The organism is Lentzea sp. HUAS TT2 (assembly GCF_051853195.1).
Classification (GTDB): Bacteria; Actinomycetota; Actinomycetes; order Mycobacteriales; family Pseudonocardiaceae; genus Lentzea.
Genome location: NZ_CP196667.1, coordinates 6,491,761 through 6,953,133, shown reverse-complemented (window position 1 = coordinate 6,953,133; position 461,373 = coordinate 6,491,761). Strand labels below are relative to the sequence as shown.

Genomic DNA, 461,373 nt, shown 5'->3' with positions numbered 1-461,373 from the left:
AGCGGGAGTCACGAGGTGATCGATGCTCTCGCGCTCTTGCCTGATCGTGGCGAGTTCCTCACGGCGCCGCAGTCACGGGCAAGGCGATGGCGAAGGTTGTTCGGTAGACGTTTCGGGTGCGCGTCTCAGCGGGCGGGGCCGGTCGAGCCCCTCTCCACGAGGCGGACGTCCAGGGTCGCGGGTGCCGGTGGCTCCTCGTCGCGTTCGATCTCGCCGATCAGCATCGCCACGGCCGTCGCGGCCTTCGCCGGGAGGTCCTGCGCGATCGTGGTCAGCGTCGGCCGGACGTAGCGGCACAGGTCCAGGTCGTCGAAGCCCATCACCGACACGTCGTCCGGCACGCGCGCCCCGGTCTCCTGCAACCCGGCCACGACGCCGATCGCGAGGATGTCGGCGGTGGCGAACACGGCCGTGGCCGAAGGGTGGTCCGTGCGCAGGCGGCGGCCCAGCGCGACACCGTCGTCGTAGGTGGTGTTGGCCGCCTCCACCGCGCACTCGCCGCCGAGAGCCTCCTTGAAGCCCTGGAAGCGTTGCCACACAACGCCTTGACCTGCGAACCGCGGACCGGCGAAGACGACGTCGACGTGCCCCAGCGCCCTGAGGTGCTCGGCGGCCAGGCGGCCACCGGTGGCGTCGTCGGTGCGCACGCCCCTGGTCACCGGGTTGTCCGCGTAGCTGTCCACCGCCACGATCCGGGTGCGGCCCGCCGAGCTCGCGGTGAACGTGGCGATCTCCTCGTCGAGGAACCCGAGCAGCAGCGCGCCGTCGAGGTTCCACGCCCGCAACGCCTCCGCGACCTCGCCGGGACGGGCGATGCCGCGCAGCAGCACGTCGTAGGCGCGCTTGCGCAGCTCCCGTTCCAGCTGGCCGATGATCGCGACGTTGTGCGGGCTGATCGTCAGGCTCTCCTCGTCGGCCGCCGGCACCAGCACGCCGACCATCCGCGACGACTTCGCGGCGAGGCTGCGCGCCGAGTGACTGGGCACGTACCCCAGCTCCACGACGATCCGCTGGATGCGCTCGATCGTCGCGGGAGAGACCCTCGCGCTGTTGCCGTTGATGACGTTCGAGACCGTCATCATGCTGACTCCCGCCCGCTGGGCGATGTCCTTCAACGTGACCCGCACGCTCGCGTTCCCGCCTTCCCCACTCGGCCGATGCCCGGTTGACAGCATGGCACGGGTCACATTACCGTCATTTCAGGTTGAGCGCTAAACCTGCTTTCAACCTTCCCAGCGAGAACGGGGTCGACGTGAGCAGTGGCATTTCCGTCGCACCATCCGTGACCAGGCCCGTGAGCAGCGCGGACTGGTGGCGGGACGCGGTGATCTACCAGATTTACCCGCGCAGTTTCGCGGACGGCGACGGGGACGGCGTCGGTGATCTCGCGGGCGTGCGATCGCGCTTGCCCTATCTCGCCTCGCTCGGCGTCGACGCGCTCTGGTTCACGCCCTGGTACGCCTCCCCGCTCGCCGACGGCGGCTACGACGTCGCGGACTACCGGGCGATCGACCCGGCGTTCGGCGACCTCGCGGCGGCCGAGGAACTGATCACCGAGGCGGCCGCCCTCGGCATCCGCACGATCGTCGACGTGGTGCCGAACCACGTGTCGGACCAGCACGCGTGGTTCCAGGCGGCGCTGGCGGCGGGGCCGGGTTCGCCGGAGCGGGAGCGCTTCTGGTTCCGGCCGGGCCGCGGCGAGCACGGCGAGCTCCCGCCGACCGACTGGGTGTCGAGCTTCTCCGGCGGCACGTGGACGCGCACGGCGAACCCGGACGGCACGCCCGGCGAGTGGTACCTGCACCTGTTCGCGCCGCAGCAGCCCGACCTGAACTGGACCCACCCGGACGTGTGGCGCGAGCACGAGGCCGTGCTGCGCTTCTGGTTCGACCGCGGGGTGGCGGGCATCCGGATCGACTCGGCGACCATGCCGGTCAAGGATCCCGGCTTCCCCGAGGTCGCCGAGTCGGCAGGGCACCCGTTCGTCGACCGCGACGAGGTGCACGAGATCTACCGGCGGTGGCGCGCGGTGGCCGACTCCTACGCGGAGCCCAGGGTGCTGATCGGCGAGGTCTGGCTCGCGGACCAGCAGCGGTTCGCCCGCTACCTGCGCCCCGACGAGATGCACACGGCGTTCAACTTCGACTTCATGACGCGGCCGTGGGAGGCCGCCGCGCTGCGCACCTCGATCGACTCCACGCTGGACGCTCATCGGCCGGTCGGCGCGCCCGCCACGTGGGTGCTGGCGAACCACGACGTCACCCGGCCCGCCACCCGGTACGGCCGCCAGGACAGCTCGTTCGGGTTCGAGGCGCGGAGGTTCGGCATCGCGACCGATCTGGCGCAGGGCACGCGCAGGGCACGCGCGGCGGCGCTGCTGACGGGTGCGCTGCCCGGCTCGCTGTACGTCTACCAGGGCGACGAGCTCGGTCTGCCCGAGGTGGAGGACCTGCCGCTGGACGTGCTGCAGGACCCGATGTTCTTCCGTTCCGACGGGGTCGACCCCGGCCGCGACGGCTGCCGCGTGCCGCTGCCGTGGACCCCCGGTGGCAGCGCGTTCGGGTTCAGTCCACAGGGGACGGACCCGGCGCCGTGGCTCCCCCAGCCCGCGGGCTGGGGCGAGTACTCGGTGCAGCGGCAGGAGGACGATCCCGGCTCGATGCTGAGCCTGTACCGCGCCCTGCTGTCACTGCGGCCGCGCGGTGCGGAGTTCTCCTGGCTCGACCTGGGCGCGGACGTGCTCGCGTTCCGCCGCGGCGCGGACTTCGTCTGCGTGGTCAACCTCGGCTCGTCTCCCGTTCCCCTTCCGCCGCACACCGAAGTGCTGCTCGCCAGCTCCGAAGTGCGCGCCGGCCACCTCTCCCCCGACGCCGCCGCCTGGCTGCGCGGGTAAGCCGCCCGCAAGGAGTGACGATGAAGTCCTCGAGAATCTGCGCCGTCGTACTGGCCACGACGCTCGCCGTCACCGGGTGCGCCGGTGGCGAGCCGGAGGGATCCGGCGGCAGGCTCGCCCTGACCGTGGCGATCGACCCCGGGCTGGAGAAGGGCGCGATCGACGCGTTCAACGCCCGTGTCGCCGAGTTCGAGAAGGCGCATCCGGACGTCGACGTGCAGCCCCAGGAGTACAAGTGGGACGCGACGACGTTCACCGCCCAGCTCGCGGGAGGCACGCTGCCCGCCGTGTTCACCGCGCCGTTCACCGACGGCCGCGGGCTCATCGAACGCCGCCAGGTCGCGGACATCAGCGGCGAGGTCGCGAAGCTGCCGTACGCCAAGGGTTTCAACACGTCGGTGGCGAAGGCGGGCCAGTCGGCGGACGGCAGCATGCAGGCCGTCCCCATCGCCGCCTACGGCCAGGCCCTGCACTACAACCGCACGCTGTTCACGCAGGCGGGCCTCGACCCGGACAAGCCGCCGGCCACGTGGGCGGAGGTCCGCACCGCGGCCAAGCAGATCGCCGAGCGCACCGGCCAGGCCGGCTACGCCCAGATGACGGCGGGCAACACCGGCGGCTGGCTGCTCACCACGCTCGACTACGCGTTCGGCGGCCGCATCGAGCAGCTCTCCGGTGACAGCGCGAAGTCCACGCTGAACACGCCGGAGATGCGGGCCGTGCTGAAGCAGCTGCAGGACATGCGCTGGTCGGACAACAGCATGGGCGCGAACTTCCTCTACGACTGGGCCACGATCAACCAGGACTTCGCCGCGGGCCGCATCGGCATGTACGTCTCGGGCGGCGGCAACTACGGCTCGCTCAAGGCGCAGAACGCGCTGAAGTCCGAGGACTACGGCATCACGACGGTTCCGTTGGCGGACAAGGGCACCGCCGGTGTGCTCGGCGGCGGCACCCTCGCCGTGGTGCGCGCGAAGTCGTCCGCCGCGGTGGTCTCCGCGGGCGTGAAGTGGATCGACTTCTACTACCTGTCGAAGCTGACCTCTCAGGAGCAGGCCACGGCCGACGCGAAGACGACGGCCGAGACGTCGCAGGCGGTCGGCTCTCCGGAGCTGCCGGTGTTCGACCGCGCCCTGCACGACCAGCGGCAGCAGTGGATCGCACAGTACGTCAACGTGCCGGTGCAGCAGATGAAGCCGTACACCGAGCGGATGTTCGCGCAGCCTCTCGTGCCCGAGCCCACGAGGTCGACCCAGCAGGTCTACGCGCTGCTCGACCCGGTGGCGCAGGCGGTGCTGACCGACCGGAACGCCGACGTGACCGCGCTGCTCACGCAGGCGGAGTCGCAGGCGCAAGTGCTGCTGGACCGCAAGTGACCACGACCGCCCCGCCCAGGCAGGCCGCACCTCCCCGCACCGCGCGGCCTGCCTCCCACCCCCGCCCACGGCGCCGCGGCGGCCTCGCGGCCCTGGTGTTCCTGCTGCCGATGTTCGCGGTGTTCGGCGTGTTCTCGTGGGTCCCGATCCTGCAGACCGCCGTCATGTCGTTGCAGCAGACCAACCTGGTCGACACCCCGGAGTTCGTCGGCCTGGACAACTTCGTGACGGTGCTGAACGACCCGCTGCTGTGGACGGCGGTCCGCAACACCCTGTGGTTCGCGTTCCTCGCACTGCTCATCGGCTACCCGGCGCCGTTGGTGCTGGCGGTGCTGATGAACGAGGTCCGCCGCCTGCGCGGCCTCTACAGCGCACTCGCCTACCTGCCCGTGGTGGTTCCGCCCGTGGTGGCGGTGCTGCTGTGGAAGTTCTTCTACGACGCGGGCCCGCACGGCCTGTTCAACACGGTGCTCGGCTGGCTGGGCATCGCACCGGTCGCCTGGCTTCAGGACGGCGGCACCGCCATGGTGTCGCTCGTCGTGGAGTCCACCTGGGCGGCGATGGGCGGCACGGTCATCATCTACCTGGCCGCCCTCACCCGCGTGCCACCGGAGCTCTACGAGGCCGCCGAGATCGACGGCGCCTCGGTGTGGCACAAGGTCTGGCACGTGACGCTGCCGCAACTGCGGGGCGTCCTGCTGATCACGTTCATCCTGCAGATCGTCGGCACGGCCCAGGTGTTCCTGGAACCGTTCCTGTTCACCGGCGGCGGCCCGGCGAACAAGACCACCACCGTCCTCCTGCTGATCTACAACTACGCCTTCGCCTCCAGCCTGGGCGGCGACTACGGCGCCGCGACCGCGCTCAGCCTGATGCTCGCCGTCGTGCTGGCCCTGCTGTCGGCCGTGTACTTCCGCCTGACGCGCTCGTGGAGCACGTCATGACGGCCGCCCGCAGCGCCGGCCCGCAGACCGCCGACCGCGGCGGCCCTCTCACCCCTGCCGCCCACCCGACACCTCAACCCCGCTACCACGCGGTCCCCACCCACTCGCCCACCCCGATCCCGCCCTCCACCTGCCCGCGGAGCACCCCATGACCGACCGCGGAGTCCTCTCCACCCACGACCGCAAGATCCCAGCAGTCCGCCGAGTCATCACCACTGCCCAAACCCTCCTGCTGGGCGGTCTCCTCCTGATCGGCCTCGGCCCGGTCCTCTGGCTGGCGAAAGCGGCGATCACCCCGACCCAGGACACCCTGCGCGCACCACTGGCGTTGTGGCCCAACGGGTTCGACTTCGCCAACCTCGCCACCGCCTGGACCAGGGTGGAGATCGACAAGTACTTCCTGAACACCGTGCTGCTCGCGTTCGGCGCGTGGGCGGTGCAGCTGCTGGTGGCGATGACGGCCGGGTTCGCCCTGGCCGTGCTGCGGCCGCGCTACCGCAAGGTCGTCACGGGTGTGGTGCTGGCGACGCTGTTCGTACCGTCCGTGGTGCTGCTGGTGCCGCTCTACCTCACGATCACCGACCTGTCGCTGATCAACAGCTTCTGGGCGGTGTGGCTGCCGGCGGGGGCGAACGCGTTCAACGTCCTGCTGGTGCAACGGTTCCTCGACGGTCTGCCCCGCGAGGTGTTCGAGGCGGCGACCGTGGACGGGGCCGGTCCGTTGCGGTTGTTCGTCTCGATCGTGCTGCCGATGTCCCGTCCGATCCTCGGGGTGGTGTCGGTGTTCGCCGTCATCGCGTCGTGGAAGGACTTCCTCTGGCCGATGCTGGTGCTGCCCGATCCGGCAGTGCAGCCGTTGTCCGTGCGTCTGCCCGCACTGCAGCGGTTCGTCGAGCTCGACGTGTTCCTCGCCGCGCTCGCCATCTCGACCCTCATCCCTGTCGCGCTCTTCCTCGTCTTCCAGCGCCTGTTCCTCAACGGCAGCGCGCTCAGCGGAGCGGTGAAGGGCTGAACGAACGGAACCCCCACATGGCAACGTCGCCATGGTTGCGCGCGCTCGCAACCGCCCTGATCACCCTGACAGCCACGGTTCTTCCCACAACGGCCGGCGCGGCCACCACCCGGTTGGAGGCCGAGAACGCGGTGCTGAGCGGTGGTGCGGTCGTCCAGACCGATCACACCGGCTTCAGCGGCACCGGGTTCGTCGGTGGCTTCACCGACGCGAACCTCGGCACCGCCACCACGTCGTTCACGTGGTCCGCACCGGCCGCCGGCACCTACTCCCTCGCCCTCAGGTACGCCAACGGCACCGGCTCGCAGCGCACCCTGACGCTGCGGGTCGACGGCGCCCAGCCACGTCAGGTCGCCCTGCCCGCCACCGCGAGCTGGGACACGTGGAGTTCGGCCTCGACCGCGGTCCAACTCCCGGCGGGCGCGCACACCTTCGCGTACAGCTTCGGATCGGCGGACAACGGCAACGTGAACCTCGACCACCTCGAGGTCACGAACACCGTGGTCGAGGCCGGTCCCGCGTACGAGGCGGAGAACGCGACGCTCAGCGGTGGCGCGGTCGTCCAGTCCGACCACCCCGGCTACACGGGCGGCGGGTTCGTCGGCGGGTACACCGACGCGAACCGGGGCACCGCGCGCACGACGTTCCGCGTCACCGCCGCGACCGCAGGGCAGCACGACCTCGCGATCCGGCTGGCGAACGGCACCGGCTCCGCCCGCACCCTGTCGCTGTACGTCGACGGCGCGAAACAACGGCAGATCAGCCTGCCCACGTCGGCGAACTGGGACACCTGGACGACCACGACCGAGCAGGTCTCGCTGACGGCGGGGCAGCACGACGTCGCGCTGGCGTTCGACTCCGGCGACTCGGGCAACCTGAACCTCGACAGCCTCACCGTCAGCACCGCGGTCCAGGCCGGTCCCGGCGAGGCCGAGTCGGCCTTCCGCTCCGGCGGCGCCTCCGTCCAGACAGGACTCGCCGGCTACTCGGGTTCGGGCTACGTCAGCGGGTTCGGCACGGTCGGCGCGCGGATCGTGCGGACGGTGAAGGCTGACAGCGCCGGGAACGCGACCGTCACCGCACGGTTCCAGAGCACGTCGAACGCGACGCTGGCGCTGACGGCCAACGGCCGCGACACGGGCACCCTCTCGTTCGCCGCGGGCAGCGGGTGGCGCACCACGACGGCCACTGTGCCGCTGCGCGCGGGCGTCAACACCATCGGCCTGACCAGCACGAGCGCCGCCGACGTCGCGATCGACAGCATCTCGACCAGCGGTGAGGGCGCACTGGCCGCACGCGGCGCCACGGTCCCGTACACGACCTACGAGGCCGAATCCGCCACCACCAACGGCACGGTGCTCGCGGCGAGCCGCACGTACCGGCAGATCCAGTCCGAGGCCAGCGGCCGCAGGGCCGTGGTCCTCGACGCCGCGGGCGAGCACGTCACCGTCCGGCTCACCGCACCGGCGAACGGCCTGGTGCTGCGCTACTCGATCCCGGACAACGCGGCCGGCACCGGCCAACGCGCGCCGATCTCCCTGTACGCCAACGGGACCAAGCAGCGCGACATCACGCTGACGTCCGAGTACAGCTGGGTGTACGGCGACTACCCGTACTTCAACAACCCGGCGCTGGGCGGCGGTCACCGGTTCTTCGACGAGACCAGGGTCCTGGGCGACTGGGCGGCCGGCACCGAGCTGAAGTTCCAGGTGGACACCGCCAACGGGCTGGCCTACGTGCTCGACTTCGTGGAGGCCGAGGCGGTGCCGGCGGCAGCGACCGCACCGGCGAACGCCGTGTCGATCACCTCGCACGGTGCCGTCCCGAACAACGGTTCCGACTCCACCGCCGCCTTCACCGCGGCGATCGCGGAGGGCGCCGCTCAGAACCGGCCGGTGTGGGTTCCGGCGGGCACGTTCCGCATCTCCTCGCGCGTCAACGCGGGCAACGTGCGGATCATCGGCGCCGGGCCGTGGCACTCGGTCGTGCAGGGCACCGGCGCCAGGGGCGGTTTCCTCGCCACCGGCAAGGTGACGATCGCGGACCTGGCGATCTTCGGTGACGTCCGGGTGCGCGAGGACAACGGCTCCGATCCCGCGCTGGAAGGCGACTTCGGCTCGGGCTCGCTGCTGCAGAACGTGTGGATCGAGCACACCAAGGTCGGTCTGTGGGCGGACAACGGCACGAACGGCCTGTACGCGGTCGGCCTGCGCGTGCGCAACACGTTCGCGGACGGCGTGAACCTGAACGGCGACGTCGTCGACACCAGGGTCGACCAGTCCACCACGCGCAACAACGGTGACGACGGCCTGGCGATGTGGTCGGAGGGCGCACCGGTGACGCGGACCGCGTTCACCTTCAACACGGTGCAGCTGCCGGCGGGCGCGAACGGCATCGCGGTCTACGGCGGCGCGGACAACCGCATCGAGGACAACCACGTCTCGGACATCGTCACCTCCGGATCCGGCATCGCGGTGAGCACCTGGCACCAGCCGGTCCCGTTCAGCGGCACGACGACGGTGCGGCGCAACACCCTGCTGCGCGCGGGCAGCTTCGAACCGAACTGGAACTCGGCGATCGGCGCGCTGTGGGTCTACACGGCGGACCACGAGATCCGCACGCCGGTGGTGATCAGCGACCTGACCATCACCGACAGCAGCTACCAGGGCGTGCTGATGAGCTGGCAGAAGACGATGACCCCGATCACCTTCGACCGGCTCACCATCGACGGTGCCACGTGGGGCTTCGAGATCCAGGCAGCCGGTAGCGGCACGATCTCCAACACCAAGGTCACCCGTGCGTCCTCGGGCGGGCTGCTCAACGCCCAGGGCTTCGCGCTGACTCTGGGAGGGGGCAACTCCGGCATCTGACCGAGGTGGCCCGCTCCGGGAAACCCTTCCCGGAGCGGGCTCCCGTCACGACGGCAGCGGGATCTCCAGGCTCACCGTGCCGCGCAGGTCGAGCCAGGCGCGGTCGCGACCGCGGACCAGCCGCAGCACGACCTCCTCGCAGTGCGGGCAGCGGGCGACGGTCCCCGGGGCGTTCTGGTAGACGCGCAGGGTCGCCACCGAGCCGCGGTAGCCGCAGCCGGAACACTGTCCTGTCGCCGCCGTCAGGTCCACCGCGAAGATCTCCCGCAGGTCGCCCGCCAGCGCGTTGCCGTCGACGTGGTCGTCGCTCATCGGTGCTCTCCTGTCAGCCGAAGCGTTCCGTGCGGACGCGGCGGGGGTCGTGGCCCAGCGCCACGAAGATGTCGGACACCGTCTCGACGAACCCGGTCGGCCCGCACACGAAGACGTTCGGGGTGAAGTCGGCCGGCCACGCGTGGGTGTTCAAGGTGGCCAGCCCCAGGCGTCCCGTGGGCTCGGGCGAGCCTTCCGGGGCCTGGCGGGTGTACACGAGGTGGACGTCGAGGCCCGCGTCCTCACGGGCGCGGCGACGTAGTTCGTCGGCGTAGTAGACGTCCTCGGGCGTGCGCACCGAGTAGATCAGCCGGAACGGCACGCGGCTGCCCTCCGCAGCCCGTGTGCGGATCATCGCCATCAACGGCGCGATGCCCGACCCGCCCGCGACGAGCGTCACCGGTGCCTGGTCGGTCGCCCGCCACACGAACCAGCCGCCGACCGGTCCGCGCAGCTCGATCTGGTCGCCGGGCGAGAGCACGTCGCACAGGTACGGCGACACCTCACCGTCCGCGACCCGCTGGACGCTCAGCTCGAACCGCTCCCCGTCCGGCGCGGAGGAGATCGAGTAGCTGCGCTGCACCGAGTAGCCGTCCTCGGCGGTCAGCCGGACGTCGACGTGCTGCCCCGGCAGGTGACCGGGCCAGCCGGGCACGTCGAACACGAGGCCGCGCGCGCTCTTCGTGATGTCGGTGGCCTCGGCGAGCTCGGCCACCCGCCAGGTCAGTCGCCCTGATACCGCTGCTCGCGCCATGGGTCTCCGTAGTCGTGATAGCCCGCGCTTTCCCAGAAGCCGGGTTCGTCCTCGAGCAGCAACTGGATCCCGCGGACCCACTTGGCCGACTTCCAGAAGTACAGGTGCGGCACCAGCAGACGCGCCGGCCCGCCGTGCTCGGGCGTGAGCTCGTCGCCGTCGTAGCGGTACGCGATCCACGCCTGGCCGTCGATCAGGTCCTCAAGCGGCAGGTTCGTGGTGTACCCGCCGTAGGACTGGACGAGCGCGAAGTCCGCGGCCGTCTCGACGTCCTCCAGCAGCACGTCCAGCGAGACGCCCTTCCAGCGCGTGCCGAGCTTCGACCACTTGGTCACGCAGTGGATGTCCGTCGTGATCTTCTCCGAGGGCAGCTCCATCAGCTGCTGCCACGACCAGTCGTACCGCTGGCCGGCCTCGGTGTTGACCGTGAACTGCCAGCGGTCGGTCGTCACGCGCGGAGTCGGTCCCGCTGTGAGGACCGGGAAGTCCTCTGCCAGGTACTGACCGGGCGGTAGCTGCACGTCCGGTGACTGGCGTCGCCCGGTGAAACCGGGAGAGACGATTGGCATCGTGTCAGTAGACGCCAGCGGCGCGCCGAACGCCACTGCTGATCACGGAGGTCACATGGACGTGAGGGTCGAGATCACCGGCACCACGACGCTGATCCGGATGAACCGCCCGGACCGGCGCAACGCGGTCGACGGCCCGATGGCCGCCGAGCTGCGGGAGGCCTTCCTGGCCTTCGAGGCGGACGCGTCGCAACGGGTGGCGGTGCTCGCGGGCGAGGGCGGGACGTTCTGCGCGGGCGCGGACCTGAGCGTCGTCGGGGATCCCGCCCGGCGCAACGAACTGGATCCCACCGGTGGCGGAGCCGGTCCGATGGGGCCGACCCGGTTGGCGCTGAGCAAGCCCCTGATCGCGGCGGTCAGCGGGTATGCGGTCGCGGGCGGGCTGGAGCTGGCGTTGCTCGCCGACCTGCGAGTGGTCGAGAGCGACGCGGTGTTCGGGGTGTTCTGCCGGCGGTGGGGTGTGCCGCTGATCGACGGCGGCACCGTGCGGCTGCCTCGGATCGTGGGGCTGGGTCGGGCGTTGGACCTGATCCTGACCGGACGACCGGTGGACGCCGCGGAGGCGTTGGCGATCGGGCTGGCCAACCGGGTGGTGGAGCCAGGTCAGGCGGTCGCGGCGGCTGTGGAGTTGGCGGAGCAGATCGCCGGGTTCCCGTTCGAGTGCGTGCTGGCGGACCGGGCGTCGGCCTATGGCGGCTTGGACCTGCCGCTGGCGGAGGCGTTGCGGGCGGAGGGGGTGGCCGGGGTGCCGATCGTGGCGCGGGAAGGGGTGGCCGGCGCCGCTCGGTTCGCGGGCGGCGCCGGGAGGCACGGGAAGTTCGCTGACGGAGGTGGCGAACGGTGAGGCCGGGCAGCGCTAGCGGAGGTGCCGGACCGTCAGGTCCGGGTTGCGGGCGATCTCCCGTTCGGTGAACTCCCCCTTCACCCACTCCTTCCTCTCGTAAAGCCGAGCCTGGTCGGTGTGGTGCGGCGACGCCGGGTCCGCGGACTGCCCGTAAATCAGCATCGAGCTCATCCGCGGCCCGTCCCGGGTCAGCTCGACCGCCATCACGAAGCTGGACCCGTGCGGAATCCCCACAGGCGCCCCGGGCCGGGGCGGACCGGGCACTGAGATGACGTTGAAGCACCCTTCCGGCCCACGGCAGCCGTGGATCGGGATGCCCTCGTACTGCTGGACCGAGTCGAGCGGCACGTCCACCGCGACCCCGGCGACGCCGAACGCCCTGACCGTGTCAGCGAAGGCCCGCTGGACACCGGGGTCGGCGGCGTTGATGCCACGTGGGGTGTGGACGGGGTCGGCCGGGTCGAACGGCACCTGCCAGAGGTTCGTCCCCGGCCGGCCGGTCAGGGTGACGAACGAACGCCAGAAGTAAGCCCCCCGGCTCAGCGGGCCGGTGTCGCCGGTGCCGGGCCACGTGGCCAACGCCGTGCAGGCAGCGCGGACGTCGACGGGTTGGCCGTCGGACGCGGGCAGGGCCGGGCTGGCCTGGCACATCGCGACGACGGCGGCGCGACCCTGTTCTGCGGTGAGGTTGCGGTTGCCGAACATCGCCTGTTCCAGAGTGGACAGTGTGAAGGTGTTGGCGCCGATCATGTCCAAGCCCATGCGGGTGCGCGCGGAGCGTTCGGTGCCCACGTCGCCGACGATGGACGGGTAGCCGGTGAGCGGTGCGGCGGGGTTCGCGAGCCACGGGCTGTCGTTCATGTTGCTGACGTGGTCGCGGCGGATCAGGGTGGGCAGGCGGTGGGGGCCGAACCTGCCCGGTACCACGGCGTCGGGGTCGGTGCCCCAGCCGCAGTCGGAGCGGCTGCCGTCGAGGACCACCAGGCCGATGGGCACGGCGACGCCGCAGCGGGTGCGCTGGTCGTCGGTGACGTGCGGAACCACCTGGACGTCACCGTAGTAGGCGGTGCCGGTGGCGTCCGAGGCGATCGTGTTGACCCACGGGAGGGCCTGATGGCGGACGAGTGCGTCACGCAGGTCGGGAACGCTGCGGGCGCGGGCGATGGCGAGCCACTGGTCGATGATCCGCAGGTTGCCTTGGTTGGCGTCACGCAGCACGAACGCGGTGGTGTCGGTCCACGGCAGTGCGCGGTCGTCCTCGACGATCGGGCCGTCCGGGGTGCGGTAGAGGGTTCGGGTGGTGCCGCCGACGGTGACCTGGTCGGCGATCATGCGGTGTGCCTTGCCGTCGACCAGGTAGCTGGTCGGGTCGCCGGGGACGAGGGTGAGCTTCGCGAGCGTCATCGTGTGCGCCTCGGACGCCGTGTGGGTCCAGCCGAGCCTGTCGTTGTGGCCGATGTTGACGACCGGCACGCCGTACAGGCCCGCGCCGCTCACGTTCAGCTCGCCGGGGATCGTGAGGTGGTGCTGGTAGAAGCGCCAGGTGTCCGCCCAGTCGAAGTGCGGGTTGCCGAGCACCATGCCCGTGCCGGCCGCGGTCGCCTGCTTGCCGAGCGCGATGCCGTTGCTGCCAGGACGTTCCCCGGCGACGCGCGCCGGTGCCGCGAGCGCGACGCCTGGCGGCTGTGCCGACACGAGCTGCTCCTGGAAGCCCTCGCTGCCGGTCAGGCCCGCGAGCTGGTGGACGCGCCGCCACACGTCGATCTCGGTGATCGGCCGCGCCCAGGTCCGGCACGCCTCGGGCGCGCCTTTTGAGGCCAGGTAGCGGTTGAAGCCGGCCACGTAACCGCGCACGAGGTCGCGCGCCTGCCTCGACTGGCCGCCGAGCTGCCGTTCGACCACCGCGGACTGGTTGAGGCGCTGGTAGTAGAGGTCGCCGGCGAGGTTCTCCTGGCCGAACCAGCGTGAACGCTCCGCGGACAGCGTCACGACGATCTCCGCCATGACACAGGCGTTGTCCTCGGCGAACGCGTAGCCGAGCCCTTGCCCCACGCCGCGGTAGTCGTGCGCGAGGACGTGCGGGATGCCGTAGGAAGTCCGTCTGATCACCGTGCCGCTGTCGGCGACGGCGGCGGGACCGGTGACCACAACCCCGGCCAGTACCAGCGATAACGCGATGAACCTGCGCATTCTGATCCCCCTATTCGTTGTGCAGGACGGTGGCGATCGAGAGCCTCGCCGCTCCCCTGGCCGGCACGACCGCGCCCAGCACGGCGATCACGACGCCGGTCAGGGCCAGCAGTGCGAGCAGCGGCGGGTGGTAGACGTTCATGAGGATGTCGACGGCGTCGGCCTGGCCCGCGTGGGCCATGGCGGGCACGACGAGCTGGTGCACGCCGATGCCGACGGGCACGCCGATCAGTCCGCCGAGCACGCCCAGCGCGCCCATGGACGTCACGAGCAGCACGGTGACCTGGCGCGGCGTCATGCCGATCGACTTGAGCATGCCGAGGTCGCGGCGGCGTTCGCGGGCGTTGAGGACGACGGTGTTGAACACTCCCAGGGCGGCGACGGCCCCCAGCACCAGCGTGAGCACGACGGCGGCGCTGATGATGATCACCGCGGTCGACGACGTGCCGTCACGTGGCGGCAGCACGCGCAGCCCCGGATCCGCGGCTGCGGCGGCAGCGGTGTAGGCGGCACGGTCGGTGCCCTCGGACATCCGCGTCAGGTACGAGCTCGCCCGGGAGCCCGGCGCGAGGACGTCCACTGTGGACCAGTCGGCGAAGATCTCGTCGGCGTTGTTGGTCAGCACGACCCCGACGATCTTCACCTGCGTCCGGTTTCCCCGCGCCTGCACGGTGATCGTGTCCCCGACGGCGAGCCCGCGCTGGTTCAGGAACCTCGACGGCACCACGACCTGCCCCGGTCCGTCCGGCCAGTGCCCGGTCAGCACGCGCGGGCCGAGTGCGGCGGTGTCCCCGCGGTAGAACAGGATCGTCGCCTTCTGGGTGCCGCCCGCGACCTCGGCGTCGAGCTGGGTCATGGCCAGAAACGCCGCTGTGCCGGGCAAGGAGCGCAGCATCGACTCGTCCTCGGCGTCGCTCAGCTTCGCATCCGGCGCCTCCACGCCCGGCGGCCCGACGACGGGCGCTCCGGGCGGCGGTCCTGCCATCAGCTCGACGCGGTCGGTGAAGTGGGGCCTGACCGCGTCGTTGTAGGCCGTCATCGACAGCGTCACGCCGGCCGCGAGGGTCACGGTCAGCACCCCGAGCACGACCGAGGCCAGCGTCAACGCGCTGCGGCCCATGCGCGCGAACGGCATCCCGAGGCCCAGGCTGACCGAGCGCGGCAGCCGGGTGCCGCTGAGCCGGCGCTGGATCCGCAGCGCCCGGCCGGTGTGCGAGGCCGTGCCCGCACTGATCGCCCGCGCCGCCGACAGTCCGCGGGCCCGCAGCGCGGGTACGAGCGCGGCCGACGCCACCAGCACCGGCATGCCCAGTGCCGCAACGATGTTCACCCACGGCGCGAAGCTCAGCTCGTCTATGCCGAAGCCCTCGACGGCGTCCTGCACGACCGGTCTGGCGAAGAGGTTGCCCACGACCGTGCCGAGCGCGCAGCCCGCGAACGCCGGGATCGAGACCATCACCAGGTAGACGGCCATGACCTGGTTCGGGGTGAAGCCGATGGCCTTGAGCATCCCGATGTGCCGCAGGCCCGCGACGACGGCGCCGCTCACGACGTTGGCGACGATCAGGACCGCCACGACCAGGCCGAGGATCCCGAAGATCATCAGGAACGGGATGAACACCCCGAGCTCGGTCGTCGCCTTGTCCTTGACGGTGAGGTGCGAGAGCGTGCCGAGCAGCCCGTCCTGCGGCAGCCCCGCGGCGAACGCGGCCACGCCGGCCGCGGTGTCCGCCGCAGCGAACCGGTAGAGCATCTGCAGCGCGTTCGGTTGCAGCGCGACGATCTGCTCGGGTGCGACCCAGGCGTCGGCGGATCCCGTGACGGAGTGGGCGAAGCCGACGACGGTCAGCACCGGACGTCCGGGGAGCTTCAGCCGGAAGCCGACGTCCATCCTGCCGACGGAACCCGGCGTGCGGTTCAGCACGATCTCGCCGGACTTCGCCGCCCATCTCCCCTGCCACACCGAGAGGCGGTCGACCTGCCCACCGGGATCGGCCCGTCCCACCACGGTGAGCGTGCCGAGGAAGACGTCACCATCAGAAGTGTCCACAGTGGCCTGCTGGAACGGACCGGCCGAGGCGGTCTGCCCCACCGACTGCTTCAGCCGGGCCTCGGAGACCTTCGCCGGGTCGAACGCCGCGGCCAGGTGCGCGCCCTGCTGGGCGGCGAAGGCCCGGTCGAACGGCGCGGCGGAGGCGTCCAGCAGGCCGAGCGCCATCACGAGCGTCGCACTGGCCGCGCAGACCACGACCCCGATCACGATCGTCTGCAGCTTGCGCCGGCGCACCGCCGCCCAGGCCGCCGACCACACCGCGCTCACACCCGCTCCACGCTGTGCTCGCGGGCGATCCGGCCGTCGACGACCTCGATCAACCGGGTGGCGCAGCGGGTGGCGAGGCGTTCGTCGTGGGTGACGAGCAGCAGCGTCTGGCCGATCTGGTTGAGGTCGAGCAACAGGTCCATGACCTGCTCGCCGGACCGGCTGTCGAGGGCGCCGGTCGGTTCGTCGGCGAGCAGCAGGGCGGGCCGGTTCATCAACGCCCGCGCCACCGCGACGCGCTGCCGTTCGCCGCCGCTGAGCTGCGCCGGGTAGATGTTCTTGCGGCTGGAGATGCCGAGCTCGCCGAACAGTTCCAGGGCGCGTGCGCGGGCCTGGCCGGGTTTCACGCCGGTCAGCTGGGCGGCGAGGGCGACGTTGTCGAGCGCCGAGAGGTCGTCCAGCAGGTTGAAGAACTGGAAGATCATGCCGATCCCCCTGCGCCGGAACAGGGCCAAGCCGGTCTCGCTGAGCGCGCCCAGGTCCGAGCCGTGCACGATCACCTCACCCGACGTCGGGCGGTCGAGGCCCGCGATCATGTTGAGCAGCGTGGACTTGCCGCTGCCGGACGGTCCCATCACCGCGACGGCCTCCCCCGCCCGGACGGTGAGCGACACCCCGTCCAGCGCTGTCGAGTCGCTGTACTCCTTGCGCACGTTCGTCAGCTCGACGACGGCGTCTGCGTTCTGCATGGCGGCCATCTTGCTGAGCGGTGGCCGAGGAGGCGTCAGTCTGCGGGGGTAACTCGGCGGGCAGGTCATCCCGGGGATGTAGTCACTGCATCCGGGGTTTGATGCGCGGGTGATCGGCGCTCTGGGACAGTGACGGGGTGTGGGAGCTGGTGGTGGCCGTCGTGGCGTGCCTGGTCGCCGCGTACTTCGCGGTGCGGCTGGTGGCGGCCCGGCGCGCGTACACCCGTGCGATGGAGGAACGCGGCTGGTTGCTGGAGCGGGAACGGGAGTCCGCCGCCCGCGGTGCCGTCGACGCCGAACGCGCCCGGATCGCGCGGGAGCTGCACGACATCGTGAGCCACAACGTGAGCGTGATGGTGGTGCAGGCAGGAGCGGCGCGGCGGGTGCTGTCCGCCGGGACGTCCGAGGCGACCGACGCGTTGCTGGCCGTGGAGAACGCGGGCCGCGACACGATGACCGAGCTGCGGCACATGCTCGGCCTGCTCGCGCCCTCTGCCGACAGCGACGACCTGCTGGCGCCGCAACCGGGTCTGAGCAGGCTGAGCTCGCTGGTGGACCGGATGTGCTTCGCCGGGCTGCCGGTGGAGGTGCGCATCTCCGGTGAGCCGCGGCCGTTGCCGTCCGGTGTCGACCTGACGGCGTACCGGATCGTGCAGGAGGCGCTGACGAACGCGTTGAAGCACGGCGACGGGCGGCAGGCGGAGGTGACGGTGCGCTACGCGGACCACCACCTGCGCGTCGAGGTGCTCAACTCGGGACCCAGCGCGCTGACCGGCGACCGGGTGTCCTTTGAGGACGGTCAGGGACGCGGACTGCTCGGGCTGCGCGAACGGGTGGCGGCGCTGGGCGGCGACCTGGACGCGCGCAGGCGGCTCGGCGGCGGGTTCCGCGTCCGGGCCAAGATCCCGATCGAGCGGCCGTGAGCGGGCCGCGCGTGGTGATCGCGGACGACCAGGCGTTCGTGCGCATCGGTTTCCGGATGATCCTGAACTCCGGCGGCGTCGAGGTGGTCGGCGAGGCGGCGGACGGGGCCGAGGCGGTGTCGGCGGTGCGCGACCTCCGGCCGGACGTCGTGCTGATGGACATCCGCATGCCGGGCATGGACGGGCTGGAGGCGTGCCGGCGGATCGTGCGGGAGCCGGGCGACAGCCGCGTGCTGATGCTGACGACGTTCGACCTGGACCGGTACGTGTACGAGGCGCTCGCGGCCGGGGCGAGCGGTTTCCTGCTCAAGGACGTCACGCCGGAGCACCTCGTCGCGGCCGTGCGGTTGATCGAGACCGGGGACGCCCTGCTCGCCCCGTCGATCACCCGCCGGCTGGTGGAGCGGTTCGCGTCCGGCGTCTCCGTTCCCGCCGTGCACCGGGATCTGGCCGCGCTCACGCCACGGGAGCGCGAGGTCCTCACGCTGGTCGGCAGCGGCCGGTCGAACTCCGAGATCGCGGGCCACCTCACCCTGAGCGAGGCGACGGTCAAGACGCACGTGGCGCGCATCTTCGCCAAGTTGGAGCTGCGGGACCGCGCGCAGGCCGTCGTCCTCGCCTACGAGACGGGTCTGGTCACGCCAGGCGCGTGATTCCGTGCTGGCACGGATCCGCGGCAGGGGGCCGCGCGGCGAGACTCGGTGCCACCACCAAAGGAGGCGACCATGTACGCGCAGCTCACCTACTTCGACGGGCCCCGAGGGGCCGACATGCTGGCCGCCGCGGACTTCGCGGCCAAGGAGCGGATCACGCCCGCGATCGGGTCGGTGCCCGGCACCATCAGGAGCTACGTGCTGCGCCGTGACGACGGGTCGGAGGTCGTGCTGACCCTCGCCGAGACCGAGCAGGCGCTCCTCGACGGCCGGACGGCGATCATGAGCACCAGGCTGCTGCCCGGCGAGGACGCGGCACTGCTGCCGGGCCCCGACCGGTCCGAGATCTACCCGGTGCTCGAGGTCGTCGAGCACAACGGAACGCCGTCATGACCGCCACGCGCACGCTCACCGCAGGCGTGTGGCGAGCCGACCTCAGTCGCAGCACCGCGTCGTTCCAGGTCGGCAACCTGGGCCGCAGGACGCACGGCACCGTGCCCATCACCTCGGGCACCGTGGAGATCGGCACGGACGGCGCACTGCTGTCCGTGCACGGCAGCCTGGACCTGGGCGCCATCGACACCGGCAACACCAGGCGCGACCTGGACCTGCGCAAACCCGGCCTGCTCGACCTCGACCGGCACCCCACGATGGGGTTCACCGCGACGAACGCCCAGATCGCCGACGGCGGCTGGCAGGTCACCGGCACGCTCACCGCCAGGGGCGCGCACACCACGATCGAAGGCACCGTCGAGCTGTCCTCGGTGGACAGCCGGGAAGCGGTGCTGACCGCCACGGCCCGGCTGGACCGCAGGACGCTGGGCATCCGCGCGCCGGGGTTCCTGATCGGCAGGTACGTCGACATCACCGTGACCGCGGTGATCGTTCATTCCGCCTGAAGGACGAAGAACAGGAAGTTCGGGGCGTCCGCGTAGTGCGCGAACTCTCCGGGGAACAGGTCGCGGGCTTCCGGCAGCACCGGCGGTTCGCTGACGACGGAGATCCGGAACCCGGCCGCCGTGAACGCGTCGGTCATGGCGTGCAGCGGCCGGTTCCAGAAGGTCACCTCGATCATCTGGTCCCCCAGCGGCCACCGCGCGGGGTTCGCGCGGGTCGAGTAGTAGTCGGGCCTGCGTCCCGCGAGACGGTCGAGGTAGTAGTCGGCGGCGGGGTGGTTGACCGAGACGATCAGCCTCCCGCCCGGCCGCAGCACCCGTCGCAGCTCGGCGAGCGGCGGGCCCCAGTCCCGCAGGTAGTGCAGCACCAGCGACGCGATGACGTCGTCGAACTCGGCGTCGGGGAACGGCAGCGGATCCGCCAGGTCGGCGACCCGCAGGTCCGCCCCGGCACCGAGCCGCAGCCGTGCCTGCTCCAGCATGCCGGCGCTCACGTCGACACCGCTCACGATCGCGCCCCTGTCCCGCAGCGCCGCGAGCAGCGGGCCCGCACCGCACCCGGCGTCGAGGATCCGCCGGCCCGCCACCTCTCCGGCGAGCGCGAGGGTCGCCGGGCGCTCGTAGCAGGCGTTGGCGAAGCTCTTCTCGTTGTCGGCGGCGTACGCCTGGGCCACGGCGTCGTAGTCGCTCGGGGTCATGTGTTCGATCTTGCCCGAAGCCCGTGGTCACCGAACCGGCTCCAAGGCACTCCTGGGAACCGGTCCACGCCGCGGACCGGTCTTTTACACGGACTTCGGCCGGGACGTACCGTGTTCTCCCTGGCCACCGCACCTGCCCCGCCACCAGGCGGATGACATCGATGTCGTGCCCGCGAATTCCTGTCTCGTTTGTCTTATTGACCAGCCGCGTAACGAGACCGAAGCTTCCTGGCAACGTTGTCAGGGACAGGATCGGAGCTCGCAATGGCGCAGGACTTCGGCAGCGGCGTGTCACGGCGCCAGGCGCTGACCATGGGTGGTGGACTGCTGGCCGGTTTCGGGCTGACCAGCGTGCTGCCCAGCAGCGCGGCGGGCGCACCTGAGCAGGCGGCGCAGCAGGCCGTCGACCTCGCGCTGTTCCGCCCGGTGTCGGTGTCCTCCACGGACTACGCGGCGACCCCGGCGAAGTTCGCCGTGGACGGTCTCGCCCAGGCCGGCGTGCAGGGCTCCGGCTGGCGGGCCGCCCAGGGCGACGGGCAGTGGCTGATCGTCGACCTGCAGGGCAGATGCGAGATCAGCTCGGTGGTGCTGACGTTCGAGGCCAAGCCGGGCGACCCCGCGATCGACGGCAACGCCTCGCGCGCCGACACCCTCGGCACGGAGATCCTCTCCAGCTACGCGGTGGTCTTCGACCTCGACGTCTCCGACGACGGCAAGGTCTGGAAGACGGTCCACGCCACCGAGTCCGGTGCCGGCGGCGTCGTCACCGTCCCGCTCACGCCCGCGGTGAAGGCGCGCTGGGTCCGGTTCTCCGCCTCGCGCAGGTCGACGACGAACCCGTTGGGGCTCAACGGACTGCAGGTCTACGGCACCAGCAGGGACAACCGGCCGGCGGTCAAGGGCTGGACGAACTGGCCGGTGCGCAACCACGAGAACCCCGCGCTGACCGTGGCCCCGGACGGCTCGGTGCCGCTCGAGTCGGGCTGGGTGCTGACCATGCAGGACTTCGCGCCCGCCAAGGACGGCGCCGCGCTGTCCGCCCCGAACGTCGACACCCGCGGCTGGGTCCCCGCGACCGTGCCCGGCACGGTCCTCGCGTCGCTGGTCGAGCAGGGCCACCTGCCGGACCCGGTGTACGGGATGAACAACCTGGAGATCCCGGAGGCGCTGTCGCGGCACGTGTGGTGGTACCGGCGCACGTTCAGCGTGCCGCGCGGCCTCGACACGGGTGCGGGCAGGCACGTCTGGCTGGAGTTCGACGGCATCAACCACGACGCCGAGTTCTGGCTCAACGGCACCAAGATCGGCGCCGTCAGCAACCCGTTCGGCCGGGCCGCGCTCGACGTCACGGCCACGCTGCGCAAGACCGGGGACCAGAACCTGGCGGTCAGGATCGCGCCGATGCCGTTCCCCGGCAGCCCCGGCGACAAGGGTCCGCGCGGCGAGGCGTGGGTCGGCGCGAACAGCACGATGTTCAAGAACTCGCCGACCTATCTGGCGGTGTCCGGCTGGGACTGGATGCCCGCCGTGCGCGACCGGGCCTCGGGCATCTGGAACCACGTGCGGCTGCGCTCGACCGGTGCCGTCGTGGTCGGCGATCCGCGCATCGACACCGTGCTGCCGGACAAGACGACCGCCGAGGTCACCTTCACCGTGCCGGTCCGCAACGTCGAGTCGTCCGAGAAGCGCGTCACCGTGACGGCGGAGTTCGACGGCATCAAGGTCACCAGCACCGTCACCGTGCCCGCGAACTCCGAGACCGCCGCGGTGTTCGCGCCGGCCACGCATCCGCAGCTGCGGATCAAGAACCCGAAGCTGTGGTGGCCCAACGGCTACGGCGACCCGACGCTGCACGACCTGACCCTGACGGCCACCGTCGGCACCGCGGTCAGCGACCGCAAGAAGCTGAAGTTCGGCATCCGGCAGGTCACCTACCAGTACGACCTGCCGATCACGATCGTCGACGGCGCCGCCGACCAGACCGTGGACTTCCCCGCCCAGCAGGCCCGCTACGTGCGGATGCAGGGCGGCAGGCGCGCGACCAGCTGGGGCTTCTCCGTCTTCACGATGTCCGTGGTGGACAGCAAGAACCCCGGCACGGACCTCGCGCGCGGCAAGACCGCGACCGCGTCCTCCGCCGCCGACTGGACCTCACCCGGTGCCGTCACGGACGGGGACCCGAAGTCCCGCTGGACCTCCAACTACAACGACAACGAGTGGGTGCAGGTCGACCTGGGCGCCGCGACCTCGTTCGACCGCGTGACACTGCGCTGGGAGACGGCCTACGCGGCCACGTTCAAGATCCAGGTCTCGCAGGACGGCGACAGCTGGACCGACGTCGTGGCACAGGACAACTCCCCCAAGCCGCTGATCATCCTCGTCAACGGCGTGAAGATCTTCGCCCGCGGTGGCAGCTGGGGCTGGGACGAACTGCTGCGCCGGATGCCCGGTTCCCGCGCGGACGCCGCCGTGGCGCTGCACAAGGACATGAACTTCACCGTGATCCGCAACTGGGTCGGCTCGTCGTACCGCGAGGAGCTCTTCGAGGCGTGCGACAAGTACGGCATCCTGCTGTGGAACGAGTTTTGGCTCGGCTGGTCGGCCGATCCCGCTAACCACGAGCAGTTCTTCGCGCAGGCCAAGGACACCGTGCTGCGCTACCGTTCGCACGCCTGCTGCGTGGTGTGGTTCGGCTGCAACGAGGGCAGCCCGCCGTCCGCGGTGGACAAGGTGCTGCGGGAGATCGTGCACACCAACACCGACCTGATGTACCAGCCGAACTCCGCGAGCGGCGTGATCACCGGCGACGGCACGTACCGCTGGGTGGACCCGCGCACGTACGGCACCGGTGAGGCCACGGGCGGGAAGTTCGGGTTCTGGAGCGAGATCGGCCTGCCGACGGTGTCGGTGGTCGAGAGCATGCGCAACCTCGTCGGCCAGGGCAACTCGGGCTGGCCGATCGGGGACGCCTGGTACATGCACGACTGGTCGGAGAACAGCAACCAGCAGCCGAAGGGCTACCAGGCCGCCATCGACGCCCGCCTCGCGCCGTCGAGCAGCATGGAGGAGTTCTGCCGCAAGGCGCAGTTCGTCAACTACGAGAACATGCGCGCGATCTTCGAGGCGTGGAACGCGAGGCTGTGGAACGACGCCACCGGCGTGCTGCTGTGGATGTCGCACCCGGCGTGGCACAGCACGGTGTGGCAGACCTACGACTACGACATGGACGTCAACGGCAGCTACTACGGCTCCCGCAAGGGCTGCGAGCAGCGGCACGTGCAGGCGAACCTAACCACCTGGCAGGTCACCGCCGTCAACCACACCGCGTCGCACCTGATCGGCGTCACCGTCAAGGCGCAACTGCACTCCCTGGACGGCAAGGCGATCGGGCCGGCGCAGGAGCAGAAACTCGACGTGGCGGCCACTTCGGCCAGCACCCTGTTCACGGTGCCGTTCGACGCGGCGCTGCCCGCGTTCCACCTGCTGCGCCTCACGCTGACCGACGCCCAGGGCAAGCAGATCTCCGAGAACACCTACTGGCGCTACCGCACCCCGGAGTCCATGCACGCCCTCAACCAGCTGGCCTACACCCAGCTCGCGACCACGCTGACCGCCTCGAAGAACGGCTACACCGCGACCGTCCGCAACACCGGCAAGACGGTCGCGGCGATGGTCCGGCTGTCGCTGCGGGAACGCAACGGGACCGACCGCGTGCTGCCGACCCTGTACAGCGACAACTACTTCTGGTTGCTGCCGGGTGAGGTCCGCACGGTCACGATCGACCCGCAGCGCTCGGTCCGGACGCCGCGTCTGCTGGCGGAGGCGTACAACTCGGCTCCGAAGCTGAGCTGAGGTCCTCCCGACCCGGGTGCCGCCGTGCCGACCACAGCGTCAGCGCGGCGGCACTCAGCCCCACGATCAGCGAGGTCCAGATGTTCAGGCGCAGCCCCAGGATCGTGTTCGCCTCGTCGATCCGCAGCGCCTCGATCCACAGCCGGCCCAGCGTGTAGAGCACCACGTACAGACCGAACGCGCGGCCGTGCCCGAGCCGGAACCGGCGGTCCGCCCAGATAACCACGGCCGCCGCGGCGAAGGTCCACAGCAGTTCGTACAGGAACGCCGGGTGGAACGTGCCCAGCACCACGGGCTGCCCGTCCGAGCCGAGCACCGCACGGCCGGCGCCCTGGTCCCACTCGTGGATCGTGAGTGCCCACGGCAGGTCCGTCGGACCGCCGTACACCTCGTTGTTGAACCAGTTGCCGAGCCGCCCGATCCCTTGTGCCAGCAGGATTCCCGGCGCGGCGGCGTCCGCGAGCGGAGGGAGCGCCACTCCGGCGCGTTTCGCGCCGATCCAGGCTCCGAGCGCGCCGAACGCGATCGCGCCCCAGACACCCATCCCGCCCTCCCAGATGTAGAGGGCGCGAATCGGATCACCGCCGGGGCCGAAGTACGGCTGCCAGGACGTGGCCACGTGGTAGAGCCGGGCGCCGATGATGCCGAACGGCACACCCCAGGTGGCGATCTGGTTGATGACGCCGGGCCTGCCGCCGCGTTGCACGTAACGGCGTTCGGTCAGCCAGGCGGCCACGAGGATGCCGGCGATGATGCAGAAGGCGTAAGCGCGGATGGGCATCGGACCGAGGTGCCAGACGCCCTGGGTCGGACTGGGAATGGCGGCCAGAAGCATCGCGCCACACTAACGACGCCGGGGCCCGCACACTGTGAAGTCCGCGGGCCCCGGCTCGTGATCACTTGTTCAGCGCACCGCCGACGATCGGCAGCACCACCTTGCTGGCGCCCAGCGACACCTTCAGCGAGACACCGCTCGCGGCCGTGTCCGTGGCGAGGTAGGCGTTGTGGTTCGTGACGAGCACGATCCCGATCCGGTGCCCGGCCGGGATGAGCGCGTCACGGGCGTGCAGCTTCCAGGTGACGTCCGCGGTGGTCCCGTTGGTGGGCAACGGGGTCGCGGTCTCCAGCGACGACCGGTTCTTGGCGTCGATGGCACCCTTGGTCAGCATCGTCGCCGACACCGCCTGGATCGACACGTCCGGCGGACGCGCGCAGCCGGTCTTGTCCCGCAGGTCGTTGCGGCCGCAGACCTCCGTGGACAACTGCAGCGGACTGCGTTCGGACAGCACGGCCTGCGTGCTCGGGCCGTAGTCCACCAGCAACGCGGTGAGTGGCGTCGACGCCCGGTTCGACGCGACCCGCACGGTCAGGCTGACCTCGCCCGACAACCGCGCGTCCTTCGTCAGCGGTGCCGTCACGTAGGCCAGCCGGCTGGTGTTCGCGGTCTCCGGGTTGGCCATCATGGTGGCCTCGCTGATGTTCGCGTTCGCGCCCAGCGTCTGCGTGCCGCTGGAACCCGCTGCGGTGGTCAACGAACCGGACATGCCGCCGGCCGCCGGACCGAAGTAGAGCGTCGTGGCCTGGGTGTCCGGACGCGGCCACGAGGCGGCCTGCTCCCAACTGCCGTCCGGCTTCTGCACGTCGGCCATGGGCTCGTCCATGATCCCGTTGTCCACGCCCTTGAGCCAGTGGTCCATCCACAGACCCATGACGCGCTGCCACTCGGCCTGGCGGAACGAGATCGGGTCGAGGTGACCGCCGCGGTGCAGCCAGATCTTGCGCGGCACGTCCCGGTCGGCGAGTTCCTTCCACCAGCGGCCGAACTGCGACGGCTTGACGTTCCAGTCCGCCTGGCCGTGCACGACGAACACCGACGCCGACACGTTCTGCGCGCCCGGCCGGTAGTCGCGGGCCTTCCAGAACGACGTGTAGTCCCAGGACTCGTCGCCGTCGTCCGCGGACAGCTTGTCGAACACCGGCTTGCACTTGGCCTTCTGCGCCGCGCTGACGACGTAGTTGGCGAGGTACGTCGGGTAGTTGGACTCCCAGCCCTTGTAGCCGATGCCCTGGTCGCGGGCGTACTCGTACCAGCTGGAGATCGCGGCGATCGGCACGATCGTTTTCACGCCGGGGATGTTCGCCGCGGCGGCCGCGTTGGGCAGCGTGCCGTTGTAGGAGACGCCGAGCATGCCGACGTTGCCGGTGCTCCAGCTCGCGACCGCGGCGCGGCCGTCCGCGTAGAACGCCTTGGCGCGGCCGTTCAGCCAGTCCACGACAGCGCGGACGCTCGCCGTGTCCTCGGGACCGCCGGTGGTCGGGCAGCCGGTCGAACGGGAGGTGCCTTGCATCTCCATCTCGACGACGGCGTACCCGCGCGGCACGAAGTACTCGTCGTACCAACGGCCGAAGCCGCGCGGCACGTTCGTCGCCGATGCGGCGGCGGCACCCAGCCCGTAGTAAGGGCTTGCCTCCATCACGATCGGCACTCGTTCGGCCGTGTCCGGCCGCATTACGTCGGCGGCGATCCGGTCGAGCTTGCCGTCCGAGTCACTGTCGATGGTGGACTCGACGTAGACGGTCTCGGTGATCGCCGCGGCGGCAGGAGCCGCGTTCGAGACAGGCGTGCAGATCGTCGCGGCCGTGAGCAGGGTGGCCGCGACGAGATAGACCCTTCGCATGAGTTCCTCCGTCGGAGGGCCCGATGAAGCAGCAGGGGAAAAGCTCGGGCCCCACGAAGGAATCTCACCGAACTCGGCGGTGTCGCCGGTACGGCCGAAAGATCTAAACCATTACCGATCTCAGGCGGCGACCAGTTCCTTGTCCTTGCCCGGCGCCTTCACCTTCGGCTTCTTGTTCGGCAGCGACAGGCGGAACACCTTGTGCCACGCCGAGAAGACCTGCTTGGGCAGCGGGCCGGTCACGTAGTCCAGCTCGTACTTCTCGAACAGCGCGCGCACCTTCACCGCGACCTCGGCGTACCGGTTGCTCGGCAGGTCCGGGAACAGGTGGTGCTCGATCTGGTGCGACAGGTTGCCGGTCATGAAGTGCATGGCCTTGCTACCGCTGATGTTCGCGGAACCCATCATCTGACGCAGGTACCACTGGCCGCGCGTCTCGCCCCTGATCGACCGGCGCTCGAAGGTCTGCACGCCCTCGGGGAAGTGCCCGCACATGATCACCGAGTGCGACCACAGGTTGCGGACCAGGTTCGCGGTGAACGTCGCGGCGAGCGTGGTCAGGAACGACGGGCCCGACAGCAGCGGGTGGATCACGTAGTCCTTGAGCACCTGCTTGCGGATCTTGCGGCCCACGGCCTTGGCACGCGCCCGGAACTCGGGGTTCTTGCGGCGGCGCTTGTGCAGGTTCTTGCCGAGCTCCAGGTCGTACGCGGCGATGCCGTACTCGAAGAAGCAGGCGTTGATGAAGTTCCAGAGCGGCTGCGCCAGGTACATCGGGTGCCACTTCTGGTCCTCGTCCACGCGCATGATGCCGTAGCCGAGGTCGTTGTCCTTGCCGATCACGTTGGTGTACGTGTGGTGCAGCTCGTTGTGCGAGTGCTTCCACTGGTCGGCCGGCGAGACGTGGTCCCACTCCCAGGTCGTGGAGTGGATCTTCGGGTCGCGCATCCAGTCCCACTGGCCGTGCAGGATGTTGTGGCCGATCTCCATGTTGTCCATGATCTTCGCCACGGACAGACCGGCGGTGCCGATGATCCACGCCGGCGGGAAGAGCGAGAACAGCAGGATGCCGCGGCTCGCCAGCTCCAGCTTGCGCTGCGCCGAGATGACCTTGCGGATGTACGCGGCGTCCTTCTCACCACGACTCGCGATGATCTCGTCGCGGATCGCGTCGAGCTCGCGGCCGAGCTCCTCGATCTGCTCGTCGGTGAGGTGGGCGGTGGGATCGATGGCGGTCATGAAGCTCGCTTTCCGGGGAGCAGTGGCTGGGGGTGGGCCACTTCGCGGGGGGAGTGGGGAATGTCTGTGGTGGGCGCGCTGGCTAGCGTTCGAGTTCGCAGGGGCCTGCCGCGGCGGACACGCAGGTCTGGACGAGCACGTGGGCGGGGCCGTCCTCGGCCTCGGTGATCTCGCCGGTGCGCAGGTCCCGCACGGCACCGGACTTGAGCGGCGTCACGCAGCCGAAGCAGATGCCCATCCGGCATCCGGACGGCATCAGCACGCCGGCCTCCTCGCCGACGTTCAGCAACGGGGTCGCGCCGTCGGCCTCGACGGTCTTGCCGGTCTTGCCGAACGTGACCTCGCCACCCTCGCCGGCGACGACGACGGTCGGGCGGAACCGCTCGGTGTGCAGGCGCTCGGCGACACCGTGCTTCGTCCAGTGCGCCTCGGCGGCGTCGAGCAGGCCGGTCGGCCCGCACGCCCAGGTCTCGCGCTCGGCCCAGTCGGGCACGTGCTTCTCGAGGTCGGCGATGTCCAGCATGCCGTGGGTGTCGGTGTGCAGCTCGACCAGCGTCAGCGCCTTGTCGGCCACGAGGTCGTGCAGGTCGTTGCGGAAGATCACGTCTTCCTTGCGCGGCGCGGAGTGCACCATCACGACGTCGGTGAACCGCGTGTCGCGCAGCATGCCCATCACGGGCGTGATGCCGCTGCCCGCGGTCAGGTAGAGGACCTTGGCGGGCTTGGCGGCGGGCAGGACGAACTCGCCGGTGGCCTGGTCGAGCTGGACGACCGTGCCGGGCTTCGCCTTGCGGACCAGGTGGTTGCTGACCTTGCCGTCGGGAATGGCCTTCACGGTGATCGTGATGCGGCCGTCGGCGCGGCTCGTCGGTGAGGTCACCGAGTACGCACGCCACAGGCGCACGCCGTCGACGTCGATCCCGATCCGGATGTACTGACCGGCGACGTGACCGCGCCAGCCCTTCCCGGGCTTGATCACGATCGTCGCGGCATCGTCTGTCTCGCGGTGCACGGCCTCGATGCGGCCGCGCAGGTCAGCACCGGCGCGGAGGGGACTCACCAGGTCGAGGTAGTCGGACGGCAGCAGCGGCGTCGTGACCAGCTCTAGCAGTTTCCACGCCCTGCTGCGGAGGGCGGCACTCGTCATGACTCCAGCTTGATAGCCCCAGGGCGTAAAGTCCTGTCCGTAGGACGTGAATCTGCCCGGCTGGATTGTTCGCAGGGAACAAATCGTGACTCACGCAATGAGGCGGGCCACCGAACTGGCCCTCGACGAGAAGACCGTGACCGCACTGCGGGCGGTGCTGAAAACGACCGCCGACGAGGTGGTCCGCGCCATCATCACCGAAGTGCCTTCGTATGCGAACGCGCTTTCCGGACGCATGGGTGGCACGATCCGCCGCGCCGTTCGCACGGCGCTCGGACACTACTTGGACCTCGCCAGCGGCGCGGGCGGAGGTGGCGGTGCGGGCGACGCGGCCTACGAACTCGGCCGCGGCGAGGTGCGCGACGGCCGTTCGATGGACGCCCTGCTCAGCGCCTACCGCGTCGGCGCCCGCGTGGCCTGGCGCGGCCTGGCGGCCGGTGCCGTACCCGCAGGCCTTCCCGCCGCGGAGGTCGCGAAGTTCGCCGAACTCACCTTCGCGTACATCGACGAGCTCTCCGCCGCCAGCGCCGCCGGCCACGCCGACGAACTGGCCGCGCGAGGCCTCGCCCACGAACGCCACCTCGAACAACTCGCCCGCGACCTGCTGGCCGGCGCGAGCGCCGAGGTGCTGCAGGCGGACGCGCAGCGAGCGAACTGGCAGCCGCCTTCCGCGCTGACCGTGGTCCTGCTGCCGTCGTTCCAGGCCCGCCCCGCCTACCGCCTGCTCGACCCCAGCACCCTGGTCCTGGACGACCTGCCGGACTCCACCGGCGTGCTGTTCGTCCCCGAGGCAGACCGCGCCCACCTGCTACGACAGCTCATCAGCCGCAACGCCGTCGTCGGTCCTGCCCGCCCATGGATGCGTGCGTCCGCCTCGTACGAACGGGCCGTACGCGCGCGCTCCCTCTCCCCCACCATCCGCGACACCGAGGAGCACCTGGCCGCCCTGGTGTTGAGCGCCGATCCTGATGCTTACGCCGATTTGCGGGCGCGCGCGCTCGCGCCGTTGCTGGCGTTGCCGGCCACCTCCGGACAAAAGCTGGAGGAGACGTTGCGTGCCTGGCTGCTGCACCAGGGACGCCGTGAGGACGTGGCGGCGGCCCTGTTCGTGCACCCGCAGACCGTCCGGTACCGCATGGGGCAGCTTCGGGACCTGTTCCCTGACCTCGGGTCTCCGCAGCGGGTTCTGGAGCTGACGCTGGCGGTGGGACTGGCGCGGCCGAACGATTAGTTTTGGTCTACACTGAAGCCTTTGAACAGTTTGAGTTCGACCTGGTCGGGCGCGTAGTGGTGCTCTGGGGCCCATCTGGCCAGGAGGCTGCAGTAGCGCTCGTAGGTTTCCGCTGGCCAGGGGCCGATCCGGTGCAACGAGGTCCAGCCGCAGTGGTCACGCAGCGCCGTCGCCACCCGGCGGTCGAGGATCAGGCACGGGTGGTCCGGCGCTCCCCCGCCGGCGAAGTACAGGAACTTCGTGAAGAACGACGGGCCGAGGTAGCGGATCTCGTTGCGAGGACCAGGCCTGAGCAGCGCGAACGCGGAGGCAGGATCAGTGCGGGACAGTTCGGCGGCCTTGGTCAGCAGGGCCTCGCTGCGCGGCACGTCCACGGCGATGCTGTTGAGCCGTTGAGCGTTCAGCCGCAGGTGGCTGCCGGATCCCCAGGCCAGGCTCCGCCACAGCAGGGTGAACACGTCGGCAGGCGCCCAGACCTCGGCTCTGGTGATCTGATGTCCTGAGGGCGGCGTGCCAGGTAGGCGGCGTTCGGTGATCTCGTCGCGCCACCACTCGGCGGGGATCTGGACGGCGTGCAGTCCGACGGCTTCGTCGCGTGACTCCTCCGGAATCGCCCAGCCCGGCAGGGTCAACGTCGAGAGGTCCGTCATCGGCATACCGCCTGCATCGCCCGCCACGTCACCCGCCGTTACCCGGCGCGTCGTCGTGACGCACGCCACAGTCGCGCGAGAACCTGACCCGCGATCTCGACGTCTTGCGGAGTGTGAGAGCCATCCGGGGTGAGCCGGCCGACCTCGACGAGGAACAGCTCGTGCGCCGAGTCGCACGAGGTGACCGGCGCGCGTTCGAGGAGCTGTACCGCCGCACGTCGCCGTGGCTGACCGTGCGGCTGCGCAGACGTTGTTCCGACGACCAGATCGTCGCCGAGGTCCTCCAGGAGACGTACCTCGCGGTGTGGCGCGCGGCGGACGCGTTCGCCGGGGCCGCGACGGGCGGCAGCGCGGTCGGCTGGCTGTGGACCATCGCCGCACGCCGCCTGATCGACGCGTTCCGCCGGCGCGCCCACCACGCCACGCCTCCCGCCGCGGCCGCACACTCGCCCGCCGTCCCCGGCGCCGAGGAGTCGGTGCTCGAAGGGGTGGTCGGGGACGAGGTCGGGGACGCGTTGCGGCTGCTGGCACCCGAGTTGCGGCAGGTGTTGCAGGCGATGGTGCTCGACGGGCTGTCGGTGCGGGAGACGTCCGTGCTGCTCGGGGTGCCGGAGGGGACCGTCAAGACCCGTGCGCGGCGGGCTCGGATCGCGATGAGGGAGGCCCTCGCATGACCAGGCGCCACGCGGAAGAACAGCCGCCGATCAGCCACCCCCGGCGGACCCCCAGCGCGACGAAGGAGGCGCGACCATGACCACCCACCACCCAGCGGACCAGCTCCTGCGCCGCTACGAGCAAGGCGACGAGGACATCGCCGCCGACCAGCTGTGGGCGGTCGAGTCGCACCTCGAGACCTGCGCCCCGTGCCGCGCCAGGCTCAGCCCCGCCCCCGTCGCCGAGGCCGTCTGGGCCGAGCTGGCACCACTCCTCGACCGCACACCGCAGATGCCGCGCGCACGGCCCTGGCTGCGGCTGCGCGGGTGGATCTCGCCGGCGGCCGGGCCGTGGCTCGCGATGATCCTGCTGGTCACCGCGGCGGCCGTCGCACTGGACCGGGTCGGGGTCGTGGTGGGCGACCGGGTCTCGCTGGTGCTGCTGATCGCGCCGGTCCTGCCGGTGCTCGGGGTCGCGGCGTCCTGGGGGCGTGCGCTCGACCCCGCGTACGAGCTGGCCGCCTCGACGCCCCGTGCGGGGCTGCCGTTGGTGTTCCGGCGCACCGCGGCCGTGCTGGCGGTGGTCGTGCCGGGGCTGGCGGTGTCGAGTCTGCTGACCGGCGTCGAGTTCGCGCAGTGGTTGTTGCCGTGCCTGGCGTTCACGGTCGGGACGCTCGCGCTGGGTGCGTTCGTCGGCGTGACGCGGGCCGCGGTGGTGCTCATCGCGGCTTGGGCCGTGGTGATCGTGGCGCCGACCGTCGCGTTCAGCCGCACGGCCACGGCGCTCGGTCCGGCCGCGGCACCCTTCTGGGTCGCGCTGCTGGGGGTCGGTCTCGTCGTGCTCGCGGCGAGAAGGATGGCGTTCACGCGGCTGGAGGTGAACCGATGACCGCGCCGACCACCTACGCGTGGGAGATCGAGGCCCGCGACCTGCGAACGAGGGCGGGGCGGCGGATGGCCGTCGACGGCGTCACGCTCACGATGGGCCGGGGCGTGCACGGGTTGCTCGGGCCCAACGGCGCGGGCAAGACGACACTCATCCGCACGCTCGCGACCGTGCTCAAGCCTGCCTCGGGCGAGCTGTCGTTGCTGGGCGGCATGGATCTGCGGAACCTGCGCCGCCGGGTCGGGTACCTGCCGCAGGAGTTCGGGCACTACAAGCGGTTCACCGTGCGGGAGTTCGTCGCGTACGTGGCGTGGCTCAAGGAGATGCGCGACATCCCGGCGGCCGTGCAGCGCGCGATCGACCGCACCGGCCTGGCGGACCGGGCCGACGACAGGATGAAGACGTTGTCGGGCGGCATGATCCGCCGGGTGGGCATCGCGCAGGCGATCGTGAACGACCCGGAGATCCTGCTGCTGGACGAACCCACCGCAGGCCTCGATCCCACCCAACGACTGCGGTTCCGCGAACTGCTCACCGAGCTCGGCACCGATTCGTGCGTGGTCGTCTCGACCCATCTCGTCGAGGACGTCGCCGCCGCGTGCACCGACGTAGTCCTGCTGTCCCAGGGAAAACTCGTCTTCCAGGGCACCCCGGACCAGCTCGCGGCACAGGGCACGCCCGGCCACGCGGGCGACAGTCCGATCGAACGCGGCTACAGCGCCGCGCTCGGCATCTCCCACCGCCCCGGCGCCTGGTGACCGTCCACAACAGACATTGTGGGCCAGGTCACAGCATTCCGAGAACCCTGGGGGCGGCAGCGCCGTCTAGCCGGGTGAAGCGGAAAAGACTTGAGGGAGAACAGATGCAGGCGATCGAAGCCGACAGGCTGGTGGTGCGCTTGGGCAAGCGCAACGCCGTGGACGGGCTCAGCCTCCGGCTCGGCCAGGGCGTGCACGGACTGCTCGGCCCGAACGGCGCGGGCAAGACGACGCTGATCCGCACGCTGGCGACGGTGCAGTCCCCCACCGAGGGAACGTTGTCGTTGCTCGGCACCCCGGCGAACGGCGCGCTGAAGTCCGTGCGCCGCAAGCTCGGTTACCTGCCACAGCACTTCGGCTACTACAAGCGGTTCAAGGTGCGGGAGTTCGTCGAGTACCTGGCGTGGCTCAAGGAGATGCCGCCGGCCAGGATTCCGGCGGCGGTGAAGGACGCGCTGGAACGCGTCGGACTGAGCGACCGCGCCGACGACCGCATGAAGTCGTTGTCCGGCGGCATGGTCAGAAGGGTCGGCATCGCGCAGGCGATCGTGAACGAGCCCGAACTGCTGCTGCTGGACGAACCCACGGTGGGCCTGGATCCCGCGCAACGGCTGCGGTTCCGCGAACTCGTCACCGAACTGGGCCGGCAGTCCTGCGTGCTCATCTCCACGCACCTGGTCGAGGACGTCGCCGCGGCCTGCACGGACGTGGTGCTCGTCAACGAGGGATCCCTGGTGTTCCAAGGAACTCCTGCCGATCTCGCGACGGCCGGCACGGCCAAGCACGTCGGCGACAGCCCGATCGAACGCGGCTACACGGCGCTGATCAGCGCGCAGTCCACCGGGGGTGGCTGGTGACCGGACTGCGCATCGAACTGCGGCGCTCCACCGCGCTCTGGGCCGGCCTGGTCGTGCTGGTGTCCGGCACGGGCATGCTGGCGCTGATCACGTCGGAGACCGCGAGGTGGACCGGCAACTCGACGTCGGCGTTGCTCGAGCTCCGCCTCCCCCTCGCCTACGTGTGGGCGCTGGTCGTCGGACTGGCCGTCTTCCAGGGCATGCGGGACAGCCGCGCAGGGGTGACCGAGCTGTTCGCCGCCACCTCCCGTCCCGGCTGGGTCAGGCTCGGCACGCTCGCGAGCGCGGTCGCGGGCGTCGTCGCGGTGGCCACCGCGGTGCTGTGCGCGGGCATGGTCGCCAAGGTCGCGCTCGGCGGCGGGTTCATCTCACTCGGGTTCATCCCGCTCATGGTCACCGTCGTGCTCGCCCTCGCGTCCAGCGTCCTGCTGGGACTCGCGGTGGGCAGGCTCCTGCCGCACCCGCTGACCGTGCCGGTGGCGCTCGTGGCGACGTTCATGGTCGCGACCACGGCCGGCCGCGCGCTCGAGGCCGAGTCGCCCGACGACGAGATCTCCCGGCTGGCACTGCTCACGCCCGTGCTCGACCCGCCGGGCTCGGACCTCCTCACGACCTCGACGTCCGTGGACCTCGGCCAGATCCTGTGGTTCACCGGCCTGGGCGTGACGGCGTTCCTCCTGCTCGTCGCACGGACCCACCTCGGTCGTCTGACAGCGCTCGTCCCGGCAGGCCTGGCCGCCGCGCTCGCCCTGTCGATCATGCCGGTCAAGTACTCCGACGTGCTGGTGACCGACTCGATCGGGAGCAGGCCGGTCTGCGAGGGCGAGGTGTGCGTGAGCCAGGTGCACGCCGGCAGCCTCCCCGCGGTGGCCGCCGCCGGCCGGGACGCGCTGGCCAAGCTCGCGGTGCTGCCGGACGCGCCCACCGGGGTCCGCGAGGACACGTCGGCGATGGCTCATCTCGTCGCGCCCCAGCGCAGCCGGCAGATCATCTACGTGCCGTCGCAGGGCCATCTCAGGGTGCTGAAGATGACGCCCGACCAGATCCGGCTCGAACTGCTCGCCGGAGGGGGTGTCGCCACCTGCTCCGGCCCGAACTCGTTCAACACCTACGAGGGCGTCGTCCGCTACGTGACCGCCGGCTACTTCAACGGCGAACTGGCCCCGCTGGCCTCCGAGCCCCTCATGTGGAACAACAGCCGGCTGCGCGGCGAGATCGACGACGCCTGGCAGCAGTTCCGCCGCCAGTCCCCGCAGGACCAGCTCAAGAGCGTGGCCCAGGCACGGCAGATGTTGCTGGAGTGCCAGGACTCCGAACGCGTGCTGGACGTGCTGAGGGCTACCCGATGAGGCCGCTCGCGTTGTACGCCAGGTCCCGTGGACTGCATGCGGCGCTGGCAGTTCTGCCCGTCGTCGTGCTCATCGCGTGGTCGGCGCTGCACAAGCCGTGGACGCCGTTGAGCGTGTCGTTGACCGCGCTGGCCGCCGTGCTGGTCGTGTCGGTCGGCCTCACAGGTCAGGATCCGGAGCTCGACAGGTCGACCGCGGTCCCCTGGCAGTGGTGGCGGCTCGGGCAGCTCCTGCTCGCCGCGGTCGCGGCCGCGGCCGCGGTCCTGCTCGTGCAGAAGCTGGGCCACGAGCCGTTCCCCGCCGAGTTCGTCGTGCGCGACGCGGCGGGCATGGTCGGGCTGGCAGGGCTGGCGGCAACGGTGGCCGGGGCGAGGTTCGCCCCCGCCGCGCCGGTGCTGTGGTGGGCGGTGGCCGCGATCATGCCGCCCGGCACCTCGGCGACCGCCCGCGTCGTCACGTGGCCGCTCGGTTCCCCGGACGACGCCGTGACGACGTGGACGGCGGGTGTGCTGTTCGTGGCCGGTGTCGCGGCCTACAGCGCACGCGGCGGCCGGCGTTAGCCGAGGTCCTCCACCGCGATGTAGTCGGCGATCGCCTGCTGTCCCTTGATGTTCGCGTGCACGCCGTCACCCGTGTCGTACTGCGGGTTGACGGCGTTCGGCCTGATCGGGTCCTCCAGCACCTGGTCGAAGTCCTGCACCGACGCGCAGGTGTCCGAGCAGTCGCCGCCGCGCTTCACGAAGTCGTTGACGGCGTGCCGGTCCACGTTGTTCTGGTCGCTGTAACCGGGCCGGGGTGTGATCGGGGTGACGTGCACGGCGATCCCGGCCGCACGCAGCCGTTCGAACACCGTGCGGTAGCTGGTGACGATGTCGGTGGCGGTGCAGCCGTTCGCGAGGTCGTTCGTGCCGTAGTAGTAGATGACGTCGGTGACGCCGTGCAGGGCGAGAACGTCCCTTTCCAGCCGTGACAACGCATCCAGGCCCACGAACGGCGGCGCGGTGTTCGGGCAGACGGCGCTCGTGGTGCCGCTGATGCCGGCATTGGCGACGGCCAGCTGCCCCGACGACGCCACGATCCGGCGGGCCAGCACGTCAGCCCACCGCTTGTCGGTGCCGAGCTCGGTGCAGCCAGGACCGCAGTTCGTGCTGCCCACACCGTCCACGACCGAGCTGCCGAACGGCACCACCGTCCCCTTCAGCCGGGGGTTGGCAACGTCGACCGCGCTGACCACGTAGGTCGACTGGGTCTTCTCGGTGTAGGCGCCGCCGGTGTCCGCGGTGCGGTCGCCGGAACCGGGCGGGGTCAGGTAGTTCTCGCGGAACGCCGACTCGTGCCTGCCGGGTACGACGTCACCGGCGACGTGCATGCTGACCGCGAGATCGGCGCCAGGGCTGGTGGTCAGCAACGCCCGGTCGCTCCACGTCTCGCCACCGGCGGGGATCGTGACCGTGCGGCTACCCCCGAACGTCACGTCGCGCGTGCCGTCCACCGCCGCACCACCGGTGCTCAGGGCCACGGTCGTGCGGTCGATCGTCAACGGCCGAGCGCCGAACGTGTTCTGCACCCTGATCCGGACCGCACTGCCGCCCTGGCTGAGGTGCGTGATCATCCGCATCGACTGGTCGTGCAGGGTCACCGGGGCGAGGTGCTGCTGGGACTGCGCCCACGAGGTGAACCAGACGGGGCGCTCGGCTGTGGCCACCGGTGTCAGAAGTGCACCCACGGCCAGAACGGTCGACACGATCGCAGGGGTTCTCATACCTGGGTATTACCGCTTCGTGACGGAATAATCACGTCTCGTAATCGCCAGGTAAGAGGTCAGGTCACCAGACCGCGGCGATACGCGTAGACGACGGCCTGCACCCGGTCGCGGAGATCGAGCTTGGTGAGGATGCGCGACACGTAGGTCTTCACGGTCTCCTGGCTGATGACCAGGGCCGCGGCGATCTCGCTGTTGGACAGGCCCTCGGCGATGAGCCGGAGCACCTCGAGCTCGCGCGGCGCCAGCTGGGTCTCCGCCACCTCCTCGGCGGGCCGGATGCGCGCCGCGAACCTGCCGACGAGCTGACGGGTCACCTCCGGCGCGAGCAGGGCGGCACCGCTCGCGACCGTCCGGATGCCTTGCAGCAGCTGGGCCGGCGGCGCGTCCTTGAGCAGGAACCCGCTCGCACCGGCCCGCAGCGCCTCGTAGACGTACTCGTCCAGGTTGAACGTCGTCACGACCAGGACCTTGACGGGATCGGGCACGCCGGCGCCCGCCAGCAGCCGGGTTGCCGCGATGCCGTCGAGCACCGGCATCCGGACGTCCATCACGACGACGTCCGGATCGACCTCGCGTGCCAGATCAACGGCTGCGCGTCCGTCCCCGCACTCCCCCACGACCTCCATGTCCGGCTGGGCGCCGATGATCGTCGAGAACCCGGTGCGGATGAGCGCCTGGTCGTCGCACACGAGCACACGCACCGGTGCGGTCACGCCGGGTTCCCCGCGGGGATGCGCGCGCTGACCACGAAGCCGCCGTCCCGTTGGCCCGCCGAGAACTCGCCGCCCAGCACGTCCACGCGCTCGCGCAGCCCGGCCAGACCGCGCCCGCTGCCACCGACCTGCGTGGACGACTTGGCGCCCTCGGTGCCGACCTCCACGGTGATCTCCCTTTCGCCGTACCGCACGTACACGTTCGTCGGGTTGCCGTGCGCGTACTTCAGCGCGTTCGTCAACGCCTCCTGCACGACCCGGTACGCGACGGCCTCGGCGCTGCCCGCGTCCCGCACCGCCTCGCCCTCCTCCGCGAACTCGACCGGCTGCCCGGCCAGCCTGGTCTGCTCCACCAGCGCGCGCAGGTCGCCCACGGATTCCGGGCTGTGGTCGGGGTTGAGCAGGTCGAGCAGGTGCCGCAGATCCGTCAGCGAGCGCCGGCCGGTGTCGGTGATCGCCTGCAACGTCTGGTCCAGCCGGTCGGGTGCCGCCGTCAGGTACCGCGCGGCCTCCGCCTGCACCACCATCGCCGTCACGTGGTGCGTCACGACGTCGTGCAGCTCGCGGGCGATCGAGGTCCGTTCCGCGACACGGGTGGCCGCGGCGACGTGCTTGCGGCGTTCCTCCTCGGCACCGCGCGAGAGCCGCAGCCACGCGCCGATCCCCCAGGCGGCGGCCAGTGCCAGGTAGAACGTGACGAACCCGGCCACACCCTCGGTCGCGCCGCTCAGGTCCAGCGCGACGGACAGCCCGACGTACCCGGCTGAGAGCGCGATCACGGTGCCACGCCGGTGATGCGAGAGGTGCAGACCGGCGCTGATCAACGCGATCGGCAGCGCCGTGCCGCCGACGGTGTGATAGCCGAGCAACTGGTCCACGGCGAACGCGATCGACACCACCGCGAGGCAGATGAGAGGCCACTTGCGCCGCACGACCAGCGGCAGGCACTCGAAGGCGATCACCACGAGCGCGAGGGCGTCGAACGGCCGGTTCGCCAGCCCGCCGAGCTGGGTGCCCTTGTCGTGCAGCGCGGGCACCATCGATCCCAGCACGAGCAGCAGCGCGATTGGCGCGTCCTGGACGCGGACGTCCCAGGCGCGCCACCGCTGAAGGCTGATCACGCGGCGAGGGTAGCGGCCGACGAGGCACGGCCCCGGCGCGGCACCAGGTTGCCGCGACGCTTGGCCAGCCACAGGAACACGACCGTCACCACGACGCCGGTGAGCACCGAGTACACGCTGGCCTCCGGCCCGAACGCGCCGCCGCTGACGATCGAGGGCCCGGACGTGACGCCGTCGAGCAGGCCCTTCGGGGCGTCCTGACCGGACACGCTGGTGCTGAAGATGCCGCCCTGGGCGAAGTTCCACGCGAAGTGCACCCCGATCGGCACCCACAGGTTGCGGGTGGCGGCGTACACGGCGGCGAGCATGAACCCGGCCTCGACCGCGATGGCGAGCGAGCTCCACAGCGTCGCGTTCGGGTTGAAGTAGTGCGCCAGCCCGAACAGCACGCCGCTGAGCCCCAGCGAGATCCACGTGCCGAGACGTTCCTCGACGATCCGGAACAGCACACCGCGGAACATCAGCTCCTCCGTCACCGCGGCGGCGGCCATGAACCCGAAGATCGCGATCGCACCGGTCAGCGACCCCCAGCCGCGCACCTCGTAGCCGCCGAGGAAGTAGATGTTCGCGATCACCGCCACGAACATCACGAGTCCGATGAGGACACCCCGGCCGAGCGCCGCCGCAGCCGTTCGCCGCGCGACCTCCACCGGTTCTCGGTGTTCGGTCTTGCGCACCACCCAGGCGTACGAGACCAGCGCGAGCACCGCGGCGGCGAGGCCGACGACCAACGTCAGCGGCGCGTTCCACGTCACCGCCTGCACGGCCGTGCCACCGGCGAAGGAGACCAGGACCACCACGGCCAACTGCTTCAGAAATCGCATGACCGGAACACTAGGAATTTCGGGCGTCCGGAACGTCCCCGCGCGGTGGACATTCGCTTGTAGCTCGTTCGGGGGACACCAGGAAGTGTCAACTCGACACGCTTTTCGTCGAGTTGACACTTCCTGGTCACGAGTCTTTGGAAGATGTAAAAGCACTGAGCGCCGCGGACAGCCAGGCGAACGGCTTGAACTCGGCGGCCTCCTCAGCCGTCCCGTCGATGATCGCCACCAGCGACTGGTACCGCGTGAACGGATCGGTGGACGTGGCGGCCTCCTCTCGCGACTCCAGGTACATCTGCTCGATGGCGAGCACGTCGGTCGCGAGCTTCGCGCGGAACTCGACGCTGTCCGGCGTCTCGGTGAGCTCCCCCAGGTGCGCCGCGTAGAGACCGGCGATCTCGCGCCCCAGCGGTGAGTCCGCCGGAGCACCGGCCCGCTGCGCCTCGTGCGCCCGCGTCAGGATCGCGCCTCCCCGTTCGAACACGCCCACCATCTCCGCCGACGTCATGATCGCGGCACCGGGCGTGGAGAAGGTGTCGCGCAGGGCCTCCTTCACCTCACGCCGGAAGTGCGCGTCCTGCACCAGGTTCGCCAGCTCGATCCACGCTTCCAGCTGCTCGGTGGACGGCTCGTCCGGCAGGACCAGAGGACCGTTGCGCATGATGCCGAGGAAGTCCGGGCTGACGTCGAGGCCTTCGCTGATCTCGTTCCAGAAGTCGTCCATCAAACGGTCGCGCTCGTCATCGGACATGCCGGCGAGCTTGTGCATGAGGATCACCTGCTCCGCCTCCGTGTGCTGCCGGGCGATCGTCCTCAGCACCGCCCGCCTCGACCGGATCCGGCGGGCCTGGTCGTCCAGGCGGAGCAGATGTGCGGTGGCGAGGTCGGAGAGGGTCACCCTGCCGTCCAGCAGCCGCCGGATGTCGTCGAGGCCCGCGTCCAGCTCGCGCAACGTGCCGACGAACTCCAGCCGGGCGATCGCGTGCACGTCGTAGAGCCGGTGTCCGGCGGCCGTGACCTCGGCGGGAGCCACGATGCCCTCGTCGGAGTAGAACCGGATCGCGCTGACGCTCAGCCCGGTGCGGCGCGCCACCTCCCCGATCGCGTACAACCTGTTGTCGTTCATGAGGCCACTATCGGACCTCAAGCGACTTGAGAGGCAAGTCGCACACGACTTACTTGAGCTTTACTATTGCTTTACCTATGCTGACCCGCGAGGGGAGTACTTCCCAAGCGTCTACCCGGTCAGTACGGACACCCCGGCGTGTCCTCGGGAGGCCACCCGCACCGGGTGAAGGAGACCTCGGACGATCGTGTTCGAGGAGGATCTGTGCCCGTGCAATCCGTGGCGTCGCCGACTTTGTGGTTCGTGAGCATCGCGGCGCTGCTCGCCCTGCTGGTGCTCGACTTCCTGGTGACGCGCCGCCCGCACGAGGTGTCCGTCAAGGAGGCCGCCGGCTGGTCCGTCTTCTACCTCGCGCTGCCGCTGGTGTTCGGGCTCTGGCTGTGGTTCGCGTTCGGCAGCGGCCAGTCGCTGGAGTTCGTCACCGGGTTCGTGGTGGAGAAGTCCCTCTCGGTGGACAACCTGTTCGTCTTCATGTTGCTGCTGGCCGCGTTCAGCGTGCCGTCCGAGATCCAGCAACGCGTGCTGCTCTACGGCATCGTCGGCGCACTCGTGCTGCGCGGTGTGTTCATCGCGGCCGGTGCCGCGATGCTGTCGGCAGGCACCTGGGCGTTCCTCGTGTTCGGGCTGGTCCTGCTCGTCTCGGCGGTGAAGATCCTGCAGACGGCGCTCGCCGGTCACCCCGAGGCCAAGGACACCTCGAAGATGCGGTCGGTCCGGCTGCTGCGCAGGCTGATGCCCGTCACCGACGACTACCGCGGCACGAAGATGATCGTCCGCGAGAACGGGAAGCGGGCGCTCACGCCGCTCGCGATCGTGGTGGTGGCGATCTTCGCGACCGACGTCGTGTTCGCGATCGACTCGGTGCCCGCGGTCTACGGCATCACCGAGGACCCGTACCTGGTGTTCACCACCAACGCGTTCGCGCTGCTCGGACTGCGCGCGCTGTACTTCGTGCTGCACTCGGCGCTGGCCAAGCTCGTGCACCTCAACCACGGGCTCGCGCTCATCCTGGCGTTCATCGGGGTGAAGCTGGTGCTGCACTGGGCGCACGGCGTCTGGCCCGCCGTGCCGACGATCCCGACGCCGGTCTCGCTGGGCGTCATCGTGGCCACGCTCGGCATCGTGACGCTGACCAGCCTGCGGTCCCGCCGCAAGGAGGAAACTCCCGTCAGGCCGTAGGTTCGACGGATGCAGGAACAGCCTCTGGCCATCGAGGTGCGCGGCGCGCGGGTGCACAACCTGCGCGACGTCGACGTCACGGTGCCGCTGCGCAAGCTCGTCGCGATCGCCGGCGTGTCCGGTTCGGGCAAGTCGTCGCTCGCGATGGGCGTGCTGTACGCGGAGGGGTCACGGCGCTACGTCGAGGCGCTGTCGACCTACACCCGCCGCCGGATGTCGCAGGCCCCGCGTGCGGCCGTCGACAGCGTCCGGCACGTCCCCGCCGCGCTCGCCCTGCGGCAACGTCCGGGCGTGCCGGGGGTGCGCAGCACGTTCGGCACCTCCACCGAGCTGCTCAACGTGCTGCGGCTGCTGTACTCCCGGCTCGCCGCGCACCTCTGCCCGAACGGCCACCGGCAGGAGCCCACGATCGCCGTGGCGCAGGAGCTCGACCTGACCTGCCCGGTCTGCGGTGTCACGTTCGCCGCGCCCGGTGCGGAGGCGCTGGCGTTCAACTCCGACGGCGCCTGCCCGCACTGCACCGGCACCGGCGTGGTCCGCGAGATCGACGACGAACGGCTGGTGCCCGACCCGTCGCTCACCATCGCCCAGGGCGCCGTCGTGCCGTGGGCGATGTTCGGGCTGTCGATCATGCCCGAGGTCATCGGCGAGTTCGGCGTGCGCACCGACGTGCCGTACGCGGAGCTGACCGACGACGAACGCGAGTTCGTCATGAACGGCCCCGCGGAGAAGCGGCAGATCCGCGTGCCCTCCAAGGCGGGCCGGGTGTTCGACCTGAACTTCACCTACCGCAACGCCCGGCTGGCCGTCCAGGAGGCGCTGAACAACGCCACCACCGAACGGGGACTCAACCGGGTCAACAAGTTCATCAGCGCCCAGACCTGCCCCACCTGCCACGGCACCCGACTCAGTCCTGCGGCACTCGGGCCGCTGGTCGAGGGGATCGACCTGGCCGAGGCCACCGCGAAGACGCTGGACGACCTGGTCGCGTGGGTGCCGTCGATCGAGAGGTCCCTGCCGGCGGACATGCGTGCGATGGCCCAGAGCATCGCCGGGCAGTTGCTCGGCACCGCGGGGCGGCTGGTCGAACTGGGTCTCGGTTACCTCAGCCTCGACCGGGCGTCCTCGACGTTGTCCACCGGCGAACGGCAGCGCGTGCAGCTCGCGCGGGCGGTGCGCAACGAGACGACCGGCGTGCTCTACGTCCTGGACGAACCGTCCATCGGCCTGCATCCGTCCAACGTGGACGGACTGCTCGGCGTGGTGCGGGACCTGTTGCGGGACGGCAACTCCGTGGTGCTCGTGGACCACGACGTGCAGGTGCTGCGCGAGGCGGACTGGCTGATCGAGATCGGTCCCGGTTCCGGCGCGGAGGGCGGCAGGGTCCTCACGACCGGGGACGTCCAGGCGCTCGCGGCGAACCCGGACTCGTTGCTGGGCGGCTTCCTCGTCGGACGCGAACCGGTCGTCGTGCGGGAGCGGGTGAGCGAGGCCGAGATGTTCACACACGGACGGATCCACCTCGCCACCCGCCCGTTGCACACGGTCCACGCCCTCGATCTCGACCTCCCGCAGGGACGCCTGACCGCGGTCACCGGTGTGTCCGGCTCGGGGAAGACCACGCTGGTGCTGGAGAGCCTCGTGCCGGCGCTGCAGGCCAAGGGCTCGGGCGACCGGCTGCCCGCCTGGGTCGCGGAGGTCGACGCCGGGGCGATCACGCGGGTGAACGTGGTCGACGCGACCCCGATCGGCGTCAACGTCCGCTCGACCGTCGCCACCTACAGCGGCGTGCTGGACGATCTGCGGCGCGCCTACGCGGCCAACGCGGAGGGGCTCACCGCGAGCGACTTCTCCTACAACACCGGTTCGCTCCGCTGCCCGCGTTGCGAGGGCACCGGCGAGATCTCACTGGACGTGCAGTTCCTGCCGGACGTCGACATCGCCTGCCCCGACTGCGGTGGCACCCGCTACTCCCCCGCCGCGAGCGAGTACCACCGTGCCGGGATCACGTTGCCCGACCTGCTGGCGCTGACCGTCCGGCAGGCCGTCGAGCACGTCGGGGACATGCGCCGGGTCCGCACCCGGCTGCGGTCGCTGATCGATCTGGGCCTGGGTTATCTGACGCTCGGCGAGGCGACGACCGCGTTGTCCGGCGGCGAGGCCCAGCGGCTCAAGCTCGCGTCCGAGCTGGACCGCGACCAGGCGGACGCGCTGTTCGTGCTGGACGAGCCCAGCGTCGGCCTGCACCCGCTCGACGTCCGCACGCTGCTGTCGGTGATCGGGCGCCTCACGGACAGGGGCGCGACGGTCGTCGTGATCGAGCACGACCTCGACCTGATCGCCAACGCGGACTTCGTCGTGGACATGGGTCCCGGCGGTGGCGCGGCAGGCGGCACGATCGTCGCCGCCGGCACACCGCAGCGGGTCGCCGAGACTCCGGGCAGCCTCACCGGCCAGTACCTCGGCGAACACCTCACGGTTTAACGGACAACTGTCCGTTATCGTGGGTCTATGCCTGCTCGCTCTGACACCGGCCCCGACTTTATCGAGGCGCTCGCCCGCGGCCTGGACGTGATCCGCGCGTTCCAGCCACTGCGCCCGGTGATGACGCTCAGCGAGGTCGCGGCGGCCACCGGGCTCGCGCGGCCGACCACGCGCCGCATCCTGCTCACGCTGGTCGAGCTCGGCTACGCGCGGCAGGGCGAGACCGGCTTCGCGCTCACGCCGCGGGTGCTCGAGCTCGGCGTCGCGTACGTGCGGTCGATGGGCCTGTGGGACGTGGCCCGCCCGCACATGGAACGGCTGTGCGCCCGCACCAACGAGTCCGTGTCGATCGCGCAGCTCGACGGGCCGGACATCGTCTACGTCGCCAGGGTGGCCGTGCCCAAGATCGTCACGCTGTCCGTGCAGATCGGCACGCGGTTCCCGGCCCTGTCGACCTCACTGGGAAAGGTGCAGCTCGCCGCGTTGCCGCCGGCCGAGCTGGAGGCCGTGCTCGCCCAGCCGACGCGGTCGGGGCTGAGCTCGCGGTGGCAGCCGGACGCGGCCGAGCGCGACGCCGAGCTGCGCGACGTCCGGGCGCGCGGGTGGGCGTTGACCGACGAGCAGCTCGCGCTGGGCATCCGGTCGGTCGCGGCGCCGTTGCGGGACGGGACCGGGACGGTGATCGCCGGGATCAACGTCAACTGCCACGCGTCCGAGACGTCGGTCGAGCACATGGTCGAGCACCACCTGCCGCTCCTGCTGCAGGTCGCGGGCGAGATCAGCGCCGACTTCGCCCGGCTCGGCACGGTGCCCCACGAGGTCGTCGCGTCCTGAGGGCTTGACCCGCGGCCGTCGAAGGTTGACGATTCAACGGACACGTGTCCGCCAGACGGTCAAGGAGTTCAACGATGAGTTCCATCGTCCTGAGAAACGGCACTGTCCTCACCATGGACGGCCGTCAACCCCTCGTCGATCACGACGTCCTCGTCACCGGCGACCGGATCGCCGCGATCGGCCCGCGGCTGGAGGTGCCGGAGGGGACCGAGGAGGTCGACGCGACCAACGGCATCGTCATGCCGGGCATGATCGACACGCACCGGCACATGTGGCAGACGGCGATGCGCGGCTACGGCGCGGACTGGACGCTCACGCAGTACTTCGTCTGGTACTACCTGGAGTGGGGCAAGGTCTTCCGGCCGGAGGACATCCACGCCGGCAACCTCCTGGGCGCGGCCGAGGCCCTCGACGCCGGTGTCACCACGACCGTCGACTGGTCGCACGGCCTGCAGACCACCGAGCACGCGGACGCCGCCGTCGACGCGCTGCAGGCGGTGCCCGGCCGGTTCGTGCTGGCGTACGGGAACATCCAGGACAGCCCTGCCAACTGGACCGCCACCCCCGAGTTCCGCGACTTCGTCTCCCGCCGCATCACCGGTGACGACATGCTGGGCTTCCAGCTCGCGTTCGACGTGACCGGCGACCCGTCGTTCCCCGAGAAGCCCGCCTTCGAGGTGGCACGGGAACTCGGCGTCCCCGTCACGACGCACGCGGGCGTGTGGGGCGCGACGAACGACGACGGCATCAGGCTGATGTACGACAACGGGTTCATGACGCCGCAGTCGATCTACGTGCACGCGGCGACGTTGTCCGCCGACTCCTACCACCGCATCGCGGCGACCGGCGGGTCGATCTCCGTGTCGACCGAGAGCGAGCAGAGCGCGGGCCAGGGCTACCCGCCCACCTGGGCGATCCGCGAGCACGGCATCCCGGTGTCGCTGTCGATGGACACCTCGGTGTGGTGGAGCGGCGACCTGTTCTCCGCGATGCGCACGACGTTGGGTGCCGACCGATCGCGCGAGCACATGGCAGCGCACAGCAAAAACGACACCGTCACGCACTCCTCGTTGCGGGCCCAGCAGGTCGTGGAGTGGGCGACGATGGGTGGCGCACGGGCTCTGGGACGTGCCGCGGACCTCGGCAGCCTCGAAGTCGGCAAGAAGGCCGACATCGTGTTGCTGCGCAACGAGAACTCCCCCGCGATGTTCCCGATCCTCAACCCGTACGGGCACGTGGCGTTCCAGGCGCAGCGGTCCGATGTGGACACCGTGATCGTCGACGGCCGGATCGTGAAGCGCGACCACCGGCTCGTCGGCGTCGACCTCGACTCCATCCGCACGCAGGTCTCCGGCACCGTCGACCACCTGCGCGCGCAGCTCGGCGAGGAGGCGTGGGCCAAGGGCATGAACCCGGACGTCCCCGAGTCCAAGGTGCTGGACAACCCCTACACCTACACCGAGTACCGCGGCGACACCAGGACGTCCGTCTGATGGGTGGTCCACTCGAAGGCCTGCTCATCGCCGACTTCTCGCGTGTGCTGGCAGGCCCGTACGCGACCATGCTGCTGGCCGACATGGGCGCGTCGGTCGTCAAGGTCGAAGGCCCCGCCGGGGACGAGACCCGCACGTGGATGCCGCCCGTCCGCGACGACGTGTCGACCTACTACCTCGGCGTCAACCGGGGAAAGCGGTCGATCGCGCTCGACCTGCGCGACGCGGAGGACGCCGCGCTGGGCCGTGAGCTGGCCCGGCGCGCTGACATCGTGATCGAGAACTTCAAGCCCGGCGGCCTGGCCAAGTACGGGCTCGACCACGCCTCGGTCAGCGCGGACAACCCGCGGGTGATCTACGCGTCGATCACGGGTTTCGGCTCCGGCGAGGGAAAGCACGTTCCCGGCTACGACCTGATGGTGCAGGCGATCTCCGGGCTGATGAGCCTGACCGGGGATCCGGAAGGGCCGCCGTACCGCGCGGGCATCTCGGTGTTCGACGTGATGGCGGGAAACCACGCCGTGATCGGCATCCTCGCCGCGCTGCGCCACCGCGACCAGACCGGCCAGGGTCAGCTCGTCGAGGTGAACCTGCTGTCGTCCGCGCTGACCGGGTTGGTGAACCACAGCTCGGCGTTCGTGGCGGGCGGGGTGGTGCCGTTCCGGATGGGCAACGCGCACCCCAGCGTGTTCCCGTACGAGCCGCTGCCGACCGCCGACAACGACCTGATCATCGCGGCCGCCAACGACGGTCAGTTCCGGAAGTTGTGCGAGGTGCTGGGGTTGTCCGAGGTGCCGGACGACCCGCGGTTCGCCCGCAACGCCGACCGCACGCGCAACCGCGAGGAGCTGCGGCCCGTTCTCGAGGAACGGCTGCGGACGCGAGGCGCCGTCGAGTGGTTCGACCTGCTGGTGGCGGCCGGGGTGCCGTGCGGGCCGATCAACACGATCGACGGCGGGTTCGCGATGGCCGAACGGTTCGGGCTCGACCCGGTCGTGGTGGTCGGGGACGTGCCGACGACCCGGCACCCGATCCGCTTCTCGGAGACGCCGGCCGTCTACGAGCTGCCACCACCCGAGTTGAACGAGCACGGCGACGAGTTGCGCGCCTGGTTGAAGGAGGACCGTGACGGTCTATGAGACGGCGCTCGGCGCGTCGACACCCGACACGATCACGTTGCTGGGGCACGACCTCGCGCGCGACGTGATGGGCAACGTCGGGTTCGGCGAGCTGGCGTTCTGGCTCGCCACCCAGCGCAGGCCGAGCCCCGGCGAGACGCGGCTGTTCGAGGCGGTGCTGGCCGCGCTCGCCGACCACGGGTTCACGCCGACCGCGATCGTCAGCCGTCTGACGCTGCTGTCCGCACCGGACTCCGTGCAGGGCGCGCTCGCGGCCGGGCTGCTCGGCGGCGGGTCGCGGTTCCTCGGCGTCACCGAGGACGCGGGCCGGTTCCTCAACGCGGTGATCAGCGCTCACCCACCCCGTGAGGACTGGGACGAGCTCGCACTGGAAACCGTTCGGGCGCAGGGGAAGGCCCGCATCCCCGGGCTCGGCCACCACGTGCACAAGAACGGCGACCCCCGCACGCCGCGCCTGTTCGAGATCGCCGAGGAGGAGGGCCTGATCGGGCCGCACCTCTCGTTGTTCGCCGCGATCGGGCGCGTGCATCCACAGGTGCTCGGCAAGACGTTGCCGCTCAACGGCGCCGGCACGTGCGGCGCGGTGCTGGCGGACCTCGGCCTGCCGCTGGAGCTGTTGCGGGGCTTCGCGTTGCTGGCCCGCACCGCCGGGCTGATCGGTCAGCTCGCGGAGGAGCTGCGCAACCCCGTCGCCAACCAGATCTTCCTGTCCGTCGATCAGAACACCAGGTCCGTAGCACCTGTCGAGGAGTGAGCAATGCAGCTCGTCACCGAGGACAACGTCACCGCGCTCGCCGAGCAGCGCTGGGCCACCGCGAAGGACCCGCGGACAGCGCAGCTGATGACGGCGCTGGTCCGGCACCTGCACGACTTCGCCCGCGAGGTCCGGCTCACCGAGGCCGAGTGGATGGCCGCGATCCAGTGGCTGACGGCGACCGGGCAGATCAGCGATGAGAAGCGCGAGGAGTTCATCCTCGCCTCGGACGTGCTCGGGCTGAGCATGCTGGTGGTGCAGATGAACCACCGGTTCGACGCGGGCGCGACCCCGGCGACGGTGCTCGGACCGTTCCACATCGACGGCTCCCCCGAGCTCGGGTTCGGCGGCGACATGTCCGACGACGTGGCAGGAACCCCGCTCTACGTCACCGGAACCGTGCGTTCGCTGGACGGCACGCCGGTGCCCGGTGCCGTGCTGGACGTCTGGCAGGCCGACGCCGACGGCGCGTACGAGGCCCAGCTCGACGTGGACGAGGCGCGGTTGCGGGCGAAGTACCGCGCCGAACCGGACGGCGGCTACTGCGTCCGCACGATCACGCCGAAGGGGTACTCGATCCCGATGGACGGGCCCGTCGGCGCGTTGATCGAGCAGACCGAGATCAGCCACTTCCGGCCGGCGCACGTGCACTTCCTGCTCACCGCCGACGGGTTCGAACCGCTGATCACGCACCTGTTCGAGGAGGGCGCCGAGTACCTCGACAGCGACGTCGTGTTCGGCACCAAGCAGGAGCTCGTCGTCCGGTTCGAGGCGCGCGAGCCCGGTGTCACGCCGGACGGCGGTCTGTCCGAGGTGCCGTGGGTCCTCGCCGAGTACGACTTCGTCCTCCAGCCGTGCGCGCCGCAGTAGTCGTTCGTCCCGGTCAGCCTCCGTCGCTCGCTGACCGGGACGAGCCTTCCGGCGAGGTCGTCGTGGACGTGCTCGCCGCACCCATCACGCCGTTGGACCGGTTGTGCGCCAGCGGGACGTCGTACTTCGGTGTGCCCGCGACGCCTTATGTGCCTGGCGTGCAGGGGATCGGCACCGTCGGCGGGCGTACCGTGTGGTTTCCCACGAGCGCCGGGATGGCACCCGGTGACGGCAGCATGGCCGCGAAGGCGTTGGCACGGCAGGAAGACCTGGTGTTCCTGCCGGACGTCGACCCGATGCTGATGGCCGCGCTCGGGTTGTCCGCCGTCGCCGCGCACAGGGCGTTGGACTCGCTGACACCCGGCGAGTCCGTGGTCGTGCTCGGCTGCGGCGCGGTCGGTCAGGCCGCGATCCAGCTCGCGCGTCTCGCCGGTGCCCGGCGAGTGGTGGCCGCCGCGCGTTCGGAAGAAGGCCGCAAGCGCGCGGCACGGGCAGGTGCGGACGTCGTGGTGGCGCTGGAGGACGTGGCTCAGGCCGCACAGGGCGCCGACCTGCTGATCGACCCGCTGTTCGGACCGCCCGCCGCCGCGGCCGCCCAGGCGTTGCGCCCCGGCGGCCGGTGGGTGAACCTCGGCGGGTCGGCTAGCGAGACGTGCCCGGTCACCTCGTCCACGTTGCGCAGCCGGTCCTTGCAGCTGTCCGGCTACACCAACAACGAACTGACCACCCGGCAACGGGCCGACGCCATCTCCGCGATCGCCCGGCACGCGGCGGCGGGCGCGCTGACCGTCGAGCACGAGGTGGTGCCGCTGGCCGGTGTCACCGACGCCTGGCACCGCACCGCTCACGGCCGGGTCGTGGTGGCCATGTAGTCCTGGACCTTCTTCAGCGTCACCGGGTCGTCCATGCCGCCGCCGTGCCCGACCTGGTCCGTGACGACGTGGATCGCCTTGCGCCCCAACTGTTCCTGCACCTTCTCCGCCCAGACCTTCGGCGTCGCCGGGTCCAGCGAGTTGCTCAGCAACAGGGTGGGGTTCTCGCTGCGCGAGGACACCGGCTTCGGCCGCCCGGTCCTCGGGCCGCCGACGCAGATCGAGCTGTAGTTGCTGGCGTTCGTCGAGAACCCGACCACCGGCGCGGCCTTCCTCGTCGACTCGAGGTCCGCGCGGGCCTCTTGCACGTTCGGCACGGCGAACGGCCAGTCCGAGCAGGTGTTCGGGTCCGCGTACTCGATCCGCCGCGGCGGCTGCTCGCCTGCCTCGTCGGGGAACGGGTTGCGTCCGTCGGCGAGATCACGCAGCCCCTTCGCCACCTCGCCGAAGTCGCGCGGCGCGAAGATCTCGACGTAACGCGTGATCATGACGTCCGACCACGGGAAGCCGAAGAACGTGCCCGGCACCTCGCCCGCGTTCTGCTGGGCCCTGCGGAACACGTCCGCCGCGTTCTGGCCGTGCAACGCGCTGTCCGGCGTCGCGGCCGACCACTGCGCGAACTTCGTGAAGATCGCCTCGACACCCGCCGCGGCCGTGGTCATGAACTCCCGGCGGTCCTGGTCGGGGTTCATCACGCCCTCGATGATCGAGCCGTCGACGTGCCTGCCGAACCTCTCCAGGTAGCGCTCGGCCGGCAACGTGCCGTACGAGAGGCCGTACACGCTGACCCGCTCGGCACCCACGGCCCTGCGCAACGCGTCGGCGTCGTTCGCGGTGCTGTACGCGTCGAGGTGGGCGTCGAGTTTCGGCACCCCGGTCGTGCAGGTCGACCAGAACGCCTTCTGGTTCTTCTTGAGCGCATCGAACGCCCCGGCGTCGGTCGGCGGCACGTACCCGATCTTGAGGATCTTGTCGACGTCGCAGGTCATGGGGTGGCTCTCACCGACGCCGCGCGGGTCCAGCGAGATCAGGTCGTAGCCGGGCAGGGCGGGCCGCAGGGTGCCGAACGTGAAGTCGCCGGGCTGGCCGGGGCCGGACGGGAAGCCCAGGATCGTTCCCTTGCTGTTCTCGGCCTTCTGCCGGTACGCGCGCAGGCCGACCGTGCCCTTGCCGGGTTTCGCCCAGTCGACCGGCACGGTGAGCGTGCCGCACTCGACGCCCTCTGCCACCGGCTTGTCGCACGCGCCCCACACCACGTCCGGTTCCGCCTGGGCCGCGGGGACGAGGGCCAGCGGAACCATGCCCACCACTGCCGCTATCAGTGCACTGCTTCGAAAGGTCACCACCGCAGAGTGGATCCGCGGCCCGTCAGCCCGCGTCACGCTGGAGGTGGGGACGAAGGTCCACCTCAGGTAGCACAACCTGCACGGGTGATCATGGCGTGCCACCATGGACCCGGTGGATCGACGCAGGTTTCTGAAGGTGGCGGGGCTTGCCGGCGCTGGTGCCGCTCTCGCGGCGTGCACCTCCCCCAGCACCACCGTCCCGGCTCCGCCACCGTCCAGTTCGTCCGTTCCGAGTGGACCGCCCGACTGGACCGCTTTGCGCGGGAAGATGTCCGGTCAGCTCGTGCTCGCGGGCGAGGACGGGTTCGCCTACCAGGGCTTCAACCCCGTGTGGGACGGCCGGAAACCCGCCGCGATCGCCAAGGTCACCTCCGCCGCGGACGTGCAGGCGTGTGTCGAGGCGGCGCGTGGTCGCGTGGCCATCGCCGCCCGCAGCGGTGGGCACAGTTATGCCGGGTACTCGTCGCCGTCCGGTGGGCTGCAGGTCGACGTGCGCGGGCTGGCCGGGGTCGAGGTGCTGCCGGGTGGTCAGGTCCGAGTCGGTTCCGGCGCCGCGCTCGGTGACGTGGCGAAGACGTTGGTGGCCTCCGGGCAATGCCTGCCGACCGGCACGTGCCCGTCCGTCGGCGTCGCTGGCCTGACGCTCGGCGGTGGTATCGGCGTGCTGTCCCGCAAGTACGGGCTGACGTGCGATCACCTGGTGTCGGCGACCGTGGTGACCGCCGACGGACGGCTGCTGACCGCGTCCGCGCAGCAGGAGCCCGACCTGTTCTGGGCGTTGCGCGGCGGGGGTGGCGGCAACTTCGGGATCGTCACGGAGTTCGTGTTCAGCACCGTGCCCGCGCCTGAGGTCACCGTCTTCTCGCTGTCGTATCCGGCCGGTGCCGCGGCCGACGCACTCGGCGCGTGGCAGTCGTGGATCGCGCAGGCGCCGGACGAGCTGTGGTCCAACGTCGTCGTGCGCGGCGGTGCCCAGCCGAGCTGCCGGATCGGTGGCTGTTTCATCGGTTCCGTGGGCGCGCTGGCCGCGTTGGTGAACCAGCTGCCCGCGCCCGCCCAGCGGTTCATCCAGCCGAAGACCTACGCCGAGGCCACCCAGTACTTCGCGGGTGGTCCGATCGACCGCGAGTCGGCCGTGGCGTCCTCGCGGATCGTGCGCGACCCGATCGGCGACCCGGCGAAGGCCGTGGACCTGCTGGCGGGCCAGTCCGACGAGACGTACCTGATCTTCGACGGTCTTCGGGGCGCGGTGGCCGCCGTCGCACCGGACGCGACGGCGTTCCCGCACCGCACGGCCCTCGCGAACGTGCAGATCTACCTCAAGACCCCGCCGGAGGCCGCGGACGAGGCGCGCGTGAGGCTGGCGGCGATCCGGGACGGGCTCGGCGCGCTGGTCGGCGACACCGGGTACGTCAACTACATCGACCCGCAGATGCCCCAGTGGGCGCAGGCGTACTACGGCGGCAACCTCGCCCGGTTGAAGGAGGTCGCCACCAAGTACGACCCCGACCGCGTGTTCGCCTTCGCGCAGGCGGTTTCCCGGTGACACCGGACCAGTGAGCTCGTGACCGGTCCGGTGTGACCCGTCCACTGGTCGGACGCTGTGCGGCAGAAGTTCCCGAACTCACCCTTTGGAGGGAACTGATCGGGTTCGGGCACCGACTAGATGCTCGTGGAAACGACAGGTCTGCCGGTGCGGCTGGCGGGGGTGAGCTGCGCGCACGGCGGCAGGACGGTCGTGCGCGACGTCTCGCTCGACGTCTCTCCCGGCCAGCGCGTGGCGCTGACCGGCACCAACGGCTCCGGCAAGACGACGCTGCTGCGCGCTGTCCTCGGCCTGCACCGCGCGTCCAGCGGGGTCGTCGAGGTGGGTGCGCGCCAGGCCCGCACCGCCGCTGACTGGACGCGCCGGCGGCGTGAGATCGCGTGGATCCCGCAACGGCAGGCCGCCGGGCGGTTCCCGCTACTGGTCGACGAACTGCTGGCGAGCAGCGGCGCCCCGGAACATGCCCGTGCGGCCGCCCGGGATCTCGGGGTCGGCGGCCTCGGACGGCAGCCGGTGCACACGTTGTCCGGCGGGCAGTTGCAGCGGGCCTACCTGGCGCGGGCGATCGGGTGCATCGAGGCCGGGGCCGGGCTGGTGCTGGCCGACGAACCCACCGCGGCGCTGGACTTCGAGGGGCAGGCGGCGGTCGCGGGGCTGTTGACGAGCCTGCCGGTCACGGTGCTGGTCGTGACGCACGACCGGGCCGTGGTGCAGCGGTGTGAGCGCGTCCTCGAGATGGCGGCCGGGACGTTGCGGGAGATCACATGATCGAGCTGCTCGAACTCGCCGCCGTGCAACGGGCGGCGTTCGCCCTGCTGCTCGGGGCCGTGGCCCTGCCGATCGTCGGCGTCGTGATCATCGGCCTCGACATCATGCCGGTCCGCTTCGCGATGATGCACATAGCGTTGCTGGGCATCGCGGTCGGCCTGCTGACCGGCCTGGACCCGTTGCTGTGCGCGGTGGTCGCGTGTGGACTGTCCGGCGCCGGCCTCACTCCCCTGGCCCGCAGCTCCTCCGGCCTGTCCGGGGCGATGGGCCTGCTGATGAGCCTCGCGATCGCCGCGGCGCTGCTGGTCCTGTCGACCTCCGGGGTGAACGCGTCGGCGGCGTTCGAGCTGCTGTGGGGCTCGATCCTGGCGACCAAGACCGGTGACGTGATCCTTCTCGGCGCTCTCGCGGTGATCGTCCCCGGGCTGTTCGTGTGGCGGCGCAGGCAGCTCGCGCTCCTGCTGCACGACCGCGAGCTGGCCGCGTGCTCGGGCGTGCCGGTCAACCGGCTGACGCTCGTGCTGCTGGTGCTGGTGGCGATCGCGATCGCCGGGGCGATCCGGCTGACCGGGGCGTTGCTGGTGGACGCGCTGACGTTGCTGCCCGCGCTCGCCGCCCGCCGTCTCGCGCAGTCCCTGACCGGGATGGCGCTGTGGGCGGTCGGCATCGGCGTCGTCGTGAACCTGGCCGGGTTCGCCCTGGCCCTGCTGCTGGACCAGCCGCCTGGTCCGGTCCTCGTGCTCCTGGCGGGTGCTGTCGCGCTCGCCGCTCATCTCATTCCCGAACGGAGAACCCTCGCATGGCAGTCCGCCTCCTCGCACTGACCGCCGCACTGCTGCTGGCCGGGTGCGGAACGACCGCGCAGACCCCGTCCCCGCAGTCCGGGCCCAGGGTCGTGGCGACGACGAGCTGGGAGGCCGGGTTCGCGAAGGCGGCCGGCGCCACCGACGTCACGGTGATCGTGCCCAAGTCCGTGCTGCACGCGCCGGACTACGACCCGAAGCCGTCCGACCTGAAGGCGGTGGCGGGCGCGGACTACGTGCTGTACGCGCCGTTCGAGTCGTTCGCCACGAAGATCACCGACGCCGCCGGGTCGAACGCGAAGAAGGTCGAGGTCGCCCTGGACAACTCGCGCGACAAGGTCAAGGCCGAGGTCACGCGGCTCGGCGAGCTGTTCGGGACGCAGGCGGCGGCGAAGAAGTGGATCGAGGGCTTCGACGCCGAGTACACGAAGCTCTCCGGCGAGGTGAAGGCCAAGTGGCCGGGCGGGCAGCAGCCCAAGGTCGTCGCGCAGATGTTCGTCGGCTACGCGGCCGACCTCGCGGGCGCGCAGCTGCTCGGCGTGTACGGGCCGGAGCCGGTCACCGCGTCGCAGGTCCTGGAGCTGCGCAACAAGGCGCCGCAGTTCGTGTTCGAGAACTCCCACATGAGCACCGGGACCGTGCTGCCCGACGCGAACGCCGAGCAGGTCAACCTCGTCAACTACCCCGACGACGACAACGACCTGCTCGGCGTCTACCGCGCCAACGCCAAGACGATCAGCGACGCTCTCGCCTAGCGAGCAGCCGCAGGGCGTCCCGGTCGACCTTGCCCGCGGGGCTGAGGGGGAACTCGGGCAGCACCAGCAGGTGTTCCGGGTGCTTGAACCGGGCGAGCTCCCCCAGGAACTCCCCGAGCTCCTCCACGGTCACCGGGGCGCTCACCACGAGGCACGCGCACAGCCGCTCACCCATCAGCTCGTCCGGCACGCCGACGCAGGCGACGTCCCGGATCGACGGGTGGGCGGCCAGCGCCTGCTCCACCTCGGCCGGGCTGATGTTCGCACCACCGCGGATCACGATGTCCTTGCGGCGCCCCACGACGTCGAGGTACCCCTCGGCGTCGAACACGCCGAGGTCGCCGGTGCGGACCCAGCCGTCCGGCGTGCGGTAGCGGGCGTTGAGGTCGTCGTCGACGTACCGCAAGGGGCTCATCGGTCCGCGCGCGATGATCTCCCCGACCGCGCCTGCCGGGACGGGGTTCAGCGAGTCGTCCACGACGAGAATCTCGGCCACCGCAGGATTCGGGCGGCCTGCGCCCCGGTCCGGCGGGTCGTCCAGCGCGGTGTGGCAGTTGACGCCGTCAGCCGACCCGTAGACGTTCACGACGACGGCGTCGAACACCTCGCGGCACGCCTGGGCCGTCGCCGCGTCGAGCTGCGCGCCGCCGGGGGCGATCACGCGGATGGACTCGAAGTCGCCCGGCTGGTCGAGCAGCATCTTGAACATCGTCGGCACGCCGAACAGGTGCGTCGGCCGCGCCCGTTCGATCAGCTCCACAGTGGACTGCGGGCTGAACTTGCCCTGCAACACCAAAGTGCCGCCGTGCCGCGCGAGCGTGACCGTGGTCCCGTTGCTGCCGAACGACGACGCGAGCGGCACGAGGAACAGCGCTTTTAAGGCTTCGCCCGGCGGAATCAGCCTGCCGACGAACGCACCCCGCCCGCCGAGCAACGCGTTGTGCGAGTAGAGCACCATCTTCGGCTCGGCCTCCGAGCCCGACGACACGAGGATCCGCGCCGGCCCGTTCGGATCGGAGCGCACCGGCTCGAACACCCCGGCCGGCGCGAGCAACGAGGCCGTGGACCACGCTCCCGGCAGGTCGTCCGCGATCACCCCCACCGCCCCGCTGCGGCTGACGAGCGACCGCGCCTCGTGCTCCCCGCGCCCGACCGGGAACGGCAGCACCACGCCACCCACCGCGGCGACGGCGAGATCCGCCGCGACCGCGTACCGGCCGTTCGGCAACTGCACGGCCACCACGTCACCGGGCCGCACACCGCGTGCGTCGAGGTTCGCGGCCATCCGAAGGGCGATCTCGTTGAGCTGCACGTAGGTCAGCTCGCCGTCGTCGTCGATCACGGCTGTGCGCAAGGGGTCTAAGAACACCCGCACCGCGAACAGGTCGTAGATGTCGCGATCCGGGTAGTGCCCCTGCTCGGCCCACTCGTGGCGCAGCGAGGCAGGAACGAGGTCGTGGACGGTGGTGGTCGTCATCTGAACCTCCAGGGTGTCAGGACTTCGGGGCAACGGTCGGAGTCGAGCGCGACCACACCGGCGAACCGCGGGTCGGTGCTGATCGAGGCGAGGTCGTCGGTGACGGGCACGCCGTCGTGCACCCACCCGCCGTCGCCGAGCAGGGGCCGGCGGAATCCTTTTGCGGGACGGCCGTTCGCGTTCATCTGCAGGAGTTCGGCCGCCGCCAGCAACGACGACTCGGCCCGGACCGCTCTGCCGGTGCGTTCGCGCTGCAGCAGGGCCGCGACGGTCGTGCAGGCGCCGAGCAGGCCGCCCAGCACGTCGAGCAGGGTCATCAGCGACGGCGCCGGGGGCTCGTCCGCTGGTCTCAGCAGTGCGCCGAGTCCGGTGCGGGCCTGGGCCATGAAGTCGGTGCCCATCGGCGCGCCGGGGAGTCTGTTCGCCCAGCCCGAGGTGTGGACGAACACCAGTGCCGGGTTCACCGCGGCCAGGTCGTGCGCGCCGAGGCCGAGGCGTTCGGCGGTGCCGGGGGCCCAGTTGTGCAGGAAGACGTCGGCGGTGCGGACGAGCTCCCGGAGGCGGTCGCGGTCGGCCGGGTCCTTGATGTCGATCTCGACGGCGCTCTTGCCTCGGTTGAGGGCCAGCCAGCGGGCGGAGGCGTTGCCGCACATGGGTGGCATGCCGCGCAGCGGGTCGCCGCCAGGGGGTTCGACGCGGATCACGGTGGCACCGAGGAGGCCCAGTAGGTGGGCGGCCAAGGGGGCTTGGACTCGGCGGCCGGCTTCCAGCACGACCAGGCCGGAGAGAGGCAGGGCGGGCTCGGAGTGCGGCACGGAGGCGGGGTGCGGCATGGAGGAGGACCTCTCGCCAAGCCACGCCGCTCCCCTCCCACCCGCGAGGTCCGCCGCAGCCAGCTCGAACACCGGCCCACCCGTCGAGCCAGGCGGATGCAGGTGGCAGATGCTCATCCCCGTCGCCCCCGCATGCGCCGTCAACTCGGCGAACGTCCGCCCCTCCGCCGCCGCGTGCAACTCCCCTGGCAGCGGCGCGGTAGCCGTCGGATACCGGAATTGGAACGGCCGCCACCCCGCCCCGATCACCCGCCCAGGCACGCCGAGACCGGCCCAGAACGCCTGCCACACCCCAGGATCGAGCGCCTCGACCTCGAACAGCACCCCGTCCGAGCTCAGGAACGGCGGCCCACCCGGTTCCAACGCAGTCGCCTCCGCCTCCGGCGCACCAGCCGCCGCGAGGTACTGCGAGACCGTCATCAGCGCGGCCTGCGCAACACTCGTGGTGACCAGCGACCGGCCGCCGAACAGCGCCGCGAGCAGCCCGGTACCGCCGATGACGCCGGCGGCGGTGGCGCAGTAGTCCAGGCCCAGGCCCCGTGGTGAGCCCTGGCTGCGGCCGTGCACGTGCATCGGGCCGCACACGGCCTGGGCACTCGCCTCGTCGACCACCTGGCCGCCGCGCAACGGGCCGGCCCAGCTGACCGTCAGCGAGCAGGGGCCCGAGACGTGGGCGGGTTCACCGTGCTCGGCCGGGAACCGGGACACGCTTGCGCCCGACTGGTGCAGGAGCGCACCGAGCACGTCGGCCGCGGCCGAGTCGCCGCGGACGGTGAACTCGTTGGCGGACAACGGCGGATCGCTCGTCGTCCGGTCGAGGTGCAGGGTCACGCGGGCCTCCTCCTGGCGGCGGTGCTCGGTCGTCCACCAGTCGGACGGGACACCGCCCGAGTTCCCAGTGGGAGGAGAACGCCGGTGCGGGAACGGGTTTCCGCGTTCGTGTGCGAGCACGTGCGGCCAAGTGAGACGGTGCTGGACGCCGGAGGTGCGGCAGGTCAGGCGGAACTGGCGCGGTTGCGGGAACTGGCGAAGGCCGCGGGGTTGTGGGCCTTGCCACTGCCGCGGGAGTTGGGCGGTGGCGGGCTCGCGCTGGACGAGTACTTCGCGGTGGCGGAGCAGGAGGGCAGCAGTGATCACGGGCCGGCCGCGCTCGGGTCGGCCTGCCTGCTCGACGTGCGGATGTTCCAGCGCTTCGCCCGTCCGGCCGTGCTGGAGCTGCTGAAACCGTTGGTGGCCGGGGAGATCAGCGGCAGCTACGCGATGACGGAGCCCGGCGTGGCTGGCTCTGATCCAATGGCCGCGCGCACGACAGCCGTTCGGACCTGCGGCGGGTGGAGGATCAACGGGCGGAAGTGGTTCACGACCGGGGCCGGAAGTGCTTCCTACGTCACGGTTCTGGCGAGCGGGTCGCTGTTCGTCGTCACGGACTTCCGGGTGGTGCGGGAGATTCCGGTGCTGGGCGTGGGCGGGCAGTTCGAGATCGCGCTCGACAACGTGTTCGTACCGGACGACCACCTGCTCGGCGAAGAGGGTGACGGGCTCGCCATCGCCGGGACGCGGCTCGCGCTCGGGCGGACGTTGCGGTGCCTGCGGTGGATCGGGATGGCAGAGCGCGCGTTCGAGCTGATGTGCGCGCGGGCCAACGAACGTCAGGTGCGCGGCAGTGCACTGGCCGATCGGCAGTTGGTGCAGCAGCACGTCTTCGAGTCGTTGCTGGCCATCCGGTCGGCGCGGGCGCTCACCCGGCAGGCCGCGGATCTCGTCGCGGCGGAACAGGACGCGCGCACCGCGATCGGGCTGGCCAAGGTCGCGGCCGCGCGCACGCTGCACCAGGTCACCGACGCGGCGATCCAGGTGTTCGGGGCGGAGGGCCTCGGGCCCGGCACGCCGTTGCCGATGCTCGCGCGGATCGGCCGGGCGGCACGGATCCTCGACGGCGCCGACGAGATGCACGTCTCCGACACCGCGCGGCGCGTGCTCAGAACTCGCGCGAACTGACCTCCCCGGACGCGATCGCCAGTGCCAGGGCGTAGAAGAACGTGCCCCACACCAGTTCGTGGTTCGACAGGTCGTCGTAGGTGCCGCCGAGCAGCCTGCCGTCGTGCACCGCCGCCCCCAACCTGGCCAGCACCGGCGACGCGTCGAGGCCGAGCTTGAGCATCGCGACGGCGGCGATCGCGTCGGCCGAGGTGTCGCCCGGCGCACGCCACTCCAGCGCCATCGACTCGGCGAGCGGGCGGTAGTCCTCGCCGAGCCGCTGCACCGCGTCCGCCGCCGCCAGAAGCAACCATGCCCGGCCACGCGGCCAGGTCTCGGTCAACCGCAGATGAGCGTCCACATGAGACCGCGCGAGGTCGTGCAGGCCGGCGGAGGCCAGCAACGGCACCGCACCGGCCGCGCCGTCCGCCCGGATCCCGGTGTCCGGACCGAACGCCGTGCCCCACGGGATCACTCCGCCAGAAGCACGTGATGCCAGCGACCAAGCGGCGCGTTCGGTGTCTCCCTTGCCGTACCAGAAGATCAGGCCCTGCAACACGGTGTCGGTGTCGTGCCAACAGGAGAGCCTGGCCGTCCAGCGCGCCGCATCACGGTGACCGTGCAGCCACAGCAACCCCGCCCAGCACCCGCCGGCCCACGAGCCGCGAGCCGTTGTGCGCCAACGACCGGAGACCGGGTCGGCGTACAGCGGGAACCGCGAGCCCACCTCCGCCAGCACGGCGTCGACGCGGTTCATCGCACCCGCCGCGCGACGATCGCCGCCACGAGGAACTCCGCCGCCACCAGCACCCAGCCGGCCGTGTAGCCGAGCAGCCCGAAGACCGGCGGGCCGACCGCGAACCCGGCGAAGAACCCGGCCGACACGAGCGCGGAGTTCCGTCCCAGCTCAGGTCCCGCGGAAGAGGCCACGACCAGCAGCATCGAGATCGCGTTCGCCGCGACGGCACACCCGCCCACGACCACCATCGCCACCCAGGCCAGCGCGGGCGCCCCGGTCAGCAGGAGCACCGGCGACAACACAGCTCCAGCGCACAACCAGACCAGCAACGACCCCGCCGACCTCCCCGCCGCCCGCGACCACAGGATCCGGCCCACGATCCCGACCACACCGAGCACCGCCACCAACCCGGCCGCGACCGGCGCCCGGAACCCGAGCTCCTCGGCAGCGAACAACGCCACATAGGTGTTCACCGCGGCGATCCCGGACCCGAGCAGCACGGAGAACCCGGCAAGCCGCCAGATCAACGCGTTTGCCCGCAGCGACACGTTCAGCGCCGGACGGCGGGCAGGAGCCGGGTCCTCCGGCAACGCCAGACACGCAAAAGCCGCCAGCAGAGCCACAAAAGCAGCGACACCGACCGCGAGCCGCCAGTCCACCCCCTCCGCGAGCCACGCCAAAGGCAACCCGGCGACGAACGCGCCCAGCTGCACCCCGGACTGCTTGATCCCCAGCAGAACGGGCCGGCGCGGCGCGTCCACGGAGACAGCGATCAGCTTGTTGGTAGCAGGATTCGCCAACGCTTGAGGAATCCCACCTAGTGCCACCGCGAGCACCAGGAAAACGTAGTGCGGCGCGGCAGCGAGGACCGTCAACGCCAAGGCACTGGCCAAGAACAACGCGACGAGAGAACGCCGAGGCCCCAGCGCGTCCACCGCCGGCCCGATCGCCAGCGACAGCACCACGGCCACCCCGAACCCGGCCGTCACGAGCACCCCGAGCAACGGCCGCGCGATGCCGAACTCCCGCACCAGCACCGGCGAGAGCGCTCCCAGCAGGAACAACGGCAGCATCGACGCCGTCATCGCCGCCGTGGTCAGCACCGGCACCGCCGCCCGCCCGCGCAGGTGAACCTTCTCCACGACCACTAGTCGCACGGACGAGCCAGGAAGTTCCCCGGGAACCGAACGCGGGGGCGCACCGACCAGTGGGCCATGGAACGTCGAACCTTCTTGCGCGCTTCGGCGCTGTCACTGGGACTCACCGGAACCGCGACCGCCACCGCGGCCACACCGCTGCGAGTGCAGGTACTGATGTTCGAGGGCGTCGAGGAACAGGACTTCATCGCCCCCGTCGAGGTGCTCGGCCTGGCCGGCAGGCTCAGCGGCGGCGCGATCCGCACCACCCTCGTCTCCACAGATCGGCCGCGCACCGTGACCTGCACCTACGGCACCAAGGTCGACGTGCCGAACGGCTGGTCGCCCGGCGACGCGGACGTGCTCGTGGTCCCCGGCGGCGGCTACGCCAACCCCAGCGCCCCCGGCGTGCACCCGCTGATCCGCGACCGCGCGTTCCTGCGCAGGCTGGCCGAGTCCGGCGCGCTCAAGGCAGGCATCTGCACCGGCACGATGGTCCTGTCCGCGGCGGGGATCACCCAGGGCCGCAACGCGACCACGCACTCCGCCGCCAAAGCCGACCTCGCGGCCCAGGGCGCCACCGTGATCAACGCCCGTGTGGTCGACGACGGCGACCTGGTCACCGGCGGCGGCATCACCTCGGGCCTGGACGTGGCGCTGTGGCTGGTCGAACGGTTCGTCGGCGCGCAGACCGCCCAGCGCGCGGAGACCGTGCTGGAGTACGAGCGCCGCGGAACCGTCTGGCAGCGTTAGACGACGCCGACGTCCTCGTGGTCCTGCCCGCTGATCAGGTCCTCGCGCGCACGGGCCACCCGCGACCGCACGGTCCCGATCGGGCAGCCCGCCACCTCGGCGGCCTCGGCGTAGGACAGGCCGAGCACCTGCGTCAGCAGCAGGGCCTCGCGGCGTTCGGGCGCGAGGCCCGCGAGCAGCAGGCTGAGCTCCACCACGTCCTCGAACCCCGCCGAGCGGGCGTGCTCCGCGTAGCGGTCCGCGTCCGAGGCGACCTGGTAGTCGGCCGACCAGGCGATCGACGGGCGGGCGACGGCGGCGCGGATGTGGTCGACGACGGTGCGGCGGGCGATCGAGAGGAGCCAGGTGCGGGCGGAGGAACGGGCCTCGAAGCCCGGCAGGCTGCGCAGTGCCCGCAGGTAGACGTCCTGGGTGAGGTCGTCGGCGACGCCGATGCCGCCGAGGTGGGCGACCAGCCGCCAGACGTCGCGCTGCGTCAGGCGGATGAACCGCTCCAGCGCCTCGCGATCACCGGCACCGGCGGCCAGCGCGCACGCCGTCACCGCCTCGTCGTCACTCCTCGAAGTCGACACGATTCGGCAGAGTAACCCAACGTCCGAGATTGCCGGGAACTGTGAACGGCCAATAGCCGACAATGTCGGTGTGGAGTGCTACATCTGCCGCGAAGCCCTGTCCGCGAGGCTCGACGGGGAACCAGAGGGCGTGCCCGCCGACCAGGTGGACGCGCACCTCGACAGCTGCGCGTCCTGCCAGGAGTGGCACGACAGCGCGGCCGCGCTCACCCGCACCCTCCGCGTGAGACCCGCCACGCAGGTTCCCGACCTGGCCGCGGCGATCCTCGACGCCGCGCCGCCGATCACCCCCGCCGCGCCGAGGGGCTGGCTGCCGCGCGGCCTGCTCACCGGGGTCGCCGTCGCACAGCTCACCCTGGGGCTCGCGCAGGTGCTGGGCGTCAGCACGTCCGCGCACAGCGGCCACACGACCGGCGTCGACAGCAGCCACCTGTTCAACGAGAGCACGGCGTGGAACCTCGCGCTCGGCCTCGGTCTGTTGTGGACAGCGCTGCGTCCTTCAGCCGTGGCGGGCATGCTGCCCGTCACGGCCGCGTTCGTGGCGGTGCTCATCCCCTACTCCGCCAGTGACCTCGTCAGCGGCACGGCGACGGCGGCGCGCGTGTTCTCGCACTCGCTGTTGCTCGTCGGGCTGGTGCTGCTGGTGTTCGTGCACTTCAGCGAACGCGGGCCGGGCGACCGCACTCCGTTGGCGCACAACGAGGGCGACACCACGCACGATGCGTCCACAACGGACCGGGCCGGCCGCACGCGCGTGCGGCGCCGGATCAGGCTGCGCCCCGTGAGCCGTCGGGACGCAGCCTGAGGCATCACCCGATGCGTGCGCCCACCGCGGCGAGCGCCCTGGTGACGGGTTGGAAGAACGTGACGCCGCCACTGCGGCAGTCGCCACTTCCGCCCGACGTCAGGCCGATCGCGTTGCCGTTGGCGGTGAACATCGGTCCGCCGCTGTCGCCGCCTTCTGCGCACACGGTCGTCTGGATCAGGCCGGTGACGCGGCCCTCCGGGTAGTTCACCGTGGCGTTCAGGCCGGTGACGCGTCCGGCGCGCAGTCCTGTCGTGCTGCCCATCCGCTGGACCTGCGTCCCGACGCGGGCCTCGGCCGCGCGCTGGATCCGCACCTTGCGGCCGTTGCCGGTGTCGACCTCGCTGGGCGCCGCGGTGTCGCGGTTGTTGTAGGTGAGCAGGGCGAAGTCGCCGTTGCCCGGGAAGGTCGACCGCACGACGGTGGCGGCGGCCCTTCCGCCCGGTGTCAGGGAGAACTGCCTGCCCGCGGCCGTGCAGTGGCCCGCGGTGAGGATGGCGGGGCGGCCGTCGCCGGTGACGACGTTGAAGCCGAGCGAACAACGGCTGTTGCCGGCGAAGATCGCGTCACCGCCCTCGGCGAAGAGCTTGAACGTCCCGGCCGTGCGCTGCAGCTTCACACCGGCACCCATGGCGTTGACCGTGGACACCAGGTTGTCCCACTTGGTGCCGGTCACCGTGCTGTCGGCGGTCACGAGGACCTCGTTCGTCGTGGGGTTGACGGCCCACGCGGTGCCCGGCACGGAAGCCTTCTCCCGCAACGTCTCGGTGGCCTGCGCGGGTGCCGTACGCAGCTGCGGCGCCGCCTGGCTCGCGGTGAACGTCGAGGCGGTGATCGCCACGGCCACGAGCCCGATGGCGCCCGCGATCACCTTCGCCCGGCGGTTGTCATCGTGGTGTTTGCCCATGTGGCGCCCTCTCGTTACCGGAATGAGATCCGCTCATGTCTGGGTGTACGTACAGCGCGGCGTTCCGGTTTAGGTGAATTGCCGGACCCGCCGAGACCCGCGGATGTCCTCTTAGGACACAGGCGCGAAGATGGGCGCATGAACTCGCTGCTGCTCGCCGCCGCGTTCGCCATGGTCGTCAGGTCGCTGGCGGCGAACCGGCTGGACCGCTGGCTCCTCGGCGCGCCACTGGTGATGGTGCTGGCCGGGGTCGTGGTGGGCCTGTTCGAGCCGAACGCCATCGCGGAGGGCCTCAACACCGAGTCGGTGCAGCACGCGGCCGAGATCATCCTCGCGGTGCTGCTGTTCGTCGACGCCACCGAGGTGCGCGCCGGCCGGCTCTGGGGCGCCTACCCCGGCCTGGTGGCGAGGGTGTTGCTGGTGGCGATGCCGGTGAGCATCGCCGTGGCCGCGCTGCTGGGCTGGCTGCTGTTCCCGACACTGCCGTGGGCGGTGCTGCTGCTGGTCGCGTGCGTGACGGTGCCGATCGACTTCGCCCCGGCGGAACGGGTCGTGCGCGACCCCGGGCTGTCGGTGCGGGTGCGCGGCACGCTGAACGTCGAGAGCGGCTACAACGACGGCATCGTCACGCCGCTGTTCCTGTTCGCGCTGATCCTCGCGGGCGACGACACCCAGGACCGCACGCCGCTGGAGGCGCTGGGCACCGTGCTGCCGTTCGCGCTGAAGGCCATTTTGGCCGGTGTCGTGATCGGCACGCTGCTCGGCTGGCTGATGGACCTCGCGCACCAGGCGGACTGGGTGAGCGAGCAGTCCGCACGGGTCGCGGTGCTGCTGGCCCCGTTGCTGACCTACACCGCGACGGTCGCGATCGACGGCAACGGCTTCGTCGCCTCGTTCGTCTGCGGCATCGCGTTCCGGTACGTGCACCGGCTGCTCAAGGCCCGCCGGGTCCGCACCGGCCGGGCCGAGGCGCGCGGCGACGCGTTGAACACCGACCTGCACCTGCTGGAGGACGTCACCGGGCTGCTGACGATGACCATGTGGTTCGTGGTCGGCATCGCCGCCGTGCTCACGTTCTACCTGGGCGTCTCGTGGCAGGTCCTGCTCTTCTGCGCGGCCGTGCTGACCGTGGTGCGGCTCGGACCCGTGTTCCTCGCGCTCACCGGCACGCGGATGCCCCGCCGTGAACGCCTGCTGGTCGGCGCGCTCGGTCCGCGCGGCACGACGACCATCGTGTTCGGGCTGCTGGCGTTCAACCGGCTGCCCGAGGGGAACGCCGCCGACACGATCCTCACGATCACCGTGGTCTGCGTGCTCGGCAGCGTCGCCCTGCACGGCGTGGGGGCGACGCCGTTTCAGAGGCTCTTGGCGAAGTGGAACGCCGGGATGACGAAGCCGGACGCCAGGTAGAGGCGGTGCGCGTCGTGCCGCGGCGTCCCGGAGTCGAGGTGCACTCCCGCGCAGCCGAGGCGGCGGGCCTCCTCGTCGACCCACCGCAGCAGGGCGCTCGCGTGGCCCTGGCCGCGGGCGGGCGGCAGCGTGCTCAGGTCGTCGATGTAGAGGTGCGAACCCGCGTAGAGGTTGGTCATGTGCCGGAACCCGGCCACCGCGACGACCCGGCCGTCCGCGTCGGAGGAGGCGGCGATCCGGTAGCCCTCCCGCCGCTGGCCGCGCACGAGCTCCACGAACTCGTCGACGTCGGTGAGGTGCGGGCGGAGCTCCCGCATGGCGTCGAACGCGAGGGCGGTCTCCGCGCCGTCGAGCTCGGCGATGGTGTGGGTGAAGGTGGTCACGGTGACCATGCTCGCCCGGCAAGTGGCATCCCAGAAGGCCCATTCCACACGTAAACCAAGATGCCACTCAGGCCGATCGACGTGACCCGCGTCGCCGAGCAGACAGGAACGGGGACCGCCACGAACGTGGCGATCCCCGCGACGAGCTGTGCCTGTCCCGTTACGGGGCCAGGTTGATGCCCCACGTGTCGATCGTGCCGACGTCGGCCGCGCCGAGGTCCTGGACGCGGAGCTTCCACGTCCCGTTGGAGGTCTCGCCCGACACGTTGACCGTGAAGGTGCGGTCGATGTTGTCGGCGGAACCACCGGTGCGGTTGTGCAGGTTGTAGGAGCTGCCGTCCGGCGCGATGAGCGCCACCGTCAGGTCACCGATGTACGGGTGGACGATCCGGACCGTCACGACCGAACTGGCGGACGGCGTGGCGGAGCAACCCGAGATCACGACGCTGCTCTCGACCGCGGCGCCCGCGTCCGGGATGGCGACGTCGTTGGGGTTCGTGCCGGAGCAGCTACCGCCTCCGCCGCCCGTGACGGTCAGCGAGTAGGTGGCCGTGCGGGACGCCGAACCGGCCGCGGTGATCGTCACCGGGTAGGTGCCCGCCGCGACCGACGCCGTGGTGCTGATCGTCAGCGTCGAGCTCGACCCGGTGGTCACCGAGGCCGGGCTGAACGAGGCCGTCGCGCCGGAGGGAAGTCCGGACGCGGACAGCTGCACGGTCTGCGCGTCACCGCTCACCGTCGTGGTGCCGACGGTGGCCGAGACGGACGATCCCGCCGCGACCGAACCGGACGTCGGCGACACCGAGACGGAGAAGTCGGCGCCCGGCGTGCCGGTGCCGACGGCCGACTTCCACAGGGTGTAGGCGATGCCGTCGACCGCGCGGTTGAGGTGCGTGTCGCTGATGTTCGCGGTGGTGTCGCACGACGCGTGGTAGCAGGGGTCGAACGCGGCACCCGAGGTACCGCCCCACTTCGTCGCCTGGGCCGCGGTCTTGCGCGCGCTGGCGCCCATGGCGTAGCCGGACGCCGGGATGCCGGCGTTGGTGAACGACGCGTCGTCGGAACGGTTGCGGCCCTCGGTGTTCTCCTCCGGCTGCAGGCCCAGCGAGTCCCAGTACGCCTTCATGTGCGTGGACTGGGTGCTGGTGATGTTGTTGATGAAGTAGCCGCCGTTGGTCGAGCCCACCATGTCGAAGTTGTGGTAGGTCTTGATCTTCGTGCGCTCCGCGGTCGGCAGCTGCGAGACGTAGAAGCGGGAGCCGTTGAGGCCCTGCTCCTCATCGGTCCACCAGCCGAAGCGGACCTTGTTCAGCATCGACGGGTTGGTGCGCGCGAGCACGAGCGCGGTCTCCAGCAACGCCGACGAGCCGGAGCCGTTGTCGTTGATGCCGGGGCCCGCGGACACGCCGTCGAGGTGGGCGCCGAACATGTAGACGTTGTTCGCGTTGCCACCGGGCCATTCCGCGATGACGTTCGGGCCGGCGCCGCTGGTGCAGCCCGAGGTGCAGGGCTGCTCCACGACGGAGTAGCCCGCCGCGGTGAGCTTGTCCTTCACGTAGGTCACCGACGCGCGGTAGCCGGCCGAGGTGGAACGCCGGTTGCCGCCGTTCTGCGACGCGATCGTGCCGAACTGCGCGAGGTGCGCCTTGACCGCGTTGATGTCGATGTCCGGGATCTGCGGGCCGGTGCCACCCGTGACCGTCAGCGTGTAGGTCGCGGTCCTCGTGGCGGTGCCCGCGGCGCGCACGGTGATCGGGTAGGTGCCCGACGAGATCGACGTCGCGGTGCTGATCGACAGCGTGGAGCTCGAGCCCGTCGTGACGGACGAGGGGCTGAACGACGCCGTCGCGCCGGAGGGCAGTCCGGTCGCGGTCAGCGCGACGGTCTGGGCCTCGCCCGCCGTCGTCTGGGTCTGCACGGTGGTCGAGGCCGTCGAGCCCGCCGCCACCGAACCGGAGGTCGGCGACACGGCGACGGAGAAGTCGTTGGCCGGGTTCGAACCGCCGAGGTTCAGCGACCAGGTGTCGATGCGGCCGGTGTCGTTGTTCGCGTTGTCGTTGACCCGCAGCTTCCACGTGCCGTTCGAGGTCTCGCCCGACAGGTCGACGGTGTAGGTCTGGTCGATGTTGTCCGCGGAGCCGCCGGAGCGGTTGTGCAGGACGTAGGCGGAGCCGTCCGGGGCGACCAGGCTGACCTGGAGGTCGCCGATGTAGGTGTGGACGATCTTCACCGGGACCGTGGCGGTGGCGGACGGAGCCGACGCGCAGTCGGAGATGACGAGGGGCGACTCGACGGTCTGGTTGTCGCCGATCGCCACGTCGCTGTCGTTGGTGCCGGAACACCCGGCTGCCAGTGCGGGCGCGGAGGCCGCAGGGAGGGCCAGCGCCGCCGTCGTGACAGCCACCAGTGCGGTGGCGAGCAAGGATCTTCTTCTTCGCACTTTCGGGCTCCTTCGCAGGATGCAGGGTCAGGAGACCGTAGCCGCCGTGGTCGCGCCGGACATCCTGTCTTTCGGATGGTTGTCGTCACCGTTGACGTGCGGCGTTGCCCCGATGTCCGATTTCACTTTTAAGTCCCGGCCTCCGTTGCGCCATAAGAGGGATAGCGTCGGCGCACCCGCCGGAAGGAGACAACGATGTCGCTCCCGATGCCCGACTTCGCGTCCACGCTGCGGGACGCGGTGCTGGCGCGTGGCCTGTCGCTCGAACGGATCCGCGACCACCTCGCCCGCCGCGGTGTGTCCGTGAGCCTCGCGACGCTGAGCTATTGGCAGACGGGCCGCAGCCGTCCCGAACGCCGCGCCTCGCTCGCCGCCGTCACGCACCTGGAGGAGGTGCTGACGCTGGAGGCGGGCGCGTTGTCGGCGTTGCTCGCTCCCCCGTTGCGCGGGAGCCGCCTGCAGAGCTCCATCAGCGCGTTCTGGCCGAAGCCCTCGGTGATCGAGGACGTGGTCGGCGGCGTCGACACGCGCTGGGACTCGCGCCTGACGCGGATCAGCCAGCACGACCGCGTGACCGTCGGGCCGGAGCGGGGCGAGCGGTCGTACGTGTCACGGCAGGTGCTGCGCGCGGAGGAGGACGGGCCGGACCGGTGGGTGGTGATCCTGCACCTCGACGAGCACGACCGGCCGCTGCCGTCGATCAGGCCGCTGCACAACTGCCGGCTCGGGCGGGTCGTCACGCGGCCCTCCGACGGGTTGCTGGTGGCGGAGCTGCTGTTCCGGACGCCGCTGCGGCGCGGGCAGACGGTGATCACCGAGCACGAGCTGGTGAACCAGGCGCCGTATCCGTTGGCCACCAACTACTCCCGGAAGTTCCGGCGGCCGGTGCACGAGTACGTCCTGGAGGTCACGTTCGACGCGGTGCCGCGCACCTGCCGCCGGGTGGTGCAGGACGCGGACGGGGTGCGGCAGACGTTCGGCGTCCAGGTCGACGACGGCGGTTCCGTGCTGGGAGTGGCACTGAAGTTCGGGCCGGGGTGCTACGGGTTCGAGTGGACCTGGTGAACGGTCGTTCACCAGGTCCGCCCTTCTCCTAGACCGTGAGCGACCAGCTGCTCAGGACGCCGGTGTCACCGGGACCGTTGTCCCCGATGCGCAACGTCCAGCTGCCGCTCGCGGTCTCCCCTGCACCAGGGACCACGGTGAACGTCCTGCCCGCCGGGAACGGGTGGCAGCTGTAGCCACCGCCGGGCGTGCGCATCAGCGGGTAGGTGCGGCCGCTGGGCGCGACGAGCGTGACGTTCAGGTCTTCCAGACAGGTGTGGGTGGCGTCGACCTTGACCGTGATCGGGTTCTGGGCCGCGCCGGTGGCGGTGGATCGCACCGCGCTGATGGCCGTCTGGAAGTCACGGATCTGATAGTCCGTGTCGTTCGTGAACGTGCGTCCGCCGGTGTTTCCACCCGACGTGCGCGCGTTGACCCCCGCCGACAGCTTCGACTGGTTCCCGGCGGCGTCCACCGCACGGACCGTGAAGGTGTAGGCGGTGTCGGCGTTCAGTCCGCTCACGGTCGCGGTGGTGCCCGTGACCGTCGTGGCGACCGTGCTGCCGTTGAGCACCTCGTAGCCCGTCACTCCCACGTTGTCCGTGGAGGCGTTCCAGGCCAGCGCGACGCTCGACGCCGTGACGCCGGTCGACCGCAGGTTGCCCGGTGCGGTCGGCGCCTCCTGGTCCGCGGTGCCCGGCTGGGTGCGAGCGGTGACGGCGGCGCTGGCGGCGGACGCGTTGCCGGCGGCGTCCTTGGCCTTGATGGTGAACGTGTAGTCGTTGTCCGCCTTCAGACCCGTGATGGTCGCCGTCGTGCCGGTGACCGTCGTGGCGAGCGTGCTGCCGTTGTAGACGTCGTAACCCGTCACGGCGACGTTGTCCGTCGAGGCGTCCCAGGCGAGCGCGACGCTGGACGCGGTGGTGCCGGTCGAGCGCGGGTTGCCGGGCGTGCTGGGCGCTGCGGTGTCGCCGCCACCGGTCACCAGGGTGAGGTTCCACTTGCGCAGTGCCTCGTTGACCGGCTGGAAGATCGAGAGGTCGCTGTCGTTGGTCGGGTTCTGCACGCACTGGGACGGTCCGCCGTCGTGCAGGCCCACCGCCTTGTCGCCGAGCAGCCACGCGCCGCCGGAGTCGCCGCCCTTCGAGCACGCCGTGGTCCAGGTCAACCCCTCGATGACCAGGCCGCCGCCGTAGTCCACGGACTTGTTGACGTACTTGACCTCACCGCACTGCCACTTCGAGGTGTTGCCCGAGTGGCAGACGCGGTCGCCGACCATCGCCTCGGCCGAGCCGGTGACGGTGAGCGCGGGCGAGCCGTAGGTGTTGACGACCGGGGACAGGTTCCAGCCGGACTCGGTCACCGCGACCACACCCATGTCGCCCTCGCGGGCGTTGACGCTGCGGGTGCCGCCGACGTTCGACGTGCCGAGCCGGTTCTGCTGGCTGATCTGCCCGTACGCCGCCTGGTTGGCGTCGTTGGTGCAGTGGCCTGCGGTCAGGAAGTGCTTGCCACCGCTGGCATCCGTCGCGGCGAACCCGACGGAGCAGTACGTCTCCGATCCCGGCCACCACGGGCTGCCGGCCTGCACGGTGCCGGCCTGCTGCTGCGGCTGTGACGGGGTCTCCGCGACGTGGACGCCACCGCCGAGTGCGCGCACCTTCTCCAGGAACCGTTCGGTGGCCTGGGTTTTGCGCGAGGCGTTGACCGTGACGTCGACCTGGTTGTCTCGCACGTCGACGCCCCAGCTGTACACACCGGGCACGCCGTCACCGACCAGCTTCCTGACCTCACCGAGCAGCCGGTCGAGGTCCGCGGCACTGCGTTGCACCACAACGGCGTTGGCGCCCTCGGCGCGTGCCTGCCGGGCGGCCTGCTCGGTAGGCACGGCGAGGGTGAGCTTGCCTGCCGACGAGTCGAACCAGTGGCCCGCGAGCTGGCCGCGCAGGTCCTGCGACAGGGTTTCGAACCGCTGGTGGGCCTCGTTCTGCTGTGCCTCCTTCTGAGCCGTGGCGTCGGGCTGGACGGCGGCCGCGCTTTGCACGGCGGAAAGCGCGCCGATCGTCAGGACCGACCCGCACGCGGCAGCGATGATTTTGCTGCGCATTCGCATGAGTGGAACTCCTTCTCACAGGCAGGGGTGAAGAAACCGTATTCCTGCCTGATGCGAGAGCGCATTGTTTAACTTTTCGGTTTCACCGCGGCCAACGCGCGTGTTCCTCGTTGATGCGGAACTCGTGCGAGTGCGTCCACACCGCGCCGGCGAGGTCGCGGTGCTCGTGTTCGACGACCTCCGGGTCGTGCGTGGGCCAGAGCCTCAGCGCGATGCCCGCACCGACTCCTGTGAGCGTGCCCAGCACGACGAAGGCCGTGGTCATGCCCGCCACGGTCGCGAGCCAGCCCGCCAGCGGATAGAAGAACAGCCAGCACGCGTGGGACAACGAGAAGTCCGCGGCGAACAACGCGGGCCGGTCCGCCGGATCGGCACTGCGGCGCAGCAACCGCGCGCCAGGCGTGAGTGCGAGCGAACACCCCGCACCGATCAATGCCCACAGCAGCAACAAAATCGGCCAATAGCCGCCGAACAACGCGCCGGCGAACATCACCGCCACCAGTGTTCCGGCCGCACGCAGAACCACCACGCGGTCCGCGAACTGGTCGAGCAACCGAGGCAACGCAAGGGCTGCAATCAACGAGCCCGCGCCGTTGGCCGCGAGTGCGACCGCGACGTCTTCCGGACCGTGCCCGAGCACACTGCGGACCTGCACCACGGTGTTCACGAACACCATCGAACCCGCCGCAGCTGCCGCGAAGTGCACGGCGAGAAGGCCGCGCAACCTGGGCGTCGCGAGGTAGATGCGAATGCCGTTGCTCCAGGTGTGCCTGCGGGGCAACGGTTTCGGCCGCGGCAGGACGACAGAGAGCACGAGCAGCGCCGACGCCGCGAAGCCCAGCGCCGTACCGACGAACAACTGGTGGAAGCTCACGAACGCCAGCGCGGCGGCCGCGAGCGCAGGGCTGAGCAGACTCTCCAGGTCGTACGCCATGCGGGACAACGTGACGGCGCGCGTGTAGTCGCGTTCGTCGGGCAGCACGTCCGGCACGGTCGCCTGCAACAGCGGCGTGAACGCGGCGGATCCCGCCTGCAGCAAGAAGATCAGCACGTAGACCTGCCACACCTCGCTGACCCACGGCAGCAGCGCCGCGGTGGCCACGCGCACGAGGTTCAGCGAGACCAGCACGGCCCGGCGGGGCAACGCACCGAGCAGCGCCGTGGCGATCGGCGCGACCCCGACGTAGGCCAGCATCTTGATCGCGAGCGCTGTGCCGAGCACCGCGCTCGCGTCCGGTCCGGCGAGGTCGTACGCCAGCAGCCCGAGCGCGACCGTGGCCAGTCCGGTTCCGGTCAGCGCGACGACCTGGGCGCCGAACAGAATCCGGTAGACGGGATCGCGCAGCACGGAAATCACGGCCGCACTATAGGCACGGGAATAGGTTTGCGTCGACGGTGCAATAGCCGGTCACTGGCAACAGCAAATCACTGACTTCTGATCAGAATGGGCATTAGGGTAACGCGGTGACCCCTTACGACCCCGTCGCGTCCCTCTACGCCGAACTGTTCAGCGACATGCTCGACACCCGCCCGCTCGAACGCGCGATGCTGGCCGCGTTCGCCGAGCTCACCACCGGCCCGGTCGCCGATCTCGGCTGCGGCCCCGGCCATCTGACCGCGCACCTGCACTCGCTCGGCCTGGAGGTCCACGGTCTCGACCTCTCCCCCGCGATGATCGCCCTGGCCAGGGAAGCCCACCCGGAACTGAGGTTCGAACAGGGGTCGATGACGAAGCTCGACCTGGAGGACGGCGCTCTCGGCGGCATTCTGGCGTTCTATTCGGTCATCCACATGCCACCGGTCGAACTGCCGGCCGTGTTCGCCGAGTTCCACCGCGTGCTGGCACCAGGCGGCCACCTGATGCTCGGGTTCTACGCGGGCGACGACCCGGAGCCCCAGGAGTTCGACCACAAGGTGACACCCGCCTACCGCTGGGCGCCCTCCACCCTCGCGGACCTGGTGCGGCAGAACGGGTTCAGCGAGGTCGGCCGGCTGGTGCGGGAACCGATCGACGGTGAGCGGTTCCTGCAGGCCCAGCTGATCGCGCGCAAGGACTAGCGGAAGACCACGGTGCCGTTGCCGTTGAGCAGGACCCGGTGCTCGCAGTGCCACAACACGGCCCGCGACAACGCGAGGGCTTCGGCGTCGCGGCCGGCGGCGGTCAGGGCGCGCGGGTCGTAGGAGTGGTCCACGCGCAGCACCTCCTGCTCGATGATCGGGCCCTCGTCGAGGTCCGGCGTGACGTAGTGGGCCGTCGCGCCGACGTACTTCACACCCCGGTCGTAGGCCTGGTGGTAGGGCTTGGCCCCCTTGAAGCCCGGCAGGAACGAGTGGTGGATGTTGATCACGCGGCCCGCGAGCTTCGCGCACAGGTCGTTCGACAGCACCTGCATGTACCGCGCCAGCACCACCAGATCCGCCTGGTACTCCTCGACGAGCTCGATCAGGCGCAGCTCGGCGGCGTCCTTGGTGGCGGCGGTGTTCGGCACGTGCACGAAGTCGAGCCCGGCCGCCTCCGCCATCGGGCGCAGGTCCTCGTGGTTGGACACGACGGCGGCGATCTCGCCGCCGAGACCGCCCGCACGCCAGCGGAAGAGCAGGTCGTTCAGGCAGTGGCCGGCCTTCGACACCATCACGAGAATGCGCGGTGGCCGGTCGTCCCACAGGTCGAAGTCCATCTCGAACTGGGTCGCGACCTTCGCGAACTCCCCCGCGAGGTCGTCGACCTCAACGCCGTCGCAGGAGAAGGCCGTGCGCAGGAACAGCTTCCCGCGCACGTCGTCGTCGAACTGCTGGTGCTGCACGATGTCGCAGCCGTGGTCGACCAGGAACGACGTCACGGCGTGCACGATCCCCGCCCGTTCCGGGCAGTTCAGGGTCAGGGTGAACTGGGGCATCACAGCACCGCCAGGTACTCGGTGCAGGCGTCGCAGAGCCACGCCGCGAAGTACTCGGCGAACGACGAGCGCACCAGGATCGTGAACCGGTCGTCGCCGTTCACCTGCAGGACGATCCCCGTCCTGGCGAGCAGCGTCTGCACGCAAGTGCCGCCGGGAGCCGAAGCCGGGTGCAGGTCCACGGAACATCCGTGAGCCAGCACGTCCCGGACCCGCGGCCCTTGAAGGACCACGGTCGTGCGCTGAGCCGAAGTGTCCACAACGGACCCTCTGACAGTCCCGAGCGCGCCACGCAACACCTCCTCGATCGTGACCTGCAGGTCGGGCGAGGCCACGACGAGGAACTCGTCCGGGCCCATCCAGAGCACCTCGACGTCCCCGAACGGCCCGGGACCCGAGGTGAAAGTGCAAGCGGCAGAAGGGAACGGAACTCCCAGCGCCGATCCCATCGCCGCTATGGCGCCGGGATCGGACACGCGAACCGTGAGCTGGGAACGGAACGGCAGCTCCGCGGCCGTCAGCACGGGGTCGAGAGCCGCCAGCCGATCAGTCCACGCGGCAAGAGGGCTAGCCGTCACGACGGGCTCCTTCCTTGTCGTAGAGCACGGATTCGGTGACGGTGACCGGCACCAGCGAGTCCTCCACGGGCACGTACAGGGTCTCGCCGATGCGTTCGTGGCCGGAGCGCACCAGCGCCAGGGCGAACGTCCGGCCCAGCGCGGCACTCGGGTAGCTGGACGTGACGTGGCCGAGCATCCGGACCGGCGGTTCCGGCAGCCGGTCGGTCTCCACGATCTGCGAGCCCTCGGGCAGCAGCACGCCGGGGTCGACGGGCAGGAGCCCGACCAGCTGCTTGCGGTCAGAGCGGTTGTTCTCGGCGCGGGCGAACGAGCGCTTGCCGATGAAGTCCGGCTTCTTCTTCGACACCGCCCACGACATGCCGAGGTCCTGCGGCGTGACCGTCGCGTCGGTCTCCTGGCCGATGATCGGGTAGCCCTTCTCGGCCCGCAGCACGTGCATGGTCTCGGTGCCGTACGGCGTGATCCCGTACTGCTCGCCCGCCGCCATCAACGCCTCCCACACGGCGATGCCGTGCCAGGCGGTCACGTTGATCTCGTAGGCCAGCTCACCGGAGAAGCTGATGCGGCACACCCGCGCCGGCACGCCCGCGACCTCGGTGTCGTGCCAGGACATGAACTCGAACGCCTCGTTGGACACGTCCAGCCCCGGCGCGACGGCGGCGAGCACGTCCCGCGATCGGGGGCCCACCAACGGGATCGTGGCCCAGTGCTCGGTGACCGAGGTGCAGTGCACGTCGAGGTGCGGCCACTCCGTCTGCAGCCACTCCTCCATCCAGTCGAGGATCTTCGCCGCGTTGCCGGTGGTCGTGGTGACGAGGTACCGCTGCTCGCCGACGCGGATCACCGTGCCGTCGTCGATCACCATCCCGTCGACGCCGCACATCACGCCGTAGCGGATCTTGCCGACCTTCAGCGTGCTCATCATGTTCGTGTAGAGCATGTCCAGGAACTTGCCGGCGTCCCGGCCCTGCACGTCGATCTTGCCGAGCGTCGAGCCGTCCATCATGCCGACGCTCTCCCGCGTGGCACGGCATTCGCGCAGCACGGCCGTGTGCAGGTCCTCGCCCGGCTTCGGGTAGTACCAGGGCCGTTTCCACTGCCCGACGTCCTCGAACAACGCGCCGTTCGCCACGTGCCACGGGTGGATCGCCGTGACGCGCACCGGGTCGTGCAGCTCGCCGCGGTCACGTCCGGCCAGCGCGGCGAACGAGACCGAGGTGAAGGGCGGGCGGAACGTCGTGGGCCGCTGCTCCTCCAGCTCCACGCCGAGCGCCTCGGCGACGATGCCCGCCGCGATCATGCCGGACGTCTTGCCCTGGTCGTGCGCGGTGCCGATGGTCGTGTAGCGCTTGATGTGCTCCAACGACCGCAGGCCCGCGCCCGTCGCCCGCAGCACGTCCGCCACGGTCGAGTCCCTCTGCAGGTCCACGAAGCTCGCGTCGTCGTCGCCCGGCACCCGCCACAGCACCAGGCCGGAGCGCGCCGTGCACCGCGAGTCCGACACGGGCAACGCCACCTGGCCACCCGGCGCGAAACCGGCGACGGCGGCGGCCTGCGCACCGGCGTCCCGTCCCTGCCGCGCGCACGCGTTCAGGTCCAGCTCACCGGTCGCGGATCCCGCGACGCGCACGGTGGGGAGCTCCTCGCCTGGCACGAAAGCACCGAGTTCCGCGTCGTAGCGCAGCTTCCCGCGGGCTTGGCTGAAGAGGCTCACCACGGGGTTCCAGCCACCGGACACGAGCACGGTGTCGCACGCGACCGTGACGTCCGGCGAGGTGACGGCCAGCGGGGCGATCCGCGCGCTGGTCACCCGGCCTTCGCCCTCGGTGCCCACCACCACGTGCCCGGCGCGGACCTCGATCCCCCGTGCCGCGCATTCGGTCGCCAGCCGCGCTGGTGCCTCCGGCCGCGCGTCCACGATCACCGCGATGTCCACACCGGACTCCGCGAGGTCGATCGCCGCGCAGTACGCGCTGTCGTTGGTGGTGAACACGACCGCGCGCGAGCCGGGCAGCACGCCGTAGCGGTGCAGGAACGTGCGGGCGGAGGAGGCCAGCATGATCCCCGGCCGGTCGTTGTCGGCGAAGACCACCGGACGTTCGTGAGCGCCGGTGGCGAGCACGGTCTGCCGCGTCCTGATCCGCCACACCCGCTGTCGCGCAACGCCTTCCGGCGCACCGAACCCCAGGTGGTCGGTGCGCTTCTGCAAGGCGAGCACGAACCCGTCCTGGTACATGCCGAACGCCGTGGTGCGCTCCAGCACCAGCACGCCCGGTGTGCTCTTCAGCTCGGCGACGATGTCCGCGACCCACTCCGCCGACGGCCTGTCGTCCAGGTACTCGTCCACCCCCAGCAGCGCACCGCCGGCCTGGTTCTGCTCGTCGACCAGCACGACCCGCGCGCCACTGCGGGCGGCGGTCAGGGCGGCGACAAGACCTGCGGGCCCGGCGCCGACCACCAGCACGTCGCAGTGCTCGTGCTTGGCGTCGTAGCGGGCAGGGTCCGGTTCGGACGACAGCCGTCCCTGGCCCGCCAGCCCGCGCGCGACCAGCCCGTCGTACAACTCCACGGTGGTCGCGAGCAGCATCGGCTCGGAGAACGGAGCCTCGATCTGCACCAGCGACGTCGGGTCCTCGGAGCCCGCGGCGACGATGCCCCGCGGCCTGCCGAGCTTCACGCTGCTGCCGATCTCGTGGACACCGTGGGCGAGCAGCGCGGAGGCGAGCGTGTCGCCGGGGTGCCCGGTGTACGACGTGCCGTTGAACGTGAAGTGCAGCAGCGTGTCCCGGTCGATCGCGCCGCCGGTGCTCGTGCGGAGGTTCATGCGGTCACCTCGGGCATGGGCTCGCCCACGCGGTAGACGGCCAGCAGGTCGTGGGTGCGGGTGTCGCGGACGGCGTTGAACCACCGCCGGCAGCCGGCGTTGTGGCTCCAGCGCTCGGCGAACGGGCCGCTCGGGTTCTCCCGGAAGAACACGTACCGGGCCCATTCCTCGTCGGTCAGCGCCGACGGGTCCTCGGGGTACGCGACGTGGGCCTGGCCGCCGTAGTGGAACTCCGCTTCCTCGCGCGGTCCGCACCACGGGCACGGGATGAGTTGCATCGTCTGCTCCTAGTGCGCGACGGCGGCGGCGCCGTGCTCGTCGACGAGAGCGCCCGTGGTGAAGCGCTCGAGGGTGAACGGCTCGTTGAACGGGTGCGGCTTGTCGTGGGCGATGGTGTGCGCGAAGCAGTCACCGACACCGGGGGTGGCCTTGAAGCCGCCGGTTCCCCAGCCGCAGTTCAGGTACAGGCCGCCGACCGGGGTCAGGCCCACGATCGGCGAGGCGTCCGGGCTGACGTCCACGATGCCCGCCCACGTCCGCAGCAGGTGCGCCCGCGCGAAGACCGGGAACAGCTCCAGCGCCGCCGACATCTGCTGCTCGATGATGTGGAACGAACCCCGCTGGCCGTAACCGTTGTAGCTGTCGATGCCCGCGCCCATCACCAGTTCCCCCTTGTGCGCCTGGGAGACGTAGACGTGCACGGCGTTCGACATCACGACGGTCGGGTGGACGGGTTCGAGGAGCTCGGAGACCAGTGCCTGCAACGGGTGCGAGGCGAGCGGGAGCGGCAGGCCGACCATCTTCGCGAGCACCGAGCTGTGCCCGGCCGCGCACAACCCGACCTTGCCGGCGGCGATCCGGCCGCGGGAGGTCTGCACAGCGGTGATCCGGCCCTGCACCGTCTCCAGCCCGGTGACCTCGCAGTTCTGGATCAGGTCGACACCCATCGCGTGCGCGGCCCGCGCGTAGCCCCACGCCACGTAGTCGTGCTTCGCGATGCCCGCGCGCGGCTGGTAGGTCGCGCCCAGCACCGGGTAGCGGACGTCCGGCGAGGTGTTGACGATCGGGCAGATCTCCTTGACCCCGGCGGGATCCACCCATTCCGCGTCGATGCCGTTGAGCCGGTTCGCGTTGACCCGCCGGACGCTGTCGCGCACGTCCTGCAGGCTGTGCGCCAGGTTCAGCACACCGCGCTGGTCGAACAGGATCGGGTAGCCGAGGTCGGACTCCAGGCCCTCCCACAGCTTCAGCGAGTGCTCGTAGATGCCGGAGCTCTCGTCCCACAGGTAGTTCGAGCGGATGATCGTGGTGTTGCGGGCCATGTTGCCGCCCGCGAGCCAGCCCTTCTCCAGCACCGCGACGTTCGTGATGCCGTGCACCTTCGCCAGGTAGTACGCGGTCGCCAGGCCGTGCCCTCCGCCACCGACGATCACGACGTCGTAGGAGGCCTTCGGTTCCGGGTTGTCCCAGAGGAAGTCCGGGTGCTCGGGCAGATGTGCTCCGGGCGGGCTGGTCATTCCGACGCCTCCAGCGAAATCATCTGGTCGACTACTGGTATATCAGTCTGTGCAGTACGGTAGGTCACATGAACGCACGGGTCAACGACGAGCCCGCCTCCGTCTCACTCACCGAGCAGGCGTACGCCGTGCTGCGAGATCGCCTGGTCATGCTGGAGATCAAGCCCGGCGAGCCCATCAACGAGGACAGGCTGCGCACCGAGCTCGGCGTCGGCCGCACGCCGATCCGCGAGGCCCTCAAGCGGCTGGAGCAGGAACGGCTCGTCGTCGCCTTCCCGCGCCGCGGCACGTTCGCCACCGACGTCAACATCTCCGACCTCTCGCACATCTCCGAGGTGCGCAGGACGCTCGAACCGCTGGCCGCGGCCGCCTCCGCCGAGCGGGCCACAGCAGAGGACCGCGCCGCGCTCACCGACCTGCGCTCGCGGCTCGACACGACGCCGACGGGCGACAACACGGAGCTCCTGCGCACCGACGTCGGCGTGCACCGCGCGATCTACGGGTGCGTGCACAACCCGTTCCTGGAAGACACCCTGATCTCCTACGACAACCTGGCGACCCGCATCTGGTGCGTCTTCCTGCCCCGGCTGTCCGGAATGGCCGGTCACGTCGACGAACACGTGCCCCTCCTCACCGCGATCATCGACGGGGACGCGAAGAAGGCGAGCGAGCTCGCCTCCCAGCACGTCATCGGTTTCGAACGGGCGATCAGGGCGTTGATCTGACGAGCTTGCCCTGCACCCACGAGTGGAACTCCGCGATGTGGTGTTCGGAGGGGACCAGCACCCCGCCGTCGCGGTACGCCCGTGACGACATCGCAGGCTGACACCGTTCGCAGGCCTCGAAGTCCTGCTCGTTCACGCGGTGGAACAGCTCGACCGACCGCGACACGTCCTTGCCGGTGGCGACGACGTCCTTGGCGTAGAGCCAGTCGCACTCGACGATCGTGCGGTCGGCGGCCATCGGGTACATCCGGTGGATGATCACGTGGTCCGGCACGAGGTTGATGAACACCTGCGGCCGCACGGTGATCGCGTAGTACCGGCGGTCCTGCTCCGCGTCCACCCCGGACAGGTTCTCGAAGCCCTCGCTGCCGTCGATCGTGAAACCCTTGATCTCCTCGCCGAACACCGCCCCGTGCCCGACGTAGTACTGCGCGGCGTAGCCGTCCGCGAACTCCGGCAGGACCTCCGTGAGCTCGGGGTGGATGGTCGCGCAGTGGTAGCACTCCATGAAGTTCTCGATGATGAGCTTCCAGTTGGCCTTGACGTCGTAGGTGATCCGCCGCCCCAGGGCCAGCTCGCTGACCTGGTAGTTGCCGATCGCGTCGAGGTTGCCCAGGCGCTCCCGCACGTCCTGCTGCACGGTCTCTTCGAACGACGCCGGCTCGTCGGCCAGCGACAGCCACGCGTAGCCGAGCCACTCGCGGAGGTGGACCTTCTTCAGCCCGTACTCCACGCGGTCGATGTCCGGCATCGACGTGAGGTTCGGCGCGGCGACCAGCTTGCCGTCCAGGCCGTAGGTCCAGGCGTGGTACGGGCACTGGAAGTTGCGCTTGACCGTGCCGCTCTCCTCGACGCACAGCTTCGCGCCGCGGTGCCGGCAGATGTTGAGGAACGCGCGCAGCGAGCCGTCGCGCGACCGGGTCACGAGCACGCTCTCGCGTCCGATCTGGACGGTGCGGAAGTTGCCCGGGTCCGGCAGGTCGGCGCTGCGGACCGCGCAGAACCACATCTGCTCGAAGATCTTCTCCTGCTCCTGCGCGAAGATCGCCGGGTCGGTGTAGGTGTTGCCGGGCAACGTCGGGATGAGGCTCGACGGCAGTGCGGTCTGGGTCATGCGCGAATCCGCTTCATCTCGGGGTCGAACAGCGGCTCCGCCGCCACGACCGCTGGGACGCGTTCACCGAAGTACTCGATCTCGACCCGCGTCCCCGCCACGGCGACGTCGGCGGGCAGCCAGGCGTAGGCGATGTTCTTGCCGATCGAGTAACCGCGCGCCGCGCTCGTGACGTACCCGACGGGCACGCCACCGGCGAACACCGGCTCCGATCCCATGACGACCTGGTGGTCGTCGTCGATCGTGAGACAGGTGAGCTTGCGGCTCACGGTCTCCTCGGAACGGCCCTCCAACGCCCTGCGGCCGTGGAAGTAGCCCTTGTTCATGCGGACCGCGAAGCCCAGCCCCGCTTCGAACGGGTCGTGCTCGGTGGTCACGTCGGTGCCCCACGAGCGGTACCCCTTCTCCAGCCTCATGCTGGTGAAGGCGCTGCGGCCGGCGGCGATGACGCCGTGCCGCTGACCGGCCTCCCACAGCGTGTCCCAGAGCCTGCGGCCCATGTCGGCCGTGGTGTAGAGCTCCCAGCCCAGCTCGCCGACGTACGACAGGCGCATCGCGGTCACCGGCACCTCGCCGATGAACGCCTCCTGCGCCTTGAAGTAGCCCATGGCCTGATATGAGAAGTCGGTGCGGGTCAACGGTTGCAGGAGGTTGCGCGACTCCGGTCCCCACAGGCCGATGCAGCAGGTGCCGGGCGTGATGTCGGTGATGTGCACGCCGCCGTTGGGGGGCATGCGCCTGCGCAGCCAGTCGAGGTCGAGCGGGCCGTTCGCGCCGACCTGGAACCGGTTCTCGCCGAGTCGGGCGATCGTCAGGTCGCTGCGCACTCCCCCGTCCTCGTTGAGCAGCAACGTGTACACCACCGCGCCCGGCTTGCGGTCGAGCTGGTTGGTGGTCATGGTCTGCAGGAACGACAACGCCTCCGGGCCGCTGACCTCCAGCCGTTTCAACGCGGTCATGTCGAACATCGCGACCCGCTTGCGCGCGACGAGGGCCTCGGCGCCGGCGATCGGCGACCAGAACCGGGACGCCCACTCGTTGCGCCCCGGGATCTCCGCGACCTCGGGCAGCGTGGCGTTGGCCTCGTACCAGTGCGGGCGTTCCCAGCCCGACGCCTCCAGGAACACCGCGCCGAGCTCCTGCTGCCGCTCGTAGAACGGGCTGGTGCGCAACGGCCTCGGGCGTTCGGCCGGCTGCAACGGGTGCAGGACGTCGTAGACCTCGACGAACGCCCGGCAGCTGCGTTCGTGCACGTAACCGGGTGAGCGCTGGACGTCCTCGAACCGGTTGAGGTCGCAGCCGTGCAGGTCGATGCCCGGCTGCCCGTCGACCAGCCACTCCGCCATCGCCTTCGCGACACCGGCGGAGTGCGTGATCCACACGGCCTCGGCGACCCAGAACCCCTGCAGGCCGGGGTGTTCCCCGAGCAACGGGTTGCCGTCCGGGGTGAACGAGAACAGGCCGTTGATGCCCTCCTCGACCTTCGAGTCGCCGAGGACCGGCAGCAGGTCGACGGCGGCGTCCCAGGAGGTCTCGAAGTCCTCCGGGGTGAACGCGATCTCGGACGGCATGGTCGGCGCCACGTCGTGATCGAGGATGTCGTCCGCCGAGATCGGCATCGGCCGGTGCCCGTACGCGCCGATGCCGATGCGGTCGACGTGCTCGCGGAAGTACAGGTCGGCGTCCTGGTGGCGCAGCAACGGCTTCGACATCTCGGACAGCTCGCTGTTGACGCCCTGGAGAGCCGGCAGCGGCGTGGTCTTCGCGTACTGGTGGGCCATCGGGACGAGCGGGATGTCGAGGTCGACCATCCGGCCGATCCGCGGGCCCCACATGCCGACGCACGACACGACGATGTCGGCGGCGAACGTGTCGTGCTCGGTGACGACGGCCTTGACGCGACGGCCGTTGCGTTCGATACCGGTGACCTTGTGGTGCGCCAGGAACTTCGCACCGCGCTCCATCGCCCTGCGCGCCTGGGCCTCGGCGGCCCTGAGCGGCTTCGCGATGCCGTCACTCGGGATGTGGAAGCCACCGAGGATCTTGGCGGGATCGAGCAACGGGTGCAGCGCGGCGCACTCGTCCGGGTCGCGCAGGTGGCTCTCGACGCCCCACGACGTCGCCCAGCCGTGGCGGCGCTTGATGTCCGTCCAGCGCTCCGGCGTGGTGGCGACCTCCAGTCCGCCGACCTGCTGGAAGCACCACTTGTCGTCCATCGTCAGCGCCGTGTACTTCTCGACGGTGTACTGGGCGAACGAGGTCATGGTCTTGCAGCCGGTGGTCTGGAAGACCAGGCCCGGTGCGTGCGAGCTCGATCCGCCGGTCGCGAACAGCGGTCCCTGTTCGAGCACGGTGATGTCGGTCCATCCGCGCGCGGTCAGTTCGTCGGCGAGCGCGCATCCGACGATGCCCGCGCCGATCAGCACGACTCTCGGCTGGGTCACAGGACCACCACCGAGCGGAGGACACGGCCGTGGTGCATGTCCTCGAACGCCTTCTCGACGTCGCCCAGCCCGATCGTCTCGGAGACGAACGCGCCGAGGTCGAGCCTGCCCTGCAGGTAGAGGTCGATCAGCATCGGGAAGTCGCGGCTGGGCAGGCAGTCGCCGTACCAGGACGACTTGACCGCGCCACCGCGGGAAAACACGTCGATCAGCGGCAGTTCGAGCTTCATGTCCGGGGTCGGCACGCCCACCAGCACGGCGGTGCCGGCGTGGTCACGGGCGTAGAAGGCCTGCTGGAAGGTCTCCGGGCGGCCGACGGCGTCGATCACGACGTCCGCGCCGTTGCCCTCGGTCAGTTCGCGGATCGCGTCGACGACGTCCTGCTCACGCGCGTTGATCGTGTGCGTGGCGCCGAACCGTCGCGCCCACTCCAGTTTCGTGTCGTCCAGATCGACCGCGATGATCGTGCGCGCACCCGCCAGCCGGGCGCCCGCGATGGCCGCGTCACCCACACCGCCGCAGCCGAGCACGGCCACGCTGTCGCCGCGGGTGACACCGCCGGTGTTGATCGCCGCGCCGATGCCCGCCATCACCCCGCAGCCGAGCAGGCCCGCGACCTCGGCCGGTGCCTTGGGGTTCACCTTCGTGCACTGTCCGCTGTGGACGAGCGTCTTCTCCGCGAACGCGCCGATGCCCAGCGCGGGCGACAGCGGTGTGCCGTCGGCCAGCGTCATGGACTGCGCCGCGTTGTGGGTGTTGAAGCAGTACTGCGGCCGGCCGCGCAGACACGAGCGGCACGACCCGCACACCGCGCGCCAGTTCAGGATCACGAAGTCGCCGGGTGCCAGGTCGGTCACGCCGTCGCCGACGGCCTCCACGACCCCCGCCGCCTCGTGCCCGAGCAGGAACGGGAACTCGTCGTTGATCCCGCCCTCCCGGTAGTGCAGGTCGGTGTGGCAGACCCCGCAGGCCTGCACCTTCACCAGCGCCTCGCCAGGACCGGGGTCCGGTACGAGGATCGTCTCCACCGCGACCTTGGCCCCGCGCCCCGCCGCCACGACACCGTTCACCGCTTGTGCCACTTCGTTCGCTCCTGTCAGAGGTGGGGGTAGAGGGGGTTCTTGCCGGCCAGCGCGGCGACGCGGGCGGACAGGTCCGCCTCGTCGAAGCCCGGCAGGAGTGCGGCGGCGACCTCGGGGTCGAGCGCGTCGAGGTCCTGGTCCAGAACCGTGGTGGTGGATACGGAGAGTGACAACGGCCGACCCTTCCGAACGAGTTCCGCAATACGCAACGCGGTTCGCATTATGCAACTACAGCGCATCACGGTGAGTCCAGGTGAAGCCGTTGTCAAGACCCGGTCGCTCGGACGGAGGCATCCGGAACGAGAACGAGCCCCCGGCCACGGCCGAGGGCTCGTCGTTCATGAAGGTCTTTCACTGCACGGGATGTCCCATTCGCACCGAAAGGTCGCGCGACGCCACCCGCAGCTCCTCGACGATCTCGGGCATGCGCTTCTGCGAGAGCCGGTAGGCCGGCCCGGCGGCGCTGATCGCCGCCACGACGTCGCCGCGCGACCCGAACACGGGCACCGCGACGGCGTGCAGACCGGCCTCCAGCTCCTCCATGCAGGTGGCGAACCCGTCCTCGGCCGTGCGGCGCAACACGTAGCGCAACTTCACGGGATCGGTGATCGTGCCCGGCGCGCAGGCCTCCAACTTGCCCGACAGCAGGCGGTCCTGGTCGTCGGCCGACGCGGCGGCGAGCAGCACCTTGCCGCTCGACGTGGCGTGCAACGGGGTGCGCTGCCCGACCCAGTTCTGCGCCGCGACCGCCGACCCGCCACGCGCCTGGCTCACGTTGAGCGCGACACCGCCGTCGAGGACCGCGATGTTGACCGTCTCGCCGAGCCGGTCCGCGAGCTCGGTGCAGACCGGCCCGCCCACCCGGACGTAGTCGACCTGACCTGTCACGGCGCCGGCGTACCGGAGCATGCCGATGCCGATCCGGAAAGGGCCGCGTTCACCGTCCTGCTCAACCAACTCACGGGTCTGAAGTGTGTAAACGAGTCTGGACGCGGAGGACTTGTGCACACCGAGCTCGGCGGCGATCTCGGTGATCCCCGCTTCCCCGTTGCGGGCCAGCAGCTCCAGTACCGCCACCGCCCGATCGACCGATTGCACCAGCGCAGGATCACGCTCCCCGTTGTTGCTCATTACGCAACCATATCCAATTGACGCAACCACCCCAGATCACCCGAACCCATCTTGACGCGCCCCCGTTCTAGCCTCATTCTCTTGTTGCGTATCGCTCACACCGTTCCGTAATACGCAACGGAGGGTTTCCTGATGATCACCGCATGCGCCGTGGAAGACCTGCCCGCGGGCGAGTCCCTGCGCATTCCCGGCGACCCGGCGATCGCCGTCTTCAACGCGGACGGCGAGTTCTACGCGATCGACGACACCTGCAGCCACCAGGACGCCTCGTTGAGCGAGGGATGGCTGGAGGGCTGCTTCATCGAGTGCCCGCTGCACGCGGCGAGCTTCGACCTCCGCACCGGCGTCCCGACCTGCCTGCCGGCCAAGAAGGCCGTGCGCACCTACCCGGTCGTCGTGCAGGACGGCGTGATCTACGTGGACACGGGCAGCCGCGAAGCGGTGGCCTGACCCCTCCCAGCGCAGAACCTCCCAGCGCAGGCCCTCACAGCGCGGCGAGCAGTGCGGCCATCCGCTCCTCCAGGTGTGACCGGACGTCGTCGCCCGTGAAGATCCACGGCGAGCGCTTCTCCATGCCCGCCAGCACCATCTCCCCCACCTCGTCGATCCCCGGCCCGCTGCGCAGGAACTCCTCGACCGCGGGCACGTACTCGTCCCGCAGCCCGACCTCGGCGTTCGACGCCCTGGTGTTCGCGACGATGTCCGTGTCGACCGGCCCCGGACACAGCACGCTGACGTCGATGCCGTGCCCGGCCACGTTGAGGCGCAACGACTCCGACAGCCCGACGACGGCGAACTTGGCCGTCGCGTAGAGCAGGTTCGGGTCGGACACGAGCCCGGCGGCCGACGCGGTGTTCACGACGTAGCCGCTGCCGCGCTCGATCATGCGCGGCAGGAACGCCTGGATCCCGTTGATCACGCCGGTCAGGTTCACCGACAGGGCCAGGTCCCACTTGTCGTAGGTCAGTTCGGTGACCAGGACGTGCGGCACGATGCCGGCGTTGTTGAACAGCAGGTCCACCGGCCCCACCTCGTCCGCGACCTGCTCGAACGTCTCGCGGTCGCGCACGTCCAGCCGGTAGGTCCGCACGGTCGTCAGCCCCGACAACTCCTGCGCGGCGCGTTCCAGCGCGGGTTCGTCGACGTCGGCCAGCGCGAGCCGCACACCCCGCTTGGCCAGGGCCCGCGCGATGCCCAGGCCGATTCCCCTGGCACCGCCGGTGATGAAGGCGGCCGAGTCCGTCCAGTCGCGCATGGGAGCACCCTTCTGTGTTGAGATGACGACACTATGTTGACTGACACAGTAGCCTGCTCAGCATGCCTCCAGATCAGCTCGCCCCCTCCGCAATGTCGCTGCGCCAGGTCCTGTCGAACGGCGGCCGCGCCACCATCGGCGTCCTGGCCGGGCTGCAGGTGCTCGACAGCGTCGACAACGTGATGTTCGTGGTCTTCGCCCCGGAGATCCGCGCGTCGCTCGGCATCAGCACGGCGGCCGTCGGTGTCGTCGGGGCCCTGGCCGGGGTGATGGTCGCCGTCGCCGCGCTCCCGCTCGGCCTGCTCGGCGACCGGCACCGCCGCACGACGATCGCGGGCATCGCCACCCTCGTCTGGGCCGCGGCGGCCGGGGTGCTCGGGCTGGTGCAGAACCTGTGGCAGGCCGTCGTGGTGCGGGTGGTCGCCGGCATCGGCAAGGCCAACGAGGGGCCGATCCAGTCCTCGCTCCTGGTGGACGCCTACCCGCCGGCCGGACGCGGGCGGGTGCTCGGGCTGCACCGCGGCGGGCAGCCACTGGGCATCGTCACCGGTCCCCTGCTGGCGGCGGCGTTCGCGGCGGCCATCCCCGAGGAGCACGAGCCGTGGCGCTGGGCGTTCGCCTTTCTCGCCGTGCCGGCGATCCTGCTCGGCCTGGGCGCGCTGCGGCTGCCCGAACCAAGACGTGAGCACTCCACGGCCACGCCGCGGGGTGTCCTTCGAGAGCTGCGAGGGATCCCGACGTTCATGAGCGTGGTGGTCGCGCTCGGCGCGTTCGGCATCAGCGTCACCACCGTGCCGATCTACCTGAACGTCATCCTGGAGGAGAACCTCGGGCAGAGCGCGGCGGCACGGGGCTTGATCACGGCCGTCTGCGCGGTCGGCGGGCTTCTCGGCGCGGCACTCGGCGGGGCCGTGAGCGACCGGCTGTTCCGGCGCAGCCCCCAGGCGTGCCTGCACCTCGCGGCCGGCGCGCTCTCGTTGCTGGGCATCGGGTTCGCCGTGCAGGCGTACGCGCCGGACGTCACGACCTACGTGGTCGTCGGGGTGCTGACCCAGGGGATGACGTTCGCCGGCATCGTCCCGCTGAGCCTGGTCGTGGCGGCGGTGACGCCGAAGGAGTTCCGTGCGACGGCGTTCGCGCTGGTCGGGATGTTCACGGCGGTGGTCGGCGGGCTCGGTGGCGCGACGCTCACCGGGGTGGCGGAGAAGTTCCTCGGCGAGCAGGTCGCGGTGGCCCTGGTGGCACCGGTCGCCTCGGTCGCCGCAGGTCTGGTGCTCACCAGGGGCGCTCGGCACGCACGGCACGACATCGCGCGGGTCGTACGATGATCGCCGTGAACTCCCCCGCGCCGCGCCGGATCGACGAGATCGGCGACGAGAGCCGCCGCCGCATCCTCGACGCCGCCGAGGAGCTCTTCGCCGAGCGCGGGTTCGACCGCACGTCCTTTGTGGACATCGCCAAGCGGTCCGGCATCAGCCGCGGTTCGATCCCCTGGCACTTCAAGAACAAGGACGGCCTCGTGATGGCCGTCGTCGAACGGGCGGTCGGCCGCATCTGGCCCGCCGGGCGTTACGAGGCAGTGCCGTCCATCGCCGAGGTGTTCGCGGAGACGGCCGAACTGCTCAGGAGCGGCAACTCGGCGCTGGTGTTCATGATCCTGGTCGAGGCCCTCGGCGACCGGGGTGTCGTGCACGAGCAGTACCGGGAGTTCTTCGCCCGCCGCCGCGAGGGGATCGAGGACCTGCTGCGGTTCAAGCGCCCCGCCGGTGTTGATCCCGGTAGAGCCGCCGAGCAGGAACGCACCGCCGCCGTGGCGCTGAACGGCGCGCTCCTCGGCATCCACTTGCAGGCCCTCGTCGATCCGGGCAACGTCGACCTCGACGCCGCGCTGGTGTCGATCGCGACGATGTTCGACCGGAACCTCGCCGACGTCTGGCGCGACTAGAGGTCACTCGTTCCCACGACGTCGAAGAGGACGCAGATGAAACGACCGGCGCTGTCCGTTCTGCTGGCCCTGCTCGTGACCGTCGTGGCCGGACCGGTGCCCGCGGCCGTCGCCGGCGGGATCCGACCGCTCGAACGTGCCCACGCGCACAACGACTACGAACACGACCGTCCGCTCGCCGACGCCCGCGACAGCGGGTTCACGTCGGTCGAGGCCGACGTGTGGCTGGTCGACGGCGAACTCCGCGTCGCGCACGACCTGATCGACGCGCGTCCTGGCCGGACGCTGCGCAGCCTCTACCTCCAGCCGCTCGCCGAGCTCGTGCGCGCCAACAGGGGCCACGTCTACCCGCACTGGCGCGGTTCCTTCCAGCTGCTCGTCGACATCAAGAGCGACGGGCCGGCGACCTACCGGGCCGTGGACGAGGCACTGCGCGAGTTCCGCCCCATGCTCACCCAGTGGGTCAACGGCCACGAACGCGGTGGCGCGGTCGAGGTCGTCATCAGCGGCAACCGGCCACGTGAGGACATGCTCGCCCAGCGGGTTCGACTGGCCGGCTACGACGGGAGGTTGAGCGATCTCGGCAGCGGCGTCCCCGCCGGTTTCATGCCGCTGGTCAGCGACAACTGGACGAACCACTTCACGTGGCAGGGAGTCGGCCCCATCCCTGTTGCCGAGCGGGAGAAACTCCATCGGATCGTGTCGCAGGCTCACGCGGCCCGGTATCGGCTGCGGTTCTGGGCCACTCCGGACACGGCAGGGCAAGCGCGGGACGCGGTGTGGCGAGAACTGGTCGCGGCCGGGGTCGACCACATCAACACCGACGATCTCGCCGGGCTGCGTGAGTTCCTCCTGAGGAACGACCCCGCCGAACGCCACGGAGCCTGAGCCCCGGTCGGCTGTTTGCCGGTTGTTCTGCCGTCCCGGCGTTGGAAGACTCGCTGTGGGGGTGGCGATGAGCGGCTGGCAGGAACAGGTCGCCGACACTGCGCGGCGGTACGGGGAACTCGATGCCCGGCTGGCTCGCACCACGGTCACCGAGACCTCGCGGGACGGCGTGGTCCGGGTGACCGTCGGCGCCGACGGGTCGATGGTCGATCTCGTGCTGCTGGAGTCCCGGCAGCCGTTGTCGATGGCGGCGCTCGCGGCCAAGATCATGAGCTGCGTGAGCCGCGCTCGGGCACGTCTGCCCGACCTGATCGCGCGGGCCATGGCCGAGACGGTCGGCCACGACAAGACCGCCGATCTCGTCCTCGCCGACGCACGCAGCCGGTTCCCGCCGGTGCCCGCGGAAGCGGCGCCTCATCGCCGCGAGGTGGCCGAGGAGCCGCGGATGGTGGCGCCGCCGCGTGGAATGCCGCCGCCGGCCGTCGCGCCGCCTCCGCACCGCGGCGACGACCGGGATGACGACTGGAACGAAACAGCGATCTTCGAAAATCCGTGAATCGGAGTCCTCGATGTCCTTCCAGGTCAACATCGACGCGCTCGACAACCACGCCCGCACGCTGCAGAAGTTGTCCGACGACCTGACCGGCGTCAACGGGAAGACGGAGGAACTTCCCTCCGCCGCCTTCGGGGACACGGCCGCCCACGCGGCCAGTCTGGTCCGTGCCCACACCGATGCGGGGCAGGAGACCCTGGAGGCCGCGATCGCCGCCTTGACCGCGGCGGCCACGAGCATCAAGGCCACCGCGGCCGAGTACAGACGCGTCGAACAGCAGAACACCGGCACCATCAAGGGAGCAGGAGGGCGGCGGTGAGCGCCGCCCAAGCCGCACGTGACGCCGAGGCGGCGGCGACCCTGGCCAGGACGGTCGCAGGACGCGGCTGGGTCGCCGCAGAGCTGCGCGGCGGGAGCCTGCCCGCGCTGGCAGAGCCGATGCGTCCGGTCGACCGGCTGCGACCCGTCAACTTCGTCGACCCCGTCATGCCGCTGCAGGGAGTGATCGACAGGATGGCGGGCGGCGCGGCCGCGATCCAGACCTACACCGGCGCCTGGAGGCAGGTGGCCACCGGCGTCGCCGAGGTGCGGCGGGAACTCGACCGGACGACTCAAGCACCGGCTCTGGAGTGGACCGGTGATGCCGCGGCCAAGTACCGCGAGCGGGTGTCCGTTCTCCTCTCCGCGATGGCCGGCACCGCGTCCCTCGCCAACGCCATGGCCGACGCCGCGACGGCGATGGGCGAGGCCGCGGCCGCCGCGCGGAGCAATTCACACCGGCAGCTCGAAGACCTGGTGGGCCGGCTGGTCGACTACCTGACGCGGGCACGCGCGGCCGAGGGTGGCTACACCACGAACGTCATGGCCAGCGCCATGCAGATGATCAACGAGGTCGCACCGCGGATCGCCACCCAGGAGCTGGCACTGCTGCGGACCGTCGACGCGTTCGAGAAGGAGCTGTCGGCCGCCGGATTTGGTCCACAGTGGACGAAGGTGCGCGAGTGGTACGTGGCACGGGTCGCGGGCGCCCCACAGGCCGGCGCGTCCGCCGCGCCGGGCAGGAACGACCGCGGTCCGCAGGGCCGCGGCGGCGCGTACGTGGACGGCGACCGGATCCTGCTGCGCCCCCGCGACCCCGGCGTGCCGGACGTGGAGATCCCCAACAACGTCGGCGCGAAGGGATTCGTCGTCGGATCAGCCTCCAACCTCCTGGAGTGGGCGCACACGTACAAGGTGCCCCGCGACACCGCCATCCCCTTCCAGGGGAACGAGACCCTGATCGGCGACGCGATCGCCCGCAATCCGGTGCCCATGATCGACGACCAGCCCGCGAGCACGACCGGCTCGCGGAACAACGCCCTGCCGGGGCAGTACGTGAACTCGTACCGGATCCCCTCCCCCGACCCGTCGAGGTTCACCGACGTGATCGTCAACTACACGATCGCGGGCGAGCACATGCTCGAAGAGGGTTATGTGATCCGCTACGGCGAACGCGACGCCAACGGGAACACCCGCCTCGTCACCTACGGCGAAGGCAACGCCTGGGAACAACATCCGGCGAACCTGCTCAACGCCGCCGGCGTGCAAGCCGCGTGGACCCTGAACAACGGCAACATCGCCGCCGACATGCAGCAACGCGTCCAACGCACCCAGCCGGCCCGCTGACCAGCAGGTTCAGCGATTGCTGAACATGGAGTGTGGTGTCGCACACGGAAGTTGAGAGGTTCAACTTCTGATCGGTCCGCGTCCTGAACTGACAGGACCGGACAGACATGCCGCGGGTTGAAACGTTCTATTGACAGTCGCGCTGGTGAGCACGACCATCGAATTCCCTGCATCGGGAAGACACGACCTGAGGCCACGCCTGGCCATCAGCCCACCACACCGTTGACCGGCCGCCCCGGACGCAAGACCATGAGAGCGTTCCCACAGCAGGAGCGTGGTCGACGTGCCGTGCTCGCCGAGTCCCGTGCCGTGGGCCAGATCTCCTGCGATGACAACCAGAAGCAGTTCAAGGGCATCTTCACGCGGTACTTCGCCCACCTCACCACGGCGACGAACTCCGCGGCCTGCTGGGCTGCCGACCGCGACGCGCTCAACCGAACCGGTGCGCCCGGGCAAGTTGCCCAGGCGCACTCGCCTGACCGCCCACCCCCTGCACCGGGAGGTCTCAATGTCGAGAATCGCCCTGCTCGCGTCCCTGCTCGTGTCCGCACTCGTCGTGGCGGCACCGCCGGAGTCGGCAGCCGTTGCGCCACCGGTGGTTCAGCCCACCGCGGAGTGCGACAACTACTGCGACAACCGCGACCCTTCACTGCCGCCCAGCGCACGGCGCTCCCCCTACCGGCCCGGCACCACCGCGCCGACGACCAGCAGCCCGCCGTCCACGGGAAACGCCGCGCCGGCAGCAGCGGCCGTCATCTGCAACAGGTACTGCGACGCCCGCGACCCCGCCCTGGCACCGGCGGACCGGCACGCCCAGACCGTCACCGTCGGCGGGCGCCGGATCTCCCTGCACTTCAACGACACCGACGCGATGGGCTGGGCGGCGATCTCCGCCGCCGGGCAGGGCGACGAGGTGTGGCTGGACCGGTCGTTCGACGCCGGGGAGAGCTGGGGTTCCGGCTCCAGGCTCGGCAACACGGCGGTCCCGGCCGGCTTCGGCGACTGGCGCACGATGATGTTCAACGTGGACGACTGGGCCGGCTACGGCGTCGGTCTGCTGCGCGCGTGCGGCCGGCCGGGCGGGTCGTCCACGATCGCGTGCACCAGTTGGTTTCGCACGACGTGGAACGCCGGTGACCGCCGGACAGCCGCGGCGACGGCGTTGATGGAGCGCTACAACCTCGGCAACGGCCTGTTCGACACGACCAGCTGGTGGAACTCCGCCAACGCGCTCACCGCGATCATCGACAACATCCGGGTGACCGGGATGCCCAGCTACCGCTACGCCATCGCCCGCACCTACGACCTCAACCTCCCGGCCTGGCAGGGCAACTTCATCAACGACTACAACGACGACATCGCCTGGTGGGGCCTGGCCTGGCTGGCCGCCTACGACCTGACCGGCGACAGCAGGTACCTGAACACCGCCAGGGCCGGCGCGGACCACATCTTCCGGTACTGGGACTCGGTGTGCGGCGGCGGTGTCTGGTGGAGCTCGGCCCGCAACTACAAGAACGCGATCACCAACGCGCTGTACGTGCAGCTCAACGCCGCCCTGCACAACAGGATCCCCGGCGACACCCGCTTCCTGCAACGCGCCAGGACCGGCTGGACCTGGTTCCTCGACAGCAAGATGATCAACAGCGCCAACCTGGTCAACGACGGCCTGACCGCCACCTGCACCAACAACGGCTTCACGCCGTGGAGCTACAACCAGGGTGTTCCGCTCGCCGCGCTGACGGAGCTGCACCGGGCCACCGGTGACGCGAGCCTGCTCGCCAAGGCGCGCTCCCTCGCCGACGCCTCGACCAGCAGCGGCTTCCTCAACCCCGGCGGCATCCTGTTCGACGACGGTGGCGGCGGAGATGTCCCGTCCTTCAAGGGAATCTACGTCCGGGGTCTGGCCGCGCTGAACCGGGCGCTGGCGGACCGCCCGTACACGAGCTATCTGCGGCGCCAGGCGGACACCGCCCACGCACGGGACCGCTCCAGCGCCGACTCCTACGACCAGCCGTGGGCAGGGCCGTTCCAGCGCAGTGACGCTGCCCGGCAGCACAGCGCGGTGGACCTGATGAACGCCGCCGGCTGATTTCCCAGGCACAGCAACGGAGATCTCGTTCGCCGTCGAATTGAAACGTTACAACCATGGCTGGAGACAGTTGATGCGCACAGCCGGTCTGATGAGTGCTTTGCTGCTGGTGGGTCTCTCGACGGCACCGCTGCCCGTCGCGGCCCAACCCGGAACCCCGCCACTGCCCGCCGCCCTGGCCGCGGTGGCGGCACCACCCGGTGCCGTCGAGGCGCTGAACCTCTCACCGACGTCCCGGACGGTGCGGCCGGCCGCCGTGCAGGGCACCTCCGGTTCGGTCGCCAACCCGCAGAACGTCCTGTCCGGGCAACCGACCCGGCTGTCCGGCACGAACTCGTCGATCACGCTCGACTTCGGCAAGGAGGTCGGCGGGATCGCCACGCTCTCCTTCGGCGCCACCAGCGACGGTCAGCGGGTCGGACTGGCGTTCACCGAGTCGTCCCTCCACATCGGACGATCCAGTGACGCCAGCAGTGGCGGCAACGCCGACGGCGCGCTCTACGGCAACGCCCCCACGAACGGCACGTACGTGATGCCCTCAGCGAGACTGCGGGGCGGATTCCGTTATCTGACGGTCTTTCTGAACACGAGCGGCTGGGCGGATCTCACCGGCGTCTCGCTGAACTTCACCGCCGCACCGGGCAAGTCGAACCCCGCGGACTACGCGAACTACTTCTACTCCAGCGACAACCTGCTCAACCGGATCTGGTACGCCGGTGCGTACACCGTGCAGACCAACGTCATCGCGTCCAACCAGGGCCGGGCCTGGCCTCCGCCACAGTCCGAGTGGGACAACGGCGCGACCGCCGGGGTCGGCAACTCCGTCCTGGTCGACGGCGCGAAACGGGACCGGACCGTCTGGCCGGGCGACCTCGGCATCGCGGTCCCGACCGCCTACGCGTCGATGAACGAGCTCGAAGCCACCCGCAACGCACTGACCACCATGTACAACGCGCAGGACGGGAACGGGGAGATCCCCTGGTCCGGCCCGCCGTTCAACCTCAAGGGCTCGGACACCTACCACACGTGGACCCTGCACGGCACGGCGTTGTACTACAACTACTCCGCCGACAGGGCCTGGCTCGACTCGGTCTGGGAGCGCTACACGCGCGGGATGCAGTTCATCATCGCCAAGATCGGCGGCAGCAACCTGCTCACCGTGACCCGCACCCAGGACTGGGCCCGCGCCGGCCAGGGCGGGGAGAACGTCCAGGCGAACGCGTTGCTCTACGCGGCCCTCACCGGTGGCGCCACCCTCGCGAACGTCAAGGGGGACAACGCACTGGCGGCGAGCTACACGAGCAGGGCCGCGGCGTTGAAGACCGCGGTGAACTCCCGCCTCTGGGACGCGAACGCGGGCATGTACCGCGACAACCCCACGAGCAACCTCCATCCGCAGGACGGCAACGCGCTCGCGGTCTGGTACGGCCTGACCGACTCAACGGCGAAGAACACCGGCATCACCCAGAAGCTCAGCACTCGCTGGAACTCTTTCGGTGCAACCACTCCCGAGTGGGGCGGCAACGTGCACCCGTTCACCGGCGGCATGGAGGTGCACGCGCACTTCACCGCCAACAACGACTTCACCGCCCTCGCCCAGATGCGCCGCACGTGGGGCTACATGCTGGACAGCCCGATCGGCACGAAGAGCACGTTCTGGGAAGGCATCAACGCCGACGGTGGCCTCGCCTACGGCGGGTCGTTCATGAGCCTTGCGCACGGCTGGTCGAGCGGCCCGACCTCGGCCCTGACCTTCCACGTGCTCGGCACCGCGCCGGAACCCCAGGTGGGCCAGTACCGCTTCGTGCCGCACCCCGGTGACCTCACGAGTGCCGAAGGCCGCATCACGCTGCCCCAGGGTCAGCTCAACGCCGCCTGGTCCCGCAATCCCGGCGCGGGCACCTACACCGCCCGGCTCACCAGTCCCGGCAACACGACAGGCCGCATCGGTGTGCCGAAACTCAGCGGCACCACCGTGTCGGTGTCGGTCAACGGTGCCGTCGTGTGGAGCAACAACACCTTCACGCCCCGGCCGGGCATCGGCGGAGCCACCCAGGACGACACCCACATCTACCTCACCGGCGTCGCCCCCGGCACCTACGACGTGACCGCCACCGGACTCGGCAACCCGACCGCTCCCCCACTCCCCATCTCGGGTGAGCTCCCGGCCGGGTACACGCACTGCGCCACCGAGAACGGCCGGTGCACCTTCACCGGCACCCGCAACGTCGCCTACGGCGCAGGCAGCCACACGTTCAAGACCGCGACGTCCGGTATCTCCTGCGCGAACGACGCGTTCGGTGCCGACCCGGCCGCGAACGTCGCCAAGTCCTGTTACGTCGCACCGCTCGGCGCCCCGGCCGGATACACGGAGTGCGCGGCCGAGAACGGCACCTGCACCATCACCGGCTACGGCCGCAACGTCGCCTACGGTGCGAACGGTGCCTTCATCTACCGGGTGTTCAGCTCCACCACCCAGTGCACCAACGCCGTCTTCGGTGATCCGATCGGCGGCGTCGCGAAGTCCTGTTACGTCGCAACGGCCGGCCCGCCCGCAGGAGGATGGAGCCAGTGCGCGGGCGAGGGCGGCACATGTCCGGCGGTCAACGGCCAACCGGTGGCCTACGGGGCGTATGGCGCGTTCCGGTACGTCAACGCCACCGGAAACACCTCGTGCGCGAACGGGTCGTTCGGCGGCGATCCGATTCCCGGTGAGGCCAAAGCCTGCTACACCAGGAACGGCAGCCCTCCCGGCTACTCCACGTCGTGCGCGGGCGAAGGTGCCACGTGCGGATTCTCCGGGCAGCGCACAGTCGCCTTCGGCGCACGAGGTGCGTTCGTCTACCGGTCGTTCACAGGAGGCACGGCCTGCACGGCCGCCGCGTTCGGCACCGACCCGCTGAACGGGGTCGCGAAGACCTGCTACCTGACCCCGTAAAACACCGGCCAGTTGCGCAGTGCGGCATCGACCAGCTCCTGGAGCTCCTCCCGGCTCACACCGCTGGCCGCCTGCACGGCGATGCCCGCCTGCAGGGTGTGGACATAGCGGCTGAGGAGGCCCGCGTCCGTCTCCGGCGGAAGGTCGCCTTCCTCGACGGCCCGCTGGAGCCGCTCGTGGATGCGGGCGTGCCCGTCGTTGCGCCAGTCGACGAGGAGTTTGCGGACCTCACGCCCGGAGTCGCCGGTGGCGAGGGCGCCCTGCACGCCCAGGCACCCCTGGGGCTGCGCCGGGCGAGTGGTCGTCTGGACGGTGCCGTTCAGCAGCGCGGTGACGACACCGAGGGCGGTCGGTTCCGTCAAGGCCTGGATCGCGTAGGCGCTCTGACCTTCGTCGTAGCGCTCCAGCGCCTTGCGGAACAGCTGTTCCTTGTTGCCGAAGGTCGCGTACATGCTGGCCGTGGAGATGCCCATGGCGTCCGTCAGGTTGTTCAGGCTGGCGCCTTCGTATCCCTGCTCCCAGAAGACGCGCATGGCGCGCTCGAGCGCCTCGTCGGGGTCGAACCCTCGAGGTCGTCCGGTAGCGCGGCGCGGTGTGGTCCCCACGACCACAGCCTACCTCTTTTGAACCGATCACTGCAGAACGTGCTACGGTCACGTTCTGCATCGATCGCTCCAGAAGTGGTCGGCGTCGCGCACAGAAGAGGTATCCGATGTCCGACAGTGATTTGCGCTCGTTCTACCTGCGCTACATCGATGCGATCAACGCGCACGAGACCGATCGCATGGACCAGTTCATCAACGACCGCACCACGTTGAACGGCGAGCCTGCCACCCGCGAGGACATCCTCGCGGTGCAGAGGGCAGACGTCGAAGCGGTTCCGGACCTGCACTGGGAACTCGAGGAACTGCTCTTCGACGGCGACCGGCTGGCCGCGCGTCTCGTCAACACGGGCACCCCGGTGAAGGAATGGCTCGGCGTGGCACCGACCGGTGCCTCGTTCGAGATCGCCGAGTTCGCCGTCTACCAGGTCCGGGACGGGCGCTTCATCCACATGACGGCCCTGCACGACGCCGCCGAACTCCGCCGCCAGCTGACCGCCTGACTTCCAGTCGCACCGCCCGCTCACGCCACGTACTCCGAGAGGAAGAGCATGACCATCACACTGATCACCGGGGCCAACAAGGGCATCGGTCACGAGACGGCGAAACAGCTTCAGGCGCTGGGCCACGTCGTCTACATCGGCGCGCGTGACGTCGAGCGGGGAGAGAAGGCCGCGGCGGACCTGGGTGCGCGGTTCGTACAGCTCGACGTGACCGATGACGCGTCGGTGAGCGCCGCGCTGGCGACCATCGGCGCGGCCGAGGGACGGCTGGACGTCCTGGTCCACAACGCGGGCATCCTCGCCAACGAGGCCCTCGACGGCCCCGCGGCCCTGCGCGCCTTCGACACCAACGCGGTCGGGATCGTACGCGTCACGGAGGCGGCGCTTCCCTTGCTGCGCAAGTCTTCGAATCCCACGGTGGTCACGGTGTCGAGCAGCATGGGGTCGTTCTGGGCGGTGACCAACCCCGAACGGGCCGAGTACCAGTTGCCGCTCGCGCTCTACGCCGCGTCCAAGGCGGCGGCGACCATGTTGACGGTCCAGTACGCCAAGGCCCACCCAGGCATCAAGTTCAACGCGGTCGAGCCCGGCCCGACCGCCACCGACATGACCGCGGCGTTCGGAATCGGGCGGGCCGTGCAGGACAGCGCCAAGGTCGTCGTGCGTCTGGCGACGCTCGGCCCGGACGGTCCTACTGGAACGCTGCAGGACGAAGCCGGCGAACTGCCTTGGTAGAAGGCTGACCCGGCGCGCTGTTCGGACTGAGGACGGCCGCCGCGTCAGCGGCGGCGCAGGGCGGGCTGCGCGAGTTCGGGCGGCAAGTACGCCACGTCGATCGGGCCGACGTCGGTCTGGCGTTCCCAGATCGGGCCGACCTCCTCGAGGCTCTCGCCCTGTACGGAAACGAAGACCGGCTCGGTCGTGATCGTGGTGCCGTTCTCCTTGCGGGTGGTGGGCTCGCCGGCCACGACGGGCTCGTCGGCTCCGGGGACGTCGTAGGCCATGACGCGGAAGCCGTTGTCGGCGACGACCTCGCCGAACACCACGTTCTTGGCGCCGGGCATGCCGAAGTCGGCGCAGGTGGCGACGGTGATCTGGCCGTGGAGGTTCAGGTGCCCCGCTTCCCCGCCACCACAACGGGTCCGAGCAGCGCGACGTTCTCCGCGGCCGGCGCGTCGAGCAACGCGGTGTGACCTAGGCGAGGTCCTCGGCCTGCAGCTCGGCCCGCGACGACACCCCGAGCTTGCGCAGCACCCGCGCCGCGTGCTGCTCGACGGTCCGCGGCGACAGGAACAGCACGTCGGCGATCTTGCGGTTGGTGTGCCCTGCGACCAGCAGCCGCGCGACCTCCTGCTCGCGCGGCGACAGCTCGTCGCCGTACCCGCGCCTGCCCCGCCGCGACGGTTTGCCACCGCCGATGCTGCGCAGCTGGTGCCGGCAGCGGGCCGCGTCCCTGGTCGCGCCCAGGCCGTCGAACGTGTCGACCAGCGACGACAGGATCTCGGCCGCCTTCTCCTGGTCGGACGACAGCAGACAGGCTGCCTCGCGTTCGGCGACCAGCGCGGTGAAGTAGGGCGCGGGCAGCGCCGAGTACCGGTCGGCGGCCTCGCGGAAGAGCGACACGGCCGGATCGAGCTGACCGCGTGCCTCGGCGAGCAGGCCGCGGGACCAGGCCAGGGCGGCGAACGCCATCGGGGCGTCGCGGTTCTCGATCCCCGCGGCGATCTCCTCGATCAGCGTCTCGGCGTCGGTCTCGCGCCCGGCCGCGAGGAACGTGGCCACGGCGACCGGGCCGAGCTCGGTCGCCCACACCCACACGCCCTTGGTGCGCACGATCGCCAGGCCGCGGTCGACGTCCACGCAGGCACGGGTGATCTCGTCCTGGGCCAGCATCGTGCGGGCGAGCGCCGCGCAGCCCGCGATGGCGACCGGGACGATCGACTCCTCGGGGGCGAACGCGCCGGTCTCGGTGAGGTAGCTGGTCGCCTCCGCCCACTCCCCTCGTGCCGTCGCCAGCGAGCCCAGGATCAGGCACAGCTCGCTGGCCAGCGGGAACAGGTCGCGGTACTCGTCGAGGAGGGTCTGCGCGCGTTCCGCGAGGCCCTCCCAGTCGCCGGTCAGCCAGTCCAGGCGGGCCTTCGTCGCGTGGGCGGTGCTCGCGGTGAACGGGGCGCCGCACTCGGCGGCGAACCGCAGGCCGTCGCGCAGCAGGTCGGCGCACCGGCGCAGGTGACCGGTCGTGGTCATGGCGTCGGCGAGGTTGCAGTGGGCGCGGGCGAGCTGACGGAGTTCGCCGGACGTGGTCGCGGGCCGGAACCCCCACTCGGCCAGCACCGACGGGTCGCCCGTGTGCATCTTGGAACCGACCTCGTTGGCGTACAACGCCATCTTCTGCTCGGGATCGGTCTCGGCCGCACGCGTCCTGCTGACCCGGTCGAGCCACGGCTGGACCTCGCTCATCGGGGTCATGCCCAGGTAGGACAGCCCCAGCACGGCCTCGCCGCGCGCCGCCAGGTCGGGGCACTCGGTCAGATCGGCGACCGCGCGTTCGAGCTCGGAACGGGCCTCCTCGATCCCGCCGGCCTGACGGATCAGCAGCACACCCCGGTAGTGCCGGACCTGCCCGCGCGCGGCGGTCGACAGGCGGCGGTCGGACAGCAGGCGTTCCAGCGCCTCGGTCGGATCCAGCTGGTCGAGGCCCTGGTGGGCGATCTGGCCGAGCTTGATCGCGAGCCGGTCGACGTCGGCCGCGGGCACGCCGGGGTCGAGCAGCAGCCGTTGCAGCAGGGCGGTGGCCGTGCCCGCGTCGCCGTTCTCGACGGCCCTGTCGGCGGCGGCCTCGCCGTAGTGCAGCCACCGGGACGTGAGCCCGGCGCGTTCGCTGTGCTCGGCGAGCTGGACCAGCGGGCGCGGTTCGACCTGGTCGAGCACCTCGACCGCGCGGTGGTGCAGCTCCTGGCGGTCCGGTCCGCTCAACGTGTCGTAGACGGCCTGCTGGGCCAACGCGTGCCGGAAGCCGTACCGCCGTGCGTCGACCTCGTGCAGAACATGGCCCGTCAACGCGTGCGTCAGCGCAGCACGACTCTCGCTGATCTCGGCGACCTCACCGAGCAGTTCGAGCGACGCGGGCGCGCCCAGCACGGCGGCGGCCTGGACCAGCCGCGTGGCGGCGGCGGGCAGCGCGGCCAGGCGCTCGGCGATGGCGTCCCGCAGCAGGACCGGCACGTCCACGTTGTCGAGCAGCCGTCGGGCCGTGGCACCGTCCGCGTGCACAGCGCCCGCGGGATTTCGCAACGCCCGCAACGTTTCCTCGACCACGAACGGGATGCCCGCCGTGCGCTCGTGCAGCTTGGCCGCGAACTCCGCCGACACGGGCTCGCCGTCGAGGATCGCGGACGTCAGCGCCCGCACCTCGGCCACGTCGAGCGGTTCGAGCTCGAGCAACGCGCTGGTGATCCCGGTCGGCGGCCGGTACGCCGACCCCAGCGGCACGCCACCAGGCACGTCCTCGCGCCGGTAGGTGACCACGATGGACAGGTTCGCCGGCGGATCCCCCATCAGGAACCGCAGCAGCTGCCGCGACCCGTCGTCGGCCCAGTGCAGGTCCTCCACGACCAGCAGCACCGGCCCGAGCACGCCGATCAGCTCGCGCATCGCCCGGAACAGCCGGTGCCGGTCGGCCCTCGGGTCACCGGTCGGGGGAAGTGGCGGCGGCAGGTGCCCGGCGAGCTCCGGCAGCAGCGAACCGAGCACACCCGACACCGGGCTGAGCTTCGAATGGTTGCGCGCCAGGCGATCCGTGCAGTCGCGCAACGCTTCCAGCACCGCCCCGTACGGGAACGGCTCCCCCACCGGCTGGCAGTGGCCCATGAGGACGGAGATCGGCCCCAGGTCGGCGTCCAGGAGCTCGCGCACCAGGCGTGACTTCCCGACGCCCGCCTCACCCTCGATCATGATCACCGCGGGCTGGCTCGGCACGGCGGCGCGCAGCGCGCCGAGCTGGTCACCTCGCCCCACCAGCACCGGCGAGCTGGTGCGCATCAGTCCGCCGGGGTCGCAGCGCCGCGCCCTGGACTTCGGTGTCCGGCTCATCCGCACCGATGTTAGGCGAAAGACGGGTATCCCTACGTAGAGATATCCGGATTGTTCGCCGTTCCCGCTCGCCCGATGGTGATCCGCACGTGGTCGCCCACCCCTGCCGAGGCGACCGGAGAACGGAGATCCAGAGATGCGACTTGACCGCACAACACGCGTGCTCGCGGCGACGGGCATCGGCCTGGCCGTCGCGGCGGCGGTGAGCAGCCCTGTTTCCGCTCAAACGGGTTCGATCCAGCAGTCCGCCCAGCCCGTCGCGGGCAGCTACATCGTCGTGTTCAAGGACGGTGCCAGCGACGTTCCCACCACCAACGCCAAGGCGCTCGACCTCGCCCGCAAGCACGGCGGCAAGGTCAGCAACACCTACGTCGCGTCGGTGCGCGGCTTCGCGGTGAAGCTGGACGAGGCGGCGGCGCGCAGGCTCGCGACCGACCCGTCGGTGGCCTACGTGCAGCAGGACGGCTGGGCGCGGATGTCCGACACCCAGACGAACCCGACGTGGGGCCTGGACCGGATCGACCAGGCGAACCTGCCCGTGGACGCGAAGTACACCTACCCGAACACCGCGTCGAACGTGACCGCGTACATCCTGGACACCGGGATCTACAAGGCGCACACCGAGTTCGAGGGCCGCGCCAAGGACGGCTACGACTTCATCGACAACGACGCGGACGCCTCGGACTGCCAGGGCCACGGCACGCACGTCGCCGGCACGGTCGGCTCGAAGACGTACGGCGTGGCGAAGAAGGTCAACCTGGTCGCGGTCCGCGTGCTCGACTGCTCCGGCAACGGCCAGTACTCGCAGATCATCAAGGGCATCGACTGGGTCGCGCAGAACGCGAAGAAGCCGGCCGTGGCGAACATGAGCCTCGGCGGCGGCGCGGACTCCACTGTGGACAACGCGGTGAAGCGCGCGATCGCGGCGGGCGTGACGTTCGGCCTGGCGGCGGGCAACAACAACGGTGACGCCTGCCAGACCACCCCCGCGCGCGTGCCGGAGGCCATCACGGTGGCCGCCAGCGACTCGGCCGACAAGCGCTCGATCTACACCGGCGGCCAGGCGTCGAACTGGGGTTCGTGCGTCGACCTCTTCGGCCCCGGCTCGAACATCACCTCCACCAAGAACGGCGGTGGCACCACGTCGATGGGCGGCACCTCGATGGCCACCCCGCACGTCGTGGGTGCCGCCGCGCTGTACGTGTCCGCGAACCCGTCCGCGACCCCTGCCCAGGTTCGCGACGCGCTGGTGAACAACGCCACGACCGGCAAGATCACCGACCTGCAGGGCTCGCCGAACAAGCTGCTCAACATCAGCTTCATCGGCGGCGGTGGACCCGACCCGGAGCCGTGTGCCGCGGCCACCAACGGGGACGACGTGTCCATTCCGGACAACAACACCGCGGTGACCTCCTCGGTGAGCGTGACCGGCTGCACCGGCAAGGCCTCGACCGCCACCTCGATCAAGGTCGACATCAACCACCCCTACACCGCTGACCTGGCCATCGACCTGGTCGGTCCGTCCGGTGCCACCTACAGCCTCAAGAAGGCGCGTGGCACCACCTCCACCGGCGGCGTGCACGAGACCTTCACGGTCGACGCCTCCGCGGAGAACCGCAACGGCACGTGGAAGTTGCAGGTGACCGACGTCTGGACCTACGACGCCGGGAACATCGACACCTGGACCCTGACGTTCTGACGACGCCCGGAAGGACTTCCCATGCACCGCACCACCTGCGGGCTCGCCGTTCTCGCCATCGCCTCCTCCCTGCTGGTCACCCCGGCTCAGGCGGCTGAGGCGGACTTCGTCAAGGCCCGCAACCCCGCGGCCGGCGGCAGCTTCATCGTCTCGCTCAAGCCGGGCGCCGCCATCCAGGCGTCGTCCCAGGCACTGACCCAGAAGTACGGCGGCAACCTCGACGCCGTGTTCTCCCACGCCATGCGCGGTTTCCAGGTCAAGAACCTGACCGAGGCCGCCGCGCGGAGGCTGGCGGCCGACCCCGCCGTCAAGGCCGTCTACCAGGACGGCACCGCGCGGGCGCTCGACGTGCAGGACAACCCGACGTGGGGCCTGGACCGCGTGGACCAGGTCTCGCTGCCGCTGGACAAGAAGTACAACTACCCCGGCGGCGGCGCGTCGAACGTGACGGTCTACATCACCGACACGGGCGTGAAGACCGGGATCGCCGACTTCGAGGGACGCGCGTCCGTGGGCGCCGACTTCATCGAGGACGGCCAGAACGGCCAGGACTGCTCGGGTCACGGCACGCACGTGGCGGGCACGGTGGGCTCGAAGACCTACGGCGTGGCGAAGAAGGCCAAGCTGGTCTCGGTCCGCATGCTCGGCACGAGCTGCACCGGCAACGGACCCGACTCGGCGGGTGTCAAGGCCATCGAGTGGATCACGGCGAACGCGCAGAAGCCCGCCGTGGTCAACGCCTCCTGGACCTTCGACACCGCCGACATCGGCAACGACGCCATCGCCGGCATGGTCGCCTCCGGCGTGCAGATGGCGGTCGCGTCGGGCAACAGCTCGACCGACGCCTGCTCCACCGGCCCGGCGAAGATCTCGTCGCTGATCACGGTGAACGCGACCTCGTCCAACGACGCGCGTGCCTCGTTCTCGAACTACGGCACCTGCACGGACATCTTCGCGCCGGGTGACAACATCACCTCGCTCGGGCTGAACGGCGGCAGCACCACCATGTCCGGCACGTCCATGGCCACCCCGCACGTCGCGGGGGTCGCGGCCCTGTACCTGTCGGCCAACCCGTCCGCGAGCCCACAGGCCCTGCGCGACGCACTGGTGAACGGCGCCACCTCCGGCAAGGTCACCAACCCGGGTTCCGGTTCGCCGAACAAGCTGCTCTACAGCGGTTTCATCGGCGGAGGGCCCGACCCGCAGTGCGGTCCCGGCACGAACGGTGACGACGTGTCCATTCCGGACGCAGGCGCCGCCGTCTCGTCGTCGGTGACGATCTCGGGCTGCACCGGCAACTCCACGGCCTCGGCAACCGTCAAGGTCGACGTCAACCACACCTACACCGGCGATCTGGCCGTCGACCTGGTCAGCCCGTCCGGCAAGACGTACGTCCTCAAGAAGGCCGGCGGGGCTTCGTCTTCCGCCGGCATCCACGAGACGTACACCGTCGACCTGTCTTCGGAAGCACGCAACGGCACCTGGAAGCTGCAGGTGAAGGACGTCTACACCTACGACGTCGGCAACATCGACACCTGGACCCTCACGGTCTGATTGTCGCGCAACAAAAGAGCCCCGGAGCCTGCTGATGCCGGCTCCGGGGCGCTTCCCTGTTCCCCTGGAGGGGGTCTAGCGGGTGACGGTCAGCGTGAACGTCGTCGTGCCGGTCTTCCCGTCGGCCGAGGTGGCCTTGATGGTGATCGGGTAGGTGCCGGGCGGGGTGGAGAAGTTGGTGAAGACCCAGACGTTGCTGCTGCCGTTCTGGCCGATCGTGGCCGGGTTGAACGAGAGCTGCGCGCCGGTGGGCACACCGGACGCGGTGAGCGTCAGGTTCCCCGTGCCACCGCTGGCCTTCACGACGGTCTGGCCGAGCAGGCCCTGCTTGACGGTGGCGGACGACGGCGACGCGGTCACCGTGACCTCACCGGTCGGCGGTTCGCTGCCCTCGACCGTCAGCGACACCGTGGTGGTGGCGGTCTTCCCGCCCGCGTCGGTGCCGATGACCGTGACGGTCGAGGTGCCGGCGGTCGCGGTGCCGGACACGTCCAGCGTCAGCTTGGACGAGCTGCCCGCGCCGACCGAGGTCGGCTGGAACGTGGCCTTCACGCCACTGGGCACACCGCTTGCCGACAGGGTGATCGTCTGACCGTCGCCGTTGGACGAGATCGTCGTGGAGACGTACTTGCCCTTGGCCGCCTTCACACTGCTCGGCGATGCGCCCAGCGTGAAGTCGCCCGGCTGCGGGTCGCCACCACCGGTGACGGTCAGCGAGTACTTGCCGGACGCGGTCTTGCCGCTCGACGTCGTGCCCGTGATCGAGACCTCGTAGGTGCCGTTCGGTGCCGAGGTGGTGGCGTCGAACGTGACCTTGGCCGAGTTGCCGGTGGTCACCGACGTCGGCTGGAACACGGCCTTCACACCGCTGGGCAGACCGGACGCGGACAGCGTGGCGTTCTCCGCGCCACCCGAGCCGGCGGTGGTGTTGATCGCGGCCGACAGCGTCTTGCCCGCCGCCACCGAACCGCTGCCCGGCGCGACGGTCAGCCCGAAGTCACCGACCGGGGGCTGCTCGCCGACCTCGGTCTTGACCCAGTCGCCCATCTCGTTGTCCAGGCGGCCGTAGACCGAGTACCACTTGAAGTCCGACCGGCTCCACGACGCGACGCCGTAGATCTTGCCGTCGAAGATCAGCGGGCCGCCGCTGTCACCGGGCAGGATCGAGATCCGGCCGTCGGAGTACCCGGCGCAGATCATGGTCGCCGACTTGAAGCCCGCGCCGACGCCCTGGCAGACGCTGTCGCCGTTGACGACCGGCAGGCTCGCCTTGTCGAGGGTGACGTCCGCCGAGTTGTCGTTGAAGTCCTTCTTGCCGTAGCCGAAACCGAGGCCCGTCTTGCCTGGCGCCGCACCGCCGGAGTCCGCCGAGGTGGCGAACTTCGGGTACGCGGCACCGCCCTTGAGCGCGATGTCGCGGTCCACGGTCACGACGGCGACGTCGAAGCCCTGGTCGAAGTTGACGTACTTCGGGTGCTTCTTGTAGCTGACGACGTTCACGGCGAACCCGGTGCCGTTGCCGTTGTTGTAGTCCTTGAGGTCGTCGAGCCCGTAGACGAACTTCTTCTCCCCCTGGGCGTCCGCGCAGTGCGCCGCGATGAGGATCTTGCGCGGTGCCACGACGGTGCCGGTGCAGGTCTGACCCTGCGGCCGGGTGCCACCGGCGCGGATGCCCGCGATGATGCCGGGGAACTCGCTCACGGTGGCGTTCTGCCCGCCGACGAACATGGGCGAGGCGTCACCGAGGTTCGCGGGGACGGTGTCCCCCAGGTAGTTCGCCGCAGGGGCGTTCGGTGGCGCGGCGTTCGCGATGCTGACGGGTGCCAGCACCGTGGCCGCGACCAGGGCCAGCAGGCCCCAGGACCGTGGTGTTCTCGTCACGTTGGTTCCTCTCGGAGATCAGGAACGTCCACCTCAGGGCAGGGACGGCGGGCGTTCGCTGCGATCACTGTCGGAGGCGTGCACGTGCGGAACAATCAGGGTCCGCATCCGTAGGGGTACGGAACTTTCTCCCTACGCCCTGCGGAAGATCGTGATGGAGTGGCCCACGACGTCGATCGGCGCGCTCGTGTCGATCAACGCCATCAGGGCTTCGTCGGCCTTGGCGATGGCCGTGTTGGACACGACGAGCAGCCCGTGCACCTGGTCCTCCGGCACCCCGCGCGGATCCTCGGCGTGGATCCCGTAGTGCTCGGGCACGCCGGCGCCCTTGTAGACGAGCCACATGCGTTCAGCGGGGTAACGCTTCAGCCGCTCGGCCAGTCTGCCGAGGTCCTGGCCCCAGTCGACGTTGGAGTCGTGCAGGTGCAGGTGGGTCTTCGACGGGCCGCCGAACACCTCGTTGGAGTACGGCAGGTAGTACGGGAACGTCCACAGTGAACTCGCGGCGACCAGCGCGACCGCGAGCGCGGCCCAGCGGCGGTGCGCGACCACCGCGGCGGCGACGGCGAGGAACATCGGCACGAAGATCGCGTACCGGACGCCGAGGTCGCGGCTGCCGGTCATGGCCACGGCCAGCAGCACGGCCGCGGGTGCCAGCACGTAGGCCGCCGCGGGGCGTTTGACCAGGGCGACTGCACCGGCCGCCCACAGGAGCAGCGCGCCCAGCGGTGTCTTCACCAGCAACGCGGCCGGCAGGTAGTACCAGTGCGAACCCTCGTAGTGCGTGCCGAACAGGTAGCCGCCCCACACCCGGTTCTCGAAGCCGGCCTGCACGCGCATCCCGTCGAGGTAGGGCTCGGGGAACGGCAGCCAGCCGACCGGCGCGGACGGCAGGCCCGGCGGGGACTCCCAGCGCAGCAACGGATCCACGGCGAGGTAGGACACCCACACCACCGCGACCGCGATCAGCGCCACGGCGAGCGCGGCCTTGGCGCGGGCCTGCCAGAACACCAGGAACAGCACCACCGGGACGGCGGCCAGGGTGTTCATCTTCGTGGCCAGCGCCGCGCCGAGGGCCAGTGCGGCGAGCGGCAGGTAGAGCGCCGGGTTGGCGCGTGCCCGCCACACCAGCCAGACCGACGTGAGCACGAACCCGGCCGCCGGAACGTCCAGTGTGGCCAGCGATCCGTGCGCGATGAGGTCGGGCGAGAACGCGTACAGCGCAAGGGCGACGAGCCCGCCCGACCGGTTCGTGATGTCCGCGGCGAACAGGAAGACGACCACGCCGAACAACAGCGTGAGGACGATCATCGGCAGTCTGGCCAGCAGCAACAGCTTGGCCGGGTCGTTGCCCGACTCGTAGAGCAGGTGCCGGCCGAGTTCCGTCTGGTCGCCCTGGAAGGCAGGGTCGAGCCGTGCGTCCGCGAACGCGAGCCCGGTCGCCATGATCAGCTTGCCGAGCGGCGGGTGCTCCGGGTTGTACCGCAGGCTGTGCTGTTCCAGGTAGACGACCGACGCGCCGAGGTAGACCGGCTCGTCGATGGTCGGCGTCTGCTGCACCGCCGTGGTGATCATGGCGATGGCCATCTGGGCCAGGAGCACGGCCGCGGCCAGCCCGAACAGCCACCGCCGCGGTGCCTTGACCCGCACGGGCGGCGGGGACACCTCGGCGGGGCGCTGGATCGTGGCGAGCGACAAGGTCGCGCGTCCTTTCAGATGGGTGAACAACCCGACACTTTCCGAAACGGGGCGCCCGCCGTTTAGGTTGCTCGGCCACTTCCGCTACAGATTGTTGCGAAAGACCCTGTCGGATTTCAGCTACACCTTGTAGCTTTACTGGCCCCCGGACGAGGGAGACCAGCCGTGACCACGCTCAGATCCACCCGCCCCGCGATGGCCGTCCTGGCGGCGTTGGCCGTCACGATCGGCGCTTTGGAAAGCATCCCGTTCCCCGCGCTCCCGCTGTTGCAACGAGAGCTCGGCCTCGACCCGGCCCAGGCCGGCCTGCTGTCCACGACCCTGATCATCACCTCGGCGATCACCATGCCGATCGTCGCCAAGATCGCCGACGACCGCGGCGGGCGGCGGATCCTGCTCGTGCTGACCTGGTGCATCGTGGCCGGGGCGGTGCTGTCGGCGTTCGCCACGTCGTTCCCCGTGATCCTGCTCGGGCAGTTCCTGCAGGGACTGGGCGGCGGCGTGCTGCCGGTGTCGTTCGTGTTGGCACGGCAGCTGTTCAAGGAGACGCCGGTCGCGATCGGCGTGCTCACCGGCCTGTTCACCGTCGGCAGTGGACTGGGTGTGCTCGCCGCCGGACCGCTCGCCGACGCCTTCTCGCGGCAGTGGATGTTCCTGCTCCCGGCACTGGTCGTGGCGGGTGTGGCGATCATCGCGCCGATCGCGCTGCCGGGACCGGTGCAGGTGCGGCGAACCCGGCTGGACTGGCCGGGCGGGGTGTTGCTGGCGCTGGCGCTCGCCACGCTCATGCTGGCCCTTTTCCTGGCGCCGCAAGGACTTGCGGCCGCCGCCGTGCTGCTCGTGCTGACGGCCGCGTTCGGCTTCGGGTGGGTGGTGGTCGAACGTCGTGCCGAACACCCGCTGGTCGATCTCGGTGTCCTGCGGTCGGTGTGGAGGGCGGGTCTCACGTTCGGGGCGCTCGGGGCGAGCTACTCGGCGACGTACTTCCTGGTGCCGCAGCTGCTCTCCGGGTTCGGCGCGACGGCCAGCGAGATCAGCCTGTACCTCTTCCCCACCGTGCTGGTCGCCGTCGTGGTCGGGCCGTTGTCCGGGCTGTTCACGCGGCGGGTGGGCACCAGGACCGCCATGGCCGCCGGGCTGGCGCTCACGGCCGTGGGCACGTTGTTCGTGGCCGGCTGGCACGACGTGCCGTGGCAGATCGCGGTAGGGATGCTGGTGACGCTCGGGCTCGGCGTCGGGACCGCGTCCACGGCCACCTACACGGCCGCGATCTCCTCGGTCGGCGAGCAGGACACCGGTGTCGCTGCGGCCGCGTGCGGGATCGCACGGGCGATCGGTGCGGCGCTGGGCGTCCAGGTCGCGGCGGCGTTGCTCACGACAGGGGCGTCCTTCCGGTTCGGCTTCGTGCTGGCCGCGGTCGTGGCGTTGGCGCCGCTGGTGTTGCTGCGCGGGATCCGGTCACCGGAAACCCGTTTCGGCACGGCGTTGGCGCAGGGCTAGCCTGCGCGAATGCCGTTGGGAGACATCGACGAGATCGCCGAGGACACCGGTTTCTCCGGCGTGGTCCAGATCGACCGCGCCGGGGAGATCGAGTTCGCGAAGGCCTACGGGCTCGCCAACCGCGCGTACGGCGTGCCCAACACCGTGGACACCAGGTTCGGCATCGCCAGCGGCGGCAAGGGTTTCACCGCGCTGACCGTGCTCTCCCTGATCCGCCAAGGCGCACTGTCGCTCGACACCACCGCACGGTCGTTGCTCGGCGACGACCTCCCGCTGATCGCCGACGACGTCACGGTCGAGCACCTGCTCACGCACACGTCCGGCATCGGCGACTACCTCGACGAGGAGGGCGACTGGCAGGTCGACGACTACGTGATGGGCGCGGTGCACACGCTGACCACCACGGAGGCGTTCCTGCCGTTGCTGGACGGGATTCCCACGAAGTTCAAGGCCGGCGAGCGGTTCGGCTACTGCAACGGCGGCTACGTGGTCCTCGCGCTGCTGGCCGAACGAGCGAGCGGGCAGGGCTACCACGACCTCGTCCGCGAGCGCGTGCTCCGGCCGGCGGACATGACCAGGACCGACTTCCTGCGCTCCGACGAGCTCCCCGCAGACGCCGCCGTGGGTTATCTCGAAGGCCTCGACCGCTCCAACGTCTTCCACCTGCCCGTGCTCGCGACCGGGGACGGCGGCATCCACACCACCGCGGGCGACATGTCGAAGTTCTGGCGCGCGCTGTTCGCCGGCGACGACGCCGAGGTGGTCACGAGGCCGCGCCACGACGTGCCGGAGGAGTCGCTGCGCTACGGCCTCGGGTTCTGGCTGCACGAGACCAGCGACACCGTGATCCTCGCCGGGTACGACGCCGGGGAGTCGTTCAAGTCCACTCACGACCCTCACACCGGCACGACCATCACGGTGCTGTCGAACACCTCCGCCGGTGTCTGGCCGATCGCCCGCGCGCTCACGTAAGCAGCCACTGTTCTGAACGGGTGACTGATGCGAACATGTGTTCGTGAGCACCCCGATCCTGCACGCCGACCTCGACGCGTTCTACGCGTCGGTCGAGCAGCGGGACGACCCGAGCCTGCGCGGCCGCCCGGTGATCGTGGGCGGCGGAGTGGTGCTGGCCGCGAGCTACGAAGCCAAGGCGTTCGGCGTGCGCACGGCGATGGGCGGCACGAAGGCCCGTCGCCTCTGTCCGGACGCGATCGTCGTGCCGCCGCGGATGTCGGCCTACTCGGCGGCGAGCAAGGCCGTGTTCGAGGTGTTCCGCGGCACGACGCCGCTGGTCGAGGGCGTGTCGATCGACGAGGCGTTCCTCGACGTCGGCGGTCTGCACCGGATCGCGGGTCCGCCGGAGGTGATCGCCGCACGACTGCGGGCGGACGTGCTGGCGCAGGTCGGCCTGCCGATCACGGTCGGGGTGGCGCGGACGAAGTTCCTGGCCAAGGTCGCGAGCGGGGTGGCGAAACCGGACGGGCTGCTGGTCGTGCCCGCCGACCACGAGCTGGAGTTCCTGCACCCGCTGCCGGTCGAACGGCTGTGGGGCGTGGGTGAGGTGACCGCGGCCAGGCTGCACGACCTGGGGCTGCGGACAGTCGGCGAGGTAGCCGCTCTAGGGGAGATCGCGCTCGTCTCCATGATCGGCCGGGCGGCGGGCAGGCACCTGTACGCGTTGGCGCACAACCACGATCCTCGTCCGGTCCACACTGGACGGCGCCGAAGTTCGATCGGTTCGCAGCGCGCGTTGGGGCGCCGGGAACGCACCCGTGACGACCTGGACGCCATCCTCGCGTCGTTGCTCGACGGCATCTCCCGGCGGCTGCGCACGGCTCATCGCGCGTGCCGGACCGTGGTGCTGCGCCTGCGGTTCGCCGACTTCACGAGGGCGACGCGTTCGCACACGTTGCGACATCCGACGACGGAGACCGAGGTGCTGCTGGCGTCGGCGAGGGAGCTGCTCGGCACGGCGATGCCGCTGATCGAGAGCCGGGGCATCACGTTGCTGGGCGTGTCCCTCACCAACCTGCAGAACGACGCGCCGATGCAGATGACGCTGCCGTTCGAGGAGCAGAAGCCGGGGGCTTTGGACGCCGCGCTGGACGACGTGCGGGACCGCTTCGGGTCCCGATCGGTGACGCGGGCGGCCCTGCTGGGCCGAGATCCGGGCATCTCGGTGCCGCTGCTGCCGGACTGACGCCGTGGAGTGAGCAGGCGCGGCCAGCTCACTCCACAGTGGACCTGCCGGGGCAGGTCAGACGAGGCGCACGGAGCGGGCCTGCGGGCCCTTCTGGCCCTCGCCGATCTCGAACTCCACGGCCTGGTTCTCGGGAATGCCGTGGAAGCTGTAGTCCTGCACCTCTGACTGGTGCACGAACAGGTCCGGCCCGCCGCCCTCAGGCGCGATGAAGCCGAAACCCTTGCTGCCGTTGAACCACTTGACGGTTCCTCGATTCACCTGCGTGCCCCTTTATGCGTGAAGTGCGGTGGAGGCCGGCAGGTTCGCCAGGCCGAGCATGGACAGCAGTTCACGGCAGTCGCCGACGTCGAGGGAGTGTTCCGCCACTCGTTTGGCGGCCTGACGCTGGTGGAGGATCCCGGTGTTCTCTGCGTTCAGCCGCGCCTGCTCGAAGTCCTGAGCCGCGTGCCGCTTGCCGAACCGGGAAGAAGGTGAAGGCTGGAATTCCGGCTGCAAGCCGGTGCTCCTGTCTCCGGCCGGAAACGCCGGACCGGACGGGGACCGGGGACCGCAGCGGCTGGTTGCCGTCAGCTGGTGCCCCGACCGGTCCCACAGTAGCCCAATGACCTGGGGCGAGCACCACGCGCACCGCGTACTGTCGATCCATGCCAGCTGACCAAGGCGGACCGGTGCTCGCCCCCACGCTGTCCGAATGGCTCAAAGCACGCGAGGAGACCGCCCGCCACCTGGCCGCAAGCACCTCGCGAACGGTCGACGAGGAGTGGGTGCAACGGCTCGCCGACCTGCTCGCCACCGAGAGGTCCTGGCAGGACCAGTACACCGAACTGGTCGCGCTCGGCAGCTCCGACGGCCGGTTCCCCACCTCGAACCGCTGACGTCAGATCAGGTGGATCGGCACGACGCCGACTCGGGCAACGGGATCACCGATGTCCTCCACGTCTCCCAGCCGATGTCGGTGACGACAAGGGCAGCGCCTCGGTGACGAACACCGGCACCGGCACGGGGAAGCAGGCGACGCCGCCACCGACTTCCGGCCGCCCCTGCACCTCTGTCCCGGCGACCAAAAGACCGGTTCGTCAAGTTCTTGCGTGATCCTGTTCACATCTTGCACTCTGGAGTCGAATCGCCGACAAAGGAGTTCGCGATGTCCCTGTCACGCCGCACACTGCTCAGCACCGCCATGGCCGTACCCGCGCTGGGGCTCCTGCCGGCCCCCGCGCGGGCGGCCAGTCCTCCCGGCGACGTCGTCGGCAAGATCACCGTCGGGTACCAGGGCTGGTTCGCCTGCCGGGGGGACAACTCCCCCATCGACGGCTGGTGGCACTGGAACGACAACTGGAGCCAGCCGCCCGCGCCACCCACCAGCTCGATCGTCGCGTGGCCCGACGTCCGCGACTACACGCGCACCTACCAGACCGCGTTCGCCAACCTCGGTGACGGACGCCCCGCCACGCTGTTCTCCAACTACGACCGGCAGACCGTCGACGTCCACTTCCAGTGGATGCGCGACAACAACATCGACACGGCCGCGTTGCAGCGCTTCAACCCGACCGGCGGCGAGGGCCCGATCCGCGACGCCGTGACCGCGCACGTCCGGCCCGCCGCCGAGGCGACCGGGCGGAAGTTCTACATCATGTACGACGTCACGAACTGGACGAACATGCAGTCGGAGATCAAGACCGACTGGCTGAACAAGATGTCCGCGTACACGTCGTCGTCGGCCTACGCCCGGCAGAACGGCAAGCCCGTCGTCTGCATCTGGGGTTTCGGGTTCAACGACCCGGGCCGTCCTTTCGGGCCGGAGGCGTGCCAGGACGTCGTCAACTGGTTCAAGGCGCGCGGCTGTTACGTGATCGGCGGTGTTCCAACGCACTGGCGGCTGGAGATCGAGGACTCGCGGCAGGGTTTCGGAGGCGTCTACCGCAGCTTCGACATGATCTCGCCGTGGATGGTCGGCCGGATCGGCACACCGGCGGACACGGATCGCTTCTACACCAACGTGAACAGCCCCGACCAGGCCGAGTGCAACGCGCGCGGGATCGACTACCAGCCGTGCGTGCTGCCGGGCGATGTCGGCTCGCGGCAACGGCTGCACGGCGACTTCATGTGGCGGCAGTTCTACAACATGGTCAGGCTTGGCGCACAAGGCATCTACATCTCGATGTTCGACGAGTTCAACGAGGGCAACCAGATCTGCAAGACCGCGGAGACGCCGGCCGACGTGCCCGTGGGGTCCGGTTATCTCGCGCTGGACGAGGACGGCACGCGTTGCTCGGCCGACTACTACATGAGGCTGACCGGCGACGGCGGCCGGATGCTCAAGGGCCAGATCGCCCTGACCGCGATCCGGCCGACCCAGCCGTGGGTCGGCGGACCGCCCACGCCGGACGTCGACCTGGCCGCCGGACGGCCGACGACCCAGAGCTCGCAGACTCAAGCCTACGGCAGCGGGTTCGCCGTCGACGCCGATCCGCACTCCTACTGGGAGAGCGCGAACAACGCCTTCCCGCAGTGGGTCCAGGTCGACCTCGGGGCCGCCCACGCCGTGCGTCGCGCGGTGCTCACGCTCCCACCGAACCCGGCGTGGGGACGGCGGACCCAGACCGTGACGATCGAGGGCAGCGCGAACGGCCAGTCGTTCAGCCCGCTCGCGCAGCCGGCCGGATACGTCTTCGACCCCGCGACCGGCAACTCGGCCATGGCCACCCTGCCAGGGACGCAGGTCAGGTACGTGCGGATCACGTTCACCGGCAACACGGGCTGGCCGGCGGGCCAGCTGTCGGGGCTGACGCTCTACACCTGATGGACTCTTGAAAACTGAAACGTGTTCTAGTTACGCTACCCGCATGATCGCCACAGTGGTGTGGGGCACCGGAAACGTAGGCCGAGCCGCGATTCGCGCCGTCGAGGCCCATCCGGGACTGAAGCTGACTGCCGTGATCGTCCACAACCCGGAGAAAGAAGGCCGGGACGCGGGCGATCTCGCCGGGCTGGACCACGAACTCGGGGTCGCGGCCACCACCGACATCGACGCGGTGCTGGCCGCGAGTCCGCGCGCGGTCGTGTACGCCGCGTCGGGCGACATCCGCCCCGACGACGCGCTCGCCGACATCACGAAGGCGATCAGGGCGGGCGCCGTCGTCGTCACGCCCTCGCTCTACGCGCTCTACGACCACCGCAGCGCGCCGCCGGAGTTGCGAGAACCGGTTCTAGCCGCCATCGCGGAGGGCGGCGGCTCGCTGTTCGTCTCCGGCGTCGACCCCGGCTGGGGCAACGACGTGCTGCCGTTGATGGTCAGCGGGCTCGGCAGCCAGATCGACGCCGTGCGCTGCCAGGAGATCTTCGACTACTCGACCTACGACCAGCCAGACGCGGTGCGCTGGCTGATCGGGTTCGGACAGCCGCTCGACTACCAGGCACCGATGATCATGGCGACGGTGCCCACCATGATCTGGGGCGGGCAGATCCGGTTGATGGCGCGGGCACTGGGCGCCGAGATCGAGGAGATCCGCGAGACCGTCGACCGGCGCGCGCTGGACGAGACGGTGACGACGCGCACCATGGGCGAGTTCGAGAAGGGCACGCAGGGCGCGATCCGGTTCGAGGTGCAGGGAATCGTCAACGGCGAACCGCTGATCGTCATCGAACACGTGACGCGCATCCACAACTCGTGCGCGACGGACTGGCCGATGCCGCCGTCGGGCGACGGCGCGCACAAGGTGATCATCGAGGGCCGGCCGCGGATCGAGGTGTCGGTCGAGGCCGTGGACGAGGGTGAGAACCGGTCCGCCGGCGGCAACGCCACGGCGGTCGGCCGCATCGTCAACGCCATCGACTGGCTGGCGGCTGCGGAGCCCGGCCTCTACGACGCGCTCGACGTCCCGTTGCGTCCCGTCGCGGGCAAGCTCGGAAGGAGCAAGCCGTGAACATCGACATCCCCGAGGGCAAGGACCCCATCGGGTACGTGTGGGGCGAGCTGGTGCCGGGCATCGGGATCTCCGCCGCGAACCTCTCGCTGGCCGTGTACCAGCACACCACGCTGGGGCTGCGCGAGTTCGAGGCGGCGCGGCTGCGGATCGCGCAGATCAACGGCTGCATGTTCTGCCTCGACTGGCGGACCGAACGCGACGGCGTGAAGGTCGAGGACGACTTCATCGACGCGGTGACCCAGTGGCGCACCACCGACGCCTTCGACGACCGGGCGAGGCTGGCCGCGGAGTACGCCGAGCGGTACGCACTGGATCACCACGGTCTCGACGACGAGTTCTGGACCCGCATGACCGCGCACTACAGTCAGGTGGAGATCGTGGAGCTCACGATGAGCATCGGGGCCTGGCTCGTCTTCGGCAGGTTGAACCGGGTGTTCGGCCTCGACGCCATGTGCGTGCTGCCGAAGTTCTGAACAGTCCACACGCGACAGCTCAGAGATCGGTCGCGATGATCTTCTCGATGTTCCTCTCGGCCAGCGCCGTGATCGTGACGAACGGGTTCACCACGGTGCTGCCGGGAATCAGCGACCCGTCCATGACGTAGAGACCGGGATATCCGTGCAGGCGCCCGTAGTTGTCGGTGGCCTTGTTCAGGATCGCGCCGCCGAGCGGGTGATAGGTCAGGTGGTCGCCCCAGATCTTGTAGACGCCGAAGAGGTCGGTCCGGTAGATCGTCCCCTCCTTTGAGTTGATCTTGTCGAAGATGGTCTTCGCGGCGTTGATCGAGACGCTCTTCCACGCGGTCTGCCAGTTCAGGTCGACCTTGCCCGCGGCGGCGTTCCAGGTGAACTGCGCGCGGTTCGGGGTCTTCGTGATCGACAGGTAGAACGACGCGTAGGTCTCGATCCCGGTCGGCAGTGGTGCCACCTCGGCGAACGCGCCACCGGCAGCCCAGTTGTCGATGCCCAGGGTCGGGATGGACGACTGCAGCGCGCCGGTCGGGTCCCACAGGTGGTTCGCCCGGCCGCACATGACGTTGCCGTTGTCGCCCCAGCCCTTGCCGACCTCCCCGTTCAGGTTCGGCAGCGCACCCGTGGCCTTGAGCTTGACCAGGAGCTTGCTCGTCCCGACGCTGCCCGCCGCGAAGAACACCTTCGCCGCGGTCACCTCCTTGACCGCGATCGGGTCGCCGTTGGTGTTCAGCTGCTCGATGGTGACCTTGTAGCCACCCGTCGCGGGCACGACGTCGACCACCCGGTGCAGCGGCGAGATGGTGACGCGCCCGGTCGCCCTGACCTTGGAGAGATAGGTCTTCTGCAACGACTTCTTGCCGTAGTTGTTGCCGTAGAGGATCTCCCCCACCAACGCCGACTTCGGGACCGTGCCCGCCGCCTCCTGCTCCATGTAGTTCCAGTCGTACACGGTGGGCACGAACACGTACGGGAAGTTCGACCGCTGGGCGTGCTTCCGGCCGACCCGCGCGTACTGGTAGGCGTCGGTCGTGTCGAACCAGGCGGCCCTGATCATGTTCACGCCGAGCTCGGCGTTGGCCCGCGGGTAGTAGGTGTTGTACATCTCGTCGGGATTCACCGTCGGCAGCACGTCGCCGAAGTTCTCGCGTTTCGGCGTGACGGCCATGCCGCCGTTGACGAGCGAGCCGCCACCGACGCCGCGTCCCTGGTAGACGGTGATGCCGGCGAACTCCTCCGCGTCGAGAACGCCGGTGTAGCGCGGGATCGCCTTGTCGATCGGGAAGCCCAGGAAGTTGCTCAGCGGCTGCTTCGTCTTGGTGCGCAGCCAGAAGGACCGCTGATCCGGGGTCGTGGTGTTGGCGAAGATCTTCCCGTCCGTGCCGGGGGTGTCCCACGCCATGCCCATCTCGACCATGTGGACGTCGACACCGGCCTGGGCGAGCCGCAGGGCCGCCACACTCCCGCCGTAGCCGGTGCCGATCACCAGGGCGGGTATGACGGCCGCGTCCGCGATCGACGCCGCCGCCCGTGCCACCGGAGTGACGCCTCCGAGGGCGACAGCTCCAAGAATAGAACCTGTTCCAGCTATGAACGAACGTCGTGAAGGACCCTCGAAACCGTTGTCACACGTCATTGTGTGGGTCATGTGATCTTCCTCACTGTGGGCGCATGAGAACAAGTTATACCGGCGGTTGTAGATCAAGTCACTACCTGGTAGTCCCGGTTCGCCCAGGTGCGCGCCGCAGGTGAGCGTCTTGACCACGAGATTCACGGGTCACTCCCACAACCCGTACGGCCCAGTACGACCACACGATCCGGGAATGTTCGGACACGCATGGTCGCCCGACAATCGAGCGATGCCCTCGGTATCTGATGGTGGTGAGGACGCGAGAGCGAGCGTCCTGGTGGTGGGAGCGGGAGTGTCCGGCCTGACCGCGGCACGGGCGTTGCGCGAGCTGGGCCATCCCGTGACCGTGTTGGAGGCCCGCGACCGGGTCGGCGGCCGGATCTGGACCGACGAGCACGGGGTCGACCTGGGCGCGCACTGGATCCACGGCACGGACGGCAACCCGATCACCGAGCTGGTCGAGGACCTGGGCATCCCGTACAGCTACGTGGGCGGGGACAGCGCCTACACCGGAGGGTTCGACAGCCTCGACCTGTTCGGGGCCGACCGGCGGGCGATCAGCCACCGCCACAAGAGCCGCACCCTCGAACTGGCCGACGAGGTCCTGCACGAACTGGAGCGCCGCGCGGCCGTGGCGCGCAAGGCCGACCACCCGGACGTCCCGCTGGGCGAGGCGATGGCGCAGGTCCTCGCCGAACGCCGGCTGTCCCCAGAGGACGAACAGGCCGTGCGGTACCACCTCAACGTGATCCTGCGCGAGGACGCGGCGGAGGATCCCGGCAAGCTCTCCTTGAAGCACTGGGAAGAGGGCTATCTCGTCTACGGCTACGGCGACAGCACGTTGCACCAGGGCTATCAGTCCGTTGTGGACGCTCTGGCCGAAGGCCTCGACGTCCGGCTGGGCCACGTGGTCACGCGCGTCGAGGAAGGACGCGTGACCACGGAGCAGGGAGTGTTCGAGGCGGACAAGGTGCTCGTCACGTTGCCGCTCGGGGTGTTGAAGGCCGGTGTCGTCGAGTTCTCCCCGCCCCTGCCGGAACCCAAGCTGGCCGCGATCGCCCGGCTCGGCTTCGGCACGCTCAACAAGATCGCGCTGCACTACGACGAACCGTTCTGGCCCACCGACCAGTACGTGTTCGGTTACCTGTGCCGGGACACCGATCGCTACCCCACCGTCGTGATCAGCATGTGGAAGTCGCACGGCAAGCCGATCCTGGTGATGCTGCTCGGCGCCTCACTCGGCCGCGAGATGGAGACCTGGTCCCAAGACACCGTCTCGGCGTACGCCACCGAGGTCGTCCAGGACCTCTTCGGCGAGGACGCTCCCGCTCCCGCCAGCGTCTCGCGCACCACGTGGTCCGCCGATCCGTACGCGCTGGGTTCCTACACGTGCATCGGCGTCGGCTCTTCGTCCAAGGACATCGCGACGCTCGCCGAACCGGTCGGCGACAGGCTGTTCTTCGCCGGCGAGGGCACGAACCCCTACCACTGGGGCTGTGTGCACAGCGCCTACGAGTCCGGCCGTCGCGAGGCCGCGCGGATCAGCGGCGAACAGGACCTCTACACCCCGCCCAGCGCCGGGAAGTCCCGCGCCCAGTCGCGCAACACCGACCGGATGCTGCGGTTCGTGCGGATGCGGATGAACCACATCACCGCGGCCGAGCTCACCGAACGCGTGGCGTGCCTGCGCGAGAGCGTCGATCCCCACGGCGTGCGGCTGTTCGCCGCGCTGGCGGACTCCGAGCTGGAGACGCTCGCGTCGATGTTCGACGAGATCCCCTACACGGCAGGCGAGACGCTCTTCCACGAGGACGACGAGGCGCACGGCGTGTTCCTGGTGGCGTCCGGGCAGGTCGAGATCGACTTCGGCGGCATCTACGAACGGTCGGTGCTCGGCCGCGGCGGACTGCTCGGCCACTACGACATGTTCTTCAACGCCCGCACCACGTCCGTGACGGCGGTGACCGACGACGTCGTGGTGTTCTACCTCGACCACTACCGCTATCAGAGCTTCCTGTACGCGTTCCCCGACGTGATGATGCTGATGCTCTCGGACCTCGTGACGAGGTGGGAGCAGCTGGAGACCGTGCTCGGTGCCGCGACCCTGCCGAAATTGAATGGATCGACACCGGCCGGGGCCGCTACCTTCCTGCCTGACTGAGTCGTCGAGGCTGGGACGTGCCGTTGTACACCGTGTGAGACCTCCCCAAGCACTTGGTTTCTGTTGCGCGACGCGTTCTTGAGCGCCGCGCTCCTCTTGCTGCGGTCTTCTCACCGATCGGTGTCCTGCTGTGCTCATCACCTGGGCTGTCGTGCCCACCTGTCTTCCGCTCGTCCGCCGCCGTTGTCACGTGTGCTCCGCCGACCGCTTCCGGGCGAGCGGCAAGTTCCGCGTCAACGCCAACCACAAGGTCCTCGACGCCTGGCTCCTCGTCCTCTGCACGGGATGCGGGGACACGGCCAAGCTCACGATCTTCGAACGGGCCCACGTCCGCACCGTCCGGCCGGCGCTGCTGGACCGGCTGCACGCCAACGACCCGGCGCTCGTCCCCGAGCTGCTGCAGGATCCCGTTCTGCAGCACCGCAACCGCGTCTCGCTCGACTGGGACGGCGCCTGGCGGCTCGACACCGGCGGGTCGGGTCACCTGGACCAGGAGGTGATCGACGTGGCGGTGCGGTTCGCGGCACGGATCCCGCTTCGGCCGGTGCGGCTGATCGCGGACGCGTGCGGGCTGTCACGCGCCGAGGTCGAACGACTGATCGGGGAGGGGAAGGTCGTGTCGGCGATCCGGCTGAACGGCAAGGTCTCCGGCGACTTCACCTTCACGCTCAAGCGCTGAGCGCTCCCGTCAGTGCGGCCAGTACGGCGGCCACGCCCGGAGGATCGGGCGGGTCGCCGTACGTGGCCGCGTGGATCTCGCGGTGGAAGCCCTTCAGCTCGGTGGCGTGGACGTCCGGCCGCCGATGGGCCTGCAGTCCCAGCCCTGGCAGGATCGCGACACCTGCCCCGGCCGCGACGAGGGCCTGGACGACCACCATGTCGTCACTGTGCGAGGAGACGCGGGGTGCGAAGTCCTCGCTGCGGCACAGGTTCTCCAGCTCCTCCTGGCACGCGTCGCAGCCGCCGATCCACGCGGAGCTCCGGTGGTTCGCGAGGCTGTCGTCCGGCTGCCTGCTGATCAGGTGGATCGGGTCGTCACCGAGGTGGACGAACCGGAAGCCCTCCTCGACCGGGGTGCCGGCGTGCCGGAACACCACGGCGACGTCGATCTCGCCGTGCCGCAGCATCCGCAACGCCTCGACCGGGTGCCGTTCGAACAGGCTCAGCTCCAGGCCGGGATGCTTCTCCGCCAGTGCCGCGGCCACCCTCGGGACGATCGTGGCGGCGGCGGACGCGTTGGCGGCGAGCCGGACCCGTCCCGCCCGCAGACCGGCCTGGGCGGCGAGCTCGGTCGTGGCGGCGTCGACCCGGCCCACGATCTCGGCCGCACGGGCGGCCAGCAGCTGCCCCTCCGGTGTCAGGCGGATCCCGCGCCCTGCCCGTTGCAGGAGCTGCACACCCGTGGCCGCCTCCAGCCTCGACAGGTGATGGCTCACCGACGGCTGGGAGTAGTGCAGCTGTCTGGCGGCCTCGGTCACCGAGCCGCACCGGGCCACCGCCGCCAGCACCTCGAGGTGCACCAGGCTCAGCATCCATCAAGGTTATCAATGAGAACGGCGTCCTTTTGGCATTGGACGTCATGGATCGGCCGGTCCAGGCTGGGGTTCATGACCAAGGTGACGTGTGATCTCTCGATCTCCCTCGACGGGTACTCGGCCGGGCACGGCCAGACCGAGGAGCGGCCGTTCGGGGACGACGGCGGCGACGGCTGGGGCAGCGAGCTCCACGCGTGGTTCGAGGACCCCGCCGAGCAGAGGTGGCAGCTGGACCGTCTGGCCGAGACGAAGGCGTTCATCATGGGGCGCAACATGTTCGGCCCGGTCCGCGGACCCTGGGACCGCGCGTGGAACGGCTGGTGGGGCGACAACCCGCCCTACCACGCGCCGGTCTACGTGCTCACCCACCACCCGCGCGAGCCGCAGCCGATGGAGGGCGGTACGACGTTCCACTTCGTGACCGAGGGCATCGCAGCGGCGTTCGAGCTCGCCCGCGAGGCGGCGGGGGACGGCAACATCTCCATCCACGGCGGCGCCTCCACCGTCAACCAGTACCTGACGGCGGGCCTGGTGGACGAGCTGCGGCTGCGGATCGTGCCGATCACGCTCGGGGCAGGCACGCGGCTGTTCGACGGCGTTCCCGGACTGAACCTGGAGCAGGTCGACTCCCGCGCGGGCACCGGCTTCACGCATCTGACGTATCGGGTCGTGCGCTGATTGGCGTCTTGATCGCTCCACAAGGTCACGCCAAGGTGAGGAAGGTTCAGGTACCTGAACACCTCGGAAGCCGACGGCGTCAGACGAGGAGCACGAATGCGGAAACGCACGACGATCGTCCCTCTGCTAGCCCTGCTGAGCCTGGCCCTGCCCGCCCCCGCGACCGCCCAGCCGAACGGCACGGTCATCTCCGGGCAGGCCAGGTTCCAGATCCTCTCCCCCACCCTCATCCGGTCCGAGTTCGCCGGGAACAACGCCTTTGAGAACCAGGCCACTTACAACGTTGTAAACCGCACGTTCCCCAGCACGGCCTACACCTCACGGGTCGCCGACGGCTGGCTGACCATCACCACCTCGGCGCTGACCCTGCGCTACCGCGTGGGCTCCGGGCCGTTCCGCGCGGACAACCTCGAACTGAAGACGGCCGGCACGACCGCGTCCCCGTGGCGGCGGGTGGTCTGTGCGACCGGGCAGCTGTGCGAGGCCGAGGACACGCAGCGCGAGGGCCTGCTGGTGGCGTCGGACCACGCCGGCAGCACCGGTGCCGGCTTCGCCGCCGGGTTCTCGTACAAGAACACCGGGATCACGGCGACCGTGCGCGCCTCGAGTGCGGGCAGGCACCGGGTCGTCGTGAAGTACGCGAACGGGCAGGGCGGCGACGGCAAGTACGAGAGCCGCACTCTCGGGCTCTCGGTCGACGGGCAGGCGCCGCGGCAGATCACCCTCCCCAGGACGGCGAACTGGGACTCCTGGCAGCAGGTCTCCACCGACGTCGACCTGGCCGCGGGTGAGCACCGCATCTCGCTGACGCGCGGTGCCGCCGACTCGGGCAACGTCAACGTCGACAGCCTGGCCCTGCTCACCGGCGACCAGGCCTATCCCAGCGCGAGGGCGGTGGACGACTGCCGGTTCGGCACGAGCTGCGAGGCCGAGAACGGCGTGCTGGGCGGCGCGGCCAAGATCGCCGCCGAGCACGCGGGGTTCGCGGGCACGGGGTTCGTCGCCGAGCTCGTCGGCGGCACGCGGCTGAGCCAGCGCGTCACCAGCGTGCCGGCGGCGGGCACGTACCCGGTGACGGTGCGCTACGCCAACGGTGTCGGCGGCGACGGCAAGCACGAACCGCGGACCGTCCTGCTCAACGGGCAGGCGATCACCCTGCCCACGACGGCGAACTGGGCCACGTGGGGTACGGCGACGGCGCAGGTCTCGTTGCCCGCGGGCAGTTCCGACCTCACCGTGACGTGCCCGGACACCGGCTGCCACGTCAACCTGGACACCCTCGGGATCTCCACGTCCTCGCAGCACCTGGCGCTGGGCGGCTACCGGCGTTCGCTCGACGGCTACACCGGCAACAACGGTGATCCCCAGCTGACCCCGGGTCTGATGTACCGCGACGGCTGGTACCTGCTGGACGACACGACTTCCGCTCTGCGCAACGGAACCCCGCGCGCGGACCGGGGCGCGCAGCCGTACCAGGACGGTTACGTGTTCGGCTACGGCCAGAACTACAAGGCCGCGCTCGGTGATCTCACCGCGTTGACCGGCGGGCCGAAGCTGTTGCCGCGCTGGGCTTACGGCGTCTGGTACTCCGAGTACATCGACCGGACCGCCGCCGACTTCCGCGACCGCATCCTGCCGGCGTTCCGCCAGCACGGTGTGCCGCTGGACGTCCTGGTGGTCGACACCGACTTCAAGGCGGGCAACACCTGGAACGGCTGGCAGATGGACCGGGCGAAGTTCCCCGACCCGCAGGGCTTCCTCGACTGGGCGCACGGCGAGGGCCTGCACAGCACGCTGAACATCCACCCGAGCATCCAGGGCAGCGACCCGGACTTCGCGCGGGCGCAGGCGACCGCGAAGGGCAAGCTGGCCAAGGGTTCCTGCGCGGACTGCTACATGTTCGACTGGGGCGACCCCGACCAGCTGCGGGCCTACCTGGAGCTGCACCAGAAGATGCCGACCGACTTCTGGTGGCTCGACTGGTGCTGTGACGGCTCGGGTTCGTCGGTGCGCGGGGTCACGCCGGACACGTGGATCAACGAGCAGTACTCGAAGATCGGCTCGTTCGCGTTCTCGCGCGGGTTCGGCTCGTTGCAGGCGGGCGGGTACAGCGGCTCGGGACCGTTGCCGACGGGGCCGTGGGCGGAGAAGCGCACCACCCTGCACTTCACCGGCGACACGTCGTCGACGTGGGGCACGCTGAAGGCGACGATCGGCTACACCTCGGCCGAGGGCGTGGCGACCGGCATGTCGAACATCAGCCACGACATCGGCGGCCACAACGACACCACCGGGCTGCGCGGATCGGAGCAGTACCTGGACAACGGCCAGGTCCGCTACACCACCAAGATGCCGGACGACATGTACGCGCGGTGGGTGCAGCTGGGCGCGTTCCAGCCCATCACCCGGCTGCACAGCAACCACAGCGACCGGTTGCCGTGGCAGTACGGCCCGGCCGCGCAGGCGTCGGCGACGAAGTTCCTGAACCTGCGGGAGCGGCTCGTCCCGTACATCTACTCGGTGGCGGAGCAGGCTCAGCGAACGGGTGTGCCGCTGGTGCGTCCGGCCTATCTGGACTACCCGGGCAGCCCGGAGGCGTACTCCACAGTGGACAGCCAGTTCCTGCTCGGGCCGGACCTGCTGGTCGCGCCGATCACCACGCCCGGCGACGTGGGCGAGACGCGGGTCTGGTTCCCGCCCGGCCAGTGGACCGACTACTTCACCGGAAAGGTCTACCAGGGCAACACCTGGGCGACGGTCAGCGCGGGCTGGGACACCATGCCGGTGTTCCTGCGCGCGGGCGGCATGCTGGTCGAACGCAGTGCCGACGTGGCGAACGACGTCCAGAACAAGACCGGCCCGCTGACCGTGCACGTGACGGCCGGCGCCAAGGGCGAGTTCACGCTCTACGAGGACGGCGGGCGCACCCGGATCATCCAGCACGGCGACACGATCGTGCTGCTGTCCGGCAAGGTGACCAAGCGGGACTGGAAGTTCGTCGTGCACAAGGCGGACGGGACCAGCCACGTCGTGCAGGCGCGCAACTCGCCCGCGGTGGTCAGTCTTCGGGCACCCAGGTGAGCAGCCTGACCTTCGCGACGGTGCGCACGTGCTTGCGCATCGCCGCGGCGGCCTTCTTCGCGTCCCCCGCGGCGATGGCCTCGTAGATCGCAGTGTGCTGCGCCAGTGACCGGGACGGGCGCCCCGGCTGGCGCAGCGACTCGGTGCGGCTCTCGGTGATCTGCTCGGCGATGGTCTTCATGAACTCGGCGAGCAGCGAGCTGTGGGCGGCGGCGGTGACGGCGGCGTGGAAGCGGCGATCCCCTTCCACGCCGTTGTCGCCCGCGGCGATCTCGTCGCGCATGAAGTCCAGTGCGGCGCGGATGGTCTCCAGCTCGGCGTCGGTGCGGCGTTCGGCGGCGAGCTCGGCGAGCTTGGTCTCCAGGGCCTCGCGGGCCTCCAGCACCTCGGGGAGGCGCTTGCGGCGTTCGACGAGCCGCTCGACCGGTTCGACGTCGAGGGTGTCGCGGACCAGGTAGGTGCCGCCGCCGTGCCGGGCCTCGACCAGGCCCTGGACCTCCAGCACCACGATCGCCTGCTTGATCGACGCGCGGCTCACGCCGAGGCTCGCCGCGAGGTCGCGTTCGGCGGGCAGCTTGTCCCCCGCGCTCAGGCCTGCCTCGACCACGTGCGCGCGCAGGCGTTCGAGCACCTGCTCGTACAGGCGGGACTTGACCATGGGCCGCAGTGCCTCGGACATCGTCCCAGGATAACCGGTCAAGTGGCTCAGCCACTAGGCCACCTCTTGACAGCTGCTGGACAGTGGGCGGAAAGTGGCTGAACCACTCGGCCACTGAGCCAGCTCTGGCCGCCCATCCGGACAGCCCCAACGACGGGAGCCCTGCATGTCCGCCGAACTGATCTCGATACTCGTGCTGGTCGTGGTGTTCGTGATCGCCACGACCAGGTCGATCAACATGGGTGCGCTCGCCTTCGCCGCGGCCTTCGGGGTCGGCACGCTCGTGGCGGACATGAAGACCGACGACATCTTCAAAGGTTTCCCCGGCTCGTTGTTCGTCGTGCTGGTCGGGGTGACGTTCCTGTTCGCCATCGCCCGAGCCAACGGCACCACGGACTGGCTGGTGCACAGGGCGATCCGCTTGGTCGGCGGGCGGATCGCGTTGATGCCGTGGGTGATGTTCGCGATCACCGGCGTGCTGACGGCGATCGGCGCGGTGAGCCCGGCGGCGGTCGCGATCGTGGCGCCGATCGCGATGGGGTTCGCGGCCAAGTACAGGATCAGCCCGCTGCTGATGGGCGTGATGGTCGTGCACGGCGCGCAGGCCGGCGGGTTCTCCCCCATCAGCATCTACGGCACGATCGTCAACGGCATCGTGGCCAAGGAGGGCCTGCCGGGCAACGAGATCGTGCTGTTCCTGGCCAGCCTCGTGGTGAACCTGCTGATCGCCGTCGTGGTGTTCGTGGTGCTGGGCGGCATGAAGCTCGCGCGGCAGCCGCTGGACGCTCCGGTGGCGGTCCGCACCGGTGGGGGCGACGACAGTCTCGGTGGCGGAGTCGGCGACGACGGCGGTGAACAGGTCGAGGAGCGCGTCGCCCTGACCGCGCCGCGCATCGCGACCCTGCTCGGCCTGGCCGCGCTCGTCGTGGCGGCGCTGGTGTTCGACCTCGACGTCGGCCTCGCCGCGATCACGGTGGCCGTGCTGCTCAGCGTGGTGTGGCCGGAGACCTCGAAGCAGGCGATCACCCAGATCACCTGGCCGACCGTGCTGCTGATCTGCGGCATCCTCACCTACGTCGCCGTGCTGCAGACGATGGGCACGATCAAGTGGGCCGGCGACTCGGTCGCGAGCGTCGGCGCTCCCCTGCTGGCCGCTCTCCTGATCTGCTACATCGGCGCGATCGTGTCCGCGTTCGCCTCGTCGGTCGGCATCATGGGCGCGCTGATCCCGCTGGCCGTGCCGTTCCTGCTGCAGGGCGAGGTCAGCGCGATCGGCCTGATCGCGGCGCTGGCGGTGTCGGCGACCGTGGTCGACGTGAGTCCGTTCTCCACCAACGGCGCCCTGGTGCTGGCCGGTGCGCAGGACGTCGACCGCGACAAGTTCTTCAAGCAGCTGATGGTCTACGGCGGGATCATGGTCGCGGCGGCGCCGCCGCTGGTCTGGCTCGCCCTCGTCGTCCCGGGAATCTGGTGAGTCGATGTTCGCCCTGAAGTCAGACCGCGTCGCACTCCGCTTCGGCGACCGCACCCTCACCCACTCCGAACTGGCCGCCTGCGCCGGAGCGCTGGCACAGCAGCTGTCCGGCCTGCCTCGGGTGGCGGTGTGGGCGACGTCTTCACTGGAGACGTGCGTCGCGGTGGTCGCCGCCCTGCTCGCCGGGGTGCCCGCCGTGCCGCTCAACCCCAAGGTCGGCGAACGGGAGCTCGCGCACATCGTCGCCGACAGCGCGCCTGCCGCGGTGCTGGCGGCGCCCGGCGTGCGGCTCCCGTCCGGACTGGACTCGGTGCCGCGCCTCGACGTCACGCTCGACAGAGGTGACTTCGAGCCGTTCGCCGATCCGGGCGACGAGGCTCCCGCGCTGATCGTCTACACCTCCGGCACGACCGGGGCGCCGAAGGGCGTCGTGCTGCCGCGCCGGGCGATCGTGTCCACTCTGGACGCGGTCGCGCAGGCCTGGGAGTGGACCTCGTCCGACGTACTGGTGCACGCGTTGCCGTTGTTCCACGTGCACGGGCTGATCCTCGGCGTGCTCGGCCCGTTGCGACGGGAGGGCACGCTGCACCACCTCGGCAAGTTCTCCACCGAGGCGGTGGTGGAGGCGCTGGACGGCGACGCCACGATGATGTTCGGCGTTCCGACCATGTACCACCGCATCGCGGAGGAGGTCGGCGGCGACCTCGAGCTCGCCAACGCGTTGAGCGGGGCGCGGTTGCTGGTGTCGGGCTCGGCGGCCCTGCCGGTGCGCGACCACGAACGGATCGCCGCCGCGACCGGGCAGCGCGTGGTCGAGCGGTACGGGATGACCGAGACGCTGATGAACACCAGTGTCCGCGCGGACGGCGACCGCAGGCCGGGTGCGGTCGGCGTGCCGCTGCCCGGTGTCGAGGTGCGGCTGGTCGACGACGCCGGCCTCACGCTGGACGACGTCGGTGCGATCGGCGAGATCCAGGTGCGCGGGCCGAACCTGTTCACCGAGTACCTCAACCGGCCCGACGCCACCGCGGAGGCGTTCGCGGACGGCTGGTTCCGCACCGGTGACGTCGGCACGCGGGACGAGGACGGCTACTTCCGCATCGTCGGGCGCAAGGCCACCGACATCATCAAGAGCGGCGGCTACAAGATCGGCGCGGGCGAGATCGAGAACGCCCTGCTGGAACACCCCGGCGTCAAGGAGGTCGCGGTGACCGGCGAGCCCGACGACGACCTGGGCGAACGGATCGTCGCCTGGGTGGTGCCCGCAGGGGCGGAACCTCCGGCGGACGAGCTCGCCGACCACGTGGCGCGGCTGCTCACCCCGCACAAGCGGCCTCGGGTGGTGCGGTTCGTGGAGTCCCTGCCGCGCAACGACATGGGCAAGGTGATGAAGCGTGCTCTGCGGACGTGAGCCCGCCCGCGAGCTGATCGGGCGGCTGGCCTCGTCGTTCGCGGAGCTGCCGGACGACCAGGGACCGTCCGCAGTGGACGGACCGCTGGGCTGGCCCGGCTACGGCGACCAGCTCGCGCAGGCGGCCGCCGCCACCGGTGAACGAGAGTCCGTCGTCTGCGGCGTCGCGGAGATCGGTGGCATCACGACCGTGGTGGTGGCGTTCGAGTTCGGGTTCCTCGGCGGTTCGCTGGGAACCCGCACCGGCGCCCGCATCGAGCGGGCCTTCACGCATGCCCGCGAACGCCGCCTGCCCGTGGTCTCGCTCGTCGCGACCGGCGGCAGCCGCATGCAGGAGGGCACGCCCGCGTTGCTGCAGCTGCCCAGGATCGCCCGGCAGATCACGCTCACCCGCGAGGCCGGGCTGCCCCACGTCTCCGTGCTGCGCGACCCGACCACCGGCGGCGGCTGGGCGACGCTCGGGGCGGGCGCGGACGTCGTGCTGGGCCTGCGTGGCGCGCAGGTCGGGTTCGCCGGGTCACGGGTTCGTCCGCCGGGATACTCGGTGACGCAACAGTTCGCGGCCGGTCTGGTCGACCAGCTCATGCCGCCGGAGGAGTTGCGCGGCAGGCTGGAGCGCTGGCTGCGGCTGCTCACCACGACCGGCGGCGACGCCGCGCCCGTGCCGGCGGCGTTGGGCCAGACGACATTGCCGAAGACCGGCTGGGTCGCGGTGGTGCGCGCCCGCACGCTGGGACGTCCGCGCGCCAAGCAGTACCTGGCCTCCTACTTCGACTGGCACGAGCCGGTCAACGGCGACCGTGCCGGTGGCGTCGATCCCGGTGTGCTGTGCGGGTTCGGGCACCGCGACGGGCAGACCATCGCGTACGCGGCGCAGTGCGGCACGGCGACGCGGCCCGCCGGATTCCGCACGGCAGCCCGTCTCGTCCGGCTGGCGGACCGGCTGGGCGTACCGGTGCTGACGCTCGTGGACACACCGGGCGCGGCCAACGACGCGGCCGCCGAGAAGGCAGGGGTGGGCGCGGCGATCGCCGACCTGTTCACCGCGATCGCGGCCGCGCGCGTGCCGGTGACGACGCTGGTGATCGGCGAGGGTGGATCCGGCGGCGCGCTGGCGTTCGCCGCGCCGGACCGGATGTGGGTGACACCGGACAGCTACTTCGCGGTGATCTCACCGGAGCTCGCGAACGCGATCCTGAAACGGGATCCGGGGCGGGCGCGGCAGACGGCGGAGGAACTGCGGCTGCGGCCGCAGGACCTGGTCGAGCTGGGGGTGGCGCTGGGGATCGCCCAGCTCGACCAGTCCGCTGATCAGGCCACGGCCAGGTAGAGGAACGCCAGAAGCGAACTCGGGACGCAGATCGTCACGAGTCCGACGACGCCGTAGAACGGCTCCTTCTTCCGCACCATCGCGGCCAGCGCGCCCAGACCGGCGAGCACGGACACGACGAGCAACACCAGTACGACATACGACATGTGAGGTCCTCAGGGGTCGGTCAGGGGTTCGGGTAGCCGGAAGCGACCGCGTGAGGCGGTGCCCGGCTCGACCGATGACCTGCCGTCGTTCCCTCGACGCTCTGCGCGGCCGCGACGACGACCGTTGCCCGTCCCTGCGGTGGGCACGGGCCGGTCGCGGCACCGAGCAGCGCCCAGCAGATGTCCGGCGACGCCGTCGTGTGCACGTGGACGACCGAGACCGGGGCGTTGAGCCCCGATCCCTGCTGGTCGGCCGCACCGTCACGGGTGCTCGTGCCGACGAACGCCAGCAGCAGGGCCAGCAGGAGTGCCGGCCACCTCACTGAGCCGCTGCCCGCCTGCGCAGGAAGAACTCGCCGACCGGTTCCACGTACCGTGCCGCGATCGGGCCGATGATCGCCATCAGCAGCACGTACGCGGTGGCGAGCGCGGCCAGCTGCTCGCTCACGTGACCGGACGCGACCGCGAGACCGGCGATGACGATGGAGAACTCGCCACGCGCCACCAGGGCGGCACCGGTGCGGGCACGGCCCATCGGGCCGATGCCCTGTCTGCGCGCCGCCCACCAGCCCGTCGCGACCTTCGTGATCGTGGTGATCACGGCCAGCAGCACCGCCATGCCCAGCACGGGCGGGATCGAGCGCGGGTCGGTGTTCAGGCCGAAGACCACGAAGAACATCGCGGCGAACAGGTCTCGCAGCGGCTCCAGCAGGCGCGTCGCGTTCTCAGCCGTGGAGCCGGAGATCGCGATGCCCAGCAGGAACGCGCCGACCGCGGCGGACACCTGCAGCTCCGAGGCGATGCCGGCGACCAGCAGCGCGGAACCCAGGAGCTTGAGCAGGAACACCTCGTGGTCGGGACTGTCCACGATGGCCGAGATGACCCTGCCGTACTTCAGCGCCACCACCAGGACCACGGTGATCGCGAGCAGCGAGATGCCGACCGACGTGAGCCCGCCGACGAAGCTGACGCCCGCGAGCACGGCCGTGAGCACCGGCAGGTAGACGGCCATCGCCAGGTCCTCGAACACCAGCACCGAGAGGATCACCGGCGTCTCGCGGTTGCCGAGCCGGCCGAGGTCGCCCAGGACCTTGGCGATGATGCCGGACGACGAGATGTAGGTGACGCCGGCCATCGCGAGCGCGCCGACCGTGCCCCAGCCGAGCATGAGCGCGACGATCGCGCCGGGTGCCGCGTTGAGCACGATGTCGAGGACGCCGGCCATCCACGACTTCTTCAGACCGGTGGTCAGTTCGGACGCCGAGTACTCGAGCCCCAGCAGCAACAGGAGCAGCACCACGCCGATCTCGCTGGCGAGGTGGGTGAAGTTCTCGATGCCGTGCAACGGGATCAGCCCGCCGGAGCCGAACGCGAGACCGCCGACGAGGTAGAGCGGGATCGGCGAGATGCCGAATCTCCAGGCGAGGCGGCCGAGCAGGCCCAGTCCGAAGAAGACCGCACCCAGCTGGATCAGCGCGATCGTGGTGTCGTGCACTGGCTCAGCCGCCCGTCAGGATGTCCGCGGCGGCATCGAGACCGTCCGCGGTGCCGACGACGACCGCGAGGTCGCCGTTCTCGAACAGGAACTCGGGCCCTGGCGACGGATGCGCGTGGCCCGCACGCACGACCGCGACGATGGACGCGCCGGTGCGGGTGCGCAGCGCCGTGTCGCCGAGCGTGCGGGCCGCGAACGCGGTGACCGGCAGCTGACGTGTGGTGATCCCGGTGATGTCGGCGTGCTGCCGCGCGAGCTGCGTGACGAGCTGCGGCGCCCCGAGCAGCCCGGCCAGCGTGCCCGCCTCCTCCGGCGCCAGCGGGATCGACGCGGCGGTGGCGTCCGGGTCGTCCTGTTTGGACAGGATGAGCTCGAACTTCCCGTCGCGGTAGGAGATCACGCCGATCCGGCGGCCGGAACGGATGGAGAAGTCCTGCCTGACCCCTATGCCGGGCAGGGGCGTCACTTCGACGTTCACTCGAGTGTCCTAGGGTTCGATGAGCCCGGCGCGGATCGCGTACCGGGTGAGTTCGAGGCGGTCCTTCAGCCCGAGTTTCTGCAGCAGGTTGGCCCGGTGCCGCTCGACGGTCTTGACGCTGATCACGAGCATGTCCGCGATCTCCTTGGAGGAGTGGCCCTCCGCGACCAGCTTGAGGATCTCCTCCTCGCGGTCGGTGATCGCCTTGGCGGGGAAGCCGTTGCCCTCCTTGGCGCGGTCGAGGTAGTTGCGGATCAGCGAGTTCACCGCGCCGGGGTAGAGGAACGGCTCGCCGCGCATGGCACTGCGGCACGCCTCCACGAGGTCGCGGTCGGCGACGGACTTCAGCACGTACCCGGACGCGCCGGCCTTGAGCGCCTCGAAGAAGTACTGCTCGTTGTCGTACATCGTGAGGATGAGGATCCGCAGGTCCGGCTGGATGCGCGACAGTTCGCGCGCGGCCTGCAGCCCGGTCAGCCGCGGCATGGCGATGTCGAGGATCGCCAGGTCCGGCAGTTCCTTCTTGGCCTTGCTGATCGCCTCGGCCCCGTCACCGGCCTCACCGACGACCTCGAGGTCGGGTTCGTTGTCCAGGATCATCCGGACGCCGCGGCGCACGAGCGCGTGGTCGTCCGCGAGCAGGATGCGCACGGTCATTCGCCCTCCCCCTTGGCCTTCACGACGAGCCGGACCTCGGTGCCCGTCCTGGCAGGCCCGACCGCGAGCTCGGCACCGACCAGCAGCGCCCGCTCCCGCATGCCCCGGATGCCCGCACCCTCCTGGCTGCTGCCGATCCCCCTGCCGTTGTCGCGCAGTCGCAGCTCCACTTCGGACGTCCGTGCGGTCAGGCTGAGCTCGATCTCGTCGGCGTTCGCGTGACGAACCGTGTTGGTGAGGCCTTCCTGCGCGACGCGGTAGACGACCAGCTCCGTCTCGGCGTCCAGCGCGGGCAGGTTCTTGTCGAACGACCGCTTGATCGTGAGCCCGGCCGGCTCGCCGATCTCCCTGGTGAGGGCCTTGAGCGCGCTGACCAGCCCGAGTTCCTCCAGCACACCCGGCCTGAGCCTGCGCGCGATGCGGCGGATCTCGTCGAGCGTGCTGCGCGTGGTCTCCTGCACCTGCAGCAGTTCCTCGCGCGTCTCCTGCGGCGACTGGTCCGCGACCCGTTTGAGGCTCAGCAACACCGCCGTCAGCGACTGCCCGACCTCGTCGTGCAACTCCTGCGCCACCCGACGCCGCTCCGCCTCCTGCGCGGACAGCGCGATGGCCGAGCTGAACCCGCGCTCGGCCTCCAGCCGGTCGATCATGCTGTTGAACGTCGTGATCAGCTCGGCGATCTCCCCGTGCCCCTTCGCCGGCAACCGGGGCCCCGGCTTGAGCAGGTCGATCGTGGTCATCGCCCGCGTGAGCCTGCCGAGCGGCGCGAGCCCCACCCTGATCAGCACGGCGTTCGCGATCAGCATCACCACCAGCCCGGCCGCCAGCACGAGCACCTCGCGCAGCAGTGCCGGCGTGGACACCGTCGCGGGCCCGAACACCAGCAGAGCCGCGGCTGCTGCCAGGACCAGGGCGTTGAGCAGGAAGATCCGCCCGAACAACGACACACGCGCCGCCTCTCCGTGATCACTTCCCGCCACGCCTGCGAGGCTGACGGGCGAGGGCGCCACGTGTCCATCCGTGGCAACACCCATGTTCGCGGGGGTGGGGCAGGTGCGCCGGTCGGCGGGGTGCGCGAGGGCGTGGGGTGGGGACCGTCACGTCGGGGAAGTGACGTGGGTCGCGTAGGTGGTGGCGGGGCGTTCGGGCGCGCTGGAAGGCCAGGCCGGGTGCCAGCACTCACGATCGCCGCCAACCGCCGCCCACACCACTCCCAGGTTGAGTGCCAGGACGGATCGCCATCCCCCACCTGCCTGACGCATGGTGAGACCAGACGCCCTCAACCCCCAGCTGGGAGGCGCCCGATGACCACCACTCGCCGAAAGACCTGGCCGTTCCACGTGATCGCGCTAGCACTCATCGCAGCAGGTCTGCTGGTCCCGCACGCCCTGCTGGTTGCCGCCGGACTACTCCTGACGGGCTCGGTGGCCCTCAGGCCGGCCGCGGGATCGTGAACACCCGCAGGAACGTCCCGAGCAGCTCGCGCTCCCCCTCCAGCTCCACCACGCCGTCCCGCATCGCCGTCATGATCGCGCGGTAGGACGCCAGCTGGTCGTCGGCGAGCTTCGGGGTGATGACCAGGCCGGGCTTGACCGGGGACGGGCCGAGGCCAGCCGCCAGTGAGCCGTCGGTGACCACCGCGTGTGCCACCACGTCGCGGACGTGGATCTCCCAGGCCGCGGTGAGGCCGGCGGCTTCCGCATGCTGGAACACGGCGCGCATGTTCAGCACGACGCCCTCCGGCGAGACGACGTCGCCCGGTTGCGGATCGCCGAGTTGCGTGGCGCCCCAGCGGGCCAGGGACAGCATCGCCGGTTCCAGGGAGCGGCCCGCGTCGGTCAGGGCGTAGACGACGCCCCGTTGTGGCGCGGGGGCTACCTGGCGCTCGACGATGCCGGTCTGTTCGAGTTCCTTGAGGCGGGTGGCCAGCACGTTCGTCGGGATGCCCGCCAGGCCCGTCTGCAGCTCCGTGTACCTGCGCGGCCGCACCATGAGGTTGCGCACGATCAGCAACGCCCACCGCTCGCCGACGAGTTCCAGCGCGCGGGCGAGGCCGCAGTACTGGCCGAAGTCACGTCGCTTCACACGGCAACCGTAGCAAGCTTGTCGTCGAGCAGCCAACTGCGTGATGCAAAGCTCACTTGCAAAAAGCAAGCGTGCTGCCTACTGTCGGCCGCACTGCCGAAAACTCCCGAACCTGAAGGACGTGCGATGACCGCACTGCTCGATCGCACCGAGACGGCCGCGCGCCGGCCGTTCCTGTCACGCGGCGTGGGCTTCGCGGGCATCTCGGCCGCGATGGTCGCGATCCTGGTGGCGGCCGGGGCGCCAACGCCCCTGCTGCCCGTCTACCAGCACCAATGGGGCTTCGCGCCGTGGGTGCTGACGCTCGCGTTCGGCGTCTACGCGTTCTCGTTGCTGGTGGCGATCCTGGTGATCGGGTCGCTGTCGGACCACATCGGGCGGCGGCCGCTCATGATCGCCGCGCTCGGGATCGACCTCGTCGCGATGCTGATGTTCCTGGTCGCGCCGAGCATCGGCTGGGTCATCGCCGCACGGGTCGTGCAGGGTGTCGCCACCGGTGCGGCGTCCAGTGCGCTCAGTGCCGCGGTTGTCGAGCTTGCGCCGGAGCGGTTCAAGAAGCTCGGCGCCCAGATGACGAGCATGGCGCCGCTGGGCGGGCTCGCGATCGGCGCGCTCTTCGCGGGCGTGCTGGCCGAGTTCTCGTCCAACGCCGCGTTCGACGTGTGGTTCGTGCTCGCCGTGGTGATGGCGGCCGGGACGATCTTCGCGGTCTTCACGCCGGAGACCGCGACGCGCAAGCCGGGCGCGATCGCCTCGCTCAACCCCCGCATCTCGCTGCCCGTCCAGGTGCGCAGGCTCTACTGGACCTCGGTTCCCGGCATCGTCGGCGGGTTCATGACGATGACGGCGTTCATGGGACTCGTGCCCGCGCTGCTGGTCGCCGTGTTCGCCGTGAAGAGCCCGATCGTCGGTTCACTGCTGGCCTTCGTCGCGCTCGGAGCGTCCACTGTGGCCTCGGCGTTCAGCAGCGGGGTCAGGGCACCGAGGCTCCGGCTCGGTGGCACGCTCGCGATGGTCGCGGGCGCCGTCCTGTTCATCGCCAGCATCGGCACCACCTCGCTGCCCCTGCTCTGGGCGGCCGCGATCGTCGGCGGCAGCGGGATCGGCGCCTCGTTCGCCGGCACCACCCGCGGGCTCGTGCCCGAGGTCGCGCCGCACGAACGCGCGGGGCTGTTCACCGCGATCTTCTTCGTCGGCTATCTCGCGATGGGCAGCTCGGCGATCATCGCGGGACTGCTCGTCGGCGTCGTCGGCCCGACGACCATGGCGATCGGCTACGGGGTCGTCGTCGCGATCGTGGCGCTGGTCAGCGTGGTCGCGATGGTCCGCCTCAACCGGAAGTGATCTTGTCGGCCTGGACGTGCGTGCGGACCCCCTGCGGATCGAACAGGATCAGCAGCTCGACCGCGCCGCCGTCCGCGCTGCCCAGCCAGTGCGGTTTCGCGGTGTCGAACTCGGCGGCCTCACCCGGCGGCAACGTCAGGTCGAGGTCGTCGAGCACCAGCCGCAACCGTCCGTTCAGGACGTAGAGCCACTCGAACCCGTCGTGCGTCTTCAGAGCGGGCTTCAACGGCACCGGCACGGCGGGGATGAGCATCTTGAACGACTGCACCCCGCCCGGCCGCCGCGACAACGGCACGAACGTCATGCCGTACTTGTTGATCGGCTTGAGGTGGATGCGCGGGTCGCCGGTCCGCGGGGCGCCGACGAGGTCGTCCAGCGGCACGTCGTAGGTGCGCGACAGCGGTAGCAGCAGCTCCAGGGTCGCCCGGCGCTGCCCGCTCTCCAGCCGCGACAGGGTGCTCTCCGAGATCCCCGTCGTCGTCGCCAGGTCGGCCAGCGTGATGCCGCGGTGCCGGCGCAACGTCCGCAGCCGCGCGCCCACCCCGTCGAGAACGTCCTCGGTTTCGCGGTTCACGGGCCCGAGCTTGCCACACTGGCAAGTTTTCGTGCCAGTTACAGCAACCTCCTCGCAAGCTGGGTCCATGAAACGCCTACTGGTCGCCGTGCTGCTCGTGATCACGGCATGTTCCACGCCTCAACCAGAACCGCACGCCCAGATCACCCAGCACGACCCGGCCTTCCAGAAGACCTTCCGGCACGAGTTCGCCGAGGTCGACGGCCTGAACATCCACTACGTCACCGGCGGCAGCGGCACTCCGGTCGTGCTGATCCACGGCTGGCCGCAGACCTGGTACGGCTGGTGGCCGATCATGCCCGCGCTCGCCGAACACCACACCGTCTACGCGATCGACCTGCCCGGTCTCGGCGACAGCACCGGCACGCCGAAGGGCTACGACAAGGCCACCCTTGCCCGGTACGTCCACGCGTTGACCAGCAAGCTCGGCCTCCGGGACGCCTCGATCGTCGGCCACGACCTCGGCGCGGCCGTCGCGTTCCAGTACGCCAGCCAGTTCCCGCAGGACACCGCCCGCCTCGGCTACCTCGACCTGCCGCTGCCGGGTCCGGCGATCGACGCGCGCACCTACCGCTCCCTGAGCTGGCACATCGCGTTCCACTCCCAGCGCGAGGTGCCCGAGGCGATCGTCCAGGACGATGTCCGCGACTACCTCAGGCTCTTCTACCCGCAGGTCGCCTACCAGGGCAGCGCGTTCGGCGGCACGTCCACGAAATCCCCGTTCGCGGACAACGAGATCGACGAGTACGCGCGGACGTACGGCAAGGCCCTGTCGAACGGCTTCGAGCTGTACCGCGCGCTCGACCAGGATGTCCGCGACACTGAAAAAGCTCTCCCTGCGCAGGCCCCGACCCTGGTCATGGCCGCGGAAGGCCAGGCGGAGGCGATCAAGGGCACGGCGGCACCGCGGATGACGAACATCGTGCGAGCACTCGACGTCCCGAAAGCGGGCCACTGGCTCGTCGAGGAGAACCCGGAGTTCGTCACCGCCGAACTGCTGCGCTTCCTCAGTTCATGACCGGCACGCGGTCGGCCCACGGCAGCGCCTCTTCCAGCTGCGCCGCAAGCTTGATCAGCAGCGACTCCCCCGCGAGCGGCGCGACGAACTGGACGCCGAGCGGCAGCCCGTCCGTCGTCCAGTGCAGCGGCAACGACAGGGCGGGCCTGCCGGTGATGTTCGCGAGCTGCGTGTACGGCACCCAGCCGAGGTTGTCGGAGATCATGTCCTCGACGATCCGGGTGTGCTTGAGGAATCGGGCCGTGCCCGTCTTGAGCAGCACGTCGGTCGCCCGTTGCAGCGACGCCGGCAGGTCGAACTGGCCGATCTCGGGCGGCGGGGTCGCGAGCGTCGGCGTCAGCAGCAGGTCGTAGGACTCGAAGTACGTGCTCAGCCGGCGGGTGTGCTCGTGCCGCCGCTGCACCGCGTCCACGTAGTCGACGCTGCTCGTGGCCCGTCCCAGCGCGGCCATGAGCAGCGTGTCGCGTTCGAACGCGTCGTCCGGTGCCCCGGTCAGGCGCTTCGCCTCGGTGACCTTCCAGGCGAGGTTCACGAACCAGGTCAGCAGGAAGTCCTTCGCGAGCGCAGCGTCGTCGAACGGCGCCTGCGGCAGTTCCTCGACGTGGTGGCCGAGCGCGGTGAGCACCTGCACGGCGGACGCGACGGCCGCGACCGCCTCGGGGTGCGGGTCGGGGTTGATCGCCGACGGCACCCGGACGCCGATCCGCAGCGTGCCCGGCGCCTGGCCGACGCAGGAGGCGAACGACTCGGCGGGCAGCGCGGGCGAGTACGGCCCGGCGAGCTCACCGCCGCAGATGACGTCGAGCATCCTGGCCGTGTCGCGGACCGTGCGCGAGACGACGCCCTGGACCGCCGCGCCGTGCATCATCTCGGCGGTCTCCGGGCCGAACGGCGTGAGTCCTCGGCCAGGCTTCAGCCCGACGAGCCCGCAGCACGCGGCCGGGATCCGGGTCGAGCCGCCACCGTCGTTCGCGCCGGCGCACGGCACGATCCCGGCGGCGACCGCGGCGGCGGAGCCACCCGACGAACCGCCGGGGGTCCGGTCCAGGTTCCACGGGTTGCGCGCGGGACCCCACACGGTCGACTCGCTGATCGCCTTGGCGCCGAACTCCGGCAGGTTGGTCTTGCCGAAGATCACCAGGCCGGCGTCGATCCAGCGCTGCACGACGGTCGAGTGCTCTGCGACCTTCAGCGCCTGCAGCGAGCGCGACCCGTTCGAGGTCGGCAGGCCCGCGTAGTCCTGGCCGAGGTCCTTGATCAGGAACGGCACCCCGGCGAACGGGCCGGTGAGGTCGTCGGACGGCTCCGCCGGGACGTCCCGCACGATGGCGTTGAGCCGCGGGTTCACCTCGGCGGCGCGCTCCCGTGCCACGGCGAGGAGCTCGGCCGCGGACACCTGCCCGTCCGCGACGAGCCGGGCCAGCCCGGTGGCGTCGTACTTGCGGTACTCGTCGAAGTCCACGCGCTCAAGGTAGCTGTTCGGCCACGCCGAAGATGGTTTCCCGCACGACCGCCGGTGTTTCCTGCGGAATGAGATGCCCCGCACCCTCGACGACGACCGTCTTGCCGCGCGGGGCGGCGTCCATCAGGGCGGCCGCGTACTCGTTGAACAGCGGGCGCCACTTGGCCATCCCCCGCTCGACCAGTCCCGCCTGCAGGCAGACCGTCGGCACGTCCGGCGTGCCCTTCGCCTGCACCCGGCGCATCACGGGCAGCGCGGCCGCGATCTGCCGAGCTTCCCGGGCGCCCGCCTTCATCGCCCGTGCGGTGGCGTAGTCGCGGGTCATGATCTCCACGTCGGCCGCGGAGATCTCCGGCGAGACCCCGTTGCGGAAGGTCTGCCGTTTGATCAGACCCTTGCCGCCCAGACGCGCCACCACGGCCATGAGGCTGAAGAACCTGGCCGCCACCTTGGCGTTCCGAGTGGACATGATCTCGGCGAGGGTCGCGTCCACGAACACCATCCCGGCCACGCGCTCCGGGTGCCGGTCGGCGAACACGCGGATGATCGGCCCGCCCCAGCTGTGCCCGACGAGCACCACCGGATCGGTCTCGCCGAGCGCGTCGAGCACCGCGGTCAGGTCGTCCACGATCCGGTCGAGCGTGCGGTCGTGCGGGTCGACGTCGCTGCCTCCGTACCCCGCGCGGTCGTAGGCGAGAGTGCGGTAACGGGCGCTCACCTCGCGTTGCGTGTGGATCCACGACGAGCCGGGCGCGCTCATCCCCGCCTCGAAGACGATCAGCGGTCCGGTGCCCTCCCCCGCCGTGACGGCGCGGATCGCCCGCCCGTCCGGCAGGCTGACGATCTTCTCCAGCATCGTGGAACCCCTCACTGGTGCCAGCTCGGCGGGTGGAGCCCGTCCCACAGCGCCGCGCTTTCCAGCTGTGCGGCGAGGGCGAGCAGTTCGGCGTCACGGCGGTTGCGGCCGACGAGGTGCACGCCGTGCGGCAGCCCCTCGTCGTCCACATGCGACGGAAGCGAGATCGCGGGCACCCCGGCGAGGTTCGCCCACGGCGTGTGGCAGGACCACTTCAGCATCAGGTCGGCCTCGTCGCCGGCGTAGTAGCCGATCGGGACCGGCGGGCCGTTGGTCGTGGGCGTCAGCACGACGTCGTAGTCGTCCACCGCGGCCAGGAACGTGCTGGCGTAACGGGCGAGCAGCGACTGGGCCATCACGACGTCGTTGGCGGACAACGTCTCGTTGATGGCGAGGAGGTGCCTTGTGTACGGGCGCAGCAGCTCGACCCGTTCCGGCGGCACCATCAGCTGGGTCACGGCGCCCACCTGGTAGGCGAACCAGGCCAGGACCGCACTGGTCACGGGCTCGTCGAGACGGGCGGGCAGCGGGATCTCCCGCACCTCGTGCCCAAGTCCCGTGAGCACCTCCGCGGTGCGCCGCACGGCCAGTTCCGCCTGCGGGTCGACGTCCTGGTCGAGACCCGTGTCGGTCCACATCGCGACCTTGAGCGGACGCCGGAGCCTCAACGCGGAGGCGAAACTGCCCTCGTTGCGCCACCCGTACAGGTCGCCCGGCGCGGCGAACGCCATCACGTCCAGCAGCAGCGCCGCGTCCTCGACGGTGCGCGCGATCGGCCCCTCGGTGCTCGCGACGAGGAACGACGTGGCGGGCGCCGGGCTCACCAGGCCGCGGCTCGGTTTCATCCCGACGAGGTGGCAGGTCGCCGCGGGGGTGCGGATCGAGCCCGCGCCGTCGCTGGCGTGCGCCACGGGCAGCAGTCCGGCGGCGACCGCCGTGGCCGCGCCGCCGCTGGATCCACTCGAGTACCGCGTGGGGGCGTAAGGAGTCACCGCCGGTCTCGGGGTGACGTCGTTCTCGGTGTAGCAGGTAGCGCCGAACTCCGAGGTGTTCGTCTTGCCCAGCACGACCGCGCCCGCCTGCCGCAGCAGTCCGACGGTCCAGGAGTCCTCCGGCGGCACGAACCCGGCCAGCGCCGCCGATCCGAACGTCGTGGGGATGCCGGCCGTGGCGGCGAGGTCCTTGATGCCCAGCGGTAGTCCGAGCAACGGGGCGAGGTCTCCCCCGGCCAGCCGCTCATCGGCCCGCGCGGCCTCCGCGAGCGCGTTCTCGTTGAGCGTCACGAACGCGCCGAGGTCCGCGTGCCGTTCGATGCGGGCCAGGTAGTGCTCGGTCAGTTCGAGGGAGCTGATCTCCTTGGCTCGCAAGGCATCCAGCTGTTGCGCCGCCGTGAGTTCGTGCAGGCTCATGGTTTCACCGGTGCCGCGGTGAGCAGGCGGTGCACCGAGTCGGTCACCACGTCGAGCTCCGCGGACGTCAGCGGTTCGCCGCCGAACATCCGCCGGTGCATCAGCGGGCCTTCCAGCAGGTTGCCGACGAACGGCAGTTCCGGCACCTCGACGATCTCACCGCGCCGCACCGCCCGTGCGATCGCGTCGACCAACGGCTGCGACCGCCGCGCGACCAGCGAGCGGAACGTCCGCTCGGCCTCGGCGTCCCCGCGCAGGTCCGCCAGGAAGCCGACCAGGCCGTCGTTCCACGGCTCGTCCCAGGCCCCCGCCAGGTCCTGCGCGAACGCCCTGAGGTCGCCGAGCAGCGTGCCGGAGTCGGGATCGGGCACGGGCGGCAGATACGTGTCGAGCACGTCCGCCACCAGCCGCACCTTGCTGCGCCAGCGCCGGTACACGTCGGTCCTGTGCGCGCCGGCCTGGGCCGCGACCTGCGTCAACGTCAGCGCGTCGTAGCCGTTCGTGGTCAGCAGCGACCACGCCGTCGCCAGCAACCGCTGTTCGAGATCGGGATCCCGCGGACGCCCCGCCACCGGCAGCCCTCCAATTCGCAACAAGTTGTAGCGATACCGTAGGGCTCCCAGGACGTCATCACAAGTGGCCGTTGCCCAGCTGCCTCATCGCGGCCTCCACCCCGACGTCCAGCGCGTCCTGCATGACGCGCGCCCGCCGTTCCGTGCGGCCGATCACGGCACTGCCCAGCGGCGGGCGGATCTGCAGGCAGGCCGGATGGGTGGCGAGCAGCTCCTCGTCCTCCGCCCTGATCTCCTCGCGGCGCAACCAGTTCGCCACGACCCCCGGCGCGTGCCGGGCGAACCAGCGCGACAGCACGAACCGTTCACCACGGGACGGCGGCGTCCCCACGGACTCGTCCTCACGCCGCGTGCGCAACGCGACGACGTGCGTCGCTCCCTGTGCGATCGCCGTGCCGACGGGGATCGTCTCGCTCAGCCCCGCGTCCACGTACGGGCGGCCGTCGATCCGCACGGGGTCGCCGGCGAGGAACGGCATCGCGGCCGACGCCCGCAGCGCGGTCTGCAGGCTCAGCTGGTCGCGCACGTACCCGTGCAGGTCGGCCGCCTCACCGGTCAGCCCGTCGGTGGCCATCGGGTGGAACTCGACGGGGTTGTCGAGGATCTCCTGGAACCCCATCGGATGCACCTCGGTGTAGATGGTGTGCACGAGGTGCCGGGTGTCCACGACCGGCCGCTTGCCGAACGCGCGGCGCGGGTTGATCGTCGTGCGCATGACGGCCGGGTCCCACCACGCGTGCTTGCTCCTGTCCGCCCGGCCGCAGAGCAGCCAGGCGGCGTTCAGCGACCCGGCCGAGCTGCCGTAGACGGCGTCGAACAACGGCAGCAGCCCCAGCCGTTCGATCGCGACCGTCATCCCGCTCGAGTAGACGCCGCGCGAACTCCCGCCCTCGACCAGCAGCACCAGCCGGGCGTCGTCGTTCCGTTGTCCCGGAAGGCTTTGCTGTCGTTTCCGCTCGCGCAGCAGATCGAGAACCGTCACGTCCGAAACCCTATCTGCGGAGGTCGGGCCGCGCTGCTAATGTGAAAGTGAGATCAACCGCCCTCGATGAGGAGCTCGACGTGCTGGTGGGTGAAGACGACATCTCAGGGTGAGCCCTGGATGTGACAGGCCATCGATGCCCGATGGCCGTTCAGTCGTCCCCTTTCCTCACGCGCGGCAGTTCAGCGCGGCACATCTCCGAGGTCTCACACCCATGTCCGACGCATTCATCGTCGTGTCGTCCCTGTCCTTCTCCTGGCCGGACGACACCCCCGTGTTCGACGGCCTGTCCGTCTCGGTGCCCGGCGGGCGCACCGGTCTCGTCGCCCCGAACGGCGCCGGGAAGTCGACCCTGCTCAAGCTCGTCGCGGGCGCTCTGACGCCGTCCGAGGGCAGCGTGTCCGTCGAGGGCGTGCTGGGCTATCTCCCGCAGGACCTGCCGCTCACCGCCGGCCTGACCGTGGCCGAGGTGCTCGGCGTCGCGGACGTGTTGCGGGCCATCGCGGCCGTCGAGTCCGGTGACGTCGGCGAGGAGCACTTCACCTCCATCGGCACCGACTGGGACCTGGAAGAACGCACGCGCGCCCAACTGGACCGCCTCGGGCTCGGCGACCTCGCGCTCGACCGGGTGCTCGGCACGCTGAGCGGCGGGCAGGTCATCTCGCTCGGGCTCGCGGCGCAGTTGCTGAAGCAGCCGGACGTGCTGCTGCTCGACGAGCCGACCAACAACCTCGACCTGGACGCCCGGCACCGGCTCTACGACGTGCTCGACGACTGGCGCGGGTGCCTGCTCGTGGTGAGCCACGACCGGGCGTTGCTCGACCGGATGGACCGGATCGCGGAGCTCGACGGCGGCGAGGTCCGGTTCTACGGCGGGAACTTCAGCGCCTACGAGGAGGCGGTGACGGCCGAGCGCGAGGTGGCCGAGAAGAACGTCCGCAGCGCCGAGCAGGAGGTCAAGCGCGAGAAGCGGGAGATGCAGCAGGCTCGCGAACGTGCCGCGCGGCGTGCGTCCAACGCGCAGCGCAACCTGGGCAACGCGGGGCTGCCGAGGATCTTCGCGGGCAACATGAAGCGCAACGCGGAGGTGTCGGCGGCCAAGGCGGACGGCACGCACGCGGCCCGGCTCGGCGCGGCCCGCTCGAAGCTCGACCAGGCCGAACGGGCGTTGAAGGACGAGCAGAAGATCAGCCTGGAGCTGCCGCAGACCGCGGTGCCGGCCGGACGCACGTTGTTCCTCGGCTCGGACATCCGGGTGCGGGAGTTGTTCTCCGGCCTGGACTTCGCGATCCGCGGCCCGGAGCGGATCGCGCTGGCCGCACCGAACGGGGCCGGCAAGTCGACGTTGCTGCGGGTGCTCCACGGCTCTTTGGCGCCGGACAGCGGTGAGGTGAAGCGCGCCGACGGCCGGGTGGCGTACCTGTCGCAGCGGCTGGACCTGCTCGACGACTCCCGCACGGTGGCGGAGAACCTGGCCGCGTTCGCCCCGGCGATGCCGCCGGCCGAGCGGATGAACCTGTTGGCGCGCTTCCTGTTCCGGGGCACTCGCGCGCATCTGCCGGTCGGTGTGCTGTCCGGCGGTGAACGGCTGCGTGCCACGCTGGCGTGCGTGCTGTTCGCCGAACCCGCGCCGCAGCTGCTGTTGCTGGACGAACCGACGAACAACCTCGACCTGGTCAGCGCCGGACAGCTGGAGAGCGCGCTGAACGCGTACCGGGGCGCGTTCGTCGTCGTGAGCCACGACGAGCGGTTCCTGAGCGAGGTGAGGATCGACCGCCGGCTGCGCCTGGACGGCGGCAAGCTGCTGGAGGCCGCGCATGGCTGAGGCACTGGTCGCGACCGAGCTGGTGCGCGGGTTCGGTGGCAGGCGTGTGCTCGACGGGGTGTCGCTGACCGCGGCACCCGGCCGGCGCATCGGGCTGATCGGCGAGAACGGCGCGGGCAAGTCGACGTTGCTACACCTGCTCGCGGGCACCGACCAGCCGGACGGCGGAACCGTGGTCCGGCCGCCGGATCTGGGTTTCCTGCACCAGGAGATGCCGTTCCCGGACTCGGCCACGGTCGCCCAGGTGGTGGACGACGCGCTGGCCGAGGCACGGGAGGACCTGGCCGAACTGGAACGGCTGGGTGCGCTGCTCGCCACCTCGGACGTCGAGGCGGAGTACGCGGAACGGCTGGAACTGGCGCAGCGCCACGAGGCCTGGGACGCGGACCGGCGGGCCGGCATCGTCCTCAACGGACTCGGGCTCGGCGACGTGGACCTGGACCGCACGCTCGGCTCGCTGTCCGGCGGGCAACGCCGCCGCCTGGACCTCGCGGCGCTGGTGATCCGGCGGCCGACCGCGTTGCTGCTGGACGAGCCGACGAACCACCTCGACGACGACGCGGCCGCGTTCCTGGAGGACCAGCTGCGTTCCCTGCCGGGCATCGTCGTGCTGGCGAGCCACGACAGGGCGTTCCTCGACGCGGTGTGCACCGACCTGGTCGACCTGGACCCGGCGGTCGACGGCCCGGTGCGGTTCGGCGGCACCTACAGCTCGTACCTGCAGCAGAAGCGCGCCGACCGCTCCCGCTGGGAACGCCGTTATGCCGAGGAACAGGAGGAGCTGGAGTCGGTCCGCGCCTCGCTGGACCTGATCGCCGGCCAGGTCGCGCCGAACAGAACCATGCGCGACAGCGACAAGATGGGCTACGGCGTGCGGGCCAACCGCGTGCAGAGCCAGATCTCCCGCCGCGTCCGCAACGCCACCCGCCGCCTCGAAGAGCTGGAACGCGCCGCCGTTCCCGCTCCCCGGCGCCCGCTGCGGTTCGCGCCGGACACCGTGGCGCTGCAGGCCGAGGAACTGGTGTCACTGCGGCAGATCCGGGTGCCCGGACGGCTCGCTCTCGACTTCCTCGACGTGCGCGACGGCGACCGGCTGCTCGTGACGGGCCCGAACGGCGCGGGCAAGTCGACACTGCTGCTCGTGCTGGCCGGACGGCTACCGGTTGCGGGCGTGCGGCGGCATCCCGAGGTCCGCGTCGGGCTGCTCGACCAGGACACGTCGTTCGCGAACCCGCGCCTCACCGCCCGGGCCACCTACGGCCGCGCGCTCGGTGCCGAACGGATCGCGCAGGTGCCGCTGGAGTCGTTGGGGCTGCTGCACAAGTGGGATCTGGGCAAGCCCGTCGGGGCGTTGTCCGTGGGCCAGCGGCGGCGTCTCGCGCTGGCGTTGCTGGTGGCGGATCCGCCGCATCTTCTGTTGCTCGACGAGCCGACCAACCACCTGTCGCCGGTGTTGTGCGACGAGCTGGAGGACGCGTTGGGGGCGGGGCCGGGGGCGATCGTGCTGGCCAGCCACGACCGGTGGTTGCGGAAGCGGTGGGAGGGCGCGGAGATCGGGTTGTGAGAATTCGGTGGACTGCCCGCGGATGATGGTCCGGGGGTTTGCGATGGTGGTGTTCGAGTGCGTGGCGTGCGGTGCCGCGGTGACCGTAGCGCTGCGCCAGGTCGACCGGCCGGACCACGAGCACTACGAGTGGGCGAACAGCACCGACTTCACGCCCTCGCTCCTCCCACCGGGCACCTACGCCGCGCAGGGTGACCTCCTCGTCGGACCAGGAGACGTGCGTGGCCTGTCGTGGTCGGATGAGCGCCCCGACGGCTGGTGCTGTGGGGTGGACGGCCCTGACCCGAACCTCTCCTGCGCGTGCGGGCAGCCGGTCGCGACACGGGTCGACGACTGTTCGCGGTGGCAGGTGGTGCGGTTCGCGCCCGGCACCGTGCGGACCGCCGGGGAGCCGGACCCGGTGCGCCCGTGGGAGGCGTTCGACTGGGACAGCGCGCCGCTGACCGACGGGGAACTGTGGTGGCCCAGGCGGGTGGGGATCGCGGCCGGCGTCGCGCTCGCCCGCGTGCTGGTCGCGGCAGGGGACGCTCCCGTGCTCGCCGCGGACGGGCCTGTCTCCGACCTGTTCCAGCGCGACCTCGACGCCTGGCGGCCGCCGGGGCCGCCTCCTCTGACCCTGGCGCCGGCCGGGCCCGGCCGGACCGCCGACGCCGATCTCCTGCTGGTGCCGCGGCATCCGCAGACCGGCGAGGCCTGGCCCGTACCGGGGAAGACCGTGCCGATCTCGGCCGAGCTGTGGCTCTGGCTCGCGAACGACGCGCCACCGCCCCTGCCGAGGACCGGTGGACAGTGGGAGCCCTACTTCCGCCACGACCCGTTGCCGTGCCGGCCCAGGGAGCTCTGGCTGGACAGCGGCGCCGCGCGGCGGGAGATGTCGAGATCGCGGAAGTAGCTTCGACGTGGTTGTGCAAGGACACCCGCACGACCACGGAGGACTGATCATGACCGGACGCCCGCCCGTCACCGACCTCGCCACCTGGCAGCAGGCCCGCGACGCGCTGCTGCTCCGCGAGAAGGCCCACACCCGCGAGGGCGACGCGATCGCCGCCGAACGCCGGAGGCTGCCGATGGTGGAGTTCGACGGCAAGACGGAGGTCGTCGGCGCGGACGGCCCCGTGCCGTTCGTGGATTTGTTCCAAGGCCGCGAAGAACTCGTGGTCTACAAGCACATGTGGTGGGACGGCGCGCCGCACCAGGGGCAGTGCGAGGGCTGCACCCACATCCCGTGGCACTTTCCCGACGCCGCCTACCTCAACGCCCGCGGGGTCTCGTTCGCGATCCTGACCACCGGTGCGTGGGACGAGGTGGCCGCGTTCGTGGAGTTCATGGGTTACCCGCAGCCGTGGTACTCCGTGCGCGGTGTGGACGGTCCCGCCGGCGGGGACATGGGCTACCTGACCAGCTATCTGCGTGATGGCGACCGCACGTTCCTCACCTACTCCACGACCGGGCGCGGCACCGAGCGGGTCAACGGGTCGCTGGGGCTGCTCGACATGACCGTGGGCGGGCGCGGTGAGGTCTGGGAGCAGGAAGGACGGCCAGGGGCTCAGCAGGCCGGGTGGTTCTGGCGGACGAACGCGGACGGGCGGTCGAGCTGGGGTGAGGACAGCAGGCCCGTGCCGCAGTGGACCCGGCCCGGCGCGACCCCGGTGACGACGCTGGGACGCCAGGGCCACTGTCACTGATCAGCGGGCACTGATCAGGGTCTGGTCGCGGTGGCGAGGACGCGGCGCCTTCCGTCGAGGGTCGGCAGAACGTGCCGCGCCTCCTGCCGCATCGACCGCATCGCGGGGTCGTCGGCAGGTTCGTCGGCGGCGAGCAACGCCTCCCACAACTGCTTCTCGAGAGCCCACCACGATGGCCTCGCCACCACCTCGACGTCCACGAACCCCTCCTCGGGCAGCTGCCGGGCCAGGTCGACCCCGCGGATCCGAGGCCCGATCCGCTCGTCGCCGGGGTCGAGCGCCTCCCAGCAGGTGACGACGAGCCGTCCGGCGGGCCGGAGCACCCGCAGGCACTCGCGCAGCGCGGCCGTTTTCGACTCCGCGAACTGCAGCGCGTCGACGATCAGCACCGCGTCCACCGACGCGGTGTTCAGTCCTGTGGCGGTCAGCGTGCCCACGCGGAAGTCGCCGCCGCTGCGCTGCCGGGCGTGCTCGACGGCCACGGCAGAGAAGTCCACTCCCACGAGGCGGCAGCCGATGCGGCGCGCGATCTCCAGGCCGTAGCCGCCGCGGCCGCACGCGAGGTCGAGCAGCACCCTGCCCTTCGCGAGTCCCAGGGCCTGCACGACCTCGTCGAGTCCGGCACCGCCGAGCAGACTCGTGGACTCCAGGTCCGGCGGGAGGTCGAGCACGCGCCGCACCAGCTCGTCCGCCGCCGACGTGCCGGTCCACCCGGCGTACCAGCGGTCGAAGTCCTCAGCACTCGTCACCCGCCAGACCTAACCAGAAATGCGTTTGTGCCCGGAGGCTTTCGGCCGGTCCACTGTGGCGTGCAGATCCGTTCCACGACGGCCCAGGACCTCGACGTCTTCCTCGGCACCGTCCACACCGCGTTCGGGCGCTTCCCCGAGACCCCGGACGAGAACGGCGGCGGCCTCTGGTGGTCGGCCGCCGAGATGGACCGCGGTGTGCTGGCCGAAACCCAGGGCAAGGCGGTCGGAACGGCCATCGCGCACTCGTTCGAGCTCACGCTGCCCGGCGCGGTCGTGGGCCCGGCGGCGGGGATCACCGCGGTCGGCGTGCTGCCGACGCACCGGCGCCAGGGCGTGCTCACCGAGATGATGCGGTACCAGCTCGGTGAGCTGCGCGAACGCGGCGAGTTCCTGTCCGTGCTGCTGGCGTCAGAAGGCGAGATCTACGGCAGGTTCGGCTACGGCCCGGCGACCTACACGCGCCGCATGACGATCCCGGGCAAGAGCGCCTTCCGGACGCAGGTCCGCACCGGCTCGATCGAGGTCCTCCCACGAGCCGAGAGCACCGAGGTCCTGGAACAGGTCTACGACCGCTACCGCCGCACGCAGCCCGGCGCGCTGAGCAGGCCGCACCGCTGGTGGGCGCTGGGCGCGGGCATGCCACCGGTCGTGCCGGCACCGCGCTACGTCGCCGTGCACCGCGACGACCAGGGCGTCCCGGACGGGTACGCCACCTACACGGTCGACAACGGCACGCTGACGATCGATGAGACCATCACCGCGGACGACGCCGTGTTCGCCGCGCTGGCCCGGTTCGCGCTGGACCACGACCTGGTCACCGAGGTGGTGTTCCAGCACGTCCCCACCGGTCACCCGTTGCGCTGGATGCTCGCGGACTTCAACGCGGGCCCGATCAGCGCCGAGATGGACTGGCTCTGGGTGCGGCTGCTGGACGTGCCGAGGGCGCTGACCACGCGCGGCTGGCTCACCGACGGGGAGATCGTGCTGGACGTCGACGACCCGTTCCTCCGCGAGCACCACCGCTATCTGCTGACCGTCGAGGACGGCGTGGCCGAATGCGTGGAGACCGGCCGTGATCCGGACCTGGAACTGGACGTGCGCGACCTGGGTTCGATCTACTTGGGAGGAACTACGCCGAGCACGCTCGTCCGGGCAGGGCACGTGAAAGCACATGGATCGCCCGCGAATGCTGACGCTCTGTTCCGTTCCGAACGCCCTCCGCACTGCCTGCACTGGTTCTGATCGACTTCTGGACAAAAGTATGACGGCGAGTTAGGCCCAGGTATGACGCGAGCACACGGCTGCGTCGTTATTGTCCGTTCCGATGGACATCATCAACCCGTAACCCCCTTTCCGCCGAAGGGACAGCCGCGTCATGTGGGAAGTTCTTCAGTCAGCGACCGACGTCCGGTCGCGGGTGACCGAGTGGATGGGGAAGCGGTTCCTGGCGCACCTCAGCAAGACCGGGTTCGACCTCGAGTCGTCCTGGTTCGTGCCCTCGCGCGTGCTCGCCCCGCTGCGGCGCAACGGGTTGGACCCCGTGCCGGAGCTGGCGCGCATGCAGGCGCACGGACCGGTGACGCGCCTGCCGCTGCCGGTGACGGTGTGGCTGGTGACGGGCTACGAGGCGTCCAAGCAGGTGCTCGTGGACTCCGAGGCGTTCAGCAACGACTTCGGCCACCTGCGTGAGCTGGGTCTCTTCTCGGACGAGGCGCCGGGCGGGCTCGGGTTCAGCGACCCGCCGGAGCACACGCGGCTGCGCAAGGTGCTGACGCCGGAGTTCACCATGCGGCGGCTGTCGCGGCTCGTGCCGCGGATCGAGCAGATCGTCGCGGACCAGCTCGACCTGATGTCCATGAAGGACGGCCCCGTCGACCTCGTCGAGCACTTCGCGATGACGGTGCCCGCGCTCACGATCTGCGAGCTGCTGGGCGTGCCCGCGAGTGAGCGCGAGGAGTTCCAGCGGCGCAGCGTCTCGCGGTTCGACCTCGGCGGTGCGGCCACGACGTCGTTGTCGGCCGTGTCCGAGTCGATCGTCTACTTCCGGGAGCTGGTGCGCGCCCAGCGGCTCGCCCCGACCGACGGGCTGCTCGGCGAGCTCGTCCGCAAGCACGGCGACGACCTGGACGACGACGAGCTCGCGGGCCTCGCGGACGGGCTGCTCACCGGCGGGTTCGAGACGACGGCGAGCATGATCTCGCTCGGCACGCTCGCGATGCTGCGCGACCCCGCCCTGCGCGATGCCGCGCTCGGTGACGACAAGTCGGTGAACGGGCTGGTCGACGAGCTGCTGCGACACCTCAGCGTCGTGTCGGTGGCGTTCCTGCGGATCGCCCGCCGCGACGTCGAGATCGCCGGGACGAAGATCAAGGCGGGCGACATCGTGGCGTGCTCGCTGTCGCAGGCCAACCGCGACCCGGGCGTGTACGCCACGCCGGACATGATCATGGCGGAGCGTCCGGCGAGCCAGCACCTCGCGTTCGGCTACGGCGCGCACCGCTGCATCGGCGCCGAGCTCGCGAAGATGGAGCTGCGGATCGCCTACCCCGCGCTCGTGCGGCGGTTCCCGGAGATGAAGCTCGCGGTGCCGCAGAGCGAGCTGTCGTTCCGCAAGCTCTCGATCGTCTACGGGCTGCACTCGATGCCGATCCACCTCGGCGCCCAGCCCAGCCCGATCCAGCAGGTCCTCTGACGGAAGGGGCCACCTGGTTCGCCCAGGTGGCCCCTTCCGCGCGGTCACTCCCGGCTGCCGATGGCGTCGATGGGCTTGGCGCGCAACGACAACCGCGTGGACACCGCGATCGACACCACACCGAGCAGCGCCGCTCCGGCGAGCGCGCCCAGGTAGACCGTGATCGAGCCGGCGGGCAGCGGGCTCCCGGTCAGGCTGATCGCCAGCACGCTCAGCGGCACCGCCGCGACCAGCGATCCCAGCACCACCGCGAGTCCGGCCGTCAGCAACGCCTCCGCGCGCATCATCCGCACGATCTGGCGGCGTCCGGTGCCGACCAGGCGCAGCAGGGCGAACTCGCGGCGCCGTGCCGCCGTGGACATCACCAGCGTGTTCGACACGGAGATCGCCACGTAGCCGAGGATCACCCCGACCGCGACCAGGTTGAGCAGGAACTGGGTCCGCTCGGCGCTGCGGTCCTGCGCCGCCACCCGTTCCGTCACCTGCAGGCCCGGATAACGGCTGATCAGCGCGTTGAGCGCCGCGGTGTCGGCGGCGTTCACGAGCACGGCGCTGTCCAGGCCTGCCCTGGTGTGGGCGCGGGCGTCGGCGGCGGAGAGCACGTAGTCGCCGAACGCGAGGTCGTGCTCGTAGGTCGCGACGACCTTCAGCTTCGCCTGCTGTCCGTCCGCGAACCAGAACTCCACGTCGTCGCCGACCTCCTTGTTCTCCCAGGAGGCGTGCGCGGCGCCCAGCGCCACCGTGCCCGGCCGGAGGTCGTCGATGCTGCCGGACACGACGCCGAGGTCGACCAGGCCGCTCGCCGTGGCGTCGAGCCCGTTGGCCGGACGGCTCTGCACGTCGACGCTGTCCCCCGTCGTGCTGGCGGTGATCACCTGCGTGCGCACCAGCGACGTGGCCGTGCCGCCCTCGATCTGCCCCGCGACCTCGGCGGGCACCCCGGTCACGCCGGTGATCACGTGGCCGGCGGTGATCGACCGCTCGGTCTGCTGCTGCACGGCGGCGGTGAAGGTCGTCTGGCTGTAGAAGTTCACCACGGCGAACCCGACCGCCAGCATCAACGGCGTCACCGCCGCCGCGAGCCTGCGCGAGTTCTTCAGCACGTTGGCCGACGCCAGATACCCGCTGACCCCGGACCTGGCCAGCACCGGCGCGATCACCCGCACCGCCGCCCCGACCACCCGCGGCCCGGTGAGCGCCAGACCGATGATCAGCACGAGCGCCGCCATCACGGACATCGCCGCGCCGATCTGCCCGCCGATGAACAGCGGCACCGCGGTCGCACCGAGCCCGATCGCGACCAGTGCCCAGCCGATGGCGAGCCGGACCTTGCCGACGTCCTTCTTCTGCACGGCGGCCTCGCCCAGCGCCTCGACCGGGTTGATCGACGACGGCCTGCGTGACGCGCTCCAGGCCGCGAGCCTGGCCGCGCCCACGCCGATCAGCAGTGCCGCGACCAGCGGGATCGGGCTGATCGAGAGTGCGAAGTCGTCCGGCACGACACCGATCTTCGCGAACGCGGCCCGCAGGCCCTGGCTGACGCCGATGCCGAGCAGGCTGCCGAGCACACCGGCGATCACCGAGACGACGGTGGTCTCGACGCCGATCAGCCTGCGGATCTGCCGGGGCGTCGCGCCCACGGCCCGCAGCAGGGCGAACTCGCGACGGCGTTGCTCGACGGTCAGCGCGAGGGTGCTGGCCACGACGAAGATCGCGACGAGGACCGCGTACCCGCCGAACGAGCCGGCCAGGATCGCGAGGATCGACTTGGTCTGGCTGACGTCGTCGAACTCGGCCGCGCTGCGGTCGGCGCCGGACGACACCGTGACCTGGTCCCCCGCGAGAGCGCTCTCAACTCGTTTCGCGTCGGCACCCAGCACGCCGATGGCGCTCACCTGGTCAGGACGTCCTGCCAGCTCCGCCGCCTTGGCCTCGCTGAAGAACAGCGACGCCTGGCGTCCTGGTCCGGCGGCCTCGGCGACGCCGGCCACCCGGTAGCTCTCGGGGACCGAGCGGGTCATGACCCGTACCTCGCCTCCAACGCCGACCCCCGCGGCCTTGGCAAGCGCCGAGTCCAGGACCACCTCGCCACCGGACTTCGGCGCGTTCCCCTCCTTCAGCGCGAACGGCGCCAGCACGGCGGAGTCCCAGTTGTGGCCGAAGGAGGGCTTGTCCGCGAGGGGCTGCCCGTCCTGCCCTACCACCACGGCCGGGAACGTCTGCTCGGGCACCGCCTTCGCGCCGGGCACAGCCGCGATCTTCGCGACCAAGGTGGCGGGGAGGGACGGCTGCTCGGTGGCGTGCTCGAACGCCATGACGTCACCACCGGGCGGCCGCACGATCCGGTCACCCGTGACGACCACGTCGGCGGCCGCGTAGCGCTGGGTCGGCACGCCGCCGCGGAAGCCGGACTCCATGAGGATCCCGCAGGCCGCGACCAGCGCGGTACCGCACAGGATGGCGACGAACGCCCCGATGAACCCGCTGGTGCGGGCCTTGACGGTCTGCCAGGCGAGGGTCAGCACGCTCACCACTCCCCGAGGTGGGTCATGCGCTCGGCGACCTTCTCCGGCGTCGGACCGGCCAGCTCGCCGGCCAGCCGCCCGTCCGCCAGGAACAGCACGCTGTGCGCGGCCGAGGCGGCCACCGGGTCGTGCGTCACCATCAGCACGGTCTGCCCCATGTCGTCCACAATGGACCGCAGCAGGCTCAGGACCTGGTGCGCGGTGCGGGAGTCCAGCGCGCCGGTCGGTTCGTCGGCCAGCACGACCTCGGGCCGTGCCACCAGTGCGCGGGCGATCGCGACGCGTTGCTGCTGACCGCCGGACAGCTCTGACGGCAGCCGGTCGAGCCGTCCGTCGAGCCCGACACGGCCGACGACCTCGCGCAGCCACGCCCGGTCCGCCGCACGCCCGGCCAGCCGCAGCGGCAGCGTGATGTTCTGCTCGACGGTCAGCGACGGCAGCAGGTTGTAGGCCTGGAAGACGAACCCGATGCGGTCGCGCCGCACCTGCGTCAGCGCGGCCTCCTTCAGACGACCGAGGTCGGTGTCGCCGAGCAGCACGCGGCCGGACGTCGGCCGGTCCATGCCCGACGCGCAGTGCAGGAAGGTGCTCTTGCCCGAGCCGGACGGTCCCATCACGGCGGTGAACGTGCCTCGCCGGATGCCGACGGTGACCTCGTCCAGCGCGGTGACCGCACCGCCTCCCGAGCCGTACACCTTCCGCACCGCCTGCAACGACAGCGCGTCTGCACTCATCACGTTCTCCTTGGCTCGCAACGACTTTCTGTCCAAGAACGTAATTTCGCGGCGCGCAGGGGGCGATCACGCAGGCTGCCCGGCCGGAGGTGGAGCAGGCTCTACCCCGCGGCGCGTTCGTCCGCGCGGACAGATCGGGAGGGCCGGATTCGTCGGCCGCGACGAGGTGGCGACGGGGCGGCCGGTCCTAGCTTTGCCGGTGACCGGGAGTCGCGTCGAGGCGGATGGAGCACGGATGTCCAAGCTCAACGAGATCAACGACTGGCTGCAGGAGAACCTGCCCCGGCTGGCGGCCGAGCACGGTGTACCGGGCGCCGCGGTGGCCGTCACCGTCGGCGACGACGTGGCCGAGGCCGCGGCGGGCGTGCTCAACAAGAACACCGGGGTCGAGACGACGACCGACTCGGTGTTCCAGATCGGGTCGATCACCAAGGTATGGACGACGACGCTCGCGATGCAGCTCGTCGACGAGAACCTGCTGGACCTCGACGCGCCCGTGCGGGACTACCTGCCCGAGTTCCGGATCGCCGACGAGGACGCCGCCGCGCGGATCACCGTGCGGCAGCTGATGAACCACACCTCTGGCTTCGAGGGCGACCTCTTCACCGACACCGGCCGCGGCGACGACTGCGTGGAGAAGTACGTCGCCACGTTGCACGACACCCCCCAGCTCTTCGCCCCCGGCGAGATGTTCAGCTACAACAACGCCGGGTACTGCGTGCTCGGCCGGATCGTCGAGGTCATGCGCGGCAAGCAGTACGACGACTGCCTGCGCGAGCACCTGTTCGCCCCGCTCGGCCTGACCCATGCCGCCGCGGACGCCTACGAGGCGATCATGCACCGCGCCGCCGTCGGGCACCTCACGCACGACGAGGCCGCGGGTCCGCAGACGGCCCCGGTCTGGGCCCTGGTTCGGTCGAACGCCCCGGCCGGGTCCATGCTCGCCATGAGCGCCCGCGACCTGCTGAAGTTCGCGCGGATGCACATGAACAACGGCGACTCCGTGCTGTCGCCCGCCGGTGTCGAGGCCATGCAGCAGGTTCAGGTGCAGGTGCCGGACCTCGCGCTGATGGGCGACGCCTGGGGACTGGGCTGGGAGCTGTTCCACTATCCCCAGGCGACGGTCATCGGCCACGACGGCGGCACGATCGGGCAGAACGCCTTCCTGCGCCTGGTCCCCGAGCACGGCGTCGCCGTCGCGCTGCTGACCAACGGCGGCAAGACCATCGACCTCTACCAGGCGATCTTCCGGCACGTGCTGCGCGAGCTCACCGGCGTCGAGCTGCCGGCGATGCCCGAGCCCGCCGCGGACCCCTCGCGCGTCGACGGCGACCGGTTCACCGGCGTGTACGTGTCGGCGGTCGGCGAGCGCGTGGTCACCCAGGACGAGGACGGCCGGATCTGGATGGAGGTCATCCCGAAGGGGATCATGGCCGAGCTGAGCCCGGAGTCCGCCGGCAAGACCGAGCTGGTGCCGTGGCGCGACGACACACTCGTCGCGGCGGAACCGGTGCACGGCATCCACATGCCGCACGCGTTCGTCGGCGACGACGGCAACGGGCGCGCGTTGTTCCTGCACACCGGCCGCGCGGACCGCCGGGTGGCACCGTGACCTTCGCCGAAGTCTTCGCGGAAGCGGGCGTGGAGGGGTTCGTCCACGCCCGCGAGGTCGGGGTGGAGGGGCCGGAGGTCGGTCACGGCGCGGACGACCAGGTGGTGCTCGCGTCGGTGTTCAAGATCCCGGTCGCCGTCGCGTACGCGGCCGAGGTCGCGGCGGGGAGGCTCGACGACACCGAACGGACGCGCGTCACGTCCCGCTACCGCATCGGCGGGATCGGCACCGCGGGGTGTGCCGACGACGTCGAGATGAGCTGGCGCGACCTGGCGTTGTTCATGATGACGATGAGCGACAACGCCGCGACGGACGTCGTCTTCCACCGCGTCGGCCAGGACGCGGTCGACGCGGTGCTCACGAAGGCCGGTCTGGAACGCACCCGGATCCTGGGGTGCTGCGAGGACCTCTTCGCGTCGGTGGCGGCGGACCTCGGCACGAACGACGTCGAGGAGGTGCTCGCGGGCCCGACGTGGGAGCTCGTCTCGAAGCTGTCCATCGTGGATCCCGAACGCACCACTTCCTCGACGCCGCGGGAGATCACGACGCTGCTCGACGCCATCTGGACCGACCGGGTGGCGGAACCCGAGGCGTGCCAACGGGTCCGGTCGATCATGGCCCAGCAGATCTGGCCGCACCGGCTCTCGTCGGGCTTCCCCTCCGACGTCCAGGTCGCCGCCAAGACCGGCACGCTGCCCAGCGTCCGCAACGAGGCCGGCGTCGTCACCTACCCCGACGGCCGCAGCTACGCCGTCGCGGTGTTCACCCGCTCCCAGTCGCTCGCCCTGCGCGACCCCGCCGCCGACGCGGTGATCGGCCGTGCCGGACGGCTCGCCGTAGACCAGCTCCGGAGGACGTCATGAAGCGCGCGGTAGCCCTGCTAGGAGTCGTCGTCCTCGCCGGTTGCGGGACCTCGGCCACGTCCGGGAGCCAGGATCTGGCCGAGGGCAAGACCTTCACGATGTCGGTCGCCGCGGATCCGGGTTCGCTCGATCCCGCGCTGACGGTCCTGTCGGTGGCGCGGCAGGTCGGCCGGTTCCTCTACGGCAGGCTGATCGAGCGCACCTCCAACGGCGAGATCGTCGCGGGACTCGCCGAGAAGTGGGACGCCACCACCACGACGGCGACTTTCACGCTGCGCCAAGGCATCACGTGCGCCGACGGTGCGCCGCTCACCGCCTCGGACGTCGCCGCGAACATCTCGTTCGTCGGCGATCCGAAGAACAAGTCGGCGCTCACCGGGCTTCAGGTCGCCCCCGGCACCACGGCCACGGCGGACGACGCCGCCCGCACCGTCACGGTGACCAGCGCCGCGGACGCGTTCCTGCTGACCAACGTCGGCACGCTGCCGATCGTGTGCGCCAAGGGCATGAGCGACCGTTCGTTGCTGGCCAAGGGCGAGCAGGGCACCGGCATGTTCACGATCTCCGAGATCGTGCCGAACGACCACTACACCCTGGTGCGGCGCAAGGACTTCGCGTGGGGACCCGGCGACTGGCAGAAGGACCAGCAGGGCCTGCCGGAGAAGGTGGTCGTGCGGGTGATCGCGAACGAGACGACCGCCGTGAACCTGCTGCTGTCCGGCCAGCTCAGCGCCGCGACCGTGGCGGGCCCCGACCAGGAACGCCTGCTCGCGCAGAAGGTGGACCACGTCGACAACGCCACCCCGCTGGGCACGCTGTCGTTCAACCAGTCCGCCGGGCACCCCGGCCAGGACCCCGCCGTCCGCCGCGCGCTCGTGCAGGCGCTCGACCTCGCCCAGGTCGGCAAGGTGCTGACCACCGGCAAGGGCAGGCCGTCGAAGAGCCTCGTGACCGTCGAGCCCCGTCCCTGCACCGGTGACAACGTGACGCCCAACGTGCCCGCGTTCGACAGGGCGGCCGCGGCGAGCGCGCTCGACACCGCGGGATGGCGGGCAGGACCGGACGGCACGCGGTCGAAGGACGGCAAGCCGTTGTCGGTCAAGCTGCTCCAGCCGACCGTCGTCGGCCCGACGCTGACCTCCACCGCCGAGCTGGTCCAGCAGGCGTGGCAGGGAATCGGTGTGAAGGTGGAGATCCAGCCCGCCGACGCCGCCGGCATCAACCAGGCACTGTTCGACACCGGCGCGTGGGACGCGTCGATGGTGCCGCTGACGTTGTCGCTGCCGAGCCAGCTGGTGCCGTTCGCGTCCGGCCCGGTGCCGCCGCAGGGCGTCAACTTCGCCCACATCGACAACACCGAGTTCACGGAGCAGTCCAAGCAGGCGGCGTCCCTCGCCGGCGCGGCGGGCTGCGAGCACTGGAACAAGGCCGAGGCCGCCCTGGTGCGCGACGCCAGCCTCGTCCCGTACTTCGACGCCGTCGTCCCGACCTTCGTCAAGGGCGCGCGGTTCACCGTCAGCGACAGCCTCGACCCGGCCTCGATCAGGATGCTCGCGTCATGACCACGCTGGAACGGGTGCGGGGCAGCGCGTGGCTGCCCTTCGCCCGCCGGCGGGCCGTGCGCTTCCTGACCTCGCTGTGGGTGCTGGTGACCGCGGCGTTCCTGATGATCCACCTGATCCCCGGCGACCCCGTTCGCGAGTCACTGGGCCTGTCCGCGCCACCGGACCTGGTCGCCTCCCGCCGCGCCGCGCTGGGCCTCGACGACCCGTTGCCCGTGCAGTACTGGCACTACCTGACCGGCCTGTTCCGCGGCGAGTTCGGCACGTCGCTGATCAGCGGGACGCCGGTCTCCTCGCTGATCGGCGATCGGTTGCCCGCCACCGTGCAGCTGGCGGTGCTCGCGTTCCTGGTCGTGGTCGTCGTGGCGGTGCCGGTGGGCGTCGTGATGGCGGTCCTGACCAGGGGCGGCCGCCGGCGCGGCGGTGAGCTGGCGTTCACCTCGTCCAGCGTGGTGCTCGCGGCGATCCCGGAGTTCCTGCTGGCGGTGGGGCTCGTGAGCCTGTTCGCCGTGCAGCTCGGCCTGCTTCCCGTGGCGGGCAACGACGTGGCCGGTTCGTGGGTGCTGCCCGTGCTCGCCCTCGCCCTCGGCCCCGCCGCGGTCCTCTCCCGGATCGTGCGGGTGGAGCTGCTTTCCGTGCTGGGCAACGACTACGTGCGCACCGCACGCGCCAAGCGGCTGCCGTCGCGCCTGGTGTACCTGCGGCACGCGCTGCCCAACGCCGTCACCGCGACCCTCACTTTGGGCGGCATGATGCTCGCCGCCCTGGTCGCCGGGACCGTGCTGGTGGAGAACGTGTTCGCGTGGCCCGGTCTGGGCTCGACCATCGTCGGCTCGATCCAGCAGAAGGACTACCCGGCCGTGCAGGGCATCGTGCTGGTGTACGGGGCAGGGGTGCTGCTGGTGAACCTGGTCGTGGACGTGGTGCTGGCTCTGCTCGACCCGCGTTCGACGATCAAGGAGGCGTGATGCGCCGGCTAGCTGTCCTCCGCTCCCCCGTCGGCGCGGCCTCCGCCCTGCTCCTCACCGTCCTGCTGGCGCTGGCGATCTTCGCCCCGCTCCTGTGGGGCGACCGGGCCGCCGCCATCGACACCGACGCCCTGCAGCAGGGCCCGTCCGCCGAGCACCTCCTCGGCACCGACCAGCTGGGCCGCGACATCTTCTACCGCGTACTGGTGGCCACCCGCCTCACGATCGGACTGGCCCTGCTCGCCACGCTGATCGGCGTGACCACGGGCCTGCTCCTCGGCTCGGCGCCGTCGGTGCTCCCCCGCTGGGCGGCCAGGATCGTGACGTCGGCGGTCAACATCGCCGTGGCGTTCCCCGGGCTGCTGCTGGCGTTGTTCTTCGCCGTCATCTTCGGCACGGGGACGATCGGCGCGGTGCTCGCCATCGCGTTCGCGATCACACCTTCGTTCGCCCGCCTCACCCAGACTCTCACGGCCTCGGTGGCAGGACGGGACTTCATCGCGGCCGCACGGGTGTGCGGGGTGGGCAGGTTCCGGCTTCTCACCCGGCACGTGCTGCCCAACATCGCCGAGCCGCTCGTCATCAACGCGACCCTCGCGGCGGGATCGGCGCTCACCGCGTTCGCCGGGCTGTCGTTCCTCGGCATCGGCGTGCAGGCGCCCTCCTACGACTGGGGGCGGCTGCTCGGTGAGGGACTCAACCGCATCTACATCACCCCCGCGCCCGCGCTGGGGCCCGCGATCGCCGTGGTGCTGGCGGGTCTGGCGTTCAACCTGTTCGGCGAGGCCGCCGCGGCGGGTCACCGGCGGCAGCAACGAGGGCCGGCGCCGAAACCGTTGCAGTCCACCGGCTCGGAACCCGGGGACGGGCTGCTGACGGTCCGGAACCTGCACGTCGCCTTCCCCGGTGGCATCACGCCGGTGCGGGGTGTGTCGTTCACCGTCCACAACGGAGAGATGATCGGTGTGGTCGGCGAGTCCGGATCGGGCAAGAGCCTCACCGCCTTGGCCGTGTCCCGGCTCGTCGAGCATCCCGGCGTGGTCACGGCCGACGCGCTCCAGTTCGACGGAAAGCCTCTCGACGAGATCCCGGACCGCGAGCTGGGTACCAGCCTGGCGATGGTGTTCCAGGACCCGACGACGTCGTTCAACCCCACCAAGCGCATCGGCAGGCAGCTCGCCGAGGTGTCCGAGGTCCACCAGAACCACACCCGCAAAGCCGCGCTGCACAAGGCGATCGGCCGGCTCGACGCGGTGCGGGTGCCGGATCCCGAACGCCGGGCAGGGCAGTACCCGCACGAGTTCTCCGGCGGCATGCGGCAGCGGGCGATGATCGCGATGGGGCTGATGGGCGAGCCGAAGCTGGTGATCGCCGACGAACCCACCACCGCGCTCGACGTCACGGTGCAGCGCGAGGTGCTCAGGCTGCTCGCCCGCATCCGGCAGGACCGCAGTGCCGCGGTGTTGCTGATCAGCCACGACATCATCGTCGTCGCGCAGACCTGCGACCGGGTGCTCGTGATGTACGCGGGCCGGATCGTCGAGGAGCTGCCGACGGACGAGCTGTTCACGGCCGCGCGGCACCCGTACACGACGGCGCTGCTCAAGTCGGTGCCCGACCTCGACACGGACAGGGACGCGCCGCTCGCGGTCATCCCCGGCCGGCCGCCGGAACCGGCCGAGATCGGTCAGGGGTGCCCGTTCGCACCGCGCTGCCCGCTCGCCGACGACCAGTGCCGGACCGAGGAACCCGAGCTCAGGGCGTTCGGCGAGGGCCACAGGGTCGCGTGCTGGAAGTCCGAGAGCGAACTGGCGGGTGTGCGATGAGCGACCTCTCCTTCACCAACGTCACCGTTCGCTTCGGCCACCACACGGCGGTCGACGACGTCAGCCTCACCGTGCCGTCCGGCCAGGTCGTGGGCCTCGTCGGCGAGTCGGGCTCCGGCAAGTCCACCCTCGCCGCCACCGCGGTCCGCCTGATCAAGCCCACCGAGGGCCAGGTCCACGTGGACGGCAAGGTCCAGATGGTCTTCCAGGACCCGTACTCGTCGCTCGACCCGAGGATGACCATCGGGAACTCCATCGCCGAGGCCATGCCGCGCGGCACCGACCGCAGGGCCGAGGTCGCGAGGCTGCTCGAACTGGTGAACCTCGACCCCGGCAGGGCCACCGCACTGCCGTCGCGGCTGTCCGGCGGGCAACGGCAGCGCGTCGCCCTGGCCAGGGCACTCGCCGGGCGGCCGAAGGTGATCATCGCCGACGAGATCACGTCCGCGCTCGACGTGTCGGTGCAGGGCGCGGTGCTGAACCTGGTCCGCGACCTGCAACGACAGCTCGGCCTCTCCATGCTGTTCATCTCGCACAACCTCGCCGTCGTGCGGTACGTGAGCGACCGCATCGCGGTGATGAAGACGGGCAGGATCGTGGAAGAGGGGCCCGCGGGACAGGTGCTCGAGAACCCGACGCACGAGTACACGCGCGAGCTGCTCGCGGCCGTGCCCAGACGCCACACGAGGCTGGAGGCTTCATGATCGACGATCTGCACGGGCGCAGTGTCGTCGCGGACACCCACAACGACCTGCTGGACGCGCTCGTCCACCGCCCGGTCGAGCGGTGGGTGCCGCACTTCCGCGAGCGCTGGCTGCCGCAGCTGCAGGCCGGCGGGGTGAACCTGCAGGTGCTGCCGGTGTTCGTCGACGACGTGTTCCGGCCGGAAGGCGCGCTGCGGCAGACACTGCGGATGATCGAGGTCGCGCACCGCATCGCCGAGGCGAGCCCGGAGACCAGGCTCTGCGTCGACGGCACCGAGATCGACCAGGCCCTCGACGACGGCCGCATCGCGCTCGTGCTCGCGCTGGAGAGCGCGCCGGGCGTGGGCGAGGACGTCGAACTGCTGGAGACGCTGTACCGGCTGGGCGTGCGGATCGCGTCCCTCGCCCACTTCGGCCGCACGGCGCTCGCCGACGGCAGCGGCGAGGACGCCACCGGCAGCAGGCTGACCAGGGCCGGCGTCGCCGCGCACGCCGAGATGGAACGCCTCGGCATGATCTTCGACGTCAGCCACCTGGGCGCGGCGGGCGTCGACCACGTGCTGGAGCTCTCGACCCGTCCGGTGATGGCGACGCACTCGTCGGCACGGGCCCTGCGCGACCACCACCGCAACCTGACCGACGCCCAGCTGAAGGGCATCGCGGACAACGGCGGCGTGGTGTGCGTGAACTTCTTCGCGCCGTTCCTGCACGAGTCCGACTTCACGATCGGCCGCCTGGCCGACCACATCGAGCACATCGCGGGCGTCATGGGCGTGCGGCACGTCGGCCTCGGGCCGGACTTCGTCAAGGAGGTCCTGGAGGACACCACGCCGCCGTGCTGCGAGGCCCAGTTCATCGAGGGCGTGCCGACCGACCGGTACCTGCCGGGCCTGGAGGGGCCGGCAGGTCTGCCGCTGGTGACCGAGGTGCTGCAGAAGAGGGGATGGCCCGAGGACGACATCGTCCGCGTCCTGGGCCAGAACGTGCTCGACCTGTTCCGTTCCGAGCTGACGAGGGGATCCGCAACGTGACCACCATCGAGGACCTGTACGGCTACGCGCTGCCGGAACAGCCCGCGCTCTCGCCGGACGGAACCGAGATCGTCTACGTCCTGCGCACCACCGACCGCGAGAACGACCGCGACGAACGCGCGCTCTGGCGGGTCGTGAACGGCAAGACGAAGCAGCTCACCAGGGGCAAGGCGGACACGTCACCGGCGTGGTCCCCGGACGGCAGGATCGCGTTCCTGCGCGCCCAGGACGGCCCCGCGCAGATCTGGCTGCTGGACGGCGAACCCGAGCAGCTCACGGAGCTCTCGCTCGGCGCTGGCGCACCGGTGTGGAACGCCGACGGCACGAAGCTCGCGTTCTCCGCACCCGTCGACATCGCCGACGCCTCCGCGCCGATCGTCACGAGCCGCCTGGACCACAAGGCCGACGGCGCCGGGTACCTGCGCAGCGTCCGCGCCCACCTGCACGTCCTCGACCTGGAGACCCGCGAGGTCCGGCAGCTGACCAGCGGTGACTGGCACGCGAGCGCCCCCGCGTGGTCACCGGACGGCACGAAGCTCGCCTTCACCGCCTCCCGCGACGAGGACGCCGACCTGACGTTCCGCGTGCCGGTGCACGTCGTCGAGGTCGACAGCAAAGCGGAACCGCAGGTCGTCGGGCTCGCCGAGGGACAGGCCGCGACGGTCACGTGGACGGAGGCAGGTTTGCTGGTCGTCGGTCGCGCCTCCGCGGACGCCGGTCACCTGGACCTCCTGTTCCTGCCGCTGGACGGCACGGTCAGGAACCTGTCCGCGTCGCTCGACCGCAACCTCATGCCCGGCATGGCGGGTTACCCCGGCGGGCTGCCGGTCCAGCACGGCGGCACGGTGCTGTTCTGCGCCCGAGACCGCGGCTGCACCCAGCTCTACGCCGTCGACCTCGAAGGCGACGAGGTGCCGCGCCTGGTCCTGGGCGGGGACTCCCGGGTCGTGGCAGGGCTTTCCGTCGTCGGTGACACCGCGGCCGTCGTCCTGGGCACGCCCACCTCGTTCGGCGAGATCGCCACGGTCGACCTGACCTCCGGCGAGGCGACCGTCCACACCGGACACACCAGTGTCGAGCCGTTCGTCCGCGAGGAACGGGAGTTCACGATCTCGGACGGCACCGTGGTGCACGGCTGGCTCGTCCGCGACCCGGAGCGCACCGGCCCGGCGCCGTTGCTGCTGGACATCCACGGCGGCCCGCACAACGCGTGGAACGGCGCCGCCGACCCGGTCCACCTCTACCACCAGGTGCTGGCACAGCAGGGCTGGGCGGTGCTGCTGCTCAACCCGCGCGGCAGCGACGGCTACGGCGAGTCCTTCTACCGGGCCGCGCTCGGCGCGTGGGGCAAGGCCGACGCGAAGGACTTCCTGGAGCCGCTCGACCAGCTCGTCGCGGAGGGACTCGCCGACCCGGCCAGGCTCGCCGTCACCGGCTACAGCTACGGCGGCTACATGACCTGCTACCTGACCAGCCGCGACCCCAGGTTCGCCGCCGCCGTCGCGGGCGGTGTGGTCAGCGACCTGACGAGCATGGCGGGCACCTCCGACGGCGGCCACTACCTGACCGCGCTCGAGCTCGGCGGTGCCGGCGAGCACCTCGCGGAGCTGTCCCCGCTGACGCGCGTCGGTGACGTCAGCACGCCGACGCTGATCTACCAGGGTGCGGCCGACGACAGGTGCCCCGTGGGCCAGGCCGAGCAGTGGTTCACCGCGCTGCGCGAGAACAGCGTGCCGGCGAAGCTGGTGCTGTACCCGGAGGAATCGCACCTGTTCATCCTCAACGGCAAGCCGTCGCACCGCGAGGACTTCAACCGCCGGGTGGTCGACTGGGTGCGTGAGCACGCGGAGAACCGCAAGCCGCTCGACCAGAAGCACTGGCAGCGCAGGCTTTCCGCGCTCGCGAAGAAGCACGGCGTACCTGGCGCGGCGCTCGGTGTCCTGTACAAGGGCGAGATCCTCCAGGCGCACCACGGTGTGCTGAACATCCAGACCGGCGTCGAGGTCACCGACGACACGATCTTCCAGATCGGTTCGATCGGCAAGGTCTGGACGACGACGGTCGTGATGACGCTCGTCGACGAGGGCCTGCTCGACCTGGACGCCCCGATCACCGACGTCCTGCCGGAGCTCACGCTCTCGGACCCGGTGGTCGGCCAGAAGGTGACCATGCGGCACCTCCTCACGCACACCAGCGGCATCGACGGCGACAACTTCACCGACACCGGCCGCGGTGACGACTGCCTGGAGCGCTACACCGAACTGCTCGCCGACGCCGCCCAGAACCACCCGCTCGGCGCGACCTTCTCCTACAGCAACGCCGGTTTCGTGCTCGCGGGCAGGGTGATCGAGAAGCTCACCGGCAAGACCTGGGACGCCGCCATGCGGGAGAGGCTCTTCACCCCGCTGGGCCTCACCCGCACCGGCACGCTGCCGGAGGAGGCGCTGCTGCACCGCGCCGCCGTCGGCCACGTCAAGCAGGACGAGAAGCTGGACGTCGCCCCGGTGTGGGCACTCCCGCGCTCGGTCGGCCCTGCCGGGACGATCTTCTCGACCACCGAGGACGTGCTGGCGTTCGCCCGGATGCACCTCGCGGGAGGCCTGGCGCCGGACGGCACGCGGGTGCTGTCCGAGGAGTCCGCGGCCGAGATGACCGAGAAGCAGACCGAGGTGCCCGACCGGTTCGTGCTGGGCGACTCGTGGGGCGTCGGCTGGATCAGGTTCGGCTGGGACGGCCAGCGGCTGATCGGCCACGACGGCAACACGATCGGGCAGTCCGCGTTCCTGCGCCTGCTGCCGGGCCACGACCTCGCGGTCACGTTGCTGACCAACGGCGACGGCGCCCGCGAGCTGTATCTGGACCTGTACCGGGAGATCTTCGCCGAGCTGGCGGACCTCGCCATGCCGCGCCCGCCGGTGCCGGCCGACGCACCACCGGCCGTGGACGTCTCGCGGTACGTCGGGAAGTACGAGCGGGCCTCCATCACCCTCGACGTCACCGAGGGCGAGAACGGGCTGCTGCTGGACATGACGCCCACCGGTCCGCTGGCGGGCCTGTTCCCCAAGCCGCCGCAGGTCGATCTCGTGCCGGTCGACGACTCGACGTTCCTGTACCGGATGGCCGAGGACAAGAGCTGGTCCTCCCTGGTGTTCTACGCGTTGCCGACCGGGGAGCAGTACGTGCACATGGGTGTCCGCGCCACGCCGAAGGTGTCCTGATGAACCTGATCGACGACATCGAACGGCTCGTGTCCTGCGAGTCGCCGTCCACCGACCTGGCGGCGGTCGCCCGCAGCGCCGAGGTCACCGCTCAGGTAGGTGCCGCGCTGCTCGGCGCCCAGCCGGAGCGGATCGTGCTCGACGGCCGCACGCATCTGCGGTGGCGGCTGGGTTCGGGGCCGCGCAAGGTGTTGCTGCTCGGCCACCACGACACGGTGTGGCCGATCGGGACGCTGGAGCGGATCCCGTTCAGCGTGGCGGGCGGTGTGCTGCGCGGGCCCGGCTGCTTCGACATGAAGACCGGCGTCGTGATGATCTTCCACGCCGTCGCGGCGCTCGGTTCTCCCGACGGCGTCACGGTTCTGATCACCGGTGACGAGGAGATCGGCTCGCCGTCGTCGCGCGGGCTGATCGAGACCGAGGCCGTGGAGCACTCGGCCGTCCTGGTCTGCGAGGCCTCTGCGGACGGCGGTGCGTTGAAGACCGAGCGCAAGGGCACGTCGATGTACGAGGTGACGTTGCACGGACGCGCCTCGCACGCCGGGCTCGAACCCGAACGCGGCGTGAACGCGACGATCGAGGCGGCACACCAGATCCTGGCGGTCTCCCTGCTGGCGGACGCCGCCGCCGGGACGACCGTCGTGCCGACCGTGCTGTCCTCCGGCACGACGACGAACACCGTTCCCGCACAAGGGAAGTTCATGGTGGACGTGCGCGTGCGGAACCTGGAGGAACAGCAACGGGTCGATGAGGACATGAAAGCGCTGCAGCCGGTGCTGGACGGCGCGAAGGTCGAGGTGGCCGGCGGACCGAACCGCCCGCCGCTGGAGCTGTCCGCGTCCTCCGCGTTGTTCGACCTGGCGTCCAGGTTCCTGCCCGGTGTCCCGCAGGCGGCGGTCGGTGGCGCGTCGGACGGCAACTTCACCGCAGGAGTGGGGATTCCCACGCTCGACGGGCTCGGTGCCGTCGGCGGTGGCGCGCACGCCGAGAGCGAGCACGTGCTGGTGTCGGAGCTCGTTCCGCGCACCCAGCTGCTCGCGGCGCTGGTGAAGGAGCTGACATGACGTTGGTGAAACAGAACGTGGTGGTCCGTCAGCTCACCGACCACGCGGAACTCCTCGCCACGCAACGGTTGTACGAGTCGATCTGGCGTCCGGCCGAGGAGGGCGGCGCTCCCCCGGTCACCGCGGAGCTGCTGCGCGCGATGACCAAGGCGGGCAGCTACGTCGCGGGCGCGTTCGACGGCGACGTCCTGGTGGGCGCGTGCATCGGGTTCTGCTCGCCACCCGCCGCCGGCGCGCTGCACAGCCACATCGCCGGGGTGGCGGCGGGCATGCGCGGCCGCAACGTCGGGTACGCGCTCAAGCTCGACCAGCGGGCGTGGGCGCTCGAACGCGGGCTCACCGAGGTCAGCTGGACGTTCGACCCGCTGGTGCGCCGCAACGCCTACTTCAACCTGGGCAAGCTCGCCGCGGACGCGACCGAGTACCTGCCCGACTTCTACGGCCACATGCACGACGACATCAACGGCGGCGACGAGACCGACCGGCTGCTGATCCGCTGGCGCATCTCCTCCCCCGCGGCCGTGTCGGCGTGCGCCGGCCGGCCGCGGACCGTCAGCGCGACGGGCGTGGTGGGCCTCGGCATCTCCGAGGACGGCCTGCCGGTGCCGGGAGTGTGTTCGGGCAGCACGGTTCTCGTCGCCGTGCCACCGGACATCGAGTCGCTGCGGGCCACGAACCCGGCCGCGGCGAACGAATGGCGCTACGCCGTGCGGGAGGTGCTCGGCGGGCTGCTCGCGAGCGGCGCGCGCATAACCGGGTTCGACAGGTCCGGCTGGTACGTCGTCGAGAAGGGCACTGAGTCGTGAAGCTGACCGGGGTGGAGATCCGCTGGGTCGAGATGCCGCTGAAGTCGCCGTTCCGCACCTCGTTCGGCACGCAGACCGTGCGGCAGTTGCTGCTGCTGCGCGCCGTCACGGACGAGGGCGAGGGCTGGGGCGAGTGCGGCGCGCTGGTCGATCCGGTGTACTCGCCGGAGTACGTGGAGGGCTGCGCCGACGTGCTGCGGCGGTTCTTCGTCCCGGCGCTCACCGGGCCGATCGACGGCATCTCGGTCGCTCCGCGGCTGGCGAAGTTCCACGGGCACCGGATGGCCAAGGCGGCGTTGGAGATGGCCGTCCTGGACGCCGAACTGCGCGCGCGTGGGGTGTCCTTCGGCCGTGAGCTGGGCGCGGTCCGCGACCGCGTGCCGTGCGGGGTGTCGGTCGGGATCATGAACTCGATCCCGGAACTGCTCGACGCCGTCGGCGGTTACGTCGAGGAGGGCTACGTCCGGATCAAGCTGAAGATCGAACCGGGCTGGGACGTCGAACCCGTGCGGGCCGTGCGCGAGCGGTTCACCGACGTGCTGCTGCAGGTGGACGCGAACACCGCGTACACCCTGGGCGACGCGCGGCACCTCGCGAAGCTCGACCCGTTCGACCTGCTGCTGATCGAACAACCGCTGGCAGAGGAGGAGTTGCTCGCCCACGCCGAGCTCGCCAAGGTCGTGCGGACGCCGATCTGCCTGGACGAGTCGATCACCTCGGCGTCGTCGGCCGCCGACGCGATCAAGCTGGGCGCCTGCCAGATCGTCAACATCAAGCCCAGCAGGGTCGGCGGCTACCTGGAGGCGCGGCGCATCCACGACGTCTGCGCGGCGAACAACGTCGCGGTGTGGTGCGGCGGCATGCTCGAGACCGGCATCGGCAGGGCCGCGAACGTGGCGCTGGCAGCGTTGCCCGGCTGCACGCTGCCCGGCGACACCTCGGCGTCCGGCCGCTACTACCGGATGGACGTCACCGAGCCGTTCGTGCTGCAGGACGGTCACCTGACCGTTCCGACGGGTCCGGGGCTCGGGGTGACGCCGTTGCCGGACGCCCTGGACGACGTGACGGTGAAGACGGAGTGGATTCCTGTGGCATCCAACCCGCGCTGACCTGCAGAAATCAAACTCCTGCAGGTCAGCGCGGCCCGATTCACGTTCGACGCGTGGTTCTGCTCCCCGCTGCCGCAGCCGTAGAGCCTCAGGAACCCAGGGCCGCACTCGTGCGCTCGCCCGCGTCGGCAAGTCGTCATTCGAGTGGGCTGGCGCCTCGGAGGAACTGCGTCACAGCGGTTTCGACGATCGCGTCGAGCAGTTCCGGTTTGACGATGTTGCCGTTGATGAGCGAGGCGATGCCCTGCAGGGTTGCGAACAGGACGATTCCGATCCGCTCGGGGTCGCCTGCCTGCAGGGCGCCCTCCGCCTGTCCCTGGAGGATCAGGTCGTTCATGAGACCGAACGGCCCTTCGGCAGCCTTCATGAGCCGCGTCGCATCCGGCCGGTGTTTGCTGGTGTACATCAGCTCGACGAGCGCGGCGTTCTCAGTGGCGAACCGGGTGTACGCAGTCATCGTTTCGCGGACGCGCGCGGAGAAGTCGCCGTCCGTACCGGTCATCGCGGTGCGGAGGGCCGCGTCGAGGCGGGCGAATCCGTTCTCCGCCAGGGCGTCGAGCAGGGTCTGACGGTTCGGGAAGTGCCGGTGCGGTGCGGCGTGGCTGACGCCGAGCTCCCTGGCCAGATCGCGCAGCGCCAGCTTGTCCGCCCCGGACTCGCGCAGACCGCGCTCGGCCGCTTCGAGCAACGCGGTGCGCAGGTTGCCGTGGTGGTAGGGCCGCTCGTCAGTCGCTCCGGGCATGGGCCGATCCTAGCAGTCAAGTTTCCCTTGCCAACATTGTTGACGCTGCCTACTATGTTGGCCATGACAACATTCACTTCCTCGGACGTTCCCTCGCAGACGGGGCGCACCTTCGTCATCACCGGCGCGAACAGCGGAATCGGCCGCGTTGCCGCCCGCACGCTCGCAGCCCAGGGCGCGCACGTGGTGCTCGCCGTTCGTGATCTCGCCAAGGGACATGCGGCCGCGGCCACGATGGCCGGCCACGTCGAGACCCGGCGGCTCGACCTCTCGGACCTGGCCTCGATCCGCGCGTTCGCCGAGGGCCTGGACGGGCCCGTGGACGTGCTGATCAACAACGCCGGTGTCATGATTCCGCCGTTCGCCCGCACCGCCGACGGTTTCGAGCTGCAGTTCGGCACGAACCACCTGGGGCACTTCGCGTTGACGAACCTGCTGCTGCCGCAGATCAGGGACCGGGTCGTCACGGTGTCGTCCAACGGGCACAAGATGGGTTCGATCGAGTTCGACGACCTCAACTGGGAGCACAGGCCCTATCGGGCGATGCCCGCCTACGCTCAGTCCAAGCTCGCCAACCTGCTGTTCACCGCGGAACTGCAGCGACGTTTGACCGAGGCCGGCTCACCGGTGATCTCGACTGCCGCGCATCCCGGCATGGCGGCCACGAACCTACTCAAGCCCGGCAGCCGGAAAGGGCTGCGCAACGCCGTGGAGAACGCGGTGACGAAGCTCTTCGCGCAGAGCGAAGAGGATGGCGCCCTGCCGACGCTTTTCGCGGCTGTGGCGGATGTTCCGGGTGACAGCTACGCGGGCCCGAGCGGGTTCATGGAGGGCCGGGGTGCCCCAGCGCTGGTCGGCCGCTCGCACAAGGCGCAGGACAGCGACGTGGCACGCCGCCTGTGGGAGGTCTCCGAACAGCTGACCGCGGTCGGCTTTCCCCTCCGGTCCGTCCAGGCCGGAGCGAACAGGTGAGCCGGGTCCGGACCGAGTACGGCGTCGTCGAAGGCGTCGAGAGCGACGGGCTGCACCTGTTCCGCAACGTTCCGTTCGCCGCCGCGCCGTTCGGCGTCCGGCGCTTCCGCCCGCCCTCGGCACCCGAGCCGTGGGACGGCGTTCGCGACGGGACCAGACCAGGACCGGCAGCTCCTCAGCCGGCGGGGCAGGGTCTGTTCGGCACCGTCTACGCCCCGCCGAGCACGGGTGAGGACTGCCTCACCGTGGAGGTGTGCACGCCCGATCCCGGTGCCGCAGGTCTGCCGGTGATGGTGCACATCCACGGCGGTGCCTACGTCTTCGGCGCGGGATCGGCACCGGGCTATCGCGGGCAGACCTTCGCAAGGCACGGGATCGTGCACGTCGGCATCAACTACCGGCTCGGCATCGAGGGCTTCCTCTACCTGGGCGACGGTGCGGACAACCTCGGACTGCGTGACCAGATCGCCGCTCTGGAGTGGGTGCACCGCAACATCGCCGCCTTCGGAGGCGACCCGGGACAGGTCACGATCTTCGGCCAGTCCGGCGGCGCGGTCAGCGTGTTCAACCACCTGGCGATGCCGGGCTCTCGCGGGTTGTTCGCGCGTGCGATCGCGCAGAGCGGACACCCTGCCGCGACGGTCGAACCCGACGAGGCGATGCGGACAACCCGGCAGATCGCACGCAGTCTGCGCGTCCCGGCGACCGCTGAGGGGCTCCGCGACGTCCCGATCGCACGGACCGTGGCGGCGACGGAATCGGCGCTGGCACGCTTCGGCAGGAAGATCGTCGTGGGAGACGCGCGTGCACTCCTGCTGAGTCCCTTCCGGGCGGTGCACGGCACCGAGTCACTTCCGGTCTCTTGTGGACAGCTCGCGAAAACCGCTGGGGCGTCGGAGGTTCCGTTGATGACCGGCACCGTGCGCAACGAGGCCGTGGAAATCGTGACCATGGTGTCCAGCAGCGCCTGGCTGGCTCCACTGGTCCGCCGCGGGCTGGGTTCGGCCATCGGCATCGATCGCGCGTTGCGCGACGCCTACCGGAACGGGCCGCGCCGCATCACCGATGCCTCCGCTCTGGTCGAGGCGTCCTGGACGGACTGGGCGTTCCGCATGCCCACCCTCCGCCTCGCGGCCGCCCGGACGGCGCCGACGTGGATCTACGAGTTCCACTGGCAGGCCGACTCCCGTCTCCCGCTGCTCGGCGCGTCGCACGGCATCGACCTGTGCTTCGTCCGCGACGACGTGGCGCTCGTGGCAGCGGCCGGCGAGGACGGCAGGGAACTGCTCGGCGCACACCAGCCGCACGACCTCGCGACCGCGATGCACGCCGCGTGGGTTCAGTTCGCCAAGTCCGGCGATCCCGGCTGGCCCCGCTACAAACCCCGCGGGCGGGCAACCATGGTGTTCGACACCCGTTCGGCCCTCGTACCGGATGCGGCGGGCGCGGAACGTCGTGCATGGCAGAACCGTGAGCTGCACGGGATGTGACGCGCCCCCACCCTCTGGATCGCGGTGGCTTGGCGCGGTTGCGCAGCGCGGCGTGACCACCGAAGTCGAGCACGGCCAGGCACGGACAAGGATCATTCCTTCAGATCCTCAGCCATGAACGAGCGGGAAGCCCAAGAACTCCAGCTCGCGATCACGGGCCACCTACCCGGCCACGCGACGCCGCGCATCGTCCGCGACGTCCCGCACGCAGGCAAGCGGTGGGTCCACCAGCTCGCCGAATGTCACCGTGAGCCGGGCATTTCCCCGGCCGGCCAGAAGTGGTGGTCCGACCAGACCTGACAGGTCGCTCGACCGGAGAGCTCCAGCGGGTCTGGCGGCCGTAGCCGTGGGCTCACCGGACCAGGCCCAGTCGAGTTCCGCGGCGCCACACGGCACGGGTGTTGAGGGTGTCCGAGATCGTGGTGGTGGGGTCTCCGTCGACGAGGAGCAGGTCGGCGCGCAGGCCCTCGGCGATGCGGCCCCGGTCGGTCAGCGCGAAACGCCGGGCCGTCGTGGCCGTCGCGGCGCGCAGGGCCTGGGGCGGGGTGAGTCCGGCCCTCACCAGGTACTGCAGCTCGTGGTGGACGCTGGCGCCGTGGGCGAGGCCGCCGAGGAACGGCAGGGGAACGGAGGCGTCGGTGCCCACCAGGATGTCGACCCCGGCGTCGCTGAGCGCCTTGATGGTCGTCAGGACGTCCTCGATGTTGCCCTGCGGGTAGCAGTTGAAGCTGGAGCGCAGGGTCTTGTCCCAGTCCTCGTTCAACCGCGAGGCGACGCGCGGGTCGTCGGCGAGCTCGTCGCCGGTGACACCCGTCAGCGAGGCGTTGAGGACCGCGCAGGGGACCACGAACATGCCGGCGTCCTTGATCATGGAGACGATCTCGGCGTCGTGGGGCTCGACGAACAGGTGCGCCAAGCCGTCGATTCCGGCCTCCAGGGCCATCCTGGTGGCGTCGATGGTCAGCGTGTGGGCGACGGTGAGGGCGCCGTACTTCCTCGCCTCGGCCGCGCCCGCGTTCAGGGTGGCCTGGTCGATCATCGGCAGGCCCGGATGTCCCTCGACGCTGCCGTCGTCGATCATGAACTTGATGTAGTCCGAGCCGTGCGCGAGCAGCTTCGGGATGGATGCCGCCGCGCCCTCCGGGCTGGTGGCGTCCGGGTGGAACGGCGGTTCACCACTGGGCGGGCCCGCGGCGCCGCCAGGGTTGAAGCCCGGCGGGAAGAGCTCGCTCGGGTGCCCGCCGGGTGGAGTCAGGCCGAAGCCTGCCGAACGCACGTCTGCGACCGCGTCGTCCTGACTGGTACCGGCTCGCCGGGAGCGCGTGTTGGTGCCCTGCATCTCCAGTTCCGTGGTCACCCCGAAGCGCAACGCCAGTGCGAGAGAGTCCGGACTGCTGTGGACGTGCGCGTCGATCAACCCTGGCAGCAGGGTCGCGCCGGTCCCGTCGACCACGTCGGCGCCGGCGGGCACGTCTCCCCCTACTTGGACGATCTTCCCGTCCTCGATGGACACGGTGGTGACACCGAGGATCTTCTCGCCGTCGAAGACCTTCGCTCCGGTGATGGTGGTTGCGGTCATGACCTGCCTTGTCAGATGGGAGGCGTGCTGTCACAGCGAATCATATACCTCTAGGTATACGAATACCCAAAGGTATGTAGATGTGATGTGATTCGTAGTTGCTACAGTGGGCGGATGAGCACCACGTCTCCACGTGATGGAGCAGGCGAGGGCGAGAACCTGCTCGACCAGGTCGGGCCCGCGCTGTCACGTCTGCGCCGACGGACCTCCGGTGGACGTGGAGACCTCACCCGCAACCTTCTGCTGAACCTCGTCCACGAGTGTCCTGGCGAGATGACGGTCGGCGGGGTGGCCGCCGAGATGGGGGTCGCCCAGCCCGTCGCCAGCCGGACCGTGGCCGCGTGCATCGCGGACGGTCTGCTGAGGCGAGCCGTCTCCCAGGCGGACGGCCGCCGCACGGTCCTGGAGCTCACCGAGGCCGGCGAGGCCGAACGCGGCCGCTTCGCCTCCGAGCAGCGCGAGACCTTCGAACTCATCACGACCGCGTGGACGACCGCCGAACGAGACCAGTTCGCCCGGTTCCTGATCCGCTACAGCCAGGACAGCTCGGACTGGACGGCCCGGCAACGCCGCGAGAGCGGGCCCGGCGGTCCAGCCGCTGCGGAGTGATCCACCCGGCCGCGAGGCAGGCTCGCCGGCTTGTCGGCGTGGAGATCTCGCGCGGTGCCCGGCGAGACGCAAGCCATGAGAGCCCCACCGATGACACTGGCGGGCAGCCGCTGTGAACGAGCGACTCGCCGAGCACCTGGACCAGAGTCTGGCCGGACCCGCCCTGCGGCCCAGTCTCGAGCGGCCCCTTGGCGGAACGAACAGTCCGACGTGGACGACGGCAGCAAGCTCGGCAAGGGGATCTGCACGCATCGCGGGCTGAATCCTTGGCGTCGCTGCCGCTGCTCCCTCGCACCTCACGGCGCGCCTCGTCACGGTTCACACTGGATGCTTCTGGGCTGGCTCATCGAGTCTGGGGGCTCACATGCGGATTCCGGGACGTCGCCCGCGCCGAAGCGCGGCCGCGGCTACTGCGAACGAATCCGCCGCCGCGCATCTGGTTGCGCTGCGGTCGCTGCTGGAGGTGGCCACCCGTGCGGTCGAACTCCAGCCCGCCGCCGAGCAGGTCATCGGCGCCTGCGCACAGCCTGGCGACGTCCCGGCACAGGTGGCCCGCCGAGGCGGCCGGGTCGCGTCCGACTACTGCCGGCTGCACGGATGGGCGCTGGACCTCATCGGCGACACCGACCGCGCCTCACTGGAGTTCCGGGTGACCCAGCTGCTGCACTACCACTCCGAGATGATCGACACGTGCCTCAAGCTCGCCTTCCCGAAGTTCCGCAGCCCCAGACTCGAACAACGGCGGCTGGCGTTGCACGGACTCGGCGAGCCGGCACGCACCCTGCGCGACGCCCAGGCGGCGCTTGCCCTGTGGATCTCCGAACTCGAACGGACCGACGGCGTCGACCCGCCACGCTGACGGGTCATGGGACCTTCTGCACGCTGATCGGGTACTCGACGTAGGCGATGCGGCGGGTGTCCGGGGACCAGCTGTTGACGTTGATCGTGCCCTGCCCTCCCTGCAGGGCGACGAGGGTTCGCGGAGCCGACTGCGGCAACGTCAGCAGCCGGAGCTCGACGGGCAGGTCGGCCGGGTGTCCGACGGTTCCGGCCGGATAGCTCAGGTAGGCGACGTGGGCGCCGTCGGGCGACGGATGCGGGAACCAGTTGGCCCGCTCGTCGCCGGTCAGTTGTTCCACCGTCCCGGACACCTCGTCCCGCCGGAACAACTGGGCGTGGCCGTCGACCGTCGACCGGAACTCGGAGTTGAAGTACAACGCCTTGCCGTCAGGCGAGAACTCCGGTCCGTCGGCGGGTGAGTAGCCGTCGCCGACCTGCACCTCGGCTCCCGTGCCGAGATCCAGGGTCCACAGGGCACGACGCCCCCACTCGTCGCCGTCCGCCATCTCCACCCCGACGTAGGTGAGGCGGCGGCCGTCCGGCGAGATGCCGTGCAGGAAGTGCCGGAAACACCGCTCCGGTTCCTTGTCGACCGTCACGCGCACGGCCTCGCCGCCGTTCCACGGCAACTGATAGAGATGACCGTCCACAGCGGACACGATGTGCCACAGGCCGTCCGGTGTGATGACGTGATCGTTGTTGACCGGAGGGAGACCGGTCGCCGGCACCGCCGTCGGTGTGCGGTCACCCTGCAGATCGACCAGGAGCAGCAACCCGTCCCCGTTGACCACCAGATGCCGGCCGTCCGGATGGAACTGCGGGGCTTCGATCAGCCGATCGGTGCTGCTCAGAACGAGCTCGGACTCCCCCGTGGCGACGTCGAGCACCCGGAGGTCGGCTCGCTGACCGGGAAGGAGCTCACGCCCCAAGGGGAGGTCCGCCGGCAACTCGACGCCACCGGTGGTGATCGTCGGTCGCTGACCGGCCTTTCCGGGCGCGTCGTTCTCCGCCCGGCCTTCTTGTTCCGTTGAGGACACGCCTTCAACCTTCCGCTCGTTGAGCACCTGAGTTCATGCGAACCGGACATCTTCGCCGCGTTGTCGACGTCGCCATGTGGAGATACCCCGTTCGACGATTGTGCAGCCATGACCGCCCGCAAGACCTCGGTGCGAGCGGCGACCTCCCACCAGGGCCTCGCGAACGGCACCTGACCAGCCTGAACACGCTGGTGCGCCAGTAGACTCCAATCATCGAGCACCGAACAGACAGCGGATTCCTCTGTAGACGGTTGGCGAGGTGGTGGTATGAGTCCGCGAACTGGCCTCACCCGCGTGCTGGACGACCTCGGCACCACGCTGATCGACCTCGTGCGCGGTGATCCGAGCCGCGCCAAGGACATCGGCGGGGTGGTGATCCACGACCCCGACGACGACCAGGCGCTGCCGCCGTCCGCGCTGGTGCTGGGCGTCGGTGTGCGGAACCCGGCGGAGATCCTCGGGCTGCTGGACGGGGCGGCGGCGCTGGTGCTGCGCGGCCCCGTCGTGGTCACGGACGAACTGGCCGCGGCCGTGGACCGCTCGGGTGTGGTCCTGCTCGGCCTGGCGCCGGGGGCGTCGTGGACGCAGCTCGCCGCGATGCTGCGGTCACTGCTGGCCGAAGGCGAGGTCGATCCGTCCGAGACGCTCGGCGGCGTGCCGGCCGGGGATCTGTTCGCCCTGGCCAACGCGGTCTCGTCGTTGATCAGCGCCCCGGTGACGATCGAGGACCGCAGCTCGCGCGTGCTCGCGTTCTCCGGGGGCCAGGACGAGGCCGACCCGTCGCGCGTCGAGACGATCCTGGGAAGGAAGGTCCCGGCGCGCTACACGCGGATGCTGGAGGCGCGCGGGGTGTTCCAGCGGCTCTACCGCAGCGATCAGGCCGTCTACATCGAGGGACTTCCCGCCGATGATGGTTCGCTGTGTCTGCCGCGCCTCGCTGTGGCGGTGCGCGCGGGCGACGAGTTCCTCGGTTCGATCTGGGCGGCTGTGCGCGGGCCGCTGTCCCCGGACAGTTCCGCCGCGTTCGGTGACGCGGCCAAGCTCGTGGCGTTGCACATGATGCGCCAGCGCGCGGGTGCCGATGTCGAACGCCGGTTGCGTGCTGATCTGGTCTCCACCGCTGTCGAGGGTGGCCAGGGGGCGGCGGAGGCGGTGCGGCGGCTGGGGCTGGCCGACCAGGCGTGTGTGGTGCTGGCGTTGGCGCTGGCCCACACGCACGGGGACGATCCGGCCGCGCACGCCCGGTTGCTGGCCGAACGCCAGCAGGTCGCTGACGCGCTCGCGATGCACCTGACAGCCGTGCATCCGCGCGCTGCCGCGGCGTTGATCGGCGATGTCGCCTACGCGATCCTGCCCGCCGAGTCGGAGGACCGGGCGTTGCGGATCGCCAAGGACTTCCGCAACCGCATCGGGCACCAGGTGCTGGTGGGTGTCGGCCAGGTGTCCGACGGCCTGACGTTGTCGCGTTCCCGGGCCGGTGCGGATCTGGTGCTGCGGGTGTTGCGGGCCGGGCGTGCGTCACTCGCGGTGGCGCGAGTGTCCGATGTGCACAGTGAGGGGTTGTTGCTGGAGCTGTCGGACCTGATCGCCGAACGCGGGGACACGCTGACCGGACCGGTCGCGCGGTTGATCGCGTACGACCGCAAGCACAGCGGCAACCTCGTGGAGACGCTCGGCGCGTGGCTCGACGCCTTCGGGGACGTGGTGGCCGCGTCAGCAGCGGTTTTCGTGCACCCCAACACGTTCCGCTATCGGCTGCGGCGGCTGGCGGAGGTCGGGGAGATCGACCTCAGTGATCCGGACGCTCGGTTCGCGGCGATGCTGCAGTTGCGGCTGTGGCGGCCAGATGGCGCCGCGCCAGCGCGATGAACTCGTCGATGGACGGGTGCGCCGCCGGTGCCGCCCACGCCAGCCGCACGGTGATCGGCTCGGCGTCGGTCAGCGGCAGGTAGGTGACGCCGGGATGCGGGTTGTGGTGGCTGCTCCCGGCCGCCGTGACGCCGACGGTCGTGCCGGTCGCGATCGACGTGAGCCACTCGACCACGCCGGGCACGTCCACGGTCCGCGGGCGGGCACTGGACGGCCAGAGGTCGGCGCCGGTCGTCGCCGCCGTCTCGCACACCGCGACGCACTCGCCGGTCAGGTCGGTGAGCGTCAGCGTGTCACGTGCCGCGAGCGGGTGGTCGTCCGCGACGGCCGCGACCCGGGGTTCGTCGAGCAACGCCACGTGGCCGATGTCCGCGCCGGCCGGTTCGGTGCGCAGGACCGCCACGTCCGCCTCGCCACGCCTCAGCGCCGCCTCCGGGTCGTCGGAGCGGCGGATCTGCACGCGCACGTCCGGGTGTTCGGCGCGCCATTCCCGCAGGAACGGGATGGTGTACTCGCCGAGCGCGGCCCAGGCGAAGGTCAGCCGGAGCGGCTGGGGCTGCGCGGCCTCGGCCAGCGCCGTGTCGAGCGAGGTCAGGATGCGGTGGCTGTGCTCCCACAGCCGTTGGCCGGGTTCGGTCAGCGCGACGTGACGGGTCGTGCGTTCCACGAGGCGCACGCCCAGACGCCGTTCCAACTGGTCGAGCGTGCGCGAGAGAGCGGGCTGCGTGACGTGCAACGACTGCGCGGCGGCCGTGATCGAACGGTGGTCGCCGATCGCGGCGAGCGCTCGCAGGTGACGCAGCTCGACATTCATAACCGCCGATCATAAGTGCTGCACGAACGGCATTTCACTCCCGTTCGGAGCGGTCCTAGCGTCGACGGCATGAGGATTCTGCTCGTTGGAGCCACCGGCAAGCTGGGTACCGCCGTGCACCAGGTGCTCACCGAACGCAAGCACGACGTCGTGACCGTCTCCCGCACCGGAGGGGACCTGCAGTACGACGTGACCGACCCGGCCCAGGTGGCCGATCTCTACCAGACCGTCGGCCAGGTCGACGCCGTCGCCTCCGCCGCAGGACACGTGCCGTTCAAGCCGTTCGGCGAGCTGACGATCGCGGACTACCAGGCAGGGGTGACCGGGAAGATCCTGTCCCAGGTCGCGCTGGTCCGCGAGGGGCTCGCGCACGTCACCGAGTCGTTCACGCTGATCACGGGCGTGCTGGCGCGCGAACCGATCGTCACCGGCGCGGCGGCCTCGCTGGTCAACGGCGCGGTGGAGGCGTTCGTGCGCGCTGCCGCCATCGAGATCGCCCCGCAGCGGATCAACGCCGTCAGCCCGACCGTCTTCACCGAGGCACTCGACGTGTACGGCGACTACTTCCCCGGCATGAAGCCCGTGCCGCTGGCCGACGTGGCACAGGCGTACATCCGCTCGATCGAGGGACGGCAGACCGGGCAGGTCTACGTGCCCTGAACCGCGACGCGGCCCAGGAGGCGATCCACCAGTTCGGGCAGCTGTTGTTCGCCCGCTCCCTCCAGCCACAGCGCGATGCCCGTGCGGATCGTGGCGAGGAACGTCGCCGCCATCAGCCGGGCGACCTCCTCGTCCGGTTCGCGCAGCACCAGCACGGCGGTCAGGTCGCGTTCGAGCGCGACCTGGTCGCCTGCCTGACGTGCGATCAGGGACGGGTGCCGGCGCAACAGCCGCAGCTGGGCCATCCACTCCACGTCCGGCAGCGGCCGGTCGCGGTAGAGCTCCGCCGTCGACGCGCGCAGGGCCTGCCAGGCGCCCTCGTGCTCCGGCCGGGCCCCGACCAGCGCGACCAGCGCCCTGAACCGCTCGCGATCGGAGTCGAGAACGGCCTCTTCCTTGCTGGCGAAGTAGTTGGAGAACGTCCTGCGCGAGACCCCCGCCGCGTCCGCGATGTCCTCGACCGTCACCCCGTCGAGGCCGTGCTCCATCGCCAGCCGCAGCGCCGCCCCGGCCAGCGACCGTCTGGTCTCCGCCTTCTTGAGCTCGCGCCGGGTGGTGAGGGTCTCCATGGCGTTCAGCGTAGCCGGTGTAAGTTGCTCATTGCGCAAATTTGCACGACGCGCAAGAATTAGGGTGACGAAGGGGCGGGATGTGAAGATCGAGACTCAGGCGATGGGGCACCGGCAGGTGCTGGAGTCGCTGTCCGGACTGCTGCTCGCGCTGTTCGTGGCCATGGTCAGCTCCACGGTGGTGTCCACCGCGCTGCCGCGGATCATCGGCTCGCTGAACGGCACGCAGACGCAGTACACGTGGGTGGTCACGGCCACCCTGCTCACGGCGACGGCCACCACCCCGCTCTGGGGCAGGCTCGCCGACCTGTTCAACAAGAAGACGCTGGTCCAGGTCGCGATCGTGATCTTCGTGGCCGGGTCGCTGGTCGCGGGCTTCGCCCAGGACACCGGTCAGCTCATCGCCGCCCGCGCGTTCCAGGGCATCGGCGTCGGCGGCCTGCAGGCACTGGTGCAGGTCGTGATCGCCGCGATCATCCCGCCGCGCGAACGCGGCCGTTACAACGGTTACCTCGGCGCGGTCATGGCCGTGGCGACGGTCGGCGGCCCGCTGCTCGGCGGCCTCATCGTGGACGTGTCGTGGCTCGGCTGGCGCTGGTGCTTCTGGGTCGCCGTGCCGATCGCCGCGCTGGCGTTCGTCGTGCTGCAGGCGACGCTGAAGCTCGAGACCGTGCGCCGGGAGAACGTGAAGATCGACTACCTGGGCGCCGCGCTGATCGCCGCGGGCGTGAGCGTGCTGCTGATCTGGGTCTCGTTCGTCGGCAACTCGTTCGACTGGCTCTCGTGGCAGACCGGGGCCATGGTCGCGGGCGGGCTCGTGCTGCTCGGTGCCGCCGTCGCGGTCGAGCGGCGCGTCGAACAACCCGTGGTGCCACTGCACATCGTCGTCCAGCGGACCCCGGCGCTGGCCATCATCGCGAGCCTCTCCGTGGGCATGGCGATGTTCGGCGGCGCGGTGTTCCTCGGCCAGTACTTCCAGATCGGCCGCGGCTACTCCCCGACCGAGGCCGGCCTGCTGACCATCCCGCTGATGGCGGGCGTGCTGCTGTCGTCCACGATCTCCGGCCGGATGATCAGCCGCACCGGCAGGATCAAGCCGTACATCGTCGCGGGCACGATCATCCTGGTGCTGGGCTTCCTCGGCCTGGGCTTCGTCGACCACGCCACCGCGCTGTGGCTCGTCGGCATCGCGATGGCCGTCGTGGGCATCGGCGTCGGCATGACGATGCAGAACCTCGTGCTGGCCGTGCAGAACAGCGTCCCGTTGAGCGAACTGGGTGCCGCGAGCGCGTCCGTCACGTTCTTCCGCTCACTGGGCGGCACGATCGGCGTCTCGGTGCTCGGCGCCGTGCTCGCCAACCGCGTCACCGCCGACCTCTCCACCGCACTGCACGTGCCGGCGGGCCAGTCGACCGGCACCACCAGCGCGTTGAACCTCTCCGCACTCCCGCCCGAGGTCCAGACGATCGTGCACACCGTCTACGGCGACGCGACGGCGCACATCTTCCTGATCTCCGCGGCGGTCGGCGTGGTCGGCATCATCGCGGCACTGCTGCTCAAGCCGATCACGTTGCGCACCACGATCGATCTCGAGAAGAAGGAAGCAGACTCAGCGGTCGCGCGATAACCGAGGGGGAACCATGAGCGCCGGCCTGAACAACGCATTCCAGTCCACAGTGGACTCCTTCGGTCCCGCTCCCCTGCCGTCGTCGCGGACCATCCTGGTCGGGATCGACGGCTCCGACACCGCGATGCGCGCGACCGCCGCCGCGTTCGGCCTCGCCCGCCGCCAGGGGGCACGGCTGGTCGTCACGTTCGTGGCGTGCCACTCGTCCCTGGCGGCGCTGAGCCCCGCCGTCGCCTCCGTGTTCGAGCACGAGGCGACGGCCAGGCTGCACGCCGAGCTGATCGACCAGGTCCGGTCGTTCGCGGAGGAGCTGGAGGTGCCGGTGACGTTCGCGAAGGCGTTCGGCGACCCGTACACGGTGCTGCGCGACTCCGCGGACCAGTGCCAGGCCGACATGGTGATCGTCGGGGCCTCACAGCAGGCGGGGCACCGGTTCACGGGGTCGGTGGCGACGCGGCTGATCAGGTCGGGTCACTGGCCGGTGCTCGTGGTGCCCTGACCTCCACACCTCGGACGACATGAAGCCCGCACTCGACTGCCGAGTGCGGGCTTCGTCGCGTCTACCAGCTGTTTCGCCTGAACACAGGGCGTTGAGGTGACATGAGATCGACTTGTCTCGTTGTCATAGGTCGGAGCACTGTACGGTACGAGCGGGCGCAGGGATTTCTAAACTTAATTTAGTATTTATTCTTGACGCGATCGAGTGACCGAAGCATGCTTTGGCCACTCGACGACGAGAGGTACGGGTATGCCGAGAACCCTGCTGTCCGTGGCCACCATCGCTTTGGCGCTGCTGGCGCCCACGGCGGTCGCCGCTGCCGCACCGTCCGCCCCGACAGAACACGCGGGTGTCGACCAGGGCGCGCCGACCTACTACGACTCGGGCATCGCACGCACCCCGTACATGGGGTGGAACTCCTACTTCGCCGTTGGCGCGGCGTCGGAGGAGAAGGTGCTCGGGGTGGCTGACCATCTCGTCAGCAGCGGCCTCGCGAAGGCCGGCTACGACATCGTCTGGATCGACGGCGGGTGGAACGCGAGCCCGCCGCGCGACGGCAAGGGCTCGCTCGTGCCCGACCCGGCGCGGTTCCCGTCCGGGTTCACGAAGCTGGTGGACACGTTGCACGCCAAGGGGTTGAAGGCGGGCATCTACACCGACGCCGGGGCGTGGGACGGCAAGAACTGCGCCGCCGGCAGTGGTGGCGGGTACTACGAGGCGGACGCGAGGCAGTTCGCCGGGTGGAAGTTCGACGCCATCAAGATCGACTTCCTGTGCGGCATCGCGCAGAACATGGACCCGGCCGTCGCCTTCACGCAGTTCTCCGCAGCGGTGCAGAAGGCCGGGCGCAAGATGATCCTCAACCTCTGCAACCCGGTCACCGACGAGTGGGGCGTGCCGCACCGCTGGGACCAGACCGCGTACGTGGCCTACACGTACGGGCCGCGCGTCGGTGACTCGTGGCGCACCAGCACGGACGTCGCGTTCGGCACGCCGTACGAGGGCATCTGGCGTGACGTGCTGCGCAACATGGACCGCAACCTCTACCGGCCCGGCGCGCAGGGTCCCGGTCACTACAACGACCCGGACTACCTGATCCCGATGCGCAAGACCGAGCAGGGCACGTACGAGCTCAACGAGGAGGAGTCCACCTCGCAGCTCGTCATGTGGTCGGTGATGGCCTCGCCGCTGATCATCGGGTCGGACCCGCGCACGCTGCCGCCGTCGATGATCGAGACGCTGAAGAACCCCGAGATCATCGCGGTCGACCAGGACCCGCTGGCCATCCAGGGCGTGCGGGTCGCGGGCTCGAACAACGTCGACGTCTACAGCAAGGTGCTGTCCGGCAGGGGTGAGCGGGCCGTCGCGGTGCTCAACCGCAACGACCAGCCCGCCGAGTTCACCGTCAACCTCGCCGACACCGGCCTCAAGGGCGCCGTCGCGATCCGCGACCTGCGGGCCCGCGCCGACCGCGGCACGGCGACCGGCACCTACACCGTCACGGTTCCCGCACACGGCACCGCGTTCCTCAAGCTGCGCGGCGAGACGGCCGTGCCCGGCACCGACCTCGGTGGTGAGACCTCGGCCAGCCCGGCGCTGATCCGCTGGGACGACCAGAACATGGCGACGTTCGCCCGCGACAGGTCCGGCCGGCTCACGCAGCGTTCGCTGGTGAACGGCGAGTGGCGCAACTGGGTCGTGCTCGGCGGGCCGAAGAACGGCCAGATCCTCGGCCAGCCCTCGGCCTTCGCGAGCGCGGGCGGACGGATCGACCTCTTCGTCCGCGGCACCGACAACGTGGCCTACCAACGGACTTTCGCGAACAACAGGTGGGGCAACTGGACCTCGCTCGGCGGCTCGCTGACCGACTCCGTGTCGGTGGCGTTCACCGGACCGGACAGCTGGAGCGTGTTCGGCCGCGGCGCCGACGGTCGCGTGTGGACGCGCGACAAGGCGAACAGCACCTGGACCTCGGTCGGTTCGCCCGGCAACCAGCAGATCTACGGCAGGCCCTCCGCCGCGACGGTGGCAGCGGGCACGTTCGTCACCGTGCGACTGCAGGACGACTCCGCCTGGTACCGCAAGCGCACCGCGAACGGCTGGTCCGCGTGGACCTCGCTCGGCGGCGTGATCAGCGGCAGCCCGACTGCGGTGGCCAACGGCGACCGCGTCAACGTCTTCGTGCGCGGCAGCGACTACACGCTGTGGCAGCAGGACCTCGTCGACGGCGCGGGAACCTGGTGGACCAAGCGCGACCAGTTCGTCAGCAACGCGCTGACCGGCGCGGTCGGCGGAGCCGCGGGTGCGAACGGATCGACGTGGGTCGCCGTGCGCGGTCCGGACAACGCCGTGCACGTGTCCAGCCTCGACGCCCGCTGACCAGCCCTTCCAACGGAGTTCAACGATGACCTCACGTCGCAACTTCCTCAAAGCCACCGGCGCGCTGGGCCTGGGCGCCATGGTCCTGCCCACCTTCTCCGCCCACGCCGAGCCCTACCGGCCCACGTCCCACCCGCTCTCCCCCAACCCGACGACCCTCTGGTACCCCGCTCCCGCCGACGAGGCGAAGATCATCGAGCAAGGTCTGCCGATCGGCAACGGCCGCCTCGGCGCGCTCGTCGGCGGTGGCGTCGAGAAGGACTTCCTGTACCTGACCGACGTCACGCTGTGGACCGGCGAGCTCAACGACACCCTGGAGGGCGACGGCCAGCTGCCGTACGACTCCCGCTTCGGCACGTTCTCCATGCTCGCCAAGCTCTACATCGACATCCCAGGCCACGCGGGCGCCACGAACTACCGCCGCGAGCTCGACCTGAGCAACGGCCTCGTCACCACGAAGTACACCCACGGCGGCAAGCAGTACCGGCGCGAGATCTACTCGAGCCACCCGGACGACGTGGTGGTCGTCCGGCTCGTCGGCCCGAACCAGTCCGGCACCATCAACCTCGTCGGCGCACACGGCGAACCGACCGTCGGCGACGCGCCGCACACCGCCGCCGTCTTCACCGGCTCGTTCCCGAACAAGCTGGCGTACAGCGGTGTCGTGACGGCGTTCAGTCCTGATGGAACGGTCAAAGTGGACGGCGCGACCCTGTCGTTCACCGGCTGCTCGGACCTGGTGATCGTGTTCTCCGGCGGCACCAACTACGTCCCGGACGCCTCGGCCGGCTTCATGGACCCGCTGATGGAACCGGCGAAGCTCGCGCTGCAGAAGGCCGCCGTCAAAGCCAAGGCCGACGCCCTGCTGCGCACGCACGTCGCGGACTACCGCAAGAAGTACGACCGGCAGAAGGTCGACCTCGGCCGTTCCACCGACGCCCAGCGCGCGATGGACACGTGGACCCGGTTGCAGGCGAGGGCTTCGAGCACGACGCCGGACCCGGAGCTGGAGGCGAGCTACCTCCAGTTCGGCCGCTACCTCGCCATCACGGGCTCGCGCGACAACCTGCCGATCAACCTGCAGGGCCTGTGGCTGTCGAACAACAACCCCGACTGGTACAGCGACTACCACACCGACATCAACATCCAGATGAACTACTGGCTCGCGGACAGGGCCGCGCTGTCGGACACGTTCGACGCGCTCGCGAACTACTGCGTCGCCCAGCTGCCGGCGTGGACGAACACCACGCAGTCGGTGTTCCAGGACCCGCGCAACCGGTTCCGCAACACCAACAACCGCGTGGCCGGGTGGGCGATCGCCTTCTCCACCAACATCTACGGCGGCAGCGGCTGGTGGTGGCACCCCGGCGGCAACGCGTGGCTGTGCATGTCGTTGTTCGAGCACTACGAGTACACGCTCGACCGCGACTACCTGGCCAAGATCTACCCGTTGCTCAAGGGCGCCTGCGAGTTCTGGGAGGCACGCCTGGTCGAGACGCCGCAGGGCCTGGTCGACGACTACGACTGGTCGCCGGAGCACGGACCGCAGGACGCACGCGGCCTCACCTACGCGCAGGAGCTGGTGCACAACCTGTTCGGCAAGTACCGCATCGCGACCGACGTGCTGCGCCGCGACCAGTCCTACGGCCGCAAGATGTCGGGCCTGCGGGACAGGCTGTACCTGCCGGTGGTCAGCCCGAAGACCGGCATGCTGCAGGAGTGGATGTCGCCGGACGACCTGGGCGAGACCACCCACCGGCACCTGTCGCCGCTCGTCGGCTTCTTCCCCGGTGACCGCATCAACCGCGACGACTCCCCCGCCGCACTGATCGAGGGCGTGAAGCAGCACCTCGTCACCCGCGGCATGGAGAGCTTCGGCTGGGGCCTCGCGTGGCGGGCGGCGTGCTGGGCGCGGCTCAAGGACGCGAACAGGGCGTACGAGCTGGTGCAGAAGGTGATCCGGCCGTCGATCGACTACGCCAACGGCACGGCGCCGAACTTCTTCGACATGTACAGCTTCGGTGACCGTTCGATCTTCCAGATCGACGCGAACCTCGGCGCTCCGGCCGCGATGCTGGAGATGCTGCTGTACGCGCGGCCGGGCGTGATCGAGCTGCTGCCCGCGCTGCCGCCGGCGTGGAAGACCGGTTCGGTCACCGGGATCGGTGCGCGCGGCGGGTTCACCGTCGACCTGGCGTGGAAGGACGGCAAGGTCACCAGCGCGACCGTCCGCAGCGTCGGCGGCACGGACACCGAGGTGCGCTTCGGCCGTTGGAAGAAGCGGATCAGCCTGCGGAAGGGACAGTCGGTCACGCTTCGCCCGTGATATGGCCCGTTCGCGGTCACCAGCGTGGAATCGGCTGGTGACCGCGAACCTGACCTACGTGCGGTGCCCGCGCTCGTGGGCGGCCATGCGGTCACGGATAAACTCCGCTCTGAACATGACCTCGAACCTCCAGAACGAGCCGGACGGCACCCCACAGCTCTCACACCACTCCGCCTTCGGGCAGCCCCACGACATCGCGTCCTCCCTGACGCGGAGCGTGCCCTGGTTCCGCCGGGCCCCGTCCCGGCCGTCAGGAGCTCTGCAGCGCCGCGGTGGAGTCCCGCACCACCAGCGTCGTCGCCAGCTCTATGTGCAGCGCCTCGGGCCGATGCCCGTCCAGCACCCGCATCAGCTGCGTGACCGCGATGCTTCCCATCTCCTGCAACGGTTGCCGCACGGTCGTCAGCCGCGGGTTCGTGGCCTCGGCCAGGTCGATGTCGTCGAACCCGGTCACCGACAGGTCTTCCGGCACGCGCAGGCCCCGTTCCCGCGCGGCGTGCAAAGTACCGACGGCGACCTTGTCGTTGAAGCAGACGATCGCGGACGGGCGGGGCTCCAGGTCCAGCAGTTCCGCCGCCGCACGCGCACCGTGCGCGACGGTGGGTTCGACGTGGCGCAGGCGATCCGGTGTGAGCAGCACCCCCGCCTTGGCCAGGGACGCGCGGTGGCCGGCCAGGCGCGCGTCGCCCGCGAGCCACTCCTCAGGGCCTGCGATGACGGCGATGTCGCGGTGGCCCAGCTCGATGAGGTGGTCGGCCACGGCACGCGCGCCCGCGAAGTGGGCGGCTGACACGGAGGCGATGTCGGGCAGCGGCAGGATGCGCGGGTCGACCACGACGAACGGGTAGCCCGCGCGGGACAACGCGACCAGCTCGTCGCCCTCCTCCGGCGGCAGGATGAGGATCGCGGCGTCGACGTCGGCCTGGCCGGGCAGGCCGCGCAGCGCGTCGGAACCCTGGCCCGACTCCCCCGCGTCCAGCAGCATGCGCAGGCCGTGCAGTTTCAGCGTGTCCGCGATCGACGAGACGATCAACCCGAAGTAGTCCGTCAGGACGTACGGGCAGCGAACGTAGACCGTGCGCGTCCTCGACGCCACCACGTCCTGCTTGCGCCGTTCGACGGCCTGCAGGACCAGGTCACGGGTGCGCTGGGCGACGTTCACGTGATCGTTGAGCACGCGCGAGACGGTCGCGATCGAGACACCGGTCTCCGCCGCGATGTCCCGCAGGCTCGCACGCTGTTTCACGTTCTCGATCTTGCGTTCCACCTGGTCAATGTACCGGAAATCCTCTAGACCATTGACCCTCGACACAGGCGGGTGTTTCATCCTGGAAGCTGATGTTTCACAGTGATGAATGGGTGTTACATGAGACGTACCGCGATCGTCGCCCTGGTGATCGGCCTGACCGCCGTACCGACAGCAGAAGCGTCCAGCGCGCCCCAGGTGAGGGTGTGGGTGACCACGCCGGACCGCGCCGAGCTGATGCACGAACGGCCGCGCGTCACGTTCGGCACGACCGAGTCGGCGCACCCGACGATCGTGGTCGACCCCGACCGCCGCTACCAGGAGGTCGACGGCTTCGGCGCGTCCATCACGGACTCGTCCGCCGAGGTGCTCGCGGGCCTGGCCCCTGCCGTCCGCGCCGACACCCTGCGCAAGCTGTTCGACCCGAAGGACGGCATCGGCGTCAGCTTCCTGCGCCAGCCCGTCGGCTCGTCCGACTTCACGGCAGCGAAAGAGCACTACACCTATGACGACGTGCCGGCCGGGCAGACCGACTTCGCCCTCCAGCACTTCAGCATCCGGCACGACGAGGCGAAGATCCTTCCGTTGCTGCGTGAAGCGAAACGCCTCAACCCGCGGCTGAAGGTCATGGGCACGCCGTGGAGCCCGCCGGCGTGGATGAAGGACAACGACTCGCTCGTCGGCGGCAGGCTCAAGGACGACCCGAAGATCTACGACGCCTACGCGCGGTACCTCGTGAAGTTCGTGCAGGCGTACGCGAGGGCCGGGGTGCCGGTCGACTTCCTGTCCGTGCAGAACGAGCCGCAGAACCGCACGCCCGACGCCTACCCCGGCACGGACATGCCCGTCGCGGCGCAGATCAAGGTGATCGAGGCGCTCGGCCCGAAGCTCAAGCTGGCCAGCCCGCGCACCAAGATCCTGGGCTACGACCACAACTGGGCCACGCACCCCAACGACGGGTCGGCGGAGGCCGACTACCCGTACCAGATCCTGAACAGCAAGGCCGCGAAGTGGCTCGCCGGCACCGCGTACCACTGCTACTACGGCGACCCGAGCGCGCAGACCAAGCTCCGCGACACCTTCCCGGACAAGGGGATCTGGTTCACCGAGTGCTCCGGCTCCAAGGGCGCCACCGACCCGCCCGCCAAGGTCTTCAGCGACACGCTCCGCTGGCACGCCCGCAACGTCGTGCTCGGCACCACCCGCAACTGGGCCCGCAGCGCGGTCAACTGGAACATCGCGCTCGACAGCACCGGCGGCCCGCACAACGGCGGCTGCGGCACGTGCACCGGCCTGGTCACCGTGCAGCCGGACGGTTCCGTGGTCACCGACGCCGAGTACTACACGATCGGCCACCTCTCGAAGTTCGTGAAGCCCGGCGCGCGGCGGATCGCCAGCACGTCGTTCGGCACGACCGGCTGGAACGGCCAGATCATGGACGCCGCGTTCCGCAACCCGGACGGCTCCACGGCGCTGGTGGTGCACAACGAGAACGACGAGCCGCGTTCGTTCGCGGTCAACGTCGGCGACCGCACCTTCGAGTACACCCTGCCCGGTGGCGCGCTGGCCACGTTCACCTGGACCGGTCAGCACCGCAGCAGGCTCGACCTCGTGCCGCTGACCGGCGCCACCGCGTCCCCTGACGGCGCACTGGCGATCGACGACGACGCGTCGACCCGTTGGTCCAACAACGGTCCGCAGACTCCTGGCCAGTACCTGCAGGTGGATCTGGGGCGCCGCAGGGACTTCCGCCGCGTCGCCGTCGACTCCGGCGGCAACCTGGGTGACTACGCGCGGAGCTGGGAGCTCTCGGTCAGCGACAACGGCACGTCGTGGCGCAGGATCGCGTCCGGCGAGGGCGTCGGCCAGCTGACCACTGTGGACGTCCGCCGCACGAGCGCGCGCTACCTCCGCATCACGACCACCGCTGCCGCGGGCAACTGGTGGAGCATCGCCGATTTCCGTTTGTACAACTGAAGAACTGTTACTGGGCGCCCAAACCCCCTGCAAGGAGCGCTTGATGTCAAGGACGACAAAACGCTGGCGCGGTATCGCGATCGCGGCGGCCGTGGTGACGGCGGGAAGCACCCTGATCTCCCCCGCCGCCACCGCGGCGACGAACGCGAGCGTGTGGCTCACCACCGGTGACAAGACGAACGCCCTGACCAAACAGGCCGACGTGACGTTCGGCTCGGGTGGCACCGGGTCGACGATCACCGTGAACCCGAACTCCACCTTCCAGTCCATGGTGGGCTTCGGCGCCTCGTTCACCGACGCGGCGGCGTGGAACATCTTCAACTCGCCGCGCCGCAACGAGATCATGAACAACCTGTTCGACAAGAGCAGCGGCATCGGCATGAGCTTCCTCCGCCAGCCGATCGGCGCGAGCGACTTCTCCCGGAACTTCTACACCTACAACGACGGCGCGGCGGACCCGACGCTGTCGCGGTTCTCCACCGCGCACGACAACGCCTACGTCCTGCCGCTGCTGCAGCAGGCCAAGCAGCTCAACCCGCAGCTCGCCGTCATGGCGACGCCGTGGAGCGCGCCGGCGTGGATGAAGAACAACAACAGCCTCATCCAGGGCTCGCTGAACGACAGCCGGATCGGTGTCTACGCCGACTACCTGGTGAAGTTCGCGCAGGCGTACAAAGCGGCGGGCATCCCGATCGACTACCTGAGCGTGCAGAACGAGCCGAACTTCGAACCGCCGGGCTACCCCGGCATGAGGATGTCGGCGCAGCAGCAGGTCAACGTCATCAACACCCTGGTGCCGAAGCTGCGCGCGGCCGGTGAGCAGGCGCGTCTGCTGGGTTACGACCACAACTGGGACGACACGAACTACCCGCAGACCGTGAACAACGGCGCGGGCAACAACGTGATCGGCTCCGCGTGGCACTGCTACGGCGGCAACCCGAGCGGCCAGAGCGTCGTGAAGCAGAACCAGCCCGGCAAGGACATCTTCTTCACCGAGTGCTCCGGTACGAAGTCGGCCACCGACGCGGCGACGTTCCGCGACACGTTGCGCTGGCAGGGCATCAACCTCGCGATCGGCGCCACGCGCAACCACGCGCGGTCCGTCGCGATCTGGAACATGGCGCTGGACCAGAACAACGGCCCGGTGATCGGCAGCTGCACCAACTGCACCGGTGTCGTCTCGACCATCGGCTCCAACGTCACGTACAACGCCGAGTACTACGTCCTCGGCCACCTGTCGAAGTTCGTGCAGCCCGGCGCCGTCCGCATCGACTCGACCGGCTACGGCGAGGGCGGCATCCAGAACGTCGCGTTCCGCAACCCGGACGGCGGCATCGTGCTCGTCGCGCTGAACTCGGGCGGCCAGCAGAACTTCCGCGTCTCCTACGCGGGCCAGACGTTCGGTTACACCCTCCCGGCCGGCGCGATGGCGACGTTCACGTGGCCCGGCACGCTCGACCCCGGCCAGCCCGGCGGCCGCACCGGCGCGATCACGGGCCTGGGCGGCAAGTGCCTCGACGTCACCAACGGCTCGACCACGAACGGCACCCTGCCGCAGCTGTGGAGCTGCTTCGGCGGCCCGAACCAGACGTGGACCCTGAGCACCGACGGCACCGTGCGTGGCCTGGGCAAGTGCCTGGACGTGACCGGCAACGGCACGGCGGACGGGTCGACGGTCCAGCTGTGGGACTGCTTCGCCGGGCCGAACCAGCGGTGGACCGCCTCCAACGGAACATTGGTGAACGTCGGTAGCGGCAAGTGTCTCGACGTCATCGGCAACAACACGGCCGACGGGGCGAAACTGCAGATCTGGTCTTGCACGGGTGGGGCCAACCAGCGGTGGACCGTGCCCGCGTAGGTGATCGGAAGGCCGGTGCCCGGAGACGGCGGGCGCCGGCCTTTCCTCAGCGGACCGCTTGAGGTCATGGCGTACGGGTAACCGGGCGGCATGACCGAGCCGATGAACCCCGAAGCGCCGCACTCCCCCGGCACACCCAGCCTGGACGACCTCGACGTCGAGGAGCCCGAGGCGCCGCCGGAGGAGCCCTACGACCCCGCCGCACCGCCGGACTGACCTGCCGTCACGCGCGGGCGGGCACCGCGGTCCGGTGACCGGGCAGGAAGCCGCGCGCCGCCGTCAGCAACGTGCGCGCCTCCATCAGCTCGCCGTACTCCAGGTGCTCGTCGGCGGCCGCGACGTGCCTCAACGCCGCCGCGGGCGCCTCCGGAGCGTCCATCACGGCTTTCGCGAGGCGCTTCCGCGCCTTCTCGGCCTGCTCCGCGCGATCCCCTCCCGCCGTGACGCGCAGGAGTGCGAGGGCATCGCGGATCGCTCGGTCCAGCACGGTGGAATGCACGCCGCGCACTACGCGCCGCGCTGCAACGGCAGGAACCCGGCAACGTCGTCGCGCCCCAGCAGACTGTTGGTCCAGCGAACGACGGCGGCGGGCGCGGGCCGCGGGTCGCCGCCCATCCGGGCCACCTCCACGAGTTCGCCGAGACGGTTCTCGACGGCCACCGACCATCCGGCCAGCTCGTTCCACACCAGCGCCACGTAGTGCTCGGGGAAGTCGGGCAGCCGCCCGTCCAGCGCCACGTACGCGCCCACCCGCGGCTCGGCGTCGATGCACGAGCTGTCACCGCGGAGTCCGAGCCCCGTGACCACCTGGCGGACGTAGTGCCGCACCCGGCGGGCGGCGGAATCGTCGAAGTCGATGTCGAAGCCGATCTCGGACCCCATGTTCATGGCGCGCGGATACCCCCTCGGGGTCTGCCCAAACCCGGTCAGATCAGGCCCGCCCTGCATGGCGTACACCACAGCCTGCAGGCGGTTGCGCAGGCTCAGCCTGCTCATCACGCCCTGGATCACGTACTTCACGGTCCGCTCCGAGTAGCAGAGCACCGTCGCGATCTCCGCGACACCCAGACCGTCGGCCATCAGCCGCAGCACGTCCACCTCGCGGCGGGTCAGGCCCGCCCAGTTCACCCCGAGCGGCGCGATCGCCTCGCGTTGCAGCCGTTGCACGCGCTTGAGCAGGTCGCCTACCTGCGCCGGTGACATCACGTCGCCACCCGACGCCGCTATCCGCACGGCCGACGTGAGTTGTTCGGTCGTGGCGGCGGCGCGCGGCACGACGGCCACCACGTGGTGTTGCACGGCCGCGGCGAGCTCGGGTTCGGGGACGTCGTCCGCCACCAAGCACGACCGGGGTGGCGGACTCGGTGGCGGACCTGCGCAGCGCGGCCAGCACGGTGTCCGAGAGGCGGTCGGCCACCATGACGACGACGTCGGCCGCGCCGGACTCGAGCACCTCGAAGCGTTCCTCCAGCGCAAGGCTCAGCCTTCGCTGTTTCATCGTGTGAAAACCCCCTGGGAAACCATGTGTTGTACCGATCGCGAACGTAGCGATCTCCGCATGATTTCAAGAACGCTTCCACAGGCACTCTTGTTTGCCCATTCTTCCGGCGTCTCAACAGCCATCATGGACGGATGCGATTCGAGACCGTCGAACGACGCCGCGTGCGCTTCGGAATGGCCGACGTCGAACGGGACCGCGACCGCCAGGAAGCGTGGCTGATCAGCGTGGACGGCACGCCGCAGTCCTATGTGGACCTGCTGGACCCCGCCAGCCTGCCGTTCGACGTCATGCGCAGGGTCGCGGACGTGGTCGACGCCCTGCCGCCCGGTCCGGTGAACGCGCTGCACATCGGGGGTGCCGCGTGCAGCCTGCCGCGCTACGTCCAGCACACCCGCCGTGGCTCCGACCAGCTCGTCGTGGACTTCGACGGCGATCTGGTCGACCTGGTCAACGCCCATCTCCCGTTGCCGACGGGCATCTCGGTGCGGGTCGAGAACGGACTGGACACCATCCGTTCCGCGCGGGACCTCGACCTGATCGTCGTGGACGCGTTCGAAGGCGGTGCCATGCCGGAGGAGTTCGCGAGCGCGGAGTTCCACCGGCACGTCTCCGACGCGTTGACCGGCGACCGCACGTACATCGTGAACGTGCTCGACAAACCGGGTCTGTCCACGACCACCAGGCTGATCGACGCCATTGGTGACCAGTTCGGTGTCCCTTGGGTGATCGCCGATCTCGGTGTGCTCGCGGGAACGGGCAAGGGCAACGTGGTCCTCGTGTCGACACAGGCGGAGCTGCCGGTCGCGGAGCTCGAAGCCAGGGCCCGCGAAGCGCGTTTCCCCGCCTCGGTCTCGCTGGGACTGTGATCTCAATTGGCGGCCGGTCCGCCGCTCTCGAATACCGTGCGGAGCATGGACGGGCCGACGCTGCTGGGACGGGACGACGAGATCCGCTGTCTCGCCGGGATGCTCGACGCCGCCAGGGACGGGCGCGGTGGCGCGCTGGTCCTGCGCGGTGAAGCGGGCATCGGCAAGAGCGCGGTGCTCGACCGCGTGCGGGAGTCGGCGTCCGGGTTCCGGGTGCTGGAGGCGTCCGGGTCGGAGTTCGAGACCGAGCTGCCGTTCGCCGCGCTGCACCAGCTGTGCCTGCCGTTGATGGACTCGCTGTCCGGGCACCACCGCGAGGCGCTCGAGGTCGCGTTCGGGCTGGCGAGCGGGAAGCCGGACGTGCTGCGCATCGGCATGGCCACGCTGGACCTGCTCGCGGGCGGTGGGCCGGTGCTGTGCCTGCTGGACGACGCGCACTGGCTGGACGAGGCGTCCGCGCGGATCTTCGCGTTCCTCGGGCGGCGGCTGGCCGCCGAACCGGTCGTGCTCGTGTTCGCCGCGCGGCAGCCGTGGGCGCCCTCGCGGCTGGACGAGCTGCCCGGCCTTGACCTGCGCGGGCTGGCCGACGCCGAGGCCCGCGCGCTGCTCTCCTCAGGGCCGGTGGCGGTGCTGGACGACAAGGTGCGGGAACGGCTGCTCGCCGAGGCGCGCGGCAACCCCCTGGCCCTGCTGGAGCTGCCCAAGGCGGGTGGTTTCGCGCTGCCGGACGTGGCCTCGGTGCCCAGCAGGATCGAACGCAGCTTCCAGGACCGGGCCGGTCGTCTGCCCGCCGACGCGCAGCTGCTGCTGACCGTGGCGAGCGCCGATCCGACCGGGGAGCCGCGGCTGCTGTGGGCCGCGGCCGCCGAGCTCGGCATCGACGTGGCCTCCGCCGGGGTGGAGGCCGAGGCGTCCGGGCTGGTCAGCATCTCCACGCGGGTGCGGTTCTGCCATCCGCTCGCCCGGTCGGCCGTCTACCTCGCCGCGTCGCCCTCCCAGCGGCAGGCGGTGCACCTCGCACTGGCCTCCGTCACCGATCCGGTGAGCGATCCCGACCGGCGGGTGTGGCACCGCGCGCAGGCCGGCACCGGGCCGGACGACTCGCTGGCGGCCGAGCTGGAACGCTCCGCGCAGCGCGCTTCCTCTCGCGGTGGAGTGGCTGCCGCGGCGGCGTTCCTCGAACGTGCGGCGGCGTTGTCGGTGGAGCCGGGACCGCGGGCCGAACGCACCCTGGCCGCCGCCGAGGCGAAGCTCGACGCCGGCGCGGTCGACGTGGCGGCCGAGCTGCTCACGACGTTCTCCGCCGACGACGTGCGGGCGGACCTGCTGCGCGGGCGGATCGCCTTCGTGCGCAACAGGGAGAACGACGGGCCGGAGTTCGTGCTGAGCGCGGCCAGGCGGATGACCGGTCCCGCTGCCCGCGACGGCGTGCTGGACGCGCTGGAGATCGCGCTCGCCTTCGGGCGTCCCAGCGGGGTGATGGACGCGGTGGTGCGGGAGGCCCGCGGGCTCGATCGCGGTTCCGACGTGCTGGAGGCGTTGGTGCTCCTCGCCGACGAGGGTCATCAGGCCGCCGTTCCGTTGCTGCGCAAGGTGTTCTCCGGCGACGACCTGGCGTGGACCCGCCATCCCGCGCTGGCGACGGTGCTCGCGGGTGAACTGTGGGACACCGAGGTGCACTCGGCGGTGACCGGGTGGCTGATGAAGACCGGGCAGCAGGCCGGGTCCCCGTTCGTGCTGCGACTCGGGCTCGCCCAGCTCGCCGTCGAGGCCGTGATCACCGGGGAGTTCGGCCAGGCGGTGTCCGCCATCGCGGAGGAGGAGGCCGTGGCCGACGCCGTTGGCATGCCCCCACTTCGCTATGCGCGGTTGCACCTCGCGGCGTTCCGCGGGCAGAAGCAGGAGGTGCTGGCGGAGATCGAGCACTCGCTGCGGGAGGCCGCCCAGCGGGCCGGGTGCCTGATCGCGAACACGCACTGGGCGTCCGCCGTGCTGCACAACGGTCTGGGCGACTACCAGGTGGCGCTGGCCGCCGCACGGGAGGCGGTCGCACCGGGTGATCTCTACCTCGCGGGGATGGCGTTGCCCGAGCTGATCGAGGCGGCGATGCGCTGCGGTGAGTCCTCGGCCGCCGCGGAAGCGTTGGAGGAACTGGACTCCCGCACCTCGCCGTGCGACACGGCGTGGGCTCGCGGTGTCGCGGCCTGTTCGCGGGCTCTCGTCACCGGCGAGGAGGAGTCGTTCGTGGCGGCCCTGGAACACCTGGAGTCCAGCGCGGTCCGGCCGCAGCTCGCGCGGGCACATCTGGTGTACGGCGAGTGGTTGCGACGGGAAGGCCGCCGGGTGGACGCCCGTGCGCAGCTGCGGACCGCCCACGATCTGTTGTCCTCCATGGGAATGGAGGCCTTCGCCGCCCGTGCGGCGGTGGAGCTGCAGGCCACCGGTGAGGTCGCGCGTGGTCGTTCCGCGCAGGCCACCGACGAGCTGACCATGCAGGAGACGCACATCGCGCGGCTGGTGGCGACCGGGGCGACGTCCAAGGAGGTCGCGGCCCGGCTGTTCCTGAGCCCCCGCACGGTCGATGCCCACCTGCGGAACATCTACCGCAAGGTGGGCATCAACTCCCGCCGTCAGCTGGCGGACGTGTTCAGCCCTGCCTCGGCATGATGCCGAGCTGCTGAGCCGCCCAGAGGCCGTCCGCGTTGAGCCAGTACTCGGCGATCCTGCCGCTCTCGACGCGGAGGATGTCCGTGCCGTGGAAGGAGATCGTGCCCGCCTCGGCGAGCCAGCGCACGACGTGGAACGGCTCCTGCGAGATCGGTCCCACCTCGACGGTGAACCTCAGGCCGGGCATGTTCCGGTGGCCATCGCGCACCCATTCGACGAGCCCGTCGCGTCCGGCGTGGTCCTGCGACGGTCCGCCGGTCAGCGGCGCGACGTGCCAGACGAAGTCCTCGTGGACGATCTTGTCCGCGAGCCCGAGCTCGCCGTTCCAGAAGTCGAGCCAGTCCTGCACCAGGTCGCTCATCACTTGTCTCCGTGCTGTCCGGGGGCAGCGCTGCCCGTGTACTCGCCGAGGCCGGACACGAGCTTGGTGAGCTCGGGGTCGCTGTCGTAGCGCTTCTGGTGCAGGTCCGCGATCTTCGCGCCCATCTCGGGGTCCTCGTCGTCGGTGATGTCGAACGAGACGAACTTGTCGACGAGCGGCAGGCCGACCCGGTCGGTGTTGCGGTGCGCCGGGTGGATCAGGTACTCCCAGTACCCCTCCAGGTCCTCGATGACGAACGTGGCGCCCCACTCGTACTCGCCGCCGTAGTCGCGGCCGACCACGAAGGACTTGACGGACGGGATCACGCGTCCCTGATTTCGCAGGCTCTCCAGTGCCTCCTCGATCTGCTCCGGCGAAGCGTCCTTGCGCAGCGTGAGCCGGTTGCCGTGGTAGATCATCGGTTCTTCTCCTTGTGTCCCAGGGCGAGGACCGCCCCTGCGATGGTGGTGACGACCCCGGTCCAGCCGAACGCGGCGGCGATGCCCGTGGTCTGGACGAGCGGTGCGATGACGAGTGGCGACAGGAACTGGCCGAGGAAGATGCCCGCGACCAGCCCGCTCAGCACGCGGCCGCGCTGGGCCGGGTCGGCGAGGTTCGCGAGTGTCGTGTTGAGGTTCGGCACGACCAGGCCGACGCCGAACCCGCCGATCAGCAGGCCCAGGGCGACCAGCGCGACCCCGTCGGCGTAGCCGATGACCAGCCAGCCCGCGCCCAGCAGTGCGACGCTGATGGCGGTGATCTTCGTGGTCCTGAGCTTCGGGAACACCAGTGCTCCCACGACGCTGGTCAGCGTGCTGCCCGCGATGACGAACCCGATCGTCGTGGGGCTCGCGTCCAGGTCGCGCAGCAGGAACGGCAGCTGCGTCGGGGCCATGTAGAACACGAGCGTCGCGGTCAGGGCCATCAGGTAGATCCCGATGGCCTTCCTCGGGAACGTCCGGGCTTCCGCCTGTTCGTGCTGGGGACGTTGTTCTGTCTTGAGGCCTGTCGCCGCGGCCATGGCGATCAGCGCGGCAACGCTGTACAGCCAGAACGGCAGCCGCCAGTCGATGCCGGCCAGCACTCCGGCCAGCGGCAGGAAGACCACTCCGCCCAGGCTCGCAGCGGCCTGCTGGAAGCCGAGGAACCGGCCGCGCTCCGGCCCGTCGAACCAGTCCGTGATCAGGGCGCTGACCGCGGTCATGACCCCGCCCACGGCCAGGCCCAGCAGGGTTCTCGTGGCCAGCAGGACAGGCAGGCTGGTGACGAAGTAGCCCGCTGTGCCCGCCACCGCGTAGAGGGCGAGGCTCGCGGTGAGCAGCGGCTTGCGGCCGGTGCGGTCGGCCACGAGGCCCGCCAGCGGCGCGCTCACCGCGATGGCCAGCGAGGTGATGGTCAGGGCCAGGCGGACCAGGACCCCCTCGCCGTACACCTCGCCCATCGCGGGCAGGCTCGGGGCGATGATCGCCGCGGCCATGATCGTGAGCGTGGCGGAGGCCAGTACCACCGCCCTGGCCGTTCGCGTTGGTGCGGTTCGTGTTGTCACGCTCATAGGCTCGCGCCGTGGCGGGGTCGCTCGCGTCGGTAGTCGTTACGTAGATCGCGGACTACGCAGGTCAGCGACTGAGCAAGGTCCGCACGGCCACGGTGAGCCACGCGAGCACCAGCGCGGCGTACAGCACGACGGCGACACCGGAGAACATCGGCGACGGCATCCGGACCGCGAGCGCGCTGGTCCCGGTCACCAACGTGCCGAGCGGGAAGACGAAGCTCCACCACGTCAACGCGAACGGCAGCCCGCGCCGCGCGGTCCGCACCGTCACGGCCGCGGCGAGCGCCACCCACAGCAGCGCGAACCCCCACGTGATCGTCCCGTAGAGCACCCCGAACGCGGCCTGACCCGGCAGCACGGGCACCCCCGCGAGCAGGTTCGAGGCGGTGATCGACTGTCCCAGCGGCCCGAGCACGATCCACAGCGTCGGCACGGTCGAGGCCGCGCCCAGACCGTGCTGGACGAGCCGCTGCCAGATCTGCGGCACGATCACCATCGTCGCGAAGAGACTGACGCCGAACAGCGCGTAGCAGCCGAGCACCATGGCCTGCCGCGCCGATCCCTCCAGGTGCTGCGCCAGCAGGGCACCGGAGGCCGCGGACACCATCGGCGGCACGACGGGCATCAGCCACCCGGCGAACGCCCGTTCGCCGCTGCCGATCATCCGCACCGGCACCAGCACGGAGGTGGCGAGCCCCAGCAGCGTGCCGACCGTCCACAGTGTCCAGTCGACGGTCAGCGCGGCGGACAGCCCGATCCAGTCCTTGCCGAGCAGCAACGCGCCGGTGCCGACGGTCATCAACGCCATCGGTGGTGCACCCCAGAACTGGGCCATCACGGGGTCCTGGAACTGCGCCCGCACGCTCGCCCACGTCCAGCGCCGCACCGCGGCGGCCACGAGGAAGACCAGCAGCGCGGCGTCCAGCGCCCACACGTACGTGGCGGCGGTGTGCAGACCGGGCATCGAGGCACCGGCCGTGGCGACGATCCCCGTCCCCATCACGGAGGCGAAGAGGTTCGGCCCGAATGGTGCCGCTCGTCGCACCCCGACGGGCACGGTGTGTTGGGATGCGAGAGCGGTCACGACATGACATTCCTCGCGCCCGACCCGCCTCGGTAGGCACCAATCACCGATGTGCACATAGGCTGTCCCTATGCCTCTGTCGTCCAGGGTCACCGACCTGACCAGCTTCGACCTCCTGCTGAGCGTCGCCGAGCTGGGCAGCATCGGCCGGGCCGCCCAGGCGCACGGCATGTCACAGCCCAGCGCCAGCGAACGACTCAGGACGCTCGAGTCACGGGTCGGCGTGACGTTGCTGGAACGCACCCCTCGCGGCGCGCGGCTCACCACGGCCGGTCAGCTCGTGGCCGGCTGGGCGGCCCAGGTGCTGGCCCGCGCGGCCGACCTCGACGCCGGCATCACCAGCCTGCGCGCGGACCGGCAGAGCCACCTCAGGATCGCCGCGAGCCTCACCGTCGCCGAGTACCTGCTGCCCGCGTGGCTGATCGCGTTGCGGTCGGTCAGCCCGGACACCGCGACCGTGCTGTCGGCGGGCAACTCGGTGCACGTCGCCGAGCAGGTGCTGGCGGAGAAGGCCGACCTCGGGTTCATCGAGAGCACCGACGTGCCCGCGGGCCTGGCGAGCCGCGCGGTCGCCCACGACGAGCTCGTGCTCGTCGTCGCTCCCGGCCATCCGTGGGCCAAGCGTCGTCGTGTCACCGCCGCGAAGGCCGCCGCGACGCCGCTGGTGATCAGGGAGTCCGGTTCGGGCACGCGGCAGGCCTGGGAACAGGCGCTGAAGTCCGCGGGCATCACCGAGCACGCGGGGCCGTTGCTGGAGATGTCGTCGACCACGGCGATCAAGGCCGCCGCGACCGGTGGCCTCGGCCCGGCCGTGCTCAGCGTGCACGCCGTGGCCGCGGACCTGGCCGCCCGCGCGCTGGTCCGCGTCGAGGTCGGTGACGTCGACCTGCACCGCGCGCTGCGGGCGGTCTGGCCGTCCGGCAGGACACCCCGCGGACCCGCCTCCGACCTGTTGACCATCGCGACGCGTAGTGTCACTCCCCGTGCCGACCGGCGGTAGCAAACAGGTTCGCGCCGCGCGCAAGCGCAAGAAGCGCATGTCCCGTGTCGTCAACGACCTCACCGACGAGCAGTGGGACGCCCTCAAGGCGTTGTGGGGCGGCTGCGCGTACTGCACCGCGCCCGCCACCTCGTTGCAGAAGGACTGCGTGCAGGCCATCTCCCGCGGCGGCCGCTACACGCTCGGCAACGTCGTTCCCGCGTGCGGTTCCTGCAACGCCAGCAAGTGCAACGCCGAGGTGACGGGCTGGCTGCGCCGCAAGAAGCTCGACGAGCGCACCTTCCTGGTGCGCCACTACGAGATCTCGAACGAGCTGACCGCGCGCTTCGCCGCGGTGGTCCTCACCCCACCAGACGACGGCGCCAGTCCAGCGGGGTGACCTTGATCGACCGGCCGGGATCGCGGTCCCACTCGGTCCGCAGGCCCGCCGCCTCCAGCGCGGCCACGACCTCCTCACCGATGGCGACGGTGGTCTCGGCCGAACCGTCGAAACCGCCGTACAGCAGCATCAGCCCGTGCCCTGCCGCGGCGGAATCCGTGCACTGGCTGTGGAAGTAGACGAACCCGCGAGCGTCGGGCCCGCTCTCGCCGCCGATCTCGTCCTGCCCGCAGGTGCGGCAGCAGGTGAAGTTCTCGCGGGCGGTGATGCCGGTGTTCTCCAGCGCGGTGAACGCGCGCGTGAGCCGTTCGGGATCGGTCTCGCCCTGCCAGGTGGCCTGTTCCGCGACCCGCTCCAGCCACAGCCGGTCGACCAGCGCCGCCGCCTGCTGCCGTGACACGGGCCGGCGGTCGTCGGTGACCAGGTACTCCTCGGCGAGCTCGGTCAGGTCGGCGCGGGAGGAGTACCCACCGGCCATCGCCTCGCGGACGCGCGCCTCCAGGTCCTCCTGCTCGCCGTCGCGCAGGTCGAGCGGCGGCACCTCGGGAGCGGGCGGCAGGGCCAGCAACGACCAGGTGAGACCGCTGTCCCAGCCGGTCTCCTGCCTTGCCCAGCCGGTGAGCGCCGCGATCACGGCGTCCGGTCCGGCGGCCCTGGTCTCGAAGTGCTGGTCACCGGCGCGGTGCTCGACCGTGTAGTCCTCACCGGTCTCGTGCCAGACCTGGGCGAAGACGCCGGGCAGGTCGGGTACGCGCTGGATCACCAGGAACCGGTCACCGGCACCGCCGATGCGCCGGACCAGCCCGGCGAGCTCCTCGGCGGACACGCGCTCGTGCCGCTCCCCTGTCTCCGTGTCCACGACGATCTGAAGCATGCGGAGACTCTAGGCGGAGTTGCGGACTGCGTTGTAGCCCTTGAAGAGCGCGTCCCACGCCTTCTTGCAGCGGGAGTTGAGCTGCCCGTCCTCGCTCACTCCCCCGGCCGCGAACCACGGCTCGCACGGCACGATCTCGGTGAGCTGGCGACGGACCTCGGTGAGCGCGGCCTGACCGGCGGGCGGCAGCTTGGCGGCCTGCTTCTCGACCTCGTCGATCACCCCTGTCACGTCGGGCATGACGTGGGTGCAGTTGTCGGCCGGGGCGACGGGCTCGCCCCGCAGGCGCGCGGCGCAGTCCGTGAGCAGCAGCCCGATGGCGTCGAGCCTGGGCTGCAGGTCCGGCAGCGGCGAACCGGTGGCCGAGGTGGCGGCCGGGGTGATGGTGGGCAGGGACGTCGAGGTCCCCGTACCGCACCCGAACAGGAGGAAAGCCAGCGCAATGGCGGAGTAGCGCATGCAGGGAGCGTAGCGAGACGAAAAGGCCGCCAGAGCCGGGGTGCTCTGACGGCCTTCGCGTTCACCCGATCAGGTTCACGCGCGGATGTAGGACTTCACGCCGTCGGGGAACCCGAGCACGGTCGTGTCCGCGACGTCGTCGCTCACGACGGCGGACTTGCCCTTGCAGCCCGGCTCGGACCAGATCTTCACGGCGCCGTCCGGGGAGAGCGACCTGAAGCCACCACGCAGGTCGGCGCACTGGGCGTCGACCTTGACGCCGGTCGCGAAGTTGTTGCCGCTGAAGTCGTCGAAGTTCTTGCCGGTGAAGAAGGTCACGGAGCTCGCGGGCTTGGCACCGGGGGCGGGCGGGGCCGGCTGGGTCGCGGGTGCCTCCGCGGGGGCGACGGCGCGCTTGCCCTCGGGGTTGATCACGAACCACTTGTTGCCGATGTTCTGGCCCAAGATGTCACCGGGCTTCTCGTCCTTGTTGAACAGGTAGATCGGACGGCCGCCGATCGTCACCTGCGTGGCACCGTCCTGACGCTTGACGAAGCCGATGTTCTCCCGCTTGATGCCGGGAAAGAAGAGCTTGGTGCCCTTGGAAACCGTGATGGGCGACCAGGTCTTGGCGCAGTCACCGTTGCAGTTGGACACTCCGCCCTTCACCGGGTCGTCGCTGAACCAGTAGACCGTGAGTCCCTTGCCGTTCACCACGGCGGGTTCCAGGCCACCGGCGTTGGCGACGCGCAGCTCGACCCACTTCCGCTTCACCTCAGGGGATGCGGTGGCTGGAGCGCGGTCGCCGGTGTTCTGGTCGGCCTTGTTGGAGTTCGCCGATCCGCGCAGAAGGTCCACTCCGGACTGCGAGTCCGTCTCCACCGACGCGTTCTGCTCCTGGGCCGTTTCCGGTGCGGGGGCAGCGGAACCCGACTGCGCGGCACCCTGTCCGCAGGCCGTCAGCGCGATGACACCGACCGCGAAAAGGGCAGCAGCGAACCCGACTTGATTGCGACGCATTGTTTTTCTCATTCCTGAGTGGACTTTCGCCAACCTGTTCACCCCCAATCACGTACGGCCTCTCGGATCGGTTCAGCCCGGTTCGAGGTGAGAGCGCGATCACAGTCGCCGCCGGGCCGACCCGGTACCGTTGGGGTCGTGAACATCAGCCTGAGCAGCGACTTCGCGGACGCGGTGCCGGAGATGGCGGTCTCGTGGGAGGCCGTCCCGGCCGACGGACCGGAACTCCTGGCACTCAACGAGCCACTCGCGAAGGAGCTCGGCCTCGATCCGGCCTGGCTGCGCGCGGACGGTCTGCCCTTTCTCGTGAGTGGTCGTGGAGTCGCCCAGGCCTATGCCGGTCATCAGTTCGGCGGCTACTCCCCCAGGCTCGGCGACGGCCGCGCGCTGCTGCTCGGGGAGCTGACCGACTCCGACGGGCGTCTGCGTGACCTGCACCTGAAGGGTTCCGGCCGCACGCCGTTCGCCCGCGGCGGCGACGGACTGGCCGCCGTCGGCCCGATGCTGCGCGAGTACGTCATCAGCGAGGCCATGCACGCCCTCGGCATCCCCACGACCCGTGCGCTGGCCGTCGTCTCCACCGGCCACGTCGTGCAACGCGAGGAACCGCTGGCCGGCGCCGTGCTGGCACGGGTGGCCGCGTCGCACCTGCGCGTCGGCAGCTTCCAGTACGCCCGCAACACCGGTGACAAGGAATTGTTGCGCCGCCTCGCGGATCACGCGATCGCCCGCCACTACCCCGGCAGCAGCCATCTGGAGCTGTTCGCGCACGTCGTCGCGGCCCAGGCGGAGCTCGTCGCCCGGTGGATGCTCGTCGGCTTCATCCACGGCGTGATGAACACCGACAACATGACGATCTCCGGCGAGACCATCGACTACGGGCCTTGTGCGTTCATGGAGGCCTACGACCCGACGACGAAGTACAGCTCGATCGACGAGCGCGGCCGGTACGCCTTCGGCAACCAGCCGATCGTCGCCGAGTGGAACCTCGCCCGGCTCGCCGAGGCACTCCTGCCGCTGTTCGCCGAGAACGAGGACGAGGCCGTCGAGCTCGCCCTCGCGACGCTGCGGACGTTCGAGGGGCACTTCGAGGAGGCCTGGATCGGCGGCATGCGGGCGAAGCTCGGCGTGTCCGGTGACGTCAAGCCGTTGCTCACGGACCTGCTCGCGCTGATGCACGAGAACCACGTCGACTTCACGTCGTTCTTCCACCTGCTCGGCAAGGCGGCCCGCGGCGACGCGGAACCCGCCCGCTCGTTGTTCCTGGACCTCGCGGGGATCGACGCCTGGCTCGCGCGCTGGCGGGAGCTGGGGCCCGACGCCGCGGTGATGGACCGGGTCAACCCCGTCTACGTCCCGCGCAACCACCTCGTCGAGGAAGCACTGGCCGCGGGGGCCGACGGTGACATGGGTCCGTTCGACCGTCTGCTGAAAGCGGTTACCTCCCCGTACGGCGAACGGCCCGGCCTGGAATACTTCGCCGATCCCGCGCCGCGGGACTTCAGTGCCACCTACCGGACCTACTGCGGGACTTGATGAAGCTGCAGCCGATCGGCCACGTCGAATCGCCCCTCACCGACCGCTCCGCCGCGCCCAAGCAGGCCGACGAGGGCGCGCCGGAAGCACTGCTCGTGTTCGCACCGGAGTACGCGCGGGCGATCCGGGAACTGGAACCGGGCCAGGACGTCCTGGTCCTCACCTGGCTCGACCGCGCCGACAGGTCGGTGCTGGCCGTGCATCCGCGCAGTGACCAGGACCGTCCGGAGACCGGCGTGTTCTCCACGCGGTCGCCGGACCGGCCGAACCCCATCGGCCTGCACCACGTCCGAATCACCGCAGTGGACGGCCTCGAGCTGCGGGTCGCGCACCTCGAGGCCATCGACGGCACGCCGATCGTCGACGTCAAGCCGGTGCTGGGCCCGGAACGCTGACCTACTGCGGATCGAGCGGGCATCCCCCGTCCTGCTCCAGCCCGGCCGCCAGGTCGTCGCGGAACGGCAGCTCACCGCACAGCAGGCGAGGTGCCGAGGTCGTGTCCGTGTTGCCCTGCAACACGAGCACGGCCTTGTTCGCCGGCAACCGCGTGCTGGCGCCGAACCCGATCGTCCCGGTGGCGCCCTGGATGGCGTTGTCCGGGCGGATGCTCCCGATCCCGGCCAGCAGCCCTTCGCGCACCCGTGCGCCGGGGTCCGTCCGCCGCACCTGCCGGACCCCTTCCGCCAGCACCTGCATCGCGTCGTAGGCGGCGGCCGACCGCCCGTCGCCGAGCGTCTGGCAGGTCTTGCGGAACACGTCGAGGTAGTTCTTGTAGAACGGCACCTTCCCGCAGTCCGTCCACGCGGCGGGGCTCGCGAACGACAGGTAGTCCAGCCGCACGTTGGGGAACTGGGCCATCGTCCCCTCCAGGATGAACCGCGTGGACGAGTCGCTCGCGATCACCGGCGGGGTGGCGCCCTGGCACTTGCTGTTCATGCCGCGCAGGAACTCCGCCAGGTACTGGGCCCGGCCCGCGTAGAAGACCGCGTAGCCGGGTTTGGCCTGCGCGGGGCACGCGCCCTGGCCGAGGCTGGCCGGCGCCAGGCCCTCGTCGTCGTTCGCGACCCGGTACGACTTGTACTGGCTCACCACGATTCCGCGTTCGGCGAAGGAGAGCCTGGCGTCCTCGGCGAGGTTCTGGCTGTACCTGTCGCCGGGGTCACCGGAGAAGAAGATCGCCACGTCCGTCACCTTCAGGCGGCTCTGCGCGTAGAAGGCGGCGACCTTCGCCTCACGCAGGTTGTTGGGCCCGACCTGGTAGTAGTACTCGTTGATGCTCGCCATGTCGTCGGCGGACGTCAGCGTGCCGATGATCGGCAGAGCGTTGCTGCCCAGCCGTTTCACCGCGGACTTGGCCGTGTCGGTGCTGATCGACAGCCCGGTCACGGCGACCACGCTGCGGTCGCGCGCCGCCAGTTCGATGATCTTGTCGGCGGCCACGTCACCGGACGCCAGGCCGCGGCCACCCGGTCCCTCGCCTCCGTTGGCGAGCAACATCTTCATGGGCACGTCGCTGTTCCTCTGCGCCACCCACACCCCGCGCAGCTCCTCGACCAGGGCGTGGAAGCTGTTGGCGGTGCTGGGGGTCAGCACGCTGAGGAAGACGATGGTGATCGCGTCCGGCCGCAGCGCCGCCTTGCGGTTCTCGGCCATGATCTTGCCGTAGACGTCCTGCAACGCCGGGCGGATGTCCTCCGGCACCGAGTCGGGAACGAAGTGCCGCAACGGATCCGCCGACACCCCGATGCACTCCGACCCGATCCGTTCCAGCGGCGAGCGCAGCGACGGCGACCACCACTCGTCGCACCGCGCGTGGTTGAGGAACGGCACGGCCACCAGCGACCCGGCGAGCACCAGCAGCACGAGCGGCGCGGCGAGAGCCCTGCGCAGCCGCAGCGGCGGGTACTCCGAGAGCGCGCCGACGATGCCGCGCGCGGGTTCGGTGGCGTCGGTGGCGAGCTCCAGCACCCAGTTCTCCGACCGCGACAGGTGCCGCAGCCAGTCGTGGTAGCCCGCGAGGGCGTCGGCCGCGTGCGTCGCCGGCACGTCGGTGGACTCCTTCGCCGCGATCACGAGCAGCGGATCCGGCCGGCTCAACGGGTTCGCGCGCCACGACTGTCCACTCCGGACGTCGCTGCGGGCGCGGCCGATCGAGTCGAGGAGCCACTGTCCCACGCAGTCGCCGTCGTGGTTGTCGAGCAGCAGCCACGGGCGCCCCGTCCGCCGCCGGCCCGTGCCCCACAGGGTCCAGCGCCGGTGCGACCGTCGCAGGTCTTCCAGCAACGCGCGCACCAGCAGGTCGTCGACCTCGTCCTCGTGCCGCTCCGCCAGGCGCTCCCGCACCACCGTGCGCGCGAGCCTGTAGAGCCCCTGGCGCGAGCGGCCGCCCAGCGACTGCTCGCCCACCCACTTCGCCGGGCGCCACACCAACGCCATCAGCGCCAGGCCGATGCGCGGCATCACGCCGATGACCAGCCTGACCCACCAGGGGAAGTCCTGCGCGAGGTCCTGCATCCCGTCCCGCGTCACCCGCATGCGCCGCCGCAGGTGCATCCGGAACTCCCGCGCGATCTCCCGTTCCTCGTCGTCCGCCTCGACCCCGGCGGGCAACGTCAGGTCGAGCAGCCACCCGACGAGCGCGAAGCGCGGGAACCGCAGCCGCGCCACACCCCGCACCTCGCTCGCGAGCTGCCCGACCACGTCGTCGAGCAGCCGGCGCCGGGACTCCACCGCGCCGTTGACGAGCGCGAACGGCACCCGACGGCCCCGCACGTCGGCGGGCCGGTTCGACAGTGCCTCCAGGGGCTTCTCCGCGCCTGGAGGCCGCAGCAGCGACACGATCGGCAACGGGACGTCGCGCGCGGGCCAGCGCGGGCGGACGGACAGGCGGTCGAGCAGCCGCAACAGCTCGATCGCGCCGCTGAACTGCAAGCCGCGGGTCTGCTCGGAACCGAGGAACCACCCCTGTGATGCCGCTCTGGACAGCGCCAAGTCCCGCCCCGTTCTGCCGGATCCAAACAGAATCTGGACGGATTGTCGGTCAGGCAGGGCGGCTCATTAGCGGAAACGGATTTAATTCGACACGGGCGAGAATCGGGTGAGGAGGGTTTGACCGGCGGGTACCCACCGGTCATGAGCCAACCGATTCCGCCTGCGGAGCCCGTGCCGACCACACCGGGTCCTGACCAGCCGCGACCGACCGGGCCGGACCAGCCACACCTGCCGGGCCCCGACGCCGACCCGCTGCGCCCTCCCGGTCCTGACGACGATCCGCTACCTCCTCAGCCGAAGCCGGTTTGAACCGCGGAGCCGCTGGGTATACGGCTCTTCGACAGCCGGACCGACCTGGGGAGCGGGCATGCTCAGTGCTCAGGAACAGCAGCGGCTCAGCGACATCGAACGGTGGCTGCGCGCCTCCGACCCGGACCTCGCTCGTCTGCTGAGCCGAGGCCCCCGGCCGAACGTGGGACAGCGAATGGCGGCGTTCTTCAGGAAGCCACCGCGATCGGCTGACTGACCGCGTTCGGCGGCGCCTCCGCCCGGTTCCAGCGCATCCGCGACCACGGCAGGTCCATGTCGTTCAACGACGTGATCTGCCGTGGTCGCAGGTCCTCCGGCGCGGGTGCCTCCGCGTGCCGGGAGTAGGCGGCGTCGACGTAGCGGTGGCCGGTGTCCGGGGCGAGCACGACGACGTGGCGTTCCGGGTCCAGCCGCTGCTCCCACCGCGCGGCCAGGTACGCCGCCCCCGCCGACAGCCCGGCGAAGATCGCGTGTTCGCGGAGCAGGGCGACGCTGCCGGACAGGGCCGCGTCGAAGCCGAACCAGTGCACGGTGTCGTAGAGCGTGTGGTCGACGTTGCCGAACGGGATCGAGCTGCCGATGCCGGCGATGATGATCTCCGGGTCGTGCACGTGCTCACTGCCGAACGTGACGCTGTCGAACGGCTGCACGCCCACGAGCTCCACGTCCGGCGCGGTCTCCCGGAGGAACGTGGTCAGCGCGCCGGTCGACGCCCCCGTGCCCACCCCGCCGACGACCGACAGCCGGGAGCAGTCGGTGTGCTCGCGGATCAGGTCCGCGATCGGCCGATAGCCGCGGTAGTGGACGTCGTCGTGGTACTGGCGCATCCAGTGGTGCCGCGGGTGATCGCGCAGGATCTCCCGCACCCGCGCCACCCGGCGGCTCTGGTCGAGCTTGAGGCTCGGGGACGGCGGCATCGGTTCCACGGTCGCGCCGAGGATCTCCAGCTGCGTGCGCAACGTGAGGTCGACGGTCGTGGACGCGACGATGTGGCAGTGCAGGCCGTGGCGGTGGCAGGCCAGCGCCAGTGCGTGCGCGTAGATGCCGCTGGAGCTGTCGACCAGCGTGTCCCCGTGCGCGATGGTGCCGCGTTCGAGGAGGTACCGGACGGCTTCGAGCGCGGACGCGACCTTCATGGTCTCGAAGCGCAGGCAGAGGGTGCGGGAGTCGAGGCGCACCAGGGCAGGGCGGCTGAGGGCGTCGGCGATGTGGTGGTCCACGTCTTCTCTCATGCTCGGTACCGGTACAGCGCGGACTCGTCGGCGCTGAACTGGGAGAACGGGAACGGCTCCGCGGACAGGGCGGTGACCCCGGCGCCGAGGAAGTGCCGGGCGACGGCGCCGGCGGTCTGGGCGTAGACGATCAGCGCGATGTCGCGTTCACGGCAGGTGCGCAGGATCTCGTCGAACGTGCCGTTGCCGATCGTCATGCCCGTGGCCACGACGGCGTCCGCGACACCGAGGACGTCCCGCATGTCCGGGGTCACCGGGTCGCCCCACTGCGTCGTGCGCAGCGAGAGGTCGCACGGCAGGCACTCGGCGCCGCGGTCCCGGATCGCGGCGACCAGCGGGTTCACCACGCCGATCAGCGCGACCTTGGCGCCCGGTTCGACGTCGAGCAGTCCGGCGACGGCGGCATCCCTCGCCCGCGCCCGTTCTTCCGGCGTCCCGACCGGCAGCACGACCCGTTCGGCGTCCGAGCTCCGATGTGGACGGACGCTGCCGAGGTAGGCGTCGAGTGCCGCCACCCGCACCGCGGCGGGAGCCTCGGTGAGCAGCCGGGCGACGGGAGCGCCGGAGTAGTTCGCCGCCACCGCCGGGTCGGTGTCGCCCTCCGCGAACGCGCAGGCGCCGAAGGCCGTACCGACGCGGGCGAGCACGTACTGGTTGCGGTAGGTGGTGTCTCCGCCCGCCAGCCTGGTGCCGTGGTGGACCCAGAACACACTGGTGGCGGGCAGTTCCCGCGGATCCGGGCCATGCCGGCCGTCCAGCACCTCGGTTATCAGGTCATCCACAGTGGACATCTCTCCCCCTTCTCAACGGACCGGCTCGCGGTAGCCCACGGCCAGGTGGCCCAGGCTGTCGCGGCCGATCTCGGCTTCCACGTCGAACACCTCGCGCAGCAACGGCGTCGTCAGCACGTCGGCGGCCCGGCCGTCCGCGACGACCGTGCCGCCGTGCATCAGGACCAGCCGGTCGCAGTAGCGGGCGGCCAGCGCGAGGTCGTGCAGCGCCACCACGACGGTCTGCGGTGTGCGGCCGGCCAGTTCCATCAGTTCGAGCTGATGGCGCACGTCCAGGTGGTTCGTCGGCTCGTCCAGCAGCAGTCCGGACGTGCGTTGCGCCAGCGCCCTGGCCAGGTGGGTGCGCTGGCGCTCACCACCGGAGAGCTGCTTCCACGGCCGGTCCGCCAACTCCGTCAGGTCGAGCCTTTCCAACGCGGCGGCGACGATCTCGTGGTCGGTCGCGTCCGGACCGCGCCACCTCGACCGGTGCGCGGTGCGGCCGAGCAGCGCGACCTCGGACACCCGCAGATCGCTGTCGGTGTCGGCGGTCTGCTCGACGAACGCCATCTTGCGCGCCCGTTCACGAGCAGGCCAGGACGCGATTTCCACGCCGTCGTAACGAACAACGCCCTGGGTCGGCGTGCGCAGCCCGGCAACACATCGCAGCAGCGACGACTTGCCGGATCCGTTCGGCCCGATCAGCCCGACGGTCTCCCCCGGCTCGACCGTCAGCGTCACGTCCCTGACGATGGTCTTGCCCGGCACGCCCCAGCTCAGGTTCTCCACGGAGATCCTCACAGCTCACCCCGCCTGCGCAGCACCAGCAGGAACAGCGGCACGCCGAGCAGCGCGGTGAACACGCCCACCGGCACCTCCAGCGGCGAGAAGACGACGCGGGTGAGCGCGTCCGTCCAGACCAGGAACACCGCGCCCACGACAGCCGACAGCGGCAGGAGCTTGCGGTGCAACGGACCCACCAGGAACCGGACGCCGTGCGGGACGATCAGCCCGACGAACCCGACCGCGCCCACGGCGGCCACCGCGACGGCGGTCAGCACGGACGTCGTCACCAGCAACACGATCCGCGTCGCCCGGACGTCGACCCCCAGCGAGGACGCGGTGTCCGTGCCGAACGCGAACCCGTCCAGCGCGGCCGAGCACAGCCACACCACGAGCAGGCCGACCGCCAGGACCACCGTGCACACCGCCACGGACGTCCATCGGGCCGACGCGAGCGATCCCAGCAGCCAGTTCGTGACGGCACGGATGCTGTCGGCGTCTCCGGACGTCAGCAGGATCAACGACGTGAGAGCCGCGAACAGCTGCCCCACGACCACACCGGTGAGCACGACCCGCGACGAGTCCAGGCCGGTGCGCCTGAGCAGCAGCATCAGCAACCCGAACGACACCAGCGCGCCGATCAGCGCGCCGCCGGTCACCCCGAGCTGCGAGCCCGCGAACCCCAGCACCACCACGACCACCGCGCCGGTCGAGGCGCCCGACGACACCCCGAGCAGGTAGGGGTCCGCCAGCGAGTTGCGCGTGACGCTCTGCAGCACCGCGCCGCACACCGCCAGCGCGGCACCGACGAGCGCCGCGAGCAACACCCTGGGCAGCCGCAGGTCCCAGATCAACGAGTCCAGCAGCCGCGGCAACGGCACCACCGGCAGCCCGAGACGGCCACCCGCCGCCCGTCCGATCTCGGTCCAGCTCGCGCCCACGCCGATGCGCACGGCCAGCACCATCGACACCGCGAGCACGACCAGGCTCAGCACCACGACCAGCGTGTTCTTCCTGCGCCGAACGGGTTTCGGGGTCTTCAGGACGACGGGATCCAGTACGGCCGCGTCAGCCACGGCCGGCGATCTTGTCCAGACCGGCACCGAACGCCTTGAGCGCGTCTACCGTGCGGACCGACGGGTCCATCTCGATGCCGGGCAGCTCGATCACCTTGTTCTCCCGCAACGCCTTGAGCTGCGAGACGACCGGGTGCTCGCGCATCATCGCGAGCTTCTCGCTCGCCTTGTCGCCGGGGTTGCCGCGCTCGGACAGGTCACCGATCACGATGACGTCCGGGTCGCGCCGGGCGATCTCCTCCCAGGACGCCTCCGGCCACTCCTGGTTCAGGTCGTCGAAGACGTTGACCGCACCCGCGATCTTGCTCATCTGGCTGGGCATGCCGTCCTTGCCCGCCACGTACGGGACGCCCTTGAACACCGAGTAGACCCAGACGACCTTGACGGGATCCCGTTTGACGGCCTGGACTTCCGCGACCGCGGCGCGCTGCTCGGCGGCGAGCTGGTTCGCCTTGTCCGTGATGCCGAAGATCTTGCCGAAGTTCTCGTAGTCGCGGAACAGCCGGTCGAACGGCGCGGTGGTGCCGTCCGGGCAGTTGACCGCGCTCACGAACGTAGGCACACCAAGGGATTCCAGCTCGTCGCGCGTGCCGGCGCGGTCAGCGGTGAAGAGCTCCTTGAACGACGACACCACCACGTCGGGGTTCGCGGCCCTCAAAGGCTCCGACGTGAGGATCTTCGGCGACAGCACCGGGATCTTCGCGTAGGCGTCGGCGAACCTCGGCGACACCTTGGTCTTGACGTTCGCGGTGCCGGCCATGCGGTCCTGCATTCCCAGCGCCAGCAACGTCTCCGTGGAGTTCTGGTCCAGCGTCACCACCCGTTGCGGCGTGCCGGTGAACGAGAGCTGCTTGCCGCAGCTGTCCACCACCACCGACTGAGCCGTCGGCGCCTGGGCGCCTCCCGGTGTGGCGCAGCCCGCGGCCAGCACCGCGACCAACGCCAGTCCGAGACGGGCGGGGTGAGACATCGGATCCTCCAGAAAGTTCACTCGACGGTGTGCGTTACTGTAACGACAATCATTTTCAATGCAACCCTGCCGGAAGGTCGATCGCGTGGTCCACGACACAGTGCGCAGCCCATCGGTGTTGCGCAGCACCACTTTTCTCCGCCTCTGGACCGCGACGACGGCATCGGGCATTGCGACCTGGGCGCTGCCGTTCGTGCTGGGCCTGGCCGTGCTCTCGCGGTCGATCACCGCGGTCGAACTGGGCGTCCTGCTCGCCGCGCGCACCGCGGGCTTCCTCGCCGCCGTACCGGTCAGCGGTGTCCTGGCCGACCGCTACGCCCGCCGCCAGGTGGTCCTGTGGTCGGGCCTCGTGTCCGCTCTCGCCGCGCCCGTCCTCGCTGCCTTCGTGGGCAACTCGCTGGTGTTCGCATCTGTCGCGGCCGTGGCGATGGGAGCGGGCCAGGGCGCGTGCCGCCCGGCGTTCCAGGCGCTGACAGCCGAGGTGGTGGCCGCCGGCCAACGCCAGCAGGCCAACGCCGCGATGACCCTGTCCGTGCGGGTCACGACGCTGGTGGCGCCGGGCTTGACCGCGTTGCTCGCACTCTTCCTGAACACGCAGGTGCTGCTGCTCGGCATCGGCGCGTTGTGGCTGGTCGCCGCCCTGGTCCCGCCCGCGGGCACCGGGCTCACCTCGGCGAGTGGTTCAGGTTTCGTGGCGGACTTCTGGGAGGGCGTCCGCGAGGCCCGCAGGCACCCGTGGTTCCTGGCGGGGCTGGGCGCACTGACGGCGGTGATCGCGACCGGCTACTCGGCGACCGGCGTGGTGCTCCCCCTGGTCAGCCGCGACCGCTACGACACGGAGGCCGTGCTGGCCGGTGCGTTGACCGCGTACACGCTCGGTGCGTTGGCCGGCGCGTTGCTGATCTCCCGCTGGCGGCCGCGGCACGCCGGCTGGACCGCGCTGTTCGGCCTCGCGCTGTACGGGTTCGCGCCGCTGAGCCTGCTGCTGCCGGTGCACCCGTTCGTCGTGATCGCCGCCTACGCCGTCGCGGGTCTCGGCATCGAGCTGTTCAACGTGCCGTGGTTCACCGCGACCCAGCGCGAGGTCGAGCCTTCGAAGCTCGCCCGCGTGTCCTCTTTGGACTTCCTGATGTCCTACGGCCTGGCACCGGTCGGCCTCGCGCTCATCGCCCCGGCCATCACGGCGTTCGGCGCACCCGTGGTGCTGGCGGCGTGCGCGGTGATCTGCTTCGCCGCACCGGCCCTGGCCGCACTCGTGCCGTCGTCGCGCGACTTCGGGCCGCGCCGATGACGGTGCCCCGCCTGCAGGTTCTGGACCCCGGCGCGCGCAGGGCGTTGGCGGAGACGGGCGCGGTGATCCTGACCGGCCTGCCGAACTCGCCGAACTCGCTGCCGGTGGCCGCGTCCCTGCTGTTCGGCACGGCGTTGCGCGAGCTGTTCCCGTACCGGACCCGGCGTTCGGTGGACGGCGAGGCCGTCGGGCTGCACGCGGACAGCTTCGACGTGGTAGTGGACATCGCCGGGAAACCGGTGCGGCGCAGGCATCCCGACGAGGACCACGTCCTGGTGCTGCTCGCTTCGCAGGCGCCGTGCGGAGGGCAGTCCTTCGTCCTCGACGCGCACGAGTTCACTGATTCACTCGACGCGGAGCTGAAGGCGTTCCTGCGGGAGTCCGATGTGGACCTGTACGGCCAGTGGGCGGGCACCCGTGGCCTGCCCGCCACGCCACGAGTGGGCCGTCACATCGAGTTCACGCGCACGGGCAGGCGCATCACCCGGCGCACGGACGGGGCCGCGGCCCTGCACCGCGACCCCGCCGCTGAACACGTCATCGACATGCTCGCCCGCTTCGACACGGAGGTCGAGCGGGTGCAGCGGACGTTGCCGAGACTCAGGCTGAACGAGGGCGAGCTCCTGGTCCTCGACAACTACCGCTGCTGGCACGGCCGGGACGCACACACCGGCGCCCGGACCGTGCACATCCAGACAGTGCGAACGGATGACGCCTAGGAACCGGCCTTCTGCAGTTCCTTGCGCAGCTGCGCCTTGGTCATGTTCGACGCACCCGTGACACCGAGGTTCTGCGCCTGCACGAGCAGCTCGTCACGGGTGGCCTGGCCGGGCAGCTCACCCAGGTGGTCGGCGCGGCTGCGGGCGAACGCCTCGCCGAGCTCGTGGCGGCGCTGCTCGCTGAGCCGCTTGCGCATGCCCGGCAGCACCGTCGCCTCCTCTTCCTCCACGTGGTGGGTGATGGAGTCGACGACGTCCTTCAGCGCCTTCTCGTACTTCGGCGAGTCGTACTCGCAGTCGAGGAGCTTGGCGAGCAGCAGTTCTGCCTCGGCGTGCTCCTCCTGGCTGTGCTCGACCTCGTCCTGCCCGCCCGCGTCCCTGGCGGGCGGGTAGACCTCGGCCTCCTCCGCGCGGCTGTGGGCGACGAGCAGGCCGCACAGGACCGGGGTGAGCAGCGGGCGCTTCTCCGGGTGGTTCTTGAGCTCGTCGAACAGGCGCTCCACCTCGCGGTGGTCCTGCATGATCAGGTCTACGACGTCGTACCGCATGGTGGTGGTTCTCCTTCAGTTCGGGTCTTTCCTCGGATAGCGCGTGGTGGTGGACGCGTGACCGCGCCGTCCGATGCGGCCGAGCACCACGCCGAAACCGCTGATCACGGCGGTGGCGACGACCGCGCTGATGACGATCGACCACGTCAGGCCCGTACCGAGCAGGCCTGACGCCGCGCCGGCGATCACGCCGGCGACGAGTCCGTTCACGAGGTTCACGAGGCCGGCGACGCCCAGTGCGGTGCCGATCAGCCTCGGCCGCCTCGTCTTGCGCCAGCCGGTCTGGCCGCCGTCGGCCTCGACACCGAGGACGTCGTCGTGGATCTGCCGCACGAAGACGTCCCTGACCGACGGTTCGAGGTCGCCGTAGACGTGCCGGATGCGGTTGATCCCCAGGCCCGCCTGCACGTCCTCGATGGTCAGCTCGACCGTGCGGAACAGCGTGGCGAGACCGATCAGGAACAACGCGCTGAAGATGACCAGCATCAGCGTCAGCAACACGGTGAGCGGCACGACCTGCGCGACGAACCCGAGGGCGATCATGGACGCGGAGATCGTCGTCAGCAGGTGGCCCGCCCGGCCGGTCGCGTCGGTGATCGTCGCCGTGCGGATCATCTGCAGCGTGTTGTGCTCCATCGTGAGGATCGTCAGCACCGACGCTCTGTCCACATCCGACACGTCAGTGACCGAGTGCCTTCGCGAGTTCCTTCTTCGTCATCTTCGAGCGGCCCTGGACGTTGCGCTGCTTCGCCTCGTTGTAGAGCTGGTCATATGTCGGCCCCTGCGCGCCTTTGTGAGACCGCTGCCCGCCGCGCTTCTGCGGCGACATGTCCTCGATGGACGATCGGCTCGCGGTCTTGGACTCACCGGCCTGCGCGCGGTTCTTGTTCACCGTCCGCGCGGCGATCTCCTTCGCGCGCTTCGGGGGCACGCCGCGGTCCTCGGCGGAGTCCTTGATGTGTTCGTACTGGCGTTCACGTTTCGCGTTCGACCCTGCGGGCATCACGACCTCCTCGACCCGCGAATACCCCCGGTCAGGGCGGTTCACACCCACCCGAACGGGTAGCCGCAGGACATGACGATGCGTGCCGTGGTGCTGAACTGCACCCTCAAGAAGTCGCCGGAGAAGTCCAACACGGACCTGCTCGCGCAGGTCGTGATCGACGAGCTGACGAAGAAGGACGTCGAGGTCACCTCGTTCCGGCTGGCCGACCACGAGATCCCGCCCGGCGTCGTGACCGACCTCGGTGACGGCGACGAGTGGCCGAACATCCACACGCTGCTGCTCGACGCCGAGATCCTCGTCTTCGCCACCCCGACGTGGGTCGGCCGCCCGTCCTCGCTCGCCCAGCGCGCGCTGGAGCGGATGGACGCGATGATCTCCGAGACCGACGACCAGGACCGCCCGGTCGCCTACAACCGGGTCGCGGGCGTGGTGGTGACCGGCAACGAGGACGGCGCGCACCACGTCATCAGCGAGATCTGCGGCGGCCTCGGCGACATCGGCTACACGATCCCCGGCCAGGCCTGGACCTACTGGAACCGCGGTCCGGGGCCCGGCCCGAGCTACGCCGACACCGACGAGGGCCACGAGTGGGCGGAGAACACCGGCCGCACCATGGCGGCCAACCTCCACGCCGTCGCGGTGGCCCTCGCCGAGCGCCCGATCCCGGCCTAGCCGACGGCGACCCTCAGCACGCCGCCACGCTGCACGAACGACTCGGGTAGCCACGGCTGCCCGACCGTTCGGCCGTTCCACCGCACGTCCTGCACGTAGATGCCCGGCGCACCCGGCGCGAGCACCGCGATGTTCTTCTCGGTGATCCGCATCTTGGGGAACATCGGGCTGGAAACGTGCAGCTCAGCACTGCTCGGCGTCCTCGGGTACAGGCCCAGTGCCGCGAAGACGTACCAGGCCGACATCGTGCCGAGGTCGTCGTTGCCGGGCAGCCCGGACGGGCCGGTCTTGTAGACCAGCCTGGCCATCGCGCGCACGGTCTCCTGGGTCTTGCGGGGCTGGCCGAGCTCGTTGTAGATCCACGGCGTGTGGATGCCGGGCTCGTTCGTCGGGTCGTACCGCAGCGCGTCGCCGCCGGTCGCCCACGAGCCGTCCGCGCGGTGGAAGAACGCGTCGAGCCGTGAGACGGCTACATCGTTACCGCCCATCGCCTCGGCCAGGCCCTGGACGTCGTGCGGCACCATCCACGTGTAGGTGGCGCTGCTGCCCTGCGCGAAGCCCTGGTCGGAGGCCGGGTTGAACGGGGTCACCCAGGTGCCGTCGGCGCGACGGGCCTGCTGGTACCCGGTGGCCGGGTTGAACGTGTTGCGCCACCAGCCCGCGCGCTTCTGCATCTCCTCGCTGGGACGGCCGAGCTTGCGGCCCAGGTCCGCGAGCGCCTGGTCGGCGACGGAGTCCTCCAGCGTCTCAGCGGCGCCGCCCCAGCAGTGGCAGGTGTCCTGCGGGGCGTACCCGAGGCGCAGGTACTCGGCGAGGTTCGGGCGCTGGCCCTCGCACTGGCCGGGACAGCCCTTGTCGGACAGGCCGTCCGGGTGCGGCACGGTGGCCTGACGCAGCAACGAGTCGTAGGCGGCGCGGACGTCGAAGTTCCGCGCGCCCATGGCGTACATGCCCGCGATGGCCGGGGCGGACGGGTCGCCGGTCATGACGTGCGTCGGGCCGGTGATGTGGACCCAGCGGTCCCACACCCCGCCGTTCTTGCGCGAGATGTCCAGCAACGACTGGGCGTAGCCGCTGGCCACGTCCGGTGCCAGCAGCGCCAGCAGCTGCGTGTGAGCGCGGTACTGGTCCCAGCCCGAGAAGTTGCCGTACCTGGTCGCCTGACCGACGTCGCTGATCACGTTGGGCTGCAGGAAGGTGTGGTAGAGCGCGGTGTAGAAGACCGTGCGCTCGTCCGCGGTCCCGCCGTCGACCTCGACCGCGCGCAGCTGCTTCGCCCAGGCCTTCTTGGCTTCCTTGGCGACATCGGCCACGGTCGCGCGCTTGGGGATCTCCGTCGCGAGGTTGCGCTTCGCGGCGTCGAGGCTGGTGTAGGAGATGCCGACGCGCATCCGCACCGAACTGTCCGCAAAGGACACGTACCCGCCGGAGCCCTTGCCCGCGCGGGCACTTCCGGTCAGGTAGCCCTCGCCACCGCTCGCGGTGGTGCTGCCCGGCCTGAGCTCGCTGTTCACCCACGTGCCGTGCGCCGAGATCGGCCGGTCGAAGGACGCGGTGAAGTGCAGGCGGTAGTAGGTCTTCTGGTTGTTCGTGCCACCGTTCGCGCGGCGGCCGCAGAACGCGCCGGTGAGCACCGAGCCCGAGACCGTGTTCGTCGCCGGGTCGATCGTGATGTCCGCGTCCTCGCTGCCGTTGAGCGAGTTCGAGGTCCGGAACAGCAGCGAACCGTTGACGGGGAAGGTGAACTCGCCGATGCCCGCGCGCGTCGACACGGACAAGTCTGCCGTGGCACCGGACTTCAGGCCCACCCGGTAGCGCCCGGCCTCGGCTTTCTCGTCGGCGTGGGAGAAGTCGCTCGCGAAGATCTGGTCCTTGGTGTCCGCGGTCGGCGACGAGGTGATGTCACCGACGTGCGGCATGATCGGGATGTCGCCCGCCGCACCGGGATGGCAGCCGGCGCCGTTGACGTGCGTGAGGCTGAAGCCCCGCACGCGGGTCGCGTCGTACGCGTACCCGTTGGCGGCGCCCGTGTTCGTCTGGTCGCCGCGGGTCGACGTCGGACTCCACGAGATCATCCCGAACGGCCGCACCGCGCCGGGATAGGTGTTGCCGCCGCCCGCCGAGCCGATCAGCGGGTCGACGTACCGGGTGTCGTCTCTCACCGCCGCACTCGCGGGAGTCGCCAGCGCGGCGGTGAGGACAGTGACCAGGAAGACCGGGAGCGCTCTCACGTCCCGGGACAGTAACCGGATTTCAGTAAACGCAGGGTGGCCGGTAGCCGTCGATCTTCAGGCCCTGGAACTCCAGGTCGTTCTTCGTGTTGCCGACGAACACCAGGCCACGGGCGTCGTCGAGCGCCTCGGCGAGCGGGTAGGACGGCTTGCCGAGCGCGGGCAGATATGTCCAGTCCTTTGTCTTGAAGCTGAAGAACCGCTTCACCAGCCTGCCGCCGGTGGACGGGATCTTCGTGACCCACTTGTCGCCACCGCTCCAGAACTCGGCCGGTCGCAGCTGGACGTAGAGGTCGTCGGTGGCGCGGTAGGTCATCGAGAAACCGGCCGAGTCGGACAGGTCCGCCTGGGCCTCGAACTTGTTGCCCAGCCACACGACCATGACAGCCCAGTCGTCGGCCAGGAACTTGATCTTCGCCGTGTGGTCGTGCCGTCCCTTCGGCACGAGAATGCTGCCGGTCGCGGGCTCCGTGGCACCTTCACCACTGGCGATCCACTGCTGGTATCGGTCGATGGACGGGGTGGCGCACTCGCGGCCGTGGGATGCGTTCGCGACCGCTGTCGAGCCGAGCGTGAACAGCAGCGCGTACGCGATCACCGCGACGCGGCCGAACGTCGATTTCAGGCGCATCTGGCGGACCGTAGCGGAAATTGGTATAAACCATTTCCGTTCACGGTTGACAGCGGTCTCACTTGGTAGCCTGGACAGCGGATTGTGAGCGCTGCTCACGCCGGTCACAGTGAGCCACGTGGACCCCGCCAGATGCATCGCATTCATAGGTGTCGTAACGGTTCTCACCCTCCAACTCACCACCCCGGCCACCGCCTCGACGGACTGTTCCCCCACCGTCGACGACCGGACGTTCGCCTCCGCCACCCAGCTCCGCGCCCTCAACGCCACCGTCGCCGGGTTCGGCGTGCGCGCCACCGGCAGCCCGAACCACAACCGCCTGATCTCCTGGCTGGAACGCCGCGTCGACCGGCTGCCGGGCGTGTCCGTGCGGTCGGAGCCCTTCGCGATCCAGCGCTGGCAGCCGGGCCCGGGTCTCCTGCTGTCGGGCGGCGTCGTGCCGGTCGCCGGCGCCATCCCCTACTCCGCCCCCGGCCTGCGTTCCGGCGAGCTGGTCCGCCTGCCCGCCGGCACCCCGATCACCACCGAGAACGCCCGCGGCAAGGTCGTGCTGCGGGACTTCCCCGCCCTCGACCGCGGGTACCTCGCCGAACCGCTGCTGGACGAGGACATGGTCGACGCGGGCACGGCAGGCGCCGCAGGGGTCGTCGTCGCCTTCCCGTTCCCGCACGAGCAGGTGAAGGGCTACTGGGACCCGCACCTCGGCACCCACTACCGCGTGCCGGGCGTGTTCGTCGGCTCCGACGCGGCTCTGCGGCTGGTCCCCGGCACGCGGACGACGATCGGCGTCCTGGCCGGGCGGGCACCGGCCGTCACCCGGTCGCTGATCGCCACGCTGCCCGGCCTGAGCAACGAGCGGATCGTCCTCGACACCAACACCGACGGCGTGGGATGGGTGCAGGAGAACGGGACCGTCGCCCTGCTGGCACTGGCCGAGCACTTCGCCAGGCTGCCGCTGCGCTGCCGTCCGCGCACGATCGAGTTCGTGTTCGCGACCGGGCACCTGCACCGCCCGGCGGAGGGCAGCGAGTTCCGCGCCCGCGCGCTCGACGCCGAGTACGACTCGGGTTCCGTCGCGTTCGCGTTCGTCCTGGAACACCTCGGCACGCGGGAGTTCCTGCCCCAGAACGGGTCCCTGCAACCGACCGGCCTGGCCGAGTTCTCCGGCTGGTTCGCGGGCAGTCCGGTGCTCACGCAGACGGCGTGGACCGCACTGGCGGGACGCGCGGTCGATCGCTCGTTCGTCCTGCCCGGCAGCGACCTGCCGGTGCCGGGCCGGGTGCCGCAGCAGTGCTCGTTCGGCGGCATCGGCACGCACTTCCACTCGCACCTGATCCCGACGATGGCGATGATCTCCGGGCCGTGGACGCTCTGGGCGCCGTCGTTCGGCGCGGCGGCCGTCGACCACGAACGCATGCGGCGCCAGGTGCTGGCCGCGGGCGACGCGATCACCGCGCTGGCCCCGCTGCCCCGCGACCAGATAGCCGGGCCGTACCTGGAGCAACGGCAGGCGCGGGCGGCCGGCGCACCGACCTGTTCGCACGACCTGCCACCGGAGTGGGCACCTAGAAACTGATGTGCGCCTGGACGGCGAGGTGGTCGGACGGGTACTGGCCGTCTCGCTGGTAGGTGTTGATCGCGGCGGCCTCGACGGTGGCGCCGCGGGTGAGGATCCAGTCGATGCGCGGGCCGTCCGGGACGAGCGGCCCGTAACCGTGGAACGTCCCGTACGCCGGGGTGGTCTGCGGGCCCGCGAGCCACGAGTCGGCCAGCCCGGCCGTCAGGGTGGCGTAGGGCGGTGAGCCGGGAACGTCGTTGAAGTCACCGGTGAGCACGGCCGGCAGCGTCTGGGCCTGCAGCCGGTCGCGCACGAACTCGGCGCTGCGCAGGCGGGCGTTCGCGGACTCGTGGTCGAAGTGCGTGTTGACCGCCACGAACTGCTTGCCGGTCTGGCGATCCGCGAACCGGACCCAGGTGACCATGCGGACCACGTTGTTGCCCCACGACCGCGAGCCCACGACGTTCGGCGTGGCGGAGAGCCAGTGGTGGTCGAACTCCAGCGGTTCCAGGCGGAGCGTGTCGAAGAAGATCGCCATGAACTCGTCGTGGCTGCCGCCCGCGCGGCCCAGGCCGATCCAGTCGTAGTGGTCCGGCAGGTCGTGGGCGATGTCGAGGAGTTGGCCGTAGAGGCCCTCCTGGGTGCCGAGGACGGCCGGGCGTTCGTTGAGCAGCAACTGGGCCATCACCGGTCGTCTCGCCGCCCAGGAGTTCGGCTCGGCGGCCGAGGCGAACTTCAGGTTGAACGACATCACGCTCAAGGTCGACACCGGTCCGAGCATGACACAGGCCCGCCTCCTGAGAGACGGGCCTGCCATTTACGCCGGCGCGTAACCGGTCGGGGTGCTGGTGAAGCTGCCGCGGCCCTGCGTCCGGCTGCGCAACCTCGTCACGTAACCGAACATCTCCGCCAGCGGCACGCTCGCCGTCACCACCGTCGCGCCCGTCCTGGCCTCCGAACCGAGGATCCTGCCCCGGCGCGTCGCCAGATCACCGAGCACACCACCGAGGTACTCCTCCGGCACGGTCACCGTGACCTCGGCGATCGGTTCGAGCAACGTCATGGCGCCCGCCTTCAGCGCCTCGCGCAGCCCGAGCCGTCCCGCCGTGCGGAACGCCATCTCCGAGGAGTCCTTGACGTGCGTGGACCCGTCGGTGAGCGTCACCCGCACGCCGGTCACCGGGTGGCCGAGCGGTCCCTCGGCCAGCGCGTCCCGGCAGCCCTGCTCGACCGCGCGGACGAACTCCTGCGGCACCCGTCCGCCGGTGACGGCGGAGCGGAACTCGAAACCGCTCTCCAGCGGCTCGGTGTCGATCACGATGTGAGCGAACTGTCCCTGCCCTCCGTCCTGCTTCACGTGCCGGTAGACGAATCCCGTGACTCCGGCGCTCACGGTCTCGCGGTACGAGACGCGCGGCCGTCCCATGGTGAGCTCGATGCGGTGCAGCGTGCGCGCCTTCTCCACCGAGACCTCCAGGTGCAGCTCGCCCTGGCCGGACAACACGGTCTGACCGGTCTCCGGGTCCGTCCCGAAGCGCAGGGACGGGTCCTCGTCGACCAGGTGCGCCAGCGCCTCGGTGAGCCGGGAGTTGTCCGCGCTGGTCCGCGTCTCCACGGCCACCGACACGACCGGATCGGCCGACACCGGCGGTTCGAGCAGCAGCGGGGCCGTCGGCGCGCACAGCGTCGTCCCGGTGCGGGCCGACTTCAGCCCCACCAGCGCGACGATGTCTCCCGCCACGGCCTGGTCGACCGGCGTGTGCCGATCGGCCTGGACGCGCAGGATCCGCCCGATGCGTTCGGTGCGTCCCGCCACCTGGACCGTCTCTCCCTTGTGGAGGGTGCCCGAGTAGACGCGGACGTACGCCAGCCGTCCGGTGGCGGTGGCGTTCACCTTGAACACCAACGCCGAGAACGGCGCCTCCGGGTCCGGCTGCCGCTCCTGGCCGTCGACGCCGCGCACCGGCGGAACGTCCACAGGGGACGGCAGGTACGCGATCACCGCGTCCAGCAACGGTTCGATGCCGCGGTTGCGGTACGCCGAGCCGCACAGCACGACGGTCGCCTGACCTCGCTGGGTCAGTTCCCGCAGCGCTTTCACGAGCGTCTGCTCGGACACTCCTTGTGCGAAGAACTCCTCCAATGCCTCGGGGTGCAGTTCCGCCACCGCCTCCTCCAGGAGCCGGCGACGACGTTGCGCCTCTGCCAGCAGCGTGTCCGGCACGGGTCCCTCGGTCATGCCGTCGTCCCAGGTCAGCGCACGCATGCGCACCAGGTCGACGACACCGCGGAACCCGTCCTCCACGCCGATCGGCAGCTGCACGACGAGCGGCACGGTGTGCAGCCGCGTGCGGATCGACTCGACGACGTGGCCGAGGTCGGCGCCCGCCCGGTCGAGCTTGTTGACGAACGCGATCCGCGGCACGCCGTGACGATCTGCCTGCCGCCAAACGGATTCGCTCTGCGGCTCCACGCCCGCGACGCCGTCGAACACCGCGACGGCCCCGTCCAGCACGCGCAGGGACCGTTCGACCTCGTCGGCGAAGTCGACGTGCCCCGGCGTGTCGATGAGGTTGATGCGGTGCCCGTCCCACGTGCAGGTCACGGCAGCGGCGAAGATGGTGATGCCGCGGTCGCGTTCCTGCGGGTCGAAGTCGGTGACGGTGGTGCCGTCGTGGACCTCGCCGCGCTTGTAGGTGCTGCCGGTCGCGAACAGGACGCGTTCGGTGAGGGTGGTCTTGCCCGCGTCGACGTGGGCGAGGATGCCGAGGTTGCGGACAGCGTTCAACGTGCTCGTGCGCATGGCTGTGTGCCTTTGGTGTCAAGGACTTACGGGGTCAGCGCGATGACCCGACGAACACCGCTCAGGGCTTCGTCAGACACTCCGGTACCCGGCGCGCAGCGGGCAGCCGGGGTACGAGGACACGAGGATCACGTCGAAACGGGACGGGAGCACGGCGGTGGTGCGCATGGCCGGTCCCCTCTCGCTCGGTGATGATGATCGTGGAGTGTAAACAGATCGGCACTCTCACGACAGCGGTTTACCTCTTCCAACATTCGCCCACAGCGGACTATTCCCCGGAACACCACCGCAACGCCTGTCGTTCAACGACCATGCGCCTCTGTTTGCTCGGCGACTCGATCGCCGCGGGAGTGGGCAGCACGCGCCGGGAGGACACGCTCGGCCCGTTGCTCGCCGAACGCCTCCGGGCGATGGGACACCAGATCGACCTCAGCGTGCACGCCTTCGCGGGCGCCCGCTCGGCCGACCTGCGCGCCCAGGTCCGCGCCGCGGGTAAGGTCGACCTCGCGGTCGTGGTGATCGGCGCGAACGACCTGACCAGGTTCGTCCCGGCGCACGTCGGCGCGCAGCAGCTGCACGACGCCGTCGCGGACCTGCGCCGGGCGGGTGCCGGGGTCGTCGTCAGCACGGCGCCCGACCTGAGCGTCGTCGCCCACGTGCCGCCCGCGCTGCGTGACGTCGTGTCGGCCGTGAGCCGCGACTACGCCCAGGTGCAGCAGCAGGCCGTCATCCGGGCGGGCGGTGTGGTCGCCCACGTCGAACGCGCGGTGACGCCGCAGTTCGCCGCGGACCCCTCGCTCTTCGCCGCCGACCGCTTCCACCCGTCCGGGGCCGGCTACCGGGCGATCGCCGCGGCTCTGGCGCCCGCGGTCGAGGCAGTCGCCGCGGAACTTCGCGCCTGACCGATTGCGATCACGTCCGCGGCGTCGTACTGTCCGCACTAAGTTCAAGCATTGAACGAATGAGGTGGATGATGAGCGCGCCCACTCCGGCGGACAAGTTCTCCTTCGGTCTGTGGACCGTGGGCTGGCAGGGCCGCGACCCGTTCGGCGAGGCCACGCGCCCCGAACTGGACGTGGTCGAGGCGGTGCACCGGCTCGCCGAGCTGGGCGCCTACGGACTGACGTTCCACGACGACGACCTGTTCGGCTTCGAGGCGACGCACCGCGACCAGCAGATCAGCCGGTTGCAGGGCGCGCTGGCCGAGACCGGGCTCGTCATCCCGATGGTGACGACTAACCTGTTCAGCCACCCGGTGTTCAAGGACGGCGGCTTCACCAGCAACGACCGCGGCGTGCGGCGGTTCGCGCTGCAGAAGGTGCTGCGCAACGTCGAGCTGGCGGCCGAGCTCGGTGCCAAGACGTTCGTGCTGTGGGGCGGGCGTGAGGGCTCCGAGTACGACGTGGCCAAGGACGTGCGGGCGGCGCTCGACCGGTACCGCGAGGCCATGAACCTGCTGACGCAGTTCGTCACCGACCGGGGCTACGACATCCGGTTCGCGCTCGAGCCCAAGCCGAACGAGCCGCGCGGCGACATCCTGCTGCCGACGGTCGGGCACGCGCTGGCGTTCATCACCTCGCTCGACAAGCCCGAGCTGGTCGGTCTGAACCCCGAGGTCGGGCACGAGCAGATGGCCGGGCTCAACTTCGTGCACGGCATCGCGCAGGCGCTGTGGCACGGCAAGCTGTTCCACATCGACCTCAACGGTCAGCGCAGCATCAAGTACGACCAGGACCTGGTGTTCGGGCACGGCGACCTGATGAACGCGTTCGCGCTGGTGGACCTGCTGGAGACGGCCGGTTACGAGGGTCCGCGGCACTTCGACTACAAGCCGTCGCGGACCGAGGACATCAAGGGCGTCTGGGACTCGGCCAAGGCGAACATGGCCACCTACCTGCTGCTCCGCGACCGCGCCGCGGCCTTCCGCGCCGACCCCGAGGTGCAGGAGGCGCTCGAGACGGCGGGCGTCGCCGAGCTGTCGCAGCCCACGCTGAACGCCGGCGAGTCCTACGATGACCTGATCAAGGACACCGGGTTCGACCCCGACCAGGCGGGCGAGCGGGGCTACGGCTTCGTGCGGCTCAACCAGCTCGCCCTCGAGCACCTCACGGGAGCACGCTGACATGACGCTCGTCGCCGGCATCGACTCGTCCACGCAGTCGTGCAAGGTCGTGGTTCGCGACGCGGACACCGGTGAGCTCGTCCGGGAGGGCCGCGCGGCTCACCCGGACGGCACCGAGGTGCACCCCTCGCACTGGTGGAGCGCGTTGCAGACCGCATTGGCCGACGCAGGCGGGCTCGACGACGTGTCGGCGGTGAGCGTCGCGGGACAGCAGCACGGCATGGTCTGCCTCGACGAGGACGGCGAGGTCGTGCGCGAGGCGCTGCTGTGGAACGACACCCGTTCCGCGGCGGCCGCCGCTTCTCTGACGGACGAGCTGGGCGCGGCGGAGTGGGCGTCGCGGATCGGCCTCGTGCCGGTCGCGTCGTTCACCATCACGAAGCTGCGCTGGCTCGCCCAGCACGAACCGGCCAACGCCAAGCGCACCGCCGCCGTCTGCCTGCCGCACGACTGGCTGACGTGGCGGCTGCGCGGCACCGGCGCGCTCTCCGACCTGGTCACCGACCGTTCCGACGCGTCGGGCACCGGCTACTTCGACTCGGTGGCCGACGAGTACGTGCCGGACCTGGTCTCGCTGGCGCTGGGGCGTTCCGACGTGGTGCTCCCCCGTGTCCTGGGACCGGCGGAGTTCGTGGACGGCCCGGTGCGGCTCGGCGCGGGCGCCGGTGACAACGCCGCGGCCATGCTCGGCGTGGGCGGCGGCGCGGACGTCGTGGTGTCGCTCGGCACGTCCGGCGTCGTGACCGCGACCGCCGACGTCCGGGCGGAGGACCCGTCCGGCATCGTGGCGGGCTTCGCCGACGCGACGGGCCGCTACCTGCCGCTGGCGTGCACGCTGAACGCCGCCCGCGTGCTGGACGCGACCGCCCGGATGCTCGGCGTGGACCTGGCCCGGTTGAGCGAGCTCGCGCTATCGGCCAAGCCGGGTGCCGAGGGCGTCGTGCTGGTGCCCTACCTGGAAGGCGAACGGACGCCGAACCTGCCCGACGCGACGGGTGCGTTGCACGGACTGACGCTCACCAACGCCACTCCGGCCAACATCGCGCGTGCCGCGGTGGAAGGCATGCTTTGCGGTCTCGCGGTGGGCCTCGACGCACTCGCGGAGCAAGGTGCGGACGTCACGGGCGTACGGCTCGTGGGCGGCGCGGCGGCTTCACGTGCGGTGCGGGAGATCGCGCCGATGGTGTTCGGTGTGCCCGTGACGGTGCCCGCGCCCGGTGAGTACGTGGCGAACGGCGCGGCACGGCAGGCGGCGTGGACGCTCACGGGTGGCGACACCCCGCCGGAGTGGGCGGGCGCGGACAGCACCCGGTACGAGGCGGCGGCCGTGCCCGAGATCCGCGCGCGGTACGGCGATGCCGCGCAGAGGTACCTGAACCGATGACGGTCCGCGTGCGGGCCTGCGCACCCGCGCCGCGATACTGGCACCGATGACCACCGTCGACCACCTGCGCCAGGTCCGCCTCGGCAACCTGCGGACGGTGCTGCTCGCGCTCGTCGACCGCCCCGGCTCGCGGGCCGACCTCGCTGCCCGCACCGGCCTCACCAAGGCGACGCTGTCCAACCTCACCGAACCGTTGCTGGCCAACGGGATCCTGGTCGAGGAACCGGCCACGCTGGCCGGTGTGGGCAGGCCGTCCAAGCCGTTGCGCTTCCACCCGGACGGGCCGGTCGCGGTCGGCGCGGAGATCAACGTGAGCCACCTCGCCGTCGAGACCATCGGGCTCGACGGCGAGACGCTCGACCGCCGTCTCGTGGCCGCGGACATGCGCAAGGCCACGGCGGACGAGGTGCTCGACCAGGTCGCCGAGCTGATCCGCGAGGTCACCGGGCCACGCCCGCTGCTGGGCGCGGGCCTCGCCATCCCCGGTGTCGTGCACGACGGCGCCGTCATCAGGACCCCGAACCTGCCCAACCTCGTCGGCGTCCGACTGGCCGAGGGCCTGAGCAGCCGAACGGGCCTCGACGTCCAGCTCGACAACGAGGCGAACCTCGCCGCGCTCGCCCACCTGTGGCCGCGGCACCTCGCGGGTGAGGACTTCGTGCACGTCACCGCGGACGTCGGCATCGGCGCGGGTGTCGTGCTGAACGGCGAGGTGTACCGCGGGGTCAGCGGGTTCGCGGGCGAGCTCGGGCATGTCGTGATCGAACGCAACGGCGTGCTGTGCACGTGCGGCAGCCGCGGTTGTGTGGAGCGTTATGCCGGGCTCGACGTCATCCTGCGCGAGGCGGGACGGCGGCGGCTCGACTCGTTGCGCAAGGCCCTCGACGCGGGCGACCCGAAAGCCCTGGACGCCGTGCGGAACGCCGGTGAGGCGCTCGGGGTCGGGATCGCCACGCTGATGAACCTCTTCGACGTCCCGACGGTCGTGCTCGGCGGCAGTTATGCCGTGCTGTACGACCATCTTCGCGAGGCGGTGCGGTCCGAAATGGACCGCAGGGTGCTCGCGGGCGGCGAACGGCACAGCAGGCTGCTCGCCTCACCCCTCGGCGAGTTCGCGGTCGTGCGGGGCGCGGCGGGACTGGTCACGAGGCGCGCGGTGCAGCAGCCCGAGCGGCTCTTCGCCTAGCCAGGCCGCCGAGCACCAGGCCGGCCACGCCCACCACGAGCGACACGTAGCCGCCGACGATGCCGTAGCCGGTACCGGGGCCGCCCTTGGCCATCAGCACGACCGCGACGCCGATCAGCGCCCCGACCCCGCCCAGCACCATCGCCCACAGGCTGAGCCCGCGTCGTGTGAGCGCTAACAACCCAATAGCGCCAACGGCAACACCGATCAGCGACCACATTCGGCCGGCGGTCATCTCATAAGCAGCGGAAAGCAACATGGGCACCAGCGTGGACCGCCGACCCACCGCGAGTCGTCGTGCGGGCGCAGACACCGGATACCGCGGGCGCAGTAGTCCGAGAATCCTCCCAGCGCACGATCTACCAGCGCGAACAGAGGAATAAGGTGCACGCATGAGCAGGCGCTGGCTGGACTGGGCGATCGCCGCGGGCGTGGCGGCGAGCCTCGTGGTGGCCGGGCATCCCGCCACCGGACCGGGTTACGTGTTGCTGGCCGCGAGCGGGTTGGCGCTCGCGGCCCGCCGGACGGCACCGATCGCCGTGCTGGCTGCCACCGGTCTGCTCGCGCTCGGCTACCAGGCCACCGGGGCGGACGTGCCGGTGATCGCGTTCCTGTTCGCCGTCTACTCGACCATGCGGGCGGGCCACCGCGTCGTCACGCTCGCCGGTTCCGTGCTGATGCTCGCCACGCTGCCTCTGGCCGCGCTCGTCTCGCCGCGCGACCTCACCACGTACGAGGCGTTCGCGCAGACCCGCGACGTCCTGCAGATCGCCTGGCTGATCGCCGCCGCGGCCGCCGGGGAGGCGCTCAGGCAGGCCGAACGCAGGGCCGACGAGGCCGAACGCACCCGCGAGGAGACCGCGCGAAGGCGGGCCGACGAGGAACGCCTCCACATCGCGCGTGAACTGCACGACTCCCTGACCCACCAGATCTCGGTGATCAAGCTGCAGGCCGAGGTCGCCGTCCACCTCGCCCGCAAACGCGGTGAGGACGTGCCCGAGTCCCTCCTGGTGATCCGCGATGCCGGCCGGGAGGCCGCCAGAGAGCTCCGCGCCACGCTCGAAGCGCTGCGCGACGACGACAAGACCCCGCCACACGGCCTCAAGGACGTCCCCGACCTCGTCGAACGCGCCAGATCCACCGGCCTGGACGCCCGGCTCACCATCGAGGGCAGCCACGACGACGTGCCGGCCGCGGTCGAACGGACGGCGTACCGGATCGTGCAGGAGTCGCTCACCAACATCGACCGCCACGCCGCCGCGGCGACCGCGCGGATCCACATCGACTACCGCCCGGACTCGTTGGTCATCAACGTGGACGACGACGGCAAGGCCCTACCCAGGAACCCGGAACAACCCGGTGTCGGGCTGCTCGGCATGCGGGAGCGGGTCACCGCGCTCGGCGGCCACCTCCGCGCGGAACCACGAACCGAGGGCGGGTTCAGCGTGCGCGCCGAACTCCCCGTGGCACAGCCATGATCCGCGTCCTGCTGGTGGACGACCAGCCGTTGATCCGCAGCGGGTTCCGCGCGCTGCTGGACGCCGAGGACGACATCGAGGTCGTGGCCGAGGCCGCGACGGGCCACGAGGGTCTCGCCCAGGCCCGCGCGCACCTGCCGGACATCGCCATGGTCGACATCCAGATGCCGGGGATGGACGGCATCGAGGCGACCCGGCAGATCGCCGCCGACCCGGCACTGACCGGCACGCACGTCGTGATCCTGACCAACTACGGCCTGGACGAACACGTCTTCCACGCGCTGAAGGCGGGCGCGGCCGGGTTCCTCGTCAAGGACGTCCATCCGGAGGACTTCCTGCACGCCGTCCGGGTCGCGGCGCGCGGCGACGCGCTGCTGGCCCCGTCGATCACGCGCAGGCTGATCGACAGGTACGTGAGCCAGCCGCTGCACCAGAACCACAGCCTCGCCGAGCTCACCAACCGCGAACGCGAGGCCGTCACGATGGTCGCGCGCGGCCTGTCGAACGACGAGATCGCCGCAAGCATGGTGATCAGCCCGCTCACCGCCAAGACCCACGTCAACCGGGCGATGATGAAGCTGCACGCCCGCGACAGGGCCCAGCTCGTGGTGATCGCCTACGAGTCGGGCCTGGTGGTCCCGCACACCTCGGGACGCGGGTAACCCTCGGCGCAGATGCGCTCCTCAGCGTCCACAACGGACAGCGACCAGCGGATGACCCGCGCGTCGTTCGCGCCGGACACCAGCTCGTCCTCCCGCGTGAACGCCACGGCCTGCACCGGTCCGGTGTGCCCGGTCAGCGTGATCCCCGACCGGGTGCCGAGGTTCCACACGACGACCGCGGCGTCCTCTCCCCCGGACGCCAGCGCGTCGCCGGACGGGCTGAACGCCAGCGCCACCACCGGCGCGGAGTGGCCGGTCAGCGTCATCAGCTCGGCACCGGTGGCCACGTCCCAGACCTTCACCGTGCGGTTGGCGCCCGCCGTCGCGAACCGCGTGCCGTCCGGGCTGATCGCCACGTCACGCACGTCGCCCTGACCGGTGCTGACCCGTCGTTCGAGCTTGTCGCCGGCCAGGTCCCACAGCATCGCGCCGCCCGCCGGGTCGGTGGAGATCAGCAGGCGGCCGTCGGGAGTGAACTCGACGGCGCTCGCGATGTACGGACCGCCGGAGAACGCGCCCTGCACCAGATCGGGCAGGCTCCACCGGAACCGCCCGAGCGACGCCGTGACGATGCCGCGCCCGTCCGGCTGGAACGCGATGTCGGTCGAGGCGCCCAGACCGCTGTAGGACAACGACGACAGCCGCTCCCGCCGGGCGACGTCCCACAGCGAGATGGTGTGGTCGCGGGTCAGGGCAGCCAGCCGGGAGCCGTCCGGGCTGAACGACACCGACTCGACCCTGTCGGAGTGACCGTCCAAAGTGGCCAGTGCGGTGCCGTCGAGGTCCCACAGCCGCACGGTTCCGTCGTCGCCCGCGGACGCGACCGTGCCGTGGGAGACGTCGATGTCGTTGATGCCGTCGGAATGCCCGGTGAACGGCGGCACGGCGTCCTCGCGCACCGCGACGATCCGGCCGTAACCGCCGGAGACCAGCAGCGTGCCGTCCCGTCCCAGCGCGATCGCCCTGGACTCGGTGCGGCCGCGGTCGCGGTAGGTCGTGATCGGCCGGCCGGCCCGGACGTCCCAGACGGTGATGAGCCCGTCCTCGTCCGCGACCGCCATCCGGCCGCCCACCGGCGCGGACGCCTCCCACGCGTACGCGCCCTGCTTCGGCAGCTCGGACAGCAGCTTCCCGCCCGCGTCCCAGAACTTGACGCCGTCGCGCAGTGTCGCGGTGACGATCGCCTCGCCGTCGAAGTGGACGTTGTTGACCTCCAGCGACGGGATCTCGCCGATCCGCGTGCCGGAGGCGACGTCCCACACCAGCGGCCGCTCCTTGCCGTTCGCGGTGACCAGCCGCGATCCGTCCGGGCTGAACGCCAGCGCGTTCACCTCGCTCGTGTGGCCCTGGAACGTGCGGCTGGTCCGGGCGGCGACGTCCCACACCTCGACGGCGCCGCCGGCGACACCGACCGCGAACGCCGTCCCCGCCGGGTGGAACGCGAGCCCGGCGGTGATCAGCTCGAACTGCTGGGAGAACACGGCTTTGCCGGTCGCGAGGTCCCACACCACGACGTCACCGCGACTTCCGCCCAGCGCGGGCAGCGACGCGTTCGAGGCGAGGAACCTGTCGTCCGCGCTGAACTCGGCCTGCCGGGCGTAGCCTCCGTCGGTGAACCCGTTGTGGTCCGCGAGCAGGAGCTTCCTCGACCTCGTCCGCGGGTCCCACAGCGTCACGTGGCCGTCCCGGTCCGCCGTCGCGATCACGTCACCCTTGTGCGACACGCTCACATCCAGCACCGGCGGCCCGTCGGCGTTCAGCTCGATGCGGTGGCGTGGTGCGGAGGCCGTGCTCAGCAGCGCGCCTCGGGTGTCGTCGTCGGCGTGCAGCCGGTACGCGGACAGGGCGAGCTGGCCGGCGAGGTCGGGGGCCGTGTCGACGAGGCCGCGGGCGGACAACGCGGTCTGGTGGGCCTGCTCGATCCGTTGCCGCAGCTGGGCCTCCCGCGACTGCCACCACGCGACGCCGCCTCCGCCCGCGGCCAGCAGGAGCAGCACGCCCATGATCGCGACGAGCCGGGTGAGCAGCCGGTTGCGGCGCTTCACCGTCACCTGCTCGGCCTCCTCGCGCTCGCGGCTCGCCCCGAGGAACGCCTCCTCCGCCGCGTTCAGCTCGCCGGGGTGGTCCTGGGCCCAGGCCGACGCGGTCAGCAGCTGCGCGCCCCGGTAGAGCGCGCCCTCGTCGCGGTCCAGCTCGGCCCAGGTGTGCGCGGCGGCGGTCAGCCTGCGATGGACCAGCAACGTCGAGCGGTCGTCGGAGAGCCAGCGCTGCAGCCGGGGCCACGCGCGGATCAGCGCCTCGTGGGCGATCTCCGCGGTGTCCTCGTCCAGCACGACCAGCCGTTCGGCGACCAGGCGGCCGAGCACGGCGTCGATCACGTGCGGTTCGGCGGTGCCGTCGAGCTCGGCGCGGCGGATCGGCCTGCGGGTGTCCTCTGTGCCGTCGCCGAACGCGGTGAGCCGCACCAGGATCCGGCGCATGGCCCGCTGTTCTGCGTCCACCAGGTCGCCGTAGGCGCGTTCGGCGGTCTGCGCGATCGCCCCGCGTACCCCGCCGCCTGCCCGGTACGCGGCCAGGGTCAGTTCGGTGCCGGAACGCTGCCAGGTCTCGACGAGCGCGTGCGACAGCAACGGCAGCGCGCCCGGCTCGGCGTCCACGTCGGCGAGCACCGTCGCGAGCAGGTCCGGGGCGACGGACAGCCCGCTCATCGTGGCCGGGCGCAGCACGATGTCGCGCAGGTCGGCGCCCGACGGCGGCCCGACCAGCACCGTCGCCTCGTCCGCCAGCGCCTGCACCAGACCGGGGTGCTGCGTGACGTGGGCCAGGAAGTCCGCGCGGACGCCGAGCACGACCCGCGTCCTGCGGTGTGGCCCCAGGGCGGCGTCCAGCAGCACGCCGATGAACTGTGAGCGTTCACTTTCGTTGGTGCACAGGGTGAACAGCTCTTCCAGCTGATCGACGACCAGCAGCACGCGCACGTCGTCCGGGCCGTTCGCGAGCGCGTTGCGCACCTCGACGTCGAACGCCGCCGGGTCCGCGCCGAGGTCGGGCCGTTTGCCGGTGAACGACGCGAGCGCGGTGGTGAGCGCTGCCATCGGGTGCGCGGTCGGGGTGATCACGATCGGCCGCCACGCCGTGCCGAGCCCGCCGACGACACCGGCCCGCAGCAACGAGGACTTGCCGCTGCCGGACGCGCCGAACACCCCGACGACCGGATGGCGCTCGATCCGCCGCGTCACCAGGTCGACCAGGTCGTCCCGGCCGAAGAACCACGGGTGGTGCTCGGGCTGGTACGCCATCAGGCCGCGGTACGGGCAGTCCGCGCGGGTGGTCCGCGGCCGCGCGGGTTCGTGCAACGGCGCGCCCTGCAGCATCGTCTCGTGCAGGCCGCGCAGCTCGGGGCCGGGTTCTATGCCGAGGTCGCTCACGAGCCGTTCGCGTGCCCGACGGAACACCTCCAGGGCCTCCGCCTGCCGTGACGCGCCGTAGAGGGCGGTCATCAGCTTGGCGTGCAACGGTTCCCGGTACGGGTTGGCCTGCGCCAGCTCGGCCAGGCCGCCGATCACCTCGGTGTGGCGGCCCAGCGCGAGCTCCGCCGTGGCCCGTGCCTCGGCGGCCCGCAGCCGGGCCTCGTCCAGTCGCGCGCCGAACTGGCCGGGCAGGTCCGGGTAGGCGGGGCCGCGCCACAGGCCGAGCGCCTCGGCGAGCAGGTCCGCGGCCTTCGCGAGATCCCCCTGGGCGAGCGCCTGTTCGCCGTCCTCGGTCAGCTGGTCGAACCGGTCGGCGTCGAGCTCGCCGGGTTCGACCGCGAGCTGGTACCCGGCGGGCTCGCGGGTGATCCGGTCGCCGAGGCCGAGCGTGCGCTTGAGCCGGTGGACGTACAGCCGGACGTTCTCCTGCGCGGAGGCGGGCGGAACCTCCCAGAGCACCTCGATCAGCCGTTGCGGCGAGACGGGTGTGTTCGCGTGCCGCACCAGCATCGCGAGCAGGATCCGCTGCTTCGCCGACCGCAACGGGATCTCCTCCCCACCCGCCACGACGATCGGACCGAGCACTCGGAACCGCACACACCCTCCCCCGATGATCGGCGGAACGGTAACAACGACCTGGCGTTATACGCAGCCGATACGGAGAAATACGGACCTCTCCCGACTGTTCCGGGATGTGCGAACCATCCATGTCTCCCTGTCGCTGCGGAACACCCTGCTGGCGGACAAGATCTCGCTCCGTCTCGCCTCCGTGCCGTGGGCTCGCCCAGGCGCTCCCGCCGACGTGACCGTGACCGACGCCGGTGACGCCGCCGGGCCGCACACGGTCGCGGTGCTGCACTCGTTCGACGCGGTGGAAGGCCTGGTGCGGCTGGGGGTGACCGGGCTCGTGCTCGCCGACGACCCGCCGGAGGACATCGTTCGGGCCGTCCACGACGTGCACCGGTTCGGCGGCTGGGTGTCGCCCCGGCTGGTGTCCTCGCTGCTGCCCGGTCCCCCGCCCGCGTCGCTGACCGCACGCGAGCGGGAGACGCTGCGACTGGTCGCGGAGGGCAGGGAGAACGCGGAGATCGCCGCGGCCATGTTCATCACGGTGAGCGCGGTGAAGTACCACGTGTCGAACCTGCTCAGGAAGTTCGGCTGCCGCGACCGCACACAACTGGTCTCGCGACTAGGGCGCCCGCTGGCGGTGCGTTCCTAGCGTGCTCGGCATGAGAATCCTCGTTGCCGCCCTGATCTCGTTCGGGGTTCTGATAGGTGTCGTCAGCCCCGCTCAGGCGGCTCTGCCGTCGTGGCCGAACGTCAAGGAGGGTCAGAACGGCGCGACCGTCCTGACCGCCCAGCACCTGCTGCGCCACCGCGGTTACAACATCGACGCCGACGGCGACTTCGGCCCGGCCACCGAGGCGGCGGTCAAGCAGTTCCAGACCGCCAACGGCCTGTCGTCCGACGGTCAGATCGGCCCGAACACCTGGCCGAAGCTGATCGTCAGCGTCCAGCAGGGCAACAACAGCAACGCCGTGCGCGCCGCCCAGGTCCAGCTCAACCGCTACGGCTACGGCCTGGACGAGGACGGCGACTTCGGCGGCGGCACGCGCAGCGCGGCTGTGGCGTTCCAGAGCTCGAAGGGCCTGTCGGCGGACGGCATCGTCGGCCCGAACACCTGGCAGACCCTGGTCGGCGGATCGGGCTCCGGCGGCGGTGGCGGTGGCACCTACAGCCTGCCGCTGGCCAAGAGCGCCCTGCCGCGCAGCGAGTACGACGACCCGCACCACGACTACCCCGCCATCGACCTGCCGGTGAACAGCAAGCCGGCCTACGCGATGGTCACCGGCACCGCGTACCGCATCAACGAGCCCAGCGGCTGCGGCAACGGCCTGCGGATCGTCAAGAGCGGCGTCGACTACATCTACTGCCACTTCTCGTCGTGGTCGGTCTCGAACGGGACCGCCGTCAAGGCCGGTGACCGCGTCGGCACGACCGGCAACACCGGCAACTCGACCGGTCCGCACCTGCACATCGCGATCAAGATCAGCGGGACCTCCTACTGCCCGCAGAACTTCCTGCTCGCGCTGTACGACGGGCGGACGCCGCCGGCTCCGTCGTCGCTGCCCCGCACAGGCTGCTTTTACTGACCGGCTCGGTGGCGGCCCGGGGTTCCGGGCCGCCACCAGGGCGACACCGAGCAGAACGCCGCGATCGGCGCGTACTTCCACCGGCGTACGACGTCCGAGCCGAGCCCTGGCCGCACAGGTTCAGGATCCATCACTTCCCGCTCCAAGGCTCACCAGTCCTTGCTCTCCCCCCGGCAGCCGTTCGGCCCCGCAGTCACAAAGACTGCTGATCGATGGGGAGCCGAGTGCTGATCGCCGTCTCGAGGTCTGCCATCGTGCGCCGAAAGACGGCCTCGAGATCGCCGACATCGCCCATGAAGCCGAGCATGAACTCCTCCCAGGTCGACGATCCGGCAGCCCACTGGTGTCGCGGCTTAGTTATGCTCCGTTGAGCCGAGCAGGAGGCTGGGCGGCGCGGTCGCTCGTCACTGAAACCCGCATGGTCGCGCTCTCACGCACATCTGCTGCGGAGTTGGCGGTAGAAAACTGCCGGCGCAATCGCTTGCTGATCACCTCAAGTACCGCCAACCATGCAGGTGACAGCTATGAGAGCGCGATCTTCAAGATCGAAGCCCGGCCACCTGCCGACGTCCCTGCCACTCGTCACCGATCCAAGAGATAGCTGCGACGCCCTACTAGAGACGCGCGACCTCCGACGTGGACATGGGCGGCGTCGTTGCCCACTAGAGCGGGGGACCCGCCGCGCGGGCCCCAAGGTTTCGGCGGATCCCGGTGCAGCGGTGAGCGACCACACAGATCGTTCCGGAAACACTCTGGGCCTGGTGCCCGTTATACGTGTTGGTCGGTGCGGTCCGTGTCCCCCGGGCCTCACCTCATCGCCTTCGCGGAACACCGTTCGGCTGGTACCGCGTCGAGCCACTCGCCGAGAGGCGACCGATCGCATCGGCCTCACCAAGCCCGCCCCCAAGCCGTCATTCTCCCCGACGGACGACTTGAGGGCGTCCGGTCGGCGCGGGCCTCTCCTGCCGCGCCGACCACCTGCCTTTCTTGCACCGCAAGGCGTTCTGGCTGGCGGACGGTGACCCGCCACACAGGTTCCCCTGGAACACAACGGATGTCCGCCCCGTTGTACGGGGTGGTCGGTGCGGAACGAGTCCCCGGGCCCCAACAGAATCGCCTTCGCGGCATACCGTTCGGCTGGAACCGCGTTGTGCCCACCGCCGAGAGGCGACCGCCGCACCGACCACAAGCCACGCCCTCAGGCCGCTCACCCCCAGACGGCTTGAGGGCCTTCCTCACCTCGGGGAACTTCCTTCTACGAAAGGGAGTTCGCCACCGGTCACCGGTGAGCGAGCACACAGACCCCAGACCACGCCCTCAAGCCGCACACCCCCCAACCGGCTTGAGGGCCTTCCCACCACCGCGATTCCCTTGCACCACAACACCACCCGGTGAGCGAGCACACAGATCACCAGGAAACACAACGGAACCCCGCACCGTTGAACAGAACGGTCGGCGCGGAACGAGTCCCCGGGCCCCAACACCAATGCCCTCGCGGAACACCGTTCACCCGGAGCCGCGTCGTGCCCACCGCCGAGAGGCGACCGCCGCACCGACCACCTCAGAACCCGCCCCCAGGCTGCCGTCCTCCCCCAGGCAGCGTGGGGGCTTCCTGCATTGACGGGGTCAGGCGACCCCGGCGGCGATCAGCTTCGTCCAGATCTCGCCCTGGTCCACGACCTCGACGCCGAGCTTCTCCGCCTTCGTCAGCTTGCTCGCGCCCACGCCCTCGCCCGTGATGAGCAGGTCCGTGGTGGCCGAGACAGAGGAGGCGGCGGTGGCGCCGGCGCGTTCGCACATCTTCTGGAACGTCGGGCGGGTGACCTTCTCGCCGGAGCGCGGGTCGCTGATCGAGCCCGTGATCACGACCGACTTGCCCTCCAGCGGTGCGCCGGCGACCACGACCGGGGGCAGGTCCTCCTCGCGCACCTCCAGGGAGACGCCGCGGTCCCGCAGGCGTTCGATCTCCGGGCGCAGGCGGTTCAGGTGGAAGGTGATCGACTCGGCGACCTTCTGGCCGATGTCCTCCACAGCGACGAGCTTCTCGACGCCCGCGTCGGCCACCTCCTCCAGGGAGCCGAAGCCCGCGCGGCACAGGCGGGCCGCGGTGCCCTCGGAGGCCATCGGGATCGAGAGGCCGATCATGGCCCGGCGCAGGCCCACGGAGCGGCTGCGGTCGATCGACTCGATCATGCGGGTCGCGGAGACCTCGCCCACGCGGTCGAACTCCAGCAGGCGTTCCTTGGTGAGCGTGTAGAAGTCGGACGGGTTCACCAGGTCGCCCGTCTCGGCGAGGCGCTCGATCCACACCTGGCCGATGGCGTCGATGTCGGCGGCGGCGCGCGAGGACCAGTGGATCAGGCGGCGCACGGTCTGGGCGGGGCAGACGGCGTTCGTGCAGAACAGCTCGCGGCTGTTGCCCTGTTCGGTCAGCGGTTCGGCGCACGACGGGCAGACGGAGGGCGGGATGATCTCGCGTTCGTCGCCCGTGCGCTTCGACTCGTCGAGGACGCCCGCGACGAACGGGATCACGTCGCCCGCGCGCCGGACCAGGACCGTGTCACCGATCTTGATGCCGCGCGAGCGGATGACCTCCTGGTTGGCCAGCGTCGCGCGGGTGACGGTGGTGCCGCCGACGAACACCGGCTCGAGCCACGCGACCGGGGCGATCTTGCCGGTCTTGCCCACGTCCCACACGACGTCCTTCAGGACCGTCGTCTTCTCCTCGGCGGCGAACTTGTACGCGATCGCGCCACGCGGGGACGACGAACGGGTGCCCGCGGCCGCGAACGCGTCGCGGTTCGCCAGGCGCAGCACCGCGCCGTCGAGGTCGTAGTCGAGCGAGTTGCGGGCCTCCTCGATGCCGCCGATCAGCTCCTGCGCCTCGGCCGCGGAGGAGCAGTGCTTCATCTCCGCGACGCTGAACCCCAGCTTGCGCAGGCCCGCGTCGAGGTCGGAGTCCGCGCTCTCCGGCTCGGTCGTCAGGTCGAAGGCGAAGAACTGCATCCGCCTGCCCTCGACGGCCTTCGGGTCCTTCGCGCGCAACGTGCCCGCGGCCGCGTTGCGCGGGTTGATCAACGGCTTGTCCGGGTGTGCCGCGTTGTACGTGTCGAACGTCGAGCGCAGCATCACGCACTCGCCCCGCACCTCGACGCGGCCCGGCGCCTCCACCCTGTCCGGCACGCCGTCGCACAACGCGCGCGTCAGGAACGTGACGTCGTCGCCCGTCGTGCCGTCGCCACGGGTCACAGCGCGCGCCAGGCGCCCGTTCTCGTACACCAGAGCCAGCGACAGGCCGTCGAGCTTCGGCATGACCACCACGGGCTGACCGGGGAACCGCGCGAAGAACGACTCGACCTGCTCGGGCTTGTTCGCCTTCTCCAGCGACAGCATCGGCCGCGAGTGCCGCACCGGCGCGTGCAGCACCGACGGCGCACCCACGTGGTCGAGCGGGTTGTCCTCCGGTGCCAGCTTCGGATGCTTGGCGACCAGGGCGCGGAACTCGTCCTCGATCGCGTCGTACTCGGCGTCCGCGACCAGCGGCTCACCCTGGTAGTACGCGTCACGCAGCTCGACGATCCGCGCGGCCAGCACCTGAATCCGATCCCCAGCAGCACTCATGGACGGGACGTTACCGGGCACCACCGACAAAAATGGACGGTCGAGCCTGGAGCCCCGCTCGAGCCGCGCTCGAATTCAGTCGAACAGGCCGATCTCGTACGCCACGGTCCCCGCGCGGTACACCAGATCGGGCCGAAGACGCTGCACCGTCTCGAAGTCCACCGAGTACAGCACCGTGCGGAGATCCACCCGACGGTGTGACGGGTGCCGGTAGCCCTGCTCGTGCAGTCTCAGCCACGCGTCGAGCATCGCCATCTCGGAACCGCGGTCCACGCGCGGCAGCCCGAGACCGTCGAACACGGCCAGCAGCTCCTCGTCCTCGCCTCCCCTGCCGATCCGGTCGCACAGCTGCACGGCGAACGCGCTGCTCTCGGCCAGCCCGGTCTTGGCCAGCTCCCCCAGGGTCTCCGCGCTCACCGTGATGTCCCGCCGCAGGCACTGCAGCACCAGGTCCGGGTAGATGCCTGCCCACTGCCGGTAGTGCGCGGCGCGTTCCCACGGCTCGACCGGCGAGGCGGCGAGCTGGATCAACGCCCGCGCGTAGTGCACGTCGTAACGGCTGTCCGGCAGGGCTTCGAAGGCGTGCCGGAACTCGTTGACCGCGCGGTCCCCGGTGAACCGGGCGTCCATCGCCGCCTCCCGCAACGACGTCCGCCCCGCCAGCCCGTCCGCCTCCACAGTGGCCGGTACCGAACTGCCGATCGCCAGCACGGCCACCGACGGCTCGACCCAGCGCACGTACAGCAGCTCGATCAGCGTGCTCCACTCCACATCGGACAGCTGCGACTTCCAGAACGTCGACAGCTTCGGCCAGTCGTCCACCCCGATGTCGCGCGACGAGCACAACGGCGTGAGCACGACCGAGAGCAGCACCAGGTTGAGGCTGTAGATCGCGTGCCGGGCGGGCACCGGGCGCCGCACCGGCTGGTAGGCGTCGAACGAACGCGCCCGCGGCAGCTGCGACAGCGCGAACAACCGCCGGACCAGCCCGGCGAGCTCGCCGCGTTCCTCGGACTTGTTCGCCTTCTCCACCAGGAACTCGATCACCGGCACGCTCGATGACAAGGGGGCGAACGACAGTAAGGCGTACAGGAAGCTGTCATCGGGCCGTGAACCGGTGATGCGCCGTGGCCTCGACTCGCTGTCGTGCAGATCCATGAGCGCGCACCACGTCAACCGCGCGACCAGGTACTCGCCGAAGGTCGCGTGCAGGAACTCGTAGGTGCGCAGCTCCTTCTCGTCACGGATGGCCTTCGCGCACTGCACGAAGAAGAACCGCCCGACGACCCGGTCGCTCTCGCTCAACGGCTTGCGCGGCCCCTGCCACGGCACGGGGTTGCCGCCGCGCAGCAACATCGTCATGTCCTCGTCGATGTCGCTCTCCGCCACCCACTGACCACCCCGGTGGAACACCGCGAAGGCGACGACCGACAGCCGTTCGAGCTCCCGCTCGACCAGGTCGAGATCGGACTCCCTGCCCACCTCGCGGCTCGCGAAGCTGCTCAGCAGCTCCTGGTACAGGTCACCGCGGCCGAGGCTGTCCTTCTGCCGCTGCAGCTCGTTCCCTGCGGCGTCGTAGAGGGCGAGCATCAGCAGGAGCAGGGGCTGTTCGGCCAGGACGCGGTGCGCGAGCACGTCGTCGATCGGCAACGGTTCGAGGCCGTGCTCGGCGAAGTAGCCCGCGTTCGACGCGTTCCACACGTTCAGCCACGCCGTCATGTTGCCCGTGGAGAACGGCACCAGCCGCAGCACGTCCGTGCCCGCAGGGATCCGCATCCCGCCTGCCACGCTGATCCTGCTCGTGACCACGATCGCGACCGGCCGTCCCGCCTCGGCGCGGCGGCGCTGGAACGTCTGCACGTTCTCCAGGAAGTCGCTCTGGGTCACCCCGGTCGCCTGCAACAGCTCGTCGAACCCGTCGAGCAGCACCACCGGCAACGCGTCGCCCGCGTCCCTGGCCAGCGCGGCGAAGCTGACGTCCTCCTGCAGCACGGCGCTCAGCCCCAGGTCGATCTGCCTGCGCAGGTCCGCCTCGGTCGCGACGGACCGCAGCTCGACCCGCACGGTCAGGAAGTCGCTCGCCGGAAGCCGCGCCGCCATCACCTTCGTGAGCAGGGACTTCCCCGAGCCGGGATCACCGAGCACGACCAGCGGGTGGGTGACGGCCTGGGGCGAGGTCAGGTAGCCGACGAGGTACTGGTGCAGGTCGGAGCGCCGGACGACCTCGTCCCACCACCTCAGCTGCGAGGGCGTGCACCCCGGTTCCGTCGAGCGGACCTGGAAGTCGGGGTCGACGTAGGCGTCCCTGGTCAGCGGGATCTCGAGCCCCTGCTGGACCTGGCCGGGGTCGATGACGGGCCGGTCGAGCACGGCCCGGTACCTGCGTGCGAGCTCGCGGCGGCGGTCGTCCGGCTCCGCGCCGATCCGCGTCCTCTCCAGGCTCTCCTCCAGCCGCGCCAGACCGGCGCTGACGTGCGCGTTGTGGTGGGCCTGCAACCAGTAGCCGAGCTCCGGGTACTGCACGGCGAGCTTGCGGACGAGCTCCTCGTAGTGGCGGACCGCGGGCCCCTGGATCCGCGACAGCACCGACGTCGTGTTGCGCTGCCCGGCCTCGTCCAGCAGCGGCCACACCGCCTTGTCCTTGAGCAGCGTCAGCAGCGCCTGTCCCGCCTGCGCGTACTGCTCGCGCAGCACCCCCAGGTTCGTCAGGTACGAGCGACTGGGGCTCGGCAGCAGGCCGGCGCCGTCGAAGATGCCGGTCAGGCCGACCAGCGCGATCTGGCCGGCCTTGTCCAGGTCGAGGTCCTTCAGCTTGAACGGCAGGTCGACGGCTTTGAGGGCCTCGAACAACCCGACGACCACGATCACGGTGTGCGCGGCGTGCAGGCGTTCGGAGTAGGAGTACCTCGCCAGCCCGCGGCGCTCGCCCAGCTTCAGCAGCAGCTGGTTGCTCAGCCGGACGAACTCGGTCTTGACGTCGAACCACCCCAGCAGGTCGGAGACGGCGAACGGGACGCCACCCAGCAGGGCAGTGCCAGCCAGCTTGTCGAGTGCGCTGACCAGCGCGTTGTCCTTCTTGCCGAGCAGCTTGACGGCGTCCGCGTAGCCATAGGTCTTTCCCACCCGACCGAGTCGACCAGTGATCCACCACCCCGCGGGGGCCGCGGGCGACGACAGGTCGTTTGGGGCCGTTGAACGGCATCGTGCGATCGGCTGAACGGACCAGCCGCAACGAAGTCATGTACTCGTGTGCGCGACGAGTGCGTCCACGAACACAGGCCACACCGGACGCGGCAGATCGTGCCCGACCGAGTCCAGCACCAGCAGCGACGCACCCGGAACGGCGTCCCGCAGCGCCTCACCGTGCGCCAGCGGATAGACCGGATCGAGCGAACCGTGCACCACCAGCGTCGGCGCGACGACGTCACCGAACCCACCACCGCGCGGCCCGTCGAACTCGATCTGGAAGTGGTTGGTCATCGCCGACTCCACGTTCACGGTCCGCGCCACGTCCTGAACCGCCAGCAGCCGCACGGCCTCCTCGTCGAAGTAGGGCGACGGGCCCGCGTAGGCCCGCAGCACCGACACGATGTTCTCGACAGCGGACGACGACGGCGCGGAAGAGGCCTCCAGGAAGGCGTCGGTCATCGGCGGCAACGAGGGATCACCGGTCGTGGTCGCCAGGAACGTCAGCGACGCCACCCGGTCCGCGTGGTCGACGCCCAGCCCCAGCGCGATCGCCCCGCTCATCGACCGCCCGACCACGTGCGCGCGTTCGACCCCCAGCGCGTCCAGGATCCCGACGGCGTCCAGCACCAGGTCCGACAGCGAGTACCCCGGCTCCCCCGGCGGATAGCTCACCGACAGGCCGGTGTCGCGGTTGTCGTAACGGATCACGAACCGTCCGCGAGCCGCGATCGCCGAACACAGCTCCGACTCCCACCACAACATGGACGCGCACGCGCCGTGGATCAGCAGTACGGCAGGGTCGGCAGGATCCCCGAACGTCTCGACGCACAGCTCCACCCCGTTGGCGCGCATCACCGCACCGCCGGTCCATCGCGCAGCACGCCGCGCACATGGTCCAGGGACAGTGAGGCGGGGTCGAACGCCGTCAGGCACCAAGTGGCGCCAGCGTCGGCATAAGGCGTGACGTCAGCGCCGGGTTCGACCTCGCAGACGTAGTCGAACGGCCCGTCACCCGTGCGCAGTGCCTCCACCTGTCCGACCGCGTCGGCGAACTCCCCGGCGGAGGACAGGTTGACGGGGAAGAAGCCGTCCAGACCGGCCGCACGACGCATCGGCCGTGCGTTTCCAGGAAAACCAGCGGCCCACACGGGCACTCCGGGCCGTTGCACCGGCCGAGGCAAGAACGTCACACCGTCCACTGTGTAATGCGTGCCGCGGTGGTGCACGGCCTCCCCTGACCACGCCGCCCGCAGGATCTCCAGCGACTCGTCCAGCATCTGCCCGCGCACCCGGTCGTCGCACTCCTCGCCGGTCCGTGAGAACTCGCCCGCGAACCGGTCGCTGCCGAGCCCCACCCCGAGCACGAGCCGTCCGCGGCCGAGCAGGTCCAGCGAGGCGGTCTCGCGGGCGAGCTTCACGGGCCGCCGCCGGGTGATGGCCGAGACCATCGGCCCGAACCGCAGCCGTGAGGTGGCCGAGGCGACGGCGGCGAGCGTGATCCACGGGTCAGCGACGTGCGTGACGGGCTCGCGCCACCGGACGTGGTCCCAGACGAAGAGCCCGGCCCAGCCCGCCTCCTCTGCCTCGGCGGCCAGCCGGGCCACCAGCAGCGGGTCGGCGAGCGCGTCGAACAGCGGTAACCAGAGAGCGCATCGTGGGTTCATGGGGCAACGCTAGAAACGAAAGAGCATTAACAAAAGCGATAGATTCTGCTCAGAACGACCAGCTCTGCTTATCATCAAGCCGTGATGGACCTCCGCCACCTGGCCACCCTGGACGCCGTGGCCACCGAGGGCACGTTCGGCCGCGCCGCCGACCGCCTCGGTTACACGCAGTCGGCCGTGAGCCAGCAGGTCGCCGCGCTGGAGAAGGCCGTGGGCGGCGCCGTGTTCGACCGCCCGGGAGGCCCGAAGCCGGTCCGCCTCACGCCGCTGGGCGAGGTCGTGCTGGCCCACGGACGTGAGCTGCTCGCCCGCGCCGCGGCCACCGAGGACGCCGTCGAACGGTTCAAGGCGGGCGAGGGCCGGGTCGACATCGGCACGTTCCAGAGCGTCACCAACGTCATCCTCCCGGCGGTCGTGCGCCGGCTCCTCGCCGAACACCCCGCCGATGTCCGCCTGTTCGAGGAGGAGACCGACCAGCCCAGCGCCGACGGACTGGACCTCGTCTTCTTCGACGGACGGGTCAGGGACGCGGACCAGATCAAGATCCTCGACGACCCGTACGTGCTGGTCAGCCGCCGCGGCCAGTTCCCGCAGGGCCCGGTCCCGCTGCACGCCCTGCACGGCACGCCGATGGTCGCCCAGCCGCCGATCTGCGACCAGGCCAGGGTCGAACGCGTCTACGCCGACGCCGGGGTGGCCCCGCTGATCGTGTTCCGCACGGCCGACAACCGCGGCGTGATCTCGATGGTCCGCGCCGGCATGGGCGTCGCCGTGATGCCGAAGCTCGCGCTCGACCTTCCCTCCGACGACCTGTCCACACACGACCTCGACCCGGCGCTGACGCCGCGTGAGATCTACCTGGCGTGGCAGGCGAACCGGACACTCTCACCGCTGGCCCAGCGCGTCATCGAGCTGACCCAGCAGGTCGTCAAAAGCCTCTAGTCACGCGGCCCGCGCAACGTCAGCACCACCCGCAGCACGTGCTCGACGGCCGCCGGGAACACCGCTCCCCGCAGCTCGTCGCGGTGCACCAGGGTCTGCCCGGCGAACTCGACCATGCGCTCGGGCCCCACCCGCCGCACCACGAGCGCGGCGACCTCCTCCAGGTCGAGGCGGGGGTTGTCGAGGCGGGTCAGCGCGAACTCGACGATCAGCTCCTCGTCGGTCACCCGGCACCTCCTCCCGCCACTCTTCGGATTCTTCCACCGATACAGGTCGAAAACATGCGCTGGACCGATGATCCGGACCACCAGCACGCTGTCGTGCATGAAGTTCTCGCGGCCAGAGGCCCGCAGCTGGCGATGCCCGCCCGCCCCCACCGAGGTGCGGGACTTCCACGCAGGACTGCCCGGCTACGCGCCCACCCCGCTGACCGAGCTGCCGGCGCTCGCCGCTGAGCTCGGGATCGGCCGCCTGTTCGTCAAGGACGAATCCTCCCGGCTCGGCCTGCCCGCTTTCAAGGCTCTCGGCGCCTCTTGGGCCGTTCACCGCGTTCTTCAGCATCAGTCCGGACAGGTCACGCTCACCACGGCGACCGACGGCAACCACGGCCGCGCGGTCGCCCGCATGGCCCGTCTGCACGGCCAGCGCGCCCACGTCTTCGTGCCGAACACCGTGCCCGCCCAGGCGATTGAGGCCATCCGGGCCGAGAACGCCGAGGTCACCGTCGTGGACGGCACGTACGACGACGCGGTCGCGATGGCCGCGAAAGCGGACGGGATCCTCGTGCAGGACATGGGGTGGCCCGGTTACGAGGAGATCCCCGCCTGGATCGTCGAGGGGTACGGCACGCTCTGCCACGAGATCGACGACCAGCTCGACGAGGAACCGGACCTCGTCGTGATCCCGGTCGGCGTCGGCTCGTTCGCCCAAGCCGTGATCACGCACTACCGCGGCCGCGACTCGCGCACGAGGCTCCTCGCCGTCGAACCCGACAAAGCCGCCTGCGTCCTCGAAAGTCTCCGCGCAGGCGACCTCAGAACGATCCCCACCAGCGAGACGATGATGGCCGGTCTCAACTGCGGCACACCGTCCGCGACCTCCTGGCCGTACCTGCGGAACGGCCTGGACGCCGCCGTGTCCATCTCCGAAGCCGAGTGCGCCCAGGCGCTCAAGGACCTCCACGCCCAGAACGTCCACTCAGGACCGTGCGGCGCGGCTCCCCTGGCCGGGCTGCGCGCACTCCGTGACGACCTCGGCGAGCTCGCCACCGTCGTGCTCATCAGCACCGAAGGACGCCCGTGAACCCACGCGATCTGCTGGCCGAGCTGATTTCCATCGACTCGGTCAACCCCGACCTCGTCCCCGGCGGCAACGGCGAACGCGAGATAGCGGACTTCTGCGCGGAGTGGTTCCAGCGCAACGGCTTCGAGGTCCACCGGCTGGAACGACGACCGGGCAGACCGTCCCTGGTCGCCGTCAGGAAGGGCACCGGCGGCGGAAAGTCGTTGATGCTCAACGGCCACCTCGACACGGTCGGTCTCGCGGGCTACGACGGTGACCCGCTCCAGCCGGAGATCAGGGACGGCAAGATGTTCGGCCGCGGCACGTTCGACATGAAAGGCGGCATCGCGGCCATGATGGTCGCCGCCGCCAAAGCCACCGAACGCCCCCTGCGCGGCGACGTGATCGTCGCGTGCGTGGCCGACGAAGAACACGGCAGCTCCGGCACGGAGGAGGTGCTCGACCACTTCACCGCCGACGCCGCCATCGTCACCGAGCCCAGCCACCTCGAGGTCACGCTGGCGCACAAGGGTTTCGTGTGGTTCGACGTCGAGGTCGAAGGCAGGGCCGCCCACGGCTCACGCCCGGAGCTCGGCATCGACGCGATCGCCAAGGCAGGCCACTTCCTCACGGCGCTGGAACAGCTGGGCCGCGACCTGGCAGACGGCCCGAAACACCACCTGCTCGGCACCGGCACGGTCCACGCGTCGCTGATCAGCGGCGGCGAGGAGGCCTCGACCTACCCGTCGGCCTGCCGGATCACCCTCGAACGCCGCACGGTCCCCGGCGAGTCCCCGCAGCAGACCGAGGACGAGCTGCGGACCATCCTCGACCACCTCACCGCCACCGTCCCGGACTTCCGCGCCACCCTCACCCGAGGCCTCGCCAGGGACCCGTTCGAGGCCGACCCGGACGCCGAGATCGTCCGCACGCTCGTCGCGAACCTGGGCGCGCCACCGGTCATCCGCGCCGAGCCGTTCTGGACCGACTGCGCCCTGCTGGACCGCGCCGGCATCCCCTGCCTGCTGTTCGGCGTCGACGGCGCGGGTGCCCACGCGGCCACCGAGCACGTGGACCTGGCCTCGCTCGACCGGCTGACCGAGGTCCTGACCGGCACGATCATCAGTTTCTGCGACTAGTGGTGTGGCCCAGAACGTTGCCGGCGCCAACGGGCCGGGCCACACCACTAGGCTCCGCTTCCCGGGAAGTACGAGGGGGAACCGGGAATGCCACGCAAGGAACGGCCGCTCGACACGGGTGACTCGGCGGTGCTCACGTTCGCGCGGGAGCTCAGGTCGTTGCGGGAGAGGGCGGGCAGCCCCACCTACCGCCGGCTCAGCTCGCTGACGCACTACTCGGAGGCGGCCCTGTCCCAGGCCGCCGCCGGGCGCAAGCTGCCGACGCTGCAGGTCACGCTCGCCTACGTGCGGGCGTGCGGCGGGTCGGAGGAGGAGTGGGAACGCCGCTGGTACGCCGCGGCGGCGGCCGAGCAGCCCGAACCGGACCTCAGCGCCCCGTACGCAGGGCTGACCGCGTTCGGGCAGGAGGACGCCGAACGGTTCTTCGGCCGCGACCGCCTGATCGACCGGCTGGCCCGTCAGGTCGAGGAGGAACGGGCCGTCGTGGTCGTCGGCGCGTCCGGTGCGGGCAAGTCGTCGCTGCTCAGGGCCGGTCTGATGCCCCGGCTCGGCGACCGGGCCGTGCTGTTCACGCCGGGTTCGACTCCCCTGGACGAGTACGCCAGGGCGGTCAAGGACACCGACCAGGACACGGTGCTCGTGGTCGACCAGTTCGAGGAGATCTTCACCCTCTGCGAGGACCGCGACACCCGCAGGCGGTTCGTCGACCGGCTGACCGAGCACCGGGTCGTGCTCGGCGTGCGGGCCGACTTCTACGGCCACTGCACGGACTTCCCCGCGCTGGTCGAGGCGATGGGCCGCGCCCAGATCACCGTCGGCCCGATGAGCACCGACGAGCTGCGCGCCGCGATCATCCAGCCCGCCCGGCGCATGGGGCACACCGTCGAGACCGCGCTGGTCGCCGAGCTCGTCGCGAACTGCGTCGAGCAGGCGGGCGCGTTGCCGTTGCTCTCGCACGCCCTGCTGGAGACCTGGCACCGTCGCAAGGGCAACACCCTGACGTTGCAAGGGTTCCGCGCCGCCGGTGGGTTCGAGGGCGCGCTGACCCGCACGGCCGAGTCGGTGTTCGCCGGGCTCACCGAACGGCAGCAGGAGCTAGTGCGGTCGTTGTTCATCCGGCTCACCGCGATCGGGGACGGCACCGCGGACACCAAACGCCACATCTCCCGTGGCGAACTCGACGACGAACCGGACGCGGCGCTGGTGCTGGAGGCGCTGACCACGCAGCGGCTGATCACGGTGGACCGCGACCGCATCGAGATCACGCACGAGGCGTTGATCCGCTGCTGGCCGCGGCTCAAGGAATGGCTGGCGGCCGACCGCGACGGCCTGCGCGCCCACCGCGACCTGGCCGAGTCGGCGGCGGTGTGGGAGTCGCTCGACCGCGATCCCGGCGCGCTCGTCCGGGGTGCGCGGCTCGGGGCGTTCCGGTCGTGGCTGCACGACCCGCCGCACCCGCTCACCGCGCGCGAACGCGAGTTCCTCACCAGCAGCGTCACCGCGGAGTCCGCCGAGCTCGCCAGCACCCGCCGGGGCCGGCGCCGGCTGCAGGTCCTGGCCGGCCTGCTGACCCTGCTGCTGATCGTCACGACCGGCATCAGCGTCATGGCGATGCAGGCCACCTCCGAGGCGACCCACCAGCGCAACAGCGCGCTCTCCCAGAAGGTCGCCCAGGACGCGAAACGGCTGCGCGCCACCGATCCCGCGCTCGCGGCCCAGCTCGCGCTCGCCGCCTACCGGCTCTCCCCCACGCTCGATGCCCGCGGCGCCGTGCTCAGCGCGTTCACCCCGTTCTACGCCACCCGCCTGACCGGCCACACCGACAACGTCAACGCCGTCGCGTACGCACCGCAGCGCAAGCTGCTCGCCAGCTCCAGCCGGGACCGCACGGTCGAGGTGACCGACATCGCCGACCCGCACCACCCTCGCGACGTCACGACGCTCGCAGGCCACACGGACAACGTCGTAAAGGTCGCGTTCAACGCCGACGGCACGATCCTGGCCACGGCCGGATGGGACCGCACGGCACGTCTGTGGGACTCGACCAACGGCACCTTGCTCGCCACCCTCAACCACAACGACCAGGTCAACGCCGTGGCGTTCAGCAGCGACGACCGGATCCTGGCCACCGGGAGCACCGACGGCGTCGTCCGGCTGTGGGACCTCACCGACCTGCGCGCCCCGCGCAAGATCACCGAACTGCCCCACCCCGACTCCGTCCTGTGCCTCGCGTTCGGCCCGGACGGCAGCCTCGCTGCCGGAACGGGCAACGGCAGCACCCTGGTGTGGGACCTCAAGACCAACACCTCGCGCACGCTGCCGGGGAAGGGGCCGGTCCACGCGGTCGCCATCAGCCAGGACGGCGCGAAGATCGCCACGAGCCACGACCGCGACGTGCAGGTCTGGCCCGGTCAGGGCGGCGACCCGCGCACCCTGTCCGGGCACACCGACGTCGTGCGCGGCCTGGCGTTCAGCCCCGACGGCCGCCTCGCGAGCACCTCGGTGGACCGCTCGGCCCGCGTCTGGGACCTGACCCAGCCCGACCCGCTCGTGCTGGCGGGCCACACCGCCGCCGTCGTCGCGGCCACGTTCGCCGGCACGACGCTGGCGACCGCGAGCGACGACCACACCGTCCGCATATGGGACCTGCCCGGCGAGCTTCTCCAGGCGCACAGCGATTCCATCTACTCCGTCGCCACGCACGGCGGGATCGTCGCGACCGGCGGCTACGACCGCACGGTGAAGCTGTGGGAGGACGGCAGGCTCCGGGCCGTCCTGGACGGCCCGGCCGACGCCGTCAACTCGGTGAAGTTCTCACCGGACGGCAAGACCCTGCTCGCCGCGAGTGCCGACCACCGCGTGCACAGGTGGGACATCAGCGGCACGCCGGTGAGGCTCCCCGACCTCGCCGGCCACTCCGACGCGGTGAACGCCCTGGCCATCAGCCCGGACGGCGCGACGATCGCCACCGCCGGCACCGACCGCACGATCGTCCTGTGGGACGCGCGGACCGGCGCCTCGCTCGGCACCCTGCGCGGCCACGGGGACACCGTGGAGGCGCTCGCGTTCAGCCCCGACGGCCGCCGCCTGGCCAGCGGCTCCGGCGACTTCAGCGTCCGGGTCTGGGACGTCGCCTCGCGCCGGGTGACCACGCACCTCAGCGGCCAGTCGCACGCCGTCAAGTCGGTCGCGTTCAGTCCGGACGGCCGGCTGCTGGCCACGGGCAGCACCGACTTCGCCGTCCGCTTGTGGGACGGCACCACCCTCGTCGCCGAGCTCACCGGCCACACCGACACCGTGCACGCCGTCACGTTCTCCCCCGACGGCGCCACCCTGGCCAGCGCGAGCGCCGACCACGACGTGCGGCTGTGGAGCGTGGCCGGCCGCACCCCGCTCGCCACCCTGTCCGGCCACACCGAACGGGTCTACGCGCTGGCGTTCCGGCCCGACGGCCGCACGCTGCTCAGCGCGGGTGGCGACCGGACGGTCAGAGCGTGGGAGGCCGACGCCGGCCACGCCGGCGAACGCATCTGCGCCGCGGTGTCGCCGCCCCTGTCCGCCCCCGACTGGAACCGCCACTTCCCGGACGTCGACCCCACCCCGCTCTGCCCGTGACCGTCAGATCGACGATCTCGGCAGACCCACCTCGTCACTCATGACGCTCCCCCTTCTCCGGCCTCTCCTGTGTAGCCGGAGAAGGTTCTTCACGGTCGAGGCCGTGAGCTGAAGAAAGAACGCTGAACAACGCCGCGATCTTGACGTACTTCGAACAGAACCCGAACCAGACCCTTCGTCGGGTGCGGCACCGTATCGCCCCGAACGGTTCTGACCGATCTCGAGAGGGGAATTCTCATGAGGCTGAGACGGGTGATCTTCGGCGTCACGACCGCCGCGGTGCTGCTGGTGACCGGTGTTCCGGCGACGGCGGCCGCACCGGCGCGGCTCTCCGTGTCCGGGGCGGACGTGGTCGACCCGGCGGGGGACCCGATCGTGCTGCGGGGCTACAACTGGGGGCAGTGGGGCACGGTCCAGCAGCAGGACCCCGCGGACAACGTGGCCGCGGGCGCGAACTCGGTGCGCATCCCGTTGCGCTGGTGGGGTGAGTGGAAGGACGGCGTCGACAGCCGCGACACCGACCCGGGCAACCTCAGCCACATCAAGCCCGGTCACCTCGCGTTGCTCGACCAGACCGTCGAGCAGGCGAGCGCCGCGGGCCTGTGGATCACGCTGTTCGTGGACTCCGACCACGGGCAGGGCGCGGGTGGGCGTCCCGACAACTTCTGGACGAACGCCGCGATGAAGCAGCAGTTCAAGGAGGTCTGGCAGTTCCTGGTGCGGCGCTACAAGACCAAGGCGTACGTGGGAGCGTTCGAGATCCTGCCGGAACCCCAGCCGATCGGGGTGGACGACGCCGGGGTGAAGGCGTTCTACGACGAGATGATCGGCGTGATCCGCGGCATCGACCGCCGGACCCCGATCGTCGTGGGACCCAACGACAACTACAGCTGCGCGCACCTCGAAGGCGCGTACACGACGGCGGACACCAAGGTCGTCTACACCTGCAACTACTTCATCTTCTCCGAGCCGCTCAACCGGATCGGGCAGATCACCGGTTTCCGCACCGACCACGACGTGCCGGTGTGGATCAACCAGGTCGGCGTCGAGAGCGGTGACGACGACGCGAGGTCGAAGGCCCGCAAAGTGCTGGGGGCCTTCGACGACAACGGCATCGGCTGGGCGTGGTGGACGTACCGGATCAGCGGCACCAACCCGGACACGCACGGCGTCTACTACGCCGACCCCACCGCGCCGGACGGCTGGCGGGTCAAGCCGGCCTGGCTCGCTCTGGTGAACGGCTACCTCGCCGCATGACCGGTTCCTCGACGTAACGCCAGCTGAGCGCCGCCGCCACGACCGTGAGCACCGCCGCGATCGGTCCGGCGGCGGCGCCCAGCTCCGGCCGCAGCCACAACGTCAGCGGGTAGTTCCACAGGTAGGCGCCGTAGGACAACGTGCCCAGCACCACCAGCGGGCGGATCGGCGTCGCCACCTGCTCCCACTTCGACCAGGCCAGCAGCAGCACCGCCGTGCACACCGCGATCGCCGGCCCCGCCACCAGGTAGGTCAGCACATGACCCCGCAACGGCACCACCGAGAGCACCGCCAGCCCGGTCAGCGCGATCGGCACGGCCCACCGCGGTGCGCTGGTCAGCCTGAGCCTGGTCGCGGCGCCGATCACGAAGCACACGAACCACGACGTCGGCAGCGCGTAGGCGTTGTCGGCGTTCGGCCACAGCCAGACGAGCGTCGCCGTGCAGGCCGCGAGCGCGCCCAGTGCCGTGACGACCAGGACCGCGCCGGTCCGGTTGCGCACCCAGGCGAACGCCAGCAACGCGGGCCACAGCAGGTAGAACTGCTCCTCGGTCGCGAGCGTCCAGCCGTGGAACGCAGCCGGGCTCACCCCGCTGATCGGCAGGTTGCCCGTGAACGTCACCAGCACGATCACCGTCTTGAGCAGCTTGTCCCGCTCCCCCAACGGATCGAACACGAGCGTGACGACGGCGAAGATCACTGTCAGCGCTGTCAACGCGGGCAGCAGCCTGCGAGCGCGGCGCAGGTAGAACCGCTTGAAGTCGACGCGCCCGGTGTTGGTCAGCTCCTTCTGCAGGACGCCGGTGATCAGGTAGCCGCTCAGCGTGAAGAACACGACCACGCCGACCACCCCCGCACCGGGGAACACGTCAGGGAACGCGTGGCGCAGCATCACCAGCAGAATCGCGATGCCGCGCAACACGTCCAGCCCTGCGATGCGCTTCACCGCATCGCTCCCCGGACGAGCTTGTCGAGCAGGTCCGGATAGGACAGTCCGGCGGCCGCGAACATCTTGGGCACCTGCGACTCCGCCGTCATGCCCGGCATGGTGTTGACCTCGTTGAGCACCAGGCCGTCCTCGGTGAGGAAGAAGTCGACCCGCGCGAGCCCGCGGCAGCCGAGCGCCTCGTAGACCCTCAGCGCCGCGTCCTCCAGCGCCTTGAGCTCGGCGTCGGCCAGCGGGGCCGGGATCACGAACTCGGCGCTGCCGTCGTACTTCACGGTCGTGTCGAAGAGGCCGGGCACCCGGATCTCCAGCGGCGGCCCCGTCCTGCGGCCCTCCTCCGGGTCGTCCAGCACGGCGATGTCGATCTCGCGGCCGGTCAGGACCTCCTCGACGAGCACGCGGTCGTCCAGTTCCAGTGCCTGGCGCACGGCGGGTTCGAGGTCCTCCTCGCGCTCGACGAGCGTCACCCCGAAGCTCGATCCCGCCGCCACCGGCTTCACCACGACAGGGCCGCTGAAGTCCACAGTGGACGCGTTGGTGACCAGCACCCCCCTCGCCGTGCGCACCCCGACGGCCTCGGCGACGAGCTTGGTGGCCCACTTGTCCATCGCGAGCGCACCGGCCCGCAGCGGTGAGCCGGCGTACGGCACACCCGCCAGTTCGCACAGGGCGGCCAGCGTGCCGTCCTCGCCCAGCGGGCCGTGGACCAGCGGCAACACGACGTCGCAGGTCGCGAGCACGTCGAGCGCGGCGGCGAGGCTGCCGGACGTCAGCGTGTCGAGCACCTGCCCGCCCGGCCCGTGCCACCGGCCGTCACGGCCGATCGTGAGCGGCACCGCCTCGTACTTCACCGGGTCGAGCGCCTTGCGCACCGACTCCGCCGACGCCGCGGAGACGTCGTGCTCGCAGTTCTGCCCGCCGCCGATCACGGCGACGCGGATGCCCCTCATCGAACGTTCCTCCGCACCCTCGCCCCGATGCCCGTCACGATCTCGTGCGGGATCGTGCCCGCCCAGCGGGCCCAGTCCGCCGCCGTCGGCTCGCCGTCGTCCCCCGGCCCGAACACGACCGCCTCGTCCCCCGGTTCCACCACGTCGTCCCCGACGTCGACCACGACCTGGTCCATCGAGATGACCCCCGCGACCGGGCGGCGCCGCCCGGCCAGCCACACCTCGGCGTTGCCGGAGGCGTTGCGCGGCAGGCCGTCCGCATAGCCCACCGGCAGCAGCGCCAGCGTCGTCGCACGTTCCGTGACGTGCGCGTGCCCGTACCCGACCCCGGTTCCCGCCGCGACCCGCCGCACCTGGACCACCGGCGCCGTGAACCGCAGGGCGGAGCGCAGCCGGGTGGTCCCGGACGGGTCGATCCCCACCAGTCCGGCCCCGATCCGGACGACGTCAAGGTGAGTACCGGGGTCGGTCAGCGCGGCGCTCGTCGCCGCCAGGTGCCGCACCGACGGCCGCAACCCCGCCTGGCGCGCCATCTCGATTCCCCGCAGCAGCGCGCGTTTGCCGGACTCATTCGATCCAAGAATGTCGGCACAAGGCAGATGTCCCATCACCCCGACAACCGAGACCCTCCCGGCCAGTTCCGCACGACGGGCCGCCGACATCAGCGACAGCCAGGTCTCCGGCGCGGCCCCGTCGCGCGCCATCCCCGTGTCCAGCTGCAGGTGCACCCGCACCCCGCCCTCCAGCGCCGCGAGGTGTTCCAGGCTCGGCACGCTCAGGTCGATCCCGTACCGCACGGCCGTGCGCACGTCCACGTCCACCGGGTTGAGCCAGCTGAGCACGGGAACGTCCACACCGGACTCCCGCACCCCGGCGGCCTCGGCGAGCGAGGTGACCCCGATCCAGGTGGCGCCCGAGGCCACCGCCGTGCGGGCGACGTCGCCGAGCCCGTGCCCGAACCCGTCGGCCTTCACCACCGCCATCACCCCGCCGCGAGCCCACGAGACGAACCGCCTCGTGTTGGCGGCCACCGCGGCGAGGTCGACCGAGAGCGACGGCTCGGCCGAGGCCTGCCGCAGGCTCGTCACGCGCGCGCCCACGCAGGCACCTCCACTGGTCCGTAGACGGCGTGGTCAGCACCGGTCAGCAACGCCCAGTAGCGGTCACCGTAGGACCAGTGCCACCACTCGGTCGGGTAGTTGACCAGCCCGGCCGCACCGAGCGCCCCGGCCAGCACGGTCCGGTTGTGCAGGGCCTCGTCGTCGACCGGCGCGGCGAAGAAGCACGCGCCGTCACTCTCCTCAGGGGTGGCGTCGACCTCCGTACCCATCCACAGCTCCGCACCCGACGTCGTGACCAGCGTCAGGTCGACGGCCGCGCCCGCGACGTGCGGCGCGACGGCCAGCGGCGCCACGAACCGGCTGGACAACCGGTCGAGCTCGACGGTGTCGGCGGCCGGGTGGAGCTCACGCAGCTCGGCCGTGTACCGCTGGATGATCGCGCTCTGGTCGGCGGTGGTGCGGTGCCCCTCGATCACCCGCAGGTCCACACCGGACGGAAGCAGCGCGCGGGCCACGTCGAGCCGCCGCGCGAGCCCCTCCCTCACCAGCACGCCGGGCGCGTAGTCCAACGGCACCAAAGGATCCCCGTTGTCGAGCACTCGGACGGCGCGCACGACCGGATCGGCTAGCAGGATGGTCATGCAGCCAACCTAGGAACGCGGGTCCACTCAGGACTCCCCCTCCAGGCCACGCCCGCACGCCGAACGGCCGGTTCGGCGCCACGAACATCGGCCGTTCGGCTGAGAACCCGCACGCCGCCCGGGAATTCGGCAGACTGGTGCTGTGACCCGACAGAGGACGATCTGACGTGCACGCCGCCGGCCTGGTGCTGCACCCGCAACGAGACTCCGCCGCCGCCGTCGAGGCAGTCCTCGGCTGGGCGACCAACCGCGGTGTCGAGATCCTCGGCATCTCCGACGAGATCCAGCGCCTGCGCTGCGAGGCCACCCCGGTCACCGCGGCGGAGCTGGGCCGCCGCTCCGACCTGCTGGTGAGCCTCGGCGGCGACGGCACGATGCTGCGCGCGATGCGCATGGCCGACGGCGAACGCGCCCCGGTCCTCGGCGTCAACCTGGGCAAACTCGGCTTCCTGGCCGAGGTCGACGTGCCGGACCTCCCGGCCGCGTTGAGCGCGATCGACGCCCACGACTTCACCGTCGAACCCCGCCTGGCCATCGACGCGCGGTTCAACGACCAGCAGGTCACCGCCTTCAACGACATCGCCGTCGTCCGCATCCCCGGCGAGGGCAGCGCCCGCGTCGCGGTGAACGTGGCGGGCCAGCCGTTCGTCAGCTACGCCGCCGACGCCGTCATCGTCGCCACCCCGACCGGTTCCACCGCGTACAGCTTCTCGGCGGGCGGCCCGATCACCAGCCCGTCCGTCGAGGCCCTGCTCGTCACCCCGGCCTCACCGCACTCCGCCTACAACCGGGGCGTCGTGCTGTCGGTGCGCGACGAGGTCGACCTCGACCTGCTCCCGACCAGCGGCCGCCTCGCCGTCGAGGTGGACGGCATGGTCGCGGGCTACGTCGAACCGGGCCAGCGGGTGTCGCTGCGCGGCAGGGCCGCCGCCGCTCGGGTGGTGCGGCTCGGGATGACGACCTTCTACCAGCGGGCGCGGCGCAAGCTGCGGCTCACCGACTCGGCCGAGCTGGGCTGACGCACCTCGTCCCCTGATCTCCACCCGTGCTCGAGCGCGGCTTGTTCGGATGTCCGCGCCGAGCAACGGATGGGGGCAAGGGACATGGAGCTGAACAGGCGCAGGGTGTTCGCGCTGGGTGCGGGCGCCGCGCTCGCGGCGGGCACCGGGACCGCCGCCGCGGACACCGGGAGACAGGCGCCCGAGCCGAACCTCCCCGGCTTCAAGCACAACTACGCCACGGTCAACGGGGTGCGCCTGCACTACGTCACGGGCGGCAGGGGCGAACCGCTGCTCCTGCTGCCGGGGTGGCCGCAGACCTGGTGGCTGTACAACAAGATCATGCCCGCGCTCGCGACGAGGTTCCGGGTCATCGCGGTCGACATGCGCGGTCAGGGCGGGTCGGACAAGCCAGCGGGCGGGTTCGACAAGAAGACGATGGCGACCGACATCCACGAGCTCGTCAAGAAGCTCGGGTACGACAAGGTCAACGTCGTCGGGCACGACCTGGGCAGCATGGTCGCGTTCTCCTTCGCGGCCAACTTCCCCGCCGCGACGAAGAAGGTCGCGTTCATGGACGTGCTGCACCCCGACGAGAGCTTCTACCAGATCCCGCTGCTGCCGCCGCCGGGCGGATTCAGCCTGTGGTGGTTCGCGTTCAACCAGGTCATGGGCCTGCCGGAGCAGCTGCTGGCCGGCCGGTTCCGGTACCTGGTCGACTGGCTGTTCGCGAACACCGCGTTCACGCCGTCCGCGATCGACGAGCGCTCACGGCAGATCTACGCGCGCAACTACAACTCGCCGGAGGCCATCCGCGCGAGCAACGGCTGGTACCAGGCTTTCCACCAGGACATCGCGGACGGCAAGACGTACGCCAAGCTGGTGCCGCCGGTGCTGGGACTGGCCTCGATCTCGTCCTACGACCAGTTCCTGGGCGCGCTGCCGAACGTCGCGAACCAGTTCGAGGTCGTGCGGGTCGACGGGTCCGGCCACTGGCTCGCCGAGGAGCAGCCGGACTTCGTCGCCCAGGAGATCACGCGGTTCTTCAGCTGACGGCACGCACCGGACTCGCCGAGGGGATGAACGCCGCGACCGCGACCGCCAGGAGCGCGGTCGCGGCGCCCAGGCCCAGGATGAGCTGGAAGCTGAACGGCGGGCCCACCTGCGTGAGCACCACGCCCGCCACCGCGCTCGACACCGACGTGCCGATCGCGCGCATCAGCGCGTTGAGGCTGTTGGCCGCGGCGGTCTCCGAGGTCGGCACGGCGCCCATGATCAGGGCGGGCATCGCGCCGTAGCCCAGGCCGATGCCGGCGCCGATGACGGCCGAGATGATGACCAGCTGCCACACCGCGGTCAGCATGAAGATGCCCGCGCCGTATCCGACAGCGACCACGAGCGTGCCGAGGATCAGGGTGGCACGCGGGCCCCGCGCGTTCGAGATCCGTGCGGCCACCGGTGACGTCGCCATCATGACCAGGCCGGACGGCACCAGCACCAGGCCCGTGACGAGCAGCGACTGCCCGAGCCCGTGGCCCGTCGAGACCGGCAGCTGCAGCACCTGCGGCAGCACCAGCGACTGCGCGAACATGGCGAACGCGAACACCAGCGACGAGATGTTCGTCAGCAGCACCTGACGCCGGGCCGTGGTGCGCAGGTCGACCAGCGGCCGCGGTGACCGCAGCTCCCACCAGCCCCACAGCCCGAGCACCGCGGCCGCCACGACGAACAGGCCCGTGACCGCGCCGCCGTCCCACACCGACGCCTTCGACACCCCGAGCAGCAGACAGACCAGCGCGACCGACAGACCCGCCGCACCGAGGAGGTCGAACCGCCCACCGCTGCGGACCGGGGACTCCGGCACGCAGACCAGCACCGCGGCCAGCACCAGGGTGCCGACGCCCGCCGACGTCCAGAACAGCATGTGCCAGTCGGTCTGCTCGACCAGGATCGCCGCCGCGGGCAGGCCGAGCGCGCCGCCGACACCGAGCGAGGCGCTCATCAGCGCGGTCGCCCCGGCCAGCCGTTCCACCGGCAGTTCGTCGCGCATGATGCTGATGCCGAGCGGGATGACACCGACCGCCAGCCCCTGCACCACGCGCCCGACGACGAGCGGCACCAGCGAGTAGCTCAGCGCGGCGATCACCGAGCCCACGACCAGCAGGATCAGGCTGACGACGAGCATGCGGCGCTTGCCGTACATGTCGCCGAGCCTGCCGACGACGGGGGTCGCGACCGCGCCGGCCAGCAGCGTCGCCGTGATCACCCAGGTGGTGTCGCCCGGCGAGGAGTTCAGCAGTGCCGGGAACCTCGGCAGCAGAGGGATGACCAGGGTCTGCATCAGCGCCACCGTGATGCCGCCGAGTGCGAGGACTGCCACGACGACGTTCGGACGGGTCACCGGAGGCGTTTCTTCGAGGAGCACGGGACCGAGTCTAAGTCAGTCACTTGACTTAATCTGGAGCGGGCAGGCATCTTGAACGCCCCCTGCGCAGGATGTCCGCGATGTCCGGAGCAGCTCCCGGTGGAAGATGGTGACGTGATGAGCAAGGTCGACAACCCGACGAGGGCCGAACGGGCGCACGCCACCCGCGAGCTGATCCTGACCGCGGCGGAGCGCCTGTTCGCCGAGCACGGGGTGCTGGCGGTCTCGAACCGCCAGGTCAGCGAGGCGGCCGGACAGGGCAACAACACGGCGGTCGGCTACCACTTCGGCACCAAGGCCGACCTCGTCCGCGCCATCGCGCGCAAGCACCTGGCCCAGGTCGAGGAGATCCGGCAGCGGATGGTCTCCGAACTGGGCGACTCCCCCGGCCTGCGGGACTGGCTCAGCTGCCTCGTCCGCCCGGTCACCGAGCACCTGGACGCGGTCGGCAGCCCCACCTGGTTCGCCCGGTTCGGCGCGCAGGTCATGACCGACCCGACGCTGCGGCCGATCATCATCGAGGAGACGCGCTCGTCGCCGTCGCAGGTGCGCATCCTGGCGGGCCTGAACTCCTGCCTGGCGGGCCTGCCGGACGACGTGCGCGCCGAACGGCACGACATGGCCCGCCAGCTGCTGGTGCACATGATCGCCGAACGCGAGCGCGCGCTGGCCGAGAACACCCCGACCCCGCGCGCCAGCTGGGCCGACGCCGCGACCGGTCTCGTGGACGCCCTCGTGGGCCTGTGGCAGGCGCCGGTCTCCTAGGCGTTGTCCCGCAGGCGCCGCAGCATGAGGGCGAGGTGAAGACGGAACCGTCCGGGTGCCTCGTCGAGATCGAATCCCAGAAGTGCTTCGGCGCGGGCGAGCCGGACGGTCATCGTGCTGTGGTGCCGGTGCAGCACCGCCGCGGCCTTGCGCACCGAACCGGTGGCGCACAACGCGTCCAGCATCGTGATCATGCCCGGTTCCGCGGCCAGCCGGTCGAGCGCGCGCACGTCCGGCAGCGCCGCGATGTCGGCGGAGTCGAGCTGGTCGGCGAGAAGTGCCAGCCCGCCAAGCCTTTCCCACCACACCACCGGTTCACCGTCCGATGTGTACCGCAACGCCGTGCGCGCGGCGTGCCACGCCCTGGCCGCGTCGATCGCGGGCAGCAGCGGCCCGACGCCGAGCCGCCCGTCCACGGCGGGGACCTCGGTGCTCAGCACCGCCCGCACGTCGCCCAGCAGCACCGACCGGCCGGGCACCTCGCCGGTCGCCGCGAGCACGCGCAACGGTGCCGTGGCGGCGATGCCGAGCAGGTGCAGGGCGCGGGATCGTTCCGCGGTGCCAACGCTTTCGGACAGCACCAGCTCGATCAACGCCGGATCGCCCAGCTCCGGCAGCGGCACGCTGGAGTGCTCCAGCAGCACAGCGGCGGCGATCGCGAACCGTTCCAGCAACATGTCGTCCAGCGGCGCGGGCGTGCCCTCGCGCGCGACCCAGACCTCCACGCCGCCTTCGAGAGCGCGGACGGAGGCCCGCGCGGGCACCGGGCCCGCCGTGACGGCACCACCGGCGTCGGCTCGCAGCGCCAGTCCCTGTCCAGGCGCGCTCAGGCCGACCGGGCACCCGGCGAGTTCGGACGTGCTGCGCACCAACGCGTCCAGGCCCGCGCGCTCGGTGATCAGGCGATCGAAGAACCCGATCACCCTCACCGCGCTCTCGGCGTCGGCGTCCAGCCCGGACAACCTCAGCAGCAGGCCTCGCATCACGCCACCATAGCCCCGACAGGTGGCTGGGCGGAGGCCCCGATCTCCCGCCACCTGTCGGCTGCCCACACCGACGTCACACCCCGAGGATCAGTGCATGAGCTACAACGTCGATCCCGAACTGCTGCCATGGCTCGACATGCTGCCGTTGGTGGCCCTGCCCGACTACGAGGCGCTGCAGGCGGCGCGTGGCCAGCAGTCCCAACTCAGCGATCTCATGCCGGCCTACGAACCGGCGAACCCGATCGACGTCCGGGACGTCACGGTGCCCGGCCCGTCCGACGCCCCGGACGTGCCGGTGCGCGTCTACAGCCCGGCGAACCGCAAGGGCCTGGTGCCGGGACTGGTCTACGTCCACGGCGGCGGGTTCGTGCTCGGTGACCTCGACACGTTCCACGCCCACGTCCTGCGCCTGGCCGACGAACTGGGCATCGTCATCGTGTCGGTGGACTACCGGCTCGCGCCCGAGCACCCCTTCCCCGCTCCGGTCGAGGACTGCTACGCCGCGCTGAAGTGGACCGCCGAGAAGGCGAGCGAGCTGGGCATCGACCCCGCGCGGCTCGGCATCGGCGGCGAGAGCGCCGGTGGCGGCCTCACCGCAGGCACCGTGCTGATGGCACGCGACCGCGGCGGCCCCGAGCCGTGCTTCCAGTTCCTCGGCATCCCCGAGCTCGACGACCGGCTCGGCACCGAGTCCATGACCGACTACGTCGACACCCCGATCTGGAACCGCCCCAACGCCGTCTACAGCTGGACGGCCTACCTCGGCACCGAACCGGGCGGGGACGACGTCTCGCCGTACGCCGCCCCGGCCCGCGCGACCGACCTCAGCGGCCTGCCGCCGACGTTCGTGTCGACGTGCCAGTTCGACCCGTTGCGCGACGAGGGCGTCGAGTACGCGCGCCGTCTCGCACACGCGGGCGTGCCGGTCGAGCTGCACCTCTACCCCGGCACGTTCCACGGTTCGTCGATGGTGGCGAGCGCGGAGATCTCGACCCGGATGTTCGCCGACGAGATCGCCGCGCTGCGCCGCGGGCTGAAGGTCACGAGCTCCCCGTGACCGCGCTGCCCGACCTGGTGACGTAGTAGGTGACGGTGGCGCCACTCCAGTAGTGGAACGTCAGCGTCACCCGCGCGTTGTCGTTGACCTCGGCGAAGAACTCGGGCGTGAGCGTCGTGACACCGCTGGTGTAGTTCGGCGCGAACGCCCGGTCGAACTCCTTGAAGGAGGTCCAGTTGTGCGGCCCGGCGTTCGACCCGTCGGCGTACTTCGCCTCCATCGTGGCGAGCAGGTCGCCGCGGAAGGTGGTCGGGATCGAGAACGCACCGGTGGTGCCGGTCGCGTTGGACAGCAACGGGACGTCGTGGGTGATGAGGTTGATCCGCCACGGCACGCCCGCGGAGAAGTGGGCGGTGAGCACGGCGTTCGTGCCGTAGGCCCGTGATCCGCTCAACCGGGTCATCGCCGCCGCGGTCAGCGTGAGCTGGTCGCCCGAGACCGTGTAGTCGTTGCCGCGCACGAGTTCTGTCGTGCCCTGGCGCAGGCCGGTGAACGTGGTTCCGTTGGTGTTCAACGTGATCGTCTTGGCGGTGATGGCACTCGACCTGGCGCTGAAGACCTGGTCGGTCGACGCCGTGCCGGAGCGGGTCGTCCAGCTCGACTTGAACTGCGCGGCCAGTTCGGGATCGCTCCACTGGAAAGAGGTGCGGCCGAGGTGCTGGCCGTTGTCCCACAGCATCGTGGTGATCTTCTTGGTGCGCGCGTAGTAGCCGAGGTGCTCGAAGAACTTCAGCTTCTCGCCCTGCTCGATCGTGCCGGTGTGCCGGTCGAACCCGAGCAGTCCGTACTCGCCGAGGATCACCGGGACGCCGCGTGCGACGAAGGTGTTGTACACGCGGTCGAACGAGTCGGTCAGGTCCTTCTGCGCGGTCGCGTCGTACCGGGTGCCACCGGCGACGTTCACGCTGAACGGCCAGTAGCCGTAGTAGTGCACGGTCGCGATCAGGTTCGGGTCGTCGAACCCCCTGATCGACGTGGCCAGCTCGTCGAGCCGCGCCTGGTCGGACGAGGTGTGCAGGGTGGGCAGCACGAGGAGGCGGCTCGCGTTGTTGCCACCCGAGCGGCGCACGATGTCGCGGAACGACGCGTTCAGCTCGTGCAGCAGCTGGGCGCTCTGGGCGTCACCCGAACTGCCGGTGAACTGCGGCTCGTTGACGCTCTCGAAGACGAGCTTCCCCGGCGAGTCCTTGAACGCGGTCGCGAGCTGCGTCCAGATCGCGTTGTAGCGGGTGAGCACGCCGGTCCGGTCGGACGGCATCGCCGAGATCCACTGCCACGAGTCGTGGTGGATGTTGATCATCACCTGGAAGCCGTCGGCCAGCGCCCAGCCCACGACCTCCTTGACGCGGTTCAGGTATGCCGCCTCGATCACGTGGTCCGCGCCCTGGTGCTGGCCCCACGTGACGGGGACGCGGATGCTCTTGAAGCCCTGCGCCTTCACGTTGTCCAGTAGGGCCTCCGTGACGCGCGGGTTGCCCCAGGAGGTCTCGTCGCCGCCGGTGGAGTCCAGCGTGTTGCCGAGGTTCCAGCCCGGCTGCATCGCCGCCACCTGCGCCATCGCGTCGCCCGGCACGGGGTTTCCGGTGGTGGTGGTGGTGGTCGTCGTCGTGGTCGGGGGTGTGCCCGGTTCGCCGGTGCACGTGACGCCGTTGAGGGCGAACGACTGCGGTGCCGTGTTGGTGCCGGACCAGCTGGCGTTGAACCCGAAGGACACCTTGGCGTTCGGCTCGATCACGCCGTTGTAGCCGGCGTTGACCGCGGTGACGTCGGCGCCGGACGACGTGACGGTGGCGTTCCACGCCTGGGTCACCTGCTGGCCGGACGGCCACCTCCAGGTCAGGCGCCAGCCGTCGACGCGCTCACCGAGGTTCGTGACGGACACGTTCGCGGTGAACCCGCCACCCCATTGGCTCGGCACCGCGTAGTCGACCTTGCAGCCAGGAGCCGCCGCGGCGGGAGCCACGACCGCCAACCCGATGCTCGCGGCCACCGAGACGAAACCCGCCGTCAGTGCGGCAAAGCGCCTTCCGGACACGACACACACCTCCCGACCTGGGAGCGTTCCCAGATGGCCGCACTGTAACCAGCGGGGCCAACACCAGGAAGCGTTCCGTCGATTCGAAATCGAACGCGGAAATGCTCTGCCGCAGCGCTTTCGTGACCGTTACAGTCCCCGTTCTGGGAGCGCTCCCAGATCCCGGTTCCCCTGTCATCGGAGGCTGACGTGCACCGTCGCGTGTTCAGAGCTGTGACAGCCGCCGTCGTCGCGGTGCTCGCACTGGCGGTCGGCCCGCTGGTGTCGCACTCGGCGGCCGCGCCCGCGTTCAACTACGGGGAGGCGCTGCAGAAGTCGGTCTGGTTCTACGACGCGCAGCGTTCGGGGAAGCTGCCCGCGGGCAACCGCGTGAGCTGGCGCGGGGACTCGGCCCTGCGCGACGGCTCCGACGTCGGCCTCGACCTCTCCGGCGGCTTCTACGACGCCGGCGACCACGTGAAGTTCGGGCTGCCCTTCGCGTTCAGCGTGTCGATGCTCGCCTGGGGCGCGGTCGAGAACCGGGCCGCCTACGTGGGCTCCGGTCAGTTCTCACACCTCCTGGCGAACCTGCGGCACGGCACGGACTGGATCATCAAGGCGCACCCGTCGCCGAACGTCGTCTACGGGCAGGTCGGCGCCGGCAACCCCGACCACGCGTGGTGGGGTTCGGCGGAGGTCATGCCGATGGCGCGCCCGTCGTACAAAGTGGACAGTTCGTGTCCCGGCTCCGACCTCGCCGGCGAGTACGCGGCGGCGATGGCGTCGGCCTCGATGGTCTTCAAGGACACCGATCCCACCTACGCGGCCACCCTCCTCACGCACGCCAAGCAGCTCTACACGTTCGCGGACACCTATCGCGGCAAGTACAGCTCGTGCATCACGGACGCCGCGAACTTCTACAACTCGTGGAGCGGCTACCAGGACGAGCTCGTCTGGGGTGCGATCTGGCTGCACCGCGCCACCGGTGACGCGAGCTACCTGACCAAGGCGAAGACGGAGTACCAGAAGCTCGGCACCGAGCCGCAGAGCACCGAACGCTCCTACAAGTGGACCATCGCCTGGGACGACAAGTCCTACGGCGCCTATGTCCTGATGGCGAAGCTGACCGGCGAGCAGGCGTACATCACCGACGCCAACCGCTGGCTGGACTTCTGGACCACCGGGTACAACGGCAACCGGGTGCGCTACTCCCCCGGCGGCCAAGCGGTGCTCGACAGCTGGGGTTCGCTGCGCTACGCCGCCAACACCGCGTTCGCCGCGCTGACCTACTCGGACTGGCTGTCCACCCGCGACAGCTCGCGCGCCAGGACCTATCACGACTTCGGCGTGCGGCAGATCAACTACGCCCTCGGCGACAACCCGCGCAACGCGAGCTACGTCGTCGGGTTCGGCACCAACCCGCCGCGCAACCCGCACCACCGGGGCGCGCACGGTTCGTGGGCCGACAGCATCCAGGAACCCGTGGTCAGCCGGCACACGCTCTACGGCGCGCTGGTCGGCGGTCCCAGCACCAACAACGACGCCTACACCGACAGCCGCAGCGACTACGTGATGAACGAGGTCGCGCTCGACTACAACGCGGGCTTCACCGGCGCGCTCGCCCGCTTGTACGGGGAGTTCGGCGGCACCCCGCTCGCCTCCTTCCCGACGGCGGAGACCCCGGACGGCCCCGAGCTGACCGTGCAGGCGTCGGTGAACCAGAGCGCCGCCCAGTTCACCGAGATCAAGGCGTTCGTGCTCAACAAGAGCGCGTGGCCGGCGCGGACGTTCAACGGCACGCTGCGCTACTACTTCACGCTCGACGGCGCCACCACACCCGGCCAGATCACCGTCACCACGAACTACAACCAGTGCGGCACACCGAGTTCGCCGGTGCAGCACAGCGGCGCGGTGTACTACGTGGAGATCCCGTGCACCGGCGTCGCTCCGGCCGGGCAGTCCGCGTACCGCAAGGAGGTCCAGTTCCGCATCACCAGCGCGGGCACGTGGGACCCGGCCAACGACTGGTCCCACACCGGCCTCGGCAGCGGCAACACCGTCGCCCAGACCGACCGGATCACGCTGCGCCAGGACGGGAAGACCGTGTGGGGCACCGAGCCCGGCGGCGCCGTCGAGGACAGCGAACCGCCGTCGGTCCCGAGTGGACTGACCGCCTCCGACGCCGGTCCGACGAGCGTCACGCTGAGCTGGACGGCCTCGACGGACAACGTCGGGGTGGCCGGGTACGACGTGCTCAGCGGCACTACCGTCACAGGATCGGCGACCACGACCAGCCTGCGGGTCACCGGCCTCACACCGGACACGCCGTACTCGTTCTCGGTGCGCGCCCGCGACGCGGCGGGCAACGTCTCTTCCGCCAGCACCACGGTCACCACGCGCACACTCCCCGGCGTCGCCGCCACTCTCACGGTGCAGCACAAGGGATCCGGCGCGGCCACGTCCAACCAGATCGGTGCCACGCTCCAGCTGACGAACCGCGGCACGTCGCCGGTCAGCCTGACTTCTACGACGATCAGGTACTGGTTCACCGGCGAAGCACCTTCGACGACGTACCAGGCGTGGTGCGACTGGGCGCAGATCGGCTGCTCCACAGTCCAGGTGAGGGTGGTCAAACTCTCGGCTGCACGCACGGGCGCCGACGCGTACCTGGAGGTCTCGTTCAGCTCCGGCAGCCTCGCCGCGGGCGCGAGCACGGGCGAGATCCAGGTGCGGACAGCGAAGTCCGATTGGTCCTCTTTCAACCAGACCGACGACCACAGCTACCGAGTCAGCAACTCACTCTCCGACTTCGACAGGGTGACCGCCCACACCGGCGGCACCCTCACGTGGGGCACAGAGCCCTGACGAACCTCGGGGCGGGACGTTCTGCGCGGCACAGGCGTCCCGCCCCGTTCCCAATCGCGGTAGCGCTCTCACGAACCGGACACGCGGGCGTTTCGTCACATTCGATCTGACGGTCCCGGACTCCTACGATGAGCTTCATGACGGAGATCGACCGGCAACGACGGCCAGGCCCGCGGATCGAAGAGGTCGCCCGGCTGGCCGGAGTGTCCAAGTCGACGGTCTCCCGGGTCATCAACGGCGAGCAGTACGTGAGCGCCAAGGCACGCGACGCCGTCCACACGGCGATCACCCATCTCAAGTACAGCCCGAACCAGGCGGCCCGCTCCCTCGCCGGCAACAAGGCGAACGCCATCGCGCTGATCGTCTCCGAACAGGGCAGCCGCGTCCTCGGCGACCCGTTCTTCGCGGGCATCCTGCGCGGCGTGCACGCGGAGCTGACCGGCCGCCGCATCCAGCTGCTGCTCATGCTGAGCCGCCCGGAGGACCACGACGACCTCCTCGCCTACCTGGCGGGCGGCCACGTGGACGGCGCACTGCTCGTCAGCCTGCACGGCGACGACCCGCTCCCGCTCCGGCTCCAGGAGTTCGGCCTGCCCGTGGTGGCGGGCGGGCGCCCACTGGCCGCGGGCTCCGTCCCGTTCGTCGACTCGGACAACTTCACCGGCGGCCTCGACGCCGTGCGGCACCTGGTCTCCCTGGGCCGCACGCGGATCGCGACCGTGGCGGGCCCGCGCGACATGGCGGCGGGCCTGGACCGGCTCAGCGGCTGGCGCCGCGGCCTGGGCGAGGCGCGGCTGCCCGCGGACCTCGTGGCGGAGGCGGACTTCACGCCCGAGAGCGGCGCACTGGCCATGACCGAACTGCTGGACCGGGCCCCCGGGATCGACGCCGTCTTCGTCGCCGCCGACATCATCGCCCTGGGTGTGCTGCAGGTGCTGCACGCGCGCGGCCGGCGGGTGCCGGAGGACGTGGCGGTCGTCGGGTTCGACGACTCCCTGCTCGCGTCCACCGCGACCCCGCCGCTCACCACCGTCCGGCAGGACGTCGAGCAGCTCGGCCGGACGATGACGTGGCGGCTGCTGAGTGAGCTGGCCGGGGACGACGGGCTGCCGCCGTCGCTGTTGCTGCCCACGTCTCTGGTGCGGCGGGCCAGCGCCTGAACCGGCGCGCCGGGGGCCGCGGCGGTCCACCCGACGCCGGTTCTGCCTGACACCGGTTCTGCCTGACGCGATGTGTGCGCCGGACGCCATCCTCTCTGGCGCCGCCCCACCGAACAGCGCCTCACCCTTCCGCACCCCGGAGCTGTCCTCCAACTGACGCAGCCCGTCCGCCGCCGGCACCGTTCGCCTCACTGACACCTTTCCGACTGACGCTCCCCACCCCGCCACCAGCCACTCGACGCGGTCCGTGCAGGAAGAAGCACGCAGTGTTAACCCATCGGTCACACTTCCGGGAACGCTCCCAGGTTTCCCAACTGTGACCTGAGCCATGAACCGCGAGGTCACCCCGCCGCCGCGCATCGAAAGTGCCTGGCACGGCCCGAAGTGTGTCTTGACACACGTTCGAAGCCAGTACGACACTCCTCCCCGTCTGGGAGCGCTCCCAGAACCGCCGCCGAGACCAGAGGAGTTCTCCCGTGCGACACCGTTGGATCAGCGTGCTGATCTGTGCCGCCGTGTCCGCCGCCGCCACCACCGCGTGCGGGTCAGGCGGGGCCGGTCAGACCGCAGACGGAAAGACCGAGCTGACGATCGCCACGTTCAACGAGTTCGGCTACGAAGAGCTGTTCAAGGAGTACGAGGCAGCCCACCCGGACGTCAAGATCACGCAGCGCAAGACGGGCCAGGGGCAGCCGCACCACCAGAACCTGTTCACGAAGCTGGGCGCCGGTTCCGGGCTCGCGGACATCGAGGGCGTCGAGGAGGGCTACCTCAGCCAGTTCATGTCGAAGGCCGGGCAGTTCAACGATCTCAAGGAGATCGGCCCGAAGGTCGAGGACGACCGCTGGCTGAAGTGGAAGACCGAGGCGATCACCACCAAGGACGGCAAGCTCATGGGCTACGGGACCGACATCGGTCCGCTCGCCATGTGCTACCGCAAGGACCTGTTCGCGAAGGCGGGCCTGCCGTCCGACCCCGAGGGCGTCAAGGCGCTCTTCGCCACGTGGGACAGCTACTTCGCCGCCGGCGACCAGTTCATCGCCAAGGTTCCCGGCGTCGCGTGGTTCGACAGCGCCGCGCAGGTCTACAACGCCATGCACAACCAGCTGGAGACCGGCTACTACGACAAGTCCGACAAGCTGGTCGTCGACACCAACACGGCCATCAAGGCCAACTGGACGACGGTGACCGCGGCCGTCGCGAAGGGACAGTCGGCCCGGCTCGGCGCGTTCAGCAACGAGTGGAACACCGGCTTCAAGCTCGGCAAGTTCGCCACCAAGACGTGCCCGTCGTGGATGCTCGGCGTGGTCGAGTCCCAGGCCGGTCCCGAGAACAAGGGCCAGTGGGCGGTCACCGACGCGTTCCCGAACGGTGGCGGCAACTGGGGCGGCTCGTACCTGACCGTGCCGAAGCAGAGCAAGAACGCGAAGAAGGCCGCCGAGCTCGCCGCCTGGCTGACCGCGCCGGAGCAGCAGATCAAGGCGTTCAAGGCCAAGGGCACCTTCCCGAGCCAGCTGAAGGCGCTCGACGCTCCGGAGCTGCTGGAGCAGACCAACGCGTACTTCGGTGACGCCAAGGCCGGCGCGCTGTTCGCCACGCAGGCCAAGAAGATCAAGGCCGCGCAGTACAAGGGTCCGGCCGACGGTCAGATCCAGGAGACGGTGTTCAGCCCGGCGCTGCAGTCGGTCGAGCAGGGCAAGAACGCCGACGAGGCCTGGAAGACGGCAGTCGAGGGTGCTCAGAAGGCGGCCAAGTAGTGACCGCCACTCTTTCCAAGGTGGACCGCGGGCGAGAGCAGGAATCTCGCCCGCGGTCCCCGCGGCGGTACCGCATGTCCAATGTGGACACCAAGGTCTCGCCGTACCTGTTCGTCGCCCCCTTCTTCGTGCTCTTCGGCGCCATCGGTCTGTTCCCGTTGCTCTACACGGCCTACGTCTCCCTGTTCGACTGGGAGGTCGGCGCCGACGAGCCGTTGTTCATCGGCCTGGAGAACTACCGCACGCTGTTCGAGGACGACCAGTTCTGGAACGCGCTGTTCAACACCTTCAGCATCTTCCTGCTCTCCAGCGGCCCGCAGATCGTCCTCGCTGTGTTGATCGCGGGGCTGCTGAACGCGAACCTGCGGGCTCGCACCGGGTGGCGGATGGGCGTGCTGCTCCCCTACGTGGCGAGCCTCGTGGCGCTGACGATCATCTTCGGCAACCTGTTCGGCCCGCAGTACGGCCTGGTGAACAGCGTGCTCACCACGGTGGGCATCGGCCCGATCGACTGGCAGGCCAGCACCTTCGGCAGCCACGTCGCCATCGCGTCGATGGTCAACTGGCGGTGGACCGGCTACAACGCGCTGATCATCCTGGCCGCGATGCAGGCGATCCCCCGTGACGTCTACGAGGCCGCGCTGGTGGACGGTGCGAGCGCACTGCGCCGGTTCTTCAGCATCACGCTCCCGCTGCTCAAGCCGACGCTGATCTTCGTGATCGTCACCTCGACCATCGGCGGCCTGCAGATCTTCACGGAGCCGAAGCTGTTCGAGCCCTCCGGCGGCAGCGGCGGTGGCACGGAGCACCAGTACCAGACCGTCGTGCTCTACCTCTACCAGTCGGCGTTCCAGGGTCTCGACCTCGGCTACGCCTCCGCCATCGCCTGGGTGCTGTTCCTGGTCGTCATCACCGTGGCAGGCCTCAACTTCTTCCTCACCAGGAGGGCTGTCAAATGATGAAACGCCCCTCCTTCGCGATCTACGGCTTTCTCGCCGCGTTCGTGCTGGGCTCTGCCTTCCCGTTCTACTGGTCGTTCCTCGTCGCCAGCCGCGACAACTCGGTGCTGACCGGGGACTTCACGCTGATCCCCGGCGGGAACTTCTTCTCCAACGCGACACGGGTGTTCGACACCGTCCCGTTCTGGAAGGCGCTGGGCAACAGCTTCATCGTGTCCGGCACCGTCACGTTCTCGGTGGTGCTGCTGTCCACGCTGGCCGGGTTCGCCTTCGCGAAGCTGCGCTTCCGCGGGCGCGGCGTGCTGTTCCTGTTCGTCGTGGCAACGTTGGCAGTGCCCACCCAGCTCGGCATCATCCCGCTGTACATGGCGATGGCCGAGTTCGGCTGGGCGGGCGAGCTCGAGGCCGTGATCGTGCCGAACCTCGTCACCGCGTTCGGCGTGTTCTGGATGCGGCAGTACCTGCTCGACGCCATCCCCGACGAGCTCGTCGAGGCGGCGCGGATGGACGGCTGCAGCCTGTGGCGCGCGTTCTGGCACGTCGCGCTGCCCGCCGCGCGGCCGGCCGCCGCGATGCTGGGCGTGTTCACGTTCATGCAGTCCTGGAACGACTTCCTGTGGCCGTTGGTCGTGCTCAACGCCGACAACCCGACGCTGCAGGTCGCGCTGGAGAAGCTGCAAAGCGGTTACTACGTCGACTACTCGCTCGTACTCGCCGGGACCACGCTCGCGACCGTCCCGGTGCTCATCGTCTTCCTCGTGCTCGGGCGGCAGATCGTCGCCGGTGTGATGCAGGGCGCCGTCAAGGGGTGAAAATGGAGAACATTGTTTTCCCGCAGGGTTTTCTGTGGGGAGCCGCGACCGCCGCGTTCCAGGTGGAAGGTGCGACCGACGTGGACGGCCGCACCGACTCCATCTGGGACGAGTTCTGCCGGCAACCCGGCAAGGTGGTGGGCGGCGACTGCGGTGAACCTGCCGCCGACCACTACCGGCGCTTCGAGCAGGACGTCGCCATGATGGCGGACCTGGGCCTCAAGGCCTACCGGTTCTCGATCGCCTGGCCGCGCGTGCGTCCGGACGGCGGGAAGGTCAACCAGGCAGGACTCGACTTCTACCAGCGGCTGATCGACACGTTGCTGGCGCACGACATCGTGCCGTGGCCGACGCTGTACCACTGGGACCTGCCGCAGAAGCTGGAGGAGACCGGCGGCTGGGCCAACCGCGACACCGCCTTCCGGTTCGCCGACTACGCGGCCGCCACCGTCGAGGCGCTCGGCGACCGGGTCGAGACGTGGACGACGATGAACGAGCCGTGGTGCTCGGCGTTCCTCGGCTACGCGGGCGGGATCCACGCCCCCGGCCGCACCGAGCCCGCGGCCGCCGTCGCCGCCGTGCACCACCTGCTGCTCGCGCACGGGCTCGCGGCCGACACCATCCGCGCCGCCCAGCCGGACGCCAAGGTGGGCATCACGCTCAACATGTACCCGATCATCCCCGTGGACCCCGGCAACCCGGCGGACCTCGACGTCGCGCGCAGGCTCGACGGGCTGCAGCAGCGGATCTTCCTGGACCCGTTGCTGCGCGGGGAGTACCCGGCCGACATCCTCGCGGACCTCGAGCCGTTCGGGTTCGGTGAGCACATCAAGGACGGCGACCTCGGCGTGATCTCCGGGCCGATGGACATGCTCGGCGTGAACTACTACACCGAGCACTACGTCAGCTCCACGCCCAACGGGGAGTCCGGCCCGTCGCCGTGGGTCGGCGTGCAGCACGCCTCGTTCCCGCCCCGCGACGCCCCGACGACCGACATGGGCTGGGAGGTCAGGCCGGACGGGCTCACCGCCGTGCTGATGCGGGTGCACCAGGACTACCCGCGGCTTCCGTTGTACATCACGGAGAACGGCGCCGCGTTCCGCGACGACTTCTCCGGCACCGGCGCCATCGACGACGTGGACCGCACCGGTTTCATCGCGTCCCACCTGCGCGCCGCCCACGCGGCGATCGAGGCGGGCGTCGACCTGCGCGGCTACTTCTGCTGGTCGCTGCTGGACAACTTCGAGTGGGCGGAGGGGTACGCGAAGCGGTTCGGCATCGTCCACGTCGACTACGAGACCCAGATCCGCACGCCCAAGATGAGTGCGAGGTGGTACAGCAGGGTGGCGCGCGACAACGCGCTGGTCGCCGTCTCATGACGGAAGGCAGGAGTCGGCGCCCCGGCCCGCGCATCGAGGAGGTCGCGCGCGTGGCCGGGGTGTCGAAGTCGACCGTCTCCAGGGTCATCAACGGCGAGAAGTACGTGAGCGAACGGTCGCGCCAGGCGGTCCACCGCGCGATCGCGATGCTCGGGTACAGCCCCAACCACGCCGCGCGGACCCTGGCCGGCAGCAAGGCGAACGCGATCGCGCTGGTGATCTCGGAGCAGGGCAGCCGGGTGCTCGCCGACCCGTTCTTCGCCGGCGTGCTGCGCGGGGTGCACGCCGAGCTCGCGGGACGGCACGTCCAGCTCCTGCTGATGATGAACCAGCCGCTCGACGGTGAGGACCAGATCGCGTACCTCACCGGCGGGCACGTCGACGGTGCCCTCGTCGTGAGCCTGCACGGCGAGGACCCGTTGCCGAGGACGTTGCACGAGACGGGGCTGCCCATCGTGGTGGGCGGCCGTCCGCTCGCCGGCGGCGCCGTCCCGTTCGTCGACGCGGACAACTTCAACGGCGCGCTCGGCGCCGTGCGGTTCCTCATCTCCCTGGGCCGCGAGAAGATCGCCACGATCGCCGGGCCCGTCGACATGGCGGTCGGCATGGACCGCCTGAGCGGCTGGCGGTGCGGGCTCGCGGAACACGGCATGCCCGTGGAACTCGTGGTGCACAGCGACTTCACGCCCGACAGCGGTGCGCTCGCGATGGAGGAGCTGCTGCGCAGGGCGCCCGACCTCGACGCGGTCTTCGTGGCCGCGGACATCATGGCGCTGGGCGCGTTGCGGGTGCTCCAGGCGCGGGGCCACCGGATCCCCGACGACGTGGCGGTGGTGGGGTTCGACGACTCCGTGCTCGCGTCGACGGCCGTGCCGCCGCTCACCACCGTGCGGCAGGACGTGGAGGGGTTCGGCCGGGCGATGACCTGGCGGCTGCTCGCCGAGCTGGCCGGCGAGGAGAAACTGCCGCAGTCCATGCTGCTGCCGACGTCTCTGGTGCGCCGCGCGAGCGCGTGATCATTTGCATTCGTCCCGGAAGTATTTGCCCGACTCCCTGAACCACGGCCGTGACCAGGCCGTAGTACGACGTACGACCAGGAGGACGAGCGGGGGGTTGCGGATGCAGGCAGGCCGGTTCTTCGACGAGTCACCGCAGGACGATCCGGAACTTCCGGAGACAGCGGTGCTGCGCGTGCTGTGGATGACCGCGCAGGGAATGGTGTGGCCGTGGCTGCTGCAGAGCATGTGCCGCCGCGACGCCATCGAGCACGCCCTCGAGAGCGAGCTGCTCTGGGCACCGGTCGGCGACCACCTCGGTTACCACATCACGGACGCGGGACGGCGGCGCATCATGGCCTGGTACCAGGAGAACCGCCCCGGCACGCAGGAGGACTCGGCGCACTGGCGCGCCGTCACGATGCGCTGACAGGGCCACGATCGTCCACAGTGGATTGAACGGGCACATCCCCGCGGTTCGAGTCGAATCGACCGTCGAAGGCGACCGGTGACCGAACGGGGCTTGTAGCCGTCGCCGGACTCGGCCTACGGTCTGGGAGCGCTCCCAGACCGTCGACGAGGACGGAGAACCTCACAGCATGCGATCGTCACCCCCACGTCTGTTCGCCGCGACCCTGCTCGCGGTGCTCACAGCGAGCTCGCTCCAGCCCGCAGGCGCCGCTGCGGCGGACTACGAACGCGTGCTCAACGGCACGTTCGACAGCGGCGCCGCCGATCCCTGGTGGAGCGGCGCCGGCGTGACCAACCGGGTCACCGGCGGCGAGCTGTGCGCGGCGGTCACCGGCGGCACCACGAACCCGTGGGACGCCCTGATCGGCCAGAACGGCGTCCCGTTCGAGAACGGCCAGTCCTACACCTTCTCGTTCGACGCGCACGCCACGACGGCGCAGCCGATCACGGCCGCCGCGGGCGAGAGCGTGAGCCCGTACCGCGGGATCGCGAGCCAGCAGTTCACGCTCTCCCAGACCAAGCAGCGCTTCACGTTCACCTTCACGTCCACACTGGACTTCCCGGACGCCGGCAACGGCCAGGTCGCGTTCCAGCTGGGCGGCCAGCCCGCCGACAACACGATCTGCGTGGACAACGTCTCGGTGATCGGCGGCGTGAAGCCGCCCGGTGGCGTCAACCCCAACCCCGCCAAGAAGGTCCAGGTCGACCTGGTCGGGTACGTGCCGGGCCTGCCCAAGCGCGCGACCCTCGTCTCCGCGGCGACGACGCCGCAGACGTGGACGCTCAAGAACTCTGCGGGCACGGCGGTGGCCACCGGTCAGAGCACGCCCAAGGGCGCGGACGCCACGTCCGGCGACCCGGTGCACCAGATCGACTTCTCGTCGTTCGACACGGCGGGCACCGGCTACACGCTGTCCGTCGGCGAGGACAGCAGCTTCCCGTTCGACATCTCCGCGGACGCGGTCAAGCGGCTGCGCTACGACTCGCTCGCGTTCTTCTACCACCAGCGCAGCGGAACCCCGATCGACGCGCAGTACGTCGGCGCCGAGTACGCGCGACCCGCCGGTCACGTCAACGTCGCGCCCAACCAGGGTGACAACAACGTGCCGTGCCGTGCCGACCTCGCGTGCGGCTACACGCTCGACGTGCGCGGCGGCTGGTACGACGCGGGCGATCACGGCAAGTACGTGGTCAACGGCGGCATCGCGGCCTGGCAGCTGCTCAACTCCTACGAGCGGGCCACCCGCGTCGGCGACGCGTCCGCGTTCCGCGACGGCACCCTCGCCATCCCGGAGAAGTCCAACGGCGTGCCGGACCTCCTCGACGAGGCGCGCTGGGAGGTCGACTTCCTGCTGAAGATGCAGGCACCGGACGGCATGGCGCACCACAAGATCCACGACGCGAACTGGACGGCCCTGCCGACCAGGCCGGAACTGGACGACCAGCCGCGCCGCCTGTCCGCGACCAGCACCGCCGCCACGCTGAACCTCGCCGCCGTCGCCGCGCAGGCGTCCCGGCTGTGGAAGGGCATCGACGCCACGTACTCCGCGACGTTGCTCACGGCGGCCCGCAAGGCCTACGCGGCGGCCAAGGCCAACCCGGCCAAGCTCGCCGACCCGAACGACGGCACCGGCGGTGGCGCCTACAGCGACAGCACCGTCAGCGACGAGTTCTACTGGGCCGCCTCGGAGCTGTACGCCACCACCGGCGACAACGCCTACCGGACCGACGTGACCGGCTCGCCGCACTACAAGGCAGCAGGCCTGACCAGGGCGGGCTTCTACTGGGGCGGCACCGCGCCGCTGGGTGACATCACGCTCGCCCTCGCCCCCAACGGCCTGCCGGCTGCGGACGTCACGGCGATCAAGTCGGCGTTCGCCACCGTCGCGGACCAGCACCTGACCGCCATGGCCTCGATGGGCTACGCCGCGCCGTACGACAACAGCACGGACGGGTACGTCTGGGGCTCGAACTCCGCGGTCCTCAACAACGCCCAGGTGCTCGCGCTCGCCCACGACTTCACCGGTGCCGCCAAGTACCGCGACGGCGTGTTCGAGGCGCTGCACTACGTCCTCGGCCGCAACCCGCTGAGCACCTCGTACGTGGCGGGCTACGGCGACCAGGCGATGCGCAACGCGCACCACCGGTTCTGGGCCAACCAGAACGACCCGACCCTGCCGATCGCACCGCCGGGTTCGTTGTCCGGCGGCCCGAACAGCGCCCTGCAGGACCCGGTGGCGCAACGGCTGCTCGCCGGCTGCCCGCAGCAGAAGTGCTGGGTGGACGACATCGGCGCGTACTCGGTCAACGAGGTGGCGGTGAACTGGAACTCCGCGCTCGCCTGGGTTTCGGGCTGGGCGGCCGAGAAGTCCGGTACCACCGCGCCGAAGCCGGACTGCGAGGTCGGCTTCACCGCGGGCCGGTGGCCCGACGGCCTGTCGGCACAGGTGAAGATCACCAACACCGGCAAGACCGCGTGGACGTCGTGGAAGCTCGGGTTCGCGTTCCCCGGCACCCAGAAGGTCACCTCCGGGTGGTCGGCCACGTGGAGCCAGACCGGGCGGGACGTGACGGCGGCCAGCATGCCGTGGAACGGCCGGGTCGAGCCCGGCAGCTCCGTCCACATCGGATTCAACGGCTCGGGCACCGGAACGGACCCGACCGCCTTCACCGTCAACGGGAAGACCTGCAAGATCGCCTGACCGCACCAGGGATGCGCCCGTCGTCACCGCGGTGACGGCGGGCGTTCTGCGTCTACACCACCATCGACCCGAGCGGCACCGGCGCGGTGAACGCCGGCAGACCACCGAAGCCGTGGCCGATCAGGATGATCCGGTCAGGACTGCCGCGCCGTTCCCAGCACCGCTGGACCGACTCCGAGAACAGCAGGGCGTGGCCCGCGAGCGGCCCCCTGGTCAGCGGTCGCGGCGGCCTCGGACAGAGCCACGTGTCCTCGGCGGCGAGTCCCTCCTCCGCGCGGATCCGCTGGAGCAGCGGCGCGCTCACCTCGGGCGTTCCGCACGGCGTTTCCCGCCCGCGCGGTCGCTGACCCGTTCGGCCCAGACCGGCTCCGCGAATGCGGTGGGCCCCACCGCGCTTGACGACCGGCACCTGTGAGCGCTAACAGGAACTACCTGCTGTTATCCAGATGAAACTTGACGGGCCAGTTGTTAGCGATAACACTCGCCGCCTACAGCACTGTTGCCTGTCGGTGACATCGAGGAGAAGCAATGAGGCTTGCCAGGATCGCGGCCACCACCGCACTCGCCGTCACCCTCGCCGCCTGTGGTCCGGCGCAGAAGACGGTCGACCAGCAGACCACCTCCGGCGAGGGCGCGCTGGTGGGTGTCACCATGCCGACACGGTCGTCCGAGCGGTGGGTCCGCGACGGCGACAGCCTCAAGAAGTCCCTGGAGGGCAAGGGGTACAAGGTCGACCTGCAGTACGCGGAAGACAGCATCCCCACCCAGGCCAACCAGATCGAGAACCAGATCACCAAGGGCGTCAAGCTGCTGATCGTCGCCTCGATCGACGGCAAGTCGCTCAGCTCGCAGCTGCAGCAGGCCGCCGACGCGAAGATCCCGGTGATCTCCTACGACCGTCTGCTCCTCAACACCCCGAACGTCGACTACTACGCGACGTTCGACAACTTCAAGGTCGGCGTGCAGCAGGCGAACTCGCTGCTGGCCGGGTTGAAGACGAAGGGCGAGGGCCCGTTCAACATCGAGTTGTTCGCCGGGTCGTCCGACGACAACAACGCGACGTTCTTCTTCAACGGCGCGATGTCCGTCCTTCAGCCGCTGATCGACCAGGGCAAGCTCGTCGTGAAGTCCGGCCAGAAGGACTTCAACACCGTCGCGATCCTGCGCTGGGACCCCGCCACCGCGCAGAAGCGCATGGAGGACCTGCTCACCTCGACCTACGGCAGCGCCAAGGTCGACGGGGTCCTGTCCCCCTTCGACGGCATCTCGATCGGCATCATCTCCGCGCTCAGGAGCAACGGCTACGGCACGAACGGCCAGGCGCTCCCGGTCGTGACCGGTCAGGACGCCCAGGTCGCCTCGGTGAAGTCGATCATCGCCGGTGAGCAGTACTCCACGATCTTCAAGGACCTCCGCCAGCTCACCGACGTCGCGTCGAAGATGGCCGACTCGGTGCTCAAGGGCTCCAAGCCGGAGGTCAACAACACCACGGACTACAACAACGGCGTCAAGGTCGTGCCGTCGTTCCTGCTCCAGCCGGTGCCGGTGGACAAGGCGAACTACCAGAAGGAACTGGTCGACTCCGGCTACTACACCGCCGACCAGATCAGGTAGATCCGGTGTCCGACGACGTCCTGGTGATGCGCGGGATCACCAAGAGGTTCGCGGGTGTCACCGCGCTGCACGAGGTCTCCTTGACCGTGCGGCGCGGTGAGATCCACGCGATCTGCGGCGAGAACGGCGCGGGCAAGTCCACGCTGATGAAGGTGCTGTCCGGGGTCCACCCCCACGGCACGTACGAGGGCGAGATCCTGTTCGAGGGCCAGCCGTGCGCGTTCGACGGCATCCGCGACAGTGAACGGCGCGGCATCGTGATCATCCACCAGGAGCTGGCGCTGTGCGGCCAGCTCTCCGTGGCGGAGAACCTGTTCCTGGGCAACGAGAGGTCCCGGCGCGGGTTCATCGACTGGAACCGCACCAACCACGAGGCCCAGGCGCTGCTCGACCGCGTGGGCCTGCAGGCGAACCCGACGGCCCCGGTGAACGACCTCGGCGTCGGCAAGCAGCAGCTCGTCGAGATCGCCAAGGCGCTGTCCAAGGAGGTCAGCCTCCTGATCCTGGACGAGCCGACGGCGGCGCTGAACGACGACGACTCCCAGCACCTGCTGGACCTGCTCGAGGGCCTGCGGGACGAGGGCATCACCTCGGTGATCATCTCCCACAAGCTGGGCGAGGTCACGAGGATCGCCGACACCGTCACGGTGCTGCGCGACGGCAGGACGATCGAGACGTTGCCGGCCGAAGGGCTCAGCGAGGACCGCATCATCGCCGGCATGGTCGGCCGCGACCTCGACGACCGGTTCCCGCCGCGCACCCCCGACATCGGCGAGGAGGTGCTGCGCATCGAGGACTGGACGGTGCACAGCCCCGCCCAGCCGGACCGCGTTGTCGTCGACAACGCCACGTTGTCGTTGCGACGCGGGGAGATCGTCGGTCTCGCCGGCCTGATGGGCGCCGGCCGCACAGAGCTCGCCATGAGCGTGTTCGGCCGTTCCTACGGCGTCGGCATCTCCGGGCGGGTCGTCAAGGACGGCCGGGAGATCGACACGCGCACCGTGCGCTCCGCCATCGACCACGGGCTCGCGTACGTGAGCGAGGACCGCAAGCGCTACGGGCTCAACCTGATCGAGAACGTGCAGCGCAACGTCTCCGCCGCCGCGCTGGACAAGCTCGCGAACCGCGGCTGGGTGAACGAGAACGAGGAGAACTCGGTCGCGGAGAGGTTCCGCAGGTCGATGGGCATCAAGACGCGCAGCGTCGCGACGCCGACGGGCACGCTGTCCGGCGGCAACCAGCAGAAGGTCGTGCTGGCGAAGTGGATGTTCACCGACCCGGACGTGCTGATCCTCGACGAACCGACCCGAGGCATCGACGTCGGCGCCAAGTACGAGATCTACTCGATCATCAACGACCTCGCCGCCCAGGGCCGCGCGGTCCTGGTGATCTCCTCCGAGCTGCCGGAGCTCATCGGCCTGTGCGACCGCGTGTACGCGCTGTCGGAGGGCCGCATCACCGGTGAGGTGAGCCGCGAGACGGCCACGCAGGAACGCCTGATGCAGTACATGACGCGAGGACAAAGTTCATGACCACGAAGACCGCGCCCGCCCCGGCCACCTCGCCCCCGGCACAGTCCCGGCGGTTCTCGATCAACCTGCGGCAGTCCGGCATCTACGTCGCGTTCGCGTTGATCGTCGTGCTGTTCACGGTGCTGACCGGTGGCGACCTGCTGCAACCGCAGAACATCTCGAACATCATCGTGCAGAACTCGTACGTGCTGATCCTCGCGATCGGCATGATCCTGGTGATCATCGGCGGGCACATCGACCTCTCGGTCGGCTCCACGGTGGCGCTCACCGGGGCGGTCTGCGCGGTGCTGACCGTCCAATGGGGACTGCCGTGGCCCGTCGCGGTGCTGCTGACGCTGCTGGCAGGCGCGCTCATCGGAGCGGCGCAGGGGTACTGGATCGCGTACTTCGGGATCCCCGCGTTCATCGTCACGCTGGCCGGCATGCTGGTGTTCCGGGCGCTCACGATGACCACACTGGGCAACCAGGGCATCGGCCCGTTCCCGAACGAGATCCGGGCGCTCGCCAACGGGTTCACCGGCGGCTACCTCGGCAACGTCGGTCTCGGGCCGCTGGGCGGCGCGGACCTGGTGAGCCTTCTCGCCGGGATCGCCTGCGTGGCGGGTTTCGCGTTGTCGCAGTGGCGCAAGCGGTCTGCGCGGCTCGGCTACGGCCAGACCGTCGACCCGATGCCGGTGTTCGTGCTCAAGATCGCGGGCGTGGCCGTCGTCCTGATGGCGGTCGTCGTGCAGCTCGCCCGGTTCCGCAACCTGCCCTGGGTGCTGGTGCTGCTCGCGGCGCTCACGCTCGGCTACTCGCTGCTGGCGGGCAACTCCGTGTTCGGACGGCACATCTACTCGATCGGCGGCAACCTGCAGGCCGCCACGCTGTCCGGCGTGAAGGTCAAGGCCGTCACGTTCTGGGTGTTCGTCAACATGGGCGCGCTGGCGGGGCTCGCCGGCGTGATCTTCGCCGGCCGGCTCAACCAGGCCGGGCCGACGGCGGGCATGTCGTTCGAGCTCGACGCCATCGCGGCCGCGTTCATCGGCGGCGCGGCGGTGCAGGGCGGTGTCGGCAAGGTGGTCGGCGCCATCACCGGCGGCCTGATCATGGGCGTGATCAACAACGGTATGTCGCTGATCGGCGCACCCAGTGAACGCGTGATGCTCGTGAAGGGTCTCGTCCTGCTCGCGGCGGTCGCCTACGACGTGTGGACCAAGCGACGCGCCTGAGATCTCCATCCCCGGAAGGCGAACAACAACGATGTTGTCCTCCCTGCGCCATTTCGGAGTCGTCGTGGCCGTGGCGGCCGCCCTGCTCCCCGTCACGCCGGCCGCCGCCGAACCGCTCGTGCGGACAGCGGCGAAAGCGTTGTCCGTCCCGAACATCGACGACGTCCGCGGACACCTCACCCTGCCCACCGCCGGCGAGAACGGCACGACCATCACGTGGAAGTCGGCCAACAGCAAGGTGATCACCGCGACCGGTGAGGTCAGCCGCCCTCCCGCGGGCGGCAGACCGGCCAAGGTCGTGCTCACGGCCAAGGTGAGCCTCGGGCAGCAGAGCACGACCCGTGCGCTCACCGCGACCGTGCTCCCGTTGCCCGTCGCGGAACCCCTGGCGGGCTACGGCTTCTTCTACTTCACCGGCGAGAGCAGCCCGATCGGCGAGCAGATCTACGCCGCCGCCAGCAACGGCGACAACCCGCTGGACTTCTCCGAGGTCAACAACGGCCAGCCGATCCTGAAGTCCAGCCTCGGTGAGCTGGGCGTGCGCGACCCGTTCATCCTGCGCTCCCCCGAGGGGGACAGGTTCTACCTGCTGGCCACCGACCTGAAGATCAACGGCGGGCGTGGCTGGGACGCGGCGCAGCGCAGCGGCAGCCGTTCGATCATGGTCTGGGAGTCGACGGACCTGCGGAACTGGTCACGTCAGCGCAGCGTCCAGGTCTCGCCACCGACCGCGGGCAACACCTGGGCGCCGGAGGCGTTCTGGGACGCCCAGCGCGGCACCTACGTCGTCTACTGGGCGTCGAAGCTCTACGCGGAGACCGATCCCGGCCACACCGGCAACAGCTACAACCGGATGATGTACGCGACCACGCGCGACTTCGTGACGTTCAGCCCCGCGAAGGTGTGGATCGACCCCGGTTACTCGGTGATCGACTCGACGGTCATCGAGCACGGCGGCACCTACTACCGCTACACCAAGGACGAGCGGAACAACTCGTCGAGTTCGCCGTGCAGCAAGTACATCACCGCGGAGAAGTCGACGGACCTGCTGAACCCGAACTACAGCTTCGTCGCCGAGTGCATCGGCAAGGCCACCCCGACCAGCCCGGGGCTGAGCGCCGGCGAGGGCCCGACAGGGTTCAAGTCCAACACCGAGAACAAGTGGTACCTGTTCATCGACGAGTACGGCGGCCGCGGTTACGTGCCGTTCGAGACGACCGACCTCGCCTCCGGGAAGTGGACGATGTCCACGGGTGCCCGCCTGCCCGCCTCCCCGCGCCACGGCACGGTGCTCCCGGTGACCCAGGCCGAGCTGACCAGGCTCACCGCTCCCCCGACACCGGTGAAGGCCGATTCGAAGGGCCTCGTCGCGCACTGGCCGCTCACGGGTTCCGCCGCCGACGCCACCGGTCACGGCTACGACGGCGTGCTCGCCGGCGACGCCACGTTCTCCGAAGGCTCCCTGTCACTGCGCGGCGGGCACGTCCAGCTGCCGAACAACATGCTGACCGGCGCACCGGCCGCCACGATCTCCGCCGACGTGCTGGTGGATCCGGGCCAGCAGACGCCGTACTTCCTCTACGGCTTCGGCAACACCGCGCCGAACGGTGTCGGCAACGGTTACCTGTTCAGCACCGGTGACACCTACCGCGGCGCGATCGCCACCGGCAACTGGACCACCGAGCAGGGCGTGAACTCCGGCCGGGCGCTGCCGCGCGGAGTCTGGAAGAACGTGACGCTGACCGTCGGCAACGGCGTGGAGGTGCTCTACCTCGACGGCGTCGAGGTGGCCCGCAACGCCGCGACCATCAAGCCGTCCGACATCGGTGGCGGCATCACCGCGGCCAACTACCTCGGCAGGTCGGTCTACGCGGCCGACAGGACGTTCCTGGGCAGGATGAAGGACGTCCGTCTCTACAACCGGGCGCTCGCGGGCACCGAGGTGGCCGCGCTGCCGTTCAACGCGACCTTGATCCGGTCAGTCGAGTACAACTCGCTCAAAGCGCCCGCGGTCATCGAACCCGGCATCGTGGTGCTCCCCGTGCGGCCGGGCACCGACCTGCGCCGCGTCCAGCTCGGCTTCGGGCTCGCCCCCGGCGCGTCCATCACCCCCAGCGGCCCGGTCGACCTGCGCAAGCCGCGGCAGTTCACCGTGCGCTCAGGTCGCGAGAGTCGGGTGTGGACGGTCGAGGCGCACGAGATGCGCAGCCCCGTGCTGCCGGGCCTCAACGCAGACCCGAACATCGTCACGTTCGGCGACACCTACTACATCTACGCGACCACGGACGGGTTCGACGGCTGGAGCGGCACGAAGTTCTCCGCCTGGTCGTCCAAGAACCTCGTCGACTGGCAGGACGAGGGTGTCGTCCTCGACCTCGGACCTGGCGTGAGCTGGGCGGACCGCAACGCCTGGGCGCCGGCGATCGCCGAACGGGACGGGAAGTACTACTTCTACTTCTGCGCCGAGGCCAAGATCGGCGTCGCCGTCAGCGATTCCCCGACCGGCCCGTTCGTCGACTCCGGTCAGCCCCTGATCGCGCGCAACCCCACCGGTGGGGGCCAGGCGATCGACCCGGCGGTCTTCGTCGACCCCACTGGCCAGGCCTATCTCTACTGGGGCAACGGTGAGGCCTACGTCGTTCCGCTCAACAGTGACATGATCTCCTACGACCCGGCCAAGATCACCCGCCTCACCGGGCTGACGGACTTCCGGGAGGGCCTGTTCATGGTGGAGCGCAAGGGCACGTACTACCTGAGCTGGTCGATCGACGACACCCGCAGCGAGGACTACCGCGTCGCGTACGCGACCGCGCCCAGCCCCACCGGCCCGTTCACGAACCGCGGCCTGATCCTGGCCAAGGACCTGAGGCTCGGCGTCAAGGGCACCGGGCACAGCTCGATGCTGCGGGTGCCGGGCACAGACGACTGGTACCTCGTGTACCACCGCTTCGCCATCCCCGGCGGGGACGGCACGCACCGCGAGACCACGATCGACAGGATGAGGTTCGACCGCGACGGCTCCATCGTCCCGGTCAGGCCGACCCTGGAGAGCGTCGCACCACAACGGATCCGGCCGCAGCACTGCCGGGCCCTGATCAACTGACACGAGGAGATCGATGTCGCAGCGGGAACCCGAGCTACGCCGGGAACTGTTCGGCCGGGTGGGTGACACCGACGTCCACCGGTACGTCCTGGCGTGGCCGGGCGGGCTCACCGTGCGGGTGCTGGACTACGGCGGGGTGATCCAGTCGCTCGAGGCACCGGACCGCCACGGCGTCCCCGCGAACGTGGTGCTCGGGTTCCCCGCGCTCGACGGGTACCTCGCGAACAACCGGCCCGGCGCGACCAGGGTGTTCTTCGGCGCCGTGATCGGCAGGTACGCCAACCGGATCGCCCGCGGCACCTTCACCCTCGACGACGTCCAGCACCAGCTCCCGCTCAACAACGGCCCGAACAGCCTGCACGGCGGACCGGCCGGCTTCGACACGCGCGTGTGGTCGGCGACCGAGCTGCACGAGACGGACAGCGTGGGCGTGCGGCTCGAACTGGTGAGCCCGCACGGCGACGGCGGTTTCCCCGGCACGGTGGACGCGCAGGTGACGTACCGGCTCGACCGGCACAACCGCCTGAGCATCACCTACCGCGCGACGTCGGACGCGCCCACCGTCCTCAACATGACCAACCACACCTACTGGAACCTGGCCGGGGAAGGCACCGGCGACGTGCACCGCCAGTCGCTGATGCTCAACGCGAGCCGGTTCTGCGCCGTCGACGAGACCCTGATCCCGGTGGGGGCGCCGGTGCCGGTCGAGGCGAGCCCGTTCGACTTCCGGCTGCCGACCGCGATCGGCGCCCGCATCCGCGCGGCCCACCCCCAGCTGCGCATCGCGGGAGGCTACGACCACAACTGGGTGCTGGACTCCTCCGGTGCCTCCTTCGCCGCGCAGGCGTGCGACCCGGTCTCCGGGCGCCTGCTGACCCTGTGGACCAGCGAACCCGGCCTGCAGTTCTACTCGGGCAACTTCCTCACCGAGGACCTGGTCGGCACCAGCGGCCGCCCGTACGGCCGCGGCGCCGGCTTCGCCCTGGAGGCGCAGCACTTCCCCGACTCACCGAACCGCCAGGACTTCCCCAGCACGGTGCTGCGGCCGGGCGACATCTACCACCAGGAGACGGTCTTCCAACTGTCCACTACGGACTGAATCAGGCCGCGTGACTGCACGTGGGGCAGCTGCACTCCGCACACGTGCAGTTGGCGCACGAGTCAGCACACCCGTCGCACGCGCACTGGGCGTGGTTGCAGGTCGGGCAGTCGCATTCCGAACAGTCGCACTGCGCGCACGAGTCCGTGCAGTGCGCGCACCTGCACTTGTCGCACTCGTCGTAGTGCACGCCGCGATCGGTCACGTGTTCGCGGTGCAGGTGTCCGTCGTGCAGGTAGTCGACGTGGTCGCGGTGCACCACGGCGTCGTGGCCGCAGCCGGGGCCGTGGGTGTGGCGGTGCAGTTCCGCGGGGGCGTGCTCGACAGTCGTCATAGGACAGATGCTCATATGCGCAGACGACTATGACAAACCGGGAGGCCAATGATCAGCCGCCTGGGTGAACGGTCATCGACCGTAGTGCAAGGCGCTGTTGCACAAGGACTTAATCGATTCGACTGCCGAATCGACAACGCGAGAACTTCCGGGAGACCAGTGTCGTTCACGTGATGGCGCACCTCGTGGAAAGGCCCTGTCATGGCAGCCGAGTTCCAGGAATCCGCTCTGCGGGAGCTGTCCGTCGCCGACCGCGCGCTGTTCCACGCGCTCGGCGCCGGACCGATCCGCACCCCACCGTTCGACCAGGTCCACCACGCGTTCGAGACGCACGCCGCGCGGCGTCCGGACGCGACCGCCGTGGAGCACCTCGGCGAGTCCCTCACGTATGCGGAGCTCGACGCCAGAGCGGGTCTGCTGGCCGAGTGCCTCGTCCGTCGTGGCGTGCGCCCTGGCGACCACGTGGGACTGTTCCTGACGCGGTCGATCTCCATGGTGGTGGGAGTTCTCGCGGTGCTCAAAGCGGGAGCGGCCTACGTGCCCCAGGACGTGAGCACCACCTCGGAGGCGCACCTGCGGCACGTCGTCCGGACCGCGCGCATCGACGTCGTGCTCACCACGAGCATGGACGCGCTGCCCGATCACCTGGCCACGATCGTCGTGATCGACACGCTGCCCGGGGTGAGCACCTTCTGCCGCACCATCACCGCCGACTCGGACGTCGCCGCCGTCATCTTCACCGGCACGAGCGGTGTGCGGGTGTCCCACGCCAACCTGTGCAACCTGCTGCTCACCGCTCCCGGATCGCTGGGCGTCACGCCGGGGACCAGGGTGTCGCAGCTGGCGAACATCGCCTGCGACCTGGCGATGTGGGAGGTGCTCGGCACGCTCGCGAACGGCGGCACGCTCGTGCTCCGCGGCGAGGACGCCGAACAGACGGCGGGCTCGGTGGACGTCGTGATCGCCACCCCCGGCGTACTGGCCTCCCTGAACCCTGATGCATGCCAACGGGTCCACACGGTCGCGGTCGCCGGGGAACGGTGCCCGCGGGCGCTGGCGGACTCGTGGTCCCGCCGTGTGACGCTCTACCACGCGTGCGGTCCCACCGAGGTCACCGTCGTCAACACCATGCAACGCCACGAACTGGGCACAGGCCAGCTCACGATCGGACGGCCCGTGCCGAACACGACCGTCTACGTGCTCGACGACGACCTGCGGCCGTGCCCCATCGGCGACATCGGCGAGATGTGGGTCGGCGGAACAGGCGTGACCGCCGGCTACGTGGGCGACCTCGACCTGACGGCGCGGCGGTACCGCCCCGATCCGTTCCTCGGCGGGGATCACCTGATGTTCTGGACGCGCGACCTCGGCAGGTGGACAGCGGACGGCGAGCTGGAGCACCACGGCCGCACCGCCGACCAGGTCGAGGTGCTCGGGTACCGGTTCGGCCTGGACACGGTCACCGCGGCGCTGGAGGGCGCGGCGGACTGCGACCGCGCCACGACCCTGGTGCACGAGGGAAGGCTGGTCGGGTTCATCAGTCCCCGCACCGCGGCGCCGGAGGTGGCGAGGCGCACGGTCACCCAGCGGCTGCCGCACTACTGCGTGCCCACGCTGATCGTGCCGGTCGACGCGCTGCCGACCACCGAGCGCGGCAGGGTCGACCGGCGCGCACTGCTCTCCCGGCTGGACGGGCGACTGTCCCCGGCGCTGCGTTCCTGAGCGAGAACCGCCATGAACGGTACGCGTGGACAGCGCGCAAGCGACTCGCTGATCGCCGACGCGCTGTCCACACTGGAGCACGAGCACCGGGTGGTGGTCGTGCGGGCCTTCTACCGCGGTGAGTCCGTCGCCTCGCTCGCCGAGGCGCTGGGGCTGCCGCAGGACACCGTGAAGGCACGGTTGCTCCACGGCCTGCGAGCGTTGAGACTCGCGTTGCAGGAGAACGGGGTCATGGAGTCGTGAGTTCGAATCGTTGAACCGTGACCGCGCCACCGAGAGACTGCGTGGCGTGGTTGAAGATGCCGAACCGGTAGCCCATGAAGAACTGCCAGTCGTTCTTCAGCGTGAAGCCGCTGCCCAGTGACGTGAAGGTCACGCCGTCCGTGCTGTAGGAGAACCGGGCCTGCCGTCCGCTGCCGGGACGGATGTCGGCGTTGGCGCGCAGCCAGATCCGGGTGCCGGTGAGGTTCGCGCTGGCGACCTCCGTGCTGGTGCCCGTGGTGTTCCAGCTGCTGTCCATGGTGAGGCCGTTGACCATGACCACGCGGTTGCGGCCGCTGTCGCGCTTGACCCCGATCCACGCGGAGGAGTCGCGCAGCATCGCCAGACCGGTGCGGTCGCCGTCGCGCATCGAGGCGAGGTCGAGCGTGACGGTGGCCGTGGACGTCGGTCCCTGTATTCGGTGGGTGAGGGTGTTGCGGGCGTTGTACAGGTCGTTGGTGACGGTCGCGGTGGACAGCCGCAGACCGTTGCTGACGCTGTACTTCGTGGTGTCGGGATTGTGGTTCCACTCCCACTGCGGTTTGAGCGCGGTGCCATCGAAGGTGTCCACGCCGGTCATCGGTTTCACCGGGCGCGACGGCAGGTTCGGCATCGGGTAGTTCGCGCCCCAGCCGCCGTTGACGGTGGTGATGCGCGGCCAGCCGTCGGAGGTCCAGGTGATCGGCGCGAGCACCGGCACGCGGCCGCCGGGATAGGCGTCCACGAAGGCCATGTAGTACCAGTCGCCGTTCTGCGTCTGCACCATGCCGCCCTGGTGCGGCACTCCCCCGCCCTGGATCGGCGTGGGCATGTTCAGCAGCACCTGCTGGACGGTGTAGGGGCCCCACGGGCTCGACGACTTGAGCACGTACTGGCCGTTCGCGGGCCTGGTCAGCCAGATGTAGTAGCTGCCGTTGCGCTTGTAGAACCGTGCACCCTCCAAGGTGCCGATGTTCGACGGCGTCTGGAACACCTGCTGCGAGCGGACTTCCGACTTCCCGTCCGCCGACAGCTGCGCGACGCTGATCGTGGTGTTGCCGTAGGCGACGTACATCGTGTCGTTGTCGTCGACCAGCATTCCCGCGTCGTAATAGCACTTGTTGATCGTGGACAGCTTCGACCACTGCCCGTCCACGGCCGCTGCGGTGTAGATGTGGGTCTGGGCGAAGTCGACGCACCCGCCCCAGTAGAAGGTGTTGTTGCTCTTGCGGTGGTTGAACATCGACGCCCAGATCCCCCGCACGTACCCCCTGCTGCCGTTGAGGTCGTACTTGGAGCCGAAGTCCAGCCGTGGCACGGAATGTCCGGCGAACTCCCAGTTCACGAGGTCGTAGGAACGCAGGATCGGCGCGCCCGGCGAGTAGTGCATGGTCGACGCCGAGTAGTAGTACGCGTCGCCCACGCGGATGATGTCGATGTCGGCGAAGTCCTGCCACAGCACCGGGTTGCTGAACGACGCCGGCCTGGGTGTCGTCGTCGTGGTGGTCGTCGTCGTGGTGGTGGTAGTGGTAGTGGTGGTCGGCTCCGTGCCGCCGTTGCAGGTGGTTCCGTTGAGGCGGAACGACACCGGGTCGGGGTTGGTGGAACCGGACGTGGCGTTGAACCCGAACTCGACCTTGCCACCGGAGGGCAGGGACCCGTTGTAGGAGGCGTTGCGCGCGCTGACCTCGCCGCCGCTCTGGGTGATGACCGCGTTCCAGTGCTGCCCGACCTGCTGGCCGGAGGCGTACGCCCACTCGAGCGTCCAGCCGGTGATCGCGTCACCGGTGTTCGTGATGGACACGGACGCGCCGAAGCCGCCCTGCCACTCGGAGGTCCTGGTGTAGGTGACCGAACAGCCGGGAGCGGCCTGGGCGGTCGTGCTCGCCGCGAGTCCCGCGGCCACCAGCGTGAGGGCGGACACCGCCGCCGCGACGGGAGCCCACCTCATGATCGTGACCACCTCTGGTTGGTCTGGCCGTTGCAGGTCCACAGCACCAGCTTCGAGCCGTTGGCGGTCGCGGCCCGTTCGACGTCGAGGCACAGACCGGCGTTCGTGTTGCGCAGCGTCCCGTCGGTGCCGAGCGTCCAGCGCTGGTTCGCCTGACCGTTGCACTGCCACACGATGACCCTCGTGCCGTTGGCGGTGCCCTGGTCGTACGCGTCGAGGCACTTGTCGCCGTACACGCGGACCTCGCCGTTCGTCCAGGAGGTCCACCGCTGGGAGGCCGGCGTGAGGCAGTCCTGGATCACCACCGCGGCTCCTGCCGCCGTCGACCCGTTCTCGACGTCGAGGCAGCGGTTCGACCCGGCTCCGCGCAACCGGGAGGTGGTGTTCTCCAGCGGGCTGCCGCCGGTCACCCGGAACGCGGTGACGCCGTGCGCGGGAACGGACGCGGAGATCGCGCCCGACGTGCTGGAAGTGCCACCGGTCCAGAGGTCGGTCAGCGTGAAACCGGTGCCGGACAGACCGATCTGGGCGGCCGTGGTGGCGATGGTCGCGGTGCTGCCGCCCCGGTTGAACAGGCCGACCGCGACCGAGCCGTCCGCGAGCGGTTTGGCGAACACCTCGTTGGCACCGTCGTCGCGCACCCGGCGCCCTCCCGCACCGAGGGCGTCCTGGTTCACGGCGATCAGCCGCTGGTTGCGCAGGACCGCGCTGACGTCGGCGGACATGGTGCGGATGTCGTTGCCCGCCATGAGCGGCGCCGCCATCAGCGACCACAGCGTGAAGTGCGACCGCGACTCGGTGAGCGTGAGGCCGGGGCGACCGACAACGAGCATGTCCGGGTCGTTCCAGTGGCCGGGGCCGGCCTGCACGGCGAGCGGGGCGGTGATGTCGACGACGTTGCCCACGCCCATCGGGTAGCTGTTGGTGTTGCCGTTCTGCCAGATGTCCAACAGGTCCTCGGTGGTGCGCCACAGGTCGGCGACCTCGCTCCAGTCGTACCTGTCGCCGGTGGGGGCGTGGAAGCTGTTGGAGTTGATGCTGTAGACGATCGGGCGGCCGGTGGCGCGCAGGGCGTCGCGCATGATCGTGAACCGGGCGATCTGCTCGTCGCGGGTGCCGGCGCCAGAGCACCAGTCGTACTTCAGGTAGTCCACGCCCCACGACGCGAAGCTCCGCGCGTCCTGGACCTCGTGGCCCTTGCTCCCCGTCGAACCGGGGTGGGCGCCGGTGCCCTGCGCGCACGTCTTCTCGTTGGGCGCCTGGTAGATGCCGAACTTCAGGCCACGGGCGTGGACGTAGTCGCCCAGCGCCTTCATCCCGCTCGGGAACTTCGACGGGTGCGCCCGCAGGTTGCCGGAGGAGTCGCGCTGCGGGTCGAACCAGCAGTCGTCCACGACGACGTACTGGTAGCCGGCGTCGCGCATGCCCGACGACACCATCGCGTCGGCGGCCTGGCGGACCTGGCCCTCGGTGATGCCGCAGCCGAAGCTGTTCCAGCTGTTCCAGCCGAGCGGCGGGGTGAGCGCGGGGCTGCCGGGAGCGGCGGGTGCGGTGGCGGGGTTCGCGGTGACGGTCGCCATCGCCGCCAGCAGGACGGCCGCGAGGTGGGTGAGTTTCCTGGACCAGGAGGGCATCGTTGCCCCTTTCTCGCAGGGTGACGCCGCCGGTGCGCGTGCCCGGCGGCGTCGGTCCCGCACTCAGCAGGTCGAGTTGGTCTGGGTCAGCAGGCCGAGCCGCCAGGGCAGCCGGTTGTAGTCACCGCCCGCGTTGGGATCCATGCCCTGGTACAGGTAGCTGAGCTTGCAGGGGCTGATCTCCATCGTCTGGTCGACGTTCGTGCGCACCATCTCGCCGTGGCTGATGTCGCGCGTCCACTGTCCACCCGGGAACGTCACGTTGTTCGCGCGGGCGAACGGGTTCGACTCGCTGTCGGCCAGCGCGGTCCACGGTCCGGTGATGGAGGGCGCGGTCCAGGAGCGGAACCAGCGGCGGCCGTCGGAGCCGATCGCCTCGTGCACGAGGAACCACTGGTTCTTCCCGGCGATCTTGTAGACGTTGGACGCCTCGAACAACCGGTTGCGGTTGCTGTCCTGCATGGCGATCACCGTGTTGGTGAAGCCGTTGGGGAACTGCGCGAGGCCGGTCTCCGACCGGTAGAGGTGGCCGTTGTCGTCGGAGGAGAACAGGTAGCACTTCGCGGTGTCGCACACCGTCCAGAAGTCGACCCAGTAGCCGTTGCCGATGTTGTCGCGGATGATCTGAGGCATCCCGTTGGCGTAGAAGTTCTTCGGCGTGGACCACGAGGCGGGGTTGGAGATGTCCGTGGTCGTGGAGTACGACGCGTTGGACCCGGTCTGGTAGACGAGGTACCAGAGGCGTTGCGGCGCGAAGTAGAACACCTGCGGCGCGGCCCGGTATCCGGTGCCGACACCGGAGCGGTCGAGGTAGTAGTGCGGTGCGGCCGACGCCTGGGACCAGTCGCTGAAACTGGTGTACATCAGGTTGTAGCCGTCGGTGTAGGTGGACGCGAAGACGTGGTACTTGCCGTTGTGGTAGACGACGCTCGGGTCCTTGACCGCCACGTTCGCGTGCGTGGCGTCCGGCTTCGGGCTGATCAGCACACCACTGGAGTTCCAGCGGAAGCTCGACGGCAGGCTGCCCACCGGCGGGTTGCCCGTCGTGGTCGTGGTCGTGGTGGTGGTCGTCGTCGTGGTGGGGCCGACGTCACCGGTGCACAGGGTGCCGTTAAGCGTGAACGCCGTGGGGTTCGGGTTGGAGGTTCCCGTGGAGGAACCGTTGAAGCCGAACTCGACCCGGCCGCCGGTGGGGATCGCCGCGTTGTACGACACGTTGCGCGCGGTCACCTGGGCGCCCGACTGGGTGGCCTCGGCGTTCCAGGCCTGCTTCACCTGCTGACCGGCGGAGAAGCTCCAGGTGAGCGTCCAGCCGTTGATCGCGTCGCCGAGGTTGGTGACGCTGACGTTCGCGGTGAACCCACCGTCCCATTGCGACGGTGCCGAGTAGGTCACCGAACAGCCCGGCGCGGCCGCGGCGGGAGGCACCGTCACCGCGGCGAGCGCGGACACCGCGATCAGCGGTACGGCGGCGAAGACCGCGAGCCTGGCCCGCCGGGATGTGAACGATCGTGCGAAGAACATGATCACCCTTCGTCGTCGGAGGGAGCGGAGAAGCAGGGATCACGCGCCGGCGCAGGTGGCGGTCCCGACCGCCGGCGCACCGGAACCGGACGCGAGGAAGCCGAACGTCGTCGAGGCGCCGGGGTTGACCGAGCCGTTGTAGGGCGCGTTGGTGACCGTGACCGAGCCGCTGGCGACGCCACCCCAGATCTGCGACACGCTGTGCCCGTTGGGAAGCGTGAACCCGACGGTCCAGCCGGAGAGGGCGGACGCGGTGGGGTTCGCGACGGTGACCTCGGCCTGGAAACCGCCGTTCCAGTGGCCCGTGACGCTCGCGGTGGCGGTGCAGGTGCCGCCGGGTGAGGGAGGATCGCCGACGCTGCCGGGAACGGAGGACAGCGCGGCGAACCAGACGGCCGCCATCTTGCTGTAGCCGGCGGCGTTCGGGTGGATGCCGTCGGGCAGGTCGGAGATCGGCACCGCCGGGTACATGTCCACGACGTGCACCCGCTTGCCCGCCGCCGCCTTCGCCCGCAGCAACGGGACGATGGCGGCGTTGTAGCCGCGCACGGTGGCGTCGGCGAACCGGATCGGGATGATGGTCGAGACGAACACCTCGGCGTTCGGCGACTGGGCGGTGATCTTGTCCACCAGCGCCGAGAGCCGGCGGGGCGCGCCGGCGGGGTCGCTGCCGTACATGTCGTTGGTGCCGATGTGCAGGAGGATCGTGCGCGGGGTGTAGGTCCTCAGCCAGTTCACGACGTTCGCGTCGACCTGCGCGATGGTCCAGCCGGGGTGCCCCTCGTGGTTCCGGTCGGGCATGGAGCCCGGCCCGTCCGCGAGCGAGCCCACGAAGTCGACGGCGCGTCCGGCGGCACGCAGCTTCGTGCCCAGATCGAGGCGGTAGCCGCCGATGGAGCCGCCCTGGGTGATGGAGTCGCCCAGGGGCATCACCCGCACCGGGTCGGCGGAGACGGCCGGAGGTTCCACAGTGGACTGTTCGGCGAGGGCGGGCGACGCGGCCAGCAGGGTGGCGATCAACGCACCGCACAGCGCTTTGAGCGGGCTCGGCATGATGAGCCTTTCGACGAGCGGTCAGCGGCGGGGCGGCTTCCAGCAATGTAGAAGACCCCGTCACGCCGGGTCAAAGCTAAATGTGAGCGCTAACTTTTAGCAAAGTCGCGTACCCGAGCCTTCAACCCGCAACCAGCCGCCTTCGTGCTGTTAACGCGAACAACGCCGCTCACCGGCGTGGGGGCGCGACCGAACCGCCCTCGCGCACCGGCATCGGCACCCGGCGGATCAGCGAGGGCCGGACGTCACGCCCGTGCCGTCCCAGCATCCCGACCAGGACCTCGACCGCCTGCACGCCGAGCTCGTGGTGGGACAGGGCGACGGTGGTCAGCCTGGGCCGCATCCACGAGGCGACGGGGTGGTCGCCGAACCCCAGCACGGAGACATCGCCCGGCACAGAGAGCCCGGCCTCCCCGAGCGCCTGGTAGGCCCCGAACGCCAGGCGGTCGTCGAAGCACACCAATGCCCTGGGCAGGTGGTGCCGCAGCAGGTCCCTGGTCGCGTCGTACCCGTCCTCCGGCGTCCAGGTGGGACAGCGGTGCGCGCCGGCCACCTCGACGCCTGCGGCCGCGAACACCTCGCGCATCCCGATCAGGCGCTGCACGGCCGCGATGCTGTGGGGCGGGACGTCGTAGGGACCCGGTCCCGCGCCGATCAGGTGGACGCCGTGGCGGTGTCCTGCCTCGACGAGGACGCGTGCCGCCGAACGACCGCCCTGCACCTCGTCGGACACGACCGACGGAATGCCCGAACGGGCACCGGCGGTGGCGTTGAGCAGCACGGTGAGCCCGTGATGCAGGCCTTCCGGCACCACGACGGCCCTCGTGTGCGTGGTGGCGTAGACGATGCCGTCCGCACACCGGTCGCGCATCGCCTCGACCAGCGACCGCTCGAGTCCCGCGTCTCCGCCGGTCTCGCCTGCGAACACCATGAACCCGTGCCGGTAGGCGGCCTCCACCGCGCCCTTCACGACCTCGCCCGCCAGTCCGGACGAGGTGACGGTGTCGAGCACGAACCCGATCGTCCGCGACGGTCCAGGACGGTGCCCGCTCACCAGCGCGCCGCGCCGGTAGCCCAGCTCCCTGGCAGTGGAACGGACCCTCCGCTCGGCGTCCTCGGAGATGCGCAGTTCACGCGCACGTCCGGTCAGCACGAGCGACGCCGTCGTCACCGACACCCCGCTCGCCGCCGCGACGTCCGCCAGGGTCACGCGAGTTCGTCTCACCGCAGATCCGCCTCCCGTGCTGTACGGGCCCAGCCGCGTTCCAGCCGGATGTTCCACGAAATGGTTGTGGTCACACGCCTTCCGCCGAACGGCCCTGGCGGAGGGGGCCGTACGGCGAGCGGCCTACCGCTTCAGGCGGCCGGGGTCCCCCGCCTCCGCGCGGCGCACGAGCCACGCCTCGGTGATGTGGGTGAACATGGCCTCCGCGGCACCGGCCTCGTCGCGGGCGGTGATGCGGTCGCAGATGCGGCGGTGCCCCTGGTTGGAGGCCGCGCACATGTCACGGCCACTGCGGCCGTGGTAGTCGGCGCTGTTGAGCACCTGTCTCTCCAGCGAACGCACCACGCCACGGGCGATGCGGTTCCCCGAGGCCTGCATGATCGTGTCGTGGAACAGGCGGTCGTGCTCCTCGTAGGTGGCAGTGTCACCTACGAGCCCGTCCATCCGGTCCACCAACGCGCGCAACCGGTCCAGGACGTCCTGACCCGCCGTGCGCGCGGCGACCCGCGCCATGTCCGACTCGAGCAACCGGCGGGTCACCACCACGTCGTCGAGGATCGCGAGGCTCTCGTCCTCCTCGACCGCGGCGGCGAGCACCAGTTCGTCGAGCATGTTCCACTGCGCCGTCGGGGTGACCGCGGTGCCCGCGCCCTGGCGGACCCGCACCAGTCCCTTCTCCTGCAGGACCTTCACCGCCTCGCGGATCACCGTCCTGCTCACCGAGAACGTCTCGCACAGCACGGGCTCCGGCGGGAGCGCGGTTCCGGGCGCATAGGTGCCGCGCACCACGCGTTGCACCAGCTCGGCGGTGACCGCGGCAGCCAGGTTCGCCGGTCTCCGCGTCCACCTGGGGATCGCGGCCGCGCCCTGCTCCGGACGTGTCACCGACATCTCGCCTCCGTTGCACCGCAACCAGTTGCCAGGACCCGACAGTATACGTAAGACCATTGACGTCACACGTCATACGAGTTACGTTCGCGTTGTTCTGAGCCGGCCTGGACGCCCGGTCCTCCCGTCCGCGGGGACCCCGTCCGCACGCCCCGTTCCACGGTGCCGCCGCCGCGAAGTCCTCCGCCCGCCGCCGGCGCGTTCCCCGGCGGGCCCTACGAACGCGAACGTCCACACAGGACACGAGCTGTCCCGTCCGCCGCAGCGGGAGAGGTGATCACGCCACACCCACCAGGAGGTCACTTGTCCACGTCCTCGTTCCCCGCTGTGCGCGGGCGGATCGCACTCGCCGCCTCGGCGGCGGTGGTCGCCGCCCTCGCCTTCGCTCCCCCTGCCTCCGCGGCCACCACGACCCTGTACGCCTCCCCCTCGGGCACCGGCACGGCCTGCTCCGCCGCGGCGCCGTGCTCGCTGACCGGTGCGCAGGCCGCGGTGCGGTCCCGCAACACCGCGATGTCCGGTGACATCGTGGTGGAGCTGGCCGGCGGGACCTACCGGCTCACCACGCCGTTCCGGCTCACGGCGGCGGACTCCGGCGGCAACGGGTACCGCGTCCGGTGGCAGGCGGCCCCGTCGGCGCGTCCTGTCATCAGCGGCGCCAGGGCGGTCACCGGGTGGTCGCTGGCCGACGCAGGCAGGAACATCTGGCGGGCCGGCGTCACCCCCGGTACCGAAAGCCGCCAGCTGTACGTCAACGGTGCGATCGCCACTCGCGCGAGGACCCAGGTGAACCGCGCCGACTTCACCTTCACCGACACCGGCATGCGCTTCTCGAACAGCGCGCTGAGCTACCTCAACAACCTGGCGAACCAGAACCGCGTCGAGGTGGAGAGCGTCAACTCGTTCACCGACCGCTACTCGCCGGTGCAGAGCATCGCCGGGAACTTCCTCACGATGCAACAACCCGCGTGGAACAACAACACCTTCGGCTACGACACGCTCAGCAAGCCGCACCGGGCGGGGCCGCTGTACCTGGCGAACGCCTACGAGTTCCTCGACGCGCAGGGCGAGTGGTACGTCGATCCCGGCGCGGGCGCGCTCTACTACATCCCGCTCGCCGGGCAGAACATGAGCAACGTCAACGTGGAACTGCCGGTGCTGCAGTCGCTGGTCAACGTCGGCGGCACCTACGACGCCCCCGCACGCGACATCACGTTCGGCGGCATCACCTTCACCGGTACCTCGTGGCTCGGCCCCAGCAGCAACCAGGGATTCGCCGACCAGCAGACCGGCGCCTACATGGCGGGCAACCAGAACTGGCCCGCCGACCGGATCAACTCGTGCCAGCAGGGCTGCGCGCAGTTCGAGGCGGTGCGGCCGCACTGGTCCCAGATGCCCGCGGCGGTCCAGGTCTCGGCGGCGAGCGGCATCACCTTCACCGACTCGCAGTTCGTCAACCTCGGCCAGACCGCGATCGGCATCGGCAACGACGCCAACGCGCACGCCAGCGGTGTGGGACTCGGCGCGTCCGGCATCACGGTCACCAGGTCGGAGATCGCCCGCAACTCGGCGGGCGGCGTCGTGGTCGGCGGCGTGCGCGCCGACGCGCACCACCCGAGCGACCAGCGGATGGTCAACAGGGACATCACGGTCAGCCACAACCGCATCCACGACCTCGCCGTCGAGTACCGCGGCAACGTGTCGGTGCTCAACACCTACGTCACCACAGCGACCGTGTCCCACAACGAGATCTACAACCTGCCGTACTCCGGCCTGTCCCTCGGGTACGGCTGGGGCGCCAACGACGCGGGCGGCAGCAACCACTACGCCAACCGCGGCCTGTACAACTACCAGCCGCGGTACTCGACACCCACCACTGCGTCCGGCAACCGGCTCGTCAACAACTACGTCCACGACGTCATGCAGCAGATGACCGACGGCGGCTGCATCTACACACTCGGCTGGAACCCGAACGCGGAGATCAGCGGCAACCACTGCCTGCGCACCAACGGGTGGTTCGGGCTCTACTTCGACGAGGGCTCCAAGTACTACCGCGCGACCGGCAACGTCTTCTCCTCCACCGGAACCTGGGCCACCGCCAACTACTGGGGCGGCGAGAACATGGGCAACTGGACCCTCACCGGGAACTGGTCGACCAACAACAGCACCAACGTGACCAACGGCGACCGCGGCAACGTCGTCAACGGCAACGTCGTGGTCTCAGGCGGAAACTGGCCGTCCGGCGCCCAGGCGGTGATCGCCAACGCAGGGCCGGGCGGCACCGGAGGCCGGGAGAACGTCACGGTCGTCGGCGGCCAGTCGGGCCGTTGCCTCGACGTCGCCGGCACCGGCAACAACACCCAGGCGAGGCTCTGGGACTGCACCGGCGGCACGAACCAGCGCTGGAACCACACCGCGAGCAGGCAGCTCACCGTGCAGGGCAAGTGTCTCGACGCCTCCGGTGGAGGAACCGCCAACGGCACCGCGGCGATCCTCTGGGACTGCCACGGCGGCGTGAACCAGCAGTGGAACGTCAACGCCGACGGCACCATCACCGGAGCGCAGTCGGGGCTGTGCCTCGACGCCAGCGGCAACGGCACCGCGAACGGCACGCTGATCCACCTCTGGGCCTGCCACGGCGGGACGAACCAGCAGTGGAGCCTGCGCGCCTGAGGCACGGCGGGGTCCCCGCACCGGCCGGTGCGGGGACCCCGTTCCACCGTCACCTCAGGAGCAGGCGACGCCGTTCAGCACCGCTGACGAGAACGGTGGCGTGCCACCGTTGTAGTTCGCGTTGAACCCGATGCTGACCTGGGCGCCGGCGCCCAGCGAGCCGTTCCAGGCCGTGTTCGCCACGCGGACCTCGTCGCCCGTGTCGGTCCACGTCCCGTTCCAGCCCTGCGTGACGGACACGCCGGGAGCGGAGAACGAGAACGTCCAGCCGTTGATCGCCTGGCCGCGGTTCTCGATCACGATCTCGCCGGTGTAGCCGCCCTGCCACTGGCTGACGACGCGATGGGTCGCCTTGCAGCCACCGCCGGGGTTGCCTCCGGTCGTGGTCGTCGTGGTCGTGGTGGTGGTCGTCGTCGTGGTGATCGGGCCCGCCGCCATCGCGAGCTCGTAGGCGCGCTGCGGCACGAACTGACCTGCCGGCGCGATGCAGCCGTCGGACTCGCCCGGCAGCTTGACCCACAGGAACGCCTCGATCTTCGAGTCACCCGTGTTCGTCGTGCTGGGCGTGCCGATCGCGCGTCCCGCCGGGTCGCACCACTCGCTGCCGGCCGGACCGTTGCCGTTGCGGCTCGTGTCGACCACGGCCTTGAGACGGCCGTCGCCGACGGCGTTGAGCACGTTCTTCGCGAAGTTCACCTCGTCGGAGCTGGAGCGGTAGTTCGACACGTTCGTCGAGATCCCGTCAGCGCTGTTGGAGATGTCCGCGCCGCGCAGGCGGTTCGCGGCCTCCGACGGGCTCAGCCACGCCGAGTGCCCGATGTCGAAGTACACCTTCGCCTGCCCGGAACCGGACTTGAGCTTCTTGCCGGCATAGGCCATGGACGCCTTGGTCTGGTTCTGCTGGTCCGCGTTCTGGCAGTTGGTCATCAGCGGCAGCACGTCCGGTTCGAGCACGATCGTCGCCGGACGACCGGCCAGTCCCGCGGCCACCTCGTCCACCCACGCCCGGTAGGCCGCGTGGGAGGAGGCACCGCCGCCGCTGGCTCCTCCGCAGTCGCGGTTGGGGATGTTGTAGACCACCAGGATCGGGATCTTGCCCGCGGAGGCCGCCGCGCCGACGAACGAGCTGATCTCCGACCGCACCGTCGAGGTGTTGGTCGTGGTGTACCAGCGCGCCTGCGGAACCGACGCGATGCGGTCGCGGATGACCGCGGCCCGCGAGTCTCCCGGGTTGGCGGCGACCCACTTGGCGCTCGAGCTCGACGGGTCGACGTAGAACGCCGACTCGGCCGCGCTGACGGTCGTGCCGCCGCTGATCACCAGGGCGGTGACCCCGGTGACGACCGCGCCCGCGAGCACGCACGCGCCTGTTCCCCGATTCCACCGTGCCATCGTGCTTCCTCTCCCAGTGCCGGTTGAAACTCGCGGATCAGACGAACCCGGTGGGGCGTCACGGGTCGGCGGGGAATCGCCGGCGCGAGCCTGATCGGTTGCTCTCATTCAGGGTCCTCACAGCATCGTCGCTGGTGGGCATCAGAGATCGCGGTGCATGAGAGCGCTCCCACAACCGGCGCGCGAAGGTCACCGCCGAGTGGTCGAGCACCAGGTCCGCATCGGACCAGCACCGCGGAAAGCGAATACGAGTTGCGGACAATGTAGCCGCGGAACACGGTTCGGTCAACGCTAAAGTTGTTAGCGCTCACTTTAGCAGAATGCGGTTTCGAAACTTGTTCGACGAATGTGCTCAAACGGTCTGAAGTACAGACTGGGAGCGCTCCCCTACATTCCTACGCCGATCAGGTCAACCTGCTGTCGAATTCGACAACGCGTTCTTGTGAGCGCGAACATCGAGCTGCGACACTCGTTGTCGCTCAACGGGATCCGGCCCTGGCGCACCGGACCCCGTGAGCCGACCCTGCCCATCACACCCCGCGACGGGGTGTTCCTGCGAAAGCGTGAACGATGAAACTGACATCGAAGTCAGTGGCCCTGGTCCCGATCATTGCCACGGTCGCGACAGCGATAATCGGCGCCACCCTGATCGCACCTCCCGCCGCGAACGCGGCGACCACCCTCGGCGCGGCCGCGCAGCAGAGCGGCCGCTACTTCGGCACCGCTGTCGCCGCGGGCAGACTCGGTGACTCGACCTACGTCGGGATCCTGAACCGTGAATTCGACATGGTGACGGCCGAGAACGAGATGAAGATGGACGCGACCGAGCCGAACCAGAACCAGTTCAGCTACGGCAACGGCGACCGGATCCTCAACCAGGCCCGCAACCAGGGCAAGCGCGTCCGCGGACACGCACTGGCATGGCACTCCCAGCAACCCGGCTGGATGCAGAACATGTCCGGCACGGCGCTGCGCAACGCGATGCTGAACCACGTCACGCAGGTCGCGACGTACTACCGCGGCAAGATCTACGCCTGGGACGTCGTCAACGAGGCCTACGCCGACGGCAGCAGCGGCGGACGCCGCGACTCCAACCTCCAGCGCACCGGCAACGACTGGATCGAGGCCGCCTTCCGCGCGGCGCGCGCCGCCGACCCCGGCGCGAAGCTCTGCTACAACGACTACAACACCGACGACTGGTCGCACGCCAAGACCCAGGGCGTCTACCGGATGGTGCAGGACTTCAAGTCCCGCGGCGTCCCGATCGACTGCGTCGGCTTCCAGTCCCACTTCAACCCGCAGAGCCCGGTTCCCTCCAACTACCAGACCACCCTGCAGAACTTCGCCAACCTCGGCGTCGACGTGCAGATCACGGAACTGGACATCGAGGGCTCCGGCAGCGCCCAGGCGTCGAACTACGACCGCGTGACGCGGGCCTGCCTCGCCGTCTCGCGATGCACCGGCATCACCGTGTGGGGCATCCGCGACACCGACTCGTGGCGCGCCTCCGGCACCCCGCTGCTGTTCGACGGCAGCGGCAACAAGAAGGCCGCGTACAACTCCACGCTGAACGCGCTCAACGCGGGTGGCGGCACCGACCCGACGACAACGACGACCACCACCACGACCACGACCACCACCAGCAACGACCCGGGTACCGGCGGCTGCACGGCGACGGTGTCGTTGAACCAGTGGAACGAGGGCTTCGTCGCCACGATCAAGGTCACCGCGGGTTCCAGCGCCCTGAGCGGCTGGAGCGTCACGACCACGGTGTCGAACGGCACCGTCACCGGTGCGTGGAGCGCGACTCGCAGCGGCAACAGCGGAACCGTCAACTGGACCAACGTGGACTACAACGCCAACGTGCCCGCCGGCGGGTCCACCGAGTTCGGTTTCCAGGGCAGTGGCAGCGGATCGGGCCTGAACCCGTCCTGCACGGCGCGCTGACTCCCGCACCACACGACCGGCAAGCTCCGGCGGACGAGCGATCGTCCGCCGGAGCGCCCTGTCCTGGGAAGAAGATGATGGTCAAGACACGAAGGCTCTGGGCGAGCATCGCCCTGGTGGTGGGCACGATCCTGACGGTGGTCTCGCCCGTGAGAGCGGACAACCCGATCGTGCAGCACATCTACACCGCCGACCCGGCGCCGCTGGTCCACAACGGACGGGTCTACCTCTACACCGGACACGACGAGGACGGCTCGACCTGGTTCACCATGAAGGAGTGGCGGGTCTGGTCCTCTGCCGACATGGTGAACTGGACCGACCACGGTTCTCCCCTGAACCTCGCCTCGTTCAGCTGGGCGAAACAGGACGCGTGGGCCGGTCAGGCCGTGGAACGCAACGGCAGGTTCTACTGGTACGTCCCCGTGGTCACGAAGGCCACCGGACGCCCGGCCATCGGAGTCGCCGTCGCGGACAGCCCCACCGGCCCGTTCCGCGACGCCCTCGGCCGTCCCCTGGTGGAGAACGGCGAGATCGACCCCACGGTCATGATCGACGACGGCGGCCAGGCGTACCTGTACTGGGGCAACCCCAACCTCTCCTACGTCCGCCTCAACACCGACATGATCTCCTACTCCGGCGGCATCAACAGGATCGCGCTCACCACGGCGGGCTTCGGCACCCGCACCGGCGACCCGAACCGGCCCACCCTCTACGAGGAAGGCCCCTGGGTCTACAAGCGCAACGGCCTGTACTACAACGTCTACGCGGCCAAGTGCTGCTCGGAGTTCATCGCCTACTCCACCTCACCCGGCCCGACGGGGCCGTGGACCTACCGCGGCACGGTGATGTCCACGCAGGGCAGCAGTTTCACCAACCACCCCGGCATCATCGACTTCAAGGGCGGCTCGTACTTCTTCTACCACAACGGCGCCCTGCCCGGCGGTGGCGGCTTCACCCGCTCCGTCGCCGTCGAGAAGTTCACCTACAACGCCGACGGCACCATCCCGTCCCTCACCATGACGACGGCCGGCCCACCGGCTGCGGACACCCTCAACCCCTATGCGCGCCAAGAGGCCGAGACCATCGCGTGGGGCAACGGCATCGAGACCGAGGCCTCCAGCGAAGGCGGCATGAACGTCGGCTACGTCAACAACGGCGACAACATCAAGGTGAAGAACGTCGCGTTCGGCAACGGTGCCTCGACGTTCACGGCACGGGTCGCGTCCACCGTCGCGGGAAGCTCCGTGGAGGTGCGCAGCGGCAGTCCCACCGGCACCCTCGCCGGCACCTGCACCGTGCCGAACACCGGCGGCTGGCAGACGTGGACCACCGTCACCTGTCCGGTGAGCGGGCTGACCGGCACGCGTGACCTCTACCTGAGGTTCACCGGCGGCAGCGGTTATCTGCTCAACATGAACTGGTGGCAATTCAGCGGAGGGAGCTCGTCATGAGCAGCGCGAACCCCAGCGGCCGGACGGGTCTCGACGGACTCGGTCTCGCCGGCATCATCGCGGCCGTGCTGGTGCTGATCGCGGCGGTCGCGCTCTCACTGGTGCCCCAGCCGGCCCAGGCCGCGTCCCTGGTGCGGGTCACGAACTTCGGCACGAACCCGACCGGCCTCAACATGTACGTCTACGCGCCCGACCGGCTCGCGGAACGCCCGGCACTGCTCGTGATGGTGCACTACTGCACGGGTTCCGCCGGCGCGGTGCACAACGGCGGCGGGCGCGACTACGTCTCCGCCGCGGACCGCAACGGGTACGTGATCATCTACCCGGAGGCGACGCGGGACGGGCACTGCTTCGACGTGTCGACCCAGAACGCGTTGCGCCGCAACGGAGGCAGCGACTCCACGGGGATCATGTCGATGGTGTCGTACGCGCGCCAGCGCTACAACGTGGACCCGGAGCGCATCGTCGTGTCCGGCATCTCGTCCGGCGCGATGATGACCAACGTGCTGGCCGCCCAGTACCCGGACGTGTTCAGCGCCGGGGCGGCGTTCGCCGGTGTCCCCGCGGGGTGCTTCGCGACGACCGACGGGTCGATGTGGAACAGCCAGTGCTCGGGCGGGAACCTGCTCAAGACCCCGCAGCAGTGGGGCGACCAGGCGAGGGCGATGTATCCCGGCTACACCGGCCGCTACCCCCGGATGCAGCTGTGGCACGGCACCGCCGACACCACGCTGGCGTACCCGAACTTCGGTGAGGCGCTCGACCAGTGGACGAACCTGCACGGGGTGAGCAGGACTCCGACGTTCACCGACCAGCCCCAGTCGAACTGGACCCGCACCCGGTACGGCACCGGCACGCCGGCCGTCGTCGAGGGGATCAGCGCCCAGGGCACCGGCCACGACGTGCCGACCGCGGGAATGGTCGCGCGGGCCATCACCTTCCTCGGCCTGGACCGCCCACCGACGACGACAACCACCACAACGACGACCACGACCACCACCACACCGCCGCCATCTCAGGGCTGCACGGTCAAGGCCGCCGTCAACGCCTGGAACACCGGCCTGACCGAGACGATCACCATCACCAACACGTCCTCGGCGCCGGTGAACGGCTGGACGCTGCAGTTCACGCTGCCCGGCGGACAGACGATCACGGGTGGCTGGAGCGCCACCTACTCCCCCACCACCGGCCAGGTGACGGCGAAGAACGTGGACTACAACGCGCAGATCCAGCCCTCGGCCCAGGTGTCGATCGGCTTCCAGGCCACGCACACGGGAAACAGCGCACCGGCGGACGGGTTCACGCTCAACGGCGCGCGTTGCGCCGTGGCCTGACCGCGCACACCACTGGAGGACCGGCATGTCCGAACTGAACCGCCGGCAGCTCATGAAGCTCAGCGCGGGTGTCGCGCTGACGCAGGCGGGGTGGATCGCGAGCCCCGCCTCCGCGGACGTGCGCGCACCAGGCGACCTCTCGCTCTGGTACGGCGGACCGGCCGGGAACGACTGGCTGCGCGCACTTCCGATCGGCAACGGGCGGCTCGGCGCGATGGTGTTCGGCAACACCGACACCGAACGCCTTCAGCTCAACGAGGACACGGTCTGGGCGGGCGGGCCGCACGACTACACCAACCCGCGCGGTGCCGGGGCGCTCGCCGAGATCCGGCGGCTCGTCTTCGGCGGCCAGTGGACGCAGGCGCAGTCGCTGATCGACCAGACCATGCTCGGCAGTCCCGCCGGGCAGCTGGCCTACCAGCCGGTCGGCGACCTGCGCCTGACGTTCCCCTCCGCGACCGCGTCGTCCTACCAGCGGTCGCTCGACCTCACCACGGCGACGACGGTGGTCGCCTACACGGCGAACAACGTGCGCCACCAGCGCGAGGTGTTCGCCAGCGCGCCGGACCAGGTGATCGTGATGCGCCTGACGGCCCAGACGCCCGGCTCGATCTCGTTCACCGCGTCGTTCGGCTCCCCGCAGCGCACGACCACGTCCACAGTGGACGGTACGACGATCGGGCTGGACGGGATCTCCGGCACGCAACGCGGCATCGCGGGCACCGTCCGGTTCCTCGCGCTCGCCAGGGCCGTCGCCGACGGCGGCACCGTCAGCAGCTCCGGCGGGACGTTGCGCGTCACGGGTGCGAACGCGGTGACGGTGCTGATCTCCATCGGCAGCAGCTACGTGGACTTCCGCACCGTCAACGGGGACTACCAGGGCATCGCCCGTGCCCGCCTGAACGCGGTGCAGGGCATCGGATTCGACACCCTGCGGGCCCGGCACGTCGCGGACCACCAGGCGTTGTTCGGGCGGGTGTCGCTCGACCTCGGGCGGACGGCGGCGGCCGACCAGCCGACCGACGTGCGGATCTCCCGGCACGCGGGCACGAGCGACCCGCAGTTCGCGGTGCTGCTCTTCCAGTACGGCCGCTACCTGCTGATCTCGTCGTCGCGCCCCGGCACGCAACCGGCGAACCTGCAGGGCGTCTGGAACGACCAGATGGCCCCGTCGTGGGACTCGAAGTACACCATCAACGCGAACCTGCCGATGAACTACTGGCCCGCGGACACCACCAACCTCGGCGAGTGCCTCCAGCCGGTGTTCCGCATGATCAACGACCTGACCGTCACCGGGGCCCGCACCGCGCAGTTGCAGTACAACGCGCGCGGCTGGGTCACCCACCACAACACCGACGCGTGGCGCGGTTCCTCGGTCGTCGACTTCGCCGCGGCGGGCATGTGGCAGACCGGCGGGGCGTGGCTCTCGACGCTGGTCTGGGAGCACTACCTGTTCACCGGCGACCTCGAGTTCCTGCGCTCGTACTACCCGGCGTTGAAGGGCTGCGCGCAGTTCTTCCTCGACACGCTCGTCACCGAGCCGAGCCTCGGCACCCTCGTCACCAACCCGTCGAACTCGCCGGAGCTCAACCACCACACGAACGCCAGCGTCTGCGCCGGGCCGACGATGGACATGCAGATCCTGCGCGACCTGTTCGACGGCTGCGCGAGCGCCTCCGAGGTGCTCGGCGTCGACGCCGACTTCCGCTCCCAGGTGCGCACCGCGCGGCAGCGGCTGGCGCCGACGAGGATCGGGTCGCGGGGCAACGTGATGGAGTGGCTGTACGACTGGACCGAGACCGAGCGCGACCATCGGCACGTCTCGCACCTCTACGGCCTGCACCCGAGCAACCAGATCACCAAGCGCGGCACTCCCCAGCTGCACGCCGCGGCCCTGCGGACCCTGGAACTGCGGGGTGACGCGGGCACCGGGTGGTCGCTCGCCTGGAAGATCAATTTCTGGGCGCGGCTGGAGGAGGGCGCCAGGGCGCACGACCTGCTCCGGTCCCTGGTGACGACCGACCGGCTCGCGCCCAACATGTTCGACCTGCACCCGCCGTTCCAGATCGACGGCAACTTCGGCGCCACCTCCGGCATCGCGGAAATGCTGCTGCACAGCCACAACGGTGAGCTGCACGTGCTGCCCGCGCTGCCACCGGCCTGGTCTGCGGGAAACTTCGCCGGGCTGCGCGGGCGTGGCGGGTACACCGTCGGCGCGACCTGGGGAGCCGACGGCACCACCACTCTCTCCGTGACGCCGGACCGGGACGGCACGGTGAGGATCCGCAACCGTGTCTTCGCCGGCACCTTCGAGCTGCGCGACACGACGAGCGGCGCCCTCGTCGAGCACACCAGACCGGAAACCGACGTCATCGCGTTCTCAGTCCAACGTGGACGTCCGTACCGCGTGACGGGTCAGGCCGCGGGTCCGGGGGTGCGACCTGGCGTCAACTACCGCCTGGTCGCAAGGCACAGCGGGAAGTACGCCGATGTCAGCGGTGGGTCCACCGTGGCAGGTGCGTTGCTGCAGCAGTGGTCCGCGACCGGCGGGCTGAACCAGCAGTTCGACTTCCTCGACTCCGGCGGCGGCTACTACCGCGTCCGTGCCCGGCACAGCGGCCTGGTGCTCCAGGTCGCGAGCTCCGGCAGCGGCGCGGACATCACCCAGCAGCCCGACACCGGTGCGACGAGCCAGCAGTGGCAGGTGGTCGACCACGGCGGTGGCGTGATCGGCCTCGTCAACCGCCAGAGCGGGCTCGCCGTGGACGTCTGGGAGGCGTCGGCCGCGGACGGTGCCCGGCTGTCGCAGTGGAGTCCGACCGGCTCCACCAACCAGCGGTTCCAACTCCAGCAAGCCTGACGAGCGAAGGGACGACGATGTTCCACCTGCACAAGGGGTTCTGTCATGTCGCGGCATAGGTCCGTGCTCGCGGCGGCCGTCGCGAGCGCCGTGGCCTTCCTGGGCGCGGCGGGGATCGCGCTGGGCGGCCAGGCCGCCGGGGAGACCGGCACGACGGCGGCGACGGCGGGGTGCGGCAAGCCACCCGCGCTGACGAGCGGCCAGCACACGATCAACAGCGGTGGCCAGAACCGTTCGTACATCCTGCGGCTGCCACCCGGCTACGACAACAACCGCCAGTACCGGCTGTTCGTCGGCTTCCACTGGCGGGGCGGCACCGCGAACGACGTCGACTCCGGTGGCACCGACGGCTACAACTGGTCCTACTACGGGTTGCGGCGGCTCGCCGACGCCGAGAACAACGGCACGATCTTCGTGGCGCCGCAGGGCAACGGCAACGGCTGGGCCAATCCAGGCGGTCAGGACCTGAGGTTCGTCGACGACCTGGTCGCCCTGCTCGACTCGGGGCTGTGCATCGACACGACCCAGCGGTTCGCCGGCGGCTTCAGCTACGGCGGCGGCATGTCGTACGCGGTGGCCTGCGCCCGTGCCACCGTCTTCCGCGCCGTGGTCGCCTACTCGGGCGCGCAGCTCAGCGGGTGCGACGGCGGCAACCAGCCCATCGGGTACATGGGCATCCACGGCATCAGCGACAACGTTCTCGGCATCGGACTGGGCCGTGGTCTGCGCGACACGTTCGTGCGCAACAACGGCTGCACCCCGCAGAACGCCCCCGAGCCCGCCGCGGGCAGTCGCCGGCACATCGTCACGAACTACAGCGGTTGCCGGGCGGGGTATCCCGTGGTGTGGGCAGCGTTCGACGGCGGCCACACGCCGGGCCCGATCGACTCAGGTGGCGACGGTTGGCGGACCTGGACGTCCGGTGAGGCGTGGAAGTTCCTCACCCAGTTCGCGGGCGGCGGCGGCCCGACGAGCACCACCACGACGACCACGACCACCACGCCTCCCGGCGGCGCCTCCTGCCGCGTGGGCAACGTGATCAGCGCCTGGAACAACGGCCTGACGTCGAACATCACCATCACGAACACGGGTTCCTCACCGATCAGCGGATGGTCGCTGGTCTTCACCCTGCCCGGCGGGCAGACGATCACGTCCGGCTGGAGCGCCACCTACTCCCCCAGCTCCGGGCAGGTGACCGCGAAGAACGTCTCGTACAACGGTGACATCGCACCGAACGCGTCGACCACCTTCGGCTTCCAGGCCACGCACACCGGCAACAACTCGGCGCCGTCCTCCTACAGCCTCAACGGCGCCACGTGCTCAGTCGCCTGACCTCCACCACAGGGAGCACGACCAAAGCCATGCACCAGCACAGGAAGTGGTGGCTCACCGCGGTGGCCATCGCAGCACTCGTCCTCTCCGGCGGCGGCACCGCCGCCGCCGGCCCGCAGACACCACTCGCCGCGACCCCCGGCTGCGGCAAGGCCCCGACCCTGCGCAGCGGCACGCAGACGATCCAGAGCGGGGGCAAGAGCCGGTCGTTCGTCCTGAGCGTCCCGGACAACTACGACAACACCCGGCAGTACCGCCTGGTCTTCGGCTTCCACTGGTGGGGCGGCACGATGAACGACGTCGCGTCCGGCGGGAGCGACGGCGACGTCTACGCCCACTACGGACTCCGGCGGCTGGCGAACAACAGCGCGATCTTCGTGGCGCCGCAGGGCATCGGCAACGGCTGGGCGAACTCCGGCGGCGAGGACGTCACGTTCGTCGACGACATGCTCCGCCGGATCGAGAACGACCTCTGCGTCGACACGACGCAGAGGTTCGCCCTCGGCTTCAGCTACGGCGGCGCGATGAGCATCTCGTTGGCGTGCTCCCGGCCCGCCGTCTTCCGGGCGATCGCCGCCATCGCGAGCCCCGGCGAGATCAGCGGATGCGCCGGCGGCACCGCGCCCGTCGCGTTCATGGGCATCCACGGCAACGGCGACAACATCGCCTCCGGCCGCGGCCAGCGGGACAGGTGGGTGCGCAACAACGGCTGCCAGGCCCAGAACGCACCGGAACCGGCGGCCGGCAGCCGCACACACATCACCACCGCCTACACGGGCTGCCGGGCCGGGTACCCGGTGGTGTGGGCGCCCTTCGACGGAGGCCACCAGCAGGGACCGGTGGACGGCTGCGCCGGTTGTGAGAGCGGAGCCCGCAGCTGGGTGAAGACCGAGGTCTGGAAGTTCTTCACCGGCGACACCACTCCCACCCCGACCACGTTCCGGCTGCGCGGCGAGGCCTCTGGCCGCTGCCTGGACGTCAGCGGCGCGAGCACGGCCAACGGCGCCCCGATGGTCGTGTGGGACTGCCACACCAACACCAACCAGCAGTTCACCCGCACCGGCCAGACCCTGCAGGTCCTGGGCAAGTGCCTGGACGCCCCCGCCAACGCCACCGCGGGCACCGCCGTGCGGCTCTGGGACTGCCAGGGCGGCACGAACCAGCAGTGGAACGTCAACGCGGGCGGCACGATCGGCAACGCCCAGACAGGGCTGTGCCTGGACGTCAACGGTGCCGGCACCGCCAACGGCACGGCCGCGATCGTGTGGACCTGCCACGGAGGAGCGAACCAGCGCTGGTCGCAGGTGTAGGCCGCGTCCCGCCTCGGCTCTCGTCGCACGCGGGGCGCTTTCGTACTGCATGACAGTACGAAAGCGCCCCGCGTGCGCCTGAACCGAGCGCCGTTCGGGTCACCGCCGCAAGCCCTCCGCCAGCACCGCGATCGCGGCCGGCCCGGTCCGGCAGCACCCACCCACCAACCGGGCGCCACCGCCGACCCACCCCTCGGCCGAGGCGGCGAACCCGGCACCGTCACCCGACCACGTCCGCGCCTCCGCGTCCCACTGCTCGCCGCTGTTCGGGTACACCACGACCGGCAGCCCGCTCACCCGGCCGGCCACGGCGACCGCGTTCGCCACGTCCTGCGGTGCGCAGCAGTTCACGCCGACGGCGATGACCTCGTCCACTCCGGCCGCGACCGCGAACGCCTCCTCCAGCGGCTGGCCCGCGCAGGTCCGGTCGCCGCGCACGGTGTAGGAGAGCCAGACCGGCACCCCGCTGCCGCGCACCACCTCCAGCACGGCCTCCGCCTCGTCGACGTCGGGGATCGTCTCGATCGCGAGCACGTCCGGGCCCGCCTCGCACAGCGTCGAGACGCGTGGAGCGTGGAAGCGGATCAGCTCCTGCCGGCTCAGGCCGTAGCGGCCGCGGTACTCCGAGCCGTCCGCGAGCACCGCGCCGTACGGGCCGACCGACGCCGCGACCCAGCGGGGTCCGTCCACTTCGGACGCGGCGGAACGGGCGAGCTCCACGCTGGAGCGCAGCAGCCGAGTCGTCTCCGCCTCGCTGATGCCGCGGCGGGCGAAGCCGGAGAAGCTCGCCTGGTAGCTCGCGGTGATGGCGACCTCGGCGCCCGCCCGGTAGAAGGCGAGGTGCGCGGCGCGCACGGCGTCCGGGTCGGTGAGCAGCAGCCGGGCCGACCAGAGCTCGTCGGACAGGTCGTGCCCGGCGAGCTCCAGTGCCGTGGACATCCCGCCGTCGAGCACGACGGCCCTGTGCGCCAAAGCCTTTGCCAGTTCCATCCCGGCGAGTCTACGGCCGCCGGACGACGGGGAGGGGTGCGCGACGGCCGCTCCGCCGTGGTGTCGCGCACCCCTCCAGGACGATCTGCGGGGGCCTCCGCGTGTGCGCGCCGCATTTCCGCACGCGCGAAGGCCGTCCCGGTGACCGCCCGTCCTGTCCCGGTCCGCCGGTGGCGAACCGGTCAGCCTGTCGCGCCGCGGTGTGCGGCGTGGTCCGGCGTGCTCGCCCGGCGGGAGAGCCTGGGCGGCAACAACATCAGCGGTGGCGGCTGCTTGCCCTCCAGCTTCGCGACGAGCAGGTCGACCGCGTGCCTGCCGAGCTCCTCCGCCGGCAGGCGCACCGAGGTGAGCAGCGGCGAGGTCTGTTCGGCCAGCTCGTCCGGGCAGATCGCGACCACGGCGACGTCACCGGGGACCTGGCGGCCGGCCGCGCGCAGGCACGCCGTGATCCAGCCCAGTGCCGCCTCGTTGTGCACGACCAGCGCCGTCATCGACGGGTGCGCGCGGATCAGGGCCTTGGTCGCCCTGAGCACCGAGTCGTGGTCGCCCTCGACGGCCAACGCCGTCGCGGCGACTCCCCTGCGCATCGCTGCCGCGCTGAACCCGTTCATGGTGCGGTGGGCGAAACCCGTGCTGCGGCGGTAGACCGCGCTCGGCGCGCCGAGGAAACCGATGGAGCGGTGGCCGAGGTCGGCGAGGTGGTCGACGCACTTCGCGCCCGCCGCCTCGAAGTCCAGGTCCACGCAGGTGAGCCCGCGCGCGGCCGCCGGATGTCCGATGAGGACGGACGGTTTGGACAGCTGGCGGAGCAACGGCACGCGGTCGTCGTCCATCTCCACGTCCATCACCAGGAAACCGTCGACCTGGGCGCTGTTCGCGGCGCGGCGCAGGCCCGCCGCACCGTCGTCCGCGGTCATCAGCAGGAGGTCCATGTCGTACCTGCGCGCTGTCGTCACCGCCGCCGTGACGAAGCGCATCACCGCCGGCAGGTGGGTGCCCGCCCGCAGCGGGAGCACCAGGCCGATCACGTTGGTCCTGCCGCTGGACAGCGCGCGGTCCGAGGCGTGGGGCTGGTAGCCCAGTTCCCTGATGCTGTCGCGAACTCTCGTCTTCGTGTCGGCGGAGATCGATCTCTTGCCGGTGAGCACGTAGGAGACTGTGCTCGGGGCGACCCCCGCGTGCCGCGCGACATCCGCGATGGTGACCACACAGCCTCCTTTCACACTTTCACTCACTGAGCGTGTCGACACCATAGGGAGCACCTTCTGATGACATCAAGAGAGATGTGCGCGTTAACATTGCGCGCCAACGGTGGTCCAGACGAATTCCGCACCGTCTGGAAACTTGCCGGACAGAACTCCGTATCAATTAAGAAGAGCGTGCCCACGCGTCCGGAATCGCGGACGCGGGACAGGCCGCGTGGGCACGCTCACATGCTCAGACTCAGAGCGCCGGGTAGGCGTTGCGCATGAGCTCCTGGAACTGGGCCGAGAACCACTTGCCGGACAGCGGGGCGTTGCCCAGCGAACCGGACAGGTTGTTGCCGTTGCGGACGTTGCCGGTGTACGTCGGGTCGCACATCCGGTCGAAGCCCTTGCCCTCGTTGTTCGGGATCTCCTCGCTCGCGCCGTCGGACTCGCCAGGCGGCTTCACCCACACGTACGCGTCGATGCCCGACTCCGGTGCCGCCTTCGGGCGCTCGCCCAGGCCCGCACCCGACTGGTTGCACCAGTTGCCGAGGTGGATGCGGCGGTCGACCTTGCCACCGTTGACGTAGGCGTCCACGCTCGTCGTCGGGCCGGGACCCGTCGGACGGGCGCTGCCGCCCCAGCCGTTGCGGCTGGTGTCGATCAGCATGCCGACGTTGGCGTCGAAGCCCGCCTGCACGGCCCGCTGCCGGAACGCCTGCGCGTAGGACAGCTCGTCGACGTAACGGTTCCAGTCCACCCACTTCGACTGGCGCACGGACGTGCCGTTCACCGAGTCCTCGATCTTGAAGTAGGGCTCCTTCAACGCGCCGTAGTTCGCGGTGTTGGCGATGAAGCCCTGGACGTTCGCCTTGGTGCTGCCGGAGGCGTTCGCCGCCTGGAACAGCAGCTCGGCGGTGGCACCGAAGTTGTCGTCCCAGCCGATCCAGCCGTGGTGGCCGATGTCCAGGTAGTTGTAGACGTTCGGCACGGCACCCAGCTTCGCGAGCGCGTAGCCGACACCGGTGACGTAGTTGCCGTTCGCCTTCATCGTGTCGCACGCCGCCACAGCGGTCGGACGCGGGGACACGTTGGTGACCAGGTTCGGCAGCGAGTCGATCTCCACCGTCGTGACGATCCGCAGGCCGGAGTACGCCGGCCTGGCGAGGATCGACGCGATCGGGTCGATGTACTCGGTCTTGTAGCGGTCGATCTCCGTAGCCTTGAGCTCACCGTTGGAGGCGAGCGCGGAGCAGTCACGACCGGGCAGGTTGTAGATCACCAGCTGGATGACGAGCGGTGAGCCCGCCGCCTGGCGCACCGCCTCGTCCAGGTGTCCGACCAGGCCGCGGGAGTCCGCCGTCCCGGCGATCGCCGCGATCCGGTCCAGCCACACCGCGGTCGGCTGGTTCGCGATCCGGCTGCCGCCCGCCTCGGCGTTCGCCTTGGCCGCCCAGTCCGGGTTGATGTACTGCTTCGCGCCCACGTAGGCGTTGTCGACGCGGGTCCCGGGGTTCGGGTTGCCGCTCGTCGTCGTCGTAGTGGTCGTCGTGGTCGTCGTGGTGGTGGTTCCCGGTGCTCCGGTGCACACCGTGCCGTTCAAGGTGAACGACGTCGGGTTCACGTCGCCGCTGGCGGCGCCGGAGCCGTTGAAGCCGATGTCGATGGACGCGTTGGTGCCCAGGTTCCCGTTCCACGACATGCTGGTCGCCGTCACGTTGGCGCCCGACTGCGTCCAGTTCGCACTCCAGCCCTGTGCCACGCGCTGGCTGCCGGGCAACGCGAACTTCAGCGTCCAGCCGCCCGTGACGGCGTCACCGAGGTTGGTGATCTTCACCGCGGCACCGAAACCACCGCCACCCCACTGGTTGGCCGTGTAGTCGACGCGGCAACCGGGAGCGGCGCCCGCGGGTGGTGCGGCCAGCGCCACCGCGATCGTCGCCGCGGTGGTGGCGACCACGACTCCCGTCGCGGCCCACCGCCTCTGTCCGTTGAGCTTCATTGCTCCGGATCTCCTGTCTGTCAATGGTGCTTGATCTCCATGAGCGAACACGCGGTGGGCGTGCACTCAAGTCTTTTCAGGCCCAGGTACTCCATGCCGATCGAGCCGGTCAGCGCGAACCCGTCCCCGAAGGCGAGGTCCGGGTCGCCCCGGACCTCGCCGCTGGCGAGGGCGCGCAGCCAGGCCTGTTCCAGCCCCGGCCGCAGGATCAGCAGCCCGAGCCGTTCGTAGGGCTGCTTGGCGCAGGTCCCCCACTCCGCGATGAACGGGGCGTAGACCTTCGACCGCACGGGACCGGCGAAGTCGGTGAAGTCGTTGTCCCGCTTCACCGTCGCGCACTCGTCGGTCAGGTCGTGCAGCCACGCGGCCACGCCGTCGACGCCCTTGCTCAGGTCTGGGGTGGGTTCGGCGCGTCCTACGAGGAGGAAGAACGCGACCGAACCCACCACCAGGAGGGCGACGAGGGCCCTCATCACCGGATGGCGCACGCTGATCCGTTGAGCGTGAAGGACGTCGGATCAGTCGGCGTGGACGTCGTCGTGGCGTTGAAACCGAACGACACCGAGCCGCCGGCCGGTATGTCCGCGTTGTACGACACCCCCTTCGCGGTCGCCTGTCCACTCGCGACGGTCACCGTCGACGACCAGGCCTGCGAGAGCTGCTGTCCCGACGGGAACGCCCACACGAGCTGCCACGCGCTGATCGCGCTGGTGCCCGTGTTCGACACCGACACGTTCGCTGTGAAGCCGCCGTTCCACGTGCTCGGCCGCGTGTAGGCGACCGTGCAGGAACCCGTGGGAGTGCCGCCACCGGTCGAGGTTCTGACCGTGACGCCCGCCGACGCCGAGGAGGCGTTGCCCGCGGAGTCCGCCGCGACGACGGTGAACGAGTACGAGGTGTCCGCACTCAGGCCGCTGACCGTCACCGAGTTCGTCGAGGAGGTCGCGACCACCTGGCCGCCGCTGTAGACGCGGTAGGACGACACGCCCACGTTGTCCGTCGACGCACTCCAGTCCAGCTTCACCGAACTGCTGGTGACGCCCGAAGCGACAGGGGTGCCCGGCGTCGACGGCGCGGTGGTGTCCGGCGTGCCGGTACCGCCGCCGAACACGACGTCCGAACAGCTGTAGAACGCCTCGGGGCTGTCCGAGCGCTGCCACAGCGAGTAGATGACGTGCCGGCCGGACTTGTTGGGCAGCCGGGCCTGCCACGCGTACTCGCCGTTGGCCAGCGGCGGGTTCGTCACCGAGTTGAACGGCGTCGACTCGAGGTCGGACCACTTGAGCGGCTTCGTCACGTCGAAGCCGTCCTTGGTGACGTACTGCTCCCACGTGCCGGGGTGTGGTGCCCATGCGTTGTACCGCAACGTGACCGTGCTGTTCGCCTGCACCTGCGTCGTGGGCCAGTCGGACCGCGTGAGGTTGTAGGCGGAGTACTTCGTGGTGGGACCGCAGAGGTTGCCGTCGGGGATGATCTCCCGGTGGCGTCCGGCGGCGTTGCTGATCAGGTTGCCGAACCAGTCCCACAGCGGTTGCTTGCCGCCCTGGGCCACCGCGGCGGCACACGCCGGGTTGGTCGGGTTCAGGTCGCCGCCACCGCCGCCCGCGCGGCCGTCCTCGTAGCAGAGGTAGGTACGACTGCCGGGCCAGACCATCGACCCGTGCGCGACGGCCGTGCCACCGGTGTGCACCAGAACGGCGCCCACCGCGGCAGCGACTGCCAGCAGAGCTATGCGTTTCCTCATCTCGGGACTCCTCACCCGTAGATCTCGGCGTGCAGGGAGAACGCCGTCGCGATCTCGGCTTGCGCCCAGAACCGGTGGTAGGTGAACGTCGGCGCCGGTCCACCGTCCAGATAGGACTGCACCTTCGGCCACTGCGGGTCGTTGCGGAACATCGACCGCATCGACAGGAACGACGAGCCCTGGCCGATCGTGTCGCCGTTGGGCATCTTCCCGGTCCAGCCGGACGGCACGTACGGGCCCTCACGGGTGCTGGTGTTGTAGACGTCGTCGAACCGGTTGTAGTCCGTGCGGGTCTCCGGGGTCGCGATGCCGAGGCTGTCCTGGTGCGACAGCAGGGACGTCAGCAGCGCCTCACCCGTGGTCTTGGCCGAGGCGTTGCCCGACCGCGCCGCGTAGTTCAGCAGCACCTTGGCGTACGACGCGGCGACGCCGACGTCCTGGTTCTTGTTGAGCACGCGCACCCGCAGGTTCGCGTTCGCGCCGGGGTTGGTGGCGTTCCACGTGTCCGGTGCTCCCGACCACTCCAGGTCCGCGGGGATCTGGAAGTTCGTGCCGGTCGTGGTGTTCGCGATCGCCCACGGCACCCACTTGTCGAGGATCTTCTTGGCGCGCGCGTCACCGGTCAGCCGGTACAGCGCGGCCGTGCGCTCGATCCCCCACACCTGGAAGCCGAACCACCGGTTGCTCGGCGGGTCGCGCCACACCGGGTGGGCGTCGTAGTACATGCCGTAGAACGTCGGGGTGCCGCTCGGAGGCGAGGCGTACTGGCCCTCCCAGCTGTTCGTCACACCGCCGGCGAGACCGCCGTCGGCCGACTGCAGCCACTGCAGCATCTCGAGCTGCCGGCTCAGCGACGTGGCCCAGTCCTGCTGGCCGGTCGCGGACAACGGCTTGAGCGCCGGCACGTTCGCGAGAGCGTGCGCCGCCAACGGGTTCTGGTAACCCTGGTGCGAGGCACCGTCGCCGATGCGCCACGCCCAGCCCGCGGACGTGTCGGTCGCGCCGCCCCAGGCGTAGTACCAGGACATCAGGTAGTGCGCGCTGTTCTTGCCGGTCGCGCCGGGGCACGACGACGGGCTGCTGCAGTTGCCGATGCGCTTGAAGTACTTGTCGAACATGGCGTACCGCAGGTAGTCGCCCATCTTGGCGGACTTGCCGATCTCGCTGGAGATGTCCCCTGCCTTGCCCTGCGCCGTCGCCCACTGCTGGGCCAGCAGCGCCACCTGCACCACGCGGGCGTCCGCGTCCGGTGCGTTGGTGTACTTCCACTGCTTGGCGTAGGACGAGTCCTTGGTGAACAGGTCCAGGAAGCCGTTGGGACCACCGTGCTTGAACGTGTCGCACGAGGGCTGCGGGATGGTCTCCCACACCGACTCCGACGAGCCGCGCTGGTAGGTGTTGATGTACGCGGGCGCCGTCGTGCCGTCGCCGCACCGGCCGAAGCCGTAGGTGTTGTCGACGTCGATGAGCCAGTGCATGCCGTAGACGTCCGAGTTGCCGTACGCGGTCTTCAGCTCCGCCGAGATCGGGTCCTGGCCGACCGGGACGGTGCCGTCGAGCGTCGACGGGTACTGGTCCATCCTCGGGTGTTCCGGCGCGTAGGTCGCGGGCTTCGACGGGTCGTACTTGTCGTTCGTCGGCTGGTCGGCCTTCGCGGGGATGATGTACTTCTCCATCGACGCGAACGCGGACTTGAACGGCGCCCAGTCACCGGTGACGCGGCCGTAGCTCGCCTCCAGCCACAGGTAGTAGCTGAACGCCTCGGACGTGGTCTGGTGACCGTGGTCCGGTGCCTCCACCATCAGCGTCTCGACCGAGTGGTACGGCACGAGCAGATCGCCGAACTTGCGGAAGTAACCGCTCGCCGGGTCCTTGATCTTGTTGTACTGGTCGAGGAACGCCTTGTTGAAGTCCGAAGTGGACGGGTCGATCTCGTTGACCGTGACGCTCGCCGGGCTGTACCCGGTGGCCGACGCGGTGAAAGTGGCGGTCCCGAGCGTGCCGCCGTTGTTCGCCGACGTCACCGTCACCGTCTGCTTCGCGGTGCCGGAGAACGTGAGCGTGGCCGGGCTCGCCGTCAGGTCCGAGCTCCCGCTGCGGGCGATCGTGACCGTGACCGGCTGGCTCGGTGCCGTGGCCAGCGAGACGTCGAACGTCGCGGTCTGGCCCTGCTTGACCGAGACCGTGCTCGGCGAGGCCACGACCGCCGGTCCGGACAGCACCTTGACCGCGGCCGGTGCCGAGGTCGTGGTGGCGCCGCGGTTGTCCGTGGCCCGCGCGGTGATGCTGTGGTCACCCGCCGGCGCCGACGTCCACGTGCCGCTGAACGGCGCGCTGGTGTCGGTGGCAACCAGGGTGTCACCCGCGTAGAAGTCGACCTTGGCCACCGTTCCGTCGGTGTCCTGCGCGGTCGCCGCCAGCGGGATCGACGCGGGCAGGGTGTAGCTGCTGCCGCTCGTGGGCGCCGTCAGTGCCACGGACGGTGCCTGGTTGGGGCCGGTGCAGGAGACGCCGTTCACGGCGAAGTCCGTCGGTGGCCGGTTCGTCGAGCCCTTGCTGCCGTTGAAGCCGACCTGCGCCGTGCCGCCGGAAGGCAGCGAAGGCGCCCAGGCAGGGTTGGTCACGCTCACCACGGCGCCGTTCTGGGTGAAGTTGCCGCTCCAGCCCTGGGTGACGCGCTGGCCGTCCGGGAACGTCCAGGTCAGGTTCCAGCCGTTGAGCGCCTCCCCGTCGTTGCGGATCGACACAGCAGCGCCGAATCCGGTGTTCCACTCGTTGGTGATCTGGTAGGTGACGGTGCAGGCCACCGCGAGTGGTGCCGCGACGGCGGGAGCTCCGCCGACCAACACCACCGCCACAACCGCCATCGCCACTTTTCGTCGAGTCATGCCGCCGCCCTCTCGACAACTGGGAGCGCTCCCAGAGTTCACGGCACTGTAACGTGGCCCACAGCGATCAACCGATCACAGGTGGAGTCGATCCTGAGCCGGAAAGCCCTGGGCGTTACCGCTTTCAGCGCAACTCCGGTTGCTCTACCGGTTCCTCTTACTGCTCTCTTCGAGTGGAATCCTGGGAGCGGTCCCAGAAGAGGATGGGGGCGCCCACGCCACTTCGGGCGCCCCCGGGTCTCATCAGCCGCGCCCGGCTCCGGCACCGGCCGTGACCACGCTCTTCACGCTGCTCGCGCCGTCGAGCGGGTACGAGTAGGGAAGGCTCTTCACAGAACCGCCCTGGTCGCCCGTTCCCGAGTTGACGAAGTGGTTGTTGCGCGCGACCAGCGAACCGCCGGGCGAACTGCCCTCACCGCGGTGGAAGGGGTCCTCGGTGTTCTCGAAGTAGTTGCCTTCGACCAGGACCCCGGCCTCGACGGTCGACGCGACGCCGTAGTCGGTCACACCGCCGTAATAGTTGTTGTAGACGTGCACCGGGTTGCCGAACCGCACGCGCGGGTGGCGCTGCTGCGTTCCGTCGAACCAGTTGTGGTGGTAGGTCACCCGGAGCTTGCCGCGGTCCTCCGAACCGTTGTCGTCGCTGTGACCCAGCAGCATCGTCTTGTTGTGACTGGTGAACCTGTTCCAGGACACCGTGACGTAGTCCGAGGCCCGCTTGACGTCGACCGCGCCGTCGTAGCCGTTGGAGAAGGTGTTGTGGTCGATCCACACGCGGGTGGAGTACTGCACGTTGATCGCGTCGTCACCCCAGCTGCGGAAGTTGAGGTTGCGCACGATCACGTTCGAGGCGTTGGCGATGTTCAGGCCCTGCCCGGTGATCGCCGAGGACGAGCCGACGCCCTCGATGGTCTTGTTCGAGGCGACCTTCGTCATGCTCGACAGCGAGATCGTCCCGGAGACCCGGATCACCGCCGCGCCCGACGCCTTCGCAGCCGCGACGAACGCGGACGCCGTGGTGACCGTGACCGGTGAGGCGCTGCCGCCACCCGTCGTGCCACCACCCTGAGTGGCCCAGCCGACCAGCCCGAACGGAGCGGCGGCCGCCTGGGGAACGGACATCGCACCCAGGACCAGCGCGACGGCGGAAATCATTGCTGTGCGCTTTGGAATCATTTACTCGCTCCCCATGAGAGTGAGCGGCGGTAGAACTCACACAACCAGCACCCGGCAACACGGTCAACCAATTCGAAGATATTCGATTCGAACATTCGAATAGAGGTTGACAGCATAGATCTCCGCCTTACCATCGAATTACCGCCGCGAATCCCCCTGCCAGCGGAGCACACATGAAGAAAATGGCATCATTGATGTTGGCCGCAGCTCTGGCCGCGATTCTCGCACCTCAGGCACAGGCCTCGGGGAGCACCTTCCCCACCCCGTCCGGGTCGAAACCGGTCGGCACGACCATCAAGGTCGGATCGAGCGGCTACGACGGTGGCATGCAACGGTTCTACGGCACCGGCGACCTCGGATCGGGCGGCCAGGGCGAGGACCAGGGCCCGATCTTCCAGCTGGCCGACGGCGCGACGCTGAAGAACGTCGTGCTCGGCGCGCCGGCCGCGGACGGCGTCCACTGCCTCGGCACCTGCACGCTCACCAACGTGTGGTGGGAGGACGTCGGCGAGGACGCGGCCACGTTCAAGGGCACGTCGTCGTCGCAGACCATGACCATCAGCGGTGGTGGTGCGCGCAAGGCGTCGGACAAGGTGTTCCAGCACAACGGGCCCGGCACGATGATCATCCGCAACTTCCAGGTGGACGACTTCGGCAAGCTCTACCGGTCCTGCGGCAACTGCAAGACGCAGCACAAACGGCACGTCGTGGTGGAGAACGTCACCGCGTTCTCGCCCGGCAAGTCGCTGGTCGGCATCAACACCAACTACGGCGACACCGCGCGGTTCTCGAAGATCACCATCGTCGGGGACAGCAGCAAGAAGATCGCGGTCTGCGACAAGTACCAGGGCGTCACGAGCGGTGAACCGACGAAAATCGGCACCGGGGCGGACAGCACGAACTGCCTGTTCAAGTCCTCGGACATCACCTACCGCTAGCGGGTGAAACGGAAATGCCCCGGCCGCCGGCCGGGGCATTTCTCATCTCACTTCAAGAGTGTGAACTCCGATGTGTTCGAAATTCCAGTCGTCCCCAATGCCGGGTATCGGCGGCAGCGCCACCTCGCCGTTCTCGTCCAGTGGATCGGCCGGGGAGTTCCGGTGCGGCGGGACCCGGTCGAAGTCCACGTGCGGGTGCAGCAGGCCGCGTTCGTACCACCGGCCTGCGTCGGTGGCGCCGAGCACGGTGAGGCTGCCCGACCCGTTGCCGTGGATCTCGCAGTCCACGTTGAACGCCTCCGCGAGGTGCACGGTCTTGAGCACCGGCGTGATGCCGCCACTGCCCGCTGGTCCCGCCCGCAGGATGTCGCACGCTCCCGTGGTGACCCACTCGGCGCGGGTGTGGTGCTTGCCCCACGCCACCTCCGGGCCGATCACCGGGATGTCGAGCTGCTCGGCCAGCCACCGGTAGGAGCTGATCGACGCCTCCTCCATCGGCTCCTCGAACCAGTAGTAGTCCAGCTCCTGCAACGCCCTGCCGAGCCGCAGCGCCTCGGTCCGCGAGTACCAGTGGCTCGCGTCGAGCATGAGCGCGACGTCCGGCCCCACCGCGTCCCGCACCGCCTGGCACGCCTCGACGTCACGGGAGACGCTGGGCGCGCCGGGCACCGGCGGCATCCACGTGTGCAGCTTGATCGCCCGGTACCCCACCGACACGAGGTGCTTCGCGAAGTCCGCGTAGTCGCCGGGTGTCGCGAGGCCGTCCGTGTCACCGCACATCGTGCTGGCGTAGGCGGGGATCCGGTCTCGGGCACCCCCGGCGAGCTTCCACGCCGGGAGTCCCGCCTTCCGTGCGACGAGGTCCCACAGCGCCTGGTCGACGAACCCGAGGGCCCGGTCGGTGAACCCGCCGTGCGAGCCCCGCTGCCGTCGTGCGAGCAGCCGCCACAGGCGTTCACGGTCCCACGGGTCCTGGCCCAGCAGCACCGGCCGCACGTGCCTGTCCAGCACGGCCGGCCGCAGCTGGTCGGGCTGCACCTGGCAGTACCCGGTGGCGCCGTCGGTGTCGGTGATCTCCAGCAACGCCTCGGTCACCTCGTGCTCCGGCGCCGGGTGCCGGTGCCCCTCGGGATCGACGGAGGTGGCCGCGGTCGTGGTGAACGTGCGCACGACCACTCGTTCGATCATTTGCGCTTCTCCCAGTCCTGCTGGGCGGTGGTGAGCTTCGCCGCGAGCTGGTCGAGGAACTCCTGCGCGGACAGCTGGCCCAGCAACACCTTCTGGTAGAGCGGCTCGGTGTCGGTCTTGGTGATCGACGAGTACTCGGGCAGGTACACCGGCGCCGGCACGAGCACGGTGGCCGGGTCCTCCAGCACCCCGAGCGCCATCTTCACGGCCGGGTTCTTCTGGATCCACTCGGCGCCGCGCACGTCGGTGTTCGCCGGGATCTGGCCGACCTTCTCGTTCCAGTAGCCGTTGCTCTCCGCCGACGTCAGGAACTCGACGAACTTCCAGGACGCGTCGCGGTTCTTGCCGCCCTTGAACACCGCGAACCCGTCCGTCGGGTTCGGCACCACCGTGCGCTTCCCGGACGGTCCCTTCGGCAACGGCATGGCGGCGACTCGTTCCGGGCCGAGCGCCTTCATCACGTCCGCGGTCGAGCCGAGGTTGTGGTGCATCATCGCCACCGTGCCGCCGGTGAACTGCGCGACCATCTGCGTGTAGCTGTTGTTCACGTCGGCCTCGGGCGTGGCCTTCTTGTACAGCTCGGCCACCTTGCGCACGAGCTCGGCGTTGCGCGGGTCGGACACCGTGCTCTTGCCGCCGTCGTAGAACTTCTCGACACCGGAGTAGGAGTAGGCCTCGGACAGCAGCTGGAACACGGACCCGGCGCCGCCGCGGATCGTGAAGCCGTACTGGTTGTCCGCCTGCTTGGTCAGCCGGGTGGCGGCCTTGGTCAGATCGTCCCAGGTGGACGGTTCCGGGATCTTGTTCTCCTCGAACCGGTCGGACCGGTACCAGATGACGTCCATGTTGCCGGACGCAGGCACGGCGTAGAGCTTGCCGTCGGGCGCGGTCTGCCGCACGGTCTCCAGCAGGCCGTTCAGCAGCTTGCCCTTGAGCACGCCGTTCTCGACCCTGTCATCGGCGGGCTCGAGCGCGTCCTGGCCGATGAGGTGCGCGAGGTAGGACGTCGTGACGCCACCGACGTCCGGAGTGGACCCACCGGCGATGGCCGTGTCGTACTTCTGCTGCACCGACGAGCTGGGGATGCCGACGTACTCGACCTTGACGTCGGGGTTCGCCGCCTCGAACCGCTTGATCAGCTCCTGGTAGATGGGTGTGCGGCCGGGGCCGCCGTTGTTGTCCCAGAACGTGATCGTCGTGGGTCCGTCCTGCCCTGCCGAACAACCGCTCAGCACGAGCACCAAAGCGATCAGCAGCTTTCTCATGACCTCTCCCTCAACCTTTGACCGCACCGGCGCTCAGTCCCTGCACCAGGAACCGTTGCACCACGGCGAAAACCAGTACGACCGGCACCGCGGCGACGACTCCGCCCGCCGCGAGCGCCCCGAAGTCGGTGTTGAACTCGCCCAGCGCGTAGCTCAGCCCGACCGGCAGCGTGAACTTGTCCTGCCTGCTCGCGAACATCAGCGCGAACAGGAAGTTGTTCCAGGCACCGATGAACGCGAACGACCCGACCGCCACGATCGCGGGCTTGAGCTGCGGCAACGTCACCGCGAAGAACGCACGCAACCGCGAACACCCGTCGACCATCGCGGCCTCTTCGAGCTCGACGGGGACGTTGCGCACGAAGCCGCTCATCAGGATCAGCGCGAGCGGCAGCTGGAACGCGGTGTCGGCGATCACCAGGCCGGTGAGGCTGTTCAGCAGCCCGGCGGACTTGAAGATCACGAACAACGGGATCAGCATCATCGCGCCGGGGATGAACTGCGTGCACAGCAACGCCAGCAGGAACACCCGCTGACCGCGGAACTTGAAGCGCGCCAGCGCATAGCCGCCCATGAGCGCGAACACCGTGACGACGACCAGCGTGCCGACGCCGATGATCAGGCTGTTCTGGAAGAACACCCCGAACCCGACGCCGTTCCACACCGTGTCGAAGTGCTCGAACGTGATCGGCCACGGCACGAGCGAGGTCCGCCCGGTCGGCCGGAACGCGAAGACGAGCATCCAGTAGAACGGGATGAGCGTGAACAACAGGTACAGCACCAACGGGAGGTGCAGCCGGAAGTACCGGCTCGGATCGCGGTGCCTCCTGCGTCGCGGCGGCGCCGGGGGCGGCACGACCGTCGTCGCCGGGCGGGTGAGCGTCTGGGTCATGCCCTGCTCCCGAACTTGGACAGCCTCAGGTAGAGGATCGAGAAGAACAGGAGGATCACGAAGCCGGCCATCGTGAGCGCGGAGCCGTACCCGAAGTCGTGCGAGTCGACGGCCTTGCGCGCCACGTAGAGCGGCAGCGTGGTGGTCTGGTTCGCCGGCCCTCCACCGGTGAGCGTGTAGATGAGGTCGACGTTGTTGAACTCCCACACGGCGCGCAGCAACGTGGACAGCACGATCGCGTCGCGCAGGTGCGGAAGCGTGATGCTGACGAACTGGCGCCACCGCCCGGCACCGTCGACCGACGCGGCCTCGTACAGGTCGTTCGGGATGCTCTGCAGGTCGGCGAGCAGCAGGATCGCGAAGAACGGCACCCCGCGCCACAGCTCGGTTATGACGGTCGCGGGGAACACGGTCGCCGGGTCGCCGAGCACCGAGGTGCCGGGATCACCGATGCCCCACTGGGCGAGTTGCTGGAAGATCCCCGTCGACGGGTTGTAGAGCAGGATCCAGATGCCGGTGGTCAGCACGCCGGACACCGCCCACGGCGAGAACACCAGCGCACGCGCGATCGCCCTGCCGACGAACGTCTCGTTCACGATCAGTGCGAGGACCAGTCCCAGCACCAGCTGCAGGCCGACCTCGACGACCACCCACTTGGCGCTGAACGCGAGGCTCTGCCAGAACAGCTGGTCCTCGAACAGCATCCGCCGGAAGTTCTCGAACCCGATGAAGCCGTTCTTCCACGGCTGCGTGACGGTGTGCTGGCGCAGGCTGAACCACCCGACGCTGGCGATCGGGTAGACCAGGAACACCGCCATCAGCACGAGCGTCGGGGCGATCAGGGCGTACGGCGCCCACGTGCGGGTCCTCACGCCGGGTTCCACCCGCTCAGGTAGGCGGCCTTCGTGTGCTGCCGCGCCTGCTCGTCGGTGAGCTGGGGACGGTCGGTGCCGGTTCCCGCGCCGGGCCCGGTGTTGCGGTACTCCGCGAACCTGGCCCCACGCCACGGGAATCCGGACATGTCGGTCCACGGCGCGGACTTGATCGCCGCGGGCAGCACGGTGTCGCGGACGACGACCTGCGCGATCGCGTCCGGGTCACCGCCGGGATGCCATGGCCTGCCGAGGAAGTACGTGCCGGCCGGTGCGTCGCTGCGGATCGTCGAGTTGACGATCAGGAAGCCGTGCGGGTTGTCCTTGCGGGTGCTGGCGGCGGTCACGTACCCGTTGGGGTCGCCGCCGCGGTTCAACGCGGTGATGGTCGCGCGTTCGAAGACGGCCGTCGCCCTGCCGAACAGGAAGTCGACGTCGCCGGTGATCGCGCAGTCCCGGTAGTACTGCCGCGACCGGGTGTTCGTGGCCGGGGTGTCGGCGTACAGCGTGTCCTGGTGGCCTTCGAAGCGCACGCGGTCGAACAGCATTCGATCGCCGGTGGCCTTGACGGCGACGGCCTGCGTCGCGGTGATCTCCGGGTGCTTCGCGCGGTCGAACGAGTTGCGGAAGGTGATGTCACGAGCCGTGAACCCGTCCGCGGCGATGGTCGCCGTGGCGCTACCCGTCGTGCCGTACGTGGTGCCGTCCGGCTTCTTCGTGCCGCTGGCGTTGTCGAAGTCGATCACCACGTCCTGGGCCCGCCCGGTGGCGCCGCGCAGGGTGAGGTTCTGCTTGGTGGCCGGGATCTTGACGACCTCGCGGTACACGCCCTTCGGCAGCGTGATCACCCCTCCCGCCGGTGCCGCGTCGATCGCGGACTGCACGGTGGCGAAACCCTGACCCACCACCAGGTGCTGCCCCGCCTGCGGTGCGCCGGCCTGGAGGTGCCTGATCCGGTGCGCGGGTTCGAGGCCGCGGTTCAGCGTCGGCGTCCATCCGGCGTCGGTGCCGAGGGCCTTGTCCGGGAAAGCCGCGTTGTGAGCGTTCACCAGGCTCACCGGCCTGCCGTCGAGGAGGTTGCCGGTGTCGGTGATCGCCGTGCCGCCCCAGTTGTAGACGACCTTCTCCGGCGCGATGGCCTTGATGAAGTTGTTCTGCGCGTAGATCTGCGACTTGACGCCGACACCCCAGCTGTAGGTCTGCGCACCCTCGTAGAGGTTGTTGTAGACGTGCACCTGCCCGAACCGCACGCGGGGCGCGCGTTCCAGCACATCGCGGAAGACGTTGTGGTGCACCGAGACGCGCAGCTTGCCCTGATCGGTCGTGGAGGAGTTCGACGACCCGATCAGCATGGTCTTGCCGTGCTCGGCGAAGACGTTGCGGGACACGGTGACGAGGTCGGACCCGTTCGTGATGTCCAGCTGCCCGTCGTGCACCTGGTAGGGCCGTCCGAAGTGGAGCGGCTGAGCGCTGTCGACGTTCGGCTCGTCGGTGAACGTGCTGTGGTCGACCCACACGTGCTCGGAACGCTGGACCGACACCGAGTCGTAGAGCGAGTTCCAGTTGCCGGGCGGCGAGCCGGGACTGTTGTCCGTGGGATCCCACTGCGGGAAGCAGTCACGGGTGTCGCGGAAGGTCAGGTTGCGCACGATCACGTTGCGCGCGTTGTGGATCCGCAGACTGCCGCCGGTGATCCCGGCCCCGCGCCCGACCCCGATGATCGTGGTGTCCGCGAGGACGTTCAGCCCGATGACCGCTTCCTGGTTCTTCGCCGACGCCACCCGAGCGTCCTCGAGCGCGCCCTCGGGTTCGCGCTCCCATCCCCAGACCGCCGGGTCATACGCCGCGAGGTACCCGGCCAGCGTGTAGCCACCGGTCGCGTAATCTTCACACCGCAACGGTTTCCCGTCGGCGCCGGTGTTCGCGTCGATCACTCCCCTGACCTTGATGATCCGCGGAGCAGGTGCCGCGAGCGCCGCGACGAGCCCGGCGCGCGTGCTCACCTCGTGCACGTGCGCGGCGGGGGCCGCCGTTCCCCCGGTCGTGCCCGGCCCGGCCGACGCCCAGCCGTCCCCCGCGGGCAGCACCTGCCGGGCGGGGTCGTGACCGGCGTGCGCGGGGAGGCTCACCACCCCGGCGGATGCGCAGGCGAGAACCAGCGCACCAACGAAAAGCCGCATGACGGAATACCCTTCGGAAAGGAGGATTCACATTCTTGAACAAGGTCCACGATTGTGAACTGAGTATTACGAATGCTTCCGGCACGCGTCAACGAAGTGAATTAATTCGACGATTCGCTGCGGCGTTCGACGATTCCTCGAATCGAATGCCGTCGATTGTTCTCGAGGGCGGATCAGCGGTTGATCGATTTTCCCGCGCCGGGGATGGGACGAACGGCCCAACGGCTCGTTAGGCTTGACCGGCCCGCCTCGACCACTTGCCTGGGGGAAACAGTGCAACGCTTCGCGGCCGGTCCCGCCCTGGCGCGGCTGGAATGGATCCTCGACGGCCTGGACGGGAAACCCGGCTGGGGAGCTGACGCGTCCAACGTGCTCGCGGCCGCCTTCACCGCCGTCGTCACACCCGAGAGGTACGTCGAGGTCACCCGCGGTCGAGCTGCCCACTACGCGCCGGTCGTGGTGGTCGGTCTGGACGTCGACGAGACCACCGCGCGGGCGCGGATCCGCCGTCACGACGGCACCGTCGACGTCGTCACCTGCGTCGTCGAGGCCGCACAGCCGCATCGAATCGCCTCCACGTGGGTCATCGGACGGGTGCCGACCGACCTGACACCGAGACTGCCGGCGGACTTCACCGGCCACGACCTGCCTTCCGCCGCCACGGACGCTCGGCTGGTCGTGTTCTCCGGGGTGCCCGGCAGCGGGAAGAGCACGCTGGCCGATGCCGCGGGCGCCGAGCTGGGGATCCCGGTCTTCGCCACGGACTGGCTGCTCGGCGCGCTGACCCCGTTTGGCGGCCGTCACTTCGACGATCCGCTGGAGATGGCGGAGGAGGTGCTGACCACGCTCGCTCTGCGGCAACTCGTCGCCGGACAGTCCGTCATCCTCGACCACCCCACCGAACGGGTCGCGACCAGGCAGCGCTGGCGCAGCCTGGCCCGCCGGGCCGGTGCGGAGTTCCGCGTGGTCGTGTGCCAGTGCTCCGACCCGGAAGTCCACCGCGGCAGGCTCGAAGGCCGCAGCCGCGGAATCCCCGGCTGGCACGACGCCGGCGACTGGTCCGACGTGCGTCGACGACTGGCGAGCTTTCCCTCCTGGCACGGGGAGGCGCTCTCAGTGGACACCGTTCGGCCACATGAGCTGTCCCTTGCCGCGGTCGTACGGCACATCACCGGCTGACGGAGTCAGACGGCGTGCCTGCTGAGTCGCGCTCGCTAGTTCTTGGGCTGTCGCAGCGAAGGCGTGAGCACCAGCGCCGGCAACAACAGGAACGGCACGATCAGCAGTGCCCGCAACACCCCCATCTCGTTGCCGAGCAGCCCGACCAGCGGCGGCCCCGCCAGGAACGCGGTGTACCCGATCACCGCGACGACGCTGACCCGTGCCGCCGCCCGCTCGGGATCGTCGGCGGCCGCGCTCATCCCCACCGGGAACCCCAGCGCGGTCCCGAGTCCCCAGACCGCCACGCCGGCGACCGCCAGCCCGAACGACCCGGCGAACACCGCCAGCGTCACGCCCGAGGCGGCCAGCAGCATCGACAGGACGACCGCCGGCACGCGACCCCAGCGGTCCAGCGCGATGGTGCCGAAGATCCTGCCGAACGTCATCGTCGTGACGAACACGCCGAACACCAGGGCGCCCAGTGCCGGGTCGGCCTCGTAGCCGTCGATGAACGCGACCGCCACCCAGTCGTTCGCGGTGCCCTCGGTGAACGCCAACACCAAGACCAGCAGCCCGATCAGCAACGTGCGGGGTTCCCGCCACGCCGCCATGACACCGCTGCCGGTGCCGTGCTCCGCCTCTGCGGCCAGGCTGTACGTGCGCGCGGCCAGCAGCGTGCCTCCGGCGACCACCGCGGCGACCACGGCCAGGTGTGCGGTGACGGGCAGGACCGCCCACGCCGCGAGCGACGCCAGGCCTGCGGCGGCGACCGTGCCGAGGCTCCACATGGCGTGGAAGCGCGGCATCACCGTCTTGCCGAGCGCGCGTTCCACCTCCGCGGCCTCGACGTTCATCGCGACGTCGCACAGGCCCGAGCCGTAGCCGAGCACGAAGATGCCGATCGCCGTCACCACCGGCGACGGGTAGGCGCCGATGCCGACGCCCGCCACCGCGAGTCCCAAGGCGACCGTCACGGCCGACAGGCTCACGGTCAGCTTCGGCCTGAGCCGGTGCGTGACCTCGCCCGCGGTGAGCATCGCCAGGCACGCGCCCACGGACATCGACAGCAGCAGCAACCCCAGCGCGCCCGGCGTCAGGCCCAGCGCGTCCCGGGCGGCGGGAACGCGGGCGAACCAGGTCGCCACAGCCACCCCGTTGAGTCCGAAGGTCACCGCGACCCCCGCTGCGGCGGCTCGGACCTGACCGCGTGGCACCGTGACGGACATCCCGGTCCCTCCCTTTCTCGATACTGAAGTACTTACCCCACACATGGAAGCGCTTCCACCGCAATACTGCTGAGATGACGGGAGTACGCACCGCGACGCTCGACGACGTGGCCAGGGCCGCAGGCGTGTCCCGGGCGACCGCCTCGCGGGTCATCACCGGACAGGGCCCGGCATCACCACGCGCCCGCGACAGTGTCACAGCTGCCGCGGCCGCGCTGGGGTACGTGCCGGACGCCTCCGCCCGCGCGCTGGTCACGCGCACCGGCACGCGCCTCGCCATCGCGGTCATCGGCCACACCGCCGCCGTGCTCGACGATCCCTACGTCGGCCGCGTCCTGACGTCGGCGGCACACGTGGCCGCCGAGCGCGAGGTCGGCGTCTCGCTGCACTGGCTGCCCCTGAACGACCCCGGCTCACTCGCCCGCCTCGCCGACGGCCGCGGGCTCGGGGGCCTCGTGGTCGTGAACCCGACGCGACCGGCGCTGGAGACCGTGCCGCGGGAACTGCGCGGCCGGGTCGCCGCGGTCGGGGTCGGCACGCGGCACGTGCCGTCGTTCGACGTCGACAACCGCGCCGGGACCGACGGGGTCGTGCGGCACCTGGTGCGCACCGGCCGGCGCCGGATCGCGATGGTCACCGGGCCGGCGTGGCTGCCCTGCGGCGACCGCGCCGTCGAGGCGTACCGGACCGTGCTGCACGACAACGGGGGCGAACCGAGAGTCGTACCGGGCGATTTCACGGCCGCGAGAGGTGCCGAGGCGGCCGTCGAGATCATGGCGCGGTGGCCGGACACCGACGCGGTGTTCGCACTCAGCGACCTCACCGCGCTGGGTGTCCTCGACGGACTTCACGCGCTGGGCGTGCGGGTGCCGGGGGACGTGGCCGTCGCCGGGTTCGACGACATCGCGTTCGCCGGGCTCAGCCGGCCCGCGCTCACGACGAGCACGCACCCGGTGGAGGACATCGCCGCCGCGGCGGCACAGGCCGTCCTCGACCGCCGCGACATGTCCGGGGCGACGTTCTACCCGTCCGCGCTCGTCGTGCGCGAGAGCGCGTGATCATTCGACCGAACAGGACTGACCGTTGAGCGTGAACGCGCCGGGCGCGGAGTTCCCGCCCCGGACCGATCCGTTGAACCCGATCGACACCGAACCACCCGGCTGGATCTGCGGGTTGTAATCGGCGTTCACGGCGTTGACGGTTGCACCGTACTGCCGCGCTTTCGCGTTCCACATGTCGGTGACGGTCTGCCCGTTCGCGAAATCCCACCGCAGCGTCCAGCCGTTGACGGACGTGGAACCGGTGTTGCGCACGCTCACATTCGCCTGGAACCCACCCGGCCACTGGCCCGAGATGCGATAGGCGACCGAGCACGTCCGTGCGGGCGGCTTCGGTTTCGTGGTGGTGGTGGTGGTGGGAGCCGGACGGGGCGGTGTCGTGGTCGGGGGAGCCGGTCGTGGCGGCACGGCGGTCGTGCCCGGCGCAGGGAGGCCCGTGGTGGCCGGCGGGGGCAGGGGCGCGTCGAGACCGTCGCAGGGCGGTCCCCACAGGCCCCTGTCCGCCCCGGCGGCCTCGGACTCCGCCGTGAGCAGCGCACCGCCGTCGACGCCTTCCGCCCGCAGCACGCCTTGCCGCACCGCGAGCAACGCGTAGTCGGTGCCGTCCTCCAGCGCCAGGTTCACGTCGCCGGAGACGACGGGACTGATCCGCACGGCACTGGCCAGCAACGTCGACCTGGCGAACGACAGCGCGCCCTCCGCCCAGCAGGCCGGAGGGGCCGCCAGCTGGGCGATGCGGGCCGTCGTGCCGTCCGCCAGCTCGACTGTCCTGCTGTCGATCACGTCGCGCACGAAGTGCAGCACGCCCTGGTACCGCGCCTGCTCGTTGATGAGCGAGGGCGGCTTCCAGGGGGTGCTGGGAGGCGGCGCCGGAGCCGGGGGCCCTGCCGTGCACGCACCGGTGAACAGGACCAGGACCACGAGCCAGTGCTTGCGCGCCACCACTACCCCACTTGTCGTTGAACTCTCAACAACCCTAGAGGGCCGCGGCCCCGGCTCAATCGACCGTTCGGACTGGACTACCTGCGCGGAACGGCGGTCATCGACCAACGCTGATTGGCACCGGAAGTCGCTTGGTACAAACCAATTCTGGCACCGTCCTCACGCGACTCGCCGATCACGTCGAGCAGACTTCCGCTCTCCTGGTTGACGAAGGTCCACGTACCGTCCCCGGTGGACGAGAGCACCCACCTCGCGGCAGGGCCGTCGGAGGAGCTCAGCACGACGTTCCCGCCGGCCGCCGCGATCCGTTGGCCGGTCGCGGTGTTCACGACGGAGAACTGGGCGCGGTTGTCGTAGCCGCCGGATCGGCGTTCCACCCGCCACACCTGGTCGGCCGCCGCCGGGTCGGTGGTGCGCTGGACGAGCGTGGTGCCCGACGGCGCAAGGGACTTGCCGCTCTGCGCCCCGGTGAGCCGGTACTCCCCGCCGAGCGCCGCGGCGCGGTTCACGCCGCTGACACCGCTGACCTCGAACGTGGTGACCGACTTCGCCGGCACGGAGAGCATCGCCTTGCGGTCCTTCACGCGCACGGCGGCGCCCTTGACCAACGCGCCGTGCTGGTCCGTCACCACCGGACGGACGGAGGCGTTCGGCCGCACCGACGCGAACGCCGACAGGTCCAGCGTCACGGACTGCGCTTGTTCGGTCTTGTTCAGGTGCACCAAGGACTTCAGCTCGGTGTTGCGCACCGCGGCCACGTCGGTCGTGGTGTTGACCTTCACCAGCCGGTCGCCGGGCTTCACGAAGTGGGTGAAGTTGCGCAGTGCGTGGAACTTCGTGTTGACGCGCGCGGGGCACGTCGCGAGCGTGTCCTGCGGCCCGCAGTCGAACGGGATCTGGATCACGCCCCAGTTCATGCCGTCCGGGGACTCGGCGCCGGGCGTCATGTTGTTGTAGTCCTCGACCGCCTGCCACAGCAGCCACGCGCGCGGTTCCAGTTCGCGCAGGTCGTCGATCACGCGCTCCGCGATGCCGAGGCCCGGCTCCATGCTGGTGAAGCTCTGCCCTTGGCCCCAGTGCCCGTCGACCTCGCTCATCCACAACGGCTTGTCCGCGCCCTTGGCGATGTCGCGGGCCGACGTGCGGCGTGCCGTGCCGTACGTGTGCACGTTCAACTGGCCGACCTGCTCGCGCACCGCGGCGGGATAACCCGCCCAGTCGTCGGCGAAGATGCCGGGGTTGGTCTCGTCCGGTGCGGACACCGCGGCCTTCACCTTGTTGGCGCGCAAGGCCTGCGCCATCGCAGGCACCGCCTTCGCCTGCAGTGCGGGACCGATGTGAGCCCCCTCCTGCCGTCCGCCCGTCGGGTTGCCGTCCTGGCCGAGCGTCGTGCGCCAGTACGGCGTGTTGGGCTCGTTGAACGGGTCGACGGTGGCGAACTTGATGCCGTGTGCGCGTTCCAGTTCGGCGGTGGCCTGGGCGAGGTAGGCGGCGAAGTCGCCGATCCGGTCCTCGCGCAGCTGGTCCGCGTTCGGGTCGAAGCCCCCGGAGACGTACCCGCTGACGGTCTGGAACCACGGCGGCGAGTTGCTGAACGACTCCCAGCGGGTCACGTCCTGCTTGATCCGGTCGACCCACCACCGCTGACGGGGATCCGCGGCGGCGTCGAAGAAGCGCGGGTCGCCCGGCTTCCACCAGTCGGTGTCCGTGCGGGTGGTGCCGGCCGGTGCCTTCCACCAGCCGGGGACCGCAGCGCCCGCCCTCAGGTACTGCGGCACGTCCGGCGCGTTGCCGCCGCCGATGTTGTACCGCGCGATGTTGAGGTTGAGCCCGTCCTCGCCGAACAGCAGCTCCGCCAGCTGGTTGCGGATCTCGTCCGGATAGCCACCGGTGGCGTTGGCGAACCAGATCAGGCTCGTGCCCCAGCCCTGGAACGGCTCCTGCTGATAGGTCGGATCCGGTCTCACCGTGACGGCGTCGACGGCGGCGACAGCAGGGGCCGCGGTGGAGAGCGTGAGCGCCGAAGCGGCAAGCAGAGCGAGCAGTCTGGTCATCGGTTCTCCGTTGAACGCGCGATGTTCACGCTAACAACTATCGGTAACCTACTGACGCGTCAAGGTCCTGCCGGACGGAGGCGCGTCCGTCCGGCAGGACCCCTGGGAACGCTAGTCCCCGCTCGCTCGAACCCCGAGGAGAGTCACTTGAGCGAGCAGGTGACGAAGCGTTCCAGTCCCTGAGGCCGCTCCCCCACGCGGCCGATGGCGATCGCGATGCGGTCCAGCGCCGAGGCGCGTTTGCCGGCCAGCGGACCCAGGATCGCGTTCTGCACGAAGTTCGGGCCGCCCTGACCGGCCGACGTGCGCAGCCGCTCGTTCGCCTCCGCCAGCTGCTTGCCGAGGTTGGCGAGCTCGCGGTCGACCTCGGCGCGCGCGGCCGCGGGAACGTTCTGCACCACCGGAAGCGGGCACTCGATGACCTTCCCGGCCGCCGAACCCGTACCGGCGTTCGCACTCGTCGAGGCCGGACGTGAGGTCGTCGGCGGCGCGGACACGACCGGCGCCTGACCCAGTGCACAGGTCGCGAACCTCTCCAGTCCCTCCGGCTTCGCGGCGACCCTGCCGATGGCGGTCTCGATGCGGTTCAGCGCCGCGACCCGCTTGCTCGCCAGCGGTCCCAGGATCGCGTTCTGCACGAAGTTCGGGCCGCCCTCACCGGCCGACGTGCGCAGCCGCTCGTTCGCCTCGGCGATCTGCTTGTCGAGGTTGGCCAGCTCGCGCTGGACCTCGGCCTGCGCCGCGGCCGGCACCGCCGGGACGACCGGCTGCGGACAGGCGATCGAGTTGCTCCCGGTCTCCCCACCGGCCAGGGCGACGGCCGCGGTCACCGCCGTCAGCGTGGCCGCGACGGCGACCCCGGCGATCAGCACCCGCTTGCCTCGTTGCGGTCGTGCATGCGCTCTCGACATATTCGAACCTCACGGCTAGGGGACGTTTTGTGCCGGCACACCGGAATACGGACCGGGAAAGTAAAGGGTTCAACCACTTGTGAGCGTTCACAGCTGCTGGCATGATCGCGATTCATTCCGCAGTCCCTGTACCTGCGAAGAACCGGGGAACAGCCATGCCATCGGCAGACAGAGTCGTCCACGAGCAGGTCCCGTTGCGCGTGCACGGGGTGAACCTCAAGGTCGCGTCGGTGCGCCGGGGAGGGGTCGACGCCCCGGTCGTCTTCCTGCACGGGTTCGGCACGAGCAAGGAGGACTACCTCGACGTCCTCCAGCGGCACGACTTCGCCGGACGCCCGTTCCTCGCCTACGACGCACCCGGTGCGGGCGCCACGGAGTGCGCCGGCCTGGGAGAGGTCGACCTGCCGTTCCTGGCGGAGACCGCGCGGGCGGTGCTCGATCGCGCGGGCATCGGCCGGTTCCACGTGGTCGGGCACCTGACGGGCGCGCTCACGGCGCTTCTCCTGGCGCACAAGGAGCCTGGCCGGGTGCTGAGCTTCGTGAACATCAAGGGCGTGCTCGCACCCGAGGACTGCGTGCTGAGCCGGGAGGCGCTGAACCACCGTGATCCCGCCGGCTTCCTGTTCACGCTCGCCGAGCGGAGCCGCGAGACACCCTGCTACGGCGGTGGCCTGTACGCGGCGAACCTCCCGAACAAGGTCCAGCGCGGCGCCGTGCCCACCCTCTTCCGGTCGATGGTCGAGCTCGCCGACCACGGGAACCTGCTGCAGAAGTTCCTGTCACTGCCCTGCCCGCGGATGTACCTCTACGGCGAGCAGTGCGCGAGCCTGTCCTACCTGCCGATGCTCGACGCGAACGGGGTGGAGCTGGCGGAGATCCCGCACAGCGGGCAGCTCCCCATGTACTCCAACCCCGTCGCGATGTGGCGGCAGATCGCCGAGTTCCACGCGCGTCAGCTGATTCCCAGCGCCAGGCGGTGGTAGGCGGAGTTCCAGCGCAGCCGGTCGGTGAACGACGCGGGGGTCGTCTCGGAGTCGATCAGCACGAGCTCCGTGGCGGCCATCTGCGCGAAGTCCCGCAGCACCTCGGCTCCGACCGCCTGGGTCATCACCGTGTGGTGCGGGCCGCCCGCGGTGAGCCAGCACTCCGCCGACGTCGAGAGCGACGGCGCCGGCTTCCAGACGGCCCGCGCGACCGGCAGCTTCGGCAGCGGCTCGTCCGGCTCGACCACCGTGACCTCGTTGGCCACCAGGCGGAACCGGTCGCCCATGTCGGCCAGACCGACCACCACGGCGGGTCCGGGCGCGGCGTCGAACACCAGGCGCACCGGGTCCTCGCGGTCGCCGATGCCCAGCGGGTGGATCTCGCAGGACGGCTGGGAAGCGGCGATCGTCGGACAGACCTCCAGCATGTGCGCGCCGAGGATCTTCGGCTCACCCGGTCCGAAGTGGTAGGTGTAGTCCTCCATGAACGACGTGCCGCGACCGGTGCCCCTGCCCATGGCCTTCACCGCGGCGAGCAGCGCGGAGGTCTTCCAGTCGCCCTCGCCGCCGAAGCCGTAACCGTCGGCCATCAGTCGTTGCACGGCAAGGCCCGGTAGCTGCCGCAGCCCGCCGAGGTCCTGGAAGTTCGTGGTGAACGCGCCGAACCCGCCGTCGTCCAAAAAGGACCGCAGCCCGATCTCGATGCGGGCCGCGTACCTCAGCGAGTCGTGCTGCTCTCCCCCGCGCGCCAGTTCCGGTGCGAGCCGGTAGGTCTCGGCGTAGTCGGCGACGAGCAGGTCGATGCCGGCGTCGGGCACCGCGTCGACCACGGTGACGAGGTCGTTGACGCCGTAGGTGTTGACCGAGACGCCGAACCGCAGCTCCGCCTCGACCTTGTCGCCCTCGGTCACGGCGACGTCGCGCATGTTGTCGCCGAAGCGGGCCAGCCGCAGGCCGCGCAGGTGCGCGCGACCGGCCGCGGCGCGGGCCCAGCCGTCGATCCGTTCCGCCACCACGGGATCACTCGCGTGTCCTGCCACCGTCTTGCGCGCCACCCCGATCCTGGTCTGCACGTAGGCGAACTCGCGGTCGCCGTGCGCGGCCTGGTTGAGGTTCATGAAGTCCATGTCGATCGTGGACCACGGCAGCGCCTCGTTGAGCTGGGTGTGCAGGTGCAGCAGCGGTTTGCGCAGCAGGTCCAGCCCTGTGATCCACATCTTCGCCGGGGAGAACGTGTGCATCCACGCGATCACGCCGACGCACGTGGGGTCGTTGTTCGCCTCCTGCATGACCGCGCGGATGGCGCCGGAGTCGGTGAGCACCGGCTTCCACACGATCTCCGCGCTGATCCGGCCGGACTCGGCGAGCATCCGCTGGATCTGCTGGGACTGGGCCGCGACCTGGTCGAGCGTCTCGGGGCCGTAGAGGTGCTGGCTGCCGGTGAGGAACCAGATCTGGGGCTTGTCCGGCATGTGCTCTCCTTCTGGGCTCACTGGCCGTAGACGTTCTGGTAGCGCTCGTAGAGCCGGTCGACGTGCTGTTGCTCGATCACGTCCGGCTTGCCGAGCTGGAGTGCGAAGTGGACGGTGCGGGCGACGTCTTCCACCAGCACCGCGGCTTTCACGGCGGCACGGGCGGTCGCGCCGACGGTGAACGGGCCGTGGTTGCGCATCAGCACCGCGGGAGACCTGCTGGCGCTGAGGGTCTCCACGATCCCCTTGCCGATCGAGTCGTCGCCGATCAGCGCGAACGGCCCGACCGGGATGTCGCCGCCGAACTCGTCCGCGATCATGGTGAGCACGCACGGGATGGGCTCACCGCGCGCCGCCCACGCTGTCGCGTAAGGAGAATGCGTGTGCACGACTCCACCGACGTGGGGCATGTGCCGGTACACGTACGCGTGCGCCGCGGTGTCGGAGGACGGTGCCAGCTCGCCCTCGACGAGCTTGCCGTGCAGGTCCGTCACGACCATCGCGTGTGGACCCAGCTCGTCGTAGGACACGCCGGACGGTTTGATCACCATCAGCTCGTGGTCGGGCACCCGCGCAGACACGTTGCCCGCCGTCCAGCTCACCAGCTCGTAGCGGGTCAGCTCGCGGTGGAGCTCGGCGACCGTGCGGCGGAGTTCTGCCGTTGCGGACATCAGCTCTTCCCCTCCAGGGCGGCGCGGCGGTACTCGCGCAGCCGGTGCATGACATCGTTGGCACCGCGGCCGAAGTAGTCGTGCAGCTCGAGGTAGTCGTGAAAGAGCCGTTCGTACGCCTCGACGTTCTCCGGCACGGGTGTGAAGACGTTGTGGCGCACCGATCCCATCCCGGCCGCCGCTGCGCGGATGTCCTGGTACGCGCCCGCCGCCACCGCCGCGTGCATCGCGGAGCCGAGCGCGGGGGCCTGTGCCGAGCCGCTCACCGACAGCGGCAGGTTCACGACGTCGGCGTAGATCTGCATCAGCAGCGTGTTCTTGACCAGCCCACCGGCGATCACGAGCTCGGTCACCGGCACCCCGGCGTCGGTGAAGGTGTCGATGATGACGCGGGTGCCGAACGCCGTGGCTTCCAGGAGCGCGCGGTAGACGTCCTCCGCCTTCGTGGCGAGCGTCTGGCCGACGACAACACCGGACAGCTCGTGGTCGACCAGCACGGACCTGTTGCCGCTGTGCCAGTCGAGCGCGACGAGCCCGTGCTCTCCGACCGCTTGCTGTGCCGCCAGTTCGGACAGCAGCTCGTGGACCGTGATGCCGCGCTCGCTCGCCTGTTCGTGGTAGGCGGGCGGCACCTGGTTGCGCAGGAACCACGCGAAGATGTCACCGACGCCGCTCTGCCCGGCCTCGTACCCCCACAACCCCGGCACGATGCCGCCGTCGACGACGCCGCACATGCCCGGCACCTCGCGCAGCACGTCGCCGCTCATCACGTGACACGTCGAGGTGCCCATGATCGCGACCATCTGGCCGGGCTCGACGGCCTGCGCGGCGGGCGCCGTGACGTGGGCGTCGACGTTGCCGACCGACACCGCGATCCCCTGCGACAGCCCGGTCCACTCCGCGGCCTGCGCGGTCAGCCCACCGGCCCGATCACCGAGCGCGGACAACGGGTGGTCGAGCTTGTCCGCCACGAACGTGGCGAACCCGGGGTTGAGCTCGGCGAGGAAGTCGTCGCTCGGGTACAGGCCGTCCTGGTGGATGCCCTTGTATCCGGCGGTGCAGGCGTTGCGCGTGTACGTCCCGGTGAGCTGCCAGACGATCCAGTCGGCGGCCTCGACCCAGTGCGCCATCGCCGCGTAGACCTCGGGCGCCTCCTCCAGCACCTGGAGCCCCTTGGCGAACTCCCACTCCGAGGAGATCAGCCCGCCGTACCGCGCCAGCCAAGGCTCCTTGCGCTGACGGGCGAGCTCGTTGATCCGATCAGCCTGCGGCTGCGCGGCGTGATGACGCCACAGCTTGATGTACGCGTGCGGGTTCTCCGCGAACTCCGCCAGGTCGCACAACGGCGTGCCGTCCGCCGTGACCGGCACCATCGTGCAGGCGGTGAAGTCGGTCCCGATGCCGATCACCTGCGCCGCGGAGATCCCGGCCGCCTCGACCGCCTGCGGGACGGCGGTCCGCAGGACATCGAGGTAGTCGGCCGGGACCTGCAGCGCCCACTCCGGCGGCAAAGGCCGGCCGGTAGCGGGCAGCACCTGGTCCACCACTCCGTGGCGGTACTCGTGCACAGCGGTGCCGAGCTCGGCGCCGTCGCGGACGCGCACGACCACGGCGCGGCCGGACAGCGTGCCGAAGTCGACACCCACCACGCACGCGTCGCGGTCGATCGTCATGTCAGTCACGACCTGAGTGTTATCGCTAACAATCAGGGAGTCAAGATGTGCCCGATACATCGTGATTTCCCTGCGAGTGAGGGAAATGGGTGAGAGGTGAGCGCACGACAAACCGGTCCGCGCCGGGACCGTTACGGGCGCAGGCACCGCGCACGGAACCGCCTGGCTGCGAAGCAACACCCACCTGCCCCGACTGATGCGCGCGCCCCAACCGCCGTGCCCCGCAAGCGACACGCCCCAGACGGTCCCCAAACTCCGCAGCCACACACTCCCGCCCTCGCCGCTCGCAGCGCACGCGGGGCCCCTACGTACTGCAAGACAGTACGAAAGCTCCCCGCGTGAGCTCGACGACGGCGTGTCGAAGCTGCGACACGCCGGACGAGACAGAGAGGTCAACTGAGCGGCGTCGGCCGCGGAACGAGTACGCGGGGAGCTTTCGTACTGTCTTGCAGTACGGAAGGGCCCCGCGTGCGGCAGGCAGGCAGGCAGGCGGGCGGGAACGGGGCGGCGGGGCTAGCAGGGCGGCGGGGCTAGCGGGGCGGCGGGGCCACGCTGTTGCGCTTCACCAGCATCGGAGCCACCGTGCGCCGAGGCCGCGTCGTCTCCCCGTCGCTGATCTGTTCGAGCAGCAGCCCGAGCGTCTCGTGCGCCACCGCGGCGAAGTCCGGGCGCACGGTGGTGAGCGGCGGGATGAAGTAGGCGGCCTCGGGCACGTCGTCGAAGCCCACGACGCTCACGTCGTGCGGGACGTTCCTGCCGCGTTCGCTCATCGCCCGCAGCACGCCGAGGGCGAGGTGGTCGTTCGAGCAGAACACCGCCGTCACCTCGGGCATCCTGGCCAGCATCTGGCCCGCGCGGTAGCCGGAGGCCGCGCTCCAGTCCGCCGACACGACCGGCGGTACCTCGGCGCCGGTGACGTCCAGTGCCGCGCGCCAGCCCTGGACGCGGCCCGCCGCGTCGAACCAGTCCGCGGGGCCCGAGACGTGCCAGACCGTCTCGTGGCCTGAGTCCATCAGGTGCTTCGTGGCCTCGAACGCGCCGGACGCCTGGTCCACGGTGACCAGCGGCGTCGAGCGGTCCGGGTCGCCGTCCACGGTCACCAGAGGCACGCCGGCGGGTACGTCTGCCAGGGCGTCTGCCGCGGAGGAGTTCGGGGCGATCACCACGATGCCCGCCACTCGCTGGTCGCGGTGCCGTTCCACGGCGGCGGCGATGGAGTCGCGGTCCAGCACCTTCACCCTGCCGACGCTGACCGCGAAGCCGGCCTCGCCCGCCGCCTCCTCGAAGGCGGACAGCAGCGACGCAGGGCCGTACAGGGTCGAGTTCTGGGCCACGACGCCGATGAGCTGCGTTTTGCCGGTCACCAGCGCGCGGGCCGCGCGGTTGGGGCGGTAGTCGAGCTCCTTGATGGCCGCCTGCACGCGCAGCCTGGTCTGCTCGCGGACGTTCGGGTGGTTGTTGAGCACACGCGAGACCGTCTGGTGCGACACCCCGGCAAGTCGTGCCACATCGGTCATCGCGGGGTCACGCGACGTCTTCTCCACGAGCGGTCTCCGATCTTCGATCTGCGCCGGTGATGTTAGCGATAACACCAGGTCGGCTTCGATGCAGTGCTCATTGTCCACTTATTCGAGTCGGAATGTGGCACGTCTGCGCGCGTCGCGGTCGCTTCCTGGTCTGGACAACACCACGCGGCCGTTGTCGTGGGCCAGATACGTGTCCGCGCCTACACGCAGCGATATCGCGCCGCGGTCCGCAAGTCCCGGTACACGAACGAAACTCGCCGCGCGGCCGTACGCGTCGGTGTCCTCGAACGGGTCGATGCGGAACGCGTCGCCGTCCACCCGCACGTACCGGTCCGGGAAGTTCACCGACTGCAGCGCGACCGTGCCGGAACCCAGGAACCCCGGCACGAAACGGAACTGGCTGTCGGCGACCTCGCGCACGTTGCCGTCGACCCGCAGCCGGTACTCGTAGTGCCGCACGACCAGCGACGGCGCGTCCAAAGGCGACAGCCGCGAGATCGGGCCGCCGCGGCCGACCGGAACGCCGAACGAGGGGGTGCCGTCCGCGTTCCAGTGCAGCCGCTGCACGCGGGTGTGCCGGTTCGGGTCGAACAGCGGGTCGCCGGTGATGTCGCGGTAGTCGCGGGCGTGGTAGACGAGCACGTCGGTGGACCCCACCGTGGTGAACGAGTTGTGGCCCGGCCCGTACTGCGAGGTCGGCGCGTGGGTCGCGAACACCGGGTTCGGCGACTTCGTCCACGACCGCGCGTCCAGGAGGTTCGCGTTCTCATCGGCGGTCAGCAGGCCCATGCAGTAGCGGGCGTCGGTGGCGCTCGCGGAGTAAGTCACGAACACCCGGCCGTTGCGGACCAGCACCGCGGGCCCCTCGTTCACCTTGAAGCCCAGCACCTCCCACGACAGCGTCGGCGTCGCGATCCGCACGGGCGCGCTCTTCAACGCGAGCGGCGAGGCCATCTCGGCGATGTAGAGGTTCGAGTTGGTGGCGATGCCGGGTTCGCTCTGCGCCCACAGGAAATAGCGCTTGCCGCGGTGCGCGAACGTGGTCGCGTCCAATGTGAACGTGTCCCACGCCGTCACCATCTGCCCGCGCAGCACCCAGCCGCCCTCGCGCGGGTCCGCGTTCGCCGACTCCAGCACGTAGGTGCGGATGCGGAACGGCTCGTCCTTGTCCCCCGCGGCGAAGTAGACGTACCACTTCCCGTCGATGCGGTGCAGCTCCGGCGCCCAGATGTAGCCGCCCATCCGCCCCGAGGCAGGACGCCGCCAGATGGTGCGCTCGCGAGCGGAGGCCAGACCGTCCAGAGTGGACGCGCCGCGGATCACGACCCGGTCGTACTCGGGCACGGACCCGGTCAGGTAGTACATGCCGTCTGTGGGCGGCGTGATGAACGGGTCGGCGCGCTGCTCGACGAGCGGGTTGCGGGCCGGCACCTCCGCGGCGGGCTCGGCCGCAGCGGAAACGGGCGCGGCGGACGCGAGTGCACCGGTCGCGGCGAGCACACCGCCCGTGGCCAGCAGGGATCGTCGGTTGATCACGAGCGGCTCCTGATCCGGAGGAACGTGACGGAGTTCGGCGGGAACGTGTGTGTGAAGCTGCTCGCCACCCGGACCTGCTCGGCGCGGGGGCGGATCGGCTGGGTGAACTCGGTGTTCATGTCGTCGGGACGGCCCTGCAGCACGGTCGCCCGCGCCGTCGACGCCACGGGGACGCCGAGGTCGACGCGCGTGCGGGCGGCGTTGTCCTGGGCGTTGACCACCTTGACGATCAGCTCACCGGTGGCGAGGTCGCGGGTGACGACCTGGCGGAACGGCTCGGCGAGCTTGTCGTCGGTGAACTCGCCCCACTTCTGGCCGTCGAGGAACAACGCGACGTGCCGACCGCGAACCTCGACGCGCACGTCGTACGTGCGACCGGTGTCGATGCGCGTGCCGTTGCTCATCAACGTGCTCTTGGCGCCGCCGACGGCCTTCTCCACCGCGGACTGGGTGTTGTTCCAGCCGCCGAGGTTCCACCAGTAGTAGTTGCCGGTGTCCTGCACGCCGAACGCGACGAGGAAGCCCTCACGCCCGGACTGCTTGGTGGCCTTGACGTTCAGCGTGTAGTCACGCCACGACCTGTCGCCCGCCGTGACGAGCGTGTCCTCCGCGGCCGCGTCGGACTGGACGTAGGCGCCGTTCACCACGTTCCACGCACCACGCGCGGACTTCGTCCACTGCGCGTCGGTGCCCGAGAAGTCGTCGCTGAACAACGGCTGCCCAGCGGCGTTGGTGACGCTCACATCGTCGTAGGTGGCGGCGGTGGCCCACGTCGAGAGCCCGATGGCACCGGTGATCGGCGTCTGGGTCGACGGCGTGGCGGACGCGGTGCTCGGCACGACGTGGTCGCCCACGTTGGTCATGAAGAGCTTCTGCATCTCGTAGCTGGCCGAGCCCCAGGACGCGTGGTTGTTGAACCAGATCATGTCCGGGCGCCACTGGACGTAGTCCTCGTTGGCCAGCAACGGCGCGTACGAGGCGAGCTTCACGACATCGGCGTTGCGTTCGAGGCCGGTCATGAACGCCGCTTCGCTCAGCGCGTTGAAGTACCTGTTGTCCTGCGAGGCGTACTCGCCGAGGAACACCTTGGGGCCGTTGCGGTCGTAGGAGTCGTAGCGGTTGTTGTTCTCCAGGAACCAGCTGGGGCTGTTGTAGTAGTGCTCGTCGATCATCTTCACGCCGGCCTGCTTGTTGAGCTGCCACAGGCGGTCGAACGTGCCGCCGGCGTCGTCGGGGCCGGAGTTGCTGACGACGGTGATGTCCGGGTACCTGGCGTTGATGGCGTCGCGGAACTGCGTGAAGCGCGCCATGAACTCGTCGGGCAGGTTCTCCTCGTTGCCGACCGCGAGGTGGGTCAGCCGGAACGGCTCGGGGTGCCCCATCTCGGCGCGCTTGCGCCCCCACACCGAGTCGGCGGGACCGTTCGCGAACTCGATCAGGTCGAGCGTGTCCTGGACGTGCCTGGCCAGCAGCGCCGGGTCGTCCGTGGCGCGGTTCTGACCGCAGCCGGTGACGAGTGCGGGCACGACGGGCAACGGCATGGCGCCGACGTCCTCGGAGAACTGGAAGTACTCGAAGTAGCCGAGGCCGTAGGACTGGTTGTAGCCCCAGAAGTTCCAGTTGGTGGCGCGCTGCTCGACCGGGCCGATGGTGTCCTTCCACTGGTACGAGCGGCGGCGCTCGAAGTTCGGCGCATCGTAGCCGTAGTGGCTGCCGGTGTTGACCAGGCAGCCGCCGGGGAACCGGACGAAGCCCGGCTTGAGCGCGGCGATCTTCTCGGCCAGGTCGCGCCGCAGGCCGTGACCCTTGAAGGTGTCCTGCGGCAGCAACGAGATCATGTCGAGGCGCAGGGTCCCGGTGCCGCCGCCGGTGACCAGCAGCCGGCCGGTCGTCGAGGACTTCCGCGCACGAACCGTGCCGGTGTACCGGGTCCAGCCGTCACCGCGGACCTCGATCTTCACCGGGTCGCCCAGTGCGGCGCCGGCGGGGTCGGTGACGGTGGCGGTGAGCGGGGTGCCCGCCTGGTCCGTACGGGCCCAGACGGAGAAGTCGTAGCGCTGGCCGCTCTGGACCGCGATCCCGCTGTTGTAGCCGGAGTTGATGACACCGGCGGGCAGGCCCAGCTTCAGGTAGCGGCGGTTGCGCTCGTTCATCCGGCCGCTGTCGTCGGCGACGTCGACCATGCCGCTGTGCGGCGCCCAGGACGTCAGGCCGTGGTAGCTCGCGTTGTCGGCCGGGTCGTACTCGAACGAGCGGTTCTGCACCAGCTCGGCGTACAGGCCGCCGTCGGCCGCTCGGTTGATGTCCTCGAAGAAGACGCCGTACATCGAGTCGTCGATCGACGGGCCCTTCTTCGTGGCGTCGATCTTGAGCGTGTAGTCGGTCTCAGCGGCGGCCCCGGATCCGGGAACGGCGACCAGCAGACTGGCCGCGAGTGCGGCGCTCAGCAGGACGTGCTTGCGGGGCACGGGTTTCCTCCCCAAGCTCGGAAGTGAGCGTTAACATAGGGCTGCGAACTCGTTACGAGCAAGCCCTTGACGCGACAGTTGTGAGCGTTCACTCTTGTCCACCTGACAACCGCGGACACGCGGTCGAGCTCCGCGACACCGTCGTCACCCCGGAGGAATCCCAGTGCTGAAGAAGATCACGACAGTCGCCAGCGTGGTCCTGCTGAGCGCGCTCACCGCGTGCGGCTCGGGAGGCGGTGGTGGGGACACCGGCTCGTCCGGCAGCGCCATCACGATGGGCTTCGCCCAGGTCGGCGCCGAGAGCGGCTGGCGCACCGCGAACACGAAGTCGATCCAGGACGAGGCCAAGGCGGCCGGGGTCGACCTGAAGTTCTCCGACGCGCAGCAGAAGCAGGAGAACCAGATCAAGGCGATCCGCTCCTACATCCAGCAGAAGGTGTCGGTGATCGCGTTCAGCCCGGTCGTGGAGACCGGCTGGGACACGGTGCTGCTGGAAGCCAAGCGCGCCAACATCCCCGTGATCCTCACGGACCGCTCGATCGACTCCGACGACACGTCGCTGTACAAGACGTTCCTCGGTTCGGACTTCGTCGAGGAGGGCCGCAAGGCAGGCGACTGGCTGGTGGCCAACGCTTCCGGCCAGACGAACGTCGTGGAGCTGCAGGGCACCACGGGCGCGGCGCCGGCGATCGACCGCAAGAAGGGCTTCGAGGAGAAGATCGCCTCCAAGCCCGACATCAAGGTCGTGGCGTCGCAGACCGGTGACTTCACCCGGTCCGGCGGCAAGCAGGTCATGGAGGCGTTCCTCAAGTCCCAGCCGAAGATCGACGTGGTGTACGCGCACAACGACGACATGGGCCTGGGCGCGATCGAGGCGATCAAGGCAGCGGGCAAGGTGCCCGGCAAGGACATCAAGATCATCACCGTGGACGCGGTGAAGGACGGCATGCAGGCGCTGGCCAACGGCGAGATCAACTTCATCGTCGAGTGCAACCCGTTGCTGGGCAAGCAGCTGATGGACCTCGCGAAGAAGGTCGTGGCCGGTGAGCAGGTGCCGGAGCGGGTCGTGACCGTGGAGGGCACGTTCACGCAGGAGCAGGCCAAGGCCGCGCTCCCCCAGCGCCAGTACTGAGCTACCGGCAGCTCGATCCGAAGACCCCGCGGGGCCCGTCATTCGCGCGCATCCGCGTGACGGGTCCCGCGGCCCCAGCGACGAAGGCCAGAGCCCATGACCGAGTCACCGCCAGCTGTCGTCGAGATGCGGGGCATCAGCCTCGCGTTTCCCGGCGTGAAGGCGTTGCAGGACGTCGACTTCCGGCTGTTCCCCGGCGAGGTGCACGCCCTCATGGGCGAGAACGGCGCCGGGAAGTCCACCCTCATCAAGACCTTGACCGGCGTGCACCGTCCCGACGCCGGTCAGGTCGCGCTGGCGGGCGAGGACGTGGCGTTCTCCTCCCCCGGCGAGGCGCAGCACGCCGGGATCAGCACGGTGTACCAGGAGGTCAACCTCTGCGCGAACCTCACGGTCGCGGAGAACATCCTGCTGGGCCGTGAACCCCGCAGGTTCGGAGGCATCGACTTCCCGGCGATGCGCCGCCGTGCCGCAGAAGTCCTGGCGCGCATCGGTGTGCACATCGACCCGGCGTCGAGCCTCGGCGAACACCCGATCGCGGTGCAGCAGCTGGTCGCCATCGCCCGTGCGATCGCGATCGACTGCCGCGTGCTCGTGCTCGACGAACCGACGTCCAGTTTGGACGCCGGTGAGGTCGCCGAGCTGTTCCGGATCATGCGCGTGCTGCGCGACGAAGGCGTCGCGATCCTGTTCGTGTCGCACTTCCTCGACCAGGTCTACGAGATCTCCGACCGGATGACGGTGCTGCGCAACGGAACCCTCGTCGGCGAGCACCTCACCGCGGAGGTGGACCGGCGCACGCTCATCGCGCAGATGATCGGCCGCGACCTCGGCGTGCTGGAGGCGATCGAGCACGCCGCCGAGGAACGGCAGGCCCAGGGACCGGTGCTGCTGGCGGCGGAGGGACTGGGCAGGCGCGGCGCGATCGAACCGTTCGACCTGGAGATCAGGGCGGGCGAGGTCGTCGGCCTCGCCGGACTGCTCGGGTCCGGCCGCACCGAACTGGCCCGGCTGCTCTTCGGCGCCGACCGCGCGGACTCCGGCAGGGTGCTCGTGGACGGCGCGCCACTGCGCCTGCGCGGCCCCCGTTCGGCGATCGCGGCGGGCATCGCGTTCAGCTCGGAGGACCGCAAGGGCGAGGGTCTCGTCGCCGACCTCTCGGTCCGCGACAACCTGGTGCTCGCGATGCAGGCGGCGCGCGGCTGGACCCGCCCGCTGCCCCGCAGGACGAAGGACCAGCTGGTCGACAAGTACCTGAAGGCACTGGACATCCGCCCGGCCAACCCGGACGCGCTGGTGCGCACGCTGTCCGGCGGCAACCAGCAGAAGGTCCTGCTGGCACGCTGGCTCGTCACCGAACCGCGGCTGCTGATCCTGGACGAGCCGACCAGGGGCATCGACATCGGCGCGAAGGCGCAGATCCAGCAGCTCGTCACCACGCTCGCCGCGGAGGGCACCGCGATCCTGTTCATCTCCGCGGAACTGGAGGAGGTCGTGCGCATCGCCGACCGGATCGTCGTGCTGCGCGACCGGCGCAAGATCGCGGAGCTGGACGGGGCGGTGACCGGTGTGGACGAGGTCGTGGAACTGATCGCGGGCGGGGCCGCGCCGGAAAAGGTGGTGTCGTGAAGAACCGGCTGCTGTGGCCACTGCTGGCGCTGGCCGCGCTACTGCTGCTCAACCTGATCGTGACGCCGTCCTTCTTCTCGCTGCGCATGCAGGACGGCCACCTCTACGGCGGCCTGGTCGACGTGCTGAAGAACGGCGCGCCCACCCTGCTGATCGCCCTCGGCATGACACTGGTGATCGCCACCCGGGGCATCGACCTCTCCGTCGGCGCGGTCGCGGCGATCGCGGGTGCCGTCACGTGTGTCCACATCGGAACGTCGGGCAGTGCCGGGACCGCGTTCGCCGGCATGGCGATCGCACTGGTGCTCTGCGCGGTGCTGGGGCTGTGGAACGGTTTCCTGGTGGCGGGGCTGGGCATCCAGCCGATCATCGCGACCCTGGTGCTGATGACCGCGGGCCGCGGTGTGGCGATGCTCGTGACCGAGGGCCAGATCGTCACGGTCAACAACACCGCCTACCGCCAGGTCGGCGCCGGTTTCGTGGTGCTGCCGATCTCGATCCTGATCGCCCTGCTGGTGCTGGGGATCGTGGCGTTCGTGACCAGGCGGACCGCGCTCGGCGTGCTGATCGAGGCCGTCGGCGTGAACCCGGAGGCGTCCCGGCTCGCCGGGGTGCGGTCCCGCACGATCATCTGGACCGTCTACGTGTTCGCCGCGGTGTGCGCGGGCATCGCCGGGCTGATGATCAGTTCCAACGTCAGCGCGGCCGACGCCAACAACGCCGGGTTGTGGATCGAGATGGACGCGATCCTCGCCGTCGTCATCGGCGGCACCTCGCTCGCCGGCGGGCGGTACTCGCTCACCGGCACGCTGCTCGGCGCGCTGATCATCCAGACCCTCACCACCACCGTCTACACGATCGGCGTCGCGCCGGAGGTGACGCTCGTGTTCAAGGCGGTCGTCGTCATCGCCGTGTGCCTGGTCCAGGCGCCGAAGGCCCGTGCCGCACTGAGCTTCCGGAAGGTGGCCGTCTCATGACCACTCTCACCCAACGGGTGCCCACGCGGTTCCTGCCGGTGCTCGCGACCGTGGTGCTGTTCATCCTCGCCTTCGGCGTCGGCTCGGCGCGCTACGACGGGTTCGCGTCCGGCCAGGTGATCGCGAACCTGTTCATCGACAACGCCTTCCTGATCGTGCTCGCCGCCGGCATGACGTTCGTGATCCTCAGCGGCGGCATCGACCTGTCCGTCGGCTCGGTCGTCGCACTGTCCACAATGGTCACGGCGTCGGGCCTGCAGGCGGGGTGGCCCGTGCCGCTGGTCGTCCTCGCCGTGCTGCTCATCGGCTCCACGCTCGGCCTGCTGATGGGCCTGGTGATCCACAAGTTCGACATCCAGCCGTTCATCGTCACGCTCGCCGGCATGTTCCTCGCCCGCGGCCTGTGCTTCCTGATCAGCGTCGAGTCGGTGTCCATCAAGGACAAGACGTTCCGCGCCGTCGCCACCACCCCGATCGAGCTGCCCGGCGGCGTGACCATCACCTACAACGTCGTGATCGCACTGCTCGTCGTCGCCGCCGCGATGTACGTCCTGCACCGCACCCGCTTCGGCCGCACGGTCTACGCGGTCGGTGGCAGCGAGTCGTCCGCGCTGCTGATGGGACTGCCGACCACCCGCGTCAAGGTGGGCGTCTACGTCATCAGCGGCCTGTGCTCGTCGCTGGCCGGTCTGCTGTTCAGCCTCTACATGCTCTCCGGATACGGCCTGCACGCCGTCGGCATGGAACTGGACGCCATCGCGGCCGTCGTCATCGGCGGGACACTGCTGGCCGGCGGGGTCGGGTACGTGCTCGGCGGCCTGGTCGGCGTGCTCGTGCTCGGCACGATCCAGACGCTGATCTCGTTCCAGGGCACGCTCAGCTCGTGGTGGACGAAGATCGTGATCGGCGTTCTGCTGCTGGTGTTCATCGCCGTGCAGCGGACTATGGTTCGGCGGTGAGACGCACTCGCCTGCTGCTGTTCGTCCTGCTCGCGTTGCTGGTGTCGGTCGCCGGCGTCGTGGTGCTGCGTGATCCGCAGAGCGTCGCGGGCATACCCGTCGCCGGCTCGAGCGCCGCACCCACGACCACGACCACACCGCCGGTGACCAGCACGACCACGCCGGTCCCGAGTCCCACGACGACCACTGCCAAGCCTCAGGTGGGCGCTCCCCTGGCCGGGAGGATCAAGCCGGGTGAACCCAGGCAGGGCGTCGCGACGTTCTACGACTCCGACGGCGGCGGTGCGTGCTCGTACGACCCGGGCCCCGACCCGCTGACCGCCGCGATGAACGAGGCCGACTACGAGGGCTCGGCCGCGTGCGGCGCGCACGTCCTGGTCCAGGCCGGCGGGAAGAGCATCACCGTGCGGATCACGAACCTCTGCCCCGCGCCGTGCCGCCCAGGCCAGCTGGACCTCAGCGCGGAGGCGTTCGCGATGCTCGCGGCACCCGTGAAGGGCGAGATCCCGATCAGCTGGACCCTGGTCAGCCCGGAGACGGCCAAGAAGATCTCGATCCGCTACAAGACCGGTTCCAGCCAGTACTGGTGCGGGATCCAGGTCCTCGACCACCGCAACCCCGTGGCCCGGCTGGAGGTCCAGGCGGGCGGACAGTGGCGGCAGCTCAAACGCTTCGAGTACAACTACTTCCTCTCCGAGAACGGCGCGGGCTGCGGCGGTTCGGTCGCGGTCACCGACGTCCACGGCGAACGCCTGGTGGTGAACGCCCTGCCGGTCAAGCCGGACGCGGTCCAGCCCACGAACGTGCAGTTCACGCGCGCCGGGCAATGAGACCGGCCGGGAAAACGTCGATCACGGGCACGGCAGACGTGATGACGCTGCGCTCGGGGTCGATGTCGAGGTCGTGGGCGCGATCCGACACCCACACCAGGCCCGCGTAGCAGTCCTCGACGGGACCTGGAGGGGGTGTCTCGGGCACGAGCCGGTACTCGACCGAGATCACGGCCATGCCCATCGGGTCGGCCAGGTTCAGCATCTCGGACAGGCCGAACCGGTCGTCTCCGACGATCATGCCGCCGCCGTGGACGTCTCGAACCGCCCGTGACCAGCGCTCGGCGACCGTCGAGACGATCGCGATCCGAACTGGACAACGCGCTCTCCATTGCAAATCGGCGTAGCGCGGGTTCGGTCAGGCCGAGTGGTTGGCGATGACGAGTTCGGCGACGAGTCCGTCCTGCAACGCGAACCGGTAGTCGAGTTCGGCGACGCCACCGGGGAAGGTGCCCTCGAGCCGCACGGTCACCACCCAGTGGGCGTCATCGACGCGGCGAGCGCCGATCTGTTCGGTCGTGTACTCGAACTCGGACCCGGCGTCCCGCAGGAACGCGTGGACCTGCTCCCTGCCGCGGAAGGTCTCGTCCTGGTCGACGACCACCACGTCCTCGGCGAGGAACGAGGAGGCGGTGTCGGCGTCGCGGGCGATGTGGGCGGCGAAGAACTCGCGCACGGTGGCCGGGAGCAGATCGGCTGGGAGATCGGTGTGCTGTGTCATGAGCTCATCGTGTGACCTCACGGCGCGGGAGGGTCAAGCCGTGGACTCTCCCCCTGGGAGAGAGTCCACAATGGCGGCGTGCTGACCATCGGGGAGTTCTCGCGGCTGACCCACTTGAGCGTGCGGACCCTGCGTCGCTATCACGAGGCGGCCCTGCTGGAGCCCGCCGTGGTGGACGAGACCACCGGTTACCGCTACTACGGCCTCGACCAGATCCCGACCGCGCAGGTCATCCACCGGCTCCGCGAACTCGACGTCCCGCTCAGCGACGTGCAGCGGATCCTGCGGACCCCCGACCCCAGTGTCCGGGCGGCCCTGGTCGCGGACCACCTGCAACGCCTCGAGGACGTGCTCGACCGCACCAGGGCCGCGGTCGTGTCGCTGCGGCGCCTGCTCCGACCCGACCCCGCGCCGATTGACGTCGAACTGCGTGCGGAGCCCGCCAGGACGGTCGCAGCGGTGGAAGCCGTGGTCAGCGGTCGCGACGTCGAGAGCTGGTTCGCAGGCGCGATGGCCGAACTGGAGGCGGCCGTCGGCGCCACCGCGACCGGACCGCCGGGCGGCTGCTACGACAACGCCCTTTTCGAACAGGAGCGCGGTCACGCGCTCGTCTACCTGCCCACCGCTGCGCCACCTCGCACCGGACGCGTGCACCCCGTGGTTCTTCCGGCCGTTGAACTGGCCGTCACCACCCACGTCGGCGAGCACGACGGCGTCGAGGTCACGTACGGCGAACTCGGGACCTGGGTGGTGGAGAACGCGATGTCGGTGGCCGGGCCGGTGCGGGAGGTCTACGCCGTGGGCCCTCGTGACACGAGCGATCCCGCCGCGTGGCGCACCGAGATCGGCTGGCCGGTCTTTCGCGTCACCTGAGGTGGTCAGTGCGGAGTGGAGTCCTGGAACGGACAACGCCACGAACGCCGCACCGGGGTCCCCTGTACCCGGTCGCTCGCACACGAATCCACAATGCATCTGTGCCGGAGGTCTCCGCATGCGTCGAACGACTCAAGTCCCGTGTGGACCCGTGCGAACAGCGTCTCGAATGGACACACCCGAGTGTTTCTTCCGGCTACGAGCTCTCCGGTGCGGCACGCAGCTGGGTGCGGTTGGTGACTCCGAGCTTCGGGAAGATCTCGTACAGGTGGCTATTCACCGTGCGGTGGGAGATGTACACCTGGTCGGCGATCTCCCGGTTCGTCAGCCCGGAGACGACCAAGAACGTCGCGACCCGCTACAAGACCGGTTCCAGCCAGCACTGGTGCGGGATCCAGGTGCTCGACCACCGCAACCCGTGGCCCGGCTGGAGGTCCAGGCGGGCGGGCGGTAACGGCAGCTCAAACGCGACGAGGACGGCCGGCTGCGGCGGTTCGGTCGCGATCACGGACGTCCACGGCGAACGCCTGGTGGTGAACGCCCTGCCGGTCAGGCCGGACGCGGTCCAGCCCACGAACGTGCAGTTCACGCGCGCCGGGGAATGAGACCGGCCGGAAAAGCGTTGATCACGGGCATGGCAGATGTGAAGCTCAGCCCGACCGAGTGGGTCCAGAATCAGACGAAGCAGATCCTCGAGACCGGGACGACCGAGGGCGTCAAGGTCGTCGGCAGGCCGATCGTGCTGCTGACCGTGCGCGGCGCGAAGAGCGGAGCCCTGCGCTACACCCCGGTCATGCGCGTGGAGCACGACGGCAGCTACGCGGTCGTGGCCTCCAAGGGCGGCGCGCCCGAGCACCCCACCTGGTATTTCAACATCAAGGCGCACCCGGAGATCGTCCTGCAGGACGGCACCGAGGCGAAGGAGTACACCGCCCGTGAGGTCGACGGCGCCGAGCGGGCCGAGTGGTGGGAGCGCGCCGTCGCGGCCTTCCCCAACTACGCCGAGTACCAGGAGAAGACCGACCGGCTGATCCCGCTGTTCGTGCTCGACCCGAAGTAGCCCTCACCACCGGAGGGGAAGCGTGGCGAGGTAGTCGCCGAGCTTCCCCGCCACCAGCCGGTGGTCGCGCGCGGAGAAGTGCCAGTCGCACCCGAGGCGGTCCAGCGCCGGGTCGCTGGTCACGACTTCGCTGATACCCTTGTGGTTGAGACTTACGCGACGAGGCCGTCACCTCCTGGTTGCACGGATGAGGCCACTCAATGCGGAATCGAACCCGTGTCTGAGCCCCGGCCCCGGCGAACGCGCCAACGGCCAACTCAAGGCCAGGGACATCCTCCGCAAACTCCGCTGCCGCCCAACCGCGCCGACCGACTGACTGACCAAAGCCATCCACGCCTACAGAACTACGGGGCCACTACAGGACGACAGAGGCTCAATAAGCCGGTTCGCTGCCTCGTCGTCCGGAACATCAGCAAAGAGCGTTCTCCGCAGCCGCTCAACCGCCAGCCCGGCGAGGTCTTCCAACAGCTTCCAGCCATCGCCGATAAGGCATTCGACGAATGCGAGGAGAATACGGCGCATCTGCGCCATACGCCGTCTCGACACCGCAGTGCATAGGGTCGCTTACATACCCTCATCACTGGTCTCAACCATATTGATCCAAACGATCACAGCGTCGGAGAACCCCGCAGGTTGAGATGCCCTGTTTTTGTCCATTAATGAGTGCCGCCTTCGTGCGAATATCCCTCGGTGGCGCACAAGGACTTCACCGGTAACGAGACGGGCGATGTCCACGGCATTGGCTTCCAAATACGCAACGTCCACGGCGACGTCTACCTACAGCAGACCCCAGCCTCTGCCAAGCCAGTGGAGTGCGATCCGCCGGCGTTGTGGGCCGAGACCATAGAGTTGCCTGTCGAGATCACCCACTTGCCGTGGGCTCAAGAGCAAGCCTCCGATCTGCAGCCGTATCAGCAGTTGCGTGGTGCACGCACCCCGTCGCTCCGGGCGGTCTGCGTGCGCCAAGGACTCGGCGGCGTCGTCGAGACGCAGTACGACCAGGGGAAGCCCACGCTGTTATCTAACGAGCACGGCCGCTTGGTCGAGTTCCCCGTCGTGCCGTCGGTTCGCGTCACTGTCCAGCCACCTCCCAAACCGATGCGGTCGGCGGTCGACGCCGACCCGCACCTGATCGTCGTGGGCGGTCCAGGACAGGGCAAGTCGACGCTGACCTTGCGTCTCACCGCGGAGATCTGCCGGAACTGGAAGCTGAAGTCCGACGACGATACGGCCCCGCTGACAGAACCGGTGATCCCGCTCCGTATCACCGCACGCACTCTGGCCCAGCACCTCGGCAGTTCGTTCACCCAGGCGTTGGCCGACAGCGCCTTCGCCGAGTACGGCCGCTACATGAACGGTCTGGTCGACGCAGCACTGTTCGCCGGCAGGGTTGCGGGGTGCCGCTGGTTGCTCTTGGTCGACGCGCTGGACGAGGTCGCCGATAGTGCGCTGCGCGCCACTCTCGTACACACCATACAGGCGCGGGCGTCGTTGCCGGATTGTCGTGTCCTGCTCACGGCCAGACCGACCGAAGGCGGCGTCCTGGCCGCATTGCAGCGTGCAGGGTCCGCCCGCTACGAAACCCAGCCGTTTGATATAGCAGGGCTGGAACGCTTCGCGCGCAAGTGGCCCGAGGAGGTGAAGGGTGACCATGCTGACCGCTTCCTGCGCCAGACCCACGAAGCGCACCTCGACGAACTGGTCGAGGTGTCTCTGCTGGCCACGATCGCCGCGATCGTGTTCGCGCAGCACCAGGACCGCCCGTTGCCCGGCAACCAGTTCGAGCCTTACGAGAACTACCTCGACTACATCAGAGGCGACCGCTCGGCAACTGGACCGTTCGACCGCTATCGCGTCCCGCTCATCGAGCACCTCGGGCGCACTCGGCTGTCGACCGACAGTTCGCTGGCTCTCGCGGTGCACGAGCAGACGCGCCTGCGCGACATCGCACCGGTCGACACCCTCATCGCCTACCTGGTGGGAGCGGGCCAGTTCATCCAGCGCGGCAACGACATCGTCTTCACCCACCACAGCCTCGCCGAATATGTGGCCGCAACCCCGATCGTCCGCGACCTCCCTGACAAGTTCGCGCCGGAACACCACGACTTCGGCGAGCTGCTGCACACCGCACTTCCAGCAGAAGGCGGCCGCTTCGCTCGCCCCGTGCTGCTGCGCTACGCGCACACCACCGCAGCAATGACTGTCGACACAACAGAGTTGATGGTCGGTGCGCTGCTGGTTCTGCCACCGGTCCTTCCAGCGGCCCGCCCGCTGCGTTTGTCGGGGTACTTGTCGCAAGCCAGTCTGCTGCACCGCTGCCTTGTGTACGCGTGTAACAGAGGCAACTTGTCGAACGACACGTTCAGAGACTTGCATGCCACTGGTACGGCAGACTGCGGCTGCCGTACCAGATTTCACCGTGCTGACAAGATCAGCAAACGCATTGGTTGCGAGGGACACATGGAGACAGCCATCAGCAGGGCGACACTCGTTCGCGAGCTTGCAAACCTGTATCCTGATGACGAAAGCGTACAGCGCTTACTCAGTTTCGCTGAGATCCCTATGTCAATGGTCCGTTTCAGTAGCAGACCGATTGACACCTGGCACAGTGCACTCACCGAGACCGGACATCGGAACAAGCTGGTAGAGCTTCTTCAAGTAGTCTTGCTCGAGCAGCCTGAAAACGCGGTACTTCACGGCGGCCTGCGGGATTCCCTGACTCTACCCTCCGGAAGTTCGACACTTTCGTTGGCTGTAGGCAACGTCGAGAAGATCATGGGCTCACAGAGTACTTTGTTGCCGGTTTCATTCTTGGAGACCGGGCTTCAGGTGGCGCGCTCGGTAGGGCGGATATCGACCCCCGGAGGTTCACTCGGGACTGGGTTTCTCATTTCCAATGACATCCTGGTTACCAACAATCACGTTCTCCCTACGTTTCACGAATCCAGAGACGCTGAAGTACGGTTCAACTATCAGGCCGATAGTAGCGGCACGATATGTGAATACGTGACTTTGCCGCTATGTCCAGCCGACGGGTTTGAGACATCATTAGAGTCGGATCTCACGCTCGTGAAGATGCCGCAAGGCACGAATTCTGCATGGGGCGCCATAAGCGCCATTGAATTCGACACTTTCGCGACGAAGCGGGTGAATATCGTGCAACATCCAGGCGGTGGACCAAAACAAATTGCGCTTTACCACAATATTGTCAGTCACATCGATGACACCATAATCCAATACTACACTGACACCCTGCCGGGATCATCCGGATCGCCACTTCTTGATGATCAGTGGCGACTGGTCGGTGTCCACCACGCCGGAGGTCAGTTGTACTCGCCGTCAGAGAAGAAATGGGTCTACCGCAATGAGGGCATCGCACTGAATAAGCTGCTCGAGTTGATCCAGCGTTTCCCGCGCGGTAACTACTAAAAGGCCGAGCGCGATGAACGAGATAACGTGGCACCCGATCTTAGGCAAACTTGAGCCCTTGTTGAGCCAGCGCTATACGGACCGCGCAGAGATTCGAAGAGTGCTCAGCAATGCCGACATCGGCAGCGCAAATCTACGCTCGGACCTCAGTCCAGCTGTGACATGGCACGAGGTGCTCACCAATTTGACACCCACGCCGGCGTCACTCAAACGTTTATTGGAATCCGTTCAAGCCGACTACCCGGACGAGCCGCTGGTCGTCGAGGCCCTGTGGCGTATCTCAGGCGAGGAAGGGGCCAACGAGAGCGGTCCGCTCGCAGAGGCCCAGGAGAATGCTTCATCAAGATCCAAGCTTTCACATTGGCTACGCAATGAGTGGCTTACCAATGGTCCGAACGTATGTTGCGTCCAAGGATTCTCGGGCGTTGGAAAATCCTTTCTAGCCGATAAGCTCATCATCGACTCTGGCCTGCCAAGCGCATTAATTGAAGTCCCTACGAGTCGAATGCAGTTCGACGACGCCACGCTTGTCATATCCGAATTTCTTGACCGCGATCTGGGCGTCCGAATACCCCTGGGTGGAGACTTTTCCAATAGTCTCATCGATTTACTGCGATCGCAGACACTGCTCGTCATCGACGATTTCCAGAACTGCCTAGACGACAGCGGGAGAATGCTTCCAGGGTATGAGGAGCTGGTTTCTCGGCTGCGACCATCTCGCCATAGAGGGCGCATACTACTATTGAGTTCGAGGGCTGTCTTAGAGGAGGAGCTGGAGCACGTTCAGGTAAGGACATTGCCCAGCTTCGACACTTCGGAGGGGATTGGAGCGTTGACTCGCTGGCTTGCCGAGTCCGGCAGGCAGGCTGAGGTTCCACACGATCGCATGGAGGACGTCGTATCCTGGCTCGGAGGTAACGCCCGCGCACTAAAGACCCTGGTGGCGAGCCTGCGAAAGTGGCCATTGGACGAGCTCATCAACCTCTCTCCGGCTTCTTGGGAGATGCGCGGAAACCGTATCAGTCAAACCCTCGTCCGCTACCTTGAGACGCAATTGGTGCGCAAGACCTTGTCGGCGATATCCGAGCATAGCCAGGATGCACTGCAGAGGATATCGGTCTATCGCAGATCGTTCAATCGCGAACAGATACTGGCCCAGATTCAGTCCTCGCTCGATTCAGCGATCAATGATCTTGAGGACAACTTCTTGATCGAGCGCCGTCGCCGCTGGTACTCGATGAACCCTGTCGCACGAGAGGTCGCTGCCGCAAAGTTGCGGAAGGATGGCCGTCGCTTGATGGCCTCCCATCGTGTCGCCGCCGATTACTACATGCGCCCATTCAAAGCTCGCCGAACTACTCCTGGTCGGAATGCCGCAAACTTCATCGAGGCGCGCTACCACTTAACCGCTACGGGTGATGAGCATAAGCTGGCGGATATTTCACAACTCTATTCCCTGCATTTAGAGAGAGTTTACAAAGCTGAAACCCAGATTCCTCTGGACGCTGATGAGATTTCAGAACAATGTGCAGTACTTGAAGGGGCGCTCTCGGCAGGGAGTCCTTCGGCTGGCATGCACGTTTACTTGGCCAAGCTCTATCTGGCACGCAATCGAAATGACGATACCGACCGTGCCGCAAACGAGCTTATTAACGCGGCGATCCTTCCGCGATGCCCCAAAGAAGCATGGTTGACACTCCTGCGACTCGGTCGTACTGCAAGCGTTCAGCGGCTGATAGCAGACAATGGACCAGCGCTCGATCTAGAGGTATTCCTGCTACTCGGCCGACTGCTCTTTCGGAGTGGTCGACTCGACGAGGCCGTCGCCGCGTTGATCGACGGTACTAAGCGTCTCAAAAATCCACTCGATTCACCGTCGCTCTACGAGGCCGCGGCGAAGATGCTGAATGCAGCAGGTAAATCTACCGATGCGATTGACCTGCTGCGTGCGGGGATCGAACAACTCCGGGAGCATCCTGGAACCGTTCTCCTGTACCGACAGATAAGTGAGACACTCGTCAGGCAAGGCCGTCATGACGAAGCAGTGCAGATCACCAAGAATGGAGTCAATGATTTTGGAAATAGCCCTGAATCCTTAGCGCTCAGGATTGAAGTTGTCAGGATCCTACGTTTATCCGGGAGGCACGCTGATGAACTTCAGAAAGTGTCCGAGAACTTAGCGAAACTTGAGGGTGTCCCAAATTCTGCCGATTTATACACCAGGGTCAGCAAAATACTCGTGGATGTCGGTCTTCTCGATACGGCAGTACATCTATTACGGTCCGGAATTGATTCACTGCAAGCACATTCCGGTGCGGTAGGATTGTGCAATGCCGCTGGCACCTTGCTAGCGAATGCAGGACGGACGAGTGAGGCATTAGACCTGATTAGCAAAGGCGCAGCCAGCCTGCGCGCCCACCCCAATGTTGCTTCACTGTATCGACATACCAGCGATCTGATGATCGCAGTCGGGCGCGCTGATGAAGTGCTCTTATGGCTTGACGATAGCCGCATTCGCCTTGATTTGTCTCAAATAACCTCAACATTATCTGAAATTGCCGGTGAAGTGACGAGCAGAATCAGCCGAGCTGATGCGGCTGCTGCAGATATTCCAAAGATCCCGCTAGGTAACAACGAGGAAGGCCAGGCACGTCTGCGAGAATCTGTCAGAATTCTTGTGGCCGGCGGCAGGATCAGCGAAGCGATTCAGCTTCTCCGACAGGGAATCACCGCTCTGGACACAGGATCGGCCATGTGCATGCTCTATCTAGATTCTGGTCGCGTGCTGGCATCGAGCGGACTTCTCAACAACGCTGTCAGCATACTAAAAGAAGGCATCATTGCTGTCGGCGCAGTCGCCGGAGTGTCCCACCTCTATCATGAAGCGAATTCCTTGCTGTTTGCTAATGGTCGGTTCGAAGAAGCGGTTTCATTGCTACGCGAAGGTGTCATTAATGTCCCCATGAGAGATGCCTCTATTCTATATCACGATCTAGGTGAGTTGTTGATCGCCACTGGCCGGGCGGATGAGGCCCTGGACCTCTGGCTCCAGGCGATCGACCAGCTTAATGAACAACCGGGCGTCTCCTTCTTGTATCACGACGCGAGCACTCTGCTGATCGCGCGAGGTGCGCCCGACAAGGCGATGCAGCTGTTGCGTAAGGGTATTGCGGAACACGCGCCGGAGGACCTTTCGGCCCTCTATCACGATCTAGGTGAGTTGTTGATCGCCGCTGGCCGTATTGATGAGGCCCTGGACCTCTGGCTCCAGGCGATCGACCAGCTTAATGAACAACCGGGCGTCTCCTTCTTGTATCACGACGCGAGCACTCTGCTGATCGCGCGAGGTGCGCCCGACAAGGCGATGCAGCTGTTGCGTAAGGGTATTGCGGAACACGCGCCGGAGGACCTTTCGGCCCTCTATCACGATCTAGGTGAGTTGTTGATCGCCGCTGGCCGTATGGATGAGGCCCTGGACCTCTGGCTCCAGGCGATTGACCAGCTTAATGAACAACAGGGCGTTGAATACCTTGTCCGCGACGTCAAAGGGATGGTGGCGCTCCTACCCGTCGGCAAGCGGCAAAAGGTAGAACGTGTGTCTCGATTGACTGAGGATGAAGAAGCTGAGGCTGACTAGGAACCCGATTTTTATCGGGTTAGCCCGGATCTTTCGCGCTGCCGCTGTATGAGCCCAGGACAGGCTTGACGTCAGCTGGGTGTAACGCCTTTGCCGGTAACATGCAGGTGGGTGATCGATTTGAGGCGCTGACGGGGTCGGACAGCGATCTCTTCGCCGCCGTGCAGGACGCGCAGGTGGGTGTCTTCGATGACGACGGTGATCAGCTTGCCGCGGTGACGCGACCCGAGCTTGATCCGCTGGCCGCCGGCCAGGATGCGTCCGCTGGCATGGACTCGTCGTTGGGCGCGTAGCGATCCCGCAGGCAGCGGTGGCGGCAGCGTTCCAGGCGGTGACGGTCCGCCCGGACAGCATGCTGAACTCGCCGCTGGGCGGCGCGCGTGCCTCGAACTCGACGGCCATCCCGTCCGCGGCGGGTGTGGGAGGCTCGACCACGTCGATCGCCTGGTCAGGCGCAGATTCGTCCGATGTGGACTAGGGAACTTCGAGCCGGGTCGGCCGTTGGGGCAGAACAAACTGGCCGGAGTGACTATGTCCAGCGACTGGTACGACCGCTTGTAGTTGTAGCAGGCAACCCAACCGTCGATGGCGTCCTGCGCGGTGGTGAGGGACTCAACCGGTGCAACGTGGTCGAGAACCCTCACGCAGGGTCTTGTCGAACCACTCGATCTTGCCGGTAGTCGTCGGTGAGCGAGGCTTGGTCAGCCGCGCGGTGATGCCGTTGTCCCGGCAGATCCGTTCGAACAGCACCTCGACCGGCGATGGCTTGGCGTACTTGCCGGTGAACTCCTTTCCGTTGTTGCTCAACACATCCGAGCGCACACCATCGCGGCGCATCGCCGCAGTGAACGTTCCCGCCGTTGCGCGATGGCACGGAGGTGCTCGATCAGCTCGCCCGCCTCGCGCAGGTCGGCTCATCCAGCCTGCGTGTGCCCAACAAGCGACGACCCTGTTCGGGTAGCTCTCGAGGCCAGGTCGCGTCGTCTGGCTTGTCGCTTCGGGCACCAGAGGCACAAACTGTTCAAAGGTGGCAGGTTCTGGAGTCGCAAGGCGGCCAAGAGCTCTTCCGGCTCCACGTCCATGTGCTACATCATCTGGGCCGACACCCGCACGTCAGCCGGGGTGCTAGCCACGACCGCCACCCGAACCTGATGCATCCTCGGCCACGTCGCCGAACTGTGCCCGCAACCCAGTCCTAAGCTCGCCGTCGCCACTGTCGTCAGCACCGGCGGCTGATGTCGGGCCCGCATGACCTGGCGGTGCGCCAGCAGGCCGCATGCGCTCCACGATCCTTCTGGGATCGGGCAACGCCTGGTCGAGTGTCTCCAAAGTGTGCAGCACGACAGCGGACATCGAAGGGATGGCTATCACCAGCACCTAAGCGTCCGCTTCGTGGCCGCACCAGCGCTGCAAGGGCGCGGGCACAAGCACCATGTTGCGGAAGGTCAGCACGGAGGCGACCTGCTCGCCCGGCGCATGACGATTTCGTGGTCCTCGTCCACGCCGACGGTTACGCGTGTGCCCGGAGTCCACTCCAACTGCGAGAACAACTGTTGGTCGGTGAGCCTGCCGTCGGAATCGAGCAGTGCCACCGTGTAGCACCGACGCTGCGGACTCGTCCGTTGCTCGGCGGGCGTGTCGCCGAGTCGGGAAGTCTCAGGTCCAGTGTGCGTGGTGCGCGGGCTGGCCCAGGGGCCCTGGGGGAGGCCAGTCGCCAGCGCATCGCCAGGCTCTGCGGAGGGTTGGTCAGTCGTGGCGTCGCCGAACCTGAGGACCTGGACGATTCCGTCAGTCACGGCCACCGCAGTGCCCGCTGTTGGAGGAGGCCGGAGTGCATCCCGTGCGCCCCTGAACAGGCCGTACGGGCGGTCGAGAAGCTGCCGTTACGGGATCGGTCCCGGATACAGGTGTTGGGGCGGCAACATCAAGGCGCACCCGGAGATCGTCCTGCAGGACGGCACCGAGGCGAAGGAGTACACCGCCCGTGAGGTCGACGGCGCCGAGCGGGCCGAGTGGTGGGAGCGCGCCGTCGCGGCCTTCCCCAACTACGCCGAGTACCAGGAGAAGACCGACCGGCTGATCCCGCTGTTCGTGCTCGACCCGAAGTAGCCCTCACCACCGGAGGGGAAGCGTGGCGAGGTAGTCGCCGAGCTTCCCCGCCACCAGCCGGTGGTCGCGCGCGGAGAAGTGCCAGTCGCACCCGAGGCGGTCGAGCGCCGGGTCGCTGTAGTTCCAGTGACGGACCCGGCTGTCGCCCTGGTCGTTGCGGTCCCGCACGACCTGGCGGACGGCGTCGGCGAACGTGCCGGACGCCTCGGGGACGCTCACGACGATCGTGGTGGCCGGGCCGTAACGGGTGCGCAGCTTGTCGAGGAAGCCCTGGTAGGCGGACTTGTACGCGGTGACCAGGCTGTCCGGGGTTGGCCACTGCTCGCCGGGGTTGAGCGGGGTGGAGAAGTCGTTGGTGCCCAGGCCGACCACGACGAGCTGCGGCCGCCATGTGCCGGGCTTGCGCCAGACGTCGCCGTCGACGTGCAGCAACGCCCGGTCGTAGTAGGTGCGGTAGCTGGTTCCCGGCGTGTGACCGTTGTAGTTGCGCACCACGCCCAGGCCGGAGTACGCGTTGACCTGGTAGTCGGCGTTGAGCGCCTTCGCGGCGAGTGCCCCGAAGCTGATGTCGGTGTTGGTGTTGCGGGTGACGCCGCCGTTCGCGGAGCAGTCACGGGTGGTGGAGAGGTTGCCGTAGCCCGCGGTCAGGGAGTCGCCGATGAACTCGATCTGGCGGGTCCGTGCCGCCGGCTTGGCGAGAACCGTTCCGCCGTTCACCGCCACGAAGCCACCGAACTGCCCCGCCGCCCAGGGGCTCTCGGTCCGTTTGACCAGGCGCACGCGGTGGGCGCTGTCGACGAGGCCGCGGACCCAGTGCGTCGTTTTGCCCGGCATCGTCAGCGTCGCGACGGTCGCGCCGTCGATCTGCACGTCGTAGTCGTTCACCGGGTCGTTGAGCACGATCCCTACGCCGGTGCCCCGGAACCTGCCCTCGAAGTAGACCCCCGGCCAGGTGTACTGACCGGACGCCGTGACCCGGCCTGCGGTGTGCGCCTTGGTCAGCGGGTTTGCCGCGGTCGCCGGCAGCGGTGTCAGTGTGGTCATCAGGACCACCACCGCACCCAGGGCCGCGTGTACATGCCTGCGTGATCCGTTCATGAACCCCTCGCTCTCAGTTGAGCTGCTGGTACTCGAACCAGTCGAAGTGCACGGTCCCCGCCGCGGCGTACAGGCCGATGACGCGGCCGGTGAACCCACCGGCCACCTCGGTCGAGAGGTACTTGCCATCCAGCGTGGCCAGTTCAGCGAACGTGCCGTCGGGCTCCTCGACTCCGAACGACAGCGTGTCGGGTCCGGAGCGAGCGTCCCGCAGCGTCCGGGCCTCGTCCACCCGCACCACGAGGACCAGCGGCCCCTCCGGCACCGGCCTGGCGGCGACCACGGTGCCCACCGGTCCGATGCGGGCGAGGACCCGCACCTCGCCGTGTGCGGCCTCGATCTCGTAGTGGTGGTCCTCGTCGAGCCGGACCGCCAGGCCACCGCGGCCCTGCGCCGGGTCCAGCAGTGTGCGGGCGAGGCAGGACAGGTGTTGTTGGCGCCGTCCGGCGAACACGACGGCGGGATCGTCCATTCCGGACCCGCGGGCGTGCAGCGTGAGCCAGCCTGGGCGTTCTTTTGTCGTGCAGTGCTGCTCAAGGCGGTCGCGCAACGAGATCCAGTGCGGCGGCAGATCGGCGAGGTCGAAGTCGTCCCGTTCCACCACAACGGAATCTGACGGCCCGGGCGACAGCTCTCCGACGATCGGCCAGCCGTCGGTCCAGGTCACCGGTGCCAGGAAGGTCTCCCGGCCGAGGACGTGCCAGCCGGGGGTGCCGCCGCCGGGTCGCACGCCGAGCAGCACCATCCACCACGTGCCGTCCGGTGACTGCACCAGGTCCGCGTGACCGGTGTTCTGGACGGGCTCGTTCGTGCCGCGGTGGCTCAGGATCGGGTTGGCGGGGCACGGCTCGAACGGGCCGTCCGGCGACGAGGAGCGGGCGATCGAGACGCCGTGGCCGCGTTCGGTGCCGCCTTCGGCGATCAGCAGGTACCAGTGGCCGCCGATCCGGTACAGGTGTGGTGCTTCCGGTGCTTTGGCGCCAGGGGTGCCGGACCACAGCCTGCGCGGTTCGCCGAACGTCTCGCCGGTGGCCGGGTCGATGCGGTACTGGTGCACCCCGGCGACCGTGCACCAGCAGATGCCGTCGTCGTCCCAGGCGAGGTCGGGGTCGATGCCGCCGACGCCGGGCAGCGGGATCGGGTCGGACCACGGCCCGTCCGGATCGGTGGCGGTGAAGACCATGTTGCCGCCGCCGTGGCTCACATTCGTGACGACCAGCCAGAAGCGGCCGTCGTGGTGGCGCAGCGTCGGTGCGTAGATTCCCGCCGACGACGGTGTGTCCGCGGTCAGGCACAGCTGGCTGGGGCGTTCCAGGGCGTTGCCGATCTGCTTCCACCGCACCAGGTCGCGGCTGTGGAAGACCGGGATGCCGGGGAAGTACTCGAAGCTGGAGCACACCAGGTAGTAGTCCTCCCCCACCCGGCACACGCTCGGGTCGGGGTGCATGCCCGGGATCACGGGGATCACCGCGGATCTCCTGTCAGGACAGCGCATCCGCCGGGTGGCAGCTCCCGTACCGGTCCGCCCGTCAGCACGTCGTAAGCGGCTTCGGGCAGGGCAACGGGTTCGGTGCCGTGGTTGAGCACGAACTGCCAGCGGCCGTCCTCGCTTTGGCGCACCACGACTTCCAGGCCGGGCAGGCCCGGTTCGATTCCGGCAGAGGCCAGCAACCGGGTGACCAGTGTGGTGTAGTCCGTGTCGTCGAGCCGGGTGGACAGGTACCAGGCTTCGCCCGTGCCGCAACGGTTCCGGGTCAGCGCGGAAGAACCGGCGAGCGCGCCGTGGGTGTAGGCGGCGATCGTCTCCGCGCCCTCCAACCGCACCGACTCGCTCCAGACAGTGCCGTGAGTGGAGTCGGAGAGGATGATTCGTTCCTGGTGTCGCAGCGGCCGGTACTCCTCGACCCGGACGCCCAGCGCCTCGCGCAGCGGAGCGGCCGGGTAGCCGCCCAGACGGGCGTGCCCGCGACTGTCGACGACCCCGCTGAAGTGCTGGACCAGCAACGTTCCGCCGTGCACGACGTAGCGGCGCAGGTTCTCCGCGCCCGCGTCGGAGAGCAGGTACAGCGCCGGTGCGATGACCAGCCGGTACCGGGCCAGGTCCGCTTCCGGATGTGCGAAGTCGGTGACGACCCCGTTGTCCCACAACGCCCGGTGCGCGTTGCGCAGGGCGGAGTGGTAGTCCAGTTCGGACGACGGCAGGCCGTCCGCGCTCATCGCCCACCACGCGTCGGAGTCGTGCAGCACGGCCACGTCGGCGGTCACGGTCGAGCCCGCGAGATCTGCGAGCCGGGACACGGCCTCACCCGTCGCCTTGACCTCGGCGAAGACTCGGCTGTCCGGGCCGGCGTGCGGGACCATCGCCGAGTGCCACTGCTCGGCGCCCGCCTTCGACTGGCGCCACTGGAAGAACAGCGCCCCTTCCGAGCCGCGCGCGATGTGGCCGAGCGAGTGCCGCAGGATCTCGCCGGGTTCCTTGGCCAGCGTCCGGCCCTGGTCGTAGACGGTGCTGGTGCCCTGTTCCATCAGCAGCCACGGCCTGCCGCCGCCGAACGAGCGGGCCCGGTCCGCGGCGAACGCGACGTCCGCCGCCGCGTCCAGACCCGGCCGGTCCGGGTAGTGGTCGATCGCGACCAGGTCGACCTCGCGGCTCAACGCCCACAGGTCCACGTTCTGGTAGCCGGGCTGCATCATGTTCGTCGTCACCGGACGGTCGCTGTGCGCGCGGATGGCGTCCTGTTGCTCGCGGTAGGCGGCGACCACCTCGTCGGAGAAGAACCGGCTGAAGTCCAGTGTCAAGCCGGGGTTGCGGTGCCACTGGGTGGCGCGTGGCGGCAGGACCTGCTCCCAGCTGCCGTACCGCTGGCTCCAGAACGCCGTCCCCCACGCCTCGTTGAGCGCGTCCAGCGAGCCGTGCCGGGCACGCAGCCAGATCCGGAACGCGGCGGCGGTGTGCTCGCACCAGCACAACGTCACGTACTCGTTGTGCACGTGCCACAACGCCACCGCCGGGTGGTAGCCGTAGCGTTGCGCGAGTGCGGAGGCGATGCGCTGGGCAGCAGCGCGGTAGGCCGGGGCGCTGACGCAGTAGGTGTCGCGGCTGCCGTGGACCAGCCTGGTGCCGTCGCGGGTGACCGGCATGGCGTCCGGGTGGGCCAGCGTGAACCACGGCGGCGGGGAGGCGGTCGGCGTGGCCAGGTCGACCGCGACCCCGTTGGCGTGCAGGCGGTCCAGGTGCGCGTCGAGCCACGCGAAGTCGTACCGGCCCTCCTCCGGTTCGAGCAGGGCCCAGGAGAAGACGCCGACCGTGGCCAGGTTGACCCTGGCCTCGCGCATCAGCTCGTCGTCCTCCTTCCACACCCGCTCGTCCCACTGCTCGGGGTTGTAGTCGCCGCCGAAGGCCAGGCCGCCCAGTCGTTCCGCGATCACACTTCCTCCCGCACGGGCAGGCGCGCCCCGTCGCGCAGGAACAACGGGATGCGGTCCAGCGGGGCCGCGACGGTGACCGTCCGCCCGCCCTCGTGCTCCTCGCCGGTCCACGCGTCGGTCCACCGCGCGCCGGGCGGCAGGTGGACGTCGCGTTCGCGGGCGCCGGCCTCGGTGATCGGGGCCACGAGCAGGTCGGGGCCGAGCAGGAACGCGTCCTCGACGCGCCAGGCAGCCAGGTCGTCCGGGAACTCCAGGAACACCGGCCGCATCGGCGGCACACCGGTCTCCGAGGCCGTGCGCATCTGCTCCATGACGTAGGGGCGCAGGCGCTCCCGCAGCCGCAGATGTCCGGCGAGGATCTCGTACGCCTCCTCGCCGTACGACCAGACCTCGTTGGCCAGCCCGGTCATCGCGGGCTCCAGCACCTGCTCGTCGCCGCGGAAACCGTGCAGGCGGAACAACGGGCAGAAGGTGCCGTACTGGAACCAGCGCACGAGGACCTCGCGGTAGGCGGGATCGTCAGGGTCGCCACCGTGGAAGCCGCCGATGTCCGTGGTCCACCAAGGTATTCCGGACATCATCACGTTCAGTCCCGCTTTGATCTGCGTGCGCAGCGTGGCGAAGTCCGTGCCGATGTCGCCGGACCACAGCGCGGCGCCGTACCGTTGCGCGCCCGCCCAGGAGGAGCGGTTGAGCGAGATGATCTCGGTCTCCCCCGCCGCGCGCAGTCCGTCGTGGACGGTGCGGGCGTTCTCGCGCGGGTACAGGTTGCCGACCTCCAGGCCTGGACCCGCGTGGTAGCGCAGGTTGTACTGGTGGCCGGGTTTGAGCTCGGGTTCGCCGGCGTCCAGCCAGTACACGGAGATGCCGAGGTCGTGGTAGCCGCGCCGGATCCGTTCCCAGACGTACTCGCGTGCCTCGGGGTTGGTGGCGTCGTAGAAGGCGACCTGGGCGGAGTAGGCGCCGAGTCCCTTGTCCGGCCAGTCGGCGTGCGCCATCGGCCCGAACTCGGTGCCGACGAACAGCCCCTGGTTCAGCATGGGGTGGTAGTTCTCGCTGGCCGGACTCACCGACGGCCAGACCGACACCATCAGCTTGACGCCCATCTCGTCCAGCTCGCGGACCATCGCGGCCGGGTCGGGCCACTCGGCGGGGTCGAACCTCCACTCGCCGAGATGGGTCCAGTGGAAGAAGTCGCAGACGATCACGGACAACGGCAGCCCGCGCCGCCGGTGCTCGCGGGCGACCTCCAGCAGTTCCTCCTGGGTGCGGTAGCGCAGTTTGCACTGCCAGAAACCAGAAGCCCACTCGGGTAGCTCCGGCGAATGCCCCGTCACGTCCGCGTAGTGGCGCAGCACGTCGGCGGGGCTGCCCGCGGTGATCCAGTAGTCGATCTGGCGGGCGCTGTCGGACACCCAGCGCGTCCCGGTCTCCGCGAGCTCCACCCGTCCGATCGCGGGCGAGTTCCACAGCAGTCCGTAACCGCGGTCGGAGACCAGCAACGGGATGGTGACCTCGGCGTTGCGCTGGACGAGGTCGATGACCGCGCCCTTCTGGTCGAGCATGCCGTGGGTGTGCTGGCCGAGGCCGTAGAGCCGTTCCCCGGGATAGGCGCGGAAACGCTGCTCCAGCCGGTGATGGCCGTTGCCGGTCGGGGTCGCGAGCCGCGGTCCCGGCCACCAGAAGTGGGCCGGTTCCTCCGCGAGGAGCTCGGTGCCGTCCTCGGTCCTGATGAACGTCAGCGTGCCCGCGGACGCCCCCAGCTCCGGGGTCAGGGCGCCTTCGGTACCGGCGTCGATCCGGACGGTGAGCGCACCGTGGACGAGAGTGGCGTGGTGCTCGGAGATCTTGACCTCGACCGTGCCGTTCCCCGGTGTGCCGAGCAACGCGCCGGGCAGGTCGTCGAGCAGCGGGCCGGCCGGAGTCGCGCGCACGCGGACCCCGTCGGGGCCCCACGCCTCGACGCGGAGCGTCTCGCCCCTGGCCCGCCATTCCAGCGCGGTGCCGAGGTCTCGGAAGTACTGGGGCATGCGGAAGCTCCTCACGAGCGCGGAGTGAGTGGTCCCGTGCTCTCGCGCACGGTCAGGGTCGGCGTGAGCAGTGCCTGGTGGTCGTCCGGTCGGCCGCCGTCGCTCGCCACCGCGAGCCTGCCCACGATCTGCTCCACGGCGACCCGGCCGAGCTCCTGCGCGGACCCGGTCACCGCCGTGAGCCGCGGCGCGAACTGCTCGGCGAGCTGGGCCTGGCACAACGCGATCACCGAGGCGTCCTCGGGAACCGTCCGCCCGCCGGCGCGCAGCAGGGTGAGCAACGGGCCGATCGCGCCCTCGTTCTGCACGACGAACCCGGTGGTGCCGGGACGGTCCGCGAGCACGCGGGCGAGCGTGCCCGCCGTGCTCTCGTAGGTGCCCTCGCAGGTCCGGTGCAGGAAACGCAGACCACGCTGCCCCGCCCGGTCGCGGAACCCGGCGAGCGTGCGCTCGGCGTACCCGGCGTGCCGGTGGTAGACCCCGGACCCGTAGCCGATGAACGCGATCTCGCGGTGGCCGAGATCGGCGAGGTGGTCCGCGCACAACGCCCCGGCCGCCACGAAGTCGTGGTCCACACAGGACAGTCCGCGGGCGTCGTCGGCCAGCCCGATGAGCGTGGCCTGGGTGCCCTGCGCGCGCAGCACCGGGATGCGTTCGTCGTCCAACTCGACGTCCATCAGGATCAGGCCGTCCGCCAGACCGCTGGCGGCGATCCTGCGGACCCCGTCCGGTCCCTCGTCGTTGGTGATCAGCAGGACGTCGTACCCGTGCTGGCGGGCAGCCGTGGTCACCGCGATCGCGATCTCCATCATGACCGGGACGTAGACGTCGGTGCGCAACGGCACCATCAACGCGATGATGTGCGACCGCCGCGCGGCCAGCGCCCGCGCACCCGCGTTGGGGTGATATCCGAGCTCCCGCACGGAACTGCGCACCCGGCGGCGGGTCTCCTCGGAGATCGCGCGCTTGCCGCTGAGCACGTAGCTCACCGTGCTGGACGACACGCCCGCGTGCCTGGCCACGTCCGCAATGGTCACCATGGAGGTTCAGCCCTTGATCGCGCCGGTCAGGACGCCCGTGCGGAAGTGCTTCTGCACGAACGGGTACACGAGGAGCAACGGCACGAGCGTCAGCACCACCACGGCCATCTGCAGCGACAGCGGCGCGGTCTGGGAGAGCGCCGTGCCGAAGCCCGAGTTCACCGAGCCCGGCATGCCGTTGCCGCGGTTGACGTAGGTGTAGAGCACGTACTGCAGCGGCCACTTCTCGCTGTCCGTCGGCATGTACAACATGACGTTGAAGAACGAGTTCCAGTAGCCGACGCCGTAGAAGAGCGCCATCACCGCGGTCACCGCGCGCGAGGTCGGCAGCACGATGGACCACAGGATCCGCCAGTCCCCCGCGCCGTCGATCCGCGCGGCCTCGATCAGGTCGGCCGAGGTGCTGGAGTAGAACGACCGCAGGATCAGGATGTTGAACACGGAGATCGCGCTCGGCAGGATCAGCGACCACCACTGGCCGTAGCCGCCCAGGCCGGTGACGACCAGGAAGGTGGGGATCAGGCCGCCGTTGACGAACATCGTGACGATCAACAGGGTCAGCAGGAAGCGGTGCGCGAACGACCGCGAGCGCGACAGGCCGTACGCGCACATGACCGAGACCGCCATCGACACGACGGTGCCGACCGCGGTGATGCCGAGACTCACCAGCAGCGCGGTGCGCACCGTGGTGTCCTCCAGCATCACCCGGTAGGCCTCGAACGTCAGTCCGTCCGGCCAGATCACCAGACCACCGGCGCGGTTGACCGCGCCCTGGGTGGACAGGCTGGTCACCACGATGATCCACAGCGGCACCAGCATCACCAGCAGCACGCCGCCGAGGGTGATCCCCTTGGCGGCCTCGCCGGCGATCGTCGGTGGTTCCTCCCACGCCGGCCGGGTGTTCCGCTTCCTCTTGCGCACCGCTTGGGGCGCAACAACATCCGCGGCCTCGCGGGTGCGTTCGATCGTGAGCACGTCGGTCACCTCCGGTACAACCCGTCTTCGCCGAAGGCGTGCGCCAGCTTGTTCGCACCCCAGATGAGCAGCAGCGAGATCACGCTCTTGAACAGACCGGCCGCCGCGCCGTAGCTGTAGTCGCCGGTCGCGATGCCGTAGTAGAACGAGAAGGTGTCCAGCACGTCCGCCGTGTCGTAGCCGACGGCGTCGCGCTGGATCAGGAACTGCTCGAACCCGACGGTCAGCGCGTTCCCCAGGCGCAGCACCAGCATCAGCACGATGACGCCGCGCAGACCGGGCAGGGTGATGTGCCACAACCGCCGCCACCGCCCGGCGCCGTCCGCCGCCGCGGCCTCGTACAGGTCGGTGTTGACGGCGGCGAGCGCGGCCAGGAAGACGATGATCCCCCAGCCCGCCTCCTTCCAGATCACCTGCGCGGAGACCAGCAGCGCGAAGGTGTCCGGGTTCGTCATGACGTCCCAGGTGCCGATGTCGTTGTTGCGCAGGAAGTGGTTGAGCGCCCCCGCGCCGCCGAGCATCTGCTGGAAGATCGTGATCGCCAGCACCCACGAGAAGAAGTGCGGCAGGTAGACGACCGACTGGATGAAGTTGCGGACCCGTTGCGACAGCACGGAGTTGAGCAGCAGGGCCAGCGCGATCGGCACCGGGAAGAACAGGACGAGCTGGACGAAGCTCAGGTACAGCGTGTTCTGCACCGCGTTCCAGAAGTTCGCGTCACCGAAGAGCCGCTGGAACTGGTCGAGGCCTGCCCACGTGCTGTACCAGATCCCAGCGAGCGGGTCGTACTCCTGGAACGCGGTGACGAGCCCGAACAGCGGGACGTAGTTGAAGACCAGCAGCAGGACGACGGCGGGCAGCGTCATCAGGATCAGCGACCGGTCGCGGCGCAGCCTCACCCGCCAGTCCAGCCGCGCCGGCCCGCGGTCCGGTCGCGTCGGGGTCGCCGTGGTCATTGCCCGGTGCCGTGCTTCTGCAGGACGTTGTCATTGGTCCACTGGATCAGCTTGTCGCCGCCACCACTGCTCTTCCAGCTCGCCACGGCCTCCTTGACCTCGGCCACCGACTTCTTGCCGTGGATGCAGTCCCGCATCGCGTCCTCGACCTGCTGCGCGGCGTCCGCCGTGGCCTGCGCCTGGGGCATGCTGATGTTCATGTTCCAGAAGACCGGCTTGGCCAGCGCCTGCACGTTGGCGGCCTGCCAGGAGGTGTAGTCCCTGGTGACGAAGTCGACGCCGGGGCTGTTGACCGCGGCGGCGGGCGCGGCCAGGAACGGGTAGGTCTGCGCCTGCACTTCCTTCTTGCCGGCCTCGGTGGCCGTCGGCACGCCGTCGACCATGGTGAAGTGGGTGCCCTCGACGCCGAAGTTGACCATCGTGAACTCGGCCGAGCCGTACGGCGCGGCGAGGTAGTTCGCGACGGCCAGGCACTCCTCGATCTGTTCGGGCTTCAGGTTGATGTTGAGGTAGCTCATGATGCTGGCGCCCGCGCCCATGTCGACGCGCGGTGCGCTCTTGCCGTCGGCGGCGATGACGTTGAACGCCCCGCGCCGGTAGTTCGGGTCGGCGGCCCTGCCGGACTGGACGTCGGCGAGGTTCCACGCACCCGTGCCGTCACCGGCGATCAGCGTCTTCCCGCTGTAGAACCGCGTGGTGCCGTTGGCGTTGTCGCCCGCCAGCGCGTCGGGGTGCACGTACCCGGCGGTGGCGAGCCGGTTGTTCCAGTCGAGCGCCGCGAGGAACTCCTCGGTCTCGTACAGGTGGACCAGCTTCCCGTTGTCCACCCGCCACTTCAGCGGCGCGCCGAAGGAGGTGTAGAGGTAGCGGTAGACGTCGTCGAACGCCCACACGCCCTTCTTGGCGTCGGTCAGTTCCTTGCCGAGCCGCATCAGGTCGTCGGCGGACTTCACCTGGTCGGCGGTGATCCCCTTGGCGTCGAGGATGTCGCGCCGGTAGTAGAGCGTGCCCGCGATCTGGAAGCCGGAGGCGAAGGAGGGGATCCCGTAGAGCTTCTCGCCCCACGCGCCGGTGCGCCACGCGGCGGTCGGGATGGCAGCGAGGTTGGGGTACTTCTTGATGTTGTCGCCGGACAGGTGGGGCGTCAGGTCCGCGAGCTGGTTCCCCACCAATCCGCCGACGTTCATCTGGGAGTTCCACCAGGTCGGCAGCTGGATCCAGTCCGGCAGCCGCTTCGAGGCCGTCATCGTCGGGATGATGGTGTTGTAGTTGTTGCCGTCCGCGGGCTTCATCTCCAGCTGGACGCCCAGGGCCTTGTTCATGGCCGCGTAGAACGCGTTGTCGGCGGGCGGGATGGTCCCCCACAACGGTGTGACCGCCGAGTACGTGCCGCCCTTGCCCGGGATGCCGGGCACCGTGGCGATCCTGTTCGCCGGGTAGCTGAGGAAGCCGGGGTTCGTCATCACGTCGGGGCCGCCCGCGACGGAGGCGATGTCCGGTTTGATCGACGTGTTCGGCACGTAGGCCGGTAACACTGCCTTGAGGGCGGCTTCCGAACCGACTCCCGCCCGCTGTGCCGGGCCACTTCCGCAGGCGGACAGCACCGGTCCCATCGCGACGAGCCCTGCCGCGGCGACGGCGGCGTTCAGGAAGCCTCTGCGGTTCAACTCGTTGCCCATGGCGGGACCGATCCTTCACCGTTGAAGTGTCGAAGCGCTTAAACAGATGTCGGCGAGGCTAGTGACGCAGGTCGCATGAAACAAGACCGTTGACAGCAGAAACCACTGCATGACACCGTCGAAACGCTTCAACGCAAGCTCTGAGCCGAGGGGTCACCACGTGGTTTCCGAGTCCGTGCCCGCCGTGTATCGGCTGCCCTTTCGCGACTCCGCGCTGCCGGCGCGCGAACGCGTCGACGACCTCCTCGGGCGACTCACGCTCGACGAGCGGATCGCGATGCTGCACCAGTACTCACCGGCCGTGCCCCGGCTCGGCGTGGCCGCGTTCCGCACCGGCACGGAGGCGCTGCACGGCGTCGCGTGGCTGGGCACCGCGACGGTGTTCCCCCAGGCGGTCGGGCTGGGCGCGACCTGGGACGAGGAGCTCGTGCGCCGCGTCGCCGAGGCCACCTCGGTCGAGCTGAGGGCGTTCCACCACCACCGCCCGGCCATCGTCGGCACGGGCAGGAACAGCCTGCAGGCGTGGGCGCCGGTGCTGAACCTGCTGCGCGACCCCCGCTGGGGCCGCAACGAGGAGGGCTACTCCGAGGACCCGGTGCACACCGCGCGGGTCGGCACGGCGTTCTGCCGCGGCCTCGCGGGCGAGCACCACCGGTTCCTGCGCGCGGCCCCGGTGCTCAAGCACTTCCTGGCCTACAACAACGAGGACGACCGCTGCGTCACCTCCTCCGGCCTGCGCCCGCGCGTGCTGCGGGAGTACGACCTCGCTGCGTTCCGGCCCGTGATCGCCTCGGGCGCCGCCACCGGTGCCATGGCCGGCTACAACCTCGTCAACGGGCGCCCGTGCCACGTCACCCCGCTCGTCAACGACGAGCTGCGCCGGTGGACCGACCAGGAGCTGTTCGTGGTCAGCGACGCGGAGGCGCCGTCCAACCTGGTCGACCCGGAGCACTACTTCGACGACCACGCCGAGTCCCACGCCGCCGCGCTCAAGGCCGGCATCGACAGCTTCACCGATCACGGTCAGGACAGCGCGGTCCCGATCGGCAGGCTCCGCGAAGCGTTGGAACGCGGCCTGATCAGCGAGGAGGACGTGAACCGCGCCGTACGCCGGCAGCTGTCTCTCCGCTTCCGGCTCGGCGAGTTCGATCCCGAACTCGACCCGTACGCCACCATCGGCCCCGAGGTCATCGGGTGTGCCGAACACCGCGCCCTCGCGCTGCGGTCCGCGACGGAGTCCGTTGTGCTGCTGCGCAACGAAGGGCTGCTCCCGCTGGACGCCCGCAGCACGTCGCGGATCGCCGTGATCGGCCCGCTCGCCGACATGGTGTGCGAGGACTGGTACAGCGGCACGCTTCCGTACCAGGTGACCGTCGCGAGTGGACTCCGTTCGGTTCTGGGAGAAGGCGGCGAGGTGGTCGTCGCGGACGGCTCGGACCGCATCGCACTGCGTTCGCGCACCAGCGGCGAACTGCTGGGCAAGACGCCGTTCGACGTCGTGGACTGGGGCGGCGGCGTGCTGACGCTGCGGTCGGTGGAGTCCGGGTGTTACCTGAGCCTGCAGGACGTCTCGCTGGTGGCCGACCAGGAGCGGATCAAGAGCTGGGAGGTCCGCGAGACGTTCCGGCTCGTGCCCGTCGAGGACTCGGTGCTGCTGCAGAACGTGCTCACGGGCAGGTACGCCGTCGTGGACCCGGTCGACGGGCGCGTGACCGTCACCGCGGAGACCGCCGACGCCGCCGAACGGTGGGAGCGCGAGGTCCTGAGGGACGGCACCGCGGCAGCGTTGACAGCCGCGGTGGAAGCCGACGTCGCGGTGGTCGTCCTCGGCAACCACCCGCTGATCCACGGCCGGGAGACCGAGGACCGCAAGGGAATCGCGCTCCCGGACGCCCAGGACGCGTTGCTGCGCGCGGTCGCGCAGACCCGGCCGGACACGGTGCTGGTCGTGATGAGCAGCTACCCCTACGCCCTGGACTGGGCCGACGAACACCTGCCCGCGGTGCTGTGGACGTCCCACGGCGGGCAGGAGACCGGCAGGGCGCTGGCCGCCGTCCTGCTCGGTGAGGCCGAGCCCGCCGGACGCCTGCCGCAGACCTGGTACCGCGGCGACGACCCGTTGCCGCACCCGCTCGACTACGACGTCATCAAGGCGGGCTGGACCTACCAGTACCACCGGGCCGCGCCGCTGTACCCGTTCGGCCACGGCCTCTCCTACACCGATTTCGCCCACCGCGACCTGATCCTGTCGTCGGGCACGGCCACCCCGGACAGCGCTATCGACCTCACGGTGACGCTGGCCAACACCGGCACCAGGACCGGCAGCGACGTCGTCCAGCTCTACGTCCGCGCACTGCGGGCCCGTTACGAGGCACCGAATCTGCGGCTCGCCGACTTCCGCAAGGTCACGCTGGCGCCCGGAGTGAGCCGCGTCCTGTCCTTCCGGCTGCCCACGGACCGGCTCGCCCACTGGGACGTCACGACCGGTGCGTTCGCGGTGGATCCCGGCGACTACGAGGTCCTCGTCGCCCGTTCGGCCGGCGACGTCGTGCTCACCGCCCCGCTCACGGTGGTGGGACCGGCTCCCGCAGCCCGCACCGGTCGGCAACTGGCCGCCGACTTCGACGACTACGACAACGTGACCCTCGTCGACGCCACCCGCGTGACCGGTGACGCGGTCACGCCTGCCGACACCGACCGGGCGGCCACGCTGTGGTTCGGGCGCATCGACCTGTCGGGCGCGGTCCGCGTCGAGGCGGAGGTCTCCGCGGAGAACCCCTTGGCCCGCCTGGAGTTCCGCACGGACGAGGGCGTGCTGGCGGAGCTCCAGGTGCCGGACACCGGCGGCCGTTACGAGTGGACGACCATCGCGGCGGAGCTGCCTTCGGCGCTGACCGGGGTGCACGACCTGCGGGTGGTTCTGCGAGGCTCGTTCCGGCTCACGTCGTTCCGCTTCTCCGCAACAGACTGAGCACCGCACCCGCACGAAGGAGTCTCGATGCCGCTGACGGACGCCCCTCTCGACGAACTCGTCGTCTACCGCCCGGAAGTGCAGGCACCACCGGACTTCGACGAGTTCTGGGACCGCACCCTCGGTGAGGCCCGCGCGGCCGGGGGCGCGGTGGAGACCACCGACGTCACCGACCGGCACCTGCTGCGCACCGTCGAGGTCGCCGACGTCCGGTTCCCCGGTCACGGCGGCGAACCGGTGTCCGCCTGGCTGGTGCGTCCGCGGGGCAGCGACGGCCCGCTGCCCGTCGTCGTCACGTACCTGGGCTACAGCTGCGGGCGCGGCCTGCCCACCGACCACCTGCTGTGGTCCGCCGCCGGGTACGCCCAGCTCGTGGTCGACAGCCGCGGCCAGGGCCACGACACCCCGGACCGCGTGGCGGGCGGGGGAACCCAGTGGGTCAAGGGATTCATGACCCGCGGCATCGACTCGCCGGACGAGTACTACTACCGCCGTCTCATGACCGACTGCGTCCGCGCCGTGGACGCGGTCGCGCACCTGCCCGGCCTGGACCCGCACCGGGTGGTCGTCGCGGGCGGGAGCCAGGGCGGCGGGCTGACGATCGCGGTCGCCGGGCTGGCGGGGGACCGCATCGCGGCCGCGATGCCGGACGTGCCGTTCCTGTGCCACTTCCGGCGCGGCGCGGAGCTGTGCGCCGAGGGCCCGTACGTGGAGATCGCGGAGTACCTGCGCCGGCACAGCAGGCACCGCGTGGAGCCGGCCTTCACCACGCTGTCCTACTTCGACGGCGTCCACTTCGCGCGACGGGCGACGGCACCGGCGTTGTTCAGCGTCGGGCTGATGGACCCGGTCTGCCCACCGTCCACTGTGTACGCCGCCTTCAACCACTACGCGGGCGAGGACCGGACCATGACCGTGTGGCCGTTCGCCGACCACGGTGGCGGATACGGGTCCAACCCGGTCACGCAGCTGGAGTGGCTGCGCGACCGCGGTCTGACGCCCTGACAACTCAGCCGAACGAGACGGAGTAGCTGTTGGTGGTGAAGTTGAGGCCACCACTGGACGAGGTGATCTCGTAGCCGAACTGGACGGAGCCGACCGTGACGTCACCGAACCAGCCGCGGTTGCGGATCCAGTCCATCACCGCCTTGACGTTGACGGTGCCGGACCCGGTGTTGGACGTGCGGACGAACGAGAACACCTGGTTCGAGCCGTTCGAGCCGCGGTGGACGTCCCAGGTGTGGCCGCCGACCGACACCGTCGTCTCCCGCGCCCCGATCGGGCCGACGGGGCCGACCTTGTTCATCCACAACATGACCTCGTAGGCGTGGTTGTCGGCCCAGATGTCGTAGGCGGTCGTGTAGGCGCCGGAGTTCGGGTAGGAGACGTTGAAGCTGCTCGACAGGCTCCCGAGCGAGCTGAGCCGCCGGTTCACCTGCCGTTCCGAGTGCGGGTACGACTTGATCCCGCCGGTGTTCGGGTGGTTCGCCCAGACGCCCCAGTTGCTGTAGGAGTTGGCCCAGACCGTCTGCGGCCCGTACCCGTTGCCCCAGATGTTGTTGCGCACGGTGTAGCCGCCGTTCGACCACGTCCCCCACCTGTCGGAGGAGCTCCAGGCGGCAGCGGAGGCGGTGCCTGCCCCCAGGGGGACGGTCAGGACGGCGGCCATCACGACAACAAGTGCACGCGTGATTTTCATCTTTGATTCTTCCTTCCGCACACCATTGAACGGAATTCGCACCGCCCGAGCAGTCGAAGCGGTTCGGTGAATTCAACCTAACATCGAAATCATCGAACACACCCGAGTGAAAAAATTCGACGAGGATTCGGGGAACGAGGCCCGCCGAATTCGATTCACGCGCTCAGCCGGTCTGCCGCGGAGGGCGCGCCACCACGAGCCGGGGACCGGCCTGACCGGTCCGGCTGAACAGCTTCGGCGGCAGCAACGTGAGCGACGGGGGCCGTTGCCCGTTCAGCTTGGCCACCAGCAGCTCGACCGCGCGCCGTCCCAGCACGTCGGCGGGCAGCTGCACCGAGGTCAGCCGCAGCTGTTCGGCCAGCTCGTCCGGGCAGATCGCCACCACGGCGACGTCCTCCGGCACGCGCCTCCCCTCGGCCCGCAGGCACTCCACGACCCAGCCCAGCACCGCCTCGTTGTGCACGACCAGCGCGGTCATCCGCGTCAGCTCCCTGAGCAGCGTCCCGACCACGGCGCGCACGGCGTCACGGCGCCGTTCGGCGGGCAGGGCGGTCGAGGCGACACCGCGGCGCATGGCCGCGGCGCTGAACCCCGCGAGGGTGCGTTGCGCGAACCCCGTGTTGCGCTCGTAGACCGCTCCAGGCGCCCCCAGGAACCCGATGGTGCGGTGCCCGAGCTCGACGAGGTGCTCGACGCAGCGCGCGCCCGCCGCCTCGAAGTCCAGGTCGACGCAGGTCAGGCCGTTCGCGATGGTGGGATGTCCGAGCAGGACGGCAGGGCGGCCGAGCTCGCGCAGCACCGGCACCCGTTCGTCGTCGAGCTCCACGTCCATCACGAGGAACCCGTCGGCCCTGGCGGTGCCGGCCACCCGCCGCAGTCCGGCGGCGCCCTCGTCCGCGGTCACCAGCAGCACGTCCATGTCGTGCTCGCGGGCGGTCGTGACGACGGCCGAGGCGAACCGCATCACCACCGGCAGGTGCACGCCCTCCCGCAGCGGCAGCACGAGGGCCAGCACGTTCGTCCGGCTGCCGGCCAACGCCCGAGCACCGGAATGCGGCTGGTATCCGAGCTGCCGAATGCTCTCCCCCACCCGCATTCGCGTCTGTGCCGAAACAGGGCGTTTGCCGGTCAGCACGTAGGAGACCGTGCTGGGCGCGACACCCGCGTGTTTCGCCACGTCCACGATGGTGACCACGCCGACACCTCCGGTTCCGCAGCGCCCGAGCAGCATTGAATCGAAGCGCTTCGAACGTGGTTTCAGAATGTGACACAGGCGAAACCCGCACGTCAAGCACACTCCGGCGGTTCGACGGGTTCGACCAAATTCGCGCCGGCGTTCGACAGCCGTTCGACCACGCGGACACTTCGCTCTACGATGCTCGCGACGAACCGGCGAAGGGCGAGCATGATCACGATCAAGGAGGTCGCCCACCACGCCGGCGTCTCGATGAGCACGGTCTCGTACGTGCTGAGCGGCAAGCGCACCATCTCCGAGGAGACCAAGCGCCGCGTCGAGCAGAGCATCGTGACCCTGGGCTACCACCCGAACGCCGGTGCGCGGGCGCTCGCCTCGAACCGGTCGCGCGTGGTCGGCCTGGTCGTGCCGCTGCACTCCGACCAGAACATGCCGATCATCATGCGGTTCGTGTCGTCGATCGTGGCGCGCGCCCGTGACCACGACTACGACGTGCTGCTACTGACCAAGGAGGCGGGCCCCGGCGAGGCGCACCGCGTCATCGCGCGGTCGATGGCGGACGCGATCGTCGTGATGGACGTCGAGAGCGCGGACCCGCGCGTGCCGGAACTGCGCGCCGTCGACGCGCCGGTGGTCCTGCTCGGCATGCCGGACGACCACGAGGGCCTGAGCTGCCTCGACCTCGACTTCACCACCGCGGGCAGGCAGATGGCGGCCCACCTGGCCGATCGCGGCCACCGTTCGATCGCGCTGATCGGCTCACCTCCCCCGGTCTACGAACGCGGCACGAGCTTCGCGGCACGGCTGCTGGCCGGGTTCCAGGGCGAGACCGCCAAACGCGGCCTGCTCGCCACGGTCCACTCGTGCGCGCCCGGCTACGATGCGGTGGCCGAGTGCCTGGACGACGTGCTGCACCCGGACCGCAGCACCACCGGCCTGGTGGTGCACAACGAGGCGGTCCTCGGCCCGTTGCTGCTCGAACTGCGGCGCCGGTCGCTGGACGTCCCCGCCGACCTGTCGGTGATCACGCTGTGCCCGGACGACGTCGCGGCGAACCTGCCGGTCCCGCTCACCTCGATCGCCGTTCCCGCCCAGGAGCTGGGCGCGATCGCCGTCGAGATGGTGATGGCCCGCCTGGACCGGGAGCTCGCGCCGGAGGTCCGTCTCCTCCAGCCGATGCTCACCGATCGCGGCAGCACTGCCTCCCGCTGAGCCCGCGCTGCCGCTGGAGAAATCCGGCAACGTTGTTCACCTTTTTTCGTGCGCCCTGCGCGTTCGACAGATATTCGACTCGAATGCGTCGAAGACCACTTTTCATCGATGTGAAAGATCTTCCGCGCTCCTCCGAAAGGCCGTAGCCTCCCGGGACCACATCGACCGTTCGGGCGTACTCCTCCTGGTGTTCGCCGCATCCCGGCAGAGGAACGATGACACGATCACGAGGCGACGCGCGGCCCGCTCGGGCGACCAGGTGGCCGGCGCTCGCCGCGGTCGCGCTGGTCTGCCTCGCCGGGTGTGGCGGGGAGCCATCACCGCCGGTCGCCACCACGACGCAGCCCACGTTCCCCTCGATCATCGAGCCGCCGCGCAAGACCGCGTACTCCACGACCGTCCAGAACGTCGTCGACGTCCGGACGGTGCGCCTCTCCGACGGTGAGGAGGTGCGGGTCAAAGGACTCGCCGCGGCGGACGCGTGCTGGGCCGACGCGTCGGCGACGTTCGCGAGGACAATGCTGTTCGAAAAGCCCGTCGAGCGGACACCGGACGGCGAACCGGTGGTGTCGCTGCGGCTCGCGGACGGCACCGACTACGCGCTGCTCGCCGTCGAGCTGGGCATGACGCGCAACGAGGATCCGGACGACCGCGCGATGGTGGAGGCGGAGGCGTCCGCGTCCACCAAGCGGCTCGGGCGGTGGGGTCCGCCCTGCGTGGCTCCGAGCACCACCGCGGCACCGGTTCCCACCTCCCCTGCCGCGTCCGTCGTCCCGCCCGCGCCGAAGCCGGTGACCGGCTGCTCGGTCGCCTACGTCGTCACCCACACCTGGCAGGGCGGTTTCCGCACCGACGTCACCCTCCGGAACACGGGTAGCGCGGAGATCAACGGCTGGACGTTGCGGTGGACGTTCTCCGGCGGGCAGACGGTGTCGGAGATGTGGAACGCGACCCACCGGCAGACGGGCAGGGACGTCTCCGCGACCGCCGTGCCGTACAACGTCAAGATCCCCATGGGACAGTCGTTGCTGCTGGGCTTCACCGCCTCCGGGACCGCCACCACGCCCGGTGCCTTCACCCTCAACGGCAACGCCTGTTCGCTCTCTTGAGCACGGTCGAGGTGGAGCCGCGCGAGAACGTCCTTTATAGAGACTCACGTTCTCGTTCGGTCCTGAACGGACTGTTCTTCTGACACGTTGCTCCGAACGGAGGTGTCCCCGGCACCGCCATGGCGACGTAGGGTAACTCGATCACGCGGTCTGCCAGCGAATTTCGGTGGGAACACAGGCAGATCGTCGCCACGCGTGACCGGTCGCGTACGAGGAGAAGCAGTCGCATGAACATCGAAACGGCTCTCAAGGAAGCAATGACGATCACCGGCGCCGTGGGCGCCGCGCTCGTGGACTACGACAGCGGGATGTCGCTGGGCTCGATCGGCGGTGGCGACTGGCTGAACCTGGAGGTGGCCGCGGCCGGCAACACCGAGGTCGTGCGGTCCAAGCAGCGGGTGATCTCGGCGCTCAAGCTGAACGACGAGATCGAGGACATCCTCATCACCCTGCAGCGCCAGTACCACCTGATCCGCCTGCTCCAGACGGGCAAGCGCAGCGACTCGAGGCTGTTCCTCTACCTCGTGCTGGACCGCGAGCGCGCCAACCTCGCGCTGGCCAGGCACAGCCTCAGGTCCATCGAAGCCGACCTCACGGTGTGAACGAGATGACCACCCAGTCGACGCAGACGCCCGGCGCACTGCCCATGCGCCGGCGCGGACCGTTGTCGGAGGCCCCTCCCGCACCGGAGCGGCCCGTACCGGCGAGTGCCGTGGCGAAGCTGATGACCGAGGCGCTGCAGGACGTCCACGGCAGCATGGACTCCGTCGCGATCAACGGGGTGCTGGTCGCCACGCGCGACGGACTGGTGCTGTGCGGGGTCACCCGTGGCATCGAGGACGACGGTGTCGCCGCGATGGCCTCGGCCGCCGCGGGACTCGCGACCCAGTTCACCTCGCAGGCCGGGGTGGGCAGTCCGCGGGCGGTGTTCTTCGAGGGCGAGTCCGGCCAGGTCGGCGTGTTCGGGGTCGACGCCGACACGTTGCTGGTGGTGCTCGGCGAGCGCGACACGACGATGGGCATGTTCAACGTCGTCGCCAAACAGGCGCTGGCCCTGCTGCAGCAGGCGGTCGCGGCTCGCCGTTGACCGGTCAGCCGTCGAGACTCCGGTAGGTGAAGCTGCCGAAGTCGGCCCAGGTCCCGCCGGGTCCGGTCGCGTACAGTCCGATGTGGACACCGGTGAACCCGCCCGCCGCCTGCGTGCTGAGCATCCGCCCGTCGAACGGCTCGCCGAGCGGCCGCCAGTCCTCGGTGGCGCCGGCGGCCAGCGCCCTGATCTCCTGACCGGTGGCCTCGAAGCACAGTCGCACCACGCCTTCCGGCAGCCGCGTCGTGGCGAGGAGCTCTTCACGGCCGCCGGCGCGGCGCACGAGCACGACCTCGCGTCCGGCCCCGAGCAGGAGCCGGACGTGGTGGTCGTTGTTCTGCAGCAACACGAGTCCGGCCCATTCGGACGGTCCCGCGGCCTCGAACTCGACCTCGCAGGAGGCGTGGAAGTCCTGGTGCTGCTGGCGCCGGACGACCAGGCTCGGCGTCACCAGGTCCGTGATCGACTCCGGGCGCACCGCGAGCCGGAGGTGGCCCGGCCGTTCGGTGAGCGAGAAGAACGCCTCGTCCGGTGTGCGCAGGAACATCCACTCCGGACCGAGCACCGGCGCGTCGAAGTCGTCGGTCGGGCCGGCCTGCGGCCACGGATGCGCGGGCAGGCCGGGAACGTCGTAGCGTGCCTCGACACGGCCGGTGCCCGGGCTGAACACCGGGCCGCCGGCCTCCCAGGTCACCGGCACGAGGAACGTCTCGCGGCCGAGGTTGTAGTAGTAGCCGCCGTAGGGCCTGGTCGCGAGCAGCACCGCGAACCACTCCCCCTCCGGCGTGCTCACCAGGTCGGCGTGCCCGGTGGCCGCGATCGGGTGGTCGCGACCGAGGTGGCGGTGGGTCAGCACCGGGTTGAGCGGCGAACCGCGGTACGGGCCGGTGACCTCGTCCGCCGTCGCCACGACCACGGAGTGCTCGAAGTCCGTGCCGCCCTCCGCGCACAGCAGCACGTACCTGCCGTCCACTTTGTACAGATGCGGCGCCTCGAGCCAGACGGCGTCGTGCAGCGCGCCGGTCCAGAGCACGTGCTCCTCGCCGATCAGCTCCAGCCGTTCCGGGTCGAACTCGCGCAGCCAGACCTCGGTCCGCCCCGGCGTGCCACCGGGCACCTCACGGGTCGCCGTCCACCACGCGCGGCCGGTGTCGTCGAAGAACAGCGACGGGTCGAACCCGTCGGCCTCCGGCAGCCAGTGCGGTTCCGACCACTTCCCGGCCGGGTCGGTGGCGGTCACGACGAAGTTGCCGCTCTGCGCCTTGCCGTCGACCAGCGTGCACACCACGTAGAACGTGCCGCCGTGGTGGCGGATCGTCGGCGCGTACAGGCCACCGGACGCCCGCACGCCGTGCAGTGGCAGCTGGGACGGCCTGTCCAGCACGTGCCCGAGCGGGCGCCAGTGCACCAGGTCCCTGCTGTGGTACACCGGCAGGCCGGGGAAGTACTCGAAGGTCGAGGTCACGACGTAGTAGTCCGATCCCGCCCGGCACACCGACGGATCGGGGTGCGAGCCGGGCAGGACCGGGTTCTCGAACTGTGTCAAGTGGACACTCCCACTACGGGTTGAGCCGGGTGTACGCGGGCTTCGGCTTCAGGTTCTCGTCGAACAGGCAGGCCGCGCCCTCGCCGGGGAACACGTCGGGCACCCACGAGTGCCGGTCGGTGAAACCCCACGTGGTGAACTCGACGCACCGCCGCACCGCGTGGCAGGCGTCCCACACCTGACCGAAGTAGCTCGCCTGCGCGGCCAGCTTCTCGGGCGTGACGGGCAACGGGATCCGCACGTCGGCCTCGGTGATCGCGACGTCCACGCCGAGCGCGGCGAAGCGGGCGATGTTCTCCCTCATGCCCGACGGGAAGCCGTACATCAGCGAGAGGTGTCCCTGGATGCCGACGCCGTGGATCGGCACACCCTGCCGCTTCAACGACTTGACGAGTTCGTAGGTCGCGTCGCTCTTGGGGTTGAGCCCCTCGATGTTGTAGTCGTTGATGTAGAGCTTGGCCTTCGGGTCGGCCGCGTGGGCCCAGCGCAGCGCGTCGGCGATGTAGCGGTCACCGAGCTTCTCCTGGAACACCGTCGGCCGGCGCGTGCCGTCCTCGTTGAACGCCTCGTTGACGACGTCCCACGCGCGGATCTTCCCGCGGTAGCGGCCCGCCTCGGTCCTGATGTGGTCCTTGACCACGGTCCGCAGCTCCGCGGCCTCCAGCCCGCCGACCCAGTCGGGCAGCTGGCTGTGCCAGACCAGCGTGTGCCCGCGCACGGTCTTGCCGGTCTTCTTGGCGTAGGCGACGATCGCGTCCGCCCCTGACCAGTCGTACTGGCCGCGGACGGCCTCGACGACGCCCCACTTCATCTCGTTCTCGGGCGTGACGCTGTCGAACTCCCGCGTCAGCACCTTCTTGTAGTCAGCTTCGGCGTTGAGGTGCTGGACAGCCACCGCGCTGCCCACATACCTGTTCGTGACGCTCTTCAACGGCCCTGAAGCCGAGGCGGGAACCGGCAACGCCAGCAACAGCACGGCCACACCGGCTGCCAATCGGGTTCGCATGAATCACTCCCTTGTGAGTCAGCCCTTCACAGAACCGGTGAGTCCCCCGACCATGCGGCGTTCGGCAAGCACGAAGAACGTGAGCGCGGGGATCATGGACAACGCGGTGAAGGCGAGGATTTTCGCGGTGTCCTGGGAGTGCTCGGACTGGAACATCGCCACGCCGAGCGGAAGCGTGAAGTTCGTGGAGTCGTTGAACACCAGCAACGGCAACAGGTAGAAGTTCCAGCTGGTGACGAACGCGAGCACGGACACCGTGATCAGCGCCGGCCGCGAGAGCGGCAGCAGGATCCGCCAGAAGAAGCCGAGCTTGGCCGCGCCGTCGAGCAGGGCGGCGTCCTCCAGCTCACCGGGGATCGCGTTCATGAACGGCCGCAGGATCACGATGGTGACCGGCAACGAGAACGCCGCCTCCGGGATCGCGACACCGAGCGGGTTCTCCAGCAGGTTGAGCTGACGCAGCCACAGGTACAGCGGCAGCGTCGCCACGCCGAGCGGGAACAGCAGGCCCAGCGTGAACAGCGTGTAGAACGCCTCGCGGCCCCGGAACGCGTAGCGGGACAACGCGAACGCCGCCATCGACCCGAGCACGACCGCCAGCGTCGTGGCGATCACCGCGATCAACGCGCTGTTGCCGAGCAGGCGCCAGAACTGCGGTGAGGTCACCACCTCCCGGTAGTTGTCCCACACGAACGGGCCGGGCAACCCGGCCGGCGACGAGTTGATCTGGGCCGTGGTGCGGAAACCGCCCAGCACCACGAACAACAGCGGCACCACCGTCATGCCGATGACGGCGAACGCGGCGAGGTAGCCGACGGTGTTACGACGTGACATCTCAGCGCACTCCCGTCAACGCGCCCTGGGTGTCGCGACGCAGAGCGAACCTCTGGTACAGCAACGCGAACAGGAAGCAGATGATGAACAGGATCACCGCGACCGCGCTGCCGAAACCGAACTCGTAGCGCTTGAAGCCGTGGTCGACCAGGTAGGTGGCCATGGTCGACGACGCGTTGGCGGGACCGCCCAGCGTCATGATCCAGACCAGGTCGAAGAGCTGCAGCGACCCGATCACGGACAGGAACACCCAGATCCTGATCGTCGGTCCCAGCAACGGGAGCACGACGTGCCGGGTGGTCTGCCAGGCGGTCGCGCCGTCCAGAGCGGCGGCCTCCCGCAGCTCGGGGGGAACGCCCTGCAGGCCGGCCAGCAGCAGGATCACGCCGAAACCGATGTACTTCCACGTGATCACCACGAAGAGCGTGTAGAGCACGAGCGACTGGTCTGCGAGCCACAGCTGCACGAGGCTGCCCAGACCGATGCTGCGCAGGATCTCGTCGATGAACCCGCCTGGCTGCAACATGAGCAGCCAGATCACCGCGGTCACGGCCTCGGACAGCACGTACGGCGCGAAGACCACCATCCGCAGGAACGTCCGGCCGCGCAGCTTCCTGTTGAGCAGCAACGCGAGCCCGATGCTCAACGGAAGCTGCACGACGACGGACAACGTGGCGATGATCAGGTTGTGCCCGATGGCGCCCTGGAAGACGTCACCGGAGAAGGCGTCGACGTAGTTGTCCAGCCCCACGAAGTCCGTGAGCGGGCCGAAGCCGTTCCACGAGTAGAGGCTGTAGTACCCGGCGACGCCGATCGGGATCAGCACGAACCCGATGAACAGCAGCAGGGCCGGTGTCAGCAGGAACGCGAGCTCGAGGCGGGGGCGTAGTCGGGAACGCCGCCGGGTGCCCCCGGCCGCTGGCGCGTGCGGCACGGGGGCGGTCGGCGGCCGCGTGGTGATCGCGGCACTCATCATTTGTTCCCGGCTGCTGCTTCGCTCACCGATTTCACGATGGTGTCGGGCCCGCCCTGACCAGCGAAGAAGTTCGCGATGGTGTCGTTGAGGGCCTGACCGACCTTGGTCGGGAACGCGGTGTCGAAGTAGAACTGGACGAACGACGCCTTGGTCATGGCCTCGGCGATCTGCTTGTGCGGCTCGCTCTTCAGCGCGGACACACCGGCAGGGGTCACCGGCAGACCGGAGTTGGTCTCGGCGAGGATCTTCTGCACGTCGTCGCTGACGAGGTGCCCGAGGAACTCGGCACACGCCTTCGCCGCACGGGTGGTGCAGGAGAACCCGTCACCGCCACCGAGCAGCACGCTCGGATCGCCCTGGCCGCCCGGCACGCTCGGGAACGGGAACCAGCCGATCTTCGAGCCGAGCTCCTTGTCCTCCGTGAGCGCCTGCATCACGTCGGGATCCCAGTCGCCCTGCAGCTCCATGGCCGCCTTGCCGTTGGCCACCAGGCCCGCCGAGCTGCCCGCCCCCTGCTGAGCGGGCGTCCCGACGAACCCGTCCTGGAACGGTTTCGTGTCCAGGAAGCTCTTGAGGTTCTCGCCGGCCTTGAGGAAGCACGGGTCGGCGAGCTCGGTCTTCTCGACCGCCTTCTTCAGCGTGTCGACCGAGCACTGGCGCACCGCGAAGTAGGCCCAGTAGAACGCGTCGGGCCAGCGGTCCTTGCCACCGAGCGCGATCGGCACGATGCCCGCGGTCTTCAGCTTCGCGACGGCCGCGTTCAGCTCGTCCATCGTGGTCGGCGCCGAGGTGACACCCGCGGTGGCGAAGATGTCCTTGCGGTACCAGAACCCGACGGCGTGCATCAGGTACGGCGTGCCGTACTGCTTGCCGCCGACCTTCCAGCCGTCGGCGTTCTTGGCCAGCGGGCCGATCCAGCCCGAAGAGGCCTGGGAGATGTCGGCGATCTTGCCGGACTTCAGCTGGTCGGCGAGTGCTCCGCCGCCCCACTGCTGGAAGATGTCCGGCGGCGTGTTGCCCTGCAGTGCGAGCGGCACCTTGGTCTGGAACTGCTCGTTCTGCAGCGGTTCGATCGTGAACGAGGTGTTCGGGTGCGCCTTGTGGAAGTCGTCGGCGATCTGCTGCCACTTCGACTTCATCGGCTCGGTGGTCCGGTTGTGCCACCAGGTGAGCGTGACGGGACCTTCGGTGGAGGCATCACCGCCGCCACCGCTGCACCCTGCCAGCGCGAGTGCCGCGGCGGCGAAGAGGGCAAGGGGCTTTCTGGAACGCATTTCTGGTCCACTCCTGACGACGTCGGCCGAGTTGGACTGCGTGTGTTGGGGCCAGAGACTCCCGCCAAATCGGCTCCGTGTCAATCGTTGTCGATAACGTTTTACACGGCTAGCCTGTCCCGGTGCCTCCACGCTCTCGCGTCACGATCAAGGACGTCGCCGCTCAGGCCGGCGTCTCGGTAGCCACCGTCTCCAAGGTGCTCAACCAGCGGTACGGCGTCTCCGCGGAGACGTTCGCGCGGGTCACGGCCGTGATCAAGGACCTGGGGTACGAGGCGAGCCTCGTGGCGCAGAGCCTGCGCAACCACCGGACGAACGTCATCGGGATCCTGGTCGCCGACATCGAGCCGTTCAGCACCGAACTGCTCAAGGGCGCGGCGGATGCCATCCGCGGCACCGGTTTCGAGCTGGTCGTGTACTCGGCGGGTGGCCGCACCGGCGATCCGCAGGGCTGGGAGCAGCGCTACCTGACGCGGCTGAGCGGCACCCTCGTCGACGGCGCCGTGCTGGTCACGCCCGCCGTCGACCTCGAAGGCCTGCCCGGCACGCCCGTCGTCGCGGTCGACCCGCACACCGGCCGCGCCGCGCTGCCCACCGTCGACTCGGACAACCTGCACGGCGGACGGCTCGCGACCGAGCACCTGCTCGCGCTCGGCCACCGCCGGATCGGGCTGCTCACCGGCCGCGCGGACCTGAAGTCCGCGCAGCAACGCGAGACCGGCTACCGGGGAGCGCTCGCCAGCGCCGGTGTCGAGGTGGACGAGAGCCTGGTCTGCCGCGGCGACTACGACGCGGACGTGGCCGCCGCGTCCGCGCGGACACTGCTGGGCCGTCCCCAACGGCCGACCGCCATCTTCGCCGCCAACGACACCACCGCCATCGCCGCCATCGGCGCCGCCCGCGCGCTCGGCCTGCGGGTGCCGGAGGACCTCTCGGTGGTCGGCTTCGACAACATCCCCGAGTCCGCGCTGTGCACGCCGCCGCTCACGACGGTGGAGCAGCCGATCCGCGAGATGGGCCACCGCGCCGTCGAGTTGCTGGTGCGGCTCATCAACGGCACCGATCCCGGCGACACCCACATCACCCTGGGCACCGAACTGGTCGTCCGGCAGTCGACCCGCCCACTGACCCCCTGAGGTTGTCGTGACGACAGAAGCCACCACGCCGGACGAAGTCTGGCGCAATCCGCACGCCCCCGTGGCCGACCGTGTGAGCGATCTCGTCGCACGGATGACGCCGCAGGAGAAGATCGCACAGCTGCAGGGGATCTGGGCCGGCATCGACGCCGCCGGCGAGATGGCACCGCACCAGCACGAGTTCGCCGTGGCACCGCAGGACTTCGACGTGCTGACCCGCCACGGCCTCGGCCAGCTCACCCGCGTCTTCGGCACCCGCCCGATCGCTCCGGAGGTCGGCGCGCACACGCTCGCCCGCACCCAGCGGCAGATCATCGAGGCGAGCCGCTTCGGGATTCCCGCGGTGGCGCACGAGGAGTGCCTGACCGGGCTGGCCGCGTGGCAGGCGACCGTCTACCCGTCACCGCTGTGCTGGGGCGCGACCTTCGAACCGGACCTGGTGCGGCGCATGGCCGCACGCATCGGCGGCTCGATGCGCCGCCTCGGGATCCACCAGGGCCTGGCCCCCGTCCTGGACGTCGCGCGGGACCTGCGCTGGGGCCGGGTCGAGGAGACCATCGGCGAGGACCCGCACCTGGTCGGCACCATCGGCTCCGCCTACGTGGCAGGCCTCGAGTCTGCCGGGATCGTGGCCACGCTCAAGCACTTCGCCGGTTACTCCGCCTCGCGCGCGGGACGCAACCACGCGCCGGTGTCGATCGGGCCGCGCGAGTTCGCGGACGTGATCCTGCCGCCGTTCGAGATGGCGCTGCGGACCGGCGTCCGGTCGGTCATGAACTCCTACGCTGACAACGATGGCGTTCCTGCCGCAGCGGACGTCACGCTGTTCACGGACCGGCTTCGCGGGGAGTACGGCTTCACCGGGACGGTGGTGTCCGACTACTTCTCGGTCGCGTTCCTGCACAAGCTGCACGGGGTCGCCGCCGGCCGCGAGGACGCCGCCGCACTGGCGCTGACCGCGGGCATCGACGTCGAACTGCCCACTGTGGACTGTTACGGCGAACCCCTGCTGGAGGGCCTCTACTTCGAACGGGTGGACGCGGCACTCGTCGACAGGGCGCTGACCCGCGTGCTGACGCAGAAGGTGGAGCTGGGCCTGCTCGACCCCGGTTACTCCCCCGCGCCCGGCGCGGACCTCGACCTGGACGACCCGGAGTCCCGCGCGCTCGCCCGCGAGGTGGCCGAGCGCTCGATCGTGTTGCTGCAGAACGACGGCGTGCTGCCGTTGGCGGGCAAGCGCCTGGCCGTCGTGGGACCGCGGGCCGACGAGGCCGGCGCGATGATGGGCTGTTACTCGTTCCCGATGCACGTCGGTGTGCACCACCCCGACGTGGAGATGGGCATCGAGGTCACCACGGTGGTGGAGGCGTTGCGCGCCGACCACGAGGTGGTGTTCGCGCTCGGCTGTCCCGTGGTCGGCGGAACCGACGACGAGATCGCCGAGGCCGTCGAGGCCGCGCGGCAGGCGGACGTCTGCGTCGTCGTGCTGGGCGACAAGGCGGGGCTGTTCGGCAACGGCACGTCCGGCGAGGGCTGCGACGCCACGGACCTGAGGCTGCCGGGCCGCCAGGAGGAACTGCTGGAGGCGGTGCTCGGCACCGGCATGCCGGTGGTGCTCGTGCTGCTGTCCGGCCGGCCCTACGACCTGTCCCGGCAGGCCGACCGGCTCGCCGCCGTCGTCTGCGGTTTCTACCCCGGCCAGGAGGGCGGTCCCGCGCTCGCGGATGTCCTCAGTGGACGCGTCAACCCGTCCGGCAGGCTCCCGGTCAGCTTCCCCGGTGCCGGTTCGAGCCAGCCCTCCACCTACCTCAGCGCCCCGCTCGGGAGGCTCACCGAGATCAGCAACGTCGACCCGACGCCGCTGTTCCCGTTCGGCCACGGCCTCTCCTACGCGCCCGCGACGTGGGTGACGGCGGGCTGCGAGGAACGCGAGTGGCCGACCGACGGCGTCTGCGGCGTGCACGTGGTCCTGCGCAACGACCTGGAGGTCCCGACCAGCGAGGTCGTCCAGATCTACCTGCACGACCCGGTCGCGGAGGTCGCCAGGCCCGTCCGGCAGCTGCTCGGCGCGCTGAAGGTCGACCTCGCTCCCGGCCAGACCCGCACCGTCACGGCGCGGCTGCACGCGGACCTCACCTCGTACACCGGCCGCGCGGGTCATCGCCAGGTCGATCCCGGTGACGTCGAGCTGCACGTCGGCACGTCCAGCGCGAACATCCACACGGCGCTGAAGCTCACGATGACCGGGCCAGCCCGGCGCGTCGGGTTCGACCGCGTCACAACGCCGGAGTTCACCGCGAGTTCCTAGCGGTCTTCCCCCTGGCCGCCCGGTAACGTCCACTGCGGACGGACCGGGCGGCCGAGGGGTGTTCTGTGCTGGAGATCAGCGGACTGACGTGGGCGACGACGATCGGGGTGATCGTCGCGCTGCTGGCGGTCGACCTCGTGCTCGCGGCGTGGCGGCCGCACCGGATCGGCTTCCGCGAGGCCGGCCTGTGGTCGGTGTTCTACATCGCCGTCGCCATCGGCTTCGGTGTGTGGTTCGCCAGCGCGTACGGCGGCGGGTTCGGCGCGGAGTACTTCGCCGGCTACATCGTCGAGAAGAGCCTGTCGGTCGACAACCTCTTCGTCTTCGTGATCATCATGACGACGTTCCTCGTGCCGGAGGAGCACCAGCACAAGGTGCTGACGTTCGGCATCGTGCTCGCGCTGATCATGCGCGGCATCTTCATCGCGGTCGGCGCGACGCTGCTGTCGTTGTTCTCGTTCATGTTCCTGCTGTTCGGGCTGCTGCTGATCTTCACGGCCGTGCAGCTGTTCCGGCACCGCGACGAGGATCCCGACGTCGAGAACAACGTCGTCGTGAAGACCGCGCGCAAGCTGCTGCCCGTCACGGACGACTACGTCGGCGGCAAGATCTTCACCCGCGTGGACGGCAAGCGGCTCGCCACTCCCCTGTTCGTCGTGCTCGTCGCGATCGGCGGCGTCGACCTGCTCTTCGCGCTCGACTCGATCCCCGCGGTGTTCGGCGTGACCGAGGAGCCCTACATCGTGTTCACCGCCAACGCGTTCGCGCTGCTCGGCCTGCGCGCGTTGTTCTTCCTCGTCAAGGGCCTGCTCGACCGGCTGGTGTACCTGTCGGCGGGGCTCGCGGTCATCCTCGCGTTCATCGGCGTCAAGCTGATCCTGCACTGGGCGCACGTCGACATCTCCGCGAGCGTGCCCGAGATCCCGACGCCGCTCAGCCTCGGCGTCATCCTCGGCATCCTGGTGATCGTCACCGTCGCCAGCCTGGTCAAGACGCGCAACGACCCGGCGGCCAAGGCCCATCCCGGCTCACTGCGGGGTCACCGCGACGAAGATAAGTAACACTTGACTACTTAGTAACAGCTGTTCCACGATCTGGCGCATGGAACTGCGCGAGGTCGAGCCGCCGCGCGACCGCCGGGTGCGCCGCACCCGTGCGGCCGTCCTGGCGGCCGTGGTCGGCCTGGTCACGGACCGCGGCACCACGGCGATCACGGTGTCCGAGATCGCCGAGTCGGCGGACGTCAGCCGGCGGGTCGTCTACCAGCACTTCGGTGACCTGGACTCGCTGCTGCTGGAGGCAGGGCTCGACCTCGCCCGGCGTGAGCTGCTGCCCCGCCTGTCCGACCTCGCGCCACCGGTGGACGCACGGGCCGAGACGCTCGCCGTGGCCAGGCACTTCGCCGACCACCGGGTGTTCTACCGCGCCCTGTTCACCGGTTCCTGCGCGTTCGCGCTGGACCGGGGGCTGATCAGCCTGCTCCTGCCGGTCAACCGGCACGCCGTCGAGCACCTGCGCGGGCTCTCCGACCAGAGAGCGGAGGACCTCGCCGCGTTCATCACGGGCGGCGCCGGCTCGTTCGTCACGTCCTGGGTGGTCGCGGGCGCACCCGACCCGGAGACGTTCACCGACCGCCTGATGGGTGTGCTCTCCCACTTCCTGGAGCCTCGATGATCAGCCGTCTCCTGCAGCGCGGGCTGAAACTCCCGCCGCCGCTGACCCGCGACGTGGTGGCGCAGCGGGATCTGCGCGTCCCCATGCCCGACGGCGTCGACCTGCTCGCCGACCGGTGGATGCCTCGCTCGGGTGGCGACGGGCTGCCGACCGCGCTGATTCGTTCCCCATACGGGCGGCGCATGTTCGGTGCGGTCATGGCGAGGCCGCTGGCCGAACGCGGCTACCAGGTGGTGGTCCAGAGCGTGCGCGGCGGCTTCGGTTCCGGCGGCACGTTCGACCCGATGCGCCAGGAACGCGCGGACGGCCTCGCGACCCTCGGCTGGCTGGTGGACCAGCCGTGGAGCGACGCGATCGTGCTGTACGGGCTGAGCTACCTCGGCCACGTGCAGTGGGCGGTCGCCGACCGGCTGCCGCCCCAGGTCAAGGCGATGATCCCGGTGGTCACGGAATCCGCGCTGACGCTGGAGTTCCTGCGCGCGGACGGCATGTCGCTGGAGACGCCGTTCGAGTGGGGCGTGCTCGTCGGCACGCAGCAACGCCCGCTGGCGCTGCTGCGCAAACCGTTCCAGGACAAGAAGACCGCACGAGCGCTGCACACGCTGCCGTTGCGGGACGCCGACGTCGCGGCGTTCGGATCGCGTTCCGACTACGTGCAGGACATCCTGGACCACGGCGCGGACTCCCCTCGCTGGGAGGGGTTCGACCACAGCCACCGGGTCGCCGGCGTGACCGTGCCGGTCAGCTCCATCGGCGGCTGGTACGACATCTTCCTGCCCGGTCAGCTGCGCGACTTCCAGGTGTTGCAGGACAACGGCCGTTCCGCGCGGCTGACCGTCGGGCCGTGGACCCACACGGAGGTCATGTCCGCACCGGTGGGCGAGGCACTGGAGTTCGGTCTGGCGCACGCTCGCGGCGAGGAGCCTCCGCCCCGCGAGCCCGTCCGGCTGTACGTGATGGGCGAGGACGCGTGGCGGCCGTTCGACTCCTGGCCGCCGGCGGGCTACTCGCCGACGCGCTTCCACCTCGGCTCGGGCGGGGTGCTCGGACAGGAGCCCGATGAGTCCTCAGTGGACACCTTCCGCTACAACCCGGCCGATCCCACCCCGGCGTCCGGTGGTGTGCGCCTGGCCCGCGACGGCGGCCGGGTCGACAACACCGCTCTGGAAGCCCGGCCCGACGTGCTCCTCTACACCACACCCGTTCTCGACGAGGATGTCGAGGTGGTCGGTGAGGTCAGCGCCGAGATCTGGTTCTCGTCCAGCCTCGCGCACGCCGACGTGTTCGTCCGGCTGTGCGACGTCGATCCGGAAGGACGTTCGTGGAACGTCTGCGACGGGCTGGTGAGCCTCACGGCGGCGGAGGAACCGCAGTGCGCCGCTGTCCGGTTGTGGCCGACGGCCTGCCGCTTCCGGCGGGGGCACCGCATCCGGGTGCAGGTCTCCAGCGGCGCGTTCCCCCGGTACGCGCGCAATCCCGGAACCGGTGAACCCCGTGCGACGGCCACGAGGATGATCACGGCGACCCAGTCGGTCCACTGTGGATCGGAGCGGCCGTCCGCGATCGTGCTTCCCGTGCGCTGACCCCCGTCAGGCGCCGCCCTTCTTGTCCTTCCCCTTGCCGGACTTGCCGCTGCCCGGCTTGTCACCGCCGGGCTTGTCACTGCCGGACCTGTCGCCACCCGGTCCGACGGGCGTGCCCCTGTCCACGACCTGGACCGGTGCCGGTGTGACGGCCGGGGCGGTCGACTGCACCACGACGGGTGCGGGAACGGGATCCGCCGTGCGCGCGGGTGCCGACGTCGACGTCGGCGCGTTGGCCGGGGTCTCGGAAGACGAGGTGGCGCTGTTCCACGCGCTGAGCCCGGTGCCGATGGCCGAGATCAGCACCACGGCCGACGCGGCAGCGAACAGCCCGCGTTTGCGGGGCGGCGGGGCCACGACGAGGGTGGACTCGTCCGCCGGTGCCAGATAGCGGGTCGGCTGGTCCGCCGCCGGAAAGCGCAATGCCTTGGCGCACTCGCCGGCGGACGGGCGGCGGGCCGCGCTCAGCGCCGTCATCCTGGACAGCAGCCGCACCAGGTCGAACGGCAGGTCGTCCGGTACCACGGGCGGCCGGTGCAGACGGGCGACGGCGGCCTCGATCTCCGCGCCCTCGTACTCGCGGCGCCCGGTCAGGCACTCCAGCAGCAGCAGGCCCAGTGCGTACACGTCGGCCGCGGACGTGACCTCCTGGCCCCGCACCTGTTCCGGCGCGAGGTAGGCGGCCGTGCCGACGACCTGGCCGGTCTTGGTGAGACCTGCCTCGCCCTCCGCCCTCACCAGGCCGAAGTCGGAGAGGCGGGGAGTCTCCTCGTCGTCGAGCAGCACGTTGGAGGGCTTGATGTCGCGGTGGACGAAACCACGGGCGTGCACGTGAGCGAGTGCGTCGGCCAGCGCCGCGCCCACCCGGCGCACGTCCTCGACGGACATCGGCCCGTCCGCGACGCGGTCGCGCAGGGTCCGTCCCTCGATCAGCTCCAGCACCACGTAAGGCGTCTCGCCGGAGGGATCAGCGTCGTACACCGTGACCAGGCCGGGATGCGACAGGCCCGCGAGCGCGCAGATCTCGTTGTCGATCCGGCGCGCGTCCGCGAGGTCGCCCGGCTGGAACAGCTTGACCGCGACGTCCCGTGCCAGCAGCACGTCCCTGGCCCGGCGCACCTGCGCGACGCCGCCGGTGCCGAGCACCTCGCCCAGCCGGTACCGATCGGCCAGGAGACTCGTGTTCGACATGGGCGCGGCCTTTCCGTTCGGACGGGACCGCACAGGGGTGCCCACCCGATCGGTGATCCAACCGCGCAGTGTCGTAGCGCGATGATCAATGGCCCCTCGCAGCGCCGGACACCTCGTCGCTAATGTCGGCGTGCGGCCGCATTCCGCCCTTCCACGAGAACGAGGTGAAGAATCGTGCGTGCGATTTCTGCGTTCGTGCTGACCGCGGCCGCGACACTGGCCACCGCATTGCCGGCGTCGGCGGCTCCGATCGAGGCGGCCGTGGCTCTGCAGCCGCAGGCGAGACTGGAGGCGCGCGGCGTCGCCGTCGTCGTGCCGACCCGTGTGATGTGCGAAAACGGCGCGACCGGGTCGTTGTGGGTGCAGGTCACCCAGAACGTTCGCGGTGAGCTCGCGACCGGTGACAAATACACGCCGAGCGTTCCGTGCACCGGCGCTTATCACAAGGTCGACGTGACCGTGGTGTCGCGCACGAAAGCATTCCGGCAGGGTGTCGCATTCACTTCCGCGGCGCTGAACGTCTTCCTTCCGCCGGACAGTTCGAGCGTTGTGGAGGACAACCGCGAAATGATGCTCGTCCGGTAGCTAGACCCGCCGTTTGATCGCGGTGGACGCGCGGACCACGAGCTCCGGCTGGAACTTCACGTGCCGGTGCTCGTGGTCCGGCTCGTTCTCCGTCAGCAGCAACTGGGCGGCGGTGCGGCCGAGCTGCTCGCGCGGCTGGCGCACCGACGTCAGCGGCACGGCGGCGGCCGCGGCGAACTCGATGTCGTCGTAGCCCACGACGGCCAGGTCGTCCGGCACGCGCAGGCCCTGCTGGGTCATCGACTGCAGCAGGCCGAGCGCGAGCAGGTCGTTCGCGCAGAACGCCGCCGTGGGGCGCCGGGAGGCGGGCAGGCCCACGAGCCGCTCCCCCGCGCCGCGGCCTTCCGCCACCTGCAGGCTCTTCGTCTCCATGAACGTGAGCGCGTCCGCGGGCAGGCCGGCACCTGTTAGCGCTCGCACAGCCCCTTCACGCCGGTCGCGCACCTGCTGGATGGACAGCGGGCCGCCGACCATCGCGATGCGGGTGTGGCCGTTCTCGATCAGGTGGGTCACCGCCAGCTCGCCACCGAGCACGTCGTCCACGGCCACCGAGCAGCGCGTGCCGTCCGTCGCCTCGCGGTCGACCAGCACGACGGGCGTGCCGCGTTCGGCGATCTGGGCGCTCTCCGCGTCGACCGGGGTGATCAGGATGCCCTCGACGCGCTGTTCGTGCAGCAGCTCCAGGTACTCGCGCTCACGGCCGCCGTCCGACGCGCTGTTGCACAGGAACAGGGCCAGGCCAGCCTCCCGCGCCGCGTCCTCCACGCCACGCGCCACGTCGGTGAAGAACGGGTTCGCCGCGTCCAGCACGACGTAGGCGAGCACCCGGCTGCGGCCCGCGCGGAGCTGGCGTGCGGACTCGTTGCGGACGAAGCCGAGCTCCTCGATGGCGGCCAGCACCCGTTGCCTCGTGGCAGGAGCGACGATGTCGGGGCGGTTCAGCACGTTCGAGACGGTCGCGTTGGACACACCGGCGTGTTGCGCGACGTCGCGGATGCCCACTGACGGCTTCACCGGCGGCTCCTTTGTTGAAACGTGACAACGAATCGTACCCCGGAACCCTTGACACAGTGACGTAACACACCCAGAGTGCTCGTAACTCAGGCGTTAAAACGTTTCAACATCGAGGAGACGGACGTGGACCGACCTCCCGTGGTGACACTGGACGAGGTGAGCAAGTCGTTCGGCGCGGTCCGCGCGTTGTCCGGGGTGTCGCTGCGACTGCTGCCCGGCGAGGCCCACGCGTTGCTCGGGGAGAACGGCGCGGGCAAGTCGACGCTGATCAAGACACTCGCCGGGGTCCACCGCCCGGACGCGGGCCAGGTGCTGGTCGACGACGTGACCCAACGGTTCTCCGGTCCCGCCGACGCCCTCGCCGCGGGCATCGCGATCATCTACCAGGAACCGACGCTGTTCGGTGACCTGTCGGTGGCCGAGAACGTGTTCATGGGCCGCCAGCCGCTCGGGTTCGGCCGCCGCATCGACGTCGCCGCGATGCACGCCCGCACCTCGGAGCTGTTCTCCCGTCTGGGGGTCCGGCTCGACCCGGCCCGGCCTGCGCGCGGACTGTCCATCGCGGACCAGCAGCTCGTCGAGATCGCCAAGGCGCTGTCGTTCGACGCCCGCGTGATCGTCATGGACGAGCCGACCGCCGCCCTGTCCGACCACGAGGTCCAACGGCTTTTCGGGGTGGTGCAGGCGTTGCGCGAGCAGGACGCCGCCGTGCTGTTCGTGTCGCACCGCCTCAACGAGGTGTTCGAGCTGTGTCAGCGCGCCACGGTGCTGCGCGACGGCGAGTTCGTGTGGTCGGGCGAGCTGTCCGGCGAGACACCGGACTCGCTGGTGCGCCGGATGGTCGGCCGCGAGCTGTCCCAGCTCTTCCCCAAGCAGGACACGACCGCGGGCGAGGTGCTGCTGTCGGTGCAGCGGCTGACCCGCGAGGGCGTGTTCACCGACGTGTCGTTCGACGTGCGGGCGGGCGAGATCGTCGCCCTGTCCGGCCTCGTGGGCGCCGGCCGCAGCGAGGTGGCGCGGGCGATCTTCGGCATCGACCGGCCGGACGCGGGCGCTGTTCACGTGAACAACCGGAAGCTGAAGTACGGCTCCCCCACCGCCGCGATGGCCGCGGGCATCGGGTTCGTGCCGGAGGACCGCCGCCAGCAGGGACTGGTGATGGACGCGTCCATCGAACGCAACACCGCGCTGGCCTCGCTCGGCCGGCTGTCGACGTTCGGGCTGCTGCGCCGCAGTAGTGAACGTGCACTCGCCCAGGACTGGGCGGTGAAGCTGCGGCTCAAGTTCTCGAAGCTGAGCGACCCCGTCGGCGTGCTGTCCGGCGGCAACCAGCAGAAGGTCGTGCTGGCGAAGTGGCTGGCGCGCAACCCTTCCGTGCTGATCGTCGACGAACCGACGCGCGGCATCGACGTCGGCACGAAGGCCGAGGTGCACCGGCTGCTGTCGGAACTGGCCGGGCAGGGCGTCGCGGTGCTGATGATCTCGTCGGAACTGCCGGAGGTGCTCGGCATGGCCGACCGCGTGCTGGTGATGCACGAAGGCCGCCTGGTCGAGGAGCTGTCGCGCGCCGAGGCGACCGAGGAACGGGTGGCGCTGGCGGCCGCGGGACAGGCGGTGGCCCGATGACCACCCAGCTCACCCCGGCGGTCACCCCGTCCCGCCGCACCGCCGCCCGCCGCCTCAGCACCCGCGTAGGCCGGGTCCGCGAGCTCGGCATCGTCGTCGCGCTGGCCCTCGTCGTCATCCCGACCGCGATCGTGAACCCGAGGTTCATCCAGCCCCAGAGCCTGCGCGACCTCCTCCTCAACGCCTCGATCGTCGCGCTCCTCGCCGTCGGCCAGACCCTCGTGGTCATCACCCGCAACGTCGACCTGTCCGTCGGCTCGGTCCTGGGCCTGTCCGCCTTCCTGACCGCACAGCACTTCGCCGACCACCCCGGCACCCCGCTGGTGCTGGGCATCGGCTTCGGCGTCGCGGTGGGCCTGGCGTGCGGACTGCTCAACGGCCTGCTGGTCGCGCTGGGCAACGTGCCGAGCCTGGTGGTCACGCTCGGCACGCTCTACGTGTTCCGCGGCATCGACTTCGCGCTCGCCCAAGGCCGGCAGGTCAACGCCGCGAACCTCCCCGACGCCCTGCTGAACCTCGGCAGCAGCCGCGTCCTCGGCATCCCGGTCCTCGTGCTCGTCACCCTCGTGGTCATCGTGGTGGCCGCCGTCTACCTGCGTTCCTACCGGTCCGGCCGCGAGCTGTACGCGATCGGCTCGAACCCGGAGGCCGCCACCCTCGCGGGCATCCCGGTCGCCAAGCGCACGCTCACAACGTTCGTGCTCTCCGGGATCATCGCCGGACTGGCGGGCGCGTTGTGGGTGGCCCGCTACGGCACCGTCGACGCGGCCGCAGGCACCGGCCTCGAACTCCAGGTGGTCGCCGCGGTCGTCGTCGGCGGCGTCGCGATCTTCGGCGGATCCGGCACGGTCACCGGGGCCGCGCTCGGCGCACTCCTGCTGGGCACGATCACGAGTTGCCTGGTGGTGTTGCAGATCCCCGCGTTCTGGCAACAGGCGATCGCGGGCGCACTGCTGCTCAGCGCGATCACCGTCGACCGGCTCCTGGCTCTGCGACTGGCGAAAGCCCTGCGCACCTCCGAAGGGACCAGCCATGCGTAACCTCCTGCGGTGGGAGACCGCGCTGGTGTTCCTGCTCATCGTGGTGGCGCTGACAGGCCAGGTGAGCACGGACGGCTCGTTCCTGTCCGGCGGCAACCTCTTCTACCTCGGCCTCGACATCGGCGAGATCGCGCTGATCGCGCTGCCGCTGACGCTGGTGATCGTCGCGGGCGAGATCGACCTGTCCGTCGCGTCGGTGCTGGGCCTGTCCAGCGCGCTGATCGGCTGGCTGTGGAACGCGGGCTGGCCGCTCGAGACGATCCTGCCGACGGTGATCGTCGCCGGCGCGGTGTGCGGGGCGGTCAACGGACTGCTGGTCACCCGCCTCGGCCTGCCGTCGCTGGCCGTCACGATCGGCACCCTGGCCCTCTACCGCGGCCTCGCGCTGGTCGTGCTGGGCGACACCGCGGTCGCCGACTTCCCGGCGAGCTACACGTCGTTCGGCACGACCCCGTTGCCGGGCACCGACATCCCGTACCCGATCGTGCTGGCCGCGTTCCTGGCCGTGCTGTTCGGGATCGCGTTGCACACGAGTTCGTTCGGCCGGTCCGTCTACGCGATCGGCGCGAACGAGGAGGGCGCGCGGTTCTCGGGCATCCGGGTCAAGCGCGTCAAGCTGTCGCTGTTCGTGCTCGCAGGGGCCGTGGCCGCGATCGCGGGCATCGTCTACACGTTCCGCTTCTCCAGCGCCCGCGCGGACAACGGCCTCGGACTCGAACTGGCCGTCGTCGCCGCCGTGCTGCTCGGCGGTGTCTCCATCTTCGGTGGCAAGGGCACGCTCTTCGGCGTGCTCGCGGGCGTGCTGCTGCTGGGCGGCCTGCGCAACCTCCTGATCCTGCAGGACACCTCCACCGAGGTCCTCACCATCGTCACCGGCCTCCTGCTGCTGGTGAGCGTTCTCGCCCCGTCAGTCACCCGTCGCGTAGGAAGCCTAAGGAAGGCCGCGCCATGAACACACGTCTAGTGCTCGCCCTGGTGATGTCCGGGGCCGTCGCGCTCACCGCCTGCGGTGGCACCACGAAGGACAGCGCGGGTGATCAGACCGGTGGTGCCACCAACGCCGCCAAGGCCGACCCCAACGCTCCTCTCAAGGAGGGGCTGAAGATCACGTACCTGCCCAAGCAGGTCAACAACCCGTACTTCACCGTCGCGCAGAAGGGCGCCGAGCAGGCGGGCACGGCGATCAAGGCGGAGGTCAAGGCCACCGGGCCGTCCGACGCGGCCGCGTCCTCGCAGGTCACCTACATCAACACCGCCGCGCAGCAGAAGCAGGACGCGCTGGTGATCTCCGCGAACGACGTCAACGCCGTGGCGCCCGCGCTGAAGAGCGCACGTTCACAAGGGCTCAAGGTCGTCACGTTCGACTCCGACGCCGCGCCCGACGCCCGTGACGTGTTCATCAACCAGGCCACGTCGAACGAGATCGCCGCCGGCCAGGTGAAGCTGATCTCCGAGGCGGTCGGCGGGTCCGGTGAGATCGCGATCCTGTCCGCGACCCCCAACGCCACCAACCAGAACGCGTGGATCGAGGTCATGAAGACCGAGCTCGCGAAGCCCGAGTTCGCCGGCCTCAAGCTCGTGGAGACCGCGTACGGCAACGACGACGACCAGACGTCGTTCCAGAAGACGCAGGGTCTGCTGCAGGCGCACCCGAACCTCAAGGGCATCATCTCGCCGACCACCGTCGGTGTCGCGGCCGCCGCCCGTTACCTCAGCTCGTCGGAGTACATGGGCAAGGTGCAGCTCACCGGTCTGGGCACGCCCAACCAGATGCGCAAGTTCGTGCAGGACGGCACGGTGAAGTCGTTCGCGCTGTGGGACCCGACCAAGCTCGGTTACCTCGCCACCTACACCGCGGCCGCGCTCGCGTCCGGGCAGATCACCGGTGCGGAGGGCGAGAAGTACAAGGCCGGCGAGCTCGGTGACTACACGATCGGCGCCAAGGGCGAGGTCGTGCTCGGCCCGCCGACGGTGTTCACGAAGGACAACATCGACAAGTTCGACTTCTGACATGCGCGTCTGCTTCACCTTGCGGGTCCGCCCCGATCGTCTCGACGACTATCGGGCGCGGCACCGCGAGGTGTGGCCGCAGATGCGGGCCGCCCTCAGCGAAGCGGGATGGCGCAACTATTCCCTCTTCCTCGCCGGCGACGGCCTGCTCGTCGGTTACCTCGAATGCGACGACTTCGACGCGGCACTCGCGGCGATGGCCCGCACCGAGGTGAACGCGCGCTGGCAGACCGAGATGGCGGAGTTCTTCGAAGGCGAAGGCAAAGCCGACGAACGGATGACGCCGCTCGACGAGGTCTTCCACCTCGAATGAGTTTGGGGAGAACGATGAGTGTGAAGGACGCGTTGCGCGAGCAACGGATCGAGACCCCTTCGTGGGCGTACGGCAACTCCGGCACGCGGTTCAAGGTCTTCGCGCAGCAAGGAGTTCCGCGCACGCCGTACGAGAAGATCGACGACGCCGCGGTGGTGCACCGGCTCACGGGTGTCGCGCCGACCGTCGCGTTGCACATCCCGTGGGACAGGGTCGACGACTTCGGGAAGCTGGCCGAGTACGCGCGGGATCGCGGTGTCGCGCTCGGGGCGATCAACTCGAACGTGTTCCAGGACGACGACTACAAGCTCGGCAGCGTCTGCCATCCGGACGCGACGGTGCGGCGCAAGGCGATCGGGCACCTGCTCGAATGCGTCGACATCATGGACCAGACGGGATCCCAGGATCTCAAGCTGTGGTTCGCCGACGGCCTGAACTACCCCGGCCAGGACAACATCCGGTCCCGCCAGGACCGGCTCGCCGAGGCGTTGCGGGAGACCTACGCGCGGCTCGGCGCCGATCAGCGGATGTTGCTGGAGTACAAGCTCTTCGAGCCCGCGTTCTACACCACGGACGTGCCGGACTGGGGCACGGCGTTCGCGCACTGCCTGCAGCTGGGCGACCGGGCGCAGGTCGTGATCGACACCGGGCACCACGCCCCCGGCACGAACATCGAGTTCATCGTGTCGTTCCTGTTGCGGGCGGGCAGGCTCGGCGCGTTCGACTTCAACTCGCGCTTCTACGCCGACGACGACCTGATGGTGGGGGCGGCGGACCCGTTCCAGCTGTTCCGGATCATGCACGAGATCGTGCTGGCGGACGCGCTGAAGCCCGCCGCCGGCATCGCGTTCATGCTCGACCAGTGCCACAACCTGGAGCCGAAGATCCCGGCGATCATCCGGTCGGTGCTCAACGTCCAGGAGGCGACGGCGAAGGCCCTCCTCGTCGACCACGGCGCGCTGGACGCGGCTCAGCGGGCCGGTGACGTGCTGGAGGCGAACGCCGCGTTGATGGACGCCTACAACACCGACGTGCGGCCGCTGCTGCGGGAGCTGCGCGAGGACATGGGGCTGGATCCCGACCCGATGGCGGCGTACCGGCGGTCCGGGTACGCGGAGCAGATCGTCAGGGAACGAGTCGGTGGCGAGGCCGCCGGGTGGGGTGCGTGATGGAGCAGGTCCAAGCGCTGCTGGGGCGGAGCAACCGGCTCGGCGCCGATCCGCGCAACACCAACTACGCGGGCGGCAACACCTCGGCCAAGGGGGCGGTGACCGACCCCGTCACCGGACAGCCCGTGGAACTGATGTGGGTCAAGGGATCCGGCGGTGACCTGGGCACCTTGAAGGAGTCCGGGCTCGCGGTGCTGCGACTCGACCGGCTCCGCGCGCTGACCGGGGTGTATCCGGGGGTCGAGCGCGAGGACGAGATGGTCGCCGCGTTCGACTTCTGCCTGCACGGCAAGGGAGGCGCGGCGCCGTCGATCGACACGGCCATGCACGGTCTGGTCGACGCCGAGCACGTCGATCACCTGCATCCGGACGCGGGCATCGCGTTCGCCACGGCCGCGGACGGCGAGGCGCTGGTCAAGGCGTGCTTCGGCGAGCGCGTGGCGTGGGTGCCCTGGCGGCGGCCCGGTTTCCAGCTGGGACTGGACATCGCGGCGATCAAGCGGGACCACCCGGAGGCGATCGGTGTCGTCCTGGGCGGGCACGGCATCACCGCGTGGGGCGCGACCAGCGAGGAATGCGAAGCGCACTCGCTGGAGATCATCGGCACCGCGCAGCGCTACCTCGACGAGCACGGCCGCGCCGAGCCGTTCGGGCCGGTGGTCCACGCACCGCTGGCTGTGGAGGAGCGCCGTGTCAGGGCCGCCGAACTGGCGCCAGTAATCCGCGGTTTGGCCTCCACGGACAGCCCGCAGGTCGGCCACTTCACCGACTCCGAGGTGGTGCTCGACTTCCTGTCGCGGGAACGGCATCCGGAACTGGCCGCGCTCGGCACGTCGTGTCCCGACCACTTCCTGCGCACCAAGGTCCGGCCGCTGGTGCTCGACCTGCCGCCGACCGCGGACCTCGCGGACGTGGTGGCGCGCCTGGGACAGCTGCACGAGGCCTACCGCGAGAGCTACCGGTCCTACTACGAGCGGCACGCCAAGCCGGACAGCCCGCCGATGCGCGGCGCGGACCCGGCCGTCGTGCTCGTACCCAGCGTCGGGATGTTCACCTTCGGCCGCGACAAGCAGACCGCGCGCGTGGCCGGAGAGTTCTACGTGAACGCCATCAACGTCATGCGGGGCGCCGAGTCCGTCTCGCGGTACGCGCCGATCGACGAGCTTGAGAAGTTCCGCATCGAGTACTGGGCGCTCGAGGAGGCCAAGCTCCAGCGGATGCCGAAGCCCAAGCCGCTGGCCACCCGCGTCGCTCTGGTCACCGGCGGCGGTTCGGGCATCGGGCGGGCCGTCGCCGAACGGCTGGCGGCCGAGGGCGCGTGCGTGGTGGTCGCCGATCGCAACGGCGACAGCGCACGGGAAGTCGCGCTGGGCCTGGGTTCCTCGGACGTGGCGGTGGCGGTGACCGTCGACGTCACCTCCGCCGCGGGCATCGCCGAGGCGTTCCGCGCGGCGGCGCTCGCGTTCGGCGGTGTCGACCTGGTGGTCAACAACGCCGGTCTGTCGATCTCCAAGCCGCTGGAGCAGACGACCGAGGACGACTGGGACCTGCAGCACGACGTGATGGCCAAGGGCTCGTTCCTGGTCTCGCAGCAGGCGGCGAAGGTCATGCGCGCGCAGGGCATGGGCGGCGACCTCGTCTACATCTCCAGCAAGAACGCGGTCTTCGCCGGCCCGAACAACGTCGCGTACGGGGCGGCCAAGGCCGACCAGGCGCACCAGGTCCGGCTGCTGGCCGCCGAGCTCGGAGGGGACGGCATCCGCGTCAACGGCATCAACCCGGACGGCGTGGTCCGCGGCTCCGGCATCTTCGCCGCCGGCTGGGGTGCCCAGCGCGCCGCCGTCTACGGCGTGCCGGAGGAGAAGCTCGGCGAGTTCTACGCCCAGCGCACCCTGCTCAAGCGGGAGGTGCTGCCCGAGCACGTGGCGGCGGCGGTGTTCGCGCTCACCGCGGGCGACCTCTCGCTCACCACGGGCCTGCACGTGCCGGTCGACGCCGGGGTAGCAGCGGCGTTCCTGCGATGACGACGGTCGCGGCGGTCGACCTCGGTGCGTCCAGTGGCCGCGTGGTGCGAGGGGTCGTCACCGATGGCAACGTTCACATCGAGGAGGTGCACCGGTTCGCCAACGGGCCGGTGCACCAGCGCGGCCACCTGCGCTGGGACCTGCCCGGTCTCTACCACGAGGTGCTCGCCGGCCTGAGGCTCGCCGGTCCGCTGGCGAGCATCGGCATCGACAGCTGGGCCGTCGACTACGGCCTGCTCGACGCGTCCGGCGAGCTGCTGGGCAACCCCGTCTGCTACCGCGACCCGCGCACCGACGGCGTCACGCCGCAGGACGGTCTGTACGAGCTGAACGGGCTGCAGTTCCAGCCGTTCAACACGATGTTCCAGCTGATGGCCGAACCCCTGCTCCCCCAGGCCTCCCAGCTCCTGCTGATCCCGGACCTGCTCTCCTACTGGCTGACCGGGCACCGTGGCACCGAGTACACCAACGCCACCACGACCGGCCTGATCGACGTCCGAACAGGACAGTGGTCACCGGAACTCACCCGCGACCTCCCGCCAGGCCTGCTCCCGGCCCTGCGCCGGCCCGGCGACCCCGCGGGCACGTTCAGAGGCATCCCCGTCACCGCCGTCGGCTCCCACGACACCGCGTCCGCCGTCGTCGCCGTGCCCGCCGAGACGGACCGGTTCGCCTACATCTCGTGCGGCACGTGGTCCCTGGTCGGTGTCGAGCTCGACTTCCCGGTCCTCACCGCGGCCAGCAGGGCCGCCAACTTCACCAACGAGGGCGGCGTCGACGGCACGATCCGCTACCTGCGCAACGTGATGGGCCTCTGGCTCCTGCAGGAGTGCCTGCGCACCTGGGACACCGGGCTCGAACCGTTGCTGAGGGAAGCCGGGACGGTGTCGGGTTCGGTGTTCGACCCCAACGACCCGGTGTTCCTCCCGCCCGGTGACATGCCGACCCGGATCGAGCGCTGGTGCGGCAAGAGCATGACCAGGCCCGAGATCGTGCGGACCATCCTGGACAGTCTCGCGCTGGCCCACCGCGACGCCGTCGTGGACGCGCAGCGGTTGTCCGGCAAGGAGGTCGAGGTCGTGCACATGGTCGGAGGCGGCTCACGCAACGAACTGCTCTGCCAGCTCACCGCCGACGCGTGCGGCCTGCCTGTCGTGGCGGGTCCGGCCGAGGCGACCGCGCTGGGCAACGTCCTGGTACAGGCACGTGCCGTGGGCGCGGCCCACGGCACTCTCGCCGATCTCAGGAGGCTGGTGCGGCGGTCGCAGCAGCTGAAGCGCTACTTGCCGCGCTGAACCCGTGCGCGGATCTGGCCGGACCGAGCCGCCTTGCGCAGCAGCACCACGGTGGCCGCCAGGCAGACCAGCAGCGCGAACAGGCTGGCCTCCGGGCCGAACGAGCCACCGGTGAGCACCGCCGGACCGGACAGCGTGGTGTGCAGCAACCCGTTGGGCACGTCGTTCGAGCCGGACACCGCGATGCCGAAGAGGCCGGCGTGGGCGAAGTTCCAGGCGAAGTGCAGACCGATCGGGAACCACAGCGACCGGGTCAGGACGTACGCCGCCGCGAGCATGGCGCCGCCGGTGAGCCCGATCGACAGCGCGCCCCACAGCGTGGCGTTGACGTTCACCAGGTGAGTCGCACCGAACAGCAACGAGGACGCGACCAGCGAGATCACGGTCCCGGCCCGTTCCTCCAGGATGCGGAACAGCACACCGCGGAACAGCAGCTCCTCCATGACCGCGACGCTGAACATCATCCCCACGAGCCCCAGCGCCCCGGCGAACGAACCCCACGACATCCCGTCCAGCCCGCCGAACACCACGATCAGCAGCATGAGCGCGCCGAACAACCCGAGCCCGAGCAGCACGCCCTTGCGCAGTCCCGGCCACCGCTGCGGCGCCGCCAGCTCGGGAACGTCCTCCCTGGCCTCGACCTTCCGCGACAACCAGCGGTAGCAGGCGATCCCGGCGATGGCGAGGCCGATCCCCACGGGCAGGGCGAGCAGCGGAATCGGCGCGACGAGAGTGTCGACGCCGACCACCCCGAGCATCAGGACGAACAGCGACGCGAAGAGGACCGGGAACCTGAACCTGCGCAGCCGGTTCGCGGACGGCTCGGCGGACGGACGGCTGTCCTCGGGGAGTGCAGTGGGTTCCATGGCTCCGGCTTCCTGAGTCGTTTGCGGGACAACGCAAACGCTAGGCAGCGGAGCCTTCCGGCGAATCCCACCGGGGAGGACAGCCGGGTGTAGCTCTCACGGGGGACACTGCGCCGCGTCCGTCAGAACGCGGCGCAGCAACCCCCACTGACCTCAGGAAGCCGGCACCGCAGTCGCGGCCGCGGCGGCGCTACCTCCCCCGGTGAACGCCCACCGCCCATGCTGCACCTTCACCACCGCGACACCACTGGAGTGCGGCACGTGCACCTCGGCCGTGGACCCCACCGGCACCTCGACGGTCAGCCGCACCACGCCGTCGACCTTCGCCCAGGCCACGCTGATCCGCCCGCGCACGCTCTCGAACTCCATCCGCGCCCACGACAGGGAGCTCGTGACCGGCCGGACCGTGAACGTCCGGTACCCCGCGTCACCCGGCCGCAGACCGGCGACCTGCTCGTACAGCCACTGCACGATGGTGCCCTTGAAGTAGTGGTTGCGGGAACGGGTGCCGGTGTCCCACATCTCCCACATGGTGTCGGCGCCGTTCGAGAACCAGTGGCCCCAGCTCGGGTACGTGCGCTCGGTGGCCATGGCGTGCGCGACGTCGGCGTGGCCGTTGTCGCTCAAGGCCTGCAGCAGCACGCTGGCGCCGAGGCAGCCGACGTTGACGTGGTTGCCGTTCGCCCGCACCTCGGCGGCGAGCTTGTCCGCGACGGCCTGGACGGAGCCGGCGGGCACCATGCCGAACGCGAGCGGGATGGCGTTGGACGTCTGCCGGTAGTCCGGGTCCCTGGAGGTGCGGTAGTAGCCGTCTAGGAAGGCCTTGTTGAACGCCGACAACAGGTTCGCCGCGACCTCGCGGTAGCGCGGGACGGGCTTGCCGATCACGTCGCCCAGTTCGGCGGTGTGCAGCAACGCGCGGTAGAGGTACGCGGTGGCGGTGAGGCGGGTGTCCTCGGGCGGGAGACCGCCGGAGTTCGGGGGCAGGAAGTCCCCCAGCGCGGTGACCGCGAGGCCGTCGCGCAGCCGGCCGATCTCCCAGTCCAGGTACCGGGTGAGCACCGGCCAGTGCTGGGCGGGGAGCCGGTCGTCGCCGTAGATCCGGTACATCTCCCTGAGCACGAACGGGTACACGGTCGTCCACTCGGGAGCGGGCGCCAGTTCGCGGAAGCCCCAGCCGCCGCTCGGGACGATCACCGGGATCTGGCCCGCGGTGTCCTGGCTGTCGGCCAGGTCGGTGAGCCACTTGGTGAAGAACTTCGCCATGCCGAACTCGGCGAGCATCGACGGCGCGCCCACCTGGGCGTCGCCCGTCCAGCCGTTCTTCTCGTAGGTCGGGGTGTCGGTGGGGATGCCGTGCAGGTTGTTCGCGACGGTGCGGCGCATCGCGGCGTCGTACTGCTCGAACAACGGCTCGGAGCAGCGGAAGGTGCTGGCCTGCGGCACGTCGGAGTGCACCACGCGGCCGACCAGCTTCGGTGCCGCGGTCAGGCCGGTCACCTCGACGTAGCGGAAGCCCTTGTACGAGAACTTCGGTTCCCACGTCTCCGTGCCGCCCGCGCACACGTACTCGTCGAGCTGGACGCGGTTGCCGGTGACGAAGGGGTTGTCCATGTGAACGCTGCCATCGACGTTCAGCGTCTCGCCGTGCTTGAGGCGCACCAACGTGCCTGCGGGAGCCGTGACGGTGAGCTGGGTCCAGCCGGACATCGTGCGGCCCATGTCCGCGACGAACACGCCGGGCTTGAGCACGCTCACAGCCGGCGTGACCGACTCGATCACGCGGATCGGCTCGTGTTCCTGGGCCTTCAGCGTGCCCTTGGGTGCCGGCCTGATCGTCGTGCGCTGCCAGGCGCTGTCGTCGAAGCCCGGTTTCGTCCAGTCGCGCGGCGCGAGGCGGGCGTCGTAGGTCTCGCCGGTGTAGAGCGAGTTCGAGACCGTCGGGCCGTCGGTCAGGCGCCACTGCTCGTCGGAGCCGATCGTGGTGCGGGTGCCGTCCGGGTGGTCGATCTCCAGCTGTGCCAGCAGTTTCGGCTCGTCGTGCCACGGCGGGTGCTCCCACCGCCACACGTTCGGCGTCTTCATGCCGTAGAAGCCGCGGCCCAGCGTCACGCCGATCGCGTTGCGGCCGTTGGTGACCAGCTCTGTGACGTCGTGCGTCGCGTACAGGACGGTGTTGTCGTAGTCGGTGAAGCCGGGATCGAGCACCCGGTCGCCGACGCGGCGGCCGTTGATCTCGGTCTCGTGGTAGGCGAGGCCGCTGACGTACAGCCGGGCGCGCCGCACCGGTTTGGTGAGCGCGAACTCCCTGCGCAGCAACGGCGCCGGCTGCTCCGTGACCGTGACGTTCGAGCCCCACGGCCCCTGGCCGTACGGGTCGAGCACCGTCGCCGGGGTCCAGGACGAGTCGTCGAAGTCCGGGGTCTGCCAGCCGGGTTGCTCGGTGTCGGCGACCTTCCAGCCGGGACCGGTCACGATCTCGCGCCGGCCGTCGGGAAGATCGACCAGCAGCCGCAGCAGGAGTCCGGCCGGGCCCGCGGACCTGTTGGTGGCACGGGCGGCCAGCACGATCCTCCGACCGGCCAGGCGGGTCACGTCGGCGCGTTGCCCGACCTTCCAGGCGTCGACCTGTTCCGGGACGTGCAGGACCTCGGAACCGTTGACGTACAACGTGAAGTCGTCGTCCGCGGTCGCGACGAGCCTGGCCTTCACCGCGTCCGCGGGGAGGTCGACCGCCGTCCGGAACCACCGGCTCTCCGCCGGTGTCGTCGCCGACCAGATCCACGAGGCACCGGTGAAGGCGATCGACGTGTCGACGGCGCCGATCCACCGCGCCTGCCACGCCGTGCCGAGCAGGGCGGTCTCCCACCAGCCGTCCGTGCTCCACGCCGACACGCGGCCGGTGCCGTCCCACACCCGGACGCGCCAGTGGTACCGCGTGCGCGGCTTCAACTCCTTGCCGGCGAACGGAACCCCGACCGAGCGATCGGAGCCGACGCGGCCGGACTGCCACACGTCGGCGCGTCCGGGCGAGGTGCCGACCTCGACCTGGTAGGCCGTCTGCCGCGCACCGGTACCGGCGGCGGCGAGCGTCCAGCCGAGCCGCGGAGACGTGACGTCGGTGCCCAGCAGCGTGTCCGCGTACTCGACGGTCGTGCGGACGACCCGCAGCCCGCTCGCCCGGTCCTCCGGTTCCGCGTGCGCCACCCCGACCGGGAGTGCCGTCGCGGACAGCCCGACGGCCGATGTCCTGAGGAACTCGCGTCTGCGCACGTCGTCTCCACCTTCGTCGCTGGATGAAACGTTTCAATCGCGGCGGCGACGGCCAGAGTGTTACGGGCGTGACGGAGTGTCAAGGACTGCCGGAGCAGGCTGTCCGCAATCGGACATCACCGGTTGAATCGTTTAAATGTCAACCGGTCGTGCAGGTGCTTCCGTTGAGCGTGAACGCGGTCGGCGCGGGGTTCGTCCCGCTGAACGTGCCGTTGAACCCGATGTTCGTCGACGCGTTCGGCGCCAGCGAGCGGTTCCACGTCAGGTTCGTCGCGGTGACGGCAGCGCCCGACTGGGCGAACGTCGCACCCCAGCCCGGGAGCGTGACCTTCTGACCGTTCGCGTAGCTGAAGGCCAGCGTCCAGCCGTCGATCGCCGAGGTGCCCGTGTTGGTGATGGTGACGCCGGCCGTGAAACCGTTGCCACCGCCCCAGTTCTGACCCGAGTAGCCCACCTTGCAGGCGCCGGTGCCGCCACCCGCGCTGGTCGTGGCCGACACGATCCCGGAGGTCGCCGACACGTTGCCGGCCGCGTCCCTCGCCCGCACCTGGTACCGGTAGGTGGTCGACGGGGTGAGGCCGGAGTCGGTGTAGGTCGTGGTCGCCGTCGAGCCGACTGTGGTGAACGAGCCGCTGCCCACTGCCCGCAGCACGTCGTAGCCGGTGACGCCGACGTTGTCGGTCGACGCCGTCCAGTTCAGCGTGAGGCCGGTGGACGTGACGCCGGAGGCCGCCGGTGTGCCCGGTGTGGACGGCGGCTGGGTGTCGCCGGGGTTGCCGCCGCCGTAGATCGTGGCCTCCTTCGAGGTCTCCCGGACACCGTTGGCGCCGTTGAGGAACCTCTCGCCCCACGAGGTGAGGCTCGCCGGGTTGAAGGAGTTCGTCATGTCCAGGTAGCCGACGTCGCTGCTGTTGCCGCTCCACGACCAGCCGAGGTAACCGAGGCCGCGCGCCTGGGCCTGCGCCATGATCGTGGCCTCGTCCGGGTCGCCGTCGGAGTGGTTGTGGCCGAACTCCCCCACCACGAGCGGCAGGCCGGCGGTCCTGAACGCGTCGAAGTAGGCGTTGATCTCGGCCGCGGTGTCGTAGACGCCGTACATGTGGATGGAGAACACGGTGTTGCGCAACGGGTCGGCGTTGAACACCGAGGCCGCGTTGTCGCGCATGATGTTGCCCCAGTCCTGGCCCCACATCGGTGCGTCAGCCATGATCAGGTGCTGCAGCCCGGCACCGCGCAGCCTGCTGATGGCGCTGCTGGTCGCGCTCGCCCAGGTCGCGCTCACCGAGGCGTTGTTGCCGAACGGCTCGTTGCCCAGGTTGACGACGACGTAGTTCTCCTGGCCCTTCAACGCGTCCGCCACGCTGATCCAGTAGGTCGCCGCCTGGTCCAGGCTCGCGGCGCCGCTCTGCTCACCGAACCCGGTGGTGTCGTGCACCTCCAGCACGCAGATCAGCTTGTTCTGCTTGCACAACGAGATGACGCTCGAGACCTCCGACGCCGGAGTCGGTCCCCACCGCTGCCCGCTGCCGAGCACGACGCGCACCGTGTTGGTGCCGAAGGTCTTCATGTCCGCGAACGCCCTGGTCTGGTTCTGGTACCAGACGTGGGCGTGGTTCACGCCGCGCATGACGAACGTGGCGCCGTTGCCCTCGACGACCCGCGTGCCCTCGACGTGCAGCCCGACCGCCGCGGGCTGGGAGCGCAGGGCCGCCACCACCGCCGGGTACCAGCGGCTCTCGATCTTCTGGATACCGGTGGAGCTGTTGGGGTGCACACCGTCGGTGGTGTCGGCGGCCGTGTCGAACCCCGTCCACTGGTCCACGACCGTGATCGGCGACGCCGTGGTGCTGTTCGCCCGCGCCCAGCCGGGGATCGCGGCGTTCAGGTCCACCACCCGCTGCCCGCACGCGGAGCAGCTCGACGGGTTCATCGGGATGATCTGCGCGACGACCAGCTTGATCGCCGGGTTGCTCGCCCGCATCTGGCCGAGCAACGCGGTGTAGGCGTTGAGGATCGTGCTCGCCGGGATGTTGTTCCAGACGTCGTTGGTGCCCAGGTGCATGAGCACGACGTCCGGCCGCGCCGAGGAGAGCCAGCCGGGGAGCTGGTTGTCCCGCACGATGTTGGTCGCGAGGAACCCGCCGTGGCCCTCGTTGTCACCGTCGTGGGTGAAGCCGCAGCCCTGCGCCGGCAGCGAGCCGACGAAGTCGACGTCGGTGTACCCGGTCTCCTGCAGGTGCTTCCACAGCAGCGCCCGCCAGCACCCCGGGGAGCCGGTGATGGAGTCACCGAGCGCCATCACTCGCACTGGTGCGGCGGCGTTCACCGCGGTGGGAGCGATGACGACACAGGCCGCCAGCAGCAGCCCGGTCACCACCGCTCGGAGAAATCGCAAGGTCACGACGACCTCCAGGGAAATGTTCGGTTGAACTGGGGAATTCTGGGAGCGCTCCCAGAATTCGGACCCTAGCCAGCCGATCACCCCGGGACACCGCCGAGTGGCCCACGAACACAGGATGTCCGCTGCGGACATCCGGCTGACCTCGGGTTTGTCCGGCCGGGCGCCCCCTGTCATACCGTCGAACGCATTCGTCGAATCGACCACGAACATTCGCCGATCCGTTGACCGCCCGGGTCCGCGGCTAGATCATGACAGCGCTCACATCACGTCGGATTTCCCTTTCCCTGAATCCCCCTGCAAAGCGGAAAGTGAGTCGCAAGAGCGAATGTTAACGTTCACACGTTTGCTTGTTCCCATAGTCGCCTCGAGCACCGTCACCTCGAACCGGAAGTGGACGCGCAACTGATGATCAGACCCCTGCTCCTGATCCCCGTGGTGCTGGCGGCGCTCGCCACGCCCGCACACGCCACCACCGGTGGCAGCTTCGAGGTGCTGACCTACAACGTCGCGGGCCTGCCCGAGCCGCTGTCGTCCGGCAACCCCGCCGTGAACACGCCGTTGATCAGCCCGCGCCTGGCGCCCTACGACGTCATCAACGTCCAGGAGGACTTCAACTACCACGCGGCCCTGTACGCGGGCGACAACCACGCCCACCGCACGCCCACCAGCGGCGGTGTCCCGTTCGGCAGTGGCCTCAACACGCTGTCGCACCGGCCCTACAGCGACCTCGAACGCACGAAGTGGGCGTCCTGCAACGGCACGGACTGCCTCACGCCCAAGGGGTTCACGTACAAGCGGATCACGCTGGCTGCCGGGGTGACCGTCGACCTGTACAACCTGCACCCCAACGCGGGCACCGAGACCGCCGACCTCGCCGCGCGCCGGTCGAACATCACCCAGCTCTCCCGTTTCATCGCCGCGAACTCGGCGGGCAACGCGGTCATCGTCATGGGCGACACCAACACCCGCTACACCCGCGAGGCCGACAACATCCGCGAACTGGTCACCACCAACGGCCTGACCGACGCGTGGGTCCAGCTCGAACGCGGCGGCCAGGCACCCGCGGCGGGCGCCCCTGCACTCGTGTGCGACCCGGCTGCGCTCACCGACTCCTGCGAGGTCGTCGACAAGATCCTCTACCGCGGCAGCCGGCAGATCACGCTGACCGCACGGGACTACCGCAACGACAACGCGGCCTTCCTGGACTCCCAGGGCAAGCCGCTGTCCGACCACTACCCGATCGCCGCCCGGTTCGACTGGACGGCGGACGACAACATCCAGCTCAGCGCAGAGGCCGGTGGTCCGCACGGGACTCCGTTCACAGACCTCGCGGCGATCGACCTGGGGGCCGTGCGCACGCTCACATTGCGCGGTGGCAGCAGGTTGGACCAGATCGCGGTCACGCTCACGAACGGCACCACGCTCGCCCACGGCGGCACGGGCGGCACAGCGACGTCCCTCACGCTCGAACCGGGTGAACACCTCGTGTCCGCGAAGCTGAGCCAGAGCAAGTACAACGGCCGCACGCGGGTGTTCTCAGCGGCCTTCACCACCAACCGGGGGCGCACGCTCTCGGCGGGTCAGCCGACCGGGGAGACGCTCACCCTCACCGCACCGGAAGGCTGGCGCATCGCCGGGTTCACCGGCCGCTCGGGCACCGAGGTCGACCGGCTCGGCGCGATCTTCGTGCGATGAGGCCGACGTCCGCGCCCCCATCGGGCGCGGACGTCCGTCACCGTGGCACGAGCTTCTCGCCGAGCATCAGCTGGACGTCCGGCCGGACCGTCACTTCCGCCGCATGTCCCTGGCACGTCAGAACCACGGTCTTGGCACCACCAAGACTGCGCAACGCGACGGCCTTCAGCTCCCCTGCGTCCCACCACAGGTCGACCACCACGCCGCCCCGCGCCCGCAGTCCGCGCACCACCCCGGTCGGCCACGCCGAGGGCAGCGCGGGCAGCAGCCGCAGCTCACCGGTGTGGCTCTGCAGCAGCATCTCCGCGATCGCGGCGGTGGCGCCGAAGTTGCCGTCGATCTGGAACGGCGGGTGCGCGCACAGCAGGTTCCGGTACACCCCTCCCCCGTGCGGGCTGCCGTCCGTCGCGTCCGTCAGCAGCATCGCCAGCAACGTGTGCGCGCGGTCGCCGTCCCCGAGCCGTGCCCACAGCGCGGCTTTCCAGGCCAGCGACCAGCCCGTGCCCGCGTCTCCCCTGGCGACGAGCGCACGCCGGGCGGCCTCGGCCAGCTCCGGTGTCAGCACGGGATCGATCTGAGCGCCGGGGTACAGGCCGTACAGGTGCGACACGTGCCGATGGTCCGGCTCCGCGTCGGGCACCTCGTCCGCCCACTCCAGCAGCCCGCCGTGCGACCCGACCGGCGGTGGCGGCAGCTCGGTCCCGCGCACCTCGTCCACCAGGTCGTCGCGCAGCCCCAGCACCTCCGCGGCCTCGACCAGACCGGCGAACACCTCGGCCGTCAACGCCAGGTCCATCGTCGACCCGACACCGGCCGCGACCTGTTCTCCCCCGGCCAGGTAGTGGTTCTCGGGCGACGTCGACGGCGCCGTCGTGAGCACGCCGTCGCGGGAGACCAGCCGGTGCAGGCAGAACTCGGCCGCGCCGCGCAGCACCGGCCACGCGTGCTCGCGCAACCAGTCGACGTCACCGGTGAACGCGTAGTGGTCCAGGAGGTGCCGGCACAACCAGGCCGCGGCCATCGGCCAGTTCGCCCACGCCGGGTCGCCACCGCCGTCGCCGACCGGGGTGGTGAGGCACCACGGGTCGCTGTTGTGGTGCGCCACCCAGCCGGGCGCGCCGTAGAGCGCCTTCGCCGTCGCCGCACCGGGTCCGGACAGCTGGGCGACGAACTCCAGCAGCGGCTCGTGACACTCGGGCAACGCGGTCACCTCGGCCAGCCAGTAGTTCATCTGCAGGTTGATGTTGAGCGTGTAGTTGCCGCGCCACGGCGGATCGGTGTGCGGGTTCCAGATGCCCTGCAGGTTCGCGGGCAGCGTGCCCGGCCGGGAGCTCGTGATCAGCAGGTAGCGGCCGTACTGGAACAGCAGTGCCGGCAACGCCCGGTCGGGCCGCACGATCCGTTCGCCGGTCGGCAGGTCCGGCACCGGGCCCAGCTGCAGGCTCACCCGGTCGAACAACGCCCGGTGGGCCTCGACGGCCTCGTCGCGGAACGTCGCCCAGCCCAGCCCGCGGGCCTGTTCGACCCGCTCGACCGCCACGCGCGAGCACTCCGCGGGATCGTCCACCGGCGCGGTGAAAGGCCCGCGGTAGCCGGTCTCGGTGGTGACGTAGACCGTGTCGCCGTCCACCGCCACGACCGCCGCCCAGGCCATCCCGGACGGCACCACGCCCCGCACCCCCACGATGCCGCCGGACGAGGTGAAGTGCTCGCCGGGCAACGCCCCGCGCAGCACCGGGCTCACCCCGGCGCCGGTCACCCGCAGCGCCAGGGCGTGCAGGCCCGCGTGGCACACGGCCTCCCGCCGCACCACCGCCTCCCCGGTCCGGTAGGAGACCGAGTACGTGCCGGTGCGCAGGTCGAGCTCACGCCGGTAGGCCTCGGCCCGGCCGGATCCGCTGACGAGCGAGACCTCCGCCAGCGGCAGGTACTTCGCGGTGTCCGGCCCCTGGACGCGGCGCAGCACCTCGTCCGCCGCACGAGGGTTGCCGGCCAGCACGTGCGCACGGGCCTGCTCCACCAGCTCCGGGTCACCGGACGGCGCGGGCAGCGGCGACCCCGTCCACAGCCGGTCGTCGTTGAGCTGCACCAGTTCGGCGTCGACGCCGCCGAAGCACATCGCGCCGAGCCTGCCGGTGCCCAGCGGCAGCGCCTCCTCCCACACCGCGGCGGGGGCCTCGAACCACAGGCGCGTCACCGGGGCACCACCAGGGGGATTCGACTCGTTCGACACCTCGTTCGTCGAACGGCGGGCCCGATTCGACAACAGTCACGGAAAACGCTTTCCGCATTACGCAGCAACACATTCAGACCCTTGCGTCAGGAGCTGGACAAGGTTCATCGTAGCCGTCGTGGATCTGCGACGAGGGGTTCTGCTGCCGTTGGTGTTCACAGCCGTGCTGGCCGGGCAACTGCCCGCCTCCGCGCACCCCACGCCCGGTGAGCACCGCGGGCTCGTCGCGGCCACCGTCGAGGGCGGTGTGCACCTGAGCTGGCGCCTGTTCGGCCGGGAGGCCACCGGAGCCACCGCCACCGGTCTCGCGGGGCCGGATTTCGCGGTGTACCGGGACGGGAAGCGCATCGCGACCGTCACCGACAGCACCACCTACGTCGACACCGGCGCGGCGCCTGGTTCGCGGTACCAGGTCGCTCCGGTACGACGTGGCGTCCAGCTGGGGCGCAGCAGGCCCGTGACCGCGTGGGCGGCGTCCCATCACGACCTGCCGCTGCACAAGCCGGCGGACGGCGTGACGCCAGCAGGTGAGCACTACACCTACTCCGCCAACGACGTCAGCGTCGGTGACGTGGACGGCGACGGCCAGTACGAGTACGTCGTCAAGTGGGATCCCAGCAACTCCAAGGACGTCTCGCAGGTCGGCTACACCGGTCCGGTCTACCTGGACACGTACCGCCTCGACGGCACGCTGTTGCACCGGATCGACCTCGGGGTGAACATCCGGGCGGGCGCGCACTACACCCAGTTCCTGGTCTACGACTTCGACGGCGACGGCCGCGCGGAGCTGATGACCAAGACCGCGCCGGGCACGCGTGACGGCCGCGAGCGGTTCGTCACGATGCCACGGGAGGACGTGCGCGCCGGTTATCGGCACAGCGACGACTACCGGCTCAGCCCGCAGGGGTACCGCGAGCACCTCATCGGTGTGTTCCGCGGCTGGGACTCACATCCCGAGGTGGTCGCCGGCCGGTGGCCCGCGACGCTGGAGCAGGCGTTCGGCATCGAGCAGCGCTACACCTACCCGCTGTCCACAGAGGACGCTGCCGCGCTGGTCGACCACTTCGTCGACGTCTACGCGCCGTCCCGCAGCGCCAACAACAGACTGCGCCAGTTCGCCGGTTTCATCGTCGACGGTCCGGAGTACCTGACCGTGTTCGACGGCGCCACGGGACGCGAGCTGCAGACCGTCCGCTACGAGCCCGGCCGCACCGACGACGGGCTCCTGTGGGGCGACTACGCCATGGCCCGCATCGAACCGGGCAACCGCGTCGACCGGTTCCTGTCGGGAGTCGCCTACCTGGACGGGAAACGGCCGTCCGCGATCTTCGCGCGCGGCTACTACACCCGTTCCACCGTGGCGACCTACGACTGGGACGGCAGGCGGCTCGAGAAGCGCTGGCTGGTCGACAGCGGCTGGGTGCCGATGACGAACCCGTTCCGCGACACCCCGCACGGCCGCGACGGCACGAACCCCAGTCATGCCAGGCTCACGACGCAGGGGGCGCACTCCCTGAGCGTCGCCGACGTGGACGGCGACGGGAGGCAGGAGATCGTCTACGGCGGCGCGACCCTCGACGACGACGGCTCGTTGCTCTACAGCTCGGTCGGCGTGCTGCCACCAGGCAGCGCACAGCCGGGAGCCGAGGTCCGGGTAGGGCACGGCGACGCCCTGCACGTCACCGACGTCGACCCGAGCCGTCCCGGCCTGGAGATCTACATGGTCCACGAGGGCGCCCGCTCCGCCCCGTACGGCCACGCGCTGCGCGACGCCCGCACCGGCGAGACGATCTATGGCGCCTACTCCGGAATGGACACCGGCCGCGGCATGATCGGCGACGTCCGCCCGGACGTGCCCGGCCTCGAGACGTGGTCCTCCATGCCGAACGGCTCGGACTCCGCGGGCCTCTGGAGCGCGGATGGCCGCCGGCTCGACACCCGTTCCCCCGGCACGAACATGAGCATCCGCTGGGCCGGTGACCTCACCACCCAGATCGTGACAGGCGCCCAGGACGTGACGCCGGCCGTCGAGGACTGGCGGCGCGGCACGCTGCTCACCGCCACCGGAACGCGCACCAACAACGGCACCAAGGGAAACCCGTCGCTCGTGGCCGACGTGTTCGGCGACTGGCGCGAGGAACTGGTCGTGCGCACGCAGGACAGCACGGCCCTGCGCTTCTACATCAGCACCGAACCGACCGGCCACAAGATGTACACGCTCATGCACGACCGCCAGTACCGCGTCGAGGTCGCCCGCCAGCAGACCACCTACAACCAGCCGTCCTACCCGGGCTTCTACCTCGCCTCGGACGTCGACTGGCGGCGCGTTCCCCTGCCCTAGCAGCCGAATCCGCGGACGACAGACCCCGTCCGCGGATTCGGCGTTCAGCTCAGGGCGAGGCGAAACTCGGGTGCGGCGGCTGGTTGTAGGCGGTGTTCTGCCACGCCACCGCCTCCCGGTACTGCCGGTCCTCCATCAGCGAGGCCCGCCGGATCGTCGTCGGCTCGGTGGTCGAGTAGATCCGCAACGCGCTGCTGTCCGAGGTCCGCCAGATGACCTCCTCGCGCCAGTCGCCGAGGATGTCCGCCTGCAACGCCGGCGTGGACTTGGTGCCGTTGTTGGAGGCCACGCCCGAACCGGTGAGCAGCCGCGTGTCCCCGTTGGGACCGTACTTGTCGATCGTGGTGCCGTTGAGCAGCTCGCGCTGCGCGTCACCGTCCCACCAGATCACGAAGTTGGCCGAACCCGGTTTCCGCGCGGAGACCTGGGCGCCCGTGGTGGCGCTGCGCAGCCCGGCGACGGACGAGGACCAGGCCTCCGCGCCGGGGTTGCCGGCCCAGACGTCCGCGGCGACCCCGCGGCCGTTGTCGCAGCCGCACGACGGCGCACTCCAGAGGATCTGCCCGGTGCGCGCGTCGCCCATCCAGTGCGAGACCTCGGTCGTCCACTCCGAGGGCTTGAAGACCTCCAGTCCCGGCCTGGACGGGATGAAGTCGCCGACGTGCAGGGCGTCGCCGTGGTGGGTGCTGTTCTGCCACAGGCCGCGGCCGTTGTCGTCGATGGCCATCGAGCCGTAGACGACCTCGTCGCGGCCGTCGGCGTCCACGTCGGCGATCGAGAGGTTGTGGTTTCCCTTGCCCTCCCAGGCCGAGCGGTTCGACTGGGACGCCGAGTCGAACGTCCAGCGTTGCGTGAGCTGGCCGTTCCGGAAGTCCCACGCCGAGATCACGCTGCGGGTGTAGTAGCCGCGGGCCATCACGATGCTCGGCCGCGCGCCGTCCAGGTAGGCGGTGGCGGCCAGGAAGCGGTCGACCCGGTTGCCGTAGCTGTCGCCCCAGGACGAGACGGTTCCGCGTGGTGGCACGTAGTTCTCGGTGTCGAGCACCGCGCCGTCCGTGCCGCGGAACACCGAGAGGAACTCGGGCCCCGCCAGCACGTAACCGTCGCTGTTGCGGTGGTCGGCGCTCGCGTTGCCGATCACCTGCCCGGTGCCCGACCGCGTGCCGTCCGCGGTCTTCACGGCGATCTCGGCCCTGCCGTCACCGTCGTAGTCGAAGACCTGGAACTGCGTGTAGTGCGCGCCCGCGCGGATGTTGCGGCCGAGGTCGACGCGCCACAGCCGAGCCCCGCTGAGCTCGTACGCGTCCAGGTACACGTTGCCGGTGCGCCCTGCCTGGGAGTTGTCCTTGGCGTCAGCGGGATCCCACTTCAGGACGATCTCGTACTCGCCGTCGCCGTCCAGGTCGCCGACCGACGCGTCGTTCGCCACGTAGCCGGAACCCGGGCTCTGGATGGGAACGTCCCTGCTCGTCGCCAGGGTGCCGACGGAACGCGTGGCCGCCGCCTCCACGCCTCCGCTCACCTGGCGCACCGAGTAGGACGCCGTCGCCGGCGCACCCGCGTCGAGATAGCTCGTCGCCGTCGTCACCGGCGCGCGGTTGACCTTCACGCCGTCGCGGTAGACGTTGAACGCCACGTCGGTGGCGTCGGAACCGAACAGCCGCCACGACACGAAGTTGCCGTCGCCGCGCACCGAACGGATGCTGACCAGCCCGCGGTCGGCGGCCTCCGCCTGCTCGGCCGCGAGCGCGGGAACGCCGCTCGCGACGAGTATCGCCGCGAGCCATGCTGACATCGTCGTCCGTCTCATCGTCGATCACCCTCCTGACACCGGATGTGTTCTCGCAGAAGTGATCCGCAGAATTGAAACGTTTCACCACGAGGAACGGTAGCGTCGAAGAATCGAACGAGCGGAGGGCAGTTTCTTCGACCTGGATTCGACCTCGTTCACCAGTCCACGTCACACCCCCAGCCGGAAGTCGGCGACGCGGATCGCCGAAGGCGTGGTGCCGCTGGAGGTCTGCTGGTACTGCACCGACAGGATTCCCTGGGAGACAACGCGGGACGCGTCCAAGTTCACCTCGCCGAACGCCTGCAGCGACGGGCGGTCGAACAACGTCGTCCAGTCCGTCCAGCCACTGGCCCTGCTCGCCGCCACGATCCTCCCGCGCGGCTGCACGAGATAGGCGTTGTCGTCGCGGTCGAACACGATCTTCGTGCGCTGGGTGTGGTTCGGCGGGATCGGAACCTCCCTCTTGGTCCACCTCCCGTCGGCTCCGCGGAAGACGTGGAACGTGCGGCCGTACTGCGCGCGCTGCTGCGCATAGTTCGACACGCACTGGGTGAACCGGCCGGGAACGTAGCTGATCACCACGTGCGGGCGGCCCTGGGCGTCCACGGCCTGGCTCTCCTGGTTCATCAGGCCGTGGTTCGGGTCGAGCGGATCGGCCACCAGACCCGGCGAGCCGACGCTCACCGGTGTGCCGCCGGTCGTGCCCACCACTGTTCCGGCGCCGTTGCGCCACGTCCGGCCGCGATCGTCGCTGTAGACGTAACCGGTGTCGTGGTTGGTCAGTCCGCCCGCGTTGCACAGCACACCGGAGTTGCCTTCACGCCAGGTGAAAGCGGCGTGCAACCGTCCACTTCGGTCATAGGTCAGGCCGTGCAGGTACATGTTGCGGGTCGTGGACACCACGCCGTTCGGGCCGGTGTACGAACCGGTGGCGGACGACCAGCCACCGAGTTTGCTCCACGTGCCACCGGAGTACTCGGCCAGCTCGTTGACGCCGTTGCCGGAACCACCCGTGCGGTAGCTGAACTGCAGCCTGCCTTCAGGTGTCACCACGAACTGCGGGTAGGTCATGGCACCGAGCTCGACGCCACCGAGCGTGCGCTGCTCCGAGCCGAACGCGGCGGCGTTCCACTGCTGGGCGCCGGTCGCGAGACCGGGCAGGGAACGGAAGTAGAACAGGCGCGTGTTGTGCGTGTCCAACGCCACGTGGATCGTGTTGTCCTGCGGGGAGATTCCCAGCGAGATCACGTTGTGCGAGTCGTCGGTGCTGAGGCGGTGCGGCAGGACCACGGTCTCCCACCGCGTGCCGCCCACGGCCCGCCGCGCGATCACGGCGTTGCGGCTCGCGGTGTACCAGGCGGCGTACTGACGTCCCTGATAAGTCAGAATCGCGTCCTGCTGGAACGAGTTGTTGTTCACCACCCCGTCGTAGGACACGAAGTACAGCGCTGAAGGATCCAGCAGTGTGTCGGCCACGAGGCTCACCGCCGGTGCCGCAACGGGCGCACCCACCGCGGTTCCCGGCGATGCCAGCAGCATCACGGCCACCAGGCTCAAAGCTGTCCTCTTCACGGTTCCTCCGGCTGGTGTCACGCGCGAGTGCGTCCGATGTAGACGTTGCGGGCCCGGTAGACGGTCTCCGCGGTCGGGCCCGGACTGCCCGACGAGCCCTCCATCTGCAGGTTGATGATCACCCAGAGCGGTTTGCCGACGAAGTTCCTCGCGGTGTGCTGGGCGATCCACCTGCCGTCGAGGTAGTAGTGGATGACGACGTCGGTGGTGTTCACCTTGGTCATCCAGGCGCGGTACGTGTGCCACGAACCTGGCGAGGACACGCTGACGATCGAGCTCGACACGTCACTGGACGTCCGGAAGGTGTTGAACCAGTTCCGGTTGTCCCCCTTGAACTCCAGGACGTCGCTCTCGGGCGGCCAGCTGTTGACGCCGGTCAGCCAGAACGCGGGCCAGGTGCCGCGGGTGGACGGCGCCTGGAAGTCGCCCTTCACCTCCCAGTTCGGGAACTGGTCGGTCACCACGACGTGCTCCTTGGCGTGGATCGCGCCGGAGTGGTAGCGGATGGGCAGGTGCGGATCGGCGCCGCTGTTGCCCTCGTCCCACGAGATGCGCGTCGCCTTCACCGTCAGCACGCCGCCGGACAGCGACACGTGGTTGTGGTCGCTGGGGCTCGCGTACATCCTGGCCGTGCCGTTGTGGTCGGAGCCCCACGGGTAGCGGTAGTTCCACTCCGACTCCAGCGCGCCGTAGCCGCTGAAGGAACCGGTCCCGATCACCTCCTCCCACGCCGCCGCGTTCACGGGGGTCGTGGAGGCTGCGGTGAGGACGAGGACGAGGGCACCCGCTGCGATTCTCATCGTCTCACTGTCCCGGACGAATTTGTTGCCATCAAACAGTTCTGTCGATTCGACGAGCTGTTCGACCAGAGGAGGTCAGTCGTGCGGTGAGGTCCCCTCCGCAGGGTCGTGGACGTCGAGCCGGCCGCACATGCCGAACCGCCGCGGCCCTTCCGCGCGCATCACGTGGACGTCGGCCTCGGCGAGGTGGCCGATGTCGCCGTCCCGCAACCGGTCCAGCTGCTCACCGGTGCGTTCCGCCGACGCCAGCGCGCCGGCCCGCCACCGCTTCTCCCAGGCGTCCAGCGCGTCCTGCTTCAGCCGCACGGCCGAGCGGTAGAAGTCGTCCAGCGCCGCGTCCTCACCCGCCTCGACGCGCCTCCGCAGCTCCAGGAACCCTTCGACGGCGAGATTTCTGCGCCGCCGGGCGGACTGCTCGTCGCCGGCCTGGGCGTGCGCGGGGTAGTTCTCCGCGTCGGCCAGCACCTCGGCGGGGAACGTGAACACCGCGTCCCCCGCCTCCGGCAGGCCGCTGTTCTGCATCACGACGATGATCCGCAGACCGCCGTCGTCGACCAGGCGGTGGATCGTGCCGGGCGTGAACCAGGCGACGACACCCTCGTGCAACGGCGTCTCGGCGAACCCGCGCCGGGTCAGCGTCTGGACGCTGCCCTTCCCGGCGATCACGTAGTAGCACTCCGAGCAGGCGAGGTGGACGTGCGGGGAACCGCCGCACACCCCGTCCACCGCCGGCCAGTCGTACACCCTCAGCCCGGAGATCCCGACCCCACCGGGAAACGGCGTCACCACGAGTGTTCCTCCACATAGGATTGCAGTCGCTCTCGGTCCCAGGCACCGGTGGCGACGACGAGGCGGTACCGCAGGTTCAGCACCTCACCGGGAGCCAGCTCCACCGTGTCGTGGAACGCGAACGACGGGTTGACCGCGGCGAACGGCGTGCTGCGCACGAACCAGTGCGTCTCCTTGTTGCCGGGGTGGTCCAGGAACAGCAGCGTCGACGAGCGGTCGACCTCGTCGTGCTGGCCGACGAACGCGAGCCAGGGCGCGGCCTCGCCCATCAGCTCCTGCCCCTGTCCCCCGTCGGCGGCGAGCACGGCACCGCCGGTGAACGACCGCGGGCCGCGCCAGAAGAACCCGGTGTAGCCCGCGAGCTCACGGCCGTTGGTGGTCGGGCTGCCGAAGACCAGCGGCTCGGCCCGCCGGTTCGTCAGCGCGGTGGTGAACTCCAGCGTCCACGAGTCGGCCTCGACGTCGCGCACGGCGAACGAGCGTCGTTCGGTGACCCAGTGCTCGCCCGCCTCGGTGTACCAGGACAGCAGCTCGCCGATTCGGGAGCCTTCGACCGCGAACTCCTCGTGCCGCATGGTGCCGACGTTCGGCAGCGCCACGTACCCCTGGTCGCGCACGTACGTCACGCCACCCCAGAAGTTCTGCCCGGACACGTCGGTCGCGGTCATCTGCACGCCCTTGTGCCAGCGGTGGTCGTGCGGCCGGAACGCCGTCACCACGTCACCGGCGAGCGTGCGCACGGGGTGCAGGTAGGGCTTCGGTCCCTCGAAAGCGGGTGTCGACGGCCGGTGGACGTACCGCAGGAGCTCGACGTCGCCCGCCGCCACGACGAGCGCCTCGTCGTCCTGCCGGGTGGTCAGTTCGCCCACGGCGCACCGGTTCCTTCCATCGTCGCGTAGAACGGGCTGTCCGGGCCGATCTCGCCGGCCTTCACGACGGCCCCGGTGAACGCGGAGGCGTAGAGCGCCGCCACGAACTCCATGGTGTCGCGGGCATCGGCGAGGGTCACCGGTGGCACCGAACCGTCGTCGAGGGCGTCCAGGAACGCCGCCAGCTGGCACCGGTGGCTGCTGACAATCCCTGGGTGCTCGCCACGCCACTGGCTCACGACCTCGTCGTGTCCGGGCGCGGGTGTGACGGTCCAGTGCGCGTCGGTGTAGCCGTAGAGGTGCTCGACCTCGACCGTGGCGCGTTCGAAGTCGAACCGCAGCTGCGAGGTCTCCCTGGGCGACAGCAGCGAGTTCGTCACCGAGGCGACCGTGCCGTCGGCGAACGTCACCAGCGCCATCGAGACGTCCTCGGTCTGCACGTCCCGCGCCTGCCGCACCGCCACGGCCCGGATCTCCTGCCACGGCCCGAGAACCGACAGCATCAGGTCGAACTGGTGGATGCCGTGACCCATCGTCGGGCCGCCGCCCTCGCTGTCCCACGTCCCGCGCCACGGCATGTCGAAGTAGGAGTCGCCGCGGTACCAGAGCGTGTCGCACTTCGCGACGAACGACCTGCCGAACGCCCCCTCGGAGACCAGGCGCCGCAGGCGGATCGCGGCGGGCCCGAAGCGGTGCTGGAACACCGTCGAGACCCGGCCCGCCGAGCCGCGTTCGGCCGCGATCAACCTGTCCATCCCGCTCAGCGACAACGCCGGCGGCTTCTCCACCAGCACGTTCACCCCGGCCGCCAGGCACTCCAGGGCGAGCGGCACGTGATGGCTCGGCGGTGTGCACACGTGCACCACGTCCAGGTCCTCCGCCTCCAGCAACGCGGCCGGAGTGGGGTGCGTGCGCGGCACACCCCACTCCTTCGCGAACGCCATCGCTCTGTCGGCGTCCACGTCCACCACGGCCACCAGCTCGACGCGGTCCCCCAGCGCCCGCACCGCCTCGGCGTGGGCGGCCGCGATCGCACCCGTGCCGACGATGGCCGCGCGCCTCACCTCGCGGCGTCCACTTCGGACTGGACTTCCTTGATGAACGACGCCGCCGCCGCGTCCGGCGTGGTCCGGCCGAACAGCACGTCCTCGGTGTGCCGCTTGAGGATCGTGTCGAGCGTGCTGGCGCCGTTGGGCGTGATCCTGGGCGGGTCGCTGACCGGGACCGTGTCGAGGTACTCCTTGGCGGCCTTGTCGGTCTCCTTGAGCTGGCCGGCGATCGCCTCGCGGATCTTCTGGTTGGCGGGCACACCGCGTTCGGTCAGCAGGATCTTCGCGGCCTCCTCGTCGTTGGCGAGGAAGCTCACGAACGCCGCGGCCTCGGCCGGGTACTTCGACCGAGCGGACACCGACCAGAACATCGACGGCTTGTAGTAGGCGCCGGGTGCCTTGCCCTGGGTCTCGCCGGGCAGCCGCAGCAGCTTCAGCTTGGCGCCACTGGCGGCGGTCAGCGCGGTGAGCTGGGTGTTCCACCACAGGCCGAACGCCGCGGTGCTGGTCGCGGTCGCGGACTGGTTCAGCCCGGCGGAGGCCTTCTCGACGGTCACCGACGGCGGCGCCGTGATCCCGGACTTGGCCAGGTCGAGGATGTACTGCCAGTAGTCGCGGGCGATCTCCTGCGGCAGCACGACCTTGGCGTCCGCGTCGAACATGGCCTTGCCCTGCTGGCGTGCGCGGATGCTCAGGCCGGCCGCGTCGTTGATGCCGGGCGACTGGACGCCGAACACCGCGCCGCCACCGGCTTTCGACACCTGGTCGCCGATGCTCTTCAGGTCGTCCCACGACCACTTCGTGTCGTCGGGGACAGGGATGTCGTACTTGGCCAGCAGGTCGAGGTTGACCATGATCGAGTACATGCCCAGGCCGACCGGTAACCCGTACTGCTTGTCCGCGATCGCACCGGTGGCGAGCGCCTTCTGGTCGAAGTCGGCCGTGTCGAGGTGCTTCTTGGCCTCGTTCAGGTCGAGCAACGCGCCGCGCTCGGCGTAGGAGGCGATGTAGAGCTCGTCCATCTGCATGATGTCCGGCGCGTCGTTGGCCGCCATCGTGGTGGCGAGGCTGTCCCAGTAGCCGTTCCACTCCTTGAACTCACCTTTGACGGTGATGTTCGGGTGCTTCTTCTGGAACATGTCGATGACCTGCTGGGTCCGCTTGTGCCGGTCGTCGGCGCCCCACCACGTGAACCGCAGCGTGACCTTCTCCGTCGTCAGGTCGCCACCGGCCTCGGAACCGGACCCGCACGCCGCCAGGGACGCGGTCAGCGACAGCAGCACCACCCACGCGGCACCGCGGCGAACACCTCTGAACATGAGCTGTCCTTTCGGCTACTTGCCCCCGGTCGTGGCGATCCCCTGGACGAGGTACCGCTGGCCGATCAGGAACGCGAGGAAGATCGGGAGGAGCGACACCACGCTCATCGCGAACTGCGAGCCCCACGACGTCGCGACCGTCGAGTCGACGAACGAGCGCAGGGCGACGGGCACCGTGTACATCTCCGGGTCCGTCAGGTAGATCAGCTGGCTGAAGAAGTCGTTCCACGTCCAGATGAACGTGAAGATCGTGGTGGCCGCGAGCGCCGGTTTCATCAGCGGCAGCACGATCCGCAGGAAGATCCGCGGATGGCCGCAGCCGTCGATGCGCGCGGCCTCGTCGAGCTCGCGCGGCAGCCCGCGGATGAACTGCACCATCAGGAACACGAAGAACGCGTCCGTGGCGAGGATCTTCGGCACGATCAGCGGCAGGAAGGTGTTGACCCAGCCGATGTTCGAGAACAGCACGTACTGCGGCACGATGATCACGTGGATCGGCAGCATGATCGTGCCGAGCATGATGCCGAACCACCACCGCTTGCCGGTGAACTGCAGCCGCGCGAAGGCGTAGGCCGCCATCGAGCACGACACCAGGTTGCCGACGATGCAGCCCAGCACGAGGATCGCCGAGTTCAGCAGGTAGGTCCCGAACGACGGCGTGAGCGCGTTCCAGCCCTCGGTGTAGTTCTCGGTCTGCAGGCTGTCGAGGATCAGGCCGGGGCTGCGGAAGATCTCGTCGCCCGGCCGCAGCGAGCTGACGATCATCCACAGCACCGGGTACAGCATCACGAACCCGATCAGGACCAGTCCGGTGTGCTTGGCCAGCGAGGTGAGCCGTTCAGTCGTCATAGAACACCCAGAACCTGGCCGCCCAGAAGTTGATCGCCGTGAACGCCGCGATGATCAGCAGCAGGAACCACGCCAGCGCGGACGCGTAACCCATGTCGAACCGGCTGAAACCCTGCTGGTACAGGTAGAGCGTGTAGAACATGGTCGAGTCGGACGGCCCGCCGGTGCCGCCGGAGACGACGAACGCCTGCGTGAACGACTGGAACGCGTGGATGATCTGCAGCACCAGGTTGAAGAACAGGATCGGCGACAGCAGCGGTAGCGTGATCCGCCAGAACCGCGACCACCTCCCCGCGCCGTCGATCGCGGCGGCCTCGTAGTAGACCTCGGGGATCTGCCGCAGCCCGGCCAGGAAGATGATCATCGGTGAGCCGAACGTCCACACGTTCAGCACGATCAGCGTCGACAACGCGGTGTCCGGGTCGGAGATCCACCCCTTGCCCTCGACCCCGAAGAACCCCAGCACGCGGTTCACCAGGCCCTCGGTGCCGAAGACCTGCGTCCACAGCACCGCGATCGCCACGCTCGACCCGAGCAGCGACGGCAGGTAGAACGCCGAGCGGTAAAACGCGAGCCCGCGCAGCCCCCGGTTGAGCAGCAACGCGACACCCAAGGCGCACGCCAGCTGCAGGGGCACGGACACGAGCACGTAGGTGAACGTGACGCGCAGCGCGTTGTGCAGGCGGGAGTCGCTGAGGATGCGCGCGAAGTTGTCGAATCCGATGAGCCTCGGCGGCTGGATCAGGTTGTACTTCGTGAAGCCCAGCCCGAACGACGCGAGCACCGGGCCGACCGTGACGAGGAGCAGCCCGGCGAACCAGGGCGCGAGGAACCAGAAAGCGGCCCTGTTGTCGCTTTTCCGGACCTGGGCGCCGCCCCGGCGCAGCTGACGCAGTTCGTCTAGAGCGCTCATCGACCCCCGACCCCGTCGTCCGGAAAACGCTTTCCGGAGTCTGCATCGGTGCCTGATGAGCGTCAAGCACGCTGTCGAATGCCGTCGAAACGCACTGTCGAACGCCGTCGAAACTGTGGAGTCCTTTGTAGAGGCTAGACCGCGGCTGTGCGCCTTCCGGCCACGAACCACAGGACGCTGCCGAGGAAGGGCAGCGAGAACACCACGAGCAGCCAGAGGATCTTGGCGCCGCAGCCGACGGGCGCGGCCAGCACGCTGATCACCGCGGCCACCCAGAAGGCGAGGAGGGCGAGCGTCCCGAGCACGAGGAGCACGAGGCCGCCGCCCTCCAGCAGCGTGACGTTCTGGTCGGACAAGGCGTGCACGAGCTGTGGTGACATGACTACGACGGTAAGTCCGTTCGGCCGCATCGGTCATCGGCCTGAGGGACCATCGTCCGTCCTACTTCAAGTGGACGCTCACGCGTACGGGTTGCGGCCGGAGAGCCCGCCGACCTTGCACGGGCCGTTCGACGCGTCACGGCAAACAACAACGCCCATGTAGGTGATCGAGTCGCCGCTGATCGACCACGTCAGGTTGTTGTAGGAGGAGTAGTCCTCCTTGTCACAGCCGGAGTAGTCGTAGCGACGCGTAGGCGTCGTGTCGGGATGCAGCGAACCGTTGTAGAACAGGAAGTAGGCGTAGACCGGCTTGGCGTCGCAGCCCCAGTCCGACACGAGCAGGTCGATGTTGCCCACCGAGCTCCGCCCGGTCCAGTCGAACGTCGCCCCGGCGTAGCCGTAGTCCTGTCCCGAGTAGATGAACTCCTGGTCGGCGGCACCGGCCGGCGACGTGTTCACGGTGACGACCGAGAGCGCGATCATGGCGGCGGCCGCGACCCGGCCGGCCAGCTTGCTGAAGGTTCTCGAAACCATGGCGGCAGTTAACAACGCGCCACCGCGGTCGCTGAAGCTATTGCGCCAGGGCGCAAAGCCTCCCCGGCCGCTGCGTCAGACGGCCTTGCCGGGCGCCGCGGAGCAGAACACCCGCGGGGTCCCCCAGGCGTTGGCCGCGTCGCGGCTGGCACGCACGTCCAGCAACGTCAGCCGGTCGACGTCCGAGATGTCGATCTCGACGTGCTGGGGTGCGTCGTCGATGCTCGCCTGCCTCGTGACGGCCGCCGCCTCGTCGGCCTTGATCACGAACTGGCCGATCCCCTCCGTCTGGGTCGAGTCCGCGTCCTTGCCGATCCACACCGACAACCGGGTGCACCTGCTCGCGACGGACCAGGTGCGGAAGTTCACCGGCTGGGCCGCCGTCGAGCCGGCCGAGCCCCGGATGCCTCGGGTGAACGGCTCCTTGCCCACGCCGATGCTGATCGACGCCAGGGTCTGGTGCCCGTCACCGGACTCGACGGTCTGGTAGTTGGTGAGGTCGTACCAGTCCTCGACGGGTGTCGGAGGCGCGGCCAGTGACGTGGTGAGGACGGTGGCCGGCGGCTCCTCGCCGTCCAACACCCCGCTGACGAGCACGGAGATCCCGATGACCAGCACGATGACCACGGCGGCCGTGCCCGCGATCCACCGCCTGGGTTTGTGACCTGCGCCACCAGTTTTCATGCCCGGCATTGTCTGGGACGGACACCCCTTTGTTACAGGGTTCGGCTCCTTTTGAGACAAAAAGAAATTCGAGACCCGTCGCTCAGCGGGTGAGCTGACCGAACACCGGGGGCTCCTCGGCGGCCAGGTCGTCCGGCAACCTCAACCCCTGTCGCCGCGGCACGAGCTCCGACTGCAGCACGATCGCGGCGGCACCGATCGCCGGCGCGGAGGCAGCCGAAGGCGACAGTCGCACGGAGATCGGGTGCGCGTCGCGGGCGATGAACGCGCTGTCGAGCTCGGCGCGCAGCACCGGCAGGTAGACGGAGCCGGCGATCGCGAAGCTCGGGCCGGTGAGCACCAGCACCTCGAGGTCCAGCACGTTCGCGAGCGTGCGCGCCGCCGCCGCGACGTAGCGGGCGGACCGTTCCAGCAACGCCACCGCGCGGGTGTTGCCCTGCCTGGCCGCCCTGCTGATCGCCGCGAAGTCCGCCGCGACCGGGGTGGCGGCGCGGGTCCGGCCGCCGACCAGTCCCGCCGCACGGGTGAGCGCCCGGTCCGCCCGCGCCTGCTCGACGACGGCGGCGGGACCGGCCAGCACCTCCAGGCATCCCTTCGCACCGCACCGGCACCGCGGCCCGTCGACGTCGAGGCAGGCGTGGCCGATCTCGCCGGCATGACCGCCGGAACCGCGGTAGGTCGTGCCGCCGAGCACGACCCCCGCGCCGATCCCGGTGCCCATGAACAACGCGGCGAACGTCGACGTCGCGCCGACACCGCCGGACCAGTGCTCGCCGATCGCCGCCGCGGTCGCGTCGTTGTCGAGCACGACGGGCAGACCTGACGCACGTTCCAGCGCCTGGCCGAACCCGTGGTGCTCCGCCGGGCGGGCCGCGGCGAGTCCCAGCCCCAGGATTCGACGGCGTTCGACGCCGACGCTGTCGATCAGCGCGTCGACCTCGCGGGCCACCCGCGCGACCACGGCCGCCGGTTCGTCGGCGCCCGCACCCGCGCGCGAGATCCTCGCGACGACCGCCCCGCCGAGGTTGGTCAGCACGTAGGTGATCCGCGCGTCGTCGAGGTGCACGCCGACGGCGTAGCGCGCGAAGTGGTTGAGCTGCAACATGACCCGGCGCTTGCCGCCGGTCGACTCGGCGTGCCCGGTCTCGGCGACCAGGCCCTCGTCGATCAGGCCGCGCACGACCGTGGAGATCGTCCCTCCGGTCAGGCCCGTGGCGTTGACCAGGCCGACGCGGCTGATCATGCCCGCCGCCCTGACCAGGTCCAGCACCGCCGCCCTGGTGCTCGCGTGGGTCACCCGCGCCGGTCCGCTCACTACGTTCCTCCGTCGAACGACGAACTGTGCACATCGACAAGCTCGGGATCAGTAAAGCATCTCGAGCCGTTGACTTTCTTTGTTTAGTAACTGAAGAATCCTCGCCGCGAACCACCCAGCCACGGGGAGGATCAACGATGTTCCTGCACAAGCGGCTCAGCGCACTCGGTCTCGCGGTGGTGCTCGCGGCCGCCGCGGCCTGCTCCGGATCGGGCGGAGCAGGCAGGTCCCGCGACACGCTCGTCGTCTACACCGGCCAGGCAGGCGACTACCAGCTGAACTTCAACCCGTACGCCCCCACGCTGATCGAGGGGCCCGGCACGATCTACGAGCCGCTGTTCTTCTTCAACATCGCGAAGGACCAGCCGCCGAAACCCATGCTCGGCACCGAGTTCAAGTGGAACCCGGACGGCACCGAGCTCTCCGTCACGCTCAGGGACGACGTGACCTGGTCCGACGGCGAGAAGTTCACCGCGGAGGACGTCAAGTTCACGCTCGACATGGTCGCGAAGACCCCCGCCGTCAACAAGACGGGCTTCAAGGGCACGACGACCGCGGCCGACGACACGCACGTGGTCGTGAAGTTCCCCGAACCGTCCTACATGGACGGACCGCAAGTGCTGGGCCAGCTGTGGATCCTGCCCGAGCACATCTGGAAGAACTACGCCACGCCCGCCACCGAGGTGAACCCGAACCCGGTCGGCACCGGCCCGTTCCAGCTCGGCGAGTTCAAGGCGCAGTCGTTCACCCTCAAGTCGAACCCGAAGTACTGGGGCGGCGAGCCCGCGGTGAAACAGGTCCGCTACCTGTCGCTGTCGGGCAACCAGGCGGGCGTGGACGCCCTCAAGGCCGGGTCGATCGACTGGCAGACCGGCCCTGTCCCGGACATCCAGGACGTCGAGAAGAACTACCCCGGCTACAAGGTCGTCACGCTGCCGCTCAACCAGGTCGCGTTGTTCACCTGCTCCAACGCGCAGCTCGGCTGCCAGGGCGCGCAGACCGATCCGGCCGTGCGCCAGGCGATCTACCACGGCATGAACCGCACCCAGATCAACTCGCTGGCGTTCCAGAACACCGCCGCCGCGATGTCGCCCGGCTACACGCTCCAGCCGCGTGACGAGTCGCTGATCTCGAACAGGCTCACCGACCACATGGCGCCGATGAACGCCGACACCGCCAAGTCCGACCAGATCCTCACCGCCGCCGGGTACGCCAAGGGCACCGACGGCATCTACGCCAAGGACGGCAAGCCGCTCGCGCTGTCGGTGAAGGTGGTCGCCGGCTGGACCGACTACATCACCGCGCTGGAGACCCTGAGCCAGCAGCTGCTCAAGGTCGGCATCAAGATCACCCCGCAGCAGCTGTCGTGGAACGAGTGGGCGGACGCGCGTGGACGCGGCCAGTTCGAGCTGCTGATCGACTCGGTGGAGCAGGGCCCTGCGCCGGACCCGTACTACACCTACAGCTACTTCTTCTCGACCGCGACGACCGCGCCGGTCGGGCAGGCGGCCAACCCGAACTTCGCCCGGTTCAGCAACCCCGTCGTGGACGCCGCGCTGGCCGAGCTCAAGAAGACCGACCGGAAGGACCCCTCCCGGCAGCAGCACTACGACACCATCCAGGTCGAGCTCGAGAAGTCGATGCCGTACATCCCGGTGCTGACCGGCGGCGTGCCGAACGAGTACAACGACAAGGCCTTCACCGGCTGGCCGACCAAGGACGACCTGTACGCGTTCCCCGCCGTGTGGAAGCGGCCGGACGCCTCGCAGGTGTACGCGAAGCTCAAGCCCGCCGGGTCCTGACGATGGGCTACCACCTGCGCAAGGTCGCCTTCTACCTGGCGGCGCTGTGGGCGGCGGTGACGCTGAACTTCGTCATCCCGCGGCTGCTGCCGGGCAACCCGGTGGACATCCTGATGGCCAAGCTCCAGCAGCGCGGCGGGTCCGTAGACCCCGCCGCGCGCCAGGCCTACGAGACGCTGCTCGGCACCGGCGGGCGCGAGTCGTTCGCCGCGGAGTACCTGGCGTACCTGGGAAACCTGTTGCGCGGTGAGCTCGGGGTGTCGGTCAGCGCCTTCCCAGCGAAGGTCACCGACGTGATCGGTGCCTCGCTGCCGTGGACGGTCGTGCTGGTCGGGCTCGCGACGCTGATCTCCTTCGTGCTCGGCATCGGGCTCGGCGCGCTGGTCGGCTGGAGGCGCGGCACCTGGCTCGACTCGCTGGTGCCCGCGACCACGATGCTGTCGGCGGTGCCGTACTTCTGGCTGGCGCTGATCCTGGTCGCGCTGCTCTCGTCCGGGCTCGGCTGGTTCCCGCTCAACGGCGGCTACGACGTCGTCCTGGATCCCGGCTGGAGTCCGGAGTTCCTCGGCTCGGCGCTGTACCACGGCATCCTGCCCGCGCTGACGATCGTCGTCTCGTCGGTCGGCGGCTGGCTGCTCGGCATGCGCAACATGATGGTCTCGGCCATGTCGGAGGACTACGTGCTGACCGCGCGGGCCAAGGGCCTGACCGGCAGCAGGGTGATGGTCAGGTACGCGGCCCGCAACGCCGTGCTGCCGTCCGTCGCCGGGTTCGCGATCTCACTCGGGTTCGTGGTGTCCGGGTCGATCGTCACCGAGCAGGTGTTCTCCTACCCCGGCATCGGCTCGAAGCTGCTGCAGGCCGTGCAGAACAACGACTACGCGCTGATGCAGGGGATCTTCCTGGTGATCACGATCGCGGTGCTCGGCGCGAACCTCGTCGTCGACCTGCTGTACGGCCTGATCGACGCCCGCACGAGGGATCGGAGCACGGTTTCATGACCTGGTCGGGCAAACTCGTCACCGGTCTCGGCCTGGCCGGGCTGATCGTCCTCTTCGGACTGCTCGGCCCGGTGCTCACCGGCGATCCGGCCACCATCAGGGACATCGGCCTCACCCCTCCCGGTGGTGAGCACCTCCTGGGCACCACCGTCATCGGTCAGGACGTGCTCGCCCAGCTCACCCACGCCACCCGCGGCTCGTTGTGGATCGGCCTGCTCGTCGGGGTCATGGCGACCGTGCTGTCCGGTGTCTTCGGCATCGTCGGCGCGTACGCGGGCGGGGTGGTGGACGAGGCGTTCTCGTTGTTCTCCAACGTGATGCTGGTGATCCCCGGTCTCCCCCTGGTCATCGTGATCGCCGGTTTCGTGCCCGCCGAGCAGCGTGGCACGTGGACGATCTCGCTGGTGCTCGCGATCACCGGGTGGGCGGCCGCGGCCCGTGTGCTGCGCGCGCAAACGCTGTCGTTGCGCAACCGCGACTACGTGGCCGCCGCGCGGGTCTCCGGCGAGAAGACCTGGCGGGTGATCTGCGTGGAGATCCTGCCGAACCTGTTGCCGATCCTCGCCTCCCAGTTCGTGTTCGCCGTCGTGCTGGCGATCCTGAGCGAGGCGGGCCTGGCGTTCCTCGGGCTGGGCGCGGCCGACTCCTCGACGCTCGGCACGATGCTCTACTACGCGCAGAACGGCTTCGCGCTACAACGGGAGGCTTGGTGGTGGTTCGTCCCTCCGGGACTGATCATCGCCCTGTTCGGCGGCGCGCTCTCACTCGTCAACTTCAGCATCGACGAGATCATCAACCCCGCGTTGCGCGACCGGCCCCGGCGCGGTCGTGACGTCGTGGCCACCACGCCTGTGGTGGCTCCTGCCGACGACGCGGTCCTGACGGTCAGCGACCTCAACGTCGTCTACCAGGGCGCCACACCGGTGCACGCGGTCAAGGACGTCTCGCTGACGTTGCGGCGCGGCGAGATCCTCGGCCTGGCCGGCGAGTCCGGGTGCGGCAAGACCACGCTCGCCTACGCGATCAACCGCCTGCACCGACCACCGGCGGAGGTCACCTCCGGCTCCGTCGTCTTCGACGGCATCGACGTGCTGGCGCTCAAGCCGGACGAGCTGCGGGAGTTCCGCTGGGTCAAGCTGTCCATGGTCTTCCAGGGCGCCATGAACTCGCTCAACCCCGTCACCCCGATCCGCGCGCAGCTGCAGGACGTCCTGCGCACGCACCGTCCGTCGATGTCCACTTCGGACCGTGAGGCCCGGTGTGCGGAGGTGCTCCGGCTCGTCGGCGTCGACCCGGCCAGGCTCGGCTCCTACCCGCACGAGCTGTCCGGCGGCATGCGGCAGCGGGTCATGATCGCCATGGCACTGCTGCTCGAACCGCAGGTCATGATCATGGACGAGCCCACCACCGCCCTGGACGTGCTGGTGCAGCGCGAGATCCTGAACGAGATCAAGCGCTTGCGCGACGAGCTGCGGTTCGCGGTCGTGATCATCACGCACGACCTGCCGCTGCTGCTGGAGCTGAGCGACCGGATCGCGGTGATGCGCGACGGCGAGGTCGTCGAGTACGCGGCGGCCGAGGAGATCTACCTGCGGCCGCAGCACGCCTACACCCGGCAGCTGCTGGCCTCGTTCCCCAGCCTGACCGGCGAGCGAGGAGCCCTGATCCGATGACCACGCTGGAAGTCCGCGACCTCACCAAGACGTTCCACCGGCACCGCGCGGTCGACGGTGTCTCGTTCACGCTCACCGCCGGCCGGACCGTCGCGCTCGTCGGCGCGTCCGGGTCGGGGAAGTCGACGATCGCGAGGATGATCGCCCGCCTGGTCCGTCCCACCTCCGGCGAGATCACGCTGACCGGCCCGGACGGCGAACCCTTGCCGTCACGCCACTACCGCGACCACGTCCAGATGATCTTCCAGGACCCGTTCGCGTCGCTCAACCCGTTCCACACCGTCGAGCACCACCTCGCGCGGCCCCTGCTGCTGCACGGCCGTTCTCGGGCGGAGGTCCCCCAGCTGCTGGAGCGGGTGAGCCTCACCCCGGACTTCGCCCGCCGGCGTCCGCACCAGCTCTCCGGCGGGCAACGGCAGCGCGTGGCCATCGCCCGCGCGCTCGCACCGGGCGCGAGGGTGATCGTCGCGGACGAGCCGGTGTCCATGCTGGACGTCTCGATCCGGCTCGGTGTGCTCAAGCTGCTGGACCGGCTGCGCCGCGAGGAGGACCTCGCCGTCCTCTACATCACGCACGACCTGGCCACCGCCCGGCACTTCTCCGACGAGGTCCTGGTGATGCACCAGGGTCGCATCGTCGAACGCGGGCCTGGCGACGACGTGCTGCTGCGTCCCCAGGACCCGTACACCCGGCAGCTCGCCGCCGCCGCACCCGACCCCGAAACCCGTTTCCGCCAGGGAGGTCCGTCTTGATCCGGCAGAACCTGCACGACGGCTGGCAGCTGACCGCGACCACGAACGAGGTGCCGGCAGGCGTCCGCGGCAGGACGGTGCCCGCGACCGTGCCCGGCAGCACGCACCTCGACCTGCTCGCGTCCGGCCTGATCACCGACCCGTTCCTGGACAGGGCCGAGGAGGAGCTGGCCTGGACGCACCGCGCGGACTGGCGCTACCGCACCACCTTCCTCGCCACCGGCGCGTCCGGGCAGGCCGACCTCGTCTTCGAGGGACTGGACACGATCGCCGCCGTCGAGCTGAACGGTCACCTGCTCGGCCACACCGCGAACATGCACCGCAGCCACCGCTTCGACGCGCGGCCGTTCCTCGTGGACGGTGCCAACGACCTCACCGTCTCGTTCTCCTCCGCGCTGACCCACGCGGAGAAGGTGGAGGCAGCGCTGGGCCGGCGCGAGCACGTCAACGCCCACCCGTTCAACATGATCCGCAAGATGGCCTGCAGCTTCGGCTGGGACTGGGGCCCTGACCTGCAGACCGCGGGGATCTGGCGGCCGGTCCGGCTGGAGCGCTGGCACACCGCGCGGCTCGGCCAGGTCCGTCCGATCGTGACGGTCGCCGCGGACGGCACCGGCCAGGTCGAGCTGCACGTCGACGTCGAGTGGGCGCCGGACGCGCGCGAGAACCTGACGTTGCTGATCACCGTGGGCGCGTACGAGCGCACCGTCACCATCCCGGCCGGCCAGCGGACCGTGGTCGCCCGCGTGGACGTGCCCGACGCGCGGCTCTGGTGGCCTGCCGGCTACGGCGACCAGCCGCTCTACGACCTCGATGTGGTGCTGCGCGGCGAATCCGAGCTCGACAGCACCTCCAAGCGGATCGGGTTCCGCACGATCACCGTGGACACGACCCCCGACGAGCACGGCACCCCGTTCACCGTCGTCGTGAACGACAGGCCCGTCTTCGTCAAGGGCGCCAACTGGATCCCCGACGACCACTTCCTCACCAGGATCACCCGCGACCGGCTGGCGCGGCGGGTGGACCAGGCCGTGACCGCGCACGTCAACCTGCTGCGGGTGTGGGGCGGCGGGATCTACGAGTCCGACGACTTCTACGACGTCTGCGACGAGCGCGGAGTCCTGGTGTGGCAGGACTTCCCGCTCGCGTGCGCCGCGTACCCGGAGGAGGAACCGGTCCGCGGTGAGCTGGAGGCCGAGGCCCGCGAGAACGTCGTGCGGCTGATGTCGCACGCCTCGCTCGCGTTGTGGAACGGCGGCAACGAGAACCTGTGGGGGTTCGCCGACTGGGGCTGGCCCGAGCAGCTGGACGGCAGGACGTGGGGCCTGGGCTACTACGACGACCTGTTGCCGGGCATCGTGGCCGAGCTCGACCCGACCCGGTTCTACTGCCCCAGCAGCCCGTACAGCCCGGTGCCCGGCGTGCACCCGAACGACGAGGACCACGGCACGCGCCACGACTGGCACGTCTGGAACCAGGCGGGCTACGAGCACTACCGCGACCACGTGCCGCGGTTCTGCTCGGAGTTCGGGTTCCAGGGCCCGCCGGCGTGGTCCACCCTCACCCGCTGGATCCACGACCGGCCGCTGACCCCGGACTCGCCGAGCTTCCTGACCCACCAGAAAGCGGAGGACGGCAACGGGAAGCTCGCCCGCGGACTGGCCGGGCGCCTGCCGGTGCCGCCGCGGTTCGAGGACTGGCACTGGGCGACGCAGCTCAACCAGGCACGGGCGGTGGCCTTCGGCATCGAGCACTTCCGCTCGTGGTGGCCGCGCACGGCCGGCGCGATCGTCTGGCAGCTCAACGACTGCTGGCCCGTCACGTCCTGGGCTGCGATCGACAGCGAGGAACGGGTGAAACCGCTCTGGTACGGGCTGCGGCACGCGTACGCGCCCCGGCTGCTCACCTTCCAGCCGCGCGGCGACCGGCTCGTGCTCGTCGCCGTCAACGACCACGACGAGCCGTGGGACGCGCACCTCACCCTGGACCGGCAGACGTTCCGCGGTGTCACGCTGCACCTGACTAGACTGCGCCGGACGGTGCCGCCCCGTTCAGTGCTCTGCGTGGACCTGGACGAGGCGCTGCCGCGGCCGGTGAACGACGACGCGGAGGTGATGGTGGCGACGACCGCCGAGGCCCGCGCGATCCTGCCGTTCCGGGAGGACGTCGAGCTGGCCTACGACCCGCGTCCCCTTGTCGCCCAGGCGAAGGCCGTGCCCGGCGGGTACGAGGTCGAGGTGCGCGCCGGTTCGTTCGCGCGCGACGTCACGATCCTGGCCGACCGGGTCGCCCCGGACGCGGTCGCCGACGACTCGCTCGTGCCGATGCTGGCGGGAGAGGTACGCGTGTTCCACGTCCGCACGGACGCCGTCGTCGATCCCGCGGCCTTCACCGATCCTTCGGTCCTGCGCTGTGCCAACGACCTGTGTGTGGTGGCCGATGGCCGCTGACCCGACCGGCGCGATCGGGCTGGTGCTCGCGCGGCCCGCGCGCCTGCTCGGGGTCGAGCCGTTCTTCATGGAGTTCATCGCGGGCATCGAGGAACGGCTGGCCGAACGCGACCTGTCCGTCCTGCTGCACGTCGTGGCGGACCACGAGGCCGAGATCGCCGCCTACCGCCGCTGGGCGAGTCGCAGCCTGGTCGACGCCGTCGTGGTGGTGAACCCGGTGGCGGACGACCCGCGTCCCGCCGTGCTCGAGGAGATCGCGCTGCCCGCCGTCGTCGTCGGCGACGACCCGCGGCTGCCCTCGGTCCGCACCGACCACGCCGGTCCGGTGGCCGAGGCGCTCGGGCACCTGCTCGCGCTGGGACACCGGCGGATCGCCAGGGTGACGGGTCCCTCGGCGTTGCAGCACACGAGGGCCCGCACGGACGCGTTGCTGGCCGGATGCGCGCAGGCCGGGGTCGAACCGGTGATCGTCGAGGGCGACTACTCGGAGGAGGCGGGCGCCAAGCTCACCGCGTCGCTCCTGAGTGGACCGGAGCCGCCCACCGCGATCCTCTACGACAACGACGTGATGGCGGTCGCCGGGCTCGCCGCGGCCGCCGAGCTCGGTGTCGCGGTGCCGGATCGGCTGAGCCTGGTGGCGTGGGACGACTCGACGCTGTGCCGGCTCGCCTCCCCCGCCCTCACGACTATGAGCGTCGACGTGCACCAGTTCGGTGTGTCGGTGGCGGAGTCGGTGCTGGAACGGATCGGCGGTGGGCCGGTCACGCCGCGCTGGTCGCCGACGGCTCGGTACATCGTGCGCGGCACTACGGCGCCGGTGTCTACTTAGGACGTTGGGGTGCCGGGCCGGTTCGGGAGGTGGCGGGCGGGTTCGCCTGGAGCCACGCGCGCGCGTCGGAGATCAGCTCCGCACGGGGCTGGGGGCTGGGAGCTGGGGAAGAAGGTCTCGGCCCGGCCGGCGTGGAAAGCGGTCTCCCCCCATCCACCCAGCCGGTGGCGAACCTTGGCATGATGGCCGGGTGGCCACCGACGCCGATGCCCGCTCGATCGTTCTCCGCCGCTACTCACAGCACGTCATCGAGTTCGCCCTCCTGGCCGTCGCCGCCGTCCTGAGCGTGTTCCTGGGCGTCCTGCTGTCGGTGCCGCTCATCAAGCTCGGCATGACGCCGAAGGTGTTCTCGGTGCTGCCGTGGGCGACCGTGGTGGCGGTGTCGTTGCTCGGGGTGCTGTGGATCGAGATCTGGTACCCGTACCGGCACGGGGGTTCGACCCCGGCGATGCGCTGGCTGGGGCTGCGGATCACCACGCTGCGCGGCGGTGAGCCGTCGTTGCGGGCCTACTTCGTGCGGTGGCTGCTGATGGCCGTGGACGGGTTGCTGATGGGCCTGGTCGGCGCGGTGCTGATCGCGGTGACACCTCGCAACCAGAGGCTCGGGGACATCGTCGCCGGCACTGTGGTGGTGCGGCGACCGGCGGACCCCGTCACCTGAGCAGGCCGCTGCGCCACGCCCAGATCGCGATCTCGGTGCGGTTGCGCGCGCCGATCTTCCCCTGGACGTTGGTCAGGTGCGACTTCACCGTCGACAACGAGACGTGCAGCCGGTCGGCGATCTCGGAGTTGGTCCAGCCGCGTGCCACCGCCAGCACCACGTCGAGCTCGCGGCCCGTCAACGGATCTCCCGGGCGCTCGGGGCCGGCGCCGCCGGTGAAGTGTGCGAGCAGCCGCACCGTCACGGCGGGCGAGACCAGCGCCTCGCCCCTCACCGCGGCGTGCACGGCCTCCACCAGCAGCCGCGGCCGGGCGTCCTTGAGCAGGAACCCGCAGGCACCGGCGAGCAGCGCGGCGTAGACGTTCTCGTCGACGTCGTAGGTGGTGACGACCAGCACCCGCAGTGGATCCTCCACGCCCGGTCCTGCCAGCAGCCTGGTCGCCCGCAACCCGTCCAGCTTCGGCATGCGGATGTCCATCAGCGTCACGTCGGGACGCAGCTGGCGCGCCAGCCTCACCGCCGCCTCCCCGTCGGCCGCCTCGCTGATCACCTCGATGCCGGGCTCCGCGTCGAGGACCAGCCGGAAGCCGGTGCGCACGAGGGTCTGGTCGTCGGCGATCAGCACGCGGATCGTCATCAGATCCCCCTCGGCACGGTGTCGAACGGATCGTCGTCCTGGCCCAGCGGCAGCCGTGCGGTGACCCGCCAGCCGCCAGGCCCGTGCGGACCCGCGACGAGCTCGCCACCCAGCTCGGCCATCCGCTCGGTCATGCCGAGGACGCCATGTCCGCCTTGCGCCGCAACGCCGTCCGGCACACCGTCGTTGTCGATCTCGACCACCAGGCCGTCCTCACCGGATCGAGCCGTGACCCGCACGCCGGTGGCGCGCGCGTGCCGGCGGGAGTTGGTCAGCGCCTCGAGCAGCACCCGGTGCAGAGCGACGGAGACCCTTGGTGGCAAAGGAAGTGCCTCGACGTCGGCACCCACGTGCACCGCCACCTCCTCCCCCGCCGCGGCGCGCACGACGTCACCCAGGACGAGACTCGGTGACGGCAGCGGCTCGTCGCTGCGCAGCACACCCACCAGTCCGCGCGTGGCGGTCAGGGCCTCTGCCGCCGCGTGCTCGATCTGGTCGTACACCTCGGCGGGGTCCTGGGCCGGTGCCGCCGGGTTCGCGGCCAGCGCCTGGGCGGCACGGGTCCGCACCACGATGCCGGTGACGTGGTGTGCCACCAGGTCGTGGAGGTCCCGCGCGAGCTGCAGCCGGTCCTCGGTGCGGATGCGCTCCAGCTCGCGGCGGTGCCGGGCGTCCGCGTCCCGCAGGATCAGGCCCAGCGCCAGTGCCGCGCCCCACGCCAGCGCCGCGGCCACCGGGAACAGCGCCGCCGGGTAGCCGAGGCCGTAGCGCACGATCGGCGCGAGCACCACGGTGACGCCGGCGGCGACGGCCAGCGCCGCCGCCCGTGCGGGAGGGAGCCGGCGGCATCCGGCGGCGGCCAGCAACAGCACCGCGAGCACTTCCGTCAACGGCGGCTGCGCGGGAACCCGGTCCACGAACGCCGCGACCGCCGTGCCGAGCAGCGACAGTGCCATGACCGCGCTCGCCAGCAGTTCGATCCGGCGGGGGAACCTGCGGCGCAGGACCGCCAGGATCGCGGCCGCCGTGCCCGCGTACGGCACGACCATGGTGAGCAACGGTCCCAGCACGCCCTGCGGACCGTTCCCGCCGGACACCTGCACCGCGTCCACGACCGTCACCGCGAGCAGTGCCGCGACCTCGGCCACGAACACGCTCCGCCGCGCCGGCGGTCCCCCTGCGGTCATACCGGCATTCTCGCCCCGGTACCGGCGGAGGATCCCGCTACCCCGCCCTCTTGACCGTGTCGACGTAGACGTTGGAGGCGGGCAGGTAGCTCGCCACCACAGCCAGTGCGGCCACCGCCGCGCCGCCGTACGCGGGCAACGTCGCCGATCCCTCCCCGATGAACAGCGACGCCACCTGGAAGACCGTGAACACGGTCAGCAGGATCCTGGCCCAGTTGCGTCCCGACCTGAGCTTGAACGCGAGCCACAGCTGCACCAGCGCGATCACGACCGCGATGCTCGCGACCAGCACCTGGGTGAACGTGGCGGCGCTCTGCAGCTGTTCCTCGGTCATCGCCGTCCCCGACGCCCTCAACGCTTCGACGAGATCGTCACGCGTGCCCACCAGGACGCCCACGGACGTCACCGCGAACACGCACGACACGAGGAACCCCACGAACGCGGCGATGATGGTGCCCGGCGGCGTGGTCCTGCCCGTTGCAGTAGTCATGATCACGACCGTAGGGCGCGGCGAAAGTGGTTGCCGCACAACGAGTTGCCATCTAGTACTTTCGGACGAGAGCCCGGTTGCGGCGGTCCGCGAAGGCCCCCAGCATGCCGAACGCCACCGCGCACGTGCTCACCCACTGATCATGTGAGCGATAACATCCCGGCTCGATCGCCGTCCGCCGTGTCGTCGAACAGTGCTGCCTGAGCGTCGAATCGCGTTCGATGACCAGCGGAACCGCTAAAGTTAACGCTCACATTGAGCGTTGACCGCTCGGCAGAGTGGTGGCTACCTTCCGTCTCGGGGCCGACGCGGGCAGTCCGGCTCCGTGCCGGCGGTGCGACTCGAACCGATCCGCACCGCTTCGCCGAGCGACGGGAGCGTCCCCATGTCCTCATCGTTGAGTCGACGCAGGCTCCTGCAAGCCGCGGGTGTGGCCGCCATCGCGACCACGGCGCCGTCGCTGGCGGCGGGTTCAGCCCAGGCCGCGACGGTACCCCCGGCCCGTGGTGACGCGGGTGTCTCGGCCTACGCGTTCGACCTGTCCGAGGTCCGGCTGACGTCCGGCCGATGGCTGGACAACCAGAACCGCACGCTGTCCTACCTGAAGTTCGTCGACGTCGACCGGCTGCTGTACAACTTCCGCGCCAACCACCGGCTGTCCACGAACGGCGCCGCCGCGCTCGGCGGGTGGGAGGCCCCGAACTTCCCGTTCCGCACGCACAGCCAAGGCCACTTCCTCACGGCATGGGCGCAGGCGTGGGCGGTCCTGGGCGACACGACGTGCAGGGACAGGGCCAACTACATGGTGGCCGAGCTGGCCAAGTGCCAGGCGAACAACTCGGCGGCCGGGTTCACCACCGGCTACCTGTCAGGCTTCCCCGAGTCGGACTTCGACGCGATGGAGGCCGGTTCGCCCAAATCCGTGTCGTACTACTCCCTGCACAAGACCCTCGCCGGACTGCTGGACGCGTGGCGCTACATCGGCAACACCCAGGCGCGGGACGTGCTGCTGCGGTTCGCCGGCTGGGTGGACTGGCGCACGGCCCGGCTGTCCTACAGCACGATGCAGAACGTGCTGGGCACGGAGTTCGGCGGCATGAACGCGGTGCTCGCCGACCTCTACCAGCAGACGGGCGACGCGCGCTGGCTGACGACGGCCCAGCGGTTCGACCACGCCGCGGTGTTCGACCCCCTCGCCACCAACCAGGACCGGCTCAGCGGTCTGCACGCCAACACCCAGGTGCCGAAGTGGATCGGTGCCGCCCGCGAGTACAAGGCGACCGGGACCACCCGCTACCGCGACATCGCCCTCAACGCGTGGACCATCACGGTCGGCGCGCACACCTACGTCATCGGCGGCAACAGCCAGGCAGAGCACTTCCGCGCGCCGAACGCCATCGCCGCGTACCTCAGCACCGACGCCTGCGAGGCGTGCAACACGTTCAACATGCTCAAGCTGACCCGCGAGCTGTGGCTGACCGACCCCGGCAAGGCCGCCTACTTCGACTACTACGAACGCGCCCTGCTCAACCACCTGATCGGCCAGCAGAACCCGGCGGACCCGCACGGCCACATCTGCTACTTCACCGGCCTCAACCCCGGCCACCGGCGCGGCAACACCGGCCCCGCGTGGGGTGGCGGCAACTGGAGCACGGACTACGGCACGTTCTGGTGCTGCCAGGGCACCGCGCTGGAGACCAACACCAAGCTCGCCGACTCCGTCTACTTCTTCAACGGCACCACGCTCACGGTGAACCTCTACACGCCGTCGGTGCTGACGTGGTCGTCCCGCGCCATGACGGTCACCCAGAGCACGAACTACCCGGCGAGCGACACCACGACGCTGACCGTCACCGGCAACGCGGGCGGGTCGTGGACGATGCGGCTCCGCATCCCTTCCTGGACAACGGGTGCGACCGTCAGCGTCAACGGCGTCGCGCAGAACGTGACCGCCACGCCAGGCACCTACGCGTCCCTGACCCGGACGTGGACGTCCGGCGACGTGGTGACGCTGAGGCTGCCCATGCGCGTGATCGCGCAGGCCTCCAACGACAACGCCGGTGTCGTCGCGCTGACCTACGGCCCCGCCGTGCTGGCGGGCAACTACGGCAACGCCGGCCTGTCCGCGTTGCCCGCGCTGGACGTCGGCTCCGTGACCCGCACCAGCACGTCATCGCTGGCGTTCACCGCGACGGCGAACGGAACGCAGGTCGGCCTGGGGCCGTTCCACGACGCACACGGCTTCAACTACACCGTCTACTGGCGCACGAGTGGCGGCACGACGAGCCACCGCTTGCTCAACGTGGGCACCGGTATGGTGCTGGGCGTCCAGAACATGTCCACAGTGGACGGCGGCCTCGCCGTGCAGTGGCACGACAGCGGCACCGCAGACCACAACTGGGAGCTGATCACCGACGGCTCCGACGTGCGGCTGCGCAACGTCCACAGCGGCAAGGTCCTGGGCGTGGAGAACATGTCCACAGCGGACAACGCCCGCGTCCTGCAGTGGTCCGACAACGGCACGGCCGACCACAGGTGGACGCTCCTGTCCCAGGGCGACGGCACCCACAAGATCCGCAACGCCCACAGCGGGAAGCTGCTCGGCGTTCTCGGCGGTTCGACCGCGGCGGGCGCGCAGATCGTGCAGGACCCCGACAACGGCAGTGCCGACAACCGCTGGCGCCTGGTGGCCAACTGATCCGCGGTCAGGCGGGTGGCCAGCTCCGCAGTGCGGCGTCGGCCACCCGCTGCAGTTCCTCGCGCGCCGCACCTCCTGCGGCCTGCACGGCCATGCCGTTCGCGATCGTCATGACGTAGCGGGAGATCAGGTCCGGGTCGGCGCCGGCAGGCAGATCGCCTTCCTCGACGGCGCGTTCGAACCGGTCGCGCAGCAGGCCCTGACCGCCGGACCGCCACTCGGCCAGGATGTCGCGCGCGACCCGTCCAGTGGCGCCGGCCACCAATGCACCCTGCACCCCGAGGCAGCCCGCAGGGCAGCCCGGCTGGGTGTTGGCGCGCACCGAGCCGGTGAGGAAGTTCTGCGCGACCTCACGGGCGGTCGGTGCCTGCAACGCCTCGACGGCGTAGGAGACCGTGCCCTCCGAGTAGCGCTGCAACGCCTTGCGGAAGAGCTCTTCCTTGTTGCCGAAGGCCGCGTACATGCTCTTGCGGGAGATGCCCATGCGCTCGGTCAGTTCGGTGAGGCTCGCGCCCTCGTACCCCTGCTCCCAGAAGACCACCATCGCCTTCTGGAGCGCCTCCTCGGCGTCGAACTCGCGCGGCCGGCCGATCTGCACCTTCTCCACGCCTTCATCCTACCCTTTCGCACCGATCGGTGCAGAAGTGCTACGGTCGACTTCAGCACCGATCGGTGCACAAAAGCGTGGAGGTCAGGAACATGCGCAGGTTCGAAGGCAAGACCGCGGTGATCACCGGTGGCGGTACGCGGGGCATCGGCAGGGCCACCGCCGCACGACTGGTCCAGGAGGGCGCACATGTGTTCATCACCGGCCGCCGCAAGGCCGAGCTGGACGACGCGGTGCAGGCCATCGGCGAGAACGTGACGGCGGTGCCGGGCGACATCACGAACCCGGACGACCTGGACCGGCTCTACGAGGCGGTCGCCGCCCGCGGCAAGGGGCTGGACGTGCTGTTCGCGAACTCCGCCACCGCCTCGTTCGCGACCATCGAGACGATCACCGAACAGGACTTCGACCAGACCTTCGGCGTCAACGTGAAGGGCACGATCTTCACGTTGCAGAAGGCACTCCCCCTGCTCAACAAGGGCGCCTCGGTGATCATCAACGCCTCCACCGCCGCCGACCGCGGCACCTCGGGGTTCGGTGTCTACGCGGCGTCGAAGGCGGCCCTGCGGACGTTCACGCGCGCCTGGGCGAACGAGCTCAAGGACCGCGGTGTCCGGGTGAACGCCATCTCGCCGGGACCGACCGACACCAACGGGATCACTGAGCTCGTGGGCGAGGAGAACGCGGAGGCGTTCAAGGCGAACGAGGCCGCGCGGATCGCGATCGGGCGGATGGGGCACGTGGACGAGGTCGCGGCCGCGGTGGCGTTCCTGGCCTCCTCGGACAGCAGCTTCATGCTCGGCGCCAACGTGTACGTCGACGGCGGAGAGAACCAGATCTGAGGTTCGCTACTCCAGCGAACACCGCGTGCCGTTGAAGGAGAACGCGGTCGGCGCCTTGTGAGAGCTGCGAGTGGTGCCGCTGAACGAGAACTGCGCCGACGCACCGGACGCGATCTGCCGGTTGTCGTTCGTGTTCGAGGCGCTGATGATCGCCCCGTACTGCCTTCCGGTGGCGTTGCGCATGTCCCGGATGCCGTCCCCGTTGGACAGGGCCCAGAGCAGCGACCAGCCGTTCACCGCGGCGGAACCGGTGTTGCGCACGGTCACGCTCACCTGGAAGGTGCCCTGCCGCTGCTCGGTGATCCGGTATGCGACCGCGCAGGCCTTCGCCGGCCGCGGCGGGGTCGTGGTCGTGGCGGGCGGCGGCGGGGTGGTCGTCGTGGGAGGGGCGGGCTTGGGCGTGTCCGATCCCTCGCACGGCGGGCCCCACAGGCCACGCTTGGCCGCGGTGGCCTCGTCCCGTGCGGCGATCAACGGCCCGCCCTCGGCACCTTCCGGCTTCAACGCACCCTGCTGCACGGCGAGCATCGCGTAGTCGGTGCCGTTCTCCAGTTCGAGGTTCACCTCGCCGATCGTCAGCACGGTGAACCGGACGGACCTCGCCAGCAGGGTCGATCTGGCGAAGGTGAGCGAGGCCTCCGCGTAGCACTCCTTCGGCGCGGCCAGCAGGGCGATGCGGACCTTCGTGCCGTCGACGAACTCGACGGTGCGGGCGTCGATCACGTCCCGGACGACGGTGAGCACGTCCTGCGGCGGCACCACCTTGTTGACCAGTGTCGGCACCTGGAGCGAGGTCTGGGTCGTCGGCGGCGCCGGTGACGGCGCTGCCGGTTCGGCCGAGCACGCGCCGACGAACAGCACCGCCATCACAATTAAGAGCCTGCGCGCCAACGTCACTCCCCCGACCGTCCACCCGACACGGAGGTCGCTTGGCGCGAAACGAGTCCGGCACCGTCCTCACACGACTCCCGGTGGACTGTCGGCCGGGGTGATCAGTGCGTTACGCCGAGCGCCAGGGTGAGCAGGTCGCCCAGTTGGTCGAGCTGTTCCGCCGAGAGATTGCGGAACGAGTCGTCCAGGACACCGTCGGCGAGGTCCTGCCCCGCCACGCGCAACCTCTCCCCCTCCGCGGTGAGCCGGTGCCGCACGGGGCGTCCCGGCCCGGGCACCCGTTCGATCAGGCCGCGGTCGGCCATCCGCGTGGCCAGCGATCCGAAGGACTGGTCGGTCTGGAAGGTCAGCACCGCGAGGTCGTGCAGCGAGGCGTCCGGGTGGCGGGCCAGGTGCCGCAGCGTGTCCCACTGCACCAGCGACAGGCCGAGCGGCGCCAGCGCCTGGCTCATCTTGCGGTGGTGGCGGTGCTGCAGGCGCTTGACGGCCAGGCCGACGTCGGCGGGACGGTGAGGCATGCGGGTCAGCCTACCCGATTGAGGACAGGTTGCTTATATAAGCATCCTTATCTAAGGTTCCTTACATGACCTCTGAGCTGACCTTGCTGGACCTCGACCGCACCCGGACGTTCCTGCTGCTGCACGGCGGCGGTGGCGTGCCGACGATGGCCGGTTTCGCCGCCCTGCTCGCCGAACGCGCTCACGCACGGGTGCTGCTGCCCACGCACCCCGGTTTCGGCGGCACGCCGAAACCGGCCGATCTCACCGGCGTCACCGACCTGGCCAGGACCTACGTCGACCTGCTCGACCGGCTCGACCTCACCGGCGTCACCGTGATCGGCAACTCCTTCGGAGGCTGGGTGGCCGCCGAGATCGCGTTGCTCGCGAGCCCGCGCGTGAGCAACGCGGTGATCGTGAACGGGATCGGCGTCGAGATCACAGGCCACCCCGTCACCGACGTCCGAGGCCTCTCCCCGGCAGAACTGCGCAAGCTCTCGTGGCACGACCCGAGCAAGGCCCCGCAGCCCGCGAACTCCGGACCTGGCCCGGACGTGCAGGCGCTGATCGGCTACACCGGGCCGGCGATGGCCGATCCGACGCTCGTGGAGCGGCTCGGCCAGACCCCGGTGCCCGTCCACGTGATCTGGGGCGAGAGCGACGGCATCGTCTCCCCGGAGTACGGCAAGGCGTTCGCCGCCGCGATCCCGCGGTCGACGTTCACCCTGCTTCCCCGCGCCGGGCACCTGCCGCAGGCCGAGTCACCCGAGGAACTCCTCGACGCGGTGCTCTCAGTTCGCTGACGACACCTGGCCGGGCGCGCGGCGCAGGTCGTCCAGTCCGCCGCGGACGTCGTCGATCGTGATCTGTTCCGCGGTGGCCGAGTCGCCCGCGCGCAGCGCGCGGACGAGAGCGCGGTGGCTCGTGTAGCGGTCGAGACCGAACTGGTGGTTCGCGAGCACCCGGTCGAGCATGCGGGTCCGGCGCTCCGCCCGCGTGAACACCCTGGTCTGCTCCAGCAGCCGGGTCAGCACCGCGTTGCCCGCGCAGGCCGCGACCGCGTCGTTGAAGCGCTGCATGGTGTCCAGCAACGTGTTCAGGTGCTTCTCGACCGGGCGGCCCTCGGCGTCGCGCTGCTTGATGACGATCAGCAGGTCGTCCGCCTCGTCGAGAACGGCGTCGAGCTCGTCGAGCTGGGCGGTGGTCGCGTGCCGGGCGGCGAACCGGGCGATGAGGCCGCGCAGCGCGATCTCGACCTCGGCCAGGTCCTCGACGGCGGTGGCGCCGATGTCCGCGACGACGACCGTGCGCGGGCCGACCCGGTTGATCAGGCCGTCCTGTTCCAACCGGCGGATGGCCTCCCGGACCGGAGTGGGGCTCATCGACAGCCGTTCGGCGAGGCCGCGTTCGGTGATCTTCTCGCCGGGGGCCAGCTCACCTGCGGCGATGGCGTCCTGGACCGAGCGGTAGGCCCGGCCTGCCAGCGTGTCGGACTGCGGATCCTTGTCGGCCATCACGAGCGCCGATACTACGACAAGCACGCAAGCTATGGCTTGTGCTTTTTGCTATAGCATCCTAGATTCGGGGCGCCGCGACGTTCCCGAGCCAACGGAGGCTTCCGATGTCGTCACTCGCCACGCCGGTCGACCGGCGGCTCACCAGACGCATCACGTTCTTCGTGGCGCTCGCCGTGTTCGCACAGGAGACGACCTGGGACTTCTACGACGCCCAGGTGCCCCCGCTGCTGCGCGAGCACATCGCCAGCACGGCGATCGTCGGCCTGCTCATGGGCATGGACAACCTGCTCGGCATCTTCGTCCAGCCGTGGATCGCCAACCGCTCGGACAACACCCGCACGCGCTGGGGCCGCCGGATCCCCTACCTCGCGGTGGGCATGCCGCTCGCCGCGGTGCTGTTCACGCTGATCCCGCTGGCGACCGCGTTGCCGGCACTGATCGCGGTGATCTTCGTGTACTCGTTGGTGGGCAACAGCTTCAAGCCGATCGCCCAGGCGTTGCTGCCGGACTTCATCGAGCCGCAGCGCCGGGGCAGGGCGAACGCGGTGGTGAAGATCGCGTCCGGCCTGACGGTCATCGTGTCCGCGCTCATCAGCGCGTTCATGGTGGACGATCACCCGAAGCTCGCGTTCACAGTGCCGGCCCTGATCATGTTGCTGTGCACGGCCGTTCTCGTCTGGCGGGTGCGCGACAACACGTCGAGGGGTTACCAGCTCGCGCTCACCGAGGACACCCACGACGAGACGTCCGTGCGGCTGCGCGACCTGGCCAAGGACATCCTGCGCGACCCGAACCGCAGCCGGCTCCTCGTCGTCACCGCCGTCCTGCTGTTCGCGTCCGCCTGGTTCTCCTCGCGGTCGCTGTTCACCCCGTACGGCATGGAGACCCTGCACCTGTCCCGGGGTGAGGCGGGCTCGCTCACGTTCCCGAGCGGTGTCGCGTTCCTCCTCGCCGCCTACCCCGCCGCGTTGCTCGCCGAACGCATCGGTCGCATCCGGACGATGACGATCGGCATGGTCGTCTTCGGCGCCTCGCTCGCGTTCGGCAGCCTCGTGCCGACGCCCACCACCACCGTGGTCGCCTTCTGCGTCGCCGCCGCCGGAGCGTCCGGGTTCCTGATCAACGCCGCCGTCGTGCTGTGGAACCTGGCGCCGTCGGCCCGCGTGATCGGCGTCTACACGGGCCTGTACACGGTGAGCTGGGCGGCCGGCGGGTTCATCGGGCCGGGGGTGGTCGGCGCGATGGTCGACATCACCGGGTGGCGCTACATGCTCCTCGACATCGCCCTGATCACCGCGCTCGCCACCGCCGTCATCCTGCGCGTCGCCGTCCTGAGCCGCCGTCACGCGGTCTCGCTGTAGAAAGGAAGATCGCACATGAGCGCTCCCACGGGAGCCGTCCGCGTCCTGTCGCCGACGGGCATGCTCGGCGCCGGCTTCACCCAGTCCTCTGTGGACCGAGGGCTGGAGCTGGGTGCCGACGTCATCGCCGTCGACGGCGGGTCCACGGACTCGGGCCCGCACTACCTCGGTTCCGGCACCGCCAAGACGACCGCCGCGGCCGTAGCCCGCGACCTGCGGATCCTGCTGCGCGCCGCCGCCCAGGCCCGCATCCCCCTCATCGTCGGGTCCTGCGGCACCAGCGGCACCGACTCGGGTGTCACCTGGGTCGCCGGGATCGTCGAGGACATCCTGTGCGAGGAGAAGCTCGACCTGTCCGTGGCGACGATCTTCAGCGAGCAACGCGCGGACTTCGTGAAGACCCGCCTGCGGGAACGCGCCGTGCACCCGCTGGCACCGGCCGCCGAGCTCGACGAGACCACTGTGGACAGTTGCACCCACGTCGTCGGGATGATGGGCCACGAACCGATCGAGGAGGCCCTGCGCGCCGGTGCCGACGTGGTGCTCGCGGGCCGAGCGACCGACACCGCGCTGGCCGCCGCACTGCCGTTGATGCGGGGAATGCCGGCAGGCCCCGCGTGGCACGCGGCGAAGATCGTCGAGTGCGGCGGGCAGTGCACCACGAACCCGCGCACCGGTGGTGTTCTCGCCACGATCGACCACACCGGTTTCACCATCGAACCGCTCGACCCCGACGCAGCCTGCACGCCGATCTCCGTTGCCGCGCACATGCTCTACGAGACGGTGAACCCGTTCCGGATGCGCGAGCCCGCCGGCGAACTGGACGTCACCGAGGCCACCTACACGGCCCTCGACGACCGGCGCGTGCGCGTCGAGGGCTCCCGGTTCCACCCGGCCGACCAGCACACGGTCAAGCTGGAGGGAGCCAGGATCACCGGCTACGAGACGATGTCGTTCACGGCCATCCGCGACGAGCACATCCTCGCGAACATCGAGGAGTGGACCGACCTGTTCGTCAAGGTCTTCACCGCCCGCGTCGAGCAGACCCTCGGCCTCGACAGCGCCGACTACTCGTTCGACCTGCGCCGCTACGGCTACGACGCCGTGCTGGAGAAGCTCGACCCGGCCGCCCGGCCACCCCGCGAGATCGGCGTGATGCTGCTGGTCCGCGCCACCACCCAGGAGCTCGCGACGGCCGTGGCGAAGGTCGCCAACCCGTTGATGCTGCACCTGCCGACGCCGGACATGGCCTACCTGCCCAGTCTCGCGTTCGCGACCTCCCCCGCCGAGACCGAACGCGGCCCCGTCTACGAGTTCGTGCTCAACCACGTCGTCGACACCCGCACCCCCACCGAGATGTTCCGCATCGAGCACCGGAAGGCCGCTGTCCATGACTGACCAGCCCACGCAGACGTTCGGCGACATCGCGCTGGAGGTCCGTTCCAAGAACGCCGGGCCGTTCTGGGTGACGATGGAACTGTTCATGCGCAACCCGGCGGACTACGCGCTCGCGGCCGCACCGGAGATCGTCAACGAGGACGTCATCGCGTTCCTGTACGACGTGCGTGCCGAGGACGTCCAGATCTTCCGGATCCCGTCGCTGAACGTCGTCAAGATCTCGTTCCCCCGGCCCGTTCCCCAGGGTGGGCTGCGGGACCGCGACATCCACGCCGGACAGCACCACGTGCCGCTGGCGGCGCTGCCGACCAGCGCGCGCTAAGCGACTTTCGCCGGTTCCTCCGGAAGTCCCCTCGTGCCACCGTGACGGTCATGCGCCACACAACCGGACCGGGTGGGCCGCGACGTCGCGGCCCACCCGGCGGACCGTCAGCCCGCGAGGTGCGCGAAGGCCGGCTCGACGACCCACTCGGTGGACTCGGCGAGCTTCGCCGCACGACCGTTGGCGAAGCTCTGGTTCACCCAGTTCGCCTCGCCCGCGCTCGGGTACACGTTGCGGCACGAGTATCCGGCGCTGCCACCGGACATCAGGATGTTGCAGTTGCCGTTGTAGTTGTCCCGCAGGCCGAGGGTGTGGCCCATCTCGTGGGTGATCACCCGCAGCGGCGAGTAGCCCTCGTTGATCTGCAGGCGGTCGAGGATGATCTGGCCGGAACCGTGCCCGATGGTGGCTCGCGAGCCACCGCCGCTGGTGACCGAGATCCGGATGTTCCCGGACCCGCTCGTCTGGACCATCCTGATGTTCGGGACCCGGCTGTTCCACACCTGGATCGCTTGCGGGACATAGCCCGAGTACTCACCACCGCCGCTGACGGTGATGGTCCTGGCCAGGGCTGAGGACTCGGCGGAGGCCGCAGGGGCGGCGACCGCGGTCAGCGCGAGCGCGGCCACACCGGCCACCGTCGCGACGAGTTTGCGCAGGGACACGAGGAACTCCATTTCCAGAGCGGAGTGCAGGGATCGCCGACAGTCGTCCACGAGCAGCGGCACGGCAAGCGGTCGTCCGGCGGTGTGCGAAATCGGCGGGCGCCGTGCCTGGCACGGCGCGAGTCCCTGGAAGAACTCTGGAATTCCGGCGACTTCTGGCGGAGGAGAGATGAACCAGGACGGGTTCGGCACGGCGTTGCGGTCCGCCATCAGGGCCAGGGGCCTGACGTTGCAGAGCGTGCGCACCAGGCTCGCCCAGCACGGCATCGTGATCGGACTGGCGACGCTGAGCAGCTGGCAGTCAGGGCAGAACCGGCCGGAACGGGCCGAGTCGCTGCGCGCCGTCACCGCGATCGAGCAGATGCTCGCGCTTCCGGCGGGATCGCTGATCCGGCTGCTCGGCCCGCGCAGGCCGCGCGGCAGGACCGCGAGCAGCGTGCCGTCCGGGTGGGGTGCGATCGCCAGGATGTACGACCACCTCGGCTCGAACGCGCCGGTCCGCGTGCTGCTGACCGAGGACCAGGTGCACGTGAGCGAGAACCGCCTGCTGCGCACCGTGCGCACCAAGATCATGGGAACGGTCACGGGCAGCGACGCGGTGGACCGCTGGTGCGTCGGCTGCACGGCCGAACCGCGACGGGACCTGAACGACATCCGCGTGGTGCCGGTCCGCCGTTGCCGGTCCGGCACCACCGTGCGGGACGACTCCGCCCACCTGCTCGGCACCGAGCTCCTGCTCGACCGGGTCTACCGGCGGGACGAGACGTTCGTCCTCGAGTACGACTGCGTCTTCGACCGGCCGCTGGCCGAGGACGAGTACTTCCGGGTGATCACCCAGCCGACCTGCCTGTACGTCCTGCAGGTCTCGTTCCGCAGAACCTCTTCACCTGCCCGCTGTGTG

386 protein-coding genes and 2 pseudogenes (1 of these 388 only partly in view) are annotated in these 461,373 nt (G+C 69.9%); 202 read left to right on the top strand and 186 right to left on the bottom strand.

Going from position 1 to position 461,373, the window contains the following annotated elements; all coding sequences use genetic code 11:
* Window positions 1–125: 125 nt before the first annotated feature.
* Window positions 126–1,127 (bottom strand): LacI family DNA-binding transcriptional regulator, encoded by a 1,002-nt coding sequence (locus tag ACSHWB_RS33465; RefSeq protein WP_439657280.1) that lies wholly within the window; start codon window positions 1,125–1,127, stop codon window positions 126–128.
* A gap of 155 nt (window positions 1,128–1,282) precedes the next feature.
* Between ACSHWB_RS33465 and ACSHWB_RS33460 the strand changes: the two genes are divergently transcribed.
* The 5 genes from ACSHWB_RS33460 to ACSHWB_RS33440 all read left to right on the top strand — a co-directional run bounded on the left by ACSHWB_RS33460 (window position 1,283) and on the right by ACSHWB_RS33440 (window position 9,095).
* The gene (locus ACSHWB_RS33460) at window positions 1,283–2,893 is read left to right on the top strand and encodes a glycoside hydrolase family 13 protein (RefSeq protein WP_439657279.1); all 1,611 of its coding nucleotides are present in this window, start codon (window positions 1,283–1,285) and stop codon (window positions 2,891–2,893) included.
* Between the two features lie 20 nt (window positions 2,894–2,913).
* Window positions 2,914–4,269, top strand: a complete 1,356-nt coding sequence (locus tag ACSHWB_RS33455) for an ABC transporter substrate-binding protein (RefSeq protein WP_439657278.1) — start codon at window positions 2,914–2,916, stop codon at window positions 4,267–4,269.
* Complete coding sequence (locus ACSHWB_RS33450) at window positions 4,266–5,213, top strand: carbohydrate ABC transporter permease (protein WP_439657277.1); 948 nt, start codon at window positions 4,266–4,268, stop codon at window positions 5,211–5,213. The genes ACSHWB_RS33455 and ACSHWB_RS33450 overlap by 4 nt, the downstream gene beginning before the upstream one ends.
* 148 nt (window positions 5,214–5,361) lie before the next feature.
* Window positions 5,362–6,225, top strand: coding sequence for a carbohydrate ABC transporter permease (locus ACSHWB_RS33445; RefSeq protein WP_439657276.1), 864 nt, complete (start codon window positions 5,362–5,364; stop codon window positions 6,223–6,225).
* A gap of 35 nt (window positions 6,226–6,260) precedes the next feature.
* The gene (locus ACSHWB_RS33440) at window positions 6,261–9,095 is read left to right on the top strand and encodes a CBM35 domain-containing protein (RefSeq protein ID WP_439657275.1); all 2,835 of its coding nucleotides are present in this window, start codon (window positions 6,261–6,263) and stop codon (window positions 9,093–9,095) included.
* Window positions 9,096–9,140: 45 nt separating this feature from the next.
* On the opposite strand, the gene ACSHWB_RS33435 is transcribed toward ACSHWB_RS33440, so the two are convergent.
* Genes ACSHWB_RS33435 through ACSHWB_RS33425 form a run of 3 tightly spaced genes read right to left on the bottom strand, consistent with a single transcriptional unit; the run spans window position 9,141 to window position 10,730 of the window.
* The gene (locus ACSHWB_RS33435) at window positions 9,141–9,407 is read right to left on the bottom strand and encodes a DUF6510 family protein (RefSeq protein ID WP_439657274.1); all 267 of its coding nucleotides are present in this window, start codon (window positions 9,405–9,407) and stop codon (window positions 9,141–9,143) included.
* Window positions 9,408–9,420: 13 nt separating this feature from the next.
* Window positions 9,421–10,161, bottom strand: a complete 741-nt coding sequence (locus tag ACSHWB_RS33430) for a ferredoxin reductase (protein WP_439657273.1) — start codon at window positions 10,159–10,161, stop codon at window positions 9,421–9,423.
* Window positions 10,131–10,730 (bottom strand): sulfite oxidase-like oxidoreductase, encoded by a 600-nt coding sequence (locus ACSHWB_RS33425; RefSeq protein ID WP_439657272.1) that lies wholly within the window; start codon window positions 10,728–10,730, stop codon window positions 10,131–10,133. Before ACSHWB_RS33425 ends, ACSHWB_RS33430 begins: the two co-directional genes overlap by 31 nt.
* Window positions 10,731–10,785: 55 nt before the next feature.
* Between ACSHWB_RS33425 and ACSHWB_RS33420 the strand changes: the two genes are divergently transcribed.
* Entirely contained in the window at window positions 10,786–11,574 is a 789-nt protein-coding gene (locus tag ACSHWB_RS33420; protein ID WP_439657271.1) for a crotonase/enoyl-CoA hydratase family protein, read from the top strand.
* Between the two features lie 12 nt (window positions 11,575–11,586).
* Here the strand turns inward: ACSHWB_RS33420 and ACSHWB_RS33415 are convergent, their stop codons facing one another.
* From ACSHWB_RS33415 to ACSHWB_RS33405, 3 genes are read right to left on the bottom strand one after another with little or no spacing between them, the layout of a single operon-like run.
* A complete protein-coding gene (locus ACSHWB_RS33415; RefSeq protein WP_439657270.1) occupies window positions 11,587–13,764 on the bottom strand; it encodes a penicillin acylase family protein in 2,178 nt (725 codons plus the stop codon).
* 10 nt (window positions 13,765–13,774) lie between these two features.
* Window positions 13,775–16,084 carry an ABC transporter permease gene (locus ACSHWB_RS33410; protein ID WP_439657269.1) on the bottom strand — a complete coding sequence of 770 codons (2,310 nt, stop codon included), beginning with the start codon at window positions 16,082–16,084 and terminating at the stop codon, window positions 13,775–13,777.
* Complete coding sequence (locus ACSHWB_RS33405; protein ID WP_439657268.1) at window positions 16,081–16,773, bottom strand: ABC transporter ATP-binding protein; 693 nt, start codon at window positions 16,771–16,773, stop codon at window positions 16,081–16,083. Before ACSHWB_RS33405 ends, ACSHWB_RS33410 begins: the two co-directional genes overlap by 4 nt.
* A gap of 137 nt (window positions 16,774–16,910) precedes the next feature.
* Here ACSHWB_RS33405 and ACSHWB_RS33400 point away from each other — a divergent pair, with 137 nt between their 5' ends.
* From ACSHWB_RS33400 to ACSHWB_RS33385, 4 genes are all read left to right on the top strand, one after another.
* Entirely contained in the window at window positions 16,911–17,696 is a 786-nt protein-coding gene (locus tag ACSHWB_RS33400; RefSeq protein ID WP_439657267.1) for a sensor histidine kinase, read from the top strand.
* On the top strand, window positions 17,693–18,349 hold the full coding sequence (locus ACSHWB_RS33395; protein ID WP_439657266.1) for a response regulator: 657 nt from the start codon (window positions 17,693–17,695) through the stop codon (window positions 18,347–18,349). The genes ACSHWB_RS33400 and ACSHWB_RS33395 overlap by 4 nt, the downstream gene beginning before the upstream one ends.
* A 72-nt stretch (window positions 18,350–18,421) precedes the next feature.
* Complete coding sequence (locus ACSHWB_RS33390; RefSeq protein ID WP_439657265.1) at window positions 18,422–18,742, top strand: hypothetical protein; 321 nt, start codon at window positions 18,422–18,424, stop codon at window positions 18,740–18,742.
* Window positions 18,739–19,248: a YceI family protein gene (locus ACSHWB_RS33385; protein ID WP_439657264.1), complete on the top strand. Its 510-nt coding sequence runs from the start codon at window positions 18,739–18,741 to the stop codon at window positions 19,246–19,248. The genes ACSHWB_RS33390 and ACSHWB_RS33385 overlap by 4 nt, the downstream gene beginning before the upstream one ends.
* On the opposite strand, the gene ACSHWB_RS33380 is transcribed toward ACSHWB_RS33385, so the two are convergent.
* Window positions 19,236–19,943: a class I SAM-dependent methyltransferase gene (locus tag ACSHWB_RS33380; protein ID WP_439657263.1), complete on the bottom strand. Its 708-nt coding sequence runs from the start codon at window positions 19,941–19,943 to the stop codon at window positions 19,236–19,238. The genes ACSHWB_RS33385 and ACSHWB_RS33380 overlap by 13 nt on opposite strands.
* A gap of 264 nt (window positions 19,944–20,207) precedes the next feature.
* Between ACSHWB_RS33380 and ACSHWB_RS33375 the strand changes: the two genes are divergently transcribed.
* The gene (locus ACSHWB_RS33375) at window positions 20,208–23,795 is read left to right on the top strand and encodes a discoidin domain-containing protein (protein WP_439657262.1); all 3,588 of its coding nucleotides are present in this window, start codon (window positions 20,208–20,210) and stop codon (window positions 23,793–23,795) included.
* Here ACSHWB_RS33375 and lgt read toward each other — a convergent pair.
* The 4 genes from lgt to ACSHWB_RS33355 all read right to left on the bottom strand — a co-directional run bounded on the left by lgt (window position 23,716) and on the right by ACSHWB_RS33355 (window position 28,859).
* Window positions 23,716–24,630, bottom strand: coding sequence for a prolipoprotein diacylglyceryl transferase (lgt, locus tag ACSHWB_RS33370; RefSeq protein ID WP_439657261.1), 915 nt, complete (start codon window positions 24,628–24,630; stop codon window positions 23,716–23,718). The genes ACSHWB_RS33375 and lgt overlap by 80 nt on opposite strands.
* Before the next feature lie 61 nt (window positions 24,631–24,691).
* Window positions 24,692–26,473 carry a CocE/NonD family hydrolase gene (locus ACSHWB_RS33365; RefSeq protein WP_439657260.1) on the bottom strand — a complete coding sequence of 594 codons (1,782 nt, stop codon included), beginning with the start codon at window positions 26,471–26,473 and terminating at the stop codon, window positions 24,692–24,694.
* A 120-nt stretch (window positions 26,474–26,593) separates the two neighbouring features.
* Window positions 26,594–27,712, bottom strand: coding sequence for a fatty acid desaturase family protein (locus ACSHWB_RS33360; protein WP_439657259.1), 1,119 nt, complete (start codon window positions 27,710–27,712; stop codon window positions 26,594–26,596).
* Window positions 27,713–27,794: 82 nt separating this feature from the next.
* Complete coding sequence (locus ACSHWB_RS33355; RefSeq protein WP_439657258.1) at window positions 27,795–28,859, bottom strand: ferredoxin reductase; 1,065 nt, start codon at window positions 28,857–28,859, stop codon at window positions 27,795–27,797.
* 85 nt (window positions 28,860–28,944) lie between these two features.
* Here ACSHWB_RS33355 and ACSHWB_RS33350 point away from each other — a divergent pair, with 85 nt between their 5' ends.
* Window positions 28,945–30,090, top strand: coding sequence for a helix-turn-helix domain-containing protein (locus ACSHWB_RS33350; RefSeq protein ID WP_439657257.1), 1,146 nt, complete (start codon window positions 28,945–28,947; stop codon window positions 30,088–30,090).
* Here the strand turns inward: ACSHWB_RS33350 and ACSHWB_RS33345 are convergent.
* Window positions 30,087–30,740 carry a hypothetical protein gene (locus tag ACSHWB_RS33345; RefSeq protein WP_439657256.1) on the bottom strand — a complete coding sequence of 218 codons (654 nt, stop codon included), beginning with the start codon at window positions 30,738–30,740 and terminating at the stop codon, window positions 30,087–30,089. The two genes, ACSHWB_RS33350 and ACSHWB_RS33345, sit on opposite strands and share 4 nt — an antisense overlap.
* A 122-nt stretch (window positions 30,741–30,862) precedes the next feature.
* Between ACSHWB_RS33345 and ACSHWB_RS33340 the strand changes: the two genes are divergently transcribed.
* The 6 genes from ACSHWB_RS33340 (at window position 30,863) to ACSHWB_RS33315 (ending at window position 35,803) form a co-directional block, all read left to right on the top strand.
* Window positions 30,863–31,414, top strand: coding sequence for an RNA polymerase sigma factor (locus ACSHWB_RS33340; RefSeq protein ID WP_439664717.1), 552 nt, complete (start codon window positions 30,863–30,865; stop codon window positions 31,412–31,414).
* A gap of 76 nt (window positions 31,415–31,490) precedes the next feature.
* Window positions 31,491–32,282: a zf-HC2 domain-containing protein gene (locus ACSHWB_RS33335; protein ID WP_439657255.1), complete on the top strand. Its 792-nt coding sequence runs from the start codon at window positions 31,491–31,493 to the stop codon at window positions 32,280–32,282.
* Window positions 32,279–33,037: an ABC transporter ATP-binding protein gene (locus tag ACSHWB_RS33330; RefSeq protein ID WP_439657254.1), complete on the top strand. Its 759-nt coding sequence runs from the start codon at window positions 32,279–32,281 to the stop codon at window positions 33,035–33,037. Before ACSHWB_RS33335 ends, ACSHWB_RS33330 begins: the two co-directional genes overlap by 4 nt.
* A 104-nt stretch (window positions 33,038–33,141) precedes the next feature.
* On the top strand, window positions 33,142–33,894 hold the full coding sequence (locus ACSHWB_RS33325; RefSeq protein WP_439657253.1) for an ABC transporter ATP-binding protein: 753 nt from the start codon (window positions 33,142–33,144) through the stop codon (window positions 33,892–33,894).
* Window positions 33,891–35,243: a hypothetical protein gene (locus tag ACSHWB_RS33320; RefSeq protein ID WP_439657252.1), complete on the top strand. Its 1,353-nt coding sequence runs from the start codon at window positions 33,891–33,893 to the stop codon at window positions 35,241–35,243. Before ACSHWB_RS33325 ends, ACSHWB_RS33320 begins: the two co-directional genes overlap by 4 nt.
* Entirely contained in the window at window positions 35,240–35,803 is a 564-nt protein-coding gene (locus ACSHWB_RS33315) for a hypothetical protein (protein ID WP_439657251.1), read from the top strand. Before ACSHWB_RS33320 ends, ACSHWB_RS33315 begins: the two co-directional genes overlap by 4 nt.
* Here the strand turns inward: ACSHWB_RS33315 and ACSHWB_RS33310 are convergent.
* The 5 genes from ACSHWB_RS33310 to ACSHWB_RS33290 form a co-directional block, all read right to left on the bottom strand.
* Window positions 35,800–36,969 carry a GDSL-type esterase/lipase family protein gene (locus ACSHWB_RS33310; RefSeq protein ID WP_439657250.1) on the bottom strand — a complete coding sequence of 390 codons (1,170 nt, stop codon included), beginning with the start codon at window positions 36,967–36,969 and terminating at the stop codon, window positions 35,800–35,802. The two genes, ACSHWB_RS33315 and ACSHWB_RS33310, sit on opposite strands and share 4 nt — an antisense overlap.
* 95 nt (window positions 36,970–37,064) lie before the next feature.
* A complete protein-coding gene (locus tag ACSHWB_RS33305) occupies window positions 37,065–37,721 on the bottom strand; it encodes a response regulator (protein ID WP_439657249.1) in 657 nt (218 codons plus the stop codon).
* Window positions 37,718–38,842: a sensor histidine kinase gene (locus ACSHWB_RS33300; RefSeq protein ID WP_439657248.1), complete on the bottom strand. Its 1,125-nt coding sequence runs from the start codon at window positions 38,840–38,842 to the stop codon at window positions 37,718–37,720. Before ACSHWB_RS33300 ends, ACSHWB_RS33305 begins: the two co-directional genes overlap by 4 nt.
* Window positions 38,839–39,666: a lysostaphin resistance A-like protein gene (locus tag ACSHWB_RS33295; protein WP_439657247.1), complete on the bottom strand. Its 828-nt coding sequence runs from the start codon at window positions 39,664–39,666 to the stop codon at window positions 38,839–38,841. Before ACSHWB_RS33295 ends, ACSHWB_RS33300 begins: the two co-directional genes overlap by 4 nt.
* Before the next feature lie 127 nt (window positions 39,667–39,793).
* The gene (locus ACSHWB_RS33290; RefSeq protein WP_439657246.1) at window positions 39,794–40,792 is read right to left on the bottom strand and encodes a MerR family transcriptional regulator; all 999 of its coding nucleotides are present in this window, start codon (window positions 40,790–40,792) and stop codon (window positions 39,794–39,796) included.
* Between the two features lie 204 nt (window positions 40,793–40,996).
* Here ACSHWB_RS33290 and ACSHWB_RS33285 point away from each other — a divergent pair, with 204 nt between their 5' ends.
* The 8 genes from ACSHWB_RS33285 (at window position 40,997) to ACSHWB_RS33250 (ending at window position 50,417) form a co-directional block, all read left to right on the top strand.
* Complete coding sequence (locus ACSHWB_RS33285) at window positions 40,997–41,971, top strand: TerC/Alx family metal homeostasis membrane protein (protein ID WP_439657245.1); 975 nt, start codon at window positions 40,997–40,999, stop codon at window positions 41,969–41,971.
* A gap of 9 nt (window positions 41,972–41,980) precedes the next feature.
* Window positions 41,981–44,455, top strand: a complete 2,475-nt coding sequence (locus ACSHWB_RS33280; protein ID WP_439657244.1) for an excinuclease ABC subunit UvrA — start codon at window positions 41,981–41,983, stop codon at window positions 44,453–44,455.
* 27 nt (window positions 44,456–44,482) lie between these two features.
* Window positions 44,483–45,289: an IclR family transcriptional regulator domain-containing protein gene (locus ACSHWB_RS33275; RefSeq protein WP_439657243.1), complete on the top strand. Its 807-nt coding sequence runs from the start codon at window positions 44,483–44,485 to the stop codon at window positions 45,287–45,289.
* A 74-nt stretch (window positions 45,290–45,363) separates the two neighbouring features.
* Window positions 45,364–46,782: an amidohydrolase family protein gene (locus ACSHWB_RS33270; RefSeq protein ID WP_439657242.1), complete on the top strand. Its 1,419-nt coding sequence runs from the start codon at window positions 45,364–45,366 to the stop codon at window positions 46,780–46,782.
* A complete protein-coding gene (locus tag ACSHWB_RS33265) occupies window positions 46,782–47,921 on the top strand; it encodes a CaiB/BaiF CoA transferase family protein (protein ID WP_439657241.1) in 1,140 nt (379 codons plus the stop codon). The genes ACSHWB_RS33270 and ACSHWB_RS33265 overlap by 1 nt, the downstream gene beginning before the upstream one ends.
* Window positions 47,908–48,675, top strand: coding sequence for a citryl-CoA lyase (locus tag ACSHWB_RS33260; RefSeq protein WP_439657240.1), 768 nt, complete (start codon window positions 47,908–47,910; stop codon window positions 48,673–48,675). Before ACSHWB_RS33265 ends, ACSHWB_RS33260 begins: the two co-directional genes overlap by 14 nt.
* A gap of 3 nt (window positions 48,676–48,678) precedes the next feature.
* A complete protein-coding gene (locus tag ACSHWB_RS33255; protein ID WP_439657239.1) occupies window positions 48,679–49,545 on the top strand; it encodes a dioxygenase in 867 nt (288 codons plus the stop codon).
* Window positions 49,530–50,417, top strand: coding sequence for a zinc-binding dehydrogenase (locus ACSHWB_RS33250; protein WP_439657238.1), 888 nt, complete (start codon window positions 49,530–49,532; stop codon window positions 50,415–50,417). The genes ACSHWB_RS33255 and ACSHWB_RS33250 overlap by 16 nt, the downstream gene beginning before the upstream one ends.
* On the opposite strand, the gene ACSHWB_RS33245 is transcribed toward ACSHWB_RS33250, so the two are convergent.
* A complete protein-coding gene (locus tag ACSHWB_RS33245) occupies window positions 50,390–51,760 on the bottom strand; it encodes an alpha/beta fold hydrolase (protein ID WP_439657237.1) in 1,371 nt (456 codons plus the stop codon). The genes ACSHWB_RS33250 and ACSHWB_RS33245 overlap by 28 nt on opposite strands.
* Before the next feature lie 106 nt (window positions 51,761–51,866).
* Between ACSHWB_RS33245 and ACSHWB_RS33240 the strand changes: the two genes are divergently transcribed.
* The 4 genes from ACSHWB_RS33240 to ACSHWB_RS33225 all read left to right on the top strand — a co-directional run bounded on the left by ACSHWB_RS33240 (window position 51,867) and on the right by ACSHWB_RS33225 (window position 55,635).
* The gene (locus tag ACSHWB_RS33240) at window positions 51,867–53,309 is read left to right on the top strand and encodes an FAD-binding oxidoreductase (protein WP_439657236.1); all 1,443 of its coding nucleotides are present in this window, start codon (window positions 51,867–51,869) and stop codon (window positions 53,307–53,309) included.
* Window positions 53,310–53,435: 126 nt separating this feature from the next.
* Window positions 53,436–54,077, top strand: coding sequence for a metal ABC transporter ATP-binding protein (locus tag ACSHWB_RS33235; protein WP_439657235.1), 642 nt, complete (start codon window positions 53,436–53,438; stop codon window positions 54,075–54,077).
* Window positions 54,074–54,901 (top strand): metal ABC transporter permease, encoded by an 828-nt coding sequence (locus ACSHWB_RS33230; RefSeq protein WP_439657234.1) that lies wholly within the window; start codon window positions 54,074–54,076, stop codon window positions 54,899–54,901. Before ACSHWB_RS33235 ends, ACSHWB_RS33230 begins: the two co-directional genes overlap by 4 nt.
* Entirely contained in the window at window positions 54,877–55,635 is a 759-nt protein-coding gene (locus ACSHWB_RS33225; protein ID WP_439657233.1) for a metal ABC transporter solute-binding protein, Zn/Mn family, read from the top strand. The genes ACSHWB_RS33230 and ACSHWB_RS33225 overlap by 25 nt, the downstream gene beginning before the upstream one ends.
* Here ACSHWB_RS33225 and ACSHWB_RS33220 read toward each other — a convergent pair.
* Both ACSHWB_RS33220 and ACSHWB_RS33215 read right to left on the bottom strand, forming a co-directional pair.
* Window positions 55,616–57,112, bottom strand: a complete 1,497-nt coding sequence (locus ACSHWB_RS33220) for a class I adenylate-forming enzyme family protein (protein ID WP_439657232.1) — start codon at window positions 57,110–57,112, stop codon at window positions 55,616–55,618. The two genes, ACSHWB_RS33225 and ACSHWB_RS33220, sit on opposite strands and share 20 nt — an antisense overlap.
* Entirely contained in the window at window positions 57,109–58,776 is a 1,668-nt protein-coding gene (locus tag ACSHWB_RS33215) for a CoA transferase (RefSeq protein ID WP_439657231.1), read from the bottom strand. Before ACSHWB_RS33215 ends, ACSHWB_RS33220 begins: the two co-directional genes overlap by 4 nt.
* A gap of 84 nt (window positions 58,777–58,860) precedes the next feature.
* Between ACSHWB_RS33215 and ACSHWB_RS33210 the strand changes: the two genes are divergently transcribed.
* Window positions 58,861–59,943: an acyl-CoA dehydrogenase family protein gene (locus tag ACSHWB_RS33210; protein WP_439657230.1), complete on the top strand. Its 1,083-nt coding sequence runs from the start codon at window positions 58,861–58,863 to the stop codon at window positions 59,941–59,943.
* Here ACSHWB_RS33210 and ACSHWB_RS33205 read toward each other — a convergent pair.
* Both ACSHWB_RS33205 and ACSHWB_RS33200 read right to left on the bottom strand, forming a co-directional pair.
* Window positions 59,924–60,679, bottom strand: coding sequence for a hypothetical protein (locus ACSHWB_RS33205; protein ID WP_439657229.1), 756 nt, complete (start codon window positions 60,677–60,679; stop codon window positions 59,924–59,926). The genes ACSHWB_RS33210 and ACSHWB_RS33205 overlap by 20 nt on opposite strands.
* Complete coding sequence (locus tag ACSHWB_RS33200; protein ID WP_439657228.1) at window positions 60,676–61,803, bottom strand: MFS transporter; 1,128 nt, start codon at window positions 61,801–61,803, stop codon at window positions 60,676–60,678. The genes ACSHWB_RS33205 and ACSHWB_RS33200 overlap by 4 nt, the downstream gene beginning before the upstream one ends.
* Before the next feature lie 72 nt (window positions 61,804–61,875).
* Between ACSHWB_RS33200 and ACSHWB_RS33195 the strand changes: the two genes are divergently transcribed.
* On the top strand, window positions 61,876–62,550 hold the full coding sequence (locus ACSHWB_RS33195) for a DJ-1/PfpI family protein (protein WP_439657227.1): 675 nt from the start codon (window positions 61,876–61,878) through the stop codon (window positions 62,548–62,550).
* On the opposite strand, the gene sigC is transcribed toward ACSHWB_RS33195, so the two are convergent.
* Complete coding sequence (gene sigC, locus ACSHWB_RS33190; protein WP_439664716.1) at window positions 62,547–63,125, bottom strand: RNA polymerase sigma factor SigC; 579 nt, start codon at window positions 63,123–63,125, stop codon at window positions 62,547–62,549. The two genes, ACSHWB_RS33195 and sigC, sit on opposite strands and share 4 nt — an antisense overlap.
* Window positions 63,126–63,192: 67 nt before the next feature.
* Between sigC and ACSHWB_RS33185 the strand changes: the two genes are divergently transcribed.
* Complete coding sequence (locus tag ACSHWB_RS33185; protein WP_439657226.1) at window positions 63,193–63,927, top strand: zf-HC2 domain-containing protein; 735 nt, start codon at window positions 63,193–63,195, stop codon at window positions 63,925–63,927.
* 4 nt (window positions 63,928–63,931) lie between these two features.
* On the opposite strand, the gene ACSHWB_RS33180 is transcribed toward ACSHWB_RS33185, so the two are convergent.
* Window positions 63,932–64,834 carry a S1 family peptidase gene (locus tag ACSHWB_RS33180; RefSeq protein WP_439657225.1) on the bottom strand — a complete coding sequence of 301 codons (903 nt, stop codon included), beginning with the start codon at window positions 64,832–64,834 and terminating at the stop codon, window positions 63,932–63,934.
* Between the two features lie 138 nt (window positions 64,835–64,972).
* Between ACSHWB_RS33180 and ACSHWB_RS33175 the strand changes: the two genes are divergently transcribed.
* Window positions 64,973–66,244, top strand: a complete 1,272-nt coding sequence (locus ACSHWB_RS33175) for a cation:proton antiporter (protein ID WP_439657224.1) — start codon at window positions 64,973–64,975, stop codon at window positions 66,242–66,244.
* Here the strand turns inward: ACSHWB_RS33175 and ACSHWB_RS33170 are convergent.
* The gene (locus ACSHWB_RS33170) at window positions 66,190–66,627 is read right to left on the bottom strand and encodes a GNAT family N-acetyltransferase (RefSeq protein WP_439657223.1); all 438 of its coding nucleotides are present in this window, start codon (window positions 66,625–66,627) and stop codon (window positions 66,190–66,192) included. The two genes, ACSHWB_RS33175 and ACSHWB_RS33170, sit on opposite strands and share 55 nt — an antisense overlap.
* Window positions 66,628–66,787: 160 nt before the next feature.
* The gene (locus ACSHWB_RS33165) at window positions 66,788–69,067 is read right to left on the bottom strand and encodes a proprotein convertase P-domain-containing protein (protein WP_439657222.1); all 2,280 of its coding nucleotides are present in this window, start codon (window positions 69,065–69,067) and stop codon (window positions 66,788–66,790) included.
* Between the two features lie 195 nt (window positions 69,068–69,262).
* Between ACSHWB_RS33165 and ACSHWB_RS33160 the strand changes: the two genes are divergently transcribed.
* Window positions 69,263–70,132, top strand: a complete 870-nt coding sequence (locus ACSHWB_RS33160) for an XRE family transcriptional regulator (protein WP_439657221.1) — start codon at window positions 69,263–69,265, stop codon at window positions 70,130–70,132.
* Between the two features lie 28 nt (window positions 70,133–70,160).
* Here the strand turns inward: ACSHWB_RS33160 and ACSHWB_RS33155 are convergent, their stop codons facing one another.
* Complete coding sequence (locus tag ACSHWB_RS33155) at window positions 70,161–72,218, bottom strand: fibronectin type III domain-containing protein (RefSeq protein ID WP_439657220.1); 2,058 nt, start codon at window positions 72,216–72,218, stop codon at window positions 70,161–70,163.
* An 88-nt stretch (window positions 72,219–72,306) separates the two neighbouring features.
* A complete protein-coding gene (locus ACSHWB_RS33150) occupies window positions 72,307–73,581 on the bottom strand; it encodes an MFS transporter (RefSeq protein WP_439657219.1) in 1,275 nt (424 codons plus the stop codon).
* Window positions 73,582–73,739: 158 nt separating this feature from the next.
* Between ACSHWB_RS33150 and ACSHWB_RS33145 the strand changes: the two genes are divergently transcribed.
* Window positions 73,740–74,282, top strand: a complete 543-nt coding sequence (locus ACSHWB_RS33145) for a class I SAM-dependent methyltransferase (protein WP_439664715.1) — start codon at window positions 73,740–73,742, stop codon at window positions 74,280–74,282.
* Here the strand turns inward: ACSHWB_RS33145 and purU are convergent.
* The 5 genes from purU to ACSHWB_RS33120 are packed head-to-tail and all read right to left on the bottom strand — an operon-like array spanning window position 74,279 to window position 80,043.
* Entirely contained in the window at window positions 74,279–75,121 is an 843-nt protein-coding gene (gene purU / locus ACSHWB_RS33140; RefSeq protein ID WP_439657218.1) for a formyltetrahydrofolate deformylase, read from the bottom strand. The genes ACSHWB_RS33145 and purU overlap by 4 nt on opposite strands.
* On the bottom strand, window positions 75,121–75,699 hold the full coding sequence (locus tag ACSHWB_RS33135) for a sarcosine oxidase subunit gamma (protein WP_439657217.1): 579 nt from the start codon (window positions 75,697–75,699) through the stop codon (window positions 75,121–75,123). Before ACSHWB_RS33135 ends, purU begins: the two co-directional genes overlap by 1 nt.
* Window positions 75,689–78,526 carry a 2Fe-2S iron-sulfur cluster-binding protein gene (locus ACSHWB_RS33130; RefSeq protein ID WP_439657216.1) on the bottom strand — a complete coding sequence of 946 codons (2,838 nt, stop codon included), beginning with the start codon at window positions 78,524–78,526 and terminating at the stop codon, window positions 75,689–75,691. The genes ACSHWB_RS33135 and ACSHWB_RS33130 overlap by 11 nt, the downstream gene beginning before the upstream one ends.
* Window positions 78,523–78,804 carry a sarcosine oxidase subunit delta gene (locus tag ACSHWB_RS33125; RefSeq protein WP_089921464.1) on the bottom strand — a complete coding sequence of 94 codons (282 nt, stop codon included), beginning with the start codon at window positions 78,802–78,804 and terminating at the stop codon, window positions 78,523–78,525. Before ACSHWB_RS33125 ends, ACSHWB_RS33130 begins: the two co-directional genes overlap by 4 nt.
* A gap of 9 nt (window positions 78,805–78,813) precedes the next feature.
* On the bottom strand, window positions 78,814–80,043 hold the full coding sequence (locus ACSHWB_RS33120) for a sarcosine oxidase subunit beta family protein (protein ID WP_439657215.1): 1,230 nt from the start codon (window positions 80,041–80,043) through the stop codon (window positions 78,814–78,816).
* 68 nt (window positions 80,044–80,111) lie between these two features.
* On the opposite strand from ACSHWB_RS33120, the gene ACSHWB_RS33115 reads away from it, so the two are divergent.
* A complete protein-coding gene (locus ACSHWB_RS33115) occupies window positions 80,112–80,768 on the top strand; it encodes a GntR family transcriptional regulator (RefSeq protein WP_439657214.1) in 657 nt (218 codons plus the stop codon).
* Here the strand turns inward: ACSHWB_RS33115 and ACSHWB_RS33110 are convergent.
* The 5 genes from ACSHWB_RS33110 to ACSHWB_RS33090 all read right to left on the bottom strand — a co-directional run bounded on the left by ACSHWB_RS33110 (window position 80,752) and on the right by ACSHWB_RS33090 (window position 86,539).
* Window positions 80,752–81,882 (bottom strand): aromatic ring-hydroxylating oxygenase subunit alpha, encoded by a 1,131-nt coding sequence (locus ACSHWB_RS33110; protein WP_439657213.1) that lies wholly within the window; start codon window positions 81,880–81,882, stop codon window positions 80,752–80,754. The genes ACSHWB_RS33115 and ACSHWB_RS33110 overlap by 17 nt on opposite strands.
* A complete protein-coding gene (locus tag ACSHWB_RS33105) occupies window positions 81,879–84,326 on the bottom strand; it encodes a GcvT family protein (RefSeq protein WP_439657212.1) in 2,448 nt (815 codons plus the stop codon). The genes ACSHWB_RS33110 and ACSHWB_RS33105 overlap by 4 nt, the downstream gene beginning before the upstream one ends.
* Window positions 84,323–85,408, bottom strand: coding sequence for an S-(hydroxymethyl)mycothiol dehydrogenase (locus ACSHWB_RS33100; RefSeq protein WP_439657211.1), 1,086 nt, complete (start codon window positions 85,406–85,408; stop codon window positions 84,323–84,325). Before ACSHWB_RS33100 ends, ACSHWB_RS33105 begins: the two co-directional genes overlap by 4 nt.
* A 14-nt stretch (window positions 85,409–85,422) precedes the next feature.
* On the bottom strand, window positions 85,423–85,581 hold the full coding sequence (locus tag ACSHWB_RS33095) for a hypothetical protein (protein ID WP_439657210.1): 159 nt from the start codon (window positions 85,579–85,581) through the stop codon (window positions 85,423–85,425).
* A gap of 178 nt (window positions 85,582–85,759) precedes the next feature.
* Entirely contained in the window at window positions 85,760–86,539 is a 780-nt protein-coding gene (locus ACSHWB_RS33090) for an IclR family transcriptional regulator (protein WP_439657209.1), read from the bottom strand.
* A 132-nt stretch (window positions 86,540–86,671) separates the two neighbouring features.
* Between ACSHWB_RS33090 and ACSHWB_RS33085 the strand changes: the two genes are divergently transcribed.
* On the top strand, window positions 86,672–86,989 hold the full coding sequence (locus tag ACSHWB_RS33085; protein ID WP_439657208.1) for a bifunctional 3-phenylpropionate/cinnamic acid dioxygenase ferredoxin subunit: 318 nt from the start codon (window positions 86,672–86,674) through the stop codon (window positions 86,987–86,989).
* 34 nt (window positions 86,990–87,023) lie between these two features.
* Here ACSHWB_RS33085 and ACSHWB_RS33080 read toward each other — a convergent pair whose 3' ends face one another.
* Window positions 87,024–87,794: an SDR family oxidoreductase gene (locus ACSHWB_RS33080; RefSeq protein WP_439657207.1), complete on the bottom strand. Its 771-nt coding sequence runs from the start codon at window positions 87,792–87,794 to the stop codon at window positions 87,024–87,026.
* A gap of 62 nt (window positions 87,795–87,856) precedes the next feature.
* On the opposite strand from ACSHWB_RS33080, the gene ACSHWB_RS33075 reads away from it, so the two are divergent.
* The 8 genes from ACSHWB_RS33075 to ACSHWB_RS33040 all read left to right on the top strand — a co-directional run bounded on the left by ACSHWB_RS33075 (window position 87,857) and on the right by ACSHWB_RS33040 (window position 97,872).
* The gene (locus ACSHWB_RS33075; protein WP_439657206.1) at window positions 87,857–89,122 is read left to right on the top strand and encodes an MFS transporter; all 1,266 of its coding nucleotides are present in this window, start codon (window positions 87,857–87,859) and stop codon (window positions 89,120–89,122) included.
* A 5-nt stretch (window positions 89,123–89,127) separates the two neighbouring features.
* On the top strand, window positions 89,128–89,739 hold the full coding sequence (locus ACSHWB_RS33070; RefSeq protein WP_439657205.1) for a TetR/AcrR family transcriptional regulator: 612 nt from the start codon (window positions 89,128–89,130) through the stop codon (window positions 89,737–89,739).
* A 36-nt stretch (window positions 89,740–89,775) separates the two neighbouring features.
* The gene (locus ACSHWB_RS33065; RefSeq protein WP_439657204.1) at window positions 89,776–90,627 is read left to right on the top strand and encodes a phosphatidylinositol-specific phospholipase C/glycerophosphodiester phosphodiesterase family protein; all 852 of its coding nucleotides are present in this window, start codon (window positions 89,776–89,778) and stop codon (window positions 90,625–90,627) included.
* 67 nt (window positions 90,628–90,694) lie between these two features.
* Window positions 90,695–91,183, top strand: a complete 489-nt coding sequence (locus ACSHWB_RS33060) for a YbaB/EbfC family nucleoid-associated protein (RefSeq protein ID WP_439657203.1) — start codon at window positions 90,695–90,697, stop codon at window positions 91,181–91,183.
* 13 nt (window positions 91,184–91,196) lie between these two features.
* On the top strand, window positions 91,197–91,499 hold the full coding sequence (locus ACSHWB_RS33055) for a hypothetical protein (protein WP_439657202.1): 303 nt from the start codon (window positions 91,197–91,199) through the stop codon (window positions 91,497–91,499).
* Window positions 91,496–92,845, top strand: coding sequence for a hypothetical protein (locus tag ACSHWB_RS33050; RefSeq protein WP_439657201.1), 1,350 nt, complete (start codon window positions 91,496–91,498; stop codon window positions 92,843–92,845). The genes ACSHWB_RS33055 and ACSHWB_RS33050 overlap by 4 nt, the downstream gene beginning before the upstream one ends.
* Window positions 92,846–93,353: 508 nt before the next feature.
* The gene (locus tag ACSHWB_RS33045) at window positions 93,354–94,934 is read left to right on the top strand and encodes a glycoside hydrolase family 76 protein (protein ID WP_439657200.1); all 1,581 of its coding nucleotides are present in this window, start codon (window positions 93,354–93,356) and stop codon (window positions 94,932–94,934) included.
* Window positions 94,935–95,007: 73 nt separating this feature from the next.
* The gene (locus ACSHWB_RS33040; protein WP_439657199.1) at window positions 95,008–97,872 is read left to right on the top strand and encodes an alpha-L-rhamnosidase-related protein; all 2,865 of its coding nucleotides are present in this window, start codon (window positions 95,008–95,010) and stop codon (window positions 97,870–97,872) included.
* On the opposite strand, the gene ACSHWB_RS33035 is transcribed toward ACSHWB_RS33040, so the two are convergent.
* A complete protein-coding gene (locus tag ACSHWB_RS33035; protein WP_439657198.1) occupies window positions 97,857–98,477 on the bottom strand; it encodes a TetR/AcrR family transcriptional regulator in 621 nt (206 codons plus the stop codon). The genes ACSHWB_RS33040 and ACSHWB_RS33035 overlap by 16 nt on opposite strands.
* Before the next feature lie 107 nt (window positions 98,478–98,584).
* Here ACSHWB_RS33035 and ACSHWB_RS33030 point away from each other — a divergent pair, with 107 nt between their 5' ends.
* Window positions 98,585–98,977, top strand: coding sequence for an ester cyclase (locus ACSHWB_RS33030; RefSeq protein ID WP_439657197.1), 393 nt, complete (start codon window positions 98,585–98,587; stop codon window positions 98,975–98,977).
* A gap of 48 nt (window positions 98,978–99,025) precedes the next feature.
* Complete coding sequence (locus tag ACSHWB_RS33025) at window positions 99,026–99,712, top strand: SDR family NAD(P)-dependent oxidoreductase (RefSeq protein WP_439657196.1); 687 nt, start codon at window positions 99,026–99,028, stop codon at window positions 99,710–99,712.
* Between the two features lie 44 nt (window positions 99,713–99,756).
* Here ACSHWB_RS33025 and ACSHWB_RS33020 read toward each other — a convergent pair whose 3' ends face one another.
* Together ACSHWB_RS33020 and ACSHWB_RS33015 are read right to left on the bottom strand one after the other, a co-directional pair.
* Window positions 99,757–100,041 carry a hypothetical protein gene (locus tag ACSHWB_RS33020; protein ID WP_439657195.1) on the bottom strand — a complete coding sequence of 95 codons (285 nt, stop codon included), beginning with the start codon at window positions 100,039–100,041 and terminating at the stop codon, window positions 99,757–99,759.
* 130 nt (window positions 100,042–100,171) lie between these two features.
* Window positions 100,172–103,069: an ATP-binding protein gene (locus tag ACSHWB_RS33015; protein ID WP_439657194.1), complete on the bottom strand. Its 2,898-nt coding sequence runs from the start codon at window positions 103,067–103,069 to the stop codon at window positions 100,172–100,174.
* 136 nt (window positions 103,070–103,205) lie between these two features.
* Between ACSHWB_RS33015 and ACSHWB_RS33010 the strand changes: the two genes are divergently transcribed.
* Window positions 103,206–104,768 carry a S8 family serine peptidase gene (locus ACSHWB_RS33010; protein WP_439657193.1) on the top strand — a complete coding sequence of 521 codons (1,563 nt, stop codon included), beginning with the start codon at window positions 103,206–103,208 and terminating at the stop codon, window positions 104,766–104,768.
* A 21-nt stretch (window positions 104,769–104,789) separates the two neighbouring features.
* Entirely contained in the window at window positions 104,790–106,322 is a 1,533-nt protein-coding gene (locus ACSHWB_RS33005) for a S8 family serine peptidase (protein ID WP_439657192.1), read from the top strand.
* Window positions 106,323–106,397: 75 nt separating this feature from the next.
* Here the strand turns inward: ACSHWB_RS33005 and ACSHWB_RS33000 are convergent, their stop codons facing one another.
* Together ACSHWB_RS33000 and ACSHWB_RS32995 are read right to left on the bottom strand one after the other, a co-directional pair.
* A complete protein-coding gene (locus ACSHWB_RS33000; protein WP_439657191.1) occupies window positions 106,398–108,203 on the bottom strand; it encodes a trypsin-like serine protease in 1,806 nt (601 codons plus the stop codon).
* 132 nt (window positions 108,204–108,335) lie between these two features.
* Window positions 108,336–109,931: a phospholipid carrier-dependent glycosyltransferase gene (locus ACSHWB_RS32995; protein ID WP_439657190.1), complete on the bottom strand. Its 1,596-nt coding sequence runs from the start codon at window positions 109,929–109,931 to the stop codon at window positions 108,336–108,338.
* 135 nt (window positions 109,932–110,066) lie between these two features.
* On the opposite strand from ACSHWB_RS32995, the gene ACSHWB_RS32990 reads away from it, so the two are divergent.
* From ACSHWB_RS32990 to dinB, 3 genes are read left to right on the top strand one after another with little or no spacing between them, the layout of a single operon-like run.
* Window positions 110,067–111,401 (top strand): MFS transporter, encoded by a 1,335-nt coding sequence (locus ACSHWB_RS32990; RefSeq protein ID WP_439657189.1) that lies wholly within the window; start codon window positions 110,067–110,069, stop codon window positions 111,399–111,401.
* A gap of 9 nt (window positions 111,402–111,410) precedes the next feature.
* Complete coding sequence (locus ACSHWB_RS32985; protein WP_439657188.1) at window positions 111,411–112,373, top strand: serine hydrolase domain-containing protein; 963 nt, start codon at window positions 111,411–111,413, stop codon at window positions 112,371–112,373.
* 37 nt (window positions 112,374–112,410) lie between these two features.
* Window positions 112,411–113,601: a DNA polymerase IV gene (gene dinB, locus ACSHWB_RS32980; RefSeq protein WP_439657187.1), complete on the top strand. Its 1,191-nt coding sequence runs from the start codon at window positions 112,411–112,413 to the stop codon at window positions 113,599–113,601.
* Between the two features lie 57 nt (window positions 113,602–113,658).
* Here the strand turns inward: dinB and ACSHWB_RS32975 are convergent, their stop codons facing one another.
* Both ACSHWB_RS32975 and ACSHWB_RS32970 read right to left on the bottom strand, forming a co-directional pair.
* Complete coding sequence (locus tag ACSHWB_RS32975; RefSeq protein ID WP_439657186.1) at window positions 113,659–113,862, bottom strand: cold-shock protein; 204 nt, start codon at window positions 113,860–113,862, stop codon at window positions 113,659–113,661.
* A gap of 12 nt (window positions 113,863–113,874) precedes the next feature.
* Window positions 113,875–114,099, bottom strand: coding sequence for a hypothetical protein (locus ACSHWB_RS32970; protein WP_439657185.1), 225 nt, complete (start codon window positions 114,097–114,099; stop codon window positions 113,875–113,877).
* Window positions 114,100–114,248: 149 nt separating this feature from the next.
* Here ACSHWB_RS32970 and ACSHWB_RS32965 point away from each other — a divergent pair, with 149 nt between their 5' ends.
* The 4 genes from ACSHWB_RS32965 to ACSHWB_RS32950 all read left to right on the top strand — a co-directional run bounded on the left by ACSHWB_RS32965 (window position 114,249) and on the right by ACSHWB_RS32950 (window position 118,006).
* Window positions 114,249–114,479: a hypothetical protein gene (locus ACSHWB_RS32965; RefSeq protein WP_439657184.1), complete on the top strand. Its 231-nt coding sequence runs from the start codon at window positions 114,249–114,251 to the stop codon at window positions 114,477–114,479.
* 269 nt (window positions 114,480–114,748) lie between these two features.
* On the top strand, window positions 114,749–116,407 hold the full coding sequence (locus ACSHWB_RS32960; protein WP_439657183.1) for a discoidin domain-containing protein: 1,659 nt from the start codon (window positions 114,749–114,751) through the stop codon (window positions 116,405–116,407).
* Window positions 116,408–116,450: 43 nt separating this feature from the next.
* Window positions 116,451–117,530: an NAD(P)H-dependent amine dehydrogenase family protein gene (locus ACSHWB_RS32955; protein ID WP_439657182.1), complete on the top strand. Its 1,080-nt coding sequence runs from the start codon at window positions 116,451–116,453 to the stop codon at window positions 117,528–117,530.
* A complete protein-coding gene (locus ACSHWB_RS32950; RefSeq protein ID WP_439657181.1) occupies window positions 117,527–118,006 on the top strand; it encodes a carboxymuconolactone decarboxylase family protein in 480 nt (159 codons plus the stop codon). The genes ACSHWB_RS32955 and ACSHWB_RS32950 overlap by 4 nt, the downstream gene beginning before the upstream one ends.
* Window positions 118,007–118,025: 19 nt before the next feature.
* On the opposite strand, the gene ACSHWB_RS32945 is transcribed toward ACSHWB_RS32950, so the two are convergent.
* Window positions 118,026–119,639, bottom strand: coding sequence for a GMC oxidoreductase (locus ACSHWB_RS32945; RefSeq protein WP_439664714.1), 1,614 nt, complete (start codon window positions 119,637–119,639; stop codon window positions 118,026–118,028).
* 223 nt (window positions 119,640–119,862) lie between these two features.
* Here ACSHWB_RS32945 and ACSHWB_RS32940 point away from each other — a divergent pair, with 223 nt between their 5' ends.
* Both ACSHWB_RS32940 and ACSHWB_RS32935 read left to right on the top strand, forming a co-directional pair.
* Window positions 119,863–121,794, top strand: a complete 1,932-nt coding sequence (locus ACSHWB_RS32940) for an FAD-dependent oxidoreductase (RefSeq protein ID WP_439657180.1) — start codon at window positions 119,863–119,865, stop codon at window positions 121,792–121,794.
* Window positions 121,795–121,924: 130 nt separating this feature from the next.
* Window positions 121,925–122,473 carry a DUF1062 domain-containing protein gene (locus ACSHWB_RS32935; RefSeq protein WP_439657179.1) on the top strand — a complete coding sequence of 183 codons (549 nt, stop codon included), beginning with the start codon at window positions 121,925–121,927 and terminating at the stop codon, window positions 122,471–122,473.
* Here ACSHWB_RS32935 and ACSHWB_RS32930 read toward each other — a convergent pair.
* On the bottom strand, window positions 122,463–123,326 hold the full coding sequence (locus ACSHWB_RS32930; RefSeq protein WP_439657178.1) for a LysR family transcriptional regulator: 864 nt from the start codon (window positions 123,324–123,326) through the stop codon (window positions 122,463–122,465). The two genes, ACSHWB_RS32935 and ACSHWB_RS32930, sit on opposite strands and share 11 nt — an antisense overlap.
* 75 nt (window positions 123,327–123,401) lie before the next feature.
* Here ACSHWB_RS32930 and ACSHWB_RS32925 point away from each other — a divergent pair, with 75 nt between their 5' ends.
* On the top strand, window positions 123,402–124,007 hold the full coding sequence (locus tag ACSHWB_RS32925; RefSeq protein ID WP_439657177.1) for a dihydrofolate reductase family protein: 606 nt from the start codon (window positions 123,402–123,404) through the stop codon (window positions 124,005–124,007).
* Window positions 124,008–124,103: 96 nt separating this feature from the next.
* Complete coding sequence (locus ACSHWB_RS32920) at window positions 124,104–127,088, top strand: TIM-barrel domain-containing protein (RefSeq protein WP_439657176.1); 2,985 nt, start codon at window positions 124,104–124,106, stop codon at window positions 127,086–127,088.
* Here ACSHWB_RS32920 and ACSHWB_RS32915 read toward each other — a convergent pair.
* Complete coding sequence (locus ACSHWB_RS32915; protein WP_439657175.1) at window positions 127,066–127,767, bottom strand: FadR/GntR family transcriptional regulator; 702 nt, start codon at window positions 127,765–127,767, stop codon at window positions 127,066–127,068. The genes ACSHWB_RS32920 and ACSHWB_RS32915 overlap by 23 nt on opposite strands.
* A 145-nt stretch (window positions 127,768–127,912) precedes the next feature.
* On the opposite strand from ACSHWB_RS32915, the gene ACSHWB_RS32910 reads away from it, so the two are divergent.
* From ACSHWB_RS32910 to ACSHWB_RS32900, 3 genes are read left to right on the top strand one after another with little or no spacing between them, the layout of a single operon-like run.
* Window positions 127,913–129,220 carry an SLC13 family permease gene (locus ACSHWB_RS32910; RefSeq protein WP_439657174.1) on the top strand — a complete coding sequence of 436 codons (1,308 nt, stop codon included), beginning with the start codon at window positions 127,913–127,915 and terminating at the stop codon, window positions 129,218–129,220.
* Window positions 129,221–129,224: 4 nt separating this feature from the next.
* Window positions 129,225–130,631, top strand: a complete 1,407-nt coding sequence (locus ACSHWB_RS32905; protein WP_439657173.1) for an acyl-CoA synthetase — start codon at window positions 129,225–129,227, stop codon at window positions 130,629–130,631.
* Complete coding sequence (locus ACSHWB_RS32900) at window positions 130,615–131,961, top strand: carboxyl transferase domain-containing protein (RefSeq protein ID WP_439657172.1); 1,347 nt, start codon at window positions 130,615–130,617, stop codon at window positions 131,959–131,961. Before ACSHWB_RS32905 ends, ACSHWB_RS32900 begins: the two co-directional genes overlap by 17 nt.
* On the opposite strand, the gene ACSHWB_RS32895 is transcribed toward ACSHWB_RS32900, so the two are convergent.
* Genes ACSHWB_RS32895 through ACSHWB_RS32870 form a run of 6 tightly spaced genes read right to left on the bottom strand, consistent with a single transcriptional unit; the run spans window position 131,943 to window position 135,717 of the window.
* Window positions 131,943–132,107 (bottom strand): hypothetical protein, encoded by a 165-nt coding sequence (locus tag ACSHWB_RS32895; protein ID WP_439657171.1) that lies wholly within the window; start codon window positions 132,105–132,107, stop codon window positions 131,943–131,945. The genes ACSHWB_RS32900 and ACSHWB_RS32895 overlap by 19 nt on opposite strands.
* 20 nt (window positions 132,108–132,127) lie before the next feature.
* Entirely contained in the window at window positions 132,128–132,430 is a 303-nt protein-coding gene (locus ACSHWB_RS32890) for a hypothetical protein (protein WP_439657170.1), read from the bottom strand.
* Window positions 132,427–133,602 (bottom strand): cation:proton antiporter, encoded by a 1,176-nt coding sequence (locus ACSHWB_RS32885; RefSeq protein ID WP_439657169.1) that lies wholly within the window; start codon window positions 133,600–133,602, stop codon window positions 132,427–132,429. Before ACSHWB_RS32885 ends, ACSHWB_RS32890 begins: the two co-directional genes overlap by 4 nt.
* 4 nt (window positions 133,603–133,606) lie before the next feature.
* On the bottom strand, window positions 133,607–134,080 hold the full coding sequence (locus tag ACSHWB_RS32880; RefSeq protein ID WP_439657168.1) for a cation:proton antiporter regulatory subunit: 474 nt from the start codon (window positions 134,078–134,080) through the stop codon (window positions 133,607–133,609).
* A gap of 9 nt (window positions 134,081–134,089) precedes the next feature.
* Complete coding sequence (locus tag ACSHWB_RS32875) at window positions 134,090–134,737, bottom strand: response regulator (RefSeq protein WP_439657167.1); 648 nt, start codon at window positions 134,735–134,737, stop codon at window positions 134,090–134,092.
* Window positions 134,734–135,717: a HAMP domain-containing sensor histidine kinase gene (locus ACSHWB_RS32870; protein WP_439657166.1), complete on the bottom strand. Its 984-nt coding sequence runs from the start codon at window positions 135,715–135,717 to the stop codon at window positions 134,734–134,736. The genes ACSHWB_RS32875 and ACSHWB_RS32870 overlap by 4 nt, the downstream gene beginning before the upstream one ends.
* Window positions 135,718–136,041: 324 nt before the next feature.
* Here ACSHWB_RS32870 and ACSHWB_RS32865 point away from each other — a divergent pair, with 324 nt between their 5' ends.
* Complete coding sequence (locus tag ACSHWB_RS32865) at window positions 136,042–136,191, top strand: hypothetical protein (protein ID WP_439657165.1); 150 nt, start codon at window positions 136,042–136,044, stop codon at window positions 136,189–136,191.
* Here the strand turns inward: ACSHWB_RS32865 and ACSHWB_RS32860 are convergent.
* Window positions 136,169–136,822, bottom strand: coding sequence for a winged helix-turn-helix transcriptional regulator (locus ACSHWB_RS32860; protein WP_439657164.1), 654 nt, complete (start codon window positions 136,820–136,822; stop codon window positions 136,169–136,171). The two genes, ACSHWB_RS32865 and ACSHWB_RS32860, sit on opposite strands and share 23 nt — an antisense overlap.
* A 126-nt stretch (window positions 136,823–136,948) precedes the next feature.
* Between ACSHWB_RS32860 and ACSHWB_RS32855 the strand changes: the two genes are divergently transcribed.
* Window positions 136,949–138,166, top strand: a complete 1,218-nt coding sequence (locus ACSHWB_RS32855) for an MFS transporter (RefSeq protein WP_439657163.1) — start codon at window positions 136,949–136,951, stop codon at window positions 138,164–138,166.
* On the opposite strand, the gene ACSHWB_RS32850 is transcribed toward ACSHWB_RS32855, so the two are convergent.
* Window positions 138,153–138,740 carry a helix-turn-helix domain-containing protein gene (locus tag ACSHWB_RS32850; protein WP_439657162.1) on the bottom strand — a complete coding sequence of 196 codons (588 nt, stop codon included), beginning with the start codon at window positions 138,738–138,740 and terminating at the stop codon, window positions 138,153–138,155. The two genes, ACSHWB_RS32855 and ACSHWB_RS32850, sit on opposite strands and share 14 nt — an antisense overlap.
* A gap of 67 nt (window positions 138,741–138,807) precedes the next feature.
* Here ACSHWB_RS32850 and ACSHWB_RS32845 point away from each other — a divergent pair, with 67 nt between their 5' ends.
* Window positions 138,808–139,758, top strand: a complete 951-nt coding sequence (locus ACSHWB_RS32845) for an alpha/beta fold hydrolase (protein WP_439657161.1) — start codon at window positions 138,808–138,810, stop codon at window positions 139,756–139,758.
* On the opposite strand, the gene ACSHWB_RS32840 is transcribed toward ACSHWB_RS32845, so the two are convergent.
* From ACSHWB_RS32840 to ACSHWB_RS32820, 5 genes are read right to left on the bottom strand one after another with little or no spacing between them, the layout of a single operon-like run.
* Window positions 139,748–141,220 carry an amidase gene (locus ACSHWB_RS32840; RefSeq protein WP_439657160.1) on the bottom strand — a complete coding sequence of 491 codons (1,473 nt, stop codon included), beginning with the start codon at window positions 141,218–141,220 and terminating at the stop codon, window positions 139,748–139,750. The two genes, ACSHWB_RS32845 and ACSHWB_RS32840, sit on opposite strands and share 11 nt — an antisense overlap.
* 4 nt (window positions 141,221–141,224) lie before the next feature.
* Window positions 141,225–142,076, bottom strand: a complete 852-nt coding sequence (locus ACSHWB_RS32835) for an alpha/beta fold hydrolase (protein WP_439657159.1) — start codon at window positions 142,074–142,076, stop codon at window positions 141,225–141,227.
* 11 nt (window positions 142,077–142,087) lie between these two features.
* Window positions 142,088–143,485, bottom strand: coding sequence for an amidase (locus ACSHWB_RS32830; RefSeq protein WP_439657158.1), 1,398 nt, complete (start codon window positions 143,483–143,485; stop codon window positions 142,088–142,090).
* Window positions 143,482–144,081: a TetR/AcrR family transcriptional regulator gene (locus ACSHWB_RS32825; protein WP_439657157.1), complete on the bottom strand. Its 600-nt coding sequence runs from the start codon at window positions 144,079–144,081 to the stop codon at window positions 143,482–143,484. The genes ACSHWB_RS32830 and ACSHWB_RS32825 overlap by 4 nt, the downstream gene beginning before the upstream one ends.
* Window positions 144,082–144,115: 34 nt before the next feature.
* Complete coding sequence (locus ACSHWB_RS32820) at window positions 144,116–145,039, bottom strand: patatin-like phospholipase family protein (RefSeq protein ID WP_439657156.1); 924 nt, start codon at window positions 145,037–145,039, stop codon at window positions 144,116–144,118.
* Between the two features lie 214 nt (window positions 145,040–145,253).
* Here ACSHWB_RS32820 and ACSHWB_RS32815 point away from each other — a divergent pair, with 214 nt between their 5' ends.
* From ACSHWB_RS32815 to ACSHWB_RS32800, 4 genes are read left to right on the top strand one after another with little or no spacing between them, the layout of a single operon-like run.
* The gene (locus ACSHWB_RS32815; RefSeq protein ID WP_439657155.1) at window positions 145,254–146,864 is read left to right on the top strand and encodes an ABC-F family ATP-binding cassette domain-containing protein; all 1,611 of its coding nucleotides are present in this window, start codon (window positions 145,254–145,256) and stop codon (window positions 146,862–146,864) included.
* Window positions 146,857–148,428 (top strand): ABC-F family ATP-binding cassette domain-containing protein, encoded by a 1,572-nt coding sequence (locus tag ACSHWB_RS32810; RefSeq protein WP_439657154.1) that lies wholly within the window; start codon window positions 146,857–146,859, stop codon window positions 148,426–148,428. The genes ACSHWB_RS32815 and ACSHWB_RS32810 overlap by 8 nt, the downstream gene beginning before the upstream one ends.
* A gap of 43 nt (window positions 148,429–148,471) precedes the next feature.
* Window positions 148,472–149,320, top strand: a complete 849-nt coding sequence (locus ACSHWB_RS32805; RefSeq protein WP_439657153.1) for a hypothetical protein — start codon at window positions 148,472–148,474, stop codon at window positions 149,318–149,320.
* Window positions 149,321–149,369: 49 nt separating this feature from the next.
* The gene (locus tag ACSHWB_RS32800) at window positions 149,370–150,113 is read left to right on the top strand and encodes a DUF899 family protein (protein ID WP_439657152.1); all 744 of its coding nucleotides are present in this window, start codon (window positions 149,370–149,372) and stop codon (window positions 150,111–150,113) included.
* 14 nt (window positions 150,114–150,127) lie between these two features.
* On the opposite strand, the gene ACSHWB_RS32795 is transcribed toward ACSHWB_RS32800, so the two are convergent.
* Entirely contained in the window at window positions 150,128–150,862 is a 735-nt protein-coding gene (locus tag ACSHWB_RS32795; RefSeq protein ID WP_439657151.1) for a class I SAM-dependent methyltransferase, read from the bottom strand.
* Between the two features lie 60 nt (window positions 150,863–150,922).
* Between ACSHWB_RS32795 and ACSHWB_RS32790 the strand changes: the two genes are divergently transcribed.
* Window positions 150,923–152,107 carry a GNAT family N-acetyltransferase gene (locus ACSHWB_RS32790; protein WP_439657150.1) on the top strand — a complete coding sequence of 395 codons (1,185 nt, stop codon included), beginning with the start codon at window positions 150,923–150,925 and terminating at the stop codon, window positions 152,105–152,107.
* Window positions 152,108–152,240: 133 nt separating this feature from the next.
* Complete coding sequence (locus ACSHWB_RS32785) at window positions 152,241–153,557, top strand: cytochrome P450 (protein ID WP_439657149.1); 1,317 nt, start codon at window positions 152,241–152,243, stop codon at window positions 153,555–153,557.
* Window positions 153,558–153,601: 44 nt separating this feature from the next.
* On the opposite strand, the gene ACSHWB_RS32780 is transcribed toward ACSHWB_RS32785, so the two are convergent.
* Together ACSHWB_RS32780 and ACSHWB_RS32775 are read right to left on the bottom strand one after the other, a co-directional pair.
* Entirely contained in the window at window positions 153,602–156,088 is a 2,487-nt protein-coding gene (locus ACSHWB_RS32780) for an FtsX-like permease family protein (RefSeq protein ID WP_439657148.1), read from the bottom strand.
* Window positions 156,085–156,816, bottom strand: a complete 732-nt coding sequence (locus ACSHWB_RS32775; RefSeq protein ID WP_439657147.1) for an ABC transporter ATP-binding protein — start codon at window positions 156,814–156,816, stop codon at window positions 156,085–156,087. The genes ACSHWB_RS32780 and ACSHWB_RS32775 overlap by 4 nt, the downstream gene beginning before the upstream one ends.
* Window positions 156,817–157,051: 235 nt before the next feature.
* On the opposite strand from ACSHWB_RS32775, the gene ACSHWB_RS32770 reads away from it, so the two are divergent.
* From ACSHWB_RS32770 to menC, 11 genes and pseudogenes are all read left to right on the top strand, one after another.
* Complete coding sequence (locus ACSHWB_RS32770; protein ID WP_439657146.1) at window positions 157,052–158,428, top strand: serine hydrolase domain-containing protein; 1,377 nt, start codon at window positions 157,052–157,054, stop codon at window positions 158,426–158,428.
* The gene (locus ACSHWB_RS32765; RefSeq protein ID WP_439657145.1) at window positions 158,425–159,291 is read left to right on the top strand and encodes a serine hydrolase; all 867 of its coding nucleotides are present in this window, start codon (window positions 158,425–158,427) and stop codon (window positions 159,289–159,291) included. Before ACSHWB_RS32770 ends, ACSHWB_RS32765 begins: the two co-directional genes overlap by 4 nt.
* Window positions 159,288–160,853 carry an ABC transporter substrate-binding protein gene (locus ACSHWB_RS32760; protein ID WP_439657144.1) on the top strand — a complete coding sequence of 522 codons (1,566 nt, stop codon included), beginning with the start codon at window positions 159,288–159,290 and terminating at the stop codon, window positions 160,851–160,853. Before ACSHWB_RS32765 ends, ACSHWB_RS32760 begins: the two co-directional genes overlap by 4 nt.
* Window positions 160,850–161,821: an ABC transporter permease gene (locus ACSHWB_RS32755; RefSeq protein WP_439657143.1), complete on the top strand. Its 972-nt coding sequence runs from the start codon at window positions 160,850–160,852 to the stop codon at window positions 161,819–161,821. Before ACSHWB_RS32760 ends, ACSHWB_RS32755 begins: the two co-directional genes overlap by 4 nt.
* Entirely contained in the window at window positions 161,821–163,647 is a 1,827-nt protein-coding gene (locus tag ACSHWB_RS32750; RefSeq protein WP_439657142.1) for a dipeptide/oligopeptide/nickel ABC transporter permease/ATP-binding protein, read from the top strand. Before ACSHWB_RS32755 ends, ACSHWB_RS32750 begins: the two co-directional genes overlap by 1 nt.
* Window positions 163,644–164,339: pseudogene (locus tag ACSHWB_RS32745) on the top strand (ABC transporter ATP-binding protein); the annotation flags it as partial. The gene ACSHWB_RS32750 and the pseudogene ACSHWB_RS32745, both read left to right, overlap by 4 nt.
* An 8-nt stretch (window positions 164,340–164,347) precedes the next feature.
* On the top strand, window positions 164,348–165,382 hold the full coding sequence (locus ACSHWB_RS32740) for a dipeptidase (protein WP_439657141.1): 1,035 nt from the start codon (window positions 164,348–164,350) through the stop codon (window positions 165,380–165,382).
* Complete coding sequence (locus ACSHWB_RS32735) at window positions 165,379–168,600, top strand: serine hydrolase (RefSeq protein WP_439657140.1); 3,222 nt, start codon at window positions 165,379–165,381, stop codon at window positions 168,598–168,600. Before ACSHWB_RS32740 ends, ACSHWB_RS32735 begins: the two co-directional genes overlap by 4 nt.
* The gene (locus ACSHWB_RS32730) at window positions 168,600–169,664 is read left to right on the top strand and encodes a M20 family metallopeptidase (RefSeq protein WP_439657139.1); all 1,065 of its coding nucleotides are present in this window, start codon (window positions 168,600–168,602) and stop codon (window positions 169,662–169,664) included. The genes ACSHWB_RS32735 and ACSHWB_RS32730 overlap by 1 nt, the downstream gene beginning before the upstream one ends.
* The gene (locus ACSHWB_RS32725) at window positions 169,661–170,470 is read left to right on the top strand and encodes a GNAT family N-acetyltransferase (RefSeq protein WP_439657138.1); all 810 of its coding nucleotides are present in this window, start codon (window positions 169,661–169,663) and stop codon (window positions 170,468–170,470) included. The genes ACSHWB_RS32730 and ACSHWB_RS32725 overlap by 4 nt, the downstream gene beginning before the upstream one ends.
* Window positions 170,467–171,579: an o-succinylbenzoate synthase gene (gene menC, locus ACSHWB_RS32720; protein ID WP_439657137.1), complete on the top strand. Its 1,113-nt coding sequence runs from the start codon at window positions 170,467–170,469 to the stop codon at window positions 171,577–171,579. The genes ACSHWB_RS32725 and menC overlap by 4 nt, the downstream gene beginning before the upstream one ends.
* A gap of 136 nt (window positions 171,580–171,715) precedes the next feature.
* Here the strand turns inward: menC and ACSHWB_RS32715 are convergent, their stop codons facing one another.
* A complete protein-coding gene (locus tag ACSHWB_RS32715; RefSeq protein ID WP_439657136.1) occupies window positions 171,716–172,321 on the bottom strand; it encodes a TetR/AcrR family transcriptional regulator in 606 nt (201 codons plus the stop codon).
* Window positions 172,322–172,384: 63 nt separating this feature from the next.
* Between ACSHWB_RS32715 and ACSHWB_RS32710 the strand changes: the two genes are divergently transcribed.
* From ACSHWB_RS32710 to ACSHWB_RS32700, 3 genes are all read left to right on the top strand, one after another.
* The gene (locus tag ACSHWB_RS32710; RefSeq protein ID WP_439657135.1) at window positions 172,385–173,293 is read left to right on the top strand and encodes an oxidoreductase; all 909 of its coding nucleotides are present in this window, start codon (window positions 172,385–172,387) and stop codon (window positions 173,291–173,293) included.
* Window positions 173,290–174,783: a carboxylesterase/lipase family protein gene (locus ACSHWB_RS32705; RefSeq protein WP_439657134.1), complete on the top strand. Its 1,494-nt coding sequence runs from the start codon at window positions 173,290–173,292 to the stop codon at window positions 174,781–174,783. The genes ACSHWB_RS32710 and ACSHWB_RS32705 overlap by 4 nt, the downstream gene beginning before the upstream one ends.
* A 114-nt stretch (window positions 174,784–174,897) precedes the next feature.
* Window positions 174,898–175,083 carry a hypothetical protein gene (locus tag ACSHWB_RS32700; RefSeq protein WP_439657133.1) on the top strand — a complete coding sequence of 62 codons (186 nt, stop codon included), beginning with the start codon at window positions 174,898–174,900 and terminating at the stop codon, window positions 175,081–175,083.
* 52 nt (window positions 175,084–175,135) lie between these two features.
* Here ACSHWB_RS32700 and ACSHWB_RS32695 read toward each other — a convergent pair whose 3' ends face one another.
* Window positions 175,136–176,362, bottom strand: coding sequence for an amidohydrolase family protein (locus ACSHWB_RS32695; protein ID WP_439657132.1), 1,227 nt, complete (start codon window positions 176,360–176,362; stop codon window positions 175,136–175,138).
* Between the two features lie 114 nt (window positions 176,363–176,476).
* Between ACSHWB_RS32695 and ACSHWB_RS32690 the strand changes: the two genes are divergently transcribed.
* Window positions 176,477–176,971: a MarR family winged helix-turn-helix transcriptional regulator gene (locus ACSHWB_RS32690; protein WP_439657131.1), complete on the top strand. Its 495-nt coding sequence runs from the start codon at window positions 176,477–176,479 to the stop codon at window positions 176,969–176,971.
* A 364-nt stretch (window positions 176,972–177,335) separates the two neighbouring features.
* Window positions 177,336–177,830, top strand: a complete 495-nt coding sequence (locus ACSHWB_RS32685) for a hypothetical protein (RefSeq protein ID WP_439657130.1) — start codon at window positions 177,336–177,338, stop codon at window positions 177,828–177,830.
* Window positions 177,831–177,834: 4 nt separating this feature from the next.
* Here ACSHWB_RS32685 and ACSHWB_RS32680 read toward each other — a convergent pair whose 3' ends face one another.
* Entirely contained in the window at window positions 177,835–178,848 is a 1,014-nt protein-coding gene (locus ACSHWB_RS32680; RefSeq protein WP_439657129.1) for a TolB family protein, read from the bottom strand.
* A gap of 267 nt (window positions 178,849–179,115) precedes the next feature.
* Here ACSHWB_RS32680 and ACSHWB_RS32675 point away from each other — a divergent pair, with 267 nt between their 5' ends.
* A complete protein-coding gene (locus ACSHWB_RS32675) occupies window positions 179,116–180,717 on the top strand; it encodes a PucR family transcriptional regulator (RefSeq protein WP_439657128.1) in 1,602 nt (533 codons plus the stop codon).
* Here the strand turns inward: ACSHWB_RS32675 and ACSHWB_RS32670 are convergent.
* Window positions 180,638–181,531 (bottom strand): LysR family transcriptional regulator, encoded by an 894-nt coding sequence (locus tag ACSHWB_RS32670; RefSeq protein WP_439657127.1) that lies wholly within the window; start codon window positions 181,529–181,531, stop codon window positions 180,638–180,640. The genes ACSHWB_RS32675 and ACSHWB_RS32670 overlap by 80 nt on opposite strands.
* Window positions 181,532–181,600: 69 nt before the next feature.
* Here ACSHWB_RS32670 and ACSHWB_RS32665 point away from each other — a divergent pair, with 69 nt between their 5' ends.
* Complete coding sequence (locus ACSHWB_RS32665) at window positions 181,601–182,191, top strand: short chain dehydrogenase (protein WP_439657126.1); 591 nt, start codon at window positions 181,601–181,603, stop codon at window positions 182,189–182,191.
* Here ACSHWB_RS32665 and ACSHWB_RS32660 read toward each other — a convergent pair.
* The gene (locus ACSHWB_RS32660; protein WP_439657125.1) at window positions 182,179–182,760 is read right to left on the bottom strand and encodes a TetR/AcrR family transcriptional regulator; all 582 of its coding nucleotides are present in this window, start codon (window positions 182,758–182,760) and stop codon (window positions 182,179–182,181) included. The genes ACSHWB_RS32665 and ACSHWB_RS32660 overlap by 13 nt on opposite strands.
* A gap of 103 nt (window positions 182,761–182,863) precedes the next feature.
* On the opposite strand from ACSHWB_RS32660, the gene ACSHWB_RS32655 reads away from it, so the two are divergent.
* The 4 genes from ACSHWB_RS32655 to ACSHWB_RS32640 all read left to right on the top strand — a co-directional run bounded on the left by ACSHWB_RS32655 (window position 182,864) and on the right by ACSHWB_RS32640 (window position 189,591).
* Window positions 182,864–184,387, top strand: a complete 1,524-nt coding sequence (locus tag ACSHWB_RS32655) for an MDR family MFS transporter (protein WP_439664713.1) — start codon at window positions 182,864–182,866, stop codon at window positions 184,385–184,387.
* Between the two features lie 13 nt (window positions 184,388–184,400).
* The gene (locus ACSHWB_RS32650; protein ID WP_439657124.1) at window positions 184,401–184,886 is read left to right on the top strand and encodes a universal stress protein; all 486 of its coding nucleotides are present in this window, start codon (window positions 184,401–184,403) and stop codon (window positions 184,884–184,886) included.
* Window positions 184,887–185,135: 249 nt separating this feature from the next.
* Window positions 185,136–187,265, top strand: a complete 2,130-nt coding sequence (locus ACSHWB_RS32645) for a hypothetical protein (RefSeq protein ID WP_439657123.1) — start codon at window positions 185,136–185,138, stop codon at window positions 187,263–187,265.
* Between the two features lie 25 nt (window positions 187,266–187,290).
* On the top strand, window positions 187,291–189,591 hold the full coding sequence (locus ACSHWB_RS32640; RefSeq protein ID WP_439657122.1) for a glycoside hydrolase family 95 protein: 2,301 nt from the start codon (window positions 187,291–187,293) through the stop codon (window positions 189,589–189,591).
* A gap of 250 nt (window positions 189,592–189,841) precedes the next feature.
* Here ACSHWB_RS32640 and ACSHWB_RS32635 read toward each other — a convergent pair whose 3' ends face one another.
* The gene (locus ACSHWB_RS32635) at window positions 189,842–190,858 is read right to left on the bottom strand and encodes a LacI family DNA-binding transcriptional regulator (RefSeq protein ID WP_439657121.1); all 1,017 of its coding nucleotides are present in this window, start codon (window positions 190,856–190,858) and stop codon (window positions 189,842–189,844) included.
* Window positions 190,859–190,957: 99 nt separating this feature from the next.
* Here ACSHWB_RS32635 and ACSHWB_RS32630 point away from each other — a divergent pair, with 99 nt between their 5' ends.
* The 3 genes from ACSHWB_RS32630 to ACSHWB_RS32620 all read left to right on the top strand — a co-directional run bounded on the left by ACSHWB_RS32630 (window position 190,958) and on the right by ACSHWB_RS32620 (window position 194,888).
* Window positions 190,958–192,814 carry a discoidin domain-containing protein gene (locus ACSHWB_RS32630; RefSeq protein ID WP_439657120.1) on the top strand — a complete coding sequence of 619 codons (1,857 nt, stop codon included), beginning with the start codon at window positions 190,958–190,960 and terminating at the stop codon, window positions 192,812–192,814.
* A 43-nt stretch (window positions 192,815–192,857) separates the two neighbouring features.
* A complete protein-coding gene (locus ACSHWB_RS32625; protein WP_439657119.1) occupies window positions 192,858–194,672 on the top strand; it encodes a ricin-type beta-trefoil lectin domain protein in 1,815 nt (604 codons plus the stop codon).
* 90 nt (window positions 194,673–194,762) lie between these two features.
* Window positions 194,763–194,888 carry a hypothetical protein gene (locus ACSHWB_RS32620; RefSeq protein WP_439657118.1) on the top strand — a complete coding sequence of 42 codons (126 nt, stop codon included), beginning with the start codon at window positions 194,763–194,765 and terminating at the stop codon, window positions 194,886–194,888.
* 7 nt (window positions 194,889–194,895) lie between these two features.
* On the opposite strand, the gene ACSHWB_RS32615 is transcribed toward ACSHWB_RS32620, so the two are convergent.
* Window positions 194,896–195,171: a hypothetical protein gene (locus tag ACSHWB_RS32615; RefSeq protein WP_439657117.1), complete on the bottom strand. Its 276-nt coding sequence runs from the start codon at window positions 195,169–195,171 to the stop codon at window positions 194,896–194,898.
* 8 nt (window positions 195,172–195,179) lie between these two features.
* A complete protein-coding gene (locus ACSHWB_RS32610; protein WP_439657116.1) occupies window positions 195,180–196,010 on the bottom strand; it encodes a DUF6292 family protein in 831 nt (276 codons plus the stop codon).
* Between the two features lie 294 nt (window positions 196,011–196,304).
* Here ACSHWB_RS32610 and ACSHWB_RS32605 point away from each other — a divergent pair, with 294 nt between their 5' ends.
* Together ACSHWB_RS32605 and ACSHWB_RS32600 are read left to right on the top strand one after the other, a co-directional pair.
* Window positions 196,305–197,039, top strand: a complete 735-nt coding sequence (locus ACSHWB_RS32605; protein ID WP_439657115.1) for a spermidine synthase — start codon at window positions 196,305–196,307, stop codon at window positions 197,037–197,039.
* 45 nt (window positions 197,040–197,084) lie between these two features.
* A complete protein-coding gene (locus ACSHWB_RS32600) occupies window positions 197,085–199,706 on the top strand; it encodes an ATP-binding protein (RefSeq protein ID WP_439657114.1) in 2,622 nt (873 codons plus the stop codon).
* Here ACSHWB_RS32600 and ACSHWB_RS32595 read toward each other — a convergent pair.
* The 4 genes from ACSHWB_RS32595 to ACSHWB_RS32580 form a co-directional block, all read right to left on the bottom strand.
* Window positions 199,687–200,067: an ester cyclase gene (locus ACSHWB_RS32595; protein WP_439657113.1), complete on the bottom strand. Its 381-nt coding sequence runs from the start codon at window positions 200,065–200,067 to the stop codon at window positions 199,687–199,689. The genes ACSHWB_RS32600 and ACSHWB_RS32595 overlap by 20 nt on opposite strands.
* Window positions 200,067–200,486 (bottom strand): Dabb family protein, encoded by a 420-nt coding sequence (locus tag ACSHWB_RS32590; RefSeq protein WP_439657112.1) that lies wholly within the window; start codon window positions 200,484–200,486, stop codon window positions 200,067–200,069. The genes ACSHWB_RS32595 and ACSHWB_RS32590 overlap by 1 nt, the downstream gene beginning before the upstream one ends.
* Window positions 200,483–201,619, bottom strand: coding sequence for an MFS transporter (locus tag ACSHWB_RS32585; RefSeq protein WP_439657111.1), 1,137 nt, complete (start codon window positions 201,617–201,619; stop codon window positions 200,483–200,485). The genes ACSHWB_RS32590 and ACSHWB_RS32585 overlap by 4 nt, the downstream gene beginning before the upstream one ends.
* 64 nt (window positions 201,620–201,683) lie before the next feature.
* Window positions 201,684–202,703 carry a TDT family transporter gene (locus ACSHWB_RS32580; protein WP_439657110.1) on the bottom strand — a complete coding sequence of 340 codons (1,020 nt, stop codon included), beginning with the start codon at window positions 202,701–202,703 and terminating at the stop codon, window positions 201,684–201,686.
* 70 nt (window positions 202,704–202,773) lie between these two features.
* Here ACSHWB_RS32580 and ACSHWB_RS32575 point away from each other — a divergent pair, with 70 nt between their 5' ends.
* Entirely contained in the window at window positions 202,774–203,703 is a 930-nt protein-coding gene (locus ACSHWB_RS32575; RefSeq protein WP_439657109.1) for a LysR family transcriptional regulator, read from the top strand.
* Complete coding sequence (locus tag ACSHWB_RS32570) at window positions 203,687–204,082, top strand: HNH endonuclease (RefSeq protein WP_439657108.1); 396 nt, start codon at window positions 203,687–203,689, stop codon at window positions 204,080–204,082. The genes ACSHWB_RS32575 and ACSHWB_RS32570 overlap by 17 nt, the downstream gene beginning before the upstream one ends.
* Here ACSHWB_RS32570 and ACSHWB_RS32565 read toward each other — a convergent pair.
* The 3 genes from ACSHWB_RS32565 to ACSHWB_RS32555 form a co-directional block, all read right to left on the bottom strand.
* A complete protein-coding gene (locus ACSHWB_RS32565) occupies window positions 204,045–204,956 on the bottom strand; it encodes a DUF6891 domain-containing protein (RefSeq protein ID WP_439657107.1) in 912 nt (303 codons plus the stop codon). The genes ACSHWB_RS32570 and ACSHWB_RS32565 overlap by 38 nt on opposite strands.
* A gap of 9 nt (window positions 204,957–204,965) precedes the next feature.
* Entirely contained in the window at window positions 204,966–205,415 is a 450-nt protein-coding gene (locus tag ACSHWB_RS32560; RefSeq protein WP_439657106.1) for a hypothetical protein, read from the bottom strand.
* 75 nt (window positions 205,416–205,490) lie between these two features.
* A complete protein-coding gene (locus ACSHWB_RS32555; RefSeq protein ID WP_439657105.1) occupies window positions 205,491–206,414 on the bottom strand; it encodes a COG4315 family predicted lipoprotein in 924 nt (307 codons plus the stop codon).
* 138 nt (window positions 206,415–206,552) lie between these two features.
* On the opposite strand from ACSHWB_RS32555, the gene ACSHWB_RS32550 reads away from it, so the two are divergent.
* Together ACSHWB_RS32550 and tsaA are read left to right on the top strand one after the other, a co-directional pair.
* On the top strand, window positions 206,553–207,950 hold the full coding sequence (locus tag ACSHWB_RS32550) for a protein adenylyltransferase SelO (RefSeq protein ID WP_439657104.1): 1,398 nt from the start codon (window positions 206,553–206,555) through the stop codon (window positions 207,948–207,950).
* Window positions 207,950–208,345, top strand: a complete 396-nt coding sequence (tsaA, locus tag ACSHWB_RS32545; RefSeq protein WP_439657103.1) for a tRNA (N6-threonylcarbamoyladenosine(37)-N6)-methyltransferase TrmO — start codon at window positions 207,950–207,952, stop codon at window positions 208,343–208,345. The genes ACSHWB_RS32550 and tsaA overlap by 1 nt, the downstream gene beginning before the upstream one ends.
* 1 nt (window position 208,346) lies before the next feature.
* Here the strand turns inward: tsaA and ACSHWB_RS32540 are convergent, their stop codons facing one another.
* Window positions 208,347–210,941: a hypothetical protein gene (locus tag ACSHWB_RS32540; protein WP_439657102.1), complete on the bottom strand. Its 2,595-nt coding sequence runs from the start codon at window positions 210,939–210,941 to the stop codon at window positions 208,347–208,349.
* Window positions 210,942–211,308: 367 nt separating this feature from the next.
* Between ACSHWB_RS32540 and ACSHWB_RS32535 the strand changes: the two genes are divergently transcribed.
* Entirely contained in the window at window positions 211,309–211,467 is a 159-nt protein-coding gene (locus ACSHWB_RS32535) for a DUF3040 domain-containing protein (RefSeq protein WP_439657101.1), read from the top strand.
* On the opposite strand, the gene ACSHWB_RS32530 is transcribed toward ACSHWB_RS32535, so the two are convergent.
* The 5 genes from ACSHWB_RS32530 to ACSHWB_RS32510 are packed head-to-tail and all read right to left on the bottom strand — an operon-like array spanning window position 211,439 to window position 216,081.
* Entirely contained in the window at window positions 211,439–212,482 is a 1,044-nt protein-coding gene (locus ACSHWB_RS32530; RefSeq protein ID WP_439657100.1) for a pyridoxal-phosphate dependent enzyme, read from the bottom strand. The genes ACSHWB_RS32535 and ACSHWB_RS32530 overlap by 29 nt on opposite strands.
* The gene (locus tag ACSHWB_RS32525) at window positions 212,479–213,273 is read right to left on the bottom strand and encodes a Rossmann-like domain-containing protein (RefSeq protein ID WP_439657099.1); all 795 of its coding nucleotides are present in this window, start codon (window positions 213,271–213,273) and stop codon (window positions 212,479–212,481) included. The genes ACSHWB_RS32530 and ACSHWB_RS32525 overlap by 4 nt, the downstream gene beginning before the upstream one ends.
* A 12-nt stretch (window positions 213,274–213,285) precedes the next feature.
* Entirely contained in the window at window positions 213,286–214,053 is a 768-nt protein-coding gene (locus ACSHWB_RS32520; protein ID WP_439657098.1) for an ABC transporter ATP-binding protein, read from the bottom strand.
* The gene (locus ACSHWB_RS32515) at window positions 214,050–215,111 is read right to left on the bottom strand and encodes a FecCD family ABC transporter permease (RefSeq protein WP_439657097.1); all 1,062 of its coding nucleotides are present in this window, start codon (window positions 215,109–215,111) and stop codon (window positions 214,050–214,052) included. Before ACSHWB_RS32515 ends, ACSHWB_RS32520 begins: the two co-directional genes overlap by 4 nt.
* A complete protein-coding gene (locus ACSHWB_RS32510; RefSeq protein WP_439657096.1) occupies window positions 215,104–216,081 on the bottom strand; it encodes an ABC transporter substrate-binding protein in 978 nt (325 codons plus the stop codon). The genes ACSHWB_RS32515 and ACSHWB_RS32510 overlap by 8 nt, the downstream gene beginning before the upstream one ends.
* Before the next feature lie 115 nt (window positions 216,082–216,196).
* Here ACSHWB_RS32510 and ACSHWB_RS32505 point away from each other — a divergent pair, with 115 nt between their 5' ends.
* Window positions 216,197–217,372 (top strand): MFS transporter, encoded by a 1,176-nt coding sequence (locus tag ACSHWB_RS32505; protein WP_439664712.1) that lies wholly within the window; start codon window positions 216,197–216,199, stop codon window positions 217,370–217,372.
* Window positions 217,369–218,091 carry a TauD/TfdA family dioxygenase gene (locus tag ACSHWB_RS32500; protein ID WP_439657095.1) on the top strand — a complete coding sequence of 241 codons (723 nt, stop codon included), beginning with the start codon at window positions 217,369–217,371 and terminating at the stop codon, window positions 218,089–218,091. Before ACSHWB_RS32505 ends, ACSHWB_RS32500 begins: the two co-directional genes overlap by 4 nt.
* Here the strand turns inward: ACSHWB_RS32500 and ACSHWB_RS32495 are convergent.
* The 3 genes from ACSHWB_RS32495 to ACSHWB_RS32485 are packed head-to-tail and all read right to left on the bottom strand — an operon-like array spanning window position 218,088 to window position 219,642.
* Entirely contained in the window at window positions 218,088–218,639 is a 552-nt protein-coding gene (locus tag ACSHWB_RS32495; RefSeq protein ID WP_439657094.1) for a hemerythrin domain-containing protein, read from the bottom strand. The two genes, ACSHWB_RS32500 and ACSHWB_RS32495, sit on opposite strands and share 4 nt — an antisense overlap.
* 15 nt (window positions 218,640–218,654) lie before the next feature.
* Window positions 218,655–219,308, bottom strand: a complete 654-nt coding sequence (locus tag ACSHWB_RS32490) for a hypothetical protein (RefSeq protein WP_439657093.1) — start codon at window positions 219,306–219,308, stop codon at window positions 218,655–218,657.
* A gap of 10 nt (window positions 219,309–219,318) precedes the next feature.
* Complete coding sequence (locus tag ACSHWB_RS32485; RefSeq protein WP_439657092.1) at window positions 219,319–219,642, bottom strand: plasmid stabilization protein; 324 nt, start codon at window positions 219,640–219,642, stop codon at window positions 219,319–219,321.
* A 72-nt stretch (window positions 219,643–219,714) separates the two neighbouring features.
* Between ACSHWB_RS32485 and ACSHWB_RS32480 the strand changes: the two genes are divergently transcribed.
* Window positions 219,715–220,317: a flavodoxin family protein gene (locus ACSHWB_RS32480; RefSeq protein ID WP_439657091.1), complete on the top strand. Its 603-nt coding sequence runs from the start codon at window positions 219,715–219,717 to the stop codon at window positions 220,315–220,317.
* Here ACSHWB_RS32480 and ACSHWB_RS32475 read toward each other — a convergent pair.
* Complete coding sequence (locus tag ACSHWB_RS32475) at window positions 220,314–222,548, bottom strand: GH92 family glycosyl hydrolase (RefSeq protein WP_439657090.1); 2,235 nt, start codon at window positions 222,546–222,548, stop codon at window positions 220,314–220,316. The genes ACSHWB_RS32480 and ACSHWB_RS32475 overlap by 4 nt on opposite strands.
* A gap of 22 nt (window positions 222,549–222,570) precedes the next feature.
* Window positions 222,571–223,179 carry a hypothetical protein gene (locus tag ACSHWB_RS32470; protein ID WP_439657089.1) on the bottom strand — a complete coding sequence of 203 codons (609 nt, stop codon included), beginning with the start codon at window positions 223,177–223,179 and terminating at the stop codon, window positions 222,571–222,573.
* A 118-nt stretch (window positions 223,180–223,297) separates the two neighbouring features.
* Here ACSHWB_RS32470 and ACSHWB_RS32465 point away from each other — a divergent pair, with 118 nt between their 5' ends.
* Window positions 223,298–224,755 (top strand): hypothetical protein, encoded by a 1,458-nt coding sequence (locus ACSHWB_RS32465; RefSeq protein ID WP_439657088.1) that lies wholly within the window; start codon window positions 223,298–223,300, stop codon window positions 224,753–224,755.
* On the opposite strand, the gene ACSHWB_RS32460 is transcribed toward ACSHWB_RS32465, so the two are convergent.
* Both ACSHWB_RS32460 and fusA read right to left on the bottom strand, forming a co-directional pair.
* Window positions 224,745–225,506, bottom strand: a complete 762-nt coding sequence (locus tag ACSHWB_RS32460; protein ID WP_439657087.1) for an endonuclease/exonuclease/phosphatase family protein — start codon at window positions 225,504–225,506, stop codon at window positions 224,745–224,747. The genes ACSHWB_RS32465 and ACSHWB_RS32460 overlap by 11 nt on opposite strands.
* A gap of 48 nt (window positions 225,507–225,554) precedes the next feature.
* Complete coding sequence (gene fusA, locus ACSHWB_RS32455; protein WP_439657086.1) at window positions 225,555–227,540, bottom strand: elongation factor G; 1,986 nt, start codon at window positions 227,538–227,540, stop codon at window positions 225,555–225,557.
* A 311-nt stretch (window positions 227,541–227,851) separates the two neighbouring features.
* On the opposite strand from fusA, the gene ACSHWB_RS32450 reads away from it, so the two are divergent.
* The 4 genes from ACSHWB_RS32450 (at window position 227,852) to ACSHWB_RS32435 (ending at window position 232,232) form a co-directional block, all read left to right on the top strand.
* Window positions 227,852–228,442 (top strand): SGNH/GDSL hydrolase family protein, encoded by a 591-nt coding sequence (locus tag ACSHWB_RS32450; protein WP_439657085.1) that lies wholly within the window; start codon window positions 227,852–227,854, stop codon window positions 228,440–228,442.
* A gap of 68 nt (window positions 228,443–228,510) precedes the next feature.
* Complete coding sequence (gene xylA / locus ACSHWB_RS32445) at window positions 228,511–229,662, top strand: xylose isomerase (RefSeq protein ID WP_439664711.1); 1,152 nt, start codon at window positions 228,511–228,513, stop codon at window positions 229,660–229,662.
* A gap of 1 nt (window position 229,663) precedes the next feature.
* On the top strand, window positions 229,664–231,046 hold the full coding sequence (gene xylB, locus ACSHWB_RS32440) for a xylulokinase (RefSeq protein ID WP_439657084.1): 1,383 nt from the start codon (window positions 229,664–229,666) through the stop codon (window positions 231,044–231,046).
* Window positions 231,047–231,092: 46 nt separating this feature from the next.
* On the top strand, window positions 231,093–232,232 hold the full coding sequence (locus tag ACSHWB_RS32435; protein ID WP_439657083.1) for an ROK family protein: 1,140 nt from the start codon (window positions 231,093–231,095) through the stop codon (window positions 232,230–232,232).
* Here ACSHWB_RS32435 and ACSHWB_RS32430 read toward each other — a convergent pair.
* Entirely contained in the window at window positions 232,189–232,491 is a 303-nt protein-coding gene (locus ACSHWB_RS32430) for a DUF6223 family protein (protein ID WP_439657082.1), read from the bottom strand. The genes ACSHWB_RS32435 and ACSHWB_RS32430 overlap by 44 nt on opposite strands.
* Before the next feature lie 133 nt (window positions 232,492–232,624).
* Between ACSHWB_RS32430 and ACSHWB_RS32425 the strand changes: the two genes are divergently transcribed.
* Complete coding sequence (locus ACSHWB_RS32425) at window positions 232,625–233,710, top strand: sensor histidine kinase (protein ID WP_439657081.1); 1,086 nt, start codon at window positions 232,625–232,627, stop codon at window positions 233,708–233,710.
* Complete coding sequence (locus ACSHWB_RS32420) at window positions 233,707–234,372, top strand: response regulator (protein ID WP_439657080.1); 666 nt, start codon at window positions 233,707–233,709, stop codon at window positions 234,370–234,372. The genes ACSHWB_RS32425 and ACSHWB_RS32420 overlap by 4 nt, the downstream gene beginning before the upstream one ends.
* On the opposite strand, the gene ACSHWB_RS32415 is transcribed toward ACSHWB_RS32420, so the two are convergent.
* The gene (locus ACSHWB_RS32415; RefSeq protein ID WP_439657079.1) at window positions 234,327–238,439 is read right to left on the bottom strand and encodes an nSTAND1 domain-containing NTPase; all 4,113 of its coding nucleotides are present in this window, start codon (window positions 238,437–238,439) and stop codon (window positions 234,327–234,329) included. The two genes, ACSHWB_RS32420 and ACSHWB_RS32415, sit on opposite strands and share 46 nt — an antisense overlap.
* A 97-nt stretch (window positions 238,440–238,536) precedes the next feature.
* On the opposite strand from ACSHWB_RS32415, the gene ACSHWB_RS32410 reads away from it, so the two are divergent.
* Window positions 238,537–239,061 (top strand): LuxR C-terminal-related transcriptional regulator, encoded by a 525-nt coding sequence (locus ACSHWB_RS32410; RefSeq protein WP_439657078.1) that lies wholly within the window; start codon window positions 238,537–238,539, stop codon window positions 239,059–239,061.
* A gap of 10 nt (window positions 239,062–239,071) precedes the next feature.
* Entirely contained in the window at window positions 239,072–239,995 is a 924-nt protein-coding gene (locus ACSHWB_RS32405; protein WP_439657077.1) for a peptidoglycan-binding protein, read from the top strand.
* Between the two features lie 1,626 nt (window positions 239,996–241,621).
* On the opposite strand, the gene ligA is transcribed toward ACSHWB_RS32405, so the two are convergent.
* The 4 genes from ligA to ACSHWB_RS32385 form a co-directional block, all read right to left on the bottom strand.
* Window positions 241,622–243,616, bottom strand: a complete 1,995-nt coding sequence (gene ligA / locus ACSHWB_RS32400; protein WP_439657076.1) for an NAD-dependent DNA ligase LigA — start codon at window positions 243,614–243,616, stop codon at window positions 241,622–241,624.
* A 75-nt stretch (window positions 243,617–243,691) separates the two neighbouring features.
* Window positions 243,692–246,739, bottom strand: coding sequence for an NACHT domain-containing protein (locus ACSHWB_RS32395; protein WP_439657075.1), 3,048 nt, complete (start codon window positions 246,737–246,739; stop codon window positions 243,692–243,694).
* 114 nt (window positions 246,740–246,853) lie between these two features.
* Window positions 246,854–247,657 (bottom strand): alpha/beta fold hydrolase, encoded by an 804-nt coding sequence (locus ACSHWB_RS32390; RefSeq protein ID WP_439657074.1) that lies wholly within the window; start codon window positions 247,655–247,657, stop codon window positions 246,854–246,856.
* A complete protein-coding gene (locus ACSHWB_RS32385; protein ID WP_439657073.1) occupies window positions 247,657–248,469 on the bottom strand; it encodes an LLM class flavin-dependent oxidoreductase in 813 nt (270 codons plus the stop codon). The genes ACSHWB_RS32390 and ACSHWB_RS32385 overlap by 1 nt, the downstream gene beginning before the upstream one ends.
* 84 nt (window positions 248,470–248,553) lie before the next feature.
* On the opposite strand from ACSHWB_RS32385, the gene ACSHWB_RS32380 reads away from it, so the two are divergent.
* Window positions 248,554–249,411, top strand: a complete 858-nt coding sequence (locus ACSHWB_RS32380; protein WP_439664710.1) for a LysR family transcriptional regulator — start codon at window positions 248,554–248,556, stop codon at window positions 249,409–249,411.
* Here the strand turns inward: ACSHWB_RS32380 and ACSHWB_RS32375 are convergent.
* A complete protein-coding gene (locus ACSHWB_RS32375) occupies window positions 249,408–249,638 on the bottom strand; it encodes a hypothetical protein (RefSeq protein WP_439657072.1) in 231 nt (76 codons plus the stop codon). The genes ACSHWB_RS32380 and ACSHWB_RS32375 overlap by 4 nt on opposite strands.
* Before the next feature lie 67 nt (window positions 249,639–249,705).
* On the opposite strand from ACSHWB_RS32375, the gene ACSHWB_RS32370 reads away from it, so the two are divergent.
* The 4 genes from ACSHWB_RS32370 to ACSHWB_RS32355 all read left to right on the top strand — a co-directional run bounded on the left by ACSHWB_RS32370 (window position 249,706) and on the right by ACSHWB_RS32355 (window position 256,703).
* Window positions 249,706–250,713 carry a pyridoxal-phosphate dependent enzyme gene (locus tag ACSHWB_RS32370; protein WP_439657071.1) on the top strand — a complete coding sequence of 336 codons (1,008 nt, stop codon included), beginning with the start codon at window positions 249,706–249,708 and terminating at the stop codon, window positions 250,711–250,713.
* The gene (locus tag ACSHWB_RS32365) at window positions 250,710–251,831 is read left to right on the top strand and encodes an ArgE/DapE family deacylase (RefSeq protein ID WP_439657070.1); all 1,122 of its coding nucleotides are present in this window, start codon (window positions 250,710–250,712) and stop codon (window positions 251,829–251,831) included. The genes ACSHWB_RS32370 and ACSHWB_RS32365 overlap by 4 nt, the downstream gene beginning before the upstream one ends.
* 87 nt (window positions 251,832–251,918) lie before the next feature.
* A complete protein-coding gene (locus ACSHWB_RS32360; RefSeq protein WP_439657069.1) occupies window positions 251,919–255,446 on the top strand; it encodes an nSTAND1 domain-containing NTPase in 3,528 nt (1,175 codons plus the stop codon).
* A gap of 237 nt (window positions 255,447–255,683) precedes the next feature.
* Window positions 255,684–256,703, top strand: a complete 1,020-nt coding sequence (locus ACSHWB_RS32355; protein WP_439657068.1) for a glycoside hydrolase family 5 protein — start codon at window positions 255,684–255,686, stop codon at window positions 256,701–256,703.
* Here ACSHWB_RS32355 and ACSHWB_RS32350 read toward each other — a convergent pair.
* From ACSHWB_RS32350 to ACSHWB_RS32335, 4 genes are read right to left on the bottom strand one after another with little or no spacing between them, the layout of a single operon-like run.
* Window positions 256,657–257,649 (bottom strand): acyltransferase family protein, encoded by a 993-nt coding sequence (locus tag ACSHWB_RS32350; protein WP_439657067.1) that lies wholly within the window; start codon window positions 257,647–257,649, stop codon window positions 256,657–256,659. The two genes, ACSHWB_RS32355 and ACSHWB_RS32350, sit on opposite strands and share 47 nt — an antisense overlap.
* Window positions 257,646–258,599 (bottom strand): D-alanine--D-alanine ligase family protein, encoded by a 954-nt coding sequence (locus tag ACSHWB_RS32345; protein ID WP_439657066.1) that lies wholly within the window; start codon window positions 258,597–258,599, stop codon window positions 257,646–257,648. Before ACSHWB_RS32345 ends, ACSHWB_RS32350 begins: the two co-directional genes overlap by 4 nt.
* Entirely contained in the window at window positions 258,596–259,699 is a 1,104-nt protein-coding gene (gene alr / locus ACSHWB_RS32340) for an alanine racemase (protein WP_439657065.1), read from the bottom strand. Before alr ends, ACSHWB_RS32345 begins: the two co-directional genes overlap by 4 nt.
* Complete coding sequence (locus ACSHWB_RS32335) at window positions 259,684–260,301, bottom strand: M15 family metallopeptidase (RefSeq protein WP_439657064.1); 618 nt, start codon at window positions 260,299–260,301, stop codon at window positions 259,684–259,686. Before ACSHWB_RS32335 ends, alr begins: the two co-directional genes overlap by 16 nt.
* Before the next feature lie 167 nt (window positions 260,302–260,468).
* Between ACSHWB_RS32335 and ACSHWB_RS32330 the strand changes: the two genes are divergently transcribed.
* Both ACSHWB_RS32330 and ACSHWB_RS32325 read left to right on the top strand, forming a co-directional pair.
* Entirely contained in the window at window positions 260,469–261,320 is an 852-nt protein-coding gene (locus ACSHWB_RS32330) for an NAD(+)/NADH kinase (RefSeq protein ID WP_439657063.1), read from the top strand.
* An 84-nt stretch (window positions 261,321–261,404) separates the two neighbouring features.
* Window positions 261,405–262,352, top strand: a complete 948-nt coding sequence (locus ACSHWB_RS32325; RefSeq protein WP_439657062.1) for an alpha/beta fold hydrolase — start codon at window positions 261,405–261,407, stop codon at window positions 262,350–262,352.
* On the opposite strand, the gene ACSHWB_RS32320 is transcribed toward ACSHWB_RS32325, so the two are convergent.
* Window positions 262,345–263,724: an MFS transporter gene (locus ACSHWB_RS32320; RefSeq protein ID WP_439657061.1), complete on the bottom strand. Its 1,380-nt coding sequence runs from the start codon at window positions 263,722–263,724 to the stop codon at window positions 262,345–262,347. The two genes, ACSHWB_RS32325 and ACSHWB_RS32320, sit on opposite strands and share 8 nt — an antisense overlap.
* A 117-nt stretch (window positions 263,725–263,841) precedes the next feature.
* Here ACSHWB_RS32320 and ACSHWB_RS32315 point away from each other — a divergent pair, with 117 nt between their 5' ends.
* Window positions 263,842–264,489 carry a TetR/AcrR family transcriptional regulator gene (locus ACSHWB_RS32315; protein WP_439657060.1) on the top strand — a complete coding sequence of 216 codons (648 nt, stop codon included), beginning with the start codon at window positions 263,842–263,844 and terminating at the stop codon, window positions 264,487–264,489.
* Here ACSHWB_RS32315 and ACSHWB_RS32310 read toward each other — a convergent pair.
* On the bottom strand, window positions 264,486–265,472 hold the full coding sequence (locus ACSHWB_RS32310) for a helix-turn-helix domain-containing protein (RefSeq protein WP_439657059.1): 987 nt from the start codon (window positions 265,470–265,472) through the stop codon (window positions 264,486–264,488). The two genes, ACSHWB_RS32315 and ACSHWB_RS32310, sit on opposite strands and share 4 nt — an antisense overlap.
* A gap of 97 nt (window positions 265,473–265,569) precedes the next feature.
* On the opposite strand from ACSHWB_RS32310, the gene ACSHWB_RS32305 reads away from it, so the two are divergent.
* Window positions 265,570–266,532, top strand: coding sequence for an alpha/beta hydrolase (locus ACSHWB_RS32305; protein WP_439657058.1), 963 nt, complete (start codon window positions 265,570–265,572; stop codon window positions 266,530–266,532).
* Here ACSHWB_RS32305 and ACSHWB_RS32300 read toward each other — a convergent pair.
* The gene (locus ACSHWB_RS32300) at window positions 266,516–268,567 is read right to left on the bottom strand and encodes a cellulase family glycosylhydrolase (protein WP_439657057.1); all 2,052 of its coding nucleotides are present in this window, start codon (window positions 268,565–268,567) and stop codon (window positions 266,516–266,518) included. The two genes, ACSHWB_RS32305 and ACSHWB_RS32300, sit on opposite strands and share 17 nt — an antisense overlap.
* 201 nt (window positions 268,568–268,768) lie before the next feature.
* Between ACSHWB_RS32300 and ACSHWB_RS32295 the strand changes: the two genes are divergently transcribed.
* The 9 genes from ACSHWB_RS32295 (at window position 268,769) to ACSHWB_RS32255 (ending at window position 281,646) form a co-directional block, all read left to right on the top strand.
* Window positions 268,769–271,411, top strand: coding sequence for a glycoside hydrolase family 9 protein (locus ACSHWB_RS32295; protein WP_439657056.1), 2,643 nt, complete (start codon window positions 268,769–268,771; stop codon window positions 271,409–271,411).
* Between the two features lie 137 nt (window positions 271,412–271,548).
* A complete protein-coding gene (locus ACSHWB_RS32290; protein ID WP_439657055.1) occupies window positions 271,549–272,571 on the top strand; it encodes a LacI family DNA-binding transcriptional regulator in 1,023 nt (340 codons plus the stop codon).
* Window positions 272,572–273,047: 476 nt separating this feature from the next.
* Window positions 273,048–274,328, top strand: coding sequence for an ABC transporter substrate-binding protein (locus tag ACSHWB_RS32285; protein ID WP_439657054.1), 1,281 nt, complete (start codon window positions 273,048–273,050; stop codon window positions 274,326–274,328).
* A gap of 20 nt (window positions 274,329–274,348) precedes the next feature.
* A complete protein-coding gene (locus ACSHWB_RS32280; protein WP_439657053.1) occupies window positions 274,349–275,287 on the top strand; it encodes a carbohydrate ABC transporter permease in 939 nt (312 codons plus the stop codon).
* On the top strand, window positions 275,284–276,099 hold the full coding sequence (locus ACSHWB_RS32275) for a carbohydrate ABC transporter permease (protein ID WP_439657052.1): 816 nt from the start codon (window positions 275,284–275,286) through the stop codon (window positions 276,097–276,099). The genes ACSHWB_RS32280 and ACSHWB_RS32275 overlap by 4 nt, the downstream gene beginning before the upstream one ends.
* 2 nt (window positions 276,100–276,101) lie before the next feature.
* On the top strand, window positions 276,102–277,478 hold the full coding sequence (locus ACSHWB_RS32270) for a GH1 family beta-glucosidase (RefSeq protein ID WP_439657051.1): 1,377 nt from the start codon (window positions 276,102–276,104) through the stop codon (window positions 277,476–277,478).
* Complete coding sequence (locus ACSHWB_RS32265) at window positions 277,475–278,494, top strand: LacI family DNA-binding transcriptional regulator (RefSeq protein ID WP_439657050.1); 1,020 nt, start codon at window positions 277,475–277,477, stop codon at window positions 278,492–278,494. Before ACSHWB_RS32270 ends, ACSHWB_RS32265 begins: the two co-directional genes overlap by 4 nt.
* A 103-nt stretch (window positions 278,495–278,597) precedes the next feature.
* Window positions 278,598–278,903, top strand: coding sequence for a hypothetical protein (locus ACSHWB_RS32260; RefSeq protein ID WP_439657049.1), 306 nt, complete (start codon window positions 278,598–278,600; stop codon window positions 278,901–278,903).
* A 169-nt stretch (window positions 278,904–279,072) separates the two neighbouring features.
* Window positions 279,073–281,646 carry a glycoside hydrolase family 9 protein gene (locus tag ACSHWB_RS32255; protein ID WP_439657048.1) on the top strand — a complete coding sequence of 858 codons (2,574 nt, stop codon included), beginning with the start codon at window positions 279,073–279,075 and terminating at the stop codon, window positions 281,644–281,646.
* Window positions 281,647–281,698: 52 nt separating this feature from the next.
* Here ACSHWB_RS32255 and ACSHWB_RS32250 read toward each other — a convergent pair whose 3' ends face one another.
* On the bottom strand, window positions 281,699–281,950 hold the full coding sequence (locus ACSHWB_RS32250; protein ID WP_439657047.1) for a hypothetical protein: 252 nt from the start codon (window positions 281,948–281,950) through the stop codon (window positions 281,699–281,701).
* A 224-nt stretch (window positions 281,951–282,174) separates the two neighbouring features.
* Between ACSHWB_RS32250 and chvE the strand changes: the two genes are divergently transcribed.
* From chvE to ACSHWB_RS32225, 5 genes are read left to right on the top strand one after another with little or no spacing between them, the layout of a single operon-like run.
* Window positions 282,175–283,260: a multiple monosaccharide ABC transporter substrate-binding protein gene (gene chvE, locus ACSHWB_RS32245; RefSeq protein WP_439657046.1), complete on the top strand. Its 1,086-nt coding sequence runs from the start codon at window positions 282,175–282,177 to the stop codon at window positions 283,258–283,260.
* 26 nt (window positions 283,261–283,286) lie between these two features.
* Window positions 283,287–284,792 (top strand): multiple monosaccharide ABC transporter ATP-binding protein, encoded by a 1,506-nt coding sequence (gene mmsA / locus ACSHWB_RS32240; RefSeq protein ID WP_439664709.1) that lies wholly within the window; start codon window positions 283,287–283,289, stop codon window positions 284,790–284,792.
* The gene (gene mmsB / locus ACSHWB_RS32235) at window positions 284,789–286,003 is read left to right on the top strand and encodes a multiple monosaccharide ABC transporter permease (RefSeq protein WP_439657045.1); all 1,215 of its coding nucleotides are present in this window, start codon (window positions 284,789–284,791) and stop codon (window positions 286,001–286,003) included. Before mmsA ends, mmsB begins: the two co-directional genes overlap by 4 nt.
* A 31-nt stretch (window positions 286,004–286,034) precedes the next feature.
* The gene (locus ACSHWB_RS32230) at window positions 286,035–289,106 is read left to right on the top strand and encodes a family 43 glycosylhydrolase (protein ID WP_439657044.1); all 3,072 of its coding nucleotides are present in this window, start codon (window positions 286,035–286,037) and stop codon (window positions 289,104–289,106) included.
* Between the two features lie 13 nt (window positions 289,107–289,119).
* Entirely contained in the window at window positions 289,120–290,205 is a 1,086-nt protein-coding gene (locus ACSHWB_RS32225) for an aldose epimerase family protein (protein WP_439657043.1), read from the top strand.
* A gap of 1 nt (window position 290,206) precedes the next feature.
* Here ACSHWB_RS32225 and ACSHWB_RS32220 read toward each other — a convergent pair whose 3' ends face one another.
* Window positions 290,207–290,539 carry a hypothetical protein gene (locus tag ACSHWB_RS32220; protein ID WP_319974688.1) on the bottom strand — a complete coding sequence of 111 codons (333 nt, stop codon included), beginning with the start codon at window positions 290,537–290,539 and terminating at the stop codon, window positions 290,207–290,209.
* A gap of 201 nt (window positions 290,540–290,740) precedes the next feature.
* Between ACSHWB_RS32220 and ACSHWB_RS32215 the strand changes: the two genes are divergently transcribed.
* The gene (locus ACSHWB_RS32215; protein ID WP_439657042.1) at window positions 290,741–292,261 is read left to right on the top strand and encodes an AMP-binding protein; all 1,521 of its coding nucleotides are present in this window, start codon (window positions 290,741–290,743) and stop codon (window positions 292,259–292,261) included.
* Between the two features lie 12 nt (window positions 292,262–292,273).
* Window positions 292,274–292,504, top strand: coding sequence for a sigma factor-like helix-turn-helix DNA-binding protein (locus tag ACSHWB_RS32210; RefSeq protein ID WP_439657041.1), 231 nt, complete (start codon window positions 292,274–292,276; stop codon window positions 292,502–292,504).
* Here ACSHWB_RS32210 and ACSHWB_RS32205 read toward each other — a convergent pair.
* The 6 genes from ACSHWB_RS32205 to ACSHWB_RS32180 form a co-directional block, all read right to left on the bottom strand.
* Entirely contained in the window at window positions 292,491–294,452 is a 1,962-nt protein-coding gene (locus ACSHWB_RS32205) for a family 43 glycosylhydrolase (protein ID WP_439657040.1), read from the bottom strand. The two genes, ACSHWB_RS32210 and ACSHWB_RS32205, sit on opposite strands and share 14 nt — an antisense overlap.
* Window positions 294,449–296,086: a glycoside hydrolase family 27 protein gene (locus tag ACSHWB_RS32200; protein WP_439657039.1), complete on the bottom strand. Its 1,638-nt coding sequence runs from the start codon at window positions 296,084–296,086 to the stop codon at window positions 294,449–294,451. Before ACSHWB_RS32200 ends, ACSHWB_RS32205 begins: the two co-directional genes overlap by 4 nt.
* Window positions 296,087–296,149: 63 nt before the next feature.
* Window positions 296,150–297,610, bottom strand: coding sequence for a non-reducing end alpha-L-arabinofuranosidase family hydrolase (locus tag ACSHWB_RS32195; RefSeq protein ID WP_439657038.1), 1,461 nt, complete (start codon window positions 297,608–297,610; stop codon window positions 296,150–296,152).
* Between the two features lie 39 nt (window positions 297,611–297,649).
* Window positions 297,650–298,663 (bottom strand): GDSL-type esterase/lipase family protein, encoded by a 1,014-nt coding sequence (locus tag ACSHWB_RS32190; protein ID WP_439657037.1) that lies wholly within the window; start codon window positions 298,661–298,663, stop codon window positions 297,650–297,652.
* Between the two features lie 169 nt (window positions 298,664–298,832).
* Window positions 298,833–299,888 (bottom strand): LacI family DNA-binding transcriptional regulator, encoded by a 1,056-nt coding sequence (locus ACSHWB_RS32185; protein WP_439657036.1) that lies wholly within the window; start codon window positions 299,886–299,888, stop codon window positions 298,833–298,835.
* Between the two features lie 123 nt (window positions 299,889–300,011).
* Window positions 300,012–300,779 (bottom strand): FadR/GntR family transcriptional regulator, encoded by a 768-nt coding sequence (locus tag ACSHWB_RS32180; protein ID WP_439657035.1) that lies wholly within the window; start codon window positions 300,777–300,779, stop codon window positions 300,012–300,014.
* A 300-nt stretch (window positions 300,780–301,079) separates the two neighbouring features.
* Here ACSHWB_RS32180 and ACSHWB_RS32175 point away from each other — a divergent pair, with 300 nt between their 5' ends.
* Complete coding sequence (locus ACSHWB_RS32175; RefSeq protein WP_439657034.1) at window positions 301,080–303,449, top strand: RICIN domain-containing protein; 2,370 nt, start codon at window positions 301,080–301,082, stop codon at window positions 303,447–303,449.
* A gap of 54 nt (window positions 303,450–303,503) precedes the next feature.
* Here the strand turns inward: ACSHWB_RS32175 and ACSHWB_RS32170 are convergent, their stop codons facing one another.
* A complete protein-coding gene (locus ACSHWB_RS32170; RefSeq protein ID WP_439657033.1) occupies window positions 303,504–304,841 on the bottom strand; it encodes a glycoside hydrolase family 6 protein in 1,338 nt (445 codons plus the stop codon).
* Window positions 304,842–305,411: 570 nt separating this feature from the next.
* Here ACSHWB_RS32170 and ACSHWB_RS32165 point away from each other — a divergent pair.
* The 6 genes from ACSHWB_RS32165 to ACSHWB_RS32140 all read left to right on the top strand — a co-directional run bounded on the left by ACSHWB_RS32165 (window position 305,412) and on the right by ACSHWB_RS32140 (window position 315,075).
* Window positions 305,412–306,788, top strand: coding sequence for an endo-1,4-beta-xylanase (locus ACSHWB_RS32165; protein WP_439657032.1), 1,377 nt, complete (start codon window positions 305,412–305,414; stop codon window positions 306,786–306,788).
* Window positions 306,789–306,862: 74 nt separating this feature from the next.
* Window positions 306,863–308,239, top strand: coding sequence for a glycoside hydrolase family 43 protein (locus ACSHWB_RS32160; RefSeq protein WP_439657031.1), 1,377 nt, complete (start codon window positions 306,863–306,865; stop codon window positions 308,237–308,239).
* Window positions 308,236–309,573, top strand: coding sequence for an extracellular catalytic domain type 1 short-chain-length polyhydroxyalkanoate depolymerase (locus tag ACSHWB_RS32155; protein WP_439657030.1), 1,338 nt, complete (start codon window positions 308,236–308,238; stop codon window positions 309,571–309,573). Before ACSHWB_RS32160 ends, ACSHWB_RS32155 begins: the two co-directional genes overlap by 4 nt.
* A 25-nt stretch (window positions 309,574–309,598) precedes the next feature.
* Window positions 309,599–312,433 carry a glycosyl hydrolase family 95 catalytic domain-containing protein gene (locus ACSHWB_RS32150; RefSeq protein WP_439657029.1) on the top strand — a complete coding sequence of 945 codons (2,835 nt, stop codon included), beginning with the start codon at window positions 309,599–309,601 and terminating at the stop codon, window positions 312,431–312,433.
* A 45-nt stretch (window positions 312,434–312,478) separates the two neighbouring features.
* The gene (locus ACSHWB_RS32145; protein ID WP_439657028.1) at window positions 312,479–313,765 is read left to right on the top strand and encodes a cellulose binding domain-containing protein; all 1,287 of its coding nucleotides are present in this window, start codon (window positions 312,479–312,481) and stop codon (window positions 313,763–313,765) included.
* A gap of 29 nt (window positions 313,766–313,794) precedes the next feature.
* Window positions 313,795–315,075 carry a ricin-type beta-trefoil lectin domain protein gene (locus ACSHWB_RS32140; protein WP_439657027.1) on the top strand — a complete coding sequence of 427 codons (1,281 nt, stop codon included), beginning with the start codon at window positions 313,795–313,797 and terminating at the stop codon, window positions 315,073–315,075.
* 99 nt (window positions 315,076–315,174) lie between these two features.
* Here the strand turns inward: ACSHWB_RS32140 and mmuM are convergent, their stop codons facing one another.
* From mmuM to ACSHWB_RS32105, 7 genes are all read right to left on the bottom strand, one after another.
* Window positions 315,175–316,065: a homocysteine S-methyltransferase gene (gene mmuM, locus ACSHWB_RS32135; RefSeq protein WP_439657026.1), complete on the bottom strand. Its 891-nt coding sequence runs from the start codon at window positions 316,063–316,065 to the stop codon at window positions 315,175–315,177.
* Window positions 316,066–316,247: 182 nt separating this feature from the next.
* Window positions 316,248–317,273 (bottom strand): LacI family DNA-binding transcriptional regulator, encoded by a 1,026-nt coding sequence (locus ACSHWB_RS32130; protein ID WP_439657025.1) that lies wholly within the window; start codon window positions 317,271–317,273, stop codon window positions 316,248–316,250.
* Window positions 317,274–317,508: 235 nt separating this feature from the next.
* Window positions 317,509–319,254 carry a glycoside hydrolase family 6 protein gene (locus ACSHWB_RS32125; protein WP_439657024.1) on the bottom strand — a complete coding sequence of 582 codons (1,746 nt, stop codon included), beginning with the start codon at window positions 319,252–319,254 and terminating at the stop codon, window positions 317,509–317,511.
* A 20-nt stretch (window positions 319,255–319,274) separates the two neighbouring features.
* Window positions 319,275–319,727, bottom strand: coding sequence for a hypothetical protein (locus tag ACSHWB_RS32120; RefSeq protein ID WP_439657023.1), 453 nt, complete (start codon window positions 319,725–319,727; stop codon window positions 319,275–319,277).
* Entirely contained in the window at window positions 319,727–320,998 is a 1,272-nt protein-coding gene (locus ACSHWB_RS32115; protein ID WP_439657022.1) for a lytic polysaccharide monooxygenase, read from the bottom strand. The genes ACSHWB_RS32120 and ACSHWB_RS32115 overlap by 1 nt, the downstream gene beginning before the upstream one ends.
* 11 nt (window positions 320,999–321,009) lie before the next feature.
* Window positions 321,010–323,886, bottom strand: coding sequence for a glycoside hydrolase family 48 protein (locus ACSHWB_RS32110; protein WP_439657021.1), 2,877 nt, complete (start codon window positions 323,884–323,886; stop codon window positions 321,010–321,012).
* 243 nt (window positions 323,887–324,129) lie between these two features.
* Window positions 324,130–325,041: a pectate lyase family protein gene (locus tag ACSHWB_RS32105; protein ID WP_439657020.1), complete on the bottom strand. Its 912-nt coding sequence runs from the start codon at window positions 325,039–325,041 to the stop codon at window positions 324,130–324,132.
* 215 nt (window positions 325,042–325,256) lie between these two features.
* Here ACSHWB_RS32105 and ACSHWB_RS32100 point away from each other — a divergent pair, with 215 nt between their 5' ends.
* A complete protein-coding gene (locus tag ACSHWB_RS32100) occupies window positions 325,257–326,000 on the top strand; it encodes a pectate lyase (protein WP_439657019.1) in 744 nt (247 codons plus the stop codon).
* A gap of 42 nt (window positions 326,001–326,042) precedes the next feature.
* Here ACSHWB_RS32100 and ACSHWB_RS32095 read toward each other — a convergent pair whose 3' ends face one another.
* From ACSHWB_RS32095 to ACSHWB_RS32075, 5 genes are read right to left on the bottom strand one after another with little or no spacing between them, the layout of a single operon-like run.
* Window positions 326,043–327,188 carry an enolase C-terminal domain-like protein gene (locus tag ACSHWB_RS32095; protein ID WP_439657018.1) on the bottom strand — a complete coding sequence of 382 codons (1,146 nt, stop codon included), beginning with the start codon at window positions 327,186–327,188 and terminating at the stop codon, window positions 326,043–326,045.
* Window positions 327,185–328,453 carry an ABC transporter substrate-binding protein gene (locus ACSHWB_RS32090; protein ID WP_439657017.1) on the bottom strand — a complete coding sequence of 423 codons (1,269 nt, stop codon included), beginning with the start codon at window positions 328,451–328,453 and terminating at the stop codon, window positions 327,185–327,187. Before ACSHWB_RS32090 ends, ACSHWB_RS32095 begins: the two co-directional genes overlap by 4 nt.
* Window positions 328,454–328,463: 10 nt before the next feature.
* Window positions 328,464–329,345 (bottom strand): carbohydrate ABC transporter permease, encoded by an 882-nt coding sequence (locus ACSHWB_RS32085; RefSeq protein WP_439657016.1) that lies wholly within the window; start codon window positions 329,343–329,345, stop codon window positions 328,464–328,466.
* The gene (locus ACSHWB_RS32080; protein WP_439657015.1) at window positions 329,342–330,217 is read right to left on the bottom strand and encodes a carbohydrate ABC transporter permease; all 876 of its coding nucleotides are present in this window, start codon (window positions 330,215–330,217) and stop codon (window positions 329,342–329,344) included. Before ACSHWB_RS32080 ends, ACSHWB_RS32085 begins: the two co-directional genes overlap by 4 nt.
* Window positions 330,214–332,397, bottom strand: a complete 2,184-nt coding sequence (locus ACSHWB_RS32075) for a pectinesterase family protein (RefSeq protein WP_439657014.1) — start codon at window positions 332,395–332,397, stop codon at window positions 330,214–330,216. The genes ACSHWB_RS32080 and ACSHWB_RS32075 overlap by 4 nt, the downstream gene beginning before the upstream one ends.
* 273 nt (window positions 332,398–332,670) lie before the next feature.
* Between ACSHWB_RS32075 and ACSHWB_RS32070 the strand changes: the two genes are divergently transcribed.
* The gene (locus ACSHWB_RS32070) at window positions 332,671–333,576 is read left to right on the top strand and encodes an AAA family ATPase (protein WP_439657013.1); all 906 of its coding nucleotides are present in this window, start codon (window positions 332,671–332,673) and stop codon (window positions 333,574–333,576) included.
* A 35-nt stretch (window positions 333,577–333,611) separates the two neighbouring features.
* On the opposite strand, the gene ACSHWB_RS32065 is transcribed toward ACSHWB_RS32070, so the two are convergent.
* Window positions 333,612–334,784 carry an MFS transporter gene (locus ACSHWB_RS32065; protein WP_439657012.1) on the bottom strand — a complete coding sequence of 391 codons (1,173 nt, stop codon included), beginning with the start codon at window positions 334,782–334,784 and terminating at the stop codon, window positions 333,612–333,614.
* Between the two features lie 74 nt (window positions 334,785–334,858).
* Here ACSHWB_RS32065 and ACSHWB_RS32060 point away from each other — a divergent pair, with 74 nt between their 5' ends.
* The gene (locus ACSHWB_RS32060; RefSeq protein WP_439657011.1) at window positions 334,859–335,842 is read left to right on the top strand and encodes a LacI family DNA-binding transcriptional regulator; all 984 of its coding nucleotides are present in this window, start codon (window positions 334,859–334,861) and stop codon (window positions 335,840–335,842) included.
* Here the strand turns inward: ACSHWB_RS32060 and ACSHWB_RS32055 are convergent, their stop codons facing one another.
* The 3 genes from ACSHWB_RS32055 to ACSHWB_RS32045 all read right to left on the bottom strand — a co-directional run bounded on the left by ACSHWB_RS32055 (window position 335,843) and on the right by ACSHWB_RS32045 (window position 339,749).
* Window positions 335,843–336,784, bottom strand: a complete 942-nt coding sequence (locus tag ACSHWB_RS32055; RefSeq protein ID WP_439657010.1) for a cellulose binding domain-containing protein — start codon at window positions 336,782–336,784, stop codon at window positions 335,843–335,845.
* A 77-nt stretch (window positions 336,785–336,861) separates the two neighbouring features.
* Window positions 336,862–338,838, bottom strand: a complete 1,977-nt coding sequence (locus ACSHWB_RS32050; RefSeq protein ID WP_439657009.1) for an RICIN domain-containing protein — start codon at window positions 338,836–338,838, stop codon at window positions 336,862–336,864.
* 143 nt (window positions 338,839–338,981) lie between these two features.
* Complete coding sequence (locus tag ACSHWB_RS32045) at window positions 338,982–339,749, bottom strand: hypothetical protein (RefSeq protein WP_439657008.1); 768 nt, start codon at window positions 339,747–339,749, stop codon at window positions 338,982–338,984.
* Window positions 339,750–339,904: 155 nt separating this feature from the next.
* On the opposite strand from ACSHWB_RS32045, the gene ACSHWB_RS32040 reads away from it, so the two are divergent.
* Window positions 339,905–340,732 (top strand): alpha/beta fold hydrolase, encoded by an 828-nt coding sequence (locus tag ACSHWB_RS32040; RefSeq protein WP_439657007.1) that lies wholly within the window; start codon window positions 339,905–339,907, stop codon window positions 340,730–340,732.
* Here ACSHWB_RS32040 and araA read toward each other — a convergent pair.
* The 6 genes from araA to ACSHWB_RS32010 all read right to left on the bottom strand — a co-directional run bounded on the left by araA (window position 340,702) and on the right by ACSHWB_RS32010 (window position 350,078).
* Window positions 340,702–342,204, bottom strand: a complete 1,503-nt coding sequence (gene araA / locus ACSHWB_RS32035; protein WP_439657006.1) for an L-arabinose isomerase — start codon at window positions 342,202–342,204, stop codon at window positions 340,702–340,704. The two genes, ACSHWB_RS32040 and araA, sit on opposite strands and share 31 nt — an antisense overlap.
* Window positions 342,205–342,221: 17 nt before the next feature.
* Window positions 342,222–342,875 (bottom strand): L-ribulose-5-phosphate 4-epimerase, encoded by a 654-nt coding sequence (locus tag ACSHWB_RS32030; RefSeq protein WP_439657005.1) that lies wholly within the window; start codon window positions 342,873–342,875, stop codon window positions 342,222–342,224.
* The gene (gene araB / locus ACSHWB_RS32025) at window positions 342,875–344,548 is read right to left on the bottom strand and encodes a ribulokinase (protein WP_439664708.1); all 1,674 of its coding nucleotides are present in this window, start codon (window positions 344,546–344,548) and stop codon (window positions 342,875–342,877) included. Before araB ends, ACSHWB_RS32030 begins: the two co-directional genes overlap by 1 nt.
* 530 nt (window positions 344,549–345,078) lie before the next feature.
* Complete coding sequence (locus ACSHWB_RS32020; protein ID WP_439664707.1) at window positions 345,079–346,065, bottom strand: LacI family DNA-binding transcriptional regulator; 987 nt, start codon at window positions 346,063–346,065, stop codon at window positions 345,079–345,081.
* A 108-nt stretch (window positions 346,066–346,173) separates the two neighbouring features.
* Complete coding sequence (locus tag ACSHWB_RS32015; RefSeq protein WP_439657004.1) at window positions 346,174–347,610, bottom strand: family 43 glycosylhydrolase; 1,437 nt, start codon at window positions 347,608–347,610, stop codon at window positions 346,174–346,176.
* Window positions 347,607–350,078 (bottom strand): alpha-L-arabinofuranosidase C-terminal domain-containing protein, encoded by a 2,472-nt coding sequence (locus tag ACSHWB_RS32010; RefSeq protein ID WP_439657003.1) that lies wholly within the window; start codon window positions 350,076–350,078, stop codon window positions 347,607–347,609. The genes ACSHWB_RS32015 and ACSHWB_RS32010 overlap by 4 nt, the downstream gene beginning before the upstream one ends.
* 157 nt (window positions 350,079–350,235) lie before the next feature.
* Between ACSHWB_RS32010 and ACSHWB_RS32005 the strand changes: the two genes are divergently transcribed.
* The 5 genes from ACSHWB_RS32005 to ACSHWB_RS31985 all read left to right on the top strand — a co-directional run bounded on the left by ACSHWB_RS32005 (window position 350,236) and on the right by ACSHWB_RS31985 (window position 355,605).
* Window positions 350,236–351,210 carry an ABC transporter substrate-binding protein gene (locus tag ACSHWB_RS32005; protein ID WP_439664706.1) on the top strand — a complete coding sequence of 325 codons (975 nt, stop codon included), beginning with the start codon at window positions 350,236–350,238 and terminating at the stop codon, window positions 351,208–351,210.
* A gap of 96 nt (window positions 351,211–351,306) precedes the next feature.
* Window positions 351,307–352,839 (top strand): sugar ABC transporter ATP-binding protein, encoded by a 1,533-nt coding sequence (locus ACSHWB_RS32000; RefSeq protein ID WP_439657002.1) that lies wholly within the window; start codon window positions 351,307–351,309, stop codon window positions 352,837–352,839.
* Window positions 352,836–353,816, top strand: coding sequence for an ABC transporter permease (locus ACSHWB_RS31995; RefSeq protein WP_439657001.1), 981 nt, complete (start codon window positions 352,836–352,838; stop codon window positions 353,814–353,816). Before ACSHWB_RS32000 ends, ACSHWB_RS31995 begins: the two co-directional genes overlap by 4 nt.
* Complete coding sequence (gene yjfF / locus ACSHWB_RS31990; RefSeq protein WP_439657000.1) at window positions 353,813–354,775, top strand: galactofuranose ABC transporter, permease protein YjfF; 963 nt, start codon at window positions 353,813–353,815, stop codon at window positions 354,773–354,775. The genes ACSHWB_RS31995 and yjfF overlap by 4 nt, the downstream gene beginning before the upstream one ends.
* A complete protein-coding gene (locus ACSHWB_RS31985; protein ID WP_439656999.1) occupies window positions 354,772–355,605 on the top strand; it encodes an expansin EXLX1 family cellulose-binding protein in 834 nt (277 codons plus the stop codon). The genes yjfF and ACSHWB_RS31985 overlap by 4 nt, the downstream gene beginning before the upstream one ends.
* Here ACSHWB_RS31985 and ACSHWB_RS31980 read toward each other — a convergent pair.
* Both ACSHWB_RS31980 and ACSHWB_RS31975 read right to left on the bottom strand, forming a co-directional pair.
* Window positions 355,586–355,942: an alpha/beta hydrolase gene (locus ACSHWB_RS31980; RefSeq protein WP_439656998.1), complete on the bottom strand. Its 357-nt coding sequence runs from the start codon at window positions 355,940–355,942 to the stop codon at window positions 355,586–355,588. The genes ACSHWB_RS31985 and ACSHWB_RS31980 overlap by 20 nt on opposite strands.
* A 21-nt stretch (window positions 355,943–355,963) precedes the next feature.
* Complete coding sequence (locus tag ACSHWB_RS31975) at window positions 355,964–356,326, bottom strand: nuclear transport factor 2 family protein (protein WP_439656997.1); 363 nt, start codon at window positions 356,324–356,326, stop codon at window positions 355,964–355,966.
* 78 nt (window positions 356,327–356,404) lie between these two features.
* Here ACSHWB_RS31975 and ACSHWB_RS31970 point away from each other — a divergent pair, with 78 nt between their 5' ends.
* Entirely contained in the window at window positions 356,405–357,199 is a 795-nt protein-coding gene (locus tag ACSHWB_RS31970; protein ID WP_439656996.1) for a MerR family transcriptional regulator, read from the top strand.
* Between the two features lie 196 nt (window positions 357,200–357,395).
* On the opposite strand, the gene ACSHWB_RS31965 is transcribed toward ACSHWB_RS31970, so the two are convergent.
* Entirely contained in the window at window positions 357,396–357,500 is a 105-nt protein-coding gene (locus tag ACSHWB_RS31965) for a LuxR C-terminal-related transcriptional regulator (RefSeq protein WP_439656995.1), read from the bottom strand.
* Here ACSHWB_RS31965 and ACSHWB_RS31960 point away from each other — a divergent pair.
* Together ACSHWB_RS31960 and ACSHWB_RS31955 are read left to right on the top strand one after the other, a co-directional pair.
* The gene (locus ACSHWB_RS31960; protein WP_439664803.1) at window positions 357,481–357,804 is read left to right on the top strand and encodes a hypothetical protein; all 324 of its coding nucleotides are present in this window, start codon (window positions 357,481–357,483) and stop codon (window positions 357,802–357,804) included. The two genes, ACSHWB_RS31965 and ACSHWB_RS31960, sit on opposite strands and share 20 nt — an antisense overlap.
* Window positions 357,805–357,833: 29 nt before the next feature.
* A complete protein-coding gene (locus ACSHWB_RS31955; RefSeq protein ID WP_439656994.1) occupies window positions 357,834–358,259 on the top strand; it encodes a nitroreductase family deazaflavin-dependent oxidoreductase in 426 nt (141 codons plus the stop codon).
* Window positions 358,260–358,595: 336 nt separating this feature from the next.
* Here ACSHWB_RS31955 and ACSHWB_RS31950 read toward each other — a convergent pair whose 3' ends face one another.
* The gene (locus ACSHWB_RS31950) at window positions 358,596–358,790 is read right to left on the bottom strand and encodes a hypothetical protein (RefSeq protein WP_439656993.1); all 195 of its coding nucleotides are present in this window, start codon (window positions 358,788–358,790) and stop codon (window positions 358,596–358,598) included.
* Window positions 358,791–358,949: 159 nt separating this feature from the next.
* Between ACSHWB_RS31950 and ACSHWB_RS31945 the strand changes: the two genes are divergently transcribed.
* The 4 genes from ACSHWB_RS31945 (at window position 358,950) to ACSHWB_RS31930 (ending at window position 365,803) form a co-directional block, all read left to right on the top strand.
* On the top strand, window positions 358,950–361,688 hold the full coding sequence (locus tag ACSHWB_RS31945) for a trypsin-like peptidase domain-containing protein (RefSeq protein ID WP_439656992.1): 2,739 nt from the start codon (window positions 358,950–358,952) through the stop codon (window positions 361,686–361,688).
* Window positions 361,689–361,746: 58 nt separating this feature from the next.
* On the top strand, window positions 361,747–365,325 hold the full coding sequence (locus ACSHWB_RS31940; RefSeq protein WP_439656991.1) for a tetratricopeptide repeat protein: 3,579 nt from the start codon (window positions 361,747–361,749) through the stop codon (window positions 365,323–365,325).
* A 101-nt stretch (window positions 365,326–365,426) separates the two neighbouring features.
* Window positions 365,427–365,618, top strand: coding sequence for a hypothetical protein (locus tag ACSHWB_RS31935; RefSeq protein WP_439664802.1), 192 nt, complete (start codon window positions 365,427–365,429; stop codon window positions 365,616–365,618).
* 17 nt (window positions 365,619–365,635) lie between these two features.
* A complete protein-coding gene (locus ACSHWB_RS31930) occupies window positions 365,636–365,803 on the top strand; it encodes a hypothetical protein (protein WP_439664801.1) in 168 nt (55 codons plus the stop codon).
* A 25-nt stretch (window positions 365,804–365,828) separates the two neighbouring features.
* Here the strand turns inward: ACSHWB_RS31930 and ACSHWB_RS31925 are convergent.
* A pseudogene (locus ACSHWB_RS31925) lies at window positions 365,829–366,207 on the bottom strand (integrase core domain-containing protein); the annotation flags it as partial.
* 924 nt (window positions 366,208–367,131) lie between these two features.
* Between ACSHWB_RS31925 and ACSHWB_RS31920 the strand changes: the two are divergent.
* Window positions 367,132–367,434, top strand: a complete 303-nt coding sequence (locus ACSHWB_RS31920) for a nitroreductase/quinone reductase family protein (RefSeq protein WP_439656990.1) — start codon at window positions 367,132–367,134, stop codon at window positions 367,432–367,434.
* A 3-nt stretch (window positions 367,435–367,437) separates the two neighbouring features.
* Here the strand turns inward: ACSHWB_RS31920 and ACSHWB_RS31915 are convergent, their stop codons facing one another.
* The 8 genes from ACSHWB_RS31915 to ACSHWB_RS31880 all read right to left on the bottom strand — a co-directional run bounded on the left by ACSHWB_RS31915 (window position 367,438) and on the right by ACSHWB_RS31880 (window position 378,641).
* On the bottom strand, window positions 367,438–368,478 hold the full coding sequence (locus ACSHWB_RS31915; RefSeq protein ID WP_439656989.1) for an SGNH/GDSL hydrolase family protein: 1,041 nt from the start codon (window positions 368,476–368,478) through the stop codon (window positions 367,438–367,440).
* 67 nt (window positions 368,479–368,545) lie between these two features.
* Window positions 368,546–370,000, bottom strand: coding sequence for a glycoside hydrolase family 43 protein (locus ACSHWB_RS31910; protein WP_439656988.1), 1,455 nt, complete (start codon window positions 369,998–370,000; stop codon window positions 368,546–368,548).
* The gene (locus ACSHWB_RS31905) at window positions 369,997–371,961 is read right to left on the bottom strand and encodes a beta-galactosidase (RefSeq protein WP_439656987.1); all 1,965 of its coding nucleotides are present in this window, start codon (window positions 371,959–371,961) and stop codon (window positions 369,997–369,999) included. The genes ACSHWB_RS31910 and ACSHWB_RS31905 overlap by 4 nt, the downstream gene beginning before the upstream one ends.
* Complete coding sequence (locus ACSHWB_RS31900; RefSeq protein WP_439656986.1) at window positions 371,958–373,991, bottom strand: glycoside hydrolase family 31 protein; 2,034 nt, start codon at window positions 373,989–373,991, stop codon at window positions 371,958–371,960. Before ACSHWB_RS31900 ends, ACSHWB_RS31905 begins: the two co-directional genes overlap by 4 nt.
* Window positions 373,992–374,002: 11 nt before the next feature.
* The gene (locus ACSHWB_RS31895; RefSeq protein ID WP_439656985.1) at window positions 374,003–375,031 is read right to left on the bottom strand and encodes a LacI family DNA-binding transcriptional regulator; all 1,029 of its coding nucleotides are present in this window, start codon (window positions 375,029–375,031) and stop codon (window positions 374,003–374,005) included.
* Between the two features lie 6 nt (window positions 375,032–375,037).
* Window positions 375,038–376,006: a carbohydrate ABC transporter permease gene (locus ACSHWB_RS31890; protein ID WP_439656984.1), complete on the bottom strand. Its 969-nt coding sequence runs from the start codon at window positions 376,004–376,006 to the stop codon at window positions 375,038–375,040.
* A 5-nt stretch (window positions 376,007–376,011) separates the two neighbouring features.
* A complete protein-coding gene (locus tag ACSHWB_RS31885) occupies window positions 376,012–376,962 on the bottom strand; it encodes an ABC transporter permease (RefSeq protein WP_439656983.1) in 951 nt (316 codons plus the stop codon).
* Window positions 376,959–378,641: an ABC transporter substrate-binding protein gene (locus tag ACSHWB_RS31880; RefSeq protein WP_439656982.1), complete on the bottom strand. Its 1,683-nt coding sequence runs from the start codon at window positions 378,639–378,641 to the stop codon at window positions 376,959–376,961. Before ACSHWB_RS31880 ends, ACSHWB_RS31885 begins: the two co-directional genes overlap by 4 nt.
* A 160-nt stretch (window positions 378,642–378,801) precedes the next feature.
* On the opposite strand from ACSHWB_RS31880, the gene ACSHWB_RS31875 reads away from it, so the two are divergent.
* Window positions 378,802–381,612 carry a glycoside hydrolase family 3 C-terminal domain-containing protein gene (locus tag ACSHWB_RS31875; RefSeq protein WP_439656981.1) on the top strand — a complete coding sequence of 937 codons (2,811 nt, stop codon included), beginning with the start codon at window positions 378,802–378,804 and terminating at the stop codon, window positions 381,610–381,612.
* Window positions 381,613–381,639: 27 nt separating this feature from the next.
* Window positions 381,640–382,617: an acetylxylan esterase gene (locus ACSHWB_RS31870; protein ID WP_439656980.1), complete on the top strand. Its 978-nt coding sequence runs from the start codon at window positions 381,640–381,642 to the stop codon at window positions 382,615–382,617.
* 4 nt (window positions 382,618–382,621) lie between these two features.
* Here ACSHWB_RS31870 and ACSHWB_RS31865 read toward each other — a convergent pair whose 3' ends face one another.
* Both ACSHWB_RS31865 and ACSHWB_RS31860 read right to left on the bottom strand, forming a co-directional pair.
* A complete protein-coding gene (locus ACSHWB_RS31865; protein ID WP_439656979.1) occupies window positions 382,622–383,311 on the bottom strand; it encodes a GH12 family glycosyl hydrolase domain-containing protein in 690 nt (229 codons plus the stop codon).
* Between the two features lie 163 nt (window positions 383,312–383,474).
* Window positions 383,475–384,506, bottom strand: coding sequence for a LacI family DNA-binding transcriptional regulator (locus tag ACSHWB_RS31860; protein ID WP_439656978.1), 1,032 nt, complete (start codon window positions 384,504–384,506; stop codon window positions 383,475–383,477).
* A gap of 210 nt (window positions 384,507–384,716) precedes the next feature.
* Between ACSHWB_RS31860 and ACSHWB_RS31855 the strand changes: the two genes are divergently transcribed.
* The 4 genes from ACSHWB_RS31855 to ACSHWB_RS31840 all read left to right on the top strand — a co-directional run bounded on the left by ACSHWB_RS31855 (window position 384,717) and on the right by ACSHWB_RS31840 (window position 387,914).
* Entirely contained in the window at window positions 384,717–385,718 is a 1,002-nt protein-coding gene (locus ACSHWB_RS31855) for a LacI family DNA-binding transcriptional regulator (RefSeq protein WP_439656977.1), read from the top strand.
* A gap of 215 nt (window positions 385,719–385,933) precedes the next feature.
* Entirely contained in the window at window positions 385,934–386,827 is an 894-nt protein-coding gene (locus ACSHWB_RS31850; protein ID WP_439656976.1) for a cellulose-binding domain-containing protein, read from the top strand.
* Between the two features lie 227 nt (window positions 386,828–387,054).
* The gene (locus ACSHWB_RS31845; RefSeq protein WP_439656975.1) at window positions 387,055–387,429 is read left to right on the top strand and encodes a hypothetical protein; all 375 of its coding nucleotides are present in this window, start codon (window positions 387,055–387,057) and stop codon (window positions 387,427–387,429) included.
* 5 nt (window positions 387,430–387,434) lie between these two features.
* A complete protein-coding gene (locus ACSHWB_RS31840) occupies window positions 387,435–387,914 on the top strand; it encodes a roadblock/LC7 domain-containing protein (RefSeq protein ID WP_439656974.1) in 480 nt (159 codons plus the stop codon).
* A 4-nt stretch (window positions 387,915–387,918) separates the two neighbouring features.
* Here the strand turns inward: ACSHWB_RS31840 and ACSHWB_RS31835 are convergent, their stop codons facing one another.
* The 5 genes from ACSHWB_RS31835 to ACSHWB_RS31815 are packed head-to-tail and all read right to left on the bottom strand — an operon-like array spanning window position 387,919 to window position 393,550.
* Window positions 387,919–389,460: a glycoside hydrolase family 43 protein gene (locus ACSHWB_RS31835; RefSeq protein ID WP_439656973.1), complete on the bottom strand. Its 1,542-nt coding sequence runs from the start codon at window positions 389,458–389,460 to the stop codon at window positions 387,919–387,921.
* A 13-nt stretch (window positions 389,461–389,473) separates the two neighbouring features.
* Window positions 389,474–390,466 (bottom strand): endo-1,4-beta-xylanase, encoded by a 993-nt coding sequence (locus ACSHWB_RS31830; protein WP_439656972.1) that lies wholly within the window; start codon window positions 390,464–390,466, stop codon window positions 389,474–389,476.
* A gap of 18 nt (window positions 390,467–390,484) precedes the next feature.
* The gene (locus ACSHWB_RS31825; RefSeq protein WP_401028260.1) at window positions 390,485–391,300 is read right to left on the bottom strand and encodes a carbohydrate ABC transporter permease; all 816 of its coding nucleotides are present in this window, start codon (window positions 391,298–391,300) and stop codon (window positions 390,485–390,487) included.
* Window position 391,301: 1 nt separating this feature from the next.
* A complete protein-coding gene (locus tag ACSHWB_RS31820) occupies window positions 391,302–392,276 on the bottom strand; it encodes a carbohydrate ABC transporter permease (RefSeq protein WP_439656971.1) in 975 nt (324 codons plus the stop codon).
* Window positions 392,273–393,550: an extracellular solute-binding protein gene (locus ACSHWB_RS31815; protein WP_439656970.1), complete on the bottom strand. Its 1,278-nt coding sequence runs from the start codon at window positions 393,548–393,550 to the stop codon at window positions 392,273–392,275. Before ACSHWB_RS31815 ends, ACSHWB_RS31820 begins: the two co-directional genes overlap by 4 nt.
* 122 nt (window positions 393,551–393,672) lie before the next feature.
* Here ACSHWB_RS31815 and ACSHWB_RS31810 point away from each other — a divergent pair, with 122 nt between their 5' ends.
* From ACSHWB_RS31810 to ACSHWB_RS31790, 5 genes are all read left to right on the top strand, one after another.
* The gene (locus ACSHWB_RS31810) at window positions 393,673–394,686 is read left to right on the top strand and encodes a LacI family DNA-binding transcriptional regulator (protein ID WP_439656969.1); all 1,014 of its coding nucleotides are present in this window, start codon (window positions 393,673–393,675) and stop codon (window positions 394,684–394,686) included.
* A 7-nt stretch (window positions 394,687–394,693) separates the two neighbouring features.
* Complete coding sequence (locus ACSHWB_RS31805) at window positions 394,694–396,994, top strand: glycoside hydrolase family 3 N-terminal domain-containing protein (protein WP_439656968.1); 2,301 nt, start codon at window positions 394,694–394,696, stop codon at window positions 396,992–396,994.
* Window positions 396,995–397,059: 65 nt separating this feature from the next.
* Entirely contained in the window at window positions 397,060–398,055 is a 996-nt protein-coding gene (locus ACSHWB_RS31800) for a TerC family protein (RefSeq protein WP_439656967.1), read from the top strand.
* Between the two features lie 40 nt (window positions 398,056–398,095).
* Complete coding sequence (locus ACSHWB_RS31795) at window positions 398,096–398,668, top strand: TetR/AcrR family transcriptional regulator (RefSeq protein ID WP_439656966.1); 573 nt, start codon at window positions 398,096–398,098, stop codon at window positions 398,666–398,668.
* Window positions 398,665–400,251, top strand: a complete 1,587-nt coding sequence (locus ACSHWB_RS31790) for a CocE/NonD family hydrolase (RefSeq protein WP_439656965.1) — start codon at window positions 398,665–398,667, stop codon at window positions 400,249–400,251. Before ACSHWB_RS31795 ends, ACSHWB_RS31790 begins: the two co-directional genes overlap by 4 nt.
* 6 nt (window positions 400,252–400,257) lie before the next feature.
* Here the strand turns inward: ACSHWB_RS31790 and ACSHWB_RS31785 are convergent, their stop codons facing one another.
* Window positions 400,258–401,442, bottom strand: a complete 1,185-nt coding sequence (locus ACSHWB_RS31785; RefSeq protein ID WP_439656964.1) for a protein kinase domain-containing protein — start codon at window positions 401,440–401,442, stop codon at window positions 400,258–400,260.
* Window positions 401,443–401,637: 195 nt separating this feature from the next.
* Between ACSHWB_RS31785 and ACSHWB_RS31780 the strand changes: the two genes are divergently transcribed.
* Window positions 401,638–402,027, top strand: a complete 390-nt coding sequence (locus ACSHWB_RS31780) for a hypothetical protein (protein WP_439656963.1) — start codon at window positions 401,638–401,640, stop codon at window positions 402,025–402,027.
* Here ACSHWB_RS31780 and ACSHWB_RS31775 read toward each other — a convergent pair whose 3' ends face one another.
* The gene (locus tag ACSHWB_RS31775; RefSeq protein WP_439656962.1) at window positions 402,028–403,041 is read right to left on the bottom strand and encodes a LacI family DNA-binding transcriptional regulator; all 1,014 of its coding nucleotides are present in this window, start codon (window positions 403,039–403,041) and stop codon (window positions 402,028–402,030) included. It lies immediately after the preceding gene.
* A gap of 108 nt (window positions 403,042–403,149) precedes the next feature.
* On the opposite strand from ACSHWB_RS31775, the gene ACSHWB_RS31770 reads away from it, so the two are divergent.
* Genes ACSHWB_RS31770 through ACSHWB_RS31735 form a run of 8 tightly spaced genes read left to right on the top strand, consistent with a single transcriptional unit; the run spans window position 403,150 to window position 412,518 of the window.
* Window positions 403,150–404,667, top strand: a complete 1,518-nt coding sequence (locus tag ACSHWB_RS31770; protein WP_439664705.1) for a sugar ABC transporter ATP-binding protein — start codon at window positions 403,150–403,152, stop codon at window positions 404,665–404,667.
* Window positions 404,664–405,707 (top strand): ABC transporter permease, encoded by a 1,044-nt coding sequence (locus ACSHWB_RS31765; RefSeq protein WP_439656961.1) that lies wholly within the window; start codon window positions 404,664–404,666, stop codon window positions 405,705–405,707. The genes ACSHWB_RS31770 and ACSHWB_RS31765 overlap by 4 nt, the downstream gene beginning before the upstream one ends.
* Window positions 405,700–406,659, top strand: coding sequence for an ABC transporter permease (locus ACSHWB_RS31760; RefSeq protein WP_439656960.1), 960 nt, complete (start codon window positions 405,700–405,702; stop codon window positions 406,657–406,659). The genes ACSHWB_RS31765 and ACSHWB_RS31760 overlap by 8 nt, the downstream gene beginning before the upstream one ends.
* Complete coding sequence (gene rhaS / locus ACSHWB_RS31755) at window positions 406,656–407,717, top strand: rhamnose ABC transporter substrate-binding protein (RefSeq protein WP_439656959.1); 1,062 nt, start codon at window positions 406,656–406,658, stop codon at window positions 407,715–407,717. Before ACSHWB_RS31760 ends, rhaS begins: the two co-directional genes overlap by 4 nt.
* 1 nt (window position 407,718) lies before the next feature.
* The gene (locus tag ACSHWB_RS31750; protein ID WP_439656958.1) at window positions 407,719–408,030 is read left to right on the top strand and encodes an L-rhamnose mutarotase; all 312 of its coding nucleotides are present in this window, start codon (window positions 407,719–407,721) and stop codon (window positions 408,028–408,030) included.
* A 14-nt stretch (window positions 408,031–408,044) separates the two neighbouring features.
* Window positions 408,045–409,199, top strand: coding sequence for an L-rhamnose isomerase (gene rhaI / locus ACSHWB_RS31745; protein ID WP_439656957.1), 1,155 nt, complete (start codon window positions 408,045–408,047; stop codon window positions 409,197–409,199).
* Complete coding sequence (locus ACSHWB_RS31740; RefSeq protein WP_439664704.1) at window positions 409,199–411,223, top strand: bifunctional aldolase/short-chain dehydrogenase; 2,025 nt, start codon at window positions 409,199–409,201, stop codon at window positions 411,221–411,223. Before rhaI ends, ACSHWB_RS31740 begins: the two co-directional genes overlap by 1 nt.
* Window positions 411,220–412,518 (top strand): rhamnulokinase, encoded by a 1,299-nt coding sequence (locus ACSHWB_RS31735; RefSeq protein WP_439656956.1) that lies wholly within the window; start codon window positions 411,220–411,222, stop codon window positions 412,516–412,518. Before ACSHWB_RS31740 ends, ACSHWB_RS31735 begins: the two co-directional genes overlap by 4 nt.
* On the opposite strand, the gene ACSHWB_RS31730 is transcribed toward ACSHWB_RS31735, so the two are convergent.
* From ACSHWB_RS31730 to ACSHWB_RS31720, 3 genes are all read right to left on the bottom strand, one after another.
* Complete coding sequence (locus tag ACSHWB_RS31730) at window positions 412,503–413,384, bottom strand: lysostaphin resistance A-like protein (RefSeq protein ID WP_439656955.1); 882 nt, start codon at window positions 413,382–413,384, stop codon at window positions 412,503–412,505. The genes ACSHWB_RS31735 and ACSHWB_RS31730 overlap by 16 nt on opposite strands.
* 153 nt (window positions 413,385–413,537) lie before the next feature.
* Window positions 413,538–416,657 carry a family 78 glycoside hydrolase catalytic domain gene (locus ACSHWB_RS31725; RefSeq protein ID WP_439656954.1) on the bottom strand — a complete coding sequence of 1,040 codons (3,120 nt, stop codon included), beginning with the start codon at window positions 416,655–416,657 and terminating at the stop codon, window positions 413,538–413,540.
* A gap of 139 nt (window positions 416,658–416,796) precedes the next feature.
* Window positions 416,797–419,058, bottom strand: a complete 2,262-nt coding sequence (locus ACSHWB_RS31720) for a cellulase family glycosylhydrolase (protein ID WP_439656953.1) — start codon at window positions 419,056–419,058, stop codon at window positions 416,797–416,799.
* Window positions 419,059–419,463: 405 nt separating this feature from the next.
* On the opposite strand from ACSHWB_RS31720, the gene ACSHWB_RS31715 reads away from it, so the two are divergent.
* Window positions 419,464–420,753: a jacalin-like lectin gene (locus tag ACSHWB_RS31715; RefSeq protein WP_439656952.1), complete on the top strand. Its 1,290-nt coding sequence runs from the start codon at window positions 419,464–419,466 to the stop codon at window positions 420,751–420,753.
* Window positions 420,754–420,790: 37 nt separating this feature from the next.
* Here the strand turns inward: ACSHWB_RS31715 and ACSHWB_RS31710 are convergent, their stop codons facing one another.
* On the bottom strand, window positions 420,791–422,950 hold the full coding sequence (locus ACSHWB_RS31710; RefSeq protein WP_439656951.1) for a glycosyl hydrolase family 95 catalytic domain-containing protein: 2,160 nt from the start codon (window positions 422,948–422,950) through the stop codon (window positions 420,791–420,793).
* 154 nt (window positions 422,951–423,104) lie between these two features.
* On the opposite strand from ACSHWB_RS31710, the gene ACSHWB_RS31705 reads away from it, so the two are divergent.
* Window positions 423,105–425,327, top strand: a complete 2,223-nt coding sequence (locus tag ACSHWB_RS31705; protein ID WP_439656950.1) for a rhamnogalacturonan lyase — start codon at window positions 423,105–423,107, stop codon at window positions 425,325–425,327.
* A 49-nt stretch (window positions 425,328–425,376) separates the two neighbouring features.
* Here ACSHWB_RS31705 and ACSHWB_RS31700 read toward each other — a convergent pair whose 3' ends face one another.
* The 13 genes from ACSHWB_RS31700 to ACSHWB_RS31640 all read right to left on the bottom strand — a co-directional run bounded on the left by ACSHWB_RS31700 (window position 425,377) and on the right by ACSHWB_RS31640 (window position 438,192).
* On the bottom strand, window positions 425,377–427,137 hold the full coding sequence (locus ACSHWB_RS31700) for a rhamnogalacturonan lyase (protein ID WP_439656949.1): 1,761 nt from the start codon (window positions 427,135–427,137) through the stop codon (window positions 425,377–425,379).
* A gap of 150 nt (window positions 427,138–427,287) precedes the next feature.
* Window positions 427,288–428,691: a BNR repeat-containing protein gene (locus ACSHWB_RS31695; protein ID WP_439656948.1), complete on the bottom strand. Its 1,404-nt coding sequence runs from the start codon at window positions 428,689–428,691 to the stop codon at window positions 427,288–427,290.
* A gap of 17 nt (window positions 428,692–428,708) precedes the next feature.
* Window positions 428,709–429,491, bottom strand: a complete 783-nt coding sequence (locus ACSHWB_RS31690) for a family 16 glycosylhydrolase (RefSeq protein WP_439656947.1) — start codon at window positions 429,489–429,491, stop codon at window positions 428,709–428,711.
* A gap of 75 nt (window positions 429,492–429,566) precedes the next feature.
* The gene (locus ACSHWB_RS31685; protein ID WP_439656946.1) at window positions 429,567–430,280 is read right to left on the bottom strand and encodes a cupin domain-containing protein; all 714 of its coding nucleotides are present in this window, start codon (window positions 430,278–430,280) and stop codon (window positions 429,567–429,569) included.
* Entirely contained in the window at window positions 430,274–431,149 is an 876-nt protein-coding gene (locus ACSHWB_RS31680) for a PmoA family protein (protein WP_439656945.1), read from the bottom strand. Before ACSHWB_RS31680 ends, ACSHWB_RS31685 begins: the two co-directional genes overlap by 7 nt.
* A complete protein-coding gene (locus ACSHWB_RS31675) occupies window positions 431,137–432,213 on the bottom strand; it encodes a Gfo/Idh/MocA family protein (RefSeq protein WP_439656944.1) in 1,077 nt (358 codons plus the stop codon). The genes ACSHWB_RS31680 and ACSHWB_RS31675 overlap by 13 nt, the downstream gene beginning before the upstream one ends.
* Window positions 432,210–433,517 (bottom strand): ABC transporter substrate-binding protein, encoded by a 1,308-nt coding sequence (locus tag ACSHWB_RS31670; RefSeq protein ID WP_439656943.1) that lies wholly within the window; start codon window positions 433,515–433,517, stop codon window positions 432,210–432,212. Before ACSHWB_RS31670 ends, ACSHWB_RS31675 begins: the two co-directional genes overlap by 4 nt.
* A 15-nt stretch (window positions 433,518–433,532) precedes the next feature.
* On the bottom strand, window positions 433,533–434,366 hold the full coding sequence (locus ACSHWB_RS31665; RefSeq protein WP_439656942.1) for a carbohydrate ABC transporter permease: 834 nt from the start codon (window positions 434,364–434,366) through the stop codon (window positions 433,533–433,535).
* Window positions 434,356–435,279 (bottom strand): carbohydrate ABC transporter permease, encoded by a 924-nt coding sequence (locus ACSHWB_RS31660; protein ID WP_439656941.1) that lies wholly within the window; start codon window positions 435,277–435,279, stop codon window positions 434,356–434,358. The genes ACSHWB_RS31665 and ACSHWB_RS31660 overlap by 11 nt, the downstream gene beginning before the upstream one ends.
* 134 nt (window positions 435,280–435,413) lie before the next feature.
* Window positions 435,414–435,659, bottom strand: coding sequence for a PLD nuclease N-terminal domain-containing protein (locus ACSHWB_RS31655; protein WP_439656940.1), 246 nt, complete (start codon window positions 435,657–435,659; stop codon window positions 435,414–435,416).
* A 78-nt stretch (window positions 435,660–435,737) separates the two neighbouring features.
* On the bottom strand, window positions 435,738–436,193 hold the full coding sequence (locus ACSHWB_RS31650) for a hypothetical protein (protein WP_439656939.1): 456 nt from the start codon (window positions 436,191–436,193) through the stop codon (window positions 435,738–435,740).
* Window positions 436,194–436,268: 75 nt separating this feature from the next.
* Window positions 436,269–436,877 carry an NPCBM/NEW2 domain-containing protein gene (locus ACSHWB_RS31645; RefSeq protein ID WP_439656938.1) on the bottom strand — a complete coding sequence of 203 codons (609 nt, stop codon included), beginning with the start codon at window positions 436,875–436,877 and terminating at the stop codon, window positions 436,269–436,271.
* 82 nt (window positions 436,878–436,959) lie between these two features.
* Window positions 436,960–438,192 (bottom strand): ROK family protein, encoded by a 1,233-nt coding sequence (locus ACSHWB_RS31640; RefSeq protein WP_439656937.1) that lies wholly within the window; start codon window positions 438,190–438,192, stop codon window positions 436,960–436,962.
* 137 nt (window positions 438,193–438,329) lie between these two features.
* On the opposite strand from ACSHWB_RS31640, the gene ACSHWB_RS31635 reads away from it, so the two are divergent.
* From ACSHWB_RS31635 to ACSHWB_RS31605, 7 genes are all read left to right on the top strand, one after another.
* The gene (locus ACSHWB_RS31635) at window positions 438,330–439,994 is read left to right on the top strand and encodes an ABC transporter substrate-binding protein (RefSeq protein WP_439656936.1); all 1,665 of its coding nucleotides are present in this window, start codon (window positions 438,330–438,332) and stop codon (window positions 439,992–439,994) included.
* A gap of 2 nt (window positions 439,995–439,996) precedes the next feature.
* Window positions 439,997–440,995 carry an ABC transporter permease gene (locus tag ACSHWB_RS31630; RefSeq protein WP_439656935.1) on the top strand — a complete coding sequence of 333 codons (999 nt, stop codon included), beginning with the start codon at window positions 439,997–439,999 and terminating at the stop codon, window positions 440,993–440,995.
* On the top strand, window positions 440,992–442,668 hold the full coding sequence (locus ACSHWB_RS31625) for a dipeptide/oligopeptide/nickel ABC transporter permease/ATP-binding protein (protein ID WP_439656934.1): 1,677 nt from the start codon (window positions 440,992–440,994) through the stop codon (window positions 442,666–442,668). The genes ACSHWB_RS31630 and ACSHWB_RS31625 overlap by 4 nt, the downstream gene beginning before the upstream one ends.
* Entirely contained in the window at window positions 442,665–443,420 is a 756-nt protein-coding gene (locus ACSHWB_RS31620) for an ABC transporter ATP-binding protein (RefSeq protein WP_439656933.1), read from the top strand. The genes ACSHWB_RS31625 and ACSHWB_RS31620 overlap by 4 nt, the downstream gene beginning before the upstream one ends.
* Window positions 443,417–445,870: a glycoside hydrolase family 2 protein gene (locus tag ACSHWB_RS31615; protein WP_439656932.1), complete on the top strand. Its 2,454-nt coding sequence runs from the start codon at window positions 443,417–443,419 to the stop codon at window positions 445,868–445,870. Before ACSHWB_RS31620 ends, ACSHWB_RS31615 begins: the two co-directional genes overlap by 4 nt.
* Complete coding sequence (locus tag ACSHWB_RS31610) at window positions 445,860–446,699, top strand: LacI family DNA-binding transcriptional regulator (protein ID WP_439656931.1); 840 nt, start codon at window positions 445,860–445,862, stop codon at window positions 446,697–446,699. Before ACSHWB_RS31615 ends, ACSHWB_RS31610 begins: the two co-directional genes overlap by 11 nt.
* Window positions 446,700–446,889: 190 nt before the next feature.
* A complete protein-coding gene (locus ACSHWB_RS31605; protein ID WP_439656930.1) occupies window positions 446,890–447,360 on the top strand; it encodes an RDD family protein in 471 nt (156 codons plus the stop codon).
* Here ACSHWB_RS31605 and ACSHWB_RS31600 read toward each other — a convergent pair.
* Genes ACSHWB_RS31600 through ACSHWB_RS31590 form a run of 3 tightly spaced genes read right to left on the bottom strand, consistent with a single transcriptional unit; the run spans window position 447,353 to window position 449,674 of the window.
* Window positions 447,353–447,997, bottom strand: coding sequence for a response regulator (locus ACSHWB_RS31600; RefSeq protein WP_439656929.1), 645 nt, complete (start codon window positions 447,995–447,997; stop codon window positions 447,353–447,355). The genes ACSHWB_RS31605 and ACSHWB_RS31600 overlap by 8 nt on opposite strands.
* Entirely contained in the window at window positions 447,997–449,184 is a 1,188-nt protein-coding gene (locus ACSHWB_RS31595; RefSeq protein WP_439656928.1) for a sensor histidine kinase, read from the bottom strand. The genes ACSHWB_RS31600 and ACSHWB_RS31595 overlap by 1 nt, the downstream gene beginning before the upstream one ends.
* Before the next feature lie 37 nt (window positions 449,185–449,221).
* The gene (locus ACSHWB_RS31590; RefSeq protein ID WP_439656927.1) at window positions 449,222–449,674 is read right to left on the bottom strand and encodes a hypothetical protein; all 453 of its coding nucleotides are present in this window, start codon (window positions 449,672–449,674) and stop codon (window positions 449,222–449,224) included.
* Between the two features lie 385 nt (window positions 449,675–450,059).
* On the opposite strand from ACSHWB_RS31590, the gene ACSHWB_RS31585 reads away from it, so the two are divergent.
* Window positions 450,060–452,372: a beta-L-arabinofuranosidase domain-containing protein gene (locus tag ACSHWB_RS31585; protein WP_439656926.1), complete on the top strand. Its 2,313-nt coding sequence runs from the start codon at window positions 450,060–450,062 to the stop codon at window positions 452,370–452,372.
* Window positions 452,373–452,379: 7 nt separating this feature from the next.
* On the opposite strand, the gene ACSHWB_RS31580 is transcribed toward ACSHWB_RS31585, so the two are convergent.
* On the bottom strand, window positions 452,380–452,979 hold the full coding sequence (locus ACSHWB_RS31580; RefSeq protein ID WP_439656925.1) for a TetR/AcrR family transcriptional regulator: 600 nt from the start codon (window positions 452,977–452,979) through the stop codon (window positions 452,380–452,382).
* A 92-nt stretch (window positions 452,980–453,071) separates the two neighbouring features.
* Between ACSHWB_RS31580 and ACSHWB_RS31575 the strand changes: the two genes are divergently transcribed.
* Window positions 453,072–453,821, top strand: a complete 750-nt coding sequence (locus tag ACSHWB_RS31575; RefSeq protein ID WP_439656924.1) for an SDR family NAD(P)-dependent oxidoreductase — start codon at window positions 453,072–453,074, stop codon at window positions 453,819–453,821.
* Window positions 453,822–453,827: 6 nt separating this feature from the next.
* On the opposite strand, the gene ACSHWB_RS31570 is transcribed toward ACSHWB_RS31575, so the two are convergent.
* The gene (locus ACSHWB_RS31570; protein ID WP_439664703.1) at window positions 453,828–454,688 is read right to left on the bottom strand and encodes a cellulose binding domain-containing protein; all 861 of its coding nucleotides are present in this window, start codon (window positions 454,686–454,688) and stop codon (window positions 453,828–453,830) included.
* Between the two features lie 125 nt (window positions 454,689–454,813).
* Complete coding sequence (locus ACSHWB_RS31565; RefSeq protein ID WP_439656923.1) at window positions 454,814–455,230, bottom strand: MarR family winged helix-turn-helix transcriptional regulator; 417 nt, start codon at window positions 455,228–455,230, stop codon at window positions 454,814–454,816.
* 65 nt (window positions 455,231–455,295) lie between these two features.
* Here ACSHWB_RS31565 and ACSHWB_RS31560 point away from each other — a divergent pair, with 65 nt between their 5' ends.
* Window positions 455,296–456,012 (top strand): alpha/beta fold hydrolase, encoded by a 717-nt coding sequence (locus ACSHWB_RS31560; protein WP_439656922.1) that lies wholly within the window; start codon window positions 455,296–455,298, stop codon window positions 456,010–456,012.
* Here ACSHWB_RS31560 and ACSHWB_RS31555 read toward each other — a convergent pair.
* Window positions 456,001–456,723, bottom strand: coding sequence for a GntR family transcriptional regulator (locus ACSHWB_RS31555; RefSeq protein ID WP_439664702.1), 723 nt, complete (start codon window positions 456,721–456,723; stop codon window positions 456,001–456,003). The genes ACSHWB_RS31560 and ACSHWB_RS31555 overlap by 12 nt on opposite strands.
* Before the next feature lie 107 nt (window positions 456,724–456,830).
* Between ACSHWB_RS31555 and ACSHWB_RS31550 the strand changes: the two genes are divergently transcribed.
* Genes ACSHWB_RS31550 through ACSHWB_RS31540 form a run of 3 tightly spaced genes read left to right on the top strand, consistent with a single transcriptional unit; the run spans window position 456,831 to window position 459,807 of the window.
* Window positions 456,831–458,087, top strand: a complete 1,257-nt coding sequence (locus tag ACSHWB_RS31550; RefSeq protein WP_439656921.1) for an MFS transporter — start codon at window positions 456,831–456,833, stop codon at window positions 458,085–458,087.
* A 15-nt stretch (window positions 458,088–458,102) separates the two neighbouring features.
* Entirely contained in the window at window positions 458,103–459,485 is a 1,383-nt protein-coding gene (locus ACSHWB_RS31545; RefSeq protein WP_439656920.1) for an acyclic terpene utilization AtuA family protein, read from the top strand.
* Entirely contained in the window at window positions 459,478–459,807 is a 330-nt protein-coding gene (locus ACSHWB_RS31540) for a DUF4387 domain-containing protein (protein WP_439656919.1), read from the top strand. The genes ACSHWB_RS31545 and ACSHWB_RS31540 overlap by 8 nt, the downstream gene beginning before the upstream one ends.
* 107 nt (window positions 459,808–459,914) lie before the next feature.
* Here ACSHWB_RS31540 and ACSHWB_RS31535 read toward each other — a convergent pair whose 3' ends face one another.
* Window positions 459,915–460,472, bottom strand: a complete 558-nt coding sequence (locus ACSHWB_RS31535; protein ID WP_439656918.1) for a snapalysin family zinc-dependent metalloprotease — start codon at window positions 460,470–460,472, stop codon at window positions 459,915–459,917.
* 169 nt (window positions 460,473–460,641) lie between these two features.
* Between ACSHWB_RS31535 and ACSHWB_RS31530 the strand changes: the two genes are divergently transcribed.
* Window positions 460,642–461,373 carry the 5' portion of a hypothetical protein gene (locus ACSHWB_RS31530; RefSeq protein WP_439656917.1) on the top strand. 126 nt of this gene lie beyond the right edge of the window, so 732 of the gene's 858 nt are visible here — the first part of the coding sequence; its start codon is at window positions 460,642–460,644; its stop codon lies beyond the right edge, outside the window.

Bases quoted from the DNA above. Each gene is read 5' to 3' on its own strand.
- ACSHWB_RS33455 (WP_439657278.1), top strand. From the start codon at position 2,914: ATGAAGTCCTCGAGAATCTGCGCCGTCGTACTGGCCACGACGCTCGCC.
- ACSHWB_RS33445 (WP_439657276.1), top strand. From the start codon at position 5,362: ATGACCGACCGCGGAGTCCTCTCCACCCACGACCGCAAGATCCCAGCA.
- ACSHWB_RS33435 (WP_439657274.1), bottom strand. From the start codon at position 9,407: ATGAGCGACGACCACGTCGACGGCAACGCGCTGGCGGGCGACCTGCGG.
- ACSHWB_RS33430 (WP_439657273.1), bottom strand. From the start codon at position 10,161: ATGGCGCGAGCAGCGGTATCAGGGCGACTGACCTGGCGGGTGGCCGAG.
- ACSHWB_RS33425 (WP_439657272.1), bottom strand. From the start codon at position 10,730: ATGCCAATCGTCTCTCCCGGTTTCACCGGGCGACGCCAGTCACCGGAC.
- ACSHWB_RS33420 (WP_439657271.1), top strand. From the start codon at position 10,786: ATGGACGTGAGGGTCGAGATCACCGGCACCACGACGCTGATCCGGATG.
- ACSHWB_RS33415 (WP_439657270.1), bottom strand. From the start codon at position 13,764: ATGCGCAGGTTCATCGCGTTATCGCTGGTACTGGCCGGGGTTGTGGTC.
- ACSHWB_RS33405 (WP_439657268.1), bottom strand. From the start codon at position 16,773: ATGCAGAACGCAGACGCCGTCGTCGAGCTGACGAACGTGCGCAAGGAG.
- ACSHWB_RS33390 (WP_439657265.1), top strand. From the start codon at position 18,422: ATGTACGCGCAGCTCACCTACTTCGACGGGCCCCGAGGGGCCGACATG.
- ACSHWB_RS33385 (WP_439657264.1), top strand. From the start codon at position 18,739: ATGACCGCCACGCGCACGCTCACCGCAGGCGTGTGGCGAGCCGACCTC.
- ACSHWB_RS33380 (WP_439657263.1), bottom strand. From the start codon at position 19,943: ATGACCCCGAGCGACTACGACGCCGTGGCCCAGGCGTACGCCGCCGAC.
- ACSHWB_RS33375 (WP_439657262.1), top strand. From the start codon at position 20,208: ATGGCGCAGGACTTCGGCAGCGGCGTGTCACGGCGCCAGGCGCTGACC.
- lgt (WP_439657261.1), bottom strand. From the start codon at position 24,630: ATGCTTCTGGCCGCCATTCCCAGTCCGACCCAGGGCGTCTGGCACCTC.
- ACSHWB_RS33365 (WP_439657260.1), bottom strand. From the start codon at position 26,473: ATGCGAAGGGTCTATCTCGTCGCGGCCACCCTGCTCACGGCCGCGACG.
- ACSHWB_RS33360 (WP_439657259.1), bottom strand. From the start codon at position 27,712: ATGACCGCCATCGATCCCACCGCCCACCTCACCGACGAGCAGATCGAG.
- ACSHWB_RS33355 (WP_439657258.1), bottom strand. From the start codon at position 28,859: ATGACGAGTGCCGCCCTCCGCAGCAGGGCGTGGAAACTGCTAGAGCTG.
- ACSHWB_RS33345 (WP_439657256.1), bottom strand. From the start codon at position 30,740: ATGACGGACCTCTCGACGTTGACCCTGCCGGGCTGGGCGATTCCGGAG.
- ACSHWB_RS33335 (WP_439657255.1), top strand. From the start codon at position 31,491: ATGACCACCCACCACCCAGCGGACCAGCTCCTGCGCCGCTACGAGCAA.
- ACSHWB_RS33330 (WP_439657254.1), top strand. From the start codon at position 32,279: ATGACCGCGCCGACCACCTACGCGTGGGAGATCGAGGCCCGCGACCTG.
- ACSHWB_RS33325 (WP_439657253.1), top strand. From the start codon at position 33,142: ATGCAGGCGATCGAAGCCGACAGGCTGGTGGTGCGCTTGGGCAAGCGC.
- ACSHWB_RS33315 (WP_439657251.1), top strand. From the start codon at position 35,240: ATGAGGCCGCTCGCGTTGTACGCCAGGTCCCGTGGACTGCATGCGGCG.
- ACSHWB_RS33295 (WP_439657247.1), bottom strand. From the start codon at position 39,666: ATGCGATTTCTGAAGCAGTTGGCCGTGGTGGTCCTGGTCTCCTTCGCC.
- ACSHWB_RS33290 (WP_439657246.1), bottom strand. From the start codon at position 40,792: ATGAACGACAACAGGTTGTACGCGATCGGGGAGGTGGCGCGCCGCACC.
- ACSHWB_RS33280 (WP_439657244.1), top strand. From the start codon at position 41,981: ATGCAGGAACAGCCTCTGGCCATCGAGGTGCGCGGCGCGCGGGTGCAC.
- ACSHWB_RS33275 (WP_439657243.1), top strand. From the start codon at position 44,483: ATGCCTGCTCGCTCTGACACCGGCCCCGACTTTATCGAGGCGCTCGCC.
- ACSHWB_RS33270 (WP_439657242.1), top strand. From the start codon at position 45,364: ATGAGTTCCATCGTCCTGAGAAACGGCACTGTCCTCACCATGGACGGC.
- ACSHWB_RS33265 (WP_439657241.1), top strand. From the start codon at position 46,782: ATGGGTGGTCCACTCGAAGGCCTGCTCATCGCCGACTTCTCGCGTGTG.
- ACSHWB_RS33255 (WP_439657239.1), top strand. From the start codon at position 48,679: ATGCAGCTCGTCACCGAGGACAACGTCACCGCGCTCGCCGAGCAGCGC.
- ACSHWB_RS33240 (WP_439657236.1), top strand. From the start codon at position 51,867: ATGGACCCGGTGGATCGACGCAGGTTTCTGAAGGTGGCGGGGCTTGCC.
- ACSHWB_RS33230 (WP_439657234.1), top strand. From the start codon at position 54,074: ATGATCGAGCTGCTCGAACTCGCCGCCGTGCAACGGGCGGCGTTCGCC.
- ACSHWB_RS33225 (WP_439657233.1), top strand. From the start codon at position 54,877: ATGGCAGTCCGCCTCCTCGCACTGACCGCCGCACTGCTGCTGGCCGGG.
- ACSHWB_RS33220 (WP_439657232.1), bottom strand. From the start codon at position 57,112: ATGACGACCACCACCGTCCACGACCTCGTTCCTGCCTCGCTGCGCCAC.
- ACSHWB_RS33205 (WP_439657229.1), bottom strand. From the start codon at position 60,679: ATGAACCGCGTCGACGCCGTGCTGGCGGAGGTGGGCTCGCGGTTCCCG.
- ACSHWB_RS33195 (WP_439657227.1), top strand. From the start codon at position 61,876: ATGGAACGTCGAACCTTCTTGCGCGCTTCGGCGCTGTCACTGGGACTC.
- ACSHWB_RS33180 (WP_439657225.1), bottom strand. From the start codon at position 64,834: ATGGGCAAACACCACGATGACAACCGCCGGGCGAAGGTGATCGCGGGC.
- ACSHWB_RS33175 (WP_439657224.1), top strand. From the start codon at position 64,973: ATGAACTCGCTGCTGCTCGCCGCCGCGTTCGCCATGGTCGTCAGGTCG.
- ACSHWB_RS33160 (WP_439657221.1), top strand. From the start codon at position 69,263: ATGTCGCTCCCGATGCCCGACTTCGCGTCCACGCTGCGGGACGCGGTG.
- ACSHWB_RS33155 (WP_439657220.1), bottom strand. From the start codon at position 72,218: ATGCGCAGCAAAATCATCGCTGCCGCGTGCGGGTCGGTCCTGACGATC.
- ACSHWB_RS33145 (WP_439664715.1), top strand. From the start codon at position 73,740: ATGCTCGACACCCGCCCGCTCGAACGCGCGATGCTGGCCGCGTTCGCC.
- purU (WP_439657218.1), bottom strand. From the start codon at position 75,121: ATGCCCCAGTTCACCCTGACCCTGAACTGCCCGGAACGGGCGGGGATC.
- ACSHWB_RS33130 (WP_439657216.1), bottom strand. From the start codon at position 78,526: ATGAACCTCCGCACGAGCACCGGCGGCGCGATCGACCGGGACACGCTG.
- ACSHWB_RS33125 (WP_089921464.1), bottom strand. From the start codon at position 78,804: ATGCAACTCATCCCGTGCCCGTGGTGCGGACCGCGCGAGGAAGCGGAG.
- ACSHWB_RS33120 (WP_439657215.1), bottom strand. From the start codon at position 80,043: ATGACCAGCCCGCCCGGAGCACATCTGCCCGAGCACCCGGACTTCCTC.
- ACSHWB_RS33115 (WP_439657214.1), top strand. From the start codon at position 80,112: ATGAACGCACGGGTCAACGACGAGCCCGCCTCCGTCTCACTCACCGAG.
- ACSHWB_RS33110 (WP_439657213.1), bottom strand. From the start codon at position 81,882: ATGACCCAGACCGCACTGCCGTCGAGCCTCATCCCGACGTTGCCCGGC.
- ACSHWB_RS33090 (WP_439657209.1), bottom strand. From the start codon at position 86,539: ATGAGCAACAACGGGGAGCGTGATCCTGCGCTGGTGCAATCGGTCGAT.
- ACSHWB_RS33085 (WP_439657208.1), top strand. From the start codon at position 86,672: ATGATCACCGCATGCGCCGTGGAAGACCTGCCCGCGGGCGAGTCCCTG.
- ACSHWB_RS33080 (WP_439657207.1), bottom strand. From the start codon at position 87,794: ATGCGCGACTGGACGGACTCGGCCGCCTTCATCACCGGCGGTGCCAGG.
- ACSHWB_RS33075 (WP_439657206.1), top strand. From the start codon at position 87,857: ATGCCTCCAGATCAGCTCGCCCCCTCCGCAATGTCGCTGCGCCAGGTC.
- ACSHWB_RS33065 (WP_439657204.1), top strand. From the start codon at position 89,776: ATGAAACGACCGGCGCTGTCCGTTCTGCTGGCCCTGCTCGTGACCGTC.
- ACSHWB_RS33060 (WP_439657203.1), top strand. From the start codon at position 90,695: ATGAGCGGCTGGCAGGAACAGGTCGCCGACACTGCGCGGCGGTACGGG.
- ACSHWB_RS33055 (WP_439657202.1), top strand. From the start codon at position 91,197: ATGTCCTTCCAGGTCAACATCGACGCGCTCGACAACCACGCCCGCACG.
- ACSHWB_RS33045 (WP_439657200.1), top strand. From the start codon at position 93,354: ATGTCGAGAATCGCCCTGCTCGCGTCCCTGCTCGTGTCCGCACTCGTC.
- ACSHWB_RS33040 (WP_439657199.1), top strand. From the start codon at position 95,008: ATGCGCACAGCCGGTCTGATGAGTGCTTTGCTGCTGGTGGGTCTCTCG.
- ACSHWB_RS33030 (WP_439657197.1), top strand. From the start codon at position 98,585: ATGTCCGACAGTGATTTGCGCTCGTTCTACCTGCGCTACATCGATGCG.
- ACSHWB_RS33025 (WP_439657196.1), top strand. From the start codon at position 99,026: ATGACCATCACACTGATCACCGGGGCCAACAAGGGCATCGGTCACGAG.
- ACSHWB_RS33020 (WP_439657195.1), bottom strand. From the start codon at position 100,041: ATGCCCGGCGCCAAGAACGTGGTGTTCGGCGAGGTCGTCGCCGACAAC.
- ACSHWB_RS33015 (WP_439657194.1), bottom strand. From the start codon at position 103,069: ATGAGCCGGACACCGAAGTCCAGGGCGCGGCGCTGCGACCCCGGCGGA.
- ACSHWB_RS33010 (WP_439657193.1), top strand. From the start codon at position 103,206: ATGCGACTTGACCGCACAACACGCGTGCTCGCGGCGACGGGCATCGGC.
- ACSHWB_RS33005 (WP_439657192.1), top strand. From the start codon at position 104,790: ATGCACCGCACCACCTGCGGGCTCGCCGTTCTCGCCATCGCCTCCTCC.
- ACSHWB_RS32985 (WP_439657188.1), top strand. From the start codon at position 111,411: ATGCCGTTGGGAGACATCGACGAGATCGCCGAGGACACCGGTTTCTCC.
- ACSHWB_RS32965 (WP_439657184.1), top strand. From the start codon at position 114,249: ATGCCAGCTGACCAAGGCGGACCGGTGCTCGCCCCCACGCTGTCCGAA.
- ACSHWB_RS32960 (WP_439657183.1), top strand. From the start codon at position 114,749: ATGTCCCTGTCACGCCGCACACTGCTCAGCACCGCCATGGCCGTACCC.
- ACSHWB_RS32955 (WP_439657182.1), top strand. From the start codon at position 116,451: ATGATCGCCACAGTGGTGTGGGGCACCGGAAACGTAGGCCGAGCCGCG.
- ACSHWB_RS32945 (WP_439664714.1), bottom strand. From the start codon at position 119,639: ATGACGTGTGACAACGGTTTCGAGGGTCCTTCACGACGTTCGTTCATA.
- ACSHWB_RS32940 (WP_439657180.1), top strand. From the start codon at position 119,863: ATGCCCTCGGTATCTGATGGTGGTGAGGACGCGAGAGCGAGCGTCCTG.
- ACSHWB_RS32930 (WP_439657178.1), bottom strand. From the start codon at position 123,326: ATGCTGAGCCTGGTGCACCTCGAGGTGCTGGCGGCGGTGGCCCGGTGC.
- ACSHWB_RS32925 (WP_439657177.1), top strand. From the start codon at position 123,402: ATGACCAAGGTGACGTGTGATCTCTCGATCTCCCTCGACGGGTACTCG.
- ACSHWB_RS32920 (WP_439657176.1), top strand. From the start codon at position 124,104: ATGCGGAAACGCACGACGATCGTCCCTCTGCTAGCCCTGCTGAGCCTG.
- ACSHWB_RS32915 (WP_439657175.1), bottom strand. From the start codon at position 127,767: ATGTCCGAGGCACTGCGGCCCATGGTCAAGTCCCGCCTGTACGAGCAG.
- ACSHWB_RS32910 (WP_439657174.1), top strand. From the start codon at position 127,913: ATGTCCGCCGAACTGATCTCGATACTCGTGCTGGTCGTGGTGTTCGTG.
- ACSHWB_RS32905 (WP_439657173.1), top strand. From the start codon at position 129,225: ATGTTCGCCCTGAAGTCAGACCGCGTCGCACTCCGCTTCGGCGACCGC.
- ACSHWB_RS32895 (WP_439657171.1), bottom strand. From the start codon at position 132,107: ATGTCGTATGTCGTACTGGTGTTGCTCGTCGTGTCCGTGCTCGCCGGT.
- ACSHWB_RS32875 (WP_439657167.1), bottom strand. From the start codon at position 134,737: ATGACCGTGCGCATCCTGCTCGCGGACGACCACGCGCTCGTGCGCCGC.
- ACSHWB_RS32865 (WP_439657165.1), top strand. From the start codon at position 136,042: ATGACCACCACTCGCCGAAAGACCTGGCCGTTCCACGTGATCGCGCTA.
- ACSHWB_RS32855 (WP_439657163.1), top strand. From the start codon at position 136,949: ATGACCGCACTGCTCGATCGCACCGAGACGGCCGCGCGCCGGCCGTTC.
- ACSHWB_RS32845 (WP_439657161.1), top strand. From the start codon at position 138,808: ATGAAACGCCTACTGGTCGCCGTGCTGCTCGTGATCACGGCATGTTCC.
- ACSHWB_RS32835 (WP_439657159.1), bottom strand. From the start codon at position 142,076: ATGCTGGAGAAGATCGTCAGCCTGCCGGACGGGCGGGCGATCCGCGCC.
- ACSHWB_RS32830 (WP_439657158.1), bottom strand. From the start codon at position 143,485: ATGAGCCTGCACGAACTCACGGCGGCGCAACAGCTGGATGCCTTGCGA.
- ACSHWB_RS32815 (WP_439657155.1), top strand. From the start codon at position 145,254: ATGTCCGACGCATTCATCGTCGTGTCGTCCCTGTCCTTCTCCTGGCCG.
- ACSHWB_RS32810 (WP_439657154.1), top strand. From the start codon at position 146,857: ATGGCTGAGGCACTGGTCGCGACCGAGCTGGTGCGCGGGTTCGGTGGC.
- ACSHWB_RS32805 (WP_439657153.1), top strand. From the start codon at position 148,472: ATGGTGGTGTTCGAGTGCGTGGCGTGCGGTGCCGCGGTGACCGTAGCG.
- ACSHWB_RS32800 (WP_439657152.1), top strand. From the start codon at position 149,370: ATGACCGGACGCCCGCCCGTCACCGACCTCGCCACCTGGCAGCAGGCC.
- ACSHWB_RS32785 (WP_439657149.1), top strand. From the start codon at position 152,241: ATGTGGGAAGTTCTTCAGTCAGCGACCGACGTCCGGTCGCGGGTGACC.
- ACSHWB_RS32775 (WP_439657147.1), bottom strand. From the start codon at position 156,816: ATGAGTGCAGACGCGCTGTCGTTGCAGGCGGTGCGGAAGGTGTACGGC.
- ACSHWB_RS32770 (WP_439657146.1), top strand. From the start codon at position 157,052: ATGTCCAAGCTCAACGAGATCAACGACTGGCTGCAGGAGAACCTGCCC.
- ACSHWB_RS32760 (WP_439657144.1), top strand. From the start codon at position 159,288: ATGAAGCGCGCGGTAGCCCTGCTAGGAGTCGTCGTCCTCGCCGGTTGC.
- ACSHWB_RS32755 (WP_439657143.1), top strand. From the start codon at position 160,850: ATGACCACGCTGGAACGGGTGCGGGGCAGCGCGTGGCTGCCCTTCGCC.
- ACSHWB_RS32750 (WP_439657142.1), top strand. From the start codon at position 161,821: ATGCGCCGGCTAGCTGTCCTCCGCTCCCCCGTCGGCGCGGCCTCCGCC.
- ACSHWB_RS32740 (WP_439657141.1), top strand. From the start codon at position 164,348: ATGATCGACGATCTGCACGGGCGCAGTGTCGTCGCGGACACCCACAAC.
- ACSHWB_RS32730 (WP_439657139.1), top strand. From the start codon at position 168,600: ATGAACCTGATCGACGACATCGAACGGCTCGTGTCCTGCGAGTCGCCG.
- ACSHWB_RS32725 (WP_439657138.1), top strand. From the start codon at position 169,661: ATGACGTTGGTGAAACAGAACGTGGTGGTCCGTCAGCTCACCGACCAC.
- ACSHWB_RS32715 (WP_439657136.1), bottom strand. From the start codon at position 172,321: ATGCCCGGAGCGACTGACGAGCGGCCCTACCACCACGGCAACCTGCGC.
- ACSHWB_RS32710 (WP_439657135.1), top strand. From the start codon at position 172,385: ATGACAACATTCACTTCCTCGGACGTTCCCTCGCAGACGGGGCGCACC.
- ACSHWB_RS32700 (WP_439657133.1), top strand. From the start codon at position 174,898: ATGAACGAGCGGGAAGCCCAAGAACTCCAGCTCGCGATCACGGGCCAC.
- ACSHWB_RS32695 (WP_439657132.1), bottom strand. From the start codon at position 176,362: ATGACCGCAACCACCATCACCGGAGCGAAGGTCTTCGACGGCGAGAAG.
- ACSHWB_RS32690 (WP_439657131.1), top strand. From the start codon at position 176,477: ATGAGCACCACGTCTCCACGTGATGGAGCAGGCGAGGGCGAGAACCTG.
- ACSHWB_RS32685 (WP_439657130.1), top strand. From the start codon at position 177,336: ATGCGGATTCCGGGACGTCGCCCGCGCCGAAGCGCGGCCGCGGCTACT.
- ACSHWB_RS32675 (WP_439657128.1), top strand. From the start codon at position 179,116: ATGAGTCCGCGAACTGGCCTCACCCGCGTGCTGGACGACCTCGGCACC.
- ACSHWB_RS32670 (WP_439657127.1), bottom strand. From the start codon at position 181,531: ATGAATGTCGAGCTGCGTCACCTGCGAGCGCTCGCCGCGATCGGCGAC.
- ACSHWB_RS32665 (WP_439657126.1), top strand. From the start codon at position 181,601: ATGAGGATTCTGCTCGTTGGAGCCACCGGCAAGCTGGGTACCGCCGTG.
- ACSHWB_RS32660 (WP_439657125.1), bottom strand. From the start codon at position 182,760: ATGGAGACCCTCACCACCCGGCGCGAGCTCAAGAAGGCGGAGACCAGA.
- ACSHWB_RS32655 (WP_439664713.1), top strand. From the start codon at position 182,864: ATGGGGCACCGGCAGGTGCTGGAGTCGCTGTCCGGACTGCTGCTCGCG.
- ACSHWB_RS32650 (WP_439657124.1), top strand. From the start codon at position 184,401: ATGAGCGCCGGCCTGAACAACGCATTCCAGTCCACAGTGGACTCCTTC.
- ACSHWB_RS32645 (WP_439657123.1), top strand. From the start codon at position 185,136: ATGCCGAGAACCCTGCTGTCCGTGGCCACCATCGCTTTGGCGCTGCTG.
- ACSHWB_RS32640 (WP_439657122.1), top strand. From the start codon at position 187,291: ATGACCTCACGTCGCAACTTCCTCAAAGCCACCGGCGCGCTGGGCCTG.
- ACSHWB_RS32630 (WP_439657120.1), top strand. From the start codon at position 190,958: ATGAGACGTACCGCGATCGTCGCCCTGGTGATCGGCCTGACCGCCGTA.
- ACSHWB_RS32625 (WP_439657119.1), top strand. From the start codon at position 192,858: ATGTCAAGGACGACAAAACGCTGGCGCGGTATCGCGATCGCGGCGGCC.
- ACSHWB_RS32620 (WP_439657118.1), top strand. From the start codon at position 194,763: ATGACCGAGCCGATGAACCCCGAAGCGCCGCACTCCCCCGGCACACCC.
- ACSHWB_RS32605 (WP_439657115.1), top strand. From the start codon at position 196,305: ATGCGATTCGAGACCGTCGAACGACGCCGCGTGCGCTTCGGAATGGCC.
- ACSHWB_RS32600 (WP_439657114.1), top strand. From the start codon at position 197,085: ATGGACGGGCCGACGCTGCTGGGACGGGACGACGAGATCCGCTGTCTC.
- ACSHWB_RS32595 (WP_439657113.1), bottom strand. From the start codon at position 200,067: ATGAGCGACCTGGTGCAGGACTGGCTCGACTTCTGGAACGGCGAGCTC.
- ACSHWB_RS32590 (WP_439657112.1), bottom strand. From the start codon at position 200,486: ATGATCTACCACGGCAACCGGCTCACGCTGCGCAAGGACGCTTCGCCG.
- ACSHWB_RS32585 (WP_439657111.1), bottom strand. From the start codon at position 201,619: ATGAGCGTGACAACACGAACCGCACCAACGCGAACGGCCAGGGCGGTG.
- ACSHWB_RS32575 (WP_439657109.1), top strand. From the start codon at position 202,774: ATGCCTCTGTCGTCCAGGGTCACCGACCTGACCAGCTTCGACCTCCTG.
- ACSHWB_RS32565 (WP_439657107.1), bottom strand. From the start codon at position 204,956: ATGCTTCAGATCGTCGTGGACACGGAGACAGGGGAGCGGCACGAGCGC.
- ACSHWB_RS32560 (WP_439657106.1), bottom strand. From the start codon at position 205,415: ATGCGCTACTCCGCCATTGCGCTGGCTTTCCTCCTGTTCGGGTGCGGT.
- ACSHWB_RS32555 (WP_439657105.1), bottom strand. From the start codon at position 206,414: ATGCGTCGCAATCAAGTCGGGTTCGCTGCTGCCCTTTTCGCGGTCGGT.
- tsaA (WP_439657103.1), top strand. From the start codon at position 207,950: ATGAAGCTGCAGCCGATCGGCCACGTCGAATCGCCCCTCACCGACCGC.
- ACSHWB_RS32535 (WP_439657101.1), top strand. From the start codon at position 211,309: ATGCTCAGTGCTCAGGAACAGCAGCGGCTCAGCGACATCGAACGGTGG.
- ACSHWB_RS32530 (WP_439657100.1), bottom strand. From the start codon at position 212,482: ATGAGAGAAGACGTGGACCACCACATCGCCGACGCCCTCAGCCGCCCT.
- ACSHWB_RS32525 (WP_439657099.1), bottom strand. From the start codon at position 213,273: ATGTCCACTGTGGATGACCTGATAACCGAGGTGCTGGACGGCCGGCAT.
- ACSHWB_RS32510 (WP_439657096.1), bottom strand. From the start codon at position 216,081: ATGTCTCACCCCGCCCGTCTCGGACTGGCGTTGGTCGCGGTGCTGGCC.
- ACSHWB_RS32500 (WP_439657095.1), top strand. From the start codon at position 217,369: ATGACGGTGCCCCGCCTGCAGGTTCTGGACCCCGGCGCGCGCAGGGCG.
- ACSHWB_RS32495 (WP_439657094.1), bottom strand. From the start codon at position 218,639: ATGCGGTACGACGTCGTAGACCTGATCATGCAGGACCACCGCGAGGTG.
- ACSHWB_RS32485 (WP_439657092.1), bottom strand. From the start codon at position 219,642: ATGCCCGCAGGGTCGAACGCGAAACGTGAACGCCAGTACGAACACATC.
- ACSHWB_RS32480 (WP_439657091.1), top strand. From the start codon at position 219,715: ATGACGATGCGTGCCGTGGTGCTGAACTGCACCCTCAAGAAGTCGCCG.
- ACSHWB_RS32470 (WP_439657089.1), bottom strand. From the start codon at position 223,179: ATGCGCCTGAAATCGACGTTCGGCCGCGTCGCGGTGATCGCGTACGCG.
- fusA (WP_439657086.1), bottom strand. From the start codon at position 227,540: ATGCGCACGAGCACGTTGAACGCTGTCCGCAACCTCGGCATCCTCGCC.
- ACSHWB_RS32450 (WP_439657085.1), top strand. From the start codon at position 227,852: ATGCGCCTCTGTTTGCTCGGCGACTCGATCGCCGCGGGAGTGGGCAGC.
- xylA (WP_439664711.1), top strand. From the start codon at position 228,511: ATGATGAGCGCGCCCACTCCGGCGGACAAGTTCTCCTTCGGTCTGTGG.
- xylB (WP_439657084.1), top strand. From the start codon at position 229,664: ATGACGCTCGTCGCCGGCATCGACTCGTCCACGCAGTCGTGCAAGGTC.
- ACSHWB_RS32435 (WP_439657083.1), top strand. From the start codon at position 231,093: ATGACCACCGTCGACCACCTGCGCCAGGTCCGCCTCGGCAACCTGCGG.
- ACSHWB_RS32430 (WP_439657082.1), bottom strand. From the start codon at position 232,491: ATGTTGCTTTCCGCTGCTTATGAGATGACCGCCGGCCGAATGTGGTCG.
- ACSHWB_RS32425 (WP_439657081.1), top strand. From the start codon at position 232,625: ATGAGCAGGCGCTGGCTGGACTGGGCGATCGCCGCGGGCGTGGCGGCG.
- ACSHWB_RS32420 (WP_439657080.1), top strand. From the start codon at position 233,707: ATGATCCGCGTCCTGCTGGTGGACGACCAGCCGTTGATCCGCAGCGGG.
- ACSHWB_RS32405 (WP_439657077.1), top strand. From the start codon at position 239,072: ATGAGAATCCTCGTTGCCGCCCTGATCTCGTTCGGGGTTCTGATAGGT.
- ligA (WP_439657076.1), bottom strand. From the start codon at position 243,616: ATGAGTGCTGCTGGGGATCGGATTCAGGTGCTGGCCGCGCGGATCGTC.
- ACSHWB_RS32390 (WP_439657074.1), bottom strand. From the start codon at position 247,657: ATGCGCGCCAACGGGGTGGAGCTGTGCGTCGAGACGTTCGGGGATCCT.
- ACSHWB_RS32385 (WP_439657073.1), bottom strand. From the start codon at position 248,469: ATGAACCCACGATGCGCTCTCTGGTTACCGCTGTTCGACGCGCTCGCC.
- ACSHWB_RS32380 (WP_439664710.1), top strand. From the start codon at position 248,554: ATGGACCTCCGCCACCTGGCCACCCTGGACGCCGTGGCCACCGAGGGC.
- ACSHWB_RS32370 (WP_439657071.1), top strand. From the start codon at position 249,706: ATGATCCGGACCACCAGCACGCTGTCGTGCATGAAGTTCTCGCGGCCA.
- ACSHWB_RS32360 (WP_439657069.1), top strand. From the start codon at position 251,919: ATGCCACGCAAGGAACGGCCGCTCGACACGGGTGACTCGGCGGTGCTC.
- ACSHWB_RS32355 (WP_439657068.1), top strand. From the start codon at position 255,684: ATGAGGCTGAGACGGGTGATCTTCGGCGTCACGACCGCCGCGGTGCTG.
- ACSHWB_RS32345 (WP_439657066.1), bottom strand. From the start codon at position 258,599: ATGAGGGGCATCCGCGTCGCCGTGATCGGCGGCGGGCAGAACTGCGAG.
- ACSHWB_RS32335 (WP_439657064.1), bottom strand. From the start codon at position 260,301: ATGACCATCCTGCTAGCCGATCCGGTCGTGCGCGCCGTCCGAGTGCTC.
- ACSHWB_RS32325 (WP_439657062.1), top strand. From the start codon at position 261,405: ATGGAGCTGAACAGGCGCAGGGTGTTCGCGCTGGGTGCGGGCGCCGCG.
- ACSHWB_RS32315 (WP_439657060.1), top strand. From the start codon at position 263,842: ATGAGCAAGGTCGACAACCCGACGAGGGCCGAACGGGCGCACGCCACC.
- ACSHWB_RS32310 (WP_439657059.1), bottom strand. From the start codon at position 265,472: ATGCGAGGCCTGCTGCTGAGGTTGTCCGGGCTGGACGCCGACGCCGAG.
- ACSHWB_RS32305 (WP_439657058.1), top strand. From the start codon at position 265,570: ATGAGCTACAACGTCGATCCCGAACTGCTGCCATGGCTCGACATGCTG.
- ACSHWB_RS32290 (WP_439657055.1), top strand. From the start codon at position 271,549: ATGACGGAGATCGACCGGCAACGACGGCCAGGCCCGCGGATCGAAGAG.
- ACSHWB_RS32275 (WP_439657052.1), top strand. From the start codon at position 275,284: ATGATGAAACGCCCCTCCTTCGCGATCTACGGCTTTCTCGCCGCGTTC.
- ACSHWB_RS32270 (WP_439657051.1), top strand. From the start codon at position 276,102: ATGGAGAACATTGTTTTCCCGCAGGGTTTTCTGTGGGGAGCCGCGACC.
- ACSHWB_RS32265 (WP_439657050.1), top strand. From the start codon at position 277,475: ATGACGGAAGGCAGGAGTCGGCGCCCCGGCCCGCGCATCGAGGAGGTC.
- ACSHWB_RS32260 (WP_439657049.1), top strand. From the start codon at position 278,598: ATGCAGGCAGGCCGGTTCTTCGACGAGTCACCGCAGGACGATCCGGAA.
- ACSHWB_RS32255 (WP_439657048.1), top strand. From the start codon at position 279,073: ATGCGATCGTCACCCCCACGTCTGTTCGCCGCGACCCTGCTCGCGGTG.
- chvE (WP_439657046.1), top strand. From the start codon at position 282,175: ATGAGGCTTGCCAGGATCGCGGCCACCACCGCACTCGCCGTCACCCTC.
- mmsA (WP_439664709.1), top strand. From the start codon at position 283,287: ATGCGCGGGATCACCAAGAGGTTCGCGGGTGTCACCGCGCTGCACGAG.
- mmsB (WP_439657045.1), top strand. From the start codon at position 284,789: ATGACCACGAAGACCGCGCCCGCCCCGGCCACCTCGCCCCCGGCACAG.
- ACSHWB_RS32230 (WP_439657044.1), top strand. From the start codon at position 286,035: ATGTTGTCCTCCCTGCGCCATTTCGGAGTCGTCGTGGCCGTGGCGGCC.
- ACSHWB_RS32225 (WP_439657043.1), top strand. From the start codon at position 289,120: ATGTCGCAGCGGGAACCCGAGCTACGCCGGGAACTGTTCGGCCGGGTG.
- ACSHWB_RS32220 (WP_319974688.1), bottom strand. From the start codon at position 290,539: ATGACGACTGTCGAGCACGCCCCCGCGGAACTGCACCGCCACACCCAC.
- ACSHWB_RS32215 (WP_439657042.1), top strand. From the start codon at position 290,741: ATGGCAGCCGAGTTCCAGGAATCCGCTCTGCGGGAGCTGTCCGTCGCC.
- ACSHWB_RS32210 (WP_439657041.1), top strand. From the start codon at position 292,274: ATGAACGGTACGCGTGGACAGCGCGCAAGCGACTCGCTGATCGCCGAC.
- ACSHWB_RS32205 (WP_439657040.1), bottom strand. From the start codon at position 294,452: ATGAGGTGGGCTCCCGTCGCGGCGGCGGTGTCCGCCCTCACGCTGGTG.
- ACSHWB_RS32200 (WP_439657039.1), bottom strand. From the start codon at position 296,086: ATGCCCTCCTGGTCCAGGAAACTCACCCACCTCGCGGCCGTCCTGCTG.
- ACSHWB_RS32195 (WP_439657038.1), bottom strand. From the start codon at position 297,610: ATGTTCTTCGCACGATCGTTCACATCCCGGCGGGCCAGGCTCGCGGTC.
- ACSHWB_RS32190 (WP_439657037.1), bottom strand. From the start codon at position 298,663: ATGCCGAGCCCGCTCAAAGCGCTGTGCGGTGCGTTGATCGCCACCCTG.
- ACSHWB_RS32180 (WP_439657035.1), bottom strand. From the start codon at position 300,779: ATGTCGGTGACACGTCCGGAGCAGGGCGCGGCCGCGATCCCCAGGTGG.
- ACSHWB_RS32170 (WP_439657033.1), bottom strand. From the start codon at position 304,841: ATGGCACGGTGGAATCGGGGAACAGGCGCGTGCGTGCTCGCGGGCGCG.
- ACSHWB_RS32165 (WP_439657032.1), top strand. From the start codon at position 305,412: ATGAAACTGACATCGAAGTCAGTGGCCCTGGTCCCGATCATTGCCACG.
- ACSHWB_RS32160 (WP_439657031.1), top strand. From the start codon at position 306,863: ATGATGGTCAAGACACGAAGGCTCTGGGCGAGCATCGCCCTGGTGGTG.
- ACSHWB_RS32155 (WP_439657030.1), top strand. From the start codon at position 308,236: ATGAGCAGCGCGAACCCCAGCGGCCGGACGGGTCTCGACGGACTCGGT.
- ACSHWB_RS32150 (WP_439657029.1), top strand. From the start codon at position 309,599: ATGTCCGAACTGAACCGCCGGCAGCTCATGAAGCTCAGCGCGGGTGTC.
- ACSHWB_RS32145 (WP_439657028.1), top strand. From the start codon at position 312,479: ATGTCGCGGCATAGGTCCGTGCTCGCGGCGGCCGTCGCGAGCGCCGTG.
- ACSHWB_RS32140 (WP_439657027.1), top strand. From the start codon at position 313,795: ATGCACCAGCACAGGAAGTGGTGGCTCACCGCGGTGGCCATCGCAGCA.
- mmuM (WP_439657026.1), bottom strand. From the start codon at position 316,065: ATGGAACTGGCAAAGGCTTTGGCGCACAGGGCCGTCGTGCTCGACGGC.
- ACSHWB_RS32125 (WP_439657024.1), bottom strand. From the start codon at position 319,254: ATGAAGCTCAACGGACAGAGGCGGTGGGCCGCGACGGGAGTCGTGGTC.
- ACSHWB_RS32120 (WP_439657023.1), bottom strand. From the start codon at position 319,727: ATGAGGGCCCTCGTCGCCCTCCTGGTGGTGGGTTCGGTCGCGTTCTTC.
- ACSHWB_RS32115 (WP_439657022.1), bottom strand. From the start codon at position 320,998: ATGAGGAAACGCATAGCTCTGCTGGCAGTCGCTGCCGCGGTGGGCGCC.
- ACSHWB_RS32110 (WP_439657021.1), bottom strand. From the start codon at position 323,886: ATGACTCGACGAAAAGTGGCGATGGCGGTTGTGGCGGTGGTGTTGGTC.
- ACSHWB_RS32105 (WP_439657020.1), bottom strand. From the start codon at position 325,041: ATGATTTCCGCCGTCGCGCTGGTCCTGGGTGCGATGTCCGTTCCCCAG.
- ACSHWB_RS32100 (WP_439657019.1), top strand. From the start codon at position 325,257: ATGTTGGCCGCAGCTCTGGCCGCGATTCTCGCACCTCAGGCACAGGCC.
- ACSHWB_RS32095 (WP_439657018.1), bottom strand. From the start codon at position 327,188: ATGATCGAACGAGTGGTCGTGCGCACGTTCACCACGACCGCGGCCACC.
- ACSHWB_RS32090 (WP_439657017.1), bottom strand. From the start codon at position 328,453: ATGAGAAAGCTGCTGATCGCTTTGGTGCTCGTGCTGAGCGGTTGTTCG.
- ACSHWB_RS32085 (WP_439657016.1), bottom strand. From the start codon at position 329,345: ATGACCCAGACGCTCACCCGCCCGGCGACGACGGTCGTGCCGCCCCCG.
- ACSHWB_RS32075 (WP_439657014.1), bottom strand. From the start codon at position 332,397: ATGCGGCTTTTCGTTGGTGCGCTGGTTCTCGCCTGCGCATCCGCCGGG.
- ACSHWB_RS32065 (WP_439657012.1), bottom strand. From the start codon at position 334,784: ATGTCCGTCACGGTGCCACGCGGTCAGGTCCGAGCCGCCGCAGCGGGG.
- ACSHWB_RS32060 (WP_439657011.1), top strand. From the start codon at position 334,859: ATGACGGGAGTACGCACCGCGACGCTCGACGACGTGGCCAGGGCCGCA.
- ACSHWB_RS32050 (WP_439657009.1), bottom strand. From the start codon at position 338,838: ATGACCAGACTGCTCGCTCTGCTTGCCGCTTCGGCGCTCACGCTCTCC.
- ACSHWB_RS32045 (WP_439657008.1), bottom strand. From the start codon at position 339,749: ATGTCGAGAGCGCATGCACGACCGCAACGAGGCAAGCGGGTGCTGATC.
- ACSHWB_RS32040 (WP_439657007.1), top strand. From the start codon at position 339,905: ATGCCATCGGCAGACAGAGTCGTCCACGAGCAGGTCCCGTTGCGCGTG.
- araA (WP_439657006.1), bottom strand. From the start codon at position 342,204: ATGCCGGACAAGCCCCAGATCTGGTTCCTCACCGGCAGCCAGCACCTC.
- ACSHWB_RS32030 (WP_439657005.1), bottom strand. From the start codon at position 342,875: ATGTCCGCAACGGCAGAACTCCGCCGCACGGTCGCCGAGCTCCACCGC.
- araB (WP_439664708.1), bottom strand. From the start codon at position 344,548: ATGACGATCGACCGCGACGCGTGCGTGGTGGGTGTCGACTTCGGCACG.
- ACSHWB_RS32020 (WP_439664707.1), bottom strand. From the start codon at position 346,065: ATGACCGATGTGGCACGACTTGCCGGGGTGTCGCACCAGACGGTCTCG.
- ACSHWB_RS32000 (WP_439657002.1), top strand. From the start codon at position 351,307: ATGACCGAGTCACCGCCAGCTGTCGTCGAGATGCGGGGCATCAGCCTC.
- yjfF (WP_439657000.1), top strand. From the start codon at position 353,813: ATGACCACTCTCACCCAACGGGTGCCCACGCGGTTCCTGCCGGTGCTC.
- ACSHWB_RS31975 (WP_439656997.1), bottom strand. From the start codon at position 356,326: ATGACACAGCACACCGATCTCCCAGCCGATCTGCTCCCGGCCACCGTG.
- ACSHWB_RS31955 (WP_439656994.1), top strand. From the start codon at position 357,834: ATGGCAGATGTGAAGCTCAGCCCGACCGAGTGGGTCCAGAATCAGACG.
- ACSHWB_RS31950 (WP_439656993.1), bottom strand. From the start codon at position 358,790: ATGGCGCAGATGCGCCGTATTCTCCTCGCATTCGTCGAATGCCTTATC.
- ACSHWB_RS31935 (WP_439664802.1), top strand. From the start codon at position 365,427: ATGCAGGTGGGTGATCGATTTGAGGCGCTGACGGGGTCGGACAGCGAT.
- ACSHWB_RS31915 (WP_439656989.1), bottom strand. From the start codon at position 368,478: ATGACCACACTGACACCGCTGCCGGCGACCGCGGCAAACCCGCTGACC.
- ACSHWB_RS31900 (WP_439656986.1), bottom strand. From the start codon at position 373,991: ATGCCCCAGTACTTCCGAGACCTCGGCACCGCGCTGGAATGGCGGGCC.
- ACSHWB_RS31895 (WP_439656985.1), bottom strand. From the start codon at position 375,031: ATGGTGACCATTGCGGACGTGGCCAGGCACGCGGGCGTGTCGTCCAGC.
- ACSHWB_RS31885 (WP_439656983.1), bottom strand. From the start codon at position 376,962: ATGACCACGGCGACCCCGACGCGACCGGACCGCGGGCCGGCGCGGCTG.
- ACSHWB_RS31880 (WP_439656982.1), bottom strand. From the start codon at position 378,641: ATGGGCAACGAGTTGAACCGCAGAGGCTTCCTGAACGCCGCCGTCGCC.
- ACSHWB_RS31870 (WP_439656980.1), top strand. From the start codon at position 381,640: ATGCCGCTGACGGACGCCCCTCTCGACGAACTCGTCGTCTACCGCCCG.
- ACSHWB_RS31865 (WP_439656979.1), bottom strand. From the start codon at position 383,311: ATGAAAATCACGCGTGCACTTGTTGTCGTGATGGCCGCCGTCCTGACC.
- ACSHWB_RS31855 (WP_439656977.1), top strand. From the start codon at position 384,717: ATGATCACGATCAAGGAGGTCGCCCACCACGCCGGCGTCTCGATGAGC.
- ACSHWB_RS31850 (WP_439656976.1), top strand. From the start codon at position 385,934: ATGACACGATCACGAGGCGACGCGCGGCCCGCTCGGGCGACCAGGTGG.
- ACSHWB_RS31845 (WP_439656975.1), top strand. From the start codon at position 387,055: ATGAACATCGAAACGGCTCTCAAGGAAGCAATGACGATCACCGGCGCC.
- ACSHWB_RS31840 (WP_439656974.1), top strand. From the start codon at position 387,435: ATGACCACCCAGTCGACGCAGACGCCCGGCGCACTGCCCATGCGCCGG.
- ACSHWB_RS31830 (WP_439656972.1), bottom strand. From the start codon at position 390,466: ATGCGAACCCGATTGGCAGCCGGTGTGGCCGTGCTGTTGCTGGCGTTG.
- ACSHWB_RS31825 (WP_401028260.1), bottom strand. From the start codon at position 391,300: ATGTCACGTCGTAACACCGTCGGCTACCTCGCCGCGTTCGCCGTCATC.
- ACSHWB_RS31820 (WP_439656971.1), bottom strand. From the start codon at position 392,276: ATGATGAGTGCCGCGATCACCACGCGGCCGCCGACCGCCCCCGTGCCG.
- ACSHWB_RS31815 (WP_439656970.1), bottom strand. From the start codon at position 393,550: ATGCGTTCCAGAAAGCCCCTTGCCCTCTTCGCCGCCGCGGCACTCGCG.
- ACSHWB_RS31795 (WP_439656966.1), top strand. From the start codon at position 398,096: ATGGAACTGCGCGAGGTCGAGCCGCCGCGCGACCGCCGGGTGCGCCGC.
- ACSHWB_RS31790 (WP_439656965.1), top strand. From the start codon at position 398,665: ATGATCAGCCGTCTCCTGCAGCGCGGGCTGAAACTCCCGCCGCCGCTG.
- ACSHWB_RS31785 (WP_439656964.1), bottom strand. From the start codon at position 401,442: ATGTCGAACACGAGTCTCCTGGCCGATCGGTACCGGCTGGGCGAGGTG.
- ACSHWB_RS31765 (WP_439656961.1), top strand. From the start codon at position 404,664: ATGACCACCCAGCTCACCCCGGCGGTCACCCCGTCCCGCCGCACCGCC.
- ACSHWB_RS31760 (WP_439656960.1), top strand. From the start codon at position 405,700: ATGCGTAACCTCCTGCGGTGGGAGACCGCGCTGGTGTTCCTGCTCATC.
- rhaS (WP_439656959.1), top strand. From the start codon at position 406,656: ATGAACACACGTCTAGTGCTCGCCCTGGTGATGTCCGGGGCCGTCGCG.
- ACSHWB_RS31750 (WP_439656958.1), top strand. From the start codon at position 407,719: ATGCGCGTCTGCTTCACCTTGCGGGTCCGCCCCGATCGTCTCGACGAC.
- rhaI (WP_439656957.1), top strand. From the start codon at position 408,045: ATGAGTGTGAAGGACGCGTTGCGCGAGCAACGGATCGAGACCCCTTCG.
- ACSHWB_RS31740 (WP_439664704.1), top strand. From the start codon at position 409,199: ATGGAGCAGGTCCAAGCGCTGCTGGGGCGGAGCAACCGGCTCGGCGCC.
- ACSHWB_RS31735 (WP_439656956.1), top strand. From the start codon at position 411,220: ATGACGACGGTCGCGGCGGTCGACCTCGGTGCGTCCAGTGGCCGCGTG.
- ACSHWB_RS31730 (WP_439656955.1), bottom strand. From the start codon at position 413,384: ATGGAACCCACTGCACTCCCCGAGGACAGCCGTCCGTCCGCCGAGCCG.
- ACSHWB_RS31715 (WP_439656952.1), top strand. From the start codon at position 419,464: ATGATCAGACCCCTGCTCCTGATCCCCGTGGTGCTGGCGGCGCTCGCC.
- ACSHWB_RS31700 (WP_439656949.1), bottom strand. From the start codon at position 427,137: ATGAGACGGACGACGATGTCAGCATGGCTCGCGGCGATACTCGTCGCG.
- ACSHWB_RS31690 (WP_439656947.1), bottom strand. From the start codon at position 429,491: ATGAGAATCGCAGCGGGTGCCCTCGTCCTCGTCCTCACCGCAGCCTCC.
- ACSHWB_RS31670 (WP_439656943.1), bottom strand. From the start codon at position 433,517: ATGTTCAGAGGTGTTCGCCGCGGTGCCGCGTGGGTGGTGCTGCTGTCG.
- ACSHWB_RS31665 (WP_439656942.1), bottom strand. From the start codon at position 434,366: ATGACGACTGAACGGCTCACCTCGCTGGCCAAGCACACCGGACTGGTC.
- ACSHWB_RS31660 (WP_439656941.1), bottom strand. From the start codon at position 435,279: ATGAGCGCTCTAGACGAACTGCGTCAGCTGCGCCGGGGCGGCGCCCAG.
- ACSHWB_RS31655 (WP_439656940.1), bottom strand. From the start codon at position 435,659: ATGTCACCACAGCTCGTGCACGCCTTGTCCGACCAGAACGTCACGCTG.
- ACSHWB_RS31650 (WP_439656939.1), bottom strand. From the start codon at position 436,193: ATGGTTTCGAGAACCTTCAGCAAGCTGGCCGGCCGGGTCGCGGCCGCC.
- ACSHWB_RS31645 (WP_439656938.1), bottom strand. From the start codon at position 436,877: ATGAAAACTGGTGGCGCAGGTCACAAACCCAGGCGGTGGATCGCGGGC.
- ACSHWB_RS31635 (WP_439656936.1), top strand. From the start codon at position 438,330: ATGTTCCTGCACAAGCGGCTCAGCGCACTCGGTCTCGCGGTGGTGCTC.
- ACSHWB_RS31630 (WP_439656935.1), top strand. From the start codon at position 439,997: ATGGGCTACCACCTGCGCAAGGTCGCCTTCTACCTGGCGGCGCTGTGG.
- ACSHWB_RS31625 (WP_439656934.1), top strand. From the start codon at position 440,992: ATGACCTGGTCGGGCAAACTCGTCACCGGTCTCGGCCTGGCCGGGCTG.
- ACSHWB_RS31620 (WP_439656933.1), top strand. From the start codon at position 442,665: ATGACCACGCTGGAAGTCCGCGACCTCACCAAGACGTTCCACCGGCAC.
- ACSHWB_RS31610 (WP_439656931.1), top strand. From the start codon at position 445,860: ATGGCCGCTGACCCGACCGGCGCGATCGGGCTGGTGCTCGCGCGGCCC.
- ACSHWB_RS31600 (WP_439656929.1), bottom strand. From the start codon at position 447,997: ATGACGATCCGCGTGCTGATCGCCGACGACCAGACCCTCGTGCGCACC.
- ACSHWB_RS31595 (WP_439656928.1), bottom strand. From the start codon at position 449,184: ATGACCGCAGGGGGACCGCCGGCGCGGCGGAGCGTGTTCGTGGCCGAG.
- ACSHWB_RS31590 (WP_439656927.1), bottom strand. From the start codon at position 449,674: ATGACTACTGCAACGGGCAGGACCACGCCGCCGGGCACCATCATCGCC.
- ACSHWB_RS31585 (WP_439656926.1), top strand. From the start codon at position 450,060: ATGTCCTCATCGTTGAGTCGACGCAGGCTCCTGCAAGCCGCGGGTGTG.
- ACSHWB_RS31575 (WP_439656924.1), top strand. From the start codon at position 453,072: ATGCGCAGGTTCGAAGGCAAGACCGCGGTGATCACCGGTGGCGGTACG.
- ACSHWB_RS31570 (WP_439664703.1), bottom strand. From the start codon at position 454,688: ATGGCGGTGCTGTTCGTCGGCGCGTGCTCGGCCGAACCGGCAGCGCCG.
- ACSHWB_RS31565 (WP_439656923.1), bottom strand. From the start codon at position 455,230: ATGCCTCACCGTCCCGCCGACGTCGGCCTGGCCGTCAAGCGCCTGCAG.
- ACSHWB_RS31560 (WP_439656922.1), top strand. From the start codon at position 455,296: ATGACCTCTGAGCTGACCTTGCTGGACCTCGACCGCACCCGGACGTTC.
- ACSHWB_RS31555 (WP_439664702.1), bottom strand. From the start codon at position 456,723: ATGGCCGACAAGGATCCGCAGTCCGACACGCTGGCAGGCCGGGCCTAC.
- ACSHWB_RS31550 (WP_439656921.1), top strand. From the start codon at position 456,831: ATGTCGTCACTCGCCACGCCGGTCGACCGGCGGCTCACCAGACGCATC.
- ACSHWB_RS31545 (WP_439656920.1), top strand. From the start codon at position 458,103: ATGAGCGCTCCCACGGGAGCCGTCCGCGTCCTGTCGCCGACGGGCATG.
- ACSHWB_RS31540 (WP_439656919.1), top strand. From the start codon at position 459,478: ATGACTGACCAGCCCACGCAGACGTTCGGCGACATCGCGCTGGAGGTC.